The organism is Candidatus Francisella endociliophora (assembly GCF_000764555.1).
In the GTDB taxonomy this organism is placed as follows: Bacteria; Pseudomonadota; Gammaproteobacteria; order Francisellales; family Francisellaceae; genus Francisella; species Francisella endociliophora.
In genome coordinates this window covers 1,209,972-1,671,344 of the sequence record NZ_CP009574.1, presented here as the reverse complement: position 1 = coordinate 1,671,344, position 461,373 = coordinate 1,209,972, and the positions used below count along the sequence as shown (strand labels likewise).

Below are 461,373 nucleotides of genomic sequence, written 5' to 3'. Positions count from 1 at the left end.
AAGACATTGAAATACCGCGTTATGTTCACTATCGACTGGTATAAGTTGGGCATTATTTTTAGCAACTTCTTCTACCAAAAGATGCCCTGCCGCAACAAGAGATTCTTTATTTGCCAATAAGATTTTTTTACCTGCTTTAGCCGCTGCAAAAGTTGGCTTCAAACCAGCTACACCAACTATAGCTGACATAACCATATCAACATCATCATAACTTGAGACAAATTCTAAGCCATCCTCACCAACGAGAACTTCAACACCAACTAGATTCTGTAGCTGTTGTTTTTTAGCCTCATCTGCAACAACAGCATATTTAGGTTTAAACTCCAAACAAAGTTTTGCTAATTTTTCAATATTACTAAAAGCTGTTAAAGCGAAGATCTCAAGATCTTGATTTTCTCTAATTACAGCAAGCGTGCTATCACCGATAGAACCAGTAGCTCCAAGTATAGTAATCTTACTCTTAGACATAGTCTTATTCACTAGTTTTCAGTATTTTCAAAAGAATCTTCACCGGCAATTTCCACACCGCCATCATCTTCCATAATATGCTCTGCTTCTTCTACCTCCAACTCCTCAACTTCTTCATCATCATGTTTGACAACTTTAAGACTGATTAGCTTTTCATTATTTCTTAGATTAATAAGTCTAACGCCTTGAGCTGAACGGCCACATTCTCTAACTTGGTCAGCCGAAGTTCTAACCAGAGTCCCGTTATTTGTAATCATCACAATATCTTCATCATTCTCAACAAGCACTGCCACAACAACAGCACCATTTCTATCTGAAGTTGAGATAGCTATCACACCTTGGCTAGCTCGCTTAGTTTTACGATATTCAGAAACCGCTGTACGCTTACCGTAGCCATTCTCTGTAGCAGCAAGCACCACTCCCTCATCAGGATTTGTGACAAGCATCGAGACAATTTTCTGCTTAGGCTGTAAACGCATACCAGTTACACCAGCAGCTGAACGCCCCATCGCTCGAACATCTGACTCATCAAAACGGATTGCTTTACCAGCATCTGAGAACATCATAATCTCTTTTGAGCCATCTGTAAGCGCAACATAAGACAGCTCGTCACCATCATTAAGACCAATAGCAATCTTACCTGTAGAGCGAGGTCTAGCAAACTCAGAAAGATCAACTTTTTTAACTCTACCAAGCTTAGTCGACATAAACACAAACCAACCTTCAGTAAACTCACCAATAGGCATCATTGCTGTAATTTTTTCATTCTTATCTAATGGCAAAATATTATTTATAGGACGCCCTTTAGAAATTCTACTAGCAACTGGGAAGTCATAAACTTTTGACCAATATACTCGACCTAGGCTGGAGAAACATAACATCGTATCATGAGTCGAAGCAAGCATTAACTTAAAGATGCTATCCTCTTCTTTTGTTTTGGTTGCAGATTTACCTACACCACCACGTTTTTGTGCATTATACATACTAAGTGGTTGAGTCTTAACATATCCATCCATCGATAACGTTACAACCATATCTTCTTCTGTAATAAGGTCTGCTCTTGTAAGATCTAATCTTGTAGTGATAATCTCAGACTTTCTCTCATCACCATAATTATCTCTAATTTCAATAAGCTCTTCTTTAACAACACGAATTAACTCATTTACATCACTTAGAATGCCAATCAGATACTTAATTCTCTCAATAAGCTCTTTGAACTCATTTACAATCTTATCTTGCTCTAAACCTGTTAACCTATGTAGTCTTAATGCTAGAATTGCATCAGCTTGCTCTTCTGTCAAATTATAAGAGCTATCTGTTTGAATACCATAGTGAGAAGCTAATTCTTCTTTACGGTACATCTTAACATCTACACCCTCAAGCATGCTTTTAACCATAGAACCATTCCATGATCTATCAAGCATGGACTCTTTAGCATCTGCTGGAGATGGAGAAGCTTTAATAAGTTCAATCATCTCATCAATATTTGCAAGTGATAGCAATAAACCTTCTAAAATATGTGCTCTTTCTTTAGATTTTCTAAGCTCAAAAATTGTTCTTCTAGTTACAACTTCTTTTCTATGCTTAATAAACTGCTCAATAATCTCTTTTAGATTAAGAAGCTTAGGCTTATTATCACTAAGAGCAACCATGTTGATACCAAAGCTACACTGAAGCTGAGTTTGAGCATAAAGAGTATTTAAAACAACCTCTGGAGACTCATCTCTTTTAAGGTCAATTACAACACGGATACCATCCTTATCAGACTCATCTCTTAACTCAGAGATACCAGTTACTTTTTTATCTTTTACAAGCTCTGCAATTTTCTCAACTAGTTTAGCCTTGTTTACTTGATACGGTATTTCTGTAATTACAATTTGTGATTTACCAGAAGCTTCATCTTCATGAATATCAGCCTTAGCACGCATAATAACACGACCACGACCAGTTTTGTAAGCCTCTAAAATACCATCTGTACCATTTATATATGATCCTGTTGGGAAATCCGGAGCCGGAATATATTGAACCAAATCTTCGATTGTAAGTTCTGAATTATCAATAAGAGCTATAGTCCCATTGATAACCTCTGCCATGTTATGTGGCGGAATATTTGTCGCCATACCAACTGCGATACCTGAAGATCCATTGACCAAAAGGTTTGGTACTCTTGTTGGTAGCACGTCAGGCACTAATTCAGTATTATCGTAGTTCGGTGAAAAATCTACTGTTTCTTTATCTATATCAACTAAAAGCTCATGTGTCAGCTTCTGCATTCTAATTTCGGTATAACGCATCGCTGCTGGTGAATCACCATCAACTGAACCAAAGTTACCTTGTCCATCCACTAACGTATAACGAAGAGAAAATGGTTGAGCCATCCTAACAATAGTGTCATAAACTGCTGTATCACCATGCGGATGGTATTTACCAATTACATCACCGACAACCCTTGCAGACTTTTTATACGGTCTATTATAATAATTTGATAACTCATTCATCGCAAAAAGCACTCTACGATGTACAGGCTTCAAACCATCCCTAACATCTGGTAAAGCACGACCAACAATTACGCTCATTGCATAATCAAGATATGATTGCCTTAATTCTTTTTCTATATTTATTGACGATGATTCTTTCGTAGTTATAGACATTATTTACCGCTTTTAATAAAGATAAAACATATAGGCAATATTTTAACATATACGAGAGCAAAAAAGTATACTTTAAAAAAGTAACTAGGGCGATGAATTAGTCAATTATCCAATCTATTTGAGAAAGATTTTTTCTAACTAAATATTCATTACATTCATTAAAATGGTTACACCCTAAAAAACCTCTATAGGCTGACAACGGCGATGGGTGAGTAGATTCTAAAATCAAATGCTTTGAGACGTCAATTAGAGATTTTTTCTTACGCGCGTGAGAACCCCAAAGCATAAACACTACATCTTGTTTATTTGCTGAAATCTTTTGGATAACAGTATCCGTAAATCTCTCCCAGCCAATACCCTTATGAGAGTTTGCTTTGTGCGCTTCAACTGTAAGAGTTGTATTTAGGAGAAAAACCCCTTGTTTTGCCCAACTTTCTAGACAACCATGATCTGGAATTTGAAAATCACCTATACTATCAGCAAGCTCTTTATATATATTCTTTAATGAGGGTGGTATATCAACACCCTTTTGTACTGAAAATGCTAAACCATGAGCCTGATTATAGTTATGATAGGGGTCCTGTCCCAGTATAACTACCTTTAAATTATCAAACTCAGTATATTTAAAAGCATTAAAAATATTTTCTTTAGCTGGAAATATAACTTTACCCAAGCTCATTTCATTAGCTAAAAACTCCAATATTTGTTTAAAGTAAGGCTTTTGTTTTTCTTCCGATAATATATCTGACCAGTTCATTTCTAACTCCAAAACTTTGATACACTTGGTGTTTTGATACCCACTCCTTCAGGGGTAACAAAAATCATGTTATTTCCACATTTCAAAACCACTTGTTTCTTATTTTGGACAATCATACAATCCTTACTGGTGTCAATATACTGCTGCGCTTGGACTGAAGTTGGATTTTTAGGTAACTCAGAAGACGACTCAATAGCTGCAAATAAAAAACAAGGAATCAAAAAACCAAACACAATCAAAACTCTAAATAATTTCATAGATATATCAATACATCATTCAATTTAATGAACAAGTATAACAAAATGAAATAAATATAAAGATAGAAGAGTTAGATTAAATTAGAAATGACTATTTTCTTTTCTTTTGAGGAGGAAGGTCTGTAGCAGTACCTTCAAATACTTCTGTAGCCATCATTAAGCTCTCAGAAAGAGTTGGATGTGGATGAACTGTAAGAGCAATATCTTCAGCATCACAACCCATTTCAATAGCTAAAGCAGATTCAGAAATAAGTTCACCAGCATTAGTACCAACTATAGAAGCACCAATTATTCTATGATTTTCATCAAATAGAACTTTAGTCATACCTTCTGATCTACCAATACTTAGTGATCTACCACTAGCAGCCCATGGGAATACACCTTTTTCATACTTAATACCTTTAGCTTTTGCAGAAGTTTCAGTTTCACCAACCCAAGCAACTTCAGGATCTGTATAAGCAACTGATGGAATAACCAAAGGATCAAAACTATGATTTAAACCTGAAATAACTTCAGCAGCTGTTCTTCCTTCTGGTACAGCTTTGTGAGCAAGCATAGGTTGACCAACGATATCACCAATTGCAAAAATATGTGGTACATTTGTACGCATTTGCTTATCAGTTGCGATAAAGCCTCTTTCATCAACATTTACACCAGCTTTTTCTGCATCAATAAGCTTACCATTTGGCTTACGACCAATTGCCATAAGAACTCTATCGTAACGTTCATCTTTAGCTGAATGATCGCCTTCCATTGTTACATAGATGCCATCTTTCTTAGCCTCCATAGCTGTAACTCCAGTTTTTAAGCGAACCTCATATTTCTTGTTCATTTTCTCATAAGCTTTAACGACATCTTTATCAACACCGTTCATAAGCTGATCAGCAAACTCAACAACTGTAATCTTAGTACCAAGCTCAGAATAAACTTGTGCCATCTCAAGACCAATAATACCACCACCCACTACAAGCATAGTCTCAGGAATTTCTTTCATTTCAAGGGCGCCAGTAGAATCAATAATTCTGTCATCTTCTGGCACAAATGGTAGATTAATTACACTAGAACCAGCAGCAATAATACAATTATCAAAAGCAATTTTTGTAACTTTACCATCAGCAGCTTCTACAGCAAGCTCTTTATCAGATGTAAATTTACCGTAACCTTGTACGATTTTTACTTTTCTCATCTGAGCCATGCCTTTTAAACCGCCAGTAAGCTTGCTTACAACATCATTCTTATACTTAAGAACTTTATCTTTATTGATTTTCATATCACCCATTTCGATGATACCATCAGCAGCTAAGTGTCTAGCCTCATTAATAACTTTAGCAATATGAAGAAGTGCTTTTGATGGAATACAGCCAACATTTAGACATACACCACCGATATTTTCATATCTTTCTACTAAAACAACTTCTAACCCTAAGTCAGCTGCTCTGAAAGCTGCACTATATCCACCAGGACCACTACCTAAAACTACAACTTGTGTTTTAATATCACTCATTTTTTAAAACTCCGTGTTTACATTATGATTTCACGTAAATCAGAAAGAATCTGACTATATCTTGTTAAGAATTTAGCCGCCATAGCGCCATCAATTACTCTATGATCAGCAGACATAGATAAAGGTAGCATAGTTCTAGGCTCGAACTCTTTACCATTCCAAATAGGTTTAACAGCAGTCTTAGATACACCCATAATAGCAACTTCTGGCATATTAATAATTGGCGTAAACGCTGTAGTACCAAGCACACCAATACTTGAGATAGTAAATGTAGCTCCAGACATATCTTTTGAGCCTAGCTTACCATCACGAGCTTTACCTGCTAGTTCCATAATATCTTTCGATATTTCAATAATGCCTTTTTTATCAGCATCTTTGATAACTGGAACCATTAGTCCTGCTGGAGTATCTGCAGCAAAACCAATATTATAGTATTTTTTAAGAACTAGGTTCTCACCATCGTTAGTAAGTGAGCTATTCATTCTAGGGAACTCTTGCAAAGCTACTGCTGCAGCTTTTACTAAGAATGACAATGGAGTGATTTTCACACCCATTTTCTCAGCGAATCCTTTTTTAGCTTTCCTAAACTCTTCAAGATCCGTAACATCAGCATCATCATAGAAAGTTACATGAGGAATTTTTACCCAGTTTCTATGTAAGTTTTTCGCACTAATTTTATTAATACGAGTTAAAGGCTGAGTTTCAATCTCACCAAATTTAGAGAAATCAACAACAGGATCATCTAAAAGATCTAAACCACTTCCACTCGCAGCAACTTTACCAGTTTGAACTTGTGTTACAGCATGTTTGATATAGTTATAACAATCTTCTTTCGTTACACGTCCTTTACGACCCGTAGCTTTCACCTTGCTTAGATCAACATTTAAAATCCTAGCTAGCTTTCTAACAGCTGGAGAAGCATGAGCATTTGAGTTATCAACTTCATATTCATTCACACTACTTTGAACTGGTGTTTGAACTTTTTGAGGCGCCTGCTTAGGAGCTTCTTGCTTAGCTAGTACTGATTGTGAACTAGCTTGAGCAGGAGCAGAACCTTGAGTTTTAACTTTAAGAATTAAGCTACCTTGAGAAACCTTATCACCAACCTTTGTTATAACCTCTACAACCTCACCTGATACAGGAGATGGAACTTCCATACTAGCCTTATCAGTCTCTAATGTAATTAAAGAATCTTCTTCTTCAACTTTATCACCAACAGCTACGGATACTTCAATAACATCAACGCTATCATAGTCACCAATATCTGGAACCTCTACATCAACGACTTCTTCAGAAGCTTGAGCAGGAGCTGATTGCTGAGCATCTTGTGCTGAAGCTGATGCACTAGCACCAGTTTCAACTTTAAGAATCAAATCACCTTCACCAACCTTATCGCCAACTTTTACAGCTAGTTCAGTTACTTTACCACTAGCAGATGATGGCACTTCCATACTAGCTTTATCAGTCTCAAGTGTAATCAAAGAATCCTCTTCTTCAATATCATCACCAACTTTTACAGATATTTCAATAATCTCAGCCGCATCATAGTCGCCAATATCAGGAACTTTAACATCAACAATTTCAGTAGCTCCTGATGAAGCTGGTACAGCCTCTTCTTTCTGAGCAGGTTTTTCTTCTGTTGCAGTATCAGATGATCCTTCTAGTTCAACTTCCATAATTGCAGAACCTTCTGAAACTTTATCACCAACCTTTACAGTCAACTTAACAATTTTGCCAGCCACAGGAGATGGAACTTCCATGCTAGCTTTATCAGTTTCTAATGTAATTAAAGAATCCTCTTCAGCAATAACATCGCCCTCGGCAACATTTACCTCAATTACATCAACACTATCATAATCCCCAATATCAGGAACCTTAACGATCTCTATAGACATTTATATCTCCTTACCGATTAGCTATATAATGGAGCCACACGCTCTGGGTCTATATTGTACTTCTTAATTGCTTCTTTCACTTCACCAGTTTTTACTTTACCTTCTAGAGATAGCGCATATAGAGAAGCAACCACAACATGATATCTATCAACCTCAAAGAAACTTCTTAAAGCTTCACGCGTATCAGATCTACCAAAACCATCTGTACCAAGATTCACGAACGTATGAGGGATAAATTCTCTCAGCTGATCTGTATATAACTTGATATAGTCAGTAGAAGCAACCACTGGGCCTTTTTCATCTTTGAAGCATTGCTCAATATAGCTTTCTTTTTTCTTAGCTGTCGGATGAAGCATATTTTCACGAGAGACATTTTTAGCCTCTCTGTAAAGTTCATTCGCAGAAGTCATGCTCCAAACATTAGAAGTAACACCATACTCTTCTTTAAGCATCTCAGCAGCAGCCTCAACTTCTCTTAGAATAGATCCTGAACCCATTAACTGTACATGTTTATCTGCTGGCTTAGTATCCTCCAACTTATAAAGACCTTTGATAATACCCTCTTCAACGCCCTCTGGCATAGCTCTGTGAGAGTAATTCTCATTTAAGACAGTTATATAGTAATAAACATGCTCACCATCAACATACATTCTCTTCATGCCATCAGCCATAATAACTGCTAATTCATAAGCATAAGTAGGATCATAAGATACACAGTTAGGGATAAGACCAGCCTGAATGTGACTATGTCCATCTTCGTGCTGTAAACCTTCACCATTTAAAGTAGTTCGACCAGATGTACCACCAATCACAAAACCTTTTGCCATAGAGTCACCTGCAGCCCATGCTAAGTCACCAAACCTTTGGAAACCAAACATAGAGTAGTAAATCATGAACGGTATCATCGGCACATTATGTACACTATATGAAGTAGCCGCAGCTATCCATGAGCAGAAACCACCTTGTTCATTAATACCTTCTTGAAGGATTTGACCATCTTTAGCCTCTTTGTAGAACATCACTTGTTTTTTATCTTCTGGTACATATTGCTGACCTTTAGGGTTATATATACCTAATTGTCTAAATAAACCTTCCATACCAAAAGTACGCGACTCATCTACTGTAATTGGTACGATGTGCTTACCAATTTTCTTATCTTTCGCCAAGTGAGATAGTATTCTTACAAACGCTGTTGTAGTTGAGAACTCTCTCTCACCACTATCATCCAACAAGTTCTTAGCAAAATCTTGATAAGCAGGAATCTCTAACGCAGTTTTATTTTCTCTTCTTGCAGGGATATATCCACCAAGATCTTTTCTCTTAGAATGAAGATATTTCATTTCTGGAGAATTCTCATCTAACTTGATAAGTTTGTAGTTATCAACATCTTCTTTTGTAGCAGGCACATCAAATCTATTCTTAATATACTCAAGAGCATCAGTATCAAGCTTTTTAACATTATGTGCAATGTTTTTAGATTCACCATACTCACCAAGACCATAACCTTTAACCGTCATAGGTAAAATAAGTGTTGGCTTACCATTAGAAGTTTCAACGGCTTTTTTATATGCTGCGTAAATTTTTAATGGATCATGTCCGCCACGACGAAGAGCTTGCAAATCTTCATCGGACATATCTTTAGCTAATGCTTCTAAATCTTCATCTCCACTAAACACTACTTTACGACATTCTTCGCCACCATGAGCTTTGATTGTATGGAATTGACCATCATTTAACTCACTTAATCTTTGAGCAAGTTTGTCGCCTGCTTTAGCATCTGCTAAAAGCTTATCCCAATCACTACTCCATAGCACCTTGATAACATTCCAGCCAGCACCTTCAAAAACACCAGCTAATTCTTCGACAATATTACCGTTACCATTTACAAGACCGTCTAATCTTTGTAAGTTACAATTGACAACAAAAATTAGGTTATCTAGACCTTCACGACCAGCTCTAGTGATAGAACCAATTGATTCTGGCTCATCCATCTCACCATCACCGCAGAATGCCCAAACTTTACGATCTGCAGTTTCAGCTAAACCTCTAGCTTCTAGATATTTCATAAATCTAGCTTGATAAATAGCTTGAAGTGGGCCAAGACCCATTGAAACTGTAGGGAACTGCCAATATGTTGGCTGCAAATATGGATGCGGATAAGATGAAACAGCATTCTCACCATTAAATGCCTGTTTTCTAAAATTATCTAATTGTTCAGAAGTAATTCTTCCTTCAAGATACGAGCGAGCATATACGATTGGAGAAAGATGCCCTTGATAAAATATCAAATCACCAGCATGGTTTTCATTAGGAGCCTTCCAGAAATGGTTAAAACCAACTTCATAAAGTGTCATAGCACCAGCACCTGTACCAATATGACCACCAATAGAGCTATCTTTTTTATTAGCTGATGCAACGATAACAGTAGAGTTCCATCTATTCACAGCTTCAATCTTTTGCTCAAGCTCCATATCGCCTGGATAACTAGGCTGTTCTGAAACATTAATAGAGTTGATATATTTTTTAACTTTTGCTGCTGCATAAGCATTTTCTACACCAAGTTCAGCGCCTTTAGTCAAAAGCTGTTCGAATAAGAATTTTGCTCTATCAACACCTTCTCTTTTCACAACATCTTCAAAAGCCTCAAGCCATTCTTGAGTCTCGAAAACATCAATATCTTTAGTAAAATCCGACATCCTTTATCCTCCGAAGTAATCGAATATTAACGAAATTAAAATCACATTAGTGAGATTATAAGTTAATAGCCTAGTAACATCAACCAATACCCAACACCTAAGCTTATTAACAATAATTAACCAAAGCTCTTTAAAACCTTATTTACCACTGCCATAAACTCTGATCTAACAATATCAAGCTGTTTAGCATTATCTGCTTCAAACCTTAAAACAAGACACGGCGTTGTGTTTGATGCTCTAAGTAAAGCCCAACCTTTCTCAAACTCTACTCTGACGCCATCTATATCTATAATTTTAGCATTTGAAAACTCTTTTTGACATGTTTCAAGAATAGTATTTACAATTTTAAACTTTTCATCCTCTGAAACATCTATATTGATTTCTGGAGTAGCTATACTATTTGGTATCTCCATAAACAATTGATCTAAGTTTTTATCTGTTTTTGCAAGAATGTTTAACAGCCTAACACCTGTATATAAACCATCGTCAAAACCCGGCCACCTATCATTAAAAAACACATGACCACTCATCTCACCAGCCAAATCAACTTTATCAACTTTCATTTTTTTCTTAATAAGCGCATGTCCTGTTTTGTACATTTCAGACCTACCCCCAAGATTTTTTATAAAACCATCTATATTTTTAGTTGATTTAACATCGTATAGTATTGATGCTCCAGAAACTGTTTCAAGTACATCTTTTGCGTATAACATCAACTGTCTATCAGCTGCAATAATATCTCCACTATTTGTAACTAATCCCAGTCTGTCTCCATCACCATCAAAAGCTAAACCAACATCAGCTTTTTCTTCTTTAACTTTTTCAATCAAATCTTGTAAATTCTCAAGCTTACTCGGGTCTGGATGATGATTAGGAAAGCTCCCATCAACTTCACAATACATTTTAGAGACATCACACCCTAATCTTTCAAAAAGTTTTAGTGCTATCTCACCTGCTATACCATTACCAGCATCAACAACAACCTTTAGTTTTTTATCCAGACTTTCTCTATCAAGAATATAATCAATATAGCTATTAGAAACATCTTTGTATTCAACGTCTCCATGGCCATTAGCAAAAATATTTGATTTAACTAGATTCTTTAATTCTAAAACTTCTTCATTTGCCAGCGTATTATCAGCTATAGTCATTTTCAAACCATTATAATCACCTGGATTATGGCTTCCCGTTAACATAATACCTGTACCATTTGTCAACTTCTTAGCTGCAAAATATAAAACAGGAGTTGGTACTGCACCAATATTTATAACATCACAACCAGCTGTTAATATTCCCTTTTGTAGAGCAGCAAGCAAAGCTGGTCCAGATAAGCGACCATCTCTAGCTATAGCGACTACATTCTGATTAAGTTCCTTGGCTTTTGTACCATAAGCTAAACCTATATTAAAAACAACCTCTTCATTCAAATCAGATGGAACGACCCCTCTAATATCATAAGCTCTAAAAATATGCTCTGGTAAACTCTCTATATTTTTATACATAAAATATTTCTCTCTTATAATAAATAATCAATATTATCTTTGTTATCAAAAACATCTAAAACAGGAGCAAATTCAACCGAAAAAGCAAAAACTTTAAATATTTCAGCTAGCTTATCATTTAAGACAAGCTCTTTCATATCTTTATTATACTTCAACTGCTCTGCACTCTCTAACCTTTTGGAAACATCTAAAAAAACTTGAGATATATTTGCTCTTTTCAAAAAATTCGCTTGCGTAATATATCCATCTAATTCAAAACCATTTTCAACTACAGATTCTGCAACGGTTGTAAAATCAACATGGGCAGTAACATCTTGCTCACCGATATTTATAAAAGGATCAAAATTAACTTTATGTTGATAATAGCAAGTAAGTGTTCCCATATTTCTTTCTTTAGAATAATACAAAGCCCTGTGATAGCCATAATCACATAAAAAAACCACACCTTGTAACAATGTATCTTTTAAAGACTTAACCCACGGTCTTATCCATGTATTTATTTCACTTGTATAACCATCTTCAAAACTAAGATTATCTTCTAAAATTCGGCCTACTTCATATTCAAAACGTTTATCATTAGAATCCAAATCAGTAAATTCAAATTCATTATCTACTAAACTTACACCTTGTTGAATCAACTTACCATTTTTTGCTTTAAAAATATCAACAGGCATAGCATCCAAAACTTCATTAGCAAAGACCACTGCTTTTATCTTTTCTTTTGGTAACTCATTAAGCCAAATAAACTTATTATACAAATGTGGAATATTATTTTTAATATACTCTTGTTGTCTTTGTTTCAAATCATTACTTAGCTCAATTATTATATATTTATAAGGCAAAGATTCTAAGCTCTCAAGTTCAGCCATACAATCAGCAGCAAACTTGCCTTGGCCAGCACCAAATTCAATAACATTACAGTTAGTACCAATATGAGAAATCACCAAAGAAAACTGTCGAGCAAACGTTCTAGCAAACAAAGAAGTTTGTGATGTAGCTGTTATAAAATCTCCCTGGGCAGAAATTTTTTCTTTATTAGATGCATAATAACCAAACTCAGGGTAATAAAGAGCAATTTGCATAAATTCTCTAAATGATAATTTCTTACCAGAAGAAAGCTTGTCAATCAGAATATTCTTGAGAGTCATATCCACTTTATAACCTACTAAAATTTTAAGGCTATTTTAGACGCAGAAAACTCTTTAATCAAAAAATATATGACTTTCTGAAAAAAAAATATTAAAATCTTAGCTCAAACTATTTTTAAAGTGTAAAAATAATGAGCATAATTAACACATACCCTATTGGTATAACAGGCGGTATAGCTAGTGGAAAATCTACAGCAACTAGAATACTGAAAGAAAAGCTAGACATTAATGTTGTTTGCGCTGATACAATAAGTAGAGAAATCACAAAGAAACCAACTGTTATCAAAAAAATAGCTGAGAAATTTGGTAATGAAGTAATAATGAACAAGCAAATTAATAGAGCTATGCTTAGAGCAATTATTACAGAATCCAAAGAATCAAAAAAATGGTTAGAAGATTACTTACACCCTGTCATTAATAGAGAAATCAAAAAACAAGTTAGAGAATCTGAATCTGCTATGACTATCGTTGATATTCCTCTACTTGGCCCATATAACTTTCGCCATTATGATTATTTAAAAAAAGTCATTGTCCTTAAGGCTGACCTAGAAACTAGAATTAGAAGGCTTATGGAACGTGACGGTAAAGATAGACAGCAAGCAGTTGCATTTATAAACTTACAAATATCAGATAAAGAAAGAGAAAAAATTGCTGATTATGTCATCGATAACACTGAACTTAGTGATGAAGAGCTAGAAAATAAGCTAATTGATACAATTAATGACATAACAAACTTGACTAACTAAATATTAACATCTATAATACACAACACTTTTGCACCCATAGCTCAACTGGATAGAGTACTCGGCTACGAACCGAGCGGTTAGGGGTTCGAATCCCTTTGGGTGTGCCATATTTAAGTTTGCGGGAATAGCTCAGTGGTAGAGCACAACCTTGCCAAGGTTGGGGTCGCGAGTTCGAGCCTCGTTTCCCGCTCCATTTTCCCTAAATAAGTCTTATTTAAAAATCCTAGATATGCTAAAATTTATGATAATTTTTTAAATGCTTATATTTTTCATACAAATGTCAAAAAAAATAGTTTTAACAGGTGTTACTCCATCTGGAACACCTCATCTTGGTAATTATATTGGTGCTATTAAACCTGCTATAGAAATGTCAAATAATGATAACTATAGTTGCATGTACTTCATCGCAGATCAACACTCTTTAATTAAACTTTGGGATAAGAAACTACGTCAGCAATATATTCACGAAATAGCAGCTTCTTGGCTTGCATTAGGTCTTGTTCCTAGCAAAGCTAGCTTCTACCGTCAATCTGACATCCCAGAAATCATGGAACTTACATGGATAATTAGCACAACAACAGCAAAAGGCCTACTAAACCGAGCTCATGCTTATAAAGCTTTAGTTGACCAAAACTCATTAGAAGATGGTGTTGACCCTGACAAGGGTATAACTATGGGATTATTTAACTATCCTGTACTAATGGCAGCGGATATTCTTATGTTTGACGCAGATTTGGTACCTGTAGGTAAAGATCAAATTCAACATATAGAAATAGCTAGAGATATAGCAAATAGATTTAATCATATTTATAAAAAAGATATGCTTAAAGCTCCTAAAGCTATGACAAATGAAGATAGCCAAACCATACTAGGACTAGATGGTCGTAAAATGTCAAAAAGCTATGACAATACGATCCCTATATTTTCTACAGAAAAAAAACTTAGAAAACAGGTGATGAAGATTATCACAAACTCTCAAACTCCAGAAGAGAAAAAAAATCCTGATAATTGCACAGTTTTTGCTATATATAAAAGTATTGCAACTGAAACAGAAACAGCAGAGTTAAGAGAAAGATACCTTGCTGGTGGGCTTGGTTGGGGAGATGCAAAGCAAATATTATTTGAAAAGATCAACAAATACCTTGCTGATGCTCGTGAAAAATATGATTTCTATATAAACAACCCCAAAACTGTTGATGAAATACTTAGTGAAGGTGCTGCCAAAGTTCGACCATTTGCAAGAAATAAGTTAGACGAAGTTAAAGATCTAATAGGAATGTAATTATATGCAAAAGTTAGATAATATAATTATTGCTAACTATAGCATACACTCTCTAGGACTGATATGTTGGGCAAAACAAAATTTAGAGCCTAATAGTTTCTGTATTCTGTCTGTAGATACAGGTTTTGCTGCTGCAAGTTGGGGTAGTTATTTAGAAAATGTTTTTAACTGGCTCAAAGCTGAGAATATCAGCTATTTCCATCTAAAATCTGAAAATACTTTTCAAGAACTTGTTATTGCTCGCAAACAGTTTCCATCACAAGAGTTTAGCTGGTGTGCAGGCTTTCTAAAAGGTATAACCCTTTTAAATAAAATAGATGAGCTTGATCCTGATGGTGAAGCTACTATTTTGCTAGCACACCGAAAAGACATATCAAAAGCTTCTCAGCTTTTAAAAAACTTAGATGAAGAAGAACGCTATGATTACAGAGCTCTAGAGTACCCTCTTCTAAATAAAAACTATGAAGATGTGAAAACCTTAACTAAAAATCTACCTTTTAAATCTGTGCAACATAGTCTTGAGTGCCATCCTTGCATACACTTTACAAAAAATGAATTTAAAGATATCTCTACACAAGATAGAGAAAAAGTAATAGAATTAGAGAGTCAAGCAAAAAATTTCATGTTTGGTGATCGTCAATTTAGTGATTTAAACGATGACTTTTTTATACAAAACAATATTTTAGAAGAGCTATCAAAAGCTTGTAGCTGGGAGTATAGCTGTGGTCTATAGGAGATCTTTTTTATGAATGAATATTTTTTATTTAGCTTATTAACTGTTGTAGCTGCCTCTATGAGCTATATCAATACAAAATTTTTAAAATTACCCAAAGCAATTGGATTAACAATATTATCAATTTCTTTTTCTGCAATTTGTGCTTCTCTTTTAAGTGATTCCAACTTCTTAGTTGTTGCACTATCTAGTTTTGACTTCAAAACAACCGTTTTAGATGGAATGCTTTCATTCCTATTATTTGCCAATGCCTTGCACTTTAATATGATTGACTTAAAGAAAGAATTAAAAGCTGTTTTTGGTTTGGCAAGTATTGGTCTATTACTATCAGCTTTTGTAACTGCTGTTTTAATCTATGGCTTTTGTTGGCTTATAGGCTTTGAATTTAGTTTTGGCTACTGTTTAGTCTTTGGTGCTTTAATATCTCCAACAGACCCAATAGCTGTAATTAGTACTCTTGCAGGTAATAAATCTATTCCTAAAAAATTAAAAACACGTGTTGTTGGTGAATCATTATTTAATGATGCTACTGGTATAGTATTATTCGTTGTACTATCAAATATTGTCTTCTTTGGTAGTGGTGGTGAGTTCGGCACTATTGCTGGAGATCATAATATAAATTATGCATGGGTAATTACTAAACAAATTGTCTCAGAGGCTGGTGGAGGAATAGCACTAGGATATATCTTTGCTAAAGTTGCTCTGATATTCTTAAAAACCAACAAAGATTCTGAAACTTCAATTTTTGTTACCTTAGCAGTAGCTAGTATGGGATATGTAGTTGCTCACAGCTTACATGTATCTGGACCAATTGCGATGGTAGTTGCTGGATTATTTATAGGAAACAACTTTTCAGATAGCAAAAAAAGCTGTCCCGACCAAGTTGAAAAAATAGATAACTTCTGGATGGTTATTGACAACATGCTTAACTCATTTTTGTTTATACTCATTGGTTTAGAATTAACCAGTATTCCATTTAACATTAGCGCATTTTGGGTTGGACTTGGAGGTATATTTATCGTTACTATTGCAAGGTTGATAAGTATTTCCATACCGATAACAGTTGTTGATAAGAAACTCTCAAAAAGCTCAGCTAAAGACAATCTCTTAGTTGCTTGGTCTGGCGTTCGTGGAGGTATTTCTCTTGCATTGGCACTATCACTACCAGACGAAGGGCATGTAATAGTAAGTATTACTTATACTGTAGTTATCCTTTCTATACTAGCTCAAGGATCTACACTAAAAATTGTCTTAAATATGATATATCCTGCTAAGCCAACTAAAACTGCTGCTAATACTAAGAATTAAATACTTATAAAGCTGTTACTCATATTTATGATTATAATACTCATTTCCTAAAGCCTCAGCCAAATATTTATCAACCTGTAATGCTTCTGGAGTAGAGTCTGTAGGTCTGCGAGGATTCACTCGATCATTAATCCAAGTTTCATTATTCCAATACTTTGTAGTTGAGATACACTCTTTAACAAAGCCTTTTATTAAATATCGATCTTGAATCTGCATGCAACCAGTTATAAAAAGATCAACGTATGACTGAATGATTGGAAATTCTTTAGTAGGTCTTTGAATATCTTTAGATTGTTTTGCATATATCCAATAACTACCTTTTTGAAGATTTTTTAGACCTAAAGACTTAATATCACTAGAAGGAATCTTATATCTACAATAAAAATTTTCTCGCTTATCCGCCTGTTTCACACCCTTATAATCTACAGGATAGTATACGGCATTTAGATGCTCTCCTTGTTTAGGAACTACCAACAAACCAGTCGTTCTATAACTTCCTCCAGCTCTCAACCCCCAAACTCTCTCAAAATTTTTAACTTCCACAGGATATACATTTTTTGCCTGAGGATTTGTTCTCATTCTTGAGCTATCATTCATCAAACTGCCATAACCAACAATAAAATTTTGTTGAGAGCTATCTATTTGTGGATGACACTGATCTGCAAAAACAGAACTGGAGAATACTATGGAAGCGGCTACCAATGATATTTTTTTCACTTATAAATCCTTATTTTTCTTAGCTATTTTTTTATGAAAATCCTACATCGTTAAACTTTAAGGCTAATTATATTATTACCTTAATATACAACTTCCCATCATCTCCTTTTTCTAAACCATGAATATCATACTCGAACCCTGGAAGTTCTGCTCCAATATCTTTAAGCATGAGCAAATAATCAAGCGTCACTTTGCTTTCAAGAGTAATTCTTTCTCCTGGCATAATTAGAGGTATCCCAGGTGGATAAGGAAGAACCATAACGGCGGATGTATGACCTAGCAAATCATCTAAACAAACCTTTACAACGTCTCCTTTATTTAACTTTTGATAAGCCTGATAAGGGCTCATAGTATACTCAGGTAATTTATCAAAAGCATGGAACATAACTTGCGGCAAGTTATGTTTAACAACTAAACCATGTTGCTTTTCACAAAGATCTTGTATCTTAATATTTTCATAAAAATCAGGATGCTTACTGTATATAGTTGGTAAAACGTCTTTTACTAATCTATTTTGATCATACATTTGTTTAAATTTATTTAATGTAGCAAGTAGCTTCATTGACTTAGCTCTTGTTATTCCTATACTAAATAAGAATAACATTGTATATGGACCAGTTTTCTCAACTATAATCCCATGATCCTCGAGAAACTGAGCTACAATACTGGCAGGAATACCTTTTTTTTCTAAATTATGCTCTTTATCAATACCTGGTAAAATCACTGTAACTTTAACAGGATCCAGATACAAGTAATCATCTTCAACTTCATTAAAACCATGCCAAGATGAAGAGGTATCAATTGGCCAAGCTTGTTGCTCATCAATATTTTCTGGCTGCCAAATATCATAATACCAATCTAATGACTCCTCTTTAAGTTTAACAATTTCTTTACGAAAGTCTAAAGCATAGTTTATACAATCATTTATTAGGCTCTGTCCAAGCTTACCTTTCATCATCGCAGCAGACACCTCACAACTTGCTACAATTGGATAAAATGGAGAAGTTGATGTATGCATCATAAAAGTCTCATTAAGCTTCTCATTATCATAGTGACCTTTAACATGCACCATAGATGCTTGGCTAAAGGCAGCTAACAGCTTGTGCGTTGATTGTGTTTCAAAAATAGTATGATTTAGCTTTGGTTTGATAGACATTCCATATTTACCCTCATATATCGAATGGAAGTTGGTATAAGGAACCCATGCACTATCAAAATGTAAGTTTACAACATCTAATTCTTGATGTACTTTATTAACATTATAAAAAATCCCATCGTAAGTAGAGTTTGTTATAACACAGTATCTAGGCCAGCTCTCAGCTACAGGATGATCTGATAATTTCTTTTCTATTGAAGCGCTTGTGAACTCTGATAGAGGAATCCCTCCGATTATACCATAGGCATTTCGCGTAGGTTTTAGGTATATAGGGTTAACATCTACCATCATCATTAAATGAGTAAGAGATTTATGACAATTTCTATCTACTAAAATAGTGTCTCCCTGACCTGCAGAATACATCCCAACAATTTTATTTGAAGTTGAAGTACCATTAGTAACTATTAATGATCTATCAGCATTAAAAATATCTGCCACATAATCCTCAGCTTCCTTATGAGGACCAGAATGATCTAAAAGACTTCCCATTTCTTCCATAGATATTGAAATATCAGACTTAAAAACATTTGGCCCAAAAAAATCATAAAATGCAGCTCCTACAGGAGACTTCTGAAAACCATGTCCTTGCTGATGCCCTGGAGTACAAAATGAATAATTACTCTCATTTATATAATGCATTAGTTGTTTTGTAAAAGGAGGCATTATTGCTTTATAATAAGCATCTATGCCGTTTATTATTTTTTCTATATCATCATTTAAAAGAACTGCATCATACTGTAAGAAATCTAAGTTTAACTCAAAATCAACTAAATTTAACTCGATATCTAAGTGATTATCTCCTATAGCGAATATAGGTAAGTTTGGATTATAGTCTGCTAATTTCTCAAAAGCTGATAATTCAAAATGGTCCCAATCTAAAATAATACTTGCAACTCTATTATTTGATTTAACAATTTCAGCCGCAGTATTCAAATCTGTGGTTAACAAACAGTCATAATTTTCTTTAATTAAATTAGATTCTAAGTTTTGTAAAAACTCTAATTTATGTACAGGAAGCTTTTTACTATATACAAACAAAATATTTCGCATAACTAATCACCTTTTATTTGCCAATGATGAACATCTTTATAAACTCTTTTTTCAAAATCTTCCCTATCTTTACGAACATAAAAAATCATCGTAATTAAGGATATAATAGTCACACTAACTAAAGCATAATCTTCTGCACCAATATAAGCTATAAAACAAAACAATATTGCTACTATAGCTACAACAGTCAAAACGAAATGCTTAACAGGATGCTCAACAACATCTATGAGATTTAATGCTGAATAAAAATATGGAAGAATTGTCATCATAACTGCAATTGATATAACTTTGCCAAACAATGCAGCCGTTGAGCCAGAGCCCAACATTACAACCAGCATTAAAAGAGTCATTCCTGATGATGTTACTATTAGTCCTTTAACAGGTATATCATTTTTATTTAATTCCCCAAATATTTTTGGTAATGAGCCATCATGTGAAGCCCTAGCTCCAGCTTGAGCAGTAAGCATCATCCATGAGCTTAAAGATGCAAGACAAGCAAATGCAACTATTATTGAAACAGCTTTACCTGCCCAATTACCAAACATAAAACTACTCACTAATGAAAAAGGAGCTCCCGAATGTGCAACCACATCACTTTTAAAAATCCCAGATATCACCGTACAAGATAAAAAATAGACAATGGCAGCAATACTAACCCCTATAATAGTAGCCAAAGGAATTGTCTTACGAGGATTCTTAACTAAATTAGTATTAACAGAAGCACTTTCAACTCCAATAAAACTCCAAACACATAGTAGCACACCACTAAAAATTCCATGAATATTCGAACTATGAGTGACATTCCAGTTATTTATAAATGTTTCTGAGCTGAAAAAAAACCAACCAACGGTAGCTGTTAAAATTATAGGTATAAGCAACAAAACAACACCTATAGAAACTAATCTACCAACCCAGCTCGCTCCAAAAAAATTTATAGCAGTAAATATCCAGATAATAATTATAGTAGCTATTCCAGCATAAATTGGATTATTAAGCTCTGGGAAAAATGTTGATAGATAAGCAACCCCTGTAATTGCTATAGCAAGGTTCCCAATCCAATTAGCATTAAAATATAAAACTCCAGATTGAAATCCTAAGATAGGAGCTACTTCACCAGCATAAGCAACAGGACCTCCTTCTTGAGGATCTGTCGCAGAAAGTTTCGCAAAAACAAAGGCTAAGCCTATTGCTCCTATTGAGGCTATTATCCAACTAATAAATGTTAAAGAGCCTATTGCCGCTAGGTTTGAAGGTAATAAAGCTATACCCGACCCCATCATATTTCCAGCGACAATTGCTGAGCTTGCAAAAATTCCAAGTTTTTTTGACTTTGTATGCATAAGAAAAAAGTTTTATAGATACAACTATTACATTGTAGCAGGCTATTGAGAAATATATAAAGATTAATTTTTGTTCTTTTTTATAAAATTAATAATTGCGTTGCAGTCTCATATTATTGGCATCATTTGGTGAATACATGCTCATTCCAATAGTTGAAGACATAAGACTATTATAATGATGATTTCTACCATAAAAATCATAATAATTATCAGTAAATTGCTCTGGGAAATCTGCTTGCATAGTATTTTGTGATTGCTGCATATATTGTTGATGTTGGCCCTCACTATGGCCCCAAACAATATTTTTAGGAATACTATCTGCATCAATCACAGATATTGGATCATTTTTTAGTTCTATTTTTTCTGCATTTTTAGATTTAATATTTGAAAACTCTGGCACACCGTTATCATTTGTCTCATAAACTGATGAATAAGCACTAAAACTTATAATCATTCCAACCAACAATACCGCTTTTTTCATATTAACTCTTAATAAAGTTACGATTATTCTTTAATATTGCCAAAGCTTGGTCATAATCACAATCATTTAAGATCATAACAATAGCTACTTTTACAGATTTAGCTGCCTTTGTATAGAACCTTTGAGCTGTTTCATAATCAACCCCTGTTGCCTCGCAAATGATATTCTTAGAACGTTCAACAAGCTTCTCATTAGTTGGCTTAACATCAACCATCAAATTTTGATAAACTTTGCCAACAGACACCATAGATAGTGTAGAGATCATATTTAAGATAAGTTTTTGAGTTGTTCCTGCCTTTAATCTTGTTGAACCTGTTAAAACCTCTGGACCTGGTACTGCTTCAATATGATACTTAGCATATTGAGAAATTTTAGCTTGTTTTGTACAGCTAACAGCAACAGTTTCAGCTCCTATAAAGTTTGCATATTCAAGAGCACCTATTACATACGGTGTTCTACCACTTGCAGCAATTCCAACAACAATATCCTTACTTGTCAAGTTTATTTTCTTAAGATCATTTTCACCAAAGTTTGGATCATCTTCAGCGCCCTCTTGTGCTTCTATAAATGCTTTTTCACCACCAGCTATCAAGCCAACAACTGTATTATAGTCAACACTAAACGTCGGTGGACACTCTACAGCATCTAGAATTCCTAAACGTCCACTTGTCCCAGCACCAACATAAATAATCCTACCATCATTTTTCAATGCAGCAGATGTTTTTTCAATAACATTTACCAAGTTAGAGTGCTGCTCTTTTAATGCTTCGATAACTCCATACTCTTCTTCTATCATAAGACTAATAGCATCTGATAATGCCATTGAATCAAGATTTAAACTTTTTGGATTTCTTCTCTCAGTATTTATATTTTTTAATATATTCATATGATTACCTTTTTAACTACTCCTAATGGATAAAGATATTTACTATCAAGATAAACCGGCTCTGCTGGCTCATCATCCTCTTCTTCATCCTCTCCATTTTTATTATTTTTTGCTAATTCTTCTCTTTTTCTTTCAGCTGTTGATTTTGGTCTTTCTCTTGTTTGTGACGATGAGCTTGATTTATCATCAACTTCACTTTCATCCTCTGGCTCATCTTCATCACCTAACTCATCTTTTATATCTTGAGCTTTTAGATCAAGAGCCTCAGGTTGAATGTATATTTTGTTAATTGTATTTTTGACAGAATCAAAGTCAGCCAATATCTGTGGAGATGAAGTAGCATCTATATCAACTTCTTGAAGTACATCAAACTCATAGTTTAGTTGCATAACCTTATCTGAGGTAAAAACAAATAAATAACCAAACTTAGGTACAACTAATTGAATACCGTCATCATCTTCACTTTCGTCATCTTGTTGAGAATCTGGTAACCCAACTACAACATTTTCATCGCTTTTTTCAAACTCAAACTCTTTTTCAAGACCATTTGAGCCATACTCAAGAGACTCAAAACTCCCCATTCCTTTTTTATACTCATAACGATGTAACTTATCAGACTCATAAGTAATAATATACATAGAGTCATTTGATTTAGAAACTATAACAGGCTTACCAAAACTTTCCCCATCAATATAGGTATCTAGACTTTTACCAACTCTATGATCTCCATTATAGTTGAAATCACTGATCCCCATAATTGTCTTACTCTGATTATTTGGGTGAAATATCAACACCATATTTGCTTCCAAATTACTTGCGACATCGGGAACCAAAAGCTTAACACTACTTTCACTAAGCTCTGTTTTAAATGGCATTTTTTCAGCAAGTTTAAGAGCGTAGTTATTATTTGAAGTTGAGTATTCTGAATAGTAAACTTCAAGCTCAGTCCTACTTATTTTTTTCTTCTTACTTTTACTTCCTTTTTTCTTAGCATCACTATTACTACGGCTACTACTTTGATTTTCATTACTGTTTCTAACAAGCATCAATTGAGGAGGACCATCAGAGTTTTCAAAATACCAAGCAACATCAATTATACCATCCTTGGTAAACTGCTCTCCAGAAGAACTCATTCCTCGACCACCACCACTAACAACAGCCTGCCACTTACCGATCTCATTTCCTAAAGCTTCATTATCCTCAGCAAGGCCTTCAACATCATCAGCCAAGATATCTTCCAGTGGAAAACTAGTTGTAAAAAGCTTATCTGTATCATACAAAAGCAGATATATACTCCATTTACCTTTTTCCAGATTCCAACCAACTTTCACTTTATAGCCAGTTCCCATTGCATCAGGAATCGGCACACCTATTTTTGCTTTCTGAGTAAAAATACTTAATTGCTTATTTTGCTTTTGTATTAACCCTATAAAACCTTTAGGCGCATCCTTACTCATAGTTCCATCACTTTCTAAGCGATAAATCCTCTCTTGATAATCAGTCATAGCATCAGGATTAATCATCGGCACATTTATTGGTGTATAATCACCATCAAAGTTTTGATATGTATTTGCAGTTAGAGCATTATAAATAATACGCTCTGTTAAATTGACATTTGTACCAAGATTAAATGCTTTATATATTGCATTATAACTACTATACTCCTGTGACTGAAAAAGCTCTGCATTAGTATTTTTTGGAAAAAACTCAGAAATATCTTCATCATCAACAGTTACCTCGAATTTGCTATCACCGATTTTAAATTCACTAGATTTTGTAAAATCTATATCATCTTGTACCTTTGAAATATACGTTTCACCAAGAACCTTATCATTACTATTTTTGATAATACTTTTTGTAGTAAGCAAACCCATCTTAAATGTATATAATAACCCCGTAAGCATAACCATTATGACAAATGCAAATATTAAGGCCATCAACAAAGCAGATCCTGTTTTTTTTGAATCTATTTTTTTATACATACTTAGACCTGACCTACTAAAAATATCTTACTAGTGGATTGTCCTGAAACCTTAAACGAGATTTTAAGGGCTGCAACAGTATCACTACGAACCTTGATAAAGTCTTTATCAATAGACTGCCATTTAAGTTTTGGATCACCTTGCTTGATATCTGAATTTAAAACATACTCAACCTTCATATCACTAACATCACTAACCAACTCATAAATAGAGGAGTCATCTGAATTTTGCTTTATATACTCATATAACGAATATTTAGGGTTACCATCTTTATCTTTTTGACCGTTCGCTGCAATATAAAAAACCTCAAGCATATATTTACCAACATAGTCACCCACCTTGAACTTATCTTCAACACGCCTTGCTGTTGATACAAAATCTCCTGTTACTGCACCTACTTTATTCAACTGACATTCATTAGCATTACACAGAACAAGATAATCATTCATAGAAATATCTTTCTCTGGAAGGATACTTTTCTCAAACTCATTCACTTTAAAAATATTATTTGATGAATTAGTCTTAAGATTTGAATCAATACTACTTCTTTGAATCATAAGAAAATCTGTATCAGGCTGTACACAATGAACACTCTCATTTATATTCATATTTTTTAGATCAGCCTCCTGAGATTTACGCTCTTTACAAGCCTCCACAGATAAAGTCAAACCTTCTGGTAAACCTTGAATATTCTCCAAAGGCGCTTTACCTATTGTAATAATCCCCATTTTCCCAAAGATATCTCCAAAGTTATCCCCGGAGTTATCCACAAGCTCTTGATAGATATCACCATATTTTGTTGTAAATCCTGCATGTCCAATGGCATTATAAAAAATCTGCTTAATCATTAACTGGTTAGTATTTATCTCATGCTTAGCACTAAGTTTTGTATATTGACGTTTCATATCTATATAAATATTTAGCGCCATACCCATCACTAATGCAGCTATAACCATTGAAACCATTAGCTCTGGCAAGGTAAAGCCAGCAAATTTTTTATATTTCTTCGCTGTCATTTTGCTCAACCTCTCTTTCTATTATCTTAACTCTATCTGCCACTCCCATTTGGTTATCAAAAGCTGCGATATTGACAACCTTATAAGTTATTTCAACATCATTTTCAGCATCTTTTTTAGCCTTTTTATCAGCTTTTTCAGCCATCTTTTTAAGATCTGAAACGCTTAAAGGCTTAAATCTATTCACAGGCTTTTCATCTGCCTCTGGTTTGGTATCATTACTTTGTGTTATGACTACTGTTTTCTTAAACTCAATACCATCTTTAGTCTTAGAATTATCAAATGCACCAGTTAAGCGATATATATTAACCCTTTCATCAAGAATACTTGCAATTTCATCTTTTTTATTTTCTAAAGTGATATTAACTAGGACGCTATTGAGAAGGATAAAACCTGAAGAAAGAACGAACAACAAAATCATCGCAGCAAGCATTGATTCAACAATACCAAAACCTGCTTGTGATTTTATTTTTCGTAAAGGCATAAATACATATTAAGTTTAGATTTCTTATGCTTCCTTAAATTTACCGAAAGACATTATTTTATCGTATCTTTTTGAGTTTCTTTCTTCTACAGACATTGCTAATAACTCTTTTATTTCTGCTGCTAAAGCTTTTCTAATATTTGTAGCTGTTGAGTCGTAGTCTCTATGAGCTCCACCTAACGGCTCAGCAATTACATCATCAACAATTTCAAGCTCTTTTAAACGACCAGATGTTATATTCATCATTTGTGTTACTTCAGAGGCTTTTTCTGCTGTCTTATGTAAGATTGAAGCACAACCTTCAGGAGATATTGTTGCAAAATAGCTATACTGAAGCATCAATAGCTTATCTCCAACACCAATACCTAATGCACCACCAGAGCAGCCTTCACCAATTACAGTACAAACTACAGGCACTTTCAACGCACTCATTTCAAATAAGTTTCTAGCTATTGCTTCACTTTGACCACGCTCTTCTGCTTTGATACCTGGGTAAGCACCAGGAGTATCAATAAAAGTAACAATAGGCATATCAAACTTCTCAGCAAGCTTCATAAGTCTTAGTGCCTTACGATAACCTTCTGGGTGCATCATACCAAAGTTATGTTTGATTTTACTTTTAGTATCACGACCTTTCTCTTGACCAATAACCATTACTGGCTTGTTATTTATCTTTGCCATGCCACCGATTACAGCTAGATCATCGCCAAAAGTCCTATCCCCATGTAGCTCTTGGAAATCTGTAAATATCAATGGTAATAAATCTTTAAAATATGGTCTGTTAGGATGACGAGATAATTGTACCACTTGCCAATCTGTAAGTTTTGAATACGTAGACTCCATTAACTCAAGTCTTTTTTTATTTAATTTTTGAATTTCTTTTTCTGTTTTTTCATCTTCAAAAACATGTGATAGAGACGTAATTTTATCTTCTATTTCTTTTATCTTTGACTCAAAGTCCAAGTAGTTCATCTATTTTTCTCCTTTCAAATACAAATTAATCATAAAAATAGCTACATAGTATTCTAAAGTATTTTAGTAAAATAAAAAAGATAACAGTGTGTGATTTTGAAAGTTTGTTATATACAGTATTTATACTATAATCATTCGTATAAAGATTAAGATTCAAAAAGCAAATGCAAGATACTTCTCATCACACCCCTATGATACAACAATATCTAAAAATCAAAGCTCAATACCAAGATATATTATTGTTTTACCGTATGGGTGATTTTTATGAGCTATTCTTTGATGACGCTAAAAAAGCCGCTGATTTACTAGATATAACACTTACTGCGCGTGGCAAATCAAATGGTGATCCAATCCCTATGGCAGGTGTACCTTATCATGCTGCTGAAAGCTATATAGCTAAAATAGTCAAACGAGGTCTATCAATAGCTATATGTGAACAAACTGGAGATCCTGCAACTTCTAAAGGGCCTGTTGAGCGACAAGTTACAAGAATTATCACTCCTGCTACAGTTTCAGAAGAAGCTTTTTTAAACACTAATGAAGATAGTCTTTTACTAAGTATTTTTGAGAAAAACTCTAAGTATCATCTTGCATATACAAGTTACACACAAGGTAAAATATATCTGCTAAAAACCATTAAAAACATAGCAGAGCTAAAAAATGAAGTTTTAAAGCTTTCTCCCAAAGAAATTATTACAAACTCTAGAGATCTTGCTGAAAAAAACATTTCCCAGAAGCCTATAAAAATTTTAGAAGAGTGGTATTTTAGTAGCTTTGAAGCTAAAAAGCATATCTCAAATGCTCTTGATATAAGTCTAGCTACAAATATTCTGCAACAAAATAAAACTGAACAGCTAATCACCATTGGTTCTATACTTGCATATCTTGAAAGCACTTTAAAAGATACTCCTAGACATATTACAGATGTTAGCTTTGATGAGGATGAACAAATACTTAATATTGATGTTAATAGTCGTATAAATCTTGAATTAGATAATAACTCAAAAAGTAGTCTACTTAATATCATTGATAAATGTAAAACTAGTCTTGGTAACCGCTTACTGAAAAGATATTTTAAAAACCCAACTAAGGATTTAACAAAAATATCAACTCGCCATAGCGTCATAAATTCACTCAAGGAAAATCATCATTTCTTAAAGTTACAGGAAACACTAAGTTATATAAGTGATATTGAGAGAATTATCTCAAGAGTTGCTCTTGGCACGGTTAAGCCCAAAGATTTGGTTTCTCTTCAAAGCTCACTTGAACAGCTACCAAAGATCAAAAATCTTTTAACAGAAAAAAACACCAATGAACTAAATGCTCTTAACGAAGGTATTCATCAGCTTGATGAACTAGTCAATCTTCTAGAAAAAGCTATAGTTGAAAATCCTCCTGTAACAATTCGTGATGGTGGTGTAATAAAAGAAGGCTTTGATAAAGAACTTGATGAGCTAAAGGGTATCAAGGATAATTCTTTTGACTTCTTATTAAAATTTGAAGAATTACAAAAACAAAAAACTGGAGTCAGCACACTTAAGGTTGGCTATAACCGTGTTCATGGCTACTATATCGAAATGTCAAAACAGCATTCTGATAAAGCTCCTGTTGAATATATTCGCCGTCAAACACTCAAAGGAAGTGAGCGATATATCACAGAAGAACTTAAAGAGTTTGAAGATAAAATTCTTTCATCAAAAGAAAAAGCTCTAGCTCGCGAAAAGCTAATATATGACTCACTACTAAAGAAAGTTTTAGAATATTATAACCAAATTCAACAAACTGCTGAGAATATTGCTCAAATTGATGTTTTAGCAAATTTTGCAGAGCGGGCAATTAAACTAAGTCTAAATCAGCCAGAATTTAACAATCACGGTAAGCTTGATCTTAAAGAAGTTCGTCATCTTGCAATTGAGCAAAATATTGATGAACCATTTATACCCAACAACACAAACCTTTGCAAAGATGCTCATACTCTTGAAATTATCACAGGTCCAAATATGGGTGGTAAATCTACATATATGCGCCAAGTTGCTCAGCTGATATTTCTAGCTCACTTAGGCTCTTTTGTGCCAGCTAGTTTCGCAAATATTTGTGATATAGATACAATATACACAAGAATTGGAGCATCTGATGATATTTCTAGTGGCAGATCTACATTTATGGTTGAGATGACTGAAACCGCTTATATATTAAATAATGCTACAAATAAATCTCTAGTAATAATGGATGAAATTGGTCGTGGTACAAGCACATTCGATGGATTATCACTTGCTGAAGCATGTGCTGAGAAATTTGCAAAAATTGGCTCATTCACTCTCTTTGCTACACATTATTTTGAGCTTACAGAATTAGTGAATAAATATCAAAATATCAAAAACATCCATTTTGAAGCTAAAGAGTATAAAGACAATATCTACTTTATGCACAAAGCTATAGATGGTGCTGCTAAGAAATCTTACGGTATACAAGTGGCAAATCTTGCTGGCATACCTAAAGATGTATTAAACTCCGCAAAGAAAAATCTACACAAGCTTGAAAATAGACAATCAGTGATAGATTCTAACCAGTTCCAAGATTCTCTAGAACTAGAAATAGCACAACAAAAAAGTCCTTTACAAGAAAAGTTAGATAGCATCGATGTTAATAGCATAACACCACTTGAAGCTTTAAATATTCTTTCTAGTCTAAAAAGTAGTAATTAAGATACTTGCCAAACAGATATACTTGGATTTTTAACACATATAGCTGACATATAAGTAGAGTTATTACCCAACCCAAAACCAGAACCACTAGGCCTAGAACCTTCAAAATCATAACTAACTAAACTACCTGGTGATAAATCTGATTGTAAAGCTTCTTGAGATGATGATGATACATTTGTGATAGAAACAGAGGAGCCGTAAGGAATAGATTCTAATGCTTTTGGAATAACCCATCCTGCTGGGCAAGACCAACTTGCAGAGGTATTAGTTATCTTAAAGTTAATGCCTGATGGCGCAGGAAATGTACCAACTACATAGCCATCAGCAGCATAATCACCATTAAAGCTTTCTGTAGATTTATTATCATCTATTTCATTGATGCATGAACTAAGCAATGCACCAGCCAAAGAAACACTAAACAAAATTTTTAATTTCATATTCTTTTAAAACCTTCTTAAACTTCAAAATTATTTAATCAATAAAAGATAATAACAGAAATATTTTTATTTTTTAACTAGAAATCACAATTAATAGTTACATAAACATTTTATGATTTGCTATAATTTTTAAAATATGATTATAAATCCCCAGGAAAAACTATGCAAAACACAGAAAATCAACCTTCTTTCTTAATTCAAAAAGTTTACACAAAAGATGTTTCACTAGAAACAATCAACTCTCCAGCTTGTTTTAAAGACCAGTGGAACCCAAGCTCAGATTTTAACATTGACATAAATACTAAAAAACTTAATGAAGAAAATTTTGAACTTGACCTAACTGTAACAGTAACTACAAAAAATAACGAAGCAAATGTTTATATAGTAGAAGTTACTCAATCTGGCATCTTTACAATAACAGGTATGTCAGAAGATCAAATAGAATCAGTACTAAATACATATTGTGCGAATACTCTTTTCCCATACGCAAAAAGAGTCATTGATTCTTCTATCATCAAAGGAGGATTCTTACCATTAAATTTAGCACCAATCAACTTTGATGCCATATACATGCAAAAAAAATCTCAGCAATCACAACAACCGGCACATTAAAAAATAAGAAGTAGCCTATGAATAATTCACAAAACAGTTTAATCAAGATCTTTGGATCTATAATGATCATTGTCGGCACGATGATAGGTGGCGGCATATTAGCTTTACCAATAATTACAGCGAAACTTGGTTTTGTCATAGGCTCGATACTCGTATTTGTCGTTTGGAGCATCATGACCTATACAGCTGTCGTTATCTCTGATATTTCATGTTCCATGCCTTATGGTAGTAGTTTTAAAACTATCGCAGAGAAATATCTCGGTAAAGCTGGTGGTATAGTTGCTAGCATTGCTTTTCTTGTACTAATGTATTTCATAAGTACAGCATATATATCTGCTGCCGCATCTTCACTTTCAACATCTTTTCCTAATATTGATGAGAAAATATCTTCCTTAGTTTTTGTTATAATTTTTGGAAGCATCGTTGTTCTTGGCACAAGGTTCGTTGATTACGCAAATAGATTCTTCATTATACTTAAGATCTTAGTATTAGTAATACTTTGTGTAGTTTTTAACCAGTATATTGAAGCTAAAAATTTATTAGTTGCTCCTGTTGACCTAGGTATATCATTAGTTATTGCTATACCTGTTTTTACGACTTCTTTTACATCACATATTATTGTACCAGCACTTTCTGACTACCTTAAAAAAGATTCTAAAGATTTAAAACGAGTAATTATAATAGGAAGCATTATTCCTCTTATCCTTTACATTATTTGGGTTGCCACTATTTTAGGAGTACTGCCTCTTCATGGCCCAGTAAGTTTTATGGACTCAATTTTCAATCATATTCCAGTAGATAAAGCAAATATAGGTAATATTCTTACAGCACTTGGTGATAAAGTAAGAACTCCTACTACTGATGCGGTTCTACATATATTCACATATGTTGCTATTATGACATCATTCTTAAGTGTGAATTTATCCCTATTTCATTTCAATCTAGATACGTATAAATTATATAAATCTAGAAAAGTTATAGGGTATACGATCGCTGCTGTTTTAACTTTTGCAATACCTTTAATAATAAATCAGCTAGACCCAAATATATTCATTTATGCTATGACATGTGTTGGCTTATCAATTGCGGTCTTACTTATGATAATGCCAGCTCTAATGGCTTACAAGATGAACAAGCAAGGAGAAACTTTTAATTATAAAGTTTCAACTTATAAAACTCTATGGCTTATTTCTCTAATTTCTGGTGTAATAGTCATACTATGTGTTGTAGCTTAACTTAAATCTATGACTAATTATGACCATATAGACCATTTCCTTGAGAACTTACTCTATCTTAAAAATTATTCACAAGAAACTATAAATAATTATAGAAGAGACTTACAACAACTAAATGAATCTTTAGAAAAAAAAGATATAACAACTCTTAATCATAAAGATATTTTAATATGGATAAAAAAACTCCATGCTCAGGGTAATTCACCTAAAACACTCCAACGTAAACTTAGCTCCATTCGTAGCTTTTTTAACTTTCTGATAAATAGTGAAGTAGCCTCTGAAAACCCTGCTCTTAATATTAAAGCCCCTAAAAGTAGCAAACGCCTCCCTAAAGCAGTCAATATTGATGAGCTTGCTCATCTATTAGAAATAGAACCTACAACTGATATGGAAGCTAGAGATATTGCTAGTTTTGATTTGCTATATAGTTGTGGAATCAGACTTGGTGAGCTTTCATCTATTCAGCTTAAAGATATCAATCTATCACAGAAAAGTGTCCGTGTATTAGGTAAAGGAAATAAAGAACGAATAGCATACTTTGGTTCTAAAACACTTAATAATTTAGACAGATGGCTAAAAATCAGAGATACATTGAATCCACAGTCAGATTATCTTTTTATATCAAGAGATGGAGCACATCTAACAAATAGATCTATTCAAAAACGTTTGGAAATATTTGCCCAAAAGTACGCCTCTCGCCATATACACCCACATATGTTACGCCACTCGTTTGCAAGTCATGTATTAGATTCATCTAGAGACCTACTAGCTGTGAAAGATTTACTTGGTCATGCAGATATATCTAGTACTCAGATTTATACTCATCTTAATTTCCAACAACTAGCAAGTGTTTTTGATAAAGCGCACCCAAGAGCGAAAAAAAAATAATGAAAATAAAAATTGCTAATGAGCGCACCCATGACTATATTCAAAACCTTATAGAACAAACTATTGACTATAAGCTTTCTAGTGATGACAAATATCTCTTTTTTGATAATGATTCTTTGAAACTATTTCATAATGATAAAACATTATTCATAGATTTTAATGACAATGATATCCTAAAGCGCATAGATCCTAAAACTAAAAAATGTAGTGTAGTCCAAGCTGTTGAGGGACGTTCTAAGGAAAAACTGCAAATACTTGATACTACTGCTGGTTTAGGCAGAGATAGCTTTACATTAGCTGCTAGAGGTCATCACATAATATCTATAGAAAAAGATCCATACATTTACTTATTGCTTAAAGATGCTTTATACAGAGCTAAGCAACTACACAGTCTAGTTGATATAGCAAATAGAATCACTTTACTAAATGCAGATAGTAATGAGTATATTTCAAAGACTACGCAAATTTTTGATTGTATCTATATTGATCCAATGTTTCCACCACGTAGGAAAAGCGCAAAAGTAAAACAAGGGATGCAAGTTTTACATGAGATAGCTTTTAATAATGAAACATCGAATGCTAATTTATTAGCAAATATTATAAAATCACAAAAGACAAAAAAAGCTGTAGTTAAAAGACCAATAAATTCTGAGTTTTTATGTGATAAAAAACCTTCTTCACAACTTAAAGGTAAGACCAATAGATTTGATATCTATAGCTTATAACTGAAGTTATAATTTAAACATTTCTTTTTGCACTTGTATATGATGCGACCAGGAGGACTCCTGCAATAAATAATAATACTGCTGAAACCCAATAATAAGGAGCGAAATCTTTAATATACTGAGGAGCATTCTCGACGACCATAGCAGAATTTGCATAATTCACAGCATAACTAATAAATTCCACTGAAATAAATAATAAACCTATAGCTAGTCTAAAGCATAAAAATACTGCTCCAACTACAACCAACATGTAACATAAATAATCAAATCCAAATAATACCTCATAATCAATTATTGCTGGATTTACATATTTATACATTAATCCAACCCATATAACTAACACAACTAATGATGAAATTATTGATTGTAACTTTTTTTGTTTTGTTGGTGCTGTATAACAAGGTTCTTTAAGCCATACAACAGTAGCAATTATAGATGTTAAAATTTGTGCTGATAAATAAATAGAAGAGCTAAACATTCCATACTTACCATAAATAAAAACTTTAATAGCTAAACTTGCTAAAATCAAAAACCATGCAAAACGAATATTCTTAAAAATTAAAATAGCAAATGCAAGTAAGCATCCATTTGCTATTGTGTCATAGATAACATAATTTAGAGTAATCATAGAAAATCCTATATTTAAAAGTCTGACTAATGTTTTTAATATAAAAGCATATATAATTATGAATATAAAGACTTTAATTTTTAACTACTATGAAATATTTCAAAAACATTACAATACTAACTCTAATAACTATGTTTAGCAGCTTTTGCTATGCTGATGAAAGTGATAATGTGTATACATGGAGGTCTGGCAATGGAACTGTAGTTTTTTCACAAAGTACACCTATGTTTGATGAAGAATATGAGAGAATCGGTGTTCATCACAATAATCAAGTACATCAGAAATCTCCTGTAGAGCAACAACTTGCTTCTCTTAAGCAAAATAATATTTATATCCCTGATAATTCACAATCAGAAAATCAACCAAATCAGCAGCAAGAAGTAAACAGAGGAATACAAAGAGTTGAAATCATATCTCCAGCACCAGGAGAAAATAGATTTATTCATAATGAAAAACTAACAATTATCTTAAGACCAGCCTTAACAGCTGAAGATCATCCAATATTCATTATGAATGGGATTCCTCACCCTGCTCACTTTGAAAATGGGGTTTGGAAAGTTAACCGACCAAATCCTGGTCCTGTAAGCATAACAGTCAGAGGAAGAACTCATGATCATAAAACCATAGTTTCTAATGAATCAGAGTTTAACAGAAGACAAGTTTTAGGTAGATAACACTCAACTACTCTTTTGATTAAAGACAATTTTATATATACTTGAGTTATTATGGCTATTGTAAAACTAAGTATAAATGTCAAAAATCAATAAAACCTTTTTAAGCACTCTACTTTGTTTCTTTGCGGCCAGCTCTATAGCTGAAGCCGCTGAAACACAAGTCTATTCATGGCGCTCTGAAAACGGCAGCGTTGTTTTCTCTGAAGAAAAACCCACTCATGATGTTGAGTATAAAACTCTAGAAGTTGGTAAACCTACAGTTGTTGATACCAAAGCGCCTAAAAAACCAGAAGATGGTTCTCCAGTTCAAATAGGACAATCAGATGTTGAAAAGCTAGCAAATTCTCAACTTGCTGATAAAAATAAAGAAGTGCTAGAAGAAGGTCAACAAACAAATCTAGAAGTACAAATAACAAGCCCTGCAAATGATGCCAATATTTTTACTAAAGAAGATGGCATCCCTATTACAACGAGCCCTACTATACCTAAAGATGATAATCCTACATTCATAATAAATGGCTCTACTGTACCAGCAACTTACGATGGTACTAATTGGACAATTGCTAGACCAACACCTGGTGAAAACAAACTTAGCATAGGAGGTCACACTGCAGACGGCGGAGAAATCAAATCTTCAAATCAAATAACTTTTTATATAAAAAATGGCTGGCTACAGCAATCAAAAAATACAGGTAATTATAGAAAGGGTTAAACCGTTTTCTATTCCTCAGAATCCCAATTTACTTCTATAAATTTCTCAGGATGATTTTCCTTCAAATGACCAAGATTTGGACAAGTTGTTGTGTGTATAACAACTCCTTTAGATACGCTCATGTAACCTTGAATTTGATCTGGATAAGTGGGCTGGCAACATTTAGCCATTTCATATTTCATGCCATCAAATCCTGACACTAAGACTTTTGTCGTTTTTGATTTACTTCCAGCCGTTCTAACTTGCTTCTTTACTAGCTTTTCTTCTGCTGAATAAATATCAATGATATGATTAACAACACTATTAAGTCTTACTGTACCATTCTCAATAGTTGCAAAAAGACTATCTGAATCTTTAAGGTTAAACTTAGATGCAACCTCTGCAAAATCTATTTCTTTAAGATCATAACCCTTAAGAGCTTTTGATAATCGGTCTTTACCTAAAGCTATATTATCTTCTTTATTTTGCTCATTAAACCACCTAATTACTCTTGATCGATTACGAGATGAAGACAGATAACCCAAACTTTCTGATGCCCAATCTTTACTAGGATTCGGCTCTTTATGAGTTAGAACTTCGACTTTATCGCCTGTTGCTAACTTAGTTGTTAAAGGAACTATTTTACCATTTAACTTAGCACCTTTTGTTCGATGACCAACCATAGTATGTACAGAGTAAGCAAAATCTAGAACTGTAGAGCCTTCTGCCAAATCAATTAGCTCATTCGCAGGAGTAAATACATACAGTCTCTTATTAAGTTCTTTTGTAATTTCTCCGCCATCATCATTAATCTCTCTTTCCCATTCAAGAAGAGATCTAAGCCAAGCAACCCTTGCCTCATAAGAAGCGTCGAATTTAACTCCTTCTTTATAACGCCAATGAGCTGCAAAACCAAGTTCTGATTCTTCATGCATTTGATGAGTTCTAATTTGAATTTCTATATTTTGCTCACCAACTTTTACAACTGTATGTATAGATTTATAACCATTTGGTTTAGGGTTGGCTATATAATCACTAAACTCTTCTGGAATTGGAGAATAAAGATTATTTACCTCTGCTAGGACTTTATAACATTCATCAATATTATTAGTTATAACTCTAACTGCTGTAATATCATACAGATCATCTAAGCTTTGATAACCTTTATTTTTAAACTTCTTATAGATACTATATATATGCTTAACTCGTCCCTGAATCCCAGCATGCAAATCATATTTTTTAAGAGTTTGTTTAAGCTGCTCCATAACATCATGGAGAAAGCTCTCTCTTTGTTTACGCGTTACTCCCAAACTCTTTGCAATCTTTTTATACTGTGCTTGATCAAGAAAGAAAAATGCTCTATCCTCAAGTTCCCACTTTATAGTACCTAGGCCAAGCCTATTTGCTAATGGTGCATATATATCGAGTGTTTCTCTGGCAATAATTTGTTGTGTATTTTCATTCAGAGACTTTAAATGACGAACTGTACATAATTTATCAACTATTTTTACAAGAACGATTCTGACATCTTCAATAATAGTTAATAACATCTTTCTAAATGTATCAATTTGCTCAGTAGAAATTGTGTCAGAGCGATACATTCTAATTGCGGACATCTTTCGGGTACCTTGTAAGATCTTTAAAACAGTCTGATTCGTAGCCTGTTCTATTTCCTCATCAGAAATATCTCCAAAGTTATATAGTTCATAAAGTATACCCGCAGATACTGATTCTTCATCAGCTTTGATCTTAAAAAGTACATACGCCATCTCAATAGCATATAAAAAAGAACTAATCCCAGTAGGATGGCGAACTGATTCGGCACTTTTGTTTTTCAACATTTCTAAAGCTGAAGCTATAAGCTCAAATTTTTCACCCGTATAAAAACTCTTTAATTCTGAAATTAAAAGGCCATCTTTTATTTGACCATCACTATCTAAAAGCTTAGAGTCAATAACTTGCATAAATACCTACTTTTTTAAAAAAATACAAAGCTAGTCTATAAGCCGGGTTCTGTAATAGACAGTCATTTATCTAGGCTTACTGTCACCAGCAAGCTCAAGCGACCTACCCTGTCACAGTGCGAGCAGCACATATACGTGACGCTATTTGGTCTTGCTTTAGATGGGGTTTACAATGCCATTGCGTGTTACCACCAATGCGGTGCGCTCTTACCACACCTTTTCACCCTTACCTTTTAAAAAGGCGGTATATTTTCTGTTGCACTTTCCGTAGGCTCACGCCCCCCAGATGTTATCTGGCATCTTGCTCTATAAAGCCCGGACTTTCCTCACTTATAATAAGCGCGACTGTCCGACTAACTTTGTATATTTAGCCTTCTCTAACTTTAGCCAATTCAATACTATTATTAGATTTTACAGAATTATACTCTTCCTGCAAAGAACTTATCTTAGCATTATATTGCTTTTTTAATTTAATAACTTCTGACTCTAAATTCATTCTATCATTACTTAATTTAAGACGACTCTCGTTATACTCTTCTTGCAGTCTAATCCTATCATATCTAACAGCTTGGATAAGCTTAAAAAGCTCAATCATTTCATCAGAGAATTGTTCAAGTTTATCTACACTAAAAGTTTCCACAACAGGAATTGGCTTAGGTCTATTATTTACAAATTTATTATTTGTATACGGTCGTTTTTTTACATCAAAATTAGGCTTTTTCATAGAAATAAATAAAAGATTTAAAGATTAATGAACTATATATGAGGTAATCTATCAAAGGCTACTAATAATTGCAATCCAATAATACCTACACCACTAAATAATATCAAAGATAAATACAGTTTACTTAACAAATTATTTTTTGCTTGCTGAGTTCTAATTACCCAAACCATCATAGCCGGTTGTACAACCAAAAGCATAGCGACAAAAATACTAGCGTACCCTAAAGCAGCTATAAAACTATCAACAAAATATATAGCAAATACAAGAGGAGGTAGCAAGGTTATAGTAAGAGCTAGTAATTTCTTAGACTTTTTAGTTATATCTAAACCATATAAATCTCTATTAAAAGAAAATAGTGCTAATGCCACACCTAAAAATGAAGTAATGATTGCAAAATTCTCAAATAATCTTATAAACATAAGAGGACCATGCTGACCTAACCCTGTATATGCCTCAGCAAGTGTTTTACCTGTAGCATTAAGGTTTATAAAGCCATTATCCCCATAAATACCAACAGTACCAAGTGTAGCCACAACCCAAATCAGATAAACTAATAGTGGTGTTAAAGCTCCAATAGCAACCGTCCTTTTAAAAACCTCATCATTTTCAAAATAGTTTCTAATCGATGGAATAACAATGTGAAACCCAAAAGATGTAACTAGTATAGGAATAGCAAACCAAACATATTCAACGCCTAACGCTTGGCTCTCTAACAATGAGGATTGAATTTGAGGTGCAACAAAAACTATAAACAATATAAAAGCCAAAATTTTTAAACTCAAAAAAAGCTCATTTACACTAAAAACTACTTTTATACCTTTATAAATAAAGTAACCAAAAACCAAACAAAATAAAAGTTTAGCAACACTATTACTTTCTATACCACACCAGCCAAATATATATGTTTGGAATAACTGACCTCCCATAAAGATATAGGCCGTTAATAGTGAATATAATAAAAGCAAGTAAAATAATAAATTCAATACTCTTCCTGACTTACCAAGAATATTATGAGCTATGGAATCCATATCTGTACCTAAAGGCTGAGAAACATTTGCCTCTATAATCAACAAAGCTGTCGCATACATTATTATCCAAACAAGAAATAAGGCAGCTACCGCATAATTAAATCCAACAGCAGCTACTGCAAAAGGAATCCCTAACATTCCTGCCCCTACGGCTGTACCTGCAATAATAGCTATTGCACCTATTTGCTTAACCTTTGAAACATCCTTCACTTAATCATTTCTCATTCGGTAGTTTAAAACACTAAATTATAGCAAGATTAAACAATTAAAGGCAACCTACTAAATATTTCTAGCACTAACTTGATAGCTCAAGATTAATTTAACTGCTTAGATTCTATGTCAAGATATAAGTTTTCAATAGTATAGTCACTAGGTTCAGTTAAACACTTATTATCAGACATAATACAATATGACTTAGTATTATCTTTTGTAAATAGAAATTCAAATATAGGAGTATTTGTAGGATATTCAGCTGGTATGTTTGTTTTACCTGTTGCTGACTGCTTAGATGATTTAGACAAAGAAGATATAACATCAAAAATTGCATACGGTGATAATATATCATTTGATGTACTTTGGTTATTTGACTCTGTTAATATAGCCTTTTTATTATTAGCTGGGATGACAGTTATATTTTTACCCGATACTTTTGCAACATCGCCATTACTTAAATAATCAAGTCGAATATTCTTTGCAAAAATAGAGCCTTTTCCATTATCAAAATTTGAATCATATGTAGAAACAATATATGAACCGTTTTTACCATAAGCAGATAGATTAAAAGTATCATTTGACTCTATTGTAACCAATAACGCGGTATTATCTTGATCAATACCTAAACCAATATGTTTTTTTGAATCTGACATAGCAGATATTAATCTACCCAGCCTTCCTCTATCACCAAAATGCGTATCTGTAATAACTTCAAATGGTAATAAACTTAGTCCAGACATCAGACCACCATTCTGTTCATGCTGTAATTTCACAAGCTTAGGATTTGGGTTTATCCTTTGATCTGCAAAACCAGTACCTCCAACAGCTCCATCTTTAACACTTTTTTGTGCAAGACCTTGATTATGATGAAAAAACAATATTCCGAAAGAATCTTTAGCTGAATCACTTATCCCACCAAAGGTTATATCCCCTAGCACAGCCATACCTGCAGAAGTCCCTACCATCAAAGCACCACTATTGTATTTTGGGGCGACCTCTTTCATTAAAGTATTATATGAACCATCATCATTTAACCATGTTCTAGAATGTAAGGTTTGATTACCTCCATTAAAAAAGATAATATCAGCATCTTTTATAATTCGAGCATTTTCAGCCCCTTGTTTTGTATTGGTATCTGTCGTTGTTGTATAGTTATCAACATTTGCGATAACATGCTTTGTTATAAAACCATTGTCTTCAAATAGCTTTTTATAATATGGGTATACCTTATCTTTTGCTATTTCTGAGTTATCTGCTGCTGATGTAATCACTGCTACTTTAGGACATTTTGTAGTATTCCAATCACCACAATTATCTTGCCTATCAAGTTTCATATCTATAGCAGATGCCATATCATCAAATATCTGCGAATATGTACCATCTAGATTACCACCAACCAAAAAAACTTTTTTAGTAGTTGAGTATGAATATCCCGTAAACAATAGAACTATCGAGATGACTAATACAATTTTTTTCATTTAATTATGCCCTTGGATCATAATCCATTTTTTCTTGCATTTGCTTATAGAACTCTTTTTTATCATCTGTATCTGCAGGAGGTAACTTCACATCATATACAATATAAAAGTCTCCATCTCCAAGCCCCTTACCTTTAATTCTCATCTTACGACCTGATTGGCTTCCTTCTGGTACTTTCATTTTCTTTTTACCAAATGGAGTATCAATTTCAAGAGTTGTACCAAGAGCAGCTTCCCATGGTGCAACATTTATATGCTCATAAATATCATTGCCATCAACTTTATAATTTTTATGATCTATCACTTCTACTTTGATATATAGATCTCCTGCGGGTGCATTTGTACCGACTCCAGCAGCTCCTTTGCCTTTAACACGTAATTTTTTACCATTACCCATTGCAGGCGGAATCTTCACATCAACATTTTTATGTTGCATTGACGGCATGCCATTAGCACTTACTTCCTGATAGCTATAAGATACTGTTCGTTTCCCTCCAGCTATTGCATCCTCTACATTCAAGCGTAATGAGACATTTATATCTTCACCTTTTCTAGCTCTTGGTTGACCTCCACCAAAACCTCGACTTTGACCACCTCCGCCAAAAAGATCTCCAAAAATATCACCTAAGTCTTCAAAATTAAAATTCTGCGATCCACCTTGAGAGAAGCCGCCAAAACCGCCGCCTTGACCGCCAAAGCCTCCTTGTTGGACTTTATCCCAGTTCTCACCATAACTATCATAGAGAGCTCTTTTCTCTTTATCGCCGAGAACATCATATGCAGTCTGGATTTCTTTAAACTTATCTTCAGCATCCTTTTCTTTATTAACATCTGGATGATATTTTTTTGCTAAACGCCTATATGCTTTTTTCAAATCAGCTTCTGATGCATCTCTACTTACACCAAGCAGTGAATAATAATCTGCCATACTAAAACTCCTAAACTCTAAATTTCATACCACAACCAAGTATGTACGAAATAATTCTTAATACCTTGTTACTAGATATAGGGTCAACTTGAATAAAAACAAGTCTTATACAAAACTATTTATCAATTAATAAAAAAATATATGAAGAAAATAAAGATGCTTCTAACTTTTAAGAAGATAGAAAGTCAGATCTATACCTCTATAAGAAATAATAATTCTTAATAACTGTTTTATGCTACAGCTTTATAAATAACTCCTGCAAACATAGCCCATAAGAAATTAAATACGATATTCATTATGAATACTGTTGAATCTGCATTAGAGCCAAAGAAACCAGCTCCCTGAAGTGGCATCAAGACCAAGAAATTAAAAAATATAACTGCTAAGCCGATTATAGCACTTTTAATCCAGATATTTTTAGATATAGGGAATGCAAATAATATTGCCCAAACGCCTCCCCATACCATCAAACGGTAAAGGTTATATTTAAAACTATCATCAAGAGATATAGAGTGTTGACGAATTAAGGTAAAAATAAATAGCAAAACCATTGCACTAATTAGACCACTCATAAAACCTATAAAAACACTATTTAGATTATTCTTCATTTAAGTTCTCTCCTTGCTTATTTTTTCAGAACAATAAAATTCATAACAGCGATAACCTGCTGTCCACAATACTAATATAGTATAGATTACCCCTAAATAAAACACTGTAGTAGGTAATAAAATCATAATTATAAAAAATACAAACGTCTCTGCTCTTTCAATAAGTCCAGGACTATAGTAAAAACTCTTTTTTGATTCTTTTTGACTAAATATACCAACCAATAAAAAGCTGTACATACAAAAAGATATCGATATAAATATAAAAACAGCTATCCAAAGATTTTGTAAAGGCTGATTAATAAATATTGCTACTATAATAAAAACCTCGACTGCTCGATCAGATAGAATATCAAGAAGAGTACCAAAATTAGATGATGAATTTTGTAATCTTGCAATAGAACCATCCAATATATCTAAATAGCCTGACAATAGTAGAAGTAAAACACATAAATATTTATCATAAAACAAGGACAGCGCACTTAATAAGCCAACAAATAAAGCTAGTAACGTAACAGCGTTTGGCTTAACTTTATTTCCTAAAATTTTTGCAACATTAGCAACAAAAACTTTTTGAAAAACTGGTCTTAACCTTTGATCTATCATAATTTTTTACCAAATATCTTCATCATGAACCTCACAATTGCCTTAACTTTAGAGCCATAAAGTGTAGGAGTAAAATAGTTACCTGCTAGTCTTTTATTTAATTCACTTAACGTCGGATATGCAATAATTTGTGAGGTCATATTTTTTATTTTCATTTTATTCTTAATCACTATAGTCCATTGCACTATAAGTTCGCTGGCACTTTCTCCAATAATTGTAGCTCCTAAAATATAACCCTTTTTATCTATAGCTACTTTTACCAAACCATTCGTTGATAAGCTAGCTTGTGCTCTATCATTATCTTTATATGAAATTTTTAAAATTTTTGCTCCAGCATTTTTAGCTTCAGACATAGATTGACCTACATGAGCTATCTCAGGGGTAGTATAAATTGACCATGGAAGACTACTATAATCAACCTTAGAGGGCAATTTAAATAACATATTCTGAATGACAATTCCCGCATGGTAACCTGCTACATGTGTAAACTGGTAACCTCCAGTCACATCACCAATAGCATAGATATTTTTGAGATTTGTTCTTAAGCGATTGTCAACGCTTATACCTTTTGATGTATGAGTAATATCTGCACTCTGTAAATTTAATTTTTCAATATTTGGCTGTCGACCTGCAGCAACTAATAAATGAGAGCCTTCATAAGATTTTGAACCACAGTTAATCTGTATTACCTGAGCCTCTTGTTCAATTGAATCAATATTTACATTAGTTATTATATTTATGCCCAAATTATCCAGTTCTTTAAGCAAAATATCTCTACATTCATGGTCTAACATTCCCAAAATAGTATCTGACGCTTCAAAAATAGTAACCTTTGAACCTAGCAGTGCATGAGCTTGAGCTAACTCTATACCTATAGGACCTCCGCCAATTATCATCAAATGCTGAGGTTTTTCTACTAAATCAAATATAGTTTCATTAGTTAGATAGTTAACCGTATCTAAACCTTTGATACTTGGAATACTTGCTCTTGAACCAGTAGCCATAACTATATACTTTGCTTTGATAATATTATTACCAGCTTTAACTGTGTGTTGATCGACTATCTCTGCATATTCTTGAATTACATTTACACCTAAACTCTCAAAGCGCTCTACAGAATCATGTGGCTCTATTTTTGCAATGACATTTTTAACGTGCTGCTGAACTTTTTTATAATCAATATCTACATTATTAATGTTAATGCCAAAATCTTTCGCCTTATTTGTCTTTGCGATAATTCTTGAAGCTTCTATCATTGCCTTAGATGGCACACAACCATAATTAAGACAATCACCTCCCATCTTACCACCCTCACAAAGCACTACTTTTGCTCCCATTTGCACAGCTCCAGCTGCTACAGATAAGCCCCCAGATCCTGCCCCAATTACACAAATATCTGCTTTAATCATAATTAGTAACCTTTTTCTTAGATTTTTTGACAAAGACAGGCACTATTGACAAAATAGCTAAGGCTACTATTGGCAAGATAAATTCAGGCTCTAAAATAATTCTCATATTAATATCGTTACCTTTTTGAATAAGGTAACTAAGACTAGTACCGACCCATACGTAAACAACACTACCAGGAATAATTCCAAGAAAAGTAGCCCAGAAAAAATCTCTAAATTTAACCCCAAGTATCCCTGCTGCAATATTTATTACAAAAAATGGAAATATTGGAATTAGTCTCAATACCATAAGATAATTAAAAGCGTCTCTCTCAAACCCTAAACGCATTCTTGCAATGCTACCTTTTATCTTAGTTTGCAAAGCTTCTCCGAGAGATGTCCTTACTGCAAAAAAAACAACACTTGCACCAATAGTTGCTGATATGACTACAAGAAAAGATCCTAATAATAAACCAAACAACAAACCTCCTAATAGTGTCATTACTGTAGCTCCTGGGATAGAAAATGCTACTACAGCTATATATGCAATCACAAAAACTAAAATACTTATAGCAAAATAATTATTTGTAAAAGTTAAAATATGTTGATAATTTTCTTTTAAAGCATTTAAGGATAGATACTCTTGTCCTCCAAGACTAAAAAAAGCAACAACACCAATTATTAAAATAACTATCGGCATGAATTTATAAAACTTACTATTTGTCATTATCTAAGTTATTATTAAACTATGTATATAATACATAATATACTTATGATTAAAGAAACTCAGCAAATTTATCTTAGTTCAATAAATAAAGATAAATTTAAAAATATTTTTTATGTAGAAGAAATACAGACGCCAATTGCTTCTATGCTTGCTATTGCTGATAGCGACTACTTGTATGCCTGTATTTTTGAAAGTGATTCAGCTATCAAAACCATTGAAGGATTACTAAAAACTTATTCAGCAAAGATTGTATTTAAAGGAAACAAAATAACTCAACTTACAAATTCTCAGTTAGATAAATATTTTAATAAAGAACTAAAAAGCTTCTCAATCCCTTCAAAATTAACCGGTACTGATTTTCAAAAACAAGTTTGGCAAGAACTTCGTGAAATTCCTTATGGCAAAACTATTAGCTATCTAGAAGAAGCTAAAAACATGGATAAACCAACAGCATTTCGAGCAGTGGCTAATGCTAATGGTAAGAATCTATTCCCAATAATCATTCCTTGTCATAGAGTAATTGCTTCTAATGGTAAACTTGGTGGGTATACTGGTGGTTTGGATAAAAAAAAATATTTGCTGAATTTAGAAAAAAGTACCTAAAATGAAAGCATTATATAGATAAGTTTTTTAGGTTTCCTTAAAAGGTTATTCCCCTTATATAACTATAAAGTTAAAGTTGACACTTATGATTTTATAAAGCCTATTTGTAGGTGTTCCAACTAAAACTCCAACAAATAATGTAAGCTAATAACTTTAAGATTTATGATATAGGAAAAGAGTTACTCCGAGTATTAGTTGATGCCATTAAAAGCTTATAGTTAAAGGAGATACAAGAATTTTAATAAAAATATTCCCTGCTAGCTGATAACAAACTTTGTACTATCCACCTCATAGAATCGTTTCTCCAAAGTCAAGAACAATAATTACTTTTTTACTATTCTAATATCAAAAAAAATTGATAAAATTTAAGTGAGTATTAGGAAATACTTAAGTGCCTTGTTTTCATTTACTTTGTCAAGGAAATGGTAATGAATTTATACTAGCCAAGTTGGGAGCTTGGCTAGTAACAAGTTGTTTAACCCTGTGCGGTCAACCCCTTGCTATAAAAACGACTGTGCTCCTAGTAAAAAATAAGGAGATGATGAATATGCTTAAAATACTTGCTAAGCTGGTTCTAAACATTCACATAATAATTATTATCTTATAATAGATTGTGTGAAATTTCTATCTAATTCTACAAAATCCTCTTTCTATGCAACCAAATCCACACTAGTGGAATTGCTATAATTATAATATCTGCCCCAACTAGTATCATTGTGTATTGAAATACATTTTTAACATGTGAAAATGCTGGTGGAAACATCCCTAATACAAAACCCAGAATACACATAAAAATAGCAACTAAAGACATAGATACAAGTAGCCAGTTTGAGTTTCTCTTACCAACATAAAATACCCTATGTGTATCAGGTTTAGTAAACCTAAGTCTAATAGCTGATGCAAACACCATAATCCACATCACAACAGTAAACTGTGATGTAATCGCAACTAGTAATGCAAATGCAGCGTATACAGAAGGCATTATTAAGAATACTGAAGATAACACAACTACTATTAGTATCTGTATCACAAGCATATTTACAGGCATACCATACTTATTTTTTCCAGCCATAATCTTTGGAAAAAGCTCTTGTTCTGCAGCAGTTTGCATCCCTCTAGCAGGACCCAAAACCCATGTACTAAGAGCTGCAAGCATACCTATACCAATCATAATAACCACTAAAGGCTTAACATTACCAAGGCCAATTATATTTAAGACTTGTGATATACCTTGAATCAAACCATTTAAGACATTTACATCTTTTACTGGGATAATTATCGTCAAACCAACTGTTGTTAGAATTGTTAAAGATACAATTATTAAAGTAGCCATCAATATTGATCTTGGAATATTTTTCTCAGGTTTTTCAATATTTGTCATATGAAAAGCTACTGATTGAATCCCAGAATATGATGATAATGTTTTAACTAATAATGCATAAGTACCAAGTGAGAATACTGGCAGCACATCACTAACTCCGCGATATTCAAGATTACTCTGTCCTGTTGCTAAGAAATATATTGCGCCTGATACTAATAAAACTCCAGGAACTATCATCCCAAAGACAGCTCCAATTATATTTAGTACAACAACTTTTCGTAATGGTAAACAGTTAAACAAGCTTATTGTAATAAATACAGTTATCATAACTAGCCAGAAACCTACACTAGTATGAGTATTCTCGGCAAAACCTCTAAAGCCGATATATGAAAAAGTTGCTATCAAGGCTGTTACTGAACTTGGAAAGCCAACAACATTATTGAACCATTCAAGCCACATAGCAAGTACACCAGCCTTCTCCCCAAGACCTGCCTTAACCCAGCTAAATACTCCGCCATTATTTTTGGTAATCATACTGCTTAACTCAGCACAAACTAGTGACGTTGGAATTAAAAAAGTAACCGCAGCAATGAGGTAAAAGAAAATACTCTGTAATCCAATAGTTGCCATATATGCGATTGAGCTTAGATTAATAATCGCTGAGATATTTAACATCGTAAGCGATAGCGTTGATATTTTTTTGTTTGATAAACTCATAATAAGTCCTAAATAAAATACTCTTTAACAGTTGGTCTTAGATTATACTCACTTGCTAAAACCTTACCATAAGCACCTGCTGAATATATAGCTATTAAGTTGCCTCTTTTTAGCTCTGGTAATGGATAGTATTTTGCAAACACATCACTTGACTCACAAATTGGACCTACAACATGATAGTGTTGTTTTTCTTTGCCATTATCCTCTACCAATCCAACTATCTTGTGCTTAGCTTGATATAGCGCTGGTCTCAACAACTCTGTCATACCAGCATCAACAATTACAAAATCAGTATTTTGAGTAGTTTTGTTAAATAACACTTGTGATAAAAGCATCCCAGATTGACCAACCAATGCTCTACCTAACTCAAAATGCAACTTAACATCATCACAATACTCAAAAAACTCTGCAAAATTCACAAAGAAACTATCAAAATCAGCAATTGGATTTAATTCAGGATTGTCATAATCAATACCTAGACCACCACCAAAGTTAATGTGTCCAATTTTCACTCCAATCTGCTCAAGTAGTTTCATATGCTCATTTGATGTTATTGCTAAGGATTGAAAAACTTGATTATTCAGAATTTGTGAGCCTACATGATAGTGCAAACCAATAACATTAATATTAGCAAACCTATAAAAACCAACATTAAACCAGTTAAGAATATCAGCAAAAGCGATACCAAACTTATCATCAAATTGACCAGTACTTATATAATGGTGAGTTTGAGCATCTATATTTGGATTTACTCGCAGACAAATATCCACAAATTTATTTTTAGCTTGAGCAATTTGGTTTATTACTTCAATCTCTTCTAGAGATTCGCAATTAAATGCGAATATATCATTGTCTATAGCGAGTTCAATCTCCCAATCAGCTTTACCAACTCCCGCAAATACAACATGCTTAGAGTTAACGCCCTGTTCTAGCGCTCGGCTAATCTCTCCTCCACTTACACAATCTATTCCCATGTTGTGCTTTTTGGCAATACTTATAATATTTGGATTATGATTAGCTTTAATAGCATAGTGGATTTCTGCATTCTTAAAGTTTTTATCTAATGCTGATTTTGCAGTTGCGAAAGTATCTTCTAAAAGCTGTGTATCATATATATAGCATGGAGTCGTTAATGATTTCGCTCTAACTTGTTCAACTAATTTCTTATTATCAAAAATCGTGTAATTGCTCATCTAATTTCCTTGAGATAAATTTGGTAAATTCCAAGCCTGTTGAACTTGGTTATAAATATTTTGTGGTAATTGTACTAATACTGGATCCTTACTAGTATCTAAAGCCTGCTGAATATCTTTTATATCTTTCTCAGCCATTGCTGTACAGCCCTCTGTACCAGTTCCTGAAGACTTCCAAATATGCATAAAGATACATGAACCTTTTTCAGGTATAGCTGGATTTGTATTATATAAAACCTCTATTCCATACTTGTATATTTGGACTTCTGGCATATTTTCTGATGATTGCCAATCTTTTTGAATATTGGAACTATCACTATCTACTATTTGATTATAGTATTTTGAATTACTATCATCTACACAGCGAATACCTGTTGTTAAAGGTATATATTCCGAATTACTTAATAACTCATTTGAAAAGCCAAAAGTTTTACCTAAATTAAAAATTCCAGCCGGTGCTTTATTATCACCTTCTCTTTTCTCTGGGGCTTTTGCAAATTGCTGATATGAACTATCTGCCCACGCTAAACCATTCTTGCCAACAACTGTTGGAATAGCAGATTTTATAACTAGCCAATGATTCTGCTTATCTTTTTTAAAAAACCACAACTGTCCTTGTACACTTTGCCAATTTTTTGTCGTTACAACTATAAGCTGTTGTGCTTTATTTATATTTTCTATATTTATATCTGGATATACCATTCTCTTAAACCTATCTTTTAAAACTTAAATTCTTTGCAAAAATATAAATTAAAGAGGTTTTCGTTTAGTGTATGATTTGCGGTTTTTTGATATTAATGAATAATTTTTTTTGAAATAAAGATCTGAAATATACATACACTATTCTCCTTTTGCTACAGATTCCAAATACGACTCATAAAGTTATAACCAAATGCCATGCTCATATTTTATTCCTTTAGTTATTATTTAACGAAAAACATCACTTATCCTACTAGACTAAACAATAATCAATAACTTGTAAAATATTTTTATATGTGAAATTAAATTATTTGATTTTTAATACACCAAAATTATTATAAAATAATGTTTATCTACTCTAAGAGAGTTGTAAATAAACTAATTTAGATGCAAAATTGCATATATAGAATATTTGTTGTCTGCTTATACTAGATATAGGTTACGTTATGTTATGTATTGAAACAAAGATTCTTTTAATTTTTCAAATCACAAAGGAGACGCATAAATGAATGCTCAAAAGTATATTGATAGTGTAATCGCTGATGTAGAAAAAAGAGATGGACATGAGAAAGAGTTCATCCAAGCAGTAAAAGAAGTTTTTTCTACTCTTAAGCCAGCCTTAGAGCAAAATCCTAAATATATTGAAGAAAATATTTTAGCTCGTATGGTAGAGCCTGAAAGAGGAATCTCTTTTAGAGTACCATGGACAGATAGAAATGGTAATATTCAAGTAAATAGAGGCTACAGATATCAATTCAACGGCGCTATTGGACCTTTCAAAGGTGGTATTCGATTCCATCCAAGCGTATACTCTGGAATTATCAAATTCCTTGGTTTTGAGCAAGTTTTCAAAAACAGCTTAACTACACTTCCTATGGGTGGTGGTAAAGGTGGTGCTGACTTTGATCCTAAAGGAAAAACAGATCAAGAAATCATGAACTTCTGCCAAAGCTTTATGATGGAACTACAACGTCACATTGGTCCAGATATCGATGTACCAGCTGGTGATATCGGTGTAGGTGGCAGAGAGATCGGCTATATGTACGGTCAATACAGAAGAATTAGAGCATGTTTTGAAAATGGTGTGCTAACTGGTAAGTCACTAGAATCAGGTGGAAGCTTAATTCGTCCAGAAGCTACTGGTTATGGTGCTGTATTCTTCTTAGATGAAATGCTTAAGCATGATGGTGAAACTATGGAAGGTAAAACTGTAATCGCGTCTGGTTATGGTAACGTTGCATGGGGTGTATGTAAAAAAGTAACTCAACTTGGTGGTAAAGTTGTTACTATCTCAGGTTCTAAAGGTTTTGTACATGATCCAGAAGGCATCAACACTGAAGAAAAAATTGAGTACTTATTAAAAATTCGTGCTGGTGAAAAAACTATGCAAGATTATGCTAAAGACTTTGGCGCAACTTGGCACCCAGGTGAGAAGCCTTGGGGTGTGAAAGCTGATATAGCAATTCCTGGTGCTACTCAAAACGAGATACATGAAGAAGAAGCTAAGCAGTTAATAGACAACGGTGTTAAATATGTTGTTGAAGCATCTAACATGCCTGTAACTAATGAAGCTATCGCTTTATTACAAAGTAAAAAAATTAACCTTGCTCCAGGTAAGGCTTCTAACGCTGGTGGTGTAGCTTGTTCTGGTCTTGAAATGGCTCAAAACTCTACTAGACTTGCATGGACAGCTGAAGAAGTTGAATCTAGACTACGTGAAATCATGGCAAACATCTTCCAAGCATGTGTTAATGCAAGTAGCAAATATGGCTATGATTATAACCTAGTAGCTGGTGCTAACTTAGCAGGTTTCGAAAAAGTAGCTGAAGCTATGATTCAACAAGGTAGATATTAATTAAAACCTCTTTTTTTATTCTAGCTAGTATTTTCAAATAAATCTTACTTACTAGCTTATTTCTGATAAAATTAGCTTTCTAAATATTTTTTATAAAACATTGTCACAATGTCTACTTTTCAAGATATTAATAAAAATACATCTTTCCACTACAAAATAAGACTGTTTATCCTGCTATCATTTCCTATTTTGATGGGTATGACTATTGACTTATTTGCTCCATCACTACCTGGGATTAGCTCATCATTACATATTTCAGCATCTGTATCAAAAATGGTTATCTCGCTATACTTAGTTGGATATGCGTTAGGTAATTTTATAATTGGTGTAATGACAGATGCGCTTGGACGTAAAACATTATTAAGAGCCTGTTGTATAGGATTTGTAGTTTCTAGTATATTACCAACAGTTATACCTAATGAATATGTACTATTAACTGCAAGATTTGGACAGGGTTTCCTTATGGGAGCTATTGGTGTTGTTAATAGAGGTATATTCTCAGATACTCTGCCTCCTGAGAAACTTTTAAAACTAGGTCCAACGATGGGATTTCTATGGGGATTAGGACCAATAGTAGGTCCTATTCTTGGAGGTTTTTTACAAGAACTATTTGGCTGGAAATCCGGCTTTTACTTTTTTAGCATTATCGTTGCTATTTTAACGATTTTAGTATTTAAATATATTCCAGAAACTATTGAAAAAAAGACAAAACCAAATGCTATAAAAATAAAAAATGATCTCATAGAGGTTTTATCAAATAAAGAATTTATATCTCTAAGTATAGTTATGGGAGTTGCATATTCACTTATTATAAGCTTTAACACATTAGGACCATTTCTTATACAAGATATTATGGGATATTCAGCAGCTTATTTTGGAAAACTCGCAATATTTTTAGGTTTTGCATTTTTACCAGCTCCAATTATTAGTCGCAGATTAGTAGATCTTTTTTCTGTTGGTAAGATATTTTTTAGCGTTATTCACTTATTTAGTTTATTAATCGCTGTGTTTTTTATAATCAGTTTTGCTATACCAAACAGTATTAGTTTGTTAATTATTACAACAATGTTTGTATATTTTACATGCGGCTCAATATTTCCCCTCTCAATGGGAAGAGGTATATCAATGTTTCGCCACATCTCTGGTACCGCTGCTGCAATTATGTATTTTATAAATATGTCAATCACAAGCTTAGTATCTTTTATTCAAAGTTATTTGCATGCACATACTATCATAGACATCATTAGCATCTATTTAGTCTTAATGTTTATAATCATTAGTCTATATTGGTATAAACTAAAAGATCTTTAACACATTCCATATTGGAAGTTCTGATATACATTTTTTATCTTTTTTCCTCTCTGTTATACTTTTGTTATAAGCCATCTTTTTATGAGTTTAGCTATATGATTAAACATATCCTCAGCCCAAATATAAAGCATCTAGATAAAATAACGGTCAACAGAATATTACCATCCTCGAAACAGCAGATGGTTGGACCTTGGATATTTATGGACCATTTTGGCCCTGCTACTTTAGATAGCTCTATCGCTCTTGATATACGCCCTCACCCACATATCAACCTTGCAACAGTATCTTATCTACTAGAAGGAAAAATTACCCATAGAGATTCTCTGGGAAACATCCAGACAACAAAACCTAATGAAATAGGATTAATGGTAGCAGGCAAAGGTATTACTCATTCAGAAAGAGAACCCAAAGAGAGTCGTAATCAAGCAAGAATATTACATGGACTACAACTGTGGCTAGCTCTTCCTTTAGAATTTGAAGAGGTTGAACCAGAGTTTTTACATTATTCAGAATCAACTCTACCGACATTCAAATATAATAACGCTCAAATAAAACTACTTATAGGTAAAGCATGGGAACATGAATCTCCTGTAAAAACCTTCTGTGATACACTTTTAGCTCATATAGAACTACAAAAAAATTGCTCTTTAGATATTCCTATTAAGGAGCAAGTAGGTATTTATGTTTTATCTGGAGAACTCGAAATATCCGATCAAAAAATTTCAAAATCTCAATTAGCTATTTTAGAAAATACTACTAATATTAAAGCACTTTGTAATAGTGAATTTATAATTCTAGGTGGTGATAAACTAGGTAAAAGATTTATAAAATGGAATTTTGTTTCCAGTAAAGAAACCAGAATAAATCAAGCGATAAAAGACTGGCAAGAAGATAAATTCGATAAAGTTATAGATGATGAGGATGAATTTATACCCTATCCAACAAGATAGATTATAAATACCTTACAAGAGTAAAATTAAAGATCTTTTAGATATTTCATTAGGTATAATATACACAAATTTTAAAGCTCAAAATCGATGGTAATATAAATGACTCAAACAAATAAATATGATGTCATAATAATTGGAGCTGGTGCTGCTGGACTTATGTGTGCTATAGAAGCTGCAAAAAGAGGCCGTAATACTCTAGTACTAGATCATGCAAACAAAGTGGGCAAAAAGATCCTAATGTCAGGAGGTGGTCGCTGTAACTTCACAAATTATAATGTCGCCCCTGATAGATATTTAGCAGACAATCAACATTTTATGAAATCTGCCCTATCTCGCTATACTCAATGGGACTTCATTGGCTTAGTTAGTGATTATAATATCCCATATCATGAAAAAACATTAGGCCAACTTTTCTGCGATAACAAAGCGAAAGATATCGTAAATATGCTTTTATCAGAATGTGATAAGTATGGTGCTAAAATACAACTTTATACAGCTATTGACAAAATTTACAAAAAAGAAAATAGCTTTTATTTACACTCAAAAGATCATACATATAGTTGTGAATCTCTAGTTATCGCAACAGGAGGTCTATCAATTCCAACGATGGGCGCTACAGGGTTTGGTTATAAAATCGCAAAACAGTTTGACTTAAAAGTTAATTCTCAAAGAGCTGGATTAGTACCCTTCATTTTTAATCAAAAAGATCAAAAAAGATTTAGTCAACTAAAAGGTATTTCTGTTTTTTGTAACGTTTCAAACAATAAAGTCAGCTTTGATGAAAATATACTTTTCACACATAAAGGACTTAGTGGACCTGCTATTCTACAGATATCTTCATATTGGAATACTGGAGAAAACATCCAAATCAATTTATCTCCTAATAAAAATATTTCTGACTTTTTAAGCTTAAAAAAAGAGCAAAGGTCAAAAACTACACTTAAGAACACTCTATCTGAGCTACTTCCAAAAAATCTGGTGGCCGCATTTTTTGAGCAAGATATTCTTGAGCAAAGAATATGTGATTTACATAATGACAAAATTACTGCTATCCACGATAAAATACATCAATGGAAAATTTACCCACAAACAAATGAAGGCTATAAAACTGCAGAAGTTACACTTGGCGGTGTAAGTTGTGATGAACTTTCATCAAAGACCCTAGAGTCCAACAAAGTTGCTGGACTTTATTTTGTGGGTGAAGTGATTGATGTCACAGGTTGGCTAGGAGGCTATAATTTCCAATGGGCATGGGCTTCAGGGTGGGCTTCAGGACAAGTTGTATAAGTAAAAAAGCTACGATATAATGTATCTAATAAACTGAGCATATTCAAAAAACGACATATAAGCGATATTATGAGAATCCCAGTACAAAAAGAAATTGCTATGAAAAGAGCCATATTTAATGCTATTAAAAATGGTCAAAGTGCTGCTAAATTAGCAGATGGTTTTGGAGTTTCTAAAAGCACTATTTATAAATACCGCAGAGCCTTAAGAGATCAAGGCTTTGTCAAAAAAAATGAAAATGATGTCTATGTTGTAACTCAAAGTAAGTTCTTAGAAGATATATCAAGTAAACCTTCTAAAAATATAACAAAAGAAAATACTTCAATAGGTAATCCTGAAAAGCAAACTCCGAGTATTGATACCCCTGATATGGCTACAACTAATACACAAACACACAATACCGAAGAAAAAATTCAGGAGAAGCTTCGAGAAATAAGGATGACAAGAGTTGCTGCTCAACAAGCTGAAGAAAATACAGGGCTTTTCAAAAAGTTTTTTAACAAATTCAAAAAGAGCTAATTTTTTTATTTTTCTTTATTTGCATTCTCAAAAACCTCACTATATAAACTAAAACAAAAGCTAATGAACTTAGTATCAACCCTCCCACAAAGCTACCTAAATATAGTGGCTGCCAGAATTGCCAAATATTATTCATGACATAAGTAGCATATGCTTTCCATTCAATAATATTTATATTTAGGCCTAATATAAAGCTACCAAAAAGATAATTAGCAAAATATAAAGGTAGCCACGTAATAGGATTACTAATCCAAACACAAGCTATAGCTAACGGTATATTGGCCCTAAGATATATACACATGATTACAGTAGGTACCATCTGGAAAGGCATCGGTATCATCATCCAGAATAGTCCAATCATCAATCCTCGTGCAACAGATTTATAACCAAACTTCCATAATTGTTTTTGCAACAATTTTGCTTCTACAATTCTAAGACTTCTTGTTTGACCAAGCCTCTTTTTGAGTTTGACTAACTTACGGGCTCTACTATAATTCATAACAAAACTTCTACTAAGTTTATAAACTAACAGTTTTACATAGTAATTATTTTAACCTAAACTAAACACTAAGGATAATTATTAAACTAAAGATATGTCTCAGCAAACAATACTAATAACAGGATGCTCCCATGGCGGCATTGGCTACGCTACTGCAAAATATCTTAAAGATCAAGGACATAGAGTTTTTGCTTCTGCAAGGCAACAAAAAGATGTTGAGGCTCTAATTACTGAAGGTTTTGAGACATACCAGATTGATGTAAATAATTATGCACAAGTAGATAAAGCACTACAAGATATTTTAACGAAAACTAATGGAACTTTAGATATAGTATTTAATAATGCAGGATTTGGTCAAGCTGGTGCAATAGAAGATGTTGATACAAAATATTTAAGAGATGAATTTGAAACAAACTTTTTTGCTCTTCATAATCTGACCAGTCAAGCTATAAAAATAATGCGTAAACAAGGTTATGGAAAAATTATTCAACATAGTTCCGTATTTGGTCTAGTATACTCAAAATATCGCGGGCCATATATTGCCAGTAAATATGCTGTTGAAGGTTTAACTGATACACTACGTCTTGAATTAACTGGGACAAATATACATATAAGCACTCTAAATACAGGACCAATAACTAGCAAGTTTAGAGAAAATATGGTCAAAACAGCAAAAAATATTGATATACAAAGCTCTCATCATAAAGATGAATATGAAAAAATGCTAAAATGGCAACATAAAAAAATTCCTTTTAACGAGCCTGCAATATCAGTAGCAAAAGTTGTTGAGAAAATAATAAGTAGCAAACAACCAAAAGCACGTTATCATATTACAAAGGCTACATGGATTTTTGTAATCTTAAAAAGAATCTTACCGACTAATCTATTAGATAAAGTATTACTAAAATTATAAAAGGCTTATCAATTTAAATATTTTTCAATATCTTCTTCAATAGGTGTCATTATAGAGCCATAATTTGGAGTTTTATAATCTTGACTAGATTTAAAGCTCCCTTTAGATAATTGTTGACTCTGAAGCTTATCTGTTAGCAAAATAACTGCAAAATTCTTTTTAGGATCAATAACTGTTACCATTCCTGTAAAACCAGTGTGTCCAAATGCTTTATCACTAGCATAGTCACCCATCATCCAAGCCATTTTTCCATCATCTCCAGCTAGCCTCCAACCTATTCCATAAGTATCATTTGTTGCAACAGGAGTTGTAAATAGATCTAAAGTCTTTTGATCAAATAGAGTCACTCCATTATAACTACCTCCATTTAAAAGTAGCTTAACTAATGGCTCTAAATCTTCAACGCTACCAAATAATCCAGCATGCCCAGATACCTCACCCATACTATAGAAAAGCTTTTCATCTTGAGAATGTCCTCGAATAGGATTAAGACGCATATTATCATAAAACTCTATTCTCAAGTATTTTTCATAAACCTCGCTATATGATGCATCCCAGTTACCAATAGCAGTTTGTGCAATTTGATTAATATCCACACCATTTTCAAGAGGCTTATATGTAAGTTGTATTCCTAAAGGTTTATAAATCTCCTCTTTTACATACTTATCTTGTGATTTACCAGTAATATGCTCAATAATAGTTCCAAGTAACATAAAATCAGTATCACTGTAAATATTTTTTGTACCAGGCTCATACTCTCTAGGCACCACAAGATAATTTGGATTATTGTCACTATCATTTCGACCTGTTATAAAATCTAAAGTCGTTGCTCTATCTTGAGAATAAAAACCATTTTCTTCTACTGTCTTGCCGTTGTACATAACATCATTTCTATTATAGAAGTTTACTTCAGGGCCAAAACCTGCTGTGTGTTCTGCTACCTGTTTTACTGTGATATCTTTGTATGGGTAGTCTTGTATATAGTCTGCTACGGGCTTATTAAGATCAAGTTTGCCTTGGTATACCAAATGCATCATAGAAAATACAGTTGAATAAATTTTTGTCAAAGAAGCTAAATCAAATTTTGTATTTACTGTCATAGGCGCTCTTTGTGCCATTTCTAAATAACAACTATTTGGAATAGTATAATCCGGTCTTGTTATACAATCAGATTTAAACCTATCACGATAGCCATAAGCTGATTCTTTAATAACTTCGCCATCTTTAATTACTGCCAAAACAGCTCCACCAAAACCATTATCAACATCATTTTGTATAATAGTATCAACATTTTTAAAAATACTATCCTCTGTTTGTGATGCACCAAAAACAATACCTAATGATAATGATGTAATTAATACTATTTTCTTAATCATTACTAACTCTTCTAAATTTATACAAAGCCCAGCCAATGAGAATAAATGCTATAGGTCCTAAAGCTAATTCAAGCTCATAAATAATAATTTCAGTAGTTGTTTTCAAATCTGCAGGGGGCTGAAAACTAAATATAATTCCTAAACATAAAGATATTAGAACTAATATACTTACCAAATATTTAAATCTTGTTTCAGCTAACTTATAGTACGCCAGAGCCACATAAATATATGGTATAAAATATAATACAGTAGCCATAAGTATCAAAGCATGATACATAGTATCAACTGTTGGCAATAGATTTGTGAATAAAATAATTATACTTACAATTACACCCATAAAAATTAAGCCATTTGCTGGAGCATTGTACTTATTTGTCTTATGTAACCATTCTGGCAATATACCTCTAGGTGTACATTTAAAGAACATCGTAATAGGAGCAACAAGCCATATAGTAATTCCTGCAAGCTCAGCAAATGTTAACAAAAATGCCATTAAATGTGCTAACCAGCTTATACCCAGCTTTTGCCCTAATAAGTTAAATGCATCGACAAGGCCTGCCGTTTCACTTATATTATCAGGCGCTAAAACAATATTTATAGCAATTGTACCTAATATATAAAAGCCTATTAAAAGAAAGGCTGAAAAAATCAAACTCTTATATAAAGTTTTTCCTCCGCCCTTAACAGAATTTGCAAATGTTGGAATAATTTCAATTCCAGACATAGCAAACATAATTATTGTTAATGTCGAAAGATTACCAAATATGCTGTCATGTGGAATTATATTATTAGAAGTAAATTCAGTAGCGCTCCCTCCATATATAAAATACGCAGCAAAGCCTAGAATTATAACTACTATGGCAGGGACTATCGCTCCTAATAACCCGCCAATATCACCTATCATTTTACTAGCTCTTAAGCCATATAAATTAATTAAGATAATAGCCCAAAATACAATAAGTATTAATGTAGTAACCCATATCTGATCATGGATTTTATCAGGCATACCTATAAAATAAGCAAAGTTAGCTGCAAAAAATATCATTAAAGTAGGATAGTAAAAAAGGTTGTTAACCCAGTATAACCAAGCAACCATAAACCCAGACTTTTCACCAAATGCTATAGTTGTCCAAGTATATGCCCCACCCTCCTCTGGATATCGTTTGGATAGATAAACAGCTATAAATGTTAAGGGAATAAAAAACATTAAAGCTCCTGCTATCCAGAAAAAGATAGCCGAAGCTCCTAGTCCTGCTGCTACAGCTAACCATCTAATACCAAAATTAGAAGCTATTGTCATTAAAGTAACATCTTTAAAACCTAAAACTTTATTATCATTAGAGGTTAAATCCATAAGTGACTCTCATTTTTTAAAAAACTTATAAGAATCAATTATATGTAATAAAAAAAATTTATGTAGGGGAAATATCTAGATTTTTTTAATTATTAATTGCTAGTTATATCAAAGGCTATTAACAATAATGAATACTTATCTACAAAAATAAGCTACTTGCTTCTAAACTTATACAAAGCCCAACCTATAACAATAAATATAATTGGACCTAAGATTAACTCAAACTCATAGATAAAAATATCATACATACCTGTTAAGTCACTTGGCGGTTGGAAACTGAAAATAATACCTAAAGATGTAGAAATAAAGACAAAAAAGCCTAAGAAATATTTATATCGATTATCCATAAGCTTAATATAAGCAATTACTAAATATAGATATGGTATGAAGTAAAGTACTGTTGCCATAAGAATCAAAGCTTGATACATCAAATCTACAGATGGTAAAAAGTTTGTTAAGACAACAATCAAAGTTACTAAAATACCCATAAATACCAAGGCATTTTTTGGTGAGTCATGTTTGTTTGTTTTATGTAACCACTCGGGAAGGATACCTTTAGGAGTACATTTAAAGAACATAACTACTGGTGCTAAAAGCCAGATGCTAACAGCTGCAAGCTCTGCAAATGTAAGTAAAAATGCCATCAATCTTGGGAACCAATCCCAGCCAAACCTTTGTCCAATTATCTCAAATGCTTCCATAAGCCCAGAAGCACTATTAATACTATTAGGAGATGCCACAAGATTTAAAGCAACTGTCCCTAAAATATATAGACCAAGCAGAATAAAAGCAGAAAGCATTAAACCATAATATAGGTTTCGTTTTGCATCTTTTACAGAGTTTGCAAAAGTTGGGATAATCTCAATCCCAGCCATTGCAAACATAATAATTGTCAAGGTCGATAGATTATGCCAAACATTTTCATGTGGGATAATATTTCCCAAAGAGAAATCTGTAGCACTCTCACCTACCATCAAATATGCTATAAAACCTAATACAATAATGGCAATAGCTGGTAAAAATGAACCTAAAACACCACCAATATCTACTAGATATTTATTTGCTTTTAGACCATAAAAACTAATAAATGTTACTAACCAAAACGCTGTCAATACTACAATCGTAATATAGTAATGATTACTAACCAAATCAGGACGACCAATGAAATATGCAAAGTTAGTAGCTAAGAATATAAGTACTGCTGGATAATAAAATACCGTATTAACCCAATATAACCAAGCTACCATAAAACCAGCTTTTTCACCTAAAGCTCTAACTGTCCATGAATAAATACCACCCTCATCAGGATGTTTTTTAGAAAGCTGAACTGCAATTACAACCAGCGGTAAGAAAAACATTACAGCACCAAGTATCCAGAAAAATATTGCTGAGGCTCCCAAACAAGCTGCAACAGGTATCCAACGAATACCAAAATTGGCTGTAACTGCCATTATTGTTACATCTTTTAAGCCAAGAACTTTATTATCATTTGAGATTGAACCCATAAATAACTCTTATTTTTTTAAAAATTTGTAAGAATTATTATATGAGATTACAAAGAAATATATAGAGTTTTTAGAAAAGATTTAAAGAAACATATTACATCATGCCTGGCATGCCGCCCATGCCGCCACCCATAGGCATAGCAGGAGCATCTTCTTTGATCTCACCAACCATAGCTTCTGTTGTAATCATAAGACCAGCAATTGAAGCAGCATGTTGTAGAGCTGAACGAGTAACTTTAGTTGGATCTAAGATACCCATTTCAACCATATCACCATAAGTATCATTAGCTGCGTTATAACCATGGCTACCTTCTTTAGCTTTAACTTCATTTACAACTACAGAAGCTTCACCACCAGCATTTTGTACAATCTGTCTTAGAGGTGCTTCTACAGCTTTTCTAAGAAGAGCAATACCATGATTTTGATCATCGTTTTCACCAGTTAAGCCTTCTAGAGCTTTTTGTGCTCTGATAAGAGCAACACCACCACCAGCAACAATACCTTCTTCTACTGCGGCACGAGTTGCATGAAGAGCATCATCTACACGATCTTTTTTCTCTTTCATTTCAGCTTCTGTAACAGCACCAACTTTGATCACTGCAACACCGCCAGATAACTTAGCTAATCTTTCTTGTAGCTTTTCTTTATCATAATCAGATGTTACTTCAGCGATATTAGCTTTGATTTGAGATACTCTATTAGCGATAGCATCTTTATCACCAGCTCCATCAATGATAGTAGTATCATCTTTTGTTACTTGTACTCTATTTGCAGTACCTAAGCTCTCCATGCCTGCTTCTTCTAACTTCATACCAAGCTCTTCAGAGATAACTGTAGCACCAGTTAGGATAGCAATATCTTCAAGCATAGCTTTTCTTCTATCACCAAAGCCAGGAGCTTTAACAGCACATACTTTAACTACACCACGCATATTGTTTACAACTAGAGTAGCTAGAGCTTCACTCTCAACATCTTCAGCAATCACAAGTAATGCCTTACCTGACTTAGACACACCTTCTAATACTGGAAGTAGCTCACGGATATTAGAGATCTTTTTATCTACTAACAAAATATATGGGCTTTCTAAATCTGTAGTCATATTTTCTTGGTTTGTAGCAAAATATGGAGATAGATAACCTCTATCAAACTGCATACCTTCAACAACATCAAGCTCATCTTCAAAGCCTTTGCCTTCTTCTACAGTGATTACACCTTCTTTACCAACTTTTGCCATAGCTTCAGCGATAAGCTTACCAACTGTAGCATCAGAGTTAGCTGAGATTGTACCAACTTGCTCGATAGATTTAGCATCTGAACATGGCTTAGAAAGTACTTTTAATTCTTCTACTAACTTAGCAGCTGCTTTATCGATACCTCTTTTAAGATCCATAGGGTTCATACCTGCAGCAACAGCTTTTAGACCTTCTGTAAGTAGCGCTTGAGCAAGTACAGTTGCAGTAGTAGTACCATCACCAGCCACATCAGCAGTTTTTGAAGCCACTTCTTTTACAATTTGAGCACCCATGTTCTCAAACTTATCTTCTAATTCGATTTCTTTTGCAACTGAAACACCATCTTTAGTGATAGTTGGAGCACCAAATGATTTATCTAAAACAACATTACGACCTTTAGGACCTAAAGTAACTTTTACAGCGTTAGCTAAAGTGTTAACACCATCAAGCATTTTTGCGCGAGCTTCATCTGAAAATAAAACTTCTTTTGCAGCCATATTTATTTCTCCTTTAAAATTTGTAAAATTCTTAAATTATCCGATAATACCCATGATGTCTTCTTCTCTCATCATTAGAAGAGTTTCATCACCTGCTTTTACTTCACTACCCGAGTATTTACCAAATAGTACTTTATCACCTACTTTCACATCCATAGGTTGAGTAGAACCGTTGTCTAGTTTCTTACCATTGCCAACAGCTACAACTTCACCTTCGCTAGGCTTCTCTTGAGCACTACCAGTTAGGATAATTCCACCAGCAGATTTTGTTTCTTCTTCTGCACGGCGTACTAATACTCTGTCTTGTAATGGACGAATGTTCATAACAATCTTACTCCTTTGTTAATTATTGTTATTTTGTTTTACTTTAAGCATTTAAATTTTGTGCATTTTTAGAATAACTCTTGTACTCTAAACCTTGCAAATTTACATATTGAGCCAAAAAGTCCTTTTTCAAGAATATTTTGCGATCTTTTTTTAAAAAAGTATAATGTTAGCACTTATAAAATTATCACCTTACTTATTACATTATGAGAAAACTTATAACGGTACTATTTTTTTTAGTAATTGCGAGCTTAGGATACTCCGTAAACTTAGAAAGCAAAACTATTGATATTAGCAATGATATTGACATTCATTACCTTCAATCTACTTATAATGAAACTAAGCCCAACCTTATAATGCTCACAGGTCGTGGAACTACAGCAAACTTCTGGCCAAAAGATTTCATAGATAATTTAGCTAAAAGCTATAATTTATATCTACTTGACTACAGAAACATTAATACTGATAGACAGAGTACTAAAGAAAATTATTCAATTTCTGATATGGCAGAAGATGTTAATACTTTTGCAACAAAAGCAAGTATTTATAGTCCTTCACTATTAGGATGGTCCATGGGTGGTGCTGTAGCATTAGAAGCAAGTTTTGAACACCCTGAGGAATATTCCCACCTTATACTACTGTCACCCGCTTTACCAAAAACATCTACACAAAAAATCCCACCAGCCCCAGCATTTAAAACCACTGATGATATTTATAATTATGTTTTTAGTATAAACCTATATGATTACTCTAAAGAAAACTTAAACGCTGAGAAAAACAGATTCATAAACAGTGAAATAACAAAACTTTTTCCATCGAATGAGGTTTTAGCAAAACAAATAACTGGTGTCACTAAATGGCGTAATAGTGATGATAATCTAAAAAAATTCAAGAATATAGAAATGCCTATATACATATATGTATCTCTTGATGATAAAGTAGAGCGTGTTAATGAAATTAAAGACACGATTGCTGAAGTAAAAAATAAAAAAAATATTACAGCTAAATACTTTAAAAATGCAGGTCATGCAATTGCTTGGGATAAATCACAAGAATTGGCAAATGCTATAAATAAGTTAGCATAGAATACTTATTTATTGTTATCCTTTAAACTTAAAAGTAAATAGAGACAAGATTTTGACTAATAAAAAAATGAGCTTTCCAGCTCGTCTAGCTCATACTATAGGATTTGAATTCTTTGGAATCGTGATATTCACTCCATTTGCAATGTTTGTACTGCATAAAGATATGTTTCATATAGCAAGCTTAGCTATCATTGTTTCTGTCCTAGCTATGCTATGGAATCTTATTTACAATTATATTTTTGATATAGTTGAAAGAAAGATGGGAAGATGTCGCACTAAGAGAGGATTCCTTCCTAGGGCGTTACATGCTCTATTTTTTGAGGCTGGCCTTTTAATTGTAACAATCCCTCTAGTTGCATATATGCTAGATATGGGACTTATCCAAGCATTTATTGTCGATCTTGGTTTTGTAGTTTTTTATCTTATATATGCTTTTGTATATAATTACATCTTTGATAAAATCTATTTTGGAATAATTTTAAAATAGTTTCTTAAGCACCCATAGCTTAACTGGATAGAGCGTTGCCCTCCGGAGGCAGATGCGGGGGTTCGAGTCCCTCTGGGTGTGCCAGTATTTAATTTAAGCAGCCAATGTAAGCTCTGCCTCTGGGAAATTACCACTAGAAAAATTCCCTATTTCTCTTAAGCTATCCCCTAAACTAACTGTTACTAAAGCTGCTATTATACAAATTGGTAGAACTATATTTTTCATTTTAATCACCTTTTAAACTATTTGAGTCAAGTTATGGTGTTATTATGGCAACAAACACATTAAAAGAAAAATATATAATTATTAACAAATCGATAAGCTTAAGTTATTGATATTAATCAAACTCATTTTCAATTTCTTCAAGAGTTTTACCTGCTGTTTCTGGAACTAGCTTTTTGACAACCATTAAATAGATAAATGAACCTATAAATATAATTCCAAACATAATATTAAAACCGTATTTCTCTCCTATCTGTAAAAAATAGCCAATAAAGAAGAATGCAAATAACATCGAAGCCGTGCCTGCAATAAAGATTCCAATAATCCTCACCCTATTTGGCAAAATCTCATTTATGAGAGTGATAACAACTCCTGAAGGACCAAAGGCGAGACCTGCTACACAGGATATTAATAAAACAATTACAGCGATATAACTATACTCAAATACTGGCAAACTATATAAAACTACAAGCAACAACATGCTTATAAGAGCAACAGCAAGCCCAGTAAAAATAACTTTTTTTCTCCCCCATTTATCAATATAGAATATAGTCAAAATTGTCGCACAAAAGTTAATAGCTAATATAAAAAAGTTAGCAATATGAGCAACTTGAGCATTTTTTACTAGAGGTGCTAATATAAGTTCGGATGAAAAAACAATAAAGTTTATACCCGTAATTTGATTTAGTATTAAAACACTAGTCACAAGTAGTACAGGTATAATATCTTTACCTATAAATACTTTTTGTAGAAAACTTCTTGGTTTATGATCTCTTAAACTAACTCGAATATCATCAATATGTTTTTTAATCTCATCATCTGATAAGTCTGGCTGCGTTTTTTGGATTACTAAGTATGCATCATGTACTTTTTTTCTTAAAATCAACCAAGTTGGGCTTGCTGGTATAATACAAGCCATAAAAAGTAAAATAAGAGCAAAAGAAACTGTTACATATAAGTACTCATGCCAGCTTAGAACTTTGTAAAAGAAAAAAACTGCTAAGCCAGACAAACACATCCCCGAAGTCCAAAACAATTGAAATAGTGCTACATAACGACCTCTTTTATTTGGGGGTGCTATTTCTGTCATATATACAGGAAAAGCATAAGTACAAAGTAAAATTGCAGAGCCTTGTATAAACCTAGCAACAATTAAAGCGTCATAACTTTGTGAATTTACAAACAAATAAGTACCAAAAATATACATAGCCACAAAAAATATTATCATTGCTCTGCGACCTATGCGATCAGTAGCTAGCCAAATAATTTTAGCTAAAATACCACCTAAAAATACCAAACCCAATAATATAGATAGCTGATGACTATTAAGCTCAAAATGATGTCTAATATCTTCACCAATACCACCAACTATTGCTAAAGCATATCCTCCAACTATTGCTGACAAAATATACACAAATAAGATAAATTTAAAATTATATCTAAAATCTAAATTGAGTTTCATAGCTTATAATATCATCCATTTTTAGTTCTAAAATCTTGCTCGATTTCTTCTAAAGTTTTACCTGCTGTTTCTACAATTGTTAACTTAACTATTAGCATGTAAACAACACATACCCCAGCAAGAATTAAGAAAAGAGCTCCATAACCAAATTTATCTGCAAAATTCAAAAAACTACTAGCAAAAAAGAAGGTGAATATAGTAGTTGTCATTCCAGCAATAAAAATACCAATAACCCTAACTCTATTTGGAAGCATTTCATTAATAATTGTAATTATAATACCTGCTGGTCCAAATGCTAACCCTCCAACAGCTAGTACTAAAAATATAAGCACAAGATAGTATTGTAACCCCTTAATAGGTATAAAGAATGATAGACTTAGAAAGACATAACTTATAATTGCTATAATAAGTCCTATATAAAACACCTTCTTTCTTCCTAATTTATCAGCATAAATTACAGTCAAAATTGTTGCTCCGAAATTAACAAACATAACTAAAAAGCTAACCATATTTAAACTAGCCGAATAGCTATCTATACTTTGAAGCACTTTTTCATTCATCAGTAAAACGACATTATTTCCTGATAGCTGATTTAATATAAGCAAAAGTGTTACTATAAATATTATCTTAATACTCTTAGCATCAAATAAATTTCTAACTTTATTAGTACTATTTTTTTCTTTAAATAAGCTTTCCTTAGTTGACAAAATTCTCTCATTTATTTGTATCTCTGTAAGCTCAGGAAATAATTTTTTGTACACATCTTTTGCTTCTGCAATTCTATTTCTAGAAATAAGCCATACTGGACTATACGGTATAAAAAGAATTCCTATAGTTACTAAAATTAATAAATACATAGGAACATCATAAAATTCCTGCCAAGAAACAAAGTTATCAAACATTAATACCGCCAAAGATGATATCGCTATACCTCCAGCCCACATAAGCTGATATAAAGTTACATACATACCTCTTTTTTCTGGTAGAGCAATTTCTGTCATATAAACAGGAAAAGCATAATATGAAAGCAAAATAGCAGCTCCTTGGAACAATCTTGACCACTCTAAGCTTGTATATGACACACTATTTATAAACAAAAATGTCGCTACAATAAATGTCAATAGAACAATAATTAATATACGTTTTCTACTTATATAATCAGCAGATAACCAAAAAAATTTAGCTATTATCCCTCCAAGAAATAGTAAACCTATTAAATAAGATAACTGTCCGTCGTCTAATTTAAAACTATTCTGAATATGTATAGCTACTCCAGCAATTATCCCTAAACCATAACCACCAATGAGTGCCGTTAAGATATATATAAATAAAATAAACTTAAAGTTATATCTAAATCTCATACTTTCTACCTATATATTTAAACTTTCATATATTGAATCTATTAATTGTCCATATAATCCTGTTCTAAATGTTTTACCTTCAAAAATTCTTGGGTAAATAATTCGACAATGAACACTATTTGACATAATTATAATTGTAATCTTATTTTCAGGATCTGAGATAAAACATTGACCTGTAAAACCAGTATGGCCTATTGTTTTATCACTACACTTTTCTCCAAATAAAGATCTATTTTTACGTCCTTTTGCAGTCCAAAAACCTTGGGTAAAAGCAGGGTTAACATCACAGTATTCACTAAATTCTTTGATTGTGCTTTGCGAGAAAAACTCATTTTCTTGATAGAGTAAACTGGCTAATCTTGCAACATCATCAATAGTTGAAAACAATCCTGCATGACCAGCTACTCCATCCATAGAGTACAATGCTTTCTCATCATGAACTAGACCTCTAAGAGTATCTGTTTTGATATTATTAAAGCTAGTTGTACCAAAGTTAGCATGCCCATCAACTTGGGTTGCTACTATTTGTTCTGGTAGATAACCTTTTTCTAAAGGATTGAAACAAGTATTTTTAAGCTCTAGTTTTGAATAAATATTCTCTACTAAAAAATTATCTAATCTTTGGTTTGTAATTGCTTCAACTACACAACCTAATATCTTCATCCCAATATCACTATAAATACAATACTTACGTGCAGGCTCAACTACTGACATTTTTGTTTTTAGATATTTGATAGTAGTTTCTCTATCTTGGCTATACAAATCTCCCGCTGTATAGTTATTATAAAAATCAAAAAATGGAGCTACTCCACTGGCATGATTTAGTAAGTCACGAATAGTTGGAATATAAGACGTGTTCACAAATTTAAATTCTGGAATATATTCAGTAATTAAAGCGTTTAATTTAATAAGATTCCTCTCATACAGATACATAATCGCATAAGTTGTTGCAAAAATTTTTGTAAGAGATGCTATATCAAATAGCATATTTTTATCTAAAATTTGTGGATCAGTTACTTGCTTACCCGCTCTATCATATCGATAAGCATAACCAAAAGTATTTTGATAAATATTTTCACCATGATAAATAATACTTAAAGCAACCCCAGGAAAACCATGGACAACATCATAGTTAATAATACTTTCTAATTTCGTGAAACTCATATTTGAAAATAAGAATTATTTAGATGAGTATATTAAACCATAATTAATAAACTAATGTTACTTAAATAATCTCTTCATGGGAAAATAATAGACACTTTTGAGTGCTGACTTAGCCTTGACACGGCACATGAATCAAAAGTTACCGTTGCTTCCTTCCGGACCTGGCGGGGTTCACAATCTATCATTGCGTGGAAACCAAGTCAGCGGGATATATACTACTAGATATACATATAAATTACAAGTCACCAAAGCAAATTCCATTATCTAAGATAAATTGGTATTATTAAACCTAAAATACTCATAAAATAATAAGAAAATGATTATAGTAATATCTCCAGCTAAAAGCCAAAACTTTGAAACTATAAAAGAAAGCTACAACTTCACTCAACCAGTTTTTAAAGATCAAGTTAATCTTTTAATAAATAAGCTCAAACATTATGAGGTTGATGAAATTGAAAAGTTAATGAAAATCAGCCCCAAATTAGCTCAAGAAGTATTTGATAAACACAATAATTTTGACCCAAATAGCTATAATACTTCGAACTCAAAAGCTGCTATTTTTACATTTAGTGGCGATGTTTATAAAGGTTTAGATGCTGAAACTTTAGACATCAAAACTGTTAAATATGCTCAAGATCACTTACTCATGCTGTCTGGTCTGTATGGCCTTATTCGCCCTCTTGATTTGATGCAAGCCTACAGATTAGAAATGGGTACAAAAATCAAAATTGATGAAAAAATCCTATACAAATATTGGCAAGATAAAATCACTCCTCAACTTAATGACTTCTTTGCGAAACAAAAAAATAAGACTTTAATAAACCTAGCTTCTAATGAATACTCACAAGCTATAGATAAAAAGACTCTTGATGCTAACTGGTTAGATATTGATTTTAAAGAAAATAAAAATGGTACTTTTAAAACTATTGGAATCCATGCTAAAAAAGCTCGTGGTCTAATGACTAGATATATTCTAGAAAATAGAATTGAGAATATAGAAGATATTAAAAAATTTGATATCGCAGGATATGAATTTAACCATGAATTATCAAAAGAAAATCTGATTTGTTTTACGAGATAGCAGTATATTAAACGCGTGTAACGACAAGTCGTGACTTGTCACTACAGAACTGTTCCTTTATTTTTGTATAAAATACATAAGTTTAAAATAAATGTAGTGACAGATCATTGATCTGTCAGATTAATAAGAAGAGAAAAATGAAAATAAAAATAATATCACTAGGCGAAAAGCCACCCAAATGGGTTAGTGAAGGCTATAATGAATATAAAAAACGCCTTAGCAAATCAATACCTCTAGAACTAATAGAGCTACCTATTGCTAAACGGGCTAAAACAGGCAATCCCAAACTTTGGATGGAACAAGAAGCCAAAACTATTCTTAATAAACTAAATGATTCTGATCATTTAGTAATACTAGATGTTAGCTCTAAAATTATATCTACAGAGGAATTAGCTGACAAAATGCAAAATTGGAAATTTAATAACCCTAATGTTGTTATTTTGATTGGTGGACCAGATGGCATTGATCAGAGTATTAAAAATATTGCTAAAGAAAAAATCTCTATATCAAAAATGACTTTTCCTCACCCTATTGTCCGAATCATTATAGCTGAACAACTATATAGAGCTTATACAATACTTGAAGGCCACCCCTATCACAAATAAGTTAGTATCCTTATTAATTTTTAATAGACACTGTTAATTTTAACCATACCATTTTTTTTTATTCTTAAGCTATCATTTAGCATATTCCAAATAAAGAAATTATTTGAAATAAAACAAAAACAATTTTTATTTATTAAAAATTAATTTTTTAAATTATATAAGGAACTAAGAAATGAATAACAAAATAAAAACTTTATCTGCTTTAACATTATCTCTAATGGGATCTCTAGCATTTGCTGATTGTAAATTAGATGATGTTAAAAAAGGTTGGACTGGTCAAATTACTTTTAGCTGTAATAAGGATACAGATTTGGTAGATAACCCTATCACTTTTAAATTAAGCGATGGCGTAGAGATAGGAAGTATCTGGGGTATTGGTAATGCAACTATGACTCAATCTAATGGTGGAACTATCTCTATCACATCTAAACAATGGGGTGGTGATTCTACTATTGTCAAAGCTGGTAACTCTGCTAGTTTTAGCTTCTCACCTAGTGCTCCTATATTTAGTGTTGAAAGTTTTTCTATAGGAAATGGTGGTGGTAGTGATGAACCTGTTGATCCAGTAGATCCAGTAGATCCAGTAGATCCTCCAAGTGGAGACTACGAAAGCTATGTAGCAGGCACACAATACCAAAGTGGTGATATTGTCTATGCTGATGGTAAATTATTCAAGTGTAAAGCTGGTGTTGCAGACTGGTGTTCAGGACCTCAGTGGGCATACGCTCCTAATACAGGTCTTTATTGGGATATGGCTTGGGATTTATATGATCCTAGCAACCCTGATGAGCCTGTTGATCCTACAGACCCAGATGATCCAACTCCTAGTGAAGATAAGTTTGTGACAACTCAAGCTAAACTTGATGCACAAGAAGCTGAGCTAACAAGCGGTCCAGTTCTAAGTAAAGTAAAAGAATCTATTAAAACAAGAGATAATAGCGTGGTTGAAGCTGTAACTGCAGGTAATCCAAATAACCCTGAGAATGTTAAAAGAGTAGAAGGTATAGTATCTGCAGAAGATTGGGATTATATGTTCCCTAAACGTTCACCAGAATACACCTATGACAATTTCTTAAAAGCTGTAGCTAAGTTCCCTGCATTCTGTGGTACTTATACTGATGGTAGAGATTCTGATGATATTTGTCGTAAGTCTCTTGCTACTATGTTTGCTCACTTTACTCAAGAAACAGGTGGACATACTGCTCATTGGGATGTACCAGAATGGCGCCAAGCTCTAGTACATGTACGTGAGATGGGCTGGGATGAAGATATGCGAGGTGGTTATAATGGTGAATGTAACCCTGATGTATGGCAAGGTCAAACTTGGCCATGTGGTAAATTTGAAAATGGTGATTTCAAATCTTACTTTGGTCGTGGTGCTAAACAATTAAGCTATAACTATAATTATGGACCTTTCTCACAAGCTATGTTTGGTGATGTAAGAGTATTATTAGATAATCCAGAAATGGTTGCTGATACATGGTTAAATCTAGCATCTGCGGTATTCTTCTTTGTATATCCGCAGCCTCCAAAACCATCTATGCTTCATGTAATTGATGGTACTTGGCAGCCGAATGACTCTGATAAAGCAAATAATCTAACTCCTGGTTTTGGTGTGACTACGCAGATCATTAATGGCGGTGTTGAATGTGGTGGTAGTGTTGAAGTTGCACAATCTGTAAACCGTATAGATTACTATGGCAACTTTATGAACTATCTTGGTTTGAATATTCCAGATACTGAAGTTTTAGGCTGTAAAGGTATGAAACAATTTGATGAAAATGGTGCTGGTGCTACACAAATATATTGGGAGCAAAATTTTGACCATTATGCTGACAATCCAGGCGGGAAATCGTTCTCATGTAAACTTGTTGGCTATCAAACACCATACTCAGCGTTTACAGAAGGCGACTACACTAAGTGTGTAAAACATCACTTCCCTGATATAGTTATCAAAGAATAATACAACCCTTCTGTTCAATCTAAAAACTCATACCCTCTGATTTCAACCTCAATACTTAAATAAAAATAATACACTATACTCCTTTTTATTAACTGATTATTTTCATGAGATATTTGAGTTAGAGTAGCCTAAATATAACCTTAATAATACTAGGACTCGACTAGATGCATTTATTGAATATTGGAGTAAATATCCTTGGATAGAAAAAGCTTTTAAAGGTCAAGATATTGAAAACTACTTTGCGTATTTAAATTTATCCTAGCAGTATTCATAGAGTGATTTATACTACTAATTGGATTGAAAGCTTAAATAAAGAGATTCGTAGAACTACTAAGATTAGAAATTCTTTTCCAAATCTAGATAGTGCGATGAATCTTATTTGTGCTTGTTTGATAAACTTCGAACAAAAAACCTATAAATATCCAGTAACTGCTTTTTGCAAAGTTAAGGATATTTTAGACGCAAAAATCGACAAGCTATAGACACACTTTCTTGGACAGTATCCTCATTTAGATTCGCACCTGCGACTATGTTAGCTAAAGAATAAAAACAGCAAAGAATAAGAATAGTATAATAGCAATGGCTATCATGACCTCTATAAATGTAGTTCCTTGTGTTCTTTTTCTACCATAACAAACTAGGTTCAATCCCTGTCAAATAGAGCTTTTTAATATCTAGAGTATTTGAGTAGAAAAATCCCTAATCAGTTAACAATATAGTGATTACCCTGCTTTTATTATGAAATGTACTGCCATACTTCTAGGTGCAGTTTCTGAGTCTCCACCTTGATTAATATATGATGTTTTCATAACAGGACTAAATTTTCCTGCGCCATCATAAGCATATGCCACATCATTATCATACCCAGCCTGAACTCTACCAACACCTTTAGAGAATGAAAATGCTTTTGTAGTTGGTAATGCTGTAGTAAAATTTGTCTTTTGCAAAAGAGGTCCTGAAGAAACTCCATTACTATTAGTCCCTAAAGCTCGTGGAAAGTAGCCTCTAAAATCTGGTAAATTTGCCCCGTACATAGATCTTAACTTTGGATATACATCTGCATCAATCTGCCTACCATCGATAGGTAACCATCCATCTGGTATAGTGCCTCTACCCCACATTACAATCGTCCCAACGGGTACTGCTGAAGTTACTACCCTATTATCTACAGCATTTGCTATTTCAGTACCATCTGTTTTGATAGCTTCTGTTATAGTTCCATCCCCTGCTATAGCATCTGTTACAGCTTTTTCTGAAACCTTCTCAGCCTCACTTGTAACTATAGCTAAACCACTGCCTGAGCTCATAGTCTCTGTTACAACTGCGCCTAAGCCTACTGTAGGTGTATAGTTTTCTTGAAGTGTTGCCGTTGCTACTTTGCTATCTAAACCAGTACTTCCATCATTAATTTTAGTCTGTAGAGTTTCAAAGTCGGCTTTAGGTGCTTTTGTATCAAGTTCAGTCTTAATAATACCACCATCATTTTGTGTTGCATTTTGTATCTTGGTGTCTACTGCTTTAGCCACAGCCCCTGACTGAGAGTCCTCAATATTTGTCTGTATAGCTTTTGCCAAATCACCTTGGGCATCTGCTACAGCCTTGTATATTAAACCTTGTATATTACTATCTCCAGCTTGATCTAATTCGCTCGGTGCTGATATTGCCTCTGTTATTAACTGCTCAACATCAGATTCATCAACTTTAGTAACTAAACCACTTCCTGAGTCCATAACTGTATTATCAAGAACCTCAAAATCAGTCTTAAGTGTATAACGATTCGCTAAATTCTGGTTTAATGTACTTCCTGAATTAGTCAACGCTGAAATTATACTACCACTTGGTGCTAATGCATCTGTAACTGCAATACTAGATCCTGATGATATAGCATTCCTAATCACTCCACTCTGCTCTGTAATAGCTTTATTAATTGCTACATTCGCAGCCTCTGTAACTATACCAGAACCTGTTCCTGTTTGAATATTTGTATTTATCAAGTCATTAACAACACTTGAGATATTACTATCTGCCGTAGTTATATTCTCAACTATAGCTCGAGATAAATCTCCATCTTTATCTACTATCGACTCATAGATGCTTCCACCTGATGAAGATAATGCATTTGTAATTGCTACACTACTTCCACTTGATATAGCCTCTGCAAATACCCCACTTCCAGATACTATCTGATTCTGCATTGCTTCCGCTATCACTCCATTCTCAGACAATATAGCTTTATATATATCTCCATCTTGCTTAACTGAATTTTGGATTTGTGTATTTATAACACTTGAACCACTATTTGCTAAATAAGTATTTAAGTCACTTGTCTTTGTATAATCTTTTAATGCACTTAATGGCGCCTTGCTCGGTAAACCATTATCAGAATCTGTAACTGTTGTATTTAACTCTTCGAAGTCAGATTTAAGTGTGTAACGATTCGCTAAATTTTGATTTAGTGTACTACCTGAGTCAGCTAATGCTGTAATTATACTACCACTTGGTGCTATCGCATCATTTACAGCTATGCTAGAACCAGATACTATCGAATTATATACAGGACCTTCTTTCTTCGTCACCTGATCCTCTATATCCTTAGCTATCGCTCCATTTGGTTCAGCTGCCTTACCAATGTTTTCATTTATCGCAGTTATAATGCTTCCTGATGAAGCCAGTGCACTTGTTATTTGATTATCAGCAGCTGTATTTATAGCTGCTGAAATATCACCTGTTCCGCTCGTAACTTGAGTCTTAATTGCTTCTGATATAGCCCCATCTTTAGCTGTCGCCTTAGTGATACTATTTTTTATCGACTCAGCTATAGCACCTGTTCCACTACTCACCTGTGCTTCAATTGCTTTAGCTATCGCTCCATCACTAGAAGTAACTGAGTCATATATACTACCACCTTCTTTTAATGAATCATCTATTGCTATACTCGACCCTGATACTATTGAGTCATATATAGGACCTTCTTTTGCTTCAATCTGTGATGAAATATCCGTTGCTATAGCTCCACCTTCTTTAGCTGCATCACCTATCGCTGTATAAATACTCCCACCTGATGATACCTGAGTGTTTATTATGCTATTAACTCCCGCTACATCTACTTTACTTGCAACAGCACCTGCTGCTGCTTCAGCTTTTTCTTTAGCCTCACTTGCTGATGTAGCTGCTGCTGTGGCACTTGTCGACGCTGTATTTGCAGAACTCTTAGCATCTGAAGCCTCTTTCTCTGTCGTCTTAATACGTTCATCATAACCACTAACTTCATCACTGATATCTGATACTTGCTTAACTAATCCGCCAGTCTTTGCCGCAGCACTTCCCGGAGTTCCTTCTACTAGCTTACTTAAATAATATATATTGTTATCTGTATTATTTACGAAAGTATTTAATTCCTTAGAATCAGGAATAAGAATATTGAAAGCCTCATCATTGCTCTCCCAAGCATCTCCTTTTGCTTTAAGATCACCTACTGTATATCTATAACCATCTTCTGGGGTGGATATAAACATCGACTGCCAGCGGTCTATATCTGCCTCGGTCCTATCACTCTCTTCCGAAAAAGCTAGACCTATATTACCACCCACGAATAGCGTTCCTAACAATACTTTTACCAATAACTTCTTACTCATTACTTATACCCTTTTATTATTACTTGTTTGTTATTTTGGTATCCCACAATCCAAAGCAGTCCCATAGTCTCTACCACTAGGTAAATCTAACTCTGCATTATTTGCTGCTTCTATATATCCTATTTGCTCCCAATAAGTCCCATTAAAAGCAGGGGTCGGAGCTTCTGTTTCTATATCCGGCCAGCTAAATCTACTTTGTGGCTGCGCACCATTTGCCAAACCAATTGCATTAGGATCCATAAAATATCCTTCTTTACAAATAAATGTTAAAGTTCCATCTGTACCACCATTACCTATCACCTCTGCAATATTGTCTTTAACAGCTGCACTAGCATTAGCAAACAATGATGCTGCTTCTGTCGCTGTTATAGTTGACCCAGTTGGCATATCGTAGGTAATTTGTGTAGGAAATACATAAAAACTAGAGGATTCATTGATGTTAACAACTTTACCATTTGATAGAGTAGCTGTTCCTGTAACACTAATATCTTGAGATCCCCAAGAGGTACCAAAATCCCTACCTGTGGGGTTATCTATATCACTACAACTATCTGTTTGGCATGCAGGTAAACCAACTGCTGTCAAGGCACTCGAGGTTGTTTGATTACTATCTCCTGGAAAAGACCATTCAACACTCGACAATAATCCACTTAAAGGCTTTTGGCTTAATGTCTGAATATGTTCTTTACCAAGAATATCTGTCGATACTCTAACTCTCGACTCAACAAGTTGAAAACTACAAAGATTATTAATGCATTGCTTAAGCAGCTCTACCCGAATTTCATCTTCTGTCTTGATGCAACTGTTTAAAGATAGAAATAATAACATAAAGACTGTATAAGCAAATACCTTGCCAAATATATTATTCACCAGCTATTAGTACCCATGTAAAATTAATCTATTTGTGTGTAAGATATCACTTTATTAAAAAATATTAAATTATTTATTTCTTATGTTTAATAACATACAAAAAAAATAAATACAAAAGCATTTATTAGATTTATATTAAATTAATAATAATGCTTCTATTGATCTCCACGAAGAAGTATAAAAATATTGATAATAAAACTTTTTCAAGTCTAGATGAATTCTGAAATCTTACTTTTGAAAATACTGCTTAAACAGATCCTTATATTTTACTAATTCATCATATGTCAGTAAAAACACACCATCACCACCTTCGGCAAAGCTTAACCATGTAAATGGAACATCTGGACACATTTCCATAAGTGCATATTGACTATTACCAACTTCAACGATTAGTACACCCTTTTCTGTCATATATTGATCTGCTTCCAAGATAATTCTTTTAGCAAGGTCTAACCCATCACTCCCAGCCTCTAATGCAAGCTTAGGTTCATAATGGTATTCTTTAGGCATGCTATCTAGATCTTCTTTATCAACATAAGGTGGGTTGGAAACTATAACATCAAACTTTTGTCCTTTTAGATTGTTAAATAAGTCAGATTTGATAGCTTTAACTCTATCTCCAACCTGATGCTTCTTAATATTATGATTTGCTATAGCTAGCGCATCATCTGATATATCAACTAGTGTTATATTAGCATCTTCAAAAACTTCACTACAAGCAATACCGATACAACCACTACCTGTACAAAGGTCTAACATATTTTTAACATCATCAATATCATTAACCCATGGTGAAAAATCATTACGAATAAGCTCTGCTATTGGTGAACGAGGAATAATAACTCTTTCATCAATATCAAACTCCATACCAGCAAACCAAGCTTTTTTAAGAATGTATGGTAGTGGTTTACGCTCACATGATCTTTGATAAACATAATTTATTATTCGCTTTTTCTCTTCTGTTAAAAGTCGAGAAGCTACCATATTGCTATCAATATCATGAGATACATTAATCGCACTAAGTACAAGGTGTACAGATTCATCCCATATAGAATCTGAACCATGACCAAAATATACTTGATTAACATTCATTTCTGATATTGTCCAACGAATATAGTCCCTGATTGTATGTAAATTATCTATTATGTCTTGCTGTTTTTCTTGAGAATACATTTATTAACCTTTCTTCCATGTAGTGCCAGTTGCACTATCTTCTAATATTATCCCTTGTGCTTGAAGCTCATTTCTAATCTCATCAGCTCTAGCATAATTCTTATCTTTTTTAGCTTGTGCTCTTTCTGTGATTAATTTTTCGATTTCATCCGCATCAACACTATTACTTTTATCACCTTGCTTAAAGTACTCTTCTACATCTGTGAACAAAATACCCAACACATCACAAAGCTTACGCAATAAATAAGCATAACCACTAGCTTTATATTTATTTGTAGTTTTTAAAGTATTGATCTCTTTTGCTAAACTAAATAGTACTGCTAAAGCTTCTGGAGTATTGAAGTCATTATCCATCGCTTTAACAAACCTAACTTCATACTCATCCGCATCATCAGGCAAATTTACTTCCATTGGCTCAACATCTCTAAGAGCATTAAATAATCTCTCAACAGAAGCCTTTGCATTATTTAAGTTTTCTTTTGAATAATTAATCTCACTTCTATACACAGTTGAAGCTAGGAAATATCTGACAACTTCAGGATGATATTCTTCTAAAACCTCGTTGATCGTAAAGAAGTTATTTAAAGATTTAGACATCTTTTCAGAATCAACTTTTACCATACCAGAATGTAACCAATAGTTAGCAAAAGTACACTCATTACAGGCTTCTGATTGTGCTATTTCATTTTCATGATGAGGGAATCTAAGATCAGAGCCGCCAGCATGAATATCAAAAGTATCACCAAGTAGTTTCTTTGACATTGCAGAGCACTCAATATGCCAACCTGGGCGACCAGCTCCCCATGGAGAATCCCAAGCAGGTTCACCTTCTTTTGCCATTTTCCAAAGTACAAAATCCATTGGATTTTCTTTTTCATCAACTATATCAACTCTTGAGCCCTGCTCTAATGCTTCAAGATTTTGTTTACTTAACTTACCATAATCATCAAATTTAGTTACACGATAAAAAACATCGCCATTAGCCCCTTGATATGCAAAACCTTTATCAACAAGTGCTTTAATCATTGCTATCATTTCAGGAATTGTTTGTGTAGCTCTTGGCTCTTGAGTAGGGCGTAAAATATTAAGACTATCAAAAGCATCATGCATAGACTTGATTGTTCTTTCAACTAACTGATCTGTAGACTCACCATTTTCATTAGCTCTTTTGATAATCTTGTCATCGATATCTGTGATATTTCTTACAAATGTCACATCAAACCCACGATACTTAAAATATCTATTAATAACATCAAAGGCTATATTCGTACGAGCATGCCCAATATGACAATCATCATATACAGTGATACCGCAAACATACATTTTAATTTTATTAAGCTCTATCGGTTTAAATTCTTCTTTTTTTCCAGATAAAGAATTATAAAAAATCATAAAATAAAAAATCCATTTTTTAGTCTTAGAATTATAAGCTATCAGTATAACTAAATTTTAGTGTTTTTTGAAAAAAACTTAGTGTTGAATATTCTTATACACCATACCTAGATATGATCCAATATTATTAAGATCATCTATAAAGTCACATCCACCAGTATAGCCTGAACAATTACCCTCATCACGAATGTATAATCTATCTGCTTCATTGCAATTACCACTCATCTGACAAGTTAAACCATCTGGAATAGCATAAATTAAACCATCTACATCTCGTAAAAATTGATAATTAGAGTCATTTATGCTGATACGATTCATCATATTAGTTGTTCCACTACTAAAATCATCAATATAAATATTATCCTCTGTGACAATAAACAATGCACCAAATTTAGGAATAAGTTTTTGAATAGTTTGCCACCAAAACCCTTGAATAGGCGTTAAGGCAGTAGTATTCAAAGATCCCGCACTATAGTAATGTGAATAGTAACTACTGCCATTATGATAATATAAGTAGCTTTGAGTAGCATTCCTTTTAATTAATACAGGTTCTGCCTCAACTGTAGGGCTTAGGCTTCCTAAGTAAGTTATGGTTCCAGCACTATGAAGGTTAAACTGAAAAACTTTTGTAACTGATCCATCCTCTTGAAAAACAAGAGGAGAACTAGCATTTAAATTAAAGTCCCTATCTGGTACAACTATAAATACTTTATTTACATCAAAGTTATTAGTAGTACTTACACCATCAGATAATGATGCACTAAAGCTCCCATTAACAGGATCATACGTACTATTATAGAAATTTAAGTAATAAGTTCCAGAAGTATCTGATTGTTCATCTTTTTTTAATATCAAAGGCTTAGGGACATCCGAATTTGAATCATGGTACCATTTAGTAAGTATAACACTACCACTAGATATAGTACTTCCACTAGGAATAGTTAATGCAACCTCTTGCCAATTCTCTAAATCAGTTTTTGCTTGAGCAGAATTACTAACAATATTATTTAAAGATGTCGAAGATGTGTAAACTTTATTGACATCATACGTCGCCAAAAAAATATTCCAGAATCCAGATTTAAGATCCCAACCAACTCTAAATTTATAATCAGTGACAGATAAATCATTCGGAACATCTATAGTTGTGCTAGTACCACTTGCGTTAACATTTAGTGTTCCATTATCTTTCTCTATATAACCAATATATCCAAGTTGAGATATACTACTATCTCCAGAAAACCTATATATTGCATTATCCGCCATAGCAGCTGTATTAACATAAGGAACATTTATAGGATAAACATCATCTTCATACTGAGTATAAATACTATTTTTCATAGTATTAAAAATAATATTCTTTGTATATTCATTAACTCCATTATTAAAAAAATTGTGTGTAACATCATAGCTAAATAAAAAAGGTTCTGCAGCATATAAAGTTGCGGAGGTATTATTTACATAAAACTTTGGAGTCATTGAAGTTGGTATAGTTTCAAACCTAAAACTATCAATATTTTCATCAATAGCTGTAGCTAAGGCTCCTGAATCAGCCAAGTTCTTTACATAGCCTTCATCTATATTTATATTTTGCTCCTCATCTATAAGAGTTCCTATTGTCAAAGAGCTTACTCTAAAGTTATATGCAATAGCAGAAACAATAACCATCAATACAAAAGCAAAAATAAGTGCTGTTAATAGTGATGACCCTCTTAACTTATGCAACAAAATATTCTCCTTATATCACTATCACTTTAGAAAATGATTCACCATCAACACTAAATGACACTCTCACTGCAGGATAGCCAGAACCATCAACACCAATATCTGATGAAACCACATTCCAAGTTATATTTCCATCGCTAACAGTTGCATACTCTACTTGTAAATCCTCTATCCCTCTAACCAACTCATAAGACATCCCTGATGAATCATTATCTTTGATATAGATATATAGTGAAAAAATATCATTACCATCCTCATCTTGCTCGCCAGTATCTCTTATATAGATTACTTGTAGCGAATATTGACCGACGTAATCACCAGGGTAATAAATATTAGAACTAGGAGCAGAAACTAAGTCAAGATTATTAGTCTCACTATTAACACTCCCGACTTTAACTAAATCTATGTCATCTTTATTACATAAGGCTAGATAATCTCCAACACTAAAGTCCGAAACAGAAGAAACCTCTAATATTGCTTCTGAACTGTTAGATGCTGTAAGTTCTACATGGTTCTCTTCTTTTTTCACCATTATATAATCAGATCCTGCCTGAAAACAATCTCCCGAACATCCCTCTTCTAAAGCTCCAGCAAAACTAGACCCACTTGAAAAAGGCAGAGGACCAACAATCACTGATGAATTTGTTGTAAAGTAATCATCTAAAGTATCTCCAGTATTATTATGATAATTTTGATTAGTGAATCCAAAATGGCAAGCTAAACCAGAATTCTTAACAAAGTTATATAACAACCTTTTTGTAGTAAGCTCTTTAACCTCTGTATCAACTCTATCTTTTAAATTATTATAGTTATTCTTAGCAGCTACATATATATTTATTGCCATTGCAAATACTGTTACAGCTATAGCAGTAGCAACTAAGAGCTCAACGATCGTAACTCCCCGAAACTTCTTTAGCATGGACCCAAATGATCTCCATGGTTCATATGACCATTTAATGCGGGATATGGTAAAACCATAGTTTTTTCTGCCGGAGTTCCAGGTTTATGACAGATTACTAAGAGATTAACACAAGATGGATGTAACCCTTCTCCACATGCCCCAGCACATTGATAACCAGCCTCATTAGGATTACTTCCTCCATGCTGCTCCTGACACTTTGCTACATTAGGATCATTTTGATTATCTGTACCTATAAGCTCCATACATCTCTGCAACCTATCTTCATTAGATACAGTACAAGCACAATGACCATGAGAAACAGCAGCACACTCAATATCAGTAATTCCAGTAAAAACATCTTCGGCATCAATTATTTCAAACGCTCTTTTAATGATCGTCAAACTAAATGCTTCATTTGTTGCAGAAAATTCAGCCACCTCATCATCAGAATCAAGCTTTGCAAAAGTGATACCATCAGCATCACTAGTATCAAACTCTCCTGTTACCATAAACTCATTAACTCTTTTATCAAGCTGATTTGTTAATTCGACTCTTTTTTCTGTTAATATTGAACCTGAAATTACGCTAGATATAGCATAAAAAACTGCAAATAATAGAAACACAATAAGAACGACTGTAATCATCAGCTCAATCATTGAAAAGCCTTTATTATTTTTCATAACACACCTCACTCAAAGGCTTTTTGTGAAACATTCAACCCACTAACAGAATCTATTGCTGAGTATTCACTCAAACCTGTTCCTTCTATTGATTGCTGAGAAAAACTAGTATTCCCAGAACTACCATCATTAAAATTATTTGATATTAAATACTCGTTAACTCTCTCATCTAACTGGTTTGCTAAATTAACTTTTTGCTCTATTAAATTAGTTTTTGCCGCATTCGATGTAAGTAAGCTGAAACTTGCAAAAGAAGCAAAAAGCAATATAGTCATTGAGATTAAAGTTTCTGTTAAGCTCACACCTTGACTTTTTCTGATTAGCCTCTTCATTTATTATTCAAATGGCATACATATAAATGTAAATATTATCACAAAAAGAAGCTAATTTCTCTGCATAGTAAATTTAGAAAACTAAAAAGATCTTTTTTATGACTCAAAACTTTTATAAACAGTATATAGATACGGACTAACATTATTAAGATCACTTACCGCATCACAGCTATTGTAAGATGAACACCCTGTATCAAAATATAACCTAGTAATGCTACCACAGCCACTATCAGCTAAACAAGACAGACCTTCTGGCATAGCATATATCTTACCTGCACCATCTCTAAGTATCTGATAATTTGTTGCAGTCCCAGTAGCTGGAGCCACTCTACTAAGAATAGTATTATTTGATATATCTTCCATATAAACAGCACTATCTGTAATAATAAAAAGCACCCCAAACTTTGCGATAATTTTCTCTATATTTTCTCCTAGAAATATGCGAGAAACTACCAAAGAAGGTGACCCTGTTAAACTATACAAATATGTATATAAAGTATTACCATTAAAATACACAATATAAAATTGTGTTGCATTTTTCTTAATAACAAGAGGAGTATCTGCAGGCTCTTTTGTCAAAGTTGCTTTTGTACTTGCAGAACCATCACCTAGCTCATAGCTTCCTTCAACCCCAAAATCAAAAATATTTTTTCCCTGAAAAATCAATGGCATACCAGCATCTAATACAAATAAACCATCTGGAACCGCTATATGTACTTGAGTTTCATCAAAATCAATTGTCCCCGTTGTAAAACTATCTGCAAGTATTGCTGTATAAGCATGTGTAACGCTATCAACAGTAGTTCTATAAATATCTAAGTCGTAGTTCCCTGATCTTGGCATTTTTCGTAAAATCAAAGGCTTTGGAGCTTCATCAACTACATCATGATACCACTTAACAAGTATTGTACTACCTGTATCACTAACTTCCGAGCCGCCATTTTCCGTTTCATCACCATCCTCATCATTTTCATCAACCGTGCCAATGATTTCCCATGCAGATCCCCAATCTGATCCTGTGCCTGGAGCATAATATGATGATGCTGTGCTTGAACACCAACCAGGTATTTTACAACTATATAAGGTATTATCTGATACAACTACATCATTTTTCTTATAACTTGTTCCAGCAGAGTATTCTGGATAGTCGCTACCATTTTCATCATTTGTTTGCGTAGCACCTGCACTTTCATTATATAGATCCCATGCAGATTCCCAATCTGATCCTGTGCCTGGAGCATAATATGATGACGCTGTGCTTGAACACCAGCCTGTAACCTTACAACTATACAAACTACCATTTGCTGAAACAATCTCATCTTTTTTATAGTTTGTACCAGCCACATAAAATGGATAGCTTGCATAAGTAGATCCACTTGGCAAATCTATAACTGGTTGCCAATTTGATATGTCAATTTCTGCTTGGCTCATATTATCAAAAAGATTACTCAAAACTGTTGATGATGTATAAACCCTATTGCCATCATATACAGCTAAGAAAATACTCCATCGACCAGCAACAAGATTCCAACCAATGCTAAGCTTATAACCTTCTGTTATATCTGCTGGGAGATATATTCTTGTACTAGCTCCTCCAACTACAAGATTAAAGCTAAAAACTATAGCACTATTATTACCATTACCTTGCCCCGGGTTATCTTCATCGTAACCATCATCATCATTCCCATGACCTTTATCATCATCCGAAAGATTTCTAATATCTAAATAGCCTATGTACCCTCTTTGTGTATCTAAAATTTCACCATTTGAATCTAATCTATATGTTGCTAGATTACCACTCATTGCATCGACATTCACAAATGGAACATTTAAGGGAATAAAACCATCATCATAACCGACCATTGTACTATTTGGCATAGTATTATAGATAAAGTTCCTAATATACCGCAGTATATCACCATCATAAAATTCATGGACAATACTATGACTTATTAAAAAAGGATCTGCATTATAAAGCTCAGCATTTGTATCTTCATACTCAAATCCTGGACTAATAGAGTTTGGTTGAGTTACAAACTTAAAATTTCCAATATTTTTCTCATCATCTACAGACAAATCTGTTGAGCCAACTATATTGCCAAAATAACCTTCAGATACATTAGAATTTTGTTTCTCCCTAACTAAAGAATCTATAGATAAAGAATCCATCCTAAAATTATAAGCAAGTGCTGATATTACTACCATTAGTACAAATGCAAAAATCAGAACTGCTAATAGTGTTGATCCTTTATCTTTTTTAAACATAAAAAACACCTATAAATTAATTATCTTGTGATATCTATTACCATCAATAGAGAAAGATACCCTTATTGCTGTATCATTAGAGTCTTGCAAATCAACATCTGAAGACACTCTGTCCCAAGAAATATTACCATTGCTAATAGAAGTGATTCTCTCTATTTGCAAACTCTCAACTCCTCTAACCAACTCAAAGGATTCACCTTGTGTGTTATCACTTTTCATATAAATATATAGTGCAAAAATATCTTGTCCATTTTCATCCTGCTCTCCAGCATTACCTACATATAAAACCTCAAAAGAATACTCTCCTAAATAATCTCCTGGATAATAAACACTTGCTGTAGGTGCTTGTGACAACTCAATAGTATTTGTTCCTAAATTTACTGAATTTGCTCTAACCATATTTATGTTATTTTTGCCACACAAGAATAAATAATCTCCACTTTCAATCCCATCTGCAGATACAACATTAAGAGTTGTATCTAAAGCATTTGTACCTATTAAAAAGGTGTGATCCTCTTCTTTTTTAATCATTATATAATCAGTATTTGCTTGATAACATTTTTCAGAACATCCAGCTTCTAGCTGTTCAGGGAGATGATTAGATGTTGTTAGAGGTAAATTACCAACCCGAAGAGCAGATGCATCAGTAAAAAAACCATCTAAAGAGTCATTTGTTCTATCATGATGCACCTGTTCTGAATAACCAAACTTACAAGCAAAACCAACATCTTTAACAAAGTCATACAATATTGACTTAACTAGTAATTGCTTAACTTCTGCTGTGGTTTTATCCTTATAAAGGTTATATCTATCTTTTACAGTTATGAAAATTGTTATTAAAGCCATTATAACAATTGATGAAATAACTACTGCAACCAAGACCCCTACTAAAGAAACTCCATCATTTTTATTTCTTTTAATACTTACCATCTGCACCTCCAAATCTACAAGACACACCAAGAAGGTAATAGTTGCGTATCAAAACCAAAAGCGGTGCATCTCCAAAACACTCCACTATTACTAACATCTGCATTTGTAAATGGTGCTAAAGTTAAATATGCTCCTGATTCAAGAGGAGGATCATCAAGAGGTACTGCTGTTACTATCTGTGTAGTACCTAGATTTAGAATAACGCCTGTATTAGATGACCATTTAGCCGTACTATCTGATAAATGTAAATCTCTGGCTACATCAATCTCAGCAATCAGTTCTGGACTCTCATCAATCATGGTTGCACCTGCTGCAACATAGATAGCATTGGCTGCTTGCATATAGGCACCAAGCTGCTGATTTATAATATTTGTTACTGGATTTACACTGCTATATGCTCTCTTTATTACATTTAAAGAAAAATTTGAATTAGATCCAGTAAACTCAAATATGCTAGCTGAGCTCGAACCTTGAGCAAAAGTCATCTCGCCAAGCTCACTATCATCAAATTCGCTAGTTAGCATGAATTTATCTACCCGACTATCTAGCTCATTAACTAGTTCAACTTTTTTTTCAGTCAAAATTGCTTTTGATAAAATATTTCCAATCATATAAATAACTGTAAATAATAAAAACATACCTAAGGTTGCAGCAATAAGAACCTCAATTAATGTAAATCCTTTTTTATTATTTCTATTTATACTCTTCATATCTCAACCAGTTATAAATTTTCCTTACAAACTTAGCCTTTACAATAATAATTTTAACATATAAAGAAGTTTTTATATTTATAAGAAATAAGTGAGACTTGGATTTAGTTACAAATTTTTAGAACTTGATAAGATTTGATAGTTTTTTTTAAACTATCCTTTGGTGAGCCATACCAAAATCAGAATAGATACTTAATTTCTGATTCAGCTTATGACACCGTTCAGAATCACACTGTTTTGACAATTCGATCTTATCATCACAATCATGCTTAATCGCACACTCCAACCCATCTTCATATGCAAAAAAATCTCCAGTTTTATTTCTATAGAACTGCAAATTGTTATTTTTATTTTTTCTATTCTTATAGGAGTTCTTTACAACTCCTCCCCATAAAACTTTATAATTTAAATTACTTTTTCTTTTAGGTGTTATCTCTAACTTAACTATTTCACCTTCATGGGCAGTATAGTCCAAATCTTTAAATATAGTTTCTGTAACCACATTTAACTCAACTCTTCTAAGCTTCCTAGATATCTTATCTATATCATAATCCGTTTTACCACCAGCTACTTTAATAGAATCAACTTTAACTCGACTTCCTGTGAAGTAAAATACCAATTTATTATTTTTTAGAGATACATCTTCATCACATTTAAACTCTAATAAACCATTTTTACCATTTTCAAAATTTACAAGCTCACACCCCTTTGCATACAACCCTGTAATATAAAACAAAAACACTCCCAAAATAGTAATTTTTTTAGTTATTTCACACATCACTATATTGAAACCTCTGCAAGTTGTTGATTTTTAAAATCATCGATATATATGTGTTTTTTCGTAACTATAAATTTCAAACCATATTTTATAACAATATTTTGTATTTTTTGATCAGGATAAATCACTGGCTCAGATACATTAATAACATCAGTATTTTTTGTATATGTATATTGATAATATCTATCATTTGCAAAAACTAAAACATAATAACTATAGTCATCTTTCTTAACTATTACTGGTTTATTTTCCACAACATGGTTCAGGTTAATAACTTCTTTTTTTAACCTCTGATCTTTAGCTATGTTATAGACAATCATTCTATCACCTGCAAAAACGTATAAAGGGCTTTTAGCCAATATATAATATGGATCTAAAGCCTCGATAAAAACATTACTATCATTAATTTCTCCTAACCCATTAATAGTATCTTTTAGAACTTCATCATAAGTATTCTTAAATTTATTATATGTAAAATCCATAAACCTAACGCTAGCCTTATCATCCTCATCATAATATGTGCTTAATACCGCTAAATTTGGTTCTGTATTGTCTTTCGTATAATGCCAATCAACAGCAACGATATTTGTTGAAGAATCAAAAGTTTTAACCGCAGTAGATAGGTTTAAAATAGCTTTATCAAAGTTATTTAGCAAATCATTAAGTTGAGTTCTATATATATAAAGGTGATGCTTATCATATATAGCCATTAGCATTTGCCAATGTCCTTTAACAAGGTGCCAGCCAATTTTAACTTCATAGTTATCAGAAATATCTAAGTTTCTTAGGCTAATAACTCTCGCTCTATTATTTACAGATACCAAAAGCCAACTATATTCTTTTTCTATATATCCTATGAAGCCATTTTTTGAATCACTAATATTTCCTTTATCATTTAAGTGATAATATTTTTCTATATCATTCATTCTGTTGATGTCAATATATGGAACATTAATAGGCACAAACTCGGAATAATAATTAATCATTGAGTGTTTAGGCAGATTTTTGAATATAATGTCTTTAGTAATTTTAAGGTTCTTCCTAAAAATCAACTTATGAATAATATCGCTAGTTATTGCTGAAGGTTCTGCATTATATAATGATACATCAACATTTTTATTAGAAAAAATTGGTTGCCTGCTTTGCAAAATATTTTCAAAATCATAATTACCAAGCTTATTTTTTCCTAGTCGAATTGAGCCTTTCTCAACTATACTTTGTATATACTGCTGCTCAGCCGTCATTATAGCTTCCTGACCAGCTAATCCCTTAATACTAAGCAAGTTATATCTTACGATATATACAAGACCAGAAACAGTCACCAAGACAACAAATCCAAATATCATAGCAGATACTAATGATGATCCTTTTGCTCTTATTAAACTTCTCAAACCTTTTCCCTACAGCAAAATTACTTTTTCGAACAGCTTACCTTTCAACTTAAATGATACTTTTATAGCTTTTGCTTCTATATCATCTAAATCAGTATTTCTAGTTATATCACGCCACGATAGATTTTTTCTATTTAAAATAGAATAACTAATTTTCAAATCAGAAACCCCATCTATGACAGGATACGTTACTCCCTTATGTGAACCACTTTTTGTATACATAAATAATGAATAGTTAACATTTTCAGGATTCTCTTTACTTTGATTAGCTGCAATATAAAAAATTTGAATACTATATTTTCCTGCATAATCATTTTTATGATATTCACTAGAAGGTGCAATATTTAGCTCAACCTTTCTATCACTAACACTATCAATTTTTACAATATTAACATCATCATTATTACAAAGCGCAAGATAGTCTCCCTTATCAAGTTGATCTACTGAATCCAAATACAAACTTAGATTAATAGGTCTAGAACTTAGTTCTGTAAAAACATCCTCATTTTTAACCATTATATAATCAGTATTTACCTGATATACAGAGCCTTTTGTTTCAAATCCTAAAGAGTCTGTTAAAAAAGGAGCTATATCTGAAATTTTGCCAACTCTGACTGGCGAGCTGTCATACATAAAATTAAAATTAAGAGGGTTTTCTCCTGTTTTATTAGTATAAACTTGATTCTTAGCACCATACTTACAAGAAAATCCCGCATCAATTACAGCATCATATAGTATTTTTTTTGTAGTTAATTCTTTAACATCCAATTCAGTTTTAGACTTGGTCTTTTGATAGATCTTTTTTGTTGATATATAGATATTTATTGCCATAACTATTACTATGGCAGATATAGTTATAGCTACTAAAAGTTCAACTAGAGTAACACCTTTATCGAATCTTTTACGCAGATTTACCATATTTTATTACTTCTTTTGACACTGTGATACCAAAGTCATTATTTTTACCAATAAATTTTGCTAATTTAGAGTTTGACGACTTTGTCTGAGTGAAGGTATTATTATCAACTGAAGACGTACTGAACCTACCTGTTAAGATATAATAATCTATTTTTTTATCTAATTGTTCTGCCAACAATGTTTTTTTTTCAGTGTTTACAGATGTTTTAATAGTAGAATTTATAACTAAAAAAGATGATGACAACATAAACAACACCAACCCTGATGAGATAACACTCTCAATCAAAGATAAGCCTTTTTGCTTACGTAGAAACCTTCTCTTAATGTTCACTATTTTAATATTTTCTAAACTAATGTTTTGGAACATCTTAACACATAGGCTTCTCTAAATCACTTTTTAGCAAGTTTTTTTAATGCTTATCTTCTCCATATAACTCCAAGACGACCTCTTTAAGCTCACCTTTTTCAAACCTATATGGCTCTACTTTAAAAGTAGACTGTTCCCATACACTATGCTCAGATACAGGTTCTTTAAATACTCTTTTTAATAGATCTGAAACTGTATCTGCAGGATACTCTGACAAATCAACACCTGATAACCTCTCTATAGCATACACAGGAGCATCTGCTTTTATCAAGAATCTATTAACTTCCAAAGTTACCCACGGCTCTTTTACTAAATGAAACTCATCAGACATTCTACCAATCAAGATCGTCAAAAGATTATCCAATGTGATAAATCCAAAAAGTTTATTGTGCTTATAAACTAAAGCAAAATGTGGCTTACCTTGCTGGAATTTTCTTAAAACATCTATCAATTGATCATGATGTGAGACTTTTAAGATTGGTCTCAACTCCTCATTTTTAGAATCATCATCAAGAGCACATAAAATATCCTTTGTATGGATGACTCCTACTATATTTTTCTTATTTGTTTTGTAAACAGGATATCTAGTGTAGAGATTTTTTTTAACTACTTCTAACTTTTCTTTACTTGATAAATCATAATCGATCATTACCATCTCTTTTATTGGTCGCATAGCATCAATAGCCTGTAACCCTGAGAATTCAACTATCCGTAATAAAATATCACGATGCTCTTCTGTTAAAGGTTTTTTAAGGTGGCTACTTTTAAGGATAAATTTAACTTCTTCTGCTGTATAACCATACTCAGCATCAGCCACAGTGTCCAATCTAAAAACTCTCAGAAGTAAACTTGCAGTTGCGTTTAGAATCCAAATAAATGGAAACATTACCCAATAAAAAATATACAAAGGAATACAAGTCAATAAAGATAATCTTTCTGTTTGTCTTATTGCCATTGATTTTGGCATCAGCTCACCAATCACAATATGCAGAAAGGATATAATCGCAAACCCTATTGCAAAGGCTATAAATTTGGAGATTTTAACAGATGTAATATCCATTGATATAAAAACTGGCTCTAACAATTCAGAAAATGCAGGCTCACCAACCCACCCAAGGCCCAGTGACGCTAATGTAATCCCTAACTGGCAAGCAGAAAGGTAAATATCTAGCTTACTATGGACTCTATAGAGTATTTTTCCTTGCAGTCCTTTTTTCTCACGTAAAACTTTTGCTTGCGAATTTCTAAGTTTAACCAAAGAAAACTCAGCCATTACAAAAAAAGCATTTAGCAACACAAAACCAAATGCTATTAGCAAATAAAATATATTATCGTATTCAATCATTAACTTATTGATTTATTACTACCTTGCTCGTCCTAGTATAACTATACACAAAATCGTATTTAAAAAAAGTAATATGCTCGGTAACATACATAATAAATACATATGAAAATCCGCTTGTGTATAAAGATTACATATTGAATAGACTGCAATACCAAGTCCAAGTATGGAAAAGCTCAATTTACCAATATTATCAAAAATAACTTTAACCCAACCTTCAAACTCATCAAAAACTTTACTTGTAGGTTTCCAACCTTGAGGCTTATTTAAATAATAATTTATTTCTGCTTTTATGCCACACCAAAATACATATGAGGAAAGCATAAACATTGCTATATAAATCTGAGAAATTTTACTCAAAAAACTGCCTTTAATATCTCCATATATGTAATACCAAAAACTTAAAATAAATAACGGTATAAGAGTCACATTAACAACACTAACAAATCCGACATTATTTTTTGGGAAAAGTACAAGAAGCAATGCAAATATAGGAAAACCTGAAGCTACAACCTTAAAAAGCAAATACAGCATATCAAGTTTTACACGAAAATATAGATTTGACGATGAAATTATATTTGAGAGATACTTGTGCATAACCTGCATGCCTCCAAAAGACCATCTTAACCACATTTTTTCAAATTCTTTCAGTGATGTAGGAACCCATTCACCAGTTTTAAGAAAAATTGGTTTACTTGTAAATCCTGCTTCATAGCATCTAAAACCTGCTGCAATATCTTCTGTTACCATTACCTGTGATTTATGATACTCCTCCCATTTAGAAGTTGCGTTAAGTGCTTTTTTACTCCAAATTCCATTATGACCTTGATAGTTGCAATAACCTTGCTTACCAACAAATTCATTAAAATAGCGAATTGTATTCTGAAAAATACTAGCAACTTTTGTCACCAAATTTGTATTATAATTTGTACTCTCAATTAGAAAGCTTACAAACCCAAGCTTAGAATCTTTTTTAAACTCTGGCAGCCCAACTTTTAAAGCATTTTTAGGTAGTGTTGAATCTGCATCTAAAAATAACACATAATCAAAATTCACATTATCCATCGCAATATCAAGATTACGAGGTTTAAACCCTTCTGTTCCAGTTCTATGAATAAATTTACAGCTTATACCATCTAACATATTATGTTTAGTAACATATTCTTGCCACTTTCTAAAATCTTTGTATTCTAGGTCACTATTATCAACTATAACTATTTCTTTTTTTTCTACTGGATAATCTAATGCATATGCTGAATCAAAAGTTAATTTACAAACATCAAAAGGTTCATTACGGGTAGCAATTACTATAGAGCATCCTAGATCATTTTCATAATCAGTGTCTTCTTCATTTTTTTTAGAAAAAAATAAACTATCAAAAAAACAATGAATACTTAGAATAATCCTATATCCCAATAGGAAAAAAGTTGGCAAAAGAATTGATAAAATCAATAGTGACCCAAAAGGGTGAATAGCATAATCAACTGCTAAAAACACCTGTGCGACACAAGCAACAAAAGCAAAACTTAATATCACATATATTGCACTAATACTTCCAAGAGGTTTTTTCTTAGATGTGAGAAACAAATATACAATAAAAAAAAACAGTGTTAATAATAATATAACTGTTGCAAAACACTCATCCAAAAATGAAAGACCATACAAAAACAGAACGCCTAAAAAAAGCGAAAATATCTTTTTCATAGGAAAATAAGGAAATAAATGATGAATATTTTACTTGAAAAGCAAATCACAGACAACCACAACTTTATAATGCTTGCTTATACTTATCAAATTCTCTTTGTACCGATTCTTCAGGTTTTGAAGTTAGTAAACTAAATATAACTATACATATACTACTCAAGGTAAAGCCTGGTACCATAGCATAAACCTTAAACCAACCACCAAAATGAGCGAACAATGGCCAAACGAGAACAACTATTGAACCAATTAAAATGCCAGCTATAGCTCCGGCCTTATTCATCCTTGACCAGAATAGTGAAAATATTACAACAGCGCCAAAAGAACTTCCTAAACCTGCCCATGCATACCCTACTAAGCTCAAAATAGTTGTATCTGGATCAAAAGAAATATAGATAGCAACAATAGTAACTAATAAAACTATTAGGCGACTAACATTCAACTGCTCCCTATGAGAAGCATGTTTTCTAATAAATTTTGCATATACATCTACTGAAAAAGCACTTGCTAAAGAAAGAAGTTGTGCTGAGGTTGTACTCATAACTGCCGAAAGTACAGCTGCCAATAGTATTCCCTCAATCCAAGGATTAAAAAACACTGCAGATAGCTTCAAAAATATTGCTTCAGGGTTTGTTATACCATCGCGGTAATAAGCAGCCCCTAAGATCCCAACACATGCGGCACCAATTAACGCTAATATCATCCATATCATACAAATCCACATAGCTTTTGGAGTTTTATTAGGATCTTTGATTGCCATAAATCTAACAATTATATGTGGTTGACCAAAATAACCTAAACCCCATGCCAAAAGTGAAACTATTGTAATTAAAGGCACACCAGATGTTACATCATAAAAACCTTTAATATCAATATTTGACAAAGCCCCAACAACATCAGCATTACCAAAATCACAATACACAACCGTTGGTACTATTAACAAAGCTAGAAGCATTAGACTACCTTGGAAAAAATCAATCCAAGAAATTGCTAAAAAACCACCGACACAGGTATAAATAAATATCACAGATGCTGAAAAGATTAATGCTGTATGATAAGAAATACCAAACATTGAACTAAATAACACACCACCAGATACAAGACCTGCACTAACATAAATTGTAAAGAATATAACTAAGACTATTGCTGTTAAAGACCTAATAACACCAGTATTATCATGAAATCTATTCTCAAAATATGCCGGTATTGTAATAGAGTCTTTCGCGATTTCTGTATATACACGTAGTCTTTTAGCAATAACACCCCAGTTTATAAAAGCTCCTATAGTTAAACCAAGAGGTAACCATATTTGATTAAACCCAGAAACCATAAACGCTCCTGGAAGAGCTAGCAACAACCAAGACCCCATATCAGATGCTCCAGCTCCAAGAGCGGCTATAGGAGCACTTAAAGAACGTCCTCCTAACATGTAGTCAGAAACTTTTTTTGTCTGAAAATATGAATATATTCCTATAGCAAAAATAATAGCTATATATAGTATAAACGTAGTCCAAAGGATATTGTTTTCGCTCATTTGTCATGTTTTAGTTAAAAAAGTGATTGCTTCAATTTAACATCTGAGAGATAGTTTTTAAAGTTAATTTGTTAAACTTTAATAATAAACCAGCATGTTTTCGGATATATTATCCAGATGAAAAATTTAATTGAAACAACAAAACTTGACAAGACAATATTTCAAAGACCCAAATTTGAAGAGGTCATAAAAGAAGACCTTATTTTTTGGGGCCAAGATGTACTACATAGAGATCAGTTTATACATAAATCTGCTTATATCCCCTTAAAAAATATGATTAAAATGGCTGCAAAAGATAATATTATTTTAGAGGTGTTATCGATATTTAGATCATATAAATATCAAGAAAATCTAATTTAGCGCCATTTAGATACAGGAAAAACTCTCCAGCAAGTAGTTAAAAAAGTAGCTTTACCTGGCTATAGTGAACATCATACAGGACTAGCGATAGATTTCACTACGCCTGAAGAAGATGGTTTAGTCACCGAAGATTTTGAACTTACTCATGCTTTCAAATGGCTAAACGAAAATGCAGAGTTATTCGGATTCTATATGAGCTATCCCAGAGATAATCCTTTTGGCATGATTTATGAGCCTTGGCATTGGAAATATAATTGCCATAGGTAAATTATATTTTCTTAGGTATTGGCATATTCTCATAGCCATCACCTACACAACTAGTTTTCATCAAATTAGACTTTGTAGATAAAAAACCTATCGTGTTTTTAAGAATCTGTTTAGGATCAACTCCTACAAGATATTTAGGATCAGTAAAGCCTAAAGATTCAATGCACATACCCCATTTAAACTGAAAGAAATATACTTGATCTTTATCAGGACTCTCAAAAGCTTCTTTCTGAGCTAATCCAACCATACTCCTATATATAGCTAACTATCAATAAAATCATTTGCAAAAAGACTAACTGAAAATAACAGCAATATGAATGAGAATAAAATTTTCTTCATTTAAAATGTGAATTCAAAAACTATATTTAAGAAGTATGATAGAGTTTAATTATTTATTTTTCAAGAAAACTTAAGACATAAAACTTTCTACGCCATCTTTAAAATCAAAGCTGTGCTCCGCTGTAATGTGACGAACTGTCTTAGTTGTAGATCTCATAACTACACTATGAGTTACTGCATAAGAGCCTCTACGAGTACTATTAATTCTTTTAACACCTTGAAGCATATTTCCATCTGTCACACCTGTTGCAGCAAATACTATATCTCCTGATGCTAGCTCATCAATATCATACTTTTTATCAAGGTCTGTAACACCTAAGCGATGAGCTCTTTGAACTTCTTCATCATTATGAAATTCTAATCTAGCTTGCATTTGACCGCCTAAACATTTAAGTGCTGCCGCTGCTAATACACCCTCAGGAGCTCCGCCAGTACCTATATAAACATCTATACCAGAGTTTTCTGTAGCTGTTGCAATCACTGCTGAAACATCACCATCATCTATTAATATAACTCTAGCACCACACTCTCGTGCTTCTTTGATAATATGTGCATGACGAGGCCTATCCATAGTACAAACTACCAATGCAGATACATGAACACCCTTATACTCAGCAATTCTCTTTAAATTTTCTGTTACAGAATCATCTAGATCAACAATACCTTTAGGCGCAGTAATACCACCGACTGCAATCTTTTGCATATACACATCAGGCGCGTTTAAAAAACCACCTTTATCTGCCATTGCTAAAACTGTAAGAGCATTTGGGCCACCTTTTGAAGTAATTGTAGTGCCTTCTAATGGATCTAAAGCAATATCAACCTCACATCCACCAGCACCAACTTTTTCTCCAATATAAAGCATAGGAGCTTCATCAAGCTCGCCCTCACCAATTACAACGGTCCCGTTAACTTCAACTTCATTGAACGCTTTTCTCATTGCATCCACTGCTGCCTGATCAGCTGCGATCTTATCACCTCTACCCATCTGACTCCAAGATGCTAATGCCGCTAACTCTGTTACTCTGACTGCTTCAAGTGCTACTTTTCTATTCATTTCGCTTGATCCTTTTTATTTTAAAGTTTATTAGTTATTGGTGCTACAAAATTCTCTATCACAGTTTTTAACTCTATTAGTTTTCCATGAAAAAAATGGCCTACTTGATCCATCTTTACCAATGTCAAATCTGACCTGACTGTTTTCAAAGTAAAATCGAAAACTGAATTAGGGTTTACTGTATCGTCATCGATTCCTTGTACAACAAGCCATGGAATATTTTCAGGCTCAGAAAACCCTGTTAAATCAAATCTATCTACTGCAGGAGCTATGGTTATTAAAGTTATGACATTGTCCAGCTTAGTTAATCCTTTATATGCTATAGCTCCTCCAAATGAGAAACCACATAGAACTATCCTTTTAAAAGATGTATTTTGTTTAATCCAATCACAGACTGATAACAAATCCTCAAGTTCACCAGCACCTTCACCATACTCACCTTGACTATCGCCAACCCCTCGGTAATTAAATCTATAAGATGATATCCCAAAAGTTTTCATTGCTCGTGAAAGAGTAGTAACAATTTTGTTGTGCATACTACCTTGATACAATGGATGTGGATGACAAATAACCGCTACAACCTCTCGGTTATCATCTTTAACTTGATCGTGAACTGCTTCAAGCAGCCCCGCTTTTCCTTGAATAAAAAATGTATCCATAACGATATAAATTAGGATTCTGGTGTTAAGTCACAGTCCTCTAATTTTATTAGCTTAGTTTTTTTAACGAACTTATAGACAAAGTATAACATTACAAAAGCAAAGAAACCTATATAAGTTGACAAAAATTCAATTATAACACTTGACCAACTTCTGCCACTCATTGTTAAGATGTTAACACCTTGTCCAACAATAACTAGGCTAACTAGTATTAGAGCGATGATAGGAGCCCATGGGAAAAACTTAGCTACAAATGGTAGATCCTTTAAGTTTTTACCTTGCTTAACATATGCTCTTCTAAATCTATAATGACTAAGTGCTATTGTAAACCATGCAATAAATCCAGCAAGGCTTGAGATATTAACTAGCCATGTAAATATTTGCCCACTTCCAACGAAAGATACAAAGAAGAATGAACTACCTATCAGACAAGTTGCTAAAAGCGCTATCATAGGTGTACCCTTTGAATTAGTAGTGGCAAAAACCTTTGGAGCATGTCTAATTTTACCTAAATGCCATAGGACTCTTGTCGCACTATACATACTAGCGTTACACGCGGAGATTATCGCTGTTAAAATTATCACATTCATAATAGTAGCAGCTGAGCTTAAACCAACATTTTCAAACACTATAGTAAATGGGCTAATTGATATATCTTCAGTCGCACTAGCTTTAATTAAAGACGGGTTGTTATATGGAATTAAAAAACTAATAATAACTACCGCCAAAATATAAAAAATAAATAATCTCCAAAAAGTCTGCTTAATAGCCTTTGGTATAGATGTGTTTGGATCTTTTGCCTCACCTGCTGTCACACCAATAAGCTCACTTCCTTGAAAAGAGAATCCCGCAATCAAAAATACAGATATAAAGCCCCACCAGCCATTATGAAAAGGAGCATCTCCAACATGCCAGTTTTGAAAACCTACACTTTCATGATTTCCAACTAATCCGAAGATCGATAAACCACCCACTATAATAAATATAATAACTGTAGATACTTTTATGAAAGATAACCAATACTCCACCTCGCCATATATTTTTACTGAAAAAATATTTAGACAAAATACTAACACAAAGAAAAAAGCACTCCATAAAAGTATTGAACTACCAGGAAACCAGTATTGCATGATTAATGCTGCTGCTATTACCTCTGTAGCAACAGTAATAGCCCAATTAAACCAATAGCTCCAACCAGTACTAAATCCTAAAGCAGGATCTACATAGCGGGTTGCATATTCACAAAATGTCCCACTAACTGGACTATGTGCTGCCATTTCTCCAAGACTTGCCATTAAGAAATATACCATAATTGCTATGATTACGTATGCTAAAACAGTACCTCCAGGCCCAGCATCAGCAATAGCTCCACCTAAAGCTACAAACAGCCCAGTACCAATACAGCCACCAAGAGCTATCATTGACATATGACGAGTTTGTAAACCTCTTTTAAGTTTTTCCGACATTTAATTTTCCTTCTTTTCAACAGTTCACACTACAGATTTGAAAAATACAAATCCTATTAAACTTTAAAGAAAAAGAGACTGAGACTTTGCGAGACATGCTAAGACCAGAAGCTCTCCACACCTACTTTTAGTGTGACAGTTCTAACACTTTTCAATGCTAAACCCAAGAGTACAGACCACAACATCTGAACTCTTTCGGCATAATCTCTAGAAATCCAATTATCATTAAGTGTTATGACTTTCAAATTGGTTCTATAGATTACGCACCTCTTCTTTAAATTTTTGAGTTTTATACAAAAACTAAAAATAGTGTAACATAATAAAAGAAAAGCTGTCAAACTTAGATCATACAAACCAAAACCTTAGATCAATAAGTAAAACCTAGTGCGGTACCAAATTCCCAGCCTGCATCATATAAAAATCAATCCTTTTTATTTAATAACATCCATATATAAAAGACTGTTCTTTAATACTTCGATCCATTCTTCATTATCAATAAAACCATTACTGGTTGCAATCTATTCTCTATAACATATTCCTCTGTTGTTAGGATATCCTTTTCTGATCGGTTATAAAGTCTATAACTACCATTTAATGCATCTTTTATATATTCTTGCTTTATTCAGGTGTTTATATTATAGTTTTCGAGCTTTATATTTTCTTTAGTTATAAAATAAATACTTATCAACACATATCATAATTGAGCTGATATTGTTGTACTACCTTATTGTTTTGATTATGAACCTTAAATAATATTTGTTTAATTTGATTATTATGTTTCTTTTTACAAAATACTGTTTTTATTTTATTGAAATCTAATTCTTTAGATGGATCTATATTTTTATATATTATTGTTTGTACATCATCTTCATTGATTATTTTCTCAAGAGTTAATGTTTTACTTATTTCTTCGGGCATGTTCTGGTTGATAATATAATTATCAAGCTTTGATATAATAGATTGATTCTTTAGATCACGGTCACTATTTACATCTGTAATTATGATTGTAGTCCCAAAAACTAGAGAAAATATTAATAGTGTAAAAACTATAAGCCCTAATATACTATAAAACCTAGATAATAATTTCCAAAGAAAAAATCCAGAATACTTCTTACAAGAATTCCATATCGCTATTAGTATAAAAATATGACAGCATATAAATATCATATAATGAAAAAATAAATATATACTCCAAACACCAGGACTTTTTATGATTAAAGAAGCAGTATAAGCTGTTAATAAAGCAACCAAAAATATAGCTAACTGTGACAGCCAAAATGTTTTAGCTAAAGAATAGTCTCCACATAACAATTTATTTAAAAGGTTTTTGTTGTTTTTTGTTTTCATAATCTTAATCCTCATAAAGGTATTTCTTTAGTACATTGTCATGGTATTCTTTTAATCTCTGTTCCCGGTCTTTATTTAACAATCCCATAAGATATTCTTGTCTTTCAAACATAACTTTTCTGAAATCATGATTTGGATTTACTTTTTGATTTTTGGCTGAAAATTTTGAAGCAAGAGAATGAGTCACTTCATTAAGAAGTAAGTAGAGAGTATTATTCATATCTAAATTTTTTTTATGAACATATATTTCCCCTCTCTCTGTTTCGTAATAATCGAATCCTCGCGTTCTATTTTTTTCAATATGTGATGCACCTTCATACTGAGGTGTAGTATTTACTTTTTTATAATATTCAGGCACCTTTTGTATCTTATCTAGTATCTGTATAAAATTATTATAATTCTCGAATAGCATTTCTAAGCTTTGTAAATTTTCATTCATAACTTACACCTCTGATAAATACTTGTCTTTGACCAAATTTCTGACAGAGTTTGGTAAAAAGTGCTGTGTTCCAAGCCCCGGTTGTCCAAATGCAGGAGCAATTCTCCCTGATTTAACATTTATTGGTTTTGTTACTTTATAAACATTATATGAATCATTTATTTTGGATTCAGACAAGGCTATCACTTTTCATATTTTATTATTTCTCTTTTTATAGTTTCTATAATTTCTTTAGGATCAGTCCCAATCTTTTCTATCTTTATACCATTCTCGTTAACTGCCGTAATTTGATATACATTCATTGATACTTCTTCTACCTTTAAATTCCAGTCATTTAAACCCTCTATCTTCATCACAACTCTTTTATCACTTGTTTATATATCAAAGTTTTTAATCTTACTGGAGCATGTAATTGTATTTCCCCTCCAAGTTGACCAAGTGCAGAAGCTACTCTCCCAGATTACACAGAAAATGGCTTCATAACTTCAAATTCTATAGTAGTTTTTTAATAAGATACTTTGAGGCATCTAAGTTTGATTCAAAAGATTTCTTATCAAAGATAACTCCTCTTTCACTATAATAAACAACCCAAAAAGAACCCTCTTTGTTCATAGTATATTTATCTTCAGGCAGATTAGTATCAAAAGTATATAAGTTTCTATCAATGCTAAGTTTATCTAAAATATCAATAAGTTCTTTTCTAGTCATATCCCTAAACCTCCTCTATGAATTTATCTATGATATCTTTTACAGGTCTATCAATAACATATTGCTTACCCATTCCTGGTTGGTTAAAAGCAGGAGCAATTCTTCCAGATTTGACATTTAATGGTTTTATAACCCTATAAGTTCGGTACTCATTTATTTTTGCTCCTGGTGGTAATGCTCTCATTTTCATTGGAGTATTAGCAGGAGATAAAAATCTACCATTTTTACTACCAAATCTATCAATCAAAGTTCCTGGTTTTAATGTTTCATGTACAATTTCACCTATAAAACCATCATTTTCAGGGTAGTACTTAACTAAATCTTTAGTCACATTCGCCTGCCCAACAACATTTCTTTCTGTAACAGCAGCAGTTGTACTTGATTCTATTAAACCTCCTGCTTTACCAGTAGCATAAGTAGCGGCTTTTAGCTCAGATGCTCCATATGTAAAGCCTAATGCAGTACCAAATGCCCAACCTGCATCATGTGCAAATCCTGATTGATGTCCAGTATTTATAAAACCTCCAGACATACCATTCATCATCCCTGAAGCAAAGTTACCTGCTCCATGGAAGAAATCACTAAATGAAAATAGTCCTGTAGGGTCTGTATATCTAAGAGGATTATCATTAGCATATGAATATCTATTAAAACTAGATAAATCATCAACTGTAGGTTCTGCAGGATCATAAGCCATGAATCTACCAATACCAGGAGAATAGTACCTAGCATTCATATTTACTAGACCCATATCCTTGATAGTTTCTTTACCTGTAAAGCCTAGATGATCACTATCTTTATCATTTTGCTCAATACCATAAGGCTTATAATCTTGTGAATATTCTGTAGCTCCATTTAAAGTACTCGCTATTGGTGAGCCTAAAGCATTTGTAGTTATATAATGATAAGCTATATTCGTTAAATCACCATCATTATGTGTAGCTTCTACAGCAAGCTTTCCATTTAGATATATATAATCGGTTACTTGATTAGAAGCTTTATTAGGATCTAGTTTATAAACTAACTTTCCTGATTCATCATAACGAGTAATAACAGGCTTATTACTATCTTGAGTAGTTGATATTACATTGCCATTTGGATCATAATCAAAAGTGATAGTATGATCTGCATTTTTAAAACTAATTAGATGGTTAGCAGAATCGTAAGTATAGCTATCGCCACCTTCATTTATAATATTCCCATTAGCATCATAACTTATACTTTCTGAGCCATTTGCTGTTGAGGTAACTGAGCTTAAAAGATTGTTACCACCATAAGTATATGAGTTGGTTGTTTTAGAATCTGACAGAGATGTTATATTGTTTAGATTATCATAAGAATAATTTGCTTGTCCCCAATATCCACTTGCTGTAGTTAATCTGTTATTTGCATCATAGCCAAAACTTGCAGAATTTGCTGAACTATTATTGTCTGTTATTGCTGTTACATTATTCTCACCATCATATGTATATGATTTACTAGCACTTGTTGATTTAATACTACTAATACGATTCATAGAATCATATGTAATTGCTAGTGAGTAACTATTTCCAGAATAACCTGTAATATTATTAGCAGGACTATATGTAATACTTGAAATAATATTACCCGCTGAGGTTGATATGGCTTTTGATCTGCCTAATCCATCTGGGTTATAGTTGACTACTAACCCATCTGGGTAAGTAATAGTACTTATATGCCCGTAATCATCATATGCATATGATATAGAATTATTGATGCCATTATATGTCAATGTAGATGATAGTACTCTATCCATAGCATCATAAGTATTTGCTATTTGATTTGTAGCACTTATAGTCTTTGATGTTACATTATTGTTAGCATCATAGTCATAAGTAATAGTTGGAACTTGTGAAATGCCTCCAGCTGCTGAATAGCTTACTTTAGTTATATTGCCATTACCATCATACTCATAGTTAGTTGTACTACCTCCTGATATTTGCTCAGACTTACGCAAACCATTTGGATAATAAGTATAATTAGTTGTTCCTAGCTCTGGATCATCTTGAGACATTAGCCAATCAAGGTGAGTAGAATCAGAATAATTGTAAGTTCTAGTTTTACCTCCTTGAGATAATGAAAGTAATCTTCCCTCATCATCATAATCAGCTGTATTACTAAGAACTCCTCTAGTTTTACTTAATAGAATAGGCTTACCAAAACCTTGTCTATAAGAATATGTTGTAGTCCCATTAGGGGCTGTAACTTTTTTAGTTGAGTCACCATTACTTGCACTATAATCAGCAGTCCATGTATAGCTTGCAAAGCTATTAAGAGATACTAGTAAACCTGTTGCTAATAAGGATAATTTAATTAATTTCATCTCTAAACTCCTTAAAATGAACTAGTATCTTTGATTAACTGAAGCGGTCTATTCAAAATATCATTAATGTATATGTCGCCTGTGCTACATTGACTAATTGAGCTACATGGGTAACTCATATAAACCTTATTGGCTGTAGTATCATATTTATTTGAAGTAGCTATACCGCCAGAAGAATCACTCGCAGAGGTTTGAGAACTAATTTCTCTACCAAGACCATCATAAGTAGTGACAGTAGTTACATTGCCTTGTTTCTTAGTAGTTACTAGCCCATTACTACTATATGAATATGTAGTTGCATAACCTGTAGGAGGAGTTACTGATGTAGGTCTACCAGCTTTATCATAAGTATACTTAGTAGTATTACCTTTTGGATCAGTTTTACTTAAGACTAAGCCTCTATAGTCATAACTATAAGTGGTCTTGCCTCCATTTGGATCAATAACTATAGTAGGTTTACCATATTGATAACTTTGATATTTAGTTGTATTACCACTAGCATCTGTTGAACTAGCTAAATTACCATTTGAGTCATATGTAAACTCTGTTTTTACTCCATCAACTGTACTTGATATCAGATACCCTTCACTATCATAGGAGTTACTAGTACTATGGATAACGTTGTCATCGTCATCTTTAACAGTTATAGTTTCAGGTAAGACCATTTGCCCATGAGTTGAGGTGGCGGGTATATCAACATATGTTGTAGTGGTAATTCTTTTTTTACCATCAGAAGATGTTTCAGTCATAGTAGCTGGGAATAAATACTTATCAAACCCATCAAATTCTTTAGTTGTTGTTACTCCATCTTGGGTAATTACTTGTTTAGTTAGATAAGGAGTATTATTAGAGTTATATCCCCAAGTATTTACCTCATCATAAATTATATTACCTTTTTGGTCTAACTTTTGATGTTCTTTGTATGTTCCATTAGCAGGACTAGCAGTCCATGCTCCTCCATGTGCAGGATATCCTGAATACTTATCTACACTTCCATCTAGATTAGTTATTGTGTTATTTGTTTTATTTGAATTACCAGAAAAACTTTCACTGAGTGTTTTGTCTAAGTTAGCACCTGAATAAGAGTGGGAATTTCCTGATCCTAAATATATTAAACCATTAATATCTGTAAATTTATATTCACTAGGAGATATAGAATCTGATAAGATTTTCCTACCATCAGGATATATTATTGTTAAATATGGATTACGAGTATATTCGAAAGACCACTTTCTTCCTTGATTATCACTGAGCCCTGTATAAAATACAGAAGTACATTCATAAACTTCTGTCCCGCTGTGGTTTGTTCTGTAAATTCGTTTATTATCAGTTAAAAAATTTAGTTTATATCCATTAGATAATGATATTTCCGAAAGATATATTCCTGTTATTCCGTAACTACATAGATTATCATCTGTTCCAGGTCTAAGTATTTTTGTAGCATCTCCATAAGAGAACATTACATTTGATTTTTTATGTTGGCTATATATATAACCACTTGTTGCACTCCCTGTATATAAAACACCATTACTAGAATAAACAGAGTAATCATTTCTATTTATAGTCCCATTATAGTGTGTATTTGCAACTCCAAAACCACCCCCAAAAGGAAAACTTAAAGTATTAATTTGACCATCATTTCCTCTCAAAAAGCCAACGGTTTTAGGTCTATTTCCTCCAGCATATTCATCCCCTATTACCATAGGTACTGGTACAATTATATTACCTTTATCATTGATATAAAGACTGTAATTAAAATCTAGTCCATCATCTAAAGATGTATGTATTATTGGAATTTCTTTAGTATAATCCCCTGTCTCTGGCTGATACCTCATTATTTGAGTATCATTGGTTGGAGGGAACGAGAAATCATCTCCACTACTTGACTTGGTTTTATGATGAGAACTAGCAAATCCTGATGATATTAAAACTGCACTTAATAAAATTGATTTATTGATATTCATGAATATAATTTTGGAAAATTAATTATTATGTTTTAATTATATCATTTATAAAACAATTTAAATAAGTTGTTTATTTAAATTTTAAATTACTTTCTTTCATACATAAACCAATACACAATCCATGTACAGATATAAACAAATATCCCACAGAAAACCACATCACTGAAGAAGTGTCCTCCCTGAGCCATTCTCATAAGCCCTAGACCACCACCAGCAAATATTGCAGCTGAGAAGGCTACAATTTTTTTTCTACGCGTAGCTACAAGTGGCATAAACGCAAAAAGCCAAAATCCCATAGACGCATCACCACATACAAATGAGCAGTTTTTGCCACATTGATTTGATATTATAAATGGAGGCTGAAATACTTTATCACCCTGAAATTGCTCCACCATAACAGGTCTAGGTCGACCCCAATGATCTTTAAAAACATAATTTACAACTAGCCCAGGACCAATCCATAGACACACAGCCACAAAAAATATTGCCTTTCTTGATTTAATTTTGAACTTCTCAATAAATAAAGACCCTAAAAGAAATAAAATCACTACTATCGAAAAAAAGATTGGAAAAACTCTAGCAAACCAATGTAGAAAACCCAGAACACCTGAAGTTTGACTTCCTATGAAACTATGACTACTGAAGTCATAAAAGTATCCTGCTAATGTGATATCTAAATGAGGAAATATTAGAAAAAACACCCATGCAAAAAAGCATACAATAAAACCTAATATAATATGAAATCTAGCCACAACTTACCCTTACATGTTCTGCAGGTTAACAAATAATAGTATAGTCTAACATTTTTGTAATTTTTTTTGTTAGAATTATCAACTGGTACGATGTATTAACAATAATCTTTTTTAGCTTAAATATGACAGATAAAAATATAAACAAAACAAACCATGCAGTTGGACGATTAAAGATAGCCTTAGTTGTTATTTTAACAGCGACTATAATATATCTATTTATAGCATTATTTAGCTTTAACATTAATGATCCTGGTTGGAGTAGTATTTCATCTGAAACTACCATCAAAAACTATGCAGGTCCTGTTGGTGCATATGTTGCTAGCTTTATACTTGCAATATTTGGAGTAGTTGGCTTTATCTTGCCTTTTCTACTTATAGACTTCGTAAGAATATTACTTATCAAAAGAAAGGATGAAAGTCTTAGTTATTTAATGTTTACAGTAAAAGTTATAGGTATTGTAGTATTTATACTTTCTTGCTGTGGCCTTGCCGAGCTTTATCTTGGGTTTGCTAACTACTGGGTTCCTCAGCGTTCAGGCGGTATATTTGGCTATGAAGCAGCAAAACTAGTTATTAAAAACCTTGGTTTAGTGGGGGGATCATTTGCTCTATTAGTATCTTTATTTATAGGCTTGACACTATACTCAGGAACGACTTGGATTCATCTATCAAAAAATATTGCTGTACTTTTAAGCAAAGCACTAAATTATATCCTAAAAGCAAAACCTAAAGCAGATGATAATTCCAAAATTGGTAATTTTGAAGATTTTGAAGTGCAAACATCCCCTTTAAATAAAGATGAAACAGCTAAGTTAGCTATTACACCAGAGAAAAAAACCTCTCAAGAAGATACTTTTAAGGAAGTTCTTAGTAAGACAAAAACTGCTAATGAACTATCATTTACAAGCCCAAAGAAAGAAAAGCAACAGCAAATAAAGCTTGAAACTAGTGAGAAGAAACCAACACTTACTGATAAGAAAGCTATCCCAAGTACAAAGCAACCCCAAAAAGATTCTCTACCTTCACTAGATTTGCTTATCAAACCAGAAGCAAAAAAAACTGTAGTTTCTCAGTCAGAGCTCGAAGCAACATCATCACTGCTTGAGCAAACACTTAATGACTTTAGTATAGATGCAAAAGTTGTAGGAGCTTATCCAGGACCAGTTATTACAAGATATGAAATTGATCTAGCTAGAGGTACAAAAGTTAGCAAACTAACAAATATTGCTCAAGATCTAGCCAGAGCCTTATCAACCACAGCTGTACGAGTTGTAGAAGTTATTCCTGGTAAACCCTATGTCGGCTTAGAACTGCCAAATCCAACCCGCCAAATGGTTAGAATAAAAGAAGTTTTGGCATCACCAGAATTTATAAATTCAAGAGCTGCAACAATGATGGGAATCGGTGTTGACATAGCAGGTAAGCCTGCTTTTGCTGAGCTTGCAAAAATGCCTCACCTGCTAGTAGCGGGAACAACAGGTTCTGGTAAATCCGTTGGGGTTAATTCAATGATTATAAGCATGCTGTACAAGTGTATGCCTGATGAACTTAAATTTATAATGATTGATCCAAAGATGCTTGAGCTATCAATATATGATGGTATACCACATCTTTTGACACCTGTAGTTACTGATATGACAGAGGCAGCTAACTCTCTTCGCTGGTGCGTTAAAGAAATGGAACGTCGTTATGCCCTAATGTCAGCAGCTGGAGTAAGAAATATAGCTCTCTTAAATGATAAAATTGAACAAGCAGAAAAAGCTGGTAAGCCTCTAAAAGATACTATGTTCATCAAAATGAATCCTGAAAGAGCTCATGAGGCACCTACACTTACAAAAATGCCATATATCGTAGTTGTCGCTGATGAATTTGCAGACATGATAATGGTTGTTGGTAAAAAAGTTGAAGAGTTAATCGCAAGGTTAGCACAAAAAGCTCGTGCTGCTGGTATTCATATTATCCTAGCGACTCAAAGACCATCTGCTGATGTAGTTACTGGGCTTATTAAAGCTAATATCCCTACGCGTATATGTTTTCAAGTATCAGGTAAGATTGATTCGCGAATCATGCTAGATCAACAAGGTGCAGAACAACTACTTGGTCAAGGTGACATGCTATATCTTAAACCAGGTTTTGGTGCACCAATGCGTATTCACGGTGCATTTGTTGATGATAATGAAGTACATCGTGTTGTAGAATCTTGGAAAGACTACGGTGTTCCTGAATATATTGAAGAGATCCTAGAAGCCTCTGAAGAATCTGAGGGAGCCTCTAGTGGAGCTAACGGAGATAGTGAAGATCCTTTATATAACGACGCAGTTGAGATAGTTATAAAAAGTCAAAAAGCTTCTATTTCTGCTGTACAACGTAAACTTAAAATTGGCTATAATCGCTCCGCAAGATTAATGGAAGAAATGGAAGAGAATGGCATAGTCTCTGAGATGAATCATAATGGAATGCGTGAAGTATTAATAAAAAGGGAATCATAGATGAAAAAAATTAGTCTACTAATAACAGTATTGATATTTAGTATAAATATTAGTTTTGCAAATGCTGCTCAAGATCTCGTTACAAAGATAAAAAACATACAGTCAATGACAGCAGATTTTAGCCAAAAGCTCATAGATGGACAAAATGATAATAATATTAACTCAAAAGGACATATGAGTCTTAAAAAACCAAAATTCTTCAAATGGGTTACTACAACTCCAAACAGTCAGAAAATTGACTCAAATGGAAATAAATTATGGATATACGACGGTGATCTTGAGCAACTTATTATAAAAAAAGTATCAAACAATATTGCTCAGTTCCCATATTTAATCCTACTATCAAAAAATGCAAATAACATTAACAAGCTATTTACAGTAAAAGAAAAAGATAACAATAGCTATATTCTTAAACCTAAAAATGACCAGATGATTAATAGCATAACAATTAAATTCACAAAAGATGATCAACTAAAATCTTTAGGAATTTCCACATCATTAAATCAATATACTCAAATAGATTTTACAAATGTAAAAACTAACGTTGAACTTAACAATGATAGCTTTAATTTTAAAGCACCAGTGGATACCGATGTTATTGACGAAACAAAATAATTATTTATCTTTTACCATGTAAGCACCAGCGGCACCACCTGCAGCCCCAATTCCAGCCACAGCTAATAAAACACAACTACTTAAAGATAAACTCATATAACCTAATACTAATAATTTTAAAACTTTTCTCATAATAAACCACAAATAACTAAATAGCTTCTATAATAGAAGTATAGCAGTAAAACTTAATTGTATATAACATAATGAGTCAAATTCAGACTATTTAAAAATAGAATCATTATATGAGTTTTTGACAGAGCTAATATTAATTAGCCATATTTGAAATTCAATAAAAATAAGTTTTATAAAGCTAAAAAAACTAACCATCCAAGAAACTAGATTTTGATTTTGTCTCTCTCTTATAAAGATTTCTATGTTTTAAGATTTCTTTTTTTTGTGACTCAGATTTCTGTGGATTTGCTTTATCAAATTCTTGTAAGAATCTACCTGCCTCACTTACGTATGCCCTATCTTTTTTATTATCAAATAAGTGAGCCAATCGTAATATAAGCTTCATCATAATAGCAACCTCTCCTAGACATGAATAATTTACCTTGTAGCTTGACAGTAATTATACTAAACTAAACACCAAAGTCACTCATAAAGATTAAGCTTTTAAACTTATTAGTAAATGATGTTGAGTCAAAAGCCAAAAATAATTGGTATCTTTTTAATGTTTCTTAGTCTTACTATGCTTAGTCCTTTAGTGATTGACTATATATATAGTGAAGATAATGCCTATCCATTTATTCTAAGCTTTGCTGTGACTTTCATTTCAGGATTCTTACTATGGTTTATTGCTCGAAAATCAGATAAAAAACTCTCGAATCGAGATGGTTTCCTAATTGTAACTTTAGTATGGGCATTTGTAACAGTTTTTGGTGCTATACCATACATGTCGTTCCCTGGTTTAAATTTGTCTTTTACCCATGCTGTATTTGAATCCGTATCAGGTTTCACAACAACTGGTGGTACAGTAATTGAAGGACTAGATAAACTACCTCATAGTATTTTATTTTACCGCCAACAAACAGAATTTTTCGGTGGTATGGGGATTATCGTACTTTCAGTGGCTATTCTTCCTCTACTAGGCGTAGGTGGTATGCAGCTGTATAAGGCAGAAATTTCTGGCCAATGGAAAGATGATAAAATCGCACCAAAAATTTCAAGTACTGCAAAAGCACTATGGATGGTTTATTTATTACTCACATTTCTATGTTTTGTTTCATACTTAATTGTAGGCATGGGTCCATTTGATGCTATCTGCTACACATTTTCAACCGTTTCAACAGGTGGTTTTGCTCCCTCTGATGCTAGTATGACAGATAAACCTTTTGGAATACTTCTCGTATGTGGGATCTTCCTTTTTCTAGGTGCAACTAGTTTTAAAGCACACTATATAGCATTATCCAAGCTTAAGATCAGTCACTATCTCAAAAACGTTGAGTTTAAAGCCTATTTTTACTTTTTATTTTTTACTTCACTCATTGTATGCATTACGATGATCGCACATTCAGAAGATCTTACTGATATTTTCTCTATAATATCCCATAGTATTTTTCAAATTATTTCGATAAGTTCAAGTGCGGGCTTTGTCTCTGATAATAATTATTACCTATGGCCAACTTTTCTACCAATCATGCTAATGTTTATTGCGATAATAGGTGGTTGTGGTGGGTCAACTGCTGGTGGTTTAAAAATGATCCGCGCAATCCTTTTCAAAGAAAAAGCTATGCTTGAAGCAAAAAGAGTAATTCATCCTCAAGGTGTATTTACCGTTAAGCTCGGAGATGTCCATATTTCCGAACAAGCACTTAACCGAGTATCAGGATTTATATCTGTATATATTATAATTTTTGCTCTAGGTTGGTTAGCTCTACTTGGTTGTGGTTTGGATATAGAAACAGCTTTCTCAACAATTGCTACAACGCTATCAAATGTAGGACCAGGATTAGGTAAAATTGGTTCAAACTTCAAGACTCTGCCAAGTGAAGCTCTATGGATATGCAACTTTGCAATGGTTGCAGGTCGTTTGGAAATATTTACCCTTTTAGTTATCTTTATGCCAGAATTCTGGAGAAAATAATTATTCTAACTCACCAGACTCAACTAAGTAAGATAGGTTACCTATCTTGTCATATTCGATGCCATTAGCATAAGAAACTATTTTATAATCAATATTAGAATCTTTACCTTGACAGTCTAACTCTAACAACACATTACTTCCTGATAAATATCCCTTAATAGATTCAGTCTTAGTAACTTCTTCAGTATCACCTTTAGGATCTTTCGTATAAATAAACTTACATCCTTGATTATCACCAATATAAATATTTATATCAAACTCAGTTGGCTTTTTATCAAGTACATTAAACATACCGCTTGGAGTACTTGCAAAATCGAAACCGAAACGACTATATGCTAATGTCTTTTTAGTTGAATACTTATGCTCAAGCAGTGGAAGCTCTTGAGCCTTCTGAGGACCAGTTGCACAGCTAGATATTGTAATAGCTATTACTGTTATAAAAATTGTATTCTTAGAAAAAGCTTTTAAAAAACTCATAATTTAACCTTTTATGAAGTCTTAGAATAATGAAATCATAAACCTAAATATTATAATAGGCAATAATTTATAGTAACGATTAAATAAAATATTTGAATAAAGAATTATAGATTATTCTTCTGTAGGAATATCTTCTTCCGACTGTTGTTTTTTATACTCGTAATAATCCTTCATAGTTAGGCCTTTTGCTCTAAACTCAGCTTTCTCAGCAATCTCATCTAGACGTCTTTTAGAGTATTCAATATGCTCTGGAGCATAATCTTCAACTGGTTGACCTTGTAAATTAAATCTTTGTTTTAACTCAAAAACAGCCTTATGATAGCGAGTATCACCAACATAACGACGCAATACATTTCTAAGAACCATTTTATCAACTGGTGAAAAATGCTCATTTTGATAAATAATTTCAATCTCTTCACTAATACCTACTTTTAAAGGCTTTTTATTCATAGGATCAAAACATTTAGGAAAACGCTTACATAACCACTTAAATAATTTAGCTTCTTCTTTTTGTCTCTCTTTTGCAACATCTACAGTTACAACTATTTCTTGAGAATCTTCAGCTTGAGGATTTTGTAACTCATTTACAATTTTATTATTTATTCTATGCCCGTACTGTGGAATACGAATAAATGAAGTATCTCTATCATCAGATTTGTTTGAAGGAGCTTTCGGAGTATTTTTACTCTTCGAGATATTTTTATCTCTAGCTTGTTTCATTCTAGAAGTTTTTTCCTCTATCTTAGAAGACCCTCCCAGCAAAGATTGTAGTAATGAAAAATCGTTTAATTTATTTCTACCGTCAGACATTTTATTTTTTTATCATATTTTATAGGGAATCTCCCTGTGTACACTTGGCTTATATCGTACTACAAAAGTATTGCATTTAGCAAGTAATAAAGTATCACTAATAATTTTTTAGTACAGATATTTCATATTAATATTGACAATTATTACAAATTACATATAATATGCTACATCTTTCGTGGCTATGTAGCTCAGTTGGTTAGAGCACAGCATTCATAATGCTGGGGTCACTGGTTCAAGTCCAGTCATAGCTACCACAAAATTCTCCCTTTAAATTTAGTACTTTTGAACATATCAATATAAATTTATGATTCAAAAAAGTCTTGTAGGCAATAATCTTGATTAATTATATATTTTTAAAGATCGAAAACTTATCACTACTTATAACCATATTAGATAATATATTAATGATTTAACATATTTCATGCCCATTCATGATATCTCCAATGTTCAGCCTATAACTAATTTCTTTTAATTTTTTATAATTTATAACACTTATAAATATCCAGATACCATTTTCCAATAGTTACAACACCTAGATGTGTTAATTTTTAACAAGCACTGTTATTTTTAATTAATTAACAATGTGAATTTATTAGTTATAATACTCCCAAGTTTACAAATTAAATTAAATGTTTTTAAAAAATGGAGTGTAATAAAATGAAAAAATCAATACTAGCAACTTTAATCGCTTTTGGTGGTCTTTCTTCTATCAATGCAGCAGAAGTAACAAAATGGAATTCATCTGATGTATCTACATATCAGCCAGGAACAATAGTTTCTAAGCAAGATCACAACTATAAGTGTAAAGACTTCCCTGAAGGTGGGTGGTGCTCACTTACTGCTTTCGAACCTGGTACTGAAGATGGCAAACTTGCTTGGGATGAAATCTCTGTTGATCCTGTTGATCCTGTTGATCCTGTTGATCCTGTTGATCCTGTTGATCCTGTTGATCCTGTTGATCCTGTTGATCCTGTTGATCCTGTTGATCCTGTTGATCCTGTTGATCCCGATCAACCAAAAGATGTTAATACTTGGGATAAGACTAAAGATTATAAAGCTAATGAAATAGTTAGCCACGAAGATAAACTTTACAAAGCCAAATGGTACGCTAATGCCGGACAAGTACCTGGTGCTGATGTACAAAACACATGGGATACTCCATGGGAATATATCGGCGAAACTAAAGAAAAACAAACTGTTGAATTTAACTTAAATGCTGATTTAGCTCAACTAGGCGTAGATAGTGTTATTGTTAATATTGATGGACAACAACATACTTTATCAGCTGGTGCTAACCAAATCAAACTTAGTGAAGGTAAACATTCAATAAAAGTTGATAATATCACAAATCCATCTAATAATTCCCAGTACACTGCGATTATCATGATAAATGGTGTCGCAAGCAATACTATAAATGTTTCAGAGTCTCAACAGCAAACTGTCAAAATCAGTTTTGAAAAGCAAGAGGTTAGCTATACTAATGTAAATCTATCGGTAAATTATGCAACAGGTACTTCAACTAGCAACTTACAAGCACATATAAAAAATAATGCAGGTTATAGTGAAACTGTAACTATAAACTCTGGTAACAATATTTTACAAATACCATCTAGTGGAGACTTTACTATAACATTTGATAGCTATGAGTATCAAGGTGAGAAATATACAGCACCTGCAGTTATAGTAAAAGATGGTGTTGCTAATACTCTCGAAGTTGAATTTAAACAAGACTCTTTAGTACTAGCTGGTTATCTTCCTGTTAGTTGGGGTGATAATCCTCCAACTATCTCAAAAGCTGCAGATATGGGCTACAACATCGTACTAGCTTCTTTTGTCGAGATAAAAAGTGACCAACCAATTCAATTTACTAGTAATGTATTTACTGCTTATGGTCAATGGAATATTTCAGCTGATGACCCTAAATTAATTAAAGAAATTAAAGAAGATATCGAGTATGCAAAAGCAAATGGTCTTAAGTATGCACTAGTTTCAATTGGTGGTGAACACAACACTTTTGACCCAGGCATGAATGCTGATTATGATGCTTTAGCTGATAAAACAATAGCATTTTTAAACTTGTATGGTTTTGATGGTATTGATTTTGATTTAGAAGTTGTACCTAGTAGTGTTACGGGTGACTCAGTTAAAGAGTTTATTGAAGCGTTAAAAGCTAAAAAATCAGATATTATAATCACAAGTGCACCACAAGTTAACAATGTTGGTGGTAAGCTTGATTATGTAAATACATCTACACAGCAAGTTTATAATGAATCACTTGAATTAGGTTTATTTGACTATATGTTTGTCCAGGCATACAACACTGGAGGTAATTACGTAGATCAACAAGGAAACCTATGCACTCAAGGTTCGCCAAATTGCTATGATCAATTAAGTGCTGGCTTTATAGAAAATAGTTTCTATGCCTTACAAAAGTTAACACCTGAAAATACAAAGATTGTTATTGGTCAACCAGCAACTAAAGCATCAGCTGGAGCTGCAACAGTATTTAATGGTCAAGATAGCTCTAGACCTTACAACGCGATGTGTGAATCTTATAAAAACCTAAATGGGAAAATACAATATGGTGGCTCTATGACTTGGGAAATTACACATGACTCAAATAATAATTATCAATTTGCTAGCATGATAGATGTAGTATTTAATAATGGAGATTGTGACAGTATTTAACTTCAATTTAGAAATTATTAGGATATTTATAAAACAAGAATAAATATCCATACCTTAATCTTTAATACTCATATTCAAAAAGCAATAATTTTTCTCAACTTCTTTTAAATCTTAGAATCAAAACCTAAAGCACATAGTTTTAGACTATATGTAACAAAAATGATACACAATGTTACACCTATGAAACAGACTAATTTAACTTATATGAATATAATTTACTTTTTTGAAAAGTCATAACATATTAGCTTTTATATGAAGATTTCTATTAGCTTTATTTTTTTAGCAATAATACTCTTACAGAGCTGTATAAAAGTAGAAAATAGCAAACAAGTTATTTTAATAAAAAAATGCAATGTTGCTAGATTCTGCAATTTTGAGCTAGCTGAAGCTAATATTAGATTAACTACGGATCTTTTGGGCAAAGAGCATGTACAAATATTAGATAAACAACCAATTGTAAGAAAATCAACAAATATACATTGGAATGTCCCTAATGGAAATCTAGCAGACTCTCAAACTTTAGTAGAAACTGGTCTTGATGCCTGTGAAAATGATTCTTGCAGTAATACAAGTAATCCCACAGGCTATCATTTCCCTAATTCTGGAATATATACTGTAAGCGCATCAGGAACAATTACTCTTTCTGATGGCTCAATTCAAACAGTTGATAAACAGACTCCTGTAGAAATATTTGATGCTCCTACTCAAGTGACGTATAGCATGCCGGATGGATCTACCATTTCAGCTACAGAAGCTGCTGCTGCTTTTACAAATGTACCTTTTAATGGACATATAGCTCAAGTAATTGGAAATAATACAAATAAAACATTAACTTTTATATGTGAAAACAATTTCTATATTGAACCAGTAGCCATAGATTTAAAAAACGGTAACTCTCAAAATGCTGATAATTGGAAAACTATACAAGTATCTAACCTTCCTGTTACATCTTTTTTTAATGGTAATTCATGGAGCGCTGTTTCTGCTCTTACTGTAGCTGCTAACAATGCAAAAGTACTAGGACTTCCGGGTGTTAACACAGGTGTGGTTTGTGGTGAATTAGTCGAATAACTTTAACTGCTTTATGTAATTCACAAAAGGAGATAAGAAAATGAAAAAAAAATTATTACAGCTTTTACTAAGCTCAACAATTTTAATCAACGGTTTTTCATATGGATATACTGAAAGTTCAGAAAATGCATTTATAAAAGAAAATCAAGTAAGATTATTTAATTTAACACCTGAGCAAATACAAAAAATAATGACCTTTGAAAATAAAGGTGATAATTGGGCGAATACCAGTGATATTCTAAATATTTTTGATCCAGACTGGGAGCAAACAAATAAAGACTTCAACGATATTAATAACAACATTTATTATTTAAGTAAATTATTAGAAGGCCCTATTCCAGGATCGCAAACTGGAGGAGTAATTAAACAAGTTTCAAACATTAATGAAGAAATTAATGGCTATGATTCAAGAATTACTACAGCTGAAACAGAAGCATCCGAAGCAAAAAATTCTGCAAATATAGCAGAAAATAAAGCTCAGATAGCAACAACTGTAGCAACTACAGCCCAAGAAAAAGCAGAACAGGCTGAAGCTGCTGTTATAGATAAAGTAAGTGCTACTGAAGTTAACAACATAATAGATACACAAATAGCTTCAGGGGGTACTATTTTTGAAGCCCTAGGACAGGCAACTGCTCAAGGAGGAGTAATATCAGATAATATTACTAATCAAATTACAGAACAAAATGGTCCTATATATCAAGCTATAACTAGTGGCTCAAGCATTGTAGTTGATAATGCCCTACTAGATGGTGGGGTTATTAAAACTCAACTTGATACTAAAGCTAATATTAGTGATCTTGATAGTTACGCTACAAATGCTAACTTAGATGCTTTAGAAACTACAGTAAACGCCAAAGCCGACCAAACAGCATTAAATTCATTGACAACTACAGTAAATACTAAAGCTGATCAAGATACTGTTAATCAAGCATTAAATGCTAAATTAAACATCTCTGACGCTCCAAATGCTATTAACAACATAATAGATACACAAGTAGCTTCAGGGGGTACTATTTTTGAAGCCCTAGGACAGGCAACTGCTCAAGGAGGAGTAATATCAGATAATATTACTAATCAAATTACAGAACAAAATGGTCCTATATATCAAGCTATAACTAGTGGCTCAAGCATTGTAATTGATAATGCCCTATTAGATGGTGGAGTTATTAAAACTCAACTTGATACTAAAGCTAATATTAGTGACCTTGATAACTATGCTACAAATGCTAACTTAGATGCTTTAGAAACTACAGTAAACGCCAAAGCCGACCAAACAGCATTAAATTCATTGACAACTACAGTAAATACTAAAGCTGATCAAGATACTGTTAATCAAGCATTAAATGCTAAATTAAACATCTCTGACGCTCCAAATGCTATTAACAACATAATAGATACACAAGTAGCTTCAGGGGGTACTATTTTTGAAGCCCTAGGACAGGCAACTGCTCAAGGAGGAGTAATATCAGATAATATTACTAATCAAATTACAGAACAAAATGGTCCTATATATCAAGCTATAACTAGTGGCTCAAGCATTGTTGTTGATAATGCCCTACTAGATGGTGGGGTTATTAAAACTCAACTTGATACTAAAGCTAATATTAGTGACCTTGATAACTATGCTACAAATGCTAACTTAGATGCTTTAGAAACTACAGTAAACGCCAAAGCCGACCAAACAGCATTAAATTCATTGACAACTACAGTAAATACTAAAGCTGATCAAGATACTGTTAATCAAGCATTAAATACTAAATTAAATATCTCTGATGCTCAAGCTACTATTACAAACACGATGGACTCTACAGAAGGTAAGCAAATAATTACAAACGTAATTAACGATACAAGTCAAATAACTATTAAAACAGGAAGTGACGCTATTTCAGATATAACTCAAATTTCTGGAACTAATTGGGTAATTAGCAGTGGCACAAATCCAAGCCAAGGAGAAACAATTTTAAATACCACATATTCATACTATTACGAAAGAAATGGAATTAGATACTATCATATTACTTTTTATACAGATAGTGACGACCCTTTCAGATTTGGAGTAAGTGGTGCAAAGGATCTCATGTCTATAGCAACACACACAGCAACTATAGAAAGTGGTTCAGCTCCAAGTATTGGAGTTTATAGAGAAGGAGAAAATGTAATCGAAGTAGATAGAACAAACTCTGCTGATGATGATGCAATTGTCGCAATCAACTTTTCAGCTATTATGCTCTAGGAATATGTGTCCCTAAATTTTTATATTTATCTTTTTATAAAACCTTCAATTAAAAATCTCTATCTTAAAGTTTATCTGAAAACTAGTAAAACTATACTCTATTTTTTTAATAAAATACAAAGCATCTAGATAGTTTATGGTAATATCAATATATAAGATATATTTCGACATCAACCTCAGATGAATCAGTATAGTTCAAAAAAGGCTGCAGATGCCTACCAAAACTTAGAGCATAAAAAATCTCTACAAGATGAAACTTACCCAGACTATCACTTAAGGGCACCTTCGGGCTGGATAAATGATCCGTGTGGACTTTTTTATTTCAATTCCTCCTTTCATGTTTTTATGCAATCAAATCCTTGGGGCAAAAAATGGGGAGAAATGTCATGGTCACATGTAGTCAGTCATCCTAATTATAAAGAGGATTATAAATGGTTCTATCCTGTAGATGATAATCAAAACTTTAAAACTACAGCAATTATCCCATCACATGATGAAAAAGCTGCGGATAAGAATGGTATATTCACAGGTTGTGTAAAAATAATGCCATATAAAGAAAATGGTGAAACTAATTACTACCCCACAGCTTTTTATTCCGCTGTATGGGGAGATGGAGAGGAACTACAAGAGACTGTTTGTATTGCAAGAGCTCTAGATGCTAATAAACTTGATGAAAATGGGAAGATTATTGACCCTTATCTTACAAACTGGACAAAATACTCAGATGATAATAACCAGGATAATCCCAAAGTTGTCGTATACCAACCTAAAGAGTTAAATCTAGTCTCTTTTAGAGATCCTTTTATATTTAATTTACCCAATGATAATAACTACTATATGCTAATATCTGCAGGAGTTATGGGAAATAACAATAATCCCAAAGGAGCTGTGATTTGTTTTAAAAATGATGGCGATGATATAACTCAAAACTGGCGGAGAGTTAATACTGGAAGCAATTTCTTTTTTAGTGCCGAAGTAAGTGTGAAAGATGATATAAGTGGTGGTGGTGATTTTGAATGCGTATGCATGTATAGATTATCAGATCATGTTTGTGCTATGAATGGAACTCCTTATATTTTGATATTCTCTCAAGATGGATGCCCTGAAAATGATTATGGACGTAGTCTATATTATGTCCTAGGAAATATAGTCAAAACAGAAAACAGCATGTATTTTGATCCACTTGAACATTTCAAGAATAATGACGGCAGCCCAAAATACCTTTTACTAGACTTATCCCCTGATTTTATCTACTATGCTGCTAATGTCATGCCAATAGATTCAGATAAGAGAAATATCTTAATGGCTTGGCTAAATATAGAATCAGCAGGTAAGCAAAATTCAAACTGGGCTGGAGCATTAGCAATTCCAAGGTTTCTTTTTGTATACAAAAACACTGATAATAAATGGCATCTAGGACAGGAGAGTACTCAGGTTCATTCTTTGAGAGATAAATTACTAACAAATCAAACTATTAATTTCATAAATCAGAATGAAGTAATAATTAATAACATCAAAGATAGAAAGTATAACGCGAATATTACTTTTACCACAGATAAAATTATTGGTAAAGAATTTGGTCTTAAAGTAACAGCCACAGATTCCTATTGTACGGATATAAATATAAAAAATGGTTATCTAAATGTAGACAATCGCTACTCATGTAAACTTGATATTGATGACACAACTACCAAGCTAGAGCTTGATATTTTCTTAGATGGCTCAAGTTTAGAGATCTTTATCGGCAAGAATATAGCTAATGGTTCAATGGTTGGCTTTGCCACTTATAGTACTCAACTTAAAACTATGATAGATAATCAAGAACATACTTATATTTATGCTGATAATAGTATTCAAGCAGATTTAAAAGTATTCTCAATGCAAAGTTGCTGGATAGAAGCACCAAAAGGACAGTAAAATGACAAATGATATAATTAATAACGACAAAGTTAAACTAACCGCTATACTATGTTATATTGCAGCAATGTTTGGTGGAGCCTCATATCCTATTTGCGCACTATTATCTCCACAGTTAGCAAAAAACTTTGGGGTAATTACATCACATATCGTTTACATTGATACACTATCATTGGTTGGCCTAATAGTTGGTAATAGTCTTAGTGGAAAAATTATTGCTAGAATTGGCGGCAAAAATACCTTGTTGCTAGGAGTGCTAATCTTTGCATTATCACAGCTAGCCATATCCATCCAGGATGAGATTTATTTATATGCTTGTTTTGTCTTTACAACAGGTTTTGCAATGGGACTTTTTGTACCATCAGTTAGCTATTTGATTGTAGCTGCATTTACCCCAGCTGGCAAAAGTGATGCGAAGCTTAGTGTTTTAAATTTCTTCTTTGGACTTGGTGGCTTCTTGGGTCCGAGTATTGCTGGGATTATTGCAAAAAACTATAGCTGGAGACTATCATTTTTCACAATATTTTGTTCTTTAATGATCTTAGTAATAATAGTTAAATTCACTAGTATAAAAGAAAAAATAGGAGCCTCTACTAAAGAAAATACTCAAGAAAAAGATATAAAGCCTACAAAGGCAATTAATCTAGGAGTTATATTAGTTGGATTAGCTTTAATTGCTTATGTTTATATTGAATATATTATTACTTATTGGTTCTCACCATACCTGCAAACAGGCTTAAACTTTGATGTTGAAGCTGTTGGCTATATAATTGGCATATTTTGGCTATTTGTAGCATTAGGTAGACTTTTCTTTGGGGAAATGATTATTCCAAAAGTTAAAGATTATAGATTTATAATAGGTTCTGCAATTAGTATCGCTGTATTATTAGGTATATTTGTTTTCCTTACAAATCAATCTCTAATATTTGTAGTTGTTGCCTTACTTGGTCTTGCCTGTTCTAGTGTCTTCCCTGTGTTATTAGCATTTGGCATGAAGCAAAACCCTCTAGTATCACCTGTAACAATGGCATTTTTGGTATGCTCTGGCTCTGTTGGTGGTGCAATATCACTACTATCTTCAGCAACTATCGGAGCGTTATTACCAAAGGTTGCAGCAATATATATGGGACCTGTATTATGTATCTTGATTATAGTGATTGTGTTATATGCCAAGAGAAATTCTGAAAATACTACTCTAAAATCAAATTAAATTCTACATATCTTTAACAGCCGACAATGCACTTATCATCTCAGAAGTCAGATTATTAAACCCTTTTGGCGAGTTTGGTGTAAATATCACATTTGACTTACCAGATTTTGTCATATTCTCTAATGTATCTAAATACTGATACATCATAACCAAAGATGAAATATACTCAGAAGAAATATTCCCACCCGTGCCTTCTTTAACATCCTCTATAGATACTCGTAATCCCCTAGCTATCGCCTTACGCTGCTCAGCAATACCTTCACCAAGTAGCTTCATAGACTCTTTTTGCCCTTCTGCCTCTTTGATTTTTATAAGTTTTTCAGCTTCTGCTTTTGCTTTAGTTGCCTCAAGCTGTCTTTGAGCCGCATTAATTTCATTCATTGAGCGTTTAACATTCTCTTCAGGGTTGATATCCACAACTAGAGATTTGATGATTGTATACCCATAAGTACTCATCTCTTCAGATAGCTCTTTTTTGATATCTAATGCAATCGCGTCTTTATTTTCAAAAGACTCATCCAAACTCATGCGTGGTAAAGACGATCTAATTACATCAAACACATACGACTCCATTTGAGCACGAGCATTTGTCAGCTTATAAAAAGCATCTACAGCACTAGCTTCTTCAACTAAGAACTGCACTGAGACTTTCATGTGAACAAAGACATTATCTCGAGTTTTTGTCTCTGCAACTATGTCAAGCTGTTGAACTCTTAGACTAACACGACCAGCTACCCTCTCTATAAAAGGAATCCGAAAGTTAAGACCTGCTCGCTGGATTCGTACAAATTTACCAAATCTTTCTATGACATTCACAGACTGTGTTTCTACTAAGCTTACCGAAAAAGCTAGTAAAAAAACTGTCAGTATCACCAAAAATATTAACCAAACCATAAACATAATGTCTCCTTTTATAAATTATGATTGAGGAAAGTCTACAATAATCTTGTAACTACCATCTTTATTTTTTTGCCAAACAAGTAAATCATGTCCAGAAGCAACTTCTCCTGCAGGGCTAGTCCAAGTGAACTTCATAATTACCAATTGATGATTTTTATCAAGATCACGACAGTATTGATAATCCAGCTTTAATTTACCCAAATCAAGCTTAGATGAATCACCTGTTGCAAAACCATCTACATAATGTTTCAAAACCTTTTCTTTGCTTGTATATGGCTTGCCTCCACTCATAAACATAAAGTCATTATCATAAAATGAGACAACACCTTTAAGATCTGCTGAATCCCAGGCTTTTTCCATAAGCTTAGCTTGATTCCTGATCTCATTAAAATTCTTACTTCTACAATCTCCTGTAGCATAGGCACTTAGTCCAAACAAACAACACAATAATATTAAAAATATTCTTTTCAATGCTTTTCCTTACTTTTTTAATCCAATACTGACAACACTACTATATCTTTTTTTAAAACTTGAGGATTCTTCTCAAATGGTCTAAAGCACTCAAAATGCAAAACTATTTTATGTGGGACTTTTCTAAACTTACGCGTAAGCTTTAGTTTAAATTTATCCACACCACCCCATTTTGAATTTTCAACATCAACGCTCTCATGTGAATATCCACTATCATCGATGTAATCATAATCAGGCGGTATCAAAAACCATCTATACCCATCTGTAGAGTCTACTGGCAACCCTATATCAAAAGTATAATGCTTAGCATCCAAAACTATAGGCTTTGTATAGATTTTATCTATATCTGTTTGAGTCATGCCCGCAAAAACTGAAGCTGGTATAGTCATCAACATAACAGCAACAATTCTAAATATATATCGCATATTACAAATACAAACTTATCATCTAGGTAAATTTATTATACAATTACACCTGTTACAAATATACATATTAATTTTAATAAAATGGCACTAGAAAAATTTGAACTTGAACTGGTATCTTTTAAAGATATTACAGATAACGTTAGACATTTTGTTTTTAAAAGAACAGATGGTAAACCTCTTAATTTTATTGCTGGGCAATTCATTACTTTTATGTTTGATGGTGATGATGGCAAAGTTAAGCGTCGTAGCTATAGCCTAGGCTCACTACCTTCTGACAATATGCTTTTGGAAATTGGTATCACTTATGTAAAAGGTGGCATTGCTTCTGAAACATTCTTTAATATGGAAATTGGTGGCAAAGCAAATGCAATGGGTCCAGCAGGTAGACTTATCCTAAAAGATGAAGATGTCAAAAAAATAGTTCTAGTAGGTACTGGAACTGGTATTGTTCCTTATAGAGCGATGTTCCCTGAGCTTTTAGAAAGAGCAGATAATGTTGATATATATATATTACTAGGCTGTCAATATCGTAAAGATGCATTATACCAAAATGACTTTATTGAATTTGCAAAAAAACATGACAATATACATTTCAAGCTTTGCTTAAGTAGAGAAACTCAAGATCTTAAAGATTATGAGATCTCAGGCTATGTCCAAAATCAATTTGATAGTATTGGATTAAACCCAGAAACAGATGTTGTTTATGTTTGTGGTAATCCAAATATGATTGATCAATCTTATGAAATGCTAACAAATGCAGGTTTTGGCCCTAAAAGTGTTAGAAGAGAAAAATATATTTCTTCGAATTAAGCTTGATACTGTGAATAATTTAAGCTAAAATCTTTGGGCTATTCTATTTAAGGGATATGGTGCTTGGATGAGATAGTCTAAGTGGCGATGTCAGATTATAAAAATAAGGAAACTATAAAAATGAGACAAGATATTCATCCTAAATACGCTGAAGTAAAAGTAACTTGCAGCTGTGGTAACACTTTCGTAACTAAATCAACTTCTGGTAAAGAAGCTATGAACATTGATATTTGTTCACAATGTCACCCTTTCTATACTGGTAAGCAAAGAATCGTTGATACTGCTGGACGTGTTGATAAGTTCAAGCAAAGATTTGGTGGTATGAAGAAAATCTAATTTTCTTTATGAAAAACCAATAATATTAAAACCAGCCTCGTGCTGGTTTTTTTATGCTCTTTTTTCGACTTTTATAGAGCAATATTTTTGATATCTCTAATGAGCTAACAGCACCCTTTAGATGATTGATAATACATATTGATATATTCATCCAGTGAAATATTATCATTTGTGGCAAGCTCTTTTTCTGCAGCAACAGAATTAGCAACTTGGTTTTGTAGTTTAGATTTTATTTCTGAAGATATTTGGTAACTTCTAAGTTCTTGTGAGACCTTTTTAGACACTTCTAATGCAAAGTTTTTATAGCCTTCCTGTTTTGCAATCTCAACTATCTTAGCTGCTGGTGTCTTAGATATATCTAGAACTTTTTGTTTTTCATTTAAAACTGCTTCAAGATACTCTGGTGGCATTTTTTTAGCCGTTGCCTCAACTTTCTCAAACAACTCTAGGGCATAATCTTTTAATAATACTTCATCTCTATTATCCAGTTTATGAAGTTTACGCTCTGGATTGCGACCATCTATAGCGACTGCTGTTAAGTTTTGCTTAGCTTGCTTAATAACATTTTTACTATATCTTACAGATTTTTCTTCTAAGCAGGTCATAAGCATTACCTCAACAAAAAGAGCTGTGGATTTACTGATACCATTTGCTACAAAAGGATCTACGTCAAGCACTCTAACTTCAATATACTCAACACCCCGATTATATAAAGCACAAGCTGGCCTTTCACATCTTTTTGCAATCTGTTTTGGTCGTACTGCACTATAGTATTCATTCTCTATTTGTAAAATACTTTCATTTAACTGAATTCTTTCACCTTTTGCATTATATAATCCAATAGCTTCATAATCAGCAAATTTCTCATCAGATGCTTGTACAAGATCTTTAACATAAGATTTCACATCATTATATGATATTGCTAAATCTTTCTGAGCAGGACTTGTATAACCCAGATCACTCATTCTAAGACTTGTAGCATATTTACCTACATAAAACTCATCATCCAAATCTTCTAAATAAGCAGGTTTATTTTTAACAGAAGTCTTAGCACATATAGGACTAGCACCAAACAAATATGGTAATAACCACATAAATTCAAAGTAATTATTTATAACACCAAAATACACATCTGAAGTTGTAACATTCTCTTTATTAGCTTTAGCCTGGATTAGCTCTTTATCAAATGAGAAATTATAATGGATACCTGCTATTATCTGCATAATCTTACCATAACGAGCAGATAAACCTTTACGGTAAACCTGTTTCATCCTGCCAGAATTAGAGCTCCCAAAATTAGCTTCTTGAATTTCACTCTCACTTGCTGACAAAGGCATACTGGTATTAAGTATTATTTCATCATCTGACATATTCTTTAGTGTAAAAGCAGAAAGGTTTGATAGCTCTTCAAAAGCTCCATCTATACTACTATGCGGCTTTGTTATCAACTCAAGAAGACTCTCAGAGAAGTCAACTGTAATACTATCATTAGTCAGCTTATGACCCAAATTTTGAGGATGTTGAGATTTTGCTAAAGAACCATTTTTAGTTACTCTTAGAGTCTCTCTTTCTACACCTCGAAGGTTTTTTATATTTTTAAAATCAGACATCTTTACCTTAAATAATTATCTCATAGCAATTATAACAAACCCTTCTTAAAAGTAATATGCCATTCCAATTGCTTAACTGTACAATCTAAACAGTAAGTACCTTTTTAAAATACTATTTTTCTTTACAAATAGGTAGTTTTTAATGATCTTAATCCACCAAGAACTAGCATTACTAATAAGTAAACAACTAACCCCAGAAAAACTATTAAAGTTAGATGTTTGAGTCTATCAAGCATAGAAAGAGCAATCCAATAGCTATCACTTAAATTAAATAGATTTAATATCATAGCCATACACACACAAGAAATTACTATACGAATAATGGTAACTACTGGTAAATAAATGCTAATAAAAGATCGTAAATTAAAACCACAAAGCACTAATGATAAAATCAACAAATTAATTAAAGATACACCTGAACTTACTACAGCTAAATATATAAAGCCATAAGTATTGTTTTTGAAGAATTGTATTATTAATGTATCTAGTACTAATATAGTAATTAAACACACCACGCTTATATAAAACACTACAGATGATTTACTCTTAGCATAGAGTGCTGAAACAATAACTCTTATTATCACAAAACAAAATAATGATAATAGATACCCCAACATTGCCAAATACGTAAAATTAACATCTTCAATTTTAAACTTTCCATAGAAAAATAATGAAATCACAATTGGTTTTGCCAATATAAATAAGCCCACAATAGCAGGTATCGTGACCACTAGTGTAAATCTAATTATCCATTTTAGAGTTTTTATAAATGCTTGCTCATCCAGCTTACACTCTAATAGATATGGAATCATAACAGTAGCAATGGCTGTACCAAACACTCCATATAAAAACTGATTAACCCTATCAGCATAGTATAACCAAGCCAAACTACCAGATATTAAAAATGAAGCAAAAAAAGTCTCAACTAAAGCATTAATTTGTAAAATTGCTGTACCCAAAAAAGCTGTAGGTAGCTTTTTCAAGAAAATTCTCGCATCTTTATTTCTAAGTAATAATATATTTTTATCAACCCTAAAAGCTCCTATAAGCTTAATAAGTGAATAGCCACCTATCACCAATTGTAGAACCCCAGCCACTAACACACTATATGCAACACTATAGATAGCTATATTTAGCTTTGGAGACACTACAATTCCTACTATCATTACTACATTCAAAATTATTGGTAGTAATGATGATATTAAGTAGCGCTTATAACTGTTTAATACGGCCGATATAAGCCCCATCACACAATTAAATAACATATACGGAATCATTATTACAAATAAGCTTCTTACAAGCTCTAGCATAGATTCATCATCAACAAAGCCCTGAGCATATAGATCCACCCAGAATCCACTAAAAATCATAGCTATTAAAGTTATAAACAACATCAGCATAGCTAAAAAGGTTAAGACTGTTACTATAAATTGCTTATTTAAGTTTGAGCTTTTATTAGTATTTATATATGGATTTATAATTTGAGTAAAGATTCCTGATGAGGTTACCTTACGCATAAACTCAGGGAAACGAAAAGCTATCAAAAATGCCTGTAATGACGCTCCACTACCAAAAAAACTGGCTAATAGTAAATCTCGAGCAAATCCAAGCAACTTGGATATAAATAAAAAAAGAGAAACGATTAGACTACTTGAAAAGAATTTTTTCATCTATATAGATTTTGATTAAGCCATATCTTGAGCTGCTTGAATACTTTGCCAATGGCTTCTTAAGCTATCTTCTTCACTATTTGCGATCTCAACTTCTTCTTTTGTAAGCTTAATTTTACTCAACTTCTCTTGAGCATCCTTAAGACCTTTATCAGATATATCCAGTTGACAATATTCATTAAACTGACTCCAATATGAAAGCTCTGGATTTTTAAATAAAGCTATAGCTTCTGATAAGTAAGCATATTTTGCTACATCATTATCTGTTAATTCAGACATTACCACAAATGCTGGAGCATAAGGCTGCGTTATAGCCTCACGAGTATACTTATAAGCCGTTTTCTTATCGCCTTTGGCAATATATGCCCTAGCTAAGCTAACCTCAACAGGAGCAATATGATCATCTATACTATAAGCTTTATTATACCATTCTATAGCCATATCAATGTCTTTAGGTAATCCTGCTTGACCATTAAAATAAGCATCTCCAATTAATGTTTTACCTTGAGATATACAATATGGATATTTAGCAATGAAACTCTGCTCATTTCTTACTAAAAACGCATTCCGAGCATCTAAACTTCCATTTGCTATAGCTAACTTATACCATTTAAAAGCTTTCGCAAAGTTTGCTCCAGGAACTTTTCCTGATCTAACATAGAAATTACCAAGCTGATTTTGAGCAACAGAATATCCCAAATTAGCCGATTTTATAATATAGTCTAACCCTTTCTGTTGATCTACCTTAACATCATCAGATCCAAAAAAATATAATTCGCCTATCAAATATACCAGATAAGAATACGCTTTAAGTCCTTCAGGATCTGTTGGGGCACCATTTTTCTCATAAAAATCTACTGCCCACTGAGCATCTTCTAAAGCTACTTTATCACCTTGATCAAGTTGGATATGAGCTTCAGCCAGCAAACCAGTTGCACGAGCATCTGTCTTAAGATAAGGTTTACATAACTCAAGTACTTTCTCATAGTCTTTATCAAGACCCTTATGATAACACTCTTCTAAAGTCGCATACGCTGAGTTAAAAAATAACGCCAATAGAAAAGCCACTAAAAACCTAGCTGTCATTTATGTCTCCTACAGTATAAAATGAAAAATCACTTACTCTAAGAGTATAATATATTTTGCCTCCATATTTATATAAAATATTTAGGAAAATTCTATCTGACGTCCTTCGGGAAGATATTTTATGTGTATTTTATTTGAATTAGTTGGCAAAATCCCTTTCCCCTTCTCTGGCCATTCTACAAAACATATACTATCTTGATTAAAATAGTCTCGTACACCTATCCATTCTAGTTCTTCAGGGTCTGCTAAACGATATAAGTCAAAATGATAAATATTAAAATCCTCAAACTCATAACTTTCAACAAGAGTATAGGTTGGGCTTTTAACATTTCCTTGATATCCTAGAGCTTTCAATACACCTTTAACAAAGGTAGTTTTACCAGCACCTAAATCTCCATATAAAAAAATCATCTGTCCAGCTTTTAACTGCTCAGCATACTCTGCTGCAGCCTGATACATTTGATCTTCATTTTCAATTTTTATGCTTTTCATACTCTTTTATAAACTCTCCAGCTAAGACAAAAGACCCAAAAACAACTGTAACTGTATCTTTTTTTGATAAATATACACTACTCAAATCTTTATTAAATTCTACTTTTACAATTTCCTGATCTTTAAATTCTTGCTTTATTTTATTTATATCAGTTGCTCTTGAGTCAAGATATTTTAGATCTATGACATCCCATTTATAAACATATTTTTTTGCTATATTTAAAACTTCTTTGATATCTTTACTAGCAAGAATACCAAAAACTGCTTCATAACGAATATCCCTATTCGCAAACTTACTATTTAGAAGATCAAATAGGTGCTTCACAGATGCTGGGTTATGAGCTACATCAACGATAACATAACTATTATTTTGTATATCACTTTTTAATGTCATAAATCTTGCATTTGCTCTTATATGTTCAAGGTTTGGGATATAAGAAATTTTCATTCTATTAAAAAGATATTCTGCTATTCCCATCGCGATATTATAGCTATGTGTGAAACACTGTTCACAACTATATTCATATTTATCTTCATAAATTATAGCTCCAGCTATATTCGCATAATGATAAACACTTTTTGGCATATGAGACCCTAAAAAAAGAGGAATTCCTTTTCTTGATATACCTGCCTTTTCGACACCGATTTTATCCAAAGTATCTCCAAGTATTTCACAATGATCAAAATCAATATTTGTAATAGCTGTTATATCTGGATCTATAATATTAGCTGCATCCAACCGTCCACCGATACCTACCTCTAAAAGCAGATAATCCACTTTTACCCTTTGAGAATACATACAAGCACATAGAAATGCTATTTGATAATATGAGAGCCTATATTCAGAAGCTAATTCCTCTAACCTTTCCAAAAGTTCTAAAAGAATACTTTCACAAATAGGTTTTTTATCTAAAGAAATTCTTTCATTAAAGCTAAAAACATGTGGAGATGTATGACTTAAGACGCTCTTATTATTTGCGATCAAGAGCTCCTCTAACATTGCAACAGTTGTACCTTTACCATTAGTACCAGCAATAGTTATTACTTGAAATTTTTTTGCAAAATTAAATTTATCAAGAATAAATAATAAGTCATGAAAATTACAAGGTAGAGCATCACTCTTAGCCATCATTTTAGCTATTTTAATTTCGACACTCATTTTTTGAAATATAAATTAAGCTTGTTGCTCTTCTTCAGATTTATACTCTAAAGATTGAGAATAGTTTATTTTTGTAAGGTTTGGCATAAGTTTATCAATAAGCTTAGCAACTTCACTTCTTAGGTTTCTACGATCTACAATCATATCAACCATACCTTTTTCAACCAAAAACTCACTTCTTTGGAAGCCTTCTGGCAACTTCTCTCTAACAGTTTGTTCAATTACTCTAGGACCTGCAAAACCAATCAGAGCCTTAGGCTCTGCTAAATGAACATCCCCAAGCATTGCTAAAGATGCTGAAACCCCACCAGTAGTTGGGTCAGTAAGCACAACTAAGTATGGTAACTTAGCTTCTGCTAATTTTTGAAGAGCTGCACTTGTTTTAGTCATTTGCATCAATGAGTATAAAGATTCTTGCATTCTAGCACCACCACTTGCTGTAAAACAGATAAATGGTACTTTTTTCTCCATAGCAAGTTTAACACCGCGAACAAACTTCTCACCAACAACAGATCCCATAGATCCACCTAAAAACATAAAATTAAATGCTGCAGCAACTACTGGAAAACCTTTTACAGTTCCTTCCATAACTACTAGAGCATCTTGCTCTTCTGTCTTCTTCTGTGCTTGTGATAGTCTATCTTTATATGTCTTAGTATCTTTGAATTTAAGCATATCGACAGGAGTAATATTAGCAAAATGCTCTTTTGAGCTATCTCTATCAAAGAATATATTTAATCTATGCCTAGCAGATATTCTATAGTGGTAATTACAATTTGGACAAACAGATTTATTATTATGTAACTCTTCTGAATATAAAGTTACACCACAGCTTGGACACTGACTCCAAACACCTGAAGGCATATCTTTTTTCTGTGCATTTACACCTAAACTTCTACCAATTACTCTAGTCAACCAACTCATTTCTTATCTCCTCCTAGCATTAAGATCAAATATCTCTTAAAAAATTTCTATGTCACTAAAGAAATATCTAATCTCTTGTGCTGCAGTCTCTTCTGCATCTGAACCATGTACAGCATTTGCATCTATACTATCAGCAAAATCAGCTCTAATTGTACCAGCTTCTGCTTCTTTAGGGTTTGTGGCACCCATTAGCTCACGGTTTTTAGCAATAGCATTTTCACCTTCTAAAACCTGAATCATCACAGGTCCAGAAATCATGAACTCAACTAATGCGCTAAAAAATGGTCTATCTTTATGTACCGCATAAAAACCTTCCGCTTCTGCTCTTGATAAATGCTTCATTTTAGAAGCCACAATTTTCAGACCAGCTTTTTCAAAACGACTATATATTTCACCGATTACATTTTTTTCAACAGCATCAGGTTTAATTATAGATAAAGTTCTTTGTTTACTCATTTTTAGTTATTCTCCAATAGTTAGTTAAACGAGATTATAGCATTTTTATTTATGAAATTTCAAAACTAGTGCTTATTTATCAGAATTTTCTATCGCAGCTTGTATATAAGATTCAAACAATCTATGTCCATATCGAGGAGTTGATGTAAATTCTGGATGCGCCTGGCAAGCAATAAACCACTTATGATCAGGGATCTCAATAAGCTCCATCAGATTATTATCTTCAGATCTTCCAGAGAAAATAAGACCAGCCTCTTCAAGCTTACTCACATAGTTATTATTTACTTCATATCTATGACGATGCCTTTCTATTACTTCATTCACTTGATATATCTCTCTAGCTCTAGAGCCTTCTTTAAGTACACACTTATATCCACCTAAACGCATTGTACCACCAAGATCAGAATGTTTATTTCTTTGATGAATCGCGCCATCTTCAGCTTGCCATTCTGTAATTAGCCCTATTACAGGATTTGTTGTAGTTGGTTCTAATTCACTAGAGTGAGCATCACTCAAACCAAGAACATTCCTAGCATACTCAACAACTGCTAACTGCATCCCAAGACATATACCTAAAAATGGTACGTTATTCTCTCTGGCATATTTAATAGATGTAATCTTACCTTCTGCTCCTCTACTACCAAAACCTCCTGGCACTAAGATTGCATTAACATCTTCAAAATATGAAGCTACATTAGATTCTGTAATTTTTCCAGAATCTACAAACTTAATTTTTACTTTTACACCTTTCTTATAACCTGCATTATATAATGCTTCATTTAATGATTTATAGGCTTCTGTAAGAGATACATATTTACCAACCATTGCTACAGTAACCTCATTTTTCACATTTCTAATGGTCTCAACGACACTCTGCCATTCAGAAAGATCTGCTCCACTAGTGTTTAAATTTAGAAGCTCAACAAGCTTTGAATCAAACCCCTGTTGATGGTATTTAAGAGGAACTTCGTAGATAGTAGCTACATCTTCAGCTGTAAAAATACAATCTTGAGCAACATTTGTAAAAAGAGCAATCTTGCGTTTTTCATTTTCATCAAAAGTTTGCTCACACCTACAAACTAAGATATCTGCTTGGATACCAATACCTCTTAACTCTTTTACAGAGTGTTGAGTAGGTTTAGTTTTTAATTCACCCGCCACTTTTATATATGGTAGAAGTGTTAAATGTACAAATAACGTTCTATTTCTACCAAGTTCAATTCTTAGCTGTCTAATAGCCTCAAGGAAAGGTTGCGACTCAATATCACCAACTGTGCCACCAATCTCCACAATCGCCACATCGATATCATCAGCAATTCCTGTACAAATACGTCTTTTTATCTCATCTGTAATATGCGGAATCACCTGAATAGTAGCCCCTAAATAATCACCCTTTCTCTCACGAGCTAATACAGACTGATAAACCCTACCTGTTGTAAAGTTATTTGCCTGAGTCATTTTGTTACGAATAAATCTCTCATAGTGACCTAAATCAAGATCTGTCTCGGCACCGTCTTCTGTTACAAAAACTTCACCATGTTGAAGAGGACTCATAGTACCTGGATCAACATTAATATAAGGATCTAATTTCATCATAGTGACATTTAGACCACGACTTTCTAAAAGAGTTGCTAAAGAAGCGGCTGTAACACCCTTGCCAAGTGAAGATACAACCCCACCAGTTACAAAAATTATTTTAGTATTTGAATTCATTTGAACACATGAAAATATAAAAAATCATGGAACCTTATTATAGCATTTTTAGTAATTTATTGTTAGTAATTATTGACTTCCATATATATATATATTCTTAAGCTACAATCTTAACAAAATTAAATTAAAACAATGAAAAAAACACTTGCTTTAGCAATTGCAACTATTTTACTTGCAGGCTGTATAAACTATAAAAATGATAGTAACAATCTTGATGGTAAAGTCACTATTGATACTTCAACTGGTATTCCGGAATTTGTTGCCCCAGCATCATTTCCAGCATCACAAGCGATAGCTTATAACTTTAGTTTATCAAATGGATCATGCTCAACTCCTGTTGCTGGAAATGCAGATGGTAGTCTAACTATACCTGCTCCAACTTCTGGTGATACTTATAGATCAGATGATTTTAATATTGATAATGCAATTTTTGCATTTGCAGGATGTAGTAGTGGCACAATCATTAATATCTCTTTTAATGGTGGCAAAACACTTTCTTATACTATTCCATAAAATATTTAGCAATCTTTTTAATATATTTTTGAAAGCTTACCTGTAGGGACAGTACAATGTACTGTCCCTTTTCATTTCATATCTAACCATCTATAAAAATTTTATGCCAAATAAAATCAAACTTGTAGAAAATTTAAAGTGACTTATTCATCTAGGACAAGTTAAAACTTGCTCTTTATTATAGAAATATTTGGATTTAGATAAAAAAATTGGATAATTTTGAAATTAGTTATTTAATATATTTATTTACAAGCTTAACAAAAGACATAGGGTCTTCTATTTTAGCGCCTTCAACAAACATTGCTTGCATAAGAAGTAGCTCAGAAATATCACCAAACACTTCTGTATCAGCTTCATCTTTTAGTTTTTGTACTAAATGATGCTCAGCATTAAGCTCTAATATAGGCTTCATACCCATACCAGGCATAAATGACTGTCCAGCCTCTTCCATCATCTTTTGCATGTGTAAGCTCATACCATAGTCATTTACAACCACACAGCTTGGAGAATCAGTTAGACGTTTAGATAAACGTACATCTTCAACTTTATCTTTTAGAGACTCTTTTACTTCTTCTAAGATTTTTTTGAAATCTTTAGATTCTTTTTCAAATTTCTCTTTGTTTTCTTCTGACTCAAACTTATCAAGATCGATATCACCTTTGATAATAGACTTCATATGCTTACCATCAAACTCAGTCAAAGTAGACATCATCCACTCATCGATACGATCTGACATAAGAATTACTTCGATACCTTTCTTCTTGAATGCTTCAAGTTGTGGGTTATTAGCAGCAGCCTTATGACTATCAGATGTAATATAGTAGATAGTATCTTGACCTTCTTTCATACGCGAAATGTAGTCAGCTAAAGAAACTGTTTGCTTAGAATCACCACTTTCAGTAGTCGCAAATCTTAATAGACCAGCAATTTTTTCTTTATTTGAGTGATCGTCAGATATACCCTCTTTAAGCACTTGACCAAAGTTATCCCAGAATTTTTGATATTTTTCTGCATCTTTATTAGCAAGCTTCTTAAGTTCACCAAGAACCTTAGAAGTTGTCGCTTTTCTGATTTTATCAATTACTTTATTATGCTGTAATATTTCACGTGATACATTTAGTGGTAAGTCAGCAGAATCAATTACACCCTTAACAAATCTTAAATATGGCGGTAGTAATTCCTTATTCTCCATAATAAATACTCTACGTACATATAAAGATAAACCATAATCTTTATCTCTATTCCAAAAGTCAAAAGGCTTATTCTCTGGGATATATAGTAAGCTGTTGTACTCAAGGTTACCCTCAACTTTGTTATGTATCCACATTGAAGCATCTGCAAAATCATGAGATATATACTTATAAAACTCTTGGTATTCTTCATCAGTTACTTCATCTTTTGATCTTAACCAAATAGCTTTAGTATTGTTTACAGTCTCATACTCATCTTTGATTGTTTCTTTACCATCTTTATCATGCTCAACTTTCTTCATTTGAATTGGAGTATTGATACAATCAGAATATTTATTAACCAAACCTTTTAACTGATGGTAGTCTAATAAATCTAAATGATCTTCTTTCAGGTGAAGAGTTATCTCAGTACCGCGTTTTTCTTTAGTAATTGTTTCTATTGTAAAACCATTTTGCGCATCAGAAATCCACTTAGTAGCTTGAGATTTATCTTGACCTGCTTTTCTAGTTCTAACTGTAACTTTATCAGCAACTATAAATGAAGAATAAAAACCAACACCAAACTGACCAATAAGATCGTTATCTTTACTCTTATCACCAGTCAAGCTTTCTAAGAATTTCTTAGTTCCAGATTTTGCGATAGTACCAAGGTTTTCAATAACTTCTTCCTCAGTCATACCAATACCATTATCACTAACTGTTATAGTCTTGGCATCTTTATCAAAATCTATTTTAATTGCATAATCACTATCATCTTCGTTCAATGCTCCATTTGAGATGCTCTCATACCTAAGTTTCTCAATAGCATCTGAACTATTTGACACAAGCTCTCTTAAGAAGATCTCGCGATTTGAATATAGTGAATGAATTACAAGATGAAGTAGTTTATCTACTTCCGTTTCAAACGTATATTTTTTTTCTGACATTTATATAACCCTCTTTTGTTATATTTGCTAAATAATTTACCAACAAATACATATATGAGAGTTATTATTATATTTTCAAGAATTTTTTAATTTAAGCAGCTTGTAAAAAACTATTGTAAGTATGCGATATCTCAGAGTTTGGACATCTCCCCATACGATATTGATCAAAAATAATTGAGGGACAATACTTTTCTTTACCAACATCATCATATGCTCTAACCCAATTAGAACCTTCACCTAAAGTCATAGGCCAAGGATCTTCGACAGCTGGCAACTCTGCAAGACTTGAAGCTACTGCGATACCATCCCCTCTATCCATAGCTTGTCTAATATTAGAAAAAACATCTTGATACTCTTCAGGAACTATCAACAAAGCCCATCTATCAAAGTTATTATTAGGATCAAATGAACGATCTTGTGGAGCAGGACCCAACGATAAGTTTACAGGAAGCCATGTCAGCCATTTATCAGTTCCAGACTTACAGTCTTGTCCTACATTTTCCAAGTCACTAATAACGGCTTCAGAAGCCCCAGCTTTTTCAAGCATACTTATAATACGCTCCTTAGCTTCATTAGCTGCAACCCCTCCGTGATTTAACCCTTTCTCTAAAACATCAATCCACGCGTGTTTATCAAAGATATGATGCCTACTCATATAATTTTGCTCTCCTACTTTAGGTGCACATGAGTCACCAGCATAAGAAAGGGCACAATCAGAAAACTGTCCTCCTGAAATACCTTTAGGCTTATTTTTATTTACATGAGGAGTACATATATTTGAATAACTAATATGAAAAAATATTATACAAATAACTATTGTTAGTCTCTTTAGCATTAGAAATTATTTTTGTTTAAAAACTTTGCAGCCATACTATCACAATATATGATTAATAAAAATGAAAAATACTTTACAAGACAATAGTTTAAATATTGGAAGTCTCTCTAGTAATTTGTGCAGCCTGCTCTCTTTCCTGACGTATTTCATCAATAAAAGCTCCTCCTATTAAGCCACTAGGTATCGCAAAAACACCTATACCAAGCATCGAAAGAATTGCTGCAATAAGTCTACCAGCTAGCGTTACAGGATACATATCCCCATATCCAACAGTTGTTAAAGTAGTTACACCCCACCATAATGTATTTGATATAGTTGAGAATACTTTTGGCTGTGCATCATGCTCTGCATAAAACATCATTACACATGATATTATTAATATTACAAAGATTAAACAATATGAAACTAGCAACTCAAGATAGATTTTTTTAAATACATTTATTAATCTATTCATGATTGCCGTATTTTGAAATATCTTAAATACACGTAATAACCTAAGCACAATTAACTCGTGAGAATTTACACCAAAGAGAGCAAGTATCAACGGCAAAAAGATAGCTATAAAATCAATAACATTATAAAACTTAAAAATAAACACTAGTTTTCTAGGAGACATAAGTAATCGAACAATATACTCAATAGAAAAAATTGCTGAAAAAATAATATTAATATAGTTAAGATAATCTATATCACCATAATCAACTTGTGCTATTAAGGTAATAGAATTAATAATAACAAGTATAATAATTACACATTGATAAAGCTTTTGCGCCATAATTTTTTGAAAAAAATGATATTTCTAGAACAATTCTATCAATATATTTTATAATATGAGAGCAAAATTTTAGATGTATTATTAGAAAAATTAAGATTTAAAGATAAAAGAAAGATTATTCTTCGTCAGCAGCTTCTTCAACTTGAGGTCTGTCAACTAATTCAATGAAAGCCATAGGCGCTTTATCACCGAATCTAAAGCCACACTTAAGAACTCTAGTATAACCACCAGCTCTTTCTGCATAACGAGCACCGAACTCTTCAAAAAGCTTAGTTACAGCAGCTTTATTTCTTAAGAAATCAAAAGCTTGTCTTCTTAATGCTACTGATTGAGCTTTAAACTCATTAGAATTAGTATCTAATTCATTTCTTAGCTTGTGCTCTCTTTTTGCTAAAGTAATTAGAGGCTCAACAATTGTTCTTAACTCTTTAGCTTTTGGTAGAGTAGTTTTGATAACTTCATGGTTAATCAAAGAAGCAGACATGTTCTTAAACATAGCTTTTCTATGACTACTAGTTCTACCAAATTTTCTACCTTTCATACGATGTCTCATAGTAATTACTCCTTTATAGTTAATATTATATGATTACTATATTATATTATTTTCCTTCAACTAGTTCTCTAAAGTTCTCAATATGAACACCTAGAGATAAGCTGTTATCTATTAGTATTTGCTTAATCTCGTTAAGAGATTTTTTACCTAAATTAGGTATCTTCATTAGTTGTGATTCAGAGTACTGAACTAGATCACCAAGATACTTAATATTTTCTGCTCTTAAACAATTGGATGATCTAACAGTAAGCTCTAAATCATCAATTGGCTTAAGTAAAACAGGATCAATATTAGAATCTAATAACGCATCTCCAGTTTTACCATTTGTAGGAACTTTAAGAGATACAAATACTGATACTTGCTCACAAAAATACTCTAAAGCTTTTGTAACAGCAACTAGTGGCTCTATAGTACCATTAGTTTTTAAGAAAACTTCTAGTATATCACTATCACCATTATCAATAACTTCAAAAGCAACTCTTTTAACTGGATTAAAATCTGCATCTACAGCTATATCACCAACTTTTTCTAGCTCTGTAGGCATAGCAGAAAGTATTCCTACATTTCTACTAACAGTCACTGTTGCAACCAGACTAAACTCTCTTTTATTGGTAAGAGTAGCTATAGGTTGGTCTTTATTTATAATCTCAACACCTTGTGTTGTTTGAAAGTCACCAGCCGTAACAACACCTGACTTATTCACAGATAACCCTAATTCAAGATCACCAGCTTCTTTATCAAGCTTTACAGCCACTTTCTTTAAATTAGAAACAATCTCAACAACATCTTCTTTTACATCTTCTAAAGCAGAATACTCATGTAGCACATCTTTTATATTTACTTTAATAATAGACGCACCGCGAAGAGAAGATAGTAGAAACCTTCTAATAGAGTTACCAAGGATATGAGCCATACCTTTTTCTACTGGAGAAAGTTGCACTTTGTAACCAAAAGCACCCAACTCTTCTTTAAGTTGTATATTAGGTATAAATTCCTGATTTGAATTATTATTACTCACTAAAAAAATCTCCTTGAAATAAGGCTATTATAACGAGTTACTAAGAAATAAAATATTACTTAGAGTAAAGCTCGATGATTAATTGTTCATTTATATCTGATGATAGTTCAGATCTATCTGGAGAAGACTTCATAGTACCTTCTAAAGAATCTGTATTCACATCGATCCAAGAAAGTTCTTTTCTATGCTTAGCCAATTCAACAGCATTTTGAATTCTTAACTGCTTCTTAGCTTTCTCTCTTACTGCAACTATATCACCTGCTTTAACTTGAGCAGATGGTACATTACAAGTATGTCCATTAAGCATAATACCTTTATGAACAACAAGCTGTCTTGCTTCTGCACGTGTTGCAGCGAAGCCCATTCTATAAACAACATTATCTAATCTTGCTTCTAAAATTTCTAAAAGAGTAGCACCAGTGTTACCTTTTCTTCTGTTTGCTTCTAGATAGTATTTTTTGAATTGACCTTCTAAAACACCATACATACGACGAACTTTTTGTTTTTCTCTTAACTGTAAACCATAGTCAGAAAGGCGCGCTCTTCTTGCTCCATGTTGACCTGGTGCAGTGTTCATTTTACATTTTTCGTCGTTAGCTTTTACGCCACTCTTTAAAAATAAATCTGTACCTTCTCTTCTAGAAAGTTTACATTTTGGTCCTAGATATCTAGCCATTATTATAAATTCCCTTTATATATTAAACACGACGTTTTTTAGGTGGACGACAACCATTATGCGGTAATGGAGTCACATCTGTGATGCTTGTAACTTTTAAGTTTTTAGCATTTAAGGCTCTAACAGCAGAATCTCTACCTGAACCTGGTCCTTTCACTAAAACATCTACATTTTTTACACCATATTCTAGAGCCATATCAGCTGCTCTTTCAGCTGCAACTTGAGCAGCAAAAGGTGTACTCTTTCTTGAACCTCTAAAGCCACTACCACCAGAAGTAGCCCAAGATAAAGCATTACCTTGTCTATCTGTAATAGTTACTATAGTGTTATTAAAAGATGAGTAAATATGAGCAACTGCATCAGTAACTACTCTTTTTACTTTTTTCTTTGATGATCTAACAGACTTAGCCATATAATCTACCCTTTAATCTTATAGTTATAATTGTATTTTATGCCTTGATTGGCTTTCTTGGACCTTTACGAGTACGAGCATTAGTCTTCGTTCTCTGTCCTCTTACAGGAAGGCTACGACGATGTCTTCTGCCTCTGAAGCAACCTAAATCCATAAGTCTTTTTATGTCCATAGAAACTTCACGACGTAAATCACCTTCTACCGTAAATTTAGCAACCTCTGTTCTTAAAGCTTCGACTTGTTCATCAGTCAATTCTTTGATTTTAACAGTTGGGCTTACTTTACAAGATTCACAGATTTCTTGTGCTCTTGTTTTACCTATGCCATAAATTGAAGTTAATCCTATTACTGTATGTTTATGAACAGGAATATTAACACCAGCTATACGAGCCATCTAATTCACTCCTAATAATTATTCTTAATTAATTTGCTATCTGCCGCAATTTGTAACTTGCTAGGATAACTTTTTAAAATCAAATAATCAAGCTTTATTTAATTTAGCTTGACCTATTAACCTTGTCTTTGCTTATGTCTAGGGTCTGTACATATTACGCGAACTACTCTATTGCGCTTAATAACTTTACAGTTTCTACACATTTTTTTAACTGAAGCTCTAACTTTCATTATATTTCTCCAAAAATATTTCTCTATTTTCTCTTACCACTAAGATTTGCTTTTTTCATAACAGAATCATATTGAGTTGACATCATATGCGACCTAACTTGAGCCATAAAATCCATCATCACAACAACTACAATCAATAATGAAGTTCCACCAAATGTAAATGATAATCCTTGTGCAAAGAATTTCACTACAAATATAGGTAACAAACATATAGCTGTAATATACAATGAACCAACTAAAGTTAATCTTGTCATAACTGCATCTATATATTTAGCTGTTTGCTCACCAGGTCTTACACCAGAAATATAAGCACCTGACTTCTTCAAATTATCCGCAGTTTCCTTTGGATTAAATACTAATGAAGTGTAAAAGAAACAGAAAAATATAATTGTCGCAGCAAATACTACTGTATAAACTATGCTTCCTGGCTGTAACATTTCTGCAACATCTGCTAACCAACTTAGTGAGTTGTAGTTAGATAGCCAACCAAATAAAACTCCTGGCACCATTAAAATAGATGATGCAAAGATAGCTGGAATTACACCGGCCATGTTAAGTTTTAATGGTAAATGACTAGTTTGAGCAGCAAACATTTTTCTACCTTGCTGTCTCTTAGCATAATTTACTGTAATCTTTCTCTGAGCACTTTCCATAAATACCACAAATGCAATAACTAACAAAAGTAATATTAACAGAACCCAAACAGATAAATATGATATTACATGCTGGTTTGCTTGAGATAGTGTGTTTGAAATCTCAAATGGTAAGTTAGCAACGATACCAGAGAAGATTAGTAGTGAAATACCATTTCCCACACCTCTTTCTGTAATTTGCTCACCTAACCACATCAAAAACATACTACCTGTAGTAACAGAAACAATAGTCGTTAAATAAAATATCGGCATATTGTTAGTTGTTACTAAACCATCTTGATGTAATACAAATGCAACAATACCAAATGATTGCACTATAGACAAAGCAAGAGTCAAATATCTTGTATACTGAGTGATTTTCTTCTGTCCTGATTCACCCTCTTTTTTCAGCTCTATAAATTTTGGATATACAGCTGAAAGCATCTGAAAAATAATTGATGCAGAGATATAAGGCATAACACCCAATGCGAAGATACTCATCTGTGTAAGAGCACCACCAGAGAACATATTAAACATACTCATCAAACCACCACTATTTGAGTGTTGATTTGAGATAATCTCTACTAATTTTGTTGGATCAATATTTGGTATAGGAATATAAACACCCAACCTGAATACTAATATCGCAATAACGACAAAAATTAGCCTAGATCTTAATTCACCTGTTGTTCCAGAAGTACTATTAAACTTTGACATATCTTTAATCTTATTCTACCTTACCACCAGCTTTTTCAATAGCTTCTTTAGCACCTTTAGTGCAAGCTATACCCTTAAGGCTAACAGCTTTTTGGATTTCTCCAGAAGCTATTACTTTAACTGTTTTGATATCTTTTCTAATAAGACCTAGATCTTTTAAAGTGTCAACTGTAACTTCATCAGCCCCAACATGATTTAACTCATGTAGTCTAACCTCAGCAACAAACCTTTTAGACGCAGAAGTAAAACCAAACTTTGGTAATCTTCTTTGTAAAGGCATTTGACCACCTTCGAAACCTACTTTATGATAGCCACCTGAACGCGCCTTTTGACCTTTGTGACCTTTACCAGAAGTTTTACCTAAACCACTTCCAATACCACGACCTAATCTTTTTGGTGCGCTTTTAGAGCCAGCAGCAGGAGCAATTGTATTTAATTTCATTTTATACTACCCCTCTATCTTAACCATATAATATATTTTATTAGCCATACCACGATTTTCTGGAGTATCTAATACTTCAACTGTGTGGTTGATTTTTCTAAGACCTAAACCTCTAGCAGATGCTATATGGTTTTGCTTACGACCAATCAGGCTTTTTACTAAAGTAACTTTAAATGTTTTAGCTTGAGTCATTTTTAATTACCCCTGAATCTCTTCAACAGAAAGACCTCTTTTATCAGCGATCTGTTCTGGTGATTTAATTTTTGCTAGACCTGCGATTGTTGCTCTTACAACGTTAACAGGATTAGTTGAGCCATATGTTTTTGCTAAAACGTTGTGTACACCAACTGCTTCAAAAACAGAACGCATAGCACCACCAGCAATAATACCTGTACCAGCAGATGCAGGTTGCATAAACACTTTAGATGCACCATGGTTAGACATAGTAGCATACCATAGCGTATCGTTATTTAAGTTTACTGATACCATGTTCTTTTTAGCGTTTTCCATAGCTTTTTGGATAGCAACAGGCACTTCTCTTGATTTACCTCTGCCTATTCCAATTTTGCCTTTACCGTCACCTACAACAGTTAGCGCGGCAAAGCTCATGATTCTACCACCTTTTACTGTCTTAGAGTGTCTTTTAACACTAACTAACTTTTCAATCAGCTCTTCGTTCTTTTTTACTTCATTAGACATAATGAATAATCATCCATATTTTATTTATTAAAACTGTAGACCATGCTCTCTAGCAGCTTCTGCTAAAGCTTTAACACGTCCATGATATCTATATCCAGATCTATCAAAAGCAACTTGCTCGATACCTTTTTCTTTACATCTAGTAGCAATCATTTCACCAACGATTGCAGCAGATGCAACATTACCAGTGTATTTACATTTCGCTTTAACATCTTTCTCTACAGTAGACGCAGCAGCTATCACAGTAGAACCATCACCAGAAATTACTTGAGCATATACATGTCTAGGTGTTCTATAAACACAAAGTCTAGTATGACCAAGTTCTCTTAACTTGATTCTAGTACGCTTACTACGATTTAAACGAGCAGTTTTTTTATCCATAATAATACTATCCTTTATAACTACTTCTTCTTAGCTTCTTTCTTAGCTACATATTCGTCTTCATAACGAACACCTTTACCTTTATAAGGTTCTGGTTTTCTGTAGTCTCTAATTTCTGAAGCTACTTTACCTAAAAGCTCTTTATCAGCACCTTTAAGAACAATCTCAGTAGGAGCTGGAGTTTCTGCTGTTATACCTTGTGGTAATTTATATACTACAGGGTGAGAGAAACCTAAAGTAAGGTTTAAATCGCTACCTTGTGCTTTAGCACGATAACCAACACCAATAATTTTTAGTTTTCTTTCAAAACCTTTGCTAACACCTTCAACCATATTATTTAAAATTGCTCTAGCCGTTCCAGATTGAGCAATTGCATTTTTACTATTGTTATTTGGTGTAACTGTTGCTTCACTATCAGCAACATTAAAAGTCACATCAGTAGAGAAAGTTTTATTTAAAGTAGCCTTAGCGCCTTTAACTTCTACCACGTTGCCAGCAGCAACACTAATTGTAACACCGCTTGGGATAGCAACAGGTTTCTTACCTATTCTTGACATATCAATCTCCTTGCTAACTTAAGCTACGTAGCCAACTATTTCGCCACCAACACCAAGAGCTCTTGCTTGTCTATCGCTGACTAAACCTTTTGATGTAGAGATAATAGCAACACCAAAACCACCGTATACTTTAGGTAGTTCTTCGTGAGACTTATAGATTCTCAAACTTGGTCTAGAAACTCTTTTGATCATTTCGATCACTGGAGTACCAGCGTGATACTTAAGCTCAATTTCTATAGAAGGATGACCAGCTACAGTTGTACCTTTTGAACAACCTTTAACATAACCTTCTTTAACTAAAAAGTTCGCAACTTCCATCTTCATTTTTGAAAATGGCACAGAAACAGCTTCTTTCTCAGCAGAAAGACCATTTCTGATTCTTGTAAACATATCCGCGATTGGATCTTGCATACTCATAACTTAAAATTCCTTATTACCAACTAGCTTTTTTCAAACCAGGAACATCACCTGCCATTGCATACTCTCTAAGCTTATTACGGCATAGACCGAACTTTCTGTATACAGCATGTGGTCTACCTGTAACCTTACATCTTCTTTGCACACGAGATGCAGACGAGTTTACTGGTAGCTTTTGCAGTTTAATTTGAGCTTCCCATTTTTGTTCTTCAGTAGAATTCACATCAAGAATAATAGCTTTAAGCTCAGCTCTTTTTTGAGCATATTTAGCTACTAGTTTTTCTCTTTTTAATTCTCTCTGAACCATTGCTTTTTTTGCCATTTAAAACCCCAACCTATAATTAAGACTTAAAAGGAAAACCAAACGCTTTAAGCAAAGCTCTTCCTTGGTCATCATTCTTAGCTGTAGTAGTTATCGAAATATCTAAACCTCTGATAGAGTCAATCTTATCATAATCAATCTCAGGGAAAGAAATTTGTTCTCTCATTCCTAAGCTATAATTACCTCTACCATCAAAAGATTTAGCGCTTAACCCCCTAAAATCTCTGATTCTAGGGATAGCAATTGTTATCAATCTGTCTAAAAACTCATACATACGCTCGCCACGTAACGTAACTTTAGCGCCTATAGGCCAACCATCACGGATTTTAAAACCAGCGATAGATTTTTTAGACTTAGTAACAACTGGCTTTTGACCAGCAACTGCAGTCAAATCATTTAATGCAAAAGTCATAATCTTTTTATCTTTTGCAGCATCACCAACACCCATATTAAGAGTAATCTTCTCAATAGCAGGTACTTCCATAATATTATCTAATTTAAGCTCGTCTTTTAATTTAGCAACAAGCTCTTTTTGATAATGTTCCTTTAATCTTGCCATAAAACTTAGTCCTATAAGTCTACAAGCTCGCCATTAGATTTGAAGTAGCGAACCTTTTTCTCATCAACAAACTTATAACCCACTCTATCAGCTTTTTCAGTAGCTGGGTTAAAGATAGCAACGTTAGACGCATCTACAGGAAGCTCTTTTTCAACAACTCCGCCTTCAACACCTCTATTTGGATTAGGCTTAACATGTTTTTTAACAACATTAATGCCTTCCACTAAAACTAAAGATCCACCATTAGCGAAAGACTTAACTACACCTCTGCGACCTTTATCTTTACCAGCGATAACTATTACATCATCACCTTTTTTTAATCTATTCATTACTTACACCTCAATAAATAACTATAATACTTCTGGTGCTAAAGATACGATCTTCATAAACTTCTCAGTACGAAGTTCCCTTGTAACAGGGCCAAAGATACGAGTTCCCATTGGCTGTCCGTTAGCATTTAGAAGCACGGCAGCATTGCCATCAAAACGAACCTTAGAACCATCTCTTCTGCGCACACCTTTAGCTGTTCTCACAACTACAGCATTATATACAGATCCTTTCTTAGCTTTACCTCTTGGCGCAGCTTCTTTCACAGTTACTTTAATTACATCACCAATAGATGCGTATCTGCGATGAGAGCCACCCAAAACCTTTATACACTCAACTCTCTTAGCGCCACTGTTGTCAGCAACTTGGAGTTCTGTTTGCATTTGAATCATACAAATAACCCTTATTTATTATTATATAAGACTGCTGTGCAATTTTGCAGTCCGATAAATATACCAATAAACAAAAATAAAATCAAATTTATTATTTTTCTCTATGGATAATATCTACTAAACACCACTTCTTAGTTTTTGAATACGGCTTAGTTTCTTTGAACTTGATAACATCACCTGCTTTACATTCATTATTTTCATCATGAACATAATACTTCGTTGTTTTTTTCACGAACTTACCATATAAAGGGTGCTTAACGTATCTTTCAGCTCTTACTACTACAGTTTTATCCATAGCAACGCTAGAAACTTTACCTTCTAACAATCTAATTTTATCGCTCATCTTCCAGGCACCTATTTATTCTTTTCTGATATTATTGTATTTATACGAGCAATATCTCTTTTAGCACTTTTAAATAAGTGATTCTTTTTTAATTGCCCTGTACCTTTTTGCATACGAAGAGAAAATAATTGTTGCAATAACTCAATTTTCGCTTCTTGCAGTTGGTCAATACTTTTACCTCTATAATCTTTTAAAGTATCTTTTCTTTTCATTACATCACCTGCTTTTCAACAAAAGTTGTCTGCACTGGCATTTTAGCTGCTGCTCTTGCAAAAGCTTCACGCGCTAATTCTTCTTTTACACCAGTAATTTCATATAGTACACGTCCTGGCTGAATTTGAGCAACCCAATATTCAACCGAACCTTTACCTTTACCCATACGAACTTCAAGAGGCTTCTGAGTGATCGGCTTATCTGGGAAAATTCTAATCCAAACTTTACCACCACGCTTAACGTGACGAGTAATAGCTCTTCTTCCTGCCTCAATCTGTCTAGCAGTGATTCTACCTCTAGATGTTGCTTGAAGACCAAACTCACCAAAGCTTACTTTATTACCTCTGTGAGCCAAGCCTCTATTACGCATCTTCTGCTGTTTACGAAACTTTGTACGCTTAGGCTGTAGCATTATCTAGCTCCTTTTTTATTATTGTTCTTCTGATCCATTTGACCAGGAAGAATTTCACCCTTATAAATCCAAACCTTAACACCGATAATACCATAAGTTGTTAAAGCTTGAGCTGTAGAGTAATCAACATCTGCTCTAAAAGTTTGTAGAGGCACTCTACCATCTCTAGCCCATTCAGAACGAGCGATCTCTGCACCACCTAAACGACCACTAACCATGATCTTAATACCTTTAGCTCCAGATTTCATAGCTCCTTGCATAGCTTTTTTCATAGCTCTTCTAAACATTACTCTTTTTTCTAATTGTTGAGCAACGCTGTCAGCTACTAGCTTAGCATCTATTTCAGGCTTACGAACTTCTTCAATGTTTATTTGAACAGGAATACCCATCAACTTATTAACTTCATTACGAAGCTTTTCAACATCTTCACCTTTTTTACCAATCACAATACCAGGTCTAGCTGTATGAATTGTAATCTTAGCATTTTGAGCAGGTCTTTCGATTTGAATTTTACTAACTGCTGCTGACGCAAGTTTTTTATGCAAAAACTCTCTAACCTTAATATCTTCATTAAGCTTAGTAGCGTAGTCAGAAGAGTCAGCATACCAAGTTGAGTTATGCTCTTTTACGATACCTAAACGAATCCCATTAGGATGTACTTTTTGACCCATTTTTACTACACCTCTTAGTTTTTCTCAGCAACTTTCACAGTGATATGTGAAGTTCTCTTTAAAATACGATTACCACGACCTTTCGCTCTAGCTTCAAAACGCTTCATAGTAGGGCCTTCGTCAACGAATACAGTTGAAACGAATAGTGAATCAACATCCATACCATCATTATGCTCAGCATTAGCTACCGCAGAATTTAAAACATCCTTGATTAGCACTGCTGCTTTTTTGTTACTAAAAGTCAAAAGATTAATAGCTTGCTCTACAGGTAAACCCCTGATTTGATCAGCAACCAATCTACATTTTTGAGCTGAGATTCTTGCGAATTTTAATTTAGCTTGTACTTCCATGTATCTAACCCCAACTATTTCTTCTTAGCTTTTTTATCAGCTGCGTGACCACGGTAGTTACGAGTAATCGCAAACTCACCTAATTTATGGCCAACCATTTCTTCAGTCATAAGAACTGGCACGTGCTGCTGACCGTTATGTACAGCTATAGTTAAACCTATCATATCCGGCACAATCAATGATCTTCTTGACCATGTTTTGATTGGCTTTTTAGAATTATTTTCTTGCGCTTCAAAAACCTTCTTTAAAAGATGATGATCTACAAAAGGTCCTTTTTTTAATGAACGAGGCACAACCTTCTCCCTAATTACTTACGTTTTTGAACAATCAACTTATTAGAACGCTTATTTTTACGCGTCTTATAGCCTTTAGTAGGCATACCCCATGGAGACACAGGATGTCTACCACCTGAAGTACGGCCTTCACCACCACCATGTGGGTGATCTACTGGGTTCATTGCAACACCTCTAACAGTAGGTCTTACACCTCTCCAGCGCTTCGCACCAGCCTTACCTAAAGATTTTAAGTTGTGCTCAGAATTAGATACCACACCAATAACTGCTCTACAATCTAAAAGCACTCTTCTCATCTCACCTGATCTTAGACGAATAATTGCATAAGCATTATCCTTACCAACCAACTGAGCGAAAGTACCAGCACTTCTGATCATTTGTGCACCTTTCTTTGGCTTCATTTCGATATTGTGAATAACTGTACCTAGAGGTATATTTCTAAGCGGCATACAGTTACCAACAGCAACATCTACTTTTTCACCAGAAACAACAGACATATCTTTCTTAAGACCTTTAGGAGCGATGATGTATCTTCTTTCACCATCAGCATAAAGGACTAAAGCAATATTTGCACTACGGTTAGGATCGTACTCGATTCTCTCAACCTTAGCAGTAATATCATCCTTGTTTCTTTTAAAATCTACAACACGGTAATGTTGCTTATGTCCGCCACCTTGATGACGAACAGTGATTCTACCAGTATTATTTCTACCAGCTTTATTCTTTTTAACTTCTACCAAACCTTTGAATGGCTTACCTGTATGTAATTCTGTATTCTTTACGCTCACTACGTGGCGACGGCCAGGTGAAGTAGGTTTAGCTTTTTTTATTTCAATCATGATTATAAACCTTCTTTAAATTACTCTGCACCAACAAAATTGATATCATGCCCTTCAGCAAGCTTCACATAAGCCTTTTTCCAAGCTTTTGTCCTGCCTTCAACACGACCAAATCTACGCGCCTTACCCTTAACATTAAGGATATTCACTGACTCAACCTTAACTTCAAACAACTGCTCAACTGCATTTTTCACATCTTGCTTATTAGCAAATCTAGCTACTTCAAATACAATTGTTGAGTTAGCATCTGAAAGACCATAAGTTTTATCAGAAACATGAGGTCTTATAACAGTTTTTAATAATTTTTCTTGAGATATCATACTAGTCTCTCCTCCACTTCTTTTATAGCTTTCTCAGTGAAAACAACATTTTCAAAGCACATCAAAGAAACTGGATTAATCTCAACAGCATCACATACTGCCACATTCTTAAGGTTTCTAGAAGATAAGTATAAGTTCTCACCAAATTCTTCTGTACCAACAACAAAAAGCACATCTTTAACATTTAAAGAATCTACCACTTTTTTGAAATCCTTTGTTTTAGGAGTTTCTAGTTTTAATTCTTTAACTATAGACATTCTCTCAGATCTAACTAGCTCTGATAAGATTGACTTGACAGCACTTGAGTACATTTTACGATTAACTTTTTGCTTATAACTTTTAGGCTTAGCAGCAAATGTAACACCACCCTTTCTAAAGATTGGTGAACGGATAGTACCCGCTCTTGCTCTACCTGTACCTTTTTGTCTCCAAGGCTTAGCTCCACCACCAGACACTTCTGATCTAGTTTTTTGAGCTTTAGTACCTTGACGAGCGCCTGCCATATAGGCAACAACAACCTGGTGAATTAGCGCCTCGTTATAGTCAGTTGCAAAAACACTATCTGCAACACCTACTACACCAGCTTCTGCACCAGCCATAGATTTTATATTTAAGTCCACAACAAACTCTCCGGTATATTTACTTATCTACTAACTTTTTACAGCTGGAGTAACAACAATATCGCCACCAACTGAACCTGGAATACCACCCTTTAAAAGCAATAAACCATTTTCCGCGTCAACTCTCACAACTTCTAAAGATTGAACAGTAACGTTTTCATTACCCATATGTCCAGCCATCTTTTTGTTTTTAAAGACTCTACCTGGAGACTGGTTTTGACCTGTCGAACCATGAGCTCTGTGAGAAAGTGAGTTACCATGAGTAGCATCTTGAGTGCTAAAGTTATGACGCTTCACACCACCTTGGAAGCCTTTACCTTTAGATACACCCCTTACGTCTACTTTTTGACCTGCTTCAAATATAGTAGGCTCGATAGATGAACCCACTTCATATTCGCTAGCATTATCAATAGCAAACTCCCATAAACCTCTACCCGGTTCAACACCTGCCTTAGCAAAGTGACCAGCTGCAGGTCTATTTACATTTGAACGCTTTTTCAAACCAGTAGTTACTTGAACAGCATTATAACCATCCGTTTCAGCAGTTTTAACTTGAGTAACCTTATTAGGCTCAACTTGAACTACTGTTACAGGAATAGAAACACCATCTTCAGTAAAAATACGAGTCATACCACATTTGCGACCAACTAATCCTAAAGACATTATTTAATCCTCTATTATTATTATATTAACCCTGCGATTGCGATTGACCGCAGAGACCTAATTTATTACATTTTCTGAATTAAATCAAAAAAGTAACGTATATATTAGCTTAAACTGATCTGAACATCAACACCTGATGCTAAATCTAGTTTCATAAGAGCATCTACAGTTTTATCCGTAGGTTCAACAATATCGATCAATCTCTTGTGAGTTCTGATCTCATATTGATCTCTTGCTTTTTTGTTTACGTGCGGAGAAATAAGAATTGTAAACTTCTCTTTACGTACTGGTAAAGGGATTGGTCCCTTAACTTGAGCCCCAGTCTTTTTAGCAGTATCAACGATTTCTTGAGTAGAAACATCAATAAGCTTATGATCAAAGGCTTTTAATCTGATTCTAATTCTTTGATTATTCACAGCCATTTTATTTATTTCCTTTTTAAATTATGAGTTACGAGATTTGATGATTTCATCAGCAATATTGCTTGGTACTTCAGAGTACTTCTCAAACTGCATTGAGAAAGACGCTCTACCTTGGCTCATTGAACGAACGTTAGTCGCATAACCAAACATCTCTGAAAGCGGCACTAAAGCATTAATTACTCTACCACTTGGATTTTCATCCATACCCTCAATGATACCTCTTCTTCTGTTAAGGTCACCCATAACATCACCAAGATAATCTTCTGGAGTCACAACTTCAACCTTCATAATTGGCTCAAGTATGCAAGCATTAGCTTTTTTAGCACCTTCTTTAATTGCTAGTGAACCAGCAATTTTGAACGCCATCTCAGATGAGTCAACATCATGATATGAACCATCAAATAAAGTAGCCTTAACTCCAATCATTGGATAGCCAGCTAGTACACCATTAGTCATTTGCTCCTCAATACCTTTAGCAACTGAACCAATATATTCTTTTGGCACCACACCACCAACAATCTCATCAACAAATTCAAAGATTTTCTCTTCGCCAGCATCATTAGTAGAAACCTCTAACGGCTCAAACTTAACAACAACATGACCGTACTGACCACGACCACCTGACTGACGAACAAACTTACTGTTTTGCTCAACCGTTGAACGGATAGTCTCTCTGTAAGCAACCTGAGGATTACCAACATTAGCTTCTACCTTAAACTCACGCTTCATACGATCAACAATAATATCCAAGTGAAGCTCACCCATTCCAGAAATAATTGTTTGACCAGACTCTTCATCAGTCTTAACTCTGAAAGATGGATCTTCCGCAGCCAACTTACCTAAAGCAATAGACATTTTCTCTTGGTCAGCCTTCGTTTTCGGCTCAACAGCAACAGAGATTACAGGCTCAGGGAACTCCATTCTTTCAAGAATAACAACATTATCCTGATCACAAAGAGTATCGCCAGTAGTTACATCTTTAAGACCAATACATGCAGCGATATCACCAGCACGTACTTCTTTAATCTCTTCACGCTTATTAGAATGCATCTGCACAATACGACCCACACGCTCTTTTTTACCCTTAACTGGGTTGTAAACAGCATCGCCTGACTTAAGCACACCCGAGTAAACACGTATGAATGTTAAGTTACCAACAAATGGGTCTGTAGCCAGCTTAAATGCAAGAGCAGCAAACGGCTCTTTATCCGATGACGGACGAGAAGCTGGCTCACCATCTTCAGTTTCACACTTAATAGCAGCAACCTGGTTAGGTGCTGGTAAATACTCAATAACACCATCAAGAACAGCTTGAACACCCTTGTTTTTAAACGCAGATCCACAAAAAGCGAGAACGATCTCATTATTAAGAACTCTTGTGCGCAGACCTTGCTTAATTTCAGCCTCAGAAAGCTCGCCTTCTTCAAGATACTTTTCCATAAGCTCTTCAGATGACTCAGCAGCAGCCTCAATCATTTCCATACGCAGCTCTTCAGCTCTTTCTTGAAGCTCTGCAGGAATATCGACAAGATCATAAGTAAGACCAAAGTCATCTTCATTCCACATGATTGCTTTCATCTTAATAAGATCAACAACACCTTTGAAATCTTCCTCTGCACCAATATTTAACTGAACAGGAACAACATTTGCTTTTAGCCTTGTTTTGATTTGACCACAAACTCTTTCGAAGTCTGCGCCAGATCTATCCATTTTGTTTACAAATACGATTCTTGGAACACCGTACTTGTTAGCTTGACGCCATACAGTCTCAGACTGAGGCTCAACACCAGATGAACCACAAAACACAACTACAGCACCATCTAATACACGTAGAGAACGCTCTACTTCAATTGTGAAGTCAACGTGACCCGGAGTGTCAATAATATTGATACGATGCTCAGGGAACTGCTGATCCATACCAGACCAGAAAGTGGTTGTAGCAGCAGAAGTAATTGTAATACCTCTCTCCTGCTCTTGCTCCATCCAGTCCATAGTAGCTGCGCCATCATGCACTTCACCAATCTTATGAGAAAGACCAGTATAGAAAAGGATACGTTCAGTAGTCGTTGTTTTACCTGCATCCACGTGGGCACAGATACCAATATTTCTATATTTTTCTAAACTTGTTTTACGAGACACTTTATATTCCCCTTATTACCATCTGAAGTGAGCAAATGCTTTGTTAGCTTCTGCCATTTTATGAGTATCTTCTCTCTTCTTAACAGCAGCACCTCTACCTTCTACAGCTTCAAGAATCTCAGCAGCAACCCTGTCACCCATAGTATTCTCTTTTCTCTTACGAGCAGCATCTATAATCCATCTCATACCTAAAGTTTGACGACGCTCAGGTCTAACTTCTACAGGAACTTGATATGTAGCACCACCAACACGACGAGACTTAACCTCTACCATAGGGCTAACACTTTCTAAAGCATTTTCAAAAACTTCAACTTCATTAGCAGAAGCATCTTTTGCTTTAATTTTATCAAACGCACCATATACAATTTTTTCAGCTACTGATTTTTTACCATCTAGCATAATATGGTTAACAAACTTAGCAACAACCTGACTCTTATACTTAGGATCAGGTAGAATATCTCTTTTAGGAGCTCTATTTCTTCTAGACATTTTTATACCTTTTTCAAATGTTAAATTTTAAACACAAACTAAGACTTAGGACGCTTCGTACCATACTTAGAACGACCGTGCTTACGATTATTAACACCTGAAGTATCTAAAGCACCCCTAACGATGTGATAACGCACACCTGGTAAATCTTTAACCCTACCACCTCTGATAAGCACAACACTGTGCTCTTGTAGGTTATGACCTTCACCACCAATGTAGCTAGTTACCTCAAATCCACTCGTTAATCTTACACGAGCTACTTTTCTAAGTGCTGAGTTAGGCTTCTTAGGAGTTGTAGTATAAACTCTCGTACAAACCCCTCTTCTTTGAGGGCAAGCCTTCAACGCAGGAACCTTAGACTTAACAACCGATCTCTTGCGAGGGTTGTTCACCAACTGATTTATAGTTGCCATTAGTTATTATTCTCCGTTTATTTATCAGTTTTTATTTAATTAAACTCTTAACACTACACACAAGCAATGATTGTGCAAAAATAGCATTAGACAAACATATTAACAAAAATACAATAAAAAGAAAAGAAGAAAGTAAAAAGATCTATTTAATTGAAGAACCAAAAACTGATTTAAATGCACTATATAGATAATTAAGCATAGAATAAACTGTTAGAACAACCGCTATATAAAGCATTAAAAATCCAAGCAAAATAAACCAAGTATTAAAACTTGTATAATCAAGCGAATGTCTAAAATCTATAGCAGGTTTAATCAAAAAGATAAATAAAGCAGCCATTTGTGCAACAGTCTTAACCTTACCCCACATACCAACCTTGACAACACTTCTCTGACCAAGCTCTGCCATCCATTCACGCAATGCTGAAACCAAAATCTCTCTACAGATCATGATAATAGCTGGAATAGTTGCCCACCAATAAGGATACATTTCTATAAATAAACAAAGAGCGGTAGCCACAATAAGCTTATCAGCAACAGGATCCAAAAACGCTCCCAATTTACTAGTCTGCTCCCATTTACGCGCTAAATACCCATCTAACCAATCAGTCGCAGCACCAAGCAAAAATAAAGTCGCAGTTATGCCATGATGATGAGGAAAGTTAAAATAATAGCATATAACGATAAATGGAATTAAAGCCAATCTACCGAAAGTAAGAATATTTGGGATATTAAAAAACATATCTACACTCCTGTATGACCAAAGCCTCCGTCAGCTCTGACAGTTTGTTGTGAAAAATCTTCTACAACTGTAAAATTTGCCTGAACGATTGGAACTATGACAAGTTGAGCAAACCTCATCAACGGCTCTATCTCAACAACCTCTTGCGATCGGTTAAAACATGAAACCATCAACTCACCTTGATAATCAGAATCAATAAGACCAGTACCATTACCAAGCACCAAACCTTTTTTGTGTCCAAGACCAGACCTTGGAAGAATCATCGCCGCATAGTTAGGATTTGCGATATTTATAGCAACACCCGCACCAATAAGCTTACACTCCCCTGGCTTTAGAAACTCTTTTTCAGAAATACACGCTCTTAGATCTACCGCTGCAGAGCCTTGAGTACCGTATTCAGGAATTTCCTTAATAATCTCCTTATTTAAAACCTTTAGCTCTATATTCATAATACTTCCTTAAAAAACAAATACACCAGCAAAATAGCCAAGCATAACAAAAACAGGTAATGTTGGCATGTAACCATCAAGCCTATCAAGAAGACCACCATGCCCTGGCAAAATATTACCACTATCCTTAACACCTGCGATACGCTTCATCATACTCTCGAACACATCACCAACCACAGATAAAACAGCTGTTAACGCAGAAATTATCAACATAAAGACATACTGCTCAAAACTCAAATCCATATAAAAAAGAAAAACAGCCGCAACCACAACCGCACTAGCCAAACCTCCCAACAACCCTTCAATAGTCTTATTAGGACTCAGCCTAGGAAGCATTTTACGCTTACCAATAGCCTTACCAGCGAAATAAGCTCCACTATCAGCAGCAGCCACAACCAAGATAAACATAAATATCCATGCAACATTATTACTATGCAACACATACAAAGAAGCAGCAAATGGCGAAATTGCAAAAAGCCCCATAATCAACATTTCCATAGAAGATATAGAGTTAATTTTCTGACGTTCATATTGGCTCAGCCTAAATATTGCATATAGCCAAAATATAGGAAATACATATTGCAAATAAACAAAAAACTCCGAAACAACAAACACAGAGACTGAGAAAATAATAAGATTTCTAATTACAGATTCCTCTTCTACTTTTGCAAGCCTCATCCACTCATAAGCGGATAAAACGGCAACGAGAAATACTCCCACGCCAAACAAGTAGCTCGTAGCATAAAGTAAAAAACTAAAAACCACAGCAACTAAAACAACGCCCGTTATTATTCTTTGTATCATAACTTCCTCTTATTTAATTTGTTCGCCACTTTTACCAAATCGTCTTTGACGAGAATAAAAACACTCTACCGCCTTATGCAGCTCTTTTTTTGAAAAGTCAGGCCACATAACATCTGTAAAATACATCTCAGCATAAGCCATCTGCCACAACATAAAATCACTTAATCGAACCTCGCCACTTGTTCTAATAAGTAAATCCACAGGAATATCTCCTGCAACAAGCTCTTTCGCAAAACCATCTTCATCGATGTCGTCCACCCCCAACTGCTGAGACTGAACCTTTTTAGCCATAGACTTAACTGCTTGCAAAACATCCCAACGACCAGCATAATCAACAGCTAACCTAAGTTCAAGTCCAGTATTATCTTGAGTAAGAGACTCACAAGATTCAATCATACCCTCAAGCTTCTCAGAAAGTCGAGTCCTATCTCCAACAACTTTTAAAACAATATTATTTTTATGTAGTTTTGGAGTCTTATCCTTCAAAGTCTTATAAAAAAGATCCATCAAATCAGAAACTTCTTTTTCAGGTCTTGACCAATTATCTCTACCAAATGCAAAAAGAGTTAAAATCTCGATGTCATTCTCAACACAATACTCAATTGTCGAGTCAACACTTGATATAGAACTTCTATGACCAAAAATACGAGGCTTTAGCTTACTTTTTGCCCAACGCCCATTACCATCCATAATTATAGCAACATGTCTAAGAGCATTTTCCTTAGCCAAAGTCATAATAAGTCATATAATAAAATTAAATTAGATAAATAATAAGAAAGAATAGAGAGAAATACAAGCTTTATTAGGAAATCTAAAGAATTAGACTGCCATTAAATCTTGTTCTTTTTTAACGGCTAAAGCATCGGCTTGAGCAATCATTTTATCTGTGATTTTTTGAATATTGTCTTCTGCTCTTTTAGCATCATCTTCTGTTATTTCTTTCTCTTTAAGAAGTTCTTTGATGTCACCATTTGCATCACGACGAATATTTCTAATAGATATTCTACCACTTTCAGTTTCAGACTTAACAAGCTTAACAAGCTCTTTTCTGCGCTCTTCATTAAGTGCTGGCATAGGGACTCTCAAACTATCACCAAGGTTAGTAGGATTAAGACCAAGATCAGAAGTAATAATAGCCTTCTCGATCTGACCTGAAAGACCCTTCTCCCATGGAGTAATACCAAGAGTTCTTGCGTCTAACACATTTACATTAGCGACCTGAGTGATAGGAGTAGCAGAACCATAATAATCAATAGTTACATGAGCCAAAATATCAGGATGAGCTCGACCAGTCCTGATTTTAGCTAAATCATCAGCTAAAACATCCAACGTCTTACTCATTCTATTTTCAGCATCTTTTAGAATTTCGTTTATCATAAAACAATCCTTTTTTTGAAAAATTAATTAGTCTAAAGTAACCCAGGTACCATGCTTTGATTCAACAACAGCATCAATCAAAGCATTTGGCTGAGTTAAATCAAACACATATATTGGAATACCAAAATCTCTACATTGAGTAAATGCTCCCAAATCCATAACATTTAGCTCCTTGCTGACCACTTCTGAGAAAGTCACCTTCCCAAAGCGTTTCGCATCAGAATATTTATTTGGATCTTTATCATACACACCATCAACAGTTGTAGCTTTTAGTAAAGCATCTGCACCAACCTCAACCGCCCTAAGACTAGCTGTAGTATCAGTAGTTACAAATGGGTTACCCGTACCACCAGCAAATATCAAAACCTTACCTTTAGCAAGCTCTTGATTAAACTCATGCGCACTAGCAACTTTTAGCAACCCATCAACACCCTTTGCTGAAAAAGCTTCGGCTTCAACACCTCCACTTATTAGCATATCACGCAAAGCTAGAGCATTAATCATAGTAGCAATCATACCCATAGAATCTGCAGTAGCTCTCCTAATTTTGTCACCAAAATTAGCTCTACCCCCACGCAAGATATTACCACCACCTACAACTACAGCTAACTCAACACCTAAGTCAACAAGAGTTTTGATTTGATTAATGATAGCAGCAGCAGACTCAACATTTATACCAAAACCCTGATCTGCTGATAAAGACTCTCCGCTTAACTTAAGAAGAATTCTCTTAAGTTTTAGAGATTTTTGAGAACATTCTAACGAATCATTAGACATATATTAACCTTTGATTTGGCTCATCACCTCTGCTGCGAAGTCTTCTTCTTTCTTCTCGATACCTTCACCAACATCTAAACGGATAAAGCTAACAACTTTAGCATCTTTAGATTTAACTAATTGCTCAACTTTAACATTAGGATCTTTAACAAAAGCTTGACCTAAAAGAGCAACTTCATCTAAGAACTTACGGATTCTGCCACCAATCATCTTCTCGATGATCTCAGCAGGCTTACCACTTTCTTTAGCTTGAGCTGTAAAGATTTCTTTTTCTTTAGCCACAACATCAGCTGGAACATCATCACCTGACACAACCATAGGATTTACAGCTGCAACGTGCATCGCAATATCCTTAGCAAGATCTTCATCACCACCTTCTAGAGCAGCAACCACACCAATTTTACCACCATGAACATAAGCACCTAAAGTACCAGCTTCTACAGATTTAACTCTACGAACCTGAATGTTCTCACCGATTTTAGCGATTAGAGACTTACGAGCTTCTTCAACTGTTTCACCAGTTGAAATTTTAGCTTCTAAAACTTCTTCAATAGTTTTTGCATTAGCAGCATGAGCAGCCTTTACAGCTTCTTGAGCGAAGTTTTTGAAAGTATCGTCTCTTGCAACGAAGTCAGTCTCAGAGTTAATTTCAAGTAATACAGCCTTACCGTCAGCAGCATAAGCTTCGATAACACCTTCAGCAGCAACACGAGAAGCTTTTTTATCAGCTTTCGCTTGACCAGAGATTCTCATCTCTTCAGCAGCTTTTTCAATATCACCTTCAGCAGCAACTAGAGCTTTTTTACACTCCATCATGCCAGCACCAGTTCTTTCTCTAAGTTCCTTTACTAATTTAGCAGAAATATTTGACATTGTTTTATTCCTTGTTTGTTTTCTTATGCTTCTTGTTGAGCTTCAGTTTCATCAGCTTTTGCAGCTACAGCTCTATCTAAACCTTGAGCATCAATAACAGCATCAGCAAACTTAGTCATATAGAAAGATATAGACTTAACAGCATCATCATTACCTGGGATGATATAATCAATACCTTCTGGGTTTGAGTTAGTATCCACGATTGATACAACTTTGATACCTAGTTTTTGAGCTTCTTGAATAGCGATATGTTCTTTGTTGCTATCGATAACAACGATAGCATCAGGGATACCACCCATCTCTTTAATACCACCAAGAACTTTTTCTAATTTCTCGATAGTTCTAAGGTTTTGAAGCATTTCTTTCTTAGTTAAAGATTCTAGAGAACCATCTTCTCTCATCTTCTCTAATTGAGCTAATTTTTTGATAGATTGTCTAACTGTTTTGTAGTTAGTAAGCATACCACCTAACCATCTATGGCTAACGAAAGGCATACCACATCTTTTAGCTTGCTCTTCAACGATATCTTGAGCTTGTCTCTTAGTACCAACAAAAAGAACTTTACCACCATTAGCAACAGTTTTGCCAACAAAGTTAACAGCATCTTGGAAAAGAGGAACTGTTTTTTCTAAATTGATGATATGAACACCATGATTAATACCGAAGATGTACTCATCCATTTGAGGGTTCCAGAAAGCTTTTTTGTGTCCGAAGTGAACACCTGCAGATAACATTTCTTTCATTAAAGACATTTTGATTTTCCTTATTTGGGTTATATCTAGTATCTTAGCTGCGCCAAATATCCTTTAGAAGACACCCTTTGACACAACAAATTATGCAAGATACATGATTTATTAATTAAACATGTTTGCTTAAAAATTATAAGCTTGCACATTTTAGCATAAGTAGATCAGAGATTACAAAGCTTTTTGAAAAACCGAATTAAAAAATTGTGCATTTAGATATTCCACACACTTTTTGAGTTTTATCCATTCGCTTCATTCTTTCTTGACGATCTTCTTCCAGCTTAGATTTTCTTTCTAAAAAGTCTTTTTTAGCCTTTCTTTCAATACTTTTTCTAAGAGACATCTCATTTTTCTTCAGAGCACTGCTCTTTTTATCCAAATCTCGTTTTTTCGCTAACTCACCAGCCTTACGTTGCTCCTTACGCCTCTGATTTTCCAACCTCACTTCCCAATCTTGAACTATCTCATTAGTAGAGAACTTTGGATATTCTTCAAAATTTATAGGTATCTCGGCATTCTTGAAATCAAAATAACCATGCTTGATAATATAATCAGATAATTTTTTTAAGTTATTAAAGCTTTTATGCTCTAATACCGTTCTTATCAACTCTCCTTCATTATTCGGATACATGAGCTCATCTATGGACTTTTCAAAATCAGTAGACTGTTTTTTAACTGTCTTAAATTTCTCACCCAAGTATTTTGGATATTCTTTTTGAAACTTTCTCAAATATCTCTTGCGAGCGCCAAAATCTAACATTAAATCATCTTCGCTTGATTCAGAACTTGAGTCCTCTTCACCTGACTCAGATTCAGACTTATACTCATCCCCAAATAATCTATGAAAATCAGTTTGAAGAATTTCCTGATTTTCTTCTATTTCTATATCGCTACCTATATCTGAAGAGTATTCAATTTCATCATTTAAATTTATTGAAAAATGCTTTCTTACCAAAAAACCTTTGAAGATAGGCCACGAGCTCAACTGCTTTCTTATAAAATATTTCCAAGCTCGCTTAAAAGATCTTGAACTTTGTACTTTCTCAAATACACCCTCTTTAATTAAGCTCTGCTTAAAAATACTGTTATTTGAACTCACCGCCATGCCCATAAAGTATTCATATAGGCTATGTCCACCATTCACACCACATATAATATAACCGCTCACTAAAAAGATGTCTAAAGAAATACCTGAAAGAACATGTTTGTACTTATCGTCTTTAACACAGAGATATTCCATAACATTTGGTAGCAGTAAAGCCCACGTTGAAATACCATTAACATATACTTGCTCTTGATCCTTCATCAACTTTACCCATGGGGAGCTACTATTTTGATCAAGCTCACTGTATAAAGCAGAATGATACATATCCCTTTCACTCTTATGTACAAGATACTTAAGAGTGTTATGTGTTGGCTTTTTTACAACTATGCCTTCATAGTTAGTAAACCTTCTATCCTTAATCCTTTTTCTTCCCTTACCATGAGTAAAAAGCCTATCCTTATCAGCTAGCTGTTTATTTTCTATCGCTACAGCTAATATTTCATGTTCTAAGTCATTCCTCCCAGAACTAGTAATAGTCCAATTACTCATCTGAACCAATACAACAAACCTAACCCCTTCAATTTTCAGTTTGAGGACTTCATTATCCTTATCACAAGCATGCTGCTTAACAAGGTCTTTCAATAAATATTTAGCTTGCACCAATTGGTATAAATCACGACGATTAGCATCACTATCTTTAAAATTAGATTTGTTTATAAACTGATATGATTTATAATTATTATCCTTAATAATTTTTATAAACTCATCATAAGTATTATAATCAGACCCTATAAAATGAAACTCTTCTATTTTGTCACTAACATATTTTTCAATATCGCTGCATAGATAATCATTAATACCTCTCAACGCTTTAGTAATTTTTACATAATCCTCAAGAGCATATTTACAAATCAGAGTTAACAACAACCTATGATCGTGCTCACCCTTTCTTGACAAAGGAGAAAGTAGTTCCTGAACCATATTCTCAAGTTGCTCTTTACTTAATTTCATAAAAGAAAATCATTAAATAGCTAGTTATTTAATATTAAACAGACATGGATCACCTTTCAAGGAAAAGTGACAACTCTACAATATGTTTAGTAAAATTTCTTTATATATAAACAAAATGGTAGAATAGCAAAATTAACAAATTAATTAATATTTATAAAAATGATTTCACTAATTGTTGCATATGATAAAAACTTAGGAATAGGCAGAGAAAACACGCTAGCTTGGAAGCTTTCTGAGGATCTAAAAAACTTCAAAAAGATAACTGAAAATAACTATATCGTAATGGGCAGAAAAACTTTTGAATCAATTGGGCGCCCTCTTCCAAATCGCAAAAACATAATACTAACTAGAGATAAAGAGTATAAGCAAGATAAATGCCTAACAATCAATAGTACTCAAGATATATTAAACTTTGCTCAATCAAAACCTCATTATGAAATCTTTATAATTGGTGGTGCGCAAATATATGAACAGTTTTTAGAGCATGCTGATAGATTATATATCACAGAGGTAGATACCGAAATGAGTGATCTTGATGCATTTTTCCCTCAATGGGATCAATCAAAATATAAACGCATTGGTCACAAACAATTCAACAAAGACGATAAAAATGAATTTGATTTCTCATTTAGCGTTTTTGAAAAAAACTAGCTTACTATTTATCTTCTTACTTTTAGTTAGAGTTTTGGCGTTTTGTGATGTATAGTGAATATACAAATATTCGAAATACTGAGAGGATAAAATGCCCGTTGAAACATCTGATACAGTCTTAATGGTGGATCCAGAATATTTTGCCACTGCCACATTTGATACTGACATAGATAATAAATCATTTCAAAGGAAAGTTAGCATCAAAGGAAAAGCTATCCAAGCCCTAGCTAAAGAAGAATTCTATGAAATGGTTAACTATATAAGAGCCCAGAATATAAAAGTCATCATCATGAAATCCCCAAAAGATGCTCCTGATGCAGTATTTACAAATGATTGGCTATCAACACATGTAATAGATGGTAAACCATATGTTTTTGTTTATCCAATGTATGCAGAAAGCCGCAGGAAAGAAGTACAAGTAAAAGAGCTGCTAGCGGCTTTAAAAGCTAACACTGGAATTACTTATCAAGTCAAAGATTTTCGTGGTGATTATTCCAAAGCATTAGAAGGCAATGCTTCACTTGTATTTGACAACTGTACTAAAAAGATTTTTTTATCTAAATCTTCTCGTGCTGATGAAACAGTCGCACAACAAGTTGCTGACGAGCTAGGTTTTGAATTAATATGTTTTACAGCCTATGATCATACTGATAAGCCAGTATTTCAAACAACTCAAATGCTTAGCATTGGAGAAAAACTAATTTTTGTTTGCTCAGAAGCAATTAAATGCGATAAAGAACGAGAAATAATACTTAAAGTGCTAGAAAAATCAAACAAGACTATAATTGATGTTTCTATAGGACAAATCTTTCTTCGTTGTTGTAACAGCCTTGAAGTTAAGAATAAACAAGGAAAAAACTATTTAATATTATCTGCAATGGCAGATATGGGATTCACAAAAGAACAAAAAGAGGCCATTGATAAATATTGTACAAGATTACCATGCAATGTAAAAACAATTGAAGACCTTGGTGGCGGCACAGCTAGATGTATGGTTGCAGAAATACTAAAACCCTAAAACACTCTGAATAACCATCTATAGAATAATTAAACTTCCTCTTAAATAAATCCTAAAAACAAAAAAGCCGTATAACTTCTCAGCTATACGGCTTCTAATTTGTGGCATCCCGTAGGGGATTCGAACCCCTGTTGCCGCCGTGAAAGGGCGGTGTCCTAGGCCTCTAGACGAACGGGACATAAGACTTTTCAAACCACTGTCTCCAGCGGAATAATGAGTATTATAATGACTTTTAGACTCTAGTCAAGCAGTTTTTAAATATTTTTACTTTTTTATGCTATGACCAATTAATATAGTGAGCTATTAATATAAAAATCCAAGATACGAAGTACATAAAAATAATAAAAGGTATAATCGCTCTTAACCACTTCACATACGACACCTTAGCCAAAGCTAACATTGCTAAAGTCCCTCCCGCTGTTGGAGATATCATATAAGTAAAGCCATCTCCAACTTGGAATGCTAGTATCATAAGCTGTCTTTTCATCTCTACCATATCAGCAACAGGAATTAAAATAGGCATAGTAGCCAAAGCCTGTCCAGACCCACCAGGGATAAAGAAATTTATAACACTTTGAACTAATGTCATCAAAATAGCAGAAACAGAAGCTGGAATATAACTAAGCAAATCACCTAAATAATAAATAATAGAATCTATTATCTGCCCTTCTTTAAGAATTACTTGAATTGCTGCAGCCAAACCTATAACCAAAGCTCCAGGGGTAACTTTCGATGCACCCTCCATCATAAACTTCACATACTGATTAGGGTTATATTTACAAATAACCGCAACAAGCATAGATATAATTAAAAATACCGCAGCAATCTGATTAATATACCAAGGCATACCTAAGACTGATTGCCCATCAGATTTTGTTATACCTGAAAGGATTGAACAAACAGCTATAACGAGTATTCCTAAAGCAAAAACTAATATAATCAGAATATCTCTCAGGCTCATATGATAATCTTCAATATCTTTAGATAAAAGCGCTTTTCCTTCTTGACACTCTTCTTTAGGAGCTATGAATTTTGCTATATAAAAACCCAATATAGTCAAAGCTACAAAAACCATAATAGTTCGTAAACCAGCTCCTGAAAATAATGGTAAATCAGCTATTTTTTGCGCAACGCCAATAGTATATGGATTTATAGGGGACAGAGCAAAACCCATGCCTATACCACCAACAGCAATACACACACCAACGACTCTTGAAAGACCAAGAGCTGCTGATATTATCAATGCAACAGGTACTAATGCAATATTATTCTCATAGCCAACAGCTATTCCAAAAATACCATAGATATAAGTAGCCAAAAAGATTAGCAATGTCTTTCTCTTAAAGCCTATATGCTTAACTGCGGTTCCTATGGCATGCTCTAATGCTTGTGATTTATCAAGAAGGTGAAATAAGCCTCCAGCGATAAACACTATGAATAAATACTCTGATGCTGATTCTAGTCCTTTTGGAATTGCCTCAAACACACCAAATAGGCTAATACCATGATTAGGTAAATGATGAAAAAATTTAGTCCCAACAGCAGTAGCTCCACTAGCTACATCTTTAGAAAATTCGCCTGCTGGAATAATATATGTCAAAATTGAAGCTAAAACTATAACGATAAATATTATAACCATTGGATCACTAATTTTGTGATACCATCTTGAGTCTAATCTAACCTTATCACTCATAGCACTATTCCTATGAGTAATCAAATTCTTGTAAGAATCTCTGTATAACTCTAGCAGCTATAATAGCATCATTATAATCGATCTCTTCTTCAAAATGATGGCTTAAACCATCTTTGCAACGTAAGAATAACATTGAGATAGGAGTAAGATTAATCATAGCTAAACCATCATGGCCAGCACCACTAAACAGTGAAAAAGGAGCTTCACCTTCTTCTTTTATAGCATCAAGAAGTTGATCTTGCATCTTCTCATCACAGAAAGGTCCTTCCATCTCATAATTTTTAGTATAAGAAATTTTCACATTATATTCTTGCTCAATACTTTTAAAAAATTCAGCTATTTTCTCCATTGCTTCTTTTCTCAAACTACTATGTGGAGAGCGTATTTCAATCGTCATATCAACATGATCAGGAATCACATTAACAGCATTAGGAGATACATTTAACTCACCAACAACACCAACCAAATCTTTTGTTGATTTGAATAGCTTATCAGCAAAACGAATAATCTCTGCTCCAGCAACCAAAGCATCTTGTCTCATATTCATAGGAGTTGTACCAGCATGGTTTGCCTTGCCTTGAATATTTACAGCATACCTTTGTATTCCTGTAATAGCAGTTACCACACCAACTGGAAGCCCTTTTTGCTCAAGAACTGGACCTTGCTCAATATGTGCTTCAAAGAACCCAAGAACATCATCTTTATTTCTTTTACATTTTGCAATTTCATCTGGATTAGCTCCGATTGATTTAAGAGCATCATAAATTGATATACCATCTTTATCAGTAGCTTTTATTAAGGCATCTAGAGATACGTCTCCATTTAAAGCCTTACTCCCCAATAAAGTCTCTGGAAAGCGAATACCTTCTTCATCACCAAAAGCTATAAGCTCAATACTATAATCAAGCTCAATACCCGCATCGTGCATTTTCTTCAGTACATATAATGGTAAAAGTACACCTAATATTCCATCATATTTTCCACCCTCAATAACACTATCTTGATGAGAGCCTATAATTAAGGTTTTAGAGGTTTTTTTACCTTGCTTTCTACCAACAACATTTCCCAAAGCATCTAAGTGCGTTTCTAAACCTGCTTCTTGCATCCAGCCATCTATAACAGGGATAGTATGCTTGTGTTCTTTACTACAAAATAATCTAGTAACTCCTTTTTGTGATGAGCTAAAAGTTGCTGCCGTATCAAAGTACTTTTTTAACTCTGCAATATCATAATTAATCTTCATATTTATCTCTCTTATAGTTTTTCTTATTAAAAAAATGTCTTCTATCCAGCTTTGTGTGGATTATTTATAGTCGGTATGGATTTTATAAACTCTTGATAACTATTTGCAGTATAATATGAATATAGTTTTCTAATATCTGTTATAACTCCATTTTCAGAATAATCGACCCTTAGGTCACAAGGTGGAAGGTCTTCACTAACAACTCTTACAGCTATCGAAACAGCTCCTTGTTTATCTCCACCAGCTAACAATCCTGCCTCTAGCGAATCTATAATCTGTCCAACAAAATCATCACTCTTAGAATTCTCATACGCAGAAATCATATTATCTAAAACCTGCTTACCAGCTAGACGATTCCCTGCAACAGCTAAATTCTTCTTAAGGATATGTCCACAGAATGAATCGTTAAACTCACCTGTCCAACCTGCTGTATTACCCTGCTTATCCATGAGAATAAATTGGCGATAATTCGAATTGGAATCTTTTTTAATAATTTCTTTAAGAACTTGTGTTGAATTTTGGGCTTTTAGTAACTCTTCTGACCAATAGTGGTAAAGATGGTTGGTATAATACCCCTGTGTCGCTGAAACTATCTGATTTGGTAAAGCGTGATGAACAAAGCCTCCTACAGCAACAGATGCCGTAATAGTCCCTACACCATATTGTTTGCCTTTTTTAGCAATAATTGAATAAGTCAAAACAAAACCAAAGGTTAAGTACTAAACTTAAATACTAAAGGTTTTGCATACAGATATCTAGAGTTTAGTTTTTATTTATATCTAGCAAAAACCTGTCTTACTATATAGCTCGCGCTCTTTTACTCAAACTTATGTTTAATGGGTAGCATCAGCTATAGTAAAAACACTTACAAAACCACCTTCTTTTACGTGATCTCCCGTTGAAGACGTATTTTTAGAAGCATCAGAGGTTATATAGTTATTCAAATTAGCCAAATAAACATTAACTCCAGCATTACTATTTATAACATTATTGATAAATGTATTTCGAGCTTGATTAAATGAAATGTATAGATTACCACAATTAACTTCTTTTCCTTTAAACCACTGTGACTCTCTAGATATTGACATAGCATAGACAAAGCTCTTAGCACCTCCTTTCTGTGAAACATAAGGACCCATTATCCTAAAATGGTCTGTATACTCCCCAATATCTTTATTAAATGTAAGGGGAATATTTTTAAGATCTGTTTTTGAAGGAGTGCCTGATAGCTGAGAATAAATTTTGTCATCAAAATATACGCCATATCCACCACTATGATTAGCTGAATCAGAATTAGAGTACCCTAAGCTTTCGACAAAAGAAATCAAATAATTATTCGCCTCTTTTTCAGTATCAAAACCACTTAATACAAAAATAGAATTTATAGGCTCAACAGTATATCTCTCTGGCTGAGCAACTCCATTTATGAAAAAGTCCTTTTTACCTCGCCAATACACCCATGCAGCTGCAATATCATCTGGCAAAGAATCATCATCATAACTTTTAGTATTAACCATCATCCACTTACCTATTTTTGGTAATGATTGGGCAAGAGTTTGATCTAGTGGTGAGATAGTATAATCACGATCACTAGTATTAAAACTTATTTTATTCTTGGCTGGTTTTAACTTAGCTTGTTGCTTATTTGTTATGTTTTTTTGCTTCCAAGTTGATGTCTTTTCAAGATTTATTGGTTTAAACGTTAAACCACAGCCCTCTAAATTATTACCAAAATGATTATTTGAATATGCCGTAGCTAAAAAAGTAAGCATTATAAAGAAAGACAGTATTATTTTTCTCATATTATAATTCACACAGCTCCTTGATTGCTTTGTGTAGCCTTTGCACCACTTTTTGCTTACCAAGAAGCTTAAGAGTGATACCTATATCCGGCGACTGCCCAGAACCAGTAATCGCAACACGCAAAGGCATACCAACTTTACCCATACCAACTTCACATTGCTCTGCTGTAGCACTCACAACTCCATGTAAAGCACTAGGATCTTGCCATTGCTCTGTAGATAATGATTCAAAATTCTCTAGAAGCTGAATAAATATTGTCCCCGTTGCTGCTTTGATATGCTTCTTAACCGCTTTTTCATCATAACAAACATCTTCGTTATAAAAATAATCAGACTTTTCCGCAAGCTCTACAAGAGTATCAACTTTCTCAGCCATAACAGCTACTAGCTCCGCTAAATCTGGACCCTTAGCTATATCTAAACCTGCTTTTGTAAAATGATACTCAACTTCAGCACGAATATCTTCAAAGTTAGATTCTTTGATATAGTGTTTGTTTAACCACTTAAGTTTCTCAAAGTCAAAACGCGATGGTGATGCAGATATATGCTCAAGATTAAAGTCAGCAATCATCTCATCAATAGAGAAAATCTCTTGATCACCATGCGACCATCCTAATCTAACAAGATAATTAAGCATAGCTTGTGGTAGATAACCATCTTCTCGGTATTGCATAACATTAACAGCTCCATGGCGTTTAGAAAGTTTTGCACCATCTGGACCAAGTATCATTGGCACATGAGCAAATACTGGCACATCAGCATTTAAAGCTTTATAGATATTGATTTGTTTAGGAGTATTGTTGACATGATCATCTCCACGAATCACATGAGTAATACCCATATCCATATCATCCACAACTACACAGAAGTTATAAGTAGGCGAGCCATCTGCTCTTTGGATAATCATATCATCAAGCTCTTGATTAGCAATTGAAATTCTACCTTTGACGGCATCATCCCAGCTTACCACTCCATCAGTAGGATTTTTGAATCTAACTACAAAACTATCACCCTCTTTTGGCACATAGCTTGCATCACGACATTTGCCATCGTAACCTGTTTTAAGATTATTGGCTTGTTGATGTTCTCTCAACTCATCAAGCCTTTCTTTTGAACAGCTACAATAATAAGCTTTGCCTTCTGATATCAACTGATCAATGACCTCATGATATCTATCAAATCTCTTAGCTTGATAATAGATCTCTTCATCATTATTTAGACCAAGCCAACTCATACCATCTAAGATTGCATCAACAGCAGCTTGTGTTGATCTCTCAAGATCTGTATCTTCGATTCTTAGTAAAAACTTACCATTATTGTGCTTAGCATATAACCAGCTAAAAAGTGCCGTACGCACCCCACCAACATGTAAAAATCCTGTTGGACTAGGTGCAAATCTTGTTGTAATCATAATAAAATACCTTAGAAATAAAATTTGTTTAAAGATTAAACTAGAAAGAGAATTGTTGCAAGATTTTAAGTAGTATTAAGAGACTACTTTGCTTTGATAATATAGTAGACACTCACATTATATGGACGAGTTTCTGTATCACCACCGCTATCTATTGTATGAGTGTGAGCACCAGCATTTTTGGTTTCATCTGTATCTGTTTTAGAATAAACTCTCATAGCTTCACTACTATCAGCATCAAGCTTCATAGAAATATGCCCTCCATTATACGGTAATGTTTTCAGACCACTACCTCCTCTATAATCTTCATCTGTTCCCATTCGATCAATATATTTCTGATCATGCTCATGGTGATGACTTCCTGCAGAGTTTGTTTTAAAAGCATTACTTGGTCGAGCTGTTCTATCATCTTGTGTAGCTAAAACTGAACTGCCTTTAGCATTTTCATACTTACTATTAGTCCCAGCACCTCTAACAAACAAACCTCTAAAATCAGGGGTTCTACCATCTCTAAACATCGAATGTAACTTAGGATACTTATTAGAATCAATATCTTGACCATCCATAACTAACCATCCATCTGGTATCGTATTACTAACCCACATCACAACTGTACCAATAGGTACAGCAGAGTTAGTAACAACACGATAGTCCACAGCATTTGCTATTTCAGTACCATCTGTTTTGATAGCTTCTGTTATAGTTCCATCCCCTGCTATAGCATCTGTTACAGCTTTTTCTGAAACCTTCTCAGCCTCACTTGTAACTATAGCTAAACCACTGCCTGAGCTCATAGTCTCTGTTACAACTGCGCCTAAGCCTACTGTAGGTGTATAGTTTTCTTGAAGTGTTGCCGTTGCTACTTTGCTATCTAAACCAGTACTTCCATCATTAATTTTAGTCTGTAGAGTTTCAAAGTCGGCTTTAGGTGCTTTTGTATCAAGTTCAGTCTTAATAATACCACCATCATTTTGTGTTGCATTTTGTATCTTGGTGTCTACTGCTTTAGCCACAGCCCCTGACTGAGAGTCCTCAATATTTGTCTGTATAGCTTTTGCCAAATCACCTTGGGCATCTGCTACAGCCTTGTATATTAAACCTTGTATATTACTATCTCCAGCTTGATCTAATTCGCTCGGTGCTGATATTGCCTCTGTTATTAACTGCTCAACATCAGATTCATCAACTTTAGTAACTAAACCACTTCCTGAGTCCATAACTGTATTATCAAGAACCTCAAAATCAGTCTTAAGTGTATAACGATTCGCTAAATTCTGGTTTAATGTACTTCCTGAATTAGTCAACGCTGAAATTATACTACCACTTGGTGCTAATGCATCTGTAACTGCAATACTAGATCCTGATGATATAGCATTCCTAATCACTCCACTCTGCTCTGTAATAGCTTTATTAATTGCTACATTCGCAGCCTCTGTAACTATACCAGAACCTGTTCCTGTTTGAATATTTGTATTTATCAAGTCATTAACAACACTTGAGATATTACTATCTGCCGTAGTTATATTCTCAACTATAGCTCGAGATAAATCTCCATCTTTATCTACTATCGACTCATAGATGCTTCCACCTGATGAAGATAATGCATTTGTAATTGCTACACTACTTCCACTTGATATAGCCTCTGCAAATACCCCACTTCCAGATACTATCTGATTCTGCATTGCTTCCGCTATCACTCCATTCTCAGACAATATAGCTTTATATATATCTCCATCTTGCTTAACTGAATTTTGGATTTGTGTATTTATAACACTTGAACCACTATTTGCTAAATAAGTATTTAAGTCACTTGTCTTTGTATAATCTTTTAATGCACTTAATGGCGCCTTGCTCGGTAAACCATTATCAGAATCTGTAACTGTTGTATTTAACTCTTCGAAGTCAGATTTAAGTGTGTAACGATTCGCTAAATTTTGATTTAGTGTACTACCTGAGTCAGCTAATGCTGTAATTATACTACCACTTGGTGCTATCGCATCATTTACAGCTATGCTAGAACCAGATACTATCGAATTATATACAGGACCTTCTTTCTTCGTCACCTGATCCTCTATATCCTTAGCTATCGCTCCATTTGGTTCAGCTGCCTTACCAATGTTTTCATTTATCGCAGTTATAATGCTTCCTGATGAAGCCAGTGCACTTGTTATTTGATTATCAGCAGCTGTATTTATAGCTGCTGAAATATCACCTGTTCCGCTCGTAACTTGAGTCTTAATTGCTTCTGATATAGCCCCATCTTTAGCTGTCGCCTTAGTGATACTATTTTTTATCGACTCAGCTATAGCACCTGTTCCACTACTCACCTGTGCTTCAATTGCTTTAGCTATCGCTCCATCACTAGAAGTAACTGAGTCATATATACTACCACCTTCTTTTAATGAATCATCTATTGCTATACTCGACCCTGATACTATTGAGTCATATATAGGACCTTCTTTTGCTTCAATCTGTGATGAAATATCCGTTGCTATAGCTCCACCTTCTTTAGCTGCATCACCTATCGCTGTATAAATACTCCCACCTGATGATACCTGAGTGTTTATTATGCTATTAACTCCCGCTACATCTACTTTACTTGCAACAGCACCTGCTGCTGCTTCAGCTTTTTCTTTAGCCTCACTTGCTGATGTAGCTGCTGCTGTGGCACTTGTCGACGCTGTATTTGCAGAACTCTTAGCATCTGAAGCCTCTTTCTCTGTCGTCTTAATACGTTCATCATAACCACTAACTTCATCACTGATATCTGATACTTGCTTAACTAATCCGCCAGTCTTTGCCGCAGCACTTCCCGGAGTTCCTTCTACTAGCTTACTTAAATAATATATATTGTTATCTGTATTATTTACGAAAGTATTTAATTCCTTAGAATCAGGAATAAGAATATTGAAAGCCTCATCATTGCTCTCCCAAGCATCTCCTTTTGCTTTAAGATCACCTACTGTATATCTATAACCATCTTCTGGGGTGGATATAAACATCGACTGCCAGCGGTCTATATCTGCCTCGGTCCTATCACTCTCTTCCGAAAAAGCTAGACCTATATTACCACCCACGAATAGCGTTCCTAACAATACTTTTACCAATAACTTCTTACTCATTACTTATACCCTTTTATTATTACTTGTTTGTTATTTTGGTATCCCACAATCCAAAGCAGTCCCATAGTCTCTACCACTAGGTAAATCTAACTCTGCATTATTTGCTGCTTCTATATATCCTATTTGCTCCCAATAAGTCCCATTAAAAGCAGGGGTCGGAGCTTCTGTTTCTATATCCGGCCAGCTAAATCTACTTTGTGGCTGCGCACCATTTGCCAAACCAATTGCATTAGGATCCATAAAATATCCTTCTTTACAAATAAATGTTAAAGTTCCATCTGTACCACCATTACCTATCACCTCTGCAATATTGTCTTTAACAGCTGCACTAGCATTAGCAAACAATGATGCTGCTTCTGTCGCTGTTATAGTTGACCCAGTTGGCATATCGTAGGTAATTTGTGTAGGAAATACATAAAAACTAGAGGATTCATTGATGTTAACAACTTTACCATTTGATAGAGTAGCTGTTCCTGTAACACTAATATCTTGAGATCCCCAAGAGGTACCAAAATCCCTACCTGTGGGGTTATCTATATCACTACAACTATCTGTTTGGCATGCAGGTAAACCAACTGCTGTCAAGGCACTCGAGGTTGTTTGATTACTATCTCCTGGAAAAGACCATTCAACACTCGACAATAATCCACTTAAAGGCTTTTGGCTTAATGTCTGAATATGTTCTTTACCAAGAATATCTGTCGATACTCTAACTCTCGACTCAACAAGTTGAAAACTACAAAGATTATTAATGCATTGCTTAAGCAGCTCTACCCGAATTTCATCTTCTGTCTTGATGCAACCTGTCAATATACTTGATAACACTAATAAGAAACTAATAAATAATTTCTTTGGTTTCATATTAATCAACAACTAAAATAATTTTACTTAAGAATAATACAAACAAGATTAAATGTAAATATTACAATGTTTTTAAGATGATTATTAACATATTATTTTTTAATGATAAATTACCTAAATTATTTCTTTATTAAACCACTTTATAATACTCTCAACCACAGCCGGAGCCATAAACTCAGTATCATCAAGCTCAAACCATTTAACTTCAGAAATCTCAGCACATGGTTGAATTGGCTGTGTAATTTCCCCAGCATAGCAATGCACAGATACTGTATCTGTTCTGTCATGATTATCTGTAACAACCTCACCAAGATAGCTTAGCTCTGAAGGCTGCATTTGGATATTTAACTCTTCATCAAGTTCACGAATGAGAGTTTGCAATGGAGTTTCACCCTCATCTATCTTACCACCTGGAAAATACCAGATAGTATTATCACGGACTCTTACAAGAAGCATCTTATTATCTTTAACACAGAGTAAAGCAGAAGTTTTTATCATTACTATATTGTCATTTTAAATATAAGTTAAAAATTATGATTACAAAAAAGTTGAAATATCTCTACCCTAAAAAACATTATTGAAAAAATTTCTATAAAATAGTCTTATTAAGATTTAAATATTTTATTTTTCTATGAATATAGTCAAATATGCAAAAACTCGTTACACAACAAAAGATTACGATCCAACAAAAAAATTAACTGCTGAGCAAATCCAACAAATAAAAGATATTCTTAGATTCGCACCATCAAGTGTAAACTCCCAGCCTTGGCATTTTATACTAGCAACATCTGATGATGCAAAAGCTAAAATTGCTAAAGCTGCTGAGAATGTTCACCCTAAAAATGTAGCAAATATCAAGAACTGTTCTTTAGCTATTGTACTTTGTTATAAAACAAGCATCGACAATAATTATCTAGAGGAACTTCTTACTCAAGAAAGAAAAGATGGTCGTTTCCCTACTGATGAGTTTGAGAATATACAAAGAGAAGTGCGTAAAAAATTTGCATTAGCATACGCAGATAAACCACAAGAATTACAGAGTTGGGCAGAGAAACAGGTTTATATTAGTCTTGGTAATCTGTTACTTGGTTTGGCTGGCTTAGGACTACACGCTACACCAATGGAAGGAATTGAGCCTCATATAATAGATAAAGAATTTAATTTAGCTGAGAAAGGTTTTAAAACTTCTGTAGTTGTTACCATCGGCTATAGTTCAGAAAATGATTTTAATGCTAAGCTACCGAAATCAAGACTATCTGAAGAAAAGATATTTACTGAAATTTAGTTACTAGGAAATATTTCGATGAAAAATAATCTACAAAAAATCACTTCTCTTGATGATATGCGTAAAGTTTATCATCGTAAAGTTCCTAAAATGTTTATTGACTATTGTGAGTCTGGTTCATGGAAACAGCAAACCCTAAAATATAATCAGCAAGATTTTGACAAATATCTTTTTAAACAAAAAGTCCTTACAGATATTCAGCATCGCTCACTAAAAACTAAAATTCTTGGACAAGAATATAAAATGCCTTTAGCATTTGCTCCTGTAGGCTTACTCGGAATGCAGCATGCTGATGGAGAAATTCATGCGGCACGGGCTGCTGAAAAGTTTGGTATACCTTTTACCCTATCAACAATGTCTATCTGCTCTATCGAAGAAGTTGCAAAACACACAACTAAGCCGTTTTGGTTTCAGCTGTATATGATGAGAGACAGAACATTTATGGCAAATCTTATAGCAAGTGCAAAGCATACTGGCTGTAGTGTTTTAGTACTAACTGCTGATTTGCAAATGCTGGGAAATCGCCATGCTGATATAAAAAATGGCTTAACTGTACCACCAAAACCAACTTTAAAAAACCTAGTTAATCTCAGCACTAAAATTCCTTGGTGTTTGAATATGCTTAAAACTAGAAACAGAACTTTTGGTAATATTGTAAATCATGCTGAAAATAAAGGTGGTTTTGCATCTCTGGGTAAATGGACAAGTGAGCAATTTGATTTAAGCTTAAATTGGCATGATGTTGAATGGGTACAAAAGCAATGGAATGGCCCCATAATTATCAAAGGTATCATGTGCACAGAAGATGCTATTATGGCACAAAATACTGGTGCTGAAGCAATAGTTGTATCAAACCATGGTGGTCGCCAATTAGATGGGGCTCCATCAAGCATTTCTGTTTTAGAAGAAATAATTAGTGCCGTAGATACTAAGCTTGAAGTTCTGATTGATAGTGGAGTTCGTACTGGTCAAGATTTGCTTAAAGCAAAAGCTCTAGGTGCAACGGCTGGACTAATTGGTAGGCCTATGGTTTATGGTCTGGGGGCTTATGGTGAAAAAGGGGCTCAGAGAGTACTAGAAGTTTTCCATGAAGAAATGGATAAAACTATGGCATTTTGTGGGCATACTGATATTAATGAAGTTGATAAATCTATACTAATAAATGCCAACTAAACTCTTATTTGGTCAACCACTTAAATGATTTTTTAAGAGAGCCTATAGCATCAGCTTCAATATTTTTACCATGTGCAACAATTATTTTCTCAGGTTGCCAAGCTAGTATCTTTTCAAAACACTCTCGAGCTTGTTTTTTACCAAAGAAAAATGATAATCTCCAATCAATTGGAGTTTTACCATTTGGTGCAACAATACCCGAAAGCCTAGCAATTAGACCCTTAAACCCCGAGAAGTAGTTCTCATCAAAGTTCTCAATCAAATCTGTAAGAATAAGTGTTTTAGAAGCTTTATGGAAAAACACAACTTCCTGCATTGCTTTACTGCCTTTAAATATCAGCTGATCAATTTCATCTTGCCACTCAGATTCTGGAGAATCTTTTAGATCAGCAGTAAAATCAATATCTTTTCTTTTTTCTCTAAGACCTGGTGATGCATATACTTTTGCATCAGGAAAAATCTTTGCCCAATCTTGTAAAAATAAATGATGAATTTTGTTTGGAGATACTAAAAACTTTACCGTTCCAAGTTTAGATACTTGTGATATTAGTTCAGGATCGGTTTTAATTGGAGAATGAATAAATAGCTCATTATTAGCAAGGCGAATTACAGTCATTCTTGTAGTATAAGGAAGAGTGAAGAAAGGAACAGCCTCACCATTACAAATCCATATATTTTCTGATAGTTTTTTCAACTCCATTTTCATCTACCTCTAAACAACATATAAATTACGGATAACTATAATTCTTCCGTTTTAAACTCGCTATAGCCCTCGTAGAAATAACTAACATCAATACCCTTCATAAATAGCGAACGATCATTGATTTGATCAGTTAATGCTGATTTTAACAAAACTTTAATTTCGACATCTTTTACGGGACTTCTCTCCATTGCAGACAGGTAATCTTCTTTACCAACAATATTCCAATCGATAACTTGTCCTAGCTCTTTTTTAAGTATCAAATCAAGCCAAATTCGTGTAGCACGACCATTACCCTCACGGAATGGATGAGCAATATTCATCTCGACATATTTCTCGATAATCTTATCAAAACTTTGTTGAGACATTTTATCAATATTTTTTAAAGAGGCTTCGAGATACATCAACGGAGCAAAACGAAAGTTACCTTTAGCAATATTCACATCTCTAATCTTACCAGCAAACTCATATATATCATTAAATAAGTAAGCATGAATAAATGATAAGCCTTTAAAAGTACCAACATCTACCTTATTAATATCTCCAGAATCAAATAATTGTCTGGCTTTTTGCTTACTAATTTTCTCTTCAGCTTTTGCTAGTTCTATTTGGTTTGCGATGTTTAGTTTGTTTTTTAGGATCATTTTAGTTGCCTATTCCAAAATTTATTTCTACAGATACTAAGCCTGATGTTTTTATCATGACACCATTTAATAAAATTAAAAAGAATTCTACATAATGTATATTACAAATAAAACACCTTTCTTGACAACTAAAGATTGTCATATATAATTTTAAGTCGAGGTTTAATGCGATTCTCGTGTAAATTTATGGAGTTAATAACTTCATGAGGGCTTAATAAGCCTAACACGAATCCCTATGCAATTTGTAGTGTTTATTAACATTCACATACATTGTTAGAGATTTTGGAGTGATGCGAGAGCTATCACTCCATTTATAATGAGATTAATCGATGATATTTCCGCATCCTTAGTTTTGCGAGAGAAAGAGAGACCATTTTGTGTTTGTCTCTCTTTTTAACTAAGGGAGAAACCTCTTATGAATAAAAAAATAAAAAATATCATCGAATGTTTGGTTATCATGGCTTTATGCTTAGGCTTAAGCTCTGATAGTATCAATATCGATGCTGACATAAATGTTCATGCAACTTATGTTGCTTAGTGCATTTAAAATCAGTTTAAATACTGATTTTAAAAAATATGCTAAAATGTTTAATGTCGTCAAACATTTCTCATTTTAAATGAAAAAATATAGCATAGATCAATCTCCCATATTTAAACTATCTTCAAGAAGAAAACTCAAAGAAATTCTTTTCATAAATGATAAACAGCTTAAACAAGCTACACGATCTCCAACACACTATAGTTTTAATAAAAAAGTAAACAACAAATCTCGAAATATACAACCCCCAACAGGAACTACAAAAAAATCCACGCACGAATACTGACTCTTTTATCTAGAATTGAAGTTCATTATTTTTTATTTTCAGGTATTAAAGGGCGCTCGTATGTTTGCAAAAGAACATATTGAATCCTCTTTCTTCCTAAATATAGATATTAAAAAATTTTTTCCGTCAACTAAAAAACAAAAAGTCTTTTACCTTTTTTATAAGATTTTCAAATGCTCCCCAGATGTTGCAGATATTTTAGCTAAAATGCTTACTTTTAATAATGAACTTGTACAAGGGAGTTGTGTAAGCCAGCTTCTATCATATTTTTCTAATTACGAAATGTTTGAGGAAATAAATGATATTGCTAAAAAATATAATTTAACTTTTTCTTTGTACGTTGATGATATGACATTTTCAAGCTCACAAGGCTTTAAAAAATCAGATGTAGTTTATGAAATAAAAAAAATATTGAAGAAGTCTGGTTATGAAATCAAGAGAAGTAAGTTGCGATATTCAAAAGTCGGAGATATAACTGGGGTAATAATAAAAGACTCTAACTTATTGGTAAAAAATAAAACCCATAAGAAAATATTTTTATCACGAAAAGAAAATGATTTGAAAAAAGTAAAACAACTAACTGGACAGGCAAAATATATTCAGCCCTCATTTCCTAAAAAACCTATCCCAAAGCCTCTTTCTTCTCAAGTGTTTTAGTATACAGCTCTTGATACTTAGCAAGCTTTTCTTTCTCCACAGCAACTACAGCTTCTGGAGCATTTGAGACAAATCTTTCATTAGAAAGTTTCTTCTCAACCCTAGCAACCTCGCCTTTTAACTTATCTAGCTCTTTGTCTAATCTTGCTTTTTCAGCTTCGATATCAACTAAACCTTCCAATGGAATATTTAACTCAAGTCTTTCAACAATTTGCGATAAAGATGTCGGTGGATTATCATTAAACTCAATATTATTTACTCTTGCTAGAGCTTTTATAAAGCCTTCTGTTTGAGCAAGATATTCTTTGTCTGTATCTGCAACATCTTTAACAATTAGAGAGATCTCTAAAGATGGCTTGATACCTACTTCACTACGCATATTACGTAGAGTTGTAACAACATTTTGTAGCCATACAATAGCTTTTTCAGCTTCTGGAGCTTCTAAATCTTGAATTGCTACAGGATAGTTAACATCCATAATTGTCTCTTTAGCATTATCAAGATGAGCTTTTAACTGCTGATAAATACTCTCTGTAATAAATGGAACTAATGGGTGTGCTAAAGCAAGGATATTCTCTAGAACTTTAGTAAGTGTATATTTAACACCATTTTTTTGCTTCTCAGATAGTGAGTCATCTTTTAAGGCAACTTTAGCAAACTCAACATACCAATCACAATAGTTATTCCATACAAGGTCATAAATAGTATTTGCCACCATATCAAAACGATAATTAGCAAGTTGTCTATGGATATCCGCTACAGCGTTATTTAAAACACTCCAAATCCATTTATCTGCAACACCTAGCTCATAATTATCACAAACTTTATAATCATCTAGATTCATCATTACAAATCTTGAAGCATTCCAAAGCTTGTTACAGAAATTACGATATCCTTCTACCCTAGCAGTATCAAAACTAATATCACGAGATGTAGAAGCTAATGCAGCATAAGTAAATCTCACCGCATCTGAACCATAAGCACTTATACCTTCTGGGAATTCTTTCTTCGTAGCCTTTTCGATCTTTGCTTTCATCTGTGGCTGCATTAGACCAGTAGTTCTCTTTTTCAGAAGCTCATCTAACGTAATACCATCAATCAAATCTACAGGATCTAAAACATTACCTTTAGATTTTGACATTTTTTGACCTTCACTATCACGAATAAGTCCTGTGATATAAATATCTCTAAATGGCACATCATTCATAAAGTATATGCCAAACATCATCATTCTAGCCACCCAGAAGAAAATAATATCAAAACCTGTCACAAGTACGCTTGTTGGATAATACTTCTCTAATTCAGCAGTCTTTTCAGGCCAACCTAAAGTGCTAAATGGCCATAATGCGGATGAGAACCATGTATCGAATACATCATCATCCTGGTTGATAGCTATATCATCAGCTAGATTATACTTAGCTCTAACATCTGCTTCATCTTCACCCACATAAGCATTACCTGCCTCATCATACCAAGCAGGGATTCTATGACCCCACCAAAGTTGACGTGATACACACCAGTCTTGAATATCTCTCATCCAAGAGAAATATGTATTCTTCCAATTATCAGGTACAAATCTCACAGTACCATTTTCTACAGCTTCTATTGCTGGTTTTGCAAGCACATCAGCTTTAACAAACCATTGCTTAGTTAAATATGGTTCTAAAACCTCTCCAGTTCTATCGCCAGTTGGTACTTTTAGCGCATGAGGCTCGATCTTATCTAAAAGACCTGCTGCATCCATATCAGCGACTATTTGCTTACGCGCCACAAATCTATCTAAACCTTGATATTTTGACGGTACTTGAGAGTTTAGAGTTGCATCATCAGTCAAAATATTCATCATTGGTAAATCATGTCTTTTACCCATTTCATAGTCATTAAAGTCATGAGCTGGAGTGATTTTTACACATCCCGTACCAAAATCTTTCTCAACATAATCATCAGCAATAATTGGAATCTGTCTATCTGTAAGAGGTAGGTTTATCATCTTGCCTACTAAATGAGTATATCTTTCATCCTCTGGATGAACTGCAACAGCCATATCGCCAAGCATTGTCTCTGGACGAGTTGTTGCAATTATAATCTTTTCATCACTATCAGCTACTGGATATACAAAGTGCCACAATGAACCTTGTTTATCTACCTGAACAACTTCCAAGTCTGAAACTGCTGTCTTTAATTTAGGATCCCAGTTTACCAATCTCTCGCCGCGATACGCCAAACCATCTTCATATAATTTGATAAAACACTTTTTAACTGCATCAGATAAACCATCATCCATTGTAAATCTCTCACGATCCCAATCTGGGGATGCTCCTATCCTACGCATCTGTGATGTGATAGTTCCACCTGATAGCTCTTTCCATTCCCAAACTTTACTTACAAAATTTTCACGACCTAAATCATGTCTTGAGATACCTTGGGCATTAAGCTGTCTTTCAACTACCATTTGCGTAGCAATACCCGCATGATCTGTACCAGGCTGCCAAAGCGTATCTTTACCGTTCATACGATTGAAACGTGTAAGGATATCCATCAAAGTCATTTGGAAACCGTGTCCCATATGTAATGTTCCTGTTACATTAGGAGGAGGAAGCATTACTGAGAATGTATCTTTAGAATCAGTATTACCACAAGTAAACTTACCTGCCGATTCCCAGTTTTGGTAGTTAGATTGCTCTATTTCTTTAGGATTGTAGTTTTTATTCATTTCTTGAGTCATTTATAACGCCGTAAATAATTAAGTTTATAGAAAAATTTAATGCTGATAATTTTAACAAAGTTCTTTGAAAAGTACTATTTTTGATTGGCGGTAATTATCTAAGTTGTCTTTTTTTATAAAATAAATCCTTAAAATTGATGCAAAAGATTTATTTGTAACTTAATCTTGTAAATATGTAAAACTAGTGTAGTAACAAAGCATGAACGACAAATCAAACTATAATAATTATTGTGGATTTACAGTTAGCAACCTTAAAAATATATAGGCTTAGACTTTATACATCACTTTACTGAAAAGTTTGGTCTACTTGGAAGCACTGCTTTTCAAAATTTTTCATAAAAAAACCGTTACTAGATGCTATATTAATGATAAATATAAGAACAAACTTCTAACATTTTTTTGTAAATAAAAATAATGTTTTTTGAAAAGGACTATTGATTAGTTGAATCAACCATATTAGAGAATTTATAAATAGAATTAAGAATAAGAGACTGTTTTTTTTATTTTTCTTAATTAACCTGCGCAAGACCACCAGTCAGTATCTCCTGAAATCAATCCACCATTTACTGGATGCCAACCTTGTTCACCATTCCATGAACATACTGGAGTAATGCCTTTTGAATCTTTAGCAATAAATTCAATTGATGCACATTTTTGACTAAACACATTCGCTAAACCTTGACAAGTATCTCCAGGCTGTACAGTAAAAGACTCAGCTGCAAAACTTGATGCTACACTTGCGACTATCATTCCTGTTGCTAAAATAATTTTTTTCATCTTAAATCTCCTTTTGTGTTAGATTCAGAATTAAGTATAGTTAGGAATAAAATAAAAGTCTGTTTCAGCTATGTAACAGTACGTAACAGTTTTGTTACACTATAATAAAATTTAAACAAAATAGATTTATCATATTAAACGCTTTTCTTGCTTATGATGTACTATGATATATGGTAATACTATTGGTTAATTGGCAATGATCTATCTACACCTCTTTTTTTCCAAATCACTATACCAGCTACTGAGGTTAATAAGTAAATAAATTGCATCATTGATAAATAGTAATTATGCACTGTAAAAAACATAATTGTTTCCATCGCATTTAAGGTCATCAATAATATCCAACAATATATACTTCTAGACGCCATCAAAAACGTTGCAATTAATCCTAAAGAAGCAACGGTTGTATCTAGCATTGGTGCTGGATTATTAGTAAACTCTAGTTGGATTACCGCAACAAAAAATACAATTAGTAAATAAGGCACTAAATGCCACTTTTTAAAAATATAAATTGAGGTTTTCCAATTTAAAAATCCTAAAAAACAAACAACCGCAGCTACTGCCCTAATAATAGCATTTGCATAAAGCTCCTCAGAGAATGTAAACCATGACAAACTACCAAAAAGAAAAGTCCCTAATAATAAATTTATCCTCCAGCCAATAATTTGCGTAAGCTGTGTGATATAGCCTAGAATTGAAATAGCTAATTCCATCAAGTCACCTGAATCGTGTTAATGTTTAGATTATTTTTTTTATAGTAAACGTACTTTTTTCTTGAAGCTAACAATGCCTGCTCTTCTTGATAAACGAACTCTTTAAGTTCTTTTACTTTTACTCTATGAGGATCAACAGCAACTTCCATAATATTTATTAAAATATCATAACCAGAAGTTATAAATAGATTATCCGTAACAAGAATAGGAATGTTTTTATATTGGTTATATTCTCGTGAATTTATAGCACAATGATGTGGAATGAACGAATCTTTTCCATCTTGCCACAAACTTTCATCAAGTTGTTTTGCAATTCCTGTTGATGCTAATATTGCAACCCTAAGATCTTCATTATATTTTGCTAAAACAAACTTTACTACTGATTCTAGCAACTCTTTTACTTCAGTTGTTTGCAAAACTTGAAATTCTACGTCCATAAGATTTTTTTGTTTAGAAGTCTCTAAAAAATTGATAACAAGTTTAACAGATATTATTAAATAATTGAGTACTTATCTATTTTCATATTTAAATGCCAATTTCAACTTTGTTATAAAATCAGAACCTAAAACAAAAAAACTAGCAATAAACATTACATCACCACTAAATAAAATAAGTATCATATTAAGCTGACCAACCTGCTGTATTTTATCAAAAAACAGAATCAGCTCTGTTAATAATGTTGGATATATCAGGCTTGTAAAAAACATAATCATGCCTAATACATAGCGTTTATAACTTATTGGTTTTGGCTGTGAGAATGCGGACTTAAAAAATTTCTTTATACCAGCTTTTATAGTATCAACTATTGCTTTGCCCAAAAACATTACAGATAAGACAAATAAACTTTCGGCACCAATCAGTAATATTGATGAAGCCGCTAAATAACTAGATGTTGATAAACCTAGAAAAGGTAGAACACAAAAAACCACAATATATGGTATAAATGACAAAATAAAAAGTGTTAAACCAAAGTAATGTTTCCAGTCTTTTTTCATGCTTCCTCTAAATTACTCGTATAATCCTTTAATTTTATTATCTTTTTTTGTCTTCTTGACTTTTTCGCAACTTTTAATTTGACCCACAAGCTCCTTATACTGACTAAAATCTTTACCTGCATATATTGCAGCGTTTAACTCTCTTAATACAGTCTTTAACTCTGGAAAAATATTTGCAACTTCTAATATTGAAAAAACTTGCTTATCAGATTTTATATTTGCCCAGCCAATAATAGCTCTTTGAAGTTTAATATTATTTTTTGCTGAAGCCGCTTTTTTAATATCTTTTAAACTTGCGGTATCTTCAGGTAGATTATCAAAACTATCCTCTTCTTTTATTTGTTTCTTTTTAGAAAGCTTACACCTAATAAGTAAACTAAATGTCACAAGCCATAATATAGCTAAGGCTATTGCTATATTCTTCCATAATGGGCTTTCAACTGTTTTTTGAACTACTTTAGTTGTTGTATTAGAATCTCCAACAATAGGGTTAATACTTGGTAAATTACCTTTTTGCACATCAAATGTTTTCGCCTTAATAGTAGCAACTTTTGATTTATGATTATCAACATCAAACCATTTCAAACCAATTTCTGGCGTTGAAGCTTTGCCCTGCTTGATAGGCATATAACCAACCTTATATGTCGCAACGCCTGTTAGATTACCACCTTGCTCTATGTCTTGTAACTCAGGCTTTTCAGGATAGACATTAAAATCATCTGAGGATTCAAAGTTTAACTTTGGAATATCACTACTCAAAACACCCTTTGCTTTAACTGTAACTGTTCTTGTTAAAAGTTGCCCCTCCTTGATATCTTTATCAGCTGACCAGTTATCAGCTATCTGCACATCTGATGCTGGGAACCAATCTTTAATTTTTATATCATTTGGAATAGGCTTAACTTTTAGAGTCTTTGCATCCGTTGAAAAGTATTTGTGCTTAGTCCCTAACTGACCAAAAGCATTTGGAATAGTTGCTTCAAGCACTATTGATGGAATTTTTATACTTCCGGTAGCATGCGGAATTATCATAAAGCTTTCTTCAACAACATCATACATCTTACCATTTATACGCTTTTGATAGGTCTTGCGATGATTCGTTGTTTTCACATCTGATCTTTTTATATCAAATGGTTTTGGCTGCAAGCTCAATATAGGCGTTGAATAGTATAATCTAAGTGTATACAAAACTGGCACATTTACATAAGTTGTATCTGTCGCTAACGAACCTATAGCAAACAATTCTTGATACTGGGCTTGCTCATCATTTGATAGAGCCTTATCAACCTCTATATCAATTGGTTTAGTACTTTGATTACCAATTTTGATAGCTGGAATTTCAAGCTTACCAGCTTTATTTGGCATTAGAGTAACTATCATCTCAAATTGAGAGCTTCTTTTACCATTTACAATAGTTGTCTTGCTACTTGTGCTAGTGTTGTAAACTGTAAAGTCTTTATCCAGCACATCTAAGTTTGGCTGAATATCAAAGCTGTCTAAATGTAACACTAACTCAAATGTTTCGCCATTCTCAAGGTGAGTTCTATCGACACTTGCAGAAACATCGGCATAGCCAAAACTACAGATAATTACAGATAATACAAAACCACTAACTAATTTCAATAATTTAGTTCTCATTGTTTAGTCCCTACCATTCTTTGATAATCTCGTGCAAATTTATGTCTCAAAAGCCCTCCAGGATCATCATTAACCATTGCTAGAAGCTTATTTGCTTCTTTATCATCGAGCTCCTTCTGACGCTGATCCATTTCAGCTTGCTGAGCTTGATCTTCGCTATCCTGTTGATCCTGTTGATCCTGTTGATCCTGTTGATCTTGTTGATCTTGTTGATCTTGTTGATCTTGTTGATCTTGTTGATCTTGTTGATCTTGTTGATCTTGTTGATCTTGTTGATCTTGTTGATCTTGTTGATCTTGTTGATCTTGTTGATCTTGTTGATCTTGTTGATCTTGTTGATCTTGTTGATCTTTGTTGTCTTGAGAATTTTGCTGATTATCTTTTTGCTTATCTAGTTCTTTTGCAATTTCTAAATTATTTTTTGCATCTGCAAAGTCAGGTCTTTTTTCTATAGCCTTCTGATACGCATCAATTGCCTTATCATAATCACCTATATGCGTCAGAGCATTGCCTTGATTGTACAAACCTTTTGCAGAGTTATCTTTTTTAAACTCGTTATAAGCATTTTGATAATCCCCAGCCTTATAATACGAAGCGCCTTTCCAATCACTATTTTCAAAAGCCTGGGCTGCACTTTTAGCATCTCCATTATCGTAATGACTCATACCTTGCTGATCTTTTGTCTGCCACATATCATCCCAACTACTTGCAAAACAAAAAGTAGGTAGTAATATTGCAGCAATTACTATTTTCTTTAACGACATATTCTCTCCAAAATACCCCTTCTAAAAAGAAATATACTTAAAATAGCTAATACCCAAATAAAATAAATTCCTTCATCTTGCCAAAAAGTATTTGCCGAAGCTCTATCTGACTTTTTAGAGCTACTATCATTAATATCTGCAAGTAACTTTTTAACATCTGAGTTATTTGAAGTTAAGCTCACTAAATCACCACCTCCAGCTTTTGCTAGCTGTTTAAGCTTAGCTAAATCAACTCCAAAATATTGGATATTGCCATTTTCATCTTTTAGATAATTACCTTTTTGATCCTTAGCAATGCCACCTCTCGGTGTTCCAATTGCATAAACATCTAGATCTATCCCTTCGCCAGCGATTTTTTTCGCTTCTTGTATAGCTTGTTCAGATGGTGTCGAATCTGTAACTAATATTATTTGTCCTTTCTGTGAACCTGACTGCTCAAGCAGCTCTGCTGATTTTTTGATTGCCTTGAAAATATTATGTCCTTGAACTGGCACAATATTAGAGCTAATCACAGATACTAAATTTGCAACAGTATTAGCATCTGAAGTCAAAGGAGACACCACAAAAGGCTCACTTGAAAACACAACCATACCAACCTGACCTTCTTCAATACGTTTTAAAATATCAAATATCTTATATTTCGCACGCTTTAATCTAGTTGGTAAAATATCAGCTGTATCCATAGATTGTGACACATCTAGAGCTATCACTCTTGAAGTGTTTTTTTGATAAACTGGTATATCTTTATGTGACCAAGTCGGCCCAGCCAATGCAAATACAGACAATCCCCAGAGCACTAAAAACACTACAGGTATCAAGGATTTTTTAGCTTTTGTTTCCTGACCTACTAATATATGCTCAAGCAAGTGGTTATCACAATACTTTGTCCAGCTGTTTGATTTTGACGAATGTCTAAACAACAACAACACAAAAATCACTATAGGTATCAAAGCTAAAAGCCACCATGGTCTTAGAAAATGAAACTCCATTAGCGAATTCATTAGTACCCCCTCCTACGCTTTAACCATATTGCAGCAATTATAAAACTTAGAAATAATGCAGCTCCTAAAGTCCATGGGTACAAATATGTAATAGGTCTAACTACAGTTTTATCAGACTCAACCGGCTCTAGCTTATCAATTGCGTTATAAACATTTTGTAAATCACCACTATTCTGTGCTCTAAAATATTTACCACCAGTCATTTTTGCAATTTTCTCTAATACTGTAGTATCAAGATCTTCAGAAGTATTTACTAATCTTTGACCAAAAGTAGTTTTAATAACCATTTGCCCACCACCAAGGCCAATAGTGTATATTTTAATACCATTCTGCTTAGCAATTTCAGCTGCTTGCATTGGCTGTAATGCACCAGAATTATTCTCGCCATCGGTAAGTAGCACAAGAGCTTTAGAATCACCTGGATAATCTTTGAGTTTTTTAACAGCAAGCCCAATAGCATCGCCTATAGCAGTTTGTGGGCCTGGTAGAGCAATACTAGAGTCATCAAGCATTTTCTTCACAGTTGGAATATCAAAAGTCAAAGGTGTTTGTAAATAAGCCCTTGTACCGAATAAAATCAAACCTACTCTATCACCCTTTCGTGTATCCAAAAACTCATTTGCCACACGCATAACTAAATCAAATCTTGATTCCATTTTACCATCAGGTTTTTTCATATCCTCAATAGCCATACTTCCTGATAAATCTATCGCCATCATTAGATCACGACCACTTTGTGGTAGGCTTACTGGCTTACCTAACCACTGGATACCAGAGCCTGAGATTATTAAAAGCACCCATATAGCACTTAGCAAATATTTAAAATAATTCGCTCTTTTAAAATTATGCTCTCGCGAACCTCCAATCTGTGACTCTAACTGATCAAAAAATGGTGTTTTTAAAGCAAGTTGTTTATCTTCTTTCGCTCTCGGTAGTATCCAATATGCTAATACTGGTAAAATTATTAAAGCAAAAAACCAAGGATACTCTATATTTATCATAGCATTCTCCTTAACCACTTTTCAGCAACGCTCATAATCTCATCTAACTCTTGCTTAGATAACTCAACAGGCTTGTAGCTATTGCCAAGCATATTTGCCTTTGTATTTACAAAATTTGGTTGCTTTAATTTTGAATCCAAAAATTCTAACCACGCCTCTCCATGCAGGGTTTTGACATTTTCATTAGGAAACTTCTGCATAGCAACTCTTTTTAAATAAACAGAAATCTGTTGCAAAACCTCTTTGGGCTTTTGCTGATATGTATTGTCAACTTCACTTCTAAGATCATTAACTATTGAATCAATATATTGTTTTTTCTTTTTTCTAAAATGCAAAAGCACCAAAAACACAAGTATAGCTAAAATTATAATTGCTAAAACTATCCACCAGCCATAAGCCAAAGGCCACCATTGAGAAACCCTTTCAGGCAAATAAATATCCTTTAATTGATCTAAAAGATTATTATTAGTTTGCATAACTAGCTATCCCATAATTTATTGCTTTAACTAGATCATCATTTGTCGCGACTTCTATAAAACCAGTTTTGTTTTTGCGTGAAAACTCTTTGATAGTTGCATACCTATCTTCATACAAATTTTTATAGATCGTACTTTGCTCTTTACTTGCAGCATCGAGAGCTAGTTTATTTTTGCCATCACTAAAATAGTAAGTATCCAAAGCTGGAAGCTCTTTTTCTATAGGATCATAGTTAAAGATATTAATCACAGCATTTTTACCGCTTAAAAGCTTCAGATACTGTTTAGCTTGCTCATCAAAACTACTAAAATCACTAACTACGACAATTACACTATTACTACGAATTTTTGCATAAAGAAATTTCAAAGCTTCTGCTAACTTTTTTTCAGAAGACAGCTGATACTCTTTTTCATCATTTGAGACAAAGTTAAACATTTTAACTAGCGAGGTTTTATCTTGCTTAGCTGGATAAAAGTTATAACCACTATCATCAAAGATAACTCCACCAACTTTATCATGAGCTTCTAATGCCCCAAAACCAATTAACGCTAAAATATTTGCAGCTTTGACACTTTTGAAACATTCTCTTGTACCAAAGTTCATAGTACTATTTTGATCTATCACAAAGTACAAGTTTCGCTCTCTTTCTTCATGATAGACTTTTGTATATGGTTTACCAAGTCGCGCTGTCAAAGCCCAATGCATTAAGCGAATATCATCACCAGCCTGATAATGTCTAACCTCGTTAAAATCCATACCACGACCTTTTGCTTTGGAAATATTATTCCCGGCATTAGTCGTATTGACGCGTTGGTTAGCAAATAGTTTAAGCGCTTTTGCCTTATAACGATACTCTAAAAGCTCTTGTATTTCGGGCCTTATACCTTTATAGCTTTTCATTTCAGCTTACCCCTATGGTATCGGCACAACCTTGAGAAGCTCTGTAATCACATCATCAGTTGTTACACCATCAACTTCAGCTTCAAATGTCAGTAGGATTCTATGACGCAGAACTTCATATATCACAGCATGAATATCACTAGGTGAAACATAATCATGACCACTTAACCAAGCGTGTGACCTTGCTGCTCTATCTAGAGCAATTGTCCCCCTTGGACTTGAGCCAAAGGAGATCCATTTTTTGATATTTTGATTATATTTAGATGGATCCCTTGTAGCTAAAATTAGCTCAATTATATACTGTTCTATAACTTCAGAAACTTGTACATTCAAAACCTCTTGTTGCGCTCTAAAAATAGTATCTTGATGAATATTTGGATGTTGTATTTTATGCCCAAGAGCTTCTCCACGACTTATTGCCAAAATTTTAGCCTCTGTCTTTGGATCTGGATATTCAATTTTAACAAACATCATAAACCTATCTAGCTGAGCCTCTGGAAGCGGGTATGTTCCCTCTTGCTCAATTGGGTTTTGAGTTGCCATTACCATAAATAAGTCAGATAACGGATATGTCTTCTTACCAACTGTAATCTGCTTCTCTCCCATTGCCTCAAGCAAAGCAGATTGTACTTTAGCCGGAGCTCTGTTTATCTCATCAGCCAACAATAAGTTATGAAACAATGGTCCTGACTGAAACTCAAAAGACTGTTGTTGTGGTACGTATATCTCTGTACCTGTCAAATCTGCTGGCAAAAGATCTGGGGTAAATTGCACTCTATGATATGAGCAATCTATACTTTCAGATAGTGTTTTAATAGCTGTAGTTTTTGCTAAACCTGGAGCACCTTCAACTAGTAAATGTCCTCCAGCTAACAAAGCTATCAACAAGCGTTTATTTAGATTTTCTTGACCAACAACTCGGTTATTTAAAAACTCTAATAATTCTTCAAATTGATTATATACAGACACAGACTTCCTCCAAAATCTCAAGTTATCTTGTTAGAGTATAGGGGCAAATGTCATTTTTTCAAGAAATTAACTCTTATATACTCAATTTACAAACGCTAAAGACTATTATAGAATTTATGCGTTACTTAATTTATAGGAGTAAACCTAAAATGAAAAAGTTAAAACTTATTTCAACAAGCATTATTGCTATCTCAGCTTTAACTAGTTGTTCAAACAATGCCAGTCTATCTAATGATTTAAATAATACTGGAGATTCAATAGTTAGATTTGTAAATGGTACATTCTCGGCTGAAATATACAACACAAGTGTACAAAGCGTTTACAATGCCACACTACTTACACTTAACAACAATGGTATCTATACGATAAGCAACAATACAGAGAATGATAAATCTGCTGAAATAAATGGTACATATACTGTTGATAAGAACTTCTTTAATGATTCTGGTAAAGAAAAATTCAATATCCAAATAATAAACAAACAAGAAGGTACCGTAGGTATATTTATCAAACTAGGTAAACTAGGCGATAAACAAGCTTCTGTTGACTTACTTGCAACAATCAGAAGCAACTTAGGTATGTAAATTATTAACAATGTTAAAACAAATTCCTAGAGTATTATCAATACAGTCTCACGTTGCTTATGGATATGCCGGTAATAAAGCTGCCGTATTTCCCATGCAAAAACTTGGCATTGAAGTTTCTCCCATATATACAGTACAATTGTCAAATCATACTCAGTATGATTATTTTAATGGTTCTTTTTTTAACTCTCAGGATATACAAAATGTCATTGATGGCTTGATTACTAATGGTTTTCTAGCAAAGCACAATGCAATTTTATCAGGATATATTGGTAATCTAGAAATAGCTAAAGTAATTGCAAACACAGTAAAAGAGTTAAAAAAAAGCAATCATCGCAGTATCTACTGCTGTGATCCAGTTTTTGGCGATAAATATGATGATGACGATCTTGGACACATATTCGCATCTAAAGACCATCCAAATATATTTCTTAAACATCTTTTACCTCTAGCTGATATTATTACACCTAATTTATTTGAACTTAGTATTTTAAGTGATACAAAAATTAATAGTTATAATGATATAGCCAAAGCCTGTTACAAGCTTATTGAGAAAACCGGTAACAAAGATCAAATAATAATCGTTACCAGTGTATCTTTTGAAAAAAATAAAACTGGTATCGCCATATATCGCAGAGGAAACTTTTCTCATATAGAATCACAAAAATATAAAGTACAACCTAAAGTTAGTGGTTCTGGTGATATTACCGCAGCAATGTTTTTAAGCTATATACTTAAAGGTAAAAGCCTAGATGATACTTTAAAGGCAGTTACTATCTGTTTAGATGGCATTTTTAAAACAACTCATGAGTTAAATACAGATGAGCTAGCACTTATCCAAGCACAGGAATACATAATATAATGGATCGCTATAGCAAAATCACAGATGTTCATAAGTATAAAAGAGAGATTGTGTTACTAAAAAGCCGTCCATGTGCCTATGGCAAATGTACATTCTGTGACTACATATTAGATAACTCAAAAGACATTGACGAAATAAACGCTATAAATTTTGAAGTTCTAAAAAAAATTACTGGTGAGTTCGGTATATTAGAGATCATTAATTCGGGGAATATATTCGAACTTCCACAAGCAACCAAAAACCGTATCAAAGAAGTAGTTAAAGAAAAAAACATCCAATTGCTCTTTGTTGAAGCACACTGGATGTACAAAGATCATTTGCATAAAATCAAAGATCTTTTTGAGACAGAAATATTCATCAAAACAGGATTAGAGAGTTTTGATACGAATTTTAGAGAAAAAGTTCTTAACAAAGGCTTCTATCATGATTCACCGGATCAGCTGTCTCAACTTTTTGATTCAGTATGTCTATTAATTGGGGTGCAGGGACAAACAAAAGAGATTATCAAAAACGATATTGAAATAGCTAAAAAATATTTCAATCATACAACCTTAAACTTATATGTAAATAACTCCACATCAATTAAAGCAGATGAAAACTTAAAAAAATGGTTTCTAAAAGAGTACAAAGATCTTTTCGATAATCTTCAATTTGAAATACTAGTAGATAATACCGATTTTGGTGTTGGTGACTAGAAACCTCTTTAAGTATCTAAATAGCAACTAACCTGTTAAAATAATCTATATATGATAAATTTATAACCCAAATCCCTAGGGGGAATACTTGAAATACACACTTAAAGAAATATCTGAAAAGATTCAAGCAAAAACAATCAATAAATTAAATGAAGAAATCACAGTTACTGGGCTAAACTACGCAGAATTCGCTAAAGAAAATGACCTAACTTTAATAGACAAAGCAGAACACATTAGATTCTGGAAAGATTCAAAAGCTTGTGCTGCAATAGTTAGTAAAAAAATTAGCGAAGAAGTAGCTCAAATAAATAATAAACCGATAATCGTAGTTGAAAATGCTGACCTGGCAATGGCAAAAGTATTAGAAATGTTTGCAATACCTTATCCAGAGCAAAATGGTATTCACGAAAAAGCTGTGATAGATCCGACTGCAAAAATAGGTAAAAATGTCTCTATTGGTCCTGGAGCCTATATTGGTAAAAATGTTGAAATTGGCGATAACACAATTATATATGCTAATGTCTGTATTTATAATGATACAACTATCGGTACTAATTGCATCATATGGCCAAGTGTTACTATTAGAGACAGAACCGTAATAGGACATTTCTGTAGACTATATTCAAATTGTTCGATTGGAACAGACGGCTTTGGCTACAGACCATCAGAAGATGGTAAAAGTATCGTAAGAATTCCCCATATTGGCAATGTTGTAATAGGTAGCTTTGTTGATATTGGCTCAAACACTTGTATCGATAACGCTAAATATGGTTCAACAATTATTGGCGACTATACCAAGATAGATAATTTAGTCCAGATTGGACATAATGTCATTATTGGTAAAGGTTGTATGATATGTGGTCAAGCTGGTATCAGTGGCTCTGTAAATATTGGTGATGGTGTAATTATTGCTGGTAATGCTGGAGTGAAAGACCATGTTAATATAGGTAGTGGAGCTCGTGTTGGTGGTAAAGCAGGAGTCATGCACGATATTCCAGCTGGAGAGAGCCATATGGGATATCCAGCGGTAGAAGGTCGTCAGCTAGCTAAACAATGGGCTGCTGTAAGGCATTTACCTGAGACAATGAAAAAACTCAAAGCTTTAGCAAAAAGCTTAAACATAGATCTATAGAGTTTATACCAATTCCAATATAAGTTAATACAATTATCACAAAAGAATTTATGTCTAATTTAAGTTTTTAATATACAGGTAATAGCAATAGCTATTGGCAAATATTAAAGGGTTAAAATAGGCATGAAACACAAAGTGAGAAAGTATGAGCTTGTATTAGGATTGGTATTATCCAATAGTTAGGCAAATAACTGTGATTACAATAATTGAAAATTTAAATACTGTTTTTGCATAGACTCTATCTTCATCTTGCACGTATGACCTAGCAGACTTATATAGCCAAAAAATCGCTATTAACATACATATAACAAATGATATCAAATCGGCTGTACCTAACATTGTTGGTAAAGCACAAGATATTACAAATAAAACTAAATATACGAGCATTATTTTCTTTGTATATGCTACACCTTTTACTAAAGGCAACATAGGAAGCTTAACTTTCTTATAGTCATCCATATATAACATAGCTATAGCAAATGAATGAGGTATCTGCCAAAAGAACAAAATTAGAAATAATCCAAGAGCATTATAATCCAGATGATTAACAACTGCTGTATACCCAGCTACTGGAGGGATAGCCCCTGAGATACCACCCAACACTGTAGCATGGATTGTAATGCGTTTTGATACTGTATAAATACCCACATATACAATAAAGCCAATTATAATAATCCATAAGGTCAAAAGATTAACAAGATAATACAAAACAGCGCAGCTAAGTATCAACAATACTGAGCCATAAATAGTTGCCTGTATTACAGAGATATCTCCTGTGACTAAAGGACGTTTCTGGGTACGTGCCATTTTGCTATCAATATCTTTATCATAGATATTATTAAATACACACCCAGATGCAATCATCAATGCAACACCAAGCATTACATAAAAAAATAAAGGTAAATACTCAAACCCTATCTCTCGATGAGTAGCCAATAAAAAGCCGCCTGTAAGAGTAATTAGATTACCAAAAATAATTCCTGGCTTAGCCAGTTGAAGATATTTTTTAAAAGACATAATAAGAAAAATATTAAAAGAATTACATCATCATTGTATATAGATCAAACATGATCCATATAGTACCAGCAACCACAATCAAAACTACAATAATAGCAAATACTGCACTTATTAAGTTCCAACGTGCCTCTGAATCTGTACTCAAATGTAAGAAATAAATTAACTGTACAAAAAGTTGTACTATTGCTAATACTGCTACTGTTACACATAAAGCAACTGGAGATAATAATTTAAATCCAACCAATATAAACGCTATAGTAGTAATAACTACTGATAAAACGAAACCTTGGATATAGCTTTTATGAGTACCGTATGCAGCACCTGTATCTTTATCATATAAACCAGCCATATTATACCGCTCCTAATAAGTAAACTATTGAGAATACAAATATCCATACGATATCTAAGAAATGCCAGAACAAGCCTAGATAAGTAAGCTTTGTTTTAGCCATCGGAGTCATACCATGCTTCTTAAGCTGTAATATCATACTCACAATCCAGATAAGACCCATAGATACGTGTAAACCATGAGTTCCTACAAGTGTAAAGAATGATGACAAAAATGCACTTGAAGCCCAAGTATGGCCTTCCATCGCTAACTCATAAAATTCATGCACTTCCATGATTATGAATCCTAATCCCAAGAAGAAAGTGACCCATAAAAATTTGATTACATGGTTTATATTGTCAGAATTACGGTTAAGCATAGCTAAACCAAACGTGAAACTACTTACTAAAAGAAGCATAGTTTCAACAAATACGTATGGCAGGCTAAAAAGCTCTTGAGCTCCTGGACCACCAAAAGTGTGCTTATGAAATACTGCAAACACTGCAAATAGTGTTGCAAAAAGCACACAGTCACTCATGATGTATATCCAAAAACCAAATACGTTTTTAGAACCATCAAAGTGATGTTCGTGATGATGATTATCTGCAGTTACTGTACTCATGCGTGTAACTCCCCTTTCTCATTATATTTACTATCAACTTCTTTAACTTCATCAGCTTTGACATAGTAGTCAATATCATAGTCAAATGATCTATATAGAACTGTACCAATTATACCCACAACGCCTACGATAGCTAACCACCATATATGCCATACAGCAGCAAAACCAAATACAAAGCTGAATGCACCGATTACGACACCAACAGCAGTATTTCTTGGCATATGAATATCTTCATATTTCTTAGGTGCATCTATAGGAGTATTATCAACATCTAGACCTTTTTGCTTATGATCCCAATATCCATCACGTTCTTCAACAACAGGATCGTGAGAGAAGTTATAGAAAGGAACTGGAGATGGTATGCCCCACTCTAGAGTACGTCCATATCCCCAAGCATCAGCACCAACACGGTTTTGATCTCTTTGTTTAATACTTACAATAATTTGTAATACTTGAAAGAAGATACCTAAACCAATAATTAACGCACCAACCCAAGCTAAAACTAGTAGCGATTGGTAACCTGTAGATGCATCATAGTGATATAGTCTTCTTGTCATACCCATCATACCTAAAATATATAAAGGCATAAATGCTACAAAGAAACCTATAAACCAACACCAGAATGAATATTTACCTAAACGCTCATTTAGTTTAAATCCAAATATTTTCGGGAACCAAAAAGTAAGACCAGCAAACGCACCGAACACAACACCACCAATAATTACATTATGGAAGTGAGCAATTAGGAATACACTGTTATGCATCTGGAAGTCAACACCTGGAACAGATAATAATACACCTGTCATACCACCGACAGAGAAAACTATCATAAAGCCAACTAACCACATCATAGGAGTTGAGAATGTGATACGACCCTTGTACATAGTAAATAACCAGTTAAAGATCTTAACACCTGTTGGAATCGCGATAATCATCGTCATAATTCCAAAGAAAGCATTCACATTTGCACTTGCTCCCATTGTGAAGAAGTGATGTAGCCATACTGCAAAAGATAATACAGTAATCGCTACACTTGCCCAAACCATAGTCGCGTAACCAAATAATGGCTTTTTCGAGAATGTTGCAGCAACTTCAGAATACACACCAAACATAGGTAATACAAGAATATATACCTCTGGGTGTCCCCATATCCAAATAAGGTTCACATACATCATTTGATCACCACCACCAGAGACAGTGAAGAAATGAGTACCGAAATATCTATCTAAAGTTAATAATGCTAAAGTTACTGTCAATACAGGGAACGCTGCGATCACAAGAACAACAGAACATAAAGAAGCCCAAGTAAAGATAGGCATCTTCATTAGAGTCATACCCTTACAACGCATCTTAATAATAGTTACGAAGAAGTTAATACCAGTCATTAGTGAACCAATACCTGATATTTGTAGACCCCATATATAATAGTCTGTCCCTACAGTTGGGCTATATGCCGTCTCAGAGAATGGCGGATAAGCCAACCAACCAGCGTGAGCAAAATCACCAACTAATAGTGAAATATTTATAAGCATAGCACCAACTACAAACAACCAAAAACTCAACGAGTTCATGTATGGGAATGCAACATCACGCGCACCAATTTGTAGAGGAATTACCCAGTTCATTAGGGCAAAGATCAATGGCATCGCAACGAAGAAAATCATGATCACACCATGAGCTGTAAAGATCTGGTCAAAATGCTCAGGAATTAGATAACCTGTGCTACTACCAGATGCTAATGCTTGCTGAGTTCTCATCATTGCAGCATCAACAAACCCACGGAACATCATAACTAACGCAACGATAGTATACATTGTTCCTATTTTCTTATGGTCGATAGTAGTAAACCACTCACTCCATAAGTATCCCCATTTTTTAAAGTATGTAATACCACCAACTAGTGCCACACCTGCAACTACAATACCAATAAACATGCCCAGAATAATTAACTGTTGGCTTACTGGTTCATATAGGTATGGAAACACCAAATGTGGATTACTTAGTTTTCCAATCAATGCTTCTAGCATATTTGTCTCCTATTTATACAACTACTACTTATTACTAATGATGCATATGCATGCCAGACATACCTTCAGCCATATCGCCTGGCTTATAGTTTGGCATCATATATGACATCACGATATCACCAAATAAGTTCTTATCCACATGAGAATAGTATGCTACTGGATTGTTTTCAGAATCTTTTACAAGATCGCTCCAGAAGTAATCCCATGTTAAGTCTTGATGTTTACCATCTTTAACTTCTTTAACCCAATTATCAAAATCATTTTGACTAGTTACTTTTGTATAGAATTGCATTCCAGCAAAACCTTCACCAGTATAGTTAGCAGAGAAACCGCGATACTTACCTTCATTTGTAGCAATCAAATGAAGTTGTGTAGTCATACCAGTCATTGCATAAATCTGACCCGCCAACTCAGGAATAAAGAACGAGTTCATAGGCGCTGCTGAAGTGATCTTAAAGTTAACAGGACGATCTTTTGGAATCTCAATATAGTTAACTGTAGCAATGTCTTGCTCTGGGTAGATAAACATCCACTTCCAATTTAACGCAACCACATCTATCTCAAGAGGCTTCTTATCAGATTCTAAAGCTTTATATGGGCTTAATGAGTGAGTAGTCTTCCAAGTAACAATTGCTAAAACTAGAATTATTACAAATGGAACACCCCAACAGATTATCTCTAGCTTGTTACTATGACTCCAAGTTGGACGATACTCAGAATCCGCACCATCGCGATACTTCCAAGCAAACAACAAAGTCAAGATTATAACTGGGATAACAACAAAAAGCATAAGCACTGTTGCAAATATCAACAAGTGCTTTTCTTGTGCTGTAATAACTCCCATCGGATTCCAAACACCACCTTTACAACCTGATAAAGATAGTAACCCGATAATACTAGATAATATTAGTAAGTATTTTTTCCAGTTCATTGTGAATACATTCCCTTAATTTAAATTAAAATACAGCGCTTTTTCAAGCGTATACTTCACCAAACTAGTACATTATATAGTACAACTCAAAAAAAAAAAACCGCGGTGAGAGAATATATGATATTTAATTACGCAAGTACATTCGTTATACTCTTGCTTACTTTATTAAGATTAATCAAACAATGTACAATAAAGAATTTAAAACCACTGTTAATATATCACTAATATATAGCTTTAGAATGATTGGGTTATTTATAATATTTCCAATATTTAGCTTATATATAAATCACCTACAATATGCCACACCTTTCCTAATAGGCTTAGCTTTAGGAGTCTATGGCTTAAGTCAAGCAATGCTACAGATAGTCCTTAGCATACTTTCTGATAAGTTTGGACGCAAACCTATAATCTTAATAGGATTAATATTTTTTATAATTGGTAGCATAATTGCAGCATGCTCAACAACAATCTATGGAATAATTATAGGAAGAGCTATCCAGGGTTCCGGAGCTGTTGGAAGCACCCTAACAGCACTAGTAGCTGACTCAACAAAAGAGGAGAACCGTCTCAAAGCGATGTCTCTAATCGGCATGTCTATTGGCTTCTCATTTTTAGTAGCAATGATGATTAGCTCAATATTAAATAGCATTGTTGGACTATCAGGAATATTTTGGATTACAGCTGCTTTTGGTTGTATAAGTATCTTTATATTATCAAAAGTCCCAACACCAAAAACACCGAGCTTCCACCATGAAGCAAAACCAGTATTTACATTAATTAAGAATGTAATAACTCACAAAGAACTTCTTAAGCTTAACTACGGAATTTTTTGTTTACATGCTTCTTTAACAGCCCTATTCATAGTTATACCACCAATCCTTACAAACATCTTAGACATTCCCGCAGACTATCAATGGTTAATATACCTTCCTGTATTAATTATTTCTTTTGCAATGATGTTCCCATTCGTAATGATCGCCGAAGTCCAACGCAAGATGAAAAAGTTTTTTACAGTTGCTGTTGCCCTACTAGGAGCTTGCCTTGCATTATTAGTAATAAGCTATACTCACACACTAATCTTATGCGTAATACTTACCCTGTTTTTTGCTGCCTTTACATTTCTAGAGTCATGCCTACCATCATGGGTATCGAAAATAGCCCCTATAGGTAGTAAAGGAACTGCTATGGGCGTTTTCTCAAGCTGCCAATTTTTTGGTATATTTATTGGTGGCATGGTAGGAGGTATCACTTACCATCATTTTGGAATTGCCGGAGTTTTAATATTCTGCACAATACTAGCAGTTTCATGGCTAATAGTTACCATCATGATGGCTGAACCAACTTATTTAAACTCAAAAGTATGTAAAATTGACACTCTTGACTACACTTTTGAAGAAAAGCTAAAAAATATATTACATGCTGAAGATGGGGTATACGAATTTACCATTTGCTTAGAAGAAAAAGCAATATATATAAAGATTGATAGAAAAGAATTTGATGAAGAAAGTTTACTTAAAAAAATAGATCTTATCCAATCATAATATCACACTACCAACCTTTTCTCTTTCACAAAACTCGCCCGCCCTTTGACCGCCTAGGATAGACAAAATCTATACTAGTTCGGTATAAAGATACTATACCATTTCAGTATACTGAAAACCTTATAAACAAAGGCTTTCAGCAAAATTTATTTTTTTGTTTTTATGATTTATTGTGCTACAATTTGAGTTGTGTAATGATAAGGTTAGACGAAAGTAATCGTGCCTGAAATTAGCCTGCTTTTTTCTTCCTTAACTTTTTTAAAAAATCAACAACGTTTAGTTACTCGATAATATAATAAGGAGAAGCAATATGTTACCAACGCTTTTGTCTGTTGACTTAGCAAGATGGCAGTTTGGTCTAACAGCATTATTTCACTTTTTATTTGTTCCGCTAACTTTAGGTCTAACGTGGATTGTTTTCACAATGGAGCTAATGTATGTAAGAACAGGTAAACAAGTATATAAAGATATGGTGAAATTTTGGGGTAAGTTACTTGGAATAAACTTCGCTCTAGGAATTATCACTGGTTTAACCATGGAGTTTGAATTTGGTACTAACTGGTCATACTACTCTCAATCAGTAGGTGATATCTTTGGTACACCTCTAGCTATTGAAGGTTTAGCAGCATTTATGCTTGAATCTACTTTTGCTGGTTTATTTTTCTTTGGTTGGGATAAATTATCTAAGAAACAACATTTACTTTCTTCATTCTGTATGGCTATAGGATCAAGCTTTTCAGCTCTACTTATCCTTGTTGCAAATGGATACATGCAACACCCAGTAGGTTCTGAGTTTGTGGCTTCCACTATGAGAATGGAAACAGTTAGTTTATTAGATGTATTCTTAAACCATACAGCTCAAACAAACTTTGGTCACGTGATGACTGCAGGATATACTACAGCAGCAATGTTTGTAGTTGGTATCAGTGCCTTCTATTTAATTAAAGGCCGTGATACTGCTTTTGCTAAAAGATCTATAGGTATCGGCCTAGGTTTTGGATTAGTAACTTGTTTAGTTGCAATTATCTTCGGTGATGCTAACGGTGTAGACGTATTTAAAGTACAACCTTTAAAAATGGCTGCAATCGAAGCAGAGTGGGATACCTCAGAAGCACCTGCTGCATTTAATGCAATAGCATTCCCTAACCAAGAAGAGCAAGAGAATAATTTTGATGTTCCTGTTCCCGCAGTTCTTGGTCTAATTGCTACTCACTCTACTGATACAGAGATACCTGGGGTTAAAGCAATCCTATATGGTAAGGCAGATGCTAACGGCACTAGAGACCCTAATTACGCATACTATAGAAATATTCAAACAGGTATGACGGCCGATGTTTCTCCAGAAATTGCTGCTGCTAACCCAGACGTATATGAAAAAGTGCCTTCTGCTCTAGTTATGATCAAAGATGGTGGTCTTGCTTATGCTGATCTTCTAAAATGGAGAGAAGCTGGAAACACTGGCGAAACTCCTGATAGCAGTTATGCTAACTACAATAACCCTGCTTATCAAAAATACATGGGCTTCGGTAAGATGTTAGTATTAGCGGCTCAAGAAAAATATGGTTCCGCTGATTCTGCAAGTATCACTAAAGCAGCTAATGACCCTGAACTTGTTAAAGCAGTAGCTACAAACATGGTTCCTGATGTACCAAGCGTGTTCTGGACTTTCAGAATCATGGTATTCATTGGCTTCTTTATGTTTACATTGATAGTAGTAGGATTAATCCTACTAGCTAAAAATGCTCTTACTAGTAATGCATTTGGTAGATTTATCCTAAGAGTAATGACTTGGACAATACCTTTACCATATATTGCATGTCTTGCTGGTTGGTACGTAACTGAACATGGTCGTCAACCTTGGACAGTTTACAATGAACTTCCTACAAATATTAGTTCATCAGCTCTAACTGCTTTTGATGTTGGTACGTCTATGGCTATCTTCTGCCTAATAGATGCTGCATTATTTGCTGTGATGGTGTTCTTAATGTTTAAATATGCAAGACTTGGACCTAGCTCATTAGGTACTGGTAAATATCATTTTGAACAAAATAAAAAAGATAAATAAGGAGAGATAAATGTTATTAGATGTTTTACAAATTATCTCTTGGCTAGTAGTAGGTGTACTAATATTTTTAGTAGCTGCCACTGTTGGTTTTGACTTTGGTGTAGGTATTCTTGCTAAGTTTGTTGGTAAAGATGACTACGAAAAAAGAGCTATCATAAATACTGTAGGTCCTACATGGGATGGCTCTCAAGTTTGGTTCATCACAGCCGGTGGTGCTATCTTTGCTATTTGGCCACAGGTTTATGCAACTAGCTTCTCTGGTTTGTATATAGCGATTTTAGTTGTGTTATGGGGACTTTTCTTAAGACCACCTGCTTTTGAATACAGAAAGAAAATTGATAATCAAAAATGGCGCAACTTCTGGGATTGGATGCTTGTATTAGGTAGTGTTATTCCTATAGTTGTTATGGGGGTTGCAGTTGGTAATCTATACTTAGGCTTCCCTATCTCTTATGATGATACAGCTAGACTTATCTATGGTACTGTGACAAATGGACAATATCAGTCTATGTGGATCACTCTAATTCACCTATTAACTCCATTTGCATTACTGTTTGGTATTTTTGCATTAAACATGTCTCTAATGCACGGTTCCGCTTATGCTAAGCTTAGAACTGAAGGAGTTTTAAGAGATAGATTTAGAAAAATTACAAATGTAACAGCTATGATATACATACTACTATTTGTAGTGGCTGCTATTTGGATAGCATTTATACCAGGCTACCAGTATACTGTTGATGCTAGCCTAGCGCATAACTCAGATGCTTTACATCATGCATTTACTGCAGGTGCTGTAACATCTGACTACTCTTGGTACTACAACTTCACACAAGTGCAAACTATTTGGATGTGGTTTGCTCCAGTCTTAGCCGTAGTTGGCGCAATACTTGTAATCAAGTTTAACAGCCAAGATAAAGATGGTGCTGCGTTCTTAGCTAGCATGGCTTCTTTATTAGGTGCTGTTTTAACAGTAGGTTTTGCATTATTCCCATTCATCATGGTGTCTAATGTTGGTGATTTCCAGTATAGTTTGACAGTATTCAACGCAAGCAGTAGCCAAACTTCACTGATTGGTATATTATGTGCAGCAGTTATCATTCTTCCAATCATATTTACTTATACATTCTTTGTGTATAAAAAAATGTGGGCAAATGGTCGTAGAACATCTGCTGCAGAAGTTAAAGCTAACTCATTAGAGATGTACTAAAAAGGAGTTTTATATGTATTATTTAGCATGGTTTGTTTCAGCAAGTCTAGCAGTTACAGTTGCTTGTTTCGTAGCTAGTAAAATTGATAAAAAAGAAGATTAATCTTCAACCTCTGATCTTTCTATTTATTTTTCTAAATACCAATTCTTCCAAATTTATAAATAAAGCTTCAAAATTAAATCTTTTTGTAAGAGAATTGAACTCTATTCCTTTTATATGTATCAGAATTGTATGCTTAAAGCTTATAGAATATCTTTAGCCTTTAGTGGACTAATTGTACTAACCGGACTAATGTCCATAGACTTCATTAGCCCTTCTCTACCATATATTAAAAATGATTTTGATACATCTCAAGCAATACTAAAAAACAGCGTTCTAATCTATATGCTTATACTAGGCATCTTTCAGTTACCATATGGCTTTTTAAGCGATAGATATGGTCGTAAAAAGCTTATACTAATATCTTTAAGTATAACTATCTTAGGTGTGTTAATCTCAGCATTTGCACAAGGAATCATATCTTTTTATGTAGGAAGAATAATCACTGCGATTGGTAGTGCTGGCTGTCCTGTGATAAGCAGATCAATAGTAGCAGATATTTCACACAATCCTAAAAGATTAAAAAAATCATTCTCACTATATGCTTTAGCTAGCCAAATCTCTCCATGTATTGCTCCAGTATTAGGTGCATTTATACAATCAGTTAGTTCTTGGAGATTCTCTTTAGTCACTTTGATGTTAATAAATGTTGTAGTTTTTTTACTTATTTTTATTGCAATGCCAGAAACATCTCGAAATCAAAAATACAAAATAGATTATAAAAGTACTCTAAGAAAATACATCTTCTTTTTCAAAGATAAGTATTTTTTCATAATGAGCTTATTATCTGCCCTGTTCTACACATACTCAATAGGCTTTTATAATATGCTTCCATTTGTGCTACATAACCAAGGAGTGCCCGTAATAACAAACGGATACATTAATAGTATATATGCGATAAGCTTAGCAACTGGTGCCTTTTCACTCCAACGCATATTCTATAAATACTCGTCTGAAAAATCTTTTAGCCTGATATTAAAACTTTACCTGCTTCACTTTGTTATTTTCATTCTAGTATTTAACTTTTATCAAAACACCTTAGCAATAATCTTCTTTGGAGCTGGCACAGCCCTTTTATGTGGGATAATAGCCCCATTAACATTATCAATGTGCATGCAAGGCTTCAAGAGTGATAAGGGAATTGCAAGTGCTGTTCAAAGCTCTATCAAAATGTTTTTCACAGGTGTTGGGTTAATAACATTCTCATATATACATCTTACAAATATGATTCAGATAGCATTTATATTTATATTACTTGGAACTTTAGCTATTGTACTCTGGATATTAGCTAAAAAATCTATGCCAATAAATAATTGATCACCTAAATATCAAGTAGCATAAATTAGTCAATTCTATATAAGCTATGCTAATAAGCACTATCAAAATCATAGATTTTTATTTAGATAATTTTAAAAGCATAATAGGGACACAATTTTAAAGGTAACCTTGATTTTTAAAATGAAAGTGTTTCGAGCTTGTATATTATTCGACTATAACGAATATCAAATTGATCTCAAGAAATTACCAGATAATATAAAAGGTAGATAATGTGAGGAATATCTTCAAAGGAGTAATTTCATATATTCTACTAACGTCTAGTTTTGAGTATTTATATGCAACAGAAAAAACATCTACCACACTGAGTGACTCTATAACTCAGTTACAGCTACAAATAAAAGATCTACAAACAGAAATTAATGGCTTAAAAAACCAAAACAACGACAACCCACAAAAAGACTCCTCCTTTTCCACATACTCATCAAAAGTGTTAGCAAAATCTAACAATAAGGAAAATACTTTTAACCCTTATTTAACAAAAAATAGTATTACTACAGATACAACAACTTATAGTATTAAAGATTTAGAAGAACCGTATGAAGGTGTTTTTAATACAAAAAATGGAATAAATGTTGAAGATGCACCCGTTATAACAAGTGAAGGTCATGCAACATTCATTGGTTCTTATTCTGGTAATAATAGCATCCCTATTGGACAAATACCGACTAACTTATTCGCAAGCACAATTCTCGGTCAAAGAAATAAATTTGATAACTATGAAATATTTTTCGGTGGTCTCATAACACTAAACGCTCAGACTTGGTTTGGAGATAACCTTAAAAGAGTAAACTTTGAGAATGAACATATCTCTAACTTCTCTGCCAATGGTGAAAATATCTATCTAATGGATGCAGCTCTTCATGTTCTAGCAAACATTGGGGAGTATGTTACTGCTTCATATGATATTAGCTCAGGAGAAGAGGAAGAATTTTCTTTAAATAATGCCTTTGTTATTTTTGGTAATACAACAGTCTCACCTTTTTTTGTTACAGTAGGACGTAGCCAACTTAGCGTATCAACATTTAATGGAGGCGGCCCATCAACAGCTAGTATTGCTGATTATCTAAGAGTTGGAAAAGCAACAAATATATCTCTAAACTACAAGACTCAAGCCTTAAACTTAAGTTTAGCAGCTTTTACTAATGATGATAAAAAAGCAGATTTCTCTGCTGGATTATTCTATGCAGACTCTCTGACTAAGGATATAACTCTTGGCTTTAATACTGGATATGTATACGACTTAAATGGTGCTGAAAATGAAAATATCTCATTAATAGCTCCAGAAAAAACGATTGGTGTTTATAATATTGATAGCACAATTGCTTATAGTTTAGGAGAAGGAATATTTCAATTCAATACAGGTTGGGCAACATCAACAAAACCATTCGATTTTAACGCTACTGGAAGCGACGTGTACACTGGAGCATGGTATGCAACTGCTAATTATAGCTTAATGCTTCGAGGAAAAAGCACAAACTTTGGAGTCTCTTATGGACAAACATATAATGCATCTGCTATCCCTATGCTTATAGCTGGGAATCCGATTCAGGATGGGTTATCTAAATATGGTATTCAAAAACAACTTATTTTTTCGGCTCAAAGAGCTTTCTTTGATGAAGATGTCATATTTGGACCAGAATGGGCTTACCAAAAATTTTATGATGGAAGTATTATGAACACCTTAAGTTTAGAAGTTTCTATATATTTATAAAACTGCTTGTTTTATATGGAACAAATTCCATGATATACCCATACCTTACACTAATTCAATAGGATCAATATCAAAATACATCTTGATTGAATTTGGTAAATCCTGGCATATATTACTACTAACCCACTTAACTATTGAATTAAGTTCTCTGCGAGTTTTTGATGTTAATAAAAGGCTATAACGATAGACATTATTTCTCTTAAGATGAAGTGCTGGAAGAGGCTTTGATATTTGAATATTTTCACAGCTACTTAACTTAGAATATAGTTCATTTAATAAATTTAAAATCTCATCTTCTTTTTTTGATTCTGCAATAATTTGGGCTTGATAAGAATATGGCGAATAGTTAGCATACTTACGTTGTTCTAACAAATAGTCAAGAAATTCTAAATAATCCTTAGAAATCAGAGTTTGCAAAAGCTTATTTTCTGGTTGATAAGTCTGTAGTACAATTTTACCAGGCTTATCAGCTCGTCCTGCTCTACCAGAAACTTGCACAATCATCTGAGCAGTTCTCTCTATAGCATGAAAATCTGTACTATATAACCCTGCATCAATATTTATCAAACCCGCTAATGTAAGATTTTCAAAGTGGTGGCCTTTTGCAATCATCTGTGTACCAACAACCACATCTACTTGCCCATCATTTATCATTTGATTAACACTATGTAGGTCTGTCATGGTTTTGATATTCGCCCGATCAAAGCGGATTATTTTGTTATACGGAAACTTTGATTCAATACGAGACTGTATTTTTTCGGTACCTGTACCATAAGCAAATAACTCTTGCTCACCACAACCACTACAAACAGTTACAATAGGTTTACGTGAACCACAGAAATGGCATTCTAAATATTGATATGGGTGAGTATGTAATGTATATGGTTTATCACATCTTTTACACTCCTCAACCTCACCACAGCTATTGCACACTAGAGCTTTGGCAAACCCAAGTTTATTGATAAAAATCAAAGATTGTTGATGAGTATTAATATTTTGCTCTAAAAGACGAAAGAGCTTATCGCTTATACCATTATCAACCATGCTTGTTTTTAGATCTAAAAGCTCTATTTGATTTTCATGAGTATTCAATGCTCGCTGAGATAATTTTAAAAGCTTATATTTACCAATGGTTGCATTATAGTAACTTTGTATTGACGGTGTTGCACTACCCAATACTATTGGAATACCTAATTGCCTTGCTCTAAAAATAGCTACATCTCTCGCATTATAACGAATTGTGGTAGTTTGTTGTTTAAAAGAACTATCATGCTCTTCATCAACAATAATTATCCCCAGATTTTTAAAGTCTGCAAGCACCCCACTCCTTGTTGATATAACAATATCAGCTTTACCTTGTTTAATTTTAAGCCAGTTTGTTAGTCTTGCTTTCTCACTTAATTTAGAATGAAGAGCCACGATTTGCTTATCTATAAACCTTCGTTCAAACCTCTTTATAGTTTGTGGTGTGAGATTGATTTCAGGCACCAGAACGAGTATTTGTTTTGATTCATCAAGAAACTCTTTTATAGCTTGCAGATAAACTTCTGTCTTACCACTACCTGTAACCCCATACAACAACGATACATTGAAATTCCTATTTGCAAAAATAGTACTTAGGGCTTGCTGTTGCTCACTATTTAATTTTTTTGGAGTGTCTGGATTAGAAGTAATTTGATTTTGTTTAAGCTCATAACTTTTCTTAAAGATTTCTTTTTCAAAGAGTTTATTAATAATATGAGGAGAACCTAACTGCTTTAAATCTTCTAGCTTGATTACATCCTCTAAATCCAGATTATCAATTAAAGCTTGCTGTTTTGCAGTTAGCTTAGCTTTTGCAAGGATTTCTTTATTTACACATACAAAGACATCTTGTTGTGGTTTAATGTTTTCCTCTTTAAAGAAGTCGTTTGGAAGTGCTAAATGAATTGCACTGTATAGATCACAGCAATAGTAACTAGATAACCATAACACTAAATTTTTAACATCATGGCTAACTGGTTTATCGAGAATTTTAAGAATTGGTTTTACTTTGCTAACGTCATAATCAATAGTTATATTTTTAGCAATAATAAAACCAATTAGCTTACGCTTACCAACAGATACTAAGACTCTATCAAATAACTCTACGGTTTCACTCTCAACTTTATAATCAAGCATATAGAAAGGTGGAACTGCTAGGGCTACTTTAACGATCATTTAAGCTTCCACTACCTTTGCATTTTTATCCCAAAAATAAAAACCATAAACCGCAGTAATAAAGAAAATAAAGTTTTGTATAACCTGACCATATAGATGTTGTTGATACATAACTACTACAAAATACAAATCAGAGATTATCCAAACTATCCAATTTTCCATGAACTTCTCGATAGTCATAATAATAGCGGTAAACGTTATACCTGTTAAGATTCCTGTAGAAAGAATATCTTCAGAACCTGTAAAGAAATTAAAGAAAAGACAAAAGATACACAAAATAACTAGATACACAAAATAACGAAGATAATCATTAAGATTCATCCATCTAACAACCTTATGATCCCCATCAATACCTTGAGTGTACCACTTACGCCACCCATAACTAAAAAATACAACGTATACAGCTTGAAGTAGTACTAGGGAGTATGTTCCCTTCATTGCAAATAATACAAGCAGTAACAAAGCCCCAACTATACCTAACGACCATGACCATACTTTTAATCTTGCAAGATATATTGTATATAACACATTTATGATTAATGCAGTAAAATCTAGAAACTCAAAAAACATTACCAAACCTTATTTAAAAACACTCGTGTAATTTTATATTAAGATCTTCATAAAGGTCAGATTTTATAGCATTAAGTTTTCTGATTGAACTTGTTTTGAAATTAATTGTAGGATTTAACGCCAAATAGATATTATGTAAATTAATATCAAACACATCACAATTTAGATAACAAATATCTTGTGCTGTTATCCTAATAATATTTGCTGCCTCGAAATCATATAGGATTCTTTTAACTTTATCATAGTCTGCTACAGCCATCTTCTGATAAAGATTATTAATAGTCACCCCATTCTTTAGCTCTTTTTGTGCCAAATATAGCTCTTTAAGCATATTAACACCGATACTAAGATCATCTCTTTTAACCTCTTTTTTGAAATCTAGAGTGACTTTCATATATTGCATTGCTCGGATCATAACCGCACCTAAAAGAGTAATTTGCCAAGTAACAAAAACCCACAGTATAAATATTGGAATCAACGATAACGAGCCATAAATCACTGAATAGGTTGGTACATAAAACATATATATAGCAAAGATTTTTTTAGCTGCAGAAAATACTATTGCAACCAAAAATGCAGCAATTAAAGCAATCTTAGAATTAATTCTTGTATTAGGAAGTATCTTATATACTACAAAAAAACCACCCGTTAAAAATACCAATGATAGACCATTTAAAAGATACTGTTCAATACCGATATCTTTAAAGAACCATGTCATTGATAGCACATAGGTACTTGATATAAAAACAAAACCCATTAACAAAGGCCCCATTGTCATCAATGCCCAATATACGAGTAAACTTTGAACCAATGGGCGTGGTCGATTGACATAAAAGATCTTATTTAATGTTATTTCCAACCTTTTAATCATCAAAAAAATCACAACTAATAACACTACCACTGAAGTTATTGGTAAAGTTGTCATATTAGCTGAAATACCCGTAATATATTGTTGTACTGTTGTAGCAGTTGCTGGCAACATATTTTCAAATAAAAAATCTTGAAGGTTTGCAGAGAGTGAACTAAATGCATTAAAAGCATTCAAAATATTTATTATAATAAAGAAAGCTGGTACGATAGCAAACAAGCTTGTAAGAGTTATAGCAGCTGCTACTGTTGGACAGTCTTTACGAATATATTCTTTAAAGACCCATATCCAGTAATTTCTTATAAGCAATAAATATTTTTTATATAACTTAATATCAAACATAGAATAATACTAATGAAAAACATATTAATACTATACTACAGCCAAAGTGGAAGTACAAAGAAAATGGCGCATACAATAGCACTAGGAGTTGAAGCTACCGGAGCTACTGCAACAATTCGTACGGTGCCAAATATTTCTGCAAAAACAGAGCATGTAGATCCGATAATTCCAGAGGACGGTGACTTATATGCGACAAAAGAAGACCTTGCAAACTGTGATGGTTTAATAGTCGGTAGTCCAGCTTATTTTGGCAATATGGCATCACCTCTTAAATACTTCTTAGAAATACATAGTGATACATGGTTTAAAGGCAATTTAATTGGCAAACCTGCTGGCTTCTTTACAGCTGCATCAGGTATGCATGCTGGACATGAAAGTACTATTTTATCGATGATGATTCCATTTATACACCATGGCTGTTTAATAGTTGGTGTGCCATATAGTGAACAAGCTTTAGAACATACACGTACTGGAGGAACTCCTTATGGTGCATCACATTTAAATACTTTTTCACCAAACAAAACTCTTTCAGATGACGAAACTAAAATATGTAAAACCTTAGGAAAAAGAGTTTCTGAGATTGCTAATAAGTTAGCAAACTAGGAGTAAAAATGAAAAAACTGTCCATTTCAGCAAGTATTCTACTATTAGCTTTATTTCTAACCAATTGCTCTAGCTCTGGTCCGAGCTATTCAGCTAACTCAATAGGCCAGGTATCACAAGTTGAGCAAGGAAAAGTTATCGACATTCAACAAGTGAATATTAAAGGTTCAGATAGTATTGGTGCAAGGGTTGGAGGATTGGCTGGTGGTCTTGGCGGAGCTCTTGCTGGTAGTGGAAATATGGTAACTAGCATTGCCGGATCTATAAGTGGTGCATTAGTTGGAGGAGTTGCAGGAGGTGCTACAGAAAAAGCTGTCACTTCATCAAAGGCATATCAATTCGCAATTAAACTTGATAATGGTAAAACAATAGCTGTTCTTCAGCAAGATGACAATGGTATCAAAGTTGGGGATAAAATCACAATTTATATGTCAGGAAATAATACTAGAATCGTTCCTGCACAAAGCCCTAATAACTAGTTGAAATTTGCTTTCATTCTATTTATAGTCTAATATTACATTATTATTTTGAAGTGACTCTTATCTCACTCATATTTTGTCTATATTTAATTTTGAAGGAAGTTTTGGATGTATAAACATAGGATTAAGACCCTAAGTATATTTATCTGGTTTGCTTGTGCATTCTTTTATGCATTAGAGTATTTTATAAGATCATCAAGTGGAGCTTTATACGACTCTTTCTCATTTCCACCATATAATATGACGGCAGCTCAAATATCTATATCAAGCTCAGCTTTCTATTTATGCTACGTAGCCTCTCAACTACCCGCAGGAATGTTAGTAGATAAATATGGTGTAAAGAGAATTATGATAGCTAGCACACTGATATTTTCTATCGCGATATATATCGCATCTGTTAGTACTAGTCCTGTTGGTATTATCATATACCGTGCTCTTGCTGGCTTAGGTGGCGGTTTTGCATTTTTATGCGCTATAAAAAGTATTGCTCTTTGGCTTCCTGATAGATTTTTTCCTCTTTTCACAGGCATGACTCAGTTTTTCTTATATCTTGGAGCTACTCTGTCTGCGGCACCTCTTGTTATTATCAATAATTACTACAGTATCTCAGCCATAATGAGTGGTGTTTTTATTGTCTCATTAGCTTTATTTTTTATTAGCGTTTTTGTAATTAAGTTACATCCCGATTTTAGTAAAAAACAAGAAGCTAAAAAAAGAAAGGTAAGCCCTTTTTTAATACTTATCAGCGTCCTAAAAAATAAGCAAATTTGGTTAAATGGCTTTTACTGTTTCACAATCTATGGAACAACTGTACTATTTGCTGATCTATGGGGTATAAAATATCTTCAACTATTAGGCTTTTCTGCTGATGTTGCTGGCACATGTACTTCTCTAATTTTTATAGGAGTTGCTATCTCAAGTCCATTATGGGGAGCTATAGCATCACTTTTAAATAATGAACATAAGCCCTTAATGGTTGCTCCTATTATTGGCTTTGTTGTAACAATCGCATTATTATACCTTACAACAAATATATATGCCGCATTTATTCTATGCTTCTTATTTGGAGCTTGTCAGGCTGTTCATGTACTTAACTATTCTGCTCTTAGAAGTTCTGTATCTCCTGCACGCATTGCAACAGCACTAGCTTTGGTAAACTTATTTCTTCCCTTAAGTGGGGGAACCTTACAACCTTTAACTGGTGGAATCATCGAGTTTTTAAGCCAAAATCACTCTCAACTATTTGCATTTCAAATTGCATTAGCAATCATACCTATCTTAAAAATATTATCTTTTATAATTTCACTATTCATTAAAGATCACGGTAAGTAGAAGTATACTTCTTTACTATAGCTTTTTTTTACTCTATTATTTGAGATAAATAAATCTTAATATCGTATAGAAATCATGAAAAAAATAATTATTGCTATTATTGTAGCTGTCATTGTAATAGGCTTATTTTCAATAAATTTACTTACTAACAATGACAAACCTCAAACGACTAAGGGAAGTCATGACATCCATGTGGTTGCCGCTGAAAATGAATACGGTAGCATTGCAGAATTAATAGGTGGTAATAATGTAAAAGTTACCAATATAATCAACAATGCTGATGGTGACCCACATACATTTATATCATCTGTTAAGAATGCTAAACTTTTAGCAGAAGCTGATGTTATTATTTATAATGGTGCTGATTATGATTCATGGATCACACCAATAATCAAAAGCAATAAGAACGCTGTAATCATTAAGGTACAAGACCTTATTGACTACTCAGAAACGCCAGAATTTGGAACAAACCCTCACCTATGGTTCAATCCAAAAACATTTCCTGCTTTAGCTAACAAGTTAAATGAGGTTTTCTCAGAAAAGGATCCTACAGATTCTAGCTTATATGATAAGAATCTTGAAAACTTTAATCATAAGTATAAAAAAGTATATAAACTTATAAAAGAAATTAAGCAGTCAAGTGCTAACACCCCTGTAACTGCTACAGAGCCTTTATTTGGCTACATGGCAGATGCATTAGATTTAGACATGAAAGGATTAGCATTCCAATGGGTAATAATGAACGAATCTGAGCCTAGCCCTAAAATGATGATTGATTATCAAAAGCTATTTAAGAATAAAGAAGTTAAAGTTTTATTCTATAATAAGCAAGTAACAGATAATGTTACAAACAACATTTTAAAACTTGCAGAAGAAAATGAGATTCCTGTAGTTGGAATTACTGAAACTATGCCTACAGATAGTAATGCTATTACATGGATGCTTAGTTCATTACAAGAAACACAATCAGCTCTAGAAAAAGCACAAAACTAAAATGATTAAATGCTCTAACCTTGTTATTGGATATAATAAGCCAATAACCTCACCATTAAACTTAGAAATCCCAACAAATGCATGGGTTGGTATAGTTGGTAAAAATGGTATAGGAAAATCGACTTTTTTTAAAACTCTCTTAGGAAAGATACCAAGTTTCTCTGGTTCAATAACTATCAATAACAAAAAGATAGATATCAATACTATCAGCTATATCCCTCAAGAGAGAGAAATCAACTTTGAAGAAAAAACTTCTGGTTATACTTTAGTTAAATATAGCTATAAGCCAAAATCATGGGGACTACCATTATTTAATCAAGAGTTTGATAAGAAGCTGAATTATCTTATAAAGCTAACTCAAACTGATGACTATATACATAAGCCTTTTAAAAACCTATCTGGTGGTCAAAAAAAACGTATCTATCTAATTCAAGCTCTTATCAATAACCCTAAAGTATTGCTTCTTGATGAGCCATTATCAGATCTAGATCCAGATGCAAAACAAAAATTCATAGCATGCCTAAAGGAAATTCATAAAAAAGAGAATATCACCCTTTTGATAATATCACATGATATGAAAGAAATTAGCACACAGTTAGACGCATTTATCCATTTCAAAGATGGTCAATGCCATTACTGCGATGAGCTACCTTGTTTACAGGAGGACATTTGTGTTTAGTTATACTTTTATGCTATACGCATTTATAGCTGGAACAATCATAGCTATTATCTGTGGTATTATTAGCTTTTTTGTAATTATCAGAAGATTATCATTTGCATCTCATGCTTTAGGTCACATAAGCCTCACTGGAGCATCAGGAGCTGTTTTATTGAATCTATCTGCCATGACTGGACAACTAGTTATAAACTTAATTGCTGGTATCTTAATGGGTGCTTTTGGTGATAAGATCAAAAAGAATGATATTGCAATTGGAATTGTACTTACCTTCTTCCTTGGGCTAGGAACTTACTTTTTATTTCTATATCAAAGTGGCTACTCTGGCTCAGTAATGTCTATCTTAGTTGGAGATATACTTACAGTTAGTATTGAACAAATATATATTCTATTTGGCTTAGCTATATTTACTATTACTCTACTAATAGTAATAGCTAGACCTCTCTTTATATCATCTATAGATCCAATTTTTGCTGAGTCGAAAAAAGTATCAAATAAACTGATATCCATACTGCTTTTTGTGTGTATTGCTATTACAGTATCCATGGCATGCCAAGTTGTAGGGATATTATTAGTATTTTCACTACTAATAGGGCCTGCAGCTATTGCAACACAATGGGTAGATGGTTTTTATAAACCCATAGCTCTTAGCACATTAATTTCAGTGCTAACAGTCTGGTCTGGAATCATTGCTGCTTATTATATAGATGTGCCAATTAGCTTCTTTATCACCACAATTATTTGTGCTTTATATTTAATAAGTATCACAAAGAATAAATTTATATAATTTTTTTAAACTGTTATCTTTAAAGACTATACCTAACAAGGCTTTACATTTATAATAGTGCCAATCTTAAATATAATTTCTAGAAAAAATGATTGTAACAAAAGACATCGAATATCGTGGTGATGGCATACTACTTAAAGGTTTTTGCGCATATCCTGACAGAGGATCTCACTTACCTGCTGTATTAATAGCTCCTACATGGGCAGGTAGAGATAATTTTGCCTGTGAAAAGGCAATAGCAATGGCAAAAAAAGGATATCTTGGTTTTGCTATAGATCTTTATGGAGATGCAAAAGTAGGATCTTCAAAAGAAGAAAATGCCTCTTTAATGAATGAGCTTCTAAATACAGAATATGCTCTTATGACTAGGTTAAGAACTGCATATAGCCTTGTTAAAAAAATGACTCGTGTGGATAAAACAAACATAGCTGCTATTGGTTTTTGTTTTGGAGGAAGATGTGTCCTTGATATGGCTAGAGCCAACTTTGATTTAAAAGCTGCAATAAGCTTTCATGGTTTACTAGAGTCAAATGTTGTCAAAGAACAAAATATCGATACAAAAATATTAGTTTTACATGGATATAATGATCCTATGGTTCCTGCTGAACAAGTTTATAAATTCCAACATGAAATGGATAAACGCAAAGCAGATTGGCAAATGCATAGCTTTGGCAATACCTATCATGCCTTCACAAACCCAAATGCTAATGATCCAGAATTTGGTACAGTCTTTAACAAGACGTCAAATAGAAGAGCTTGGAAATTAGCTGAAGACTTTCTTAGAGAGAATTTTGTTAGAAGCTTTTAATAAAGCTTGAAACATTTATGTTGCCTCAAACGTACCAGTACATCTATAAGTCACTCCATCAAAATAGCCTCAACTGTATAATCTGTACTCTCACCTGCCTCTCCACATTGTACATATGCTATAGCTCCGTTATTTTCAACATATGTATTTGCATTTCCTGCTATAGGAGTTTCAGTGTTATCAACAATAATACTTTGACAAATACTAGTTGTATTAGTTAGAGTTATTGTAATAGGAATCTGAGTAGCAATAGCTGGTGCTGTAGTTATCGATGGAGTAATATCCTTAAAACTAAATACAAGATTAATTGACTCAACCCTAAGGATCTGAACTCTATAATCCTCTTTACCTTCAATATAGGCAACACAACCACCAAGAAATAAAACAAGTATTACGCAGAAAAAACTTTTGATCTTTATTTAAAAGCACACCATCTTAATATATAACTATTTTTTTAAAGAGAGTGTTTATTTCATAATACCAATATACGGTAATTGGCGATATCTATCGTTATAGTCTAAGCCATAACCAACTATGAACTTATCTTCGATTTCGAAGCACATATAGTCCAGATTTACTTCTCTTTCTAATCTTGCAGGCTTAAAGAGTAAAGTCGCAAATTTTAAGCTTTTTGGTTCTAAATCGTTTATACCGTCCATAAGCTTATGATAGGTGTGGCCAGTATCGACAATATCTTCAACTATAATTACATTTTTGCCTTCTACATACTCTTTTTTCAAAGAATTGATTGTTGAAGTAACTTTCCCTGAACTAACAGTACCAGAACCATAAGATGAAGCTGTTATAAAATGAGTTCTAAGATCTATATCTAGCTTCCTAGTTAAGTCAGCAAAAAACATAAAAGAACCTTTTAATACACAAATTAATACGATCTCTTGACCAGCATAATCTTTGTTAATTTTATCAGCCATCTTTGTAACTTCAGCATCAAGCTGTTCAGCGCTTATATATACTTCTGTACTATCTTTAGCAAAACTCATGATTACCCCTTCTTAAAATAATCTTCAAAGAATAAAATTTGCTCTCTAGATGGTCCAAATGCTAAAGAAGATATTGGAATACCTATATGATTTTCAATTGTTTTTAGATATGTTTTAAGAGCTGCAGGCATATTATCTTTTGTAATAGTATCATCTATTGCAAATGGTTCCATATCAACTAAGATTGGCTCAACTTTATATAAGTCTATACCAGGATAAGCACAATAAATTTCTTTACCTTCATACTTATAACCAACACAAACTTTTAAAGTATCCATATCTGATAATACATCAACTTTAGTTAATGCTATAGATGTAAGATTTGAGCACTTAGCAGAGTATTTAAGTAGCGGTAAATCTAACCAACCACATCTACGCGTTCTACCAGTCGTTACACCAATCTCACCACCTTTTTCTTGAATAAATCTACCAACGTCATCAAAAAGCTCTGTAGGAAAAGGTCCCTCACCAACTCTAGTTGTATAAGCTTTTGTGATACCTATCACATGATCAAGATTAGATCCTGCCGTAGTTGCACCTGAATATACGCCTGCAACAGATGTATTAGATGATGTTACAAATGGATATGTACCATAATCAACATCCAAAAGCACACCTTGAGCACCCTCATAAACAACATTTTTACCTTCTTCAATAGCTTTATCAATTATTGAGAAAGTATCTGCAGCATACTGCTTAACTTTTTGACCTAAAGTATATAACCTCTCTAACTCTTCATTTATTGAAGGGTATTCAACTTTATATAAGTCTCTAAATAGAGTCTCTTTTTCCGCTAGAGATATCTCTAATCTAGCCCTTAGTAACTCTTTATCAAATAAATGCTTAAATTTAATACCTTTACGCGATACCTTATCTTCATAAGCAGGACCAATTCCTTTACCAGTTGTACCAATTTTCTCACTAGTACTATTCTCTCTAACAGCATCTAAAAGCTTATGATAAGAAGTGATAACAGTACAAGACTCTGAAACAAAAAGATTCTCTGCTGAGATATTAATGCCTGTTTCTTGTAGACGAGTAATCTCTTGATCTAAAGCAACAGGATCCAAAACTACACCATGACCAATCACGCACTTAGTGTGTTTATGTAAAACTCCAGATGGGATTAAGTGAAGAAATGTTTTCTTACCATCCACTACTAATGTGTGTCCAGCATTATTTCCACCTTGATAGCGTACAACCAGATCCGACTGTTCTGCTAGTGTATCCGCTATTTTACCCTTACCTTCATCGCCCCATTGAGCACCGACAATTACTATATTTGACATATCAAATTGAATCTTTTGAGATTAAAGTTTAGATAATTAATATACTAATATATTGAAGGTATTTTTACTAGTGAAATATAAAATAATAAGAGCATTTTAGTTAATAATTTACAACTAAAATTGTTATAATAAGTTTCGAAACTTACCATAATTACATCACAAATAAGGAACTACTATGCCAAAAAGAATAAGAAGGGCTTTGATATCTGTATCTGACAAAACAGGTATTGTTGATTTTGCTAAAGAGTTAGCAAAACATAATGTAGAAATACTTTCAACAGGAGGAACTTCAAAAACTCTTAAGGAAGCTGGTTTAAATGTTACGGATGTCTCTGAGCATACTAGCTTTCCTGAAATAATGAATGGTCGAGTGAAAACATTGCACCCTCTTATTCATGGAGGAATCTTAGCAGATAGAGATAACCAAGAACACCTTGATGCAATGCTTGAGAACAACATTGGCAGAATAGATATGGTTATTGTAAACTTATATCCTTTTGTAAATACTGTCAAATCTAGGGCAGATTTTGATACTTGTATTGAGAACATTGATATTGGTGGTCCATCTATGGTTCGTTCATGTGCAAAAAACCACAAACATACAACTATCGTAACAAATCCTAATCAATATGAAACAGTTGCAAAAGAGATGAGCGAGAATAATGGTGAAACAACTCTAGAAACTCGTCGTAACTTTGCTAAAGAAGCTTTTGCTCATACAGCTGAGTACGATAGTCATATTGCAAACTGGTTTAGCAAAGAACTAGATGAAGAATACCCAGAAAAACTTTTCTCAGTTGGAACTATCAAGCAAGTTCTAAGATATGGTGAAAACCCTCACCAAAAAGCTGCTGTATATTCTACAGATGCAGACTGTGTAAGTATTACAAATGCTAAACAGCTTCAAGGTAAAGAGCTATCATACAACAACTTAAATGATGCTGATGGTGCTTTTGAAATGGTCTGTGAATACTCTGAACCATCTTGTGCGATTATCAAACATGCGAATCCTTGTGGTATAGCTTCTGGTAAAAATGCTCATGAAGCATGGACAAAAGCTCTAGCTTGTGACCCAATTTCAGCATTTGGTGGAATTGTTGCATTTAACTGTGAAGTTAACAAAGAGTTTGCAGAATCTCTAGGCAAGATGTTCTTAGAGGTAATTATTGCACCTTCTTATACTCAAGAAGCTTTAGATATTTTGGCAGCTAAGAAAAATCTAAGAGTTTTAGAAACTGGTAAAGCTTTCGATACTAAATCATCTCGTATGATTAGTAAAAATATCCATGGTGGCATACTATCACAATCTTATGATAACGGTGGTGTTGAAATAAATGACTGTAAAGTTGTAACTGACAGGGTGCCAACTGATAAAGAATGGGCTGATATGATGTTTGCATGGAAAGCCGTCAAATATGTTAAATCAAATGCTATCGTATACGCTAGAGATACTCAAACTGTTGGTATTGGTGCTGGACAAATGTCACGCGTTGACTCTGCTCGAATCGGAGCTGAAAAAGCACAAACTCATGAGACTGCTAAGGATTCTGCTGTAGCATCTGATGCTTTCTTCCCATTTGCTGATGGTTTAGAAGAATGTATCAAAGCTGGTGCAACAGCTGTAATACAACCAGGTGGCTCAAAAAATGACCAAGAAGTTATTGATGCTGCTAATAAAGCTGGCATCACAATGGTCTTTACAGGTATGAGACATTTTAGACATTAATCACTACTAAAACATCTATTAAAACTGACAGATCAATGATCTGTCACTACAAGAAATAATCTTTATGACAAAGCCGAAGTTAAAAGCGGTGAAATCACTAAAACCACTCCAACAAATATTACAAAATAAATACTTTTTGTGCGGTATTTCTGTAAGCTTGGAACCTTAAATACCATATAAGCTGGTACTAGACAGCCTAATATACCAAATATAGGTCCCGATAATGGTACAAGCTTATATACAGGGGCATCAAACACTATAGAAAGCCATGTTAATAAAAATATTAAAACTATTACTAAAACATTTAAATTAAGAGCTTTTCCACTATCTTCTTTCAAACCGAACCTAGCCACACTCTTTCTTAGGAACCCTTTTAAAGATTCTTCCATACCAGCTAAAATACTCAAAAAAGATGTCAAGATAGCACATAGACTAATGATAATTCCACATATATATAACACGCTATTAGATAAACCTTGCTTCTCTAGTAATATAAATGCAGATTGATTATTCTTTGTTGCCTCTAGAGCCTGCTCTTTGGGGATAACTAATGAAAAAGATAAAACATAAAAACCTATAATAATTACTAGCATAACGAAGGCCAAAGTCATTACTTTAATAGCCTTATTTAGAGCTATATGCTTCTCATCTTTAGCATAATGCTTTCTATAACCAATAACCATAGGGCTTAGTGATTGGATGAATAATATTGATGTTAAAGAAAATGGTAACATAATAATACTTTTAGCGATAAACTCGCCTCCATCACTAGGCATCTGTAAAACATTATTAAACGACCATATAGGAATCAAAGAAATAGATACTACAATTATAGCCACGACCAAAACAACTACTAAAAAGGTTGAAACTCTAACAAAAAGCTTCTGACTTTTCATCCCAACATAAATTAAAACAATCATTAATAATGCACTATATGCAGCATTTTGCTCAAGATGTGGGTTTGAAGTTAAATTAAACAAATATAAGTATGATGCTAATGATTTAGCTACAACTTCTGCATAAATAACTGTCCACGTAATCATCATCAACAAATATAGTAAACCTAAGAAACCAGCCCACTTATTGCCTAACAGTTCGGCTACAGTCTCTTTATATGATTTTGGTTTTTCTGAAGCAAACAATGTTTGAATATATAATTTCTGAAAAAGGTAAATACCCGGATAAGCTATAAGTATTGAAAGTATAAATACAATAAAACCAACCACTCCTATACTTACAGGGACTAGAACTATTCCAGCACCTACAGCCATACCAATGCTAACAACTAGCCAGCCAAGATCAAACCTATCAAAATTAAAATTCTTTTTCACTAATAAAACAGTCAACTTATTAATATAGATGATTATTTTAACGTCTTTATGAAAGATTAAAAACCCTTATAAGCTTACTGCTTAACCCATACTAGCTTATCTGTATCAAACCCAAGATTTTTTGCTCTTACTACAAAATCCTGCTTTACATTATCTGGTACAGTTTTTGTTCTAGATAAAAGCCATAAATAATTTTGATTATCACCTGCCACGTAAGCATACTTGTAATTATCATCTAGCTTAAATACTATATAAGCTCCATAAAATGGTCTAAAGAATGACACCTTCAAAAATGCTGTATCTCTATTTTCAACAAATTTAACAACACCTTCAGCATAGCTTCTCTTGCCAGTAGATGGAGTAACTCCACTATTTAAAACCTTTATAGAGCCATCTGGATTTAAGCTATACTCTGCATATACATACGTCATGCCTTTCTCAAAACTATTATCAAGGCGAACTATCTCATACCATTTACCAAGATACTTATCTGCTTGGAAATTTTTCACAGGGTGAATATTTTCTGGCTTTGTAACACATCCTGATAGTACTAGCGTTGCAATCACTCCTATTATAGAAATTATCTTTTTCATAAATTGTCCTCTTTTAATTTCTTATAACTCAATCAATATAGTAAACTATTTAATGTGCATAAAAATAGTTAAAAGTTTTTAATCCTATGGAATTAAGTTATTTTGATCTAATCAAAAAAAATGACCTAACAAACTACAAATTCTTTATTGTCACAGGTGATGAGCCTCTGCAAAGACATAATATTATTGAGAAAATCACAAATCAATTTAAAGCAAAAAACTATGAAATCTCTCATCACGATTTAACAGAGCAAAATCTCGATGTTTTATATAATGAGACTGATAGTTTAAGTCTTTTTGCTATGGACAAATTTATCCAATTCAATTTTGAAAAACCACCTCAAAAAAAACTTCAGCAAGCATTAGTTGAGAAACTTCTCCATGACGATGAGAATGTGTATTTACTAGTTTTTAATGGTATGAAAAAGCAAAACACTTCTGCTAAATGGTTTCAAAGCTTAGAGCACAAAGCTATCCATACTCGCATTTTTCAGCCAAACCTAAACAATGCTATCAATATCATAAATCATGAAGCTCAAGAGATAGGTTTAACTATAAGCAGAGAAGCCGTACAACTTCTAGCACAAAAAACTGAAGGAAACCTAATAGCTACTAAACAAATACTAAAACTACTTTCTCGCCAAGAAACAAAAAGCTTTGATGAAAATACTATTCGTCCATTTTTACACGAGCATGCTAACTTTGATGTATTTGATCTATCAGAAGCAATATTAACTCAACAAAAGCCAAAAGCTTTGACGATACTAAATAGTATTCTTAATGAAAATGACAAACCACCTCTTATACTCTGGGCATTAAAGAAGGAATTACGTATACTTTCGCAACTAAAAAATACTAGCCCAACCTATCACCAAAAGATTTTTAAAGATAACAATATTTGGCCATCTAAACAAAAATTTTACTCAAGTTTAGCAAATAAGATTTCTTTAGAAAAAATATCAACAGGACTGCAAAATTGTCTTGAAACTGATCTATATATTAAGGGTGCAAAAAAAGGCAATATTCAACTTAAACTAAACGAAATAGTTTTTAATACTTTTTAGACTCTTAAAACACTCTAATTTTGATTTACTTTTTTGAGACAATTGATATTATTACACTGAGCTAACCAATGTTAAGGAAACATAGTAAGGATATGGAAATAGTAACAGCAGAATATATATGGATTGACGGGAGCGACCCTGTACCTGCACTAAGATCAAAAGCAAGAATTTTACCCTTTGCAAAAGAACCAACTATCAAAGACTTTCCAGAATGGAGTTTTGATGGCTCATCAACTAACCAAGCAACAGGCGATAATTCAGATTGTATATTAAAGCCTGTAAATTTTGTTATAGATCCTCTAAGAGAGGCTGGCTATATTGTACTATGTGAAGTTTATAATCCGGATGGAGAGACTCCTCACAAAACTAACAATAGAGCTAAACTAAGAGCATTACTTAATGCTAGTAGCACAGAGCATGAGATGTGGGCTGGATTTGAGCAAGAATACACCATGTTTCAGGATGGTCGCCCATTAGGTTGGCCGACAACCGGCTTCCCCGGACCTCAAGGACCATACTACTGTAGTGCTGGTGCTGAGAAAGCATTCGGTCGCGACCTAGTAGAAGCTCACATGCAAGCTTGTTTAGATGCTGGTATTTTATTCTATGGTATCAACGCTGAAGTTATGCCTGGTCAATGGGAATTCCAAATTGGTTACAGAGGTGTTGAAGGTGAAGATGCTGGTGTCTTGAATGTATCTGATCATACTCATATTGCTAGATGGTTACTTGAAAGACTTGGTGAAGAATACGATATCTCAATCTCTTTTGATAACAAACCAATCAAAGGTGACTGGAACGGTGCTGGTATGCATACTAACTTCTCGACAAAAGGCACTCGTGATGCTTCTACTGGTAAAGCAGAAATTCAAAGGATTGTTAAAAATCTAGAGAAAAATCATACTACAGACATTCAAAACTATGGATTCAATCTACATGAGAGATTAACTGGTGAATATGAAACATCAGATATGTCAACATTCAGCATTGGTGATGCTGATAGAGGTTGTTCTATCAGAATTCCTAGACCTGTTGCTCTCAAAGGCTACGGCTACTTTGAAGATAGAAGACCAGGAGCAAACTCTGATCCTTATTTAGTAGCTATTGCTCTTGCAACTGCTACTATCAACTAGCTAAAAATCTCAGTATAAAATTATTCTTTTTTTCTGTAGAATAATCTCTAATCATTATATTTAAACAACAATATCTTATGAACTCAAAAGCTATGAATGCTTGCTCTATAGGTGAGGAACATTACAAAAATATTTTTAATGCTATATGTGATAAAGATGGTTTTATAACTAAGATGGATATTTTAGATACTCTTGCTGAATCTGGCATTACTTATGGAGACCTTAGAATAAAGAATCTAGTTGAAAATCTTGAGAACTACTCTCGCATTGATAAAATAGATTTTGATACATTTCAAGATATTACTTGTGAAAGTATTAGCCTTATTGAAAAAGCAATAAACAAAAGCTTTATAATCCCTGATTTTAAAGACTTCAAAAAAGCTATCAAAGAGATATTTGATGAAACTCAAAAAAATACATCTGGCAAAAATGCTGACTATATACCCCAGTTAGCAAGAGTCGATTCTGATTTGTTTGCGGTAGCTTTTTGTAGTGTTGATGGACAGATGATTACTTTAGGCGATTACAAATATCCTTATTGTGCCCAATCCACATCAAAAGCTATTTCATATTGTATTGCGACAGAGCTAAATGGGGAAGATAAAGTACATAAACATGTAGGTAGGGAACCAAGTGGTATTACATTTAATGCCATAGCTCTAAACAAATATGAGTTACCACATAACCCAATGATTAACTCAGGTGCCATTATGACTTGCTCTTTAATTAAACCTGAGTGGAACCTAGCTGATAGATTCGAATACACTACAAAGATTTGGCAAGATTTAGCAGGTGGTGAACCAATAAGTTTTGATAATGCTGTTTATCATTCGGAAAAAGAGACAGCTGATAGAAACTATGCCTTAGCTCACTATATGAAAGAAGTAGGGGCTTTCCCTGAAAACACAAATATTCACACAGCTTTAGATTTTTATTTTCAGACATGTTCAATACAGGTTAACGCTAAAAAAATGTCAAAAATAATGGCAAGCATAGCAAATGGTGGAATATGTCCATTTACAAACAAAAAGATATTTTCACCTACAACTATTCGAAATTGTTTATCATTAATGCACTCTTGTGGGATGTATGATTTCTCAGGTGAGTATGCATTCTCAGTCGGCTTACCTGCAAAATCTGGTGTTTCTGGAGCTTTGGTAATAGCTATTCCAAATGTTGGTGGTTTTGCAATATTTTCACCTCGACTAGACTCAAATCATAACTCTGTTCGAGGGGTCGAATTTAGTAGAAGACTAGTTGAAAAATTTAGCTTCCATAACTATGATCATATCTCTCACAGTGATAAGGTAAATCCTATCGAAAATAGAATGATTGTTGAGTCAAATTTAATTTTTGAGTTAATTTGGGCTGCTAGTGCAGGTGATATTTCAGAAATTAAAAGAGCAGTAGCTCTTGGCGTTGATATAAATAAGGGTGACTATGACAATAGAACAGCCCTACACCTTGCAGCTGCTGAAGGACATGATGATGTTGTCAAATATCTCATACGCAAAGGAGCTAATATAAATGCTACTGACAGATGGGGGATGAAACCAATAGATGATGCTAAAGCTAACAATAACGATTCTATAGTAGAATTATTCCAAGAAGTAGCTAAATAAGAATGCAAATAACTGCAATATTTTTTGCTTATGGCTTAGCTATATTATCTTTAATTCTTTGCTGGTTTCATTTATCAAAAAAAGTACTTTCTCTTTTGATAACAATATCGATCATATTAGCTATTGGATCTAATTTAATTAGTTTAATCGGAGTTTTTTTCTTAGTCTGCCTACTCTTTTCCATTTGGTTATCTAACTCCTACGATAAAGAACCTTGGAGCTTAATTTTATTAGTTTTCACAATAGTATTACTATTCCTAAACTTTCAACATTTACTACCAGGATTTAATAATTTCTGTATATTCAGAAATATCTATATCTCTACAAATGCCATACCCTTTAATCTATACCTAAATTACAATTCGATAGTTCTGACCTTATTTCTATTATTACTTACAAAAAATATAAAACTAGCAAAGTCTCTATGTGCAATTAAAATATCTATAAAATTTGGACTTTTATATAGCTTGTTAGCCATCTTTATTTTACTCCTAAGTAGCTATTTTTTTAGATTTATAGAGTTTGATTTTAAGCTATCTAATTATACTCTTATTTTTATTTTTGTGAATTTGATTTTTACTTGCATCCCAGAGGAAGTTTTTTGGCGAGGATTTATTCAAGCTAAAATCGCATCTTACTCAAACACTACTATTGCGATACTTATTACTTCAAGTATGTTTGCTAGTATACACTTAGCTTTTGCTGGGATATATTTTGCTATACTGGCTTTTATTGCAAGTGTTATATATGGTATTGCATATAGTAGAACTCATAGGATTGAAGTAAGTATTATCTGTCACTATTTAGTAAATATCGGACAATTTATATTTTTCACGTATCCTATATTAATTAGTGCATATCCTAATACTTAATAATCATATAATGCTCTTCATGTTATATTTAATCCTGAAGCCTCAATATCAATCACCTTTACACACTTCTACTAAAAACAATCATTATTTATCTCAATATCTTCAAACATAATTTAAATAGCAACTTTATATCAACATGGCTTTTTATGTAACAAAATTGTTACACAACGATACATTATTGAAACAGCCTTTTATCATGAGTTTTTTTATTATCTTTAGTATAAACATTTAATAAAAACAGATTCTTATGGAAAAAGAGGCTCAAAACAATATTACAAAGATCACAAAGACCTCATGCATACTTTTCTTATTTGCAGGTATTTTTTATCTCTATGAATTCTTTGTAAGAACGTCTATGGGAACTATTGAACCCTTTGTAAGGTCTTCAATAAATGTTAATGCTCAAGACATCGCAACTATATCCTCTGCTTTTTCTGTAGGCTATGTAGTCATGCAAATTCCTGTTGGAATTATATTTGATAAATTCAAACTTAAAACATGTGGTTTTTTTGCAATTATAACAGTTGCTCTGGGATGTTTAATATTTTCCTTATCATCTGGTGTATTTTCGGCAAGTTTAGGACGTTTCATCATGGGTGTTGGCGCAGCTTTTGCACTACTAATGATGCTTAAAATTTCTGTAACATACTTTCCTCCTAAAATTGCTGGTGGAATGACTGGCTTAACATCTGTATTTGGTATTATCGGTCCAGTTCTTGCAGGAGGACCATTAGCGTACTATCTAGTTGTAACTGAAAACAACTGGACACTATTATTTAAACTTTTAGCTATTTTAGGCATGGTATTTGCCATTACCTTTTATTTTGTTTCAAATAGCACAAAGCAAGAAAAGAAAACGAACTCTTTACCGCCGCTAAATATAAAACAAGCTTTAAAACAAAAAAACATCTGGGGAATAGCTGTTTTTGGCTTTTTTATATATCCATCAATAGAGTTATTTGGTTCACTATATGGATCAAATCATCTTAGCTCCATCGGCTATAAATATACCACTTCGACGACTATAGTGTCATTTGTATGGTTAGGCATGGGGCTTAGCACACCAATAATTGGATTTATATCTGATTACTTCAGGAATAGAAAAATCATATTGTGCGGAGCTGCAGTGGTTGGTGTTGCTTCTTCTATTATGATCTTATTTGGTCCAGATTATGGGGCTGCCCACTATATGATCCTATATTTTCTTTTAGGTTCAGCCGCAGGTACACAAGCTATTGTTTTTGCAGTAGTAGCAGATACTGTTCCACGTAAGCATCTTGGAATATCAATGGCATTAGTCAACATGAGCATCATTCTAGGGGTAGTGTTTATTCAAATGACCTCAGGAACCATACTTCATAACATGGTCGATAACCAAGACACAAACCCTACATCATTTTTTTATAGTGTTTTTGACTATCAAGTAGCTCTACTTTTATCACCGATCTTCTTTGGTGCTGCTTTTATAACAGGAGTAATTTTCATAAAAAATAAAAAACAAGGAATATAATGAAAAATAAAATCATCAGCAATTCATGGCTAATAGATAAAGAACAAAACTATAAAATATCTCAGATATTACATAACGATAAACATCCTGAAGGGCTAGATTTATATCGTTATCAAGTTATAAAAACTTGCTGTATTTCTCTATCAGAAAATGGACATATTCTATCAATGATAAAAGGAAACTGTAAACTCGTAACTACCGAACATAATCTAAGTTTAGAAACTGGCACACACATATATATACCAGCAGAAACTGACATAAAAATACATGCAGAGCTAGGCTCGGAATTTATTTTAGTTTCTTCACCGACAAAAGCACAGGCATCAGGTACTGATATTATTATTCGGAAGGAGAAATTTATATGTAGTAGCGCATTATCAAATCAAATGTTTCGCTGGATACTAACACCTCAGTATTTAAGCCGTCGTATTTTTCTTTTTCATGATAAGACACTCCTAAGTAAAGCTGGAGTGCCTATTTCATGGTTCAGAACAACAATGTTTGACGTAACAGGCTTACCAACAAATCAGGATGGTACTCCTGTATTTAAAATGTCATATAATAATCATACCGAACCTAATATTTGCTATGACATTAAAGGAAAGGCTAGTGTCCGTATGGCAGAACACCCTTATACAAAAGATAATCAAAAATGGTTACCATGGATATCGCTAGATAATGATAGCACTTACTATCTAGATGAGACTCTTGCTGATGCTGAATGGGTAGTAACGCATAACAAAGAGAAAAAACCCCTTAGAAACAAACATGAAGTATTTATAGAACAGGGAGGCCATGTTTCTCTATTTTGTATTTTTGATCCAGCTCCAACAGGATCAGAGAGACATAGTGAAGGAGAATATAGTGAATACCAGCCCTTAAATCAAGTAGTTAACACTAAAGCTTATGATGCATATTTATCTCAAATCAAAACCTTAGATCAAGCTATTGATTCCTTATCATTAGCAGATGCTAGAGGTGAAAAACCAGATATAAAAGATTTTAATCTTTATCAACAAGGAATTAATGAACAAAAACATCTCGAAAAATCTCTTTTTGAAAGCTTAACTAATCAAGGTGCAAAGCGCGAAAAAATACTTAGACACTGGATGATATAGTTACTATTTGGCCAAACTATATAACAGTATTAGTCTAAACTTTACATTGCTTTTAATTTCTAATTCATATACCATAGAAACTTCATTTAATCTTTAAAAAGGGAAACTCTTATGAGCAAATATATAAATAAATTACTTTCTGTCGTTGAAATGTTTATCTTCGGCATTCGTTGGCTTCAGGCTCCAATATATTTACTATTATCTTTAGTATTATTTGGATTCATCTATGAAATATATCATGAACTACATCACTTATTTACTGCTTACAATAGCATCGACGAAGATCAGCTTATTATACTAGCTCTGACACTTTGTGATGTTGTACTAGTAGCAAACCTTGTTGTAATCGTTGTAATCAGTGGTTATGAAAACTTTGTAAGTAAAATGAACCTTGATAAAAAAGGTGGCGGCCAACCAGTTTGGATTAAAAAATTATCACCAAACGCAGTTAAGCTAAAGATTGCTGGATCAATCATAGGTATCTCTTCAATCTCTCTACTTAAAAAATATCTTGAAGTATCACAAACATCTGACAGAGATTTAGCGTGGTCAGCTGCTATTCATATAGTATTTGTACTTTCTGCTATGCTAATTGCATTTACATCATTTATTGAAGGTAAATCTCATAAAGCTAGTTATGATGATGATCACTAGTATTTAATATCTCAAAAAATTCTTCTACAATTTCTCTATAGTTATACCAAGAAAATTTAAAAACTTCTTCGCTATGAAAGAAGAAGCCTATTTTCTACGCCCTAAATCTTCATCTTCTTTAGAGCCTTTAATAATTCTAGTACGCTCATCACAAGCTACTAGTAGATTATTCTCAAATTTAAAGAAGGCGTGCACTTCTGCAACAACCTCTTGATTACTATCTTTTTTCTTAACATACACTCTATGCAGGGAAGCAACTTTGTTACTCTCTTCTACAAGATAGATGAAACCAAAAGAAATGCTTTTTATCATTTCTCTCTGCTTTTGAATATGAGAAATAAACCCTGTATAGTCAATCTCATGGCCATCCACTACTTGCCTATAGTTAGGACTAACAAACTCTTTTATAAAATTTGCTGGATCGATCTCTGGCTTGTAAATATTTTCAAATAATGATTTAAGAATATCCTTTAACATCTAAGCTACTCAGGCTTCATATGAGGAAATAGTATTACATCTCTAATAGATTGTGAATTTGTTAGATACATCACAAGTCTATCAATACCTATACCTTGACCAGCCGTTGGCGGCATACCATATTCAAGAGCTCTAATATAGTCTTTATCATACGGCATAGCTTCATCATCACCTGATGCAGCAGCTTCAACTTGCTTTTTGAACCTTTCTGCCTGATCTTGAGCATCATTAAGCTCAGAGAAACCATTTGCAATCTCGCGAGCACCAATGAAAAACTCAAATCTATCCGTAAACTCAGGATTACCATCTTGACGACGAGCTAGTGGAGATACCACAGCAGGATAGTCTGTAATAAATGTTGGCTGAATAAGCTTATGCTCTACAACTTCCTCAAATACTTCATTTATTAAATGTCCTAGCTCATAGAAAGATTCAACTTTGATTTTTAATCTATCCGCGACTTTTTTAGCTGACTCAAAATCTGCTAAATCTTCTTTTGAAATATCATCACTATACTTAACGATAGAGTCAACCATAGAGATTCTTTCGTATTTGCCACCAAAATTAATCTTATGTTCACCATACACTAGCTCTTGAGTGCCTGTAACTTCTTGTACAAGTTTAGAAAGCATATCTTCTGTTAGGTCCATAAGATCATTATAATCAGCATACGCCATATAGAATTCAAGCATTGTAAATTCTGGATTATGACGCGATGATACACCTTCATTTCTGAAGTTACGATTTATCTCATAAACTCGTTCAAAACCACCCACAACTAGCCTTTTTAAATAAAGCTCCGGAGCAATTCTTAAGTATAATGGCATATCTAGTGCATTGTGATGAGTTTTAAATGGTTTTGCCGCAGCTCCACCTTGTAAAACATGCATCATTGGTGTTTCTACTTCCATGAAATTTAAGCTATCAAAATAATTACGAATAAAGCTAACAACTTTTGAACGAACTTTGAAAACTTCACGAGCTTTTTCATTTGTAATTAGATCAACATATCTTTGACGATATCTCATCTCTTGATCTGCTAAACCATGGAATTTATCAGGTAATGGTCTAATTGCTTTTGTTAAGATTTCAAAATGGCTTGCTTCTACTGAAAGCTCACCTGTATTTGTCTTAAACATAGTTCCTGAAATACCAACAATATCACCTAAATCACATAAGTTTTTGAAAGTGTTGTATTGACCTTCTGGTAAATCGCTCTTTTTCAAATAAACTTGGATTCTACCAGAATAATCTTGAAGCGTGATAAATGAAGCTTTACCCATTACACGACGCAGGACTACCCTACCTGTTACATTGTAAGTTTTTTTATTTTCTAACTCTTCAAGCTCTTGTTTTGAATATTCAGCATACTGATTCTGCAAATCATTTGCTACAGCATTTCTTCTAAAACTATTAGGATGACTGATACCATTATTTTGGTCAGCTAAAGTCTGCATTTTTTCTTTTCTAAGCCCCATTTGTGAGCTTTCTTGCATATCAGTTACATGCTTTTTAACAAGCCCAGATACTTTCTCTTTAACTTGATCATTAATTTCACTGATATTCTCAAGAGATTTACTAATTTGCTCTCTAAGCTTACCTCTTACAGCATCTTTAACTGTAATATCATTAGCATCTAAATATTCCTTGATTGAATTTTTTATTAAATCTTTTAATTTACTACTCATTTTAAACTTTATTACCTTTTCTACGGTTTTGTATATATTTCTGCGATGAAAAAATCATGTCGCTACAACTTACAGTAGGTAGCGAAACTTTATTTATAAAACTATTTATTATAACCCACTTTTTAGGCTAGCCTCAATAAACTTATCCAAATCACCATCCAATACTGCTTGTGTATTAGTATTTTCAACGCCAGTTCTGAGATCTTTAATCCGCGACTGATCTAATACATACGAGCGAATCTGACTACCCCAACCAATATCTGCTTTTGTATCTTCAAGAGCATTTTTCTCAGCACTACGCTTCTGTAGCTCCATTTCATACAGTTTTGATTTTAGTTGCTTCATCGCACTATCACGGTTTTTGTGCTGTGATCTATCACTTTGGCTTTGTACAACTATATTTGTTGGAACATGGGTAATTCTCACCGCAGAATCCGTTTTGTTAACATGCTGTCCCCCAGCTCCTGATGCTCGATAGGTATCAACTCGCAAATCTGCTGGATTAATCTCAATATCAATATCATCATCAACCTCTGGCGAAATAAACACTGATGCAAAAGATGTGTGACGCTTACTATTTGAATCAAAAGGAGACTTTCTAACTAGACGATGAATACCTGTCTCTGTTCTGAGCCAACCATAAGCATATTCACCTTCAATCTTTAGAGTACAGCCCTTGATACCCGCAACATCGCCGTCTGATACATCATCTATAGTTATTTTGAAACCATGACTATCTGCCCAGCGCATATACATACGCATTAACATTTCAGCCCAATCCTGTGCTTCAGTACCACCAGAACCTGATTGAATATCCAAGAAAGCATTATTGGCATCCATCTCGCCCGAAAACATTCTACGAAACTCTAGCTTCTCAATCTCAGCTATTACATCTTGAGTATCTTTTGCAATTTCTTGCATTAGCGACTCATCTTCTTCTGCTAGCTCAAGAAGTTCTGTTAAAGTTTCTAAAGTTTCTGAAATATGCTCACAGCTATGTACCACATTCTCAAGCTCAACTTTTTGTTTTCCTAGATTTTGTGCATACTCAGGATTATCCCAAATCGAGCCATCTTCTAGCTCCATAAGAACTTCTGTTAACTTTTCTTTTTTGACATCATAGTCAAAGATAGTCCCGTAGAGATTCAATACGGGCCGTTAGATCTTTTAATAAAACCTTATAATTTATAGATTCCATTTGATAGATTTTTGTTGATTAAAATTTGTGTGTAATTTTATATTTTTAGAATAAATAATACAACAAAGCTATGTATTTAAGTATCTGAAGAAAACTTGCTTATCCCGTTTCTGTATATATATTCAGCAAGTGCTTGCTGAGCATGATTTGTAGGGTGAACAGTATCCGCAAATAAATATTTTTCTGTACCATCTTTAGGCACACATGATAAAGAGTTATCACCAGCAAAATCACATGCACTTTGAGTGACATCATTAAAAAGATACTCTTTATCATTCACTGTAATTCTCTTGTGGGTTACTATTTTATCAAAGAAATTCAAATCATCTCTTAAGAAGATTACATCACTACTATCTGATAACCCTACTTTTAACTTATTATTAAAAGCATTTGACATTTGTTGTGCTAACTGTGCTGTTTGTCCATCAGGCTCTTTACCATCATCTGTCATTGCTGGTGTTATCTTGAGATTCGGCAATGCTAGTACTATAAGCTTTTCAGCCCCCTTACTTTGTAAATATTCAATATCTTTTATAATATCATTAGCAGCATCAACCATACCTTTGCTTGCCTCCTCGGGGGATATAGTGCCACTAGCTACTTTACTTAGTAGAATAAATGCATTATTTGCACCGCCCCAAATCAAGTAGACTGTGTTTGGATTGGCTTGATTATCATGTTGACTTAAGTAGCTATCTATTTGGTTATATTTATTAATCTCACAATTCTCGCTTTGACTTGGGCCTATTGGCGGAGGAGTGTATACACCATCAACACTTATACCATCACAAGTTGTTGTAGCTCCACCAGCCGCGTAATTATTTCCTTGACTAATTTCATCAACAACTACAGCGCCTGATTCAGCATTCATCTTTGGAGTATTTAGATTATTAGTAGTTAATTTGATACCAGCCAGTTTATCTAACTTCTGACTCCAAATAGCATTTATAACGGGAGTACTAAATGTTGGTTGCTTTAGATTTTTACCATCAATAGTTTTAGGCCATGGCTTTTGCTGTTTCTGCTGCCATATATTTGCGAGATTATTATAATACCCTACATCACTTAAACTATCGCCAAAAACTACTACATTATTTGTCTCTGCAATATTTAAGGCTCCTCCAAATAAAGGTACGCTTAGAGCAACTCCTATCTTCAATAATATCTTTTTCACATTAGTTCTCCATTACACTTACAATTTCATGTTACAAGCAGCAGCTCATATTGTAAATAACAAACACCATATTATTCTTTTATTATCTCTGCTATCATTTAGCATAAGACTTTTTAATAGAATTTCACAAAATGTCATATCAAGCATTAGCTCGTAAATACAGACCTCAATCATTCGCTGAAGTTGCTGGACAACAGCATGCCCTCAATAGTTTAGTACACGCTTTAGAAACTCAGAAAGTCCACCATGCTTACCTTTTTACAGGAACTCGTGGAGTTGGTAAAACTACTCTTGGCAGACTTCTAGCAAAATGCCTAAATTGTAAAACCGGTGTTACAGCTGAACCATGTAATGAGTGTGAAAACTGTATTGCCATCAACAATAATAGTTTTATTGATCTAATCGAAATTGATGCGGCCTCTCGTACAGGTGTCGAAGAAACAAAAGAAATTCTAGATAATATTCAATACATGCCTTCTCAAGGTCGCTATAAAGTTTACCTAATAGATGAAGTACACATGTTATCTAAGCAAAGTTTTAATGCTTTGTTAAAAACTCTAGAAGAGCCTCCAGAATATGTAAAGTTTATATTAGCGACAACCGACTATCACAAAATACCTGTTACGATATTATCTAGATGTATTCAATTACACCTAAAACATATTTCTCAGATAGATATCAAAGATCAGCTAAAAATAGTTTTATCAAAAGAGAATATAACTTCAGATGAACAATCTTTAGACTATATTGCCTATCATGCTAAAGGCAGTCTTAGAGACGCGTTAAGTTTGTTAGATCAAGCTATTAGTTTTTGTAGTGGTGATCTCAAACAAGATCATATCAAACAAATGCTAGGAATAATTGATAGTGAAGAGGTTCACTCTATTGTGAACGCTGTGATTAACAATGAACCAAATGCAATCTTATCTGCTGTCAAAAACCTTTCACTATCTGAAAACAATGCTGAAGCAGTTTTAGATAGAATTGCTGAAATTTGGTTTAGCTGCTGTGTCTACAGCCTAACACAAAGCCTAGAAGCTACAAATAATATAAGTGTTGAATTATTGGATAGTATATTAGAAAAAATAACCGTTGAACAAGCACACTTTTTATATCAACTAACAATAGCAGCAAAAAAAGATATATCACTAGCTCCAAACTTCGAAACAGGCCTTACAATGGCTATTTTAAGACTAATTGCTTTTAAAAAAAAAAGTTTAATTAGTAGTAGTTCTGAAAGCATTAAACCTAAGAATGTTAATAAAGACTTATCTGCTCTTCAACAACAGTTTTCAAAGCCTACTCAACCAAAACCTGCTCCTAAAGTAAAGCATACTGCTGAAACTGATAAAATAACCAAAGCTACTCAGGCTACAGAATCAAAACCACAAGAACCTAGCTTAGATAAACAATGGTTTTATTTATTAAGTAAAATAAAATTAAAAGGCTTCACTAAAACATTAGCATTTAATAGCCACCTTATCAGTAATAATAATGAAACTTATAAAATTCAATTAAATGATGATGCTAAAAAAATATTAGAGCTTGACCCTCAAAGCATCGCTAAACTACAAGCAAGTATTAGTGAATATTTCAATGACCCTAGTTTTAGATTGGATATAAAAAACCTTCCAGAAAATAGAAACTTAGCACCAACAGGTCAAAAATCTCCAGCTGAAATTAAACGAGAAAATGCTGTACAAAAAGTCCTTAATGACCAAAATGTAAAGCTAATAAAAGAATCTTTAGAAATAGATATTCAAAATGACAATATCGTTTTAACCGATTAGAACTTAATCAAATCAAAGCATCAATCTGTTGCTTCACTTTATTAAATTCTTGATTAAAAGAGTTATTTGCTTTTAAAGCACTATACACGGCATTAGCCATAACTCTTCCAGCTTGTATATCACTTCTCCAATGAGCTCCACAAATAACTCTACTATCACCATAATCCATACCTCTCGCTAAGATTTGAGCTCTATATTCAGATGGTAAAAGATCAGCTATAGTATATGCAACCACCATACCTCTTGTAGAATGTGCCGAAGGATATGAATGATGCGGATCAGGATCACCCGTACAAACAGCTTCATCATAAAATGAATAGGGACGCTCTCTAGCATAAGCATCTTTTGCAGCATTTGTTGAATTTTTACCATCATGAGTTACTTTATCTATTAACTCTTGATTATTAATTAATACCTGCTTAATTGCTTGCTCATTAGGAATATTTAAAGGATCTATAAAGATATTCACAAAAGTTTCTACTGATGTATCAGCATCACTGACAGCTTGATTTAGGCGAGATTGAGAAATTTTATTTCCATTAAAAAATGTTTTATCAATAAATATTTCTTGGGATATTTTTTGATCTTCCGCAAAAGCTGGGTGTGATGCTTTGGAGCCAGCAATAGGAACCATAATTGGAGGTGGTGGTAAAATTTCTAAGCTATTTGGTAATTCATTATCTGGTAAGAAACCTTCTCCAGCAAAAGCTATAACTGTATATATAGCTGAAAGTAAAATAATAATTTTCTTCATGTTCGTAGTATCTAATTAATTTGAATTTAAAAAATATATTAACATGAAAAAATGTAAAAATATAAATACATAATACTTATACTTTTAATAAGAAAAATTTATAACAAAAATTATTAAATATACTCCCATGCATTTTTATCTGCAAAAATCGCATGTAAAAGCTTATTGTTAAGCGTATGCCCTGATTTAAAACAATTAAAATGACCTAAAATATACCCTCCAACATAGAAGTCTCCAATAGCATCTAAAAGCTTATGTCTTACAAATTCATCATCATAACGAAGTCCGCCTTCATTAAGTACGCCGTCATTTGTAATACCAACAGCATTATCTAACGATGCACCTTTTGCAAGGTTATTTTGATGAAGGTATGCAAGCTGCTCATAAAAACCAAATGTTCTAGCTTTTGAAACCATTTTTATATATTCATTAAGGTCATACTCAAATACTATATGATCATTTGTTGCTGCAATCACAGGATGCTCCCATTCGATTTTAAATTCATATTTAAGAGTATCACTTGGTAGCACTTCAGCAAATTTATCTTCATGCTCAACTCTTACAGGCTTTAGTATTCTAATACCTTTTCTAGCAGCATCTTGCTCAACTATACCAACATCTATAAGTATTTGCGTGAATTCGTAAGAACTACCATCCATAACAGGAAGTTCAGGAGCATTTACTTCGATTAAAACATTATCAATCTCAAACATAGCAAATGCTGACATTAGATGCTCAATAGTTGAAACAGAAAGTTTTTGATCACCATCTTTTGTCAAAAGTGTACACATTACAGCTTCTGTTATACTAGCAGGCTTAACTTTAATATCTACTACAGGAGTCAAATCTGCACGACGAAACACTATACCAGTATCAATATCCGCTGGTTTAACAGTCATAGAAACATCCACACCAGAATGTAGTCCAATACCAGTTACTGAAAATTCTTTAGCTATCGTTTTTTGTTTCATATTTAATCTCTCAAATTATTATTAAATGTATATCAAAAGTAATAACTTAAATTATATATGTCAGAAAACTATATTGATATAGAACTAAATAAGATTCTAGTCATATATCAGTATATTTAATTTATTAAATCTATAGAGAAAATTTATGAGAATATAAGAATTATCTTCTTCTTAAGAAGCTAGGAATATCTGATTTGCTTGTAGAATCAGAATCATTATTTGCAACATTATTAGAGCTTGTTACAACTTCAGTTTCTTTTCTTAAAAATGGAGCTGAAGGCTTGCTTGAGAATCCTTGCTGCTGGCTAGAAGCTGTCTTTTCAACACCAAAGCCTTTTTTCATAGCTACTTTTTCGATACCAGTAACAACTACTGTTACTTTCATGCTATCAGACATCTCTGGATCAATTACAGTACCAGCAATCACAATAGCTTCATCAGAGATAAATGATCTAATAACTTCACCAATCTCCTCAAATTCACCAATAGACATATCCATACCAGCTGTAACATTTACAATTACACCCTTAGCACCATCTAAATTGATATCTTCTAGAAGAGGGCTTGAAATAGCAGCTTCTGCCGCTTCTCTAGCTCTGTTTTCACCAGAAGCCTCACCCATACCCATCATCGCAAGACCCATATCTGTCATCACAGCTCTTACATCCGCGAAATCCACGTTGATAAGACCAGGCTTAGTAATAAGTTCAGAAACACCTTTTACCGCATTTCCTAATACGTCGTTAGCTGCATTGAAAGCATCTATTAAAGAAGCCCCCTTACCTAGTACACTTAAAAGTTTTTCATTTGGCACAGTGATTATAGAGTCAACATGTTGAGTTAACTCATCAATACCATACTCAGCTGCTTTCATTCTTCTCGGACCTTCAAAAGGGAAAGGTTTAGTAACTACAGCAACTGTTAAGATTCCCATTTCTTTTGCAACTTCCGCAACGATAGGAGCACCACCAGTACCAGTACCACCACCCATACCAGCGGTGATGAAAACCATATCAGCACCATCTAGTAACTGTTCAATTTTAGATCTATCTTCAGTAGCCGCTCTTTTACCAATATCAGGATTTGCTCCAGCACCTAGACCTTTAGTCAAATTAGTACCAATTTGTAATACATTTTGAACTTTAGATTTAGATAATGCTTGACCATCAGTATTTAATGCAAAAAACTCAACATCAGTAACATCTTCACACATATGTTGCACGGCATTACCACCACCGCCACCAACACCAACTACTTTAATCACGGCATTTGAAACCATTGAATCATTAAAATCAAACATATTTTTTACTCCTTTATTACTTTTATTTTTGTAATTATCAACTTTTAAAAATTATTTGCAAACCAACCTTTTACAGATGAAACTAATTTTTTCTTAGACTTATCAGACTTTTCTTCAATCTCCATCATATCATCATCAATGCTCTGATCTTGGCTTTCATAATTATGTTCTGAAGCATATTTCAATAATCCTACAACTGTTGAGTAAGAAGGATTATGTACTACTTCATTAGCTCCTGTTACTTCTATAGGTCCACCAACTCTAACTGGAAGCTTAAACATATCTTCGGCCAATCTAGCTAATCCTTTTAACTTAGCTCCACCACCTGTAAAAACTATCCCAGAAGATATAACTTCTAGTAAGCGATTTTTATCTAGCTCTCTATATAAAGCTTCAAAAATTTCTTCTACTCTTGCTTCTATAACCAAAGAAAGATCTTGTAAAGATATTCTCTTCTTAGCATTACCTAAAGAATTTGGTATATCTATTTTTTCATCAGGATTTTTTAGGTATTTGCTCGCAGCATAACCATACTGCAGCTTAAGACTTTCTGCAGCTTCTACTGGTAATCTAAACACTTTTGAAATATCCGAAGAAATACTACTTCCACCAGTTGTAATACTTGACGTATAACAAATCCCCCCATCTGCAAACACTGAAAAACTAGTAGAATCTGCACCAAGGTTAACCAAGCAAACACCCATTTCTTTTTCATTTTCTGTTAGAGTTGCACTACTAGCTGCTAAATGTTCAACCACAAGATTACTTATTTTATAACCACAGTTAGAAACACATTTACGTACATTCTGCAATAAACGTGATGACGCTACTATTATGTGCACGTTTGATTCCAATCTAACAGCAAACATACCTATAGGTTCGGTAACACCAGGCTGTCCATCTACGATATAGTCTCTCTGTAAGACATGTAACATCTCAGTATCTGCTGACATTGGCACAGCTTTTGCCGTTTTGATAGCCATAGCAAGATCTTCTATACTAACCTCACCATTTTCTACTGCAGCCAGCCCATAAGAATTAAAGCCACTAATGCTAGGAGCACTAACTCCTAATGTAACTTCTTTGATATCAACACCTGCTATACTTTTAGCTTCATCTAATGCTGCATTTAAGGTTTCCATAGCCATCTCAAGGTTTATTACAGAGCCCTGTTTAATACCTTTTGATTTCTTTTGGCTTACACCTAAAATCTTTATACCACTACTTTCTGCACGCTGACCAATCGCCACTGTTACTTTGTGAGATCCTAGATCTACCGCACAAAAATTACCACTACCAAAACTCATTTATTTCGCCCCAATTTTAAGACAGATATTTTTTATAATATACACTTACACTACATTATATGCTTATTATCATAGAAAACCAATAAAATAAATACTTTTCTATTCATACTTTACTGCAAAACCATCATCATAGCGCATATCAAAATATTTTATCTTTTTATAGTCATTTACTTTTTTATAAGAATTAAAAAATAATTCTAGACGTCCTTTTAATTTTGTTGATCCTAAAACAACTTCCATATCATTATCAAATAACAAACTAAACTGATTACCTTTGTAAAATATTTTTATTATTTCGAGCCCATGCTGCTTAGCAATACTATTTAACTCTTCATATGTTTGATATATATAATCTTTATTTGCATCATCAGTACTAGCTATATGAACCAGCTCATTATCATAACTAAAAACAGCTGGCTTAATAATCTCCATATTATTTAATAAAATCTCACTATTATTCCAGTATGCTATCGGCTTATGATCGTACATATATATAACCAATGTCGATGGCCAAACTTTTTTAACAAGAGTATAATCAACCCCTTTTACCGCATATAGATATTTTTCTATCTCATCAGCATCTATATCAAACCATTCTTTTTTATCGCTTAAATCACTAACTTTTTTTATAAGATCTTGTTTTGATATATAAACCAAACCATCATTAGAAACAACATCAACTCTAGCTATAGTCTTATCTGTTTGGCTGACTATATATATACCAATAGCTAGAAAGACTGCTAAAATCAAACTTAATATCAAGAATTTACGAATAGCCCTAATCATTGCGCCTGTTCTATTATCGATTTAACAAAAGCGTCAAAATCTATTCCTTCAGCAGCAGCTGATTTTGGTGATAAACTATTTTCCGTCATTCCTGGAGAAGAATTTATCTCCATCAAATAAAACTCACCATTATCATAGATAAAGTCGACTCTTGCATGGCCTTTACAGCCTAAAAGATCATATGCTTTTTTAGCTAGCTGGCGAACTTCTAACTCTTTTTGCTCACACAGCCCACTTGGAGAGTGGTAAATAGATTTACCACTATATTTTGACTCATAGTCATAAAATTCATTTAATGGCTCAATCCATACAGATGAATAAACTTCATCATTCACAACTGCTACTGTTATTTCTTTACCAGTAACCCACTGCTCAACCATTACATCGCCATATTTTGATGCCTCACTATATGCAGACTCTAGCTCATTAATAGTATTAACTTTAAAAGTTGCTATGCTTGAACCACCACTACTTGGTTTAACTGCTACAGGAAAACTAATTTCATCTTCACTAACAAGCTTATCTGTTAATATCTTAGCTATAGGTGTAGGCATACGATGATGCATCCATATCTCTTTAGAGATCATTTTATCCATAGTTATCACCGATGATTTCATGCTCGAACCTGTGTGTTTAATCCCAAGCATTTCTAACACAGCAGATACTCTACCATTTTCACCATCTTCTCCATGTAATGCAACAAAACACTTGTCAGGGTTCAGCTCTATCAGACTTGCAACTAGATCTCTACCGCTAGCATCTAAACCAACAGCATCATAACCTTGATTTATTAGTGAGTCTAAAACAACTTTGCCAGACTTTAAAGAAACTTCTCTCTCAGGAGAATCTCCACCATATAAAACTACTATTTTTTCTTTACTCATATTCTTATTTTCTTCGTTCCTTGAAAAAACTTTTTAAAAGATCTCCACACTCGACAGACATCACTCCATTAAGCACTTTTAAGTTGTGATTGATATCTTTATTTTTGTGCATCTCTTTCTGAGACAAAATACCCACTCGAGTATCATCACAAGCATATATTAGCTCAGATATTCTCGCTTGAACCATAGCACCAACGCACATTATACATGGCTCTAAAGTAACATACAATTTTGTATCTGTTAACCTATAATTTTTTAGCTCTTTTGCTGCCAAACGTATTGCTAAGGTTTCAGCATGTGCAGTTGGATCATTTAAAGTTATTGTTTGATTGTAAGCACTCGCTATTATTTTATCATTTTTTGTAAGTACAGCTCCAATTGGAACCTCGCCTGCCTCATAGGCCAATAGTGCTTGTTCATACGCTTTTTGCATAAAAAAAATATGTTTTTGATAGTCATCAGACATAAAATGTTTAAATTTTTCTTGAAGAATTTTAATCACTTAGATAATATTACACATTACAAAATTGTTTGCTAGTATTTTTATATATAACCGGTGGGTACTTGCAAACTATGTATAACCAACCACACTGAAAATGGAAATCAAAAAAATGTCAGAAAATTTCAAAGAACTATTTGAACAGTCTCTAAAACAAACAGAGATGAGAATAGGTAAAATCATCGAAGCAACTGTTGTTAGTATAGATAAAGATTTTGCAATGATTGATGCTGGTCTTAAATCAGAATCTTTCATTCCTGTATCTTCTCTAAAAAACAGTGATGGCGAACTAGAAGTAGCTGCTGGTGATAAAATCAACGTTGTTCTAGAAGCTCTAGATAACAGCTGTGGTGAAACTAGATTATCAAGAGACAAAGCTAAGAAAATTGAGCTTTGGGACAGAATCGAAAACGCTTTCGAAAACAATGAAACTGTTCTTGGTAAAATCACTAATCATGTTCGTGGTGGTTACACTATGGATGTTGAAGGCCTTAGAGCATTCTTACCTGGTTCATTAGTTGATACAAGACCTGTAAAAGATGTAACACATCTTGAAGACAAAGATATCGAACTAAAAGTTGTTAAGATTGACACAAAAAGAAACAACATCGTTGTTTCTAGAAAAGCTGTAATCGAAGAAAACAACTCTGGTGATAGAGACGCTATGTTAGAGAAAATCTCTGAAGGTAGCGTACTTAAAGGTATCGTTAAAAACATCACAGACTTCGGTGCATTTATCGATCTTGGCGGTGTTGATGGTCTACTACATATTACAGATATCTCTTGGAGCAGAATTAGTCACCCTACAGATGTACTATCTATAGGTCAAGAAATCGATGTTAAAGTAATCAAGTTCGACAAAGAGAAGCAAAGAATTTCTTTAGGTATCAAGCAACTTGGTGAAGATCCTTGGTTAAATATTGCTAATGAGCTTCCAGTAGGTGCTAAGCTTATGGGTACTGTAACTAACATCACTGACTACGGTTGTTTTGTTAAGTTAAAAGAAGGTATCGAAGGTCTAGTTCACACATCTGAAATGGATTGGACTAACAAAAACGTTAATCCTCATAAAGCTGTATCTATTGGTCAAGAAGTTGAAGTTATCGTACTTGAATTAGATGCTGATAACCACAGAATATCTCTAGGTATCAAGCAGTGTAAAGCTAATCCATGGGATGAGTTCGAGAAAAACTTCCAAACTGGTGACAAAGTTACTGGTAAGATCAGATCAATCACTGAGTTCGGTGTATTTATCGGTCTTGAAGGTGGTATTGATGGACTTGTACACATCTCAGATGTTGCTTGGGATAACCCTGCTAAAGCTATCAAAGAACTTAAGAAAGGTGACGAAGTAGAAGCTGTATTAGTTTCTGTTAACACTGACCTTGAGAGAATTGCTCTTAGCATGAAGCAGCTTTCTGAAGATCCATTCAAGAACTTTGTTAATGTTCATCCTAAAGGTTCTTTAGTGAAAGGTACAGTAGCTAAAATCCAAGATAATGGTGCTGTAGTTATGCTTGACGAAGAAAACAACATTGATGGTTTCATCAGAATCGCTGAGATTTCTGCTGAGCATACTAAAAATGTTAGTGATGAGTTAAGCGAAGGACAAGAGGTAGAAGCTAGAATCATCAATGTTGATGTTAAGAAAAGAAGCATTGCTCTTTCTATCAAAGCTGTTGATGAAGATATGTCTGCTGTATCTGGTGGCAAATCTAACTACAAAGTAGAGCAAATGACTCCTACTACTCTTGGTGACCTTATCAAAGAGCAATTAAGCAAGAAGTAATAACTTCTTACTGATCTAAAACCTAATACCTATTAAAGACCTATAAGCTATTTTTAGTTTATAGGTTTTTTTATTTCTAAAATGTAATAAAATACCAACACCAATTAAATCGATACTTCTGATAATAAAGATAAATGCTTACAAGCGATATAGATAAGATAGTCTTTGAATTAAAAACTAATAATGTTGTTAGCATCCCAACAGATACTGTTTACGGTCTAAGTTGCAATATCTCTAAAGATGCCGTGGCTAAAGTTATAAATCTTAAAAAAAGGGATTCTAGCAAAGGCTTTATCATAATTTCTCATGATTTTAATCACTTAGTACAATATGTTGATATAACTAAACTATCTGATATGCAAATCAATAAGCTATGCTCTAAGCAACAGCAACCAATTACATGGATTGCCCCTGCTAAAAAAGATATTCAATGGCTAACAGGCGGTAAACCAACTGTAGCCTTACGCTTAGTAAATACTGATATTATCAAAGATATCTGCTCAAAACTCAATAATGCAATAATATCTACCAGTGCTAATATATCTGGACAGGAATTTATCAATAATCCTATTATAGTAAACAAGATATTCAAAGATATCTATGTGTTAGAAACGCAAGTAAACTCTTCACAACCATCTAAAATTATTGATATAATAACGGGCAAGCAAGTTCGATAACTTTTACTAATTGGTAAATTTGCTAAATAGCTAAAAATGTAATAGCATTACTTTTGTAAAAGGGTCTTTTGATAGTATAAAAAATTAAAGGAATAAAATGGAAAAGATAAGTCACAAAGATATTCAAGATAAGCTATGGAGTAATGAAGATGAAAATAGTTTATCTAATGAACAATATAATGCTCTTCTAATTGAGCAATATAGAATATATGTTGAACTAACAGATAGAACTAACTATAGAAGAATTGTTATTAATCTATTCTTTTTAGTTATCAACTTATTGCTAGTGGGTATTGTAGCTTTAGCAATAAGTAATAATATGAATGTAGAAAATCCACCTTCAGGGGTCCTTGTAGCGATCCCCTATTTTGCTGGGTTAGTTTTCTGTTACGCTTGGTGGAAAATAGTTAGGTTCTTCAGACATCATATACAAATAAAAAGTAGTATAGTACCATCTTTGGAAAGACGCCTTCCTTCAAGAGTATGGCTGACTGAAGAACATATTGCTGAAGAAAAAGGTTCTTTTAGACCGATTAGAATGCTTGAAATTTATATGCCATTTATTTTTATGGGTATATATTCAGCATTATTTTTATTTGTTGAGATTGCTTGGCTTCATTAAACTCTCGCCAAATAATCCTATTCTTCTCAAAGTCATTCTAATCATTCACTATATATTCCATTCTAAACAAGTTTAAGATGGTTAATTATCACTTCTTTGGAAAAATTTAAGTATAACAAGTTTTATTTTGTTTGCTCAGTGATATATTTATCATTACCAAGCCAAAGGTTATTTAACCAATCTTGGAAATTTTGTTTATCTTTATCACAATTAAAATAATCACCAACTGGAACTTCTTCTATAGGGATAAAATCAACTTTAACTTTGATATTTTTTGTCTTTCTAACCATAAAATCCCAAAGAGTCTGATCTGGGCTATCATAAACTATTGTTGTATTTAATATACCTGTCATCCTACCAGATAAACTTTTTAAAATTACTGCTATACCACCAGCCTTTGGGTTTAATAGGTTTTTATAATTACTTTTTTTCAACTTCTCTGCAGTCAATCGAGTCCCCTCAACAAAATTAACAATAGTTGTTGGGCGCACAGATAAGCTTTTACAATAATTTATCGTCTTTTGGATGTCTTCACCTTTTTTTTCAGGATTTTGTGCAATATACTCTTTTGAGTATCTTCGCATAGCCGGAAATTCTAAAGCCCATGCAATTAATCCTAGAATAGGTACAAAAAATATCTGAAACTTCATAAAAAATTTTGGAAATGCAATTTTCTTATGAAAGGCTAACATTAATATAAAAGTGTCTAGCCAGCTCTTATGATTAGATATAATTAAATATGAACCTTTCGCATCAAGACTAGCATTTTTCTCAAATTCAATTTTTGTTGGAGAAAATAGTTTTGTAATTAAGATAGAGTAACTTACCCATAAGCTTACAGAGTATTGCACAACTGAAGTACAGAAATATCTAATACCTTTTATAGGAATCAAAAGCTTGGCCAATGAAAAAATAAAAATTGGAACAAATGCTACTATTGCACTGGACATTAGACACACTATCGAGAAAATTGCATAGTATATATATTTAAGTATATTAAGCATAGATAATTAAATAGTTTATTAGTTACCTTCTAATATTACCATTTTTTATAAAAGCTCAACAAATAATTACTAAAGATTAATAATCTTTAAGCTGTGAAGCACACTCTTTAGTTTGTAATATTTCTTTTATACTCATTTCAAATTCTTAATATTTATTACTTACTGCCACTTCTTATAATAACTTTGTCCTCTCTCATCACAATATTTTTTAACTTGTTCAACACCATTATTACGGATACTTGAGTTTAATTTACCATGTTTATAATAGCTTGCTAAAGTTCCACAATAAAAGTTTTTTAAATATAATTCTTTAAAATTAGATATTGGAGACTCTTGCATATCTGTAAGTTTTATAGTTGATGATAAAATCGGCTTATTTACAGTTCTAAGCTTAAATGTATAAGTACCATATCTTTTACCTACAACAACTAAAAATGAAACTTTATAATGAAACTTATAATCATAATTAAAATCTAGTATTTTAAATGGTTGATTATATTCCTTCTCAAGGATACTAAGGACTTCTTGTTTAACCTGTTCTTGCTCTTGTTTACTAGCTTTAGGAGATAATGTTTCTAAACTACAGCTAGATAGAAAAAATAAAATAAAAGCCAAAGAAAAATATTTGAGTAAATATCCCATCTACTTAATTTCCTTAAATCCATTGATAGCTTGAAACACAAAATTATAATTTTCTTTATCGCTAGTAGATCCCTTAGCTATCAATATTTCTACATTATCTATATTTAAACTATTTGCTTCTAAGCTAGGATTAAAACCTTGATACTTATAGTTAGTCATTGTATGAAGACTATACATTCTATCAATAAGTATCTGAGTAGCTCCCATTTGCGTGTTTATATCATTTTGATTTCTTCTAATTACTGGGTCTTCCCACCACTTAGGTGGTTCTTCTGGAATATCAAACTTCTTGCCTCGTTCCATACTCTCGCCCATTGTGTAATTAGTTTCTATTTTATTTACCCGTCCCAATATTGCATCTAATTCTTTTTCTGAAACCAAGTCTCCAACTCTATAAAAATTAGAAATTAAACTAGAATAAGCCTTAGGTGTTCCTTTATATCTAGCCATTAAATCAGTATTCACAGATGTACTATTATTCAAATTAGATAAAATATTACCTATACCAAATGGCTCAAAGTTTTTACATTTACTAATTGTATATTTCTTATCTTGTTCTGCTTCAAAGTATACTGTTTGAGCTTGTGAAACTGAACCACCTAAACTATGACCACTAAAACCTAAATATTTAACATTACTATTACTAGCTAAAATGCTTTTAACAAACGAAATACCCTCATGAAATATACCAGGTAAAAAACTACTTGCCATATCTATATCTGACAAATAGTTATACATGTTATAACTACCTCTTGTAATAACATAAATACCTATATTTTTACCATCATTCTTATTAGCTATCGCTATACTAAAATACCCATCTGAACTACTAGGATTTACTGCAACTAATTTATATTTATCTAAAACTGGATAATAATAATCTGCATAATTTTCATAATCTAATCTTGCACTATCTGATAATATAGGCAATACATCAGTATCTATAACACCTTTAGAAAGATAAAGAAAATCTGCTAATGATTTATCTTTTTGACGAGTAATAGACCTCAAAAACGATTCTTCATAGACCAACTCACAAAGCACAGCGGCATCTTTATCTGGTAGATTTTTTAGTGGTTTAGATGTGTCTTTATCACTATCTTCTGCATCTCTTGGCTTTCTCAAATCCTTATCAGTCAAAGGTTTAACTTGTGCTTGTGAAGTTCTTTTTAGTTGGCTCTCATCAAAGTCTTTAGGTAACATTGCAAAAGCATAAATAAATTTATCTAATATACAATTATAAATAGTTACTCCATTTCCTCTAATAGTAGCCCCTGTCACATTAACCTGTAACAAATCACAACCTACTAGCTTACTATCCTCACTAAATATAGCCGTCGCAAAGTTATCTCCAACAAGCTCACAATCAGCAAAACTACTACTGTGAAACTCTGTTGATTCAAAATCATTGTTATAAAACTTTGAGTTTTGTACTTCTACATTTACCCAATCAGCTCTAGCAAAGTTACATTGATGTATATTTTCATTATAAAAAGTTACATTTCTATAATCACTATTATTTGTGAAACCACATTTTAACCATTGGTTATTACTAAATTCACAATCAAAAACTCCGCTTTGGATAGTTGTATTTTTTAAGAAACTATTATCTTTAAAATTACAATCTTTTATTAACACTCCACTAAACTGGCTTTTGTTAAACTCATTGTTTGTAAATGTATTTCTATGTATTTCACTCAAATACCAAAATTCCTTATTAAACACACAATCTACAATATCACTATCATATATATCTGAAGTATGAAACTGTGTACTTACAAAGCTACAATCTTTAAATTTACAATTTCTAAAAATAACTTCTCTAAAACTAACTTTATCAAAGTTCACATTGCTAAATGAACAATTTATAAATTCCAAAAATCCTATTTGAGCAGAAGTAAATGAGTTATTAGTAAACTTACAATCTTCATATACTCCACCACCTATTTTAGCTTTATCAAACTTAGCATCACTAAAGTCTGTACCTTTTTTAAAGGTATTAGCTATTATAGCTCCACCTCTAGCATCTAAATCTGTAAAATCAGTATCATCATGTTCTATTGAATCTATTGATTGTTCTTGCCAATCTTTATCTAAGTCTTTTACTTTTTGATGGATTAAATTGTGAGCTGCTTTTGTCCAATCTTTTGCATAAGATGGCTTATTAACCGCATGTAGCTGTATAGGATGTTCAAACCAGTCATTAACAGTATCTACATCTTGGATTACATGTAGCCAATACGGTTCTTCACCATACTTTCCAACATGGTCTATCTCTTGAACAGTCGGAGTATTAGCTACATAGTCATCTAATGGGCGTTTCTTCTTTTTCTTATCGTCTGACATCTCAATTTCCTAGTGTTTTGTTCCTTGACTTTCTTGCTTAACAAGTCTCGATAACTCATATATTTTTTTCTCTGCCTTTCTTAAAGTTTTGATTACCTCTTGCTTTTGATACTCTAAACTTTCAACTTCTAATTCAATTCTACCTAAAGGAAAGAAAAGACTATGAAGTATAGGCAACAGCTTAACCAAAGAACTCTCTAACTCCGGATTGTTTCTTACCGCATCTAATTTTAACAACTCTGTTTTAATGTAGCTTTTAGCTTTTTTGACCGCTGTCTCTATATACTCTATTTCTTCACCTCTTTTAATTACACGATCTTCCATGAATACCTACCTTAATTAATAACCTTACTTTATTAATTTAATATTTCTTGATTAATATGTAAAGGATTAGATAACTTTTCAATCCGCCTGATGCTGTGAACTAAATTCGACACCTTTAGTCTCTGGCATTTTCCACAATAGAATAAACAAAATGACTGTTAAAACAATAAGATAATAACTTGCGCCAAATTGACCAAATAAAAATATAAATAAACTAGCTACTAAAGGCGTTGTACCACCAAAGATTGCATTACTCACATTATATCCTGTAGCAACTCCACTAAAGCGTACATTTGTTGGGAAAAGCTCGTTAATCAAAGTTACAAAAGTAGCTGTCGCTCCAGCAATTAAGATTAACAATAAAGTTAAAGCAGATCCGATCAACCAGACATTGTCTGTAGTCAAAGTCATAAATGTTGGATAAATCAAAATAGCTATTAAAGCAGCATTACTTAAAAGTACAGGCTTACGACCAATTTTATCAGCTAATCTACCCCAAAATGGTGCACTCCAAGCATAACCAAATGATGCTATAGCGCTCATCCACATAACAGTATTATAGTTAATCTTTAGATCATGTTCCATATATGATGGCATGAAACCCATAATCATATAATATGCTACGCCAAGATAACCAGCTAAGCAAAAAACTATAAAAATTTGATATAGATAGCTTTTAATTGCCACTAGAAATGGAGTTTTTAAAATATGACCTTCCTCTTTAACTTTTATAAACTGGCGAGACTCATCTTGAATAAATTGAGCAATTAAGGCAACTATTGAAAAGCCGACTCCAATTCCATAAGCTATTCTCCAACCGTAATCATACATCTGCTTATCAGTATAAACAGTCGTTAAAATAACCATCAAGACAACAGCAAAAAGACATCCATTTCCTTCTAGAAAAGTCCCCATAGAAGTTACACTTGCTCTGTTTGTATGATCTGCTTGCTCACTAAGTGTCGCTATAACACCATTGTATTCACCACCAATTGAAAATCCTTGTATAAATCGAGCAACAAGGATTAAGAGTATCGAGCTCAAACCTCCTACATTATACGAAGGTGTAAAAGTCATTATAACCATCGATAAACTCATCAGTGCAACTGTTATTATAAGAACTTTTTTACGCCCTATTTTATCCCCCAGGTTACCAAAAAATATTCCACCAATGGGACGCATAACATACCCTGCAGCAAATAACCCAAATGCAGAAATAATTTGCTCAGAAGAGCTCATAGTATCTGGAAAGAAAGTTTTAGATATATAGATAATACATAAAGAAAACAGCGTAAAATCGAAATACTCCATACTTGTTGCTAGACCTGCACACACAATATTCTTGGTTTTGATACCTTTAAATAGCACCCAACTACTCCCGTTGATAAAAAATTAGAGATATATACTAAAGTTATAGCATTATGAAATATGCTTTACAATCAAAAAAACAATAAAAATTAGCTTCACAAAAAACTGCTTGCAATTTACAAAAAAAAGCAGATAATACGCTCGCTTAAATCACAACACGAGGCTATATGAAGCCCTTAAAAATACTTATTGATAGCAAAGATACATGGTCTCCGTACTATTCTTATCCAAATTTAGAAACCACACACCAATACTTACAGAATATCAGCACCAAACCAAATTATATTATAAATTTATCAGAGCAAATGGCATATTTAGACCAAGGCTATTATACCTGTTTATTAGCACACTCAAATAAAGATACAATTATACCAACAGTGGAAACACTCAATAGCATTAGTCACTTTGAAGAAATTCCTTTATCTAATTTAATTAATAAAGATCATAAAATTCTAAATTCATTTAAAGAAGAGCATTTTAGTATGAAGATTTTCTTTGGTGTTACTAGTATAAAAGGATTAGAAAAAACTGCTAAGAAAATATTTGAAACTTACCCTACACCAATATTAGAGGTAATTTTAGAAAAACAAAATTTATCATGGAAACTAAAAATAGTTACTATTGGTAAACTTAGCTCTCTTAATGATAGTGAACAAACAATCTTTGCAAATGCTTTGAATAGTTTTAGTACTAAAGTTTGGCGCAAACGCAAAAATAAAAGAAATTACTCTTACGATCTAGCTATACTACATGATCCTGAAGAAGTACTTCCTCCCAGTGATAGTAAAGCTTTGAAAAACTTTCAAAAAGCTGCAAGCAATTTAGGCATATATACAGATTTGATAACCAAAGATGATTATATGAGCTTACTTGAGTATGATGGTCTTTTTATTAGAACGACAACATCTATTAATCACTATAGCTATAGCTTTGCTAAAAAAGCCGAAGATAATAATCTTGTCGTAATTGATGATACCGAATCTATAACTTGTTGTACAAATAAAGTTTACTTACATAACCTAATGGTGAAAAATAAAATCCCTACTCCAGAAGGCAAGCTTATTTTCAAAAACGATAGTTTTTCACCACAAGAGTTAATTGATCAGCTCGGCTTACCAATAGTGTTAAAAATTCCTGACGGATCTTTTTCAAAAGGTGTTAAAAAAGCAAGTTCTATTGATGAATTAAAGCAAACTCTTGACTCTATGTTTGAACAATCTTCAATAATAATTGCCCAAAAATATTACTATACAGACTTTGATTGGCGTATTGGAATTTTAAATAACAAACCAATATATGCTTGTAAGTACTATATGGCAAAAGGACATTGGCAAATCACAAACCATGGTAAGAAAACTACCCAACATGGCAATTCTGAAGCATTTGCTATCCATCAAGTAGATAAAGCTGTAATCAAAATAGCTCTAAAAGCGGCAAAAACTATTGGTAATGGATTATATGGCATAGATATCAAGGTTGTTGATAATAAGCCTATTATTATCGAAATTAATGATAATCCATCTATAGATTCAGATATTGAAGATGCTTATGTAGGCGAACAACTATACGATACAATCATGTTAGAATTTTTAAATAGAATGAATTATAAGAAACTTCCTTATGCAAATATCTAAAGTTCAATTAAAAGATCTTGATTCGATTGTAGTGCTTGAAAATTCTATTTTCACATCAGATAAAATATCTAGAAAACAGTTTGCCTACCATATTAAAAAACAAAAGTATTTTTTTGTTACCAAGCTAGAGAATTTATTGGTGGGATATATACTATGCTTTGAATATAAAAATATTATTAGAGTATATTCTCTAGCTGTTAATCAAAATTTTCAGGGACAAGGAGTTGGTAAAAAACTCTTACAGTATATTCTTGATAACTCTACTAAAAACATTTCTCTAGAAGTAAATACAAGCAATACTAATGCTATTTCTTTATACAAAAAACTAAATTTTAAAATTAGTAAGCAAATAGCTCATTTTTATGAAAATGGTGATAGCGCATATAAGATGCTCTTAACAAGAAAATAAGAATTTAAAAATTAATAATGAAAAAGCTGTGCTAAAACGCTTTGTAAGAAAATCTGAATACAAAATAGTACAAGTAAAACTATTATTGGTGAGAAATCAAACCCTGATCTAGGTTTAATAATCTCTCTAGCTCTTGCTAATAATGGTTCTGTCACTTGATGAATAATTATAAAAATAGGATTCATACCACCCTGTACGAACCAGCTAGCTATAGCTCTTATAATTATCAAATAAACATACATATTTATAACAGCAAAGATTATATCAACGAAAGGTTTAATAAAAATAAAGACCATATTAAGTCCCAATCCATTCAACAAACCTAAAAGTAAATTTTGGATAACAAATACAATATATACGGCTACAATACATGACCAGTCAAGATTTAAAAACCCTGGTACAAATTTTCTAAGAGGTATTATAACGTTATTTGTAGCTCGCATAATCATTTGACAAACTGGGTTATAAAAATCGGCTTTTACCCATTGTAAAAAAAATCTAAACAACAGTATAAAAGCATACAATCCAAAAACTATGCTAATCAAAAAATCTGCAACATTAATCAAACCAGTTAACATTATTTATTCCCTATTATTTGCTTTTTAGAAACTCTAACCCTGCGACAATAGCTTCAACTTGGGCTAAGGTACATTCTTGAGAGTTAGTCTTCGGACTATCTGGGTAAACTTCTGTAGTAGTTGTATACTCTGCAGTTGTAAATGACATACAAAGTTTTTCTCCTCCAGAATCACAAGCCATAATGCCATCTTTGATAGTGTCATCCCCTAAAATATTAGAATCTGGATCTGTTGGGGCGATATGCGTAACTTTAGCTACAGCATCAATGATATATTTCTGGAAATCATAATGTGGCTTCTTCTCATTAGCGACTAAATAAAAACCATCTGGCACTGTCCATTTATCAATAAAAATGCCATCTCGTGCTGCTAACGCTGGTCTAAACTCACTATCATCAGTATCTGTAGTTTCATGAAGATCTATATGCATTAGAAACTCTATACCTAAAGAAAATACATATTGCATAGCCAAAGTAGCTTCATTGCAATAACTTTCTAAAAAGAACGATCTATTTGGGTCTATAGCATCAGGATTCCAGCGATTGATAGTTTCATACCCCCATGGACTTAAACAAGGTAAGATCACAATATTATAATCTTTAACGAACTCCAAAGCTTTTGTTTGTGCAAAACTGATAGCTCCTTGTACACCACTGGTTTCATAACCATGTACACCACCTGTAACTAGTATATACGGCTTCTTAGCATCCCAGTTTTTAGTTTTTATAGCATACAAGTTATAACTACCAACAGAATACTCTAGCTTACCATAACACTCTATATCAAAATCTTGCTCAGATAATGCTAATATTTTCTGCTCTGCTTCCTCTTTGTATGATCTTTTAATTGTTTGTTCAGCAAACCACTGTTGTTTTTCTTGATCACCCCATTTTTGACCTGGAGTTCCTATATGATAATTTTCGGACATTAATTAATTCCTACTTAGTAAATACACTATTTAACAAATAAGTATAACTAGATATACACCTGTCGTGCAAAGTTTTTATTCAAAAATTTTTTATGTCCATAGGCTAACACAACTATAGCTAAGCTACTCATAATTATAGAATAGTAATTATATACAGAGTACAGGTAGTACTGAGGATGCTCAAAAATGAAATAAATATTTACCATAATAGTTAACCCGAAACCTATAACAAAAAGTAATATAAAAACCCTATAATGTAAAGCCGCCATTAGAAGCCCTGACAACATAAAAATATCACCTAACGTATATAGACTCATCGCAAAACCAGCAGCTGCAAAGTTCATCTTAAGAAAAGGTAAAGCAATTAGATTGATTAAAGTATAAATAAGCAGTAAAACCAGTATTTTTATCAAAACCTTAAAGCAATCATTCTTCTGAATAGAAGTAAAAGGTATTTTTACTCTAGACCATATTACCCCACTAAATATAGCTAAAGCAATGTAAAGCAAATCATTACCAAAGGCATAAATATAATAACCATCAGGCATTTGAGCATTTAGGTAAACAACCTCCCTTAAGAGGGGACAAAGATAGGTGAAGATTGCAAACATCCAAGCAATTTTTCTCTGCTTCATCAACAAATATACAAAAACTAGTAGTAAAACGGGCTGCAAGTAAAAAATTGTAATTGCTATCATAATAGTTATTAGTAATTATCATATATAAATATATTAAACTATATAACTCATTTTTTAAACACTAGTGAAATTTCTATGGCTGGGCTAGCAGGATTCGAACCTGCGCATGACGGGATCAAAACCCGTTGCCTTACCGCTTGGCGATAGCCCAGTAATGAAACTAACCAAAAAGTTAGTAGGCATATTCTAATGTTTTGACTAGCCATTTGTCAAGAGATTTATCAACTTTTCTTGCAAGTTGTTGTAGTTTTGCTTTATCTTTGGAAAGAAGATAAAAACAAGATCCCGTTCCTGTCATTCTGAAGTCAGTATTTAAACTATAAAGCTCTTCTTTAAATTTTGGATATTTAGCAAAAAATACATTTTCAAAATCATTGTGCATAAGGTCTTTATTAAACTGTAGATCCTTTGATAACAATTCTACTGTTTTAATAAGCTTCTCACTTTCAAAAAATTCTTTTGTGCTAATATGAATATTAGGCTTAATCAATAAAGCATGTTTAGGCTCAAAACTTTTAGGGTACAATACATCACCTATGCCTTCTGCCCAAGCTGACTTACCATATAAAAATATTGGAACATCAGCTCCAAGCTTTGCTCCTAGAGGAATCAACTCTTTATTAGATAAGTCTGGTAAATAATAATTCCTCATAGCCATAAGAGTTGTTGCTGCGTTCGAACTCCCACCGCCAAGACCTGCCCCCATTGGTACTCTTTTAGTCACATCAACATCGACGCCAATAGCTTGCACACTGTATGTTTTAGCAAATAAAACAATAGCCTTATAAATCAGATTATTTTCTTTTGAATCAATTTTGATATTACTTGTGATATTTATTTCATTAGAATTGTTAAAAGAAAAAGTTAGTTCATCATATAAATCTACAAAAGTAAACCATGATTGCAGGTTATGGTAATCATCATCACGCTTCTTTAGAATATGCAGAAATAGATTTATCTTTGCATAACTTTTATATTTCTTAGATTCTATACTTGCCATGATTTTATAACTATTTTTAGAATTAAATTATCTCTCGACATTCTTATTTTAGACGGGAGTGGATATTTATCATCAACAAGCTCATAGCCTTTGTATTTTATATTCCAACCATCTTGAGTCAAATTATCTACTAGATTATTTTTATTTAACTGAATACTTTTTTCAATACTAGGGACTGAGATAGCTTTTATCCAATATTTAAGTCCTTCTACAGGTACATACCAGCCCAGTTGCTCTAACATCAAAGCTTTTGCATCTTTAGCTTGAGCTTTCTGCCCTTTGCTATTTTCAAGTGTTACGCTATTAAGATCTCCATATATTTCAACACTACCAATCCCTAAAGGTCCATATAGTTTGATACTAAAATCATTACCATTTTGAGAATATATATAATTTGCAGAATCTGCTTTGTTATTGTATATAATCCCAATTACACCCTTTGCTTGCCATTTTTTAAGTTTGGTGAGTTGTTGCTGTACTTGATCTTGCTGATAAGTAGCTTTTTCACTAATTGGAGATATTTCAGAATCTGTAGTAGCACAAGATACTAAAAATACTGTAAAAATATAAACTATTGCTAATTTAAGCTTCTGCTTTATACCTATTTTTAACTTTGACATAGTGCTGTGCATTCTCTTTAATAATTTCTCTTTCTTGTTCAGTTATCGGTCTAATCTTTTTAACTGGTGATCCTACATACAAGTGACCAGACTCAAGTACTTTACCAGGAGGAACTAAGCTACCAGCACCTAAAAAGACCCATGGTTCAATTACTGCATCATCTAAAACTATAGATCCCATTCCAATTAAGCAATTATTTTTTATCTCACACCCATGCAGTATAACACCATGGCCAACTGTAACATTATCACCTATAATTAGAGGAAAACCCTGACCAGAATTTTTTGGATACTCAGTTGTATGAAGAGTACTACAATCTTGGATATTTGTACCTTTACCAATGCTAATTGTTAGTAGATCACCTCTAACACTAACTTGTGGCCAAACAGAGGCATCTTCCCCAAGGATAACATCACCAATAACCGCCGCAGAATCATCTACATAAGCTGAATTTGGAACTTTAGGGTATTTACCATTAAAACTTCTTATACATTTAGACATAGTTGATCCTTATTTGGACTAGTATCATCTCTTAATGATACCAAACTATAAGTTTCAAATTTTATTTTTTTACCTGCTACAAATGGTTGAGCATAGCCAGCATCATCAATTATAAATAAAGGAATTGCATTAATATTGTCTGTAAAGAATTTTTCCAAATTATAGTTTGGTGTAATATTAGTGCTCTTAATTTTGGCACCATTATTGAGCCTTTCTATTAAGATGTTAAAATCAACTCCTTCCTCAAAAAGTAAATTAGCAAGATTAGTTTCTATGGAGCCAATACCTTTATAACTTTCTTTCTGAGCTGTACGCAATACATATGTATTATCAGCCCCAAACTCATATCTGTATTTCATAGCAGAAACAGCATTAACATATTCACTAGTCGATAGACCAAGCATTGATCCAATACCTACTAAATTAATACTCCAATCAGCATGTATAGATACTGGACTACCATAATAAGTATTTAGCCCAAGTTGACGACACTTTTGAACATTTCCCCATGAAGAGTCTGTGATAACTACCTCTATATCATTTTTTACAAAAATTTCCGCTAACTCACGTGCAAATCTATTCCCACCTATGATTAAAAAGCCTTTTCCTTCCGGTTCAGTTACATCAAGAGCTTTAGAAATAGATGGTGTGAAAATACTTTGAAAAATAACTGTAAATACAATTATCATGAACACAAAGAAGACTAAAGTATTGGCTTCAGTATATAGTTCAGGATGAGACTTGGTAATCTTGACGGCGACTAGTGCAGCTACTGATGCAGCTACAATTCCACGCGGATAAATCATCCCCATCACAACTCTTTCAGCAAAAGTTGTTTTTGAACCTAAACTACAGATAAAAACTACTGCTGGACGTAAAATAAACTGTAGGAATAAAAATACTTCTATTAATGCCCACCAATAATCTTTAAACAAACTAAAATCTATCTCTGCTGCTAAAACTATAAATACTACAGATATGATTACAATACTAAGGTTTTCCTTAAATGAAACAATGTCTGACATGCGAACATCTTTCATATTAGCCATCACTAACCCAGCAACAGTTACCATAAGCAATCCTGCACCATGCATAACAGCATCTGTCATAATAAAGCCAACAACTATAACGGCTAATACAAAAAAACTTTTTAAATATTCTGGTATATAATGCCTTCTAAAGCTAAGCCCTATGAAATAACCAAATACAAAGCCTGCCCCTATCCCTAATATACACACAAAAACCATATAAGCGATGAAAAGACTTGCACCATTTGCTTCTCCAGCAAAATTACCACCAATAACAAACCATGACAGCATAAAAACTACAACAAGTGCGCCAATAGGATCAACTATTATAGATTCCCATTTTAGGATACTTGCCACATGTCTTTTAGGTCTAACTGTACGCATCAATGGAGGAACAACTGTTGGGCCACTAACACATGTGATACCTCCTATTAGCATTGATAATTCAAGGTTAAGCCCTATAACATAATAGCAAAACACCGCTGTAAAGATTACAGTTAAAGCCAAGCCTACTGTGATTAACAAAACAACCACACTACTTACGTTTTTTATCTTACTAAAATTCAGTGATAAACTACCTTCAAATAGGATAATTGCCACACATATTGACACAAAAGGAGACAATGCTTCACCAAAAATTATATTACCATCTACAAGTTTAAAACCACCTTGGAATATAAGCTCAGAAATAGGTCCTAAAAAAATACCACTTAAGATCAAGAATAAAATTGATGGAAGTTTTAACCTCCATGATAAAAACTGTGAAACTATTGCAAAAAAAAGTATCAAGCCTGCGGCTAAAAGAATATAGTTTGATGAGTGAACAAACAGTTCTATACTACTATTAACGTTGTTACTCATTAGCACCTTCATATAATATTATTAGAAGCAATAAATAGTATATTATATTGCTTTTTTTATCAATATTAACCTCAACATAAGCTATATATATACTGATAAATCTAACGTTAAAGTATTCATATATTGTTGATTATATAGTTTCTGATATGAATACTCTGGGCCAAATAAAACATTATTATCAAAATAAGCTCGCTGTGCAGAAACAACTAGCTGATTTTTAATTCCTGACTCTGCCAAACCAAAACTAGGTGAGGCATTTGACAAGGGCATAGGGATATTAGCTGCATTATAAGATTCACCATAAGTTATATTGAAGTTGGTATCTCTTCCTCCTAATGTAAGAGCATAAGCTAGACCAAGATACCAAGCCCCTGTATTTACAGAACTACCATCTAAGTTAAAATCTTCTTGGTTAGTTGTTGCTGACCATCCGCCTTGAAGCTGCCAAATACCACCTAACATTGAGTATGCTAACGTACTATCGAAATTAAGTACTCCAATATTTTTATTACTCTTACCTATATTATTTAGAAATTGAGAGATACTACCATTACCAGCTCCAGCAATATTAAAAACATAGCCAGCATTAAAACCAACAGATAAGTCAGGAGTCCATGAATCTGTATAGAAAAACCCTGCTGAAAAGTTAGCTTTCTTATCATCTGAACCAAAGACAGTAATATTGGTATTTATTGTGTCACTTTTATAGTTTATAGAAACATTAGTAACTTTATCTGGTGACAAAAATTCATCAATAATACCACTAGTCCATGGCCCACCGCCGCCATAAGAGCCAACAGAAAGTTTACTTCTACCAGCTGTAACAAAAAGCGGTGAAGTATCTAAATTACCAAAAATAACAAAAGCATTTCCTAATCCAAAGTTTCCTGTTTCATCAGTATCAAAATCAAACTGAGCGGTTACGTAATGTCCCAAATTAGAAAGAAAATACAGCTTTGAATTAGTTAGATAAATGTTTTGCCCATTAGCTGGAAAATTAGGCAATCCTCCAGCCCTACTTATCTGACTTCCAAACCATGTCTGTGCGTCAGCTTCAATATAACCTCCAAAAAATACTGAATAATCACCAAAAGCTTCTCTTTGACCTAATATTGTTGATGCAAAAAGGTTACTTGAGATCATCCCTATGGGAATACTGTTGTTACCTGAATATGAGCCTAAATAAGTTACTTGTCCTTGAGTAGTAATTGCAGGCGTTCCCCCGACATCAATTTTACCCTTTGACATCATAACTCCTTGATCATCAGGAGCATTATCTAAACGACCATTTTTAGTAATATTAGACGTTATTTCCCTAGGGTCAACGCCTCCAACTTGAGATACAGATAAATATAGATTATTTTGGTTATTAACTTTAGAACTATATGTAGTAAATCCAGAATTCTTGCCACTATTGTTCGCTATACTACTAGATTTCTTTACGTCGTTAATTTGCTTTTTAAGTGATGCGACCTCTTCTTGTAAAGCTAAAAGAAGCTCTTTATCTCCATTTGATAGCTGTGTTTTATCAGTCTTAGTTAAAGAGTCTTCAGCATATAAGCTAATAGGTATAAAAATAATAATTATTAAAAGTTTATTAAAGAGTCGCACACTTTAATCCTAAAGATCAAAACTCTCTATAAACTACTTTAGTTTTATCCTATTCTGAATATCAATTTTTGCTAAGAGTAAGCAAATAATCATAACTAATAGTTACTTATGCTACATTTTCTTAATGTATTCAGCAGCATTATCATCTAGTGAAATAACACCTGTATTGGCATCATAGTAGATAATTTCCGCATATCGAGCCCAATCAATAAAAGTATCAAAGACTCGCTCAGCGACATCTACTGGATAATAATCATCTAACTCCGCTAAGAATCTACTTCTTGGAGCTGATTGGTTTTCTCTCTCACTTAGAACCTTAACAACATGACTTGCTAAAGGAATATACTTCAAAAATAATCTTCCAAAAATAAATTTTCTCTCATCAATATTTGAGTCAATAAACTTACGTCCCATAGCAGTCATTTTGATATCACCATCTGAAACTTCCGCAAAGCGTAAAATAGATAAAATCTCAATAATTGGAAATAAATCATTAATATCAAGGTGAAGATCATCAGCAAGCTGAGGAAGATCAACAGCTTCGACATCTTTGATTTCAGCCATTTCATCTAATAAACCATTCATCTCAGAAATATCAACATCTGGTAGTCTATAACCAATAGTCATAGCTGTTTTCTTGTTCATCCTTTCAGTAAGCTCTTTTGTTTGAGCTGTAGTCATCATACGATAAACTTCATCAACCAAATCAGCAACTCTTGGATCTTGTGAGCTTCTAGGATGTGGAATATTTACTTTTAATTCACCTCGAATAAACCCAGGGTTGCTACCAAATATGATTATTCTATCAGCTGTTAAAACAGCTTCTTCAATACTATGAGTCACATATAAAATACCCTTCATAGCATCATTATTTTCCCATAGATCTAGCAAGTCTTCTCTAAGGTTTTCAGCAGTAAGAATATCAAGTGCTGAGAATGGCTCATCCATAAGTAAAACATCCGGTTCAAGCACTAGTGCTCTAGCAAAACCTACACGCTGCTTCATACCACCAGACAGTTCTTTTGGATATGCGTTCTCAAAACCATCAAGACCAACCATATCAATCGCTTTTAGAGCTCTTTTACGGCGTTCTTGAATATTGATTTTGCGAGCTTCTAAACCAAGCTCTACATTTTGTAAAACTGTAAGCCAAGGCATAAGTGCGAAACTTTGAAAAACCATCGAAATATCTGGCACAGGAGCAGATACTTTTTTACCTCTATAAAGCACTTCACCAGATGAAGGACTTAAAAGTCCAGCAATTATTCTCAATAAAGTCGACTTACCAGAGCCTGATTTACCAAGTAACGCTACAATCTCTCCTTCATGTAGCGTGAAATCAATATTATCTAATACCTTTAAAGAGTGTCCCCCTTTAATATTAAACTCTTTGCTAACTTTTTCTACTGTAAATATTTTCTTACTCATTTTTCTAAAATCCCCTATGCTTTACATATTCATGCTAAAACGATTTTCCGCATAGTTATATAATTTTCGCCAAAATAATTTATTTGATGCTACAACCAATATACACATTACTATCACACCTAGAAGTACATTTGCCGTATGGTCTCCCTGTATATTAGTGTATTCTGTAATGTAGTTTCCTAACCCTGTAGCTTGTATAATTGAGTCTTTACCCCAGTTAATATATTCACATACAATACTTGCATTCCATGCTCCACCAGCTGCTGTAATTGCTCCTGTCACATAGTACGGCATAACAGCTGGGAATAAATATTTCTTCCACTTCATTAAGCCTTTTAACTGCATATTTCTAGCAGCAAGCTTTAACTCATCAGGAATAGCAGATGCTCCAGCAATTACATTAAATAAAATATACCATTGTGTACCAAGCGCCATAAGCAAGATACACCATATATTAAAGTTTAAGTTAAAGGTAATAACTAAAGTACCAAAAATGCCATATAGCACGTTAACTGGAAAAGCTGCTGCCATTTGTGCGTAAGGCTGAACCTTTTGAGCTATCTTTGGTCGCATTCCTATCCAGACGCCAATTGGTACCCAAATAATAGACGTAATCACAATCAACACAACAACTCTAAGACCTGTAAATAATCCATATCCAAATACATCTATAGTTTCTGCAAGCCCAATGTTTGAATCTGCACCAAAAACTGTTTGATATGCAAAATAACATAAAGCAATAACTATCGCAGCTGTAAAAATAAGCCAAATAATATTTTGTAAAACGGTTTCTTGCTTTTCTTGTTTTTTATGTTTTTTTTGATTATATGCTTTTGTTAAATCTTTCTTAAAAAACTTTATATTAATAATACTAGTAGTTACCTTACCAAATAGCTGTGATATAAATTTAACAGCTACAGAATTCTGCAATACTCTCAAAAACCATGATTTACTATAAACTTCGGCTTGATTTTCACCTAATACGAACTTCTCTGACCATGCTACTAATGGTCTAAATAAAAGCTGATCATAAAGAATAATCGTAATAAGCATAGTTAAGATTGCTGCACCAACTGCTGTAAAGTCTCTAGCATTATTAGCAGCATCAATAAACGAACCTATACCAGGTAAGTTGATTGGTATAGATTGAGATACACTGAAATTCACTACTATTGTTTCTGATGCGACAATCATAAACCATGAAGCAGACATCGACATCATAGTATTCCAAACTAATCCAGGAACTGAAAAAGGAACCTCTAATTTCCAGAATCTTTGCCATGCTGAAAGCTGATACATATCTGCAGCTTCAGTTAGCTCTTTTGGAACAGTCTTTAAGGACTGATAGAAGCTTAGAATCATATTCCATGCTTGAGCAGTTATAATACCAAATATAACGGCCGATTGAGCTCCCCATAAAGAATTTGGAAATAGTACTAAAAATCCTGTAACCGTAATAGCAAAGAAACCTAAAATTGGAATTGATTGTAATATATCAACTGCAGGAATAATAATATTTTCAGCTCTTTTACTCTTAGCTGCCCATGCTCCAAATATAAAAGTAACAACTAAGGATATACCTAAGCCGATAAACATTCGAATAGTTGTTTCTGCTGTGTAATAAGGCAGTAACCACAAATTTAATGAAACGTCTGAGTATTTCTCAACGCTTGTTTGGCTTGTATAGTCAACTGCTCCCCCAAGTCCAGAGGTTGACCAGACGAAGACACACAAAATAAGTAATATTATTGATAAAGCTAAAATATCCCACTTAGTGCGAGAAACCTTTGATGACATACTTGCATTATATAGCCTTTTCATATGTCAAAGACCTTTGGTTTTTTCGACAACGCCTCTAGTATATGTTATTTATATTTATTTTTGTATTACTAATTTAAGAATATTTTTGCTAAAATTTAGCCATTAAAGATTTGTCATGATAATGAAAGATGAAAAAAGAACAAAAAGTTATCAAAGTCCGCCCAGGTGAAAGAGCTTCATGCCCAACAAAATTTCATGAAAATTGGAATCTTCACCCAAGAGTATATATAGATCTAAAAGATAAAAAAATTAATACATGTCCATACTGTGGTACAACTTTTAAAGTTGAAAAAGAGTCTTAATTATCTAGGTCAGTATCTGCCTCAATATGGTAAACACTTTTGTCTTTTACTTTGTTTTTATAAACTAATACATCATCATCTTTTTTATATTCTCTATCAGGTATTTGTTGGAAAGTAAGCTCTTTATTGTTATCAAGAATCACTGTATATTCATATAAGCCCATTTTAGATTTATCTGCAACGAAAACATATGTCCCAGCAGCTCCTACAATTAGACCTCCAATAGCCCCATAAGCTGCTCCATACATTGCACCTTGTGCTGTTATAGGCACAACAAGTGTTGCCCCACAAGGAACCCCAGCACCTACAGGAACTAACATCATACATAATCCCATAACAGCTACAAGTCCCGCACCCGCACCAAGTACAGCACCTCCAGCACCACCTGCTAAAGCTCCAGCGGCCCCGCCTTCAGCTGTACTCTTTGCAGTAAGAGCTTTGTAAGATTTTATCAAAGTAACCTTTTCAACAGTTCCTGCATTATAAAACTGACTTTTATCATCTGGTACAGATACACAACCAGCTAAATATATACAAAACCATATAACCAGTATTTTTTTTAAATTAATCATTTTTTTTGGTCTATATCCTGAGCTTTTATTTTAGTATTATCCGTTGATTCCTTATCACTTAAACTCTTATCTTTATTTTCATCAACAGCTTTTATAAAGTAAGTTTTTGTATCCTTATAATCACTTTCATATACTACAACGTCAGTACCCTTAGGATATTTTCTATCCGGCAACTCTTCAAAAACTAAAGGCTTGTCCCGACCATCTAAAGAGACATGATATCTGTATTTCCCAATAACATTTTTTTGGTTAGCAACATATATATAGTTACCTCCACCACCAACTATAGCACCACCAACACCTCCCATAGTGCCACCAACAATAACACCACTACCAATGAAAACTGCAAAACAAGGCACTGCTCCGACACCGGCTGTAAGTATTGTACAACCTATTCCAAGAGCTGTTCCAGCCATTGCACCATATGCTGCACCACCTGTAGCTCCAACAGCCGCACCAACCTTTGCTCCTTCGGCACCACTATGATTAACTATAGCATCTCGCGAAACTGTCTCAACTTCAGACTCAACGACTCCATTTCCTAATTGAGAAATTTTAGGTTTTGGGTCACTAGCACATGACGATAAAATCACTATATAAATAATAATTATTAGCTTTTGTAGTCTTTTCATTTAAATTAGAAAATACATTAGGTTATATAGATTATTATAATTTGAACTTTTTTAGATACAATTAATTTGTAAAATCTGGATTAAAATATAAGCTACTTTTGATTATTTCCTAAACTGTCTAAAACCATATCTTCTAACTTATAAAACTCTTTCATATTTTCCTTAGCTTGTCCTTGTTCACCTATACTTATACCTAAATATACCAGCCCATTTCTCTTCATTGCATAAAAAGTAATATGATGATTATACTTATTAGAAAAAGTCCAAACAGTAGCTTTTTCATCCCCATAATTATCAGCTTTTATTTCAAAATCATTTGGATGTTCTTTTATAGTTTTCTTAATAGCCTTATATACTTGTTTTATAGTTGTTCCCTGCTGCATTTCTAGGGTATGGATCCCTCCATTTGACTCAAACTTACCATCTCTTGCTACAAAATTACCTCCTAAAAAAGGCATACACCCCGTCATTGCAACAACAGCGATTATCACAAAACCTATAAGTTTCATCTTCATTTATAAATCCCCATAATTAAGTAAAACCCTAATATAACAGCTAGTAAAGAAACTGTAATACTTACAAAAATATATCCAAGAGCCAAAAAAATTTCTCCTCTCTGGAGTAGGTTCAACACATCTAAACTAAAGCTAGAAAAAGTTGTAAAACCTCCTAAAAACCCTGTAACAAGTAAAGATCTAGTGTATGTTGATACTTCTTCATTAAATAAATTAGTTTTAATTAAAAAAGCTGCGATAACTCCAATTAGAAGAGACCCTATAACATTACAAATAAATATCCCAAAAGGAATTTGTTTAGAGATACTTGCTGTTGCTTGAGTTACTGCAAATCTTGACATAGCTCCAAGACCACCACCAATACCAACTAAAACAAATAATATTCCCATTACTTATTTCTCCAATATTTCATAAGCTCCTAGGCTTATCATTTCTTGAGCTAAAGACTTACCTAATGCTATAGGCTCATCACCTACACTACTACGTTTTAAAACTGTCGCACCATCACTACTTGCTACCATTGCAGTTAGATTTATCTCTTGATCATTCAGCTCTGCGTAAGCACCAATCGCAACATGACAACCACCTTTCAACTCTTCATTAAAAGCTCTCTCAGCAGCAGCCATTCTAGAACTATCGCTAGAATTAAGTTTTTTAAGTGTAGTTAAAAACTCCATATCATTTTCAAGAGCTTCTATCACTACTATACCTTGACCAACCGCTGGTAAAGAAATCACTACTGGTATAAATTGAGCAATACGATCTTGAAGCTCTAAGCGTATAAGTCCAGCACTTGCTAAAATAATAGCATCATAATTTCCTGCATCCAACTTAGATAATCTAGTTTGAACATTACCTCTTAGATCTTTGATTATAAGATCTTTTCTATAGTGTAGAAGTTGTGCTTTGCGTCTTAAACTAGATGTTCCAACAACTGCACCTTGTGGTAACTCATCTATCGATTTATATTTATTTGATACAAAAGCATCTCTAGGATCTTCTCGCGGCATAAAGCTTGCTAAGCAAAAACCTTGTGGTAGCTCATAAGGAACATCTTTAAGGGAATGAACAGCAATATCTGCTTTACCACCTTGCATCGCAATCTCTAATTCTTTCATGAACAGAGCTTTACCACCAACTTTATTGAGAGGCTTATCGAGAATAATATCTCCTTGAGTTTTCATAGTACTAATTTCACAAGGGATGCCTAGCTCTTTTTCTACTCTATTTTGCACAAAATGTGTCTGCCACAATGCTAACTTACTATCTCTACTTGCTATTGTTATTTTTTTCATATTTTAAATGTCTTTGCTAAAAAGTTAGATATATCTTTAATCTCTTCAATACAAACAGAATGCTCCATACCAACATAATGCTTATACTCATTTATAAAGCCACAACCTGATAACTTAGTTGACAACTCTTTACCTAATAACTCCGGCAATACCTGATCATGTGTGCCATGACATACTAATATTGGCTGACCCTTATTTATATCTGTAACTCTATCTTTAAAGCTATCCCATGCTGGTAAATATGTTGATAAAGCCATAACGCCACCTAATTTATATTCTGAAGTAATTGCCGTATAAGTCGCAATAACCCCACCTTGAGAGAAACCAGCTAATACAATATTCTCACTTGGAATACCTTGTTGAACCTGTCTATCAATCAAGCTTCTAACTTTTCCAATAGAATCTTTTATACCATCAACATCTACAACTCTATTTAAGCTACTGGCATCTAAAGACTTGATATCATACCAAGCTCGCATTTGCATACCCATATTAATGGTAACAGGCATAACATCTGCATGAGGAAATATAAAACGGATATTTTGTATTGAAACATCAAAATGCCTAACAACATCAACAAAATCGTGACCATCAGCACCAAGCCCATGCAGCCAAATCACACAGTATTCAGCCTCACTCACTGGCTCTATCAATTCGTAGTTCATAATTCTTTTCATATAATTTCTTTAATTAGAATAATACATTAATTTATATATTTTATTAACTCTTTAAATAGATAATCAACCTGCAAATCCTTATATAACAATACTTTAGCAATCTAATAAAACCAAATTTACAGCAATTGTGGATAAACATGTTTATATCTATATGATATGTTTGTGAAAACTGTTGATTTACTAAATCAGTATAGTTTATAAAATTCGCTATAACCCTTTATAATCAAGACTTCCAAAGCTAAATAAATTTAATTACTTAAAGTTTTTATTATTTTCAACACCCTGTGGATAAAGTTGTGAACTTATTGTTGGAATACTATTGATAGTATGATATGAACTTAAAAAAAGCCTCTTGTGATACAAGGTTTACAGAGGTGTTAAGAAGTTTCAAAGAGTCATTTAATTCATACTTATCATTTACAGATAACTTTTTAGTCATTGCTAAATTTGCAATAGAAACCATAACACGACTTTTCTCTAATTTTTCAATAACAGTAGCTTCAAACTGCATTTCTGGATTTTGCATCAAATAAACTAATTTCCAATGTGAATTTGAAAACCTTTCTGTTTGACGGTTAGATCTAATAGGAATATCAACTTGAGCAATAATCTCATCAACCTCCTCTGCCGAGAGTGTTGATTGATTACTTATAAAATTTCTTAGTTGATAATGCACAAGTAAATCAAGATACCTTCTTAAAGGACTTGTAACTTGTACATAGTTTTCCAATCCCATTCCACCATGTAAACTTGGTTGAGTTGAGTATTTACCTCGTTGAAGTTTTTTACGAGTGGCAAACATATCTGCAATTGAATTTAGACTTTCTAAATCTTCTTTTGTAAGTTCATGTGCTGGCTGAGTAGAATATGGCACGGCAATATCATTCTTTATACAGAACTGTCCGACGGCAACACCTGCCATAAGCATTGTATCACGTACTAGTGTTCTTGAACCTAATCTAGGCAGATCTGTAAGAACTACATTTTTATTTTCATCAAGCTTTATTTTCAACTCTGGAAAATCCAACTCTACTGCACCATTAGATAAACGCTTTTGTGTAAAATATTCTGCATATTGTGGAATACTACCAAGTTCTAACTCTTGTGGATTACTTTCAGCATATTCATAAGAATGTCTCGTTACTTTAATTTTACTAAAGCAAATTTCAATATTTTGAATATCGCCCTGCTCATCTACAGTAAAACCAACAGATAATGCTGGAGAAATATCTTGTAGTCCTAGACCTAAATTTTGAGTTGCTTGAGGAGGTAACATTGATACTATATTTTCTGGAACATAAAGATTTGAACCTCTTGCTCTAGCTTCTAAATCAACATCATCACCAAAGCTTATACTTGATGATGGATCTGCAACATGCACCCACATTTTATTATTTTGGGCATCCCAACTGATTGCATCATCTGGATCATTACTTCCCTCATCATCAATTGCGTAAGCAGTCAAATGAGTTAAATCTACTCTTAAGCTATCATAATCTTCATTATATTTAAAGTTAGCCGGATTACTCTCAAGTTCTGCACCATAACGATACAAATATGGATTAAAGAATTCATCCCAATAGCCAATATCTAGCAAAAGCTTATAAGCGCTATTTTCTGACTCTTCCATATTAAGATATTTAAATAGACGGCAGTTTTGACTTTTTAACGTTGCAAGAGAAGCAATTTCTTTAAGAAATTTTTCGTCTTGAGGAGCGTATTCTTTTTGCTTCATTCTTTCAATGAAATCATTAAGCTCTTGCTCTTTTTTCAATTTTTCTTGCTTTTCTTGGACTATTGTATTTTTTTGCTCTTGGGTATGAACAATAATATTAAAATCATCGTCAAAACTAAAATATTCTCCTTGAGAAACCAAAAGCCAAATTGTATAAGCTTCATTTACACCAGTATCTTCAAATAAAAACTCTGATAACTCTTCAATAGTTGTTTGTCCTTGCTCTTGAAGCAACTCCCAAGTCATTTCTAATTCAGTTATTTCTAACTCTTGTAAATCCTCTAGCTCAAAACCATTCTCTGACTCTAGTAATAACTGTACATTTTTAGGTGGCAGTTTTATATTCTTACCATCAAGTGTTTCTATCTCTATTTTTTTATCTAAACTAGAAACAACTTTTGCAGGTTTAGACTTGAAAATTACTAAAGTATTTTTTTGCATAAGAATATTTATTTAAAAAATTAATTATTTGATTACTTTGATTCTTCTTTCTTAACAGCTATTCCAAGCTCATTAAGTTGTTCAAGAGATACATTAGATGGTGCTTCTGTCATTAAACAACTTGCCGTTTGAGTTTTAGGGAATGCGATTACATCACGGATATTTGTCGTACCTGTAAGTAACATGATAAGTCTATCCACACCAAACGCTATACCGCCGTGTACAGGCGTGCCATAAGATAACGCATCTAGCATAAAACCAAACTTCTCTCGTGCTTCCTCATCAGAGATACCTAACAAATTAAATACTTTAGCTTGGATATCCTCTTTATGAATACGGATCGATCCACCACCAACTTCATAACCATTGATAACCATATCATAAGCTCTTGAACCTAGATCTTCAGGGTTAGTGCTCTCTAACTCTTCAAGCGAGCTAACATTTGGTGCTGTAAATGGGTGATGCATAGCATACAGACGATTATCATCCTTTTCAAACATTGGGAAATCAACAACCCAAAGTGGTGCCCAATCTTTATCAAATAGATTCAGATCTTCACCAACTTTAACTCTTAATGCGCCCATTGAGTCATTTACAATTTTAGTTTTAGCTGCACCAAAGAAAAGAATATCTCCTTCTTTAGCACCAGTTTTTTCAATCACTTTAAATAAAGTATCTTCAGAAATGTTTTTTACAATTGGAGACTGAAGACCTTCTTTACCTTGAGATAATGAATTAATCTTAATGTATGCAAGACCTCTTGCACCATAGATACCAACAAACTTAGTATAATCATCTAAGTTTTTACGCGTAAATTTCTCACAGCCATTTGGCACTCTCATAGCTATAACACGAGACTCATCATCATTAGCGGGTCCAGAGAAAACTTTGAACTCTTCATCTTTCATCTCTTCTTTGATATTCACAAACTCTAGCGGAATTCTCAGATCAGGCTTATCTGAACCATATTTATCCATAGCTTCTGCAAAGCTTAGAACTTGGAAAGGAGTATTAAATTCAACACCGATAGTTTCTTTGAAAAGCCCAGTAATCATTTTCTCCATAGTAGACATAATAAACTCTTCATCAATAAATGAAGCTTCAATATCTATCTGAGTAAATTCAGGTTGTCTATCAGCTCTTAGATCCTCATCACGAAAACATTTAACAACCTGGTAATATCTATCAAACCCAGAAACCATTAATAACTGTTTAAAAAGCTGTGGTGATTGCGGAAGTGCATAAAACTTACCCTTAAAATTACGACTTGGAACCAAGTAATCTCTTGCACCTTCAGGAGTTGCTTTTGTTAAGAATGGAGTCTCTATATCCAAGAAACCATTATCATCTAAGAAGTTACGCACATAACGAATTGCTTTTGAACGAGTAATAAGCTTCTTTTGCATTTCTGGACGACGCAGATCAATATAGCGATACTTTAATTTGATATCTTCGCCTGTTTCTTGATAGTCATCTAGAGGAAAAGGGACTGTTTTTGATTTATTGATAACTTCTATAGTATCACCAATTATTTCTATCTTGCCACTTGCAAGGTTCTTATTTTCTTGACCTTCTGGGCGAAGATTCACAATACCTTCTGCTTCGATTACATACTCAGTTCTAACACTATCAGCAATACCAAAATTGTTATTATCAGGATTAAAAACTAGTTGAACTAGGCCTGTACGATCTCTAATATCTAGAAATATCACACCACCATGATCTCTACGACGATGTACCCAACCGCATATTTTAACTTTTTGATTTTCTAATTTTTCGTTAATATCTGAACTGTAATGTGTTCTCATTTAGAATAACCCTTTGAATGTTTATAAAGTTTAATAGACAAAATTTCGTATTATTATATCAAGAAATAAATAAGAAGCCTATGCTATAATCTTGGCAATATACGTTCATTTTTTTGAAACATGCAAAATATCGAAAATATCAAACTAGATTATCTAAGCCTTGATGACTATCAAGAGCTCAAAGAAGCAATGATACAAGTCTATAAGATGGAGGATCCTTACTGGAAAAAATATGAAATTGATTCTCTACTCAAAAAATTCCCTGAAGGGCAAGTTGTAATCAAAGTCAATGATCAGTTAGCAGGTTGTGCATTGTCAATCATTGTTGACTATAAAAAATTTGGTCACAATCATACTTACAAAAAAATAACTGGTAACTATACTTTCAATACACACACTGATGAGGGTGATGTTTTGTATGGTATAGATCTATTTGTAAAGCCAGAATTCAGAGGCATGCGTCTAGGCCGTAGACTATATGATTACCGTAAAGATCTATGTGAAAGGCTCAATCTAAAAAGCATAATATTTGGTGGCAGAATACCAGGTTATCATGAACATGCTCACGAAATATCGCCTAAAGAATATATAAGCAAACTTAGAAGACAAGAAGTTCACGATCCTGTCTTACACTTTCAGCTTAGTAATGATTTTCAACCTGTTAGAATCATTAAGTCATATCTTGATGATGATGCTGAATCTAATGACTATGCAGTATTATTGAAGTGGACAAATATATATTATGAAGAGGAAGTTAAAGAAGCAGCCCCTATCAAAAAAGATGTTCGTCTAGGTTTAATCCAATGGCAAATGCGACCGTATAAAGATCTTGATGAACTAATGCAACATGCAGAATACTTTGTAAATGCAGTATCAAACTATCGCTCTGATTTCGCCCTATTCCCAGAGTTCTTCAATGCTCCTTTAATGGCTGAGAATAATCACCTATCAGAGCCCGAAGCTATACGAGAACTAGCAAAACATACTCAAACGATTACGGATAAATTCTCTGAGTTTGCAATTACTTACAATATCAACATCATTACAGGAAGTATGCCTGAGATGAAAGATGATCGTCTATACAACGTAGGTTACTTATGTCGTAGAGATGGTACCGTAGAGAAATATGAAAAACTCCATGTAACACCTGATGAGGCGATGGTTTGGGGACTACAAGGTGGTGACAAGCTAGAAGTGTTTGATACTGACTGTGGTAAAATTGGTATTCTCGTTTGTTATGATTCTGAGTTCCCAGAACTCAGTAGAATACTTGCTGAAGATGGTATGGATATACTATTTGTGCCGTTCTTAACAGATACTCAAAATGGTTTCTCTCGAGTACGTAACTGTGCTCAAGCTAGAGCTATTGAAAATGAATGTTATGTAGCAATTGCAGGTAGTGTAGGTAACTTACCTAAGGTTCACAATATGGATATCCAGTATGCTCAGTCGATGGTGTTTACACCTTGTGATTTTGCATTTCCTGCGACTGGTATAAAAGCAGAAACTACGCCAAATACCGAGATGATTCTAATAGCGGATGTTGATATAAATTTGCTTCGTGAGCTAAATCAATTTGGTAGTGTGAAAAACTTAAGAGATCGCCGTAAAGATTTATATTCTCTTAAGCGTAGAAGTTAGAATAAACTATGCTTTATTACCATATTCTTGCATATGTTTTGCAGTACGCTTATTTGAACCGTACATAAAGTGATTCTCCATTCTCTCTTTATACTTACTACCTGGCACAACAAGCCCTACAGCATCAGCAACTTCACGAATCAACATTGGACTTGCTCCACAACATATACCTAAATAATGAACGCCCATCTTATATGCTTTTTCAGCAAAATCTCTTAACTCATAACGATTGCAGTACAATGGATCTAGAGCAGTCGGGAATGTTCTGCCATGTGGAGATGGACAACAACATCCATTATCATCAGGTAAATTAAAAAAGGTGGTATGCTCATTTGTAGTACGATATGGAACAGGTAAACCTGCAACATGACACTTCACAGCTTCACGAATCTTCTGAAGATCTGGCAACATTGTTTGTGGTCCTCTAAAACAGTTCATACCTACAACATTTGCACCACGCTGCTCTAGCTCTTTACAAGTATCAATAACAGACCAGCCATCTCTCATTTTATTTTCACCCATAGGTGCTAAAGTTACTACGGTTTGCAAACCTGTTTTTTGCATAATATCTAAAGCTGCAAAAGCCTCTTCTGCATAGTAAAAAGTCTCACCAATTAGCATATCAGCACCTTCTTCAGCTGCCCAACCAACCATCTCATTAAACATTCTTTTAACTTCTTCTTGAGATGCTTTATCACCTTGATTCCAAATATTTGAATTGGAAATATTTCCAGCCATTAGGTTTGGCTGAATTCCGTCTGGGGTAGAATTTGCTACTTTTTTAGCTATTTGTAGAGCTTGTCTATTCAAAGGTTCTAATAAATCTTCTTTGCCTATTACTCTTAATTTTTCTCTGTGACCATTATATGTAAAAGCTTCGACAATATCAGATCCTGCATGTTGAAACTCACGATGTAGATTTTCTAAAACCTCAGGATGTTCTAACGAAACCATTGGTACAAATTCACCGGAAGCCATATAGCCACGGCGTTCAATTTCAAATAGGAAACCCTCTGCACAGATTACTGGACCTTTGTTTAGCCTTTCAAGTAGATTTTCTTTTTTCATTTTGGATAATCTCCATGTTTTAGTTAATAAACAAACTTTTTGTATATTTGCAAAAAGCTTCCTACTAAAACGATGGGAACAAAACTTGACAGAAATGCTTCGCTTTAGCAGGATTTATAAAGCGCTCGCAATTTGAAAATAAATCAGCGCTATCTTTTAACAATACTTGGATATATTCCCAAGAACAACCTTTTATACCAAAAAAGCTAAAATAAACTAGAGTTAGATAAAACTTTGCAAACTATATTTAGCTTCTAAAAACTCATAGATACCGTCATCAGAACCTTCTCTGCCAAGCCCTGATTCTTTGACTCCACCAAAAGGAGCTTTTTCGCTAGAAATACTACCAATATTAATTCCTACCATACCATATTCTAGTGCGCTCTTAACTCTTCTAATCTGATTCATATCACTACTATAGAAGTAGCTTGCTAATCCATAGCTAGTGTTATTAGATCTTTGTATAACTTCATCTTCTTTATCAAAACTAAAAATTGCAATCACTGGACCAAAAGTCTCTTCACAGCTAGAAATCATCGTGTCTTGCATATTATCTAGTATAGTTGGTTCAAAGAAATTACCCCCCAGTTCAAGATTGACTCTACCCCCACACACTAACTCCGCCCCTTTAGATAAAGCATCATTTACATGCGACTGAACTTTCTCAACAGCTGATTTATTAATAAGCGGTCCAATTTTCACACCGTTTTCAAGTCCATTTCCTTGTTTAAGATTCTTTATAGCGACTTCAAGCTTTGTTATAAAATCTTTTTTAATTTTGCTATCAACAAATACTCTATTTGGTGCAATACAAACTTGTCCTGCATTTCTTATCTTAGAAGCAACAAGACCCTCTACTGCCTTATCTAAATCTGCACTTTCAAATACAATAAATGGCGCATTACCACCTAATTCTAGAGAAATCTTTTTAACAGTATCAGCTGACTGCTTCATCAAGAGTTTCCCAACTTTTGTAGAGCCTGTGAAAGTTATTTTTCTAACAACATCACTCTGCTGAAATTCCTTACCGATAATACTTGAATCTCCACAGATCACCTGTAATAGACTTTCATCAGCTCCAGCTTCTATAAATAGTTCTCTAGCCGCAAATGCAGCTAATGGTGTAAGCTCTGATGGTTTAAGTATGACACTACAGCCAGCGGCTATTGCTGGGGCAACTTTTCGAGTAATCATAGCAAAAGGAAAATTCCATGGTGTAATTGCAGCAACCACACCCACAGGCTGATAATCCACTCGACCTTCAGCATTCTCAACATTAGGATCAAATACACGCGAATCTATTCTTTTAGCTTTCTCAGCATACCATTGGATAAAATTAGCTCCATACTTAACTTCACCTTTCGCTTCTTCTAAAGGTTTACCACTTTCTAAAGTGATAATCTCCGCTAATTCATCTATATTTTCCATAACTAGCTCATACCACTTCGCCAGTAATTTTGACTTCTCTATTGAAAGCGTATCTTTAAAAATATTCTGAGCATGTTTTGATACTAATATATTATCTCTAACATATTCTGCGCTTTTTGCTTCTAGCTTACATATAAGCTCATCTGTAGCTGGATTTTTTAATTCAAAATTCTCATCTCCGTTAAAAGAATATTTTTTAATGACCTTTTCTAAAAGTTTATTTTTATGTTTCATGATTTACTCCTCATGTACCTCTTGCTTAATATTCATAGATTTAAACAATAACTCTCTCTATACTTATATATACATACTAACTTTTGAGTGTTGCATAAATCAACATAAAGATATGAGCGATAGTAAAATAGCATTAGTTATAAATATAAGTTGTAAAAATTATGAAAATAATAAAGAAGACTTAGAAATGTTAGCTAATTTAGTTGCATACAAAACTTTTCCAGTAGAAGGTAAAGAATTACCCTCAACAATTAATAAACTATCTGATTATAATATTATAGTAGTAGCTGGAGGTGATGGCACTATTCACACAGCTGTACAAAATATCTCTGATTCTCAGATACTCGGTGTTTTTCCTGGAGGTACACTCAACCATTTTGCAAAAGATGCGAAGCTACCTCTATCCTACAAAGATTTAGCAGAGAGTCTTAATAAGCAGCAAACTAAAGAAGTTGATCTTATTTCTGTAAACGGTCAAAAGGTTATAAACAATCTATCATTAGGTTTTTATCCAGGTCTCGTTAAAAGGCGTGAGTTTTGGGAAAACAAACTCAATAAATTTATTGCCTACATGCCAGCATTCATACAACAGTTAATAAAGCATAGTGATGAAAAAATAAATATCTCATATGAGGATCATCGAATAGAAAATCGATTTCATTCATTATTAATAAGCAATAATTGTTATAGTGTAGATTTCCCTTCCTTATTCCAAAGAGAGAGCTTAGAGCAAGGCAAAATTGGCGTTTACTATCTAAAAAGCAAAACCAATAAAAATGATGATCCAACATGGAAAATAGATAGCACCACTAAACTAAAAATCAACAATGATAAAAAATACCTAGATGTTGCTATAGATGGTGAAACAACAAAACTAAAAACGCCTTTAAACATTGAACTACTACCCAAAAAGTTAAAGGTGATTTGTTAACTATGAAAATCTTTCATATATCTGATTTACACTTTGGCTATCATAAAGAAGAAATTATTGATTCTTTTAAAGCTTTCACTCAAAATAATAAACCTGATTTAATCATTATAACTGGTGATTTAACTCATCGAGCAAAAAAAGATCAATTTAAGCAAGCTGCCGAGTTTATTAGTAACCTTGGTATTGATATTTTCTGTATCCCAGGTAATCATGATATACCTCTATATAGAATTTCTAGTCGCTTAACACATCCATTTAAAAATTATAAAGAATATGTGCACAGCAATCTTGAACCAGTTTTTGAAAATGACTTAATAAAAATCGTTGGATTAAATTCTGTAAATCCTTACTCTATAAAAAAAGGTAAAATAAATACCCAACAAATTAAAAAAGTTGAAACTGCGTTTTACAATACTGACAAATGGAATATTTTAGCCTTCCACCACAATATAACTCAGATTGAAAATCTACATAAAGCTCTGCCAAGTGCACAGCAATTAGCTAACATTTCTGCTACAAGTCCTATTGATTTAATTTGCACAGGACATTTACATTATAAATGTATTAAGCCTTTACTACCAAACATCGACAAACCAGTAGTCGCCCATGCAGGATCACTTTCTTGCAAAAGAACTAATGATAAAACCAATAGCTTCTTTTGCTTTTCTATCACAAAAGATGAGTTTCAAATAGATGAATACTGTTTTAATGACGTCTCTTTTAGCATAAGTAATTATTTAAGCTATTGGAGATAAAAGTCTAGTCGCCTTATCAACTATTTTCCAACCAGTATAACCATCTGTTTTGTTTACCGAGTCACTTTTAAGTTTATTTACAAAACCTTCAACCTCAGAAACTATCTTTTCATCTGAAAATATAGAACTTACTTCATAATTAATAAGTAAACTGCGATAATCAAAATTCACAGAACCAATAAATGTAAACTTATGATCTATCAACACGAGTTTACTATGAACTTTCTTTTTTGTGTATATTATATCAACTCCACATTTTTTAACCTCATCAGTATAGCTATAATTAAGCCTATTCATAAGCCTGCCATCTGTGGTACGAGGAATTATTACTATAATTTTCACTCCAGATAAGCTTGCATTCTTAATAATCTCTAATAATGAATGTGGAGGAACAAAATACGGACTAACTATCGTAACACATTCATCTGCTCTCGCTATAGCTACCGATACCACATTGAAATAAATTTCCTTATATACATCTGGGCCTAATGGTATTGGATAGGCACAGAGATAATCATCATCTGCAGTAGCCTTATAGTCTATATAATCAATGGCTTGTTTTTTTGAAGCAATGAAGTTCCAATCTGATATAAATAAATTTGCATAAAAAAGAGTTAAATCACCACTAAAATTTATTAATGAGTCTTGCCAAACATCTTTTTGATTCGATAAAAAATCTTTTGAAAGATTTGCTCCACCTATAAAACATATCTCTTGATCAAAAATATACATCTTACGGTGATTACGCTGGTTAAAACTACCCGTAGCAAGCCCTTTCGTAAGTGGAGAGAATGCTTTAATACTTATACCTTTATATTTCATATACAAAAGTCTGGCAATTTTGAAAGGTGATAGTAGCGTATTTGTTCCAAAAGCATCTACTATAATATAAACCTTAATGCCTTCGGTTTTTTTCTTAAGAAGTTCGCGAGCAAGTAAAGCATTATATTTATCAAATGAAAATATATAAGAGCAAATATAAATGCTCTTTTTAGCAGATTTTATACTTGTATATAAAGCTTTAAATATAGATTTATTATCTTGTATAAATTTTTGATTATTATAAGTATACCCTTTAATATAATATTCATTCAGAAGCTGGTGTAGCTTAGCAGGTATATTTGAATCATCACATTTATTTGTGATCGCCCCATATTTTTTTAGACTGAAGCTATCAGCCTTGCTCCTCTTTTTTAAAGTAATAAGCCAATATAAACATACCCCCCATAAATTAGTAAAAAGAATAAGAAATATCCATAGCAACTGAGAACGCAGAGATTTATCTCTATACAGTAAAGATATAACAGATATTATTTGAAGTAAAATTATTATAATCCCAAAATAGCTATTATCTATCTCAAACATTCTTTAAATAATGCAAATAGTTCGCAGGTCATAAGGTATATTAAACTAAATCCAGCTGTTATACTAGGGCAAAACAAAGGGGTGATAATTATGCTCAGACCATTTAAATACTACTTTGCAGTAGTAAAAAATTACAATCATCAACTCTTCTACTACCTAATGCCAATGATCATAATCGCCATATATTTTTATGCTCATGGTCAATCATTTGATCTTCAACAAATTGTGAATTTTTGTCGCACTTTTTTACCATTCACATCAGCTATATTTTTTAGTGCTCTAGTTAGTTTACCTTCTATGGAAAACCATAAAATTTGTAGTAAAATGCAAAAAGTTGTAGCTGCTCCGAAGTACCTAAATAGTAATGATGATTTCTCATGCAAGGCTTATCTAAGTATTATATTGGGATATGTTTGTTTTCTAAGTTCTACCCTATTTTTAGTTAGTTTGATAGTTAATAATGCTGAGCTTAATGACTTTCTTTCAAATTTTTTAGCAATGTTTATGTTATGGGGTACAGCATCTATTGTTATAAATATGATCTATACTATTAGAGTCTTTATGATTGCTGCATGGCAAGATGATTAACTCTTTCTATATTGCCTGAATTGCTGTAATGGCTATAGTATAAGTAATATCATCAACTGTAGCCCCTCTTGAGAGATCATTTACAGGTTTATTGATACCTTGTAAAACAGGACCAATACTTAACACGTTAGCACTTCTTTGCACTGCTTTGTATACAGTATTACCAGTATTTAGATCTGGGAAGATTAGAACTGTCGCTTTACCTGCTACTGGGCTATTTGGTGCTTTTTTCTTAGCAACGCTATCAATCATCGCGGCATCATATTGAAGTGGACCATCTACTAGTAATTCAGGAGCTTTTTGCTTTAAAAGCTCTGTAGCTGTACGAACTTTCTCAACCTGTGCACCAGACCCAGAAGATCCTGTACTATAACTAATCATCGCAACTCTTGGCTCGATATTAAATTTCTTCGCAGATTCAGCACTTTGAATAGCTATATCAACAAGTTGTTCAGCTGTTGGATCTTGGTTTACTGCACAATCCCCAAACACTACGACTTCATCAGGCATACACATAAAAAATACTGATGATACTAATGATGAATTTGGTTTGGTTTTTATAAGCTGTAATGCTGGTCTAAGCACATCAGCCGTTGTATGCTCTGCACCTGATACCAAGCCATCTACCTCTCCTAAATACAACATAAGAGTTGCAACTATTACTGGATTTTTAAGAGCATCTTTTGCCATACTTTCAGATAGCCCTTTATGCTTTCTTAAACTCATTAAAGTATCTAAATATTTTTTCTCAGCAGCATCATTAAGCTCTACAATTTCTAAACTCTCAGGCAAATCAAACCCATTCATTTGAGCTACTTTACTAATTTTTTCTCTATCGCCAATTAGCACACACTCTGCTAAGCCTTGCTCATGACAACTTTTTGCTGCCTCTAGAGTCCTTGGCTCATAACTCTCTGGTAAGATGATTCTTTTCTTAGCCTTTCTAGCCATCTTTAACAAATGGTACCTAAATGCCGGTGGTGACATTACCTGATGTTTAGATATATCCGCTGTGATTGCGCTAATTATTTTCTCTCTATCTAAAGAGTTCGATATTACCTCTTTAACCTTTTGAATGCGCTCTTTATCATCTATTGGAATTCCCATCAGGTCTATATTCGCAATTTTTAAAATAGTATTCACACTCTTACTTTTTGTTGTAAGTATCGCAAGACCAGCTTTCTCAGCTGTCTCAACACATAAATCTCTAACCTTAGCATTAAGATGTTCTTCTGCTGTCAAAAGAATTCCTGCTATTTTCATACCATTTTTAGCAGCTAGACATACTGTTACCAAGATATCAGATCTATCTGCAGATGTTATAACTAATGAGTTTGGAGTGAGATCATCAACAAAATTATCAACGCCTCTTGAACACATCATTACTCTATCAACTCTAGCATCTAAGCTAACATTTGAGATAAGGCTTAATTTAAGAATATTCTTAATATCCAGTATCCTCGGAGAAGTCTTTTCTTTACTCCACTCTATTGCACCAAGCAAACTTAAACCTTTTTTATTAAATACAGGCATTTGTTGCAACATTTGCACACTTACATGTTCTTGAGCTTCTGGAATTACTTTCTCATCTGTTAAGCTAAAGCTTACTCTACCATCCTCATCATATGGTGCGTTTAGCTTTGTAATTATAGCTCCTATAATATTTACTTGCTTAGGTAAACTACGCGTTGCATAGTCAATTTCATCATTTATATCTTCTAAGGGTTTATTACCATGATACGAAGCAATAATTACTTCTGCACTTAAAGCTTTGATAATCTCTGTATTTAACTCATCTATTATGCCATTTATTGAGTATAGTTTATGTGAGTTATCTCCTTGTCTAAATAATCCAGAGATTATCACAACTTCTGATTCTTGTGATTTTTCATAAAACTTATTTAATACTAACTCAACGTAATCTTTGACACGATTGTTTAACAAGTAAGTTTCAATCTGCTCTACAGACATTTCCATGTCATGAATAGGATGAAAAGAGCCAACTTTTATACCTTTTTCTTGTAACGAATACGCTAAACTACTTGTTAAAACTCTTAGGCCTGTATGTTTTGAGGTTGGTAGTATAAATATAGATTTTTTCATAATCTTCTCTCTTTTAAACTTAATAGATTTCCGAACCTATAAATCAAAATATCTTAATTCATCGACCTTTTGATTTGATATTGTTTTGCTTTATATTATGATAAAACTTGTGTTTCTTGAGCAATCATAAGCTCTTCATTAGTTGCTATAACCATTATCTTATGGCTATTTTCAGTATTTATAAATGTTTCTGACTTAGCATTTTTATCATGATCTATTTCAAAACCTAAATTTGCCAATTTACTAATTACATTTTCACGGATATTTTTAGCATTCTCACCTATACCACCAGTGAAAACTAGCCCATCAAAATTCTTAAAATAAACAAGATAACTACCGACGAACTTAGCTATCCTATGACAAAAAACATCTATCGCAAACTTAGCAGACTCATCGCCACTTGCTGCTAGTTCAGAAACCTCACGCATATCATTATGCCCGCATAGACCTAGTAGACCACTTTTTTTATTAAGCATATTTGTAATCTCTGTGATATCCCAACCAAGATTATCCGAAAGGTATGCAAATACACTTGGATCTATCTCACCAGAACGAGTACCCATCACAAGGCCATCTAGAGGAGTAAGCCCCATACTCGTATCAATACTCTGACCATCTACAAGAGCTGTAATACTACAACCATTACCAAGGTGTGCTACTATTACATTTGCTTTATCTTCATCAAGTATCTTAGCAGCTTGCTGTGATACATATTTATGTGATGTACCATGGGCTCCATATTTGCGAACACCATGTTTCTCTGTAAGCTCACGAGGTATTGCATATTCTGCCACATAGTTTGGCATAGTTTGATGAAAGGCTGTATCAAAAACTGCAACTTGTGGTAAACCAGGAAATATTTGCTGACAAAATGTAATACCTTCTATATGTGCAGGGTTGTGTAAAGGAGCAAGAGGAATACAATTTTTTATTTTCTGTAATGAATCATCATCGATTAATACTGACTTTGAGAAGTATTGACCACCATGAACCACTCTATGACCAATTGCTGAGATCTTTTCTAAAAAACTATTTTCTACTAGAAAATCCTTTAAAAGAGCAAAAATATCAACATACTGACCATTTTCAATTCGCTTCTCAAGTTTGCTATCGGATTTAAAGACTACTCGACAGTTTATTGCACCAATGTTCTCTGCTAAACCTGTAAGTAGAGACTCTGAAGTATCTGTATTTATAAGTGCAAACTTAACTGAAGAACTACCACAGTTTAAAACTAAAATATGTGACATAATTAAAGTTAGAAGATAGATAAAATGATAGCTATATTATATAACAAGATCGAGTAGAGTAACAATATTTAGTCAATGCCTTTGATTATTTTATAGTTTTTACTATGATGTAAGTGTAGTAGCAGCTGTATAGTTTTTTCCACTAGCTGTAAAAGAAATCGTTAGGTTTGCTGTTTTACCAGCAGCATCACAAACAATCCCACCCAAGAAAGAATCAAATCCTAATTCTCCTACATCTGTATCCGTTGATGCTGTTGTTGCTGTTGTTGTTACCACAGTCATGCCATCTGCTGCATATGCCGTACAACCTGATGAAATATTAGAGTATGTTACAGTTACCTGTGTTGGGTTTGTACCATTCTTATTTTCAAAACCTGAAATATTTGATTGATTAATTCCAACACTAACAGCAAAATCAAGACCATCATCAAAGTAATCAAATACTAAATTGTTTTGTAATATAGAGCTATTATCATTACTTGGGTCTATACATCCTGTTAACATTGCTGATCCAACCAAAATTGATAACCCTAAAGTTTTCTTTTTCATTACATATTCCTTACACACTCATTAATACAAATATAATGATATCTTGTCTATTGTCTATTGTCTATTGTCAAGATATTTTCTGCTAAACCTGTAAGTAGAGACTCTGAAGTATCTGTATTTATAAGTGCAAATTTAACTGAAGAGCTACCACAGTTAAGTACTAAAATATGTGACATAATTAAAATTAGAAGATAGATAAAATGATAGCTATACTATATAACAAGATCGAGTGGAGTAACAATATTAGTGAGAGTCTTTTAATCCACTAATAGATAACTCAATATAAAACCACTAATTATTGTTTCAAATATTTCCTACTGAGCTGTAAGTGTAGTAGTAGCTGTATAGCTCTTACCGCCTGCTGTAAATGAAATAGTTGCATTAGCTGTTCCACCACCTGCGCCACAACCAAGCCCAACAAAAAATGAATCTACTCCCAAAGAACTAAATACGCCATTAGCATTTGCTGTTGTCTCTATAGTAAAGCTACTTACATTTGGTCCAATGACACCACATCCAGCAGAAATATTTGAAACTGTTACAGTAACTGGTGTAGGTACTGCCCCGCCATTGTTCTCAAACCCTGGTATACTTGATTGATTTATACCCACCCCTGCTGATGTATCATAATTAATCCCCTCAGCGCCAAGTATAGCTGCCATTATAGGATTATTATCTATAATTATTAATTGATTTTGCAATACAGAGCTATTATCTTTGCTCGGATCTGTACATCCTACAAGTAACGCTGATCCAACCAGAACTGACAAACCTAAAATTTTCTTTTTCATAATTTTGATTACCTTTAAATATAATTAAACCATAAAGTTTATTTATAAACTTTTAATTGTCAAGATATTTTCTTAAGCCTAAGTACCCAAGTCCAAAGCTAGTATTTAAGCTCCACCCTCTGCAGAAAGAGTCGTTGTCGCCGAATAGTTTGTTCCACCTGCAGAGAAAGATATTTTGACATCCACAGTATATGGATTTTCTAAAATTTCTGCATCTCCGCACTGTAGTCCTGCTAAAAATGAGTTAAATGGTGCTCCAGATTCGTCAGGAGCAGATGAGGTTGTCTTTGTAGTGATACTTCCCGATTGAGAACTGTCAGCAAACTCCAGCTCACATCCATTATTTAGTGCGACTGTAGTATTTGAAAAAGTTACTGTTACTTGAGTCGGATTATCTTGATCTGAATTCCTAAATCCAGAAATATCTTCTTGATTTATACCAACAGCGCTACGGGTTACAGTTGAAGTTCCTGGCCCACCTTCTTTTTTTAATTTACCTTGTAAGTCATTATTATCCTCTGTACACCCAGCTAAAATAGCCACACTCAACAAAGATATAGGTAAAATTAATTTTGATAATTTCATAACACTCCTTTTTACATTATTTTTCTTTTAACTCGAGTTAACCCTAACATAAAAAAATACTCACTTCAAAAAAAAAATAAAATAATATTTTCACTATGTTTCATGAAAATTACATCTTATACTATTATCTATTAAGCACCTGGGAACTTATACATACTATTTATCTCAGCTGATTGCATAGTTATTAATTCATTTGTAAACTCATCAGTGACTGCAAATACAGCTCCGACAATTGCTGTTGTAAAGTTATTTAATAGCTTTTGAGCTTTAGCTGGGTCTTTCTTTGATAATCGGTGCATATTAGGAATTAAGCATTCCCATCATTTATAATTTCCTAAACTTCCAATATGCTGAAATATTATCTGCATGATTATCGCCTATTTGATAACTGAGCGAAATCTCCGCACCTTGATAAAATGGTACATAAATACTTAAAGCTCCCATACCTAGACTTAAATATTCAATATTTGCTATTGGTAATGGTAAATTTTCACGCACTGATAAAACATGTGTCTGCTGAGTTCTATATACAGATATAGGTCCAGCTGTCACAGAAGGATCTTGTAAAGTATATGGATCATACTTTGTACCCTCAAAGTGACTTTCTAGAGCATTCTCAACATCTATAATTGAAATTTTATCTTTAGGGGTTAAGAATATTGGAAAACTATTACCTTGATATTTCTCACCTTTTTCTGAAGGTGTGAAAATGTCCTGTAAGTATTTAACTCTAGGATAATTATATCACGCATCTCCGTTATCATCCTTACTATAAATTTTTCTAAAGTTAAATTGACCACTACTATATAAATCATTTTCTTTTGCGAAAGAGATTAAATTTGATGATGTGATTACATTATCTTTATCATCTAGATTTATAACACCAATTCTACTTTGATTTGCTGACACGAAATACTTATCATCCGGAATCTTAATAGCTACCCATTCATGTCCGCCTGCATTCTCCATATACCAGGCCTCATTCTTATCTGCAAAAGCTACTCCAAAACCCTCAGCAGAACCATATTTCTCAATGATCGAACCTAACAATTCAACTCCTTGTTTAGCCGACTTTTTTTGTGGTAGAGTTATCATTACTACAGCTTCTTCTGATACTCCATTATTAACATATGGATCAATCGCTAAAACTTTTTCATTACTAAATATAGTTTCAGTAGCAGAGACAGAAACACCTATATCATTAAATCCAGATTCTTGAAAGCCGTTACTATTGGTCTGCCAGTCAGGTAAACCAGAGTAACCAAGCAAATTATCTGGCATTGTATACCTAAATCTATTTTCAGGTTCTTCAATATTTTGATATACATATCCTTTCTCCATCGGCGGATGATATATAAATCTCACTGCCGAACTATCTGCTGGTCCATCTACACTTCTAGCAATTAAAGTAGGGCCTTCTTTTGAAGCATTTTTACCTACAATAATAGTAGTACACGAAAAACTTTGAACAACACTTAGCATCGCAAGTATCGATAGTGATATTCTTTTGATATTCATTTTGATTTATTACATAAACTATTAAATAATGATTAGATTCCAACATGAAATACAATTCCTATTTGTAAAAAATAGAAAATCAACCATTAGATATTCTTTATATAGAGCATTTAGCCATAAAAGCATATACTTTCTAAAAATGATTAGTATCATAGTCATTATTAAAATATAAATACCAGAGTAATAAAATGAAACGTATATTATTAACTATATTACTGTTTACTAGTGTCAGTGCCTTTGCTTGCTCAAACAAAGATCAACTAACTATCACAATTAACACTATAGAAAAGGCTAATTTTCCTCATAAAGCATACATAGCTTTAGGTAAAAAACTTTTTAATGATGATCTTTTATCTAACGAACTACACTCATATGATGTAGCTATTAATCACTCATCAGGAACTATGGTGTTTGATATAGAATCGAGTAAAATGAAAAAGCAAATACAAGAAAGAGTCGAAAAGCTTTTAACTCAACAAGGCTTACGTGAAGTACGAGTAACTCATGATAAGTTACAAAAGATTGAAAAGTAAATAAATATATAGATTTTTAAGTATTATTTCCACAAAGAAATCGTAACATGTTCGCATATTACAAATAACATAATTATTCTAACAGCTTAAAATGGAATATCATCATCAAAGTTAGATGAGTTAATCTCTGCGAAGTCAGGCATATTATCTTGCTTTGGAGCTTGTTGCTGATTTCGATTAAAATTGTTGTTTGGCTGTTGATTAAAGTTCGAATTATTCTGATAATTTGAACCGCCCTGATTGTTACCACCACCAATAAATTGGAAATTGTTTGCAATAATTTCTGTTGAATACTGCATATTGCCATTTTTATCTTGATATTTATTTGTACGAAGCCTACCTTCTACAAAAAGTTGTGTTCCTTTGCTAGTATATCTTTGGATAGCTTCTGCACCTTTACCAAATACAACTACTCTATGCCATTCTGTAGTAATATTATCACCCATACCATCATTTGTAGCCAAACTAAGAGTTGCTACTGTAGTACCATTCTGAGTTGTTCTAACTTCCGGATCATTTCCTAATCTACCTAGTAAAATAACCTTATTTACCGTTCCTTTAGCCATTTTTTAGCTCCTGTATTATTTTTAAAAATTACTCTATTACAGCTTACAGCAAAAACATCTATGTGATAAGTATTTCAGAGTTTTTTTTGATTATTTATAGCTTAACTCAGATATTCTCACTCACTGCAAAATTTATCTCATCAAAGCTAAAACCATTGTATGCTAAATAGTTCATAGCTTTTTGTTTTAGTTTAAAATCTTTTTGTAACTCACCAATATTTTTATATCTTTTATACAAGCATCTCTGACAGAGCTCAAACCAATCAATATTCTCCTGCTCAATATATTTCTCAATAAGATCTTGTGATAAACCTTTTTGATAAACAGCAGTATTTATAATTCGTTTTTTGCCCCTAAGCTTAGCGACTTCACTTGTTACAAATACTCGGGCAAAACGCTCGTCAGATAACCATTTATTTTTTTCAAACTCATCAAGTAATGATTCTATGTCATCACCAGAAATATTATCCCTTTTGTAAAGCTTATCTGACAATTGTTTGCGAGAATAATCCTGCTTAGCAAGAAGATATAAAAGATAGTTTTTTTCTTTAGATAAGCTCATCTTGAGTAGTTGAAGACTTTTTAGATTTTGACTCTACTGGAGAATCTTGATTTGCATACTTGTGAGGTAATAGAAGTTCTAAAAGAGCTTTTTCGATTTCATCACGCTCAACAGTATTCTCTTTCAAATATTCTTTTGATTTCTCTTTACCTTGGCCAATTTTCTTACCTTTGTAGCTATACCATGCACCTGATTTCTCAACAATACCATGCTTAGCACCTAAGTCCACAAGTTCCGCTTCCAGAGAAATACCCTCGCCATAGATAAGCTCAAATTCACACTGCTTAAAAGGAGGAGCAACCTTGTTCTTAACGATTTTAACTTTGATCTCATTACCGTTGATATCTGTACCATCTTTGATAGCCCCACCCTTTCTAACTTCTAAACGAACAGAAGAATAAAATTTAAGAGCATTACCACCAGTCGTAGTCTCAGGGTTGCCAAACATAACACCTATCTTCATACGAATTTGGTTAATAAACATTACCAGCGTATTTGATCGTTTGATGTTTGCTGTTAGCTTTCTAAGAGCTTGAGACATCAATCTAGCTTGTAGACCCATATGAGAGTCACCCATATCACCTTCAATCTCTGCTTTAGGAGTAAGTGCTGCAACAGAGTCAATTACAACTATATCAACACCACCAGAGCGTACAAGCATATCTGCAATCTCTAGAGCTTGCTCACCAGTATCTGGTTGAGATACGATTAAATTATCTACATCCACACCAAGAAGCTTTGCATATTTTGGATCAAGAGCGTGCTCTGCATCAACAAAGGCTGCTGTACCACCTTGCTTTTGACATTGAGCAATAGCTAATAAAGTTAAAGTTGTCTTACCTGAAGATTCATGTCCATATATCTCAATTATACGACCTTTTGGATATCCTCCAATACCAAGAGCCACATCAAGAGCTATCACGCCAGATGGAATAACATCTATATCATGAGCAGCTTCTTGATCTCCCAGCTTCATAATAGAACCTTTACCAAACTGCTTTTCTATCTGAGAGAGCGCTGATTCTAGAGCTTTTTCCTTACTCATACTATATTTTACTCCTGTTAATATTAATGTTGCTTATCACTAGCTACTTCTTGTAATGAGTCTTGATACATTGCATCAAAATTAACAGCTGATAAGCATAGTTGAGGGAAGCCTCCACTTGTTACTAAATCTGAAACAGCCTCACGAGCGTAATGATAAAGAATATTTGGACAGAAAGCTTTTTTTGCATGCTCGATTTGCCCTTCTTCCATATTCGAAACCGTGAAGATACCTGCTTGCTTAACCTCTATCTCAAAAGCTGTCATACCATCATTTTGCACTTTTACTTCAAGAGTCAAAACACTTTCATAAGTATTTTCTTCTGGTAAATTTACAGCCTCTACTTTTAAATCTGTATGTAGCTCAGGCTTCCATGCTGTAGCCCATATCTTATCAGAGTCTGGAATAGAGAAAGAAAGGTCTTTAACATAAACTTTTTGAATTTGAAATTGTGGTTGTGCTTGTTGATCCATTTTGTGATCCTTAATATTTTTTATAAAAACTTACTTAGACAAAGACTTAACTGGGTAACTTGCTTGTAACCATGCACTCAAGCCACCTTTAAGTACAAAAACCTGCTCAAAACCAGCCTTACGCAATTCAAACATTGCTTTCTCCGCACCATTTCCATAAATAACTATAGGCTTAGCCTTGTACTTATTTAATTTCTTATGTTTTTGAGAAACTTCATCAAGCTGAATATTTTGCGAACCTATAATGTGAGCATTACTAAATTCTTCTTGGCTTCTAACATCCAAATATACACCCTTTCCTTTATTAACTGTCATAACAGCATCTGCAACAGACAAACTATATTGAGACTTCTTAGTTTGAGTTAGCTCAAAGATTATATAGATAGCTAATAATAAAATAAAAGATAAACAAAACAGTAAGTTTTGTGAAACGAAATAGCCTAAATTTTCCATAATTTTAATTGTCTTTTGTAAATATTCTTATATCTAAGCTAAGATTATACATAGCTTTAGATATAAAAAAAAGAAGCTTTTAATTTAATAAGATAAAACGTTTTTAGAAAGATATTTTCAATATTGAATTACTGCATCTTAGCAACGATGTCTTTAGTAACATCAATGCTATCAACATTATATAAGCTCATTTCAGCAGGTAAGATAGCATCTAACTGCTTCTCTTCAGCTACTTTAGCAGAAGCTTTGTTTAGAGCATCTTTAAATGCATCAGCATCATCAGAAGCCATTTTTTGAACTTGATTCATTAGATCTTGATATTGCTTCATAGCTTTTTCAAGATCTGCTTGAGCTTGCTCTTTATCACTATTTTCTACTTTATCTGCAGCTTCTGCATCTTTAGTATCGCCTTTAGAATCATCTGCTTGAACCTGGTCTTTCTCTTCAGTATAAGAATTTACCTTCTCTTGAAGAGTTGTGATATTTTTCTTTAGTTCATCCATTTGAGGCTTAAGCTTTTTCTCATCAGCTGTAACTTTTGCTTTACCTAATGGAGAAGTTTCAAATACATCTTGTACATTTGCAAAACCAACGCCACCAGCAAAAGCTGAAGTTGCTGATATAAGTAAACCACCTGCGATTGCTGCACCTAATAATGTTTTTTTCATAGCCATTCTTCCTTTTTGTTTAGTTTTAGAAACTTAGTGTTACCATCGATTATAGTCATGGTTTTTTATGGTTTCAACACCTATTACACTTATTTTAGGCTAAAGCTAGCTTCTGAGGCTGCCTTATAATAAACGCTGTTACCTAACTTTTGCGAAACTGCTGTTAAAAAATCTAGTGGTCTTGTATAGTCAACAATATCCATATTATCTAGTTTTTCCTGCTTAAGCTGACTTACAGATGCAAAACCATCTATTAATCCAATTTTCTCAGCTTGAATACCACTAAAAGGCTCACCAGAAAATGTTGTATCCTTAGATTTAACTTTTAGCCTATCACCTCTAGATTTCTCTACAGCATCTATGAATACCTGATGAGTTTCATCCAAAAGCTTCTCAAATTGCTTCGTTTGTTCTGGCTTCTGTGGTGAAAAAGGATCTAAGAAATCTTTATTTTTACCAGATGTATAAGTTCTTCTTTCTACACCAATTTTATCCATAAGCCCTGTAAAGCCAAATCCACTTCCAATTACACCAATAGATCCCGTAATAGTCATCTTGTTAGCATAAATTTCTTTAGCTCCAGTTGCAATGTAATATCCTCCACTTGCACAAACATCTGTACAAACGGCATACATAGGTACTTTTGGATGCTTCTTCTGTAAGTATTGCATATGCTCATATATTTCATCAGATTGAACTGGAGAACCTCCTGGACTATTAATTTCAACGATAACAGCTTTGGTTAATTTACTTTCATATGCATCATCTAAGCTTTTATTAACTCTTTCAGAATTTGCTTCAGCATCTTCTGCTATTACACCTTGTACTTTTACTAATGCTATGTGAGGTGTAAGCTCTTTCGATGAGCTAAATAGCCTCGGGACTATCATTATCAAAACTATCAAGATAATAACAATCCTAATAAATAACTTCCAACGTCTCTTACTTTTTAGGTCTTTAATATGGGCATTAGCTAATTTTTCTAAAGTCTCGTTAGAAATGTTACTTTCCATTTTTTCTCCATATGTTAATATTTTCTCATCAATTTTAAATGTATTTAACAAAAAATACATTATTTAAATCCAGGTATTATGATAATGGCAAAACCACTAAAAGAAAAAGCTGAGAAACTAGGACTTGCAAACATTTCTAAACATATATTTTTATGTTGTGACCAAGATAGACAAAAGTGTTGTAAAGGTAAAGAGTCTCTTGAATCATGGGACTATTTAAAGAAAAGACTTCAAGAGCTAAAGCTTTCACAAAATGGTCATATCTATAGATCCAAAACATACTGCCTAAGAGTTTGTCAAAATGGTCCTATAGCTGTAGTTCACCCAGATAATGTTTGGTATCATTCTTGCACACCAAAAGTACTTGAAGAAATCATTCAAAAGCATTTGATCGGTGGTAAAGTCGTCAAAAAATATGCTTTTATTCCATCTGAGGCTTAACTTTTATAGATACTCTAATAATACGCCCTACCACAAAACTTATTATCATAATTAACACACAATACTTAAATATATTTGAATATTCCGGAATTAGACTTTTAGTGCTATCTGTACTAGAGCCTAAACTGTTTTTTACCACATAGCCACTTATTAAATGAGCATACGATATCAAAATAAACCATAATCCTATTGCTGTAGTTCTTAGTGAGACCGGCATATAACTACAAATTATAGATAAAGCTGTACTTGCAGCAATAAGCTCTGCAAATGCCATAAATAACTGAAATACTAAAATCCAATCTGAGCTTACAACTTCAGAGGATCTACTCAAAGTCGCACAGTACAATAAAAGGTATCCTAACCCACAAGCAAATATCCCTATTGTTATATTATTTAAATACTTAATTCCTAAATTTGCTAGACTGTTTTTTCGCATAAACAATATACACAGTGGTCCAACCACAACTACCCAAAGAGGTTCTAGTGCCTGAAAACTCTCAGGTGGGATTATAAAGCCAAAAAGCTTATGGTCTGTACACAGTATTGTAAAGGTATTTACGCTTATGGTTCTTTGTGTAAATACAAATATCATACTCCAAGCTAAAAGTAATACAACTAACGCAAATGCGATCTGACTATAGTTTTCTTTATCAATAGCTGCTTTTACAACAAGGAAAATTAAGATGAATATTATCACAAGAGTTTGAAATACTAAGACAAGCTTTGGATTTGAGATAACAAATGCGCCTAGTAGGACGATTGCAAAAACACCCAACAAAACTTGAACAACCCTTTTAAACTCAAAATCAAGATTTAAAATCTTACTACCTTGAAAGTGTAAAGCTTTTAGAATCAGTATCCATGAAACTAAGGTTATAAAAAAAGCAGCTAGCATTACAAACTGCCAATCTATATATTTACTAATTGCTGGAGAAATCAAGCCTCCTAAGGCAGCTCCAATATTTATTGAAATCAAAAAATATACAAATTTCGTATCAAGAAATTTCTTTTCTTCAATAAGTTCAGCAAAAATCTTACTAGAGTTACTTTTAAATGCTCCTGTTCCGATACAAATCAACGCTAATGGAATAGATATCAAATAATATAGATTAAGATGTTCTGCAACAACATAGCCAAAGAACACCATTCCAATATAACCAAGACATATTAAAAACATACCTAGTAATAACGTGTTTTGGCTACCTAATACCCTATCTCCAATAAAACCTCCCAGAGCAATAAAACAATATAACAAACTAATAAAAGCAGACATATGTAATACTGCTTGAGGCATTGCTAATCCTAAACCCTTATGAAGAATACTATATAAAAGTATGGTCGCGAGCATCGCATATGCAAAATACTCAACTACTTCTAGAGCTATAATATATCTATAGATTTTCATAAAAATGGATTTATATTTTAAAATAATCTTCAAGAAATAATACTACAATATTGATTTTAAAAAGCAAAAACTTATAATATTTTAAATCTAGAATTTAATGAATGCTTAAGATAATGAAAAATATAATTAAAATATACTCTGTGATGCTTATTTCTCTAATGCTAACAAGCTGTGCAAGCATGTATGGAGATAATGATAGAAATATAACTGTGAATTCTATACCCTCAGGAGCAACAGTTAAGCTCAATGGCACACCTGCAGGGATCACTCCTGCAACATTCAAAATAGATGGAAACAATATTTGGAATCCAAACATTACAATTTCAAAAAAAGGGTATAAAACAGAGTCTTTCAAAGTCACAACATCTTTCCAAAGTGGCGGACTATGGAATATTCTTACGATTTGGGGATTTGCTATCGATGCAGCAACAGGTGATATGATGAAAATAGATAACAAGAACATAACTGTTACACTGACAAAAGAATAATCTAAAAATTTTTTCTTCTTATATTTTTTTGATACAATACATAAAATATCTTCAGGGCAGGGCGTAATTCCCTACCGGCGGTAACTGACTTGTCATTCTATCCGATCACTGAGTACATTCGACTACGCTCAGTAACTACGGAGTCGAAGTGTGATCATAGGATCTATAGCAATATCAAGCTTGATATTGCTTTGATAAACTCAGAAGCCCGCGAGCGCTTTCTAAATTTTTAGAAAGGTCTAGCAGATTTGGTGTAAATCCAAAGCCGACAGTTATAGTCTGGATGAAAGAAGGTTTGAGAAATATATAATTTTTACACGGCTTAAACTATATTTGTAGTTTTTGCATTATTATATTTATTATCCTCTCCTGCCCTAGCGTAACTAAACTTAGACGGGCAAATGAAAAACATAGATAGATATTACATGCAACAGGCTTTGACTCTAGCAAATAGAGGCAAATTCACTGTGTCACCGAACCCCATGGTCGGCTGCATAATAGTAAAAGATGGAGCGATTATTGCTGAAGGTTGGCATGAGGTTGCTGGCGAAGCACATGCAGAAATTCACGCTCTAAAAAAAGCTGGTTATAATGCAAAAGATTCCACAGTCTATGTAACTCTTGAACCTTGCTGTCATCAAGGTCGGACCCCGCCATGTACAAAGGCTCTCATAAAAGCCAAAGTAGCAAAAGTAGTTATAGCAACTCTTGATCCAAACCCCAAAGTTGCTGGTGGTGGAGCTCAAAAACTTAAAGATGCTAGTATAGAGGTTAAGGTTGGTGTTTTAGAAAAACAAGCCCAAGATTTAAACAAAATATTTTTCCATTATCAAAAAACACAAAAGCCTTTTGTCTATACTAAATGGGCAATGTCTCTTGATGGTAAAATCTCTGTAAATGGTGATGATTCAAAAAAAATAAGCTCTGAAGTCGCTTTCACACACACTCATAAATTACGCAACATTTGTGATGCTATTTTAATTGGAAAACAAACACTTATTGATGACAATCCTAGTCTTGATGTAAGAATAAATATTAATGAAATTAAACACCCCACTAAGTTTATACTTTGCAGTGAGTTAGATGAGATTAATAATAACTGGAAAGTCCTAAATCAAGAGCAGGCAAAAACAATTTTTATTTGCACAACTATTTCTGATCAAGCAGCTCTGCAACTCAATAATATTGGCGTCGAATATTGGAAACTTTCATCTAATGACAATAAAGTCTGCTTGAGAACTCTACTTGAAAGAATGGGAGTTATGGGCATAACAAGCCTATTAGTTGAAGGCGGTAAAAAAACCATTGAAAACTTTATCAATTCAAAATTAGTAAATGAATTTGCTACATACTTATCTCCTGTAGTAATTGCCAATCATAATCCTAAAGAAAAACTTTCTTTTACTGATATAGCTTTCATGGGTAAGGATTTATTTATAAGCTCTAGCTTTAAGGAAAATACAAATGTTTAGCGGCATAGTTCAAGAACTAGGAACTATCGAGAAAATAACGACAAATAATAATGTCAAAACTTTTCAGATAAAGTTTGATAATAGTTCAAATTGCAAAATTGGTGATAGTGTTGCTATTAATGGCACATGCTTAACTGTAACTGAATTAAATGGAAATACAGCAAGCTTTGATACTGTCCCAGAGACTCTTGAAAAAACTAGCTTAGACACTCTAAAAATTGGTGACAAAGTAAACACCGAACTTGCGATGAGATACGGCGATCATGTTGGAGGCCATATGGTGCAAGGACATATCGATGAGACAGGTCAAATCAAAAGCATACAAGCCAATGGTTATGCTTGGATTGTTGAGATATCAGCATCTAATGATTTTTTAGCTTACCTAGTAGAAAAAGGCTTTGTAACTATCGATGGTATGAGCATTACTGTCATAGATGTTTTAAAAGAGTCTTTCACAGTAACTCTAATACCTCACACGATTGAAGTAACTATAGCTCAAGGTTATACAGAAGGCTCATTTGTAAACCTTGAAGCTGATGCAACTGGTAAATACATATACAAATATATAACAGGACTAAATAAAAATGTTTGAACAAACAAAACACAATGTTGAAAAAGCTATTAACGCCTTAAAGCAAGGTAAACCTGTTGTGGTAGCAGATGATCACGATAGAGAAAATGAAGGTGATTTAATCCTACCTGGCCAGCTGGCTTCTGAAGAAAATATCGCCTTTATGCTAGAGCATACAAGCGGTATCGTATGTTTATCCATGGACTCAAAAAGAGCAAGTGCTCTAAATCTAGCCCCTATGGTTACTGCTGATAAAAATAACAGCACATTCTCAACTCCTTTTACAGTAACAATAGAAGCAAAAGAAGGTGTAACAACTGGCGTATCTGCAAAAGACAGGGCCCGTACAATACAAGTAGCATCTAAAGTAAATGCCAAAGCAGATGAGCTTGCTAGGCCTGGACATATTTTCCCACTTATTGCTAATGATAAAGGTGTACTTGGTCGCAATGGCCATACGGAGGCTGCGGTTGATCTTATGAAGCTAAGTAGTTTCAACAGTGCTGGTGTTTTATGTGAGCTTATGAATAAAGATGGCTCTATGATGAAAACTGAGCAATTAGAAAAGTTTGCCAAAAAACATGATCTACCACTTTTGACAATTGCTGAACTATATCAATACCGTTTAGCTACAGAAGTTTTTATTGAAAAATCTGCTAGTTCCACAATACCCTTTGACGGTGTTGGTGAGCTTGAGATGACTGTATATAAGGACAAATTCAACAATGAAGAGGTTGTTGTACTATCAAAACCTTATAGTGGAGATATTCCTCTTGTTAGAATGCACTCATCATGTATAACTGGCGATCTTTTTGGCTCTCTAAGATGTGACTGTCAAGCTCAGCTAAAAGCAGCAATGCAAATGATAAGCCAAGAAGGAGGATATTTAATATATCTAAACCAAGAAGGTCGAGGTATTGGTTTAACAAATAAACTAAAGGCCTATAACTTACAGATAAATGAAAAAATGGACACAATTGAAGCAAATGTGGCACTAGGATTACCAGTAGACTCTAGAAAGTATGATCTAGCCATACAAGTTCTCAAATATAACCAAATAGATAAGTGTCGCCTAATCTCAAATAATCCAAAAAAAATACATGCTCTTGAGACTGTAGGTATACATGCTGAGCCTGTTGCATGTGATGCTTTTGTAAACTCTCATAACAAAGACTATCTCATGACAAAGAAAGACAAAATGAAACATACAATCAAAGGGATATAAAAACCATGGAAAAACTAGCTATTGTTGTAAGCGAATTTAATTCATTAATTACTGATAAAATGCTTGAAGGTGCTTTAGAAGAAGCATATTCTCAAGGTCTAAAAGATAGTCAAATATATATAAAAAGAGTACCTGGTGCAGTTGAACTTCCCTTTGCTGCTAAGCTTTTAGCAGAAACCGGAAAGTTTGATGCTATTGTATTACTTGGCTGTGTAATTCGTGGTGAAACTGACCATTATGATTATGTGTGTGACCAAGTTAGCTACGGTACACAAAAAGTTATGCACCAATATAATTTACCTGTGATTTTTGGTATATTAACTACGCATAACAAGGAGCAAGCTTTAGAAAGAGTTGGTGGAAAAAAAGGACATAAAGGTAAATACTGTGTTCAAGCTGCTCTAACTATGGCAAAAATGAAGAAAGATATATTAGAACAAGGAGTATAAATATGTCTTTAGAAATTCTAAAGTACCCTCATCCAGTTTTAAAAGAGGTTGCTAAAGAAGTAGCAAAAGAAGACATCAACGATGACTTTCGTGCAACTATTGCTGAAATGAAAGAGATGATGATAGAAGCTAATGGAGTTGGTTTAGCTGCTGTACAGGTAGGAATAAAAAAAAGATTTTTTATAATGTACGATAATCTGGACGATACAAGTCCTGAAATAATCACTATCATTAATCCAGAAATAATTGAACAAAATGGTGAAATTATTGATGAAGAAGGTTGCCTTTCATTCCCAGGCGTTTCAGCAAAAGTAAATAGAGCAACAACTGTCAAGATAAAAGCATTGAATGAATTTGGTGAAGAGATTGAGATTGAAAAGGAAGACTTCTTAGCTCGTTGCATTCAGCATGAGATAGACCATCTAAATGGCATTACATTTTTTGATCATTTAGGCTCTCTTAAAAGAAAAATGATAGAGAAAAAATATAAAAAACTAATGAAAGAAAATTCAACTGCTTAATTTTTAGTTGTTTTTGTATAATCAGTGCTTTACTTTTTAGCGTAGCTAAGCAAAAATTATGTTTTGTAACTATATTAAAAAATATCTGGATTAATATGCGTAATATTTTTAAAAAAGCAGCAATACTAGCCCTAGTGCTTGTTGTAACATCTTGCGGAATGCTTTCTGGTGATAAATTCGTTTACTTAGGTCATGGCGAAGACTCACCAGATTACCAATTGTATTATGATAAGACTCAAAAGCTTTTTGTCTTAATTGATAAAAGAAATGGTTGTTTTCAAAAAGATGATACAGGTACTTGCCTAGCCTTCACACTAAAAGAAGCTAGAGAATTTAGAGAAAAAGTACTTGCTAAAATGATCGAAATAGATCTAAGACTAGCTAAAGATGACTATGGTAGCTACGCTATCGCAGAACTACAAAAAGCTGGCATTACAACTGTTAATAAGCCTATAGAAACTGAAGATGTATATGCTACACCTATTAGACAAATCGTTTTAGATAGGAAACAACAATATCATCTAGTTAGAAGAGAATACAAACTTGATGCAAATTTAGTTGCAATGGTTACTACTGGAGATGATGGTCAGAAACGTATAAAAGTAGCTTATACGGTTGATTTCCCAGGTGTTGAAAAGAACTTTAACACAAAACTTAGACCATTTATTATAGATCCTGAATATTTATACACGCACATGACTATTGATGCAGTACACGAAGCACAATATATGCAAAGGGATGTTCTAAGAAATCAAAAAGATGTTAAAGAAGAAGTAGCTCATTATCTTTCAGACGTTGTAGACAAAGAACAGCAAATTGCTGGAGATCCTCATGAAGATATCGCTAACAAAGTATCTGCCTTAGACGGTAAAGAAATAATTACAAAAGCAGATATACAAGCTGCTAAAGCTAAAGAACTTAGTAGTGGCAGTAGTGCTCCTACATCAGCAGCTAAAGAGGAAACAAAAGATGAAGATCCTACTATGACAAATAGAACAACACTAGGTAGCGATAACGGAAAATAAAAGCTCTTTTCTCTAAACTATAATTCCCCCACCTAAGCAAACATCTCCATCATAAAAAACAACAGACTGTCCTGGTGTAATAGCCCTTTGTGGATTATCAAACACTACGTTAACTGAACCATTATCATTTACAGTAACTTCACAGGCTTGATCTTGCTGCCTATATCGAACCTTAGCTTTGCATTTAAAACTATCAGCAGGTGGCTTACCAGCAACCCAGCTAAGATCTATAGCGGCTAAAGAGTCTTTAAAAAGCATTGGATGATTATGCCCTTGTACTGCGATTAACACATTATTATCCAAATCCTTTTTAGCTGCAAACCAAGGCACCTCAGGACGATTTTTCACTCCGCCTATACCTAAACCTTGCCTTTGACCAATTGTATAATACATAAGCCCATCATGAGTGCCTATCTTAATACCATTTTCATCATGGATTTCACCCTTTTGAGCAGGTAAGAATTTTGACAAGAACTCTTTAAACTTACGCTCCCCGATGAAACATATCCCTGTACTGTCTTTTTTATCAAATGTTACAAGCTTATTTTCTTTAGCAATTTCACGAACTTTTAACTTCTCAATATCCCCAATTGGAAACATTGTTTGGCTTAATTGCTTTTGACCTAAAGTATATAAGAAATAAGTCTGATCTTTGTTATCATCAAGGCCTTTGACTAACTGAACTGTACCATCATCTAGTACTTTTGTACGCGCATAATGACCTGTGGCTATATAATCACCACCTAAAAGATGAACATAGCTCAGAAATGCTTTAAACTTAATTTCTTTGTTACATAAAATATCAGGGTTTGGTGTTCTACCAGCTTTATATTCTGTTAGAAAATGTTCAAAAACATTATCCCAATATTCCGCAGCAAAGTTTATTTTCTTAAATGGAATTCCGATAGAATCACAAACAGCTTGAGCATCTGCAATATCTTGCTCTGCCGAGCAAAACTCATCCGTATCATCCTCTTCCCAGTTTTTCATAAATACACCAGTTACATCATAACCTTGCTGTTTTAGTAACAAAGCTGAAACTGATGAATCCACACCACCTGAGATACCTACTATTATTTTTTTATTTTGCATAATAACCAATTTTATTTTTTCAAAACTGACAAGAAAGCTTCTTGAGGGATTTCAACAGAACCAATATTCTTCATTCTCTTTTTACCTTCTTTTTGCTTCTCCAGTAGTTTCTTCTTACGTGAGACATCTCCGCCATAACATTTTGCTAGTACATTCTTACGCAAAGCTTTAACTGTACTTCTAGCAACAATAGTACCACCTACAGCAGCTTGAATTGCAACTTCAAACATCTGTCTCGGAATAAGCTCTTTTAATCTCTCAACTAGCTCTCTACCTTTATATTTAGCTTGATCTTTATGCACAATGCTTGCTAAAGCATCAACTTTGTCACCATTAATAAGAACATCTAGGCGAACCATATTTGCAGCTTCATATCTGATTAATTCATAATCTAAAGAGCCATAACCTTTAGTTACTGACTTCAAAGTATCAAAGAAATCTGACACAACTTCAATCATTGGTAGATCATAAGTAATTGAGACTTGATTACCTACATAATTCATATCTACCTGTGTACCACGTTTCTCAACACATATCGTAATTACACTACCTACAAAATCTTTTGGTACAAGAATATTTGCACGGACAATTGGCTCATGTATTTCTGCAATTGCACCTGGTTCTGGTAGCTTAGCTGGATTATCAACTTCAACCATCTCACCATCTTTCTTAACAGCCTTATAAACTACAGTTGGTGCTGATGTGATTAGATCTAAATTATATTCTCTTTCTAATCTTTCTTGGATAATCTCCATGTGAAGCATACCTAAGAATCCACATCTAAAACCAAACCCTAACGCTTGTGAAACCTCTGGTTCAAAGAAAAGTGAAGCATCATTCAAACTTAGCTTATCTAATGCTTCTCTAAAGTCAGGATAATCATCTGAGCTAATTGTAAACATACCTGCATAAACTTGCGGCTGTACTTTCTTAAATCCAGGTACCGCTTTATCAGTTGGATTGTGGGTATGTGTCAAAGTATCCCCTACTGGAGCACCGTGAATATCCTTAATACCTGCAATAATAAAGCCGACCTCACCAGCTTTTAAATGATCAAGATCCTTCATCTTTGGAGTAAATACACCTACTCTATCTGCTTGGTATGATATCCCTGTTGACATGACCTTAAATTTCTCACCTTTTCTCAAAGTACCATTTTTAATTCGCACAAGAGAAACCACTCCAAGATAATTATCAAACCATGAGTCAATAATTAGAGCCTGTAACTTCTCATTTACATCACCTTGAGGAGCTGGGACTTTTGCAACGATAGTTTCCAGTACATCTTCAACACCTATACCAGTCTTAGCACTACAAGTAGTTGCGTCTGTTGCATCAATACCAATAATTTCCTCTATCTCTTCTGCAACTCTTTCTGGTTCTGCAGAAGGTAGATCTATTTTATTCAATATAGGAATAACTTCTAAATCTTGCTCAATAGCTGTATAACAGTTTGCTACTGTTTGAGCCTCCACACCTTGGGCAGCATCTACTACTAGTAGCGCACCTTCACAAGCGGCTAGTGAACGAGATACTTCATAAGAGAAATCCACATGTCCTGGAGTATCAATAAAATTAAGCTGATATGTTTGACCATCTTTTGCAGTATAATCCAAAGTTACAGATTGAGCTTTAATTGTAATACCTCGCTCTCTTTCTATATCCATAGAATCCAGAACTTGTTCTTTCATCTCTCTTTCTGTTAAACCATTACATACTTGGATAAATCTGTCTGATAGCGTAGATTTACCATGGTCAATATGTGCAATTATCGAGAAGTTTCTAATATTTTTCATAAAGTTAAGTTCTATATGTTACTAAAATAAGTTTTTATTTATAAATCTAGCACCTATTATGCTATAAAATCTCTTTAAAATGTAGTGATAGAACTCTTAATGGTGAAAATATCAACTCTATGTTTTATTTTTAGTTGACAAAAAAGTACAATGTATGCAAAATACTTTAGCTATTAAATTTATATATTTATGTTTCTTGAAATCCCCCCAAAGAAACAGATAACTATAAAAAAGTAAAAAAATTAAAACTGGAGAATCAAATTGGCTAACTCAAAACAAGCAAAAAAAAGAATCGTTCAAGCTGAAAGAAATCGTCAACACAATGTTGCTCGTCGCTCTGTAATGAGAACTTTCTTAAAGAAAACAACTAACGCTATCGAAAAAGGTGATGTTGAAGCAGCTAAAGCAAGCTTCACTAAAGTTGTTTCTTTACTAGACAAATATGCAACAAAAGGGCTTATCCATAAGAATAAAGCTGCTAGACATAAGTCTCGTCTAAGTGCTAAAATCAAAGCTCTTTCTGCTGCTTAATTATTTAATCTATCGTTTTTCTATAACATCTCTTATTATTATTTTTTCTACTACTCTGCTATTGTGAGCAAGAGTAGGATTTTAAATAACTTGAAATCTCTTTGTAGTAGTTGGATTATCTCTACTAGGCTATCGAATAATATAACTACTGAACTTTATTTTGTTTTATGAGGTATAGTTAATACAACACTGTCAAAATCATAATAACTAGCAAAGCCCTTATTTCTCCAATCACTTTTTAAAGGTGTTATATCATCAAAGTAAATAAACTTATAACTCGTATCTAATAAAGCATTGTAATTAATTGGAAACGATGCGTCTTTTATATCATGCTGGTGATAATAGCCAATAAGCTGTTGTCTCTGTGATTCATAGTTATGCAATGATATGTATGCCGCGAAGACCTGACTTAATTGAAAAGCAAGAACAATTCCTAAAAGCCAAAATAATTTACTAAAAATCTCGACTAATCTTACAACAAAAATATTTTTAGATCGATATACTAAATCTAAAATAACTAAGAAAAATAACACATAGTAGATCATAAGAACTCTTTGATTAAGCCCACCATACTGCCCAACAACTGGTGCTAAAACAAATAATGAAACAACAAGAGCTACGAAATAAACAACTTTTGATTTAATATTAATATCCTTATCTACTAGTAATAGTAGTGCTATAACAGCTATCATATAATGAAGTAGCTTAGCATACGGATGATACATCAATAATTGCCACATAAAATGAATATTTTGCAATAATCCAATATCTCTCGAACCAGCTAAAACATCCAATCTTTTATAGTTACCTGGAGCTGCTGCCAATATAACTCCACCAACAACAAGAGCTACAAAAAAATAAATAATATCTTTATTAATTGGCTTATTATTAAGTTTCCTTTCTAAGAAATATGCAATAGCCAAAACTACTAAAACACCAACATATATCTCATTATACAAACCAATAAACAATCCTGTAAAAAGGCTAAATATAATAGAACTTTTCTGCTTATTAAAAATAAAGTAGTAATACCCCACAAGCAGTACAACACCCCAAAAATATTGTATCGCGGCAGTTTTCCATAAAGCATTACCTATTACACCTGAGTATAAAAATATAAAACAAAAGAAAAATAAAAAACACACAAACTGCTTTGAGCTTAACTCATATTTATCTCTAGTAACCAACTTAAAACTAAAAACTGTAAATATACTAAATATAATAGAGTTAATAACATCCACAAAGAATAAACTAACTATAAGATGATCTTTATTCAAAAGAAAATAAGCTAAAAATTCTGCAGACACTCTGCCTGTCCAGCGAAAATATTGATTATAAATAGTACTAAACAAATCTCCTCGTGTTAAAGCAGAAGCTGATAATCTACCAAAATCGTCAGCAAAAATAGGCTGACAAAAATTTAAGAATAAAAAGATTACTGCTATAACAGTAAGTATCAATACATTTAATGTATGCTGTTTTCTCATCGTTTACTCCATCATAGCCTTTTATTAAAAAGTTTAAAAGACTGGTTCTTTTGTAGGAGGGTTATAATTTCCTGAAATACCTATAAGTTTATCTTGGTTATTGAAAGTCAAAACAAGCTTTGATTCATCAAAAATGCTATCTTGCATATGTCTTTTATAAGTATTGATATAAATATATTGATTAGGATTAAATGTATCTACAATATCTGGAGACCCTAATATATAAACAACCTCACTCTTTGTCATATTTGGTTTTATATCGAAAAGTTTTTTATCTTTTATTTCTTTACCTTGAGGGACAGGTGCTGTATACGGAGTTATAATCCCGCAAGCTGATAAAGTAAAAACACTAAAAACTAAAGCTAAATATTTCGTTATCTTTTTGCAATTCATTATTAATCTTCTAAACCTGCAAATAGCTTTTGATCGATAATATCACACAGACAATGAATTATAAGTAAGTGATTCTCTTGAATATTTGCTATATTATTTGATGGGACTCTCAACTCAATATCCTCTGGGATATACATGTTTTGCAATCTTCCACCACCAGCTCCTGTTAAAGCTATTACTTTCATCTCAAGATCATGTGCTTCTTCAACAGCTTTTAATATATTTTCAGAATTTCCACTTGTAGAAATCACTAATAGAATGTCTTCTTCATTTCCTAGAGCTGCCACTTGTTTAGAAAAAATCTCTGAGTATCCATAATAATTACCAATAGCGGTAATTGTTGACATGTCTCCAGTTAAAGATACTGCTGGCAGAGGGGGTCTCTCCATCTCAAATTGATTTAATAGTTTTGATGAAAAGTGTTGTGCAATAGCTCCTGACCCTCCATTACCACAAACTAATATTTTACCTCCATTTTCCAAGCATGAGACCATTGCCTTTCCAGCCTGTACAATAGCTGGCGGTAATACATTAGCTGTTTCAATTTTTGCCTGTATACTACTTTCGAAATAATCATTAACCTTATCTAGAGAAGTCATAGTTAGTTCAAACAATATTTTTAGCTTAGAAGAATTTTACTATATTAAAAACTTTAAGGCTAGAGAATTCACCTACTGATAAAAAGCCTACACTTTTTGATAAGAAAACTTATTAAAAGTAATTATTAGAACTATACAAACTATTGGAAAAATACAAGACATCACAACTAATCTCAGAAAATACTCAAAAGGTAAGTATCCCATTATACTTACTGCGATCACAGCTAACCCCATATTTATAAAATTCGTTGCCCCAGCTGCATTTGCCTTATCTGCTATTGCATTAGATGCGATATGCGATGCTACTGGATATATAAACCCAAGAGTGAAATACATAAACGCAGCCGCTATAAAAAACATCAAAGCAGATAAAATCCCAATTTCTCTAATACATAAAAGCAAGAAAAAAGTTAATAAGAATGTGGCTAAAGAAATTATCAAAATTTTAATGGGATTAAAAAGATTTACCACTTTTGCAGAAATAAACGATCCTGCCAAAATACCAACCATTGTAATAATATTATACAAACCAAACTGTGCACTAGTAAAATTAAAAAGTTGCTTAGTTATAAAAGGCCCAGCTGCTGTATAGCAATAACTAAAAGTAGCCACCGTTCCGAGTGTGAGAGAAAATATCACAAGTTTAACACTACTTAAAGCATCTCTATAACCTTTTACAATAGAACTAATGCTAATACTACTTTTTTCTTCTTGTTCACTATTTTGATACAAGAAGCTTAACCCTAGCATTATTACACCCTGTATTAATAAGACATAGAAGCAGTAATTCCAATGACTATAGTAATTAATCATTCCACCAATAAAAATTGCAGATATTGCAGATAATGTAAATGAAATGCCTGCAAAAGAAAGTGCTACTTTTGCTTTATGATGATCTACAGAATGATTCAAAATGATAAATGTGCATATCAAACCAGCAGAGGCCCCCAAAGCAGTTATCAATCTCCCAATAAGCAAAACAGGCATAGATAATAAATAACCACCAAATATACAAATGACAATACCTACGAGATTTATAAGCAATCCTATACGCAGTGTCGTGACCTCACCATATTTCTTTGCTATCGGACCATAGATAACCTGCCCTGACACATAACCAATAAGAAATATACTTACTAACCATTCAACCTGACCAGAACTTAATGACATTTGTGTAGATATATATGGTAAAGCCGGATTAATAATAACAGCTGAACCACTTGCTATGCTTATATAGCTTAGCAAGATTATAATTTTATAATTTCTCATCTTAAAACCATATTTATTGTTTTGCAGATATATTAAACAAAGTATAATATTTTACAATACTCAATATAATCAACCATTGTTAAATACAGCTCAACAAATGAAATTAAAGAAAATCCCAATTAGCCAACTAGAAACTTTTTATTTTCTAGTGAATAACAATAGCTTCACAAAAGCTGCTCATGAACTAGGTATAACAAAGTCTGCTATTAGCCACGCTATTAAATCTCTAGAGGCTGAACTAAAAGTCGACTTAATTAACAGAACCACTAGATCTTTTGAATTAACTCATGAAGGACAGCTTTTATATAGTCACTGTTTAAGTTTACAAAATGAGATAGATAATATCAGAAATTTAACAGATTCTTTTCATGCGGAACCATCTGGTGTTTTAAGAATAAATACTACAACATTTTTTGCTGAACAAACTTTATTGCCGATAATAGATAAATATACTAAAAAATTTCCGAAAGTTAGAATCGAGATAAATATTGAAGAAAGATTGCCATCATATCAGCAACAAATAGATATAATTTTTGGAGTAAACTGGACACCGTCTGATGACTTAGTAGCAAGAAAAATTACTAATACTCGCTATATATTATGTGCAAGCCCTGAGTACTTAACAAGTTATGGAACTCCCAAAAACCTCCAAGATTTAATCAACCATAGATACATACCTCACACATCTAGAGATAGAGCTATTGTTTCTACAAAAGCAAATACTCATATAAAAATAAGCAAGCCACAGATCAGTGCTGACAATGCTTTCTTATTAAAAAAATGTGCTTTAGATGGATTAGGCATCATACAGGTTCATGAATATATCGTAAAAGAAGAGTTAGAAAATGGAAAATTAGTAGAAATCTTATCTGATGAGCTGCTTGAGAAGCAGGATGTTTTTATGTACTATCAAAAAAACAAGTTTGTCCAACCCAAAATAAAGGAATTTGTTGCGGTAGTTTTAGAAAGTCTAAATCTATAAAGCTATGATTGCCTTTGACCGAATAGGCTACTACCAATTCTTACCGTAGTACTACCATACCGTATAGCCAATTTATAATCAGAACTCATTCCCATAGATAGTTTTTCTAGTTGATATTCTTTTGATACCTTTGAATTAACTTCATCAAAAAAACTCTTCATCTTTTCAAAGCTTTTTTGTGGAGTGCTTGTTTTTGCAGGAATGCACATTAACCCAACAATTTTTATACCCTCAAGATTCTTTGTTTGATTTATACAATCTATAACCTCATCCAATTGTGTTGATTTAAATCCTGACTTATTATGATCATCATCAATATTTATCTGTAAAAAAATATCTATAGCTTTTCCAAGTTGAATCGTAGCTTTATTAATTTTTTCAAGATGTTCAATTTTTTCTACGCTTTGGATTGAATCAACATATTTAGCAATATGCTTTATCTTACGAGATTGTAAAGATCCAATAAAATGCCAACTTAGATTTGGTAATTCTTGAGCTTTTTGTTCTAATTCCTGAAAATAGTTCTCACCAAAATCCTTTTGCCCTAAGCTTGCTAGATATTTTATTTTTTCAATAGACTGATACTTACTAACTGCGAGTAAGCTAGCCTTATTATCAATATTCTGGGCAACCTCTTCGTATGCATTTCTAATGAACTCTTTATCTATCATCTGCTTTTCTCATAATGATAAGATTTCTTTCAGCATTCAGAAAAGGAACTTTTATACTATGCTTTTGCACATTTAAAGGCAACTTTTCTAAATTTTGCTCTTCTAAATCAGGGCCTTTCATTGCGAGCATTTGATTATCATCAGTCAAGAACTGTTTACATAGCTCATAAAAAGTATCTACAGAACTAAATGCTCTTGAAATAATGTTATCAAAGTTTCCGCTTAAACCTTCAACACGGGTATTTAGTGGATTAATATTATTAAGCTTCAGGTTTTTTTTGACATTTTTTAGAAACATAATTTTCTTACCGACACTATCAACTAGAGTAAACTGATGCTCTGGATATAATATAGCCAGAACCAACATCTATCGTTGAGTTACCCTTGATATACTTAGCTACTGATAGACTATCGAATAAATGCTTAACCAACATATCATCTATCTTTTTGATAGCCGTCATATTGTAAACTTTATTCCATTTTTCTAAAAGCGTTAAATAATCCACCCACAAGTCTATCTGCTTCTTAGTTACTTGGATTTCAAGTTCTATTAATGCTTGATTGATTTTGTCTCTCATACTATCCATTTTGTAGCAATAAAAATATTTATATAAGCTATAATAACTATATTATAAGCTTTTAATCAGATAGTTGGGATTGTAATTTCTAACTTTAACGTAAAAATAATATGATTTTATCTAGAAAATTTGGCGCCGCAATGATTATATCTGGCACATGTATCGGTGCTGGTATGCTTGCAATACCTGCTACTGTTGCCAGTTGTGGCTTTTTTATAGGTTCTATACTCATCATTTGTATCTGGGCTTTGATGACTTTTACAGCTTTGGTACTAGCTGAAGTAAATTTAAAGATGCAAGATGGTGCAAACTTTATAGAGATGACTAGCAAAACATTAGGTCCCATAGGTGTTGGTATCGTTTGGGTTTGCTACATACTACTTCTATACTCTCTTGTCGCGGCATATACTGTTGGAGGGGGCTCATTAATATCTACCACCTTAGGCAATATAGGAGTTGATTTATCAGAGAAAGTAACTGGTGTGATATTTATATTAATCTTAGGTATATTCATATATATAAGTACAAGAATAGTTGATCATGTTAATAAGGTAATGCTTACAGGCAAACTTCTAGCATTCTTCTTATTAATTGTTGTACTTATCCCACATATATCAACGAACCATCTAGGATATCAAATAAAAAACTCTAATTTTATTTGGGCTGCTTTTCCTATACTTTTAACATCTTTTGGATTTCATCACATCATACCAACACTTAGAACATATGTTGGTTCAAATAGAAAATCTCTTCGCCAAGCCATAATAGTTGGTAGCACAATACCTTTAGTTATATATTTATTATGGATCTTTGCAACCCTAGGCTCTTTACCAGTTGCTACTCCAACTGGGATATTAGGTAAACAATCTGGAGAAATTACATCTGTAATCATTAGTCATTTTCATGGTAGCTCAGGATATATTTCAACAATATCTTTTTTATTTGGTTTTTTTGCTTTAGCAACATCTTTTCTTGGTGTGGCACTTGGTCTATTCGACTTTAACCGTAGTACATATAAAATCTCAAAAAACCTACACAAACATAAGATACTTGCTTTTATCATCACATTTTTACCTGCGTATATTTATGCGATTGTCTACCCAGATGGCTTCAAGACAGCTTTAGGCTATGCAAGTATATTTGTAGCAGTTCTACAAGTTGCACTACCAGTGCTTATGCTTTGGGTTATAAATTACCGCAAGGACAAGGCTCTCTTAAGCACTTCTGTTTTAACAGTGATCATTGTAGCCGTAGCAATATTTATAATAATTTTACAAATTTTAAGCTCTTTTAATTTGCTACCTATGCTGAACTAAATTCTATGGTTTTTGACTTTCATATTGTAAGTTAACAAAATAACAATTCCAACAAAAATTGGTAGAACAACTGAAGGGAACAACATCAAAGTATAGTTATGTCCGGAAATATTAACCCAAACTACACCTGCGGCATTTCCTATCACAAACATTGTCATACAAGTTGCAAAAAAAGGTATCTTCCAAACATTTGATTTATCACCACGAAGAACCCTTCCTATCTCAATACCTAAGTCTGTAGTAGTCCCTGTCATATGAGTAGTACGTGCAAAGCCTCCAAAAAAAATAGTTGTAAAGCTGTTTTGCATACCCATTGCAACTGCTAGAAATAAATCATCAATAATACGGTGATTACTAAAAATATCTATTAATAATGTACCTGTAAGCATTACAGCACTTTGTAGCACTAATGTTTTAGTATGGTCTTCTGAGATTACATAAGCATCCGTTTTCATAAGAACGCCATTCACAGCAGCTCCCACAACGAATCCAAAGACCAGAATCGCAACTTTGTACATAAACACCCAATCAGCACCTGCCATGCTATGGCCTAAAATTCTTAAGTTCCCAGACATTACCGCCACACTGGCACCAAAAGAATTATACAAAACTACGCTATCAATCCAGCCAGTGTTAAATATCAATATAACTGTAACAAAATAGGTAAAAGCCATTTTTTTCGTAAACACTTTATTTAACTCCTCCTTTAGCGTTTAAGAATTATTATATAGGCTTTATAAGAAAAATCATTTTTTAATTTTATCTTCTTTGACTTGATCTTTTATCAAACTTTTCATTCCTTTAGCTCTCGTAGATAAAGTCTTAGCTAGAGAAATTTTCTTTGTAAGTATTTGAGCTAATCCCATTTTACCTCCTTTAAATATAAAGTTACCCCATTTATTTTTTAGATTTTTCAAAAAGGGGAAAGATCAAATATACAAAGAAGTTATTTTTTTGTCAATATTTACTTCAATAGCTTTTGTATAATTTCATCAAACTTTTCTGAGGGTAAAAATTTTAATTTAGTATTAGCTTCCTTCAAAGATATGTCTTTATCATAAGCATAGTGTGCTAATTTTGAAGCATTATCATAACCAATTGTCGGTGTTAGTGCCGTTACAAGCATTAATGAATTATGCACAAACTCATCGATTCTTTTTTTATTTGGCTGCATACCTGCAAGTAAATAATCTGAGAAATTTTTCATGCTATCAGATAACATACTTACCGACTGGATAATATTAAAAATCATCAAAGGCTTATACACATTCATTTCAAGCAGCCCTCCTGATCCAGCCATTGACACGGCAACATCAAACCCCATGACTTGTGCTGCTACCATAGTCATAGCTTCACATTGAGTAGGATTAACCTTACCAGGCATAATAGATGACCCTGGCTCATTCTCAGGTAATATTAATTCAAATAAGCCAGCTCTTGGACCGCAACTAAGAATGCGAAGATCATTGGCAATCTTAAATAAAGAATTTGCTAAAACCTTAATAGTAGCCATCAAAGCTACTAAAGCATCATGAGAGCCTTGCACCTCATACTTATTATCAGCTGTCACAAAAGGAAGTCCTGTAATTTCTGCAATATTCTTTGCCACATCCTCAGCAAAACCTTTGGGTGCATTTATGCCTGTACCAATCGCAGTACCACCAAGAGCAAGCTCGTAAACATCATGCAATGCATACTCTATACGTATGATATTTTTTTCAAGCATTGCAGCATAGCCACCAAACTCATCTCCTAACCTCATAGGAACAGCATCTTGCATATGCGTTCTACCAATTTTTGTTATATCTTGCCAAGCTACTGTTTTATCATATAAATGCTTTTTCATATATTTAGCTGCAGGAATTAACTTTTCTGTTACAGCTATTGCTGACGCAATATTCATAGCTGTTGGGAAACTATCATTAGATGATTGAGATTTGTTAACATCATCATTTGGATGAAGAGGTTTCTTTGAACCTAAAGCATATCCAGATATTTCACTCGCTTTATTTGCTATAACCTCATTTACATTCATATTTAATTGAGTACCACTACCAGTCATCCACACATGCAAAGGAAAATGCTGATCTAGCTTACCTACTAATATTTCATCAGCAACTTTGATTATTAGATCTCTTTTTTCTTGAGATAAAATACCTAAGTTACAATTGGTTATTGCTGAAGCTTTTTTAACAATTGCCATTGCCTTAACAACTTCTAATGGCATTTTATCATTACCAATAGAGAAATATTTCAGGGATCTTTGAGTTTGTGCTCCCCAATACTTATCATTTGGAACACTTATTTGCCCCATGCTATCAGTCTCTACTCGCATAAAATTTACCCTTTTTTGACAATACGACTATGGTTTAAATCTAACACTTTTATGTTAAAGTAAGAAGAGTAAATACGACGAAACTATATAATCAAATTAACTTTATAAAGGTGAACTTCATGCAAACATTGGATGCTATCAAAACTCGTAAATGTGTTAGGGAGTTTTTGGATAAAGAAATTCCTGATGAGGTGTTAAAAGAGCTGTTTGAAGCTGCCAAATGGACTCCTTCAAGTAAAAATACTCAACCTTGGAAGGTTGCTGTCGTTAGCGGTCAAAAGAAAAAAAGTTTAATGAATAAACTCTTAGCCGCTTGTGACAATCGTGAAAAGCCAAGAATGGAATACGATTATGATAATGAAGCTCCTCTAGATGGTGAACTAAAAGAAAGAGCCGTCAAATGTGGCCATGACCTTTACACAGCATTAGGAATTGATAGAGAAGACAAACAAAGACGTATTGGTCAATGGAAAAAGAACTATGTATCTTTTAATTCTCCAACAGCAATATTTGTCTTTAAACACCCAGATACTGGTATTAGTGGCTATATGGATTGTGGCATGCTTATACAATCAATCATGCTTGCCGCTCTTGATTTAGGTTTAACTACTTGTCCACAAGCATCTCTTGGCCACTATCCTGATATTGTCAAAAAAGAGTTAACAGGATTTAATGACTATACTCTACTATGTGGCATTGCTATTGGTTATGAAGACACAGCTGCAGATGTAAATAACTATAGAACAAAAAGAGAAGCCGTAGAAAACATAGTTAAATTCTTTTAAAACTTTAGTAATTCTAGACGTAGTGATATCATTGAATTATATGTATATGACATAGTAGTAATAGCTTATGAATGTAATTAATAAAGATATTATCGAAGCAACTCGCTACTTCTTAAAGATAGTTGAACTTGGCTCATATAGTTCTGTAAAAAAATTTTACAACGTTGAGCTAAACACTATAAAAAATAAAGTAGAAGCCCTTGAAACATATCTAGATATAAAACTTCTCAGAAATATACAAAATCGTATTTCTCCAACTAGCGATGGTATGAAATATTTCCATTCTTGTAATAAAATTTTCAAGGATATGGAAAACACTATCACAAACGTTAAACGTAGTGGTTTTAGACAAAGACAGTCAATTAAAGTTCTTGGTTCCCCATTATTTATTAAGGTGATTATTGATCTAGCTTTACCGCAAATACAACAAATTAATGAAGATTCTTTTAACTTTGCGTTAGATAGTTACCAAATAGATAATCTAAATGGTAGCCAGTATCAGTTTGATTCCTATAGTGTGATACAGATATTTAATAAACATCTTGAATTTTTAGACCTTGATGATTGGATTGTTTGCTCATCAGTAGATGCAGTGAAGATACCAGCATACCTATATGCTCACAAAGATATTGCTGAAAATTTGCATAATAACCCAGAAGAAATATTAAACACCTCTCTTGTATTTAATAGATATGATTTTACCCTAGGAATCACTGAGTTTAAAAATAAGAATAAGATTTATAAATTTAACCTAGATAATGTTAAATACACTGTTGACAATGAGATACAAAAGGCAAATTTACTTAAAAGTGAAAAGGTTGTCAGCTTTATGCCACAGTTCTACTATGATGCTGTATTAAAAGAATCCGATGTTGTTGAGAAAATAGAAGGAGTTGAAATAGATTACCCTCTAGAACCTCATCTAATACTTGTTTATAAGCACTCTAAATATAAAAATGAGCTACTAAATATTGTTAGAACTGGGCTTAAAAAAATACAACAGCAATATGAATAATAAATATTTTCCTAACTCTTTGATCTCAGTAAATAATTCTCAATTATAGCTACTACCGCATGCCCAAAAATCACACCTAAGCCTACGTAGGCGAAAGTTTCGTGTAGCTCTTTTATTCCAATAACATTTGCTCTTGGCATTACATCAAGCATTGTCGGTAAGCCAAAAGGTATAATATATGTGCCCTTTGCACTAATAATAGCCCAGCCCAACACAGACATCAAAATTAACCATAAATATAAAAACACATGAACACTTCTTGCTAAGAACGATCTAAAGCTATTATAAAAAAGTCTCTGACCAATAATAGGAAAAACTATAAACTTTCTCAACACCAATCTTATTATCGTCAAGAATAAAACAAGAAAGCCAATGTATAAATGAGATGTTTTCATTACATCATGGAATAAAGTATGTTTGCCAAATGAACTTCTAAATTCTATTGAGATAAATGCTAGAAATATAAGTATAACTGTTGCCCAGTGTATATAAGCCATGATTCTATTTATTTTGGTTTGCATAAAAAAGAAAAGGTATAGAATAATAGAAAATGATTATAATAGTTTTATATTCTAAGAGAAGTTTTATATGACGTATTATTAAAAATTCCCAAATAAGTTATATAAAATAGTATAAATAATACATGTAACAATAATGCATGCTGGAATCGTCAAAATCCAAGCTGTTGCCATTTTTTTAACTACTTTCCAGTTAACTCCAGCATCTGCATATCCAGCACCCATAATAGATCCTGACGCAACTTGGGTTGTACTAACAGGTAAACCTATATGTGAAGCTCCTAACACTAATATTCCTGAACTTAATTCTGCTGAGACTGCGTTTACGGGCTCAAGTTTTGATAACTTAGCACTTAGGGTTTTAATAATCTTTTTACCACCTGATAGAGTCCCAAGACCCATTGCTGTACCACATAATATAATAACCCAATCAGGCACTTGTGTAGTTTGTACAAGGCCAGCACTTAAAAGAGCTAGTGTAATTATAGACATGGTTTTTTGAGCATCATTAGAACCGTGTGAGAAAGATAATAAACTTGTAGATAAAACCTGCATCTCTCTAATATATTTATTAGTTGTTCTAACTCTAAAATACCTCATAAATATATTCAGTAAAGCAATACATATTATCAAAGCAACAAAAAATGCTATAACAGGTGAACTAACCATAGGTATTAAAACTTTATTTACTACCGTCATATAATTAACATCCTGATAGCTTGAGCCAATAATCACAGCTCCAACAAGTGAACCAATTAAAGCATGTGAAGAACTTGAAGGAATCCCAAAACTCCAAGTAAAGAAGTTCCAACTAATAGCCCCTAACAATGCTGAAATTAAAACGATATCTGTAACAACACTAGTATCAACAAGACCTTTTGAGATTGTTGCAGCAACAGCTGTTCCAAAAAATGCTCCCAAAAAGTTAAAAAATGCTGCTAGCCCTATTGCTTGATATGGTGTTAAAGATTTTGTTGCTATCGGCGTTGCCACCACATTTGCAGCATCATGGAAACCATTGGTAAATTCAAAAAACAAAGCTACAATAATAATAGCTATAAGTACTGATGTAATCATTCTATATACCTTTTTTGCTAAACTTCTTTAACATGTATTCTCATAATTGATTCTGCTACAGATGTACAAGTTGAGATAGCATTTTCTATAGCTTTATATATATCTTTCACTTTCATTATAAATATCACATCAGCCTCTTCATAATGTGAGAATTTCTTTAAAGCATGAGCTAAATCTTCTAGAACATTCTCATCAAGTCCTGTAAGTCTTACATATAGACTCTTTAACTCTTTATTGTCGCCTTTAACAAAAGCTTTCATCATATCATCAAGCACTTTTGTCATTTTACGCAATGTTTCTACACAGTTTGCTAAATATAAATTTACATTACCTCTTTCTTCCTCCATTAAAATTTGCATATATCTATGAATCTTAACTATTCTTTTATTAAGCTTTAGAAGTAAGGTAATAATGTTATGCAACTCAACCCTATCAATAGGAGTCACAAAATAGCGTGCTAATTCATGATCCATTTTATTAGCAACTTCTACTGTTACACTTCTAGTCATTCTTAGCTCTTCAGCAAGCTCAGATATCGTTAGAGCATCCTCTTCTTTAACTAACTTATCGAGCAACTTAGCAGAATCCTCAACAGACTCAGTTGCTTCAATCATTAATTCAAAAAATATCTTATCCTGACTAGGAATCAAACTTTTTACTAGCTTGCGTAACATTTATGCGGTCTCCTTGTTGCACTTTTAGCTGTTTACAATTGAAAGTTTATAATAAAGAAATAGATAATGACAACAAGAAATCACTAAAAAAAAATTATGGAAAAAAGTATTGTTTTCTAACATACTTTTGAAATATAATAATTACCCACCTAATAGAAATATTAAGTAATTTCACAAAAAAACCAATAGGTTAAATTAAAATATCAAAAAATAAAAGTTCTTTCTCACTTTTAAGAAAAAAAATTCATATACAAAGTAATAACCCATACTACGAACTCAATAGAAAAAGATATAAAAACAAGGGTTGCGCCCACATCTTTGGCTTTTTTGGCTAAAATATGATAATCAGTTGTAACAAGATCAACTACTCTCTCAATAGCACTATTAACTATCTCTGAATATATTGGCAGAAATGATACTGCCTGAAGCACAAATTTTGATATTAGAGTTAATGGCAACGACCAAACTATTATTGTCAAAATCACAAATAGCAATATTTGTAGTCTGAGAGATTTTTCTGTTTTTAAAATATCAACTAAACCACTAAGAGCATAACTAGTATTTTTAAATAAAGTGTACTTAGGCTTATTAAGCATTGTTATTTCTCACTTCTACAGTTTGCAAATATATCTAATTTAGGACTATATGCCTTAGTTTTAATATTCATAAGCCCTAAGAAAGAATCAAATACATTATCTTGTGAGTATACACCTTTATTTTTAGATTCTTTTACAAGACATGCTTTATTAAGCTGATTGTCTTTTAAAAAGCTAGGTGAAAACCACATTATCCAAGGTACTCTCTTTTGATATAAAGGAGCTATACCATACGGAGCTGCATGTAAATATAGACCATCTTCACCAAGAGACTCACCATGATCAGAGATATAAACCATCGCACTATCATACTCATTTGCTATCTTATCAGTTTTTAAAGTATCAATAACCTGGGAGAGTATATAGTCTGTATATCTAATTGTATTATCATAAGTATTTACTAACTCTTTTCTATTACATGCATTAATATCGCCCTGATCACATGTAGGTGTGAACTTTTTGAAATCATCAGGATACCTTTGATAGTAAGTAGGGCCATGACTCCCTACTACATGAAGAACAATAACTTTACTCTTACCATCATCATTCTTTGCTAAATTTTCTTTTAATTCTTTGACCAGCACTGAATCATAGCAGAAACCTCCTGCATTACTACCTTTACAATCATCAGTATTTATATATATATTTTCGATGCGTTTACATACACCTATATATCTACAGTCATAACCATTATTGTTATACCATGTAACATCCAGCCCTGCTTTTTTCATAATATCCATGACATTATCTCTTGCAGCAGCTTCTCTAGCATTATAATCAACTCGTGACATATTTGATAACATACAAGGTACTGATAATGCTGTATATGTTCCGCATGATGCGACACCTGGCAAAGATATGACACCTAAATTCTTAGTATATGGATTTGTACCTCTATCATAACCATCATATTCATAGTTTTGCATTCTAGCTGTTTCACCAAGCACGAACACTAAGAGATTTGGTTTATCTGCTTTTTTTACCTCTTTAGCACCATCACCTATTGGCTGATAAGGTAACGGAGGAATAAACTTCTCAGCTATAATCGCAGATGTTATTCCAACATAGATTATTGGATTAGGATAATCACCTAACTCATTATGATTTCTAAAGAATGGGAATATTGTTTTTACATTTGTAATCAAAATAATAACTACAAGAATCAAAGTACCTGTAATATTTACTATTCTGATTAATAGACCCTTACTAAATTTAGGGTAAATAATTTTCACCCTAAGTAACATTCCAATGGGTAATACACCAAAAAAAATAAAGCTTACAACACTTCCTATTGAAAAATAGGATAACGCCTCATGAGTATTTGTATCAAATATACTTTCAACTACTCCATAGGTAAATGTGATTCCCAGGAACATCTCAGCATAAAAAACTATCGCACCAATAGCTATCAAAATAACCATCAAAGGCTTAAAAATATAGCGGAAGTTAATAAGATTAAATAGTAAAAAGAAAGCTAAAAAACATACTGCAAAACAACTAACTATAAACCATATACTATATGTACTATCTTGCCCGATATCTTCAAAAAACTTTACAATCAATGGAATGTTATAAATATACCCAAATAAGACGCTTAAAATAACAGTTACTTTATAAACCCCTATTTGCTTAGGAAATATTTTTTTAATCACGCAGCTGCCCTATATCTATTTAAAATGATATCCTTGTTTAGATAATATACTTAGATCATGCTTATTTCAAAGTTAATTTTTCAGGTATAATATTGCAAAACTTTTACAAAGCTTAAATTTAAGATAGAAGCTGAGCTATTTTCATCTTTTCGATATTGGCTTTTTCTAATTCAATTTCTACAAACCTGATTTTAGCTCCAGGAGCAAATTGAGAAAGTTTATTCAAATCAGGTTCAATGGCATTCGCAATACGAGGATAACCTCCTACTGTTTGGCGATGTCTCATAAGTACTATTGGACCACTAGGTGCCAACTGTATAGTTCCATCCGCGACAGGCTGAGATATCATTTCAATCTGTTGAGTATCAAGAGTTGGTCCATCTAGAGAGAGACCCATTTGACTAGAGTTAGATGAAATACTCCAAGTATTTTCAAAAAAAGAATTATCTCTTAAAATATTGTACTCTGGACCTCTTAATACTCTTATAACATTATTTTTATAATTCTGCTTTATATAATCGTCTAATTCTTGTGACCTCTTATTACCCAGCAAATATTGACTATCAAGATTTGCCTCAATAGCAATGATAATTGTTCGAAAACCTTTCTTAATCCCAGAAAAGTCTATAGTTTCACCCCCTCTAATTTCAAACACTTGGTTGTATACAACATCTTGTATTCCAACTTTTGTAGTCTCGTATGATGCTCCAGTAATAACCACATATAAATCTTGATTTGCAATGATCTTACTTGGATATATCATTTCTACTGCTTGAAATTGACTCGGCTTATCAAGAAGTTTATAAGCTATTGAAAAGCTTAATTGATCCTGAGCACCTTGTGGAGATACTCCTCTGTCTTGCACTCCATAATGTCTTAACGCAACTGGAAAACCAAGCCCTCCTTTTATAGAAAAATGCTCTTTCATAATGTTAACCTTTATTACTGTATAACTCTTTAGCTAATTCTAAAGCTATCGCACTATCAGAATGTATACAAATTGTCTGAGACTCAAAAACTATCTGCTGAGCATTAACATCAATATAACCTCTTTGTAACTGTTTAAATTGCTTAACCGCTTTTTCAACATTATGAATTTCAGCATTTGGTTGACCTCGAGGAATAAGCATTGGATTTCCATTAATATCAAGTTGATACCCTCTCTCAGCAAAACTCTCTTTAATAACTTTAATACCACTAGCTCGTGCATACTTTTTTACTTTACCAAATGGACTAAGTACTAGCTCTTGAATATTATTTTTAACACACCATGACACAAATACTTTAGCAAGCTCTTCATTAACATTAAGCTCATTATACAAAGCACCATGAGGTTTTATAGCCTTTACCTGATCATCGAAAAGAGTAAACTGCTTATCAAATGATTGGCATAGTTCAGCATTCTCTATTTCAATAACCTTTCTACCAAAATTTTCTTTATCTGGGTAAGAAATATGAGCCGTTATTTTTACATTGTTTTGCTTACATAAGTTTACATAGTAATCAACACTTTGCTTATCCCCAGCATGACCACCACAAGCTATATTTGCCATATCTATATAACTAACAAGTTGATCATCTACTGGATGAGCAACGCCTCTTTCTCCTAGGTCACAATTTATTAAAAGCATTATATCTCCTTAAAAATTATTTTATCGCCAGCACAAAAACTCTTAAAGTCTCTGAAATCAGAATGTCCTATAATATTCCAACCGCTTGGTGATTGTTCAGGAAAAATTGTTGTTTGCGAACCCCCAATGCCTATAGAGCCTGCTGGTATTCTATTCCTTGGTGTTGCTAAACGAGGCAAATTAATACTCTTATCCAAACCTAATAAATACGGGAAATATGGTTTAAACCCTAGCATAGCAATATGATATTCAACTTGAGTGTGCCTTTTGATAATTTCTGACTCACTCAAACCTAAAATCCCAGAAGCTTTTTGTAAATCTTCACCATTATACTTAACCGCAATATAATGCGTTTTAGGTTCTAGTTGCTGACTATAGTCAACTATTTTGATTCTAGTTAAAATAGCTTCTTTTAAACTCGACAGATCATCATAATCAAAGTGAAAAGCTATAGAATTATAAGTAGGAACAATATCAAAAATCTGATACTTACTACAAAATTCTGAATCTTTAATTATCTCTTTATAGATACTTAAAACTACTAAATTATCTTCCAAGCAAAGCCTATCACTAACCTTATAAATGAAACAGCTCTCATTTAGAAAATGATACTCCATGAATATTGAGCTCCTATATAATAGAATGTTATTTGATTTTATAGCTTATTTGCCATTTATAATAGAGTTTTTCAAAGTTTCAGGCTCAAATTTATATAGCGTAATTAAACCAACTATAGCACTTAGACTTATCATACCAACAGCCATATAATCAGAAACAGCATGTGCCAAGAAGAAACATAAGAAAGGTAACAATCCACCAAACACACCAAACCCAATATTATAAGCTAGTGCAAAACCGGTATAACGAATCTCTTGAGGTAAACACTCTGTGAAAAGCACCATAATATTACCATAAAATATACCAAAGATTGCACCCATTGTTATGAAAAAGACAATCAAAAGATCGCTATTTGCTTTATACAAAGCATACATTGGCAATGATAATATAAGCATCAAAACTAGACCTGTAGCTGTGACTGTTTTTATTTTAAATTTCTTAGTTAACATCGCAGCAATATTACATGTGATAATAAACATTATTATGCTAACAGTTGTAAGTATAGCGACATCAACATGTGTTTGATGTAAGATCTTTTTGATAATATTTGGCAAAATAGTTATCTGGAAGTAAGCAACAACAGCACCAGGGAAACATAGTAAAATCATATAGACTAAACTTTTATAATTTTGTATAACCACTTTTGCTAACTTAACATCGGATTTCTCTGGCTTCTCCTCATCTCCACTATGTTTAATAAAAAAAGATAAAACAACCAAAATAATTGCTATGGCAAAAAGTATTCTCCAACCACCATTCATCATAAGCTCATCGGATATAAAATATCTAATAACTTGGAAAGTAACAATTGCTAATAAAATACCGCCAAAAGCACTTGTAATGACATTAACTCCTGCCTTTGCCTTACCTACTAGCGTTGATTCTGCTTCAACGAGAATTACAACCGACCCACTATACTGACCACCTATAGCAATTCCTTGTAAAACCCTGAAAGAAACTAGTAGTAACGGAGCTAGTAGCCCTATCGTTGCATAAGATGGTAACAATGCCATACCTACAGTAGGGACACCCATAAAAAATGCTGCCCAAGCTAATGCTGTAGAACGACTTTTTTTATCTCCTATATAACCAAAGATAATACCTCCCAATGGACGAGCTAAAAACCCTGCAGCAAAAGCTCCAAAGGCTGCCAAAAATTTGGCGAAATTATCTCCTGGGAAAAATGCTGCTCCAATGTAACCAGCACAAAAAGAGTAAACAGTAAACTCATACCATTCAGCAGAGCTCGCTAAAAGCACTAATATTTTTTTCATATCAAATTGAATTTATAAGATTAGTACTTTATTTATAATATATTTTTTCAGAGAAATATACTGCTATAGTATTAATTAAGATGATTTTTCTAAATTTCAGATAACACTTTTCCTAATAATAAGAGTTTTTTATTTAAGTCTTACAACTAAAATATCCATACTTGCTTCATGAAGAATACTATTAGCTGTAGCTCCTAAGAAAAATCTACCAATAGCACTTCTTCTGTGGCTGCCAACAATAACCAAATCATTACCATTCTCTTCAGCCTTTTCTAAAACACTGTTAGAAATACCACCAATTAATACAGATTTTTCACCATTGATACCATTCTTCTCGGCAAACTTCTCTAATGCATCTTCAACCTTATCAGTTTCATATGTCATTAATGAAATACTATCATTAGGGATAACAAAAGCTGTGTCTAATCTAGAATCATATAGCTTAGCAACTTCTTTTGCCTTATCAACTACTGTACAAGAATCACCTTCTAGATCAGTTGGTACAAGAATCTTCTTATAATCATGCGCTCTAGCACTAGCTTTTTCATCATCACTTACTCGTACTGTTAACACATCGCACTTAGCTTTATGTAGTACAGCATTTGCCACAGAACCTAAAAGCAAGTTGACACCATGTGTCGCATGAGAACCCATAACAATCACATCACATTCAGTTTCTTCAGCATAAGCAACAATCTCTGCTGCAGGATTTCCTACTAAAACCTCATGCTTGATTTCAACATCATGTTCAACTTTTATTTTACTTACAAGCTTATCCAAAGCCTCTTTAGCTTCTTCCTCTATAGAATGTTGAAAATCAACAATTGACGGAGCAAAAGGCGCTACACAATCAATTACTGTAACAATCTTTAAAGCTTCTGTCTTATTTTTCTTAGCAAAAGCTACTGCTGAGTTAATCACAACATCCGCATTCTCATAAACATTCACTGCTAATAAAACTTTTTTATATGCCATAATGACTCTCCAATTTTGTTCTTCCTTCAAATTCCATTATAACAAACAAAAATAAAAAAGCATTTAATTAAATATCAATTTTTGCTTTTATAAATCGCTTTAAAATATTGCCAAATCTCATTAGTTAAATGCTCTTTTAACTGAAAGGTATATTTAACTACTTTATATAGATTTTTGATCTCCTCAGCCTTTTGGCACTTGGCGACTAATCCCATGTACATGTATTCATCATTTTTATTAACTCGGGCAAATACTAAAATCTTATAATTATTTGTTGCTAAGTTTCCTTCTACCACATCTGCTAGAGATTTTCCTTTTTTTGAAAAATATGTAAATAAGCTTCTAGAAACAAATTTATTATCATGATAAGTAAACTTTTTTTCCTCATCAAAAGTCATAAATAAAAGAGCGGTACTATCAAAAACCCTATACCCTGAAAGGTTTACACCCCCGTTTGTGTAATCTTGATTAAGTAAGTGAGCAATATCTTTTTTGGAGTATTTTGAATATAGAGCTAGTTTATCAGAAGCATTTGAAGAATATTTCTTAGAATAAATCAGCTTGTTATACGCTATTAGGTCTTTTATCTGAGCATATAAAAATTCATTTTGTAGTACTACTTCTGATACTGCCAAAAACACACGTTTATCATCAATAAAAATCAAAGGCTCATAATCTTGTCTTCCTGCATTTACTTTAAATATTTCTAATGATAAATGTTTCAAAGCATTCTCAAAACTAACTTTATCAAAGCTTGTCAGCTGTTTTGTAACTAGATCTTCCAACTTGTCTAAACAGATACTTTTACTCTCTAGCAAAATTTCTAAAATCAATATTTCATAAAGCCTTTTTGCAGGAGTAAATTCTTTTGAGATGAATTTCAGAATACTGTACTCTCTAGTGCTAAGGAAGTTTTTAACTTCTTTAAAAGCTAAGAGAATATCATAATAAGTATCTTTTGCTGAAAGTATCACTTCTGATGAGATAAAATTATATTTTTCAAAATCTGCTAAGCTTGGTATTCTACCAAGCTCTTTTTTGAGTTGTTTATAATCTCTTTTGATATTTTTTAACTGTGAAAAATTAGTTTTCTGGATATTTTTATAAATTAATTCTTTAGCAATACTGCTAAATGTTATCGTACTTTTACCTGCTAGATAGTTATTAGGAGCGACAACAAATTTCTTTAACTCATCTTTGTCATAGCTATTATCACCACTAAGAGCAACTGGTATCAGAAAATTATTCTCATAGTTTGCAATAAAGTCTAAGACTACAACAAATTTTTTATCTCTAAATTTACGCAGCCCTCTACCAAGTTGTTGAATATAAACAATCGCACTTTGTGTTGGTCGTAAGAGTACAACTTGATTTACACAAGGAATATCAACACCCTCGTTAAAAATATCAACCGTAACAATCACTTCAAGCTGACTTGACTCAAGTCCCAATATCGTTGTCTCTCTTACACTTTCAGAATCTTGACTTGTCAAAGCCTTAGATTTGATTCCCTTTGCTGTCAGTTTTAGAGAGAGCTCTTTTGCCTCTTCAACATTACTAACAAACATTAAAGCACAACGATGGTCTCCACTATAACCATAGAAATCCATTTTCTTGATAATGTGCTCTACTCGAGCTTCAGTTACTAATTTTGAGAAATCCTTTGCCAAAACTTTTTCTGAATCAAGAAAAAAGTCCTCTATAGCAAAATAATGAAACGGACATAGAAAATCTTGTTCTAGTGCTTGATGTAACCTAATTTCATAAGCGATATTGTAATCAAAAAGCTTAAATATATCAGCATCATCTGTCCTCTCAGGTGTTGCTGTCATACCTAACAAAAATTTAGGTTGGAAATATTCTAGTACTCTCTTATAACTTTGTGCTTCGGCGTGATGAACTTCATCAATGATGATGTAATCAAAATCATCTTTTTTTAATTTAGCTAATACGCTTGGATTTTTAAGAGTTTGGATCGTAGCAAATAAATAATCCGCTGATGATTTATCTGATCCCGTATACAAACCTAAACTTTTCTTTTTAATAACCTTTGAAAAAGTTTCTTTAGCTTTAATTGCTATATTTGTTCGATGCACAATAAACAAACAACGTTCTGGTTTAAATGCAGCAACATCAAATGCACTTAAAAAAGTTTTACCAGTACCCGTGGCACTGATTATTAGAGCTTTATCTAAACCTTGCATCCTCATGTTTTTAAGATTTCCCAAGGCTTCTTCTTGAACAGCATTTGGACTTATGATGCCACTTTCACTTATTGAAAAACTTTTAACTCTTGGGAAGTTTTTTATACTTTGATAAACCTGCCTATAATCCTCTAAAATATCTTTAGCAGGTTTTGCTAGCTTAAAGAGTTTATCAAACTCTCCCAGCACCTGCATTACTGTAGCATCTGTGTTACTTGCTTCAAATAGTAGATTCCATTCATTATTTATGGTTAAAGCTGATTGAGTTAAATTTGAGCTTCCAATCATCATTCGCCAGTTTTTATCATTACGAAAGAAAAAACCCTTTGCATGAAAATTTTCACTATCAAGAACTCTTAACTCAATATTGTCAAACTCTAGTAGTTTTTCAAGAGCTTTTGGTTCCGTAAAATTTAGATAACAACCTGTTAAAATCTTACCTCTGATATTTGTATTTCTTAATTGATTTAATGCTTCTAATATACACACTACACCACTATAAGTTATAAAGGCTACACTTATGACAAATTCATCGCAACTCTCTAACTGATTAGTTATTTCTGTTATGACTTTAGAATTTTTTGAATTGGTTAGAAATTTATTAGAAGCTTGATACATTTTCTACATTTTTACAGGTACGCTAGAGTCAAGGTTAGATGAGCCTTTCTTGCTTTTACCCCAACAATATATTTCATTTGAGCCTTTTGCAACACCGCAAGTATAAGTTCTACCCATACTTAAGCGACTAAACTCAACATCTGTTTTAACTTTTTGTGGCTTAGCAAACTTGCCTTTTTCACCATTTCCAACTTCACCATTACTACCGTCTCCCCAACAGTAAGCATGACCGTTTTCATCAAGTGCACAAGCATAGTGCGCTTTTGTATAAACTTTCTTGAAATTAATGTCACTGGTTATATCAACTTTAAGAGGCTTTGATACTTTAGTCTTCTCAGTTTCGTTACCAAGCTGACCTCTTTTATTACTTCCCCAGCAGTATACATCGTCATTATCATCAAGAGCACAATTAAAATCATCTCCTTTAGAAACATTCTTAACTTCTTCAACATTCTTCAACTTTTGATAATTCTGCTCAATTTTCTTTCTTGCGCTGCTACTTCCACTATATTTAGATTTTTTGATCTTATAATCTCCACATGTTATTTGACCTGAGCCATCAAAGGAGCAGTTATAGTTTCTCGAATCATCCCCACTAAATTTATCATTATATTTTGATTTTTTAGCATCATCTCGATAGCTATCATTCTTATAAGCAAAATTATTTTCAGTAGAATGATCATAGTCATCAAAAAATGTCTGAGTAAAAGTATAACTAGCAAAAGAGCTACACCATAAAATCATTAAAAATGCTAAAACAATATTTCTTTTCATAAATAATTTTTAATATAAAACAACTTGTACAATCTTAAGCAATTATCTAACAAAATGCTAGCTCACTAAAAACTCTATAAGAATATTTTTTGTTCACTGATACGCAGAAACTTAAAGAATTTTTCTTCTTTAGTATAGTTTTGCATATCTATATAAGGATCTGTAATAAGAATTGGATAACACCCTGCTATCAAACAAGCTAAGCAGCCAGTTAACAACCTATCATCAACAAGAGCTAGCTCTCTAGGTTGGCAATCAACTAACTCTATAATTTTATTTAATCCATCTGGATATGGCTTTTTTGCAACTCCAGATATAAATCTAATTCCAGGATAATATTTTTTGAAGTAGTCTAATCTTTCTTGAGTTGGCTTGTTTGAGAGGATAAATATTCGCTCTTCTGCAAACTCTTTAACAAAATCATCTAACCATTTTATAACATCAGGATGCATTTCTGGTTTACCATGACTTGCCAAAACCCCATCAAAATCTAATGCCAAATACTTAATACCCTTTTTACTTATAAAATCTGGATTTAAATCTATGATGCAGTCTATACTTGCCCCCCCAGATAGATCTTTTAGCTTTTTTTTATACTTAAATATTTGCTTTGTTGTATACAAAATTCGCTGCAGCATACTATATGGATTTTTGAAATTATGTTTAATAAGTATAACAGTAAAACAATTACTTAATACAGAGAAGCCAAAACTTATTCACCTATTATTTAACATTGATAACTCATCAAAACTTTACAAACTTCATTAAAAGGCATATTCTTTAAATGTTCGGGTGTGAGAACCTAACAGAAAGTAGAGTGATACCTCTATAAGTGTATCCGTGGAAAAGATAGGGATAGCTATATCTATAGTTTTGCCTGCTATTTTTCCCATGACACCTTGATTAAACCTCTTTGTTTAATCGGGTGGAGTGAGAAATACAATAACCTTCACGGGTAAATACTCACTACTAGACTTTCTGCTAGTTCTCAACCACCCGGTCAATTTGAGATTAAACAGAAAGAGGTATAACACATGTTATATAAACAAATCCACCTATCAACTAGTTATGCTAGTTGTCCGATAGATGATCCCAATTATGCTTTATCAGTCGATACTTATATTATCAAAGAAGATAAACAAGATAGTTTGTTTATCGAGTTAGATAGTATATTTGAATATACTAATATCAAAGATATAGATAGTATAATTAATGAGATAAAAGCAGTTAAAACTGCTTTGCTTTATAAAGAAAATATTAACAATCAAACTAAAAGATTTGTTTATTACAAACATCTAAATCCAGCATTGGCAATTGCTCATTTTTATCTTAAAAAAAATGGTAATGATAGTAGTAAACTTAAAGATGCTATGGGGATATTGTATTTTAATATAGTCCTAGAGTGGAGAAAGCAAGATAGTGATTTAGTAAAATCTCTGGATTTGTTTTTTAGGTAAAACTCAATATTAAACCTTTGCAATTTTAAATATAGTTAGATAAATTTTAACTTATATACTTTTATTTTATGTTATTAAATAGGTATTTGTTATGTCAGATGATAAGAAAAAGAAACGCCCATTAGATGATTATGTGGCTAATATTCTAACGGTTCAAGAGATAGATCATGAAGGTGAATATGGTCCAGAGCCTGAGTTATATAATGTACCTTTAGGTCCTGATATGGTAGATGAGATATTAGAATATCCTGTAGAGCTATGTAGCATTAACAGTTTTGTATATGATAAGTTATGGACAAAACCTGCTTATGATTCTTTATTAGATAAAGTTAAAAAACTCAATAAAGACTGGCAAGATAAAACTATAGATACAATAGATCATCAAGATACAGATTTTTCTAGTTTAATCGCAGAAGATAGTGCGATTGTTTCAAATAAATATACTAGTGCAGATTTTTCAGATGCAAAATTTGCTAGGGCAAAGATAGTTGGTGGAAAGTACGATAATTGTACTTTTACAAATACTCAGTTTAACGCTACTCAAATTGGACAAAGTGAGTTTAATAATTGTCAGTTTGATAATGTGAACTTTGATAAAGCGACTATAAAAAATGTTGTATTTAAGAACTGTACTTTTACTAAATGTAGTTTTGTAAGTACACAGCTGCATACTACAGATCTACATGATTGTAAGATTATGGAGTCTAAGTTTAATAAAGAGATGTGGTTTAGAGGAGATATAATAAATGCTATTATCTCTCAAACAGAATTTAATAAGAGCCAATTTAGTGGGATGATAATACGTTCATCAACTTTATCAAATAACTCTTTTTTAAAAGTTACATTTTTTGCTAGCCAAATTGAAGATAGTAGTTTAAGTAATAACTTATGGCTAAAAGTTGGTTTTGCAAATGGTAATAGTATATATAAGACCACATTATATAATGAAAATATCCAACAATGTAACTTTGGCGATAGTGAATGGAAAGATAGTGAGGTACAAAACTCTCAGTTTCTAAAGAATGATTTTAGTAAAGTAGAAATGCATGATACTGATTTCACAGGAATTAATGGAATAGGTGATAACTTTGCTACAGGAATATTTGCCAATTGCAAATTTATGGACTGTGATTTAGCACAAGCTAATTGTACAGGTACAGATTTTATAGTTAGTAGTTCTATACAAAATTGTACACTAGATAAGTTAATCTATGCTTATGCAAATTTACCAAAAAACTTTGATGAGAGCCAACTAAAGAGAACTTCACAAGCGCAAGTTAAACCCTTGACTGATAAGGATTTGAGAAAACCAAGAGATGCAGAGGATAGCGATAAAGATACATCTAAACCACTTAGAAATCTACCAGATAGAGATGCTGCTGTGCTGTGTGAGTTGGTGTATGAAAGTTCTATGTTGGAAAGTATTGCAGGAAGAAAAGATACTTCATTAGCTGATCTTATTTATAATGAAGATAAGAAAACTTTAGATAAGGATGTAAAAGCTCTTTTATCAAAAGATGATGATGGTAGTTTAAGTACACCATTAGATGATTATGCTAATTATTATCAACCAGTTTTAGCAAAATATAAACTAGTAGCAGTAAGCCCTAGTAGTTCAGATGGTTACTTTAGCATAGCCATAGCTAATAAAGATGATAATAAAAATAGAGGTATATACATAATAACTAGAGGTAGTGATAATACACCTAATTATCTATCAGATATAAAGATGTCAGTAAGCTCTTTGCCAGCAATATTTAATGAAGCTATTTCATTCACTAAGAGTATTTTAGCCAGTAATGATAATGTTAAATATTTAGGCTTTAGTGGCCATAGTTTAGGTGGCTCAGTATCACAAGCTCAAGTTGTATATTTTGAAGCAGAGAAAGATAAAAAATATACTATTAGTCCATCTAAAAACTTTGAGCCATTTGGTATAGGTAATATTTTATCAGGTATGAAAGTTGGAGAAACAGCAAAAGAGGCAAATAATTTTACAGGTATAATTTACGTTACAGCTGATGCAGAATTAGCAAATAGATATAAAGGCTCGCCTAAAGCATATTCTAGCATAATATCTAACTACTATAGAGCTGGAGATTTAGTTTCAGAGCAAGAGCTGAATTCAATACTTGGTAATATTACAAAAATAGAAACAAATTATTCTTTTGAGGAAAGTTTAAAAAGAGCTAGAAAATTTGATGTTTCAGAAACTCCTAAATGGTGGGAAGATCAAACTATTAGGAGGTCTCAAAATGATGCAAATACTCAGTTAGGTATGGTTCAGATTTTAAAAGATAGGATGTACTACTTACACACTATGACTAACTATAGGTATCAGGGATTTAGTCCAAGTTTAGTTAAAAATAGCTTCAATACTACAAATGTAGAGATATTAATGACTAAAGGCAATAAAGAAGACAAAGAGAATTATAACTTTGTGTTTCAAGCTATGAGTAGTTTTAAGGAGATTAAATAAATGAGATATTTATTTAAATGCTCCATTTTAGTAATTTTTTTATTACTTTTATCAAGCTGTAGTTTTGATATATCACCTAAAGCCACTAAAGAGCAACAAGAACAAGTAAAAAATCAAGTGATGCAATTACTTGAAAAAGAGTATAATCAACCGCTTAAGTTATTAGATTTCAAATATGAATATGAATTTCATAACACATATTCTTTTTTGTATATAATATTCAGGAAGTATGGGAACTATCATTTCAGAATACAAGCAGTTGATAATCCTGTGATAATTATGGACTTTGATTTTAATGATGGTTTAGCTACGAAAGAATCAATTAAACCTTTAATTGATTCTTTTAAAAAGAATCAATTAAATGATTTGTATTGCACTGGTTTAAGTAGTATTTACTTTAAACAAAAAGAAAAAACTGTAGACCAAATACTATTAAAAAAAGCTGAAAAATATTGTGATAGAAGAAATCAAACTTGGTATCAAAAATGGAAACGCTTGAATAAAAAATGAAGTACTTAGATTTTAGCGGTTATAGCTTAGGTGGTTCAGTGTTATAAGCTCAGACAGTCTACTTTGATGCAGAAGAAGATAAAAAATGGAAGATTTAAATCTCACCAAAGTCAAATAAATTATGATTCGGGGGTTTTTATAATAATAATTAGTGTTAGATTCACAATACTATCAAGCTGATAACCGCCTTTTAAGTTTTTAAGCACTTTGACGTACTTAAACATCTGCTTTAAAGTATAAAAAGATCGCTGTAGCATAGTCTATTAATTAAAAAATTTATAGTTATAGTATACCAACAAATAAGTTTTTTAATATATTAAGAGTTTTAAAGTATTATGATAAAAAATTTCTTCTTCACGATAATCACAGCTATTTTTTTAAGTTTTTCTCTGGCTTATGCTTTAGATAATAAAACTCCTAATTATTATGAGCAAGGAGCTGCCCTAGCCTCCCATTTGAAAAAGCAAGATATTGGCAAAGATCAAAACTTCACTCTAGAATATGTTTATAAAGGGTTAAAAAACTCTCTAGATAAAAGACCATCAAAAAATATTCCCAAGAATGAAAAAAGCTCTACAAGCTTTGCAATAGGCTATATTACCGGTCAAAATAATTTAAAAACAGGGGAGATCTTTACCTTTAAATCAGAAAAGATAAAATATGACCCTACAGCTGTTCTAAAAGGAATAGTGGATCACTATAGAAATCATAATCCACAATATAAAATAATTCCAAAAAACAATCTTATCAATCCATCAAAGTCAAAATCCATTGAACTAAGTGACTCGGAATACTGCTACAACTTAGGCTACTCGATTTTTGAAATCCCCAAGAATTACTTAGATTCAAACTTCATTGATGAAGATGCTTTTATTGATGGGCTAACTGCTGGGCTTAATAATAAAAAACTTAACTTATCAAGTAATGAGCTCAATGAAACTAGCTATATTATGGGATGTTTACTATATGAACCAGAATTTTTCAATTTTAAAAACATCTCAGATAAAAATAACTTCCTAAAAGGTTTTTATGACGAAAGCCAAACTAATGATCTATAGATCTTGTTGGTCTTTGAATTTTAGAGCTTTATCATAAACCTGGTTTTTTTTAGCTCCTGTTAATTTTACCACCAATTTTACAGCCTTTTTGAGAGGTAATTCTTCCAATAAATCTTTTAAAAGCTCATCCATATTTACACCCGCAGCCTGTTCTTGATTTTCTTGATCACTACAATCAATGATTACAACAAACTCACCTCTTACAGTATCTTGATTAAATTCAAAATGCTCATAAACTTCTTTAGCAGACCCTGAAACAATTTTCTCAAACTGTTTAGTTAGCTCTTTAGCAACCGCAATCTTATAACTTGGTATTAGCTCCACCAAATCTGCTAATAAGTACATTATTCTATGCACAGATTCATAAACAATAACTGTTGTATTTAAATCTTGAATTTCTTTAATTTGTTCTTGTCTTTTTGTTTTTTTTGCTGATAAGAAACCTTTAAATATGAAATTATCTGATGGTAACCCTGCAACTGATAATGCCGCAATTACTGCACTAACTCCTGGTATTGGTACTATACTGTAATTGTCTTGACGAAGACTAGCTACTATCTTATAACCTGGGTCTGATATTAATGGAGTACCAGCATCACTAACCAAGGCAACTCTTTTCCCATCATCTAAAAGTTCCTTAACCTGTTGTACTCTCGACTCTTCATTAAAATCATGGCAGGATATTAGCTTTTGTTCACTCTTAATATTTAAGCTTGCTAAAAGCTTAGCTGTCACACGAGTATCTTCAGCAAGTATTACATCAGCACAACTCAAAACATTTACAGCTCTATGTGTAATATCTTCTAAATTCCCAATAGGTGTCGCTACAACATATAAGATTGCTCCCTCTACATTATTCACCAAGCATCTCCACTATATTTGTAATATCTCCAGCACCTTGCACTAAAACAACAGTATTATCATCCACAAGCTTTTCTAAAAAATAAATAGCATGATCAAAACTATCAGCAACAATATGGTTAGTAACCCCTTTCACAATATCCTGACTTTCAGCCCCTTTAATAACTGACTCTCCAGCAGAATATGTTGGCAAAATTATTAACAAGTCAGATAAAGAAAGAGCTTTCACCCAATCATTCAAAAGATCTCTATTTCTTGTATACCTATGAGGCTGAAACACGTGTATTATTTTCTTATTTGGATATTTATCTCTAACAGCTCCTAAACAACTGGTTATCTCTGCAGGATGATGCCCATAATCATCTATTACTTGCACGTTATAACCTGATATTTTCTTATTATAAATATCAAATCGCCTTGCTACTCCTGCAACTTCTGTTAGAGCTAATCTTATATCTTCATAACTAAAACCAAACTCTAAACAATTAGCAATACATGCTACTGCATTTTGTACATTATATTTTCCCGGCAATTGAATAGTAAATTTTAACTCTTGTCCTCTATAACTAATTTTGAAATTTGTTCCTTCTAAATCTTCTATATAATAATCATAGATATGTATATCTGCATTTTTTGAAAACCCATAACTAATAATATTTTTGTCTGCAAAAGAGTACTTAGATAATAAATCCCTACAACCTTTATCATCAATACATATATAAACTTTTCTAACATTGTCTTTATTAATAAATTCGGCAAAATTCCCTAAAAGAACTTCGTAACTATTTTGATAAGTTGACATATGGTCAAGGTCAATACTTGTAACAATGACACTATTTGGGTTTAAGTGTAAAAAAGAAGCATCACTCTCATCTGCTTCAATTATCAACTTGTTAGAACCATTAACTTGTATATTTGAATCTGCATATTTAACAACACCTCCAACAACAAAACTACTTGAACTATCAAGCTTATAGCTTAATGTTGCTAAAATACTAGATGTTGTAGTCTTGCCATGAGTTCCTGTAATAGCAATACTATACTTAAAGGATTTCATTAATATAGATAGAAACATTGCTCTTTGTAGACATTGTATGCCAAGGTTTTTAGCTTCAGCAAGTAATGGATGACTTGCAATAATAGCACTAGAATAGACGATCATATCAAAGCTAGCAACATCAACCTCACTAGGACTAGAAGATATTGAAATTCCCAAATTTTCTAATTTTTTAGTTAGTTTATTAGGACTACTATCATAGCCTGACACTTCTGCTCCAAGCTTATTGGCAGCTATTGCCAATGCAGAAACACCTATACCACCAACACCTAGAAATAATATTTTTTTATTCAATTAAACCCTACAAAAAAACAGCTTTTATATGATCTATTCTAACACAAATGAATAACTATAATTATAATCCTCGCCAGTATTTAAACACTGCTTTACTGAGTTCATACAACATACCTTTACCATCAGCCGCATCCACGCCATTTTTTTTACACCAATTTGTAAAAATAGTTCCACCATCAGCATACATAAGATCATAAGCAAAAGCATTTTTGTTAAAATTACTAAGGTTTAATGGAAGCAACTCTCCATAAATACTTGATGAAGTTGAATTAATCACAATATCATAGGTTTCTTGAATATTGTCAAAATCCTCTAATTGTATATTAAACTCATCTAAAAACTGCTCTTTAACTCTCTCAGCTTTATTTTTTGTTCTATTCGAAATAGTTATGGACTTTGGACTTTCTTTAATAAGTGCTGCAACAACTGCTTTTGCAGCACCGCCCGCACCAACAACAAGTATTCTTTTATTATCAAAAGTTTTCTTATAATTATTTTTTATATCATTAACTATTCCTAATCCATCATAATTTAAAGCAATCATTTTTCTATCGCTTGTAAAAATAACATTGCTTGCTGCTTTCACAAAAGTAGCCGCATTATCAGCAGCATCAGCAAGTGCAAAAACTTTTTCTTTAAGAGGAACTGTTACACTTAGCCCTTTTACTTGACTGTTTTCTTTAAACTCTTGGATTTTCTGTTCCAAGTTTTCAGGAGCAACTTCAATAGCTGTAAACAAGATATTTTGTTTATATTCTTGTGCTAGCTGCATTTGAATTTTAGGTGATAAACTATGTTTAACAGGAAAGCCAATTACGTGATATAAATCTTTCATAAGATTACTTTTTCTACAAATTAATAAAATTATATCATGATGCTACCACAGGCTTGAATCCTAGAAGAAAAATAAATATCATAATGCCACAAATAAGCTCATAATCAAAAAAATGAAAAAGAATATATTTCTATTAGCTGCTACTATGTTATTTTCTGCTGGCTTTAGTGCTAATATTGACAGTGGATCAACAGTCCAAAATACAAAACCAAGTGATCATGCAACTCCTATGGCTATGAATGCAACCCCAACTCCAATGAGTAAAGAAATCAAAGAGGGAAATATACCAAATATTGATCAACCAAAACAGCAAGAGCAACTTGTTGGCTCAAACTCAAATACATGGACACCAGCATACCTTAAGGTTAAAAAATTCAAAAAATGCCTAGATGTTCAAGACTATCGAGGTTGGGAAGGATACTGTTTACCTAGTAAGCAACCTAAAAAATGTCCTGATAAATCTTGGAATAAATTATCCGAGATGAACCTTATTCCTTGTGCAAACTAGAGCAAATAATATTTGACTAAACATATATCTTTCTATAAAATACCGAAACTATTTCTATGATGTATTAAAAATTTAAGCATATATTAAAATTAAAAGAGGAAAATAAAAATGAAAAGAACATTCCAACCTTCAAACCTAAAAAGAAAAAGAACTCACGGCTTCCGTGCTCGCATGAAAACTTTAAGTGGTAGAAAAGTTATCAGAAACAGAAGAGCTAAAGGTAGAGCTAAGCTTGCTGCATAATTTTTGCTTAACAAAGCAAAATATTCTCAATAAAAGCGAGATCAAACAAGCCTTCAGCAGTGTAGAAAAAAAAATAAGCACTTCACACTTTACTTTTCTTGTTAGCAAAAGAGATATTAAAGAACCCGGTATGTGTGCGATCTTGCCTAAAAAAACTATAAAAAAAGCTACTAAAAGAAATCTTTGCCGCAGAATTATAAAAGAGTCATTTCGCCAGCATAAAGATTTCTTAGATCAAACAAGCTTGATTGTTTTGAGCAAAAAATCAGCATCTCAAGCAACTAAGGAAGAATTGTGGCAATCTATAGCAAGATTTCAAGATTTTTTAAAAGGAGCATAACAACTCCTTTCATTCTTCTTATCAAATTTTATCGCTACTGTGTAAGCCCTTTTATACCTGCCAGATGCAGATATTATCCAACTTGTTCAGAATATGCTCTAGAAGCTTTAAAATCTCATGGTATACTAAAAGGATTGTATTTAACTACTAGTAGACTTTTGAGGTGTCACCCACTTTCAAAACGAGACTACTTTGACCCAGTCCCTGCAAAAACAAAAAAGGTTAAAATAAATAATGAAAGCTAATCATATAAGAATATTGCTGCTAGTTACTATAGCAATAATGTTTATCTCGCTAATGGGAAGATGGGAGCAAACTTTCCCTTCAAACGATAGCAAACAACAAACTTCTGAAGTCCAAAAAGATAATAGTCACTACAGCGATACAGATGATAAAACTACAACCACCAGTATAGCAAAATCTGAAGCAAAAAACACTCTTGCTGTAAAAACTGACTTTTCTAAGTATGATGATGCAAAAAGTGTAACTATAAACACTGAAGTATTTAAAAACCTAAAAGTTAGCTTATTAGATGGAGCTATAATCTCTGCATCTCTAAAAGATTACACTGTTAGTTTAGAGGATAAAACTCCTATGAATTTACTAACAGAACAGCAAGGATCTGAATACATCGCAAAAAGTACTATTGTTGTTGATAAAAAACCTATAACTGTTAATTTTGAGAGCCAAGGAATCAAAAAAGAAGATGGTAAGCAAATCCTAACATTAACTGGTGATGCTGATGGTTTACAAATTACAAGAACATACACTTTTGATGATGCTAAATATAATATTTCAGTATCGCAAAATATCAAAAACACTACTTCAAATCCAGTAAGTGTAATAATAGATAACTCTCTAGCTAGGGATTTTGATCCAGCAGGAGATAGCTTCAGCTTATTAAATGCTCATAGCTATACATTTACAGGTGTTGCTTACTCTACTGCTAAAGATTCTTTTAGAAAAGAATCTTTCAAAGATATAGGTAAAACAAATGGTCAGCCAACTGTTATTGATAGTCAGGGTCAAGGCTGGGTTGCATTTATCCAACACTACTTCATGAGTGCATGGATTCCTCAATCTGATTCAAAAATTTACTACAAGAATTTAAATAGCAATGTATTTGAAGCTGGTGAGTACACTGGTATTACAATTGCACCTAACCAAGCTCAAGATGTTTCATCTATGCTATATTCAGGTCCTATTATCAAAGATAACTTAACAGGATTAGCTCCAAACTTAGAAAAAACTCTAGATTACGGAATGCTTTCATTCTTCTCAGAAATTATATTCTGGATAATGAGCCACATCCATGCTCTAGTTGGTAACTGGGGACTATCAATCATACTAGTTACTTGTCTAATTAAGCTTATTTTCTACCCTCTTTCTGCCAAGAGTTATCGTTCTATGGCAAAAATGAGAATGCTACAACCTAGACTTAAGCGCTTACAAGAGACTTATAAAGACGACAGACAAGCTCTAGGTAAAAAAACTATGGAAATGTATAGAGAGGAGAAAGTTAACCCTCTCGGTGGATGTTTACCAATGTTAGTACAGATCCCTATTTTCATCTCATTATACTGGGTGCTACTAGAGTCTGTTGAATTAAGACATGCACCATTTATATTCTGGATCCATGACTTATCAATGAAAGACCCTTATTTTGTACTACCTATTCTTATGGGTCTATCAATGTTTTTACAACAAAAATTATCTCCAGCTCCAGCAGATCCTATGCAAGCTAAAGTAATGATGTTTTTACCAGTAATATTTACATTCTTATTCTCATCATTCCCTGCAGGTTTAGTACTATACTGGTTAACAAACAACCTTATTAGTATTTCTCAACAATGGGTTATTACAAGAAGGTATCAGGCTACACATAAAAAATAAGTGAAACAATGGATAAATCTTTATTAAAACCAAAATACTGGGGCATCTGGATTTTAATTGGGATTGCAAAGATTCTTGTTAACATTCTTCCCTACAAAGTTCTAATGCGACTTGCTATTGGTATTGGCTACTTAGCAAAACCTTTAATGAAAAAACGCAACCAAATAGCTATAACAAACCTAAAAATAGCCTTCCCAGAAAAATCAAATAAGGAAATATATAAGCTTGCTAACGAAAGTTATAAATCTGCATGTATGGCAGGATTTGAGAGCTTAATTGCATGGTTTATGACAAGAAAAAGGTTCAATAAAATCCACTTTGAAACTAATATAGAATCCTTTGAAAAAATACATTTTGATAAAGATAAGACTGTCATAGTTTTAGGGTTCCACTTCCATTGCCTAGAGATAGTTGGAAGATACATAGGCCAAACCTACTCCCCATTTACAGTCATGTATCAAAAACATGGTAATCCATTAATGGAGCATATAATAACAACTTCCCGCAAAAAATACGTTAACGAATGTTTCCAAAGAAAAAATATCATCTCTGTAATTAAAAGTTTAAAAAGAAAAGTTTCTCTCTGGTATGCTCCAGACCAAGATTTTAAAGAGCATATTGTTTTCGCGCCATTCTTTGGTAAGTTATGTGCCACTCTAACGGTAACACCTTTGCTTGCTGAAAAGACTAATGCCATTGTAATTCCTGCTTATTATGTTAGAAAACCTGACTTATCTGGGTATCTATTAGTTTCTGGAGAGGAGCTAAAATTTACAGGTGATGCTTATAAAGATGCGGAAATGACTAATAAATTTTTAGAAGAAGCTATAAGAAAGTATCCTGAACAATACCTATGGCAACATCGTCGCTATAAAACCAGACCTCCAGGTGAAGAACAAATTTATTAAAACAAAACTTACAATATGTTAAAATCAAGATAGTTTTTAAGCACCAAGAAGCAAATGAGTAACAAGAAAGATAAAATAAGTAACCTTATTACATGGTTCGCTGTTGGTCTAATGAACTATGGTTCAAAATTACCATTAGCTTCCCATAAATATATAGTTTTAACTATTGGTTTTCTTATAAAACCTTTTTTAAAAAGTCGTAATAGAATAGCACATGAAAATATAAAGATTGCTTTCCCAGGAAAAACACCTAAAGAAATAAAGAAACTTGTCAATAAAAGTTATTATTCGATGGTTCTCTCAGGAGCTGAAACTACTGCCGCATGGTTTCTATCAAAAAAAAGATTTAAAAAAATTGATTTTGAATGGGAAGGAAACTCTCTAGAGATATTTAAAAAATATCATAATGATCCAAATACAAATGTTATCTTCCTAGGATTCCACTTTCATTGTATTGAGATAGTTGGTCGTCACGTTGCTGAAAAGTACCCACCTCTTACTGTAATGTATCAAAAAAATAGTAATGAGCTTATAGAAAAGTTAATAAAAGAATATCGTGAAAAAAACATATATAAATGCTTAGATAGCAAAAACTTAATAAGTGTAATTAAAAGCCTCAAACGTGGTTATTCTATGTGGTATGCTCCAGATCAAGATTTTGGACTTGAGAGCACAGGACTTGACAACTCAGTATTCGCTCCTTTTTTTGGGACTCTTTGCTCAACTTTAACTGTAACACCATGGTTAGCAGAAAAAACAAATTCTGTAGTACTACCTGTATATTATGTTAGAGAAAAGTGTCTAAAAAAATATAAAATTGTTTTTGCAGAAAAGCCTTTAGAATTTACAGGCGATGCTTATAAAGATGCTGAGATTACAAACAAATTTCTTGAAGATGCTGTTAGAAAGTATCCTGAACAATACTTATGGCAACACCGTAGATATAGAACTAGACCAAATGGCGAACCTCAAATATATTAAGGCTCAAAAATATGTTAAATAAAAAAGGTTTCTCATTAGTTGAATTGATGGTTGTAATAGCTATTATAGCTATCCTTGCTTCTATTGGTATACCAATGTATAACAACTATATTCTTAGGAACCATCGTAGCGAAGCTACCGCTGAATTATTAGCTGCTGCAAATGCTGCTGATAATTTTGAGATCCGTAATGGAACTTTTCCTTCAGGAAATGACATAAATAGTTTTTACAATAGCACCACTAAAAATGGATTTTATACTTTATCATATTGTTCTGGAGAACCTAGTTGCTCAAATGTAAGCTATGTTTTAACAGCTACAGCACAGAATTCTCAAACAGCTGATACTCCATGTACAAGTATAGAACTTGAAGTAAATGGAGGCATTGTAAATAAAACACCAGCAGAATGTTGGAACTAATTTTATTTTATAAAATAGAGGAATTATAAAAATGGCTAATTATAGTACTAATGAATTTAAAGGTGGTTTAAAAGTTTTAATTGATGGTAACCCAATGGTTATTGTTGAAAATGAATTTGTTAAACCAGGAAAAGGACAAGCTTTTAATAGAGTTAAGCTTAAAAACTTACTGAATGATAGAGTAGTTGAAAAAACTTTCAAATCAGGAGAGTCTGTTGAAGCTGCGGATGTTGAAGAACTAACAGCGGCATATTCTTATTTTGATGGTGACAGCTATGTATTTATGCATCCAGAAACTTTTGAGCAATATATGGTTTCTGAAGAAAGCCTTGGTGAAACAAAAAAATGGCTCAAAGATCAAGATGAATATGAAGTAATATTATTTAATGGTCAACCTATATCTATAATACCGCCTAATTTCGTAAATTTAGAAATTATAGAGACAGACCCTGGGCTAAAAGGCGATACTGCAGGAACCGGTGGCAAACCGGCTACATTATCAACTGGTGCAGTAGTTAGAGTTCCTCTGTTTGTCCAAACTGGTGAAGTAATCAAAGTTGACACAAGAACATCTACTTATGTATCAAGAGTAAAGGACTAATATGCAGTCAAAAGATAACTTAGTCTGGATTGACCTTGAGATGACAGGTCTAGATGTTGAAGAATGCAAGATCATTGAGATTGCGACCATCATTACTGATAAAGATTTAAACATCATCGCAGAAGCTGAACCTATTGCAATCTATCAGCCAAGTGAAGTTTTAGATTCTATGAATGAATGGTGTATAAAAACTCATGGCGAAACAGGCCTTACTCAACGAGTAAAAGATAGTAAAATATCTTTAGAAGAAGCTGAGCAAATAACTCTAGACTTCATTAAACAATACGTGCCTTACCAAAGCTCTCCATTGTGTGGTAACTCAATATGGCAGGATAGAAGATTCTTAGCAAAATATATGACAAAAATTGATGATTACTGCCATTATAGAATGCTAGATGTTACAAGCCTAAAACTTCTTAATGAATATTGGGGAGATGGTCAAAGCTTCAATAAGCAGGCGACTCATAAAGCATTAGATGATATTAAAGAGTCTATTGCGGAGCTAAAATTTTATAGACAAAAATTATTATCTGTTTAATAAAGGTATAAACTAATGAAAAAAATACTTCTTTGGATAACTTTTGTAGTATTAATATGTTCTTGTTCAATGCATCCTCTTGGAATAGCAGATGAAACATGGCAAAAAATGACTCCTGAACAACAAGCTGAAGCATACAAAAAACAGGCAGATATAGATGCAAAAGAACGAGCTCAAAAACTTGCATATCAACAGCAACAAGAACAGGAGATTGCAAATATTAAAGCTAACCCTAAATATGGAGAATATGTTCAGTGCGTAGTTAATAATGGTAAGTATCAAAGCTTTATTAATGAATGGGATGATATTCAATCATTTAGTTTTGATGCAATTAAAGATAAAACTACCTCAACAACATTAACTTATTACAGAAATAATGATAAGTTCTTCAAAGACACACAAAATCTATATATATCATTCACAGGAACACAAATCAAAATCTGCAAAGCTGAGAATTCTTTTGACAACAATTGCTCAATCATCAACGCTACAGCTCCACAATATCAAAGAGGAGTTAATATAAACATTGACTCTGGAGTGATTAAAGGAAGTGTCCAATGTGATATGGTTTATAAAAATAATAAGCATCACAGAAACAGAGGACACTCTGATATAATAATAAATATATAGAATGATAATGATTATCATTAACTCTAGATTTAAATGATTTTTTTGTTATAATTACCCCCACTATTCTTAATAGCTTTATACAATCTAATTTCGAGAACTAAATATGAAATACGCTTTAGTTGGAAACCCTAACTGCGGTAAGACAACAATATTTAACGCATTAACTGGACTAAACCAGAAAGTTGGTAACTGGTCAGGAGTTACTGTCGATAGAAAAACTGGTTTTTTCAACTCAAACAATAAGAAAATTGAAATAGTTGATATCCCTGGAATCTACTCACTATCTGTATCTGATGAGAACTCTATAGATGAGCAGATAGCATATTCATTTATCGTAGAAGAAAAACCTAATGCTATTATAAACGTCGTAGATGCGTCTAATCTAAATAGAAGCTTATATCTGACAATACAACTAATAGAGCTCGGCTTACCAGTTATATTAGCTGTAAATATGATAGATGTAGCAAATAAAAAAGGTAGTATTGTACATTTTAATAAACTTGCAAAAACTCTAGGATGTAAAGTTTTACCAATAGTTGCAGCTAAAAATATAGGTATCAAAGACCTTAAAGATGCTTTAGCAGAAACTCCAAAATCTTCGAAGTTTGATTTAGAAGAACACTATCCTAAAGAAGTATTTTCTTTAGAGCAGCAAATAAACTCTCTACGAAGAAATCCGCTTGGTAACTTATGGCTAGCTACAGAACTATTAGACAATAGAGATATTCAGCTTTCACAAGAAGTTCAACCTAAAGAGTTAGAGAGGTTAAAAGAATCTATAGGTACTAGTGAAAATATAGATATAGCTAAACTAAGATATAAAGCTGTATCTAAAATTATACAAAATACCGTAGAAACAAAAAAAGTCTCTAACCTGAACTTTACGAAAATACTCGATGCTATCTGTATGAATAAATATCTAGGAGTTCCTATATTTTTATTTATGATGTACCTAATGTTTTTATTTTCAATAACTTTAGGTGGTGCTATTCAACCAATGTTTGATGACTTATCTCATGCTATTTTTGTTGATGGATTAGCATACTATTCAAATATGATTGGACTTCCTGTAGCTGTAACAGGAATACTAGCAAATGGTTTAGGCACGGGTATAAATACAGTATTAGGCTTTATTCCTCAAATAGGTTTCTTATTTATATTTTTATCAATACTAGAAGATTCGGGCTATATGTCACGAGCTGCATTTGTCATGGATAAATTTATGCAATCAATCGGGCTATCTGGAAAAGCATTTGTTCCTTTAATAGTTGGGTTTGGCTGTAATGTTGCCTCAATTATGGCGGCTAGAACTCTTGAGACTCGTAAAGACAGACTTATGACTTTGATGATGTCCCCTTTTATGTCTTGTGGTGCAAGGCTTGCAATATTTTCTGTATTTGCCAGTGCTTTCTTCCCTCAAAATGGCGCTACTGTAATATTTCTACTCTACCTAGCTGGAATTGCTGGCGCAATTGTTACAGGATATATTATTAAATTTACTTTTTTAAAGGGCGATACTGCTCCATTTATCTTAGATATACCAAATTATCACAGACCATCTTTCAAAACTGTAATGATATACAGCTGGAACAGGCTCAAATCTTTTTTAATTAGAGCTGGTAAGGTAATTGTTCCAGTAGCAATTATTGTTGGTAGTTTAAATAGCATCACCTTCAACAAAACTACAGCTCTAGAGTACTCAGCTAAAAAAATCACCCCTATCCTTAACCCAATGGGTATAAATAATGACAACTGGCCCGCTACCGTTGGTCTAATCACAGGAACTCTAGCTAAAGAAGTGGTAGTTGGTACTTTGAATACTATTTATACTCAGGATGATAGTAATGGTATTCCTGAAGAATTTAGTTTCACAGATAGCTTAAAAGAATCTTGGGATACAACTATAGAAAATATCAAAGGTATAGATCTAGCAACACTTATAAATCCAATTGAAGCAAGTAAAGCTGATGCTAGTATGGATAAAGGTGCAATGGGTAATATGGTTACAAAATTTGGATCAATGTCTGCTGCATTCGCATATTTGTTATTTGTCCTTTTATATATTCCTTGTATTTCAGTTGTTGGTGCTATGGTTCGAGAATCAACTAGAGGTTGGGCTATACTATCTGTACTATGGAGTGCTTCTATCGCTTATGTCGCAGCTGTTGTTGTTTATCAACTAATAAATTTCATTGATCACCCTGGTAGCTCTACAATATATATTGGCATAGCCATGGCATATATTTTTGGAATAGTCTTCTTAATGAAATATCTTTCAACTAAAATCAAATTTGTTGCAAATCTTACAGGATGTTCTAGTTGTAATAGCAAGTCTTTATAAAGCATTTTTTTGTAATATACACTTTTACCCAATAAAATCTTCATACTATCTTCTAGCTTAAAATTCACTAAAAATGCCATACAATTTATTACAAAAAAGTTTACTATTATTACCTTATTTATGTTACGATGAATTTTAGATGCACTCGAGGGTGTGTCGTTTTCAACACAATTTAAATAAAAAACTTGAGAGGAGTTTTTATGTCAAAGTTTGTCTATGCCTTTAGCGAAGGTAATAAGTCTATGCGTGATTTACTAGGTGGAAAAGGTGCTAACCTTAGTGAAATGCTAAATAGCGGTCTTCCTGTTCCTGATGGCTTTACAGTAACTACAGAAGCATGTTTAAAGTACTATGATGATCGCCAAAAATTATGTAAGAATGTTCGCGATCAAATATTTGCTCATGTTACAGACTTAGAAAAGAGAACCAGAAAAACTTTTGGAGGTGGAAACAATCCTCTATTAGTATCTGTTCGCTCTGGTGCTAGGGTTTCAATGCCTGGGATGATGGACACTGTACTAAATCTTGGCCTAAATGATGAAGTTGCTAAGGCAATGATAGCAAAGACAAACAATGAACAATTTGTTTATGACAGTTACAGAAGATTCATAATGATGTTTGCTGATGTTGTTATGGACTGTGAGAAGAAACCTTTTGACAAAATTCTTGATGATAAAAAAGAAAAAAGAAAAGTAAAAAATGATTGCGACTTGAGTGCACAAGACTATAGGGATATTGTAGCTGAATATAAGAATGTATATAAAGATTTAGTTGGCTCAGAATTCCCAACAGATCCTATTGAACAGCTACTAGCTGCCGTTGAAGCAGTATTTAAATCTTGGAATGCTGAAAGAGCTATTATATATAGAGAAATTAATAATATCTCTAATAACTGGGGTACAGCAGTTAACGTCCAAGAAATGGTTTATGGGAACTCTGGTAATAACTCTGGCACAGGTGTTGCTTTCACAAGAAACCCTTCTACTGGTGAAAGCGAACTTTTTGGTGAGTACTTAATTAATGCTCAAGGTGAAGATGTAGTTGCAGGTACTAGAACTCCAGCACATATCTCAACCCTAAAAGATAAAATGCCAGAAGTATTTAATGATTTTGTAAAAATTGCTAATAACTTAGAGAAAGTATACAAAGATATGCAAGATATGGAGTTTACTATCGAAGATGGTAGACTCTTCATGCTACAAACCAGAAATGGTAAAAGAACAGCAAAAGCAGCAATTAAGATAGCTGTTGATATGGCTAAAGAGGGTCTTATCTCTAATGAAGAAGCTGTGATGATGGTTGAACCTCATCTTTTAGAGCAACTACTGCATCCAAAATTTGATGAAAAAGCTCTAGCTTCTAAGCGTGCTCTTGGTTCTGCTCTTGGTGCTTCACCAGGTGCTGCTAGCGGTAGAATATATTTTGATGTTGAATCTCTACTTGCAGCAAAAGCCCGTGGAGAAGAAAAAACTATCCTTGTAAGAATAGAAACTTCTCCAGAAGATATCGCGGGTATGAACGCTTGTAACGGTATCTTAACACTTCGTGGTGGTATGACATCTCACGCAGCAGTTGTTGCTCGAGGTATGGGTAAATGTTGTGTTTCTGGTTTAGAATCAGCAAGAATTGATGAAGATAAAAAAACAATTACATTTGAAAGAGGTCAAATTTTTTCTGAAGGTGATTATTTATCTTTAGATGGAACAAAAGGTTCTGTTTATAGAGGCATTATCAAAACAGTTGATCCTGAGGTTACAGAAGATTTTGAAGAATTTATGAAATTTGTTGATAGTGTTCGTAAATTACGTGTTAGATGCAACGCAGATACTTATAAAGATGCAACAGTTGCAAAAGCTTATGGTGCAGAAGGCATCGGTCTATGTCGTACAGAGCATATGTTCTTCGAAGAAGACCGTATTTCTTATGTTAGACAAATGATCCTAGCAAAAGATAAGAAAGAAAGACAAAAAGCTCTAGATAAACTCCTACCTGTACAACAACAAGACTTTGAAGAACTATTTGAAGCAATGGATAATCTAGCTGTAACAATCAGATTTATTGATCCTCCCCTACATGAGTTTTTACCTCATGAGACTGATGAAATAGATGATTTAGCTAGAGAATTTAATATTAGCTACAGTGAGCTAGAGGCACGTATTGAAGCTCTTAATGAGATGAATCCAATGATGGGCCACCGAGGCTGTAGACTAGCTGTTACATATCCTGAAATTATTGAGATGCAGACAAAGGCTATTATTTATGCCGCAATTTCAAGTAAACGTATGGGAATAGAAGTCAAACCTGAACTTATGATACCGTTAGTTAGTACTCTTGGTGAGTTTAAATTACTAAGTGGTATAGTTAGAGAAGTTGCAGACACTATCCTAAAACGTGAAAAAATAGATATTGACTACAAAGTTGGTGTAATGCTTGAAACTCCTCGTGGTGCAATTGGTGCTGGTATGTTAGCTGAAGCTGGAAGTGAGTTTTTCTCTTTTGGTACAAATGATCTAACTCAAATGACTTTTGGCTTTAGTAGAGATGATGCTAATAAGTTTATCAAGGACTATCTTGAGCATGGTATTCTGAGCTTTGACCCATTTGCCAGATTGGATCCAAAGGGTGTTGGTAAGCTAATGGAAATAGCTAAAGAAGGTGTTAAAGCTGTAAACCCTAATGCTAAAATGGGAATTTGCGGTGAACATGGTGGTGAACCATACTCTGTAGGATTTTGCCATGATTTAGATCTTGATTATGTATCTTGCTCGCCGTTTAGAGTTCCTATCGCAAGATTATCAGCTGCTCAAGCTAAAATTTATGCAGATAAAAGATAATAATATTAGCTATATTTCTTCATTTTTCTAATTTTTTTCATAATTTATCGCAAAACACTGTTTACACAAAAATATTATCTGTCTACAATGATTTATATCTAGTTTCATAGAGTGGTATTTTTTTAAAGTACTACTCGGCACAAAAAAGGAAAAGGTGTATAGTATTGTGAATATATATATCCGAAAACCTATAGATGTTTTTACTTCTATAGTTAGTGTCTCTAAAGTCAGTAACATATTTTCTCAGTATGTTTCTGGATCGTTTTCTCAAAGTAAATATTCTCAAAAACAATCACTCCTTCTTTCTCTCAAAATAAATCTTCTCAGCCTCTAATAAATTTTTTTTAGATTTTATTAGCAGGACAAAAGCATTTTTTAAACAACTTTTTTAAATAAAAACATCAAGAGTAAATTATGATAGATAAAATATGGAAAAACGGGAAAATTGTATCTTATGAAGATGCAAAGGTTGGTATAGATACACATTCTCTACACTATGGCTCATCAGTATTTGAAGGCATAAGAGCTTATGAAACACCTGAAGGAGTTGCTATTTTAAAACTAAAAGAGCATATGGAAAGATTTGTATATTCAATGAATGCTTTAGGTATGACATGCAAATATACAATTGAAGAATTATGCCAAGCAGTGTTAGATATAGTAAAAGCTAGTGGTAAAAAATCTTGTTATATAAGACCTTTGGCATATTATGCAGAAGGTGGTGTTAGTGTGTTACCAGCAGCAGATCACCCTATTGATATTACGATTTACTGTTTAGATATGGGTAAATATATGGCTGCTGATAAGGTTGATATTAAGGTTAGTAAGTATATCCGTATTCATCCTCGCTCTACTGTCTGTGATGCCAAAATAGGAGGACATTATGTCAACAGTATTTTAGCATCTCGAGAAACTATTGGTACTCATTACCATGAAGCATTATTACTTGATATAGACGGAAATGTAGCTGAAGGTGCTGCAATGAATGTTTTCTTTATTAAAGATGGTGAAGTTGTCACTACTCCTCTAGGAACAATCTTAAATGGTATAACCAGAAAGATCATTATCCAAATAGCACAAGATTTAGGCTACAAGGTTTCAGAAAGATTATTCAAGGTTGATGAAATATTAGAAGCTGATGAGGCTTTCTTTTGTGGTACTGCTGCTGAGGTAACACCTGTAGCAAGTATAGATGATTGCAAAATCAAAAATTCAGATTACACAATCACAAAACAAATAAGAGAAGTTTTTGAAAATATCAAAAAAGGCCACGCATACAAAGAATTTTTAACTTATACAGGAGCTTAAAATGGATAAAAAGAAAATTTATATCTTTGATACAACTCTTAGAGATGGACAGCAATCACCTGGTGCAGGCATGTCTTTTCAAGATAATATTGAATATGCAGATTTAGCTGATAAGTTAAAAATTGATGTTCTAGAAGCTGGCTTTCCTTCTGCTAGTAAAACTGATTTTGAAATAGTAAATACTATCTCAAAAAGGATGACCGAAAGAAACTCTAATATGACTGTTGCTGGATTATGTCAGCTACGCAAGAACCAAGTTGAAATTACAATGGATGCTTTACGACCATCTTTAACGATAGGTAAAGCACGAGTTCATGTATATCTACCTGTAGATCCTAACTTAGCTCAAGCAAGTCTTGGTAGTAAAAATGATAACGAGCAAAATATCAAAAATGTTTATGAACTAATAAAACTAGCAACTGATGAAGGCTTCGAAGTTGAGTTTAGTGCTGAAGGTTACTCAAGACTTGGCGATACATTTGACTATGTAACAGATATTTTCAGAGCTGCTGTGTCTGCTGGAGTTGCTGTCATTAACTGTCCTGATACTATTGGTGGAGCATGTGAAAGAGAAGGAAATGAATATTTTGTTCATAATATGTCTAAGCATGCAAAAATTATCAAAGAAGAATTTCCAAGTAGCAATATAATTTGGTCGGCACATTGTCATAATGACTTAGGTTTAGCACTAGAAAACTCTATGAACGCAGTATTTGATGGTCCAGCGACACAAGTGGAAGGTTGTATCAATGGTGTTGGTGAAAGAGCTGGGAATGCTTCTTTAGAACAATGTGTAATGTTTATAAATCTTTTCGGTAAGCAAGAAGATTGTCATTACTATAATGATATTGATATTGCTAACTTTAAAACTATTTCTGATTTTATTGGTAATAGAATGCTATCAAGACAGCCTCACTATCCTATTACTGGTTTAAATTCTGCTAGACATACTTCAGGTGGACATACTAATGCTATTTTGAATAATCCTCTAGCATACCAACCATTCCACCCAGAATCAGTTGGTAATGAAATTAGTTTTGTATTTGGTCCATTATCAGGTGGTAACCATGCTAAAAAGATTATCGAAGAAAACGGTTATACTTGTGATGACAAAGAAAAAGCAAAGATTGCTCAACAAATAAAAGATATCTATCATGAACGTAGAAAAGGTATCACAGATGAAGAGCTAATAAATGCTTATAAGCAAATTAAATCGCCAATCAATATTTCAAATATTGATTATGGTAAATCTAATGGCGAAACCTATGTTGATCTTAAGGGTAATTTCTTCGGTAATATAGATTATAGAATTACAGATCATGGCGAGAACTCTGCTCTTTCAGCATTACTAAAAGGTATTCAAGAAAATATCCCTGATATAAATATTTCAGATTACTTCTCTAGATCATTGAAAGATGCGGGAATTAACTCTAAATCTGAAACTACTATTATAATTAAAGCTGGTGAAAATAGTCCAACAGTAGAGGGTGTAGCAATAGATCAAGATATTGAAATATCTTCACTTAAAGCCCTAATAACAGCAACAAATAAACTATATGTAGAAACAAACTTTAGGAAGTAAGATGGCAAAGAATATTATAAATAAAATTTGGGATGCCCATGTTGTAAAACAAATACCTGATTTTCCAGATATTTTATATATCGACAGAATGCTTATGCATGAAGTAACTTCTGCTCAAGCTTTTGATAAAATTAGAGAATTAAACATTCCTATAAACAACCCAAAATCAATCATCGCTACTGTTGATCATAGTATCTCAACATCACCTATCAATCGTTTAGAGATGAAGGACAAAGTTGCTCAAGCTCAAGTAGAAAAGCTTCGTAGTAATGTTAAAGAGTTTGGTATTGATTTTTATGATTTTGAGAGCCAACACCAAGGAATTGTTCATGTAATAGGTCCAGAGCTTGGATTTACATTACCGGCTTCAACTCTTGTATGTGGGGATTCTCACACATCTACGCATGGAGCATTTGGGGCTTTAGCTTTTGGAGTGGGAACTTCTGAAGTTGGACATGTACTTGCTACTAACTGTATCTTACAGTATAGACCAAAGACAATGAAAGTAGAGTTTGTTGGTAAGCCTTCTGAACAAGCAACTGCTAAAGACATTATCATGAAGCTAATCGCTAACATTGGTATTGGTGGTGCTGGTGGTTATGTTATAGAGTATGTTGGTCAAGCAATCAAAGATATGACTATGGAAGAGCGTATGACGCTATGTAATATGTCGATAGAATGCGGTGCAAGAGCTGGCTTAGTTTCTCCTGATGAGAAAACATTTAATTACCTAAAAGGTAAAAAATATGCCCCTCAAGGTGAAGATTTTGATAAAGCGATAGAATATTGGAATAGTTTTATAAGTGATGAAAATGCTCATTATGATAAAACTACTAAAGTTGATATTAAAGGACTTGAGCCAATGGTAACATGGGGAATTAATCCTCAACATGCTATCAATATCTCAGCTAAAATTCCAAACTTAAAAGATATACCATCTCACCAACACAAATTAGCTCAACAAGCCTATGATTATACTAAGTTTAATGCTGATGAGAATATTTTTGGAAAAGAGATCCAATGGGCATTTGTTGGTAGCTGTACTAATGGTCGTATAGAAGATATGCGTGCTGTAGCTGAAGTACTAAAAGGTAAAAAAGTAGCTGATAATGTCACAATGTATATAGTTCCTGGTTCTGAGCAAGTGCGAAATATCGCGATATCAGAAGGTTTAGATAAAGTTTTTGCAGATGCTGGTGCTCAATTTAGAATGCCAGGTTGCTCAATGTGTCTTGCGATGAATGATGATAAAGTTCCAGAAGGTCAAAGATGTATTAGTACCTCAAATAGAAACTTCATTGGTCGACAAGGTAAAGGAAGTATAACTCATCTAGCATCGCCGCAAACAGTAGCAGCAAGTGCTGTTATGGGTAAGATTTGTAGTGTTGATAAATTAAATAAGGAGCTATAAAAATGCAAGCTTTTAAAAAATTAACATCTAGTGCAATTCCTTTATGGCTAAGTGATATTGACACAGATATGATTATCCCTGCTAACTTTCTAACTCAAACAACAAAAGATGGCTATGGTAAAAGTTTATTCCATAACTTAAAAGAAAAAGATAGTGGTTTTGTTTTTAATAACCCTGATTATGCTAGTTCAAAGATATTAATTGCCGGAGATAATTTTGGTTGTGGTTCATCAAGAGAGCATGCTGTTTGGGCTCTAACTCAAGCTGGCATCAAAGTTATAATTGCACCATCTTTCTCTGATATATTTTTTAATAATGCTGCTAAAAATGGTTTATTGCTAATCTCATTAGACAAAGACACTGTCAAAAAGCTATGTGATAGAGCTGAGGATCCAAAATTTAGTATGACTGTGGATCTACAAAAGCAGACAGTGATTGCAGATTGTAATACTTATAGTTTTGATTATGATCCATTCCGTAAAGATTGTCTTATCAAAGGACTTGATGATATGACTTATCTTGTTGAGCATCTAGATATAATCAAACAGTTTGAACAATCACAAAGAGGCTAAAATGGAAAAAAATATTGCTATATTAGCAGGTGATGGAATCGGTCCTGAAGTAATGGAATCAGCAATCAAGGTTCTTGATGCTATTGCTAAAAAATACAATCATAAATTTAATTATACTGAAGCTTTAGTCGGTGGTGCAGCTTATGATAAGTACAAAAATCACTGCCCTAAAGAAACTTTAGAAATATGTAAAAACTCTGATGCAATACTTTTTGGCTCTGTTGGCGGACCTGTTGAAGCTCAAAATGAAGAGAAATGGCAAGGCTGTGAAGCTAATAGTATTTTAGCCTTAAGAAAACACTTTGGCTTTAATATAAATATTCGTCCGAGCAAAATTTTCTCATCTTTAAAAGATGCTTGCCCCTTAAAAGATAGTCGTATCGCAAATGGTGCTGATATTGAGATCTTTAGAGAACTATCTAGAGATATCTACTTTGGAGAGCATAGAACTTTTACAGATGAGAATGGTGTAAGATGTGCAACTGATATTGCTGAGTATGATGAGCATACTATTAGAAATATTGTAGTACAAGCATTTGAAAGAGCTTCTCAACGCTCAAATAGACTTACATCTGTAGATAAAGCAAATGTTCTAGATACATCAAGGCTATGGAGAAATATTGTCAATGAAGTTGCTAAAGATTATCCAAGTGTAAAAGTTAACCATATGTATGTTGATAATTGTGCGATGCAAATGGTACTTAATCCTAGTCAGTTTGATGTTATGGTTACTGGTAACCTTTTTGGTGATATTATCTCTGATTTAGCATCTGTATTACCTGGGTCAATTGGCTTAGTACCCTCTATAAGCTTAAACAAAGATGGTTTTGGATTATATGAGCCGTCTGGTGGTTCTGCTTATGATATCAAAGGTCAAGATAAAGCAAACCCAATAGCACAAATATTATCTACTTCGCTTATGCTTTCTTATTCATTTGGCTTAGTAACAGAAGCTGAAGCTATTGCAAATGCAATCGATCTGGCTCTTGAAGATGGCTTTAGAACTTCAGATATATATACTCAAGGAACTAAATTAGCTTCTACAATAGAGTTTACTGATGAGATTATAAATAGGCTATAGCTCTTCTTATTTTATCCTAATAAAATATTATGCTTCTTAGCTATACTCGTTGCTAATTTAGCTACTAAAGCATATACAAGACCTAACACTATAGTGATTACTCCAAGCCAAAGAAAATAATTCTCATAAATCCCTAAGCTAATCATAGGATCAATCTGACTATCTGGTATAGCAACTAACTGGCCAAGCTTTCCAGATAATGCACCTCCTAAAGCAACTGCAAGCATAAAAAAGCCCATACCAAAAGTTACAATCTCTTTTCTGAAGTAAATCGATATTAGAGAGAATCCTAGTGCTGCAACTAATAGCTCAGCTAAAGCTCCAAAAAAGAAATATATAAACATCCAGTTACCATCGATAAAACCATTAACCTGTGTTAATTTTATAACCACATATAAGGTTAATGGTGCTATGCCGGCAATTATCGTTCCAATAGAATATTTATAAGGTATCGATAAATGCACTATACTCTTTCTATAAAGAATCGCAAGTATAGGACTTAAAACGATTAACCAAAATGAATCTAGTGATGCATAAGTAGCAGGAGAGACTTTAAGCCCTATTAAATTAAGATCGACATTATGTTTTGCAAACAGCACCAAAGTAGAGAACATTTGTGAATAAACAATAAAATATATAATTGCTTCTACTACCAAAATCACTCCAATTACTTGTAAAACCTTCTCTTTTAAATCAGAAGCTTTCTTCGCATCATTAATCATATAAATAAATGTCAAAATACATACAGATATAATTAAATATAATGAGATATCAGTAACTTGAAATAATGCATAGCATACTAAAAGTTGTGCTAAACATGCTAAAGCTATCCAAAACTTGCTGCGAGCACTCATTGGAGGAACATCACATGCTATATCTTTAAGCAAACTTGCTCTCCAAACATAATTTGTTATAGCTAAAATCATTCCAATAGCACAAACAATAAAAGCATATGAATAACTGGTATATTGCGCAATAATCGGTGTGAATGCTATAGCAAGAAAGCTACCAATATTAACACCCATATAATATAGCGTAAAAGCTGAATGTGACTGTGATGGGTTATCATTAAAGATTTTAGAAATTAATGCAGTTGGTGCAGGCTTAAACAATCCATTTCCTACAATGATAAGAGATAATGCCCAACTTACATGACGTAAGTCAGTTGCTATTGCCAAAATTATATAACCAAATAATAAAAAAATAGCACCAATTAGAAGAGCTTTCTTAATACCTATGTATTTATCAGATAGATAACCCCCAATAGTTGGTGTGATATAAATCAACGATGCAAATATTCCAAAAATCAAATACCCTTGAGATTCACTGATATGGCTAGCTGTTATAAACAACATAAAGAGAGCTTGGAAGCTATAAAAAGCGTATCTCTCCCATAACTCTACAAACCACAATACTGAAAACTGTCTTACTTTTAAATCTTTTATCAAAATTTAATCTCTTTAATTAAATATAGTAAAACTAATTTATCTCATCTAATTTAAAATCTAAAGGTAATTTTCTTATCAGCTTATAAATTGATTCTAAAAGTTAACGTCTCGGTATAAAGCACTCTTAATAGTTATCTCTTATTAATATACTTTAATTTTTTGGTACAATTTATAAATACACTAGTTTAGTTTAAATAATATATGCTCAGTATCATCCAAAGAGTAAGTAACGCAGACGTAACCGTTGATAAGAATAAAATAGCAAAAATAGATAAAGGGATCCTTGCCCTAGTCTGTGTAGAAAAAGATGATTCTACCCAAAATTTTGAAAAAATGACTGATAAAATTCTCAAATATCGAATATTTGAAGACGATGCAGGAAAGATGAATTTATCACTTACTGACATTGAAGGAGAGATAATACTAGTGCCACAGTTCACACTTGCTGCTGATACTAAGAAAGGGAATCGCCCTAGTTTTAGTAGTGGCTGTCCACCTGAGGTTGCAAAAGATAAGTTTAAAGAGTTTGAGCAAATATTCAAAAGCAAGTATCATAATGTCCAGTCTGGAATATTTGGTGCTGATATGAAAGTATCACTGACCAATGATGGACCAGTAACTTTTAGCTTTAAGGTGTAAGAATGCAAAAAAAGATTTGTATAATTGGTGGTAGTGGTGAAATGGGTCAAATGACTCAAAATATTTTTGGTAAATTTTTACCAGAATATACGTTAACTATCTTTGATGAAACTGACTGGAATAACCCAGCTGCAAAGCTTGCTAACCAAGATATCGTCATACTATCTGTACCAATATTTTTAACAAATGAAATTATCAAAAAGACTATTCCCTACCTTTCAGAAGGGACAATTTTAGCAGACTACACTAGTATCAAAAAAGAGCCTCTAGAGGCGATGCTTGCCAATTATAGTGGTCCTGTAGTTGGTTTACACCCTATATTTGGACCTACAATTAGCTCTCCTGAAAAGCAAGTTATCGTTGTATGTGATGGTAAACAACAAGATAAATATCAATACTTTATAGATGATCTCGCAAGAATTGGCTTTAGTATCGAAAAGATGACTGCAGAAGAACATGATGAAGCTATGACTTTTATCCAAGGTATTGAGCATTTCAGTGTATATTGCTTAGGACTATTTCTTAAGCATAAAAATGTTGATATTCAAAAGATGCTCAAGCTAGCAAGCCCAGTATACAAGATGGAGCTCAACATAGTCGGTAGGCTTTTTAGTCAAGGTCCTGGACTATATTCAGATATTATAATGTCTGATGAGCAAAGACAAAAAACTATTGCTGAGTTTGCAAAATTTGTAAACTTAAATGCCGAGAAAGTAGCACAAGGGGACAAGCAAACTTTTATCGAAAATTTCAAAGCTGTCAAAGAATGGATGGGAGACTTTGCACCACAATCTTATAAAAATACTGATAAATTATTGCTTAGTAAAAAAGATTATTAATATCTTTTTTACTAGTCTAAGATAGGCTAACTCAATTATAAGTGGTCTAAATGATTAAGTGCTCTTTCAATTATATATTGAGGAACATCTTCAAACTCTGAGTAATAAATATTTTTCTCAGATATATCTTTTTTAGGCATTATAAAAACTGCTGGAATATGAGATATTTTAAGTTCTTTTGCCATCTCTTTTGAGTGCTTCACAATATTAGATACTTCTGGAGTATATTTCTTCATATCTTCATCTGAAATATTGAAACTCTTTAAAAGAGTCGCAAGTTCAGAATCTGTTTTTATAGGAGCTTTACTCACTTTATTTATAAACTCTCGATAAGCAGTTTGACCCTTTGCTAAATAGACCGTAAGTGAAGCTTTATAGACATTTTCACTAATAGAATGATCATCATTACTATAATACAAAAGATTGATACTAACATCATTGTGCTGTTTTGCCACATGTTGCAGAGTCTTATAGTTTGCTAAGCAGCTTTTAGACTCAAAATCACAAAATTGTAAGATTTTATATTTTGCATCATTACTGCCGTAATTTATCTTGCTAGTATTCTCACTAAGAATCAAATGCTTATTGAAAAATGCTAAGTATTTATTATATTGAGTAAATGCATGCATATCACACACTTGCTCACCCTCAGCATGTTGTGGCAATGCATAATTTAGTGTAATAGCTGAAAATGCTATTCCTAATGAGATAATAGTTTTTTTAATCATATAAATAGTCTCATTGATTAGATTAGATTAGATTAGATTTTATTAGATTAGACCTACGCTTTAGTCCAAGGGCATCCATACTGACAATTGTTATCTCTAGGATCCTTGTTTGTAGACCAGTGATTTGCGTTATATGTAACATCGTCAATAGTTACAACATCACCCTCGGTATACACCTCATTAGGATCCCACTCACCTGCAGGAGTTGGCTCAGGCGTAGGTTCAGGATCCGGAGTTGGCTCTGGATCTGGTGTAGGTTCTGGGTCCGGATTAGAACCTATTTCATCCCATGCTTGTGTAGGATAATTACCAACCGGACTATAGGCTTCAATATTACACCAAGCAGGAATTTTGCATTTAAATCTTTTACCACCAGCATTAACTATAGTCTCGTCCGTATATGATCCAATACCTTCAGGATAATTATACTCTCCTCCAGGAGTAGGTGTTGGGTCAGGCTGAGGCTCTGATTTAACATCTATAATCCAAGAATAATTATCACCATGTTGAGCTTTATCATTTGATAAATACACAGCATTATCAGAAGTGTCAGAGTTGCTTGGCTCAACGATATCACCATTTAGCACACCAATTCTAATTTTATCTCTGTTAGATGCTTCTCTATTGAACTTTTTCGCTAATTCATATTTCCAGCTACCGATATTAGTATCAGTTATATTTAGATCAATACTATCAGCATCAGAGTTTCCTGAGCTAACACCCGTACGTAAGTTTTCTTTATTATTAAACAATCTAAAAGTTATCTTATCGCCAACTTCTAGAGTTTGTATATCATACAGCGAGTTACTATCTTTACCAACAGCATCAACATCTTTCCACTCTATAGACACAGGATCAGGTTGTATAGCTTCTAAAGAAGTTTTCCAAGTATTACTACCTGAAGAGTACTGACTATTAACATAAATAGTATTATTAGACTTCTGAGGCTCTACAACATTTTCACTATTGATTTTACCAACCTTAACTTTTTCAGATAAGTTATTAATTTGCTCAGCAAAGGCATACTGCCAATTACCATAGTTTGATTCATTTATAGTTATTGAAGTTTTTAACTTTTGACCATCAACATTTGCTTCAAAACTAATCTTGTCATCTTTACTAGCTGATGTATACTCTGGTATTTCTAATTCACCATCCACATTTGGGAACTTATCCCAAACAATTTCTGTAGGTGTTTCATTAACGACATCAATATCACTACAACTATAAAAAGCTTCATCACTATCATTTCTTTGCCAGACTGTGAAAAGTACGTGATAACCAGTAGCAGTATCTTCTGGAATTTTACATTCAAAATTCTCGAAATTGTTTGCTGAGCCATCACTATTTTTTCCATTTTGAAGTGGAGACATTTCTGGAACAGATTTATAATGACAAATAGGAGTTGTATTTAAATCTTTAAATGTAACTTTTTGACCAGGCTGCCATCCACTATTCGTTATATAAACATCGACATAGCCTTCACCATAAGTTCTATGAGGAGCCGTAACAGCATATGTAAAAGGTTTGCTTTGCTTGTTAACATTTATAATTGTAGCTTGTGATTTCCAGTTGTACTCAGTATTGCTTAAAGCATCATACTTTGAATTACCTCCGTTACAAATATCACCTGCACCAATTACTTTTTTGTGTGCATCAAGTGTGTTTTCCCACTTTGAAATTTTACCAGCAGCAGCTCCTTGAGCAACACCACTCCAATCTGTCATCACAGCCTGTTGACCATCACTTGCTATGGCTTTACATACAGGATTGTCACCACCATCCCATGGTGTGTCCTTACCTGGGGAGTTGTTAGTTGAACACATCCACTGTCTACTTTCAGGATATGAAAGAGCCCCATGTGCAAATGTTAATATTGGTGTAATAGTGCTTATAGATAAGGCACTAATTTGAAGAATTTTTTTCATTTTCATTCCTATATTTCATTATTAAGTTAAGATCTATTACTTAATCTAAACAATTATAAGTTTGGGAATTATAGAAATAATTATAAAAAAAAGCTGTTTCAAGAATGTATCATTGTGTAACATTTTTGTTACAAAGAAATAGTTAAGATTTTAAGGATGAAATATCTTTTACTAATTTTTTACCTTTTACAGGATTAAACATTATCGAACTTAATGATAAATGGTCTGCTCCTGCTTCTAAATATTTTTTAGCATCATCAAGCGTGTAGATTCCACCACCTGCAATTATTGTGATAGTATCACTAAACTCTTCTCGGGCTTTCTTGATAGCTGGGAAAGTGTACTGATGCAATGGATAACCAGATATCCCACCTTTATCAGTAGGAATAGTATTACATAAATGAAATGTTGTAATACCAACAGCTAAATACTCTCGAATCTTAGCATTATGATCTATTGTTGGCGGCATTTTGATACTGATATTTCTACCCTCAAATAAATGTGCTAACTCTGCTGGGAAGTCAACAATACTAGCATTTGGACAGCCAATATTTATCTCAATATTTTTATGATTTGCAAACTTCGGTAATTTCAAAGTCTCTGCAAAACTTTGCCAATCAGCAATTTCTAATGCTGCTAATGAGATTATATCCTGAGATCTTTTTGGAGGATTTGCATTTGCTAATCCTGGGTTGCGTAGACCTATCTTATTTCTCCAAGCATTTTTTTCTACTTTACGGATAGTTTTAAGAGCTTGCTTAATGAGTCCCCAACGCCTATTTACCGTGAATGATCCATAAACATTAGATGTTTCTTTGAATTTAAGATATTTACCAAATGGTGGTGAAATTATGATTTTTTTAAGATTTTGATTTTCCATATTAGCATTCAAACTCTTTTAGTTTCTCAACGATATCATCTGCTCGTAAAAGAGGCCTTCCTACAATAATATAATCAACGCCAAGTTCTTTAGCTTTTTTTGGAGTTAAAGCATTAAAATGATCATCTGTTAAATCTGTCTCAAGCCTTACACCTGGAACATATAGCTTGATTTTATCCCCAAACTTAGCTTTCACATCAGCAACCAAATGTGGATGACATATAAAGTTTTCCACACCTAAATCCACACACCTTTCAAATTTTGCTAAGCTATCAGCCTTATCAAAATTAGCATCACTACTTAAAGTAATTACAGCTAAAGGAATAGCTTGTGTATCTGCACTAAGAGCTGCTTTAACCATACCATCACTTGCAGTACCATGAAATGTAAAATACTTAAAATTTGGAATAGCTTTAGAGTAATTTTCTATCGCAGTTTTCACAGTATTTGGGATATCATGAAGCTTAAAATCCAGGAAAATATCTTTATCGCCAACTAGCTCATGAATTTCTTTAAAAGATAGTGTAGAACATAAGATATGACCAATTTTCACACAGTCAACATGTTTTGAAATAGTGGCTGTTTTTTCTAATTCAGATTTAGAAATGCCATCTGCTGAGAACATTATTTTCATTGAATTTCTCAAAAGATTGAATCGATATTGAAACTATATATTAGTTGATTTCTTTAAGATAGTAAACTAGGTTTTATTTTAAAAATACAATGCTACATTAAAATTAATCGTTGGTTTTTCTCTAACTGCTCAAGAAAAATATTTTTTGGAACTTTTTTTATCTTACGGATTTCATCAACCACTTTATATAATAAGCTTGGCATACCAGTATTAGCTTCTTTTCCTAATAGCCAAGAATATGCTGAAGGATTATCTGTTTCTATTAATATTTTATCTAAAGGTATTTGAGCTGTTATATTTTTAATATGGTTACTAAAAAGCACCTCAACTCCAATAGAAAAATATCCACCTAAATCTAAATATTTATCAATAATATCCAAATCTCCAGCATACCAGTGAACTATAAATTTATTCTGACTATATTTATTCAATATTCTTACAACATCTACTTCCGCACCACTAGTATGTAAATTTAAGAGTTTACCTTTTGTACATTCATGAGAAACTATATACTCAAAAACTGCTAGTTGGTCTTTATATGGATCTGCATATTTTAAAAATTTTTTGTCTAAACCTATTTCACCGATGTATTTACTCTCTTTTAAATAGCTATCTAAATTACTAAGTTTTTTAGAATATGACTTAGCATTCCACGGATGAATACCAAATGAGGGAATCACGAAACTATACTTCTTATTTAACTCCTTTATTTTAAGGTACGAAGGAATACACATCGAGACAGACATTAGCTGTATATTATTATCTAAGCATTCATTAGCTACTTTTTCAAAATTCTCTAAAGAGTATTTATCTGTGTGAACATGAGCATCTAATAACATTACTTATGTCCCCTGTACCTTCTTCCAATGCTTATAACCATATATAGCTATTATCACATATACTATAGTTGTAATTGTTGCAAAGAATAAATCCTTATATAAATATAAAACAATATATGTAGAGTCAACAACTATCCAGATTATCCAGTTATCAATAATTTTACGGCTTGCAAGCAAAACACAAACCAATGATGCTACACTCGTAAATCCATCCAAATAAGGAGTAGTTGATTTAGTAAATTCAATAAGTAATGATGAGACTAACATACCAACCAACACAATCAAAAATATTGTTACTACCCATCCTGATAGACTTAATCTTTGAATACTAAAACTTTTATTTTGTTTGTTAACTCTCCAGCTATACCATCCGTATACAAAACTAAACATCAGTATTATCTGAAGAATAGCATCAGCGTATAATTTACTAATAAAAAACAGAACTGTACTCATTATCAAGCCTAAAATACCCACTGGCCAACCAATAGTATAAAAACTAGCTAATAAAAAAGTACATAATAAATTAACCGCCATTGTACAAAAATCAAGAATATGAAGCATTACAAAGCTCTTATTAGGAATTACTATTTATCATTATAACTATAAATATCAACTATCCAATAAGTTCTCCTTCTATCTATATTTAAGAGTTTATAAATAGCGATAATATCAAACTTTCAAATTGACTATCCTTAAAACCGCGTATATTATGATTTATGGTAGTAAAATTTATACAATATAATAAACTGTGAGGAAACAATCATGAAAATCAAAAAACTTTTAACAGCATCTTTATTAGCTGCTTCAGCTCTTTCTCTAAGCAGTTGTTGGGTACTTGTTGGCGCTGCTGCAGGCGGTGGTACCATAGCGTATGTTCAAGGGAAATACTCTACAAACGTTGAAGGTAGCCTAAAAGATACTTATAACGCTGCTCTAAAAGCTGTTCAAAACAATGACGATTTTGTACTTACAAAGAAAACTATCACTCCTACTGACGCAACTATTGAAGGTAATACAAAAGCTGACTCTACAGACTTCTATGTTCAAATAGAAAAGCTTACAGGTAACGCATCGAAGGTAACAATTAAGTTTGGTACTTTTGGAGATCGTACAGCATCAGAAACTCTAATGACCCAAATTAATAAAAATCTAAATTAATAAGGTAGAAATAAAAATGTCTTTTATTAGAAAATTTTTATTAGGAGCTTTTACTTGCTCTTGCTTGCTAGGTCTTAACAGCTGTATAGTAGCTGCTTTAGCTGTGGGTGGAGGTACTGTTGCGTATATTGACGGTAATTATTCAATGAATATTGAGGGTAGTTATAAAGAAGTATATAAAGCAACATTAAAAGCCGTTAATGATAACAATGATTTTGTTTTGGTATCTAAAGATTTAGATAAAGATAATCAAAAAGCCTCTGTTGAAGGAGCTACAAAAGTTGACAGTACAAGCTTTAGTGTAAATATCACTTACCTTACAAAAGATGCAACGAAAATAACAATTAAGTTTGGTACTTTTGGCGATCAGGCTCTTTCTTCTACACTAATGGATCAAATTCAAGCAAATGTACATAAAGACTCTTAAATATGTATAAAAAAATTCGTTTGATTCTTCTATCTATTTTTATTGCTATTTCCTTAAATAGCTGTGTCGTTGCTGCTATTCTAATTGGTACTGCTGCTGTAGCTGGCGGTGCTGTGTATTACGTAAATGGCAACTATATTATAGAGGTTCCTAAGGATTTAAGATCAGTATATAATGCTACTATTAAGGCTATCCAAATGGATAGCAAATACAAACTTCTTAGCCAGTCATATGCTGATAATACAGCTGAAGTTAAAGCATCATATGGCGGTCAAAATATTTCAATAAATCTAAGCAGTATCAAGAATCGCTCTACTGAGATAAAAATCCGTATAGGGACTCTTGGAGATGAAAGACAATCTGCAGATTTAGCTAATGAAATAACAAAAAATATTACTTAACTAAATTTAAATAGCAAATATTTTAATTTAAGTCAATTTTCTCTTTTTTAATATTACTAAAAAGGTATAATCTGTTTTATCAGGTTAGCCACATCTATATGTTATGAGTAATAAAGTATTAGACACATACTATAAGAATAATAGACATATTTGGGTGTTGGTGCTATCTGGCGCCCTACTAGGTACTATGATAGGGCTTTTAGCGACTGCTTTTCAGCTTATTTTAGATTACATCTCTTACCTAAAAAAATGGCTTTTCACCTTTAGTGGTGGAAATATCTTTGTACAAGTTGCAATATCTATAACAATAACCATAGCGATGGTACTTATCTCAATATTTATAGTTCGAAGATTTGCAAAAGAAGCTGGTGGTAGTGGTATACAAGAAGTTGAGGGTGCATTAAAAGGCTGTCGAAAGCTACGTAAAAGAGTTGTTCCTGTTAAGTTCGTCAGTGGTCTTTTTTCATTAGGATCTGGTCTTAGCTTAGGGAAAGAAGGCCCATCTATTCACATGGCAGCAGCTTTAGCTCAATTTTTCATTGATAGGTTTAAGCTAACGAAGAAGTACGCTAATGCTGTAATATCAGCTGGTGCTGGTGCTGGTCTTGCAGCAGCATTTAATACTCCTTTATCTGGTATTATCTTCGTAATAGAAGAAATGAATAGAAAGTTCAGATTTAGTGTCTCAGCAATTAAGTGTGTCATTATAGCTTGTATTATGAGTATTGTTGTTTCTAGATCTATCATGGGCAACCCCCCTGCAATAAGAGTAGAAACATTTAGTTCTGTACCGCAAAATACACTTTGGCTATTTATGGTTCTAGGCCTTGTATTTGGGTACTTTGGGCTATTCTTCAATAAAGCTTTAATCCGTGTTGCAAATTTTTTCTCTGAAGGCTCTAGGAAAAGATACTGGACTCTAGTTATCATTGTTTGTGTAATCTTTGGTACTGGAGTTGTAATATCACCAAATGCTGTTGGTGGTGGTTATATAGTCATCGCAAATTCTCTTGACTATAACCTATCTATAAAAATGCTACTTGTACTTTTTGCTCTTCGCTTTGCCGGAGTAATTTTCTCTTATGGTACAGGAGTCACCGGTGGAATATTTGCTCCAATGATCGCCCTTGGTACAGTTTTTGGACTTGCTTATGGCTTAGCAGTAACACAACTATTCCCTGAATATAATATTGAAGCCGGAGTATTTGCTGTTGCAGGAATGAGTGCTCTATTTACAGCTACAGTAGGAGCTCCTCTAACAGGGATTGTTCTTGTGGTCGAAATGACTTGGAATTATCACTTACTACTACCCCTTATGATAACTTGCTTTAGTGCGTCAATGCTAACATATATTCATCATCAAAAACCAATATATGATACCCTATTAAGACGAACTATTTCTAATGAAAGAAAACAGCAAGCAAAAGAAAAAAATGAGCGAAATCAAAAACCAGCTCCAGAAACTACTGAACAACCTATCTCAAAAGAAGAAATTTAATCACGCAATATCTCTAATGCATTGGGACCTTGAAACAGAGGCTCCTAAAAACTCCATTAATACAACTTCTGATGTTATTGGTTTTTTTAGTGAAAAAGTATATGAAATAACAAACAGTGATGACGTAAATAAAAGTTTAGATTATCTAAATAAAAACCTTTCTGAACTTGATGAGATTAACAAAAGAATAGTTTATCTAACAACTAAAGAAAGAGATAAGCTTAGCAAAATTCCTAAAGATGAATATGTTGCATATAACAAACTTTTATCTCAAGCTCAGAATATTTGGACAGAAGCTCGAAAAAATAATGATTTTGAACAGTTTACACCATACCTAGAAAAGATCATCAATTACCAAAAAAAATATGTAGAAAAAGTTGGTTACAAAGAACACCCTTACGATGTACTTCTTGATGAGTATGAAGAAGGTATGACTGTCGCAAAACTAGAACCTTTTTTTGACAGCTTAAAAGAAAAAATAGTACCTCTATTAGAAAAAATAAAGCAAGCAAAACAAGTCGATACTAGCTGTATTGATAAACCATATAATATAGAAAAACAGAAACAGTATTCTAACAAAATTGCTAAGCAACTAGGCTTTGATTTTGACAGTGGTCTTTTAAAAGAAAGTGCCCATCCTTTCACCTTAAATTTCAACAAATACGATGTCAGAATGACTACTCGTTATATTGAAGATTTATTTACATCTTCCTTATTTAGCACAATCCATGAAACTGGACATGCAATGTATGAGCAGAATATTGGTGATGATATTTACGACTCAATACTTGGTACAGGAGTTAGCTTAGGAATACATGAATCGCAATCTCGTTTCTATGAAAATCTAGTTGGTAAAAATAGAGCTTTTTGGAATAGCAATTATAGTGAGTTACAAAGTTTATTTACTGAAAATCTTACAAAGACTAGTGAAGAAGAGTTTTATAAAGCTATCAATAAAGTTAGTCCTAGTCTAATTCGTGTAGAAGCAGATGAACTAACATATTCTCTTCATATCTTAGTTCGCTTTGAAGTAGAAAAAGAAATATTTGAAAATGATATAGCTATCAAAAATTTACCTAAACTTTGGAATGATAAATATGAAAAATATCTAGGTATTGTTCCTAAAGATTTTGCTGAAGGCATACTACAAGATGTACATTGGGCTGCCGGATTATTTGGCTACTTTCCAACTTATGCTCTTGGCAGCGCTTATGCTTCACAAATATTCCACTATATGGATAAAGAGTTCGATGTAAATAGCTCAATCCAAAAAAATAAACTACAACCTATATTAGAGTTCTTAACTAAAAATATTCATCAACACGGTAGCCTAAAGCCTGCTAATGAGATTGTATATAATATGTGTGGTGAACAGCTAAATGCTAAGTATTACGTTAATTACTTAGAAACTAAGTTTTCTGAAATATATGACTTAAAATAATCTCTTGTTTTGACAAACTCTATAATTTTTATAATATATACCCATACTCAATTTATTTGTTAGCTATTGTGACAACTATTTTCTTAAAGCATTTACTTGGATTATTTATAATTATAAACCCTATTTCAAAGGTATTTATATTTAACCAGTTAGCTCAAGAGCTTGATAACAGAGAACACCTTAAAAAAGCTATAATAGCAAGTATTACAATTGCTGTAATAATGTTAGCAGCCGTATGGCTTGGTATTGATTTGCTAAACCTTTTTGGGATAAGTATTGATGATTTTAAAGTTGCTGGAGGAATCATTATTTTCTATAACGGCTTTACCCTACTATACGAAGGTAAAATCAAAACAAGCTCTTCAAATTCTGATTTTGCCATTGTACCCTTTAGCTTTCCAATAACTATTGGGGCTGGAGCACTAAGTTTAATTATAATATTTTCTAAAGACTATGAAGCTACAATATACAAACTATATCAAAGTATAGAAGTCTTTATAATATCAGGATTAATAGCTGTTTTATTGATTTTTTCAAAGAAAATGATTCAACTACTGCCAAACAGTAGTGTTGAAATAATTAACAAACTAATGGCTGTAATTCTAATGTCTATAGCTGTAGGTATGATTAAATCAGGAGCCTTAGCTTAAAAAATACATCTTTTATAAGCTAAAGATCGACTTCTTTTGTAAGGTAGAATGCAATATCTTTTTCATAATATGCAGACTCATTTATAAATATAGGATACCATCTACCAGGAACATCTAAGAACTTATCGTTGCCATCCATTAATTCAAAAATAGGATCGTTATAATTAAGAGCTTGAAAATCTTTGCCTTGGAGATTCTTATGAATTACAGCATTAATATTTCCATCATTATCTCTTGGATAACTAATAGTCTTAACTGGCTCATAAGCTTTGCATCCTTTGACTTCTGGAGCATTATCACAGTTTGATTGCTCAATAAACTCTATTATTTTGTTAACAATCTCTGTAGTTACATTAATAGTATTAGGGTCATAAATACTTGTGCTTACAGCTCCTATCTCAATAGTTAAAGACATTGGAACAATATTATTCATTGCTACACTAGTAATATTCTCATGCTTAATCACTTTAAGACCGTCTACTTGCTCAACCAAGTATGCACATAGCTTATTTACTAATGGACTTTTCCCATCAGTAATAACAGTTTTACCAAGATTTGAGGTAGTCGTATGTAAGTCAACTAAAAAATCAACTGGTGATTCAGATTCAGCTCCATATAGTTGGTAGATTTCTCTTGCTCGTTGATTTTCATAACTACTTAGTGAAGAGTTATGTAAATCTTGCGTTGAAAAAGAGCGGTTTAAATCCTGATCTTTATATCTTCTACTTAATCTAAAAGCTTCTGGATTCGCTAACAAAGGTATAATTTTTAAAGATTTAGTCTTTAGTGGATATTTTTTCATACGATTAACAATATAAACTCCTGTGTACTCATTTCCATGAATCCCACCAGATACTAATAACTTACTAATTTTCATACTTAAACAATCAAAATTGTGAATATATTCATTATACATACAACTTTGTTATAAAAACTACTGATTAGCAACCAACTCTAGCCTTTAGCTCAAATATTAGCGATAATAGACACATTAAAATTTAATCATAGTATTTAAATGTCAAAACTAAATGCTTATTTTGGTGAGTTTGGTGGTCAATTTGTACCACAAATACTTGTACCCGCTCTTGAACAACTAGAGCAGGAATTTATAAAGGCTCAATCTGATGATGACTTTAAAAAAGAATTTAAAGAGCTTTTGGAGGAATATGCCGGTCGTCCAACAGCTCTTACAAAAACGAGAAATATAGTCAAAAATACAAAAACTAAACTATATCTAAAACGAGAAGACTTATTGCACGGCGGTGCTCATAAGACGAATCAAGTGCTTGGACAAGCTCTACTTGCAAAAAGAATGGGTAAAAAAGAAATTATAGCTGAAACAGGAGCTGGACAACACGGTGTCGCAACAGCTCTAGCTTGTGCTCTATTAGATCTAAAATGTAAAGTCTACATGGGAGCAAAAGATGTCGAAAGACAGAGTCCAAATGTCTTTAGAATGAGATTAATGGGTGCAGAAGTAATTCCTGTGCATAGTGGATCAGCAACTCTTAAAGATGCTTGTAATGAAGCTCTAAGAGACTGGTCAGCAAACTACAACAAAGCTCATTACTTACTAGGTACAGCTGCTGGACCACATCCTTTTCCAACAATTGTTAGAGAATTTCAAAGAATGATCGGAGAGGAAACAAAACAACAAATTTTAGCAAAAGAAGATAGACTGCCTGATGCTGTAATTGCTTGTGTTGGTGGTGGCTCAAATGCGATTGGTATGTTTGCTGATTTTATTGATGAGAAGGATGTTAAGCTTATTGGTGTAGAACCTGCTGGTAAAGGTATTGACACTGGTGAGCATGGAGCTCCACTAAGACATGGTAAAACAGGTATATTCTTTGGTATGAAAGCTCCACTTATGCAAGACTCTAATGGGCAAATTGAAGAATCATACTCAGTATCTGCAGGTTTAGACTTCCCATCTGTTGGGCCGCAACATGCTCATTTACAGGCTATTGGCAGAGCAGAATATGTATCCATTACGGATGATGAAGCTTTGGATACTTTTAAACTACTATGTAAGAAAGAAGGAATTATCCCAGCATTAGAGTCATCTCATGCTTTAGCTTATGCTCTAAAACTTGCTTACGATAACCCAGATAAAGAACAGCTTCTAGTTGTAAACTTATCTGGTCGAGGTGATAAAGATATATTTACAGTACATGATATATTAAAAGAAAAGGGAGAAATTTAATAATGGATAGATACACAACCCTTTTTGAAAATTTAGAAACAAAAAATGAAGGTGCCTTTATACCTTTTGTAACTATTGGTGATCCAAACAAAGAGCTATCTTTAGAAATCATTGATACCCTTGTTGCCGCAGGGGCTGATGCTCTAGAGCTTGGTATACCGTTTTCTGATCCTTTGGCAGATGGTCCGACTATTCAAGGAGCAAATATCCGAGCTTTAAATAGTAGTATTACGCCAAATGATTGTTTTGAAATATTAACTAAAATAAGAGCAAAATATCCCAATATCCCAATAGGATTACTACTATATGCAAATCTTGTTTATGCTAATGGTATCGAGAACTTTTATCAAAAATGTAAAAATGCTGGTGTTGATTCAATACTTGTAGCAGATGTTCCGGCTCATGAGTCTAAAGAGTTTCGTGATATTGCTAAAAAGGTTGGTATATCTCAGATATTTATCGCGCCACCAGATGCTACAAATGAACTACTACAGCAAATATCAAGCTTAGGAAATGGATATACTTATTTGCTATCAAGAGTTGGTGTTACAGGTGCCGAGACTGCTGCTAATATGCCTGTAGAGAAAGTGCTAGCAAAACTCAAAGAGTACAATGCTCCTAAGCCTATTTTAGGTTTTGGTATATCCAATCCTGAACAAGTTCAAGAAGCAATAAAAGCTGGTGCAGCTGGAGCTATATCTGGTTCTGCTACTGTAAAGATTATTGAGAATAATTTAGATGATAAAGATAAAATGTTAACTCAGTTAAAAAAGTTTGTGAACAATATGAAAGCTAACTCACATAAATAAATCTTTAAAGAAATTCTATTTATCTAAAATAGTTCTTAGAAGTGTGGGTAGGAACTTAGCCCATTTTTCAATACGAAGAGCATCATCGCGTTTTATATTTGAAATTTCGTAGTCTGGACGATCTATTTTATCAATAACATCCAATATACTTATAGCTTGAAGATTAAAAACATTAGCTATCGTTAACAAAGTTGCGGTAGTGTTATCTGCCGAAAGTATACGATAATCTTGCCAGCTCTTTAATAATTTACGCTGATAGTCGATACTACATTTATCAAATAAATCACTCGCAGTTTGCTTTGGCCAAAGTATATCTGTACTCGCTACTACTCCAATTCTATATCGAAGCTCAGAAGAAATCATTGCTTGTTCTGCAAGTTCAACAAAATTAAAATCCGCACTAGCAGGATAATTAATTGGGGCATAATGTTGAGAAGTTCCTTCTTGGCGTAAAGCTCCTTTAGCGATAACGAAATCTCCAACTTGTAGATATTCACGGACAGCTCCAGACTCTCCGAGCCTTATAAAGCTTTTTAGTCCAACCATAGAAAGCTCTTCTAAACCTATTCCCATTGCAGGACCACCAAAACCAGTAGATATAATAAGTACAGGTTTATCTTGTATATGAATAATATAACTATGATATTCTCTATTAATACAAACTAATCTTGCTTTGGGATCTAAAGCAAGTGCTAAGTCTTTAGTATAATCACTATCATCTGTAAGTATAGCAACTGTTGCAGACTCTATATCTTCACGAGAAAATCCAATATGGTATAGCTTTGTTTGATTATCTACTTTCATTTCACCATTCCTCCTGTTTCATTCTCGCGTTTTTTTATATCGTTTATCAAGCCAGGCTTTAAAATTGTCTCCCAGTTCTTTTTAGCTATAGCTTTAGCATCCATTGAAACTTCTTCACTATCCACTCGTTTAGCTAACACGCCACAAAAACAAGCTGCTTTCATCTCTAATATATGAGCAGCAGAAAGTAACGCTGATGCTTCCATCTCAAAATTAGAAACATTCAATGCACGCCATTCTTGCATAGAGCCCTGTAGATTACGCAATAAATAACCTGAAAAATTATCATGCCGCTCTTGTCCTGGCCAAAATGTGTCCGATGATGCAGTAATTCCAACATGGTGTGGAATATTATACTCTTTTGCAGCCGCTACAAATGACTGAGTAAGACTATGAGAGGCAACAGCTGGATATGCAACATCCAAGTACTGTTTTGAAATACCATCAAGTTTAACAGCAGATTTAGTAAATACAATATCACCCAGATTTATGCTCTGCTTGATAGCTCCACATGTACCTATGCGGATAAGATATTTTAATCCTAAACGGTTAAGCTCTATAGTTACCGCATGTATTGCAGGACAACCCATACCAGTACTTACGACGAGTATTGGAGCTTTATTAACATACGCCAAATAGCTAGCATGTTGACGGTTTTCTTTCAGCTTAATAGCATTCTCATCAATGCAAAAAGCTAAATCTCTCGCTCGCGTTGGATCACCAGGCAAAATTGCATATTTTGCATTATCTATATCATTTGGATTTAGGTGTGTGAAATATTCCATATGAAACCTAACTTGAATTACTAAGTGTAGACATTATACTCTTTGTTTTTCAAAGCTAAAACAACTGATAGGCAATAAAACTACCTTGATAGGGATAAGGGAATAAGACTGATAAACTATTGAAGCTATACTTCAATATGTGACTATTAGTATTTAAAAATGGTACACTTAAAAAACTTAGATCATTTATAGAAAATATAAAAAACCTCCAAAACAAACCTATCTATTTTTTCTTTTGAAGCTCTCTCCCTAGATTATGTTCCTCTTCTAGATTAACCATACCCTCATCTTCACAAACCATCTGGTTAGCTATATCGACATCCGTTTCTTCTACATCAGTAAGAACATCGCCACATGTTTCATAATGCTCTTGCTTAAACTTTTGCCATTCTTCATCAGTTTGGAAGACATACTTACAAGCCTCCTCTATAAAATGACCTCGACCATTTATCTTAGCCCATTTCAAATACTCAAGTAGCTCTGTAAGAACACTTTCATCAATCTCTAGATGAAGAGCTACCTTATTTTTGCTTTGCTTTTCTCTATTTTTTATAAGTGACATTTTAACTCTCCTCCTTTGAACTTGTAATTCACATTATACCAAAACAGTATCATTTTGTAAAAACTGTGATTTACAACTGACATTAGAAGTGGTTTGCTCATATTGAAATATACATATATACTCTCATCAAATGAATATTACATAATTTGGATAGTTCAATGCTTAAAAAAGCACTAATGATCCTTGCACTGTCAGCTACTTCAACATATTGTTTAGCTTCTGACACAAACTTTTTGACATTAAAAATATCTAACAACATAAACGAAAACGGTGGCTCTCATACTGTAAACCTAGCTTTTTACGCACTACTAAATGATAGCTCTAACTGTGTGTACAAAATTAAAGGAGATGGAACAAAGAGTAGCCCTGCAACTCTTGACTGCATAGACCCATCTACTTTAACTCAAGATGAAGCACTTCCTACTGAGTACTATAAAACCCTCTCAGCCTCTGATAAGACATTATATATTACTATTCCTAGAGGAATAAAAAGTTCTAGAATCTATGAATCTATAGATGGTTACACTCCTCTAACAGTAAGTGCTAATAAGGTAAACTCTCCATCAAACCCAACTATAAAAACTAGCAAAATAATTTTTGATTACTCAGAAATATCAACATCCACGACAAATTCAAATGCTTTCTATGATATAAGTGCGGTAGATAACTTCTCAATACCTGCAGCTATTATAAGTACAACATCTGCTGGTGTAGTTACCAAGTCAGGTTTTGACACTTCATTAACAAGAGAAGATATTTTCAACAATGTAAAAGATAATATAACTAAATACACTCAAAATAATAGTGAATTAGCTAATTTATGGAACAACCTATTTGTCTTGGATTCTAGTGATAATATTATTAGATTACTATCACCTCAGAATGATCCTACGGCTAGTAGTTCTTTTCTATATAGTACAATATCTGCTTTTGATAATATCTCAACTCTTACTGGTACAGAATCTTACTTCTATAACAATGATTATGGTAATTACATCCTTAAAGCTTTTGAGCATTATGATACTAGTAATCCGTTATATATTTCTGACAATCAATATTGTGTATATAAAGCAACCTATGATAAAGCAACAAATATTCTGACATTTATAAATGCCACAGATGAAATGAATGAACATAGCGGCACCTCTAGTTCTACATATTTAGAAAATATCTGCAAAAATAATGATAATATGCCTCAAACTATAAATGTAAATCTAAAAACAGGGCTTGGCTCTGGTAGTACTATGGATATGACCTGTGTTGATGGAACAGATGCTTGTAAAATATCTTTAAGTTCTGGAGATGGGTTATCAGGTGTAAATAACCTTGCACTATTTGGTCCAGGTACTCAGGTAGGAACTACTTGGAACATATTAACAGGATCAGTAGCTCCTTTTAGTAATCCTGGTGCAAATTCAACTAATAGCTATGTAAGACTAACTCAGAACATATTAGCTGCTATAGTCTCTGGCGAGTTCCCGCAAGACACCTCTATAACTGCACCTCTAGGAAAAGCACCTGCTAACATAAATGCTAGCTCGTTTATGCAACATCCAGATAAGTTCTTTGATAACAATACAAGCTTTATTTCATCAGCAGGTTTATCTACAAATTGGTCTTGGTTTGATGTATATTCAAAAGCTATACTAGATAATAAACCTATATTCCCTAATGACTTTGGAATTCAAATATATACATGGCCATATAGTGATTCATTTAATATACAAGTTAACCAGAATGGAGTAAATGTTGGTCTAGATGGTACTCTAACTACAGATGAAGGTGGTACCTATGAACTGAATATACTACCTTTTAGCTCTAAACTAGAAGCTGTAACAGGAGCAAAAGCATATTGTAGCCAAGGCTCTACATCTGCACCTACAGTTACAAAGCTAGTTTGGGATATTCCTGATAATCAAGATCCTGATGCTAAATACTTTATTGGGAATGGATCTATACCTGTAGCTGATTTAATTGAGATGCAAAACCTAACAACAGATGATAGAAGTACTATAACCATGTCTCTTGACACATTAAGGACTCTAAATCCCAATCAAAACTGGTATGTGTACTCATGTGTTGGAGATTCTTGCCCTAAATCAACTGATACAAAAATAAGTGCCAAAGTAAAAAGATCCACGCTAGCTACTAAAAAACTCAAATGTGAACTTTAAACAATAAGAGGATATTGTTAATGAAATTAAATAATAAATACTTAATTGCCGTTATAGCAGGCCTTATTTTAACAGGCTGTCTTAACTACAAATATACAGATATAAGCAAAAGTATGGGGTTAGCCAATGCTGATGGCTCAATCACAAATTATATAACCATATCTGATCTACCAACTAATTTTCAACCATATAATAGTAGTAACCCTACTGTTATAACGTATACAGTAACTGGCAGTGCCGTAACTGGTGGATGTGCTGTCATAGCATTAGATGAAACAGGTAATTATAATATTGCCACGCCGACAGGCACAACGTACGCTCTCATAGATAGTGGTGCTGCACAAACAATTCTTATAAGCTGTACTGATGTTGTGCTAGGTAAAGTTTATGATGCAAAAGTCAACTTAAGCTATAGGCTTAATGGAATTACATATAATGGGACTACATCCTTATCATTAACAGGTTTAGATACACCATTAGGATAATAACCTAAATAAAGTCACTCTTTTAAGACTGTTTTTCATATAACTTTCTCCAACTCATATAACCATATATGGCATTTATCAAAGCAACAACCTTAGTAATGATAACCGGAATAATTGCTATTGTAATAGCGGAATCTAGTATTCCATCTACCCAAATTGAAATAGTTAAAATATCTACAGTTAACCAAAGTATCCAAAATTCTTTATACAATAGTACGGTAAGTATAAAAGCCACAATTGAAGTAGTTTCAACTATTGAATCTGCGACTAATCCAACATTTTGCCCAAAGTACAGATGTAAAACGAAATAACCATAAATCGTTGATACCACAGATATTAAAATCACAATATTCAGAAATTGTGATCTTGTTAAAGTTTTGATCTTAATTTGTTTTTCTTTAGTTGTATTTTGAGGTCTAGTCCAGTTATACCAGCCATAAAACTGTATAGGGCATAAAAATAAAACTGCTAAAAGTAATTGTCCATATACTTGGTTTTGATATGAAATAAAAGCATACATAACAGCGGCGATTAGCCCCAATATATAGTTAAAAACTTTGCCTTTAGCTGCCAATATTAGGTTTGTAATACTAATAACTGAAAATATAAGAATAAAAGCACTACTATCACTCAAAAAAGCTATAACTATAGTCAATACAATACAACTAACTAACCAAGTAATCTCTTTTTTACTCCAACCAGTAAGGGTATTTTTTAATATAGTCATTTTATGAGCTCATAGAATATTTAAGGGTTTATTTTAATACTGCTAGACAACTACTGCAACTACAATTTAAGAATAACAATATTAGATAAACCCTTAAGAAATTAAAAACCGCTTGTTTAGAATTATTATAATGTAGGCTCTACAGAGTCTTTTTTACAAACTCTTACACAACCTCGTAGGAAAGAAGCACTTTCACTAAATGCCAGTGATGGATACTTATTCACTTGTCTTAACATTGTTTTATCCTCTTTAACAATATCTTGTGTTGATTTTAGCGCTAAATTCGTCTCAATTTCATTTGTATGAAAAAAATCATGCTCTGTTTTAAAAATCCATTCATCTACAGCTCTAAAAGATGCATCAGGCTCTCGTGATAAACAATTTTGCTCAACTTTTTCTAAAATATCATGAAGTTCGACAATATCAACAACTCGACTTGTCATACGTGATTTGGGTGAAAATTCCATTAATGTTGGTATCTGAAGTGAATAGTAAGCTGGCTGACTCTCTTTAATTTTATCAAATTGGTTAGCGCTAAGAAAAACTGGTGCGCTTGGAATACGATATAAATCAGTAAAAGCTTGTTGCAAGTAATCAATCGGTGCAACTTCATTTGAAGCAACAAAAAATCCCGGATAAAAGCTTCTTCTTATAGCATATAAATGATGTAGCGTGTCAACAATATATGGATTAGGTTTAAGATTACTATCTGTAAGTACATGTGAGAGCTTAAACTTAAAATTTATGCTATCTCTTAAAAATCCTGTTTCTCGCCACCCCATACTATGAAGATACAGTCTTAAAGAATCTAATTTTTTATTCTCAAACCACTCTTTTGAAAAAAATAATACCTCGATACTCCATTTATCTTCAGATGTTTGAGTATCACTTATAGCCTTAAATAAATTCCATTGCTCAAGAACATTCTTAGGTTTCTTTATATTTTTAAGAGAAAGTTCTTTTTTTAATCGATTAAAACTTCTAGCATCTGATGTTTTTGGTAATAAATGAAGTGATCTAGAGCCTGCTGTCATATTCCAAGACGCTGCATGTTGCTTATAAATAGAATCATCGGCAGAAAGTATACTCCATAAAGCGAAAATATCTCCAGGACTACTTATTGAAAACGGTATTGTGAAATTATCATTATCTAAGTAAACCTCAATAATTTTATTAAGAGGTAAGCCCACTGGGATATTGGTATATGAAAGCTCTCTAACGATCTCTTTGGGTAGCTCTTTTGATCCTATAGGATATATTTTGCCTTTATATGGCAAGTGCAATGTTCCCTTATCTAAAATATGATCGCCAAAGTTATAACTTGCTTTTATAACTTTACAATTTTGTGGTATTTCTATGCTATTAATCACCTGCGCTAACTGAGGATTTACTTTCTCTACCTCTGCAGCAACATTTTGCCAGGATAATAGCTGTAAACCTCTGTTTTCCATATGTTTTTACTATAATTACTACTGATTTTTAAGTGTAAGTATAGAATATGAATATTAGAATCACTTGTAAACAAAATTAATAGCATATTTTGAAAATTAATTATTTTTTCTCACTATTCATCATCTTTTACCCAAGATAGTTTATCTCTATTCCATTTATTTATAGCATCTATATCTGGTTCAAACTGTTTATCTGGATTTGCATACATATTAAGATAAAAATATAAACTACCTTTCTTAGTATGATTTGGTAATTTTCCTATTGCTTTTTTGTATGCATCTTCAAATGACTTTATGGTATTTAATATAATATTTTTATGTGACTCGAAGCTATCATCATTTTCAATACAAAGCTGAAAAAAATAATAGTACTGATTTTTTATATAAATTGCGAGCTGTGATAAATAATTCTTAAGCAAGAATGCTCTTATTTGTCCTGTGATACCATGTCTATTTTTTACACCATAACCTTTTGACTCAAAACACACATCTACTAACGTACTTACAATCCCACTAGCTAGTGAAGTAATAACTGCTGGTGGAAAAGCCGTTTGTAATGCTTGAGTGGTAATAATACCTGTAAGCTGATTAGCAAGCTGAGTCTCTCCAACACCATAACCATAAGTTTTCGCATTACCTTTAATAAAATTTAAAGCTTGACTACCTGCTCTAGGACTTGAAGTCCTTTGCTCAAATTTCAATGCATATGCGACTAATCCTTCACTCATATTATTTATAGCTTGAAGCACCATTTTTACTTTGTTATAACAAGCTTCAACACTTTGTTTCTTCATAAGCGAAACAGGATCGTTTGTCTCTTCATCATATTTTTCAAACTTCCCATTATGAAATCCTTCTTTAAACTTTTTTGCTAAGCTAGAATATTTATTAAACATATCGTCTCCCAAAAATAATCTAGCTTTCTGTTGGAAATTATTATTCTGCTCACATATAGATGCAAGTAACGCTCCCAATTTATCTGTATCTGTAGCATCATCTATATCTAAAGTTGTAGTTGTACTATCAAGCATCAGATTACTATTTCCTACGTTATCTTCCCCAGCATTAATTAAAGCTTTTCCTAACAAGTCAAATAATTCAAGCATGATTGTTTTATGACGAGTATCTGGGGTTAAGTAATATTTAAGTAATAGTTCAACATTATAAATAGGTTGAATGCTTCCATCTTTAATAAACCTATTAGAGTCGCTTGATACAGTCGCATAGTGAAAAATAGATAGAGAAATAAATGAATAGTATGTTGTCAAATAGCATCTTTTATTTTTTTCACGAGCTATCTCTAACAACCTGTTACCAAATGATTTAAGAATTACTTTTAACTCCTCCTCATCTGGACATCTTTTAATAGCTGCTTTAACTCTGTTCGCTTTTTCAACTTCTAAATTTGTAATCTCAACTGTATGTACACTTCTTCCAATTTGAAACATGTGACTCATTGTACTACTCACATAGTTTTGATTACTTTGTATTTTATGTAACTCTAAAAAAGAGTCTACCCCATTTATAAACGCTTTCTTTAAATTTTCATATGAAATAAAATAAATTTGCATAAAATCACTCCTTTACTTAAAACAAACAGCTTACATTATCTATCTAATTAAAATAATGCTAATTTATGATGTAAATTTACCGTAATAAAAATAACATCTATTACAAATGACTATCTAAATGATAATCACCAATATAAGAAAGCGCCTCCTTAGATGTTTGTGCTATATTTGAAGAAATAATGTTTATTTTTACATTTACATTGTTTATTTCTTTGACAAATTTTTGTACTTTATTTTTTACAACCTCAATATTTTTTTTCTCACTAGAAAGTGATAAAAATATAACCTTGATAGTAATACAATGGACATAAGATCTAAGAAAGTTACCCAAATGTATCTCATTTATCTGAGCATCTCCAACAAAACTTGGTTCACATGGTATTGCGGCTATCTGTTTATCATGACTTATAATAGTAAGATAATCTTCAGCAAGTATTCTATATAACCCACTGATAACATTATGGATAGTTAAACTACTTTCAAATGCTCTAATATAAATATTTTGTTTGGTTAGTTTCATATATGTATTACTACCAAAAACATACCTATATAAAAGCTCCTTAACTCCTTTTTCTACTGCTAATAAAGCATTTTTCAGGTTAAGGGTTTCATATCTTTTATATATATTTTCAAGCTTAGAAAATGGTCTTACCTTAAAAACATTAATATCAATATGTACTTTATTTGCAGCAACATAAATATTCAGAATTGTTGCATCTACTGTTGTTTTAGCATCAAAGATAGGATTCAACTTAATATCCTCAACATCCACATCGTGATTTATCAAAATATATAGTAAGTTGTTAATAGATAGTTTATTAACAATTTTACGCAAATTTATAATATCTGACTCGTTTAAATACATATCTAAAAATCAAAAATATCCTTATCTTCATGTTCATCCATTATCGCGGCTCTTCTATCAGAATTTGCATCATACTCATCATCCTCATACTGATCATTTTCAAACATCATATTATCTTCTTTATAGTTTTTGTTTTCATAATGATTCTTCTCACTATAAAAATGATCATTTGCATTTGGAGTATCTACGATAGTATTTTCGGGCATTTTTTCATAATCCTCTAAAAAGCTTTTGTAATCAATCGAATACATCTTTTTAGCCATCTGCCATTGAATACTTGTAGAATATGAATCTATATTTTGATGAATTCTCTTAACATTAGGAGCCAATGCTTTATACAGAGGGAAGAACACCTCAGGAAAATATTCTTTAGGATCAAATTTTGCAAGTATCTCTTGCAAATCCTCATAAGCAACAGCTGCTTCAAAAATTCTCTCGGTTGCAATTAATCCTTTTAAGACATCAACTTTATCAAGAAGCTCCATCCACTTATGTGACTTAAAGCTAGAAGTGTTTTTCAAAGTGGCGTCTGACTTTACTGTTGATTTATCCACTGTTATATCTTGCTGTAGGCTCTCTTCAGAAGCTTCTGCTTCTTCTAACTTCTCCTCTTTTTTTACAAATTTATTTAAAACTATCTGCAACTGCTTCTCTGTTAAAGAATCATATTCCAAACTCTTGGTAGTACAAAATAACAAAAACTCTTTAAAATCATCTATAAGATCTTGATTAAAACTGAATTTCTTAGAATTATGCTTATAAGATTCTTGAAGGTTTCCTTCTAAAAATGCTAAAAAAGTATTTAAACCATTACTTCCTAAGATATTTTTCTGCTGCTCGTTTACCGGACTAATCAAATCAAAAGAGTTTTTTATAAAAAACAAATACTCCTTTAGTACAGCAACAAAAGATTCATTTTCATCAATACTTAAAAGTAGCTCAGAATTTAAAGCTAAGAATAAAGAATAAATATCAATGACCTTACCTTGTTGTAGTATATTTGATATCTCTGCTAAATAATCTTCATACTTACCATCCTCATATAAGCCATATATCTTTATGTTATTTAAAGGGCTTAATTTCTCTTTTGTTTCTATATCGATATTATTTAATATCTCTAATATTGCACTCATATTGCCCCCTTCATTTTAAAATGAAAAAACAAAAACACTGATTCCAAATAAAACAATAGGAATAGCAGCTCCTATTAGATATTTTTTATATGAAGCAGTCTTTATGTCACGAGATGGAGGAGATGGCTTTGTTGCATCAATAATATTTAGGCTACGACTATTATTCTCGGAAATTATTTTATTTATCTGCTTCTTATAAGATAGAAAATCACTATCATATATATTGCTATAATATTTTCCTGAAAAGTCACTATTTAAAATAAAAAATATTATCTTATAGCAAACTTGTGGGTAAATCGTATCTGACAATAAGCTATCGATAATATCAAAAACATACTCTCCCCCATCTTTTCTATCATAATACTCTTGCTGTAACAGATTCCAGTTAAAGCTATTCCCTTCCTGCTCATATCTAAACATTATTTTCTCATCAACATAAGCAAGTAGCGGAAATATCGCATATTTTGTAACAGCCTCACTATATTGCTCAGAAAGCTCCTCTTGAAGGAAGAAAACATTCTTACGAACCTGCTCTCTAAAAAATGCTATTTTCTCATTATCCAACTCTTTAGTATCAAGTACCTCGTCAGTTTCTTTAATAATATTTAGTGCGATTTCTATTTCTGTAAGTTCTGACATAATCACTACCTCTCAGGTTCGTTAATAACTAACTCTTTTATGAAATTAAAAGAGTTTTTATTTATAAATCTACATATAACTTTCACCATAAATTCAATAAAGAAATAATGCTTCTTAGAATATTTTTGGCTTGTTATGATAACTAACTTATTAGTTAATATATCTACCTCTATATCGCTGATAAGCTCCAATAGAAGCTGTATATCATTACTATCAGCTTGGAGAACTTTTAATATACTTTCAAAAGTTGCTTTGGAAAAAATACTATTTGAAACAAGCTTATCAATAAGATCAAAAATGTCAGTCGAAGACTGCTTAAAATTCTGCTTTTCATTATAGAAACTTATTGGTGTTAGTTTGCATTTAAAAGAAGAAACAACACTTGAACTTATCTCTATAAACTCTGATACATCTATATTTTGGGTCCAACAAGTATATGTATGTATCTTTGTATCGATAACCTTAGAGCCTAAATTTGGCAATACAACATTATAATCTAAAGACTGAGTTGAAAGATTTAAATAGTATTCATTCTGACCTTTAAAAAAGAAGTTATTAAATTCCACTTTTCTATTATTTTCATAAATAGATAAAACAGATATAGGAATAGCATGCTTATCCTGATCATGTCTTAACTTAATTTGAGATAATAAATTGTTTGTATAAACACTATATGAATAATCATCATAAGAATTAAATATCGGCAAAAGATTTATTTTAAAAAGACTCCCTATATACTCTTCATGATATGCTTGCATGTCTAATTTTAATATTAGCTCAATTTGTTCAACCTCATCAGATCTATAACTAAACAAATTTTCAATTTTTACATTAAAACCAAATGTTATTGGTGAAGCATGAATCTTTGCTATTGTTTGCTCTATAGGTTTTAACTGATATTTTAGGCTAGATAACTGTATTTTCTTTATTGCTAGATTGCCACCTTTAAACATAACCTTTGCAAAGATATCTGATGGCTTATTGTTCAAAAGCTCATTTAGTATAAAATCAGCTTCATATTTATGAAATTTTGAGAATTGAGGATTTATCCATACTGTAAAATAATCATACTCAAAGCTATGCTCAAAATCTAAAGTTAATGATACTGTAGACTCATTAACCTGCTTTGTTTGTATATCTTTAACAGGCGCTATAGTCGTTTCCAAACGAGGGGTGAAAACTAGACTATTATTATTCTTTTTATCTTCAATAAAGAACTGTTGATCTGGGGTTATTTGATAACCAACATGGTTATTATCTTTTATCTCAATCAGATAGCTTTTAGGTAAAAAATAAAAAAGATTATTATAATACTTGTAAAGTAGACTACTACTATAGTCTTTTATTCGCTGATCTAATTCTATTCTGATACTATCTCCAATACTTTTAAAAGTATCTGTTAGTATTGATATTTCACTTAGGTTTAAATCATTTGTATCTTCACTATTCATAATTTCTCCTAAGTTGTTTTTGCATTAAACTGGCCAGGATTAATAAAACTTACTACTCCACCAGAAGCAAAGTTGCAAAAGGCTTTACTATTTATTGTTGTAATTGGAGCTCCTTGTAATATTGTTGTAGGGCTTGTAGGTGTAAATGGTGTCAACAATGGAACACATGGCCAAGGAAAGACAAATGGCACCTTCGCAGGGTTTGAAGGATTCACACAACCTGGAAAAGGTAGGACATTAACACCTATTACAGAATCTGTAATATTTGAACTTGGCAACATACTTGTAAGCACTGTTGCTCTTATACTCAAATATGAACCAGGGCCTGTACCAAAAGAGCATAATGTCGTCGCCCCTAAAACCGATGTAAGTTGAGATGCACTATTTGAAGCGTTTACAGATGATGGTGATAATATAGTTTTAATATTATTTAACTCATTTGAAAGAGTCTCTATAGAGTTAGCTATATTCGAGCTTTGATCTTTTAATGCTTTTACTTGATCTATTGCTTGTTCTAACTCTTTTAACATTTATACTCTCCAATATTCTTCATTTAGCTTAAGTGTTGTTTTAGCTATTGGCTCTAAGCTTCTATTTTGTAAGACATTTATCACGGAATGTGAAACTGGTGGAAGCTCATCAATACAAATTAATTTTGGTATGTTGTAATATGAATTCTCAAGTGCATTATATGTAACTTCTTTCGCCTTAATATTGGCTTTTTCATAATTACCAGATTTTATATATTTATTAACCTTAGCAATCATTTTTTGGATATTGTTTTTTTTAGTCTTGGTATAGTTTGAGATAATTTCTTTGTAATTTTTATTTTGATATTTTCTATAAATTTTATTTAATGTTGTAAAGTCATCTTTTGTTATCGCTAAGACTATGTTTTGCTCTTTCTCTTTAAACTCTTCATATTGCTCATCAAGTTTTTTTAATACGGTTGATATCTGCATTATATAGCTTTTCAAAACTCTCAAATCTGTTTGCTCTTGTTTTGATATTTCAGTTGCAATATCCATGAACAGTCTTTCAACGTATTTAAAATTGCTTAAGATATCTTCCTTATTTTCATAGATAGCAAAATTGATGAATGATGCAATATTTAAATTTTTATGAAAATATATATTTGCAATCTCAGAAAGTATATTTGCAGGACTAATCTCCATAACACTCACACTTTCACTAATAAACAAACTATAAAAATCTTCCTTTTTATTTAGCTCAAAATATAGCTCGTCTAGACTTTTTAGAGTATTTGGTAGTCTTTCAATATGAGCAACTAATGACTTAAAACTATTCTCAAATTTATTCTTTTGTCTTTGTTGAGGAAGTAAAATCCTCTCAAGATTAAAATCATTAAAGTATTGAGATACTGCAAAAAAACCATACTCAAATATTTGTTTAAGCTGATTATTATCATCTAGTGCTTCTTGCAAGTTCTTATATTTAAAGGATATTATGGAATCATTAGGTGACTCTATTTCATCATCATGAAATACAGACTGGTAAGCATTTAGAAAAATACTATCGCTATAGCAAGTATAATTAAAATTCGTATGATTATTTTTAATAAAATACGCAAGTTGTAATACTTCAATAATAGGATTATCTTTTAGAGGCAATTGGCTTTTTATGGAATTACTTTGTTTAACGAATGATCTTAACTTCGAGAAAAATCTCTTATAGTTATTTGTTAAAATCTCACCTATATTATTACCTTTTAATAACCCCAGATATAAATCAACTATAGGCGCTTTTGCACTATTTTGCTCCTGCTTATCAGCTTTTGATTTTAAGTGAGATACAAATTCTTCAATATTATTTATCTTCTCTACAATCTCCACACGTTTTACAAAAAAACTTTGCAAACTAATAAGATATTTCTCAAAAAATACTTTTATAAGCTCTAATTTATCAAATATTCTTTTGACTTCTGTTTCAATATATACAGCATCAACTAAAGATTTTATTTTGTTATTTAAAGCTATTAATTCTTTGCTAAAAAGATTACTACTTAATAGATTCACCTCTTCAAGAACAAGTGAAAGATTATAAAAATCTGAACGGCTAGCTAGAGTATCTATGCTTGAGAGATGCTCAGTTAGAGATACGGCTCTATTCGTATAAGCTTTTTGCTCTTCTAGATAGTATGTTTTTAGACTCTCAAATAGAGTCTGTAAATTATCTCTAGCTGACTGTTGCATATCACCCTACCATTGTCGTTGCATTACCTTTTATACTAGCTGTTGCATTGCCCTTAATATTAACTGTTGTACCTTCAGCATTCATTGCAACTTTTGCTTTTATATTATTATTTAGTCCCTCTAGATTTAGGTTTTGCGTTGCTTGTATATTTGTATTCGCTGAGCTTTTAACATTTATAGTCCCAGACTCTATCGATATACTGTTATTATCCAGAACAATACTTGAGCTACCTATTTTTAAGACAATCTTGTCATTATTTAGCATAATACTTGCATTTTTTGTCGCCAAAACAATCTCATCTTCTTTTATAGATGTCTTTGAATCTTTAACATCTGCCAAGATTTGCTTTTCAGCTGTTGATTGAATTGTATCCGATGCTTTAGTTGTTATAGTTCCAGAAGATTCCATTTGTGAACTACACCCTTTATCAGCATCTTTTATATCAATAAACAATCCACCATCTTCAAGGTTTAATAAATGATCTGCTTGTGACATAGAACTCCTAATTTAGTTTTTCTCTATACTTCCATTATCTTCGATTGTGAAATCTCCACCATCTTTTGGATTTATTAGATATTTCCATGTTTGTAAATCCTTACTATCTTTAATATTTGGCAAAATAAAATACACCGCATAATCTTTAACATCACTATCAAGATCAAACTTATTTTTACCATCATCAAGAGGCAATATTTTCATATCATCACTATATATATCTTGAGAAACTGACTCATAAGTTGCTGAATAAAAATTCTTTTGATTTGGATTTTTTTCTAGAACTACTTTTGACTTTGGCAAAGAATTCTTAACATATAATGTATTGCTAGCACAACTAGCCAAAACAAACATCAAACAAATTATTAAACAAGTTTTGATTTTTTTTATCATAATTAATAACCTCTATGATTTTACTTTTTTATCGTATCAATAAATTTTGATTCAACTTTAAATGAAACAGGATAATCCTTACCATTATGAGTTAAATCCCAAGTACAAATATCCTTTGAACACTCAGCATCTTTTAAAGCTTTGATCACAGCCCAGCTTCCTGTATAACTTTTTTGGATAGTTTGACCATCTTTAAGCTGAACTACGATTGTTACTGGCTCTTTTGATGACCAGTTATAATCAACTTCAACAGGATCTGTATAGTTAACATTTAAAGAGTTCACATAACTTTTATTGTTAAATAACATACTTGTAAATGTATAGTCATAGTCTTTACTAGGGACTGGTGTTATTTCAAATTTCAGTTTTTGTGGCTGATTATCTCCACTCCACAATAGCTTATTTAAGTGATAAACCTTATTAAACTGTGACAAATATAGTTTATGTTTTGATGAAGTAATTGTTGGATTACTCCATGTATCTTTTACACGATCATAAGTTAATAACGGTTTTAACTGCTTCATAAAAGGTACATAAACACTACCTGACTCACCAAGATCAGAAACCAACTTATTATCATCTACAGTTTTATCACCATCAAAACTAAATGGTAAAAAGTTATTCAAATATGAATACTCAGCTTCCGCATCTTCATTAATAGATGATATCGCTTGATTTAGTGCGATATTTTGAATAGCTTCAACAGCTACATCTAGTTGTCTTTTTAGCAAAATATATAGCTCATCATTATCAGCAACATTTAACTCTGTTAGATCTGAATATACTCCTTGAAGAGGTTTATAGCCTCGTTTAATTTCTTTGTATGTTTTAATATATCCATCTTTTTTAATTTTACTGTTTAGAGTTGCGAATATCTCTCTATACTCTGCGTACTTTTTAGAATTCAAATATTTATCATCATTTTTAAAACGATCTTTTATATCCTCAAAACCTTTTGTATCAATGGATGTATTTATTCTGAAGAAGTCTATAAAATCATTGAACAATGAGCTTTTAGAACTCATCGATATAAGATAAATATTTAAAGACTCTTTGTTAGAAATTTTATCAAACTCGATATTTTCAGAGTTAAGACCACTCAACAGACCATTATATCTATCGATATATTTTGCCTTATATGATGACAAACTATCATTATATATTGATGAAAGAAAATCAGTTTTAACATGATATTTTTGGCTTAAATTGTCTAACAATTTGTTAAAACTTACTTCAAGAGGGAGAACATTATCATTAATATACGCTTTTGAATATTGTGGAGAAATTTTTACAGAATTATCATAAAAGTTTGGTTTAAACTCCATCAATAACTTTTTATCAATCTTTGGAAATAAAGGCAACTCTTTATCTTTATACGCTGAGTTTAGAGTTATATTTATAATGTATTGAACTAGTGCTGTTGAAATTTTATCAGATGTAGCTTTTGCATCTTTATTCTTTATCTCAGAATCATTACCTTCTAAATGATTAGTTGCCGTATCAATATTTTTTATAATATCTTTGAAGCTTTTTGCTTTTATATCAGAGGTATATTTAATTACTGTAGTAACATCTGAATTTAAGTTTTTAATAAATGAAGATTTACAAACATTATTTGATTTAGAAGCAAAACGGCTTTGATATAAATTAAATATGGCATCTATAGATTTAGGAACTGTGTATTTGCTTCTTAAATCTGGCAATATAGAATCAATTGCACATTTATTTAGATATGCACGATATATTCCACTAATAACCTCTGTTCTATTACTGCCAGATATCCCCAAGTATTCATTATTAAAGCCTTCCAATGATAGTATATGCTTAAATTTTTGCTCGATATCAACTTCTATCTTATTATCTTTGTACAGCTTACTTGCTTGCTTAGATGCTGTTTCTAAAATTTTTGCTTTTGTTGCTGAACTACTATATTTGGCTATATACAATAATTGCTCTTTTGAAATAGAAGATAAATTACTTAGAATTTCTATAATTTTATTTGTATTATCATCAAGCTGATTATTGTCAATATACTCAAAATATATTAAGAAAACTATTAAACTAGAAAGTTCTTTTGTCTGGCTAAATTTTGATAATAAGACATTATTAGTAAGTGCTGAAGCATATAAGCGATAAGCTTGTTTATATTTGATAGAAGCTGGATAAATACTGCTTAATAAAATACTATTATCAATGTTAGACTCTTGCTCATCTAACATTTTTTTAAGATTTTTAGCATCATAGCCAAAGTATTTATTAGTTTTCAGCTCACTTCGTAAGTTAAACTCCCTAACTGTGTTAAACAAAAACACTCCTGAAAGAATAGCTACTACGGAGCTGAATATTATATTTTTTGGTGTCCATACTTTTGGGTAATTAGTAGCTAAACCTTTTATATGAAAGTTATGCTTTGTATTTAATAGCAAAAACATATAGGAATCATAGGTTGCTTTTTCAAGATTTGGATAAATATCCTCAAATATTTTCTGAATACTACCTAACGCTTTTACACAAAAATATTTATCTTGTATATTTGATTCTTGACTAATAACTTTTGTTGTTAGATCACTGATTATTTTTTGATCTTTTTTTGGATTTTTTTGTATTTTAAATAAATTCTCTTTAGCAATAACTTGGTTAAAGTTTCTAACTTGTTGTTCATTAGCATTTGTATAGAAGTTAATTACAACAGGCTTTTTATAACTCTCAAATAAAGGAGCGTAAATTTCTTTTAATAACTCACCTGTATAAGAACTCTGCTCACCTATCTCATAATGTATATTTATTTTCTCAAACCTTAACCCCAACTTAGATGTTAACTTATCAAGATCATTTACAGATATACTATTTATAAATAATGAAATATCATTAGCAGCTATTGAGATAAATGAATTTTTAGATAATAAAACAACTTTCGCTTTTTTGATAAGGTGATTTAGTTGAGCTTGTTCAACAATATCATTTTGTATAATATGTAACTCGCTCAATTTATCTTTGAGACCTCTCTGAACGATCAGCTGTCTTGCCTTTTTTATATTTTGATTATCAGTATTAGGTTTTTCTTTTTTAAAATATTTTGATATTTTCATTATTTTAACTTCCTTTTGCTTTATAAGTTAAAAAAATACCCTTCTTATTATTTATAAAGATAGAATTATCATTTTCTTTATTTAGTTGTTTAATAGAGTATGTTTCATCATCATCTTCCTGAGTATATGCAACCTCACAATTTTCTTTAGCTCCTAAAAGGTGGCGTTGCAAAAGTTGTTTTTGTGCTTTTTCTGTAGAAATAGCGCTATTTGATACTATCTTGTGTCCATGAGATTCTGTCAGACTAGTTGCTTTGACAACCACAACATCATCATTTCTCAAGGGCATAAATTCATTAAGATTTGAGTTTATATTTATCCTTGTTGGAATATATATAATTGGATCTTCTGAAGTTTTTGGATAAAGTATTTCATTAGGAACTTCCAGAGCATAAAATAACTCTTTTTTGCTATTTGCAATTTTATTAGAGCCCTTTTCATCTTCTTCTTGCACATCTGCAAAAGAACTTTCCTCCATTTTATAATTCTTAAAGAATTTATATGCTTTTTTAGAGTCTTCACTAACATTTTTACCAATTGTAACTTTTCCAACAACATCGAATTCCTTATAACGCTTGAAGCTTGGATACTCTGGCTCTTGGTTATTAAAATCTTTATACAAATACTCAAAATAATTTGCATGTGTAAGATATTGCTTTGGGCAAAAAGAAATCTTCTCATACATCTCTGTATCAGTATTTTTCTTATAGTATTGATTAAAAATATTTCTATAAAGCTCTTGGCTACAACGCTCACTACGCTTTAATTTTATCTTCCTTTTGCTTAGATAAATAGAGCTTAAATCCTTACTTCCTAACAAATAACCTTGATTATCTATCTTTGATAAATCAATCTCTGAATTAACAAATGCTAAACCATTTATTGAGTTTACAGTTACTGCGTAACTTTCTTGAAAAGGTTTTTCCTGTTGTGGCTTGCCTACTTGTAAATAATCAGTTGGATATAGTATTGTTTGATAGATATTCTCAAATTCTTGCGAGCCATCTTTATCATCTATATCATTCTTTTTAGATTTTTTAAAACTTATATCAGGGATTACCTGTGTTCTTTTAGTATGGATATCGCAGCTATTTAAAACTACTACTTGCTCCTGCATCGCACTCAGATCATAATCATGAAATTTTTGTTGAATATCATCTTGTGTGTTCGCAAAATTTTGCTTGAAGCTATTATCAATCTTATCTGCTACAAAATACGTCGCAATATCTTTATCACAATGAAACTTCAAAACACAGCCATTTAGTGATAACTGTTCAATGAAAAAATCATAAAAACTTCTCTCAGAAGTAGATAAAAAAATTTGATGAAACCTTTTTTTAATATTCTTACTTTTTTCAGTATCTAATTTTACAATGTTACCAAAGTAAAAATTCTCCTGAAAAATGTCATCAACACTTTTCTTAAAGTCAATATAAGTAGGCTTATGCAAGCTCCATAAAACCTTCAATGGATCTGAAAAGGTTATTTTGAACCGTTTTAAGTAATTATCATTGTTATTATCATCTGTCTTTATAGAGAAAATATTGTTTAGAGACTTTTTTTGCACATTAGCTGAATTTTCGATATTCCCTATAGCCAAAAACTTATATTCTCTAGTATGGTTCTCTGTTTTTGAACCTTTTTTTAGAAAGTTGTATTTATCAGCTATTTTTATATCTAAAAAAAGAGGTTGTTTCGTATCTAACAAAAACTTAAAGTCAGGATGATTATCAGGATATGCTAGTTCAAAATCAACATAACCATCAACTCCATAAATTTTCTCATCAATATCTAAGTCAACAATATGATTATTATTCAAGACTAGTGCATTTTCTTTAAATAGTTTTTTATTCTCTGTAGCAGTGAAATCAATATCTTTAACAGCAAAATTAGAATCTATAGGTTTTATATTTATAGTTATATTTTGCTCTAAAAGAAAACTATTTTGAGCAACTGATGGAGAAAGGTACTTCCCAGAAAGCTCTTTTATTTTATAAGCAAGTGTCGTTTGTTTTAATGAAGATGATTTACTTATATTGCTATTTATATTATTTAACAAACAATTAATTTTAGATAAGCAATCACTTGATATATCTAGTATAAGCCTATTTTGACAAGCTTTTTGTAAACCATCTAAGATAATAAAAGCATCTTGTTCATCAATAATATTTGATACAACATAATTTAAATAATCAGATATCTCTTGCTCAAGCTCTTTAACTCTAAAAAACTTATTGAACTTTTCATAAATAACTCGATTAATTACCCCTTTCTCATACAAAGCCTGTGTATTGCCATATTGCTTTTTGATTACATCAAAAGTTATAGCTTGTTGATTTTTAAGTAGCTTGCTATTTATGTTTATAGCTCGCTTGCTTATCTCATTATTTTTTTGTGAGTTTGATATAGCTTTAGACAGCTGCAATATCTCTGCACTCACATCCTCTGTATAGCCACCTAATCCCATAACTATCAAAATATTTTTCACAAAATCCTTCTAAAAAATTATCGTACTTTTAACTCTTTGACAAACCTAATAAACGGCTTTTTCTCGAGGTGATTTTACCTCAGAAAATAGCATTTCTTTATGCAAAATAATTATTGTAGATTTTTAAGTGTTAACCACTTTTTTTAATAATCAAAGTACAAGAGATAACGTTTTGTAACTTTGCTTTGTTTTGAGAAAGTACCAAGGAGGAAGTATGGCTAAGAAGAATATTATCCCAAGCTCTCGTTTGATGATTAATTATGAAACGAGTGTTGATGGTGTGTTAAAGAAAAAAGAACTTCCTTACCGAGTTCTTGTTGCTGGAGACTTATCAAAAGGTAAGTCATCAGATGCACAAAAAGACCTTGCTGATAGAGATGTTAGGCGAATTAAACATGGGGCAGATAGAGCTCTAGAAGATATGAATATCTCTTTTGACTTTGAGGTTCCAAATTTTGTTTCAAAAGAATCAAAATCTCTTAAAGTTAACTACAAACTGGATGCTATCAAGGACTTTAAGCCAGATGCTGTGGCTCAAAAAGTCCCTGAAATAAAAGCTCTATTAGAGCTAAAAGAGATATTAACCTCTTTTGCAAAAGATATTGATAACAACAGGAATCTAAAGAAAGTTATCGATGGTGTTTTTTCAGACAAAAGTGAGCTTGAGGTACTTAAGAAAAAAATCCCAAATTTAGCAAACTATTCAATTGAGTATTCAGAAGAAAATGAAATAAAAGGGGATAAGTAATGACAACACAAGCAAGTCTATCTGATCAGCTTTTGGATAATTTCAAAAGCTCTGATAGTATCAGTGAAGTTATAAGCAATATTGACTTTAATGTTTCTAATGATTCAACAAAAGTGCTAGATATTACTGAAAATTACAATGCTCGAAACTTAATGGCATTATCTCTAATTCTAGCAAATAATGATGAAGTCAATAACTATAATCAGAAGTATGTCCAAAAAGTTATATCTATGATTGATAAACTTATTGAACTACAAGTTAACACTATCATAGCAAATACTGAATTCAAAAGTCTTGAGCAGGAGTGGCTAAAAATCCAAGAACTATGTAAAGATGATTATGATGGTGTCGAAATAGGTATTCTTGATGTAAAAAAAGAAGAACTTCAATACGACTTTGAAAGAAACCTATATGATATTTCTAATAGTGACTTTTTCAAAAAGGTTTATGTCGCTGAGTTTGACCAATATGGTGGTGAACCTTATGGCGCTATTTTAGGATTATATGATTTCGAAAATAGCGAGGATGATATAACTTGGTTAACTGGCATGGGAATGGTTGCTAAGAACTCTCATGCTCCTTTTGTAGCATCTATTGATAAGTCATTTTTTGGAGTTAATGATATTTCTGAAATAACTCAAATCAAAAGTTTTGAGACGCTACTAGAGCATCCTAAATATAAAAACTGGAATGATTTTAGAAAACTAGATGAAGCTGCATACATAGGACTTACTGTCGGCGATTTTATGTTACGTCAACCATATCATCCAGACAACAATCCTGTCCAACATAAGCTAATGAAAAGCTTTAGTGAGCTCGTTGATTATCAAGAAAATAACAGTTACTTATGGGGATCTTCCTCAATACAACTAGTAAAGAACATGATGCGCTCATACGATAAAACTAGATGGTTTCAATATATTAGAGGTGTTGAAAGTGGTGGACATGTTAGCAACCTTGTCTCCTGTGTTTATGATAATAGAGGTGTTTTAGAGACCAAGCCACCGCTAAATGTACTATTTGCTGACTATATGGAACTATCTTTAGCAAATGTTGGTTTTATACCATTTGTTGGTGAAAAGGGAACAAGTAGCGCCTGCTTTTTTAGTGTTAACTCAGCTAAGAAGGTAGATGAGTTTGTCGATGATTTTGATTCGGCTAATTCTCGTTTGATTGCTAATCTGTCATATACGCTATGTATTTCTAGAATATCACATTTTATTAAGTGTGTTATCAGAGATAAGATTGGTAGTGTTGTTGGCACAGAACAAATTCACGGCATAATTTCTGACTGGATTTCAGAATATGTAACAACTGTATACCAACCTACTCCTCTAGAAATGGCTAGATACCCTTTTAGAAATGTAAATATAGATGTTAAAACTATACCTGGGAAACCAGGATGGTTCTCATGCAAGATCAACGTTATTCCTCATATTCAATTTGAAGGAATGGATACAACTATGACTATCGATACACGACTAGAACCTGCTCTATTTGGTAGTGCAGAACAATAAATAAGGAGATAATTATGTCTGAAGAAATGTTAACAAGACAAAATATAACAAGTGGAGCTCCTCTAAATATAGAAACAGGAGTAACTAGTAGTATAGGATCACACTCTAGCCCAAGAGTTTTTGTAGATTCTTTAACTATTGCTGGAGAAAGCTTTGATAAAAATATTGTTGCCATTGATGGTGGAGAAGACGTCACAAAAGCAGATAAAGCTACAGCTGCAGCTGCTATTATTGCTATGACTATTTCTCCTGGCTCAATCAACCCTACAGTAACTCTAACTTTAGGAGTATTAATTAACTCAAATACTAGAGCAAAATTAGAAGAAAAAATCTCTCAAGTGCTAAACTCTGGGACAAATGACATTAAAATCAAGCTAGGTGCTGCTAACAAAAAGCAAGAATTTAAAACAGATGAGAAATGGGGAGTGGTAGCTGATGTTTCAAATTTTGAGTTTTTCCCGATTAGCCCTAGAGCATTTAGTTTTCATATAGATCCGACAGACCTTATGGGAGTATCAAAAAACGGTATGCGTTATCACATAATTGAAATTGGTGGCCTAACTACAGAAAAAGGTGAGCTAAATGTATGTAGCGCAGCTAGTACAGATAAAGGTGTTGCAAAGATAGGTTACATCTCTGCATCATAAACTGATTAATACTAATCTAACTTAACAACTTTATATAAAAAGGTTTTCTTTTATGTCAATACAAAGAGTAAACTGGGAGAATGGACTAAAGTTAGATTGTGAGATTCTTATCAAATCTAACTTAGCCATTTCAAAAAGATCAGACCTTTCAAATATTCTCCCCTTTAACCTTCAAAAAGGATTTATTAATTTCACGGTTGATCATGAAGGCTTACAAACAGGTCTTATTTTAATCAAATCATTAGATTTATACATTGATAATAAAAGATTCGTTAGCTTTGACAATAGTTACCCATTATCCATACAAGTGATAAATGATGAAATTGCAGCAACGATATCTATATATTTGAACATAACAGAAAAATCTATAGAAAAAGAACAAACAAAATATATAGCTGACGATTTATATCTATCAACTAAATATGACTATAGTGCAAAGCATAGTATAAAAATTGCTGACTTTAGAACTAATGGTAGCAAACTTGAAGCGTTAGAGTGTGATTTTCCTTTACTAACGATGAACCACTATCTAATGGATGACATCTTTACTAGAATAAATAGGACAATATCTAATATTATTGGATTTAATAGGTTTATTTTCTCAACATCAAGACCCTATGCCTCTACATATCTAAATTTTCTACTTCTAAAACTAAAAAGAGATGTTATTTTTGCAGAAAAAAATAAAAGTAGTGTAACTCCTCAATATATCTTCAATATACTTCACGATATATATAGTTTAATTATTAGCAACACTCTGGATGATCAGCAAGATATCCTTGATAGTATAATCGATTATGAAGTGAATTATGCTTACAGTAAATTTAACCTGCTATTAGACAAGATTGAAGACATTTGTAAAAATAGAACTATCAATAACTTTGTACAATTTCATCTCCAAGGTCAAAAGTATATTTGCAGTAATTTTCCAGAAGAATTTTTTGTTGCTAATAAACACTATTTAGTAGTTAAACGAAAAACAGAAATTGGGAATAACAAAAGGTTTGAAAACAAAAACAAACTAAGAATAACAAGCATAAGTAGATATACAAATATAGTTACACTTTCTTTATCTGGTCTTAAGCTCGAAGAGATTGGAGACTCTTTACATAATAACCTTGCTATTTCATTAGGGGACTATGATACTGTTTTTGAAATCAAAAAAAATGCTGAATGGGATTTTATATTAGTTGATAAAAGTGCTGTATTCTCAGCTCTTGAGGGAAGCCAAAACTATGACTTTTTTATAGCTTTTACATAAGCTTTATTTTCTACTATTATAATTCTTAGGAATACATGTAAGGATATTTAGCCCGTCAAATTTACAAGATGACTACATCACATTAGTAATGTTTATATTATCTATTTTCTTACTTTTTACGATAATGTTAAAAAATTTTTGTGAATAAATAATATTCACACCTAAATGTAAGCTACCGCTTTTCAGCTCATTATCGAATGCTCTTGATAAAAAGTTAAATAACTCTACTTTAAAACTATGCAATTCTTTACCATTATTTGTTAGTTGCTTCTGGTATTATTCCTAAGTCAGGTAAATTTAAAACTTAGTAACTCACATCTATAAGTATTCCTTAATAGAAGTATTAGTTTCTCTCTATAAAAAATTCGCTATAGAAATGAATTTTTTGATTTAGCAAATATGTTATTTTATATTTGAAAAAATAAAATGTAAGGGGTAGCTATGGGAAATAGAACACTAATACGCAATGCTAAAGCCAATCAGGTTAATATTCAAGAAAGTGCCAAAAATATTGAGAAAATATTAAGTGAAATAAGCCCAAGATTAGATACCCTACACAAAGATATGCAAGTTGGTGTGATGGCTGAGATAAATAAAATAGAACGAAGAAAAGTTATCGCAAAAACTATTTTAAATATGTCTGCAGCTCCGGCAATGTTTATTCCTTTTGCTGGTCCCTTTGTTGCTGGGGCTTTAAAAGCTACTAGTAGTATAGTTGATACTATAAATAATCCTCTAGATATAAACACATGCGCAATGGTAATTGGTATAACGTTAGAAACTGCATATAAAGCTCCCTTATTCCCAACTTATGTAGATGGTGAGGATAAAGGTGTAATGTCATCATTACAAGATAAAACAAAGGGGCTTTTACCAGTTAAAGAAAGAACTATTACAGCATACAATGGCAAGGGAGACTCTCAACAAGTTGTTACAGTAGCTAAAGATCAACTAGGAAATGCTCTAGATGCAGGAATTTCATCAGCTACAACCAAATTACAAAGTGCACCCATTCAAAAAGTAGGTAAATATCAATCAGCTCCAAGCACAAATAAGGCTGTAGATAGAGAGCTTACTCTAAGACACCTGATATATACAGAGTCAAAAGTTAGAGAAACTATGGATCAAGCATTGGATGATACTAAAAGATATAGATTATTACCTTTACTTTTTTGGAAAATATGTACTAGTGAAAGCATAGAGGGGCATGGTACATTATTATTAAATTCTCTTGATCTAAAAACAACTAATGATCATAACAAATGGATATCTATTGAGCGAGCTAAAAGATTATTAGGCGGTCAAGGAAATGAACACCTAGCGCGTATAGCTAGGAAATGTGGTACCAGTGAGTTTGTAAAAGAAGTGAGAAAAGAGTTTGACTATAGGTCTTATAATATTTTAAATGAGTATGAAATTACTCCCATATATATTGAAAAAATTAGGTTAATTGCCTATAGAGATAGGTATAGAGACGCCCTATACAAATTAATTAATACTAGTTTTTTACATACAATTTTTAGAGATGCGCAAAGAGCAAGAAGACCAATTTTTGATAAACGATTTTATAAGTCAGAATCGTATGTAGTTGAAGATTGTACTTCTAAAAATTTGAATACTACCTATGCCAACAATGCTCATCAATATAGACGCAAAATGGTTTATTCTTGCTATTGCTTCCATCAAATGTTAACTAGTCATTTAGGTACTTATTTTTTATCTTCTTTACCGGCTATAGGCACAAGTGATATTGAGAATGATAAAAAAATAGCTTTGGCAATAGTGGATGCTTATGCAACATCGTGGTGGGCAACCTCTAAAGCATTTAAGGCTAGCAGAAAAATTAATTTAACCGAAAGTCATGAGCTACAAAAACTCATGATTTCTGAAGTGACCTTGGACGGTATTCCCTATATAGCAAACTACTTTAGCCACTCTAAAACTTTAAGGGAACATATTAGTTTAACGGCAGATAACGATGCAAATCGCTTGGCTAGAGAAAAAATAGTATTAAGCCTAATAAGCCTTATTGAATTTATTGAGGAATTATCTCCTTATGATATGATGCCTCTTGATAATAATATAAAGAGTAAAATTGATCGTAAAAGCTTTAATGAGACTATAAAGTCCACATTACGTGGTAAATATCAACATATGTTAAATCGTTTTTCGGATGACGTTGAGTTTCCAAACATCGTAAATGCTGCTCATGCAACTCCTCTTAATGATCTTGATTTTAATAAATATGATAGTCTTTTGCATAATACAAGCTCTAAATACGATCACTTATTAAATCAAAATGCAAATGATAGAAATCCTATCAATGGTTTAGATAATACAAAAGATAGTTTACATATAAAACAGAAAATGCGTACCAATCTAAATTTAGCACCTGTGGGTCCTGAAACTCAAGCTCAAGCAAGGTTAGGCAGTGCAGAGTTATCAGAAGATATTGCTAACTTACGTATGTTATCTACAATGAGCATTAAAGGTACAGCTAATGCTTTCGATCAGTATGATTTTAATGCGAAATTAGTTGATACACTTGAAAAAATACTAAAACACATTGGAGGATAAAACTCTAATATTCCTAACTTAACACCACTAGATAACGCTCTTTCCAACCGACTTATTTAAAACTACTACTCCAAATAAGGTTATAATCTAAAATAACAAGTAGTCTACCTTGAAAAAAATTTTTCTGACCCTAAATATATATACAGATAATATTTCATTAGGGGGAAAATTAATGGATATAAATAAGTTTACGATAAAGTTACAAGAAGCCCTTGCTGAAGCTCAGTCCTATGCTTTCCAACAAAAAGCAACTGAGTTTACATCAGCACACATGCTAAAAGCTCTCTTGGAACAAAATGATAGTGTTGCTATAGCCATATTAAGTGTTTGCGGAGTTGATACGCAAAACTTTATAAAAGCTGTAAATGATATGGTTGATAGTGTTGCTGTATTGTCTGGAGAAGGTAATCCTCAAGTCACACCATCTAGAGATCTAGTAACTACACTACATAAGATGCAAGAGCTTGCTAACAAAAATGGCGATGAGTTTATCTCGAGTGAGATTTTCTTATTAGCTTCTGTAGAAGACAAAAGTTTAACTGGGCTGTATAGTAAATTTGGTATTACAAAAGAAAAACTTACAAAAGCAGTCAACGATTATCGCGGAGGGGAAAAAGTGAGTAGTCAAAATCAAGAAGATATGAAAGGCGCATTAGACAAATACACTGTAGATCTAACTGATCTAGCTAAAAAAGGTAAAATTGACCCAATCATTGGTAGAGATAGCGAGATCCGTAGAACTATACAAGTATTACAAAGAAGAACTAAAAATAATCCTGTGCTTATAGGTGAGCCAGGTGTTGGTAAAACTGCAATTGTTGAAGGTCTCGCACAACGAATTATCAATAATGAAGTTCCAGAAGGTATTAAAGGCAAAAAAGTACTATCTTTGGATATGGGAGCATTACTAGCAGGAGCTAAATTTAGAGGTGACTTCGAAGAGAGATTAAAATCTGTACTAAAAGAACTAGCAAAACAAGAAGGTAATGTAATTCTATTTATAGATGAGATACACACTATGGTTGGTGCTGGTAAATCTGAAGGCTCCATGGATGCAGGTAATATGCTTAAGCCAGCTCTAGCAAGAGGCGAGCTAAAATGTGTTGGTGCAACTACTCTGGATGAATATAGAGAACATGTTGAAAAAGATCCTGCTCTTGAAAGAAGATTCCAAAAAGTGTTAGTTGATGAACCAACTGTTGAAGATACTATCGCTATACTTAGAGGTCTAAAAGAAAGATACGAACTACACCATGGTGTAAATATTACAGACTCTGCTATTGTGAGTGCTGCTACCTTATCACATAGATATATTACAGATAGACAGCTTCCTGACAAGGCTATTGATCTAGTAGATGAAGCAGCCAGTCAAATACGTATGGAGATTGATTCTAAGCCAGAAAAAATGGAGAGCTTATACCGCAGAATCATTCAATTAAAAATGCAACGTGAGCAACTAAAAAAAGAAAAAGATGACGCTACTAAAAAACGTTTAGAAATACTAGAATCTGAGATAAAAGGTTTAGAGTCTGAATACAAAGGTTTTGAAGAGCTCTGGAAGGCTGAGAAGCTTAAGATGCAAGGAGCTAGCAAGCTTAAAGAAAAACTTGAAAAGGCTAAATTTGAGTTAGAAAAATACCAAAGAACAGGTGATCTTACAAAAATGTCTGAGCTGCAATATGGTGTAATACCTGAGCTTGAAACTCAGATTAAACAAATAGAAGCAACAGAAGCAGAACCTTCTGAAAATAAACTAGTAAGAACATCTGTTACAGAAAACGAAATTGCTGACGTGGTCTCAAAAGCTACTGGAATACCTGTATCTAAGATGATGGAAGGAGAGAAAGACAAACTGCTAAATATGGAAAGCTTCTTACACAAAAGAGTTATTGGACAAGATCAAGCTATAAAAGCAGTATCTAATGCTGTTAGAAGATCTCGCTCTGGATTATCAGATCCAAATAGACCTATAGGTTCATTTATGTTCTTAGGTCCAACAGGTGTTGGTAAAACCGAGCTTACAAAAGCATTAGCAGAATTCTTATTTGATGACCAGGATGCAATGCTTAGAGTAGATATGTCTGAGTTTATGGAGAAGCATTCTGTAGCTAGACTAATCGGAGCTCCTCCAGGATATGTTGGTTATGAACAAGGTGGTTATTTAACTGAGCATGTTAGAAGAAGACCTTATTCTGTAATATTGCTAGATGAGGTTGAAAAAGCTCATGCAGATGTATTTAACATATTGCTACAAGTATTGGATGATGGTCGTTTGACAGATGGTCAAGGTAGAACAGTAGACTTTAAAAACACTGTAATAGTTATGACTTCTAACCTTGGTTCACATAGAATCCAAGAGATGCAAGGTCAAGACTATGAAACAGTCAAAGATGCTGTAATGGAAATGGTGCTTAGCCACTTCAGACCTGAGTTTGTAAACAGGGTTGATGATGCTATAGTATTTGAACCTCTGAACAAAGAAATGATAACTGAAATAGCTAAGATACAAATTAAGCGTTTAGAAAAACGTCTAACAGATCTAAGCATAAGTTTAGAAGTAACCGCTAAAGCTATGGATAAAATTGCAGATGCTGGATTTGATCCCGTGTTTGGTGCTAGACCACTTAAACGAGCTATCCAAAATAGCTTAGAAAATCCTCTAGCTCTTAAGCTACTAGACGGTGAGTTTAAAGCTGAAGATAAGATAGTTGTTGATGTGAATACCGATAATAATATTGTTTTTTCTAAATAATTTTCTTCTAAAACCTTTCTTTTTAATTTATTATTTAATTCTTAAATTAATAACTGCTTTAAATCATGAAGAAATTAACTGTTTTATTTATAGGACTTTTTTTATCGTTTTTTATTTATGCTGATGATATTGAGGCTCCTAGTTGTGCTGGCGACTATTTGGAAGGTCGTGTTATCAGTGGATTAACATACCAATCCGGAAAAACACAAAAAGGCATTGAACTTAGCCATACTAAGTTCAATATCAAAGCAACAGATGGAAAAACTTATGAAGTATCTGTAGATAATGTTTTCACTAATGACTACAGTGCAACAACTATACCATACTCATTGAAAGAAAGACTTCAGGATAATACTAAAGTACAACTTTGTGGTGAGAAATACACAGATGGAACAGGTATACATTGGGTACATACAGAATGTCCAGCAGAAAATAATGTTGAGGGCTATGTTGTTGTAAACGGTGTAAACCTTACATCAAGTAAGCAGTATTGTTATATTTTTTAAGCTTACTTTTATATGAAATATATTATAGAATATTAATTCTCTTTACTATTTTTTCTTATTGTTCTGCTACTAAAAAATCTTACATACTTTTTATCTTTACAGAAATTAAGGTGTATAATAATCACTAAATTTTAAAAAATTTTTGTAGTTGTTCTAATGAAAAAAATCATTACTTTTGTTTTATTTATTGCCTCTGTTACTATTTATGCAGTACCTTTATATCAGAACATTCCTGGAATATCTAACCAAGATAATCAACGTATAAAGCAAACTCTAGAAAAATACGAGAACTATCAAGGTAGAAAGGTTGCGACCTTTGATGCTGATGGAACAGTTATTGGACAAGTTCCATATTATCTTGCAGATGTAGCAATTTATGATTATGCACTTAGCCATACAGGCAAGAAATTAGAATTAATAAAGAAAATGACCTCTACCTCAAACACATCAAATGACTATCTAACTCAAAGAGTAGATTATCTCTCTGGACTAGCTCCTGAGGAAATTACCGAACTAGGTAATAAAACTTTTAATAAGTACTTTAAAGATAAAATCTATCCAAACATCAAGTTACTTATCCAAAACCTAAAAAACTATGGCTTTGAGGTTTGGGTTATTAGTGCTTCACCAGAGCTTCTATACCAAGGTTTCTTATCAAAAGAGCTAGGAATACCTGTTACTCATATTATAGGTACTAAGTCTGTAGTTAGTAATGGAATTGCAACAAGCAAGATAGTTTTACCAGTTCCTCAAGACGAAGGCAAAGCTGACGCTATAGAAACAATCATCAAAGCCAAGCCAATTTTAGCAGCAGGTAATAGCCAAAGCGATGTAGAAATGCTTAATAGTAGTAGTGCTTTAAAAGTTATTGTAAACCCTAATGATAGTGAAAAAGTAGACTATCTTGGTGGCCAAACACTAAAAGAATATGCGAGAAATAATAATTGGATAATAGCAAAAGCTAATGATACGATTGATGTTGCTAACTATAAAGATATGGCAAGCTATAAATTCCACATCAAACAAAATGAAGTAAATAAGGTACCAGCATAAAATTAAAAAACTATCTTAATCATATTAGTATTTTCTAAGCATTCTTCTTTTAAAGCATTCCCTATTCATTTATTATCTAGCATAAAAAGTACTAGACTCTCACAGCTATGAAAAAGCATTTAATAAAAGTATTTTTTTCTGTAAGCATTTTTTCTTATTGTTTTACTGCTGAAAAAATACCACTATATATCTCAGCAGATTTAACACCTCAATCAAGAGTAGCGCTTGAGAAGGAGGTTGGTAAGCTATGCTTCTCTAACAAAGGTCTCAAAAAGAATGAGTATTTAGACCATACAACTATTACGTATGCACCTAGCAAAGCTATTTTTGATAAATATCAAAAGATAGCTCCAGCTGGAGATAAAATGACAATCAAACCATACAAACTGTGTTGGTCTGAAAATTTTGGTGTTGAAGCGGCTCTTGTTAACTTATACAATTCAAAAGACAAAAAAATTCCTTCGACTAATAAATATCAACATGTAACCATCGCAACAAATGGCAAGCCTCCTGTTGCAGGTAACTATCTTTTTGAGAAAGCGGAAAAAGGCTATAATGACCAAGATAAAATTACAGATCTTAAATGCAAAAAGCTATCTAACTTATCTCTTGATGCAATAAGCACATATCACTACAGTTAATTTTTTAAATTCAAATTTGCAGCTTTTATATATTGTTGCCAATCATAACTTGTTAAGTCATGACCGCCAGATCTTATGTGATAACTAACAATACCTATAACCGGCTTATTTACTTTAGGTTGTGATTTAGGAAGATTTACACTTTCTCCATAAAGCTTGTATACAGGAGCAGTCGCTTTAGTTGCTAAAAATGCTCCTTTTGGATCTGCCCATTGATCATCTTTAGCACTTGCTACATATAATGGTCGTGGTGCTATTAAGTCTAATAACATATGTTGATCAACTGGCAAAGCCTTTGTATCTTTATTATATTCTTTAAACTTGCTTGTAAACCAATAAGGGAACTCTGTATTTATTGAATATAGAGTCTCACCATAATTACGCCTTGATAAGCTTGCTCCACCTGTACCAGAATCATTTGATATAACCATAGCAAACTTTTGATCTAAAGCAGCTGCCCACAAAGCTGTCTTACCTAATCTTGAATGTCCGAAAACTATTATCTCTTTTTGATTTACAAGCGGTTCTTGTTTTAAAGTATCAGAGATATTTATAAGTCCCCATGCCCATAAACTAATAGCAGAATATTTTTTATAATTTTTTATGCTTTTTGAGACATTTGTATAAAGTTTTTCAGCATTATCTGGTGCAATATCTCCATAATATGCAGTAACAAAACCATAACCATTGCCTATAATATTTTTTAAATCAAAACGACGATAATTGAAGCCTCTTGCTTTAGCTGTAAAATGACCATCAGCTATTGTCCCTTTTGGATCTGTTGTTTTTGCACAAGTTACAGGATTAGCCCAGTTTTTGTTAATTAAAATGTTAGGATCCGATGTAATACTTTGATTACCACAAAAGTTATAACCTAAGAATATTGGATAACTTTTTTTGTTTTGTTTGGGGAAATACATTAGCAAATTAACTTTAGTTTTTCCTATATAAACAACCACTTGCTTTTCTATAGCTTTATCACCCAACGCATGATCATTTTCTTGGATAACTTTATATGTAAGTTTCAGGTTATCGCTAGGCACATTTCCATAAACATTTTCTTTAAAAAGCTGTATTATTTGCTCTCTACGCTTTTGCCACTCTTTTACAGTTTTAACTTCTGTACCATCATTCATTTTTAATGCATCAGGTAGTGTATATGATTGAACCTTATTCTCATCATAATTAACTGGTCCTATAGCATAGCTACTCAAAGCTATTAGGCTAACTGCTGAGAATAGAAAAACTTTTTTACAAAGAGACATACGAAGATTTTTATATGCATAATTATAGAGTATTATTTAAATATGATTTTTTATCAAGAAATTTAAATATGGATAAATTAAGTAATTTGAAAATAATGCTACTCGGCTCAGGAGAGCTTGGTAAAGAATTTATAATAGCTGCTCAAAGATTAGGTATACATACGATAGCTGTTGATCGATATGAGAATGCTCCAGCAATGCAAGTTGCTCATGAAAGTCATGTGATAAATATGCTAAATGCCAATGAACTAGAAAAACTAATCCTAGAAAAAGCACCTACTCATATAGTCCCTGAAATAGAAGCTATAAATACAGATGCTTTGATAAGATTAGAAAAGCAAGGTTTTAATATAATCCCTTGTGCTAAGGCTACTAAGTTAACTATGGACCGCCAAGGTATAAGAGCTTTAGCAGCACAAGAGCTCAATTTACCAACATCAAAATTTGCTTTTGCCAGGAATGAAAAAGAGTATTTGGAAGCAATAGAATATGTAGGAACACCTTTTGTTATAAAGCCGGTAATGAGTTCATCTGGTAAAGGACAGTCTATAGTGACAAATCCTGATAATATTTATAAAGCTTGGGAATATGCTCACACAGCATCCAGAGGTCATGCAAATAGCGTAATAGTTGAGCAGTTTATTGATTTTGACTATGAAATAACTCTTCTTACGGTTAAACATAAAGATGGTACGAGCTTTTGTGATCCTATTGGCCATATACAACAAGATGGCGACTATAGGTTCTCATGGCAACCACATGCTATGTCTAAGATGGCACTAGCAAAGTCTCAAGATATCGCTAAAAAAATAACTGATGCTCTTGGTGGCTATGGTATTTTTGGGGTTGAGATTTTTGTTAAAGGAGATGATGTTTTTTTCAATGAAGTTTCTCCACGCCCTCATGATACAGGCATGGTGACATTAATATCACAAAATATTAATGAATTTGAACTACATCTTCGTGCAATACTTGGTCTACCAACTCCTCAAATAGAAACTCTACAGCCTTCTGCATCTGCAGCAATACTACTTGAAGGAGACTCTGATAATGCTAATATCTCAGGTATAGATAAAGCTTTAACTATACCAAATATAGATATCAAAAGCTTTGGTAAAAAAGAAATACATGGCAAACGTCGTATGGGTGTAGTTTTAGCAAAAGGCGAAAATACAAAAGAGGCTTTAGAATCAACTAAAAATGCTTTAAGGTATATCTCTCTAACTAAGTAAATTAAATATTTCTAATTAAAATCCCAAAACTATCAAAGCAATTAGTAATTTTAAATAATTAATTTCAATAATAAAAGATACTAGTAGCTAGTCAACTCTCTTATTTATAGAGAATGTCCAAAACCAAAATATAAGAGCATAAACTCCCCACCACTCTACAATACTATGATTAGCTGTTGTTTGATCCATAAACACCGACCAAATAGAAAATGCTGCTGTAATTAATATAGCTATTCTACGAAGAATTACGGGAGCTTTATTTACTTTATGAGTATATTTAAATTCAATTATTGTATACCAAACCTGACAGATGCTCATCGTTACAAAAAATACAGCAACAGCTTTTAGATGAAGTTTCATCAAAGTATTTTGCCCATCTATTACAGCTGTACCTATTATTAGCCCAATACAACCAACAATAGCCAAAAATAACATTATTTTGCCCTGCTTAATTATAGAGCTATTATTATTACTTATTTGAACTAACCATTGCTGGATAAAGAAAAATATAACAGCCATCAAAGTTGCTGTTGGAATTAGTATAGCTTTTAACATGTAGTTTTCATAAGAGGAGAATCCAGCATGCGTAATATCGGAACACCCTGATATAAAAGGATTACATAATGTATTATGGTCATTAAATATTGATACAAGATAAGTCACAAAAAACAAAATCGCGACCGAAATCGTCGTAATAGCTATAAGTTTTCTTGGGTCAAGCTCCGCTTTCATATATTTATTATTTACCAAAATTTTAAAAAAATCTAAATGCTATAGTACCACTTGTTTATAAGCATTTCTAACTCTAAATCTATTTTTATAATATAGTAATGAGAAGCTATTAATATTTACCTTTTGTATTTCTATGCTATAATCTGTGGGTTTCTTTAAGGCTAATAACGAGCAAAAAACGAAAGGATTTATAAAATGCCATTTGTAGTTACTGAAAATTGTATCAAATGTAAATACGGAGATTGTGTTGAAGTTTGTCCTGTAGATTGTTTCTATGAAGGACCAAATATGCTTGTAATCAATCCTGATGAATGTATTGACTGTGCTCTTTGTGAGCCTGAATGTCCTGTTGATGCTATAAAATCTAGCGATGATTTAAATGAAAAAGAAGAACAAATGTTAGACCTAAACAGAGATTTAGCTAATGTTTGGCCAAACATTGTAGAAAAATGTGAACCATGTGAAGACGCTGACAACTGGGCATCTGTGTCAGATAAACTAAAGTATCTGGAGAAATAATTCTCCTAAAATCTACAATTTTTTCTTATCGCTTAATATTTTTTTGCCAACAGTTTTTATTCAAAAAGTGTATAATAATGAAATGAAAAATGACCTCATAATGAGGTTGTAGTTGTATACAACTATTTTTTAAACAAAATTTTACGGAGATTAATTAATGAAATCTTTTCTTAAAAAGATTTGGAATGTTCTAATGTGGTTGAGAATGACAGCTTTCCAACTATACTCTTTTGCTGTAATTGGCGGCTGCTGTATTCTTATAAATATATTTACCTTTTTAAAACTTCCTTTATCTTGGCGAATGGCTGTTTGCTATGTCTGGACATATTTATATTGGATTGGCATGCTAGTATTTTTACAAGTATATATCCGTGTAACTGGTAAGATTAATATAGACCATGACTACCCCTGCATATATGTATCGAAGCACCAATCAATGCTTGAAACATTTATGTTTTACGGTTTTATTGGCAAATGTCACTTCATCATGAAGAAAGAGCTTTTTGATGCTCCTATATTTGGCCCTGCTATGAGAAACCTAGGTAGTATTGCTATTGACAGAGAAAAGCCTCGTGAATCTCTAAAAAAGGTTGTAACAGATGGTAAACAAAGTCTTGCTGATGGAATTAATGTTGTTATATTCCCAGAAGGAACTCGTGTTGAAGTTGGCGAATATCCTGAGTTTCAACGTTCTGCTATGAAACTAGCTTCAGATGCTAACGCATTTATCATACCTGTAGCACATAATTTTGGTAGATTTTTTCCTAAAAAATGGGGACAAGTTATCAAACCAGGTATAGCTCGTATGGATTTTGGTAAAAGAATTGAACCAACAGATTTTGACTCTAAAGGTCTAACAAGCTACTGTCATAAAATAATAACTGAGAAGACAAAAGAGTTTAAAGGTTAAAAGGAAAAATTATGAAAAAAGCTCTTCATTTGCTATTAGTCGCTAGAATGCAGATTTTTAAGCTATATGCTTATATAGTATTGCTATTATGCTGTATCTTAATGAATATAGTAGGTGTTTTAGGAGCATCTCTAAAAGTTCGTCTTTTTGTATGCTGGATATGGTCTTGTTTATATAGATTAGGAGCTTTAATTCTTCTACAAATCTATGTAAAAATAGATGGTAAGGAAAATATTCCTGATTACCCTTGTATTTATGTTTCAAAACATCAATCAATGCTTGAGACTTTTGTTTTTTATGGACTAGTCCGTAACTGTTGTTTTGTGATGAAACAAGAGCTATTAGAAAAGCCTATTTTTGGTAAAGCAAATCAATTTGGTGAAGCTATAGGCGTAGATAGAGAAAAAGGGCTATCAGCAATTAAAAAAGTTCTTGAAGATGGTAAGGATAGAGTTAAAAACAAAAACCTGAGTATTATAATTTTTCCAGAAGGAACAAGAGTGCCTGTTGGGGAATATCCAAAATTCCATCGCTCAGCAATGAAACTAGCAACGGTAACAGGTATTCCTATAGTACCAGTAGCACATAACTTCGGATTGTACTTCGGTCGCAAAAAAGGTGACTTTGTAAAACCAGGTATCGCTCGTATGTCTTTTGAAAAAGCTATAGATCCAAAAAATCACTCTGTAGCTGAGCTTACAGATATGTGCTATGACATCATAAATGACAAAACAAAATCATTTGGAGGATAGACTCCTATCAAAAAGAGAAATTAGCTATTATCGGATTGTGATCAGATATCTTTTGACAATCTAAGACACAAGCTTTTTCAAGATTTAGTCCTCTATATAGTACGAAATCTAAATGATTTTTCTGAAATGATTTTATAAGATTAGGCTCATCTAAAAAAGCTACTTTAAAACCAAACTCTCTACAGAAATCTTTTATTAACTTAATACGTTTTCTATTCCAAGTATTAAAGTCACCTGCAATTATTATTGGGTATTTATACTTTTCTGGATTTATAAACTCTTTTATCTTTTCAAACTCATACTCATAAACCTTATTACTCTTAAAATTTATGGCATGAATATTTACTACTACTACTTTTTGATTACAAATATTAAAATGCGTAATTAATGAAGCTTTGTGAGTATTAATCACTGATTCGCGATGAGTTGTCAATATTTTGACATTTTTTAAAGTAGGATAATGACTAACATTTGCTACACCATAATTATGTGTGCGTAAGATTATATTTGAAGCAAAATTTATATCAAACTGCTCTATTGGAAATTTAGTATCTGAATGGTGAACTGCTTCTTGTAAACAAAAAATATCAATATTATGTTCAAAATATATCTGTCTAATATATGTTTTAAAAAGCTCAGTATTCTTATAGTCTATCTTATAAGTGTTCCAACTCATCAAAGAAAAAGTATCAAACGTTTCCTCACCTAAACTGCTTTTGAACATTTAGCCACCATAATTAAATAGCTTCGTAAAACTATTATAACTTAAAATAATTAAGATAGTTCATGCTTAATTGATCTTTATAAATGATATATCTAAGCTCAAAATATCTTTCTAGCCTTATCTAAATAAACAAGGTTTCTAATAAACTTAATTATATTGCTACAGCTACATTTAAAGTGCTTAACTTTTAGTTTTAATATTATAAATTTTTTGATAATATTTGGTTTATTTTCTTCACTCTCGAGATAGTATGCATATATACAAAAGCTTTATAGACGGTCAATTTGTTTCTAATAAATCAGGCAATGTTTTTGATAAAATAAATCCAGCAACAGGTAAGGTTATTTATCAAGTTGAAGAAGCTGATGATTATATTATTACCTTAGCTATTAAATCTGCTCAAGAAGCTTTTGTAAAATGGTCTAAAATATCTCAAATAGAAAGAACAAGAATTCTACAAAAAGCAGTATCCCTTTTGAGAAAGTACAATGATTCTCTTGCAGAAGTTGAGGTACTAGATACAGGTAAGCCTCTTCAAGAAGCTATAGAGGTAGATATCCAAACAGGCGCTGATGCAATTGAATATTTTGCAAACCTTGCTCACAGTATTACTGGTATCCAGCAACAAGTAGGAGAAGATTTCTTTTATACACGCCGTGAACCTCTAGGTGTTACACTAGGTATTGGAGCATGGAACTACCCTCTACAGATTGCATGCTGGAAGTCTGCACCAGCTCTTGCTAGTGGTAATGTAATGATATTTAAACCTTCAGAAGAAACTCCTCTAGGAGCTATTAAACTTGCCGAGATTTTTATGGAGGCTGGTGTCCCTGCTGGTGTGTTCAATGTAGTACAAGGTGCTGCAGAAGTTGGTAAAAAACTAGTTAATTCCCCAGAGATTGAAAAAGTATCGTTTACAGGCGAAGTTGGTACAGGTAAAAAGGTCATGTCAGCTGCGGCTGCTAGTCTAAAGGAAGTCACAATGGAGCTAGGAGGTAAATCACCTCTTATAGTTTTTGATGATGCTAATATTGATGAAGCTGTTACAGCAGCTATGCTTGGTAACTTTTATACTCAAGGTGAAGTATGTACCAACTGTACTAGAGTTTATTTACATGAAAATATTTATGATAGCTTTATTGAAAAATTAGTTACGCGTACAAACGAAAACATAATTGCAGATAACCCTTTAAATATGAAAACTAACTTAGGAGCTTTGATTAGTCAAAAGCACATGAATCTAGTTTTAGATTATATTCAAAAAGGTAAAGATGATGGTGCTACACTCATAACAGGAGGAAATAGAATTACTTCTGAAAGTTGCAAAGATGGCTACTTTGTTGAACCAACAATATTTGTAGATTGCACTGATGAAATGACTATTGTTAAAGAGGAAATCTTTGGTCCAGTAATGAGTATATTAAAATTCTCTGATGAAGAAGAGGTTATCTCAAGAGCAAATGATACAAAACTAGGACTTGCTGCTGGTATATTTACAAATGATATTCGTAAAGCTCATCGAGTGATTCATCAAATACAAGCTGGTATCTGCTGGGTAAATGCTTATGGTGCTTCACCAAGTGAGATGCCTGTTGGTGGTTATAAACTCTCTGGAGTTGGGCGTGAGAATGGTATCGAAGCTCTAAATCATTATACTCAAACAAAGTCTATATATGTTGGTATGGCAAAACTAGAAGGCCCTTTTTAGAAAATGCAAAAAAAGTTTGACTTTATAATCGTAGGAGCAGGATCAGCCGGTTGTGTACTTGCTAATCGATTGTCAGAAAATCCAAACAATAGAGTTTTACTAGTTGAGAGTGGTGGTAGTGATAAGAGTATCTTTATCAAAATGCCTACTGCACTATCTTACCCAATGAATACTAAAAAATATGCTTGGCAATTCCATACAGTGCAAGAACCTTACCTTGACAATCGTGTTATGCATTGCCCACGTGGTAAAGTTATGGGAGGATCATCATCTATAAATGGTATGGTATTTGTTAGAGGTCATAAAAAAGATTTCGATGAATGGGAACAATCTGGTGCAAAAGGTTGGAACTACAATAATTGTCTACCATATTTTAAAAAAATGGAAAGCTACTTTGGTGGTGCAAATGAATATCGTGGCGATAGTGGTCCAATAGCTGTTACGAATGGTAATGGTATGACTAATCCACTTTATAATGCTTTTATAAAAGCTGGTCAGCAAGCAGGCTATCCATATAATCCTGATTATAATGCTGAAGAACAGTACGGCTTCTCACCAATGCAAATGTCTGTCAAAAATGGTGTTAGATGCTCTACAAGTCATGCTTATATAGATCCAATAAAATCTCGCAATAACCTAACTATAATTACAAAAGCTACAACTCAAAAAATACTTTTTGAAAGCAAAAAAGCCATTGGTATAAAAATAAACCATAAAGGTAAAGAACTAATCATAAAAGCTAACAAAGAAGTAGTTATAAGCTCTGGTTCAATTGGCTCGCCACATTTGTTACAAGTATCTGGTATAGGTGATAAAGAAGAGCTTAAGCAGGCCGGTATAGATGTTATTCATCATCTACCAGGTGTTGGCAAAAACTTACAAGATCATCTAGAGTTTTATTTTCAGTTTAAATGTAAAAAGCCAATTACTCTTAATGGCAAACTAGACTTATGGTCTAAATTTAAAATTGGTGTGAACTGGATATTATTCAAAAAAGGTCTTGGCATTACTAACCATTTTGAAGCATGTGCATTTATACCATCAAGTTTAAGTGATAAGTCTTGGCCAGATATTCAATATCATTTTCTACCAGCGGCTATGCGCTATGATGGTCGTGCAGCATTCAAAGGACACGGATTCCAAGTACATGTTGGGCAAAATAAACCTAAAAGCACAGGTTATGTAAAATCTTTAACTGCTGATATAAGCGATGCTCCTGAAATCAAATTTAATTATCTAGAACATAAGGATGATGTCATTGGTTTTAGAGATTGTGTAAAACTAACACGAAAAATAATTTCTCAATCAGCTTTTGATGAATACCATGATGGTGAAATCCAACCAGGCGATCACATACAAACAGATGAACAAATAGATGAATTTATAAGATCTCATGTTGAGAGTGCTTATCACCCAACATGTACTTGTAAAATTGGCTCTGATAAGATGTCTGTAGTTGATGAAAATCTTAAAATTCATGGTTTAGAAAGCATTAGAGTTGTCGATTCATCAGTCTTCCCAACTATTCCTAATGGTAATCTAAATGCTCCTACTATAATGGTTGCAGAAAGAGCCGCTGATATTATCTTAGATAAGTAATCTATTACTCAGAATCTTTTGCTATAAATCTTAAAACTAAATATCCAAGTACTCCTGAAAGGATCGAGCCAATAATAACACCTACTTTTACTGCATTAAAAGTATAGTTATCATCAAAAGCTAAACCACCAATAAATAAGCTCATTGTAAACCCTATACCACACAACAGGCTTATACCATAAATTTGAGAATAAGAAAAATCCTTTCCTAATTTAAAAAGTTTCACTTTCTTTAAAACTGCTAAAACAGAAAAAATACCTAACTGTTTACCAATAAACAATCCTAAAATAATTCCTAAAGTTACAGGCTCAAATATAATAGAAAAACCAATACCTGCAAAGCTAACTCCCGCATTTGCAAAAGCAAAAATAGGTAATATAAAAAACACAACCCAAGGGGTAAGAGATTCCTCTATAAAGCTAGCTGGACAATTATCATCCCCTTCTTTAAAAGGGATACATATAGCTGTAGCAACACCTGCCAATGTTGCATGAACTCCTGATTTAATCGTACAAAACCATGCTAAAAACCCAAGTACAATATATACAGAACTTCTTTTAACCTTAAAAACCCTATTACAAATGATCATCATGATAATGAAAACAGAACCCAATAATAAAGATACTATAGATAATGACTTTGTATAGAAGATAGCAATAATAGCTATTGCAGCAATATCATCAAAAACAGCTATTATAATTACCAAAAGCTTTAATTTAGGAGGTATTCTAGAACCTAGTAATGCTAAAATTCCTAGAGTGAATGCTATATCTGTTGCTGATGGTATAGCCCAACCATTTAGATTATTAATATTTTTAAAATTTATTAATATATAAATTATGCTTGGCAACATTAAGCCTGCTAATGCTGCAATAGCTGGGACTATAATATTTGCTGATCTAGATAAAGCTCCAACTATCATTTCTCTTTTTATTTCTAATCCTATATAGAGAAAATATATAGCCATCAATCCATCATTAATCCAATGCATTAAGTTCTTATCTATTACTAGGTTTTCAACACCTAGCTTTACATTTACAGTTTCAAGCATTCCATAATAAGAAGATAACGAAGAATTATTTACAAAAATAGCCAATAGAGCAGCAGTAAATAGAATCAATCCTCCGATAATGTCTTGGTTTTTTTGTTTTGCTTCCATCTGTTTAGTTTTGCAAAGTTACATTATTTAATACTCTAAAGATAACAAATACTATAAAATAAAACTATTATATATTTCCCAATATCAAATAAGATGAAATACTCGAGACCTGTTAGAAGACTGCACTCAATATTAGCTTTTTTAATTACTATCCAGCTTGTTTTAGGATTTTCTTTTGCTAAAGGTATTATAAATACAGATTGGGTTATAACATTACATAAATCATTTGGAGTACTAACAACTATTGCAATATTTCTATTAGTTATTATAAGAATTTTTAGTCGCAAACCCACCTATCCTAAACCTCTACCAAAAATCCAAATAATAGTAGCTAGACTTGTTCACTTAGGTATTTATATCTCCGCTCTTGGCATGGCTCTATCAGGACTTATCGGATCAATGTTAATGAACTCATCATGGAATTTTTTCTTTATAATACCTTTTCCTCAAATGCTAAAAACTGACTTCTCTCTAGGAATGCAAATTTTTAGCTACCACTATATATTTGCGTCTATACTACTTATACTAATACTAATGCATATAGCCGCTGCATTATTTCATCAATTTATATTAAAAGATGATATTATAGCGCGGATTAAATAATAAAAGCCTAAAGGAAGCATAATGAAAACTACTTTATATCTGATCAGTTTAGCTTTTTTAATTATTGGTTTAGCAAGCTGTGATCCTGATGATGGTAAAATGCGTACAGCAACACTAACAAGTCCAAATTCTAAAGATGCTAGAACTTTTGCAAACTGGGGATCATCAAGTGTCAGTGTACAAACCTTTAATGGAGTACAAGTAATTGCTCAAAATACAGGTACAACTCTATTAATGACATGCCCTACTGACTATACATTACTAATACAACAAAATGTTGCTAACGGCTCAGAAGTTCTGAAAACCTGTAATACAACAGGAGGCTGTGGTGAAGCTATTGTGGTTGAAGCAGGGATTATTAGTGGAGTAAGTGGATGGACTTCAGCAAAACAATCATTCAATCAAACAGATCAAGCAGGAACTGCTAATAATGTAAGTAGTGGTGGTGATTATGCAACAGGTATTACCTGTGTAAAAAAAGCTGATTATTCTAAGTGGGTTTAGAACTTAATATGCAACAATCTCAATCTTTTATAGCTCACCAAGTCAATTATACTACTGAACTTCCATATTTGATAAATAAGAATATTGGATTAGAAATAGATATAGCATTTAGTAATACAAAAAAGGACTGGGTTATTGCTCATCATGATTATGATGACTTACAACACTCTAGTTTAGAAAGTTGGTTTAAAAGTCTCATAAAAGCCCTAAAAGGGGCTAAATCTTCTAAATTGTTAATATGGTTAGATATAAAAACAGCTGATGCAGACCTTTTAAAATTAGTAGAGATAACTAATAAACATATTCCTAGTAATATCACCCTAATATATGACTTAGGACAACCAGTAAATATTTTAGACAAAAAATATCATAAGCTACTCAAACCTTTTTTAAGAGAAAATGATGGTATTGGTACATGGATAACTAAAGATCAATTATCAGATGTTTCCCCACTTGCTAAAGAACTTGATAAAAACCATATTACAAACTCTATTATTAGTTACGGTGAAGTTGTAGAGATATGTACTCAAACTGTGCAAGACTTGTGTGAGTTAAATGCTACGATAAATAATGGCTTTAAAAAAGTTTTCACATGGAATGTTGAGTTTAATAATGAGATAGAATATTTCTCTCAACAAAAATATTTAGATGGCCAAATTATTGGCTACAAAAAAGCTCCTTGGGATAAAGACTGCCATACAAAATTAGAGCTTTTTGAAAATCTTAATCAAAATAGTTTAGCTGCCAACTTCTGGCTATGATGCAGCAAAATCCTCTGAATATCTTGTATCTGGCATCTTGTAGATAAGAGCTAAAGTAATAACCGAAGCTATTATTAAATAAAAACACGGTGCATATGAAGAGTTAAATATGCCAGCTAACCATACACATATCATAGGTGTTGTACCTGCAAATATGGCATTTCCGGTATTATATGCTGCTGACATACCACTATATCTGTGCTCTGTAGGAAAAAGCTCTGTAACTGTAACTTGGAATGATGCTGTCATAGCTGAGATCAAAACAGCAAAAATAAGCTGTGCAACTAATATACCACCTAATCCTGAGCTATTAAATAATATAAACATCGGATAGCCCAAAATTGCAACTAATACAATTGGTATATATAACATTGGTTTTCTACCAAAAATATCTGATAACAATCCAAATAATGGTGATATAAAAGCATATACACTTGAAGAAATCACTGTTAGAAGCATAATATCATCAACATCAAACCCTTTATCCGATATTAATGAATTAGGTAAAAATGTTGCCATCATATAATAAGCTATACCAACATATCCTGTTAGCACAAAAGTCCATAGTAGAGGCATTTTTGGACCTTTAATAGCATCTATCAGCGGAGATTTACTTAGCTTATGCTCTTTCTTAGCTTCTTTAAAAAATGGTGATTCTTTTGCCTTACCCTGTAAAAAGGCAGATATCACAGCCAAAACAAAACCAAATATAAAAGCTACTCTCCAACCGTAAGAAAGCATTTCATCATTAGTTAAAAAATAAGATAAGAGACCTACTACAGTAGCACTAAGGATTACACCAATTTGCGATGCTAATCCAGCTAAAGCATTTGTAAAACCACGATATTTTGGAGATGCACTCTCAGTTAACGCAACTAAAATACCGGTATATTCCCCACCAACAGAGAACCCTTGTAACATCCTAGCAAACATTAGTATAAGAATTGCCCATATACCTGCTGAATCATAAGTTGGCATAAGAGCCATAATCAGCATCGGAAAGCACATAATAATCATACTTAATTTTATAGCATATCTTCTTCCTAGCCGATCACCTATTGAGCCAAAAACAAAGCCTCCAATTGGTCGCATAATATAACTCGCTGCAAAAATACCAAAAACAGTTATCATTGCTACTGTTTTGTCTTCTTCTGGAAAAAACAATACACTCAAATAAGTTGCTAAATAACCATAAAGACAAAATTCAAACCATTCTAAAACAGCCCCGAGGTTAATAATAGCAACAGTTTTTATCCTTTGCTTAAGAGTTAATTGTTTTATCATTTTTTTAAGTTCTACTTAAGTATGGAATTATTATATATACATATAGCTATAAAAATGCAACAAAATAACCATTTTTTTAATATATGAATTTTCTTATTGATAATCCTTTTTACATTAACTAAAATCGATTGTTTAGATACGCAGTTTATCTTTCGATACGATCCTCTCTTATACTCCTAACTATGATATAATATCTACATGAATAAGAGTTCTCTGTGGTTGTCTTTATGCACGAATTCTCATTATGTCAAAGTGTTATCAGTATTGCTAAAAAAGCATCTAAAGATAACTCTAAAGAAGTGTCTAAAATAATTGTAAAAGTCGGTAATTTAGCTGGTGTTGATACGGAGTCTTTTGAATTTTGGTTTCCAGTAGCAGCCAAAGATAGTGTCTTAGAGCAAGCGAAGCTAGAAATAATATATGAGCAAGCCGTAGCAAAGTGCAAGGCTTGTGAACATGAGTTTGAGTTAACAAAATTATACGAGCAATGCCCAAGTTGTGGGAGCTTTGAGAAAGATCTTCTCAAGGGTAAAGATATGCTTGTAGAGTCTATAGTTTTTAATTAAGGAGTCAGATATGTGTACAACTTGCGGATGTGGAACAGATAGCAGTCATCACCATCATCATGGTCATGAGGGAGATGCTGTAAAACTAGAAAAAGCAATCTTTGAAGCAAATGATAAATATGCTAAGCAAAATAGAGATATCTTAGCTAAGGATAATAATATTGCCCTTAACTTCGTATCAAGTCCTGGTTCTGGTAAAACTTCTCTACTTGAGAGAACTATCAAAGAGCTTGGTAATGAGTACCCCATTGCGGTTGTTGAAGGAGATCAGCATACTGATCTTGATGCAGATAGAATCCGTAAAGCTGGAGCACAAGCTTATCAGATCAATACGGGTAAAGCTTGTCATCTAGATGCTCACATGGTTGGCCATGCTTTTGAACATCTTGATGGTATCAAAAATGGTTTTATGATGATTGAGAATGTTGGTAACTTAATTTGTCCAGCTGAATTTGATCTTGGTGAAAAACATCGTGTGGCTGTGATTTCAACTACTGAGGGAGCTGACAAACCACTTAAATACCCTGATATGTTTTATTATGCAGATGTGGTAGTTATCAATAAGATAGATCTATCGCCTTATGTAGATTTTGATATCCAAGCATGTATCGCAAATATTAAGAAGATTCGTTCAGATGTAAAAATATTTGAGCTATCTGTAAAAACGGGTGCTGGTTTTAATAGCTGGTTGGATTGGTTGAGAGGTTTGAAGTAAAAATAATTTTTTCTAACGCTTTGTCACAATCAATAAATTATAATATGGAATTTAATATATGAATTTAAAGGATTTTATAAAAGAAACTATTACTCAAATAGGCGAATCTATTATAGAAATTCAAGAGCATTTTGATAATGGAAGAATAGATGCGATAGTTAATCCTCGAGAAATAGAAAAAAGTAGCAATCCAAATTATCCAGCTCAATATAAAACTACATATATTACATGGGGTACTGAAAGGATAAAAAAGGAAAAGAAAGATGATCCAAGAGTAGTTAATGATATAGAGTTTGATGTTGCTGTTACCGTTGAACAAGATGATACAAAAGGCGTTGGTGGAAAACTAAAAGTCTTTGGTGCTGGAATTGGCGCAGAAGCAAATCAAATTAATAAACTTGCTAATGTATCAAATGTAAAATTTAAGATACCCTTTGTTATGCCTCATGGTAGAGAAAATAAGTCGTAAGATAATATAACAAGTGACAAGTAAATATTTATAGAATATGGAAATAAATAAGGGAAATCTATGAAAACACTAGAACAAGGACAATTAGCTCCAAACTTTAAATTAGAAAATCAAAATAATGAAGAAGTATCATTAAGCGACTTTAAAGGTAAAAAAAATGTCTTAGTCTACTTCTACCCAAAAGCTATGACGCCAGGTTGTACTACTCAATCTATAGGTCTAAGTAGTATTAGTGACAAACTAGCTAAGCTTGATACTGTAGTTCTTGGTATCAGTCCAGATGCTCCAAAACGCCTCAAAAAATTTGAAGAAAGAGATAACCTAACAGTACAACTTCTAAGTGATGAAGATCACAAAGTTGCTGAGCAATTTGGTGTCTGGGGCGAGAAGAAATTTATGGGTAAAGTATATGATGGTATTCATAGAATCAGCTTCTTTATAGACAAAGATGGCAAGATCAATCATGTCTTCGATAAGTTTAAAACCAAAGATCATCATGAGATTGTCTTAGAGTATATTGAGAATTATAAATAGAGATAAAACTTATGGAAATAAAGAGTGAATACATTGAAGATATAATAAAAAGCTGTGATAATGCTTTAAATCTTTTAAAGAACTTAACAACTCCTAGAACTTATAGAATAAATGTAGACAAACCAGACACTTCTATAAAAGATATTGAGGAAGAAGAGCATTCATCTAACAAATTTATTTACATAATTAAACACACATCAGATCAAAGATCTAATGAAATAATTAAAAAATTCACAGATTATAAAAATAAAAAAACTACAAATCTTCCCAAAATAAATAGAGATAACAATAGCAATAATATTATGTATGTTGGGTCATCCGTAACAGGATTTAAATCTAGAATAAAAGCACATTTTAACAGTACAACAGAAAGCTATTACTCATTAAAGTTAAATCAATGGTTTGAAGGTAATGTTAAAATAGATGTATATGAATTTTCTAATGAGATTGATAATAAAGTTATACAAATACTTGAAGATAACTTCCACTATATCTATAAGCCATATTTTGGAAAAAGTGGCAGTAATAATAGGTAAAAACAGGTGTGAGGAATAATATAGTATCGTCATTCTATGGCTTGACCATAGAATCCAAAAATTATGGAGAAAATCTATAGCTTGACAATGGATACTACGGTCGCACTTCGACTCCGCTCAGTGACCGAGTAGTATGACTAGCAGTTCCTATATGTAGTGACAGATCATTGATCTGTCAGCTGTTTGATAAGACAGCACACTGTGCTGTCACTACAAATAAAACATAATAATTTAAGACACGTGACAAAATGCAACAAACCATAACAAAAATTCTCGTCAATGGTATAGTTCAAGGGGTTGGATTCCGCCCTTTTATCTATTGCCTTGCCAAAGATTTAGGGTTATTTGGCTCAGTGCAAAATACTCCAAATGGTGTTGAAATCATTCTACAATGTGATGAGTCTATTACAGATCTTTTTATAGCTGATATGCAGGCAAAACTGCCTCCTTTAGCGAGTATAGAATCTATTGAAAAGACAATTTACCAAACTGAAACTAAATTTATAGATTTTAAAATCTTAGAAACTCAGCAAGGTAACTCTGCTACCAAAATCCCTGCTGATACAGCTATTTGTAACTTGTGTTTAGATGATATTTTTAACCCACAAAGTCGCTACTATCTATACCCATATACAAGCTGTACTCATTGTGGTCCAAGATTTAGCACGATACAAAGCCTACCTTATGATAGAGATAAAACTACATATAAAGATTTTCCACTCTGTGATGGCTGTCTCGATAGCTACACAAATCCATTAGATAGACATTATCATGCTCAAACTGTTGCATGCGCTAAATGTGGACCAGAGTTATCACACTCTTTTGCAGAGATATCCCAAGCTATCAAAGCTGGTAAAATTATCGCGATTAAAAGTCAAAATGGTTTTAAGTTAGTCGTAGATGCCAAAAATATGCAAGCAGTCGAAGAACTACGCAGAAGAAAGCATCGCCCAAATAAACCCTTTGCACTAATGGCTCTAAATACTCAAAGCATACAAGAGTATTTTGCAGAAATTACCAAACAGCAAGATGAGTTATTAAATACTACTATTAGACCTATTGTTTTACTTAAAAGACATTCTACTAGCAATCTTAGCAAATCTATTGGACCACGCATAAATCAGCTTGGTTTTATGCTGCCAACAACTGGCTCTGATTATATCCTTTTTTATCATCTACTAAATCAACCTACTGGCTCTAACTGGCTTAATAAGGCTTATGATTTAGCTTTGATAGTTACAAGTGCAAATATCTCCGGTGAAAGCATCATTGCTAATAATGATGAAGCTCACAAAAAACTCAAAGATATCGCTGATCTAATAGTTACAGATAATCGTGATATTTCGATAAAAAGTGATGATAGTGTTTTTCATACTGTTATAGATAAAAATCTACCAATTAGAAGATCTCGAGGTCTTGTACCACAATCAATCCAACTATCAGAAGGTTTGCCAAATATACTAGCGACAGGAACTTTCTTAAAGAATACTTTTTGTTTTATCAAGGATAACCAAGCCTTTGTATCACAACATATTGGTGATATGGATAGCCAAGCTAATATAGAGTTTTTTGAACAATCTTTAGAGCATTTCCAAAAGATGTTTGGACTTAGATTTGATGGTATCGCTTGTGATTTACATCCTGATATTTATACCACTTATTTTGCGCAAAAGTTTAATCTACCAATTTATCAGATTCAGCATCATCAAGCCCACCTTGCTGCAGTAATTGCTGAACATAATTTGCAAGGTCAAGCTATAGGTCTAGTACTAGATGGCTTTGGTTTGGGTGAAGATGGCCTAGCTAGAGGTGGTGAACTTTATCATTGCGATATTGATAATTTAGAATTTAACCGAATTGGTGAACTAGATCCCATTGAATATATCGGTGGTGATAAGGTAGCAAAAGAACCTTGGAGAATGGCTTTAGCCTTATGTCATAAATACGATCTTGATATACCAAATCATCTCAAAGAATTTCCACAAGCTGAGAGTCTTATCAAACTTTTACAAAGCGATTCATTACCCAAAGGTAAAACTACAAGTATGGGGCGACTCTTTGATGCTGTCTCTAGCTTATTGAATATTTGCAATATCAATAGTTATGAGGCTCAAGCTGCAATAGAATTAGAGGCTTTAGCAGACATTCCAACCAACCAATATGATACCGAAACAGTATCATTTAAAACTAATTTAAATTTAAAAAAACTTCTAAAAACTATAATAAAATGCGATAATATAACTGTTGCTAGTAACTTGTGGCACGGCACTTTGGCTTATGCTCTAGTGCAATGGATCAGTAAGTCAGCACAACCCCGAAATATTAATAATGTAATACTAAGCGGCGGTTGTTTCCAAAATAAGCTACTACTAACACAGATATACCATCAACTTATAGATATGAATTTCAATGTATACATATCAGAAAAAGTTCCTGTAAATGATGGTGGCGTGAGCCTTGGACAGGCTTGGCTTGGAGCCAAAAAATTAAAAAAAGGTGAGTAAAATGTGCTTAGCAATACCCGCAAAAATTGTAGAGATCAAAGAAGATAATCAAGCAATTGTTAATGTTGGCGGTGTTAAAAAAAATGTCTCTCTAGCTCTATTAAGAGATGAAGTTCTTATAGGTGATTTTGTCATAATCCATGTTGGTTTTGCACTAAGTAAACTAGATAAAGAGATGGCTCACCAGACTTTAGAGGATCTAAAGAGTATAGTATAAAAAGGGGTAGTGTTATGGATTACATACAAGAATTTAGGGCCCCAGAAGTTGCAAAAAGTCTTTTACAGCAAATCGCTAAAGAAGTTGACCCTAATAGACAATACAATTTAATGGAGTTCTGCGGCGGGCATACACATGCTTTGCATCGTTATGGTATTCCTAATCTTTTGCCAAAAAATGTCAAAATGATACACGGACCAGGTTGTCCTGTATGCGTTTTACCTATCAAAAGAGTCGATCAGGCAATATTTTTAGCATCGCAAAAAGATGTAATCTTCTGTAGTTATGCGGATATGATTCGTGTACCAGGTTCGCATCAAGATAGTCTAATCAAAGCGAAAGCTCGTGGTGCTGATGTGCGTATGATCTACTCAGTAGAAGATGCTCTAAAACTTGCTGAAGAAAACCCTAGCAAAAAGGTGATATTCTTTGCTATCGGTTTTGAAACTACAACTCCACCAACTGCTGTAGCTATACAACTAGCTATAACTAAAAAATTAGATAATTTTTTGATATTTTGTAACCATGTACTTACGCCTATAGCTATGCAAGCTATCTTGTCTGAGGATGTTAAGATTGATGGCTTTTTAGGTCCATCTCATGTCAGTGTGATTATAGGTAGTAACGCTTATGATAAAGTTACTAAAGAATATCAAAAGCCAATGGTTGTGGCAGGTTTTGAACCTTTAGATGTATTACAATCTGTATTAATGCTTATCAAAATGATAAACGCTGGAAAAATAGGCGTAGAAAATCAATATACAAGAGCTGTTGTACCAAATGGAAACCAGCTTGCTCAAGATCTAATCACTCAATATCTAACTGTCAGAGATACTTTTGAATGGCGTGGTCTTGGATATATCCCAAATAGCGCTTTAGAAATAAAAGATGAATATGCAAAATTTGATGCTGAAAAATACTATCAAATACCAGAAGTACAGGGCTTAGAGCATAAGCAATGTGCTTGTCCAGATATTCTAAGAGGCTTAAAAGAGCCAAAAGACTGTAAATTATTCGGTGTGGCTTGTACTCCTGAGCAACCGATGGGAGCATGTATGGTTTCATCAGAAGGTGCTTGTGCTGCACATTACCAATACGGAGACTAGAGATGGCTGTTAAATTAAATATCAAAAATGGTGTGGTCGATCTAGCAATGGGAGCTGGTGGTAAAGCTATGCACCATTTAATCGAGCAGATGATTAAAAAAAGCTTTGATAGTCAGTATTTAGCTCAAGCAGAGGATCAAGCCGTACTACCACAAATAAATGGCAAAATTGCCATGACTACAGATAGCTATGTAATTACACCTTATTTCTTTAGAGGTGGCAATATTGGCAGTCTAGCAATTCATGGCACAGTCAATGATCTAGTAGTTGGTGGTGCTAAACCACTATATATTTCTGTAGGTCTAATTTTAGAAGAAGGCCTACCGCTTAAAGATCTAAAAATAATCCTAGATTCTATGGCAGAAGCAGCTAAAAAAGCTAATGTACATCTTGTAACTGGAGATACCAAAGTTGTCGAGAAAGGTAAAGGTGATGGCATCTTTATCAATACAACCGGAATTGGTGTTATTCGTGATGATTTTGTCACTAGAGATGCTCTTGAAGATGGCGATAACATCATCATAAATGGCTCTCTTGGAGATCATGGTGTTGCTGTGATGTCGCAACGAGCAGGACTTGATTTTGAATGTCAAATTATAAGTGATGCAACATCTTTAGATGGTTTAGTAGACTCAATTTATGAGAACAATTGCCAAGTAAAAAATATGCGTGATCCTACTCGTGGTGGAGTTGGTGCAACCCTAAATGAATGGGCTAACCAACATAATGTCGCTATCGAAATAGATGAAGCAAATCTTCCGGTATCTAGAGAAGTTCAATCAGCATGTGAGCTTCTTGGTTTAGATCCATTATATATTGCCAATGAGGGCAAAGTTTTAATCGCTTGTGAGCCTAGTCAAACTGAGAAAGTTTTAGACTGCTTAAGGGGCCATCCATTAGGAGAAAACGCCCAAGTGATAGCAACAGTGAAAAAAAGTGAGCAACCACAGGTCTTTATGAAAACTACATTTGGCGGCAAAAGACGCGTGGATTGGTTAAGTGGTGAACAATTACCGAGAATATGTTAAGGAGAATAGTATGAGTCAGTTTTATTTCTTAAAACATGATGATCTAGATAAAATGATTTCCTATTTCTCAGGACAAGGCTATGAAGTTATGGCTCCTGCAGTTAGAGATAAATCTATTGTCTATGATAATATCAACAACGCAAAAGAGTTGCCTTGGGGCTATATAGACAAGCAAGAGCCTGCTAACTATGAAGTAACTAAAACAAATGCAAAAAAGGCTTTTGGTTGGAGCGTACCAGTACAATCTGTTAAGCCAATGCTTTTTGAAGAGAAAGAAACTTTATGGAAGGTTTCTCGTGGTGAAGATGGTAAATTATCATTCAACCAAAGTATAAATCACAAAAAATATGCTGTACTAGGTGTAAGACCTTGTGATCTAAGAGCTATTGAAATTCAAGATAGAGTATTTGTTGAAAATGCTTATCAAGATGTTCGTTACAAAGCTAGAAGAGAGTCTATGTTTATCGTAGCTGCTAACTGTACTACAGCTCATAGTAATTGCTTCTGTGTAGCTTTAGGTGACAAACCAGAAGCTGATAAAGGTTTTGATCTAGCTATGACAGAGATTGATCATGGTTTTGTTATTGAGACAGGTAGTGATAAAGGTAGACAAGCAATATTAGCTCTACAACTAGATCCTGCAACAGGTGCTCAAACATATCAGGCTGAACAAAAAGTAAAAGCCGTATACGGTATGCAAGAGAAAACTCTACCACCAATAGCACAAGTAGAAAAAGCTCTAACAAGCTCTTATGATCACCCACAGTGGGATGATGTTGCAGCTCGTTGCCTATCTTGTGGTAGCTGTACTCAATCATGCCCTACTTGTTTCTGCCATACAGAAAAAGAAGAGCCTAGCCTAGATAGTAATGAAAGCGAACATACACGCGAATGGGATTCATGCTTCGGTTTAGATCATAGTTATACTCATGGTGAACTATATCGTGAAGAACCAAAACATAGATATCGTCAATGGCTAACACACAAATTTGGAACTTGGAGAGAACAGTTTAAAACTAAAGGCTGTGTTGGTTGTGGTCGTTGTATCACATGGTGTCCTGTAAAAATTGATGTTACAGAAGAAATTAACGCTATTTGTGAGGAGAAATAATTATGATATACCCACAAGATGCTTATTTACCGCATGAAGCAGAGATAGTTGAGTTTATCCAAGATGATCATGATATTTTTACACTTCGTTTACGCTTTGTAGATGAAGAGCTACGTAAAAATTATAAATTCCACCCAGGTCAGTTTAATATGCTGTACCTATATGGTGTTGGTGAAGTTGCTATATCTATCGTAAATGATAAAAACTTCTCTGATGAGATATTTGAACATACAATCCAAATCGTTGGTCGTGTAACCAAAGGTATGGGCAAACTAAAAACTGGCGATACTATCGGTGTAAGAGGCCCTTATGGTAGCTCTTGGCCTGTAGAACAAGCTAAAGGTAAAGATGTCGTTATCATGACTGGTGGTCTTGGTAATGCTCCTTTAGTTGCTGCAACAGAAGAAATCCTAAAAGATAGAGATGCTTTTGGTAAAGTCTATGTAGTACAAGGCATTCGTGATACTTCTGGTCTTATCTATCAAGATAAATACACTCGCTGGAATAACCAACCAAATACACAGGTACTTCTAGCAGCTACCGCTGGTGAGCCTCATGGTCCATGGAAATGGTATGATGGTTTTGTAACTGCAGCAATTCCAGATCTTGATATTGATCACAAAAACACAGTAGTTATGACTGTTGGTCCTGAGATTATGATGAAAAATGTTGCTATTGAGTTTGCCAAAGTTGGAGTGCCAGAAGAGCAAATTTTTGTCAGCTTAGAGAGAAGCATGAAGTGTGCTATCGGACATTGTGGTCATTGCCAAATGGGCAAAGAATTTGTCTGTAAAGATGGTGCTGTATATGCTTATCCAGCTGTTAAAAAACTATTAGAAATAAAAGGAGTATAATTATGTCCGCTCAAGATAAATTAAAAAATTTAGCTCCTCGACCTAAAATAGCCGTGCATAAATTTAGTTCATGTGATGGTTGTCAATTAGCTCTAATTAACGATGCTGTATCACTTCTTACACTTGCTGAGATGGTTGATATTGTCCATTTTGCAGAGGCTGGTCCTCTTGATGAATTTGCTGAAGTAGATATCGCATTTATCGAAGGTAGTGTAAATACTCATCATGATATTCATCGTTTAGAAAAAATTAGAGAAAAAGCAAAGTATGTAATATCTATGGGTGCCTGTGCTGTAACTGGTGGTATCCAAGCTCTAAGAAACTTCACGAATGATGCTGAACTTCTAGAATGGCAAAAAGCTGTATATCCACAAGAAACTCAAGTGATTATTGATGAAGATCTACCAACTGCTAAGGCTATCAAAGAGTATGTAAATGTTGATTTTGAAATCTCTGGTTGCCCAATAACTACTGAGCAAATACTTAAAGCTATCCGTCAACTACTCTTTGGTGTAGAACCTGAGAAAGTTGTTGATCCTGTTTGTACAACTTGTAAGCATGCTGGTGTTACTTGTGTAATGGTTGCTAAGGGTGAGCCATGCTTAGGTCCTGTAATCGCAGATGGTTGTGGTGCAATATGTCCAAAACTTGGACGTGGTTGTTACGGTTGCTTTGGAGCATCTAAATATGCCAACCTAGGGGCAATGACACGTAAGCTAAAAGAGTTAGGATTATCAGATAAACAAATTCATGATAAATATAGATTTATCAGTAGCCAAGATGATGTATTTAAAAAGGCTGGAGTATAGTTATGAGTAGAGAAACAGTTATAGAAGTACCTATTTTAGCCCGTGTTGAAGGTGAAGGTGCTTTAGATTTAAGAATTAAAGATGGCAAAATAGATAAGTGTGATCTAAGAATCTATGAGCCACCTCGTTATTTTGAAAAATTCCTTGAAGGTAGAGAGCCAAATGCAATTATCGATGCTGTAGCACGTATTTGTGGTATTTGCCCTCTTGCATATCAAGCAGGCTTCTCAAGAGCTTATGAGAGTGCTTTTGATATCACTAGAACTCAATGGATAGATGATATGCGTCTATTGATGTTTTTAGGTGAATGGATTGAATCACATTATTTACATGTACATTTATTAGCAGCTCCTGACTTCTTAGGTTATAGATCAGCTATTGAGATGGCAAAAGATTTTCCAAAAGAAGTTGTTAGAGGTGTTAAACTACAACATTTAGGTAATGATATTCTTAAGCTTTTAGGAGGTAGATCTGTTCACCCTAACGGTATGAAAGTTGGTGGTTTCTACAAAGCTCCTTTGGTTAAAGAAGTTCATGCGTTAATTCCTAAGCTAAAAGATGCTCTAAAAGAAGCTCAAGATGTAGTTGAGTGGGTATCTACACTATCATTCCCAGAGACCGAAATTCCATTTAAGATGGTTAGTTTATCTCATCCTACTGAATATCCTATCTTTGGTGATGATGTGATTACTAGTGATGGTGAGAAATTCCATATTAGTGAGTATGATGATCATTTCAGAGAGTTTCATGCTCCACAATCTACAGCTCTACACTCTACAACTGTTGATGGTGAGCCAATACTTTTAGGTCCTCTTCCAAGAATCAACCTAAACTTCGACAAACTACCTAAGCATATCCAAGAGATGGCTCATGCGACTGGTGTTAAATGGCCAAGTAAAAACATGTTCCATTCTGTTGTAGCTAGAGCTATTGAGGGGTATTGGGCGATAGAAAGAGCTCTTAAAATATGTGAAAACTATTCATATACAGATACTCCTTGCCTAGATTATACAATTAAAGCAGCTGATGCTTGGGGTGCTGTAGAAGCTCCTCGTGGTATCCAAATCGACCATATCAAGGTTAATGATAAAGGGTTAGCTGAGAAAATCAGAATCTCTGCACCTACATCACAAAATTTACCTTGTATAGAGGCTGATTTGCGTATAGCTTTAGAAAACTTCGGTTTAGATAAGCCAGAAGATGATATAAGACTACATGCTGAGATGGTTATTCGTAACTATGATCCATGTATATCATGTTCTGCACATTTCTTAACTTTGAATATAGATAGAGATTAATAGTACATGTAGTGACAGCACAGTGTGCTGTCTATCATAATTATATAAACAACTGACAGATCAATGATCCGTCACTACATAATAATGATTTAAAACCAAATTGCTGGTTTAGTCATAAAGTTCTAAAATAAAAATATAAAACTAGTTAAAATAGTAGCAAAATATTAACTATGTTCAGAATTTAAGGAATTTATATGAGAAAAAATATAACTATTTTCTCTATACTAATCTTAGCGTTACTATTATTCCTAGCAACTCAAGATCTCAAAATGCTTAGTATGATTGGCATTGCCTTTATGCTAGGTCTTAGACATGGCTTTGATGCAGACCATATAGTTGCTATAGATAATGTAACAAGGCAACTAATAACTCAAAACAGAGCAAGTTTCAAAACTGGTTTATTTTTTGCTTTAGGTCACTCTACAATAGTTTTTCTACTTACCCTACTTATAGTTATCGGTTTTAGTTTTGCAAGTATTGAGAAAACTAGTGCTTTGGATGTGGGAGCTTTTTTTGGAACTATTGTATCGGCTGTATTTTTGCTACTAACAGGGACTATGAGTCTTCTCTCTCTAAAGAAAATGCTCAAAAATAAAACCAGTATGGCTCACGATCATACATCAAATTCTATATTGGCAAAGCTTTTTAGACCTATCATCAAAGTTATAGATAGACCATATAAAATGTATTTTGTAGGTTTTCTATTTGGTTTAGGCTTTGATACCGCGACTGAGATAGCTCTATTAGGCATGGCTGCTGCTAATGTGCTAAATGGTTTATCTATTTGGTATATTATGTTGCTACCTATCTCATTCGCTCTAGGGATGATTATAGTTGACTCTATAGATGCTGGATTAATGTCAAAAGTTCTAAGCTTCAATTCAAAAGAGCAGAGGTTTTATCGCTATAACATCATAATTCTATGCATTGTGATAGCAGCAGCGTATATTGTTGCACTCGTAGAGTTATTAGGTCTATTAAATACAAATATTGCTACTATTAATATGATTACTACTTTTGTTGATGATTATTCATCGACTATTGGGATAACTTTAGTAGCTATTTTCTCTGTGTTTTTTATGTTTAAACTTGTAAATGGATATTCAAAAAGAAGAATAAAATAATATTTGTAGTGATAGATCAACAACCTACCTCCCTACATAAATTTATTTATCATAAAAGGTAAAAAATGGAACAAAAAACTCTAATACTCGGTATCGGTTCTCCTTTTGCTGATGATCAATTTGGTTGGTTTGTTACTGATAAATTAGCTGAGATTGTAAAGAAAAATAATATACAGGATATAACTGTCGAAAGTGCTGATAGACCAGGCTTAAATCTACTTACTTATCTAGATAATAATTATGACAGAATTATCCTAGTAGACGCTGTTTATGCAAAAGTTGCACCAGGTACAGAGTTTTATTTCAAAGCAAAAGATATCCTTAGCTTTGGAGGTTTTTTGTCATCTCATAGTGTTGGTGTTGCACCATCTTTGGCACTGGCTGATGCTATAGGGATGGATATTAGTAATGTTGAATTTTATGGAGTAGAAGGTCAAAAGATCTTTGAAAAAGATGAGATACTTTCTGATATTGTAAGAGATGCTATAGAATCAATGTCTAAAAAAATTATAAACAACCTAAATCTATAGGTTTTCATTTCTATTTATGTGAGTTACCTTCTATTAAATCTGCAGGTAATTTGAATGTCATATAAATTGCACCTCCCACAGCAAAGCCTATTACTGCAAAGGGAGCGACAAAAATATTAACTATTTCACTATCTCCTGAATGGTGCTCACCATTATATAAGATAGCTTGAGATTTTGTAGCACCTTCAAACAAACCAACAAAAGAGCCTATTGGAGCTGTTGCTAATAAAGCTACATCAGTAACTGGTGTAACTACATAATCATTTAAAAAACTACTATCCTTGACTTTAGTAGTTTCTGAAGTGCTGGTGTTAGAGGCACTTTCTAAAGCTTTACTACTATCTGTATCAGCAAAGCTATAATTTAGTAGAAAGAGAAAAAAACATATACAAAATACTATTTTTTTAATCATAATCTTCCTCATTGCAGATACTTATTACATATAATTAATTAAGATTTTAATATGATTTAGATAAATAATGAAGGAATATGAGAATTATTAAACAGCAATTCTCTTATATTTGATCTTCGTAATAGCATCATACTTATCACCAAGACGACGTTTTTTGTCTTCTATATAAGCATCATAGTTACCTTCAAACCAAACTACTTCACTGTTACCCTCAAAAGCAAGCATATGAGTTGCAATACGGTTTAGGAACCATCTATCATGCGAGATAACCATAATACAACCAGGGAAAGCTAATATAGCTTCTTCAAGAGCTCTTAGAGTCTCGACATCTAGATCGTTTGTAGGTTCATCTAGTAGGATAACATTACCGCCACTTCTAAGTAACTTAGCAAGGTGAACACGGTTTCTCTCACCACCTGATAACTGAGAAATATATTTCTGTTGATCTGCACCTTTGAAGTTAAACCTACCTACATATTGACGCGATGGAATTGTGAATTTTCCAACTGTAATTACATCTAAGCCATCTGCAATTTCTTCCCAAACAGTTTTGTTATCATCTAGAGCATCACGTGATTGATCTACATACGCTAGATTTACAGTTTCACCAATATTAATATCACCAGAATCAGGCGTTTCTTTACCAGTTAGCATCTTAAAGAATGTAGATTTACCAGCTCCGTTAGCACCGATGATACCAACAATCGAACCTGGATATACATCCATCTCAAGACCATCTACAAGAAGCTTTTCATCAAATGATTTAACTAAATCTTTAACTTTGATTACATTATTACCAAGTCTTTCTCCAGGTGGAATATATAGCTCTTGAGTCTCGTTTCGTTTTTGGAACTCTTGTGAGCTTAACTCATCAAACTTAGCTAATCTTGCTTTTGATTTAGCTTGGCGACCTTTGGCATTTTGACGAACCCATTCTAACTCTTCTTTAAGAGCTTTCTGATGTGAGGATTCGCGTTTTTCTTCCATCTCTAGACGCTTTTGCTTTTGCTCAAGCCATTCTGAGTAGTTACCTTTAAATGGAATACCTTCACCTCTATCAAGCTCAAGAATCCACTCAGCAACATTATCTAAGAAATATCTATCATGCGTAATAGCTACAACTGTTCCTTTGTACTCAGCTAAGAACTTCTCTAACCATGCTACAGACTCAGCATCTAAATGGTTAGTAGGCTCATCTAGAAGTAGGATATCAGGAGCAGATAAAAGAAGCTTACATAGTGCTACACGACGAGCCTCACCACCAGATAGTTTAGTAACATCAGCATCCCAAGGTGGTAAACGAAGAGCTTCTGCAGCAACTTCTAGCTTACGATCAATTTCCCATGCTCCAGCTGTATCGATAGCGTTTTGAAGTTCACCTTGCTCTTCTAGAAGTTTAGCCATTTCATCATCTGACATTGGCTCACAGAATTTCATACTGATTTCATCAAAACGAGTAAGCATATCTTTTAGATGACTAAGAGCTTCTTCAACATTACCTCTGACATCTTTTGTTTCATCTAGTTTTGGCTCTTGGGGTAAATAACCAATTTTGATGCCTTTACGTGGAGCAGCTTCACCAACGATATCGGTATCTATACCCGCCATAATTCTAAGTAGGGTAGATTTACCAGAACCATTTAGACCTAGTACACCAATCTTTGCGCCATCAAAAAATGAAAGTGAAATATCTTTAAGAATATATTTATTAGGTGGTACAACTTTGCCCACTCTATGCATTGAATATATATATTTTTCTGCCATTTGAATTTATTTGAAATTTTAGATAGGGAAATTATAGCAGATTAGATAAATAAATATAAAATTCTATAGTTGATAGTTGATGGGATACTATTACGAGCATAATTTTATTTACATATTTGGAATAAATAATGAAATTTTTTAAAAATAAAATACTGTGGTCAAGTATAATAGGGGCTGCCTTAGTTTCTAGTTGCGTCAAAACCGATAATACAATTACTTTTGGAGAGCTTGACTATACCCTTGGGGCTATTGGACCTACTTTAGAAACTATTATAAATGGGTTTAAATTTTCAAATGAAACAAACCCAACTAATATGAATTATAATATAACGGGAAGTGCAGTAAATAATTGCAGTATCCAGTATATTGCTACAGGTCAGAATTACATTAATGGAACGTCGAGTGGTGTAACACAAGTTTTTAATTCGGAAGATAAAGATTTTTTAGTTATTAACTGCAGAGCTGCCCCATCGGGATCATACGTTGCTAATGTATATGCTAGTTTTTCACTAGGTGGTGAAACTTATCAGGGTTCTAAGTCTTATACAATAACTGTACCTTAGAAGTTATTTTTCATAACCAATATATTCAATAGAATCATTAGCTACTTCAAACTTAAAGATCACTAGTCGAAACCTAAAAAGGAACATTCCATCAGTAATATTATCTTCTTTTACTCGCCTAATAATTTCCTCTTCTAGTGATTCATTTGAATATCTACATAAATCAAAGATACTTGTAAAATCGGAGTATAATTTTTCAAAGTTTATAGTTTTCATAGCTATATATACTGTGAGATACTTGTTTGTAAGCTTAATATACATTATGAGAAATATTATCGCTACGAATAACTCTAATAAAAATAAATTTTCAAATCCTCCTGGTAGCCCTATACGCAGAGGAGGGAGTAAAGATCTTTTTAAATTTATTTTTTCTTCGATGTTTAAGAAGCATAAAGAAGATTTTCCCGAAGATCATGTTTTAGAGAAACAGCAAGCTTTAGCGCAACTAAATAATGCCAGTAACTATAGTATTACTTGGTTAGGCCATGCTGCTTTTTTGATTAAGCTTAATGGATATTTTATTGTTACAGATCCTTTTTTAAGTAAGAATGCTGGGCCTGGGTTTTTAGGACCCAAAAGGGAAATATATCCTCCTTTAGATTTAAATGAGCTTCCAAAAATTGATATTATCGTTATTAGTCATAATCATTACGATCATTTAGATTCAAAAGTTATAAAGAACTTTCCAAATAAAGAAAATGTAAAAGTAATAGTACCTCTAGGACTTAGTGATTTTTTTATCAAAAGAGGATTTAGCAATGTAACAGAAATGGACTGGTGGCAAGAGATTGATATAGATGGTATTACTATAGGTTGTTTACCATGTGTTCATTTTTCTGGTCGTAGCTTATTTGATAGGAATAGAACTCTATGGGCTAGCTTCTCAATCAAAGATGAAAGCAAAAGAATATGGTTCTCAGGTGATACTGCTTATGGAGAAATCTTTAAAGAAATTGGTAAAAAAGAAGAAAGCTTTGACCTAGCATTAATAGGAATAGGTGCATACGAACCTCGTGATTTTATGAGATCAGTACATGCAACACCAGAAGAGGCAATACACATAGCTACAGATATCAAAGCTACAAAAACCATAGGCATGCATTGGGGAACTATCAGACTTACTCCAGAACCATTTTTTGAACCACCGAAAAGGTTTAAACAAGCTGCAAAAGATCAAAAATATGGTGAAGAAAATGCTATGATTTTAAAAATTGGTGAAACTGTAAATATATAAACTTACTTTTAGATACTTCTTGCTAAAACAATAAGTGTCAAACCTAAGATATATGTTATAAACATTAGTACTATTAGCTTATTTGTACCTTTTGGTGCTTTGGCAAATTCTTTCCAAATAAATACGCCCCAAAATGCGGCTATCATTGTTGCACCTTGGCCCAAACCATACGATATAGAAGGGCCAGCAATACCAGAAGCTATGAAATTAAGACAAGAACCAATACCCCAAATAACACCTCCCAAAATACCTATAGTATGTAACCATGGAGATCCTTTTGAAAAGTAGTCTTTGAAATTAAGCTTTTTACCTGAAATAGGGAATTTAATCATCCAACCATTGATTACAAAATTAGATATAAAAATCCCTACTGCAAATATAAAGCTAGCTGTATAAGGAGTCATCAAGCCAGCTTGAGGTGTTACAAAATCACTTGATATAGATTTAATAACCAAAGGATAGAAAAAGCCCATCAAAATACCTGAAATAATAGAAACTATAAAACCTTTAAGCATATTTTTATTATCAGAGATTCGCTTATATATAACTGCATCAACAATAATTGCTACAAGTACACTCAAAACCCCCATAAATAGCACAGCAGGCTGACCTAAAGGTGTTGCTATATAGTTTGTAATTACACCAATAACCAGAGCTAAACCTATAGCTAATGGAAATGCTATAGACATCCCAGCTATATCTATTGCAGCTACAAGTAATATATTAGCTAAGTTAAAAACTACGCCACCCATAAAAGCATAAATAAAACTTTCTGATGAAGCTTGAGAAATATCACTAAAAAATGATCTGCCTTCTGTACCAAAACTTCCCATAGTTATGGCTAATACAAAAGATATTATCAAGATCCCTAAAGCAAAATCCCAATAGTACTGCTGAAAAGGCCATTCTTTTGTTGAGAGCTTTTGCGTATTTGCCCAAGACCCCCAACACAGCATTGTAATTATACAAAAAAGGACTGCTATACCGTATGAATGTAAAACAACCATTTTAAATCTCCAGTTTTATATTTTTTCTTCTAAATAAGTATTTAACTTAGCTAAAGTTGGCGCTGAGTTTTCAGCTCCTTCTACAGTTACTGCTAAAGCTGATGCAACATTTGCAATCTCAATAGATTTCTCAATTGTGAAACCTTTATCTAAGCAAAAAGCTAAAACACCATTAAAAGTATCTCCTGCAGCAGTAGTATCAACTACATCAACCTTTGTACCAGCAAAAAGTTTTTGCTTCTCTCCATTATTCTTCGATAATAAAGCTCCTTGCTCACCTAAAGTAATTATTACTGTTCCAACTCCTTTGTTATGCAACTCTTTTGCTGCCTGCTTAGCTGTATCTATATCTTTGACTTGTATACCTGACAGGATAGATGCCTCTGTCTCATTAGGAGTTAAAATATCTACTTTTCTGAGTAATTCTGCTGATAGCTCTCTTGCTGGGGCAGGGTTTAATATAAAAGTCTGATCACTACTTAAACTATTTGCCAAGTATTCTACCGTTTCTATAGGTATTTCTAACTGTGCAAGAACTATCTTTGAAGATTCTATAACTTGCTTATGTTTGTTTATAATATTTTTATCTAACTTAGCATTTGCTCCCATAGCAACATTTATAACATTTTCACCTGATTTATCTACTGATATAAATGCTAAGCCTGTATTAGTATTGGCATCTTGATTTATAGTTGAAGTATCTAAACCTTCCTTGTTATAAAACTCTAAAAGCTTATCTCCAAAACCATCTTTTCCAATATTAACGATAAAATGAACATTCTCGCCTAATCTTCTTGCTGCAACAGCTTGGTTAGCTCCTTTGCCTCCACAAAACTGTTCATAATTTTCACTTATAACCGTTTGTCCTTTTTGGGCAAATTGATCAACTTTTACAACTAAATCTCTGCTTGCGCTTCCTATGACTGATATTGACATTTTTTGAAGAAATATATTGATAGTAATCTATTATAAACCTTTACAATGAATAGCTCTATAAAAACAATAAGCTCTTCTATTTTCTCTATCTTTTATAAATCTAATTTTGTAGTAGGTTTTCTTTATTAGTTGTTTTGTTATAGGATTGATTATGAGGTTGTAAAAGCTAATAGGTTTTATGTTATATTTTTAATCTAATTACACTGTTACTTCGTTCATAAATAACTATAATTAATGCATGAACAGTTGTTATGTGCTCTAGGAGTGAATTCGAACAATTATGAATGGCCTGGAAAAAATTAAATTCTTAAACGATATTGGCTCTGAGTTGCAGTCTATAATGACATTTTCAGACATAGATGCTTATTTCCGTGAGCATGGTGTTCCAACACAGGATAACTACCCCCACAATAGTAAAAAATCATATTCAAAGGACATGCTTGCTCAAGTTGATGAGGAATTACTTTTCAAAATTGCAGGAGAGCTAGGACTTGTTGATGTTCCAAGTGGTGTAGAGGTGGTGCGAGAGGTTGGTTTTTGGAAAGCAGGCCATTTTAGGTTATTTTTGAGCCATTTAGCTTCTTTCAAAGTTCAAACTTCACATCTGCAAACAGCGCTTAGAAAATATGCTATATCTAGCTTTGTCGCTCATGAAGATATTGAGCCGACAAAAGAGTGGCAAAGTGAAATAGAAGCAGGCTTAAAAACTATGGATGCATTGGTAGCGATTCTTATGCCCGGCTTTCAGGAGAGCAAGTGGTGTGATCAAGAAGTTGGAGTGGCTGTTGGTCGTGATATTTTAATCATCCCAATCAGAAAGGGACTAGACCCATATGGGTTTATTGGAAAATATCAAGGAATTCAAGCTCAGGGAAAAACGATAGGTGACGTTGCCGAGGCAATATTTGAAACACTGATCAAATCCCCAAAAACCAGAAATAAAATATTGATCTCACTTTCTGGCGCACTTTCAAATGCAACCACCAGTGACGAGGCTATAGAAAAAGTCTCAATTTTAAAATCGTTAGAAAGTGTGCCTTCGGACATCTTGGAAAATCTTAAACAACAAGTTGCCGAAAATTCCCATCTAATTGAATCTAAAGAATTCCTAGATAGCCTCAATTCGATGCTTAGTAAGTTTAATGTTCAAAAAATTGTAATAGGCAAAACAGAGCAAGAAAAAGAATGGGATGACATCCCATTTTAAGCCAACACATAACAAACGCAAGCACAGTGAAATTCATTCCTCTGTAATCTTAAATAAGATACTTGGTAAAACTAACAAAAAGAAGGACTCAAAATGCTAAAAGCTAAAAAAAGCTGTTGCTCGTACCTTAATGCAAAGTTATCAAGTCAAAGCATTAAGACAGTATTTGGAGCATTAAATTTTAATGTATCCAAAGATATACAGTCTACGACAACTCCAAACTCTTACTAACAATCTCAAAAACATTTTTACTAGGGTTTGAAGCTTTAATTTTTTCAAGAGCATTTTTCATCATAGCTTGTCTATCAGAGTCATAACGCTTCCAGCTCATTAGATTACGAGCCATTCTTGCTGCAACTTGATGGTTGATTTTATCAAGCTCTATCACAGTATCTGCCATAAAAGCATAACCTAAACCATCTTTACGATGATATTGTGAGAAATTAGCACCAAAACCACCAACTAGTGAATAAACTTTGTTAGGGTTTTTAGGGTTATATGCAGGATGATTAACTAAGCCTTTAACTATATCTAAAGCTGATTCATGAGAGATTTGAGCTTGAGATACTAGCCATTTATTTACAACTAAGTCCTCATGCTTCCAACGCTTATAAAACTCATTAATAGCATTATCACGAATTTGTTTATCATTTGATTTTAATAGCGCTGAAAATGCTGTTTGCTGATCTGTCATATTATCAGCATTATCAAATAACTGTTGTGCTAGCTCTGAACCTTGGCTTTGATCACTAGCATTCATTAGATAGCTCAAACAGACACCTTTTAGTTTTCTTTTAGCTATTTGCTCAGCTGATAGGGTATATGGATTATTATCATTACATTCTTGATATACAATTAGCCAATCATCTTTTAGCTTATCTGCTAGTTGATTCATGACTTTTTTACGAGACTTCACAATCTCATCAACCATAATTGTCGGCATTGACTCAGCAATTGTAGATTCACTCGGTATCATTAGAGCATCACTGATTAGTGCTTTATCTAAATCTTTATCATGTAATATTGATTTAAAAGCATTTAAAAACTCATCGCTTACATCAGAGTTAGCCAAGATCATATTAGTAGCTAATTGCTGTAAAGAATCCCAACGGTTAAAAGCATTATTATCATATTTAACAATATGTAAAAGTTCTTGCTCAGAACGATCATGTTCAACTTTTACAGGTGCTGAAAAATCTCTAAATAAAGAAGCTACTGGTTTTGCTGTGATATTTTCAAATGAATAAGTTTGTTTTTGTTCTTTAAGCTCAATTACTTGCTCAGCAATATTTTCACCATTTGGAGTTATAAGTCCTATACTAACCGGTATATGAAGAGGTTGTTTTTCTTTTTGATCTGCTGTCGGTGGGGTAGTTTGCTCTAGTGTTAAACTATAAGTTTGACTATCTGCATCATAGTTTTCTGTGACTTTAATACTTGGCGTACCAGATTGAGCATACCACTTCTTAAATAAACTAAAATCACGATTATTAGCATCTGCCATAGCATTTACAAAATCATCACAAGTGACAGCTTGTCCATCATGTCTTTCAAAATATAGTTTCATACCTTTTTGGAAGCCTTGTTCACCTAGTAGGGTATGAATCATTCTAATAATCTCAGCGCCTTTATGATAAACTGTTACAGTATAGAAATTATTCATCTCAATATACGATTCGGGGCGGATAGGATGTGACATTGGACTAGCATCTTCAGCAAATTGAGCACTTCTAATTATACGCACATCATCTATACGTTTAACATCTCTAGAGTTCAAATCAGAAGTAAACTCTTGATCTCTAAATACAGTCAAGCCTTCTTTTAAGCTTAATTGAAACCAATCTCTACAAGTAACTCTATCACCTGTCCAATTATGAAAATATTCATGTCCTACAACACTTTGTACTAGCTCAAAGTCTTTATCAGTAGCAGTTTCATCACTAGCCATGATATATTTAGTATTAAAGATATTTAGGCCCTTATTTTCCATTGCACCAGCATTAAAATCAGGAACAGCTACAATCATAAATGTATCCAAATCATATTCTAAACCAAATCTATCTTCATCCCATTTCATAGAATCTTTGACAGCTTGCATTGCATAATGACATTTATCTATATCTTGCTTGAATGCATAGATTTCTAGGCTTACTTTTCGGTTTGATTTCGTTATATAAGTATCTTTAATACCTGCTAAATCTCCTGCTACAAGAGCAAATAAGTAACAAGGTTTTTTAAAAGGGTCTTTCCATATTGCAAAGTGCTGAGCATCTGAAATATCTCCAGATTCAATCTTATCACCATTTGAAAGAATTACAGGATATTTATCTTTATCAGCAATAATTTTAACAGTATATGATGACATCACATCAGGTCTATCTAGATAATATGTAATATTTCTAAATCCTGTAGCTTCACATTGAGTACAAAATACATCTCCAGATTTGTATAAACCTTCCAAAGACGTATTAGCAGTAGGGTTGATTTCAACAATTGTTTCTAATACAAAATCATTAGGAGCATTAACTATAGTTAATTGATTTTCATCAACTGTAAATTCTGTTTCTAATAATTCTTTACCATCTATTTTTATAGATAATAATTTCAGATTATTCCCATCTAAAGTTAGAGTGTTATTTTCTCGATTCTCTGGATTAGCAACTATATGTAAACTTGCTGTTATTTGAGTTTTAGTCTCATCAAGTTCAAATGTTAGATTCGTTTCTTCAATAAGAAAATTACTTGGCTTATAATCTTTTAAATATTTGATTTCTGGTTGATTCATAACTAGGTAATATTAGATATTTTTATTTAGAATAGCAGTAGCTAAATATGGTTGCAATTATATATACTAACTATGAATTATTTTTTGATATTTATAAATAAAATAAAGTGTCAAATGAGATATTAATAATCTCTTATAACTTCAAAAACTTCTTTTAATTTTTGCTGATCTTTTTGACCTGGTTCAGATTCTACACCAGAGTTAATATCGTAAGCAGAACATTTTAATTCTATAGCTTTTGCTATATTTTTAGCATTCAAGCCACCAGCAAGAATTATATTTTTCTTATCCTTTATAAGCTCCCAATCAAAAGCTTTACCAGTGCCTCCAGATTTTCCATCTATTTGTGCATCTAATAAGTGATAATCAACATTATCAAAAAACTCAGGTAAAGTCTTCTCAACACCATAAGCTTTCCATATCTGACAATTTCTATGTAGCTTCGATTTAAGGGTATTTATATACTCTTGATCTTCATTACCATGTAGTTGGACAGCACTTAACTTCAAGCCATAAGAAGCATCTACTATATCCTTTATATTTGCATCTGCAAATACACCTATATAGTTTAATATTACTTTTTTAGTTATTTTTTTTGCCATGTCAAAATCTACATAACGAGGTGATTTCTCTACAAATATCAAACCTCCATATACAGCACCTGCATCATAAGCTTTCTGAGCATTCTCTATAGATGTAAGGCCACAAACTTTATTAAAACCATATACAAGCTTTCTAACCGCAAGCTCAAGATTTCTCTCACCCATGATAGAACTACCTATCAAAAATCCATTTACATAAGCTCTCAAATCACGAATTTCTTGATTCTTATATATCCCAGATTCTGAGATAATAATTGTACCTTTAGGTATTTTAGGAGCTAGTAGGCGAGTAGTATTCAGATTTATAGAAAGATCTCTAAGGTTGCGATTATTAATCCCAATTACTTTTGCTTTTAGATTTATAGCTCTTTGAAGCTCTTCCTCATTACTTACTTCTGTAAGCACTCCCATACCAAAACGATGAGCTAATTTTGCTAGCTTTTTGTACTCAGCATCATCTAATACTGAAAGCATCAATAAAATAGCATCAGCTTGATAATATCTAGCTAGATATACTTGATATTCATCTATCATAAAGTCTTTACAAAGTACAGGTTGAGAAACTTGACTTCTAACAATACCTAAATTTGCAAAATTACCCATAAAAAACTCTTCATCTGTTAGTACAGATATAGCATTTGCATAATTTTTGTATACTCCTGCTATCTCATCTAGATTGAATTTTTTACGGATAATTCCTTTTGAAGGTGAGCCTTTTTTACACTCTAGTATAAATACAGATTGTTGTGAATCTAATGCTTCATAAAAGCTTCTATCTGTCTTTTTGACTTCATTTTTAAAAACATTTAAAGGAAAAAGTCTTTTCTTACTAAAAACCCATTTTTTCTTTGCTTCAACTATTTTAGCTAATATAGTTTCCATAATATTTAAGATTTATATGATTTTATGGAGTATTTTAAACGAAAAAAGAGTAAAAGTTGAATTTTTATAGTCTATAATTTTTTATAAATTCTATTTGATATATTCGACATTAATTTCAGCAGTATCTTCAATAGGATTATATCTATCAAAATCTGCTTTATACGCGCGTTTTTTAGAAGTATCGTCCCAGATTTCTTGCCATTTATCTATGATAGCATCTGGAAGCTCACCTTGAATATCATATTTATCATGATTTAGCTCTATAGATACACTATTTAAGCCTGTAGGTGCTTCAAAAGACTCATCTACCTCATATCCTATCAAATAAGTATATGGATCATTATGATCACCTTCATACTCATAATAAACAGAGATTATATCTGGAGATATATTTTGACCATTAAGATACTCTAGTACTTCACTATTAAAGAAAAGTTCCCAAACTTGCTCTAATAAATCTTCTCTATCATTTGAAACTTTTAATGCTACACCTACAACTTTCATTATTTTCCTAATTTAATTAAATTCAATAACTATTATACCAACCAACCTTTAGATTCAGCTATATCTATTTGCTCTTTAATATAATTCCAAAGCTTAGGAGCTATTTCTTTTAATTCTTTATTTATTTCTACCACTTTTTGCTTATAAGTAGGTCCATTAATGACCCATCCACCACCATTAGTAGCCATATTCCTATAAACCGGTATAGATTTATCTATTGCTTTGGCATATTTGGCATCTGCAGACGCACTTTGTTCAAATTCTAACCAAAGACTTTTTAATTCATTAGCAGAATACTCTGGCATTAGAGCAAATATTTTATCCAAAGCTAATAACTCTTTTTGATGTTGTAATTCTAATATAGCATCATCATCAAAAGCATAAGTATCACCAGCATATATTTCAACTATATCGTGTATTAATAACATAGTTAAAACTCTTTCCATATTTATGTTTTCACTTGCATAATCTTTAAAAGTGATAGCCATTAAAGCAGCATGCCAACTATGTTCTGCTGTATTTTCTCTACGATTATTATCAGATTGAACCAAGCATCTACGATATATACTTTTTAATTTATCAGCTTCTACAATAAATCTTATTCGTTGTTCTAAATCTGTCATTTTTATCTATTTAAACACTCTATATAACTAGATGGTATATCAAACGGAACTACATTACTATATTTCCAATCTATATCCTTCCAGACCTTATTTACTGTAGCATCGCGACCACAACCTGTACGATAATAGCAATATCTTTTTGGATTTTTATGATGATAGTTTTGATGATATTTTTCAGCTTTATAAAATTCAGTAGATGGCAAAATTTGCGTATAAACTTGCTGATTATGATTTTTAAATTCTTCTTTTAGTTTTTTAGTAACATCTTCAGCAACCTGCTTTTGCTTATCATTTGTATAATAAATTGCTGACTGATATTGTTTACCTTTATCACAAAACTGACCTTTATTATCAGTTGGATCTATACGACGATAAAAATACTCTACAAGTAGCTCATAGGAAATTCTAGATGGATCATATTCAACTTCTACAGACTCTTTATAATTAGTTACACCTACTGATACTTTTTTATAAGTAGGATATTTAACAGTTCCACCATCATAACCAGATTTAACAGATATTATGCCGTTATTGCTTAAACCTTTATCATGTTGCATATATTCAAAATCAGATTCCAAACACCAAAAACAACCACCTGCAAATATAGCTTTTTGATATTTACTTTCTGAATTATCAGCTGCAAATATAAAGTTACTTACAATAAAAAATCCACTAAATAAAAGCTTTTTAATCATAAAGAACCTTCTAACCTATTTTGATATATTTTATTAAACCTGTAATAAGAAATATTGTTATCTACTATAACATCTCCATTTTCATGTTCATTCCAAAAATTATCATCTAGTTTAATTGTTGCTCTATTATAAGGTTGTGCTGGGGATGTAAATTCGGCAAATATATATGGTACTTTTTTACCTGTATTTATGTCTTTTATAAAACTAGCTACATATTTTGCTCTAGATACAGCCATATTTTCAGAATTTTTTAGTAAATTATCTAGTGATTTATACCTAGATATAGACTCTGGTGGTGAGAAATAACTATGTTTTTGCAAACCTTTTTGATGAATATAGTTAGTTTCTATAACATGATCCGGATGTTTATTTATTCTATAATCTAACTTCAGATTATAATATGCAACAAGACTAGCAGCTTGATCTGCAAACTTATACGAAATATAGTTACTTACATTATTTTCAAAATAACTCCTGCCTATATAACTATTCATATAATTGTTTTCGGTAAAAACATTGTTAAATACATCAACCATATCTTTATCAAAACCATTACCATATATATTAGTCAAAATATCTATAGTTTTATTAGCCATCTTAAATGATTGATAACCACTCCTTGTAAGAGAATCATAATAATTATCTTGAATATTTTTTGGATTAGAAATAACTATTTCTACACTTTCAAATTTATCTTTACCATCCTGATTATGCTCAGCAAATGTTAAAAACATAGGTATTGCTAATAAATCATTGTTTGTATGGTTATTAAAGTTTTCTACACCTTTTTTTATAAGTTCATTTACTTCATCTAAAGTTGCAGCATGTGATATAACATACCTATTAAAATTATCACCCATGTTAATAATTGATGGAGTATATTTTGATAAATTATCTCCAGTTGTACCAAGTTGAGCTGAATCATAGTTATAACTCATCGTTAAATCTTCCTCATTAGTACCAGTTGAAAATATCGTTGGCTGAGTGCTAGATTGACTATATTGTAAAGATATATATTTATATCCATCTTCTGGAGCATGGAATGAAATATTTTCTTGAGTTATAGATAAAAAACTTGGATCATATCTATGAAAAGTTACATCTCTACTTTTTGCAAAAATATAATTCCCACTATTATCATCTTTTATAAATGCACTACATGCAAACACACTGCTAAATGCAAACACACTGCTAAATGTAAATACACTACCAATAGTTAAATTAATCTTTTTCATTCATATTATTAAAAAATAGTTATTATGCCTTTTAAATTAGCATACATCAGAATAGAAGACTATTTTTTAACCAAAAGATATTACATTTTGAAGAGTTTGATAACACTTACCTGAATTTATAAGTTCTAATATTTCTTTAGTATTTTGTTTTAGATCATTTTTATCAAAAAGCTTCTTAACCATAGCAACATTTACAGCTACTGCAGCATTATGAGCTTGTTTACCTTTACCTTGAAGTATTTGTTTTATAATCTCTTTATTTTGCTCTGGAGTACCACCTTCAATATCTTTGATACCAAAAGTATCTATACAAAAATCTTGTGGTGAAACTGTATATTCTATTATTTCCTTATTCTTAATTTCTGCTACAAAAGTGTCTCCATGAATAGCTACTTCATCCAAACCACTTCCATGTACTACAATAGCTCTATCTATTCCTAACTCAATTAAAGTTTTTGCCATTGGCAAAATTAATTCTTTTGAATAAACTCCTATTAGAACCTTATTTGGTCTAGCTGGATTTATTAAAGGACCTAATATATTAAATATAGTTCTAGTTTTAAGTACAGCACGAGCTTCTTTTACATACTTAAAACCATCATTATAAAAAGGAGCAAATAAAAACCCTAGATTATTCTGTTGGATACATTCTTTTGTTTTTTCTGGAGAAAATTCTATATTTACGCCAAAAGATTCTAATAAATCAAAAGATCCTGACTTACTTGATACGCTACGCCCACCATGTTTAGTAACTTTAAATCCTGCAGTCGCCGCAACTATAGCTGCTGTGGTAGATATATTTATAGTATTAAATCCATCTCCACCTGTACCAACTATATCCACTAAATCACCATCAATTTTTGGAAATTTTTTAGCATTATCTAGTAAAGCATTTGCTGCTACTGATATTTCAATTGGTGTTTCTTTTTTTAATTTTAATGCAGTTATAATACTAGTTTGTAACGGTAGTTCTATTTGACCTTTTATAAAGTAGCTAAAAAGTTCATAAGCTTCTTTATACTCTAAATCTTCAAGATTATATAATTTATCTACTATATTTCTTAAATTACTCATTTTTGTATCCATTTAACTATATTATCTAAAAGTTTAGATCCGTGTATAGTCATTATTGATTCAGGATGAAATTGTAGACCACAAACTTTATTTTTATCATCTACTACTGCCATCACAAGATCATTAACTTCTGCTATAGATTCTAATCCTGTTGGAACTTTTATAGCCACCAATGAATGATATCTTGCTACAGTTAGAGGTGATTCTAAACCTTCAAATATTTTATGATTTATAAGTTTAACTCTAGCTGTTTTACCATGAACAATTTCATTAGCATGAGAAACTATCCCACCATAAGCTTCTATAATTGCTTGATGGCCAAGACATATTCCTATTATAGGAACTTTACCTTTTATTAAAGATATCAAATTAACAATACATCCTGCATTAGAAGGATTACCTGGTCCTGGTGATATTACAACTATAGGGTTTTCAGTAGAATTTATTTTATCCAATAAAACTTCTATATATAAATTATTTCTAAAAACTTCTACATTATTTCCTAAGACTTTAAGCTCATCTACTAAGTTATAAGAAAAAGAATCAAAATTATCTATAAATATAATATTAGCCATTAGATTTACTCTCCATGTACATTTTTAATAGCTGATATTACAGCTTGTGCTTTAGTTCTGGTTTCATCAGCCTCTGCTATTGGTACAGAATCTAAAACCACACCAGCCCCTGCTTGGATTTCAGCAATTTGATCTTCCACATAAGCTGAACGGATAACTATACAAGTATCTAAATCTCCATAACCATTTAGATAACCAACAGCTCCACCATAACCACCTCGTGTTTGTTTCTCCACTTCTGATATAAGCTGCATTGCCTTTATTTTTGGAGCTCCAGTAAGTGTACCCATATTCATAGATGCTTGATAAGCATGAAGAGCATCTAAATCATCAGCAAGTTGTCCAACTACTCTAGATACAAGATGCATAACATGACTATATCTATCAACTTTTAGAAGATCTGCTAAATATCTAGTTCCTGTTTTTGAAATTCTCGCAACATCATTTCGTGCTAAATCTACAAGCATCATATGTTCGGCATTTTCTTTAGTATCTAATCTAAGCTCAAGTTCTATTCTACTATCAAGATCTGGATTTATAGTTCCATCAGAATTCTTACCGCGTCTGCGTGTACCAGCTATAGGATATATTTCTACTTGGTTGGTGTTTTTTTCATATTTTAAAGCACTCTCAGGCGATGCACCAAAGAGAATAAAATCCTCATCTTGCATATAAAACATATATGGACTAGGATTTGTGCGCTTAAGTTCTTTATAAACAGCCAAAGAATTTTGACATGGCAAAAAGAAACTTCTTGATGGCACTACTTGGAATATATCACCATCTACAATATGCGATTTCAACTGATCAACTATATTACAAAAAGCTCTATCACCCATTGATTCTTTTACATTTAAATCTTTGAATTTATCTATTTTTATTTCAGTCTTTTTATCAAGATTATTTTTAATATCTCCAATACTACTTTCTAACTCTTTTAGATAATCATGATCAAAGCTATTTATCTGTATAGTAGTTTTTTGTTGTTGATGATCACTTATCAAAATAGTATCAGCTAGATAAAAAACATAATCAGGACATTTATTTTTACGTTCTACTTGCCCAATATTTTCAAAACTTCCCACTACATCATAAGCAAATAAACCAGCTAAAAATACACTAAACTCATTAAATACTTCAAAACTATTTTTAATAATTCTCAGAGCATCAAATACAGATTGTTTTTTTAACTTTTGATGTTCACTTAGTAGATCGTCATTTATGGCAGTAAAAGTAAGTATTAACTGATCTTTTTCATGCTTATATTTAATATTTTCTGGAATGTTTTTCTTAATGGTTTTTATAGCATATTCACCATTTTTAGATAAAGCTTTGATAAAAACTTTATTTTCAATACATGACACTCTCAACGCACTATTTAAAACCAATATACTTTTGAGTTTATCTTTGGTATCTATCTCAGCAGATTCTAATAGAATAGTGTTTTTTTTATCTATACATAGATTAGTAAAACATTTATTTAGATCTTCTTGGTAATCTACATTATAAATATGTGATGCTAAAAATTTATCTGGATTATTTTTTGACATTTAATCACCTTTTTTAGATATTTTGCCAAATATCTCTTTTATTTTAATAGAACAATCTTTTAAAGCATTAGAACAACGAGTTACAGTACAAATACTTATTCCTATCTCTTTTGATATTTCTCTTTGAGATTTTTCTTTTTTTAATAACTCTTTTGTTAAGAGAACTCTTTTATTTAACTGCTCTTTTTCTTCTTTAGTTAATAAAAACTCACAAATAGTGCTTATATCACTAGGATTTGTTTTTTCTGCTAAAATATTAACTAGCTCATTCCAACCTTTATCTAATTTATTCATAAAAATTATTAATTAATGTAATTTTGTAATGTTACAACATTACAAAATAGATAGCAAACTAAATAAGCGTAACATAAATAAAGATATAACATTTATAATCAAAAATTTTAGATTATAAATAAGTAACTTATTATATAGATAATGAAAAATAATACATTAAGGTCTAGATCAAGATATCAGAAGTAAAAAGGGGAAAACTGAGTTTAAAAGAACTAGACCTTAATAAGAATATGGCGGAATGGACGGGACTCGAACCCGCGACCCCCTGCGTGACAGGCAGGTATTCTAACCAAACTGAACTACCACTCCGTGTTATGGTGCCGACTGCCGGAATCGAACTGGCGACCTACTGATTACAAGTCAGTTGCTCTACCTATTGAGCTAAGTCGGCGACTATGGATATGTATTATAGCTTCTTTTCTTTAACTGTCAACAATGTTTTAGAATATTTTTTTAATTTAGTGGAATTATATCGTATTGATTGTATATATGGCTACTTTCAGCCTTTAAATGTATATTTTTATCAATTTCTAATTCAAGCTCTGCTAACCATATAGACTCTTCCTTCTCAATATAATCTATAATTTTCTTCGAAGAAATTAGTAAAAAGTTATTATAAGCGGGATAATTTTTAGATTCAGACTTTATTTCTCTAAAAATATCATAGCAAATTGTTTGAAGAGTTTTGACACTTCCTTTGCCTTTACAATGATCGCATGGTTGACATAATGTCCTTGCTAAACTCTCATGAACCCTTTTACGTGTCATTTCAACTAATCCTAGCTCCGATATATCACTTACACTAGTCTTAGCCTTATCAAGCTCTAATTCGCTCTTTAAAGCCTCTAAAACTTGTTTTTTATGTGAATCATCCATCATATCAATAAAATCTATAATAATAATTCCACCTAAATTTCTTAACCTTAATTGTCTAGCGATCTCTTTTGTAGCTTCTAAATTTGTTTTAAAAATAGTCTCTTCAAGATTTTTTGTACCTATAAAACCGCCTGTATTGATATCTATAGTTATCATAGCTTCTGTCTGCTCTATAACTAGATAACCACCTGATTTTAAGTTTACTTCTTTCTCTAAAGCTTTATTTATCTCTGATTCAATATCATATTCTTCAAAAATATTATGTTTCTGATAAAGTTCTATTTTATCTCTTAATCCAGGAATATACTTATCTGCAAATTGACAAATTTCTTTATATGAATCAATATTATCAACTAGTATTTTACTTGGATTATCATTGGCAAAAATATTTATAGTTTTAATAATTAAGCTAAAATCTTCATAAACCACACCAGGTTTTATAATTGTGCTTGAAATATCCAAAATATCTTGCCATAAATTATTTAAAAACTTTATATCACTTTCTAATTCTTCAAAACTAGCACCTTCAGCTGCAGTTCTTAAAATATAACCGCGAGGATTTTCACTTTGATTTATTTTTTGGATTGCTTCTAATAATCTCTGTTTTTCTTCTTCTTTAGCAATTTTTAAAGAAATACCTATATGATCTAAGTCTGGTAAAAAAACTAAAAATCTAGATGATACAGATAAATGTGAAGTTAATTTAACTCCTTTATTACCTATACTTTCTTTAACTACTTGGACTAAAACCTCTTGGCCTTCACGAAGCCATTTATTTATATCTTCTTTATTAAGTTTATTTAATTTGAAATTTTCATCAGAATCTTGATCTTCTTTTTCTAAAGGAATTACTTCTGATAAATGTAAAAATCCAGCTTTTTCTAATCCTATATCTACAAATGCTGCTTGCATACCAGGAAGAACTCTTATTATTTTTCCTTTATAAATATTTCCTACTATTCTTTTTTGATTATCTCGTTCTATAAAAATTTCTTTTAAAATATTATTTTCTTTAATAGCTATTCTTTGTTCATATTTGTTTACATTTAAAAATATTTCTGTATTTAAAGACATTTAGGAAAACTTTTTTACTTTATTAACAATTATTATAAACAAAAAAATTTTTTTTTATATTTTAGAAGTTTTTTATTCTTCTTATTTATATAAAGTTATTTCTTTTTCTTTTGTATTATTATTTATTATGTAAAGCTTTTTGTGTTAATAAGTTGCTTAACCCCTTTTATAATAAAGGATTTAAGGTTATTAAAACTATTGTATAACTGTGTAAAAAAGACATAAAAACTATCTGAATAAAAATGTGGATAAATAATAATCAGATTTATCAACAAAAATATCAACATATTTGTGAATAACTTAGTAAACAACAGATTGAACAAAAAATAAACAAATTAATTAACAGAATTATCCACAGGTTGGATTATTTATGTTTGCTTATTTTTTTTTATTGGAATACAATTCTAGCATTCAATTAATTTACTATGTTTTTTGCTACAAACACCTTTATTTTAAAGGGTTTTAGTGTGATTTTATTATGACTATTTGGAATAAATGCTTAAAAAAAATAAAAAAAGATCTATCTACGTTTGAATATAAAACGTGGATTAAGCCTATCCATGTAGATCAAAATAGAAATTTATTCACAATTTTTTGTAATAATGAATATTTCAAAAAACATATAAAATCTAAGTATGGAACTCTTATTTTATCAACAATCCAAGAGTTTCATGGAAATGATTTGATAATAGAATATTCTAATAAGAAATTCTCTGGACAAAAATCTTCAGAAGCTATCTCAGCAGGACCTCAAACTAATTTTTTTAGTAAAAGTAGTGTTGAAATAAAAGATGAAGTCGAAGATAAAATAATTGAAGAGCCAAAAAAGAACCAAAAAAAATCTTCTCCTAAATCTACAGCATCACAAGAATTATTTGGCTTTGATGAAGCAATGTTAATTACAGATAAAGATGATGAAGAGTATTCTTTTGGTCTTCCATTAAAAGAAAAATATGTTTTTGATAGCTTCGTTGTAGGTGATGCAAACAAAATTGCTAGAGCTGCTGCTATGCAAGTATCTATTAATCCTGGAAAATCACATAATCCTTTATTTATATATGGAGGTAGTGGGCTAGGTAAAACTCACTTGATGCAAGCTATAGGTAATCATGCGAAAGAAGTTAATCCTCATGCAAAAATTATTTATACAAACTCTGAGCAATATGTAAAAGAGTATGTAACTTCTCTTCGTTTACAAGATCAAGATGAATTTCAAAGAGTTTATAGATCTGCAGATATTTTACTTATAGATGATATTCAATTTATTGCAGGCAAAGAGGGTACTTCTCAAGAGTTTTTTAATACTTTTAATGCTTTATATGAAAGTGGTAAACAAATAATTCTTACAAGTGATAAATATCCAAATGAAATAGAAGGTTTAGAAGAAAGGTTGGTATCTCGTTTTGGTTTTGGTTTAACTGTTTCAGTGGATATGCCAGATTTAGAAACAAGAATAGCCATCTTGCTTAAAAAAGCTCATGATTTGGGCCAAAAATTGCCTAATGAAACAGCAGCTTTTATAGCTGAAAATGTACGTACAAATGTAAGAGAGCTAGAAGGTGCTTTAAATAGAGTACTTACAACATCTAAGTTTAATCACAAAGATCCTACTGTAGAAGTAGCACAGTCTTGTTTAAGAGATATTATTAAGATTAAAGAGAAAAAAGTAAAAATAGATAATATCCAAAAAGTTGTAGCTGATTTTTATAGGATTAGAGTAAAAGATCTTACATCAAATCAAAGAAGTAGAAATATAGCTAGACCAAGACAAATTGCAATGAGTTTAGCAAGGGAATTAACATCCCATAGTTTGCCTGAAATAGGTAATTCTTTTGGTGGTAGAGACCATACCACTGTTATGCATGCTGTAAAAGCAATCACTAAATTAAGACAGAGCAATACTTCAATATCTGACGATTATGAGTTGCTTTTAGATAAAATTTCTCGTTAAATAGAATTAGAATTATTACTAAGGGGTTTTTTAAAAATGAATTTTGTACTAAATAGAGATGACTTACTGAAGCCTTTGCAATCAATGCTATCTGTAGCTAACAGTAAGAGTACAATGCCATTATTATCTTGTATATTATTTGACATAAAAGATAACAATTTAAAAATAATAGCATCAGATCTAGATACAGAGATATCTTGTAATATAACGGTTAACTGTAATTCAAGTATCAAATTAGCATTAAATGCTGACAAAATTTACAATATTGTTAGAAGTTTAAATGAAAACTCAATGATTGATTTTAAAATCAATGATAATAAAGTAACTATAGTTTCTAATAATAGTACATTTAATCTTATTTCTTTGAATGCAGATAATTATCCTTTAATAGATAGTAATATTAATGAACAGGCAAGTTTTGATTTATCACAACACGATTTTCATCATATTATTTCAAAAGTAGATTTTTCTATGGCAAATGATGATACTAGATATTTCTTAAATGGGATGTTCTGGGAAATCAATGCTAACCTTTTAAGAGCTGTTTCAACAGATGGTCATAGAATGTCTATTACAGAAGCTATAATTGATAGTAAAGTATTAGACAGTGCTTGCCAGTCGATTATTCCAAAAAAAGCTATAATAGAACTTAAAAAAATTGTTGGCAAAACAGAAGAATCTATAAAAATTTGTCTTGGTAAAAATTATCTTAAAGCTGAGTTTGGTAACTATGCCTTTATTTCAAAGCTTATAGATGGCCGTTACCCTGATTATCAAAAAGTAATTCCTAAAAACAATACTAAATTATTGGCAGTAGATAAGCAAATACTTAAAAATTCACTGTTAAGAACTTCTATTCTTGCTAATGATAAGTATAAAGGAGTACGCTTAAATATTTCTGCTGGACAAATTCTTTTATCAGCAAATAACCCAGATAATGAAAAAGCAGAAGATAAAGTAGAAGTTCAGTATAATGATGAATCTATGGAAATCTGTTTTAACTATAAATATTTATTGGACATAATAAGTGTTCTTAGTGAAGAAACTATGACTATTTACTTAGATAATCCTAATATGAGTGCTTTAGTTAAAGACGAAAAAGATAACAGTCTATTTATCATTATGCCAATGAAAATCTAATAAAAATCATCATAATTATTTCTATAATTTTTATCTGATCACTTATATTAGTTTAAAAGCTTATACTATGCTTCTTTGTCTGTTACAGAAGATTCTTTTTTAAGATCTTTTTTATTACAACAATTTTTATCTGCCTTTTCATTATGGCAAGGACAGTCACAACTATCTCCACAACAAGCTTTTTTATTATGATATTTAGCAGCAAATAAAACCATAACTGTAGCAACAACTACTAACCATGTATTTCCATGGCTAGAGCCAGGTAATATACATAAGATCAATGTTATGATTTTTAGACCTACAGCTACACCAAGTATTGTTAAGAAAGCAAAAAGAGCACATTTACCAAATTTTTTGCTACATTCTTCATTTTCTTTAAATGGACATCCCATAATATTCTCCTTTTTTATTGTACTTACATTAGTATTCTAACAATAAAAATATAGTTAAGATAGAGACCTAGTATTTAGATATATAATTGAGGCTTACTGCTAAAAGAATAATTTTTATCCTAAAAATTTTAATTTTTGTATTTTAAAGCGTATTATATCAATAAATAAAATATATTTTTTAAATTAACTATGGATTATACACTTATGGATTTTATTGTAATTGCATTAATTTGTTTGGTAGGAATTGTGGTTATATTTTTAGCATTTAAATTTGTAAATAAAAAAAGTGATGTTTTAACAGAAGATAAAATTACCATAACTGAGGCTATTCAAGAATCAGAAAATAAAGAAGATTTTACTTCTGCAGTTGATAATACAGAGCTTGTGTTAGTTGAAGAGCCTAAATCAGAAGCTTTAAAAGTTGAAGTAGAAGTAACTAAAACTATTGAAAATTTAGAGAATATTTTTAATAAAGAAAAACATGAAATAGATAAAAGTTTTAGAGTGATTGATAAATCTGTAAACCCAAAAACAATTTCTAAGCGTATCGGAATAATTAAAGAACATCTAAAAAATATTAATGAATCTGCTGAATTACACAGACAAAATGATATAAGAATTTTTGATAATTTTGAAAAAGAACTTCAAAAAATACATGATAAAGTTTCTCAAGCAGAAGAAAAATTAATTTCGTTAGAAAATAATTAGTATCTAAAAAGATCAAAAAGTTCTTTATTATTATTAGTTTTATTTTTTATTAGAACAGAATGCTGTCTTTTAACAAGTGGAGCAGGGCTGGATCTAACATCTCTATTATAAAAAGTACATCCATTTAATAGTACTACAAGTAAAATAAATCCTAGTATTTTTTTCATTAAAAACACCTATAACTATCTAATTAATTAAATGATATCTATTTAGGAATCAATTTAAAACATAAAAAGAGAAAATATTTTTTTGAATTCCTGGTGGAGGCGGCGGGACTTGAACCCGCGTCCATAAACTCTCCGTCCTTGGCTCTACATGCTTAGATTATCTTATTTAGTATTTAGCTTAGCTTCTCCCCAGATAATCAGGGTAAAAGTTAGCGAGTCTGTTAAATACAGCCTGAACTTCCAGACAAAAAGCAAAGACCGTCTTATGCGGAATATGAACGGATGTAAAGATAGTGTCATAAGAAAGACTATCATATCCGTGCGCATCTAGGTTCTTAAGCTAGACTAGGCAGCTTTAGCAACAGCAGCAAAGTTGCTGTCGTTAGCCGCTACGCGGTTTGCTTTTTTATTGCCAGTTATTATCGGCATTGTACTGTTATTAACGAGGTTACGGTACTTCCTCGGCATGCACCTTAGATTTTGACATTCATGTCGAAACCATATTCGCCCCCATAGGGTTTGATACAATTTATAGTTTCTTTTATAAAAAGTCAAATTGATTTGCTAACTTAAGGCTTTAAACTATTGGTATGAAAAATTGCTAAATCTAAAAAAGAGGAGTATTATCAGCAAGTTTTTTCTAAATCAATACCTTAAGGAAGTGTTAGATGCTTTGGAATATTATATTTGGAAATCCAATCTCGAAAGCAAAAGTAGATGAGTACACATTATCCAAAAAGTTTGCTTTACCAATATTATCCTCAGATGCATTATCATCGGTAGCATATGCTACAGGAGAGATCCTTGCAACATTAGCTGTGGCAGGTACAGTAGCGTTGAGTTTATCTTTTCATATATCATTGTTTATTGTGGCGTTGATAGTTATTGTTGGGATATCTTATGTACAGACAATCAAAGCTTATCCGCGAGGAGGAGGCGCGTATATTGTAGCTAAAGAGAATCTGGGTATCCCTATGGGGTTAGTAGCTGCAGCTGCATTATTGATAGATTATGTATTAACAGTAGCTGTGAGTGTCTCAGCAGGTGTTTTAGCAATTACCTCAGCTTTACCATCTTTAGAGTTATATAGCACTGATATAGCTATTTTAGCTATATTTATAATTATGTGGATCAATCTTAGAGGTATAAAAGATACAGCAACTGTTTTAGTTTGGCCAACTTATGCTTTTATGTCGATTATATTTATATTGATAGCTATAGGATTATATAATGTTCTCACAGGTAATTTATATACTATAGACTATATAGAAACATCTAAGCACCTTGTAGTTGCAAATCAAGCTTTGACTATTACGTTGATTCTACGGGCTTTTTCATCTGGGTGTTCGGCTATGACTGGTATCGAAGCTATAGCAAATAGTATTTCTTTATTTCGAGCAGATAAAAAAAGAAACGCAATAATAACTTTAATGGTTTTGGTGGCTATATTAATTACGATGTTCATAGGAATTGCGTATTTATCTTATAAGCTTGATATTAGACCTCTTATAGATGAAAGTGCTTTATCACAACTTGGACATAATATATTAGGCAATGGAGCAGCATATTACTTTTTACAGCTCGCTACATGTCTTATTCTTATAATAGCTGCAAATACTTCTTTTTCAGCATTTCCTATTTTGGCATCTATTTTAAGCAAGGATAGTTTTTTCCCTGCACAGTTTAAAAATAAAGATGAAAGGTTAGCATTTCGAAATGGAATAATAATATTAGGCTTATGTGCAATTAGTTTGATTATAATGTTTGATGCTAATACAAGCGCTTTAATTCCTCTATATTCTATTGGTGTATTTTTAGCTTTTACTTTATGCCAAGCGGGGTTACTTATTTTTTGGTATAAAAAACGTCGTAAGCTATCAAAATGGTATATTCGTGCAGCTATAAACCTTATAGGGTGTATTGCGACATTTGCTACTGTAATTGTTATTGCTGATTCTAAATTTATGGAAGGAGCATGGATAGTTGTTGTAGCAATACCAATATTGGTAGCTATTTTTTATAAAATAAGCTCACATTATAAGTCTGTAAGAGAGAACTTAAAGCTTGACCTAGATCATATAGAAATTCCTACAAGACTAAGCACTAATAATATCAAAGTAATACTGCCTATTTCAGGACTTCATAAAGGTACTCTCAAGGCTATTGAGTTTGCAAAATCAATTTCTAAAAATATTGATATAGTAACTATTGATATGGATGAGTCAGAAACTCAAAAGCTAAAAAATGACTGGCAAAAACTTGGTATAGAAGAAGAACTTATAGTTATCAAGCCGAAGATAGAGTCTTTTGTTTATTACTTCATAAAGTATGTAAAAACATGTGATAATAACAATTCAGAGCTATGTACAATAATATTGCCTAAAGTTCAAAATAGTAAAATTTGGCATAGTTTACTGCATAATCAGAGAGTGTTTTTAATAAAGTGGACTCTTAAAAGATTAAGTAGTAAGGGGGATACACGTGTGATTATAGAAGTACCATATCAGATCTAAGAATAATTAGATATAGAATAACTATATCTATGAATTTTTAGAAAAGGCCATATATAGCTGAAGAAAGAGCTATAATACCAGCTGCTAGTATAAAAAGATCGGCTATTAGACTTTTATATTGTTTTAAATTATTGATTGTATAGATACTATAGATAGGCATAATAAATAATATAACAGCTAAAACTAGTCCTCCTATACTTGAGATCATATCTAATATATTAGGATTTATATATGCTACAAGCCAACATAATATAAACACTACGGATAGGGTCACAGGTTTTATTGATTTCTCTTTTATTTTGTTTTTTGTTATTTTACATATTATGGCATCTATACCTTCTTTTGAGCCCAAATAGTGACCAAAGAAAGATTTACACATAGCTATTAGAGCTACTAATGGAGCTATATATACAAGAAATTTATTATCAAACTGGTTTGCTAGATATGACAAAATAGTAATGTTTTCTTGTTTTGCTAATGTTAAGTCATCAGGAGTTAGTGTTAACATAGAGCTAAATACAAAAAGCACAACAGTAGCAATCATTAAAATATTACTAAGAGCTATTATTTTAGATGCTTTTTTATCTGCATTCTGTTTATATTTATTCTTTGTATATACTGCTAACGAAGAGATTATCGGTGAGTGATTAAAAGAGAAAATTAGTATAGGCATAATT

Annotated in this window: 456 protein-coding genes, 8 tRNA genes, 3 other RNA genes, 4 pseudogenes and 1 riboswitch (2 of these 472 running past the window's edge); of the genes and pseudogenes, 171 read left to right on the top strand and 300 right to left on the bottom strand. The window is 32.9% G+C overall.

Annotated features, from left to right (window positions below):
* The 9 genes from dxr to QI37_RS08180 all read right to left on the bottom strand — a co-directional run.
* Window positions 1–468, bottom strand: partial view of a 1-deoxy-D-xylulose-5-phosphate reductoisomerase gene (dxr, locus tag QI37_RS08220; protein WP_040010315.1) — the beginning only. It extends 684 nt beyond the left edge of the window; 468 of the gene's 1,152 nt are visible here — the first part of the coding sequence; it begins with the start codon at window positions 466–468; its stop codon lies off the left edge, out of view.
* Between the two features lie 11 nt (window positions 469–479).
* Window positions 480–3,119: a DNA gyrase subunit A gene (gene gyrA / locus QI37_RS08215; RefSeq protein ID WP_052399177.1), complete on the bottom strand. Its 2,640-nt coding sequence runs from the start codon at window positions 3,117–3,119 to the stop codon at window positions 480–482.
* Window positions 3,120–3,216: 97 nt separating this feature from the next.
* Window positions 3,217–3,876, bottom strand: coding sequence for a uracil-DNA glycosylase (ung, locus tag QI37_RS08210; protein WP_040010313.1), 660 nt, complete (start codon window positions 3,874–3,876; stop codon window positions 3,217–3,219).
* Between the two features lie 2 nt (window positions 3,877–3,878).
* Window positions 3,879–4,133: a hypothetical protein gene (locus QI37_RS08205; RefSeq protein WP_040010312.1), complete on the bottom strand. Its 255-nt coding sequence runs from the start codon at window positions 4,131–4,133 to the stop codon at window positions 3,879–3,881.
* A gap of 91 nt (window positions 4,134–4,224) precedes the next feature.
* Window positions 4,225–5,637 carry a dihydrolipoyl dehydrogenase gene (gene lpdA, locus QI37_RS08200; protein WP_040010310.1) on the bottom strand — a complete coding sequence of 471 codons (1,413 nt, stop codon included), beginning with the start codon at window positions 5,635–5,637 and terminating at the stop codon, window positions 4,225–4,227.
* A gap of 17 nt (window positions 5,638–5,654) precedes the next feature.
* Window positions 5,655–7,532, bottom strand: coding sequence for a pyruvate dehydrogenase complex dihydrolipoyllysine-residue acetyltransferase (aceF, locus tag QI37_RS08195; protein WP_040010308.1), 1,878 nt, complete (start codon window positions 7,530–7,532; stop codon window positions 5,655–5,657).
* Window positions 7,533–7,549: 17 nt separating this feature from the next.
* Window positions 7,550–10,228: a pyruvate dehydrogenase (acetyl-transferring), homodimeric type gene (gene aceE / locus QI37_RS08190; RefSeq protein WP_040010307.1), complete on the bottom strand. Its 2,679-nt coding sequence runs from the start codon at window positions 10,226–10,228 to the stop codon at window positions 7,550–7,552.
* A 116-nt stretch (window positions 10,229–10,344) separates the two neighbouring features.
* Window positions 10,345–11,730 (bottom strand): phosphomannomutase/phosphoglucomutase, encoded by a 1,386-nt coding sequence (locus QI37_RS08185; RefSeq protein WP_040010306.1) that lies wholly within the window; start codon window positions 11,728–11,730, stop codon window positions 10,345–10,347.
* A gap of 14 nt (window positions 11,731–11,744) precedes the next feature.
* Entirely contained in the window at window positions 11,745–12,878 is a 1,134-nt protein-coding gene (locus tag QI37_RS08180) for a class I SAM-dependent methyltransferase (protein WP_040010769.1), read from the bottom strand.
* 131 nt (window positions 12,879–13,009) lie between these two features.
* On the opposite strand from QI37_RS08180, the gene coaE reads away from it, so the two are divergent.
* The 6 genes from coaE to QI37_RS08150 all read left to right on the top strand — a co-directional run bounded on the left by coaE (window position 13,010) and on the right by QI37_RS08150 (window position 16,947).
* Entirely contained in the window at window positions 13,010–13,624 is a 615-nt protein-coding gene (gene coaE / locus QI37_RS08175) for a dephospho-CoA kinase (RefSeq protein ID WP_040010305.1), read from the top strand.
* A gap of 30 nt (window positions 13,625–13,654) precedes the next feature.
* Window positions 13,655–13,731 (top strand) — tRNA-Arg (locus QI37_RS08170).
* Between the two features lie 11 nt (window positions 13,732–13,742).
* Window positions 13,743–13,817 (top strand) — tRNA-Gly (locus QI37_RS08165).
* A gap of 84 nt (window positions 13,818–13,901) precedes the next feature.
* On the top strand, window positions 13,902–14,906 hold the full coding sequence (gene trpS / locus QI37_RS08160) for a tryptophan--tRNA ligase (protein WP_040010304.1): 1,005 nt from the start codon (window positions 13,902–13,904) through the stop codon (window positions 14,904–14,906).
* Between the two features lie 4 nt (window positions 14,907–14,910).
* On the top strand, window positions 14,911–15,639 hold the full coding sequence (locus QI37_RS08155; RefSeq protein ID WP_040010302.1) for a hypothetical protein: 729 nt from the start codon (window positions 14,911–14,913) through the stop codon (window positions 15,637–15,639).
* Between the two features lie 12 nt (window positions 15,640–15,651).
* Window positions 15,652–16,947, top strand: coding sequence for a cation:proton antiporter (locus QI37_RS08150; protein WP_040010300.1), 1,296 nt, complete (start codon window positions 15,652–15,654; stop codon window positions 16,945–16,947).
* A 15-nt stretch (window positions 16,948–16,962) separates the two neighbouring features.
* Here QI37_RS08150 and QI37_RS08145 read toward each other — a convergent pair whose 3' ends face one another.
* The 9 genes from QI37_RS08145 to QI37_RS08105 form a co-directional block, all read right to left on the bottom strand.
* The gene (locus tag QI37_RS08145) at window positions 16,963–17,664 is read right to left on the bottom strand and encodes a gamma-glutamylcyclotransferase family protein (protein WP_040010299.1); all 702 of its coding nucleotides are present in this window, start codon (window positions 17,662–17,664) and stop codon (window positions 16,963–16,965) included.
* Window positions 17,665–17,731: 67 nt separating this feature from the next.
* Window positions 17,732–19,870, bottom strand: coding sequence for a lysine decarboxylase LdcC (gene ldcC / locus QI37_RS08140; RefSeq protein WP_040010298.1), 2,139 nt, complete (start codon window positions 19,868–19,870; stop codon window positions 17,732–17,734).
* Between the two features lie 2 nt (window positions 19,871–19,872).
* Window positions 19,873–21,210 (bottom strand): amino acid permease, encoded by a 1,338-nt coding sequence (locus QI37_RS08135; protein ID WP_040010297.1) that lies wholly within the window; start codon window positions 21,208–21,210, stop codon window positions 19,873–19,875.
* 88 nt (window positions 21,211–21,298) lie between these two features.
* A complete protein-coding gene (locus QI37_RS08130) occupies window positions 21,299–21,691 on the bottom strand; it encodes a hypothetical protein (protein WP_040010295.1) in 393 nt (130 codons plus the stop codon).
* 1 nt (window position 21,692) lies between these two features.
* A complete protein-coding gene (murQ, locus tag QI37_RS08125; protein WP_040010294.1) occupies window positions 21,693–22,577 on the bottom strand; it encodes an N-acetylmuramic acid 6-phosphate etherase in 885 nt (294 codons plus the stop codon).
* Window positions 22,574–24,559, bottom strand: a complete 1,986-nt coding sequence (locus QI37_RS08120) for a hypothetical protein (RefSeq protein WP_040010292.1) — start codon at window positions 24,557–24,559, stop codon at window positions 22,574–22,576. Before QI37_RS08120 ends, murQ begins: the two co-directional genes overlap by 4 nt.
* A 2-nt stretch (window positions 24,560–24,561) precedes the next feature.
* Window positions 24,562–25,575, bottom strand: a complete 1,014-nt coding sequence (locus QI37_RS08115; protein WP_040010291.1) for a PilW family protein — start codon at window positions 25,573–25,575, stop codon at window positions 24,562–24,564.
* Window positions 25,556–26,059, bottom strand: a complete 504-nt coding sequence (locus QI37_RS08110; protein WP_040010290.1) for a hypothetical protein — start codon at window positions 26,057–26,059, stop codon at window positions 25,556–25,558. The genes QI37_RS08115 and QI37_RS08110 overlap by 20 nt, the downstream gene beginning before the upstream one ends.
* Window positions 26,060–26,083: 24 nt before the next feature.
* A complete protein-coding gene (locus QI37_RS08105; RefSeq protein ID WP_040010288.1) occupies window positions 26,084–27,031 on the bottom strand; it encodes an acetyl-CoA carboxylase carboxyltransferase subunit alpha in 948 nt (315 codons plus the stop codon).
* 164 nt (window positions 27,032–27,195) lie between these two features.
* On the opposite strand from QI37_RS08105, the gene mutS reads away from it, so the two are divergent.
* A complete protein-coding gene (gene mutS, locus QI37_RS08100; RefSeq protein WP_040010287.1) occupies window positions 27,196–29,736 on the top strand; it encodes a DNA mismatch repair protein MutS in 2,541 nt (846 codons plus the stop codon).
* Here the strand turns inward: mutS and QI37_RS08095 are convergent.
* Complete coding sequence (locus QI37_RS08095; RefSeq protein WP_040010286.1) at window positions 29,733–30,173, bottom strand: hypothetical protein; 441 nt, start codon at window positions 30,171–30,173, stop codon at window positions 29,733–29,735. The genes mutS and QI37_RS08095 overlap by 4 nt on opposite strands.
* A 162-nt stretch (window positions 30,174–30,335) precedes the next feature.
* On the opposite strand from QI37_RS08095, the gene secB (QI37_RS08090) reads away from it, so the two are divergent.
* Genes secB (QI37_RS08090) through QI37_RS08075 form a run of 4 tightly spaced genes read left to right on the top strand, consistent with a single transcriptional unit; the run spans window position 30,336 to window position 33,633 of the window.
* On the top strand, window positions 30,336–30,785 hold the full coding sequence (secB, locus tag QI37_RS08090) for a protein-export chaperone SecB (RefSeq protein ID WP_040010285.1): 450 nt from the start codon (window positions 30,336–30,338) through the stop codon (window positions 30,783–30,785).
* A 17-nt stretch (window positions 30,786–30,802) separates the two neighbouring features.
* Window positions 30,803–32,020: an amino acid permease gene (locus QI37_RS08085; RefSeq protein WP_040010284.1), complete on the top strand. Its 1,218-nt coding sequence runs from the start codon at window positions 30,803–30,805 to the stop codon at window positions 32,018–32,020.
* A gap of 9 nt (window positions 32,021–32,029) precedes the next feature.
* Entirely contained in the window at window positions 32,030–32,908 is an 879-nt protein-coding gene (locus QI37_RS08080; protein WP_040010282.1) for a tyrosine-type recombinase/integrase, read from the top strand.
* Window positions 32,908–33,633, top strand: a complete 726-nt coding sequence (locus tag QI37_RS08075) for a class I SAM-dependent methyltransferase (RefSeq protein WP_052399176.1) — start codon at window positions 32,908–32,910, stop codon at window positions 33,631–33,633. Before QI37_RS08080 ends, QI37_RS08075 begins: the two co-directional genes overlap by 1 nt.
* 13 nt (window positions 33,634–33,646) lie before the next feature.
* Here QI37_RS08075 and QI37_RS08070 read toward each other — a convergent pair whose 3' ends face one another.
* Entirely contained in the window at window positions 33,647–34,261 is a 615-nt protein-coding gene (locus QI37_RS08070; protein WP_040010280.1) for a hypothetical protein, read from the bottom strand.
* An 89-nt stretch (window positions 34,262–34,350) separates the two neighbouring features.
* Between QI37_RS08070 and QI37_RS08065 the strand changes: the two genes are divergently transcribed.
* Window positions 34,351–34,935 carry a hypothetical protein gene (locus QI37_RS08065; RefSeq protein WP_040010278.1) on the top strand — a complete coding sequence of 195 codons (585 nt, stop codon included), beginning with the start codon at window positions 34,351–34,353 and terminating at the stop codon, window positions 34,933–34,935.
* Window positions 34,936–35,011: 76 nt separating this feature from the next.
* The gene (locus QI37_RS08060; protein WP_040010276.1) at window positions 35,012–35,647 is read left to right on the top strand and encodes a DUF4124 domain-containing protein; all 636 of its coding nucleotides are present in this window, start codon (window positions 35,012–35,014) and stop codon (window positions 35,645–35,647) included.
* 8 nt (window positions 35,648–35,655) lie between these two features.
* On the opposite strand, the gene QI37_RS08055 is transcribed toward QI37_RS08060, so the two are convergent.
* The 10 genes from QI37_RS08055 to QI37_RS08015 all read right to left on the bottom strand — a co-directional run bounded on the left by QI37_RS08055 (window position 35,656) and on the right by QI37_RS08015 (window position 45,287).
* Window positions 35,656–37,590, bottom strand: a complete 1,935-nt coding sequence (locus QI37_RS08055) for a RelA/SpoT family protein (RefSeq protein ID WP_040010275.1) — start codon at window positions 37,588–37,590, stop codon at window positions 35,656–35,658.
* Window positions 37,591–37,612: 22 nt separating this feature from the next.
* Window positions 37,613–37,951: RNase P RNA component class A (rnpB, locus tag QI37_RS10030), an RNA gene on the bottom strand.
* 6 nt (window positions 37,952–37,957) lie between these two features.
* Complete coding sequence (locus QI37_RS08050) at window positions 37,958–38,314, bottom strand: hypothetical protein (protein WP_040010274.1); 357 nt, start codon at window positions 38,312–38,314, stop codon at window positions 37,958–37,960.
* A gap of 32 nt (window positions 38,315–38,346) precedes the next feature.
* Window positions 38,347–39,552, bottom strand: coding sequence for an amino acid permease (locus tag QI37_RS08045; RefSeq protein ID WP_040010273.1), 1,206 nt, complete (start codon window positions 39,550–39,552; stop codon window positions 38,347–38,349).
* Window positions 39,553–39,656: 104 nt separating this feature from the next.
* Window positions 39,657–41,033, bottom strand: a complete 1,377-nt coding sequence (locus QI37_RS08040; protein ID WP_040010272.1) for a cyanophycinase — start codon at window positions 41,031–41,033, stop codon at window positions 39,657–39,659.
* A gap of 4 nt (window positions 41,034–41,037) precedes the next feature.
* Complete coding sequence (locus QI37_RS08035) at window positions 41,038–41,961, bottom strand: DnaJ C-terminal domain-containing protein (protein WP_040010270.1); 924 nt, start codon at window positions 41,959–41,961, stop codon at window positions 41,038–41,040.
* 230 nt (window positions 41,962–42,191) lie between these two features.
* Window positions 42,192–42,569: a hypothetical protein gene (locus QI37_RS08030; RefSeq protein ID WP_040010267.1), complete on the bottom strand. Its 378-nt coding sequence runs from the start codon at window positions 42,567–42,569 to the stop codon at window positions 42,192–42,194.
* Window positions 42,570–43,172, bottom strand: coding sequence for a CDP-alcohol phosphatidyltransferase family protein (locus QI37_RS08025; RefSeq protein WP_040010266.1), 603 nt, complete (start codon window positions 43,170–43,172; stop codon window positions 42,570–42,572).
* A complete protein-coding gene (locus tag QI37_RS08020; RefSeq protein ID WP_040010264.1) occupies window positions 43,169–44,581 on the bottom strand; it encodes a dihydrolipoyl dehydrogenase family protein in 1,413 nt (470 codons plus the stop codon). The genes QI37_RS08025 and QI37_RS08020 overlap by 4 nt, the downstream gene beginning before the upstream one ends.
* Complete coding sequence (locus QI37_RS08015; RefSeq protein ID WP_040010262.1) at window positions 44,574–45,287, bottom strand: TVP38/TMEM64 family protein; 714 nt, start codon at window positions 45,285–45,287, stop codon at window positions 44,574–44,576. Before QI37_RS08015 ends, QI37_RS08020 begins: the two co-directional genes overlap by 8 nt.
* 45 nt (window positions 45,288–45,332) lie before the next feature.
* Here QI37_RS08015 and QI37_RS08010 point away from each other — a divergent pair, with 45 nt between their 5' ends.
* Complete coding sequence (locus QI37_RS08010; protein ID WP_040010767.1) at window positions 45,333–45,890, top strand: methylated-DNA--[protein]-cysteine S-methyltransferase; 558 nt, start codon at window positions 45,333–45,335, stop codon at window positions 45,888–45,890.
* A gap of 634 nt (window positions 45,891–46,524) precedes the next feature.
* Here the strand turns inward: QI37_RS08010 and QI37_RS08000 are convergent.
* Genes QI37_RS08000 through QI37_RS07990 form a run of 3 tightly spaced genes read right to left on the bottom strand, consistent with a single transcriptional unit; the run spans window position 46,525 to window position 49,823 of the window.
* Window positions 46,525–47,928 carry an APC family permease gene (locus QI37_RS08000; protein ID WP_040010257.1) on the bottom strand — a complete coding sequence of 468 codons (1,404 nt, stop codon included), beginning with the start codon at window positions 47,926–47,928 and terminating at the stop codon, window positions 46,525–46,527.
* Between the two features lie 8 nt (window positions 47,929–47,936).
* Window positions 47,937–49,121, bottom strand: coding sequence for a diaminopimelate decarboxylase (gene lysA, locus QI37_RS07995; protein WP_040010256.1), 1,185 nt, complete (start codon window positions 49,119–49,121; stop codon window positions 47,937–47,939).
* Window positions 49,122–49,823: a L,D-transpeptidase family protein gene (locus QI37_RS07990; RefSeq protein ID WP_040010255.1), complete on the bottom strand. Its 702-nt coding sequence runs from the start codon at window positions 49,821–49,823 to the stop codon at window positions 49,122–49,124.
* A gap of 502 nt (window positions 49,824–50,325) precedes the next feature.
* On the opposite strand from QI37_RS07990, the gene gdhA reads away from it, so the two are divergent.
* The 5 genes from gdhA (at window position 50,326) to QI37_RS07965 (ending at window position 55,742) form a co-directional block, all read left to right on the top strand.
* Window positions 50,326–51,675: an NADP-specific glutamate dehydrogenase gene (gene gdhA, locus QI37_RS07985; protein ID WP_040010254.1), complete on the top strand. Its 1,350-nt coding sequence runs from the start codon at window positions 50,326–50,328 to the stop codon at window positions 51,673–51,675.
* A gap of 108 nt (window positions 51,676–51,783) precedes the next feature.
* The gene (locus tag QI37_RS07980) at window positions 51,784–52,986 is read left to right on the top strand and encodes an MFS transporter (RefSeq protein ID WP_235261375.1); all 1,203 of its coding nucleotides are present in this window, start codon (window positions 51,784–51,786) and stop codon (window positions 52,984–52,986) included.
* A gap of 95 nt (window positions 52,987–53,081) precedes the next feature.
* A complete protein-coding gene (locus QI37_RS07975) occupies window positions 53,082–53,936 on the top strand; it encodes a pirin family protein (protein WP_040010252.1) in 855 nt (284 codons plus the stop codon).
* 99 nt (window positions 53,937–54,035) lie between these two features.
* Complete coding sequence (locus QI37_RS07970; protein ID WP_040010251.1) at window positions 54,036–55,223, top strand: BaiN/RdsA family NAD(P)/FAD-dependent oxidoreductase; 1,188 nt, start codon at window positions 54,036–54,038, stop codon at window positions 55,221–55,223.
* A gap of 69 nt (window positions 55,224–55,292) precedes the next feature.
* A complete protein-coding gene (locus QI37_RS07965; protein ID WP_040010250.1) occupies window positions 55,293–55,742 on the top strand; it encodes an FTL_1293 family small RNA FtrC-regulated protein in 450 nt (149 codons plus the stop codon).
* Here QI37_RS07965 and QI37_RS07960 read toward each other — a convergent pair.
* Entirely contained in the window at window positions 55,729–56,241 is a 513-nt protein-coding gene (locus QI37_RS07960) for a DUF2062 domain-containing protein (RefSeq protein ID WP_040010249.1), read from the bottom strand. The two genes, QI37_RS07965 and QI37_RS07960, sit on opposite strands and share 14 nt — an antisense overlap.
* A gap of 94 nt (window positions 56,242–56,335) precedes the next feature.
* On the opposite strand from QI37_RS07960, the gene QI37_RS07955 reads away from it, so the two are divergent.
* Window positions 56,336–57,154 carry an SDR family NAD(P)-dependent oxidoreductase gene (locus QI37_RS07955; RefSeq protein WP_040010248.1) on the top strand — a complete coding sequence of 273 codons (819 nt, stop codon included), beginning with the start codon at window positions 56,336–56,338 and terminating at the stop codon, window positions 57,152–57,154.
* A gap of 8 nt (window positions 57,155–57,162) precedes the next feature.
* On the opposite strand, the gene QI37_RS07950 is transcribed toward QI37_RS07955, so the two are convergent.
* From QI37_RS07950 to QI37_RS07930, 5 genes are all read right to left on the bottom strand, one after another.
* Window positions 57,163–58,530 carry a serine hydrolase gene (locus tag QI37_RS07950; RefSeq protein ID WP_052399175.1) on the bottom strand — a complete coding sequence of 456 codons (1,368 nt, stop codon included), beginning with the start codon at window positions 58,528–58,530 and terminating at the stop codon, window positions 57,163–57,165.
* Window positions 58,523–59,884, bottom strand: coding sequence for an APC family permease (locus QI37_RS07945; protein ID WP_040010247.1), 1,362 nt, complete (start codon window positions 59,882–59,884; stop codon window positions 58,523–58,525). Before QI37_RS07945 ends, QI37_RS07950 begins: the two co-directional genes overlap by 8 nt.
* Window positions 59,885–60,036: 152 nt before the next feature.
* Window positions 60,037–61,389 carry an APC family permease gene (locus QI37_RS07940; RefSeq protein WP_040010245.1) on the bottom strand — a complete coding sequence of 451 codons (1,353 nt, stop codon included), beginning with the start codon at window positions 61,387–61,389 and terminating at the stop codon, window positions 60,037–60,039.
* Between the two features lie 94 nt (window positions 61,390–61,483).
* Window positions 61,484–63,118 (bottom strand): chaperonin GroEL, encoded by a 1,635-nt coding sequence (gene groL / locus QI37_RS07935; RefSeq protein WP_040010243.1) that lies wholly within the window; start codon window positions 63,116–63,118, stop codon window positions 61,484–61,486.
* A 36-nt stretch (window positions 63,119–63,154) separates the two neighbouring features.
* On the bottom strand, window positions 63,155–63,442 hold the full coding sequence (locus tag QI37_RS07930) for a co-chaperone GroES (protein WP_040010241.1): 288 nt from the start codon (window positions 63,440–63,442) through the stop codon (window positions 63,155–63,157).
* Window positions 63,443–63,648: 206 nt separating this feature from the next.
* Here QI37_RS07930 and QI37_RS07925 point away from each other — a divergent pair, with 206 nt between their 5' ends.
* The 3 genes from QI37_RS07925 (at window position 63,649) to QI37_RS07915 (ending at window position 65,098) form a co-directional block, all read left to right on the top strand.
* Entirely contained in the window at window positions 63,649–64,527 is an 879-nt protein-coding gene (locus tag QI37_RS07925) for an alpha/beta fold hydrolase (RefSeq protein WP_040010239.1), read from the top strand.
* Between the two features lie 52 nt (window positions 64,528–64,579).
* Complete coding sequence (locus QI37_RS07920) at window positions 64,580–65,014, top strand: PACE efflux transporter (RefSeq protein WP_162472711.1); 435 nt, start codon at window positions 64,580–64,582, stop codon at window positions 65,012–65,014.
* Between the two features lie 8 nt (window positions 65,015–65,022).
* Window positions 65,023–65,098: transfer RNA gene (locus tag QI37_RS07915), tRNA-Arg, on the top strand.
* Between the two features lie 9 nt (window positions 65,099–65,107).
* On the opposite strand, the gene QI37_RS10440 is transcribed toward QI37_RS07915, so the two are convergent.
* The 5 genes from QI37_RS10440 to ffs all read right to left on the bottom strand — a co-directional run bounded on the left by QI37_RS10440 (window position 65,108) and on the right by ffs (window position 69,424).
* Window positions 65,108–65,239, bottom strand: coding sequence for a hypothetical protein (locus QI37_RS10440; RefSeq protein WP_268746168.1), 132 nt, complete (start codon window positions 65,237–65,239; stop codon window positions 65,108–65,110).
* A 112-nt stretch (window positions 65,240–65,351) separates the two neighbouring features.
* A complete protein-coding gene (locus QI37_RS07910) occupies window positions 65,352–66,698 on the bottom strand; it encodes an MFS transporter (RefSeq protein ID WP_040010236.1) in 1,347 nt (448 codons plus the stop codon).
* An 11-nt stretch (window positions 66,699–66,709) separates the two neighbouring features.
* The gene (locus tag QI37_RS07905) at window positions 66,710–68,059 is read right to left on the bottom strand and encodes an MFS transporter (RefSeq protein ID WP_040010234.1); all 1,350 of its coding nucleotides are present in this window, start codon (window positions 68,057–68,059) and stop codon (window positions 66,710–66,712) included.
* A gap of 9 nt (window positions 68,060–68,068) precedes the next feature.
* The gene (locus QI37_RS07900) at window positions 68,069–69,223 is read right to left on the bottom strand and encodes a serine hydrolase (RefSeq protein WP_040010232.1); all 1,155 of its coding nucleotides are present in this window, start codon (window positions 69,221–69,223) and stop codon (window positions 68,069–68,071) included.
* Window positions 69,224–69,327: 104 nt separating this feature from the next.
* An RNA gene (gene ffs, locus QI37_RS10155) (signal recognition particle sRNA small type) lies at window positions 69,328–69,424 on the bottom strand.
* A gap of 115 nt (window positions 69,425–69,539) precedes the next feature.
* On the opposite strand from ffs, the gene yaaA reads away from it, so the two are divergent.
* The 4 genes from yaaA (at window position 69,540) to QI37_RS07880 (ending at window position 73,354) form a co-directional block, all read left to right on the top strand.
* Window positions 69,540–70,304, top strand: coding sequence for a peroxide stress protein YaaA (gene yaaA / locus QI37_RS07895; RefSeq protein WP_040010230.1), 765 nt, complete (start codon window positions 69,540–69,542; stop codon window positions 70,302–70,304).
* Window positions 70,305–70,441: 137 nt separating this feature from the next.
* A complete protein-coding gene (gene rlmH / locus QI37_RS07890; RefSeq protein WP_040010228.1) occupies window positions 70,442–70,909 on the top strand; it encodes a 23S rRNA (pseudouridine(1915)-N(3))-methyltransferase RlmH in 468 nt (155 codons plus the stop codon).
* Between the two features lie 172 nt (window positions 70,910–71,081).
* A complete protein-coding gene (locus tag QI37_RS07885; RefSeq protein WP_040010227.1) occupies window positions 71,082–72,872 on the top strand; it encodes a glycoside hydrolase family 19 protein in 1,791 nt (596 codons plus the stop codon).
* A 275-nt stretch (window positions 72,873–73,147) separates the two neighbouring features.
* Complete coding sequence (locus QI37_RS07880) at window positions 73,148–73,354, top strand: transposase (protein WP_040010225.1); 207 nt, start codon at window positions 73,148–73,150, stop codon at window positions 73,352–73,354.
* Between the two features lie 54 nt (window positions 73,355–73,408).
* Here QI37_RS07880 and QI37_RS10475 read toward each other — a convergent pair whose 3' ends face one another.
* The 19 genes from QI37_RS10475 to putP all read right to left on the bottom strand — a co-directional run bounded on the left by QI37_RS10475 (window position 73,409) and on the right by putP (window position 95,513).
* A complete protein-coding gene (locus tag QI37_RS10475; RefSeq protein WP_350339254.1) occupies window positions 73,409–73,462 on the bottom strand; it encodes a hypothetical protein in 54 nt (17 codons plus the stop codon).
* Between the two features lie 132 nt (window positions 73,463–73,594).
* A complete protein-coding gene (locus QI37_RS07875; RefSeq protein ID WP_081946999.1) occupies window positions 73,595–76,507 on the bottom strand; it encodes a phage tail protein in 2,913 nt (970 codons plus the stop codon).
* Between the two features lie 30 nt (window positions 76,508–76,537).
* Window positions 76,538–77,335 (bottom strand): DUF3281 family protein, encoded by a 798-nt coding sequence (locus QI37_RS07870; protein WP_040010221.1) that lies wholly within the window; start codon window positions 77,333–77,335, stop codon window positions 76,538–76,540.
* A 270-nt stretch (window positions 77,336–77,605) separates the two neighbouring features.
* Entirely contained in the window at window positions 77,606–78,550 is a 945-nt protein-coding gene (gene prmB, locus QI37_RS07865) for a 50S ribosomal protein L3 N(5)-glutamine methyltransferase (protein ID WP_040010219.1), read from the bottom strand.
* 3 nt (window positions 78,551–78,553) lie between these two features.
* A complete protein-coding gene (gene cysS, locus QI37_RS07860; RefSeq protein WP_040010218.1) occupies window positions 78,554–79,942 on the bottom strand; it encodes a cysteine--tRNA ligase in 1,389 nt (462 codons plus the stop codon).
* Window positions 79,943–80,020: 78 nt separating this feature from the next.
* Complete coding sequence (locus tag QI37_RS07855; RefSeq protein WP_052399174.1) at window positions 80,021–81,667, bottom strand: hypothetical protein; 1,647 nt, start codon at window positions 81,665–81,667, stop codon at window positions 80,021–80,023.
* A 10-nt stretch (window positions 81,668–81,677) separates the two neighbouring features.
* Window positions 81,678–82,583 carry a PilW family protein gene (locus QI37_RS07850; RefSeq protein ID WP_040010216.1) on the bottom strand — a complete coding sequence of 302 codons (906 nt, stop codon included), beginning with the start codon at window positions 82,581–82,583 and terminating at the stop codon, window positions 81,678–81,680.
* Window positions 82,577–83,245 carry a type II secretion system protein gene (locus tag QI37_RS10000; protein ID WP_052399173.1) on the bottom strand — a complete coding sequence of 223 codons (669 nt, stop codon included), beginning with the start codon at window positions 83,243–83,245 and terminating at the stop codon, window positions 82,577–82,579. The genes QI37_RS07850 and QI37_RS10000 overlap by 7 nt, the downstream gene beginning before the upstream one ends.
* Window positions 83,246–83,253: 8 nt before the next feature.
* On the bottom strand, window positions 83,254–83,577 hold the full coding sequence (locus QI37_RS07840) for a PulJ/GspJ family protein (protein ID WP_040010214.1): 324 nt from the start codon (window positions 83,575–83,577) through the stop codon (window positions 83,254–83,256).
* Between the two features lie 96 nt (window positions 83,578–83,673).
* On the bottom strand, window positions 83,674–85,842 hold the full coding sequence (locus tag QI37_RS07835) for a membrane protein (RefSeq protein ID WP_040010211.1): 2,169 nt from the start codon (window positions 85,840–85,842) through the stop codon (window positions 83,674–83,676).
* 9 nt (window positions 85,843–85,851) lie between these two features.
* Window positions 85,852–86,772 (bottom strand): PilW family protein, encoded by a 921-nt coding sequence (locus QI37_RS07830; RefSeq protein ID WP_040010208.1) that lies wholly within the window; start codon window positions 86,770–86,772, stop codon window positions 85,852–85,854.
* Between the two features lie 14 nt (window positions 86,773–86,786).
* The gene (locus QI37_RS10145) at window positions 86,787–87,482 is read right to left on the bottom strand and encodes a type II secretion system protein (protein WP_081946998.1); all 696 of its coding nucleotides are present in this window, start codon (window positions 87,480–87,482) and stop codon (window positions 86,787–86,789) included.
* A 148-nt stretch (window positions 87,483–87,630) separates the two neighbouring features.
* On the bottom strand, window positions 87,631–88,260 hold the full coding sequence (locus QI37_RS07815; RefSeq protein ID WP_052399172.1) for a hypothetical protein: 630 nt from the start codon (window positions 88,258–88,260) through the stop codon (window positions 87,631–87,633).
* A 2-nt stretch (window positions 88,261–88,262) separates the two neighbouring features.
* Window positions 88,263–89,606 (bottom strand): hypothetical protein, encoded by a 1,344-nt coding sequence (locus QI37_RS07810; RefSeq protein ID WP_052399203.1) that lies wholly within the window; start codon window positions 89,604–89,606, stop codon window positions 88,263–88,265.
* Window positions 89,607–89,660: 54 nt separating this feature from the next.
* The gene (locus tag QI37_RS07805; RefSeq protein ID WP_040010204.1) at window positions 89,661–90,569 is read right to left on the bottom strand and encodes a PilW family protein; all 909 of its coding nucleotides are present in this window, start codon (window positions 90,567–90,569) and stop codon (window positions 89,661–89,663) included.
* Entirely contained in the window at window positions 90,553–90,894 is a 342-nt protein-coding gene (locus QI37_RS07800; protein WP_040010759.1) for a hypothetical protein, read from the bottom strand. The genes QI37_RS07805 and QI37_RS07800 overlap by 17 nt, the downstream gene beginning before the upstream one ends.
* A gap of 85 nt (window positions 90,895–90,979) precedes the next feature.
* Entirely contained in the window at window positions 90,980–92,281 is a 1,302-nt protein-coding gene (locus QI37_RS07795; protein ID WP_040010203.1) for a hemolysin family protein, read from the bottom strand.
* Window positions 92,282–92,299: 18 nt separating this feature from the next.
* A complete protein-coding gene (locus tag QI37_RS07790; protein ID WP_040010202.1) occupies window positions 92,300–93,982 on the bottom strand; it encodes a glycosyltransferase family 2 protein in 1,683 nt (560 codons plus the stop codon).
* Between the two features lie 64 nt (window positions 93,983–94,046).
* Window positions 94,047–95,513, bottom strand: a complete 1,467-nt coding sequence (putP, locus tag QI37_RS07785; protein WP_040010200.1) for a sodium/proline symporter PutP — start codon at window positions 95,511–95,513, stop codon at window positions 94,047–94,049.
* Between the two features lie 117 nt (window positions 95,514–95,630).
* On the opposite strand from putP, the gene QI37_RS10470 reads away from it, so the two are divergent.
* Together QI37_RS10470 and QI37_RS10465 are read left to right on the top strand one after the other, a co-directional pair.
* Window positions 95,631–95,873 carry a M15 family metallopeptidase domain-containing protein gene (locus QI37_RS10470; protein WP_040010198.1) on the top strand — a complete coding sequence of 81 codons (243 nt, stop codon included), beginning with the start codon at window positions 95,631–95,633 and terminating at the stop codon, window positions 95,871–95,873.
* Between the two features lie 75 nt (window positions 95,874–95,948).
* Window positions 95,949–96,140, top strand: a pseudogene (locus QI37_RS10465) (D-alanyl-D-alanine carboxypeptidase family protein); the annotation flags it as partial.
* A gap of 1 nt (window position 96,141) precedes the next feature.
* Here QI37_RS10465 and QI37_RS07775 read toward each other — a convergent pair.
* The 12 genes from QI37_RS07775 to lpxF form a co-directional block, all read right to left on the bottom strand.
* A complete protein-coding gene (locus QI37_RS07775) occupies window positions 96,142–96,387 on the bottom strand; it encodes a hypothetical protein (RefSeq protein WP_040010197.1) in 246 nt (81 codons plus the stop codon).
* A 162-nt stretch (window positions 96,388–96,549) separates the two neighbouring features.
* On the bottom strand, window positions 96,550–97,536 hold the full coding sequence (gene glpX / locus QI37_RS07770; RefSeq protein WP_040010196.1) for a class II fructose-bisphosphatase: 987 nt from the start codon (window positions 97,534–97,536) through the stop codon (window positions 96,550–96,552).
* 20 nt (window positions 97,537–97,556) lie between these two features.
* On the bottom strand, window positions 97,557–98,195 hold the full coding sequence (locus tag QI37_RS07765; RefSeq protein ID WP_040010194.1) for an alpha/beta hydrolase: 639 nt from the start codon (window positions 98,193–98,195) through the stop codon (window positions 97,557–97,559).
* Window positions 98,196–98,206: 11 nt separating this feature from the next.
* Window positions 98,207–99,661, bottom strand: coding sequence for an amino acid permease (locus QI37_RS07760; RefSeq protein WP_040010192.1), 1,455 nt, complete (start codon window positions 99,659–99,661; stop codon window positions 98,207–98,209).
* A gap of 100 nt (window positions 99,662–99,761) precedes the next feature.
* A riboswitch (Lysine riboswitch) is annotated at window positions 99,762–99,941 on the bottom strand.
* Window positions 99,942–100,345: 404 nt separating this feature from the next.
* Window positions 100,346–101,008, bottom strand: a complete 663-nt coding sequence (locus tag QI37_RS07755; protein WP_144242725.1) for a hypothetical protein — start codon at window positions 101,006–101,008, stop codon at window positions 100,346–100,348.
* A 4-nt stretch (window positions 101,009–101,012) separates the two neighbouring features.
* The gene (locus QI37_RS07750; protein WP_040010190.1) at window positions 101,013–101,447 is read right to left on the bottom strand and encodes an Imm63 family immunity protein; all 435 of its coding nucleotides are present in this window, start codon (window positions 101,445–101,447) and stop codon (window positions 101,013–101,015) included.
* 3 nt (window positions 101,448–101,450) lie between these two features.
* Window positions 101,451–101,624 (bottom strand): TNT domain-containing protein, encoded by a 174-nt coding sequence (locus tag QI37_RS07745; protein ID WP_158409072.1) that lies wholly within the window; start codon window positions 101,622–101,624, stop codon window positions 101,451–101,453.
* 5 nt (window positions 101,625–101,629) lie between these two features.
* Entirely contained in the window at window positions 101,630–101,800 is a 171-nt protein-coding gene (locus QI37_RS10270) for a hypothetical protein (RefSeq protein ID WP_158409071.1), read from the bottom strand.
* Window positions 101,801–101,939: 139 nt separating this feature from the next.
* A complete protein-coding gene (locus QI37_RS07740; RefSeq protein WP_040010184.1) occupies window positions 101,940–102,155 on the bottom strand; it encodes a hypothetical protein in 216 nt (71 codons plus the stop codon).
* A 4-nt stretch (window positions 102,156–102,159) separates the two neighbouring features.
* Entirely contained in the window at window positions 102,160–104,499 is a 2,340-nt protein-coding gene (locus tag QI37_RS07735; protein ID WP_040010182.1) for a glycohydrolase toxin TNT-related protein, read from the bottom strand.
* Window positions 104,500–104,510: 11 nt separating this feature from the next.
* Window positions 104,511–106,463 carry an RHS repeat domain-containing protein gene (locus tag QI37_RS07730; RefSeq protein WP_040010180.1) on the bottom strand — a complete coding sequence of 651 codons (1,953 nt, stop codon included), beginning with the start codon at window positions 106,461–106,463 and terminating at the stop codon, window positions 104,511–104,513.
* A gap of 86 nt (window positions 106,464–106,549) precedes the next feature.
* Window positions 106,550–107,215 (bottom strand): lipid A 4'-phosphatase LpxF, encoded by a 666-nt coding sequence (gene lpxF / locus QI37_RS07725; protein ID WP_040010178.1) that lies wholly within the window; start codon window positions 107,213–107,215, stop codon window positions 106,550–106,552.
* Window positions 107,216–107,337: 122 nt separating this feature from the next.
* On the opposite strand from lpxF, the gene QI37_RS07720 reads away from it, so the two are divergent.
* Window positions 107,338–109,704, top strand: a complete 2,367-nt coding sequence (locus tag QI37_RS07720; protein ID WP_040010175.1) for a DNA translocase FtsK — start codon at window positions 107,338–107,340, stop codon at window positions 109,702–109,704.
* Window positions 109,705–110,319, top strand: a complete 615-nt coding sequence (lolA, locus tag QI37_RS07715) for an outer membrane lipoprotein periplasmic chaperone LolA (RefSeq protein WP_040010173.1) — start codon at window positions 109,705–109,707, stop codon at window positions 110,317–110,319. It abuts the gene before it with no gap.
* Here lolA and QI37_RS10435 read toward each other — a convergent pair whose 3' ends face one another.
* Together QI37_RS10435 and QI37_RS07710 are read right to left on the bottom strand one after the other, a co-directional pair.
* Window positions 110,320–110,451, bottom strand: a complete 132-nt coding sequence (locus QI37_RS10435; RefSeq protein WP_268746166.1) for a hypothetical protein — start codon at window positions 110,449–110,451, stop codon at window positions 110,320–110,322. It lies immediately after the preceding gene.
* Window positions 110,452–110,638: 187 nt separating this feature from the next.
* A complete protein-coding gene (locus QI37_RS07710) occupies window positions 110,639–110,839 on the bottom strand; it encodes a CBU_0585 family protein (RefSeq protein ID WP_040010171.1) in 201 nt (66 codons plus the stop codon).
* 111 nt (window positions 110,840–110,950) lie between these two features.
* Between QI37_RS07710 and QI37_RS07705 the strand changes: the two genes are divergently transcribed.
* Complete coding sequence (locus QI37_RS07705) at window positions 110,951–112,405, top strand: potassium transporter TrkG (protein WP_144242724.1); 1,455 nt, start codon at window positions 110,951–110,953, stop codon at window positions 112,403–112,405.
* On the opposite strand, the gene QI37_RS07700 is transcribed toward QI37_RS07705, so the two are convergent.
* Together QI37_RS07700 and QI37_RS07695 are read right to left on the bottom strand one after the other, a co-directional pair.
* Complete coding sequence (locus QI37_RS07700) at window positions 112,406–112,882, bottom strand: FTL_1709 family lipoprotein (protein ID WP_040010169.1); 477 nt, start codon at window positions 112,880–112,882, stop codon at window positions 112,406–112,408.
* A 111-nt stretch (window positions 112,883–112,993) separates the two neighbouring features.
* On the bottom strand, window positions 112,994–113,692 hold the full coding sequence (locus QI37_RS07695; RefSeq protein WP_040010167.1) for a ProQ/FINO family protein: 699 nt from the start codon (window positions 113,690–113,692) through the stop codon (window positions 112,994–112,996).
* 177 nt (window positions 113,693–113,869) lie between these two features.
* Between QI37_RS07695 and QI37_RS07690 the strand changes: the two genes are divergently transcribed.
* The 6 genes from QI37_RS07690 (at window position 113,870) to QI37_RS07665 (ending at window position 122,814) form a co-directional block, all read left to right on the top strand.
* Window positions 113,870–113,946 (top strand) — tRNA-Met (locus QI37_RS07690).
* Between the two features lie 403 nt (window positions 113,947–114,349).
* A complete protein-coding gene (locus QI37_RS10315; RefSeq protein ID WP_040010165.1) occupies window positions 114,350–116,380 on the top strand; it encodes a glycosyl hydrolase family 18 protein in 2,031 nt (676 codons plus the stop codon).
* Between the two features lie 252 nt (window positions 116,381–116,632).
* Window positions 116,633–117,451 (top strand): DUF3281 family protein, encoded by an 819-nt coding sequence (locus QI37_RS07680; protein ID WP_040010163.1) that lies wholly within the window; start codon window positions 116,633–116,635, stop codon window positions 117,449–117,451.
* A 40-nt stretch (window positions 117,452–117,491) separates the two neighbouring features.
* Window positions 117,492–119,687: a beta strand repeat-containing protein gene (locus QI37_RS07675; protein WP_040010162.1), complete on the top strand. Its 2,196-nt coding sequence runs from the start codon at window positions 117,492–117,494 to the stop codon at window positions 119,685–119,687.
* A gap of 180 nt (window positions 119,688–119,867) precedes the next feature.
* Complete coding sequence (locus QI37_RS07670; RefSeq protein ID WP_040010160.1) at window positions 119,868–121,604, top strand: glycoside hydrolase family 32 protein; 1,737 nt, start codon at window positions 119,868–119,870, stop codon at window positions 121,602–121,604.
* A 1-nt stretch (window position 121,605) separates the two neighbouring features.
* On the top strand, window positions 121,606–122,814 hold the full coding sequence (locus QI37_RS07665) for an MFS transporter (protein WP_040010158.1): 1,209 nt from the start codon (window positions 121,606–121,608) through the stop codon (window positions 122,812–122,814).
* A gap of 3 nt (window positions 122,815–122,817) precedes the next feature.
* Here QI37_RS07665 and QI37_RS07660 read toward each other — a convergent pair whose 3' ends face one another.
* From QI37_RS07660 to QI37_RS07650, 3 genes are read right to left on the bottom strand one after another with little or no spacing between them, the layout of a single operon-like run.
* Window positions 122,818–123,714, bottom strand: a complete 897-nt coding sequence (locus QI37_RS07660; protein ID WP_200883196.1) for an SPFH domain-containing protein — start codon at window positions 123,712–123,714, stop codon at window positions 122,818–122,820.
* An 18-nt stretch (window positions 123,715–123,732) separates the two neighbouring features.
* A complete protein-coding gene (locus QI37_RS07655; protein ID WP_040010156.1) occupies window positions 123,733–124,185 on the bottom strand; it encodes a YybH family protein in 453 nt (150 codons plus the stop codon).
* A 17-nt stretch (window positions 124,186–124,202) separates the two neighbouring features.
* Complete coding sequence (locus QI37_RS07650) at window positions 124,203–124,544, bottom strand: hypothetical protein (RefSeq protein WP_200883210.1); 342 nt, start codon at window positions 124,542–124,544, stop codon at window positions 124,203–124,205.
* 147 nt (window positions 124,545–124,691) lie between these two features.
* On the opposite strand from QI37_RS07650, the gene QI37_RS07645 reads away from it, so the two are divergent.
* Together QI37_RS07645 and rpmE are read left to right on the top strand one after the other, a co-directional pair.
* Window positions 124,692–125,420, top strand: coding sequence for a ferredoxin--NADP reductase (locus QI37_RS07645; protein ID WP_040010154.1), 729 nt, complete (start codon window positions 124,692–124,694; stop codon window positions 125,418–125,420).
* A gap of 120 nt (window positions 125,421–125,540) precedes the next feature.
* Window positions 125,541–125,756 carry a 50S ribosomal protein L31 gene (gene rpmE / locus QI37_RS07640; RefSeq protein WP_040010755.1) on the top strand — a complete coding sequence of 72 codons (216 nt, stop codon included), beginning with the start codon at window positions 125,541–125,543 and terminating at the stop codon, window positions 125,754–125,756.
* Between the two features lie 104 nt (window positions 125,757–125,860).
* Here rpmE and gshA read toward each other — a convergent pair whose 3' ends face one another.
* The 8 genes from gshA to pyrG form a co-directional block, all read right to left on the bottom strand.
* A complete protein-coding gene (gshA, locus tag QI37_RS07635) occupies window positions 125,861–127,366 on the bottom strand; it encodes a glutamate--cysteine ligase (RefSeq protein WP_040010153.1) in 1,506 nt (501 codons plus the stop codon).
* Window positions 127,367–127,488: 122 nt separating this feature from the next.
* Entirely contained in the window at window positions 127,489–129,036 is a 1,548-nt protein-coding gene (gene murJ / locus QI37_RS07630; protein ID WP_040010152.1) for a murein biosynthesis integral membrane protein MurJ, read from the bottom strand.
* Window positions 129,037–129,051: 15 nt separating this feature from the next.
* The gene (locus QI37_RS07625) at window positions 129,052–130,122 is read right to left on the bottom strand and encodes a tetratricopeptide repeat protein (RefSeq protein WP_040010144.1); all 1,071 of its coding nucleotides are present in this window, start codon (window positions 130,120–130,122) and stop codon (window positions 129,052–129,054) included.
* Window positions 130,123–130,203: 81 nt separating this feature from the next.
* On the bottom strand, window positions 130,204–130,614 hold the full coding sequence (tsaE, locus tag QI37_RS07620) for a tRNA (adenosine(37)-N6)-threonylcarbamoyltransferase complex ATPase subunit type 1 TsaE (RefSeq protein WP_040010143.1): 411 nt from the start codon (window positions 130,612–130,614) through the stop codon (window positions 130,204–130,206).
* Window positions 130,595–131,773, bottom strand: a complete 1,179-nt coding sequence (locus tag QI37_RS07615) for a bifunctional folylpolyglutamate synthase/dihydrofolate synthase (RefSeq protein ID WP_040010142.1) — start codon at window positions 131,771–131,773, stop codon at window positions 130,595–130,597. The genes tsaE and QI37_RS07615 overlap by 20 nt, the downstream gene beginning before the upstream one ends.
* A 15-nt stretch (window positions 131,774–131,788) precedes the next feature.
* Entirely contained in the window at window positions 131,789–132,697 is a 909-nt protein-coding gene (gene accD / locus QI37_RS07610; RefSeq protein WP_040010140.1) for an acetyl-CoA carboxylase, carboxyltransferase subunit beta, read from the bottom strand.
* Window positions 132,698–132,733: 36 nt separating this feature from the next.
* Window positions 132,734–133,153, bottom strand: coding sequence for a nucleoside-diphosphate kinase (gene ndk, locus QI37_RS07605; protein WP_040010138.1), 420 nt, complete (start codon window positions 133,151–133,153; stop codon window positions 132,734–132,736).
* A 72-nt stretch (window positions 133,154–133,225) separates the two neighbouring features.
* Window positions 133,226–134,866: a CTP synthase gene (gene pyrG / locus QI37_RS07600; protein ID WP_040010136.1), complete on the bottom strand. Its 1,641-nt coding sequence runs from the start codon at window positions 134,864–134,866 to the stop codon at window positions 133,226–133,228.
* 132 nt (window positions 134,867–134,998) lie between these two features.
* Here pyrG and QI37_RS07595 point away from each other — a divergent pair, with 132 nt between their 5' ends.
* A complete protein-coding gene (locus QI37_RS07595) occupies window positions 134,999–135,379 on the top strand; it encodes a hypothetical protein (protein WP_040010134.1) in 381 nt (126 codons plus the stop codon).
* Window positions 135,380–135,608: 229 nt separating this feature from the next.
* Here QI37_RS07595 and htpG read toward each other — a convergent pair whose 3' ends face one another.
* The 43 genes from htpG to QI37_RS07380 all read right to left on the bottom strand — a co-directional run bounded on the left by htpG (window position 135,609) and on the right by QI37_RS07380 (window position 163,841).
* On the bottom strand, window positions 135,609–137,495 hold the full coding sequence (gene htpG / locus QI37_RS07590; protein ID WP_040010133.1) for a molecular chaperone HtpG: 1,887 nt from the start codon (window positions 137,493–137,495) through the stop codon (window positions 135,609–135,611).
* A 91-nt stretch (window positions 137,496–137,586) separates the two neighbouring features.
* Window positions 137,587–138,330 carry a hypothetical protein gene (locus QI37_RS07585; protein WP_040010132.1) on the bottom strand — a complete coding sequence of 248 codons (744 nt, stop codon included), beginning with the start codon at window positions 138,328–138,330 and terminating at the stop codon, window positions 137,587–137,589.
* Window positions 138,331–138,418: 88 nt separating this feature from the next.
* Complete coding sequence (locus tag QI37_RS07580) at window positions 138,419–139,105, bottom strand: ion transporter (RefSeq protein ID WP_040010131.1); 687 nt, start codon at window positions 139,103–139,105, stop codon at window positions 138,419–138,421.
* A 115-nt stretch (window positions 139,106–139,220) separates the two neighbouring features.
* Window positions 139,221–139,658 carry a 50S ribosomal protein L17 gene (gene rplQ / locus QI37_RS07575; protein ID WP_040010129.1) on the bottom strand — a complete coding sequence of 146 codons (438 nt, stop codon included), beginning with the start codon at window positions 139,656–139,658 and terminating at the stop codon, window positions 139,221–139,223.
* A gap of 46 nt (window positions 139,659–139,704) precedes the next feature.
* Complete coding sequence (locus QI37_RS07570) at window positions 139,705–140,676, bottom strand: DNA-directed RNA polymerase subunit alpha (protein ID WP_040010128.1); 972 nt, start codon at window positions 140,674–140,676, stop codon at window positions 139,705–139,707.
* Window positions 140,677–140,731: 55 nt separating this feature from the next.
* Window positions 140,732–141,352, bottom strand: coding sequence for a 30S ribosomal protein S4 (rpsD, locus tag QI37_RS07565; RefSeq protein WP_040010127.1), 621 nt, complete (start codon window positions 141,350–141,352; stop codon window positions 140,732–140,734).
* A 22-nt stretch (window positions 141,353–141,374) separates the two neighbouring features.
* Window positions 141,375–141,764: a 30S ribosomal protein S11 gene (gene rpsK, locus QI37_RS07560; RefSeq protein WP_003021583.1), complete on the bottom strand. Its 390-nt coding sequence runs from the start codon at window positions 141,762–141,764 to the stop codon at window positions 141,375–141,377.
* A 37-nt stretch (window positions 141,765–141,801) separates the two neighbouring features.
* Complete coding sequence (gene rpsM, locus QI37_RS07555) at window positions 141,802–142,158, bottom strand: 30S ribosomal protein S13 (RefSeq protein WP_040010122.1); 357 nt, start codon at window positions 142,156–142,158, stop codon at window positions 141,802–141,804.
* Window positions 142,159–142,274: 116 nt separating this feature from the next.
* Window positions 142,275–142,388 (bottom strand): 50S ribosomal protein L36, encoded by a 114-nt coding sequence (rpmJ, locus tag QI37_RS07550; protein WP_003017816.1) that lies wholly within the window; start codon window positions 142,386–142,388, stop codon window positions 142,275–142,277.
* A 23-nt stretch (window positions 142,389–142,411) separates the two neighbouring features.
* Window positions 142,412–143,737, bottom strand: coding sequence for a preprotein translocase subunit SecY (gene secY, locus QI37_RS07545; protein WP_040010114.1), 1,326 nt, complete (start codon window positions 143,735–143,737; stop codon window positions 142,412–142,414).
* 10 nt (window positions 143,738–143,747) lie between these two features.
* Window positions 143,748–144,179 (bottom strand): 50S ribosomal protein L15, encoded by a 432-nt coding sequence (gene rplO / locus QI37_RS07540; protein ID WP_040010113.1) that lies wholly within the window; start codon window positions 144,177–144,179, stop codon window positions 143,748–143,750.
* 6 nt (window positions 144,180–144,185) lie between these two features.
* Window positions 144,186–144,371, bottom strand: a complete 186-nt coding sequence (gene rpmD, locus QI37_RS07535; RefSeq protein ID WP_040010112.1) for a 50S ribosomal protein L30 — start codon at window positions 144,369–144,371, stop codon at window positions 144,186–144,188.
* 6 nt (window positions 144,372–144,377) lie between these two features.
* Window positions 144,378–144,878, bottom strand: a complete 501-nt coding sequence (gene rpsE / locus QI37_RS07530; protein ID WP_040010111.1) for a 30S ribosomal protein S5 — start codon at window positions 144,876–144,878, stop codon at window positions 144,378–144,380.
* A 27-nt stretch (window positions 144,879–144,905) separates the two neighbouring features.
* Complete coding sequence (gene rplR / locus QI37_RS07525; protein WP_040010109.1) at window positions 144,906–145,259, bottom strand: 50S ribosomal protein L18; 354 nt, start codon at window positions 145,257–145,259, stop codon at window positions 144,906–144,908.
* Window positions 145,260–145,279: 20 nt separating this feature from the next.
* Window positions 145,280–145,816, bottom strand: coding sequence for a 50S ribosomal protein L6 (rplF, locus tag QI37_RS07520; RefSeq protein ID WP_040010107.1), 537 nt, complete (start codon window positions 145,814–145,816; stop codon window positions 145,280–145,282).
* Window positions 145,817–145,834: 18 nt separating this feature from the next.
* Complete coding sequence (gene rpsH, locus QI37_RS07515; protein WP_040010104.1) at window positions 145,835–146,233, bottom strand: 30S ribosomal protein S8; 399 nt, start codon at window positions 146,231–146,233, stop codon at window positions 145,835–145,837.
* 16 nt (window positions 146,234–146,249) lie between these two features.
* Entirely contained in the window at window positions 146,250–146,555 is a 306-nt protein-coding gene (gene rpsN / locus QI37_RS07510; RefSeq protein WP_040010103.1) for a 30S ribosomal protein S14, read from the bottom strand.
* Window positions 146,556–146,574: 19 nt separating this feature from the next.
* Window positions 146,575–147,114 carry a 50S ribosomal protein L5 gene (rplE, locus tag QI37_RS07505; protein WP_040010101.1) on the bottom strand — a complete coding sequence of 180 codons (540 nt, stop codon included), beginning with the start codon at window positions 147,112–147,114 and terminating at the stop codon, window positions 146,575–146,577.
* 11 nt (window positions 147,115–147,125) lie between these two features.
* The gene (gene rplX / locus QI37_RS07500; protein ID WP_040010098.1) at window positions 147,126–147,443 is read right to left on the bottom strand and encodes a 50S ribosomal protein L24; all 318 of its coding nucleotides are present in this window, start codon (window positions 147,441–147,443) and stop codon (window positions 147,126–147,128) included.
* Between the two features lie 21 nt (window positions 147,444–147,464).
* Window positions 147,465–147,833 carry a 50S ribosomal protein L14 gene (gene rplN / locus QI37_RS07495; RefSeq protein ID WP_040010096.1) on the bottom strand — a complete coding sequence of 123 codons (369 nt, stop codon included), beginning with the start codon at window positions 147,831–147,833 and terminating at the stop codon, window positions 147,465–147,467.
* 91 nt (window positions 147,834–147,924) lie between these two features.
* Entirely contained in the window at window positions 147,925–148,176 is a 252-nt protein-coding gene (gene rpsQ, locus QI37_RS07490; RefSeq protein WP_040010094.1) for a 30S ribosomal protein S17, read from the bottom strand.
* A gap of 11 nt (window positions 148,177–148,187) precedes the next feature.
* Window positions 148,188–148,388, bottom strand: a complete 201-nt coding sequence (gene rpmC / locus QI37_RS07485; RefSeq protein ID WP_003017801.1) for a 50S ribosomal protein L29 — start codon at window positions 148,386–148,388, stop codon at window positions 148,188–148,190.
* Window positions 148,388–148,801 carry a 50S ribosomal protein L16 gene (rplP, locus tag QI37_RS07480; protein ID WP_040010083.1) on the bottom strand — a complete coding sequence of 138 codons (414 nt, stop codon included), beginning with the start codon at window positions 148,799–148,801 and terminating at the stop codon, window positions 148,388–148,390. Before rplP ends, rpmC begins: the two co-directional genes overlap by 1 nt.
* A complete protein-coding gene (rpsC, locus tag QI37_RS07475) occupies window positions 148,801–149,472 on the bottom strand; it encodes a 30S ribosomal protein S3 (RefSeq protein ID WP_040010082.1) in 672 nt (223 codons plus the stop codon). Before rpsC ends, rplP begins: the two co-directional genes overlap by 1 nt.
* Window positions 149,473–149,486: 14 nt before the next feature.
* On the bottom strand, window positions 149,487–149,822 hold the full coding sequence (rplV, locus tag QI37_RS07470) for a 50S ribosomal protein L22 (RefSeq protein WP_040010081.1): 336 nt from the start codon (window positions 149,820–149,822) through the stop codon (window positions 149,487–149,489).
* Between the two features lie 14 nt (window positions 149,823–149,836).
* Complete coding sequence (gene rpsS, locus QI37_RS07465; protein ID WP_040010080.1) at window positions 149,837–150,115, bottom strand: 30S ribosomal protein S19; 279 nt, start codon at window positions 150,113–150,115, stop codon at window positions 149,837–149,839.
* Window positions 150,116–150,129: 14 nt separating this feature from the next.
* Complete coding sequence (gene rplB / locus QI37_RS07460; protein WP_040010078.1) at window positions 150,130–150,954, bottom strand: 50S ribosomal protein L2; 825 nt, start codon at window positions 150,952–150,954, stop codon at window positions 150,130–150,132.
* Window positions 150,955–150,974: 20 nt separating this feature from the next.
* Window positions 150,975–151,274 carry a 50S ribosomal protein L23 gene (rplW, locus tag QI37_RS07455; protein ID WP_040010077.1) on the bottom strand — a complete coding sequence of 100 codons (300 nt, stop codon included), beginning with the start codon at window positions 151,272–151,274 and terminating at the stop codon, window positions 150,975–150,977.
* Window positions 151,271–151,894: a 50S ribosomal protein L4 gene (rplD, locus tag QI37_RS07450; RefSeq protein WP_040010075.1), complete on the bottom strand. Its 624-nt coding sequence runs from the start codon at window positions 151,892–151,894 to the stop codon at window positions 151,271–151,273. Before rplD ends, rplW begins: the two co-directional genes overlap by 4 nt.
* Before the next feature lie 30 nt (window positions 151,895–151,924).
* A complete protein-coding gene (gene rplC / locus QI37_RS07445) occupies window positions 151,925–152,557 on the bottom strand; it encodes a 50S ribosomal protein L3 (protein ID WP_040010074.1) in 633 nt (210 codons plus the stop codon).
* Between the two features lie 104 nt (window positions 152,558–152,661).
* The gene (rpsJ, locus tag QI37_RS07440) at window positions 152,662–152,979 is read right to left on the bottom strand and encodes a 30S ribosomal protein S10 (RefSeq protein WP_434061677.1); all 318 of its coding nucleotides are present in this window, start codon (window positions 152,977–152,979) and stop codon (window positions 152,662–152,664) included.
* Between the two features lie 21 nt (window positions 152,980–153,000).
* Complete coding sequence (fusA, locus tag QI37_RS07435) at window positions 153,001–155,118, bottom strand: elongation factor G (RefSeq protein WP_040010072.1); 2,118 nt, start codon at window positions 155,116–155,118, stop codon at window positions 153,001–153,003.
* 15 nt (window positions 155,119–155,133) lie between these two features.
* Window positions 155,134–155,607 (bottom strand): 30S ribosomal protein S7, encoded by a 474-nt coding sequence (rpsG, locus tag QI37_RS07430; RefSeq protein ID WP_040010069.1) that lies wholly within the window; start codon window positions 155,605–155,607, stop codon window positions 155,134–155,136.
* 38 nt (window positions 155,608–155,645) lie between these two features.
* A complete protein-coding gene (rpsL, locus tag QI37_RS07425) occupies window positions 155,646–156,020 on the bottom strand; it encodes a 30S ribosomal protein S12 (protein ID WP_003035357.1) in 375 nt (124 codons plus the stop codon).
* Between the two features lie 142 nt (window positions 156,021–156,162).
* A complete protein-coding gene (pgsA, locus tag QI37_RS07420) occupies window positions 156,163–156,759 on the bottom strand; it encodes a CDP-diacylglycerol--glycerol-3-phosphate 3-phosphatidyltransferase (protein WP_040010062.1) in 597 nt (198 codons plus the stop codon).
* Between the two features lie 2 nt (window positions 156,760–156,761).
* Entirely contained in the window at window positions 156,762–157,208 is a 447-nt protein-coding gene (gene dut / locus QI37_RS07415) for a dUTP diphosphatase (protein WP_040010061.1), read from the bottom strand.
* Window positions 157,209–157,217: 9 nt separating this feature from the next.
* Window positions 157,218–158,012, bottom strand: coding sequence for a phosphatidate cytidylyltransferase (locus tag QI37_RS07410; RefSeq protein ID WP_040010060.1), 795 nt, complete (start codon window positions 158,010–158,012; stop codon window positions 157,218–157,220).
* A 9-nt stretch (window positions 158,013–158,021) separates the two neighbouring features.
* Window positions 158,022–158,747: a polyprenyl diphosphate synthase gene (gene uppS, locus QI37_RS07405; RefSeq protein WP_040010058.1), complete on the bottom strand. Its 726-nt coding sequence runs from the start codon at window positions 158,745–158,747 to the stop codon at window positions 158,022–158,024.
* An 84-nt stretch (window positions 158,748–158,831) separates the two neighbouring features.
* On the bottom strand, window positions 158,832–159,389 hold the full coding sequence (frr, locus tag QI37_RS07400) for a ribosome recycling factor (RefSeq protein ID WP_040010057.1): 558 nt from the start codon (window positions 159,387–159,389) through the stop codon (window positions 158,832–158,834).
* 27 nt (window positions 159,390–159,416) lie between these two features.
* Window positions 159,417–160,166, bottom strand: a complete 750-nt coding sequence (gene pyrH / locus QI37_RS07395) for a UMP kinase (RefSeq protein ID WP_040010056.1) — start codon at window positions 160,164–160,166, stop codon at window positions 159,417–159,419.
* Between the two features lie 3 nt (window positions 160,167–160,169).
* A complete protein-coding gene (gene tsf, locus QI37_RS07390) occupies window positions 160,170–161,039 on the bottom strand; it encodes a translation elongation factor Ts (protein ID WP_040010055.1) in 870 nt (289 codons plus the stop codon).
* Between the two features lie 23 nt (window positions 161,040–161,062).
* Window positions 161,063–161,791, bottom strand: a complete 729-nt coding sequence (gene rpsB / locus QI37_RS07385; RefSeq protein ID WP_040010054.1) for a 30S ribosomal protein S2 — start codon at window positions 161,789–161,791, stop codon at window positions 161,063–161,065.
* 190 nt (window positions 161,792–161,981) lie between these two features.
* Window positions 161,982–163,841, bottom strand: a complete 1,860-nt coding sequence (locus tag QI37_RS07380; RefSeq protein ID WP_040010052.1) for a hypothetical protein — start codon at window positions 163,839–163,841, stop codon at window positions 161,982–161,984.
* A gap of 159 nt (window positions 163,842–164,000) precedes the next feature.
* Here QI37_RS07380 and QI37_RS07375 point away from each other — a divergent pair, with 159 nt between their 5' ends.
* Both QI37_RS07375 and QI37_RS07370 read left to right on the top strand, forming a co-directional pair.
* Window positions 164,001–164,492: a dihydrofolate reductase gene (locus tag QI37_RS07375; protein WP_040010050.1), complete on the top strand. Its 492-nt coding sequence runs from the start codon at window positions 164,001–164,003 to the stop codon at window positions 164,490–164,492.
* Window positions 164,493–164,583: 91 nt separating this feature from the next.
* Window positions 164,584–165,510, top strand: a complete 927-nt coding sequence (locus tag QI37_RS07370) for an arginine deiminase-related protein (RefSeq protein WP_040010047.1) — start codon at window positions 164,584–164,586, stop codon at window positions 165,508–165,510.
* A 102-nt stretch (window positions 165,511–165,612) separates the two neighbouring features.
* Here the strand turns inward: QI37_RS07370 and QI37_RS07365 are convergent.
* The 9 genes from QI37_RS07365 to QI37_RS07325 all read right to left on the bottom strand — a co-directional run bounded on the left by QI37_RS07365 (window position 165,613) and on the right by QI37_RS07325 (window position 176,140).
* Window positions 165,613–165,688, bottom strand: a tRNA-Glu gene (locus QI37_RS07365).
* Between the two features lie 99 nt (window positions 165,689–165,787).
* Window positions 165,788–167,203 (bottom strand): YfcC family protein, encoded by a 1,416-nt coding sequence (locus QI37_RS07360; RefSeq protein WP_040010045.1) that lies wholly within the window; start codon window positions 167,201–167,203, stop codon window positions 165,788–165,790.
* A 10-nt stretch (window positions 167,204–167,213) separates the two neighbouring features.
* Entirely contained in the window at window positions 167,214–168,446 is a 1,233-nt protein-coding gene (locus tag QI37_RS07355) for a M20 family metallo-hydrolase (RefSeq protein WP_040010044.1), read from the bottom strand.
* 41 nt (window positions 168,447–168,487) lie between these two features.
* Window positions 168,488–169,144: a DUF1028 domain-containing protein gene (locus QI37_RS07350; RefSeq protein WP_040010043.1), complete on the bottom strand. Its 657-nt coding sequence runs from the start codon at window positions 169,142–169,144 to the stop codon at window positions 168,488–168,490.
* Between the two features lie 135 nt (window positions 169,145–169,279).
* Window positions 169,280–170,248, bottom strand: coding sequence for a hypothetical protein (locus tag QI37_RS07345; RefSeq protein ID WP_040010753.1), 969 nt, complete (start codon window positions 170,246–170,248; stop codon window positions 169,280–169,282).
* A 1-nt stretch (window position 170,249) separates the two neighbouring features.
* Window positions 170,250–171,659 carry a glutamate--tRNA ligase gene (gene gltX / locus QI37_RS07340; RefSeq protein ID WP_040010041.1) on the bottom strand — a complete coding sequence of 470 codons (1,410 nt, stop codon included), beginning with the start codon at window positions 171,657–171,659 and terminating at the stop codon, window positions 170,250–170,252.
* Between the two features lie 83 nt (window positions 171,660–171,742).
* Complete coding sequence (locus tag QI37_RS07335; protein ID WP_081946997.1) at window positions 171,743–174,781, bottom strand: tail fiber protein; 3,039 nt, start codon at window positions 174,779–174,781, stop codon at window positions 171,743–171,745.
* 30 nt (window positions 174,782–174,811) lie between these two features.
* Window positions 174,812–175,642 (bottom strand): DUF3281 family protein, encoded by an 831-nt coding sequence (locus tag QI37_RS07330; RefSeq protein WP_040010039.1) that lies wholly within the window; start codon window positions 175,640–175,642, stop codon window positions 174,812–174,814.
* Between the two features lie 114 nt (window positions 175,643–175,756).
* Window positions 175,757–176,140: an NUDIX hydrolase gene (locus QI37_RS07325; protein WP_040010038.1), complete on the bottom strand. Its 384-nt coding sequence runs from the start codon at window positions 176,138–176,140 to the stop codon at window positions 175,757–175,759.
* 133 nt (window positions 176,141–176,273) lie between these two features.
* Between QI37_RS07325 and nfsB the strand changes: the two genes are divergently transcribed.
* On the top strand, window positions 176,274–176,927 hold the full coding sequence (gene nfsB, locus QI37_RS07320; protein WP_040010037.1) for an oxygen-insensitive NAD(P)H nitroreductase: 654 nt from the start codon (window positions 176,274–176,276) through the stop codon (window positions 176,925–176,927).
* A gap of 18 nt (window positions 176,928–176,945) precedes the next feature.
* Window positions 176,946–178,100 carry an alpha-hydroxy acid oxidase gene (locus QI37_RS07315; RefSeq protein WP_040010036.1) on the top strand — a complete coding sequence of 385 codons (1,155 nt, stop codon included), beginning with the start codon at window positions 176,946–176,948 and terminating at the stop codon, window positions 178,098–178,100.
* 4 nt (window positions 178,101–178,104) lie between these two features.
* Here QI37_RS07315 and QI37_RS07310 read toward each other — a convergent pair whose 3' ends face one another.
* Together QI37_RS07310 and fic are read right to left on the bottom strand one after the other, a co-directional pair.
* On the bottom strand, window positions 178,105–178,800 hold the full coding sequence (locus QI37_RS07310; protein ID WP_040010035.1) for a DUF4336 domain-containing protein: 696 nt from the start codon (window positions 178,798–178,800) through the stop codon (window positions 178,105–178,107).
* Window positions 178,801–178,838: 38 nt separating this feature from the next.
* Window positions 178,839–179,444, bottom strand: a complete 606-nt coding sequence (fic, locus tag QI37_RS07305; protein WP_040010033.1) for a protein adenylyltransferase Fic — start codon at window positions 179,442–179,444, stop codon at window positions 178,839–178,841.
* Between the two features lie 415 nt (window positions 179,445–179,859).
* Between fic and QI37_RS10430 the strand changes: the two genes are divergently transcribed.
* Window positions 179,860–179,982 (top strand): hypothetical protein, encoded by a 123-nt coding sequence (locus tag QI37_RS10430; protein ID WP_268746165.1) that lies wholly within the window; start codon window positions 179,860–179,862, stop codon window positions 179,980–179,982.
* Between the two features lie 346 nt (window positions 179,983–180,328).
* Window positions 180,329–180,925 carry a reverse transcriptase family protein gene (locus QI37_RS07300; protein WP_081946996.1) on the top strand — a complete coding sequence of 199 codons (597 nt, stop codon included), beginning with the start codon at window positions 180,329–180,331 and terminating at the stop codon, window positions 180,923–180,925.
* Here QI37_RS07300 and QI37_RS07295 read toward each other — a convergent pair.
* The 12 genes from QI37_RS07295 to QI37_RS07240 all read right to left on the bottom strand — a co-directional run bounded on the left by QI37_RS07295 (window position 180,891) and on the right by QI37_RS07240 (window position 192,885).
* Window positions 180,891–183,650, bottom strand: a complete 2,760-nt coding sequence (locus QI37_RS07295) for a valine--tRNA ligase (protein WP_040010031.1) — start codon at window positions 183,648–183,650, stop codon at window positions 180,891–180,893. The genes QI37_RS07300 and QI37_RS07295 overlap by 35 nt on opposite strands.
* A gap of 513 nt (window positions 183,651–184,163) precedes the next feature.
* A complete protein-coding gene (locus QI37_RS07290; protein ID WP_040010029.1) occupies window positions 184,164–184,427 on the bottom strand; it encodes a hypothetical protein in 264 nt (87 codons plus the stop codon).
* Between the two features lie 179 nt (window positions 184,428–184,606).
* Window positions 184,607–185,140, bottom strand: a complete 534-nt coding sequence (locus QI37_RS07285) for a nicotinamide mononucleotide transporter (protein ID WP_040010026.1) — start codon at window positions 185,138–185,140, stop codon at window positions 184,607–184,609.
* The gene (locus QI37_RS07280; RefSeq protein WP_040010024.1) at window positions 185,140–185,577 is read right to left on the bottom strand and encodes a DNA polymerase III subunit chi; all 438 of its coding nucleotides are present in this window, start codon (window positions 185,575–185,577) and stop codon (window positions 185,140–185,142) included. Before QI37_RS07280 ends, QI37_RS07285 begins: the two co-directional genes overlap by 1 nt.
* Before the next feature lie 72 nt (window positions 185,578–185,649).
* A complete protein-coding gene (locus tag QI37_RS07275) occupies window positions 185,650–186,135 on the bottom strand; it encodes a transporter suffix domain-containing protein (RefSeq protein ID WP_040010023.1) in 486 nt (161 codons plus the stop codon).
* 12 nt (window positions 186,136–186,147) lie between these two features.
* Window positions 186,148–187,773: a BatD family protein gene (locus QI37_RS07270; RefSeq protein ID WP_040010022.1), complete on the bottom strand. Its 1,626-nt coding sequence runs from the start codon at window positions 187,771–187,773 to the stop codon at window positions 186,148–186,150.
* Window positions 187,770–188,537 carry a tetratricopeptide repeat protein gene (locus QI37_RS07265; protein WP_040010021.1) on the bottom strand — a complete coding sequence of 256 codons (768 nt, stop codon included), beginning with the start codon at window positions 188,535–188,537 and terminating at the stop codon, window positions 187,770–187,772. Before QI37_RS07265 ends, QI37_RS07270 begins: the two co-directional genes overlap by 4 nt.
* Window positions 188,528–189,526, bottom strand: coding sequence for a vWA domain-containing protein (locus QI37_RS07260; RefSeq protein WP_040010751.1), 999 nt, complete (start codon window positions 189,524–189,526; stop codon window positions 188,528–188,530). The genes QI37_RS07265 and QI37_RS07260 overlap by 10 nt, the downstream gene beginning before the upstream one ends.
* Before the next feature lie 11 nt (window positions 189,527–189,537).
* Window positions 189,538–190,539, bottom strand: coding sequence for a vWA domain-containing protein (locus QI37_RS07255; protein WP_040010020.1), 1,002 nt, complete (start codon window positions 190,537–190,539; stop codon window positions 189,538–189,540).
* Window positions 190,536–191,015 (bottom strand): DUF4381 domain-containing protein, encoded by a 480-nt coding sequence (locus QI37_RS07250; RefSeq protein ID WP_040010019.1) that lies wholly within the window; start codon window positions 191,013–191,015, stop codon window positions 190,536–190,538. Before QI37_RS07250 ends, QI37_RS07255 begins: the two co-directional genes overlap by 4 nt.
* Window positions 191,005–191,916 carry a DUF58 domain-containing protein gene (locus QI37_RS07245; RefSeq protein ID WP_040010018.1) on the bottom strand — a complete coding sequence of 304 codons (912 nt, stop codon included), beginning with the start codon at window positions 191,914–191,916 and terminating at the stop codon, window positions 191,005–191,007. Before QI37_RS07245 ends, QI37_RS07250 begins: the two co-directional genes overlap by 11 nt.
* A gap of 12 nt (window positions 191,917–191,928) precedes the next feature.
* Window positions 191,929–192,885, bottom strand: coding sequence for an AAA family ATPase (locus tag QI37_RS07240; RefSeq protein ID WP_040010016.1), 957 nt, complete (start codon window positions 192,883–192,885; stop codon window positions 191,929–191,931).
* A 149-nt stretch (window positions 192,886–193,034) separates the two neighbouring features.
* Here QI37_RS07240 and QI37_RS07235 point away from each other — a divergent pair, with 149 nt between their 5' ends.
* From QI37_RS07235 to lpxD, 4 genes are all read left to right on the top strand, one after another.
* Window positions 193,035–193,469 carry a DUF3568 family protein gene (locus QI37_RS07235; RefSeq protein ID WP_040010014.1) on the top strand — a complete coding sequence of 145 codons (435 nt, stop codon included), beginning with the start codon at window positions 193,035–193,037 and terminating at the stop codon, window positions 193,467–193,469.
* Window positions 193,470–193,479: 10 nt separating this feature from the next.
* The gene (pdxY, locus tag QI37_RS07230) at window positions 193,480–194,331 is read left to right on the top strand and encodes a pyridoxal kinase (protein WP_040010012.1); all 852 of its coding nucleotides are present in this window, start codon (window positions 193,480–193,482) and stop codon (window positions 194,329–194,331) included.
* Window positions 194,331–195,026: a radical SAM protein gene (locus QI37_RS07225; protein ID WP_040010011.1), complete on the top strand. Its 696-nt coding sequence runs from the start codon at window positions 194,331–194,333 to the stop codon at window positions 195,024–195,026. The genes pdxY and QI37_RS07225 overlap by 1 nt, the downstream gene beginning before the upstream one ends.
* An 88-nt stretch (window positions 195,027–195,114) precedes the next feature.
* Window positions 195,115–196,158 (top strand): UDP-3-O-(3-hydroxymyristoyl)glucosamine N-acyltransferase, encoded by a 1,044-nt coding sequence (gene lpxD / locus QI37_RS07220; RefSeq protein WP_040010009.1) that lies wholly within the window; start codon window positions 195,115–195,117, stop codon window positions 196,156–196,158.
* Window positions 196,159–196,326: 168 nt separating this feature from the next.
* Here the strand turns inward: lpxD and cyoE are convergent, their stop codons facing one another.
* From cyoE to cyoA, 5 genes are read right to left on the bottom strand one after another with little or no spacing between them, the layout of a single operon-like run.
* Window positions 196,327–197,175 (bottom strand): heme o synthase, encoded by an 849-nt coding sequence (gene cyoE / locus QI37_RS07215; protein WP_040010008.1) that lies wholly within the window; start codon window positions 197,173–197,175, stop codon window positions 196,327–196,329.
* Between the two features lie 22 nt (window positions 197,176–197,197).
* Window positions 197,198–197,524 (bottom strand): cytochrome o ubiquinol oxidase subunit IV, encoded by a 327-nt coding sequence (gene cyoD / locus QI37_RS07210; RefSeq protein WP_040010007.1) that lies wholly within the window; start codon window positions 197,522–197,524, stop codon window positions 197,198–197,200.
* Between the two features lies 1 nt (window position 197,525).
* Entirely contained in the window at window positions 197,526–198,125 is a 600-nt protein-coding gene (gene cyoC, locus QI37_RS07205) for a cytochrome o ubiquinol oxidase subunit III (RefSeq protein ID WP_040010006.1), read from the bottom strand.
* Complete coding sequence (gene cyoB / locus QI37_RS07200; protein ID WP_040010004.1) at window positions 198,122–200,152, bottom strand: cytochrome o ubiquinol oxidase subunit I; 2,031 nt, start codon at window positions 200,150–200,152, stop codon at window positions 198,122–198,124. The genes cyoC and cyoB overlap by 4 nt, the downstream gene beginning before the upstream one ends.
* Window positions 200,153–200,186: 34 nt before the next feature.
* Window positions 200,187–201,083 (bottom strand): ubiquinol oxidase subunit II, encoded by an 897-nt coding sequence (gene cyoA / locus QI37_RS07195; protein WP_040010003.1) that lies wholly within the window; start codon window positions 201,081–201,083, stop codon window positions 200,187–200,189.
* 182 nt (window positions 201,084–201,265) lie between these two features.
* On the opposite strand from cyoA, the gene QI37_RS07190 reads away from it, so the two are divergent.
* From QI37_RS07190 to QI37_RS07170, 6 genes are all read left to right on the top strand, one after another.
* A complete protein-coding gene (locus QI37_RS07190; RefSeq protein ID WP_040010002.1) occupies window positions 201,266–202,624 on the top strand; it encodes an MFS transporter in 1,359 nt (452 codons plus the stop codon).
* Between the two features lie 310 nt (window positions 202,625–202,934).
* On the top strand, window positions 202,935–204,689 hold the full coding sequence (locus QI37_RS07185; protein WP_040010001.1) for a cytochrome ubiquinol oxidase subunit I: 1,755 nt from the start codon (window positions 202,935–202,937) through the stop codon (window positions 204,687–204,689).
* A gap of 10 nt (window positions 204,690–204,699) precedes the next feature.
* Window positions 204,700–205,896, top strand: coding sequence for a cytochrome d ubiquinol oxidase subunit II (cydB, locus tag QI37_RS07180; RefSeq protein WP_040010000.1), 1,197 nt, complete (start codon window positions 204,700–204,702; stop codon window positions 205,894–205,896).
* 13 nt (window positions 205,897–205,909) lie between these two features.
* Window positions 205,910–205,999 (top strand): cytochrome bd oxidase small subunit, CydX/CbdX family, encoded by a 90-nt coding sequence (locus tag QI37_RS10135; protein WP_081946995.1) that lies wholly within the window; start codon window positions 205,910–205,912, stop codon window positions 205,997–205,999.
* A gap of 129 nt (window positions 206,000–206,128) precedes the next feature.
* Window positions 206,129–207,313: an MFS transporter gene (locus QI37_RS07175; protein WP_040010750.1), complete on the top strand. Its 1,185-nt coding sequence runs from the start codon at window positions 206,129–206,131 to the stop codon at window positions 207,311–207,313.
* Between the two features lie 232 nt (window positions 207,314–207,545).
* On the top strand, window positions 207,546–209,045 hold the full coding sequence (locus QI37_RS07170) for a DUF3573 domain-containing protein (protein WP_235261372.1): 1,500 nt from the start codon (window positions 207,546–207,548) through the stop codon (window positions 209,043–209,045).
* 45 nt (window positions 209,046–209,090) lie between these two features.
* Here QI37_RS07170 and priA read toward each other — a convergent pair whose 3' ends face one another.
* Genes priA through QI37_RS07155 form a run of 3 tightly spaced genes read right to left on the bottom strand, consistent with a single transcriptional unit; the run spans window position 209,091 to window position 213,024 of the window.
* Entirely contained in the window at window positions 209,091–211,244 is a 2,154-nt protein-coding gene (gene priA, locus QI37_RS07165; RefSeq protein WP_040009999.1) for a replication restart helicase PriA, read from the bottom strand.
* Window positions 211,245–211,814, bottom strand: a complete 570-nt coding sequence (gene pnuC, locus QI37_RS07160) for a nicotinamide riboside transporter PnuC (RefSeq protein ID WP_040009998.1) — start codon at window positions 211,812–211,814, stop codon at window positions 211,245–211,247.
* Between the two features lie 13 nt (window positions 211,815–211,827).
* Window positions 211,828–213,024, bottom strand: a complete 1,197-nt coding sequence (locus QI37_RS07155) for a YhjD/YihY/BrkB family envelope integrity protein (protein WP_040009997.1) — start codon at window positions 213,022–213,024, stop codon at window positions 211,828–211,830.
* A gap of 6 nt (window positions 213,025–213,030) precedes the next feature.
* Here QI37_RS07155 and wrbA point away from each other — a divergent pair, with 6 nt between their 5' ends.
* From wrbA to QI37_RS07120, 7 genes are all read left to right on the top strand, one after another.
* Window positions 213,031–213,627 (top strand): NAD(P)H:quinone oxidoreductase, encoded by a 597-nt coding sequence (gene wrbA, locus QI37_RS07150; protein ID WP_144242723.1) that lies wholly within the window; start codon window positions 213,031–213,033, stop codon window positions 213,625–213,627.
* Between the two features lie 8 nt (window positions 213,628–213,635).
* The gene (locus QI37_RS07145; protein WP_040009995.1) at window positions 213,636–214,106 is read left to right on the top strand and encodes an outer membrane lipoprotein; all 471 of its coding nucleotides are present in this window, start codon (window positions 213,636–213,638) and stop codon (window positions 214,104–214,106) included.
* Window positions 214,107–214,214: 108 nt separating this feature from the next.
* Entirely contained in the window at window positions 214,215–215,438 is a 1,224-nt protein-coding gene (locus tag QI37_RS07140; protein ID WP_040009993.1) for an MFS transporter, read from the top strand.
* Window positions 215,439–215,513: 75 nt separating this feature from the next.
* Window positions 215,514–216,431 carry a metal ABC transporter solute-binding protein, Zn/Mn family gene (locus QI37_RS07135; RefSeq protein WP_040009991.1) on the top strand — a complete coding sequence of 306 codons (918 nt, stop codon included), beginning with the start codon at window positions 215,514–215,516 and terminating at the stop codon, window positions 216,429–216,431.
* 1 nt (window position 216,432) lies between these two features.
* Window positions 216,433–217,110 (top strand): metal ABC transporter ATP-binding protein, encoded by a 678-nt coding sequence (locus tag QI37_RS07130; RefSeq protein ID WP_040009989.1) that lies wholly within the window; start codon window positions 216,433–216,435, stop codon window positions 217,108–217,110.
* Complete coding sequence (locus QI37_RS07125) at window positions 217,052–217,894, top strand: metal ABC transporter permease (RefSeq protein WP_040009987.1); 843 nt, start codon at window positions 217,052–217,054, stop codon at window positions 217,892–217,894. The genes QI37_RS07130 and QI37_RS07125 overlap by 59 nt, the downstream gene beginning before the upstream one ends.
* 88 nt (window positions 217,895–217,982) lie before the next feature.
* The gene (locus QI37_RS07120) at window positions 217,983–218,702 is read left to right on the top strand and encodes a dienelactone hydrolase family protein (protein ID WP_040009986.1); all 720 of its coding nucleotides are present in this window, start codon (window positions 217,983–217,985) and stop codon (window positions 218,700–218,702) included.
* A gap of 467 nt (window positions 218,703–219,169) precedes the next feature.
* On the opposite strand, the gene hpt is transcribed toward QI37_RS07120, so the two are convergent.
* Entirely contained in the window at window positions 219,170–219,703 is a 534-nt protein-coding gene (hpt, locus tag QI37_RS07115) for a hypoxanthine phosphoribosyltransferase (protein ID WP_040009984.1), read from the bottom strand.
* Between the two features lie 2 nt (window positions 219,704–219,705).
* Entirely contained in the window at window positions 219,706–220,992 is a 1,287-nt protein-coding gene (locus QI37_RS07110) for an adenylosuccinate synthase (RefSeq protein ID WP_040009982.1), read from the bottom strand.
* Between the two features lie 175 nt (window positions 220,993–221,167).
* On the opposite strand from QI37_RS07110, the gene purH reads away from it, so the two are divergent.
* On the top strand, window positions 221,168–222,718 hold the full coding sequence (gene purH, locus QI37_RS07105) for a bifunctional phosphoribosylaminoimidazolecarboxamide formyltransferase/IMP cyclohydrolase (RefSeq protein WP_040009979.1): 1,551 nt from the start codon (window positions 221,168–221,170) through the stop codon (window positions 222,716–222,718).
* 62 nt (window positions 222,719–222,780) lie between these two features.
* Here purH and QI37_RS07100 read toward each other — a convergent pair whose 3' ends face one another.
* Window positions 222,781–224,049, bottom strand: coding sequence for an amino acid permease (locus QI37_RS07100; protein WP_040009977.1), 1,269 nt, complete (start codon window positions 224,047–224,049; stop codon window positions 222,781–222,783).
* A 74-nt stretch (window positions 224,050–224,123) separates the two neighbouring features.
* Complete coding sequence (locus QI37_RS07095) at window positions 224,124–224,642, bottom strand: lipocalin family protein (protein WP_040009975.1); 519 nt, start codon at window positions 224,640–224,642, stop codon at window positions 224,124–224,126.
* An 86-nt stretch (window positions 224,643–224,728) separates the two neighbouring features.
* Between QI37_RS07095 and holA the strand changes: the two genes are divergently transcribed.
* The 3 genes from holA (at window position 224,729) to glsA (ending at window position 228,461) form a co-directional block, all read left to right on the top strand.
* Window positions 224,729–225,706, top strand: a complete 978-nt coding sequence (gene holA / locus QI37_RS07090) for a DNA polymerase III subunit delta (protein ID WP_040009973.1) — start codon at window positions 224,729–224,731, stop codon at window positions 225,704–225,706.
* 92 nt (window positions 225,707–225,798) lie between these two features.
* Entirely contained in the window at window positions 225,799–226,839 is a 1,041-nt protein-coding gene (locus tag QI37_RS07085; RefSeq protein ID WP_040009971.1) for a glutamine synthetase beta-grasp domain-containing protein, read from the top strand.
* A 77-nt stretch (window positions 226,840–226,916) separates the two neighbouring features.
* Window positions 226,917–228,461: a glutaminase A gene (gene glsA, locus QI37_RS07080; RefSeq protein ID WP_040009969.1), complete on the top strand. Its 1,545-nt coding sequence runs from the start codon at window positions 226,917–226,919 to the stop codon at window positions 228,459–228,461.
* 355 nt (window positions 228,462–228,816) lie between these two features.
* Here the strand turns inward: glsA and QI37_RS10425 are convergent, their stop codons facing one another.
* The gene (locus tag QI37_RS10425) at window positions 228,817–228,939 is read right to left on the bottom strand and encodes a hypothetical protein (protein WP_268746164.1); all 123 of its coding nucleotides are present in this window, start codon (window positions 228,937–228,939) and stop codon (window positions 228,817–228,819) included.
* 85 nt (window positions 228,940–229,024) lie between these two features.
* On the opposite strand from QI37_RS10425, the gene QI37_RS10390 reads away from it, so the two are divergent.
* The 4 genes from QI37_RS10390 (at window position 229,025) to QI37_RS07060 (ending at window position 232,615) form a co-directional block, all read left to right on the top strand.
* A complete protein-coding gene (locus QI37_RS10390) occupies window positions 229,025–229,333 on the top strand; it encodes a CPBP family intramembrane glutamic endopeptidase (protein WP_235261371.1) in 309 nt (102 codons plus the stop codon).
* A gap of 247 nt (window positions 229,334–229,580) precedes the next feature.
* On the top strand, window positions 229,581–230,843 hold the full coding sequence (locus QI37_RS07070; protein WP_040009965.1) for an MFS transporter: 1,263 nt from the start codon (window positions 229,581–229,583) through the stop codon (window positions 230,841–230,843).
* Entirely contained in the window at window positions 230,843–231,961 is a 1,119-nt protein-coding gene (locus QI37_RS07065; protein ID WP_040009962.1) for a hypothetical protein, read from the top strand. Before QI37_RS07070 ends, QI37_RS07065 begins: the two co-directional genes overlap by 1 nt.
* Before the next feature lie 111 nt (window positions 231,962–232,072).
* Window positions 232,073–232,615: a TIGR00645 family protein gene (locus QI37_RS07060; protein ID WP_040009959.1), complete on the top strand. Its 543-nt coding sequence runs from the start codon at window positions 232,073–232,075 to the stop codon at window positions 232,613–232,615.
* Window positions 232,616–232,702: 87 nt separating this feature from the next.
* Here the strand turns inward: QI37_RS07060 and QI37_RS07055 are convergent, their stop codons facing one another.
* The 4 genes from QI37_RS07055 to QI37_RS07040 form a co-directional block, all read right to left on the bottom strand.
* Window positions 232,703–233,092 (bottom strand): nuclear transport factor 2 family protein, encoded by a 390-nt coding sequence (locus QI37_RS07055; RefSeq protein ID WP_040009956.1) that lies wholly within the window; start codon window positions 233,090–233,092, stop codon window positions 232,703–232,705.
* Between the two features lie 5 nt (window positions 233,093–233,097).
* Window positions 233,098–234,780: a lysine--tRNA ligase gene (gene lysS, locus QI37_RS07050; RefSeq protein ID WP_040009952.1), complete on the bottom strand. Its 1,683-nt coding sequence runs from the start codon at window positions 234,778–234,780 to the stop codon at window positions 233,098–233,100.
* 108 nt (window positions 234,781–234,888) lie between these two features.
* A protein-coding gene (gene prfB, locus QI37_RS07045) for a peptide chain release factor 2 (protein WP_144242722.1) occupies window positions 234,889–235,978 on the bottom strand; the annotation gives its coding sequence in 2 pieces (ribosomal slippage) (window positions 234,889–235,905 and window positions 235,907–235,978; 1,089 coding nt in all).
* 76 nt (window positions 235,979–236,054) lie between these two features.
* A complete protein-coding gene (locus QI37_RS07040; RefSeq protein WP_040009948.1) occupies window positions 236,055–237,152 on the bottom strand; it encodes an SGNH/GDSL hydrolase family protein in 1,098 nt (365 codons plus the stop codon).
* A 131-nt stretch (window positions 237,153–237,283) separates the two neighbouring features.
* Between QI37_RS07040 and dnaX the strand changes: the two genes are divergently transcribed.
* Entirely contained in the window at window positions 237,284–238,942 is a 1,659-nt protein-coding gene (dnaX, locus tag QI37_RS07035) for a DNA polymerase III subunit gamma/tau (protein ID WP_040009946.1), read from the top strand.
* Between the two features lie 7 nt (window positions 238,943–238,949).
* Here dnaX and QI37_RS07030 read toward each other — a convergent pair whose 3' ends face one another.
* From QI37_RS07030 to tadA, 7 genes are all read right to left on the bottom strand, one after another.
* Entirely contained in the window at window positions 238,950–239,696 is a 747-nt protein-coding gene (locus QI37_RS07030) for an acid phosphatase (protein WP_040009943.1), read from the bottom strand.
* Window positions 239,697–239,809: 113 nt separating this feature from the next.
* Entirely contained in the window at window positions 239,810–240,667 is an 858-nt protein-coding gene (gene lpxC / locus QI37_RS07025) for a UDP-3-O-acyl-N-acetylglucosamine deacetylase (RefSeq protein ID WP_040009941.1), read from the bottom strand.
* Window positions 240,668–240,827: 160 nt separating this feature from the next.
* Complete coding sequence (ftsZ, locus tag QI37_RS07020) at window positions 240,828–241,967, bottom strand: cell division protein FtsZ (RefSeq protein ID WP_040009939.1); 1,140 nt, start codon at window positions 241,965–241,967, stop codon at window positions 240,828–240,830.
* Between the two features lie 44 nt (window positions 241,968–242,011).
* Window positions 242,012–243,274 carry a cell division protein FtsA gene (gene ftsA / locus QI37_RS07015; RefSeq protein ID WP_040009937.1) on the bottom strand — a complete coding sequence of 421 codons (1,263 nt, stop codon included), beginning with the start codon at window positions 243,272–243,274 and terminating at the stop codon, window positions 242,012–242,014.
* A 99-nt stretch (window positions 243,275–243,373) separates the two neighbouring features.
* A complete protein-coding gene (locus QI37_RS07010; protein WP_040009935.1) occupies window positions 243,374–244,060 on the bottom strand; it encodes a cell division protein FtsQ/DivIB in 687 nt (228 codons plus the stop codon).
* A complete protein-coding gene (locus QI37_RS07005; RefSeq protein ID WP_040009933.1) occupies window positions 244,057–244,944 on the bottom strand; it encodes a D-alanine--D-alanine ligase in 888 nt (295 codons plus the stop codon). Before QI37_RS07005 ends, QI37_RS07010 begins: the two co-directional genes overlap by 4 nt.
* Before the next feature lie 4 nt (window positions 244,945–244,948).
* Window positions 244,949–245,410, bottom strand: a complete 462-nt coding sequence (tadA, locus tag QI37_RS07000; protein WP_040009931.1) for a tRNA adenosine(34) deaminase TadA — start codon at window positions 245,408–245,410, stop codon at window positions 244,949–244,951.
* 145 nt (window positions 245,411–245,555) lie between these two features.
* Here tadA and rpsA point away from each other — a divergent pair, with 145 nt between their 5' ends.
* The 3 genes from rpsA to QI37_RS06985 all read left to right on the top strand — a co-directional run bounded on the left by rpsA (window position 245,556) and on the right by QI37_RS06985 (window position 248,531).
* Window positions 245,556–247,232 (top strand): 30S ribosomal protein S1, encoded by a 1,677-nt coding sequence (gene rpsA / locus QI37_RS06995; RefSeq protein WP_040009929.1) that lies wholly within the window; start codon window positions 245,556–245,558, stop codon window positions 247,230–247,232.
* 134 nt (window positions 247,233–247,366) lie between these two features.
* Window positions 247,367–247,909 (top strand): L-threonylcarbamoyladenylate synthase, encoded by a 543-nt coding sequence (locus tag QI37_RS06990; RefSeq protein ID WP_040009927.1) that lies wholly within the window; start codon window positions 247,367–247,369, stop codon window positions 247,907–247,909.
* A 97-nt stretch (window positions 247,910–248,006) separates the two neighbouring features.
* Window positions 248,007–248,531, top strand: coding sequence for an intracellular proliferation membrane protein RipA (locus tag QI37_RS06985; RefSeq protein WP_040009925.1), 525 nt, complete (start codon window positions 248,007–248,009; stop codon window positions 248,529–248,531).
* A gap of 122 nt (window positions 248,532–248,653) precedes the next feature.
* On the opposite strand, the gene yihG is transcribed toward QI37_RS06985, so the two are convergent.
* From yihG to QI37_RS06960, 5 genes are all read right to left on the bottom strand, one after another.
* Complete coding sequence (gene yihG / locus QI37_RS06980; RefSeq protein ID WP_040009924.1) at window positions 248,654–249,535, bottom strand: 1-acylglycerol-3-phosphate O-acyltransferase, YihG family; 882 nt, start codon at window positions 249,533–249,535, stop codon at window positions 248,654–248,656.
* A gap of 159 nt (window positions 249,536–249,694) precedes the next feature.
* On the bottom strand, window positions 249,695–250,177 hold the full coding sequence (locus tag QI37_RS06975; RefSeq protein WP_040009921.1) for a hypothetical protein: 483 nt from the start codon (window positions 250,175–250,177) through the stop codon (window positions 249,695–249,697).
* The gene (locus QI37_RS06970; protein ID WP_040009918.1) at window positions 250,178–252,523 is read right to left on the bottom strand and encodes a pentapeptide repeat-containing protein; all 2,346 of its coding nucleotides are present in this window, start codon (window positions 252,521–252,523) and stop codon (window positions 250,178–250,180) included.
* Between the two features lie 9 nt (window positions 252,524–252,532).
* Window positions 252,533–252,847 (bottom strand): hypothetical protein, encoded by a 315-nt coding sequence (locus tag QI37_RS06965; protein WP_040009916.1) that lies wholly within the window; start codon window positions 252,845–252,847, stop codon window positions 252,533–252,535.
* Between the two features lie 78 nt (window positions 252,848–252,925).
* Window positions 252,926–254,215 carry an MFS transporter gene (locus QI37_RS06960; RefSeq protein ID WP_040009913.1) on the bottom strand — a complete coding sequence of 430 codons (1,290 nt, stop codon included), beginning with the start codon at window positions 254,213–254,215 and terminating at the stop codon, window positions 252,926–252,928.
* A 167-nt stretch (window positions 254,216–254,382) separates the two neighbouring features.
* Between QI37_RS06960 and QI37_RS06955 the strand changes: the two genes are divergently transcribed.
* Complete coding sequence (locus QI37_RS06955; RefSeq protein WP_040009910.1) at window positions 254,383–255,849, top strand: RimK family ATP-grasp domain-containing protein; 1,467 nt, start codon at window positions 254,383–254,385, stop codon at window positions 255,847–255,849.
* Window positions 255,836–256,258 (top strand): GNAT family N-acetyltransferase, encoded by a 423-nt coding sequence (locus QI37_RS06950; RefSeq protein WP_040009908.1) that lies wholly within the window; start codon window positions 255,836–255,838, stop codon window positions 256,256–256,258. Before QI37_RS06955 ends, QI37_RS06950 begins: the two co-directional genes overlap by 14 nt.
* An 11-nt stretch (window positions 256,259–256,269) precedes the next feature.
* On the opposite strand, the gene QI37_RS06945 is transcribed toward QI37_RS06950, so the two are convergent.
* From QI37_RS06945 to QI37_RS06895, 11 genes are all read right to left on the bottom strand, one after another.
* On the bottom strand, window positions 256,270–256,836 hold the full coding sequence (locus QI37_RS06945; protein WP_040009905.1) for a YggT family protein: 567 nt from the start codon (window positions 256,834–256,836) through the stop codon (window positions 256,270–256,272).
* 13 nt (window positions 256,837–256,849) lie between these two features.
* Window positions 256,850–257,764, bottom strand: coding sequence for a M14 family metallopeptidase (locus tag QI37_RS06940; protein WP_040009903.1), 915 nt, complete (start codon window positions 257,762–257,764; stop codon window positions 256,850–256,852).
* Window positions 257,765–257,811: 47 nt separating this feature from the next.
* Window positions 257,812–258,399, bottom strand: a complete 588-nt coding sequence (locus QI37_RS10385; RefSeq protein ID WP_235261369.1) for a hypothetical protein — start codon at window positions 258,397–258,399, stop codon at window positions 257,812–257,814.
* 139 nt (window positions 258,400–258,538) lie between these two features.
* Window positions 258,539–258,613: transfer RNA gene (locus tag QI37_RS06930), tRNA-Gln, on the bottom strand.
* Window positions 258,614–258,634: 21 nt separating this feature from the next.
* Window positions 258,635–259,462, bottom strand: coding sequence for a 4-(cytidine 5'-diphospho)-2-C-methyl-D-erythritol kinase (ispE, locus tag QI37_RS06925; protein WP_040009901.1), 828 nt, complete (start codon window positions 259,460–259,462; stop codon window positions 258,635–258,637).
* Window positions 259,450–260,094, bottom strand: coding sequence for a lipoprotein insertase outer membrane protein LolB (gene lolB, locus QI37_RS06920; protein ID WP_040009899.1), 645 nt, complete (start codon window positions 260,092–260,094; stop codon window positions 259,450–259,452). Before lolB ends, ispE begins: the two co-directional genes overlap by 13 nt.
* A complete protein-coding gene (locus tag QI37_RS06915; RefSeq protein WP_040009897.1) occupies window positions 260,045–260,584 on the bottom strand; it encodes a gamma carbonic anhydrase family protein in 540 nt (179 codons plus the stop codon). The genes lolB and QI37_RS06915 overlap by 50 nt, the downstream gene beginning before the upstream one ends.
* Entirely contained in the window at window positions 260,569–262,473 is a 1,905-nt protein-coding gene (locus QI37_RS06910; protein ID WP_040009895.1) for a cation:proton antiporter, read from the bottom strand. Before QI37_RS06910 ends, QI37_RS06915 begins: the two co-directional genes overlap by 16 nt.
* A gap of 81 nt (window positions 262,474–262,554) precedes the next feature.
* Window positions 262,555–264,084, bottom strand: coding sequence for a DUF3573 domain-containing protein (locus tag QI37_RS06905; RefSeq protein ID WP_040009893.1), 1,530 nt, complete (start codon window positions 264,082–264,084; stop codon window positions 262,555–262,557).
* A 111-nt stretch (window positions 264,085–264,195) separates the two neighbouring features.
* Entirely contained in the window at window positions 264,196–265,512 is a 1,317-nt protein-coding gene (locus QI37_RS06900; protein ID WP_040009891.1) for an ABC transporter ATP-binding protein, read from the bottom strand.
* A gap of 21 nt (window positions 265,513–265,533) precedes the next feature.
* Entirely contained in the window at window positions 265,534–267,333 is a 1,800-nt protein-coding gene (locus tag QI37_RS06895; protein ID WP_040009890.1) for an ABC transporter permease, read from the bottom strand.
* 128 nt (window positions 267,334–267,461) lie between these two features.
* Here QI37_RS06895 and QI37_RS10130 point away from each other — a divergent pair, with 128 nt between their 5' ends.
* Window positions 267,462–267,635, top strand: a complete 174-nt coding sequence (locus tag QI37_RS10130) for a zinc-finger domain-containing protein (RefSeq protein ID WP_081946994.1) — start codon at window positions 267,462–267,464, stop codon at window positions 267,633–267,635.
* Here QI37_RS10130 and QI37_RS06890 read toward each other — a convergent pair.
* The 8 genes from QI37_RS06890 to aspS form a co-directional block, all read right to left on the bottom strand.
* Entirely contained in the window at window positions 267,632–268,207 is a 576-nt protein-coding gene (locus tag QI37_RS06890; RefSeq protein ID WP_040009888.1) for a hypothetical protein, read from the bottom strand. The two genes, QI37_RS10130 and QI37_RS06890, sit on opposite strands and share 4 nt — an antisense overlap.
* Window positions 268,204–268,839, bottom strand: coding sequence for a hypothetical protein (locus QI37_RS10380; protein WP_235261368.1), 636 nt, complete (start codon window positions 268,837–268,839; stop codon window positions 268,204–268,206). Before QI37_RS10380 ends, QI37_RS06890 begins: the two co-directional genes overlap by 4 nt.
* Window positions 268,840–268,931: 92 nt before the next feature.
* On the bottom strand, window positions 268,932–269,348 hold the full coding sequence (locus tag QI37_RS06880) for a hypothetical protein (protein ID WP_162472713.1): 417 nt from the start codon (window positions 269,346–269,348) through the stop codon (window positions 268,932–268,934).
* A gap of 2 nt (window positions 269,349–269,350) precedes the next feature.
* On the bottom strand, window positions 269,351–269,743 hold the full coding sequence (gene crcB, locus QI37_RS06875; protein ID WP_040009882.1) for a fluoride efflux transporter CrcB: 393 nt from the start codon (window positions 269,741–269,743) through the stop codon (window positions 269,351–269,353).
* Between the two features lie 3 nt (window positions 269,744–269,746).
* Entirely contained in the window at window positions 269,747–270,649 is a 903-nt protein-coding gene (gene hemC / locus QI37_RS06870; RefSeq protein ID WP_040009881.1) for a hydroxymethylbilane synthase, read from the bottom strand.
* Window positions 270,646–271,314, bottom strand: a complete 669-nt coding sequence (locus QI37_RS06865) for an alpha/beta hydrolase (protein ID WP_040010746.1) — start codon at window positions 271,312–271,314, stop codon at window positions 270,646–270,648. Before QI37_RS06865 ends, hemC begins: the two co-directional genes overlap by 4 nt.
* A 328-nt stretch (window positions 271,315–271,642) precedes the next feature.
* A complete protein-coding gene (locus QI37_RS06860; protein WP_144242721.1) occupies window positions 271,643–273,502 on the bottom strand; it encodes a ribonuclease catalytic domain-containing protein in 1,860 nt (619 codons plus the stop codon).
* A gap of 32 nt (window positions 273,503–273,534) precedes the next feature.
* A complete protein-coding gene (gene aspS / locus QI37_RS06855) occupies window positions 273,535–275,310 on the bottom strand; it encodes an aspartate--tRNA ligase (RefSeq protein WP_040009876.1) in 1,776 nt (591 codons plus the stop codon).
* 120 nt (window positions 275,311–275,430) lie between these two features.
* Between aspS and QI37_RS06850 the strand changes: the two genes are divergently transcribed.
* On the top strand, window positions 275,431–276,951 hold the full coding sequence (locus QI37_RS06850; protein WP_040009873.1) for a bifunctional GNAT family N-acetyltransferase/carbon-nitrogen hydrolase family protein: 1,521 nt from the start codon (window positions 275,431–275,433) through the stop codon (window positions 276,949–276,951).
* Between the two features lie 6 nt (window positions 276,952–276,957).
* On the opposite strand, the gene QI37_RS06845 is transcribed toward QI37_RS06850, so the two are convergent.
* Together QI37_RS06845 and QI37_RS06840 are read right to left on the bottom strand one after the other, a co-directional pair.
* Window positions 276,958–278,019: a homocysteine S-methyltransferase family protein gene (locus tag QI37_RS06845; protein WP_040009871.1), complete on the bottom strand. Its 1,062-nt coding sequence runs from the start codon at window positions 278,017–278,019 to the stop codon at window positions 276,958–276,960.
* Between the two features lie 222 nt (window positions 278,020–278,241).
* Entirely contained in the window at window positions 278,242–279,681 is a 1,440-nt protein-coding gene (locus QI37_RS06840; protein ID WP_040009868.1) for an NAD-dependent succinate-semialdehyde dehydrogenase, read from the bottom strand.
* Between the two features lie 112 nt (window positions 279,682–279,793).
* Here QI37_RS06840 and QI37_RS06835 point away from each other — a divergent pair, with 112 nt between their 5' ends.
* The gene (locus QI37_RS06835) at window positions 279,794–280,612 is read left to right on the top strand and encodes a diacylglycerol/lipid kinase family protein (RefSeq protein ID WP_040009866.1); all 819 of its coding nucleotides are present in this window, start codon (window positions 279,794–279,796) and stop codon (window positions 280,610–280,612) included.
* Window positions 280,613–280,614: 2 nt separating this feature from the next.
* Complete coding sequence (locus QI37_RS06830) at window positions 280,615–281,367, top strand: metallophosphoesterase family protein (protein ID WP_040009864.1); 753 nt, start codon at window positions 280,615–280,617, stop codon at window positions 281,365–281,367.
* On the opposite strand, the gene QI37_RS06825 is transcribed toward QI37_RS06830, so the two are convergent.
* Window positions 281,350–282,732, bottom strand: coding sequence for a phospholipase D-like domain-containing protein (locus QI37_RS06825; RefSeq protein ID WP_040009863.1), 1,383 nt, complete (start codon window positions 282,730–282,732; stop codon window positions 281,350–281,352). The genes QI37_RS06830 and QI37_RS06825 overlap by 18 nt on opposite strands.
* A 90-nt stretch (window positions 282,733–282,822) precedes the next feature.
* Here QI37_RS06825 and QI37_RS06820 point away from each other — a divergent pair, with 90 nt between their 5' ends.
* Window positions 282,823–283,320 (top strand): hypothetical protein, encoded by a 498-nt coding sequence (locus tag QI37_RS06820; protein ID WP_040009861.1) that lies wholly within the window; start codon window positions 282,823–282,825, stop codon window positions 283,318–283,320.
* A 6-nt stretch (window positions 283,321–283,326) separates the two neighbouring features.
* On the opposite strand, the gene pta is transcribed toward QI37_RS06820, so the two are convergent.
* From pta to QI37_RS10375, 8 genes and pseudogenes are all read right to left on the bottom strand, one after another.
* Window positions 283,327–285,423, bottom strand: coding sequence for a phosphate acetyltransferase (gene pta / locus QI37_RS06815; RefSeq protein ID WP_040009859.1), 2,097 nt, complete (start codon window positions 285,421–285,423; stop codon window positions 283,327–283,329).
* 95 nt (window positions 285,424–285,518) lie between these two features.
* Window positions 285,519–286,673, bottom strand: a complete 1,155-nt coding sequence (locus QI37_RS06810) for an acetate/propionate family kinase (protein ID WP_040009857.1) — start codon at window positions 286,671–286,673, stop codon at window positions 285,519–285,521.
* Between the two features lie 102 nt (window positions 286,674–286,775).
* Entirely contained in the window at window positions 286,776–287,222 is a 447-nt protein-coding gene (locus tag QI37_RS06805; protein ID WP_040009856.1) for a hypothetical protein, read from the bottom strand.
* A gap of 65 nt (window positions 287,223–287,287) precedes the next feature.
* Window positions 287,288–287,398, bottom strand: a pseudogene (locus QI37_RS10220) (hypothetical protein); the annotation flags it as partial.
* A 138-nt stretch (window positions 287,399–287,536) separates the two neighbouring features.
* Window positions 287,537–288,013: a hypothetical protein gene (locus tag QI37_RS06800; protein ID WP_040009854.1), complete on the bottom strand. Its 477-nt coding sequence runs from the start codon at window positions 288,011–288,013 to the stop codon at window positions 287,537–287,539.
* 105 nt (window positions 288,014–288,118) lie between these two features.
* Window positions 288,119–288,598, bottom strand: a complete 480-nt coding sequence (locus QI37_RS06795; protein WP_040009853.1) for a hypothetical protein — start codon at window positions 288,596–288,598, stop codon at window positions 288,119–288,121.
* Between the two features lie 131 nt (window positions 288,599–288,729).
* Window positions 288,730–288,897, bottom strand: coding sequence for a hypothetical protein (locus QI37_RS10255; RefSeq protein ID WP_158409070.1), 168 nt, complete (start codon window positions 288,895–288,897; stop codon window positions 288,730–288,732).
* Between the two features lie 25 nt (window positions 288,898–288,922).
* Window positions 288,923–290,080, bottom strand: a pseudogene (locus QI37_RS10375) (C69 family dipeptidase).
* A 224-nt stretch (window positions 290,081–290,304) separates the two neighbouring features.
* On the opposite strand from QI37_RS10375, the gene QI37_RS06785 reads away from it, so the two are divergent.
* Window positions 290,305–290,649, top strand: coding sequence for a hypothetical protein (locus tag QI37_RS06785; protein WP_040009850.1), 345 nt, complete (start codon window positions 290,305–290,307; stop codon window positions 290,647–290,649).
* An 86-nt stretch (window positions 290,650–290,735) separates the two neighbouring features.
* Here QI37_RS06785 and QI37_RS06780 read toward each other — a convergent pair whose 3' ends face one another.
* The 7 genes from QI37_RS06780 to sppA all read right to left on the bottom strand — a co-directional run bounded on the left by QI37_RS06780 (window position 290,736) and on the right by sppA (window position 295,429).
* Entirely contained in the window at window positions 290,736–291,215 is a 480-nt protein-coding gene (locus QI37_RS06780) for a single-stranded DNA-binding protein (RefSeq protein ID WP_040009848.1), read from the bottom strand.
* 106 nt (window positions 291,216–291,321) lie between these two features.
* Entirely contained in the window at window positions 291,322–291,777 is a 456-nt protein-coding gene (locus QI37_RS06775; RefSeq protein WP_040009845.1) for a regulatory protein RecX, read from the bottom strand.
* On the bottom strand, window positions 291,764–292,822 hold the full coding sequence (gene recA, locus QI37_RS06770) for a recombinase RecA (RefSeq protein WP_040009843.1): 1,059 nt from the start codon (window positions 292,820–292,822) through the stop codon (window positions 291,764–291,766). The genes QI37_RS06775 and recA overlap by 14 nt, the downstream gene beginning before the upstream one ends.
* Window positions 292,823–292,845: 23 nt before the next feature.
* Window positions 292,846–293,295 (bottom strand): protein-export chaperone SecB, encoded by a 450-nt coding sequence (gene secB / locus QI37_RS06765; protein WP_040009841.1) that lies wholly within the window; start codon window positions 293,293–293,295, stop codon window positions 292,846–292,848.
* Window positions 293,296–293,325: 30 nt separating this feature from the next.
* Window positions 293,326–293,748, bottom strand: a complete 423-nt coding sequence (locus tag QI37_RS06760) for a rhodanese-like domain-containing protein (RefSeq protein WP_040009840.1) — start codon at window positions 293,746–293,748, stop codon at window positions 293,326–293,328.
* Between the two features lie 128 nt (window positions 293,749–293,876).
* On the bottom strand, window positions 293,877–294,416 hold the full coding sequence (locus QI37_RS06755) for an OmpH/Skp family outer membrane protein (RefSeq protein WP_040010745.1): 540 nt from the start codon (window positions 294,414–294,416) through the stop codon (window positions 293,877–293,879).
* 89 nt (window positions 294,417–294,505) lie between these two features.
* Window positions 294,506–295,429: a signal peptide peptidase SppA gene (gene sppA, locus QI37_RS06750; RefSeq protein ID WP_040010744.1), complete on the bottom strand. Its 924-nt coding sequence runs from the start codon at window positions 295,427–295,429 to the stop codon at window positions 294,506–294,508.
* 84 nt (window positions 295,430–295,513) lie between these two features.
* Between sppA and QI37_RS06745 the strand changes: the two genes are divergently transcribed.
* Window positions 295,514–295,870 (top strand): (2Fe-2S) ferredoxin domain-containing protein, encoded by a 357-nt coding sequence (locus QI37_RS06745; RefSeq protein ID WP_040009834.1) that lies wholly within the window; start codon window positions 295,514–295,516, stop codon window positions 295,868–295,870.
* Here the strand turns inward: QI37_RS06745 and QI37_RS06740 are convergent.
* Window positions 295,851–297,275: an oligopeptide:H+ symporter gene (locus QI37_RS06740; protein ID WP_040009832.1), complete on the bottom strand. Its 1,425-nt coding sequence runs from the start codon at window positions 297,273–297,275 to the stop codon at window positions 295,851–295,853. The two genes, QI37_RS06745 and QI37_RS06740, sit on opposite strands and share 20 nt — an antisense overlap.
* Window positions 297,276–297,388: 113 nt before the next feature.
* Between QI37_RS06740 and QI37_RS06735 the strand changes: the two genes are divergently transcribed.
* The 7 genes from QI37_RS06735 (at window position 297,389) to QI37_RS06705 (ending at window position 303,026) form a co-directional block, all read left to right on the top strand.
* A complete protein-coding gene (locus QI37_RS06735) occupies window positions 297,389–297,763 on the top strand; it encodes a PEGA domain-containing protein (protein WP_158409069.1) in 375 nt (124 codons plus the stop codon).
* A gap of 401 nt (window positions 297,764–298,164) precedes the next feature.
* Entirely contained in the window at window positions 298,165–299,235 is a 1,071-nt protein-coding gene (gene ribD, locus QI37_RS06730) for a bifunctional diaminohydroxyphosphoribosylaminopyrimidine deaminase/5-amino-6-(5-phosphoribosylamino)uracil reductase RibD (protein ID WP_040009828.1), read from the top strand.
* On the top strand, window positions 299,228–299,827 hold the full coding sequence (locus QI37_RS06725) for a riboflavin synthase (protein WP_040009826.1): 600 nt from the start codon (window positions 299,228–299,230) through the stop codon (window positions 299,825–299,827). The genes ribD and QI37_RS06725 overlap by 8 nt, the downstream gene beginning before the upstream one ends.
* Window positions 299,820–301,031 carry a 3,4-dihydroxy-2-butanone-4-phosphate synthase gene (gene ribB, locus QI37_RS06720; protein WP_040009823.1) on the top strand — a complete coding sequence of 404 codons (1,212 nt, stop codon included), beginning with the start codon at window positions 299,820–299,822 and terminating at the stop codon, window positions 301,029–301,031. Before QI37_RS06725 ends, ribB begins: the two co-directional genes overlap by 8 nt.
* A gap of 5 nt (window positions 301,032–301,036) precedes the next feature.
* Window positions 301,037–301,480, top strand: coding sequence for a 6,7-dimethyl-8-ribityllumazine synthase (ribH, locus tag QI37_RS06715; protein ID WP_040009820.1), 444 nt, complete (start codon window positions 301,037–301,039; stop codon window positions 301,478–301,480).
* A 2-nt stretch (window positions 301,481–301,482) separates the two neighbouring features.
* A complete protein-coding gene (gene def / locus QI37_RS06710) occupies window positions 301,483–302,001 on the top strand; it encodes a peptide deformylase (protein ID WP_040009818.1) in 519 nt (172 codons plus the stop codon).
* Between the two features lie 95 nt (window positions 302,002–302,096).
* Complete coding sequence (locus QI37_RS06705; RefSeq protein ID WP_040009815.1) at window positions 302,097–303,026, top strand: FTN_0109 family protein; 930 nt, start codon at window positions 302,097–302,099, stop codon at window positions 303,024–303,026.
* 12 nt (window positions 303,027–303,038) lie between these two features.
* On the opposite strand, the gene mnmA is transcribed toward QI37_RS06705, so the two are convergent.
* Both mnmA and lepA read right to left on the bottom strand, forming a co-directional pair.
* Window positions 303,039–304,118, bottom strand: a complete 1,080-nt coding sequence (gene mnmA, locus QI37_RS06700; protein ID WP_040009812.1) for a tRNA 2-thiouridine(34) synthase MnmA — start codon at window positions 304,116–304,118, stop codon at window positions 303,039–303,041.
* A gap of 11 nt (window positions 304,119–304,129) precedes the next feature.
* Window positions 304,130–305,914, bottom strand: a complete 1,785-nt coding sequence (gene lepA, locus QI37_RS06695) for a translation elongation factor 4 (RefSeq protein WP_040009809.1) — start codon at window positions 305,912–305,914, stop codon at window positions 304,130–304,132.
* A 261-nt stretch (window positions 305,915–306,175) separates the two neighbouring features.
* Between lepA and rpsT the strand changes: the two genes are divergently transcribed.
* Window positions 306,176–306,445 (top strand): 30S ribosomal protein S20, encoded by a 270-nt coding sequence (gene rpsT, locus QI37_RS06690; protein WP_040009807.1) that lies wholly within the window; start codon window positions 306,176–306,178, stop codon window positions 306,443–306,445.
* Between the two features lie 155 nt (window positions 306,446–306,600).
* Here the strand turns inward: rpsT and QI37_RS06685 are convergent, their stop codons facing one another.
* The 4 genes from QI37_RS06685 to QI37_RS06670 all read right to left on the bottom strand — a co-directional run bounded on the left by QI37_RS06685 (window position 306,601) and on the right by QI37_RS06670 (window position 310,193).
* A complete protein-coding gene (locus QI37_RS06685; RefSeq protein WP_040009804.1) occupies window positions 306,601–307,932 on the bottom strand; it encodes a DUF6056 family protein in 1,332 nt (443 codons plus the stop codon).
* A 33-nt stretch (window positions 307,933–307,965) separates the two neighbouring features.
* Complete coding sequence (locus QI37_RS06680; protein ID WP_040009801.1) at window positions 307,966–308,325, bottom strand: outer membrane protein assembly factor BamE; 360 nt, start codon at window positions 308,323–308,325, stop codon at window positions 307,966–307,968.
* Window positions 308,326–308,327: 2 nt separating this feature from the next.
* Complete coding sequence (locus QI37_RS06675) at window positions 308,328–308,924, bottom strand: phosphoheptose isomerase (protein WP_040009798.1); 597 nt, start codon at window positions 308,922–308,924, stop codon at window positions 308,328–308,330.
* Between the two features lie 87 nt (window positions 308,925–309,011).
* Complete coding sequence (locus tag QI37_RS06670) at window positions 309,012–310,193, bottom strand: MFS transporter (RefSeq protein ID WP_040009795.1); 1,182 nt, start codon at window positions 310,191–310,193, stop codon at window positions 309,012–309,014.
* Between the two features lie 97 nt (window positions 310,194–310,290).
* Here QI37_RS06670 and QI37_RS06665 point away from each other — a divergent pair, with 97 nt between their 5' ends.
* On the top strand, window positions 310,291–311,175 hold the full coding sequence (locus tag QI37_RS06665; RefSeq protein WP_040009789.1) for a LysR family transcriptional regulator: 885 nt from the start codon (window positions 310,291–310,293) through the stop codon (window positions 311,173–311,175).
* Window positions 311,176–311,177: 2 nt separating this feature from the next.
* On the opposite strand, the gene QI37_RS06660 is transcribed toward QI37_RS06665, so the two are convergent.
* Both QI37_RS06660 and rsmG read right to left on the bottom strand, forming a co-directional pair.
* Window positions 311,178–311,846: a YggS family pyridoxal phosphate-dependent enzyme gene (locus QI37_RS06660; protein WP_040009787.1), complete on the bottom strand. Its 669-nt coding sequence runs from the start codon at window positions 311,844–311,846 to the stop codon at window positions 311,178–311,180.
* Window positions 311,836–312,433 (bottom strand): annotated as a pseudogene (rsmG, locus tag QI37_RS06655) (16S rRNA (guanine(527)-N(7))-methyltransferase RsmG). Before rsmG ends, QI37_RS06660 begins: the two are co-directional and overlap by 11 nt.
* A 101-nt stretch (window positions 312,434–312,534) precedes the next feature.
* Here rsmG and QI37_RS06650 point away from each other — a divergent pair.
* Window positions 312,535–313,740: an amino acid permease gene (locus QI37_RS06650; protein WP_040009785.1), complete on the top strand. Its 1,206-nt coding sequence runs from the start codon at window positions 312,535–312,537 to the stop codon at window positions 313,738–313,740.
* Here the strand turns inward: QI37_RS06650 and QI37_RS06645 are convergent.
* Window positions 313,737–314,429 (bottom strand): YoaK family protein, encoded by a 693-nt coding sequence (locus QI37_RS06645; protein ID WP_040009783.1) that lies wholly within the window; start codon window positions 314,427–314,429, stop codon window positions 313,737–313,739. The two genes, QI37_RS06650 and QI37_RS06645, sit on opposite strands and share 4 nt — an antisense overlap.
* Window positions 314,430–314,704: 275 nt before the next feature.
* Complete coding sequence (gene fumC, locus QI37_RS06640) at window positions 314,705–316,075, bottom strand: class II fumarate hydratase (protein WP_040009781.1); 1,371 nt, start codon at window positions 316,073–316,075, stop codon at window positions 314,705–314,707.
* Between the two features lie 119 nt (window positions 316,076–316,194).
* Between fumC and QI37_RS06635 the strand changes: the two genes are divergently transcribed.
* Complete coding sequence (locus QI37_RS06635) at window positions 316,195–316,860, top strand: nitroreductase (RefSeq protein WP_040009778.1); 666 nt, start codon at window positions 316,195–316,197, stop codon at window positions 316,858–316,860.
* Window positions 316,861–316,927: 67 nt separating this feature from the next.
* Window positions 316,928–317,875 carry a LysR family transcriptional regulator gene (locus QI37_RS06630; RefSeq protein WP_040009775.1) on the top strand — a complete coding sequence of 316 codons (948 nt, stop codon included), beginning with the start codon at window positions 316,928–316,930 and terminating at the stop codon, window positions 317,873–317,875.
* Between the two features lie 11 nt (window positions 317,876–317,886).
* Here the strand turns inward: QI37_RS06630 and QI37_RS06625 are convergent, their stop codons facing one another.
* The 13 genes from QI37_RS06625 to QI37_RS06565 form a co-directional block, all read right to left on the bottom strand.
* Complete coding sequence (locus tag QI37_RS06625; RefSeq protein WP_081946991.1) at window positions 317,887–318,396, bottom strand: cytochrome b; 510 nt, start codon at window positions 318,394–318,396, stop codon at window positions 317,887–317,889.
* A gap of 78 nt (window positions 318,397–318,474) precedes the next feature.
* Window positions 318,475–319,470: an inorganic phosphate transporter gene (locus QI37_RS06620; protein ID WP_040009772.1), complete on the bottom strand. Its 996-nt coding sequence runs from the start codon at window positions 319,468–319,470 to the stop codon at window positions 318,475–318,477.
* 17 nt (window positions 319,471–319,487) lie between these two features.
* On the bottom strand, window positions 319,488–320,144 hold the full coding sequence (locus QI37_RS06615) for a hypothetical protein (RefSeq protein ID WP_040009770.1): 657 nt from the start codon (window positions 320,142–320,144) through the stop codon (window positions 319,488–319,490).
* Between the two features lie 230 nt (window positions 320,145–320,374).
* Entirely contained in the window at window positions 320,375–320,740 is a 366-nt protein-coding gene (locus tag QI37_RS06610) for a diacylglycerol kinase (protein ID WP_040009767.1), read from the bottom strand.
* 2 nt (window positions 320,741–320,742) lie between these two features.
* A complete protein-coding gene (locus QI37_RS06605; protein WP_040009763.1) occupies window positions 320,743–322,392 on the bottom strand; it encodes a phosphoethanolamine transferase in 1,650 nt (549 codons plus the stop codon).
* Between the two features lie 118 nt (window positions 322,393–322,510).
* Window positions 322,511–323,320 (bottom strand): 5-oxoprolinase subunit C family protein, encoded by an 810-nt coding sequence (locus QI37_RS06600; protein ID WP_040009761.1) that lies wholly within the window; start codon window positions 323,318–323,320, stop codon window positions 322,511–322,513.
* Window positions 323,321–323,324: 4 nt separating this feature from the next.
* On the bottom strand, window positions 323,325–324,023 hold the full coding sequence (locus QI37_RS06595; protein WP_040009760.1) for a 5-oxoprolinase subunit PxpA: 699 nt from the start codon (window positions 324,021–324,023) through the stop codon (window positions 323,325–323,327).
* Entirely contained in the window at window positions 324,023–324,640 is a 618-nt protein-coding gene (locus QI37_RS06590; protein WP_040009759.1) for a 5-oxoprolinase subunit B family protein, read from the bottom strand. The genes QI37_RS06595 and QI37_RS06590 overlap by 1 nt, the downstream gene beginning before the upstream one ends.
* 45 nt (window positions 324,641–324,685) lie before the next feature.
* On the bottom strand, window positions 324,686–325,915 hold the full coding sequence (locus QI37_RS06585; protein WP_081946990.1) for an MFS transporter: 1,230 nt from the start codon (window positions 325,913–325,915) through the stop codon (window positions 324,686–324,688).
* A gap of 129 nt (window positions 325,916–326,044) precedes the next feature.
* Entirely contained in the window at window positions 326,045–326,890 is an 846-nt protein-coding gene (locus QI37_RS06580) for a universal stress protein (RefSeq protein WP_040009758.1), read from the bottom strand.
* A 74-nt stretch (window positions 326,891–326,964) separates the two neighbouring features.
* A complete protein-coding gene (locus QI37_RS06575) occupies window positions 326,965–329,712 on the bottom strand; it encodes a DUF3427 domain-containing protein (RefSeq protein WP_040009756.1) in 2,748 nt (915 codons plus the stop codon).
* Between the two features lie 3 nt (window positions 329,713–329,715).
* On the bottom strand, window positions 329,716–330,486 hold the full coding sequence (locus tag QI37_RS06570) for an RCC1 domain-containing protein (protein ID WP_040009755.1): 771 nt from the start codon (window positions 330,484–330,486) through the stop codon (window positions 329,716–329,718).
* 74 nt (window positions 330,487–330,560) lie between these two features.
* Window positions 330,561–331,124: a YqeG family HAD IIIA-type phosphatase gene (locus tag QI37_RS06565; RefSeq protein ID WP_040009754.1), complete on the bottom strand. Its 564-nt coding sequence runs from the start codon at window positions 331,122–331,124 to the stop codon at window positions 330,561–330,563.
* A gap of 396 nt (window positions 331,125–331,520) precedes the next feature.
* Here QI37_RS06565 and QI37_RS06560 point away from each other — a divergent pair, with 396 nt between their 5' ends.
* The 4 genes from QI37_RS06560 to QI37_RS09980 all read left to right on the top strand — a co-directional run bounded on the left by QI37_RS06560 (window position 331,521) and on the right by QI37_RS09980 (window position 335,990).
* Window positions 331,521–331,943, top strand: coding sequence for a hypothetical protein (locus QI37_RS06560; RefSeq protein WP_040009751.1), 423 nt, complete (start codon window positions 331,521–331,523; stop codon window positions 331,941–331,943).
* A gap of 91 nt (window positions 331,944–332,034) precedes the next feature.
* Entirely contained in the window at window positions 332,035–334,422 is a 2,388-nt protein-coding gene (locus tag QI37_RS06555) for a pentapeptide repeat-containing protein (protein ID WP_040009749.1), read from the top strand.
* Window positions 334,423–334,932, top strand: a complete 510-nt coding sequence (locus QI37_RS06550) for a hypothetical protein (RefSeq protein ID WP_040009747.1) — start codon at window positions 334,423–334,425, stop codon at window positions 334,930–334,932.
* A 335-nt stretch (window positions 334,933–335,267) separates the two neighbouring features.
* On the top strand, window positions 335,268–335,990 hold the full coding sequence (locus QI37_RS09980) for a hypothetical protein (RefSeq protein ID WP_052399167.1): 723 nt from the start codon (window positions 335,268–335,270) through the stop codon (window positions 335,988–335,990).
* On the opposite strand, the gene rsmI is transcribed toward QI37_RS09980, so the two are convergent.
* From rsmI to aroE, 3 genes are all read right to left on the bottom strand, one after another.
* Complete coding sequence (rsmI, locus tag QI37_RS06540; protein WP_040009744.1) at window positions 335,985–336,851, bottom strand: 16S rRNA (cytidine(1402)-2'-O)-methyltransferase; 867 nt, start codon at window positions 336,849–336,851, stop codon at window positions 335,985–335,987. The genes QI37_RS09980 and rsmI overlap by 6 nt on opposite strands.
* The gene (gene murC / locus QI37_RS06535; RefSeq protein ID WP_040009741.1) at window positions 336,844–338,202 is read right to left on the bottom strand and encodes a UDP-N-acetylmuramate--L-alanine ligase; all 1,359 of its coding nucleotides are present in this window, start codon (window positions 338,200–338,202) and stop codon (window positions 336,844–336,846) included. Before murC ends, rsmI begins: the two co-directional genes overlap by 8 nt.
* Before the next feature lie 61 nt (window positions 338,203–338,263).
* On the bottom strand, window positions 338,264–339,037 hold the full coding sequence (gene aroE, locus QI37_RS06530; protein ID WP_040009739.1) for a shikimate dehydrogenase: 774 nt from the start codon (window positions 339,035–339,037) through the stop codon (window positions 338,264–338,266).
* A 112-nt stretch (window positions 339,038–339,149) separates the two neighbouring features.
* On the opposite strand from aroE, the gene QI37_RS06525 reads away from it, so the two are divergent.
* The 18 genes from QI37_RS06525 to leuB all read left to right on the top strand — a co-directional run bounded on the left by QI37_RS06525 (window position 339,150) and on the right by leuB (window position 357,227).
* Window positions 339,150–339,545 (top strand): hypothetical protein, encoded by a 396-nt coding sequence (locus QI37_RS06525; protein WP_040009737.1) that lies wholly within the window; start codon window positions 339,150–339,152, stop codon window positions 339,543–339,545.
* 108 nt (window positions 339,546–339,653) lie between these two features.
* Window positions 339,654–339,788 carry a 50S ribosomal protein L34 gene (rpmH, locus tag QI37_RS10120; RefSeq protein ID WP_003014180.1) on the top strand — a complete coding sequence of 45 codons (135 nt, stop codon included), beginning with the start codon at window positions 339,654–339,656 and terminating at the stop codon, window positions 339,786–339,788.
* Window positions 339,778–340,128, top strand: a complete 351-nt coding sequence (gene rnpA / locus QI37_RS06520) for a ribonuclease P protein component (protein WP_040010740.1) — start codon at window positions 339,778–339,780, stop codon at window positions 340,126–340,128. Before rpmH ends, rnpA begins: the two co-directional genes overlap by 11 nt.
* The gene (yidD, locus tag QI37_RS10115; protein WP_081946989.1) at window positions 340,083–340,373 is read left to right on the top strand and encodes a membrane protein insertion efficiency factor YidD; all 291 of its coding nucleotides are present in this window, start codon (window positions 340,083–340,085) and stop codon (window positions 340,371–340,373) included. Before rnpA ends, yidD begins: the two co-directional genes overlap by 46 nt.
* Window positions 340,363–342,021: a membrane protein insertase YidC gene (gene yidC / locus QI37_RS06515; protein ID WP_040009735.1), complete on the top strand. Its 1,659-nt coding sequence runs from the start codon at window positions 340,363–340,365 to the stop codon at window positions 342,019–342,021. The genes yidD and yidC overlap by 11 nt, the downstream gene beginning before the upstream one ends.
* 8 nt (window positions 342,022–342,029) lie before the next feature.
* The gene (locus QI37_RS06510) at window positions 342,030–342,929 is read left to right on the top strand and encodes an LpxL/LpxP family acyltransferase (protein ID WP_040009734.1); all 900 of its coding nucleotides are present in this window, start codon (window positions 342,030–342,032) and stop codon (window positions 342,927–342,929) included.
* Window positions 342,930–342,983: 54 nt separating this feature from the next.
* Entirely contained in the window at window positions 342,984–343,910 is a 927-nt protein-coding gene (locus QI37_RS06505) for a lysophospholipid acyltransferase family protein (RefSeq protein WP_040009732.1), read from the top strand.
* A gap of 11 nt (window positions 343,911–343,921) precedes the next feature.
* Window positions 343,922–344,329 carry a type IV pilin protein gene (locus QI37_RS06500; RefSeq protein ID WP_040009729.1) on the top strand — a complete coding sequence of 136 codons (408 nt, stop codon included), beginning with the start codon at window positions 343,922–343,924 and terminating at the stop codon, window positions 344,327–344,329.
* Between the two features lie 31 nt (window positions 344,330–344,360).
* On the top strand, window positions 344,361–344,930 hold the full coding sequence (gene efp, locus QI37_RS06495; RefSeq protein WP_040009726.1) for an elongation factor P: 570 nt from the start codon (window positions 344,361–344,363) through the stop codon (window positions 344,928–344,930).
* Window position 344,931: 1 nt separating this feature from the next.
* Window positions 344,932–345,468, top strand: a complete 537-nt coding sequence (orn, locus tag QI37_RS06490; protein WP_040009724.1) for an oligoribonuclease — start codon at window positions 344,932–344,934, stop codon at window positions 345,466–345,468.
* Window positions 345,469–345,483: 15 nt separating this feature from the next.
* Window positions 345,484–346,098, top strand: a complete 615-nt coding sequence (locus tag QI37_RS06485) for a hypothetical protein (protein ID WP_040009723.1) — start codon at window positions 345,484–345,486, stop codon at window positions 346,096–346,098.
* 103 nt (window positions 346,099–346,201) lie between these two features.
* Window positions 346,202–348,439: a Fe(2+) transporter permease subunit FeoB gene (feoB, locus tag QI37_RS06480; protein WP_040009720.1), complete on the top strand. Its 2,238-nt coding sequence runs from the start codon at window positions 346,202–346,204 to the stop codon at window positions 348,437–348,439.
* Between the two features lie 200 nt (window positions 348,440–348,639).
* Window positions 348,640–351,273, top strand: coding sequence for a pyruvate, phosphate dikinase (gene ppdK, locus QI37_RS06475; RefSeq protein ID WP_040009718.1), 2,634 nt, complete (start codon window positions 348,640–348,642; stop codon window positions 351,271–351,273).
* A 414-nt stretch (window positions 351,274–351,687) separates the two neighbouring features.
* Window positions 351,688–352,581 (top strand): branched-chain amino acid transaminase, encoded by an 894-nt coding sequence (locus QI37_RS06470; protein ID WP_040009715.1) that lies wholly within the window; start codon window positions 351,688–351,690, stop codon window positions 352,579–352,581.
* A 1-nt stretch (window position 352,582) separates the two neighbouring features.
* Window positions 352,583–354,163 (top strand): hydroxymethylglutaryl-CoA lyase-like TIM-barrel protein, encoded by a 1,581-nt coding sequence (locus QI37_RS06465; RefSeq protein ID WP_040009713.1) that lies wholly within the window; start codon window positions 352,583–352,585, stop codon window positions 354,161–354,163.
* 1 nt (window position 354,164) lies between these two features.
* Entirely contained in the window at window positions 354,165–355,574 is a 1,410-nt protein-coding gene (leuC, locus tag QI37_RS06460; protein WP_040009710.1) for a 3-isopropylmalate dehydratase large subunit, read from the top strand.
* Between the two features lie 2 nt (window positions 355,575–355,576).
* Window positions 355,577–356,146 carry a 3-isopropylmalate dehydratase small subunit gene (gene leuD, locus QI37_RS06455; protein WP_040009708.1) on the top strand — a complete coding sequence of 190 codons (570 nt, stop codon included), beginning with the start codon at window positions 355,577–355,579 and terminating at the stop codon, window positions 356,144–356,146.
* A 1-nt stretch (window position 356,147) separates the two neighbouring features.
* On the top strand, window positions 356,148–357,227 hold the full coding sequence (gene leuB, locus QI37_RS06450) for a 3-isopropylmalate dehydrogenase (protein ID WP_040009706.1): 1,080 nt from the start codon (window positions 356,148–356,150) through the stop codon (window positions 357,225–357,227).
* 11 nt (window positions 357,228–357,238) lie between these two features.
* Here leuB and QI37_RS06445 read toward each other — a convergent pair whose 3' ends face one another.
* Window positions 357,239–358,675, bottom strand: coding sequence for a peptide MFS transporter (locus QI37_RS06445; RefSeq protein WP_040009704.1), 1,437 nt, complete (start codon window positions 358,673–358,675; stop codon window positions 357,239–357,241).
* 201 nt (window positions 358,676–358,876) lie between these two features.
* Here QI37_RS06445 and dtd point away from each other — a divergent pair, with 201 nt between their 5' ends.
* Together dtd and tyrA are read left to right on the top strand one after the other, a co-directional pair.
* Window positions 358,877–359,314 carry a D-aminoacyl-tRNA deacylase gene (gene dtd / locus QI37_RS06440; protein WP_040009702.1) on the top strand — a complete coding sequence of 146 codons (438 nt, stop codon included), beginning with the start codon at window positions 358,877–358,879 and terminating at the stop codon, window positions 359,312–359,314.
* Window positions 359,315–359,316: 2 nt separating this feature from the next.
* Window positions 359,317–360,153, top strand: coding sequence for a bifunctional chorismate mutase/prephenate dehydrogenase (gene tyrA / locus QI37_RS06435; RefSeq protein WP_040009699.1), 837 nt, complete (start codon window positions 359,317–359,319; stop codon window positions 360,151–360,153).
* A 35-nt stretch (window positions 360,154–360,188) separates the two neighbouring features.
* Here the strand turns inward: tyrA and QI37_RS06430 are convergent, their stop codons facing one another.
* From QI37_RS06430 to pnuC (QI37_RS06405), 6 genes are all read right to left on the bottom strand, one after another.
* Complete coding sequence (locus tag QI37_RS06430) at window positions 360,189–360,881, bottom strand: hypothetical protein (protein WP_040009696.1); 693 nt, start codon at window positions 360,879–360,881, stop codon at window positions 360,189–360,191.
* 53 nt (window positions 360,882–360,934) lie between these two features.
* The gene (locus QI37_RS06425; RefSeq protein ID WP_040009694.1) at window positions 360,935–362,809 is read right to left on the bottom strand and encodes a lytic polysaccharide monooxygenase; all 1,875 of its coding nucleotides are present in this window, start codon (window positions 362,807–362,809) and stop codon (window positions 360,935–360,937) included.
* Between the two features lie 142 nt (window positions 362,810–362,951).
* Window positions 362,952–363,689, bottom strand: coding sequence for a HisA/HisF-related TIM barrel protein (locus QI37_RS06420; RefSeq protein WP_040009692.1), 738 nt, complete (start codon window positions 363,687–363,689; stop codon window positions 362,952–362,954).
* Window position 363,690: 1 nt separating this feature from the next.
* Window positions 363,691–364,323, bottom strand: coding sequence for an orotidine-5'-phosphate decarboxylase (gene pyrF, locus QI37_RS06415; RefSeq protein WP_200883195.1), 633 nt, complete (start codon window positions 364,321–364,323; stop codon window positions 363,691–363,693).
* Window positions 364,324–364,415: 92 nt separating this feature from the next.
* Window positions 364,416–365,162 carry a TatD family hydrolase gene (locus QI37_RS06410; protein ID WP_040009689.1) on the bottom strand — a complete coding sequence of 249 codons (747 nt, stop codon included), beginning with the start codon at window positions 365,160–365,162 and terminating at the stop codon, window positions 364,416–364,418.
* A 3-nt stretch (window positions 365,163–365,165) separates the two neighbouring features.
* A complete protein-coding gene (gene pnuC, locus QI37_RS06405) occupies window positions 365,166–365,723 on the bottom strand; it encodes a nicotinamide riboside transporter PnuC (RefSeq protein ID WP_040009687.1) in 558 nt (185 codons plus the stop codon).
* 201 nt (window positions 365,724–365,924) lie between these two features.
* Here pnuC (QI37_RS06405) and QI37_RS06400 point away from each other — a divergent pair, with 201 nt between their 5' ends.
* The 6 genes from QI37_RS06400 (at window position 365,925) to QI37_RS06375 (ending at window position 370,737) form a co-directional block, all read left to right on the top strand.
* Window positions 365,925–366,320 carry a DUF3568 family protein gene (locus tag QI37_RS06400; protein ID WP_040009684.1) on the top strand — a complete coding sequence of 132 codons (396 nt, stop codon included), beginning with the start codon at window positions 365,925–365,927 and terminating at the stop codon, window positions 366,318–366,320.
* Window positions 366,321–366,336: 16 nt separating this feature from the next.
* Window positions 366,337–366,747: a DUF3568 domain-containing protein gene (locus QI37_RS06395; protein ID WP_040009682.1), complete on the top strand. Its 411-nt coding sequence runs from the start codon at window positions 366,337–366,339 to the stop codon at window positions 366,745–366,747.
* A gap of 2 nt (window positions 366,748–366,749) precedes the next feature.
* Window positions 366,750–367,148: a DUF3568 family protein gene (locus QI37_RS06390; protein ID WP_040009680.1), complete on the top strand. Its 399-nt coding sequence runs from the start codon at window positions 366,750–366,752 to the stop codon at window positions 367,146–367,148.
* 103 nt (window positions 367,149–367,251) lie between these two features.
* Window positions 367,252–368,646: a H(+)/Cl(-) exchange transporter ClcA gene (clcA, locus tag QI37_RS06385; RefSeq protein ID WP_040009678.1), complete on the top strand. Its 1,395-nt coding sequence runs from the start codon at window positions 367,252–367,254 to the stop codon at window positions 368,644–368,646.
* A complete protein-coding gene (locus QI37_RS06380) occupies window positions 368,582–370,087 on the top strand; it encodes a carboxypeptidase M32 (RefSeq protein ID WP_040009676.1) in 1,506 nt (501 codons plus the stop codon). Before clcA ends, QI37_RS06380 begins: the two co-directional genes overlap by 65 nt.
* A 68-nt stretch (window positions 370,088–370,155) precedes the next feature.
* The gene (locus QI37_RS06375) at window positions 370,156–370,737 is read left to right on the top strand and encodes a MarC family protein (RefSeq protein WP_040009674.1); all 582 of its coding nucleotides are present in this window, start codon (window positions 370,156–370,158) and stop codon (window positions 370,735–370,737) included.
* A 19-nt stretch (window positions 370,738–370,756) separates the two neighbouring features.
* On the opposite strand, the gene QI37_RS06370 is transcribed toward QI37_RS06375, so the two are convergent.
* Window positions 370,757–371,614, bottom strand: a complete 858-nt coding sequence (locus QI37_RS06370) for an aspartoacylase (RefSeq protein ID WP_040010738.1) — start codon at window positions 371,612–371,614, stop codon at window positions 370,757–370,759.
* Window positions 371,615–371,752: 138 nt separating this feature from the next.
* Here QI37_RS06370 and trpB point away from each other — a divergent pair, with 138 nt between their 5' ends.
* Both trpB and trpA read left to right on the top strand, forming a co-directional pair.
* Window positions 371,753–372,943, top strand: coding sequence for a tryptophan synthase subunit beta (gene trpB, locus QI37_RS06365; RefSeq protein ID WP_040009672.1), 1,191 nt, complete (start codon window positions 371,753–371,755; stop codon window positions 372,941–372,943).
* Between the two features lie 2 nt (window positions 372,944–372,945).
* Window positions 372,946–373,752, top strand: coding sequence for a tryptophan synthase subunit alpha (gene trpA, locus QI37_RS06360; RefSeq protein WP_040009670.1), 807 nt, complete (start codon window positions 372,946–372,948; stop codon window positions 373,750–373,752).
* 15 nt (window positions 373,753–373,767) lie between these two features.
* Here the strand turns inward: trpA and QI37_RS09975 are convergent, their stop codons facing one another.
* From QI37_RS09975 to QI37_RS06345, 3 genes are all read right to left on the bottom strand, one after another.
* Window positions 373,768–374,556 (bottom strand): phosphorylase family protein, encoded by a 789-nt coding sequence (locus tag QI37_RS09975; RefSeq protein WP_052399166.1) that lies wholly within the window; start codon window positions 374,554–374,556, stop codon window positions 373,768–373,770.
* The gene (locus tag QI37_RS06350) at window positions 374,553–375,341 is read right to left on the bottom strand and encodes a nucleoside phosphorylase (RefSeq protein WP_040009667.1); all 789 of its coding nucleotides are present in this window, start codon (window positions 375,339–375,341) and stop codon (window positions 374,553–374,555) included. The genes QI37_RS09975 and QI37_RS06350 overlap by 4 nt, the downstream gene beginning before the upstream one ends.
* A 223-nt stretch (window positions 375,342–375,564) precedes the next feature.
* Window positions 375,565–375,903 carry a hypothetical protein gene (locus tag QI37_RS06345; protein WP_040009665.1) on the bottom strand — a complete coding sequence of 113 codons (339 nt, stop codon included), beginning with the start codon at window positions 375,901–375,903 and terminating at the stop codon, window positions 375,565–375,567.
* 158 nt (window positions 375,904–376,061) lie between these two features.
* Here QI37_RS06345 and QI37_RS06340 point away from each other — a divergent pair, with 158 nt between their 5' ends.
* On the top strand, window positions 376,062–378,077 hold the full coding sequence (locus QI37_RS06340; RefSeq protein ID WP_040009663.1) for a beta-1,3-glucanase family protein: 2,016 nt from the start codon (window positions 376,062–376,064) through the stop codon (window positions 378,075–378,077).
* A gap of 20 nt (window positions 378,078–378,097) precedes the next feature.
* Window positions 378,098–378,562 carry a hypothetical protein gene (locus tag QI37_RS06335; RefSeq protein WP_040009659.1) on the top strand — a complete coding sequence of 155 codons (465 nt, stop codon included), beginning with the start codon at window positions 378,098–378,100 and terminating at the stop codon, window positions 378,560–378,562.
* A gap of 22 nt (window positions 378,563–378,584) precedes the next feature.
* Here QI37_RS06335 and pnuC (QI37_RS06330) read toward each other — a convergent pair whose 3' ends face one another.
* The 13 genes from pnuC (QI37_RS06330) to QI37_RS06270 all read right to left on the bottom strand — a co-directional run bounded on the left by pnuC (QI37_RS06330) (window position 378,585) and on the right by QI37_RS06270 (window position 395,078).
* On the bottom strand, window positions 378,585–379,289 hold the full coding sequence (gene pnuC, locus QI37_RS06330; protein ID WP_040009656.1) for a nicotinamide riboside transporter PnuC: 705 nt from the start codon (window positions 379,287–379,289) through the stop codon (window positions 378,585–378,587).
* Window positions 379,290–379,414: 125 nt separating this feature from the next.
* On the bottom strand, window positions 379,415–380,740 hold the full coding sequence (locus QI37_RS06325; protein WP_040009654.1) for a hypothetical protein: 1,326 nt from the start codon (window positions 380,738–380,740) through the stop codon (window positions 379,415–379,417).
* Between the two features lie 113 nt (window positions 380,741–380,853).
* Window positions 380,854–382,311, bottom strand: coding sequence for a hypothetical protein (locus QI37_RS06320; protein ID WP_040009651.1), 1,458 nt, complete (start codon window positions 382,309–382,311; stop codon window positions 380,854–380,856).
* 100 nt (window positions 382,312–382,411) lie between these two features.
* Window positions 382,412–383,176 carry a type VI secretion system baseplate protein IglJ gene (gene iglJ / locus QI37_RS06315; protein WP_040009648.1) on the bottom strand — a complete coding sequence of 255 codons (765 nt, stop codon included), beginning with the start codon at window positions 383,174–383,176 and terminating at the stop codon, window positions 382,412–382,414.
* A gap of 2 nt (window positions 383,177–383,178) precedes the next feature.
* A complete protein-coding gene (locus tag QI37_RS06310) occupies window positions 383,179–384,309 on the bottom strand; it encodes a type VI secretion system protein IglI family protein (RefSeq protein ID WP_052399165.1) in 1,131 nt (376 codons plus the stop codon).
* A 15-nt stretch (window positions 384,310–384,324) separates the two neighbouring features.
* Entirely contained in the window at window positions 384,325–384,948 is a 624-nt protein-coding gene (locus QI37_RS06305; protein ID WP_040009645.1) for a DotU family type IV/VI secretion system protein, read from the bottom strand.
* Window positions 384,949–384,953: 5 nt separating this feature from the next.
* Entirely contained in the window at window positions 384,954–386,399 is a 1,446-nt protein-coding gene (iglH, locus tag QI37_RS06300) for a type VI secretion system baseplate subunit TssF/IglH (protein WP_040009642.1), read from the bottom strand.
* An 8-nt stretch (window positions 386,400–386,407) separates the two neighbouring features.
* Window positions 386,408–386,929 carry a type VI secretion system PAAR-like protein IglG gene (iglG, locus tag QI37_RS06295; RefSeq protein WP_040009640.1) on the bottom strand — a complete coding sequence of 174 codons (522 nt, stop codon included), beginning with the start codon at window positions 386,927–386,929 and terminating at the stop codon, window positions 386,408–386,410.
* Window positions 386,930–388,612: a hypothetical protein gene (locus QI37_RS06290; protein ID WP_040009637.1), complete on the bottom strand. Its 1,683-nt coding sequence runs from the start codon at window positions 388,610–388,612 to the stop codon at window positions 386,930–386,932.
* 1 nt (window position 388,613) lies between these two features.
* Window positions 388,614–389,108: a type VI secretion system tip protein TssI/VgrG gene (tssI, locus tag QI37_RS06285; protein ID WP_040009635.1), complete on the bottom strand. Its 495-nt coding sequence runs from the start codon at window positions 389,106–389,108 to the stop codon at window positions 388,614–388,616.
* A gap of 12 nt (window positions 389,109–389,120) precedes the next feature.
* A complete protein-coding gene (gene iglE / locus QI37_RS06280; RefSeq protein ID WP_040009632.1) occupies window positions 389,121–389,501 on the bottom strand; it encodes a type VI secretion system lipoprotein IglE in 381 nt (126 codons plus the stop codon).
* Window positions 389,502–389,521: 20 nt separating this feature from the next.
* Window positions 389,522–392,590 carry a hypothetical protein gene (locus QI37_RS06275; RefSeq protein ID WP_040009629.1) on the bottom strand — a complete coding sequence of 1,023 codons (3,069 nt, stop codon included), beginning with the start codon at window positions 392,588–392,590 and terminating at the stop codon, window positions 389,522–389,524.
* 4 nt (window positions 392,591–392,594) lie between these two features.
* Complete coding sequence (locus QI37_RS06270) at window positions 392,595–395,078, bottom strand: pathogenicity determinant protein PdpA1 (protein WP_144242715.1); 2,484 nt, start codon at window positions 395,076–395,078, stop codon at window positions 392,595–392,597.
* 214 nt (window positions 395,079–395,292) lie between these two features.
* Between QI37_RS06270 and tssB the strand changes: the two genes are divergently transcribed.
* The 9 genes from tssB (at window position 395,293) to QI37_RS06225 (ending at window position 406,780) form a co-directional block, all read left to right on the top strand.
* The gene (gene tssB / locus QI37_RS06265) at window positions 395,293–395,826 is read left to right on the top strand and encodes a type VI secretion system contractile sheath small subunit (protein ID WP_040009623.1); all 534 of its coding nucleotides are present in this window, start codon (window positions 395,293–395,295) and stop codon (window positions 395,824–395,826) included.
* Entirely contained in the window at window positions 395,826–397,343 is a 1,518-nt protein-coding gene (tssC, locus tag QI37_RS06260) for a type VI secretion system contractile sheath large subunit (RefSeq protein ID WP_040009620.1), read from the top strand. The genes tssB and tssC overlap by 1 nt, the downstream gene beginning before the upstream one ends.
* Window positions 397,344–397,357: 14 nt before the next feature.
* Window positions 397,358–397,990 carry a type VI secretion system tube protein IglC gene (gene iglC, locus QI37_RS06255; protein WP_040009617.1) on the top strand — a complete coding sequence of 211 codons (633 nt, stop codon included), beginning with the start codon at window positions 397,358–397,360 and terminating at the stop codon, window positions 397,988–397,990.
* A 52-nt stretch (window positions 397,991–398,042) separates the two neighbouring features.
* Window positions 398,043–399,251, top strand: coding sequence for a type VI secretion system baseplate subunit TssK (tssK, locus tag QI37_RS06250; RefSeq protein WP_040009613.1), 1,209 nt, complete (start codon window positions 398,043–398,045; stop codon window positions 399,249–399,251).
* Between the two features lie 441 nt (window positions 399,252–399,692).
* Entirely contained in the window at window positions 399,693–401,828 is a 2,136-nt protein-coding gene (locus QI37_RS06245; protein WP_040009611.1) for a hypothetical protein, read from the top strand.
* A gap of 172 nt (window positions 401,829–402,000) precedes the next feature.
* Window positions 402,001–404,580, top strand: coding sequence for an ATP-dependent chaperone ClpB (gene clpB, locus QI37_RS06240; RefSeq protein WP_040009609.1), 2,580 nt, complete (start codon window positions 402,001–402,003; stop codon window positions 404,578–404,580).
* Between the two features lie 65 nt (window positions 404,581–404,645).
* Entirely contained in the window at window positions 404,646–405,086 is a 441-nt protein-coding gene (locus tag QI37_RS06235) for a hypothetical protein (RefSeq protein WP_040009607.1), read from the top strand.
* Window positions 405,087–405,242: 156 nt separating this feature from the next.
* A complete protein-coding gene (locus QI37_RS06230; RefSeq protein WP_040009605.1) occupies window positions 405,243–406,139 on the top strand; it encodes an HAD family hydrolase in 897 nt (298 codons plus the stop codon).
* A gap of 107 nt (window positions 406,140–406,246) precedes the next feature.
* Window positions 406,247–406,780, top strand: coding sequence for a hypothetical protein (locus QI37_RS06225; protein ID WP_040009602.1), 534 nt, complete (start codon window positions 406,247–406,249; stop codon window positions 406,778–406,780).
* Here QI37_RS06225 and QI37_RS06220 read toward each other — a convergent pair.
* Window positions 406,777–408,045 (bottom strand): glucuronyl esterase domain-containing protein, encoded by a 1,269-nt coding sequence (locus QI37_RS06220; protein ID WP_040009599.1) that lies wholly within the window; start codon window positions 408,043–408,045, stop codon window positions 406,777–406,779. The two genes, QI37_RS06225 and QI37_RS06220, sit on opposite strands and share 4 nt — an antisense overlap.
* Before the next feature lie 68 nt (window positions 408,046–408,113).
* On the opposite strand from QI37_RS06220, the gene purT reads away from it, so the two are divergent.
* Entirely contained in the window at window positions 408,114–409,277 is a 1,164-nt protein-coding gene (gene purT, locus QI37_RS06215) for a formate-dependent phosphoribosylglycinamide formyltransferase (RefSeq protein ID WP_040010735.1), read from the top strand.
* A gap of 87 nt (window positions 409,278–409,364) precedes the next feature.
* Here purT and QI37_RS06210 read toward each other — a convergent pair whose 3' ends face one another.
* Window positions 409,365–410,009 (bottom strand): Frag1/DRAM/Sfk1 family protein, encoded by a 645-nt coding sequence (locus QI37_RS06210; protein WP_040009596.1) that lies wholly within the window; start codon window positions 410,007–410,009, stop codon window positions 409,365–409,367.
* A gap of 195 nt (window positions 410,010–410,204) precedes the next feature.
* Between QI37_RS06210 and fdxA the strand changes: the two genes are divergently transcribed.
* From fdxA to QI37_RS06195, 3 genes are all read left to right on the top strand, one after another.
* Window positions 410,205–410,528 carry a ferredoxin FdxA gene (gene fdxA / locus QI37_RS06205; protein WP_040009594.1) on the top strand — a complete coding sequence of 108 codons (324 nt, stop codon included), beginning with the start codon at window positions 410,205–410,207 and terminating at the stop codon, window positions 410,526–410,528.
* A 157-nt stretch (window positions 410,529–410,685) separates the two neighbouring features.
* On the top strand, window positions 410,686–411,438 hold the full coding sequence (locus QI37_RS06200) for a lysophospholipid acyltransferase family protein (protein ID WP_040009591.1): 753 nt from the start codon (window positions 410,686–410,688) through the stop codon (window positions 411,436–411,438).
* An 11-nt stretch (window positions 411,439–411,449) separates the two neighbouring features.
* On the top strand, window positions 411,450–412,190 hold the full coding sequence (locus tag QI37_RS06195) for a lysophospholipid acyltransferase family protein (RefSeq protein ID WP_040009589.1): 741 nt from the start codon (window positions 411,450–411,452) through the stop codon (window positions 412,188–412,190).
* 7 nt (window positions 412,191–412,197) lie between these two features.
* Here the strand turns inward: QI37_RS06195 and QI37_RS06190 are convergent, their stop codons facing one another.
* Window positions 412,198–412,914 carry an endonuclease/exonuclease/phosphatase family protein gene (locus tag QI37_RS06190; RefSeq protein WP_040009586.1) on the bottom strand — a complete coding sequence of 239 codons (717 nt, stop codon included), beginning with the start codon at window positions 412,912–412,914 and terminating at the stop codon, window positions 412,198–412,200.
* 250 nt (window positions 412,915–413,164) lie between these two features.
* Here QI37_RS06190 and betB point away from each other — a divergent pair, with 250 nt between their 5' ends.
* Window positions 413,165–414,622 (top strand): betaine-aldehyde dehydrogenase, encoded by a 1,458-nt coding sequence (betB, locus tag QI37_RS06185; RefSeq protein WP_040009583.1) that lies wholly within the window; start codon window positions 413,165–413,167, stop codon window positions 414,620–414,622.
* Between the two features lie 3 nt (window positions 414,623–414,625).
* Window positions 414,626–416,221: a choline dehydrogenase gene (gene betA, locus QI37_RS06180; protein ID WP_040010734.1), complete on the top strand. Its 1,596-nt coding sequence runs from the start codon at window positions 414,626–414,628 to the stop codon at window positions 416,219–416,221.
* A 4-nt stretch (window positions 416,222–416,225) separates the two neighbouring features.
* On the opposite strand, the gene nhaA is transcribed toward betA, so the two are convergent.
* Window positions 416,226–417,380, bottom strand: coding sequence for a Na+/H+ antiporter NhaA (nhaA, locus tag QI37_RS06175; protein ID WP_040009580.1), 1,155 nt, complete (start codon window positions 417,378–417,380; stop codon window positions 416,226–416,228).
* A 93-nt stretch (window positions 417,381–417,473) separates the two neighbouring features.
* Between nhaA and QI37_RS06170 the strand changes: the two genes are divergently transcribed.
* Genes QI37_RS06170 through QI37_RS06160 form a run of 3 tightly spaced genes read left to right on the top strand, consistent with a single transcriptional unit; the run spans window position 417,474 to window position 419,248 of the window.
* Window positions 417,474–417,983: a cytochrome b gene (locus tag QI37_RS06170; RefSeq protein ID WP_040009578.1), complete on the top strand. Its 510-nt coding sequence runs from the start codon at window positions 417,474–417,476 to the stop codon at window positions 417,981–417,983.
* A gap of 21 nt (window positions 417,984–418,004) precedes the next feature.
* On the top strand, window positions 418,005–418,487 hold the full coding sequence (locus QI37_RS06165; RefSeq protein ID WP_040009574.1) for a hypothetical protein: 483 nt from the start codon (window positions 418,005–418,007) through the stop codon (window positions 418,485–418,487).
* Window positions 418,478–419,248 carry a PI-PLC domain-containing protein gene (locus QI37_RS06160; RefSeq protein WP_040009572.1) on the top strand — a complete coding sequence of 257 codons (771 nt, stop codon included), beginning with the start codon at window positions 418,478–418,480 and terminating at the stop codon, window positions 419,246–419,248. The genes QI37_RS06165 and QI37_RS06160 overlap by 10 nt, the downstream gene beginning before the upstream one ends.
* Here QI37_RS06160 and QI37_RS06155 read toward each other — a convergent pair.
* Window positions 419,243–420,532 carry an MFS transporter gene (locus tag QI37_RS06155; RefSeq protein WP_052399164.1) on the bottom strand — a complete coding sequence of 430 codons (1,290 nt, stop codon included), beginning with the start codon at window positions 420,530–420,532 and terminating at the stop codon, window positions 419,243–419,245. The two genes, QI37_RS06160 and QI37_RS06155, sit on opposite strands and share 6 nt — an antisense overlap.
* A 227-nt stretch (window positions 420,533–420,759) precedes the next feature.
* On the opposite strand from QI37_RS06155, the gene hypA reads away from it, so the two are divergent.
* The 15 genes from hypA to QI37_RS06080 all read left to right on the top strand — a co-directional run bounded on the left by hypA (window position 420,760) and on the right by QI37_RS06080 (window position 433,933).
* Window positions 420,760–421,098 carry a hydrogenase maturation nickel metallochaperone HypA gene (gene hypA / locus QI37_RS06150; protein ID WP_040010732.1) on the top strand — a complete coding sequence of 113 codons (339 nt, stop codon included), beginning with the start codon at window positions 420,760–420,762 and terminating at the stop codon, window positions 421,096–421,098.
* 10 nt (window positions 421,099–421,108) lie between these two features.
* Complete coding sequence (gene hypB, locus QI37_RS06145; RefSeq protein WP_040010731.1) at window positions 421,109–421,813, top strand: hydrogenase nickel incorporation protein HypB; 705 nt, start codon at window positions 421,109–421,111, stop codon at window positions 421,811–421,813.
* 58 nt (window positions 421,814–421,871) lie between these two features.
* On the top strand, window positions 421,872–422,282 hold the full coding sequence (locus tag QI37_RS06140) for a hypothetical protein (RefSeq protein ID WP_040009569.1): 411 nt from the start codon (window positions 421,872–421,874) through the stop codon (window positions 422,280–422,282).
* A 60-nt stretch (window positions 422,283–422,342) separates the two neighbouring features.
* Window positions 422,343–422,816 (top strand): thioredoxin-dependent thiol peroxidase, encoded by a 474-nt coding sequence (gene bcp / locus QI37_RS06135; protein WP_040009566.1) that lies wholly within the window; start codon window positions 422,343–422,345, stop codon window positions 422,814–422,816.
* A gap of 11 nt (window positions 422,817–422,827) precedes the next feature.
* Entirely contained in the window at window positions 422,828–423,352 is a 525-nt protein-coding gene (locus QI37_RS09970; protein WP_052399163.1) for a hypothetical protein, read from the top strand.
* Between the two features lie 248 nt (window positions 423,353–423,600).
* The gene (hypF, locus tag QI37_RS06125) at window positions 423,601–425,856 is read left to right on the top strand and encodes a carbamoyltransferase HypF (protein ID WP_040009564.1); all 2,256 of its coding nucleotides are present in this window, start codon (window positions 423,601–423,603) and stop codon (window positions 425,854–425,856) included.
* A 1-nt stretch (window position 425,857) separates the two neighbouring features.
* Window positions 425,858–426,073, top strand: a complete 216-nt coding sequence (locus QI37_RS06120) for a HypC/HybG/HupF family hydrogenase formation chaperone (RefSeq protein WP_040009562.1) — start codon at window positions 425,858–425,860, stop codon at window positions 426,071–426,073.
* A gap of 14 nt (window positions 426,074–426,087) precedes the next feature.
* Window positions 426,088–427,179, top strand: coding sequence for a hydrogenase formation protein HypD (gene hypD / locus QI37_RS06115; RefSeq protein ID WP_040009560.1), 1,092 nt, complete (start codon window positions 426,088–426,090; stop codon window positions 427,177–427,179).
* A gap of 2 nt (window positions 427,180–427,181) precedes the next feature.
* Window positions 427,182–428,207 carry a hydrogenase expression/formation protein HypE gene (hypE, locus tag QI37_RS06110; RefSeq protein ID WP_040009558.1) on the top strand — a complete coding sequence of 342 codons (1,026 nt, stop codon included), beginning with the start codon at window positions 427,182–427,184 and terminating at the stop codon, window positions 428,205–428,207.
* A 10-nt stretch (window positions 428,208–428,217) separates the two neighbouring features.
* Window positions 428,218–429,318, top strand: coding sequence for a 4Fe-4S dicluster domain-containing protein (locus tag QI37_RS06105; RefSeq protein WP_040009555.1), 1,101 nt, complete (start codon window positions 428,218–428,220; stop codon window positions 429,316–429,318).
* Between the two features lie 2 nt (window positions 429,319–429,320).
* Window positions 429,321–430,172, top strand: coding sequence for an FAD/NAD(P)-binding protein (locus tag QI37_RS06100; protein ID WP_040009554.1), 852 nt, complete (start codon window positions 429,321–429,323; stop codon window positions 430,170–430,172).
* A gap of 2 nt (window positions 430,173–430,174) precedes the next feature.
* The gene (locus QI37_RS06095; protein WP_040009552.1) at window positions 430,175–430,981 is read left to right on the top strand and encodes an NADH-quinone oxidoreductase subunit B family protein; all 807 of its coding nucleotides are present in this window, start codon (window positions 430,175–430,177) and stop codon (window positions 430,979–430,981) included.
* A 2-nt stretch (window positions 430,982–430,983) separates the two neighbouring features.
* Window positions 430,984–432,279: a Ni/Fe hydrogenase subunit alpha gene (locus QI37_RS06090; RefSeq protein ID WP_040009550.1), complete on the top strand. Its 1,296-nt coding sequence runs from the start codon at window positions 430,984–430,986 to the stop codon at window positions 432,277–432,279.
* 194 nt (window positions 432,280–432,473) lie between these two features.
* Window positions 432,474–433,403 (top strand): HoxN/HupN/NixA family nickel/cobalt transporter, encoded by a 930-nt coding sequence (locus tag QI37_RS06085; protein ID WP_040009547.1) that lies wholly within the window; start codon window positions 432,474–432,476, stop codon window positions 433,401–433,403.
* Window positions 433,404–433,468: 65 nt separating this feature from the next.
* The gene (locus QI37_RS06080; protein WP_040009544.1) at window positions 433,469–433,933 is read left to right on the top strand and encodes a hydrogenase maturation protease; all 465 of its coding nucleotides are present in this window, start codon (window positions 433,469–433,471) and stop codon (window positions 433,931–433,933) included.
* 10 nt (window positions 433,934–433,943) lie between these two features.
* Here the strand turns inward: QI37_RS06080 and QI37_RS06075 are convergent, their stop codons facing one another.
* Entirely contained in the window at window positions 433,944–434,345 is a 402-nt protein-coding gene (locus QI37_RS06075) for a hypothetical protein (RefSeq protein WP_040009541.1), read from the bottom strand.
* Between the two features lie 87 nt (window positions 434,346–434,432).
* Window positions 434,433–436,109, bottom strand: a complete 1,677-nt coding sequence (gene ettA / locus QI37_RS06070) for an energy-dependent translational throttle protein EttA (RefSeq protein ID WP_040009539.1) — start codon at window positions 436,107–436,109, stop codon at window positions 434,433–434,435.
* A 128-nt stretch (window positions 436,110–436,237) separates the two neighbouring features.
* On the opposite strand from ettA, the gene QI37_RS06065 reads away from it, so the two are divergent.
* Entirely contained in the window at window positions 436,238–436,672 is a 435-nt protein-coding gene (locus QI37_RS06065) for a hypothetical protein (protein WP_040009537.1), read from the top strand.
* A 3-nt stretch (window positions 436,673–436,675) separates the two neighbouring features.
* On the opposite strand, the gene QI37_RS06060 is transcribed toward QI37_RS06065, so the two are convergent.
* Window positions 436,676–436,888 (bottom strand): hypothetical protein, encoded by a 213-nt coding sequence (locus tag QI37_RS06060; protein WP_040010729.1) that lies wholly within the window; start codon window positions 436,886–436,888, stop codon window positions 436,676–436,678.
* A 46-nt stretch (window positions 436,889–436,934) separates the two neighbouring features.
* Here QI37_RS06060 and QI37_RS06055 point away from each other — a divergent pair, with 46 nt between their 5' ends.
* A complete protein-coding gene (locus QI37_RS06055) occupies window positions 436,935–437,906 on the top strand; it encodes an MBL fold metallo-hydrolase (RefSeq protein ID WP_040009535.1) in 972 nt (323 codons plus the stop codon).
* Between the two features lie 8 nt (window positions 437,907–437,914).
* Here the strand turns inward: QI37_RS06055 and QI37_RS06050 are convergent, their stop codons facing one another.
* Window positions 437,915–438,913 carry a multidrug DMT transporter permease gene (locus QI37_RS06050; protein WP_040009534.1) on the bottom strand — a complete coding sequence of 333 codons (999 nt, stop codon included), beginning with the start codon at window positions 438,911–438,913 and terminating at the stop codon, window positions 437,915–437,917.
* 15 nt (window positions 438,914–438,928) lie between these two features.
* Window positions 438,929–439,849, bottom strand: coding sequence for a ribokinase (rbsK, locus tag QI37_RS06045; protein WP_040009532.1), 921 nt, complete (start codon window positions 439,847–439,849; stop codon window positions 438,929–438,931).
* Window positions 439,850–440,129: 280 nt separating this feature from the next.
* Here rbsK and QI37_RS06040 point away from each other — a divergent pair, with 280 nt between their 5' ends.
* The gene (locus tag QI37_RS06040) at window positions 440,130–441,056 is read left to right on the top strand and encodes a TIR domain-containing protein (protein WP_040009529.1); all 927 of its coding nucleotides are present in this window, start codon (window positions 440,130–440,132) and stop codon (window positions 441,054–441,056) included.
* 205 nt (window positions 441,057–441,261) lie between these two features.
* Here QI37_RS06040 and pepN read toward each other — a convergent pair whose 3' ends face one another.
* The 13 genes from pepN to QI37_RS05975 all read right to left on the bottom strand — a co-directional run bounded on the left by pepN (window position 441,262) and on the right by QI37_RS05975 (window position 453,825).
* Window positions 441,262–443,841, bottom strand: coding sequence for an aminopeptidase N (gene pepN / locus QI37_RS06035; protein ID WP_040009527.1), 2,580 nt, complete (start codon window positions 443,839–443,841; stop codon window positions 441,262–441,264).
* Window positions 443,842–443,963: 122 nt separating this feature from the next.
* Window positions 443,964–445,325, bottom strand: coding sequence for a bifunctional indole-3-glycerol-phosphate synthase TrpC/phosphoribosylanthranilate isomerase TrpF (gene trpCF, locus QI37_RS06030; protein WP_040009524.1), 1,362 nt, complete (start codon window positions 445,323–445,325; stop codon window positions 443,964–443,966).
* A 90-nt stretch (window positions 445,326–445,415) separates the two neighbouring features.
* The gene (locus QI37_RS06025; RefSeq protein ID WP_040009522.1) at window positions 445,416–445,829 is read right to left on the bottom strand and encodes a GyrI-like domain-containing protein; all 414 of its coding nucleotides are present in this window, start codon (window positions 445,827–445,829) and stop codon (window positions 445,416–445,418) included.
* Between the two features lie 32 nt (window positions 445,830–445,861).
* Complete coding sequence (locus QI37_RS06020; protein WP_040009520.1) at window positions 445,862–446,452, bottom strand: HD domain-containing protein; 591 nt, start codon at window positions 446,450–446,452, stop codon at window positions 445,862–445,864.
* Window positions 446,453–446,454: 2 nt separating this feature from the next.
* The gene (gene msrA, locus QI37_RS06015) at window positions 446,455–447,147 is read right to left on the bottom strand and encodes a peptide-methionine (S)-S-oxide reductase MsrA (RefSeq protein ID WP_040009518.1); all 693 of its coding nucleotides are present in this window, start codon (window positions 447,145–447,147) and stop codon (window positions 446,455–446,457) included.
* Window positions 447,144–448,382 carry an Ntn hydrolase family protein gene (locus tag QI37_RS06010; RefSeq protein WP_235261367.1) on the bottom strand — a complete coding sequence of 413 codons (1,239 nt, stop codon included), beginning with the start codon at window positions 448,380–448,382 and terminating at the stop codon, window positions 447,144–447,146. Before QI37_RS06010 ends, msrA begins: the two co-directional genes overlap by 4 nt.
* Window positions 448,383–448,448: 66 nt before the next feature.
* Complete coding sequence (gene trpD, locus QI37_RS06005) at window positions 448,449–449,456, bottom strand: anthranilate phosphoribosyltransferase (protein ID WP_040009515.1); 1,008 nt, start codon at window positions 449,454–449,456, stop codon at window positions 448,449–448,451.
* On the bottom strand, window positions 449,453–450,031 hold the full coding sequence (locus QI37_RS06000; protein WP_040009512.1) for an aminodeoxychorismate/anthranilate synthase component II: 579 nt from the start codon (window positions 450,029–450,031) through the stop codon (window positions 449,453–449,455). The genes trpD and QI37_RS06000 overlap by 4 nt, the downstream gene beginning before the upstream one ends.
* A 5-nt stretch (window positions 450,032–450,036) precedes the next feature.
* On the bottom strand, window positions 450,037–451,581 hold the full coding sequence (locus tag QI37_RS05995) for an anthranilate synthase component 1 (RefSeq protein WP_040009509.1): 1,545 nt from the start codon (window positions 451,579–451,581) through the stop codon (window positions 450,037–450,039).
* Window positions 451,582–451,875: a trp operon repressor gene (gene trpR, locus QI37_RS05990; RefSeq protein ID WP_040009506.1), complete on the bottom strand. Its 294-nt coding sequence runs from the start codon at window positions 451,873–451,875 to the stop codon at window positions 451,582–451,584.
* A 231-nt stretch (window positions 451,876–452,106) separates the two neighbouring features.
* Window positions 452,107–452,184: transfer RNA gene (locus QI37_RS05985), tRNA-Asp, on the bottom strand.
* Window positions 452,185–452,190: 6 nt separating this feature from the next.
* Window positions 452,191–452,266: transfer RNA gene (locus QI37_RS05980), tRNA-Thr, on the bottom strand.
* 62 nt (window positions 452,267–452,328) lie between these two features.
* A complete protein-coding gene (locus QI37_RS05975) occupies window positions 452,329–453,825 on the bottom strand; it encodes an Rne/Rng family ribonuclease (protein WP_040009504.1) in 1,497 nt (498 codons plus the stop codon).
* Window positions 453,826–454,303: 478 nt separating this feature from the next.
* Between QI37_RS05975 and dnaA the strand changes: the two genes are divergently transcribed.
* Together dnaA and dnaN are read left to right on the top strand one after the other, a co-directional pair.
* Window positions 454,304–455,776, top strand: a complete 1,473-nt coding sequence (gene dnaA / locus QI37_RS05970; RefSeq protein WP_040009501.1) for a chromosomal replication initiator protein DnaA — start codon at window positions 454,304–454,306, stop codon at window positions 455,774–455,776.
* 36 nt (window positions 455,777–455,812) lie between these two features.
* The gene (gene dnaN / locus QI37_RS05965) at window positions 455,813–456,916 is read left to right on the top strand and encodes a DNA polymerase III subunit beta (protein ID WP_040009498.1); all 1,104 of its coding nucleotides are present in this window, start codon (window positions 455,813–455,815) and stop codon (window positions 456,914–456,916) included.
* Between the two features lie 65 nt (window positions 456,917–456,981).
* On the opposite strand, the gene QI37_RS05960 is transcribed toward dnaN, so the two are convergent.
* Window positions 456,982–457,308, bottom strand: coding sequence for a hypothetical protein (locus tag QI37_RS05960; protein WP_040009496.1), 327 nt, complete (start codon window positions 457,306–457,308; stop codon window positions 456,982–456,984).
* 204 nt (window positions 457,309–457,512) lie between these two features.
* Between QI37_RS05960 and QI37_RS05955 the strand changes: the two genes are divergently transcribed.
* Window positions 457,513–458,016 carry a hypothetical protein gene (locus tag QI37_RS05955; RefSeq protein WP_040009494.1) on the top strand — a complete coding sequence of 168 codons (504 nt, stop codon included), beginning with the start codon at window positions 457,513–457,515 and terminating at the stop codon, window positions 458,014–458,016.
* Here the strand turns inward: QI37_RS05955 and QI37_RS10310 are convergent.
* Together QI37_RS10310 and ssrA are read right to left on the bottom strand one after the other, a co-directional pair.
* Complete coding sequence (locus tag QI37_RS10310; RefSeq protein ID WP_200883194.1) at window positions 458,013–458,183, bottom strand: hypothetical protein; 171 nt, start codon at window positions 458,181–458,183, stop codon at window positions 458,013–458,015. The two genes, QI37_RS05955 and QI37_RS10310, sit on opposite strands and share 4 nt — an antisense overlap.
* Before the next feature lie 91 nt (window positions 458,184–458,274).
* Window positions 458,275–458,695, bottom strand: a transfer-messenger RNA (tmRNA) gene (gene ssrA / locus QI37_RS10110).
* 156 nt (window positions 458,696–458,851) lie between these two features.
* Between ssrA and QI37_RS05950 the strand changes: the two genes are divergently transcribed.
* A complete protein-coding gene (locus tag QI37_RS05950; RefSeq protein ID WP_040009491.1) occupies window positions 458,852–460,696 on the top strand; it encodes an APC family permease in 1,845 nt (614 codons plus the stop codon).
* Between the two features lie 37 nt (window positions 460,697–460,733).
* Here QI37_RS05950 and QI37_RS05945 read toward each other — a convergent pair whose 3' ends face one another.
* Window positions 460,734–461,373, bottom strand: partial view of an aromatic amino acid transport family protein gene (locus QI37_RS05945; RefSeq protein ID WP_040009489.1) — the 3' portion only. It continues 584 nt past the right edge of the window; the window shows 640 of its 1,224 coding nt (coding positions 585–1,224); the start codon falls outside the window, past its right edge — the gene reads right to left on this strand; it ends in the stop codon at window positions 460,734–460,736.

Excerpts from the sequence above, each read along its gene's own strand:
- QI37_RS07875 (WP_081946999.1), bottom strand. The coding sequence starts at position 76,507 with ATGAGTAAGAAGTTATTGGTAAAAGTATTGTTAGGAACGCTATTCGTG.
- QI37_RS07930 (WP_040010241.1), bottom strand. The coding sequence starts at position 63,442 with ATGAACATTCGTCCATTACAAGACAGAGTATTAGTACGCCGTGCAGAA.
- murQ (WP_040010294.1), bottom strand. The coding sequence starts at position 22,577 with ATGAATATATTAAAAAATATAAATACTGAGAGAAGAAATCCAAAAAGT.
- QI37_RS07030 (WP_040009943.1), bottom strand. The coding sequence starts at position 239,696 with ATGAAGAAAATTATTATTTTACTTTCAGCTATATATACAGTTATAGCT.
- QI37_RS07965 (WP_040010250.1), top strand. The coding sequence starts at position 55,293 with ATGAGAATCCCAGTACAAAAAGAAATTGCTATGAAAAGAGCCATATTT.
- QI37_RS06560 (WP_040009751.1), top strand. The coding sequence starts at position 331,521 with ATGTTATATAAACAAATCCACCTATCAACTAGTTATGCTAGTTGTCCG.
- QI37_RS06585 (WP_081946990.1), bottom strand. The coding sequence starts at position 325,915 with ATGAAAAAAATATTAGTGCTTTTAGCGAGCTCTGCTGAATGGTATGAG.
- fdxA (WP_040009594.1), top strand. The coding sequence starts at position 410,205 with ATGCCATTTGTAGTTACTGAAAATTGTATCAAATGTAAATACGGAGAT.
- clcA (WP_040009678.1), top strand. The coding sequence starts at position 367,252 with ATGAGTAATAAAGTATTAGACACATACTATAAGAATAATAGACATATT.
- QI37_RS07325 (WP_040010038.1), bottom strand. The coding sequence starts at position 176,140 with ATGATAAAAACTTCTGCTTTACTCTGTGTTAAAGATAATAAGATGCTT.
- dtd (WP_040009702.1), top strand. The coding sequence starts at position 358,877 with ATGCTCAGTATCATCCAAAGAGTAAGTAACGCAGACGTAACCGTTGAT.
- iglC (WP_040009617.1), top strand. The coding sequence starts at position 397,358 with ATGTCTGAAGAAATGTTAACAAGACAAAATATAACAAGTGGAGCTCCT.
- QI37_RS07060 (WP_040009959.1), top strand. The coding sequence starts at position 232,073 with ATGAGCAAATATATAAATAAATTACTTTCTGTCGTTGAAATGTTTATC.
- QI37_RS06635 (WP_040009778.1), top strand. The coding sequence starts at position 316,195 with ATGCAAACATTGGATGCTATCAAAACTCGTAAATGTGTTAGGGAGTTT.
- QI37_RS06900 (WP_040009891.1), bottom strand. The coding sequence starts at position 265,512 with ATGAGTAAGAAAATATTTACAGTAGAAAAAGTTAGCAAAGAGTTTAAT.
- QI37_RS06805 (WP_040009856.1), bottom strand. The coding sequence starts at position 287,222 with ATGAAAAAGAAAACTTTAGGGTTATCAATTTTGGTTGGATCAGCAATG.
- tsf (WP_040010055.1), bottom strand. The coding sequence starts at position 161,039 with ATGTCAAATATTTCTGCTAAATTAGTAAAGGAACTTAGAGAAAGAACT.
- rpsC (WP_040010082.1), bottom strand. The coding sequence starts at position 149,472 with ATGGGTCAAAAAGTACATCCTAATGGGATTCGTTTAGGTATCGTAAAA.
- QI37_RS06630 (WP_040009775.1), top strand. The coding sequence starts at position 316,928 with ATGAATGTAATTAATAAAGATATTATCGAAGCAACTCGCTACTTCTTA.
- mutS (WP_040010287.1), top strand. The coding sequence starts at position 27,196 with ATGCAAGATACTTCTCATCACACCCCTATGATACAACAATATCTAAAA.
- rplX (WP_040010098.1), bottom strand. The coding sequence starts at position 147,443 with ATGAATAGATTAAAAAAAGGTGATGATGTAATAGTTATCGCTGGTAAA.
- QI37_RS06020 (WP_040009520.1), bottom strand. The coding sequence starts at position 446,452 with ATGACAGATTTAGAACAACGAATAAGATTTATTGTAGAAGCTGATAAA.
- QI37_RS06290 (WP_040009637.1), bottom strand. The coding sequence starts at position 388,612 with ATGCAACAGTCAGCTAGAGATAATTTACAGACTCTATTTGAGAGTCTA.
- glpX (WP_040010196.1), bottom strand. The coding sequence starts at position 97,536 with ATGAATAGAAAAGTAGCACTTGAAGCAGTCAGAGTAACAGAGTTAGCG.
- secB (WP_040009841.1), bottom strand. The coding sequence starts at position 293,295 with ATGGATCAACAAGCACAACCACAATTTCAAATTCAAAAAGTTTATGTT.
- QI37_RS06370 (WP_040010738.1), bottom strand. The coding sequence starts at position 371,614 with ATGAAAATTAGTAAGTTATTAGTATCTGGTGGGATTCATGGAAATGAG.
- ppdK (WP_040009718.1), top strand. The coding sequence starts at position 348,640 with ATGTCAAAGTTTGTCTATGCCTTTAGCGAAGGTAATAAGTCTATGCGT.
- QI37_RS06335 (WP_040009659.1), top strand. The coding sequence starts at position 378,098 with ATGAAATTAAATAATAAATACTTAATTGCCGTTATAGCAGGCCTTATT.
- QI37_RS06845 (WP_040009871.1), bottom strand. The coding sequence starts at position 278,019 with ATGAAAAAAGAAAATCTACTTGAAAGGCTAAACAAAGGTCCAGTAATC.
- QI37_RS06100 (WP_040009554.1), top strand. The coding sequence starts at position 429,321 with ATGATATACCCACAAGATGCTTATTTACCGCATGAAGCAGAGATAGTT.
- QI37_RS06860 (WP_144242721.1), bottom strand. The coding sequence starts at position 273,502 with ATGCAAAAAAATACTTTAGTAATTTTCAAGTCTAAACCTGCAAAAGTT.
- QI37_RS07720 (WP_040010175.1), top strand. The coding sequence starts at position 107,338 with ATGACAGATAAAAATATAAACAAAACAAACCATGCAGTTGGACGATTA.
- ribB (WP_040009823.1), top strand. The coding sequence starts at position 299,820 with ATGTTTGAACAAACAAAACACAATGTTGAAAAAGCTATTAACGCCTTA.
- bcp (WP_040009566.1), top strand. The coding sequence starts at position 422,343 with ATGAAAACACTAGAACAAGGACAATTAGCTCCAAACTTTAAATTAGAA.
- QI37_RS06705 (WP_040009815.1), top strand. The coding sequence starts at position 302,097 with ATGCGTAATATTTTTAAAAAAGCAGCAATACTAGCCCTAGTGCTTGTT.
- lpdA (WP_040010310.1), bottom strand. The coding sequence starts at position 5,637 with ATGAGTGATATTAAAACACAAGTTGTAGTTTTAGGTAGTGGTCCTGGT.
- QI37_RS06550 (WP_040009747.1), top strand. The coding sequence starts at position 334,423 with ATGAGATATTTATTTAAATGCTCCATTTTAGTAATTTTTTTATTACTT.
- fumC (WP_040009781.1), bottom strand. The coding sequence starts at position 316,075 with ATGCGAGTAGAGACTGATAGCATGGGGCAAATAAGTGTTCCAAATGAT.
- gltX (WP_040010041.1), bottom strand. The coding sequence starts at position 171,659 with ATGATTACAACAAGATTTGCACCTAGTCCAACAGGATTTTTACATGTT.
- QI37_RS07960 (WP_040010249.1), bottom strand. The coding sequence starts at position 56,241 with ATGAATTATAGTAGAGCCCGTAAGTTAGTCAAACTCAAAAAGAGGCTT.
- QI37_RS10255 (WP_158409070.1), bottom strand. The coding sequence starts at position 288,897 with ATGCACCGATTATCAAAGAAAGACCCAGCTAAAGCTCAAAAGCTATTA.
- QI37_RS06075 (WP_040009541.1), bottom strand. The coding sequence starts at position 434,345 with ATGATTAAAAAAATAGTATTTTGTATATGTTTTTTTCTCTTTCTACTA.
- QI37_RS06575 (WP_040009756.1), bottom strand. The coding sequence starts at position 329,712 with ATGTATCAAGCTTCTAATAAATTTCTAACCAATTCAAAAAATTCTAAA.
- QI37_RS07660 (WP_200883196.1), bottom strand. The coding sequence starts at position 123,714 with ATGTTTATGGTTTGGTTAATATTTTTGGTGATACTGACAGTTTTTTTA.
- QI37_RS08000 (WP_040010257.1), bottom strand. The coding sequence starts at position 47,928 with ATGAGTTTATCAAACAAAAAAATATCAACGCTATCGCTTACGATGTTA.
- hypD (WP_040009560.1), top strand. The coding sequence starts at position 426,088 with ATGGATTACATACAAGAATTTAGGGCCCCAGAAGTTGCAAAAAGTCTT.
- QI37_RS07065 (WP_040009962.1), top strand. The coding sequence starts at position 230,843 with ATGAAAAATAAAATCATCAGCAATTCATGGCTAATAGATAAAGAACAA.
- QI37_RS07615 (WP_040010142.1), bottom strand. The coding sequence starts at position 131,773 with ATGAGTGTCGAAATTAAAATAGCTAAAATGATGGCTAAGAGTGATGCT.
- tssC (WP_040009620.1), top strand. The coding sequence starts at position 395,826 with ATGACAACACAAGCAAGTCTATCTGATCAGCTTTTGGATAATTTCAAA.
- feoB (WP_040009720.1), top strand. The coding sequence starts at position 346,202 with ATGAAATACGCTTTAGTTGGAAACCCTAACTGCGGTAAGACAACAATA.
- hemC (WP_040009881.1), bottom strand. The coding sequence starts at position 270,649 with ATGAAAAAAATAACAATAGCAAGTAGAGATAGTAAGTTAGCATTGTGG.
- QI37_RS06555 (WP_040009749.1), top strand. The coding sequence starts at position 332,035 with ATGTCAGATGATAAGAAAAAGAAACGCCCATTAGATGATTATGTGGCT.
- QI37_RS06680 (WP_040009801.1), bottom strand. The coding sequence starts at position 308,325 with ATGAATTGCAAAAAGATAACGAAATATTTAGCTTTAGTTTTTAGTGTT.
- QI37_RS07750 (WP_040010190.1), bottom strand. The coding sequence starts at position 101,447 with ATGAATGAAAATTTACAAAGCTTAGAAATGCTATTCGAGAATTATAAT.
- QI37_RS07595 (WP_040010134.1), top strand. The coding sequence starts at position 134,999 with ATGAAAAAAACACTTGCTTTAGCAATTGCAACTATTTTACTTGCAGGC.
- QI37_RS06080 (WP_040009544.1), top strand. The coding sequence starts at position 433,469 with ATGGAACAAAAAACTCTAATACTCGGTATCGGTTCTCCTTTTGCTGAT.
- QI37_RS10145 (WP_081946998.1), bottom strand. The coding sequence starts at position 87,482 with ATGAAGAGTATAAATAGAAATAATAAAAAAGGATTTACATTAATTGAG.
- leuC (WP_040009710.1), top strand. The coding sequence starts at position 354,165 with ATGGCAAAGAATATTATAAATAAAATTTGGGATGCCCATGTTGTAAAA.
- dnaA (WP_040009501.1), top strand. The coding sequence starts at position 454,304 with ATGACTATTTGGAATAAATGCTTAAAAAAAATAAAAAAAGATCTATCT.
- QI37_RS06310 (WP_052399165.1), bottom strand. The coding sequence starts at position 384,309 with ATGAGTGCAATATTAGAGATATTAAATAATATCGATATAGAAACAAAA.
- QI37_RS07360 (WP_040010045.1), bottom strand. The coding sequence starts at position 167,203 with ATGAGTGATAAGGTTAGATTAGACTCAAGATGGTATCACAAAATTAGT.
- rpmD (WP_040010112.1), bottom strand. The coding sequence starts at position 144,371 with ATGACTCAAGCTAAAACATTTAAAGTTACTTTAGTAAAAAGCCTGATT.
- orn (WP_040009724.1), top strand. The coding sequence starts at position 344,932 with ATGCAGTCAAAAGATAACTTAGTCTGGATTGACCTTGAGATGACAGGT.
- htpG (WP_040010133.1), bottom strand. The coding sequence starts at position 137,495 with ATGTCAGAAAAAAAATATACGTTTGAAACGGAAGTAGATAAACTACTT.
- QI37_RS07005 (WP_040009933.1), bottom strand. The coding sequence starts at position 244,944 with ATGAGTAAAGAAAAAATAGTAGTTTTATATGGTGGAGATTCTCCTGAG.
- rpsB (WP_040010054.1), bottom strand. The coding sequence starts at position 161,791 with ATGTCTTTAATGAAAGAAATGTTATCTGCAGGTGTTCACTTCGGACAC.
- QI37_RS06835 (WP_040009866.1), top strand. The coding sequence starts at position 279,794 with ATGAGCGATAGTAAAATAGCATTAGTTATAAATATAAGTTGTAAAAAT.
- QI37_RS07850 (WP_040010216.1), bottom strand. The coding sequence starts at position 82,583 with ATGCTAAAGAAGTTTCGGGGAGTTACGATCGTTGAGCTCTTAGTTGCT.
- aceE (WP_040010307.1), bottom strand. The coding sequence starts at position 10,228 with ATGTCGGATTTTACTAAAGATATTGATGTTTTCGAGACTCAAGAATGG.
- tadA (WP_040009931.1), bottom strand. The coding sequence starts at position 245,410 with ATGTCTGATGACTATCAAAAACATATTTTTTTTATGCAAAAAGCGTAT.
- QI37_RS06400 (WP_040009684.1), top strand. The coding sequence starts at position 365,925 with ATGAAAATCAAAAAACTTTTAACAGCATCTTTATTAGCTGCTTCAGCT.
- QI37_RS07990 (WP_040010255.1), bottom strand. The coding sequence starts at position 49,823 with ATGGTATATCCAGATATAAATATAGAAAATATAAATAAAGCACAACAG.
- QI37_RS06965 (WP_040009916.1), bottom strand. The coding sequence starts at position 252,847 with ATGGAAGATCGTGTAATTAAAAGAGGTGAAGAAATAGAGTATATAGAG.
- cydB (WP_040010000.1), top strand. The coding sequence starts at position 204,700 with ATGTTATTAGATGTTTTACAAATTATCTCTTGGCTAGTAGTAGGTGTA.
- hypE (WP_040009558.1), top strand. The coding sequence starts at position 427,182 with ATGGCTGTTAAATTAAATATCAAAAATGGTGTGGTCGATCTAGCAATG.
- ftsA (WP_040009937.1), bottom strand. The coding sequence starts at position 243,274 with ATGAGTTTTGGTAGTGGTAATTTTTGTGCGGTAGATCTAGGATCTCAC.
- QI37_RS08150 (WP_040010300.1), top strand. The coding sequence starts at position 15,652 with ATGAATGAATATTTTTTATTTAGCTTATTAACTGTTGTAGCTGCCTCT.
- QI37_RS07970 (WP_040010251.1), top strand. The coding sequence starts at position 54,036 with ATGACTCAAACAAATAAATATGATGTCATAATAATTGGAGCTGGTGCT.
- pepN (WP_040009527.1), bottom strand. The coding sequence starts at position 443,841 with ATGAATCAACCAGAAATCAAATATTTAAAAGATTATAAGCCAAGTAAT.
- QI37_RS08130 (WP_040010295.1), bottom strand. The coding sequence starts at position 21,691 with ATGAAAAAAGCGGTATTGTTGGTTGGAATGATTATAAGTTTTAGTGCT.
- QI37_RS07805 (WP_040010204.1), bottom strand. The coding sequence starts at position 90,569 with ATGGTAAATCTGCGTAAAAGATTCGATAAAGGTGTTACTCTAGTTGAA.
- QI37_RS06190 (WP_040009586.1), bottom strand. The coding sequence starts at position 412,914 with ATGTTCAAAAGCAGTTTAGGTGAGGAAACGTTTGATACTTTTTCTTTG.
- rpsJ (WP_434061677.1), bottom strand. The coding sequence starts at position 152,979 with ATGGCTGTGAATAATCAAAGAATTAGAATCAGATTAAAAGCCTTTGAT.
- QI37_RS10385 (WP_235261369.1), bottom strand. The coding sequence starts at position 258,399 with ATGAAGCAGAGAAAAATTGCTTGGATGTTTGCAATCTTCACCTATCTT.
- gshA (WP_040010153.1), bottom strand. The coding sequence starts at position 127,366 with ATGTCTGATTTTAAAAATATAAAAAACCTTCGAGGTGTAGAAAGAGAG.
- yaaA (WP_040010230.1), top strand. The coding sequence starts at position 69,540 with ATGATTATAGTAATATCTCCAGCTAAAAGCCAAAACTTTGAAACTATA.
- QI37_RS06725 (WP_040009826.1), top strand. The coding sequence starts at position 299,228 with ATGTTTAGCGGCATAGTTCAAGAACTAGGAACTATCGAGAAAATAACG.
- QI37_RS07790 (WP_040010202.1), bottom strand. The coding sequence starts at position 93,982 with ATGAAAAAGATATTTTCGCTTTTTTTAGGCGTTCTGTTTTTGTATGGT.
- purH (WP_040009979.1), top strand. The coding sequence starts at position 221,168 with ATGCCAAAAAGAATAAGAAGGGCTTTGATATCTGTATCTGACAAAACA.
- priA (WP_040009999.1), bottom strand. The coding sequence starts at position 211,244 with ATGATCGTTAAAGTAGCCCTAGCAGTTCCACCTTTCTATATGCTTGAT.
- QI37_RS05995 (WP_040009509.1), bottom strand. The coding sequence starts at position 451,581 with ATGTCAAAAAATAATCCAGATAAATTTTTAGCATCACATATTTATAAT.
- QI37_RS06565 (WP_040009754.1), bottom strand. The coding sequence starts at position 331,124 with ATGCTGCAGCGAATTTTGTATACAACAAAGCAAATATTTAAGTATAAA.
- uppS (WP_040010058.1), bottom strand. The coding sequence starts at position 158,747 with ATGACTTTGGCTAAGGAAAATGCTCTTAGACATGTTGCTATAATTATG.
- lpxC (WP_040009941.1), bottom strand. The coding sequence starts at position 240,667 with ATGAAACAAAAAACGATAGCTAAAGAATTTTCAGTAACTGGTATTGGA.
- rpsG (WP_040010069.1), bottom strand. The coding sequence starts at position 155,607 with ATGTCTAGAAGAAATAGAGCTCCTAAAAGAGATATTCTACCTGATCCT.
- rplF (WP_040010107.1), bottom strand. The coding sequence starts at position 145,816 with ATGTCAAGAATAGGTAAGAAACCTGTTGCTATCCCAAGCGGTGTTACA.
- ung (WP_040010313.1), bottom strand. The coding sequence starts at position 3,876 with ATGAACTGGTCAGATATATTATCGGAAGAAAAACAAAAGCCTTACTTT.
- trpA (WP_040009670.1), top strand. The coding sequence starts at position 372,946 with ATGGATAGATACACAACCCTTTTTGAAAATTTAGAAACAAAAAATGAA.
- QI37_RS07410 (WP_040010060.1), bottom strand. The coding sequence starts at position 158,012 with ATGATACAAAGAATAATAACGGGCGTTGTTTTAGTTGCTGTGGTTTTT.
- QI37_RS07695 (WP_040010167.1), bottom strand. The coding sequence starts at position 113,692 with ATGTCTGACGGTAGAAATAAATTAAACGATTTTTCATTACTACAATCT.
- QI37_RS06970 (WP_040009918.1), bottom strand. The coding sequence starts at position 252,523 with ATGTCAGACGATAAGAAAAAGAAGAAACGCCCATTAGATGACTATGTA.
- QI37_RS06745 (WP_040009834.1), top strand. The coding sequence starts at position 295,514 with ATGGCAAAACCACTAAAAGAAAAAGCTGAGAAACTAGGACTTGCAAAC.
- def (WP_040009818.1), top strand. The coding sequence starts at position 301,483 with ATGTCTTTAGAAATTCTAAAGTACCCTCATCCAGTTTTAAAAGAGGTT.
- QI37_RS06600 (WP_040009761.1), bottom strand. The coding sequence starts at position 323,320 with ATGAAAGAGCATTTTTCTATAAAAGGAGGGCTTGGTTTTCCAGTTGCG.
- QI37_RS06760 (WP_040009840.1), bottom strand. The coding sequence starts at position 293,748 with ATGGAAAATTTAGGCTATTTCGTTTCACAAAACTTACTGTTTTGTTTA.
- QI37_RS07650 (WP_200883210.1), bottom strand. The coding sequence starts at position 124,544 with ATGACTCAAACAGATATAGATAAAATCTATACAAAGCCTATAGTTTTG.
- QI37_RS07380 (WP_040010052.1), bottom strand. The coding sequence starts at position 163,841 with ATGAAATTAAGTAAAGAGCAACTTGAGAATATGGTTCAGGAACTACTT.
- QI37_RS07055 (WP_040009956.1), bottom strand. The coding sequence starts at position 233,092 with ATGTTAAAGGATATTCTTAAATCATTATTTGAAAATATTTACAAGCCA.
- QI37_RS07265 (WP_040010021.1), bottom strand. The coding sequence starts at position 188,537 with ATGTCGTTAAAGAAAATAGTAATTGCTGCAATATTACTACCTACTTTT.
- QI37_RS07945 (WP_040010247.1), bottom strand. The coding sequence starts at position 59,884 with ATGGATTTAACCTCTAATGATAATAAAGTTTTAGGTTTTAAAGATGTT.
- prmB (WP_040010219.1), bottom strand. The coding sequence starts at position 78,550 with ATGTATTCTCAAGAAAAACAGCAAGACATAATAGATAATTTACATACA.
- secB (WP_040010285.1), top strand. The coding sequence starts at position 30,336 with ATGCAAAACACAGAAAATCAACCTTCTTTCTTAATTCAAAAAGTTTAC.
- QI37_RS06820 (WP_040009861.1), top strand. The coding sequence starts at position 282,823 with ATGCTCAGACCATTTAAATACTACTTTGCAGTAGTAAAAAATTACAAT.
- cyoD (WP_040010007.1), bottom strand. The coding sequence starts at position 197,524 with ATGGCTGGTTTATATGATAAAGATACAGGTGCTGCATACGGTACTCAT.
- rpmE (WP_040010755.1), top strand. The coding sequence starts at position 125,541 with ATGAGACAAGATATTCATCCTAAATACGCTGAAGTAAAAGTAACTTGC.
- rbsK (WP_040009532.1), bottom strand. The coding sequence starts at position 439,849 with ATGTCAATATCAGTCATAGGAAGCGCAAGCAGAGATTTAGTTGTAAAA.
- QI37_RS06025 (WP_040009522.1), bottom strand. The coding sequence starts at position 445,829 with ATGAAAGTTGTAGGTGTAGCATTAAAAGTTTCAAATGATAGAGAAGAT.
- QI37_RS10430 (WP_268746165.1), top strand. The coding sequence starts at position 179,860 with ATGAATAAAAAAATAAAAAATATCATCGAATGTTTGGTTATCATGGCT.
- QI37_RS06320 (WP_040009651.1), bottom strand. The coding sequence starts at position 382,311 with ATGCAAATTTATTTTATTTCATATGAAAATTTAAAGAAAGCGTTTATA.
- tyrA (WP_040009699.1), top strand. The coding sequence starts at position 359,317 with ATGCAAAAAAAGATTTGTATAATTGGTGGTAGTGGTGAAATGGGTCAA.
- leuD (WP_040009708.1), top strand. The coding sequence starts at position 355,577 with ATGCAAGCTTTTAAAAAATTAACATCTAGTGCAATTCCTTTATGGCTA.
- rpmH (WP_003014180.1), top strand. The coding sequence starts at position 339,654 with ATGAAAAGAACATTCCAACCTTCAAACCTAAAAAGAAAAAGAACTCAC.
- pgsA (WP_040010062.1), bottom strand. The coding sequence starts at position 156,759 with ATGTTTTTTAATATCCCAAATATTCTTACTTTCGGTAGATTGGCTTTA.
- QI37_RS06200 (WP_040009591.1), top strand. The coding sequence starts at position 410,686 with ATGAAATCTTTTCTTAAAAAGATTTGGAATGTTCTAATGTGGTTGAGA.
- QI37_RS08180 (WP_040010769.1), bottom strand. The coding sequence starts at position 12,878 with ATGACTCTCAAGAATATTCTGATTGACAAGCTTTCTTCTGGTAAGAAA.
- mnmA (WP_040009812.1), bottom strand. The coding sequence starts at position 304,118 with ATGCAAAATAAAAAAATAATAGTAGGTATCTCAGGTGGTGTGGATTCA.
- sppA (WP_040010744.1), bottom strand. The coding sequence starts at position 295,429 with ATGGAAAGTAACATTTCTAACGAGACTTTAGAAAAATTAGCTAATGCC.
- lepA (WP_040009809.1), bottom strand. The coding sequence starts at position 305,914 with ATGAAAAATATTAGAAACTTCTCGATAATTGCACATATTGACCATGGT.
- pta (WP_040009859.1), bottom strand. The coding sequence starts at position 285,423 with ATGAAAAAATCTATATTTATACTACCAACCTCAAAACATACAGGCCTA.
- QI37_RS10130 (WP_081946994.1), top strand. The coding sequence starts at position 267,462 with ATGAAAAAAGAACAAAAAGTTATCAAAGTCCGCCCAGGTGAAAGAGCT.
- iglG (WP_040009640.1), bottom strand. The coding sequence starts at position 386,929 with ATGTTAAAAGAGTTAGAACAAGCAATAGATCAAGTAAAAGCATTAAAA.
- rlmH (WP_040010228.1), top strand. The coding sequence starts at position 70,442 with ATGAAAATAAAAATAATATCACTAGGCGAAAAGCCACCCAAATGGGTT.
- QI37_RS07910 (WP_040010236.1), bottom strand. The coding sequence starts at position 66,698 with ATGAAACTCAATTTAGATTTTAGATATAATTTTAAATTTATCTTATTT.
- QI37_RS10435 (WP_268746166.1), bottom strand. The coding sequence starts at position 110,451 with ATGAGAAAAGTTTTAAAATTATTAGTATTAGGTTATATGAGTTTATCT.
- cyoA (WP_040010003.1), bottom strand. The coding sequence starts at position 201,083 with ATGAACTGGAAAAAATACTTACTAATATTATCTAGTATTATCGGGTTA.
- QI37_RS06525 (WP_040009737.1), top strand. The coding sequence starts at position 339,150 with ATGAAAAAGAATATATTTCTATTAGCTGCTACTATGTTATTTTCTGCT.
- QI37_RS06500 (WP_040009729.1), top strand. The coding sequence starts at position 343,922 with ATGTTAAATAAAAAAGGTTTCTCATTAGTTGAATTGATGGTTGTAATA.
- QI37_RS06620 (WP_040009772.1), bottom strand. The coding sequence starts at position 319,470 with ATGATTACATCAGTACTTATAGCTATTATTATTGTAGCTTTGTTTTTT.
- QI37_RS07775 (WP_040010197.1), bottom strand. The coding sequence starts at position 96,387 with ATGGTTGGATTAGCTCAGAAAGAAGCTTTTGAGAGTCCTGATAAAGAT.
- rplO (WP_040010113.1), bottom strand. The coding sequence starts at position 144,179 with ATGAAATTAAATACAATTGCTCCTGCTGCTGGCTCTAAAAGCGCACCA.
- QI37_RS06615 (WP_040009770.1), bottom strand. The coding sequence starts at position 320,144 with ATGTTACGCAAGCTAGTAAAAAGTTTGATTCCTAGTCAGGATAAGATA.
- trpR (WP_040009506.1), bottom strand. The coding sequence starts at position 451,875 with ATGAATAAATTAGATAAAGGTTGGAATGAGCTAGTTAATATTTTAGCA.
- QI37_RS08075 (WP_052399176.1), top strand. The coding sequence starts at position 32,908 with ATGAAAATAAAAATTGCTAATGAGCGCACCCATGACTATATTCAAAAC.
- QI37_RS07835 (WP_040010211.1), bottom strand. The coding sequence starts at position 85,842 with ATGTTTAAAAAAGATAAAGGATCAACACTATTAGCAGTTCTGATTTTT.
- QI37_RS07625 (WP_040010144.1), bottom strand. The coding sequence starts at position 130,122 with ATGACAGCTAGGTTTTTAGTGGCTTTTCTATTGGCGTTATTTTTTAAC.
- QI37_RS07840 (WP_040010214.1), bottom strand. The coding sequence starts at position 83,577 with ATGAAGAGGCTAATCAGAAAAAGTCAAGGTGTGAGCTTAACAGAAACT.
- QI37_RS06865 (WP_040010746.1), bottom strand. The coding sequence starts at position 271,314 with ATGAACTACGAATTGATAGAGCCAGTGAGTGAGGCTGAATACTGTGTG.
- QI37_RS07670 (WP_040010160.1), top strand. The coding sequence starts at position 119,868 with ATGAATCAGTATAGTTCAAAAAAGGCTGCAGATGCCTACCAAAACTTA.
- QI37_RS07275 (WP_040010023.1), bottom strand. The coding sequence starts at position 186,135 with ATGAAAAAAGACTGGAAACATTACTTTGGTTTAACACTTTTTATTTTG.
- aspS (WP_040009876.1), bottom strand. The coding sequence starts at position 275,310 with ATGAGAACACATTACAGTTCAGATATTAACGAAAAATTAGAAAATCAA.
- QI37_RS06795 (WP_040009853.1), bottom strand. The coding sequence starts at position 288,598 with ATGAAATTATCAAAATTAATTTTACCTATATCTTTGTTGAGTGTGGCT.
- betB (WP_040009583.1), top strand. The coding sequence starts at position 413,165 with ATGCATATATACAAAAGCTTTATAGACGGTCAATTTGTTTCTAATAAA.
- lysS (WP_040009952.1), bottom strand. The coding sequence starts at position 234,780 with ATGAGTAGTAAATTAAAAGATTTAATAAAAAATTCAATCAAGGAATAT.
- purT (WP_040010735.1), top strand. The coding sequence starts at position 408,114 with ATGGATAAATTAAGTAATTTGAAAATAATGCTACTCGGCTCAGGAGAG.
- QI37_RS08085 (WP_040010284.1), top strand. The coding sequence starts at position 30,803 with ATGAATAATTCACAAAACAGTTTAATCAAGATCTTTGGATCTATAATG.
- QI37_RS08050 (WP_040010274.1), bottom strand. The coding sequence starts at position 38,314 with ATGAAAAAGCCTAATTTTGATGTAAAAAAACGACCGTATACAAATAAT.
- QI37_RS06675 (WP_040009798.1), bottom strand. The coding sequence starts at position 308,924 with ATGACTTCTCTAGATAAGGTTAATGATTATTTCGAAAGTAGTATACAG.
- tssI (WP_040009635.1), bottom strand. The coding sequence starts at position 389,108 with ATGTCACAAGCAGATCATTTATTAAACCTTGAAGATGGTGGATTGTTT.
- hypB (WP_040010731.1), top strand. The coding sequence starts at position 421,109 with ATGTGTACAACTTGCGGATGTGGAACAGATAGCAGTCATCACCATCAT.
- pnuC (WP_040009687.1), bottom strand. The coding sequence starts at position 365,723 with ATGCTTCATATTCTTGATTTTTGTACAATGGCGGTTAATTTATTATGT.
- hypF (WP_040009564.1), top strand. The coding sequence starts at position 423,601 with ATGCAACAAACCATAACAAAAATTCTCGTCAATGGTATAGTTCAAGGG.
- QI37_RS10135 (WP_081946995.1), top strand. The coding sequence starts at position 205,910 with ATGTATTATTTAGCATGGTTTGTTTCAGCAAGTCTAGCAGTTACAGTT.
- glsA (WP_040009969.1), top strand. The coding sequence starts at position 226,917 with ATGAACTCAAAAGCTATGAATGCTTGCTCTATAGGTGAGGAACATTAC.
- QI37_RS06505 (WP_040009732.1), top strand. The coding sequence starts at position 342,984 with ATGAGTAACAAGAAAGATAAAATAAGTAACCTTATTACATGGTTCGCT.
- QI37_RS06170 (WP_040009578.1), top strand. The coding sequence starts at position 417,474 with ATGAAATACTCGAGACCTGTTAGAAGACTGCACTCAATATTAGCTTTT.
- QI37_RS06665 (WP_040009789.1), top strand. The coding sequence starts at position 310,291 with ATGAAATTAAAGAAAATCCCAATTAGCCAACTAGAAACTTTTTATTTT.
- lysA (WP_040010256.1), bottom strand. The coding sequence starts at position 49,121 with ATGAGCAATTACACGATTTTTGATAATAAGAAATTAGTTGAACAAGTT.
- QI37_RS07135 (WP_040009991.1), top strand. The coding sequence starts at position 215,514 with ATGAAAAAAATAATTATTGCTATTATTGTAGCTGTCATTGTAATAGGC.
- rpsE (WP_040010111.1), bottom strand. The coding sequence starts at position 144,878 with ATGTCTAATGAAGTAAAAAAGAACGAAGAGCTGATTGAAAAGTTAGTT.
- QI37_RS06595 (WP_040009760.1), bottom strand. The coding sequence starts at position 324,023 with ATGCTTTTAATAAATTGTGACCTAGGAGAAAGAGGCGTTGCTCATCCA.
- QI37_RS07290 (WP_040010029.1), bottom strand. The coding sequence starts at position 184,427 with ATGAAAAAAATTATTTTAGCAACAGGAATGATAGTCGCAAGTGTAGCA.
- QI37_RS08070 (WP_040010280.1), bottom strand. The coding sequence starts at position 34,261 with ATGATTACTCTAAATTATGTTATCTATGACACAATAGCAAATGGATGC.
- putP (WP_040010200.1), bottom strand. The coding sequence starts at position 95,513 with ATGAGCGAAAACAATATCCTTTGGACTACGTTTATACTATATATAGCT.
- QI37_RS08015 (WP_040010262.1), bottom strand. The coding sequence starts at position 45,287 with ATGACAAATAGTAAGTTTTATAAATTCATGCCGATAGTTATTTTAATA.
- QI37_RS06210 (WP_040009596.1), bottom strand. The coding sequence starts at position 410,009 with ATGAAAGCGGAGCTTGACCCAAGAAAACTTATAGCTATTACGACGATT.
- QI37_RS07980 (WP_235261375.1), top strand. The coding sequence starts at position 51,784 with ATGTCTACTTTTCAAGATATTAATAAAAATACATCTTTCCACTACAAA.
- rplW (WP_040010077.1), bottom strand. The coding sequence starts at position 151,274 with ATGATATCTCAAGAAAAATTATTAAAAACTGTTATAAGACCTCATGTT.
- QI37_RS07155 (WP_040009997.1), bottom strand. The coding sequence starts at position 213,024 with ATGTTTGATATTAAGTTATATAAAAAATATTTATTGCTTATAAGAAAT.
- QI37_RS09980 (WP_052399167.1), top strand. The coding sequence starts at position 335,268 with ATGATAAAAAATTTCTTCTTCACGATAATCACAGCTATTTTTTTAAGT.
- nhaA (WP_040009580.1), bottom strand. The coding sequence starts at position 417,380 with ATGGAAGCAAAACAAAAAAACCAAGACATTATCGGAGGATTGATTCTA.
- QI37_RS06000 (WP_040009512.1), bottom strand. The coding sequence starts at position 450,031 with ATGGCTAATATTATATTTATAGATAATTTTGATTCTTTTTCTTATAAC.
- QI37_RS06140 (WP_040009569.1), top strand. The coding sequence starts at position 421,872 with ATGAATTTAAAGGATTTTATAAAAGAAACTATTACTCAAATAGGCGAA.
- QI37_RS07870 (WP_040010221.1), bottom strand. The coding sequence starts at position 77,335 with ATGTTATTATTTCTATCTTTAAACAGTTGCATCAAGACAGAAGATGAA.
- QI37_RS06625 (WP_081946991.1), bottom strand. The coding sequence starts at position 318,396 with ATGCAAACCAAAATAAATAGAATCATGGCTTATATACACTGGGCAACA.
- pnuC (WP_040009998.1), bottom strand. The coding sequence starts at position 211,814 with ATGTTTTTTGAGTTTCTAGATTTTACTGCATTAATCATAAATGTGTTA.
- QI37_RS08115 (WP_040010291.1), bottom strand. The coding sequence starts at position 25,575 with ATGACAGCGAAGAAATATAAAAAATTTGCTGGCTTTACCTTGCCAGAG.
- QI37_RS07285 (WP_040010026.1), bottom strand. The coding sequence starts at position 185,140 with ATGGAATTAGCTATTTCAATTCTAGGCTATATCACACAGCTTACGCAA.
- QI37_RS06225 (WP_040009602.1), top strand. The coding sequence starts at position 406,247 with ATGAAAAAGCATTTAATAAAAGTATTTTTTTCTGTAAGCATTTTTTCT.
- iglE (WP_040009632.1), bottom strand. The coding sequence starts at position 389,501 with ATGATAAAAAAAATCAAAACTTGTTTAATAATTTGTTTGATGTTTGTT.
- QI37_RS06740 (WP_040009832.1), bottom strand. The coding sequence starts at position 297,275 with ATGAAAATCTATAGATATATTATAGCTCTAGAAGTAGTTGAGTATTTT.
- QI37_RS07760 (WP_040010192.1), bottom strand. The coding sequence starts at position 99,661 with ATGTCGGAAAAACTTAAAAGAGGTTTACAAACTCGTCATATGTCAATG.
- QI37_RS06165 (WP_040009574.1), top strand. The coding sequence starts at position 418,005 with ATGAAAACTACTTTATATCTGATCAGTTTAGCTTTTTTAATTATTGGT.
- QI37_RS08035 (WP_040010270.1), bottom strand. The coding sequence starts at position 41,961 with ATGGCAGATTATTATTCACTGCTTGGTGTAAGTAGAGATGCATCAGAA.
- QI37_RS07815 (WP_052399172.1), bottom strand. The coding sequence starts at position 88,260 with ATGTGTGAAATAACTAAAAAAATTACTATTTTGGGAGTGTTTTTGTTT.
- yihG (WP_040009924.1), bottom strand. The coding sequence starts at position 249,535 with ATGCTTAATATACTTAAATATATATACTATGCAATTTTCTCGATAGTG.
- QI37_RS06735 (WP_158409069.1), top strand. The coding sequence starts at position 297,389 with ATGAAAAATATAATTAAAATATACTCTGTGATGCTTATTTCTCTAATG.
- QI37_RS06510 (WP_040009734.1), top strand. The coding sequence starts at position 342,030 with ATGGATAAATCTTTATTAAAACCAAAATACTGGGGCATCTGGATTTTA.
- trpD (WP_040009515.1), bottom strand. The coding sequence starts at position 449,456 with ATGAGTAATTTAAGAAATATAGTAGATAAATTATATAATCTTGAAGAT.
- QI37_RS06010 (WP_235261367.1), bottom strand. The coding sequence starts at position 448,382 with ATGAAAAAGATTAATTTAACTATTGGTAGTGTATTTACATTTAGCAGT.
- QI37_RS07330 (WP_040010039.1), bottom strand. The coding sequence starts at position 175,642 with ATGAAACCAAAGAAATTATTTATTAGTTTCTTATTAGTGTTATCAAGT.
- leuB (WP_040009706.1), top strand. The coding sequence starts at position 356,148 with ATGGAAAAAAATATTGCTATATTAGCAGGTGATGGAATCGGTCCTGAA.
- trpCF (WP_040009524.1), bottom strand. The coding sequence starts at position 445,325 with ATGGAAACTATATTAGCTAAAATAGTTGAAGCAAAGAAAAAATGGGTT.
- QI37_RS06340 (WP_040009663.1), top strand. The coding sequence starts at position 376,062 with ATGCTTAAAAAAGCACTAATGATCCTTGCACTGTCAGCTACTTCAACA.
- QI37_RS06390 (WP_040009680.1), top strand. The coding sequence starts at position 366,750 with ATGTATAAAAAAATTCGTTTGATTCTTCTATCTATTTTTATTGCTATT.
- QI37_RS06785 (WP_040009850.1), top strand. The coding sequence starts at position 290,305 with ATGAAACGTATATTATTAACTATATTACTGTTTACTAGTGTCAGTGCC.
- QI37_RS08020 (WP_040010264.1), bottom strand. The coding sequence starts at position 44,581 with ATGATTAAAGCAGATATTTGTGTAATTGGGGCAGGATCTGGGGGCTTA.
- QI37_RS06910 (WP_040009895.1), bottom strand. The coding sequence starts at position 262,473 with ATGAGTAACAACGTTAATAGTAGTATAGAACTGTTTGTTCACTCATCA.
- QI37_RS06990 (WP_040009927.1), top strand. The coding sequence starts at position 247,367 with ATGCTTACAAGCGATATAGATAAGATAGTCTTTGAATTAAAAACTAAT.
- QI37_RS10440 (WP_268746168.1), bottom strand. The coding sequence starts at position 65,239 with ATGAAAAATATAGTTCTACCAATTTGTATAATAGCAGCTTTAGTAACA.
- QI37_RS07315 (WP_040010036.1), top strand. The coding sequence starts at position 176,946 with ATGAAAAATAATCTACAAAAAATCACTTCTCTTGATGATATGCGTAAA.
- rplB (WP_040010078.1), bottom strand. The coding sequence starts at position 150,954 with ATGATTGAAATAAAAAAAGCTAAACCTACTTCACCTGGCCGTCGCCAC.
- QI37_RS07300 (WP_081946996.1), top strand. The coding sequence starts at position 180,329 with ATGTTTGCAAAAGAACATATTGAATCCTCTTTCTTCCTAAATATAGAT.
- QI37_RS10270 (WP_158409071.1), bottom strand. The coding sequence starts at position 101,800 with ATGAAGATAGAGGGTTTAAATGACTGGAATTTAAAGGTAGAAGAAGTA.
- QI37_RS06660 (WP_040009787.1), bottom strand. The coding sequence starts at position 311,846 with ATGATAGATAAAGAGTTCATTAGAAATGCATACGAAGAGGTTGCCCAG.
- QI37_RS06650 (WP_040009785.1), top strand. The coding sequence starts at position 312,535 with ATGATTTTATCTAGAAAATTTGGCGCCGCAATGATTATATCTGGCACA.
- trpB (WP_040009672.1), top strand. The coding sequence starts at position 371,753 with ATGTCAAAACTAAATGCTTATTTTGGTGAGTTTGGTGGTCAATTTGTA.
- pnuC (WP_040009656.1), bottom strand. The coding sequence starts at position 379,289 with ATGACTATATTAAAAAATACCCTTACTGGTTGGAGTAAAAAAGAGATT.
- QI37_RS06410 (WP_040009689.1), bottom strand. The coding sequence starts at position 365,162 with ATGTTATTAGATGCTCATGTTCACACAGATAAATACTCTTTAGAGAAT.
- QI37_RS06975 (WP_040009921.1), bottom strand. The coding sequence starts at position 250,177 with ATGGGATATTTACTCAAATATTTTTCTTTGGCTTTTATTTTATTTTTT.
- QI37_RS06230 (WP_040009605.1), top strand. The coding sequence starts at position 405,243 with ATGAAAAAAATCATTACTTTTGTTTTATTTATTGCCTCTGTTACTATT.
- QI37_RS07270 (WP_040010022.1), bottom strand. The coding sequence starts at position 187,773 with ATGAGAACTAAATTATTGAAATTAGTTAGTGGTTTTGTATTATCTGTA.
- QI37_RS07730 (WP_040010180.1), bottom strand. The coding sequence starts at position 106,463 with ATGAATATCAATAAATCAATTTTATTAAGTGCAGTTTTAATATCATCA.
- dnaN (WP_040009498.1), top strand. The coding sequence starts at position 455,813 with ATGAATTTTGTACTAAATAGAGATGACTTACTGAAGCCTTTGCAATCA.
- aceF (WP_040010308.1), bottom strand. The coding sequence starts at position 7,532 with ATGTCTATAGAGATCGTTAAGGTTCCTGATATTGGGGATTATGATAGT.
- QI37_RS05950 (WP_040009491.1), top strand. The coding sequence starts at position 458,852 with ATGCTTTGGAATATTATATTTGGAAATCCAATCTCGAAAGCAAAAGTA.
- rpsK (WP_003021583.1), bottom strand. The coding sequence starts at position 141,764 with ATGGCTAAGTCTGTTAGATCATCAAAGAAAAAAGTAAAAAGAGTAGTT.
- hpt (WP_040009984.1), bottom strand. The coding sequence starts at position 219,703 with ATGAGTTTTGCTAAAGATAGTACAGAAGTATATATAAGCGCTGAACAG.
- QI37_RS09970 (WP_052399163.1), top strand. The coding sequence starts at position 422,828 with ATGGAAATAAAGAGTGAATACATTGAAGATATAATAAAAAGCTGTGAT.
- QI37_RS07905 (WP_040010234.1), bottom strand. The coding sequence starts at position 68,059 with ATGAGATTTAGATATAACTTTAAGTTTATTTTATTTATATATATCTTA.
- QI37_RS08120 (WP_040010292.1), bottom strand. The coding sequence starts at position 24,559 with ATGTATAAAAAAATAGATTCAAAAAAAACAGGATCTGCTTTGTTGATG.
- QI37_RS07175 (WP_040010750.1), top strand. The coding sequence starts at position 206,129 with ATGCTTAAAGCTTATAGAATATCTTTAGCCTTTAGTGGACTAATTGTA.
- fic (WP_040010033.1), bottom strand. The coding sequence starts at position 179,444 with ATGATCCTAAAAAACAAACTAAACATCGCAAACCAAATAGAACTAGCA.
- QI37_RS06830 (WP_040009864.1), top strand. The coding sequence starts at position 280,615 with ATGAAAATCTTTCATATATCTGATTTACACTTTGGCTATCATAAAGAA.
- QI37_RS07355 (WP_040010044.1), bottom strand. The coding sequence starts at position 168,446 with ATGAAGATTAATTATGATATTGCAGAGTTAAAAAAGTACTTTGATACG.
- QI37_RS07235 (WP_040010014.1), top strand. The coding sequence starts at position 193,035 with ATGAAAAAGTTAAAACTTATTTCAACAAGCATTATTGCTATCTCAGCT.
- coaE (WP_040010305.1), top strand. The coding sequence starts at position 13,010 with ATGAGCATAATTAACACATACCCTATTGGTATAACAGGCGGTATAGCT.
- QI37_RS05975 (WP_040009504.1), bottom strand. The coding sequence starts at position 453,825 with ATGTCTTTAAATACAGAAATATTTTTAAATGTAAACAAATATGAACAA.
- QI37_RS06470 (WP_040009715.1), top strand. The coding sequence starts at position 351,688 with ATGATAGATAAAATATGGAAAAACGGGAAAATTGTATCTTATGAAGAT.
- ldcC (WP_040010298.1), bottom strand. The coding sequence starts at position 19,870 with ATGCGAAATATTTTGTTTGTATATAGTAAAAAGCTTCCTGTACATAAA.
- QI37_RS06755 (WP_040010745.1), bottom strand. The coding sequence starts at position 294,416 with ATGAAAAAAACATTATTAGGTGCAGCAATCGCAGGTGGTTTACTTATA.
- QI37_RS06120 (WP_040009562.1), top strand. The coding sequence starts at position 425,858 with ATGTGCTTAGCAATACCCGCAAAAATTGTAGAGATCAAAGAAGATAAT.
- QI37_RS06345 (WP_040009665.1), bottom strand. The coding sequence starts at position 375,903 with ATGTCACTTATAAAAAATAGAGAAAAGCAAAGCAAAAATAAGGTAGCT.
- QI37_RS05955 (WP_040009494.1), top strand. The coding sequence starts at position 457,513 with ATGGATTTTATTGTAATTGCATTAATTTGTTTGGTAGGAATTGTGGTT.
- rplN (WP_040010096.1), bottom strand. The coding sequence starts at position 147,833 with ATGATTCAAATGCAAACAGAACTCCAAGTTGCTGACAACAGTGGCGCT.
- QI37_RS07665 (WP_040010158.1), top strand. The coding sequence starts at position 121,606 with ATGACAAATGATATAATTAATAACGACAAAGTTAAACTAACCGCTATA.
- QI37_RS07585 (WP_040010132.1), bottom strand. The coding sequence starts at position 138,330 with ATGCTAAAGAGACTAACAATAGTTATTTGTATAATATTTTTTCATATT.
- QI37_RS08205 (WP_040010312.1), bottom strand. The coding sequence starts at position 4,133 with ATGAAATTATTTAGAGTTTTGATTGTGTTTGGTTTTTTGATTCCTTGT.
- rpsQ (WP_040010094.1), bottom strand. The coding sequence starts at position 148,176 with ATGAGCGATAAAATTAGATTGTTAGAAGGTAAAGTTTCTAGCGTTGCT.
- cyoE (WP_040010008.1), bottom strand. The coding sequence starts at position 197,175 with ATGTCTTTTAAAAAATATCTTCAACTGGCTAAGCCAGGAATTATTTTT.
- QI37_RS07830 (WP_040010208.1), bottom strand. The coding sequence starts at position 86,772 with ATGGTAAGTATTAAAAGAAATAAAAATGATGGAGTTTCTTTAGTAGGG.
- QI37_RS07795 (WP_040010203.1), bottom strand. The coding sequence starts at position 92,281 with ATGATTGAATACGATAATATATTTTATTTGCTAATAGCATTTGGTTTT.
- QI37_RS08025 (WP_040010266.1), bottom strand. The coding sequence starts at position 43,172 with ATGATAGATCAAAGGTTAAGACCAGTTTTTCAAAAAGTTTTTGTTGCT.
- QI37_RS08095 (WP_040010286.1), bottom strand. The coding sequence starts at position 30,173 with ATGAAATTAAAAATTTTGTTTAGTGTTTCTTTGGCTGGTGCATTGCTT.
- QI37_RS07735 (WP_040010182.1), bottom strand. The coding sequence starts at position 104,499 with ATGAAATTAATTAAATTATCCTTATTAGCAACAGGTTTACTAGTATCT.
- QI37_RS06425 (WP_040009694.1), bottom strand. The coding sequence starts at position 362,809 with ATGAAAAAAATTCTTCAAATTAGTGCCTTATCTATAAGCACTATTACA.
- cyoB (WP_040010004.1), bottom strand. The coding sequence starts at position 200,152 with ATGCTAGAAGCATTGATTGGAAAACTAAGTAATCCACATTTGGTGTTT.
- lolA (WP_040010173.1), top strand. The coding sequence starts at position 109,705 with ATGAAAAAAATTAGTCTACTAATAACAGTATTGATATTTAGTATAAAT.
- QI37_RS08055 (WP_040010275.1), bottom strand. The coding sequence starts at position 37,590 with ATGCAAGTTATTGACTCTAAGCTTTTAGATAGTGATGGTCAAATAAAA.
- QI37_RS06485 (WP_040009723.1), top strand. The coding sequence starts at position 345,484 with ATGAAAAAAATACTTCTTTGGATAACTTTTGTAGTATTAATATGTTCT.
- tssK (WP_040009613.1), top strand. The coding sequence starts at position 398,043 with ATGTCAATACAAAGAGTAAACTGGGAGAATGGACTAAAGTTAGATTGT.
- QI37_RS06465 (WP_040009713.1), top strand. The coding sequence starts at position 352,583 with ATGGATAAAAAGAAAATTTATATCTTTGATACAACTCTTAGAGATGGA.
- rpmC (WP_003017801.1), bottom strand. The coding sequence starts at position 148,388 with ATGAAAAGAAAAGATACTTTAAAAGATTATAGAGGTAAAAGTATTGAC.
- QI37_RS07120 (WP_040009986.1), top strand. The coding sequence starts at position 217,983 with ATGATTGTAACAAAAGACATCGAATATCGTGGTGATGGCATACTACTT.
- rpsA (WP_040009929.1), top strand. The coding sequence starts at position 245,556 with ATGTCAGAAAATTTCAAAGAACTATTTGAACAGTCTCTAAAACAAACA.
- secY (WP_040010114.1), bottom strand. The coding sequence starts at position 143,737 with ATGTCAAAGTTTAATAGTACTTCTGGAACAACAGGTGAATTAAGATCT.
- QI37_RS06840 (WP_040009868.1), bottom strand. The coding sequence starts at position 279,681 with ATGAAACATAAAAATAAACTTTTAGAAAAGGTCATTAAAAAATATTCT.
- QI37_RS08065 (WP_040010278.1), top strand. The coding sequence starts at position 34,351 with ATGAAATATTTCAAAAACATTACAATACTAACTCTAATAACTATGTTT.
- QI37_RS06325 (WP_040009654.1), bottom strand. The coding sequence starts at position 380,740 with ATGGAAAACAGAGGTTTACAGCTATTATCCTGGCAAAATGTTGCTGCA.
- QI37_RS06095 (WP_040009552.1), top strand. The coding sequence starts at position 430,175 with ATGTCCGCTCAAGATAAATTAAAAAATTTAGCTCCTCGACCTAAAATA.
- tssB (WP_040009623.1), top strand. The coding sequence starts at position 395,293 with ATGGCTAAGAAGAATATTATCCCAAGCTCTCGTTTGATGATTAATTAT.
- QI37_RS10310 (WP_200883194.1), bottom strand. The coding sequence starts at position 458,183 with ATGAAAAAAATACTAGGATTTATTTTACTTGTAGTACTATTAAATGGA.
- QI37_RS08060 (WP_040010276.1), top strand. The coding sequence starts at position 35,012 with ATGTCAAAAATCAATAAAACCTTTTTAAGCACTCTACTTTGTTTCTTT.
- QI37_RS06395 (WP_040009682.1), top strand. The coding sequence starts at position 366,337 with ATGTCTTTTATTAGAAAATTTTTATTAGGAGCTTTTACTTGCTCTTGC.
- yidC (WP_040009735.1), top strand. The coding sequence starts at position 340,363 with ATGAAAGCTAATCATATAAGAATATTGCTGCTAGTTACTATAGCAATA.
- accD (WP_040010140.1), bottom strand. The coding sequence starts at position 132,697 with ATGAGTTGGTTGACTAGAGTAATTGGTAGAAGTTTAGGTGTAAATGCA.
- QI37_RS06810 (WP_040009857.1), bottom strand. The coding sequence starts at position 286,673 with ATGTCACATATTTTAGTTTTAAACTGTGGTAGTTCTTCAGTTAAGTTT.
- rpsL (WP_003035357.1), bottom strand. The coding sequence starts at position 156,020 with ATGGCAACTATAAATCAGTTGGTGAACAACCCTCGCAAGAGATCGGTT.
- QI37_RS06610 (WP_040009767.1), bottom strand. The coding sequence starts at position 320,740 with ATGCTTAATAAGCCTAAGTACACTTTATTTAAAAATACTAGTTATGCT.
- QI37_RS06955 (WP_040009910.1), top strand. The coding sequence starts at position 254,383 with ATGAAGCCCTTAAAAATACTTATTGATAGCAAAGATACATGGTCTCCG.
- QI37_RS06055 (WP_040009535.1), top strand. The coding sequence starts at position 436,935 with ATGAGAAATATTATCGCTACGAATAACTCTAATAAAAATAAATTTTCA.
- QI37_RS07705 (WP_144242724.1), top strand. The coding sequence starts at position 110,951 with ATGATGTTGAGTCAAAAGCCAAAAATAATTGGTATCTTTTTAATGTTT.
- QI37_RS06350 (WP_040009667.1), bottom strand. The coding sequence starts at position 375,341 with ATGGAATATTTCACACACCTAAATCCAAATGATATAGATAATGCAAAA.
- iglJ (WP_040009648.1), bottom strand. The coding sequence starts at position 383,176 with ATGTATTTAAACGAGTCAGATATTATAAATTTGCGTAAAATTGTTAAT.
- QI37_RS06105 (WP_040009555.1), top strand. The coding sequence starts at position 428,218 with ATGAGTCAGTTTTATTTCTTAAAACATGATGATCTAGATAAAATGATT.
- QI37_RS06060 (WP_040010729.1), bottom strand. The coding sequence starts at position 436,888 with ATGAAAACTATAAACTTTGAAAAATTATACTCCGATTTTACAAGTATC.
- QI37_RS07295 (WP_040010031.1), bottom strand. The coding sequence starts at position 183,650 with ATGACTCAAGAAATGAATAAAAACTACAATCCTAAAGAAATAGAGCAA.
- ribD (WP_040009828.1), top strand. The coding sequence starts at position 298,165 with ATGAAAAACATAGATAGATATTACATGCAACAGGCTTTGACTCTAGCA.
- QI37_RS07810 (WP_052399203.1), bottom strand. The coding sequence starts at position 89,606 with ATGATATTTGGATTTGTTGTCTTGGTGACTGTTTCTGGTCTTGTATAT.
- QI37_RS07145 (WP_040009995.1), top strand. The coding sequence starts at position 213,636 with ATGAAAAAACTGTCCATTTCAGCAAGTATTCTACTATTAGCTTTATTT.
- QI37_RS06685 (WP_040009804.1), bottom strand. The coding sequence starts at position 307,932 with ATGAGAAAACAGCATACATTAAATGTATTGATACTTACTGTTATAGCA.
- QI37_RS06985 (WP_040009925.1), top strand. The coding sequence starts at position 248,007 with ATGGAAAAGATAAGTCACAAAGATATTCAAGATAAGCTATGGAGTAAT.
- QI37_RS07765 (WP_040010194.1), bottom strand. The coding sequence starts at position 98,195 with ATGGATACATTTTTTATTCAAGGAAAAGCGGGGCTGCTTGAAGCAGTT.
- QI37_RS06380 (WP_040009676.1), top strand. The coding sequence starts at position 368,582 with ATGAGCGAAATCAAAAACCAGCTCCAGAAACTACTGAACAACCTATCT.
- QI37_RS07130 (WP_040009989.1), top strand. The coding sequence starts at position 216,433 with ATGATTAAATGCTCTAACCTTGTTATTGGATATAATAAGCCAATAACC.
- QI37_RS07955 (WP_040010248.1), top strand. The coding sequence starts at position 56,336 with ATGTCTCAGCAAACAATACTAATAACAGGATGCTCCCATGGCGGCATT.
- QI37_RS08110 (WP_040010290.1), bottom strand. The coding sequence starts at position 26,059 with ATGCCTTTACGAAAAATAAAATCACAAGCAGGTTTTGGTATTGTTGAA.
- QI37_RS10000 (WP_052399173.1), bottom strand. The coding sequence starts at position 83,245 with ATGAAAAATAATAAAGGCTTTTCAATGATTGAGCTGATGATTACAGTC.
- QI37_RS09975 (WP_052399166.1), bottom strand. The coding sequence starts at position 374,556 with ATGAAAGTAGATAATCAAACAAAGCTATACCATATTGGATTTTCTCGT.
- QI37_RS07900 (WP_040010232.1), bottom strand. The coding sequence starts at position 69,223 with ATGAGTTTCACGAAATTAGAAAGTATTATTAACTATGATGTTGTCCAT.
- QI37_RS08080 (WP_040010282.1), top strand. The coding sequence starts at position 32,030 with ATGACTAATTATGACCATATAGACCATTTCCTTGAGAACTTACTCTAT.
- tsaE (WP_040010143.1), bottom strand. The coding sequence starts at position 130,614 with ATGAAAAGCATAAAAATTGAAAATGAAGATCAAATGTATCAGGCTGCA.
- QI37_RS08105 (WP_040010288.1), bottom strand. The coding sequence starts at position 27,031 with ATGAACTACTTGGACTTTGAGTCAAAGATAAAAGAAATAGAAGATAAA.
- QI37_RS07280 (WP_040010024.1), bottom strand. The coding sequence starts at position 185,577 with ATGGACGTAGAATTTCAAGTTTTGCAAACAACTGAAGTAAAAGAGTTG.
- QI37_RS08010 (WP_040010767.1), top strand. The coding sequence starts at position 45,333 with ATGATTAAAGAAACTCAGCAAATTTATCTTAGTTCAATAAATAAAGAT.
- QI37_RS06050 (WP_040009534.1), bottom strand. The coding sequence starts at position 438,913 with ATGGTTGTTTTACATTCATACGGTATAGCAGTCCTTTTTTGTATAATT.
- hypA (WP_040010732.1), top strand. The coding sequence starts at position 420,760 with ATGCACGAATTCTCATTATGTCAAAGTGTTATCAGTATTGCTAAAAAA.
- dut (WP_040010061.1), bottom strand. The coding sequence starts at position 157,208 with ATGAATATAGAGCTAAAGGTTTTAAATAAGGAGATTATTAAGGAAATT.
- QI37_RS06780 (WP_040009848.1), bottom strand. The coding sequence starts at position 291,215 with ATGGCTAAAGGAACGGTAAATAAGGTTATTTTACTAGGTAGATTAGGA.
- QI37_RS06915 (WP_040009897.1), bottom strand. The coding sequence starts at position 260,584 with ATGTCTAAATGTATAAGAAGTTTTAATGGTAAATACCCTAAAGTTCCA.
- QI37_RS08135 (WP_040010297.1), bottom strand. The coding sequence starts at position 21,210 with ATGCATACAAAGTCAAAAAAACTTGGAATTTTTGCAAGCTCAGCAATT.
- QI37_RS07255 (WP_040010020.1), bottom strand. The coding sequence starts at position 190,539 with ATGATAAATATAGAGTATCCTTGGTTTTTTGCTTTAATAATTTTACCA.
- rpmJ (WP_003017816.1), bottom strand. The coding sequence starts at position 142,388 with ATGAAAGTTAGAGCTTCAGTTAAAAAAATGTGTAGAAACTGTAAAGTT.
- QI37_RS07125 (WP_040009987.1), top strand. The coding sequence starts at position 217,052 with ATGGTCAATGCCATTACTGCGATGAGCTACCTTGTTTACAGGAGGACA.
- ndk (WP_040010138.1), bottom strand. The coding sequence starts at position 133,153 with ATGAGTAAACAAAGAACTTTATCTATAATTAAACCTGATGCTGTTGAA.
- QI37_RS07095 (WP_040009975.1), bottom strand. The coding sequence starts at position 224,642 with ATGAAAAAGATAATTTCTATAATAGGAGTGATTGCAACGCTAGTACTA.
- QI37_RS08155 (WP_040010302.1), top strand. The coding sequence starts at position 14,911 with ATGCAAAAGTTAGATAATATAATTATTGCTAACTATAGCATACACTCT.
- QI37_RS07700 (WP_040010169.1), bottom strand. The coding sequence starts at position 112,882 with ATGAGTTTTTTAAAAGCTTTTTCTAAGAATACAATTTTTATAACAGTA.
- QI37_RS07740 (WP_040010184.1), bottom strand. The coding sequence starts at position 102,155 with ATGACTAGAAAAGAACTTATTGATATTTTAGATAAACTTAGCATTGAT.
- rplR (WP_040010109.1), bottom strand. The coding sequence starts at position 145,259 with ATGGATAAAAAAACTGCTCGTTTAAATCGTAGTAAGCGTACTAGAATC.
- QI37_RS07345 (WP_040010753.1), bottom strand. The coding sequence starts at position 170,248 with ATGAGAAAAATAATACTGTCTTTCTTTATAATGCTTACTTTTTTAGCT.
- gdhA (WP_040010254.1), top strand. The coding sequence starts at position 50,326 with ATGAATGCTCAAAAGTATATTGATAGTGTAATCGCTGATGTAGAAAAA.
- ribH (WP_040009820.1), top strand. The coding sequence starts at position 301,037 with ATGGAAAAACTAGCTATTGTTGTAAGCGAATTTAATTCATTAATTACT.
- lolB (WP_040009899.1), bottom strand. The coding sequence starts at position 260,094 with ATGCACAGCACTATGTCAAAGTTAAAAATAGGTATAAAGCAGAAGCTT.
- QI37_RS08040 (WP_040010272.1), bottom strand. The coding sequence starts at position 41,033 with ATGAAAAAAATTGTATTAGTCATCTCGATAGTTCTATTGTTTACGGGA.
- QI37_RS06850 (WP_040009873.1), top strand. The coding sequence starts at position 275,431 with ATGCAAAATATCGAAAATATCAAACTAGATTATCTAAGCCTTGATGAC.
- pyrG (WP_040010136.1), bottom strand. The coding sequence starts at position 134,866 with ATGAATTCAAATACTAAAATAATTTTTGTAACTGGTGGGGTTGTATCT.
- QI37_RS07580 (WP_040010131.1), bottom strand. The coding sequence starts at position 139,105 with ATGGCGCAAAAGCTTTATCAATGTGTAATTATTATACTTGTTATTATT.
- rpsD (WP_040010127.1), bottom strand. The coding sequence starts at position 141,352 with ATGGCTAGATATCTAGGACCAAAATGTAAACTTTCTAGAAGAGAAGGT.
- rplP (WP_040010083.1), bottom strand. The coding sequence starts at position 148,801 with ATGCTACAGCCTAAGCGTACAAAGTTTCGTAAACAGCAGAAGATGCGT.
- QI37_RS07010 (WP_040009935.1), bottom strand. The coding sequence starts at position 244,060 with ATGATTAGGGCTATTCGTAAATTCTTGATATTAAGTTTGATTTTAGCA.
- rplV (WP_040010081.1), bottom strand. The coding sequence starts at position 149,822 with ATGGAAGTACAAGCTAAATTAAAATTCGCAAGAATCTCAGCTCAAAAA.
- QI37_RS07975 (WP_040010252.1), top strand. The coding sequence starts at position 53,082 with ATGATTAAACATATCCTCAGCCCAAATATAAAGCATCTAGATAAAATA.
- QI37_RS06085 (WP_040009547.1), top strand. The coding sequence starts at position 432,474 with ATGAGAAAAAATATAACTATTTTCTCTATACTAATCTTAGCGTTACTA.
- QI37_RS06430 (WP_040009696.1), bottom strand. The coding sequence starts at position 360,881 with ATGATTAAAAAAACTATTATCTCATTAGGAATAGCATTTTCAGCTATT.
- QI37_RS06895 (WP_040009890.1), bottom strand. The coding sequence starts at position 267,333 with ATGAAAAGGCTATATAATGCAAGTATGTCATCAAAGGTTTCTCGCACT.
- cysS (WP_040010218.1), bottom strand. The coding sequence starts at position 79,942 with ATGATTTTTTATAATTCTTTATCTGGAAAAAAAGAAGAATTTAAACCG.
- ettA (WP_040009539.1), bottom strand. The coding sequence starts at position 436,109 with ATGGCAGAAAAATATATATATTCAATGCATAGAGTGGGCAAAGTTGTA.
- QI37_RS08030 (WP_040010267.1), bottom strand. The coding sequence starts at position 42,569 with ATGAAGAATAATCTAAATAGTGTTTTTATAGGTTTTATGAGTGGTCTA.
- QI37_RS07260 (WP_040010751.1), bottom strand. The coding sequence starts at position 189,526 with ATGGAGTTTCATTTTCTAAGACCATGGTGGCTTTTAGCTTTGATACCT.
- QI37_RS06580 (WP_040009758.1), bottom strand. The coding sequence starts at position 326,890 with ATGGCATATAAAAAAGTTTTATTAGCAGTGAATGTTTATGAGAATGCG.
- rpsN (WP_040010103.1), bottom strand. The coding sequence starts at position 146,555 with ATGGCAAAAAAAGCAATGGTTCAGAGAGAATTAAAAAGAGAAAAACTA.
- QI37_RS07950 (WP_052399175.1), bottom strand. The coding sequence starts at position 58,530 with ATGATTAAGAAAATAGTATTAATTACATCATTATCATTAGGTATTGTT.
- QI37_RS07675 (WP_040010162.1), top strand. The coding sequence starts at position 117,492 with ATGAAAAAAAAATTATTACAGCTTTTACTAAGCTCAACAATTTTAATC.
- QI37_RS06950 (WP_040009908.1), top strand. The coding sequence starts at position 255,836 with ATGCAAATATCTAAAGTTCAATTAAAAGATCTTGATTCGATTGTAGTG.
- QI37_RS06890 (WP_040009888.1), bottom strand. The coding sequence starts at position 268,207 with ATGATTAATTTAAAAAAAATACTGGTTATATGGTTTTGTATATATTTA.
- cyoC (WP_040010006.1), bottom strand. The coding sequence starts at position 198,125 with ATGAGTACAGTAACTGCAGATAATCATCATCACGAACATCACTTTGAT.
- aroE (WP_040009739.1), bottom strand. The coding sequence starts at position 339,037 with ATGAAAGATTTATATCACGTAATTGGCTTTCCTGTTAAACATAGTTTA.
- QI37_RS07370 (WP_040010047.1), top strand. The coding sequence starts at position 164,584 with ATGCCCGTTGAAACATCTGATACAGTCTTAATGGTGGATCCAGAATAT.
- iglH (WP_040009642.1), bottom strand. The coding sequence starts at position 386,399 with ATGAATAGTGAAGATACAAATGATTTAAACCTAAGTGAAATATCAATA.
- holA (WP_040009973.1), top strand. The coding sequence starts at position 224,729 with ATGGAATTAAGTTATTTTGATCTAATCAAAAAAAATGACCTAACAAAC.
- QI37_RS07310 (WP_040010035.1), bottom strand. The coding sequence starts at position 178,800 with ATGGAGTTGAAAAAACTATCAGAAAATATATGGATTTGTAATGGTGAG.
- QI37_RS07680 (WP_040010163.1), top strand. The coding sequence starts at position 116,633 with ATGAAGATTTCTATTAGCTTTATTTTTTTAGCAATAATACTCTTACAG.
- rplC (WP_040010074.1), bottom strand. The coding sequence starts at position 152,557 with ATGTCTTTAGGATTAGTTGGTCGCAAATGTGGTATGACTCGTATTTTT.
- QI37_RS06775 (WP_040009845.1), bottom strand. The coding sequence starts at position 291,777 with ATGAGCTTATCTAAAGAAAAAAACTATCTTTTATATCTTCTTGCTAAG.
- ftsZ (WP_040009939.1), bottom strand. The coding sequence starts at position 241,967 with ATGTTTGATTTTAATGATTCAATGGTTTCAAATGCCGTGATTAAAGTA.
- QI37_RS06305 (WP_040009645.1), bottom strand. The coding sequence starts at position 384,948 with ATGTCAGAACTTACAGAAATAGAAATCGCACTAAATATTATTAAAGAA.
- pdxY (WP_040010012.1), top strand. The coding sequence starts at position 193,480 with ATGTTAAAACAAATTCCTAGAGTATTATCAATACAGTCTCACGTTGCT.
- QI37_RS07375 (WP_040010050.1), top strand. The coding sequence starts at position 164,001 with ATGATTTCACTAATTGTTGCATATGATAAAAACTTAGGAATAGGCAGA.
- QI37_RS07755 (WP_144242725.1), bottom strand. The coding sequence starts at position 101,008 with ATGAAAACAAAAAACAACAAAAACCTTTTAAATAAATTGTTATGTGGA.
- QI37_RS06220 (WP_040009599.1), bottom strand. The coding sequence starts at position 408,045 with ATGTCTCTTTGTAAAAAAGTTTTTCTATTCTCAGCAGTTAGCCTAATA.
- QI37_RS06825 (WP_040009863.1), bottom strand. The coding sequence starts at position 282,732 with ATGTTTGAGATAGATAATAGCTATTTTGGGATTATAATAATTTTACTT.
- rpsM (WP_040010122.1), bottom strand. The coding sequence starts at position 142,158 with ATGGCTCGTATAGCTGGTGTTAATATTCCTGTTCATAAACATACAGTA.
- QI37_RS07645 (WP_040010154.1), top strand. The coding sequence starts at position 124,692 with ATGGCACTAGAAAAATTTGAACTTGAACTGGTATCTTTTAAAGATATT.
- ispE (WP_040009901.1), bottom strand. The coding sequence starts at position 259,462 with ATGGCAAGTATAGAATCTAAGAAATATAAAAGTTATGCAAAGATAAAT.
- rplE (WP_040010101.1), bottom strand. The coding sequence starts at position 147,114 with ATGGCAAGATTAAAGGAACATTATCAAAAAGAGCTTGTTGCTAAATTA.
- QI37_RS07250 (WP_040010019.1), bottom strand. The coding sequence starts at position 191,015 with ATGCAAACTAATAATAATCTTTTAGATCAATTAAAGGATATTTATTTG.
- QI37_RS06195 (WP_040009589.1), top strand. The coding sequence starts at position 411,450 with ATGAAAAAAGCTCTTCATTTGCTATTAGTCGCTAGAATGCAGATTTTT.
- trpS (WP_040010304.1), top strand. The coding sequence starts at position 13,902 with ATGTCAAAAAAAATAGTTTTAACAGGTGTTACTCCATCTGGAACACCT.
- QI37_RS06275 (WP_040009629.1), bottom strand. The coding sequence starts at position 392,590 with ATGAAAATATCAAAATATTTTAAAAAAGAAAAACCTAATACTGATAAT.
- QI37_RS05960 (WP_040009496.1), bottom strand. The coding sequence starts at position 457,308 with ATGGGATGTCCATTTAAAGAAAATGAAGAATGTAGCAAAAAATTTGGT.
- QI37_RS06940 (WP_040009903.1), bottom strand. The coding sequence starts at position 257,764 with ATGTCCGAAAATTATCATATAGGAACTCCAGGTCAAAAATGGGGTGAT.
- QI37_RS07190 (WP_040010002.1), top strand. The coding sequence starts at position 201,266 with ATGTACAATAAAGAATTTAAAACCACTGTTAATATATCACTAATATAT.
- QI37_RS10380 (WP_235261368.1), bottom strand. The coding sequence starts at position 268,839 with ATGAAAAGACTACAAAAGCTAATAATTATTATTTATATAGTGATTTTA.
- QI37_RS06040 (WP_040009529.1), top strand. The coding sequence starts at position 440,130 with ATGAATGGCCTGGAAAAAATTAAATTCTTAAACGATATTGGCTCTGAG.
- QI37_RS07110 (WP_040009982.1), bottom strand. The coding sequence starts at position 220,992 with ATGTCAAATATAGTAATTGTCGGTGCTCAATGGGGCGATGAAGGTAAG.
- QI37_RS08185 (WP_040010306.1), bottom strand. The coding sequence starts at position 11,730 with ATGTATAAAAATATAGAGAGTTTACCAGAGCATATTTTTAGAGCTTAT.
- QI37_RS07885 (WP_040010227.1), top strand. The coding sequence starts at position 71,082 with ATGAATAACAAAATAAAAACTTTATCTGCTTTAACATTATCTCTAATG.
- QI37_RS10425 (WP_268746164.1), bottom strand. The coding sequence starts at position 228,939 with ATGGCTAACAAGCTATATAAAAGTCCAAATTTTATAGATATTTTAATT.
- QI37_RS07245 (WP_040010018.1), bottom strand. The coding sequence starts at position 191,916 with ATGAAAAGCTATAAAGGTATAAGGCCCGAAATACAAGAGCTTTTAGAG.
- QI37_RS06880 (WP_162472713.1), bottom strand. The coding sequence starts at position 269,348 with ATGAAACTTATAGGTTTTGTGATAATCGCTGTTGTTGCAATGACGGGG.
- QI37_RS07710 (WP_040010171.1), bottom strand. The coding sequence starts at position 110,839 with ATGATGAAGCTTATATTACGATTGGCTCACTTATTTGATAATAAAAAA.
- recA (WP_040009843.1), bottom strand. The coding sequence starts at position 292,822 with ATGAGTAAGGAAAAAGCTCTAGAATCAGCGCTCTCTCAGATAGAAAAG.
- QI37_RS07225 (WP_040010011.1), top strand. The coding sequence starts at position 194,331 with ATGGATCGCTATAGCAAAATCACAGATGTTCATAAGTATAAAAGAGAG.
- QI37_RS06245 (WP_040009611.1), top strand. The coding sequence starts at position 399,693 with ATGGGAAATAGAACACTAATACGCAATGCTAAAGCCAATCAGGTTAAT.
- QI37_RS07070 (WP_040009965.1), top strand. The coding sequence starts at position 229,581 with ATGGAAAAAGAGGCTCAAAACAATATTACAAAGATCACAAAGACCTCA.
- QI37_RS07085 (WP_040009971.1), top strand. The coding sequence starts at position 225,799 with ATGGAAATAGTAACAGCAGAATATATATGGATTGACGGGAGCGACCCT.
- gyrA (WP_052399177.1), bottom strand. The coding sequence starts at position 3,119 with ATGTCTATAACTACGAAAGAATCATCGTCAATAAATATAGAAAAAGAA.
- QI37_RS06090 (WP_040009550.1), top strand. The coding sequence starts at position 430,984 with ATGAGTAGAGAAACAGTTATAGAAGTACCTATTTTAGCCCGTGTTGAA.
- groL (WP_040010243.1), bottom strand. The coding sequence starts at position 63,118 with ATGGCTGCAAAAGAAGTTTTATTTTCAGATGAAGCTCGCGCAAAAATG.
- QI37_RS06065 (WP_040009537.1), top strand. The coding sequence starts at position 436,238 with ATGAAATTTTTTAAAAATAAAATACTGTGGTCAAGTATAATAGGGGCT.
- crcB (WP_040009882.1), bottom strand. The coding sequence starts at position 269,743 with ATGGGAATATTATTTGTTTTAGTTGGTATTGGTGGTGGTCTTGGAGCT.
- dnaX (WP_040009946.1), top strand. The coding sequence starts at position 237,284 with ATGTCATATCAAGCATTAGCTCGTAAATACAGACCTCAATCATTCGCT.
- QI37_RS07925 (WP_040010239.1), top strand. The coding sequence starts at position 63,649 with ATGAGAAAACTTATAACGGTACTATTTTTTTTAGTAATTGCGAGCTTA.
- frr (WP_040010057.1), bottom strand. The coding sequence starts at position 159,389 with ATGATAAACGAAATTCTAAAAGATGCTGAAAATAGAATGAGTAAGACG.
- QI37_RS07335 (WP_081946997.1), bottom strand. The coding sequence starts at position 174,781 with ATGAGTAAGAAGTTATTGGTAAAAGTATTGTTAGGAACGCTATTCGTG.
- betA (WP_040010734.1), top strand. The coding sequence starts at position 414,626 with ATGCAAAAAAAGTTTGACTTTATAATCGTAGGAGCAGGATCAGCCGGT.
- QI37_RS06235 (WP_040009607.1), top strand. The coding sequence starts at position 404,646 with ATGAAGAAATTAACTGTTTTATTTATAGGACTTTTTTTATCGTTTTTT.
- rplQ (WP_040010129.1), bottom strand. The coding sequence starts at position 139,658 with ATGAGACATCGTATGAAAGGTAGAAAATTTGGTAGAACTAGTAGTCAT.
- QI37_RS06590 (WP_040009759.1), bottom strand. The coding sequence starts at position 324,640 with ATGGAGTATCATTTTCTAAATGAGAGCTGTTTCATTTATAAGGTTAGT.
- QI37_RS10470 (WP_040010198.1), top strand. The coding sequence starts at position 95,631 with ATGAAAAATTTAATTGAAACAACAAAACTTGACAAGACAATATTTCAA.
- QI37_RS06570 (WP_040009755.1), bottom strand. The coding sequence starts at position 330,486 with ATGAAAAGAAATATTGTTTTAGCATTTTTAATGATTTTATGGTGTAGC.
- pyrH (WP_040010056.1), bottom strand. The coding sequence starts at position 160,166 with ATGTCTAATGATTCGTTAGAATGTTCTCAAAAATCTCTAAAACTTAAG.
- rpsH (WP_040010104.1), bottom strand. The coding sequence starts at position 146,233 with ATGAGTATGCAAGATCCAATCGCGGATATGTTTACAAGAATCAGAAAT.
- msrA (WP_040009518.1), bottom strand. The coding sequence starts at position 447,147 with ATGATTAAAAAGCTTTTATTTAGTGGATTTTTTATTGTAAGTAACTTT.
- murJ (WP_040010152.1), bottom strand. The coding sequence starts at position 129,036 with ATGAAAAAATTCTTTTCAAGTAGTCTAATCGTTTCTCTTTTTTTATTT.
- QI37_RS06670 (WP_040009795.1), bottom strand. The coding sequence starts at position 310,193 with ATGAGAAATTATAAAATTATAATCTTGCTAAGCTATATAAGCATAGCA.
- QI37_RS06155 (WP_052399164.1), bottom strand. The coding sequence starts at position 420,532 with ATGATAAAACAATTAACTCTTAAGCAAAGGATAAAAACTGTTGCTATT.
- pyrF (WP_200883195.1), bottom strand. The coding sequence starts at position 364,323 with ATGAAAATAATGTTCTCAGCAGATGGCATTTCTAAATCTGAATTAGAA.
- nfsB (WP_040010037.1), top strand. The coding sequence starts at position 176,274 with ATGAATATAGTCAAATATGCAAAAACTCGTTACACAACAAAAGATTAC.
- QI37_RS06945 (WP_040009905.1), bottom strand. The coding sequence starts at position 256,836 with ATGTTAACTGGTTTGATTAATGTTGCAGATTTTTTGATTAGCATAGTT.
- QI37_RS07140 (WP_040009993.1), top strand. The coding sequence starts at position 214,215 with ATGTATAAACATAGGATTAAGACCCTAAGTATATTTATCTGGTTTGCT.
- QI37_RS06800 (WP_040009854.1), bottom strand. The coding sequence starts at position 288,013 with ATGAAAAAGAAAATTTTAGGTTTGTCAGTTCTGGTTGGATCAGCGTTA.
- clpB (WP_040009609.1), top strand. The coding sequence starts at position 402,001 with ATGGATATAAATAAGTTTACGATAAAGTTACAAGAAGCCCTTGCTGAA.
- efp (WP_040009726.1), top strand. The coding sequence starts at position 344,361 with ATGGCTAATTATAGTACTAATGAATTTAAAGGTGGTTTAAAAGTTTTA.
- QI37_RS10315 (WP_040010165.1), top strand. The coding sequence starts at position 114,350 with ATGAAAAAATCAATACTAGCAACTTTAATCGCTTTTGGTGGTCTTTCT.
- QI37_RS07185 (WP_040010001.1), top strand. The coding sequence starts at position 202,935 with ATGTTACCAACGCTTTTGTCTGTTGACTTAGCAAGATGGCAGTTTGGT.
- QI37_RS06420 (WP_040009692.1), bottom strand. The coding sequence starts at position 363,689 with ATGGAAAATCAAAATCTTAAAAAAATCATAATTTCACCACCATTTGGT.
- QI37_RS07940 (WP_040010245.1), bottom strand. The coding sequence starts at position 61,389 with ATGGGTTCAATCTCAAATGATAATAAAGTTCTTGGCTTAAAAGATGTA.